The sequence below is a fragment of the Mediterraneibacter catenae genome, assembly GCF_008691045.1.
Taxonomy (GTDB): Bacteria; Bacillota; Clostridia; order Lachnospirales; family Lachnospiraceae; genus Mediterraneibacter; species Mediterraneibacter ornithocaccae.
Genome location: NZ_VMSO01000002.1, coordinates 1 through 323966, shown reverse-complemented (window position 1 = coordinate 323966; position 323966 = coordinate 1). Strand labels below are relative to the sequence as shown.

The following is a 323966-nucleotide window of genomic DNA, read 5'->3' as shown; positions in this document are numbered from 1 at the left end:
CTGAATGTAACAGGTGATTTCTTCGTAGAAGAAGGCGAGCACTATGACATCGTTCTTAACAGAGAAGGTGCTGCTATCATCCACGTAGTATTCAAGAGCGAAGGCGGCAAGAACCTTGGCGGTGGAGACTACTTTGTAGACTATGACGGAGATGGAATTGCAAACTACAACGAGCTTACACTTCCGGAAGGATATGAGCTGATCGAGACAGGCGACTTCTTTGTAACAGCAGGACAGTCCTACACAATCGAGCTGAAGAAGATTCCGGAGGCTAAGCTCATCAATGTTACATTCTTCGATGAAGACGGCAACAACCTTGGCGGCGGAGATTATTTCGTAGACGAGGACGGAGACGGAATTGCAAATTACAGCGAGCTTGATCTTCCTGTAGGATATGAGCTGATCGTAACAGGCGACTTCTTTGTAGAGGACGGCGCTCATTACGACATCACTCTGAAACTTAGAGAGACAGTTCTGTTCGTAACATTTATAGATGTTAGCGGCAAAGTGGTTGACAAAGCAGTAGTGAAAGCAGGCGTTCCGGGATCACCGGACGAGGTACATGTATTTTCTCTTGGTGAAGCATTCGAGCTTCCGGAGGGATACCAGCTTGCAGAGGGGGTTGCACAGATTACAGATGTTCCGGTTCCGTATGGAACAGTAGGCGCATATGCAATGATCGTTGAGAAGATTGCTGAAGAGGATCCGGAAGATCCGACAGATCCGGAGGATCCGATAATACCGGAAGACCCGACAGATCCGGAAGATCCGACAGATCCGGAGGATCCGATAACACCGGAAGATCCGACAGATCCGGAGGATCCGACAACACCGGAAGATCCGACAGATCCGGAAGATCCGACAACACCGGAAGACCCGACAGATCCGGAAGATCCGACAGATCCGGAAGATCCGACAACACCGGAAGACCCGACAGATCCAGAAAATCCGACAACAGAGGATCCTGATGTGACAGATGACGCAAAAGATGATACTAAGGCAGATGATACAGATAAAGATAAAGCAGACGACAAGAATCCGGCTAAGAAAGACGGAGCACCGCAGACAGGCGATACAACATCACCGGTTATCCCTGTTACAGCAGGCGGATTAAGCCTTGCAGCTATTATCGGAGTTCTGGCTAGAAAACGTACCAAATAGTTTGTCCTATTCTCCCAAGGGATAATTACATAATGTAAAAAATATTGCCAAAAGCTGTACGTTTTTGGCAATATTTTTTTGGAGGAAATAATAAATGAAACGATGGATAAGTTGTATCATTGCAGGAGTATTGATGTGCTGCTGTCTGGCAGGGTGCTCCGGAGACAGTGAGGAAAAGGAAGCAACAGAAGAAAGCGTAAAGCCGCTGGTTATTGATTCGGAAACATATGGCAGCTTGTATGAGAACCTGCCGGATTCGGACGTGTCGTATACAGAGGAAGAGATTGACGACATTACTCAGGGCGTGAATGAGTGGGCCGGTAATACGCTCCTTGTAGACAGCAGTCTTGATGAGGAGACGAGAAATCTGATCGACCAGGGGTTATATGAGAGTGTTGTCTCAGAGGAAGATCTGGAGAATATAAAAAGCGACAGGGAGTCCTTTTACGGCGATGGCGCTGAAGTAACGATCAGCCTGACAGAAACCGCCGTGGCAAGCGCTACTGTTACGAGGTATAACAATAAAGACCTGGGAAGAGTCAGATGTGAGACACGTATCAGCGGAACACGTAATGGTGAGTTTTTCACACGCAGTTACCAGATGATTCTTGTAATAAGTTATAATGAAGGCGTTACGGCAGTATATGAGATAGGAAAAATCGAGTGGGAAGATCTGGAGCAGAATTAAGGAACTGCCCTGAAATCTCCTGTTTACGAGGGCGTTTTGCGGTGTTATACTATTGATTGAATATTGCGATAAGGAGTTTTTTGATATGGAACTTACAACGATTCGGGAGTTATTTAAGAACAGGGACGAGTACCTTGATAAGAAGGTTACTGTGGGCGGCTGGGTCCGCAGTCTCCGTGACTCCAAAACATTCGGATTCATCGTGGTGAATGACGGTTCTTATTTCCAGGCGCTTCAGGTCGTATACCACGACAAGATGGAGAACTTTGCAGAAGTTTCCAAATTAAATGTAGGAGCGGCCATTATCGTGACCGGTACGCTTGTAGCTACTCCGCAGGCGAAGCAGCCCTTCGAGATCCAGGCAGATGAAGTCCAGATCGAGGGAGCTTCCGCACCGGACTATCCGCTGCAGAAGAAACGCCACAGTTTCGAGTATCTGAGGACGATTTCTCATCTGCGCCCGAGAACAAATACATTTCAGGCGGTATTCCGTGTGCGTTCTCTGGCGGCGTATGCGATCCACAAGTTCTTCCAGGAGAGAGGATTTGTATATGTCCACACTCCGCTGATCACAGGCAGTGACTGCGAGGGCGCGGGAGAGATGTTCCGCGTAACGACTATGGATATGGAGAATGTACCGAAGAATGAGGACGGAACTGTAGATTATTCAAAGGATTTCTTCGGTAAGGAGACAAGCCTTACGGTGAGCGGACAGCTGAACGGCGAGACTTATGCACAGGCTTTCCGCAGCATCTATACGTTTGGACCGACCTTCCGTGCGGAGAATTCCAATACAACGCGCCATGCTGCAGAGTTCTGGATGATCGAGCCGGAGATCGCATTTGCAGATCTGGAAGATGATATGGACCTGGCGGAGGACATGCTCAAATATATCATCAGCTATGTGCTGGAGAATGCGCCGGAGGAGATGAACTTCTTCAACTCTTTTGTGGACAAAGGACTTCTGGAGAGGCTTCACAATGTGGCAAATTCTGATTTTGCGCGCATAACATACACAGAGGCGATTGAACTGCTCGAGAAGAACAATGACAAATTCGAGTACAAAGTTTCATGGGGCTGTGATCTTCAGACTGAGCATGAGAGATACCTTACGGAGCAGATCTATAAACGTCCGGTATTTGTGACAGATTATCCGAAGGAGATCAAGGCTTTCTATATGAAGCAGAATGATGATGGAAAGACTGTTGCAGCGGTAGACTGTCTTGTGCCGGGAATCGGAGAGATCATTGGCGGAAGTCAGAGGGAAGACGATTACGACAAGCTTCTGAACCGTATGAAAGAACTGGGGCTGAAAGAGGAAGATTACGGATTCTATCTTGATCTCAGGAAATATGGTTCCACGAGACATGCAGGATTCGGACTCGGATTCGAGAGGTGCGTGATGTATCTGACAGGCATGTCCAATATCCGTGATGTGATTCCGTTCCCGAGAACGGTGAACAACTGCGAACTGTAAACAGCAGAATTGCGGGAAAATAGAGAATGGCAGCGGGCTTTGCGAATGATGCGGGCTGAACTGTTTTAACTTAACAGGCAAGGGTGCAGGGGGATCGCTTTGTTGATTCATGTGCACCCTTGTCCTTTTTCTCGTTTACAGTATTCACCACCAGAGCGAAAAAACAGTAAAAGACAGGGGAGAAAAGTAAGATGAAGTTTATACATATAGCGGATGTGCATCTGGGAGCACAGCCTGATGCGGGCCCGCTGTACAGCAGGGGACGATCCCGGGAGTTGTGGGAGACCTTTGAGCGTGTGATTCGTGTCTGTGAGGATGAGCAGTCAGATCTCTTATTGATCGCGGGGGATCTGTTCCACCGCCAGCCTCTGGTCAGGGAACTGAGAGAAGTGGATTATCTCTTCTCTGAACTGACTCATACAAAAGTAGTCCTTATCGCAGGAAATCATGACTATGTCGGTACAAACTCCAATTACCGCACATTCCGGTGGAGTGAGAATGTATTTCCTCTTTTTGGTGAGAAACCGCAGTATGTGGATTTCCCGGAGCTTAAGACAGCCGTGTACGGGCTGAGCTATCACAGCAGAGAGATATCCCGGCCGCTGTATGACGGTTTTACAGCAGCGGGGGCGGAACCGTTTGAGATTCTTCTGGCACACGGGGGCGATGAGAAACATATTCCTTTCGACAGGCGCGCTATGGAGTGTGCGGGATTTGAGTATGTGGCGTTGGGGCATATACACAAACCTATGATCCTTAAGGAAGATCAGATCATTTATTCCGGAGCGCTGGAGCCTGTGGACAAGAACGATACAGGGCCGCACGGCTATGTAAAAGGCGAGATAACAGCATCGGGAGTCCGGACTCAGTGGATTCCGTGTGCTTCAAGAGAATACATTCATCTCGGGATCCAAATAAGCCCCGAAGATACAACAGGAAGTATCAAACGGGAGATTGAGAAACAAATACAAGAATATAGCAATGAAAATATTTACAAAATTATTTTGAGAGGTAAGCGGGATCACGATGTTTCTCTTGATACAGAACGTATGAAAGGCGGGCAGAATATAATAGAAATCCTGGATGAGACGAGCCCTGCCTATGATTTTGAGAAGCTGTACACCGAAAATGCGGACACGATTCTTGGGAGATACATCGAACAGTTCAGGGGATGCCGGGAAGGAAGCACAGAGTATCAGGCTCTGTGCGAGGGTGTAGAAGCTCTGCTTAACAGCAGACAGTGAGGGTGTTGGAATGGTAATAACAGAACTGTATATCAGGAATTTTGGAAAGCTGTCGGAGCAGCACTTCTATCTGCGGGATGGCGTTCAGGTGATCAGCGGAGAGAATGAATTCGGAAAGACAACCCTGCATGCATTTATAAGAGCAATGCTTTTCGGTATGGAGAGAGGGCGCGGCAGGGCGGCGGCGAAGGATGATTTCAGCCGCTATGAACCGTGGGATAATCCGGGCAATTATGCCGGGATTATGCGGTTTACCTGTGGCGGACGCAGCTTCAGGCTGGAGAGGGATTTCTCCCGCCATACGAGACATACGTCGCTCGTCTGTGAAAACGACGGGGAGGAATTGTCGGTAGAACACGGCGATCTGCAGGTGCTGCTGGGCGGCATGACTGCGGAGCTTTTTGACAATACGGTCTCGATCGGACAGATGAAAGCGGAGCCGGGACAGGAACTGTCTGACGCACTGGCAAATTATGCTGCTAATTATTATGAGACGGGCGGCGGAGAATTTGATCTGAGCGGCGTCCTGCGGAGCCTGAGCGAGAAGAAGCGGGCGGCCTTGCGAGAGCTCCGAAGGGAAGCAGAGGTCTACGGAGCAGAACAGGAGAAGCTCACGCAGGAAATCAAGTATCTGGAAGAGGATATCAGACAGCTCCGCATGGAGTACAGGGAAAAGGAGAAAGAGCTGAAAGACCTGGAGAACGCGGAAAGCCGCGAAGAGACAGAGCGGTCCACAGCGCCGCACGGGCCGGCGGGAATAGCCTCCAGGACGAAAGCAGCGCTTATGGCCGTGGGCGGTTTTGCCATGATATGTATGGGAGCAGCGGGACTGCTGCAAAGCCGGGGGATGCCAGGAGGATTGCCTGAGATAATGCTTGCGCTTATTACAGGGGCAGCCGGGCTGGCCGGTCTTATCCTGTTCGCAGCGGGAATTATAAAGCTTCGGGCGAGGACAGAGGCACAGTCAGCGTCAGCAGAAAGAGCGGACGTTCAAAATGCTGACAGTGACACGCAAAGAAGATTGAGCTGGGAGCTGGAACGGCTTCAATCTGAATGGAAAGAAAAAGAGTTAAGATGCGGAAATATCCGGGAACAATATGAAGAGCAGGGGAAGAGCGAAAAGCAGCTCCGCCTCGAAGAGCAGTGCCGGGCGCTGGAAATCGCAGAAGAGAGGATGCAGAAGGCGGCGAGGGTGACCGGGGCGAGTATGGACCGCAGGGTAAGCCGGAGGGCGTCGGAGATATTTTCCGCTGTGACCGACGGAAGATATCATTCTGTTGAGATCAGCCGGCAAAAGGGCATTACCGTGTGGGACGGCGTCAGACGTATTCCTGTGGAGCGTCTGAGCCGGGGGACGATCGAGCAGATCTATTTCTCTGTCAGGATGGCAGCGGCAGAGACACTGGCAGAGGAGCCTGTTCCAATAATACTTGACGATGTATTCGCGTTTTATGATGACAAAAGATTGGAATCTGTATTAAAATGGTTGAGCAGACAGGAAAAGCAGGTTATAATATTTACCTGTCATAAGAGAGAAGAGAGAATGCTTAATGCGGCGCAGGGAAAATAAAACTTCCCGCTTTATGGAAGCTGATTGAAAGATAAATTTAGGAAAGAGGAGTTTCAGATGAAGATAAAGTTGCCCAGAAAAGTGCTGATGATCATTAATAATCTGCAGCTCCACGGGTACGAGGCGTACGCAGTGGGAGGCTGTGTGCGCGATTCGATACTGGCGAGAAGACCGGAGGACTGGGATATCACTACGTCTGCCCGCCCGGAGGAGATCAAGAAGCTGTTTCGCAGAACTGTAGACACCGGGATCGAGCACGGTACGGTTACAGTGCTTCTGGGAAAGGACAGCTACGAGGTGACGACCTACAGGATCGACGGTGCTTATGAGGACAGCAGACATCCGAAAGAGGTGCGGTTTACTAACCGGCTGGAGGAGGATCTGAGGAGAAGAGACTTTACGATCAATGCTATGGCATATAATGATGAGATACGTCTGGTAGATGTATTCGGCGGGATGCAGGATCTGAATCATCATTTAATCCGGTGTGTTGGGGAACCGAAAGAGCGCTTTGGTGAAGATGCGCTGAGAATACTGCGGGCGGTGCGTTTTTCCGCCCAGCTTAATTTCCCGATCGAGCCAAAGACAGCAGGGGCTGTCAGGGAGCTGGCTCCCACGCTTAAAAATATCAGTGCGGAGAGGATACAGACCGAACTGGTCAAGCTTCTCGTATCGCCTCACCCGGAGCGCATTCAGGATGCATATGAGCTGGGTATCACAAAGGTGATCCTGCCTGAGTGGGACGCCATGGTGGGAGTAGAGCAGAATACCCCCCATCACAAATACGATGTGGCGCAGCATACACTTCGTGCGATGAAAAATATAAAGCGTGATAAGATCCTGCGGCTCACCATGCTTTTTCACGACATGGGCAAACCGGCTGTCAGGACGACAGATGAAAATGGAAGAGATCATTTTAAGGGCCATGCCCTGGTCAGCGAGGAGATCGCGAGAAAGGTGATGCGCAGGCTGAAGTTTGACAATGATACAGTAAAGAAAGTGACCAGACTTGTCTGCTACCATGATTACCGGATGGAAGCTACGCCGAAAAATGTGCGCCGGGCCATGAACCGGATCGGTGTGGAGCTTTTCCCGTATTACCTTGCGGTCCGGATGGCGGATGCAAAGGCTCAGAGCCCGTACCGTAGGAGAGAGAAGATCGAGAATATCATTGCTGTACGGGAACTGTATCAGGAGGCGCTGATAAAGGATGAGTGCGTCACTCTGCGCCAGCTCGCCGTGAGCGGCAGGGATCTGATGGAGTTGGGGATGCGGCCGGGCCGTGAGCTTGGCAGTATGCTGAGTGAGCTCCTGGAATATGTGATCGACGATCCTCAGCGTAACACAAAGGAAAATCTCTGTACTTATGTAAAAGAAAAACTTGGTTTGTAATCATACTCGGGCTGTCCCCGTCATACATTAGAGAGAGTCAGAATACGCGGTGACAGGGGGCAGCCATGAGAGAAGAATACGAACTGGAAGTATTGGAGCATTATGATATAGAAGTGAAGGGCACCCGAAAGATAAGGGGTGCGTTTTTTTGCGATACAGATGAGGGAACGATGCTGCTGAAAGAGACGAAGATATCCGGGCGGCGCGCTCCCTTATTGTATACAGTGCTCAGTACCATTGAAGATCAGGGGAATGTTAAAGTCGACACTCCCGTCTATACAAAGGACGGTGAACTGGTCGTGAGCTCCCGGGACGGAAAAACATATATGCTGAAAAAGTGGTATCCGGGCAGAGAGTGTGATGTGCGTCAGGAACGGGAACTGCTTAAAGCAGCAGAACGCCTTGCCGTACTGCACCGGGAACTGGAGAAGATTCCCTGCGGCGTTCAGGATCCCTCTTCGCCGGCTCTCCTGAAAAGCAGGGATCCTATTGATGAGATTCGGCGGCACAACAGAGAACTCAAGAAAGTGCGGAGTTTTATCCGGGGCCGGGTGACCAAGAATGAGTTTGAGTATCTGTTCCTTGACAGCTTTGATAAAATGTATCAATTGGCGGAAAATGTTCTGTCGAGGATGCAGGATTCAGGATGCAGCGAACTCTGCCACAGTAGTACTGACCATGGATATCTGGTACACGGGGAGTATAATTATCACAATCTCCTTGTTACAGAAACAGATATGGCGGTGACGAATTTTGAACATCTTCATATCGGTATCCAGGCGCATGATTTATATTATTTTCTCAGAAAGATAATGGAAAAGTATATATGGAAACAAAAAACTGGACAGAAGATTCTCGACGTATATGAAACGACGAGGAAACTGAGTACCATGGAGAGGGAGTACGTAGGGCTCCGCCTGGCCTATCCTGAAAAATACTGGAAGACTGCGAGCAGCTATTACCATTCCAATAAAGCCTGGCTTCCTCAGAAATACGTAGAAAAACTGGAACTTGCAGTGCGGCAGAATGAGGAAAAAAACGCTTTTCTGGAAAATATTTTTTCCATCAGGATATAGTAAAGATCAGTTGCTGTTTCAGCGGAAACATGGTATATTAATACTGGATTTATTGTGATTTTTATATGAAAAATCAACACAAAAAATGGTAGGAGTGGTAAAAATGTATCAAAAAGAGTATGAACGCTGGATGGCAGCTGATCTGGAAGATCCGGATCTGAAACCGGAACTGTCGAAAATCGAAGGAAATGATGAAGAGATTAAAGAGCGTTTCGCGGTAGCGCTGAAATTCGGTACAGCCGGGCTGCGCGGCGTCCTCGGAGCAGGGACGAACCGTATGAATATCTATGTGGTTCGTCAGGCTACACAGGGACTTGCTAACTGGGTGAAGACTCAGGGCGGAACACAGACAGTTGCGATCAGCTACGACAGCCGTTTGAAGAGCGACGTATTTGCTAAGACAGCGGCAGGTGTACTTGCTGCCAACGGAATCAAGGTAAGGATCTATGATGCACTGATGCCGGTGCCGGCGCTTTCATTTGCGACACGGTATTATAACTGCAATGCAGGTGTTATGGTGACAGCATCCCACAATCCTGCAAAATATAACGGATATAAGGCGTACGGACCGGACGGATGCCAGATGACGGACGATGCAGCGGCGATCGTATACGATGAAATCCAGAAGACAGACGTGCTGACAGGCGCAAAATACATGTCTTTTGCACAGGGGGTTGAGGAAGGTCTGATCCGCTTCGTAGGCGATGACTGCAAGAAAGCTCTCTACGACGCGATCGAATCCCGCCAGGTACGTCCGGGTCTCTGTAAGACAGCAGGGCTGAAGCTTGTATACAGTCCATTGAATGGTTCAGGTCTTGTTCCTGTGACACAGGTGTTAAAAGACATCGGCGTGACAGATATTACGATCGTTCCGGATCAGGAGTATCCGAACGGTTATTTTACAACCTGCAGTTATCCGAATCCGGAGATTTTTGCAGCTCTTGAGCAGGGGCTTAATCTTGCAAAAGAGACAGGCGCCGACCTGATGCTTGCGACAGATCCGGACGCTGACCGCGTCGGTATCGCTATGAAATGCCCGGACGGATCTTATGAGCTGGTAAGCGGAAATGAAGTCGGCGTACTGCTTCTTGATTACATCTGTGCAGGGCGCATCGAGAAAGGCACGATGCCGGAGAATCCGGTGGCAGTAAAATCTATCGTGTCCACCCCGCTTGCCGATGCAGTGGCTGAGAAATACGGCGTAGAACTGCGCAGTGTCCTGACCGGTTTCAAATGGATCGGAGATCAGATCGCACAGCTCGAGGAAGCCGGAGAGGTAGACCGCTTTATCTTCGGATTTGAGGAGAGCTACGGCTACCTTGCAGGACCGTATGTGCGTGACAAAGACGCTGTCATCGGCTCTATGCTGATCTGTGAGATGGCAGCTTACTACAGAAGTATCGGAAGTTCCCTGAAACAGAGAATGGAAGAGATTTACGCAGAATACGGCCGCTATCTGAACAAGGTGGACAGCTTCGAGTTCCCGGGCCTGAGCGGAATGGACAAGATGTCCGGTATCATGCAGGGCTTAAGAGAGAATCCGCTGACAGAGATCGCGGGATATAAGGTTACTTCCGTGACAGATTATCAGAAACCGGAAGAGACAGGCCTTCCGGCAGCTAATGTACTGATTTACAAGCTGGAGAATAATGAGACGGTTATCGTACGTCCTTCAGGAACAGAACCAAAGATCAAGATCTACTACACAACATTGGGTAAAGACCTCGCTGAAGCCGAGAAAGAGAAAGAAAAACTCGCTGAAGCACTCAAACCGGTCATGGCATAGAAGGTTTGCCGCAAAAAACGGTGAAACTTCTTGACAAAGCCCAGGTAAACCGGTATAACAATACATAAAGGTGGAAAATGCGGACGTTTGGGCGTTTTCCTCTTTAATAAATTAGAATAGAAATTGTATGTATGTACAATAAAGAGGAGGAATTTATCCATGAACAAAACAGAATTGATCGCAGCTATTGCAGAGAAAGCAGAGATTTCCAAGAAAGATTCTGAGAAAGCATTAAAAGCTTTTGTTGATGTAGTTACAGAGCAGCTTAAAAACGATGATAAGGTTCAGCTTGTAGGATTCGGAACATTTGAAGTAAGCAAGAGAGCTGCAAGAGAGGGAAGAAATCCGCAGACAGGTAAGACAATGAAGATCGCAGCATGCAAGGCTCCGAAATTCAAAGCAGGAAAAGCTTTAAAAGATGCTATCAACTAATCTCAGATTAACTATAGAGTGAGTAATAAAAGTACAGGCACTTACGATGGGAGAACATTGTAAGTGCCTTTTTGACAGAAAGGAAGAAAAATGCGTTTAGACAAATTTTTGAAGGTATCAAGACTGATCAAGAGACGGACAGTTGCAAACGAGGCGTGCGATGCAGGGCGTGTCATGGTAAATGACAAACCGGCCAAAGCGTCCGCACAGGTGAAACCGGGAGATGTGATCGAGATTCAGTTCGGCACACGCAATGTGAGAGTTGAAGTGCTGGAACTCAAGGATACGACAAAGAAAGATGAGGCGGCTGATCTCTTCAAATACTTATAGGAATAATTCCGAACAACCTCTCATATATTTAAAAACAGAGTGGGAGGGAGCGCGGATGGAAGAACAGCGTATTGCAAAATCACACAAGCTCGTGGTGAATAACAGAAAAACAAGTATGGTGACAGGCGTTCTTGATGTCCTGTCTTTCGATCTAAACGAGATCCTGCTGGAGACAGAACAGGGCATGCTGATGGTAAAAGGGACGGATCTTCATGTAAACAGGCTGAGCGTGGAAAAAGGTGAAGTCGATCTGTCGGGGAATATCGACAGTATCGCATATTCCAGCGCTGCGCCGACAGGGAAGCAGGGGGAAAACTTCCTGTCAAAACTCTTTAAGTAGGAGCGGTGTATGATACTGGGAATCGGAACAGAGGGGAGTGTCTTTCTGTATGCGGGGCTGGCAGGCGTCTCTGTGCTGTGCGCATATTATGCTCTTGTATGTTTCAGAAAGCTGATACCGCACAGACTGATTGCGGTCGGCATAGAAGATGTAATATTCTGGGTTGTGGCAAGCGTCTACATATTTCGGCGAATGTATGATACTACTTATGGAAGTATCCGCTGGTTTTTTATGCTTGGCATACTGTGCGGAGCGGGAACAGCATATCTTGTTTTTCGTCTGTGCGGTAAAATTTATGCAAAGGTCAAGAAAAGTCTTGAAAAGTATAAAAAAACCAGATAAAATATTTTTATATTGGGGTGTAAAAATATTTGATAAGATGGGTGAGTATGGATGAGTAAGACAAGACGACAACAGGCAGCGGGACGTCGGCAGGGCAGAAAGAATAATGCGAGGCTCAGGCATTATAAGCGGAGCATACTGATGATCTGTATGGTGCTTGCGTTCCTTGGCGGGGCTCTTGCAGTTGGTTCCATGAGACTGCAGGCTAAGAATGACAGCTATAAGGCTCAGGAAGAAGAACTGCAGGCGCAGATTAAGGAAGAACAGCAGCGGTCGGAAGAGATCGATGAATTTGAAGAATACGTCAAGACGGACGACTATATTAAAGATACCGCAGAGGACAAGCTGGGGCTGGTCGATCCGGACGAGATTATATTTAAGCCGTCAAATTAATGAGACGGTCAGGTAAAATCGAATAGTAAAAAGAAAATATACAAATGAAAACTCCGGGAGAATCCTCCCGGAGTTTTTGTTTGACAGAGACTGCCTGCTCAGACGGGGACATATATCAGAGGTATCCGGGCAGCAGGCGGGAGAATCAGAAAGGAGATAGGCCATGAATGAGGGACCGGTGCTCCACGGAAGCCCCTATGTGGAACAGATAGAAAAATATGCCCATTCTCTGAAACAGCTCTCGAGGACTTTCCTGGGGCTTGAGGAGAAGAAAAAGGCATTTTCAAATGAGGAGATAGAAGAGATGTTCACCCGGGTGAGAGAGAAAGTGTGCGGCAAATGCGAAAAATGCGGCTGGTGCTGGGGAGAAAATTTCGTACATACATATCAGATGGGGTATGAGCTCCTTTCCGCTGTAGACCAGTACGGGAATGAACTTAATACAGAAGTGAAGCGGAAACTCATGCAGCGCTGCATTATGGCGCCGCGTTTTTTACGGGAGATGCTGGCGGGATTTCATGATGCGAGACAAAATATCATATGGGTGAACCGGATCGCCCGCAGCAGGGAAAGCTGTGCAATACAGATGGATACATTTGCCGATATGATCGAAAATACGACCAGAGAGCTTGAAAACAGCATTTTTACGGACGAGAGGCTTGAGAAAAGGATAACGGCTGTGCTGAAGAAAAAAGGACTCCGCGTGCTGTATACATATTTCTTTATGAACGGAGAGGGGAAATATGAGATCCACGTTACGGTCAGAAGTATCAGGAAACAGAAAGTAACAGTTAAGGAAGTAGTGAGTGCTGTTTCGGAATGTGTAGGAAGAAAATTCATTCTCCCGGGGGACAGTGCCCGGATGATAGGGAGTGAATACATGACGGTTGTGTGTGTGGAAGGACCGTCTTTCTATATTATGCACGGTACGGCGAGGATCGGGAAAGACTGTGACCGGATATCCGGGGATAACTTTGCTCTTATGGAGATGCCGGGTGGAAAATATGCAGTGGCTCTCTCGGACGGAATGGGATCAGGGGAGACAGCATGCAGGGAGAGCACACTGGTCATAGAGCTTCTCGAGGAGCTTTTAAGTGCGGGGTTTCCTGAGAAAACAGCAATCCAGATGATCAACACTACTCTTGTCATCGGGCGGGAGGAGATTCATTATTCCACAGTGGATATGACAGTGTTCGATCTGTATTCCGGTGAGTGCGAGGTTATCAAAGCGGGGGCGTCTTCTACTTTTATCAAGAAGAAGGACAGTGTTGAACATCTGAGTTCTACAAGCCTTCCAATCGGTGTGATGAACCATATAGAGATCGACTCGGTAAAACGGCAGCTTGAGGACGGGGATTTTGTAATCATGGTGACAGACGGCGTGCTGGACGCACTGCCGGTAGGAGAGCAGGACATCCTGCTGGAGACGATCATACAGGGCAGCGAGATTGCCAACCCGAAAGAAATGGCGCATCACGTCCTTGAACAGGTGCTGGCGTGGACGGGAAAAGAGCCGGCAGATGACATGACCGTGATGGCGGTGGGAATATGGCGGGACGGCTCTTTACAATTGGAAATGAATTAGTTATAGTTTACATATGATGAAGAATATAATAGAACAGACAGAATCATTTATCAGAAAATACGGCATGATCGAAAAGGATGATGTGGTGATCGCAGGCGTATCGGGCGGAGCGGATTCGGTATGCCTGCTTTTTATACTCTGTGCATTGAGAAATAAGATTGGTTTCCAGGTGATGGCATGTCATGTCAACCACGGGATACGGGGCGCGGAAGCCGATGCCGATGAAGCTTTTGTGAAGGAACTGTGCAGACAGTTGGATGTGCCGAGCCGTTTTTTTCATAAAAATGTGGAATTAATTGCCAGAAAGCGGAAACAATCTTCAGAGGAGGCGGGACGCGCTGTCCGGCGGGAGGCGTTTGAGACGATGTGCAGGGAAGACGGCGGAACGAAGATCGCCACGGCCCACCACAGAGATGATAATGCAGAGACCGTACTCCTTAATATTGCGCGCGGGACCGGACTGAAGGGCCTGTGCGGCATTCGCCCGGTCCGGGGAAAGTGGATCCGGCCGCTCCTGGCGCTTGGCAGAGAGCAGATTGAGGACTGGCTGCGAGAGCAGAAGATTACCTGGTGTACGGATGCAACAAATGCAGAAGATATCTACACAAGGAACCGCATCCGCCATAACATACTTCCGGCCCTGAGAGAACAGGTCAATGAAGGGACGGTCCGGCACTTGGAGGAACTGTCCGTACAGGCACAGGAAGTGTGGGAATATCTGGAACAGGGAACAAAACAGGCATGGGAACGCTGTGTAAGCCTGCCGCGGACCGGAGAGCATAAAAATGAAGGACAGGGCAGCAGTACCCCTGTGTACGGGGAAGCATACGGCGGCCTGCTGATCGGCAGAGAGGCCTTCAGACATGAGATGCCTGCCGTACAGAAGCAGCTTCTCAAAGTATGTCTGGCGTCTGTCCGCGGAGGAGAGAAAGATATCGGGACGGTTCATCTGAACGCGCTTGCGGAGCTCTTTGACCGGCAGTGCGGGAAGGTGCTGGACCTGCCGGGCGGCGTGACTGCCGGGCGGATATATGAAGGTATCCTGCTGGGAAAACAAGACGGAGATGAAAAGGGAAACAGCGGGAAAACAAACGGCGCGGCAGAAGTAAAGCCGGAAGAAGTCCGTCTGAATATCCCAGGGGTGACATTTCTCCCGGATGGAATCCATAAAGTGATATGCCGGTTTGTGGACGCTGCTGATGCCGACAAGGCGAAGGAGATCCCACAAAAAAGCTACACGAAATGGTTTGACTATGATATAATAAAATGTAGTCTTTCCGCGAGGACGCGGCAGAGCGGGGACTATCTGGTGGTGGATGAAAAAGGGAGCCGCCAGAAACTGAAGTCCTGGTTTATCAATGAGAAGATCCCTAGAGAGAACAGGGATAAGATGCTTCTTATTGCAGACGGACAGCATATCGTATGGATACCGGGACACAGAATGAGCCGTGCCTGTCAGATCAGTAACAGGACAGAGAAGATTCTTGAGATAAAGATAACGGAGGATAAGAAAAATGTCAGAGAAGATCAGAGTGCTGGTTCCGGAAGAGAAGGTTGACGAGAGGATCAGAGAGCTTGGAAGACAGATCAGTGAAGATTATGCGGGAAAACAGGTCCATTTGATCTGTGTGTTAAAGGGCGGTGTGTTCTTTATGTGTGAGCTTGCGAAGCGCATTACCGTGCCGGTCTCCATGGATTTTATGTGCGTAGGAAGCTACGGAGACGGGACAGCGTCAAGCGGTGTCGTGCGTATCGCAAAGGATCTTGACGAGTCCATTGAGAATAAAGAAGTTCTCATTGTGGAGGATATTATCGACTCAGGCAATACCCTGTATTACCTGATCGACGTACTTAAAAAGAGAAATCCGGCCAGCATGAGGCTGTGCACGCTTCTGGACAAACCGGACAGAAGAGTGAAAGATGTGAAAGTTGACTACTGCGGATTCGAGATCCCGGATGAGTTCGTGGTAGGTTATGGGCTTGATTACGCCCAGAAATACAGAAATCTTCCTTACATCGGCGTGGTGGAAGGACTGGAATAGGAAGGAGCATAAGGTTTGGACAATAACAGGAAATACAGGGGCGTCAGCGGTTCTACAATACTTATGTTTATTGTGGTCGTGATAGCGGCGCTCTGGATGGCAAGCCGGATGCAGGTACACCGGCAGGAAATGACGTATACAGACTTTGTTTCCCAGGTTGAACAGGAAAATGTGACGGATGTATACATCGATCAGAATAAAGCTGTTCCCACGGGTACGGTGTCATTCGTGCTAAAAGATGAGAATGAGGCCAGGACAGTAAATGTATCCAACGTAGAGGACGTGGAAGATCTGCTCGATGAACATGATGTGGTATACGGCGTGTCGGCGATACCGGAGGATTCTATATTTATGACGATCCTGATCCCGGTGCTGGTCACACTGGCCGGCGTGATGCTCATCTTTTATCTGATGAACCGTCAGGGCGGCGGGGCCAATGCCAAAGCGATGAATTTCGGTAAGAGCCGTGCGCGGATGACGAGTCAGAATGAGATCAAAGTGACATTTGCGGATGTGGCAGGTCTCAAAGAGGAGAAAGAAGAGCTGGAGGAGATTGTTGATTTTCTGAAGGCACCGAAGAAATATGTACAGGTAGGAGCAAGGATCCCGAAAGGAGTTCTTCTTGAGGGACCTCCGGGAACCGGAAAAACGCTGCTCGCAAAGGCAGTTGCAGGTGAGGCGGGAGTTCCGTTTTTCAGTATTTCAGGATCGGACTTCGTGGAGATGTTTGTGGGCGTCGGCGCATCCCGTGTGCGTGATCTGTTCCAGGATGCAAAGAAAAATGCACCGTGTATTGTGTTTATCGATGAGATCGATGCCGTAGCAAGACGGCGCGGGAGCGGACTTGGCGGCGGACATGACGAGAGGGAGCAGACGCTGAACCAGCTTCTTGTAGAGATGGATGGATTTGGCGTGAACGAAGGAATCATCGTTATGGCGGCGACGAACCGTAAGGATATTCTTGATCCGGCGATCTTAAGACCGGGGCGATTCGACCGCAATGTTATCGTCGGACGCCCGGATGTAGGCGGAAGAGAGGAAATTCTTAAAGTTCATGCAAGGAACAAACCACTCGGAGAAGACGTGGATCTGAAACAGATTGCCCAGACAACGGCAGGGTTTACAGGTGCGGATCTGGAGAACCTTCTGAATGAGGCGGCAATCCTTGCAGCAAAAGACAACAGAGTATATATATTGCAGCAGGATATCCGTCATGCGTTTGTCAAAGTAGGTATCGGCCCTGAGAAGAAGAGCCGTATCGTATCCGAGAAAGAGCGGCGCATCACGGCATATCATGAGGCAGGTCATGCGATTCTGTTCCATGTGCTGCCGGACGTGGGACCTGTATACAGCGTATCTATTATTCCGACAGGAGGGGCAGGCGGATACACGATGCCCCTGCCGGAGAGGGACGATATGTTTAATACGAAAGGCCATATGCTTCAGGAGATTACAGTATCGCTCGGAGGCCGCGTAGCTGAAGAGGAGATATTTGACGATATCACTACGGGGGCTTCCCAGGATATAAAACAGGCGACGGCAATCGCAAAATCAATGATCACCAAGTTCGGTATGTCCGAGAGGCTTGGTCTGATCAACTATGACAATGACAGTGATGAAGTATTTATCGGACGCGACTTCGGACATACCTCTAGAGGTTATGGTGAGAAAGTAGCGGGAACGATAGATGAAGAAGTGAAGAGAATCATTGACGAGTGCTATCTGAAAGCGCGTGCGATTATTCAGAAACATCATGATGTGCTGGATGCATGTGCAAAACTTCTGCTCGAGAAAGAGAAGATAACAAGAGCCGAGTTTGAAGCTTTGTTTGAGGACAGCCAAAAAGAGGAGGCATGATGTTATGAACAGAGAAGCGCTGTTCTGCGATGGTACGCAGGATTATGTGATCCCTGCCGAACCGGACGTAAATGAGAAGATCGTACTGAAATTCAGGACGGCACACAATGACGTAGAGGAAGTAAAACTGCTTACGGGCGACCGCAGCTATTCGATGTGGAAGATATCAGCCGGTGACGAGTTCGATTTTTATGAGATCGAATGGCAGCTCGGAACGGAACCTTTCCATTATTCCTTTGAGATAAAAAGTGGAGAACAGCTTTGGTATTATAACCGGTACGGTGTCTCTGACCATAGAGAAGATTATTATGCCTATACGGTTGTTCCGGGATTCAAGACGCCGGAATGGGCAAAAGGTGCGGTTATGTATCAGATCTTCGTGGATCGATTCTGCAACGGGGATCCGTCAAATGATGTAGAAGATGCAGAATATATCTATATTGGAGCGCCAACTAAGAGAGTGAAGGAGTGGAATCAGGTGCCGGAGGCACTTGATATCCGCAATTTCTATGGCGGGGATCTTCAGGGGGTTATGGATAAGCTGGACTATCTTCAGGATCTGGGGATAGAAGTGATATATTTTAATCCGCTGTTTGTCTCACCATCCAACCATAAATACGATATTCAGGATTATGATTATATTGATCCTCATTACGGAAAGATCGTTGCTGACGGAGGCGAGGCTCTGCCGGCGGGGGCGCAGGATAATATCCATGCCACGAAATATCAGAAGCGGGTGGGAGATATCCGCAACCTCGAGGCAAGCAATGAGTTGTTTGCAAAGCTTGTGGAAGAGATGCACAGACGCGGGATGCGAGTGATCCTTGACGGTGTGTTCAATCACTGTGGATCGTTTAACAAATGGCTGGACCGTGAACGCATCTATGAGCCTCAGCCGGAATATCCGAAGGGTGCATATGTAAGTGCGGACAGTCCTTACAGGGATTTTTTCCATTTTCATGATGACCGTAATGAGGCATGGCCGTACAACGGGAGCTATGACGGATGGTGGGGACACGATACCCTGCCAAAGCTTGCATATGAGGATTCGCCGGAACTTGAGCAATATATAATGGATATAGGAAAGAAATGGGTTTCCCCTCCGTACAATGTGGACGGATGGCGTCTGGATGTGGCTGCCGATCTCGGCTGCAGTAACGAATATAATCACATGTTCTGGAAACGATTCAGAAAAGAAGTAAAAGAAGCGAATCCGGACGCACTGATCCTGGCGGAACACTATGGAGACCCTATCGAGTGGCTTCAGGGGGACGAGTGGGACAGTGTTATGAATTATGATGCTTTCATGGAGCCGCTGACCTGGTTCCTCACGGGGATGGAGAAGCACAGCGACGAGCGGCGAACTGATCTGTGGGGGAATCCGGATAACTTTGTGGGGGCGATGCGCCACTTTATGGCAAGTATGCTCACTCCGTCGCTTCAGGTGGCGATGAATGAACTGTCAAATCACGATCATTCAAGATTCCTGACACGTACCAATCATATTGTAGGGCGTGCAGAACATGTCGGTGCGAAAGCAGCAGAGGAGGGAATCAATCATGCGGTCATGCGTGAAGCTGTGACAGTTCAGATGACCTGGGTAGGAGCGCCGACGATCTATTACGGCGATGAGGTCGGACTGTGCGGCTTTACAGATCCGGATAACAGACGGACATACCCGTGGGGCAGAGAGAATAAAGAACTTCTTGAGTTCCATAAAGAAATGATACGGATACATAAAGAAGAAAAGCCTCTCAGAAAAGGATCCGTAAAACTGTTATATTCAGATTATAATGTTCTGGCATATGCGAGGTTCCAGGGAGACGAGCAGATTGTGGTAGTGCTCAACAACAGTAAGGAATTAAAGCAGATCACAGTACCTGTATGGCTCTCGGGTGTACACAAAGAAGGCCGGATGAAGCGTCTGATCTACACGTACGAAGAAGGCTATACGACGGCGTATGATGAGTATATCGTAGAGAACGGAGAAATCGTGATCAATATGGGAAGGCATTCGGCTGCAGTGTTAAAACCTGTCAGATCGGAATGGAATAGCGGCTCTGTATGATCGAGATCAAATAATAGAAAGAGATTCAGAAGAAAAAGAAATCCGGGTGACTCCGGATTCTTTTCTTATAATTGTGGACTGTTCAAAAACAGAAAAACTGGCTGTTTTGACACGGTCTGACACATGGTATCATTGACCGAAGACGAAAACAGAGAAAGCAGGAAGAAAGATATGACAAAGAAGATAGCAGTGATCAATGACCTTTCAGGATTTGGAAAATGTTCTCTCACGGCTGCAATCTCGACAATCGCAGCTATGGGAGTACAGCCGTGTCCTCTTCCGACAGCGGTTTTAAGTGCACAGACAGGGTATCCGAGCTATTACTGCGATGATTATACAGACCGGATGGAATACATCTATAAAGAGTGGGAGAAGATGCAGGTACATTTCGATGGTATCTATACCGGATTTATGTCCGGGGAACATCAGATCAGGAAGACGTTCGAATTTCTTGATATATTTTATGAAAAGGATACTTTTCTACTGGTGGATCCAGTGATGGGAGATAACGGGAGACGCTTTTCAATCTTTACTTCGGAGATGGAGACTGAGATGAGGAAGCTGGCCCTGCGGGCTGATGTTATCACACCGAATCTGACGGAGCTGTGTCTGCTGACGGATACGGATTACAGGATGATCAAAGAGCTGACGGCAGAAGAGCATCTTGTGACCGTAGCGGAACAGATGGCAAAAAATATGATGGCGGGAGGCACGAAGGAAGTGCTTGTCACAGGGATTCGCTTTACTGACCAAGAGAACGGACAGGAGATGATGGGAAATCTGGCAGTGACAAAAGAGGGAACATCGTTTTCGGCAGCGCCGTTTATAGGGGAAAGCTTTTCCGGCACAGGGGATCTCGTCGCTTCGGTGGTTGCAGCGGGGAAGGTCCGGGGAGACAGTCTTGCGGAGTCGATGGAGCTTGCGGGGAAGATGATCGGACGGGCGATTACAGATTCGGTCAGGAATGAAGTACCGCGAAACGACGGTGTGGACTATGAACAGTATCTGTGGATGCTCGGGGAGAAAAACAGAGACAAATACGGACGGCAGACTTTTTGAGGTCTGCCTTTTTTCGTGCAACAAAAAGAGCCTGATCTGACTCTAATATAAAACAGGAAAATACTACATGACAGGCAGGAAATGTTATAGTTGAATTGTTATCTGACAATTGGGTGAGAGGAGGGCTGCGGATGAACGGAAACGGGAATGAGCCGCAGGAAGAGCTGCAGCTGATAAGGCGGGCAAAAAGGGGAGATGTCAAAGCGTTCTCCAGATTATATGCCGGAATCTATACGGAATTGTATAAGTTTGCCCTGTATACGATACGTCACCGTCAGGACGCCGAAGATGCTGTGAGCGAGACGGTGATGATCGCATGGGAAAAGATGAAGCAGCTGAGAAAGGACGAGTCTTTCAAAAGCTGGATGTTCACGATACTGAACAACCAGTGCAGAAGAATCCTGCGGGAACAGCGGAGAAGGACAGGGGCGGATTCCCAGAATGGTGAAAGTCCGGAGATGGAGAAGAAACTTTGCAGCGAACCTGATTATGCAGGACAGCATGATGTCAGGGAGGCGTTCGGAATGCTTGATGAAGACGAACGCATTATCGTTGCATTCTCTATATTCGGCGGTTACCAGAGTGATGAGATCGGCAGGATGACAGGGTATAATCCAGCTACCGTCCGGTCGAAGAAAAAGCGGGCACTGGAGAAGATGAGAAAGATCATTGAACCGGAAGTGTAGTGCGGGCTGAGAGGAGGATGGATATGGAAGATCGGGAAAAGAAATTAGAAGAGCTTATTCGTTCTATGGCGGAAGACACGGGCATCCCGGCGTCAATCCACCCGGATGCTATGGAGAAAAAGCTTGAGGCAGTGAAGACAGCGAAGAAACGAAAACTCAGGAGAGCATATATTGCCGCTGCGGCAGCGGCGTGTCTGTGCGTTGCTGTGGGGATTGCTGGCGGATATACGCATTTCTTCAGTGGAAATCCGGGGGCGGCGGATATGTCATCCGGCTCGGCGGGCAGTGCGGCAGGAGCCGGGGGATCAGAAGATGCGGGGACAGCGAACAGTGCGTCAGCCGGAGAGGAGGGCTCGGGCGAGAACCTGATTGCTTCGGCCGAAGATTACGACGAGATATATGAATATATACAGGCAGAACGAGAGCAGGATGGAACTGCCGATGGGTTCGGTTTCACGGCGGAGACGGAATCAGCAGCCGATACGGGTGCATCCGCAAGCAGTACAGACGGCGCCGGGGTATCGTCGCAGGGCAATGCCGGCAATTCGTATTCTGATACCAATGTGAGAGAGGAAGGAGTCGGTGAAGCAGATATTGTAAAGACCGACGGCGGCTGCCTTTATATCGTGAATGGACAGACTGTCGAGATTGTCGGGATCGAGTCGGCAGAGATGGAAGAACTGTCGGAAATCCGTCTGGCGGACGACTGTTATGTGGCAGAACTTTACGTGCAGGATGACAGGCTTGCCATATTGTATACGCGGACTGAATACGGCTGCGGAGAAAATGGTTATGCCGGCGCTTACAGAGATTATACATGTGCAGTGATTTATGATATAAGTGACCGGACAAATCCGGTGAAAGCCGGGAACATTTCCCAGAGCGGATATTATAATACGATGCGTGTGAGAGACGGGTATGTATATGTGATCAGCAATTTCTACGCAGATATGGCCGCGGCACGCGAGGATACACATGCATATATTCCTGAAGTGCAGGGAAACATGATCGAGGCATCAGACATCTATATGCCGCAGAGACAGATGGGCAGTCAGTATACAGTGATCTCATCAATCTCACTGGACGATCCAGCAGAAAAGGCGGACAGCATCGCAGTGTTCGGCAGCAGCGGAATATGTTATGTAAGCACAGAAAATATCTATATAACAGAGAGCTGGTACGGGCAGGATGATGCAGATGTCACGCAGACTTCCATCCGCAAGGTAGCCTATAAAGACGGCATCCTGCGGGGCGTGGCTCAGACAAAAGTGGACGGAACACTGAAGGATTCATTCAGCATTGATGAATATAACGGATATCTCAGGCTCGTGACAACGGTCAGCCAGGTCAGCGGCAGCGGGCTCACAGGGCTTGCGGATTTCTTCAGCGGGGCTGAGCAGGAAGACAGCAATTCACTCTATGTGCTGGATGAAAATCTGGAGATCACCGGAGAAATCCATGACCTTGCGAAGGATGAAAGTATATATTCAGCCCGCTTTATGGGGGAGACAGGATACTTTGTGACATTTAAACAGGTCGACCCGCTCTTCTCCGTAGATCTCTCTGATCCTGCAGATCCTGAAATCATAGGAGAACTGAAGATCCCCGGATTTTCCGAATACCTTCATCCCTATGGCGACGGTCTGCTGCTCGGGATCGGAATGGATGTAGATGAAGAGGGCGTGACAACGGAAGGGGTAAAAGTATCCATGTTCGATGTATCTGATCCGTCCGATGTAAAAGAAACAGAGAATTATGTACTGGAGGATATGTACGGAACAGATGTGGGATATAATTATAAATCAGTCTTTGTGGATGTGGAAAAGAACCTTTTCGGATTTATGGCCTACGGTGATGTATGCGAATACTTTATCTTCACCTATGATGACGACGGATTCAGGGAAGTATTTTCAAGAGAACTGCCATTATACGGAAATGTCCGCGGACAGTATGCAGGCGACCGGTTCTATCTGGTGAACGGGAATATGGTGGAGTCCTTTGCGATGGATGGTTTCCAGAAAGTAGATGATATCGTTCTCTGATGAATTCCGGATTTATCGTACAGGCTCATAATTAAAAAACAGCAAAAAACAGATTGATACAGCACAGACAATTCACGTATCCACGGACGGAGGAAGAGTGATTCCGGCTCCGGTTACAGAATATAACAGGAACTAGCAAAGCAGGACGAGTGCTAAATACAAATCGATCAAACGGAGAACTCCCAAAGGTCAGACACCTCCGTTTGATCGATTAACGCAATCGTCCTGCTTTTAAGTTCCTCTAATATTCTTCCAAAGTCGCCGGAATCAATCTTCCTCTGTCCGCGGAATGTGCATCAGATCGGCTGTATCTGCCTGCTTTTCTGCTCTTTCTCGTCCATAAGCCAGTTCGATAAATCCTCATACAAACCAGAAGAGATGGGAGCCTCATCGTAACGATTGATAGTTCAACATTTATTTGCAGAATCTTTTCTGCTTATCGATAGAAAAGGAATCTTAGTCGAAAAAGATCCGGCTTTGTTCCTTCTGTTTGGAATTCGATTTTCGGGATGGGAAAGAAAGCAGCCGGGAGGTATGTATTGTGTACGCACCGTTGGAGCGGCGTCGGCACTTAGAGCGCGTCTTCTGCGCTCTTATGTACCGCTACGCCGCGACCGAGTGAAAACGTGTGCGATAACAATACATACCTCCCGGCGGACTCTTTCTCAGTCAGATAAATCCGGAATTTACATTTTGATGATCTTCCTCGGGCATTTTTCTGCGCACACGCCGCAGTTTGTACATTTATCTGCGTCAATATGCGCAAGGAAGTTGTTGACTGTGATTGCGCCTGCCTCGCAGTTCTTCTCGCAGAGGCGGCAGCCGATACATCCTACTTCACAGACGCTCATGAGTGCTTTACCTTTTTCGTTGGAGTTACACTGAACAAATGTCTGCTGTTTATACGGAATCAGTTCGATCAAATGTTTTGGACATGCAGCCACGCATTTTCCGCAGGCTTTACATGCTTCTTTATCTACGACCGCGATACCGTCTACAACATGTATCGCATCAAACGGGCATGCGGTTACACAGGAACCGTATCCAAGACATCCGTATGCGCAGCCTTTTGCGCCGCCGTCCTGCATCTGGCTTGCCATGACACAGTCTTTTATGCCGTGATATTCATATTCTGTCTTTGCCTTTTCGCAGGTACCGGCACACTTTACAAATGCAACCTGTCTTTCCTGTGCGGACGCATCCACGCCCATGATAGCGCCGATTTTTTCTGCAACAGGAGCTCCGCCAACCGGACATCCGCCCACTTCAGCCTCGCCGGCTACGATTGCTGCTGCAAGTCCGGAACATCCCGCATATCCGCATCCGCCGCAGTTGTTGCCGGGCAGAATATCCAGAATAGCTTCTTCTCGCTCATCAGTTTCTACTGCAAAAGCCTTATCAGAGACTCCGAGGAAGATGCCGATGAACAGTCCGGTACCGCCTACTACAACGACGGCCAGAATAATTCCCATAATACTCATATCATCTTTCCTCCTATATCAATCCTGAGAATCCGAAGAACGAAATCGCCATCAGGCCAGCTGTCACGAGTACGATCGGTGTTCCCTTAAAGGATTCTGGTATATCATTGTGCTCTGTTTTTTCACGGATACCTGCCATAAGTACGATAGATACAAGGAATCCGACTGCTGTTGCAAATCCATTTACAACTCCTGTAAGCAGTCCGTATCCGCTCTCTACGTTCGTCAGCGCTACGCCGAGAACCGCACAGTTTGTTGTGATGAGGGGCAGATATACGCCGAGTGCATTATAGAGCGACGGCATGGACTTCTTTAAGAACATCTCGACAAACTGTACCAGCGCTGCGATGACAAGGATGAATACAATCGTATTCAGATACTCGAGCTCGCCGCCCATGATGTTCGGATTGCCGAGGATAAATTTGTAGATTAGTCCGGTTACAAAAGATGCGATCGTGATGACGAACACCACAGCGCCGCCCATTCCGGCTGCTGTCTTGACGTTTTTGGAAACGCCGAGGAACGGACAGATTCCAAGGAACTGACTAAGTACAACGTTATTAACGAACGCAGAGCCAACTGCGATCAAAAGTAATTCCTGCATTTATGCCCCCTCCTGTTCTTTCTTTTTATCTGCATCTTTTCCGGCAGCGGATACTGTAGAAACCGTATCGGTCCCTGGCAGATGACCGCCGCAGATTCCGCGGCTTCCACATGAAGCGCAGCCTTCGCCGCAACCAGCGGATTTCGGTACTTCTTTGCCTTTTTTAGCCATATTCTTCTTCACTTTGTTTTGAAGAGCGACCAGACATGCAAGTACAAAGAAGGCACCCGGAGCAAGGATGAAAATCGTAAATGGTTCATAGGAATCCGGCATAATCTGTACGCCAAAGATCTGGCCTGCACCGATCAGTTCTCTGACAATACCGATACATGTCAGACCTACTGTAAATCCGAGTCCCATGCCGATACCGTCAAAGATAGACGGAAGCACCGGATTCTTTGATGCATAGCTCTCTGCACGTCCGAGGATGATACAGTTTACTACGATCAATGGTATGTAAAGACCGAGAGAATCATACAGGCTTGGCACAAATCCTTCCAGAAGGAAGTCAACGATTGTTACGAAAGAGGCCACTACTACGATGAATGCAGGCATTCTCACGGAGTCCGGTATAATCTTTCTGAGCATGGAAATAAGCATATTAGACATGATCAGAACGGCTGTCGTTGAAAGTCCCATACCGATACCGTTGGTAGCGGAAGTAGTGACTGCCAGTGTCGGGCACATACCGAGCATGAGGACGAATGTCGGATTTTCTTTTACAAGTCCGTTATAAATACGTTCTGTACATTTATTCATTGACTTCGCCTCCTAATTCATTCTGGTAATATACAAGTGCAGAATTCACGGCATTTGTAACGGCATTGGAAGTGATCGTAGCACCGCTTATAGCGTCAATCATGTTATCGCCGTCTTCGCCCGTCTTTGTCACAGTAAAGTTTTCTACATTTTTATCTTTGTACTGATCTTTGAACTCCGCTTCATCAGCTTTCATTCCCAGTCCGGCTGTCTCGCTGATAGAAAGCATCTCTACGCCCTTTACAGTTCCGTCTGTTGCGATTCCGACGGAAAGGTCAAGAGTTCCGTCATACGCTTCACTGGACTGTACGCTGATGACATATCCGATTGTCTCGCCGCTGTTATCTTTGCCTTCGGCAACTTCGGTGATCGTATCTGAAGTATATCCGTTTTCCGTAAGCAGAGAAAGCGTGCTTTCAGCATCGAAATCCAAAGTCTCAAAAGAAGAGGCGTCGGCAAGAACTGCCCTGTACGCTTCCTGCTTTGTATTCTCCTGGGCCTGAGCAATCGGCTCTTTAGTGACGTTGTAAACAACGCCGAGGAGAAGTCCGGATACAACCGTGATAGCTGTAAGTATCAGTGTATTTTTAATAATCTTGTTCATTACTTCTCTCCTCCTTTACCAAATGGTTTTGGAAGAGTAACCTTCTCAATCAGCGGAACTAAAAGGTTACTGATAATGATCGCATAGGATACCCCCTCTGCCGAACCGCCGAACAGACGAAACAACCCGGTCAGGAGTCCTATACAGATTCCGTATATGATCTTACCGCTGCTTGTGATCGGTGAGGTAACATAATCTGTAGCCATGAACCACGCGCCGAGCATCAATCCGCCGCCGCACAGATGGGCGGTAATGTACTGCGGGTCAAGTCCGTGTCCGCCGAACAGTACGATGAACACGACAAATGATATGATGTAAGATCCCGGAATACGGAGATCGATCACACCCATCAGAATCAGGAACATAGCTCCGATCATGATCGCGATAACAGATGTTTCGCCGATTGTACCACGTGTGAATCCAAGGAGCATATCCATTGTGTTGACTGCCTCGCCGGCTTTCAGGTTTGCAAGTGGTGTAGCGCCTGTCACGCCGTCATAGACGAAATAGGTCATTCGTCCGGTGAAGCAGATCAGCAGGAAACAGCGTGCCGCCAGTGCCGGGTTCATAAAGTTCTGCCCCAGTCCTCCGAAAAGCTGTTTGACTACTATGATCGCAAATACTGCACCGACAACACCCATCCACCATGGAAGTGTGGGCGGAAGGTTCAGTGCAAGAAGAAGACCGGTCACTGCTGCACTGCAGTCCTTGATCGTGATCGGTTTATGCATTAATTTTTCCCAGATATATTCCGATAAAACAGCCGCTGCCGTTGTGACAACCACAAGGATCCATGCATTCTCATGGCGGAAATTCCAAATTCCAAACAGTGTTGCCGGAAGAAGCCCTATGAGGACCATGAGCATGATATTGCTGCTCTTGGCCTTGTCACGGATGTGCGGCGATGCTGATACATTATATTTCTCGTTCAATTCCCACTCACCTCTCTTACTTTTTCCTCTTATTTGCAAGAGCCGTCTTGCGCATAGAACCGATCGCCTGTTTGAGCTGCCTCTTTGCAGGACATACATAACTACATGATCCGCACTCTACACATTCAAGTCCGTTCATTGCAACAAAAGCTTCCTCGTCATGTCTCTGTGCACAGTCAGCCAGTCTGGAGGGGATGATCCTGCTCGGACAGACTTCTACGCACCGGCCGCAGTTAATACATGCGGTCTCTGGATTTTTGGCAACAGCATCTTCTTTAAAAGCGAGGAGCGATGAAGATGTCTTAGTGACAGGCGCGTCTGCAGTCACCATTGCAAATCCCATCATAGGTCCGCCGGAGATGAGCTTTTCCGGTTCAGCAGAGAATCCGCCGGCTGCCTCGATAAGTTCCTGGTGATTTGTACCCAGAAGAACTTTGAAATTACCGGGAGATGTAATCGCATCACCGCTTACTGTAACAACACGTTCGGTCAGCGGTCTGCCTTCGACTACTGCAGTATGTATGCCGATCAAAGTCTCTACGTTATCTACGATACATCCGGCATCTGCCGGAAGCATAGTGGAGTTGATCGCGCGTTTGGTGACAGCATAAATGAGCTGACGCTCCGCACCCTGTGGATATTTAGTCATCAGAAGTTTCACATCCATACGAGGCTCGTCTGCAATTGCTGCTTTAATCTTTTCTGCACAGTCCCTTTTGTTATCTTCTACAGCAAAATACCCTTTTGCATTTGGAAACAGTGAGAGAACTACACGCATCCCGCTTACGAGTTCTTCCGTATTTTCCAGCATTCTTCTGTAGTCTGCCGTGATATACGGTTCACACTCAGCACAATTTGCAATGATATACTCGATTTTGTCGGGGTCTTTCGGCGAAAGTTTTACTCTGGTGGGGAATCCCGCACCACCCATGCCGACAATTCCGGCACGGCCGATTTTGTCGAGTATTTCTTCACTTGTCATTTCCTCAAGTGGTTTTACCGGCTCGTACTCGGTTTCTTTGTACTCGCCGTCGTTCTCAATCACAATGCATTCCGTCCTGGTCCCCGTCGGATTAAACCGCTGTTCAAGACCTTTTACAGTACCTGACACAGATGAATATACCGGTGCAGAAACAAAACCGCCTGCATCAGCGATCATTTGACCTTTCAGGACATGATCTCCTTTCTTTACAACAGGATTGGCAGGTGCGCCGATATGCTGCGAAAGAGGATATACCATGTCGCCTTTTGGCATGATCGGACGGATTGCCTGATCTTTTGAAAAACGTTTCCCATCGTCTGGATGGACACCGCCTTTAAATGTCAGAAGTCCCATTCTACTCTTCCTTTCTAACAGCAAACAAACAGCAGTCTGACCAACCGCTGTTCGATGCTTTATTCTTATTTGAATATTGTACTAAAAATGATATCGAAAATCTAGTGATTTGATGAAAAAATTGCATATTCATGCGAACATCTTGATTATATTTTAACAAATTCATGGACAATATAATAAATTACTAGCACAATTTTCTTCCTGATAATAGAAAATGGAGTGATAATTTTTATCACTCCATAATGTTCTCGATTTATTACTCTTCAGAAGCATCATCCCCGGAAGCAGCTGAATCTGCCTCTTCTGTATGCTCAGGTTCAAGCACTTTCATGCTGAGGCTGATCTTCTTCTCTTCCTCATTGAGATCTACAATCTTTGCTGTTATTTCCTGTCCGATGGAAAGTACATCAGACGGCTTGTCAACATGTGTACGTGAAATCTGAGAAACATGAAGAAGTGCATCAACGCCTGGTGCAAGTTCAACAAATGCACCGAAATCCGTCATCCTTGCAACTTTTCCTGTAATAATCTTTCCGACTGCAAAGTCCTCAGCAGCGTTTGCCCATGGATTGGTTTCCGGGAATTTCAGGCTGAGTGCAATCTTTGTATCATGAATATCTTTTACAAGAACTGTCAGCGGATCACCTACATGGAAGAGCTTCTTCGGATTGTCAACTCTGCCCCATGACATCTCAGAAATATGGAGAAGTCCGTCAACTCCGCCAAGATCAACAAACGCACCAAAATCTGTTACGTTTTTAACAGTACCGTCAATTCTGTCGCCGACCTGAAGTTTTGCAAAAAGTTCTTTCTGCTTTTCTGCTCTCTCAGCAACAAGGAGCTGTCTTCTGTCACCGATCACGCGATTTCTTCTCGGATTGAACTCGCTGATCACGAACTCTATCTCCTGTCCTTCATATTTGCTGAGGTCTTTCTCATATGAGTCAGATACAAGGCTTGCAGGAATAAACACTCTTACTTCGTCAACTGTTGCGCAGATACCGCCGCCAAGGATCTGAGTAACAGTAGCTTTGAGGACCTCTTTGTTCTCATACGCCTCACGGAGTCTCTCATTTCCTTTCTCAGCAGCAAGTCTCTTGTATGTAAGAAGAACCTGACCTTCGCCGTCATTTACTTTCAGAACTTTGACTGTCATTGTGTCGCCAACAGAAACAACTGTCGTAAGGTCAAGAGACTGATCGTTGGAATACTCGCTTTTTGTGATGATTCCGTCAGCCTTGTAACCAATATTCAGGATTATTTCATCCGGTTTTACATCGATTACAGTACCTTCAACTACCTCTCCGTTGCGAATTGTTTTGAATGACTCGTCTAACATCTGTTCAAAAGATAATTCTGACATTATTTTGAACCTCCTCAATTATATTGTTGGGCGTGGATGCCCCTGCTGTAATACCTACTGTTTCCACTGACCCTAATTGATTCAAATCCAAATCGTCAAGTGTCTGTATATAGTACGTATTGTTACATGCCTTACGGCAGATTTCAAATAACTTCTGGGTATTGGAACTATGTTTGTCGCCAATAACTATCATAGCATCCACCGATTCTGCAATACTTTGAGCTTCCATCTGACGCTCTTTAGTAGCATTACAGATTGTATTTAAAACACTTACATCATAACTCTTTTTCTTGATAATTTCAACTAAATCTTTAAATTTGTTGTAATTAAATGTCGTCTGCGAAACGACACAGATCTTCTCTTTTTTACTGAAATCGATTTTATTAATGTCCTCAGCGTTCTGGACAACAGCTGCTTCACTGCCGGCCCATCCGCGGATGCCTGTGACTTCCGGATGCTCCGGATTACCGATGATCAGGATATACTTTCCGTCGGCACTCTCTTTTCGCACAATGTTGTGGATCTTTTTTACAAATGGACATGTCGCATCTACGATCCGGATCCCTTTTTTCTCCAGCTTGTCGTAGATCCGCTTTTCTACTCCGTGGGAACGGATGACCACGGTTCCTTTTGTGATCTCGTCCAGCGCTTCTTCTGTACGCAGTACGATAACCCCTTTGCTTTCCAGATCTTTTACGACCTCTTCATTGTGAATGATCGGACCGTAAGTATAGATCGGGCCATCACACGTGCTGACTTGCTCATAGACTGTGTCGACTGCCCGTTTTACGCCGAAACAAAACCCAGCTGTTTTTGCTTTGATAACTTCCATATATTCGGCTCCTTATTTACAATGACTGCATATTTCGGATACAACTTCCGGAATGGTCATATAAGAGCTGTCTACCAGAACTGCGTCCTCTGCTTTCTTAAGCGGCGCTGTCTCACGATTCATGTCGCGCTCGTCGCGGTCCTTGATATCCTGTGCGATCGTATCGAGGTCACATTCTTCGCCTTTTTCTTTCAGTTCATCATAACGGCGCTTTGCCCTTGTCTCTACACTGGCAGTAAGATAAATCTTTACATCCGCATTTGGAAGGATATTTGTTCCGATATCTCTGCCGTCCATGATCACGTCATTTTCTCTTGCAAGCGTTCTCTGGAGCTCGAGAAGTTTCTCTCTTACTTCCGGTATGGCGGAAGTTCTGGATGCCATGTTTCCAACTTCCTCTGTGCGGAGCATGCCCGTCACATTTTCCCCGTTTAAATATACCTGCTGTACCCCGTTTTCATAACGGATAGAGACGTCTGCATCACGGCAGGCGCCGACTACACCGGCAGTATCTTCCGGGGCGATCCCTTTCTTCAGGAAATGGATAGCGAGTGCCCGGTACATTGCTCCTGTATCAACGTAAATATAGCCTTTTTCTTTCGCAACCAGCTTTGCTATAGTGCTTTTCCCGGCTCCTGCCGGTCCGTCGATCGCTACATTGTATCCCATGTTCATTCCTCCGTGTATTTCAATGTTTCAACTTATATAGTATATCCCGAAGTACCGGAATGAACAAGGGTTTATTTACTTTACTGTGATATTCCCCTCTTTTAATGTGATCGAGTCGGAGCTGCAGCAGATTAAGCAAAAATAGTATTCTCCCGATTCTTTTGCCGTAAATTCATGTTCAGGATTCAGGGTAGCTTCGGCCGCCAGATTTTTCATGACCAGTTTCCCGTTAACGATATACGAATACCCGATCGTCTGTCCCTTTCCGTTAAAAATCTCTGACGGATAAGTCTCGCCGCTGAATTTTATGGTCTCGCCCTTCTCCAGATGCCAGCCGCTTCCGTCCTCCTTTGTAAAGACGATCAATGCTCCGTTTGTAAAGATGATTTCAGGTGTGTTCCAGGTGTTTTCTTTAACATTATCAGGTGTAACAGCAAAATAAGAAATGGAAGAAGGTACAGATTCTTTGACATCAATCTCATCTATAATGGTGCTTTGCTCAATATTTTTCATATATTCTTCAATCATTTCCTCATAAGACAGCATCGGTTCACCTTCGATCACATTTCCGTTTTTATCAATAATGGTAAATGTTCCATGCTGTTCTTTCCCGATCATGCCTCTGTTCGAGTCATTTACCAGCGACGCCCCATCTCTTTCGAAATCATACTGACTTACTGCAATGACGACAGTTGATATGGAGAGCACAATAACTGCCGCAATGAGGAGACGGAGCTTTATATTTTTCTTATTTCTGTATGTCTTACTCATACGGTGTTTTTTCTTTTTGCGAATGCTTTGTAAAACAGCTTCGGCTGTTGTTTCCGGTCTGAAAGTGCTGATATCTGTATTCTGCTTTTCTTTTGATTCCAGTATTTCGACTACGTCGTCTGAAATGATGTCGAGCGCGTCATAATAGCTAAGTCTCATAGACAAACCCTCCTTTTACCAATATATTTCTGAATTTATCGCGGCTGCGTTTCAGGGTGCTTTTTACTGTGGATTCCTTTTTCTGCTGCTCCGCTGCAATGGTCTTGATACTTTTACCCTGAAAATAAAATGCGATCAGAATCAGCTGCTCTTCCGGCGTCAGTTTTTTCAGGGCATCTGACAGTATTTTCCTAAGCTCAACCTGATCGTAGGCGTCGGGCATCTCTCCGATAATATGTTCTTCCAGCGGATAGAGTTGGCGGATCTTCCGTTTTTCATTGATCGCCGCATTTCTGGCGATAGTCCCGAGATAGGACTTCAAACCGCTTCCTATGGAAGCATCCAGCCTATCCGAGTTCTGCCACAGCTGAAAGAACACATAATTGATGATTCCCTGGATATCAATGCCGTCTGTGTATCCATACAGGATCTTACTGACAATAGAAGCGACATACTGATTAAATACCTTGATGATTTCTTCCAGAGCACTCTCATCGCCTGTCTTCAGCCGCCGGATCAGATCGATCTCTTTGTCGGTCATGGTGCTCCACCTCCTTTTAACTATATATACAGAGTGAATCGCCAAAAGGTTGCATTGTATGGATAAATTTATTCAAAAAATAAAAACGCATATCAGATAATATACGTTTTTACTTTCAAAATAAATCTCTGTTATATTTAATTGTTCGAGGCTGTTCCGGGGCACACCTGCATATCGCCCTTAAGTCATCTGGTTATAATCTTCTGTATAGTAATCAGTAACAGAATCAGTCATCTCAGTATAGGGAGTTATTATTATTTTCTCTATCGTTAAAGTATTCTTTCAACGCATCTTTTACAGCCCATTTAACAATAAAATATAAACCCAATATAATAATCAGTATGCCTATTACAGCAAGTGGTAACCATTCCATTCATTTATCCTCCTACAAACTTGGAATTACTTTTTCCTCTTAAATGGAGCAATAAACAATATTATCATTATAATAATATATGTTCCATAGAGAATATACGTAATAATATTGTTCCAAGGGAAACTTGCCTGCGGGTTATTTAAAGCAACAACAAAAAAGATAATAGCAATTATCAACATAATAACAGCAACAATTCTTGAAGTTTTTTTTGTCATAAGACCACTCCTTCCAAATTCTAGTTTTTGGGGATTTAACCAATTATTTTTTATCGCAAAGTTTTGTTTTTTAGTTCAAAGGGGATAATTCCATTTTCTGTATATCATCTATCTTAACTATTGCTACATTTGGACTGTCTATAAGACCTACTAATAATGTGTTTATTAGGATTTATACACCAAATCCATTTGTTATTCCGATAAAAACTAAAATCATTCCTGCTATTCGTATTCCTTTTTTCACTTTTTCTTGTTCTAAATCTGTTATATTTATAGGATATACAGGGTTAATGAAAAAAACAAGACCTGTAAAAGCCCATGCAAGATTATAGTATATATCCTTAGCGAACCATAAAGAACTTATAAATCCCACAATAACCAAAGTCATAGTAACGATTATTTGCGTTCGGAAATTTATCCTCATTTTCGATTTCTCCCTAAATTCCAATTTCTCGCTTTGTTTCTTTTAGAGAAGTATAACAGAAATATATGAATTCATCTACCTCATACAATGTAAAAAACATAATAAAAGCCCCGAGAGTCAAGGCGTAATCACCTTGCTTTCCCGGGTTTGGTTCTTCTCATTGTTACGCTGTTTAATCTTGCCCCTTTTCAGGATATTTTGCTTTGCTCTCTTACAGCAGCGTTTATTCCTGCCAGGTAGCCAGTACTCCATGCAATCTGCAGGTTATATCCTCCTGTCACCGCATCCAGATCCAATACCTCTCCTGCAAAGTACAGATCGTGCACCAGCTTTGATTCCATTGTGCCGGGATCGATCTCTTTGACAGATACACCGCCTTTTGTGATGATCGCTTCGTTATATCCCCGGAGACCGGTCAATGTCATGGTAAAGTCTTTGATGAGACGCACAAATCTGAGACGTTCTTCTTTTGTGATCTCATGGACTTTCTTCTCATCAGGAATGCCGGACAGTTCGATCATGACCGGCCGCAGTTTGGACGGGAACAGGCTGTCCACTGCGTTTTTAAACTGGCGGTTGTGATTCTCCTCAAAATCGCGGAGCACCCGCTTATCAAGCTGCTCCTCAGTGAGTGCAGGCTTCAGATCGATGTGGAGTGTAAGCTCTCTGTCTTTTAACTTCTTTCCGACAATACTGCTGGCGCTTAATATAACGGGCCCTGTCACCCCGTAATGAGTAAAGAGCATTTCGCCGAATTCCTGGTACAGCTTTTTCTTTCCATCCGTGATCCGGATCTCGATATTGCGAAGGGAAAGCCCCATCAGTTCACCGGCATACCATTCCTTTACTTCCATCGGGACAAGGGAAGGCGAAAGCTCTGTTACCTTGTGTCCGCATTTGCCTGCAAAACGATAGCCGTCGCCGGTGGATCCTGTGGACGGATAGGAAACGCCGCCGGTTGCGACGATCACGGCGTCTCCACATACTTTCCTACCGGAAGAGAGGACGAGGCCTTTCACTGTTCTCCCGGTATCATCCTCGTTGAGGACGAGTTCTTTTACTTCCGTGTTTAAGTTTATCTTTACATTAAGCCGTGCCATCTCTTTTTTCAGTGCCTGGATCACATCGGAAGAATGATCCGATACGGGAAATACTCTCCCGCCGCGCTCGACTTTTGTTTTTACTCCCAGTTCCTCAAAAAATGAGATTACCTGTTCATTGGTAAACGTGTAAAAGGCGCTGTAGAGAAATTTCGGATTGCTGGTCACAGCGGGAAAGAAATCTTCAAGTTCTGCGGCGTTCGTGATATTACAGCGGCCTTTTCCCGTGATAAAAAGTTTTTTGCCGAGCTTTTCGTTTTTCTCGAAGAGTTCTACATTATTCCCGTTTTGAGCTGCCGATACGGCAGCCATCATTCCGGCTGCACCGCCGCCTATGATCAGGACCTTGCTCATTTTGTGTCCTCGCTTTCCGGTTGATCATCAGAAATGGTTCTGCCTTTGTCGGAATTTTTATCCAGGCTGCCGGATGAGCCGGCGGCATCGTCTGTTCCGGTTTCCTGCGGAAATGATGTACTGACCGGATTGAGCTCATCACCACTGTACACCTGATATTCTCCCCAGATATCTTCCAGCATCTCCAGTGTAGATACCACTTCTTTCTGCTTCTTCATGCACAGGGCAACGATTAGTGAATTTATCACACTTAAAGGCGCCACAAGTGAATCTACGATGGATGCCATGTCGCTGCGCGCGATCAGATTACAGGAAGAATACAGGTTCATCGGAGAATGCACACTGTCAGTCAGTGTGATCACCTTCGCTTTTCTGTTGCTGGCAAATTCCAGTGCTTTTAAAGTACGCATGGAATATCGCGGAAAACTGATTCCGATGATCACATCTTCTTCTCCGATACGGATAAGCTGCTCGAAAATCTCACTGGAGCTGTTCGTTGTTACCGGTGTTACATTGTCACAGACGAGATTCAGATAGAAGCTGAAAAATGATGCAAGCGGCGCGCAGCTTCTGATACCGATCACATAGATCTTACGGGCGTTTAAAATCGTATCGATCGCAAGATTGAACGCTTTGTGATCGATTACTGCAAGTGTTTGCTTGATCTTATCGATATCTGACTGAAGTACAGTCTCGAGGATTTCACTCTGGCTGATCCTGCCGTAAGTGACTTCCATCCTCTGGATCGAGTTCAGCCGGTTCCTTACAAGCTCTTCCAGAGCTTTCTGGAATCCGGGATAACCTTTATATCCGAGCTGTATGGCAAAACGCACGACAGTGGATTCACTTACTCCCACGGTCTCTCCGAGCTTTGCTGCAGTCAGAAATACTGCTTTGTCATAATTTTCCCGTACATAGTCGGCGAGCCTGCGCTGTCCTTTGCTCATTTTGCTGTATCTTTCCTCCATGCGGAGGATCAGTTCATTTGTCGTTGTTTCTGCTGTTTCCATTTCTTATTTACTAATTCCTTACTGTTATTGCTTTCTTTTATACCGGTCTTGTGTACTGCTTCAGCCAGCTGCGTTCGTCTTCATTCAGATATGGTGATACCTTTTCATATACTGATCTGTGATAGCTGTTGAGCATTGTGCGCTCCTCCACTGTCATCCGCTCTGGCAGCAGTGCATCAAGGTCGAGGGGCACATAAGTGAGAGGTTCGAAGTGCATAAACTCTCCGTACTCATTGTGCTCGTCTGCACATACGAGGAGCATATTCTCCAGACGGATGCCGTGCGAACCTTCGATATAGATGCCCGGCTCGTCTGTTATGACCATATTCTTCTCCAGTACCGGTGCAGCGATTGCGCCTTCTTTCCATCGAAAATTAATAGGCGGCTCATGTACATTGAGCAGATATCCTACTCCGTGACCGGTTCCGTGGTTGAAGTTCACCCGTTCCTTCCAGAACACTTCCCGGGCAATGCAGTCAAGGTTTGCACCGCTGCATCCGTGTAAGAATACAGTATTCATCAGACGGAGCATAGCTCTTGCAGCAAGTGTGAAGTCTTCTTTTTCCTGCTGTGAAATCTCCCCAAGGGCAACGGTTCGGGTGATGTCAGTCGATCCTTCCCAATAGTGGCCGCCGGTATCGGTCAGGAGCATTTTCCCCTGTCTCAGAACGGCATTACTCTTTTCATCTGCGCTGTAGTGTACGATCGCTCCATGCTCTGCGAAAGCACTGATCGGCGCGAAGCTTGCCTCCAGATACCCCTCCTGCTCCGAGCGGAAAGATTCCAGTTTGTCTGAGGCTGAAATTTCCGTAACAGTGGCGTCCGTGTTAATTATATTTTTCAGCCAGTACATGAATCTGGTGTGAGCGACTGCGTCCTTAATATGTGCCTTTTTGATATTTTCGATCTCTGTGTCATTCTTGATACACTTCATGAGGACTTCCGGATTCTCTTTCTCCACTATAAAAGTACCCTGCGGAATGTTCTGATAAAGTGTATAGTTTACCCGCTCCGGATCCAGAAGAATGCCGGACTCAGGATGAAGTCCGCCGACTGCAGAGTATATCTCATTATATGGCTTTATATCGATCCGGTCGTCCGCCAGCTTTTTCACGATCTCATCAGGAAATTTACTCCGGTCAGCATAAAGGTCTGCGTGGTCTTCATAGATCAGAAGATATGACAGGACAAGCGGACAGTATGCAATATCATTACCCCTGATATTTAAGAGCCAGGCGATATCATCCAGACTGGAAAGCAGGTGGATATCCGCGGAAAACTCTCTCATTTTGTCGCGCACACGTCTTAACTTGGACGCAGTGCTCTCACCAGAGTACTTTTCATCAAGATAAAATACTTTATCGTCCGGAAGATCGGGCCGTTCTGTCCAGATCCTGCCGATCAGATCAGAAGCATAAGCGATACGCCCTTGTTTCTGTTCAGCAATCCGGGCATAGTTTTTGCCCGCAGTCACTCCGACTGTCCGGCCGTCAAAGCCGATCACGCCGCCGGAAGGCAGTTCGCGCTCCAGAAACTGCTCAATCGTATCCACACCGGGTTCCCCAGACCGAAAAAGCGTGATACCGCTTCCGGACAGTTCCTTTTCCGCCTGGATAAAATATCTTCCGTCCGTCCACAAACCGGCCTGATCCTTCGTGACTACCGCTGTCCCGGCTGATCCTGTAAAACCGGTGATAAACTGCCGGGACTTAAAATACTCCCCGACATATTCGCTCTGATGGAAATCATCCGAAGGTATGATATAGATGTCTATATTTTCCAGCTGCATCTCACGGCGCAGAGCCGCAAGCCTTTCAGGTATATTCACAGAAATTCCTCCCGTAACAGTGCAGAACCATAAAAGAGGATATTCGGCACTATATTTTTGCCTTAATATGATACCACCAAAAATTAAATAGTACAAATATAAATTTCGGATTTATCAGACTGAGAAAACATACCTCCCGGCTGCTTTCTTTCCCATCCCGAAAATCGAATTTCAGACGGAAGGAATAAAGCTCCCACTTCTGTCTGTTTGTATGAGGATTTTTAGGATTGGTTTGTTAATCGGTAAATGTCAAAACGAACGATTACATCCGCACTGATGCACCTTACGCAGAGGGAGAAAAAGGTTGAGAACGGTGACTTTGGAAGGAAATTAGGAAAAGTTAAAAGCAGGAGGATGGTGTTAAGTGAAAAAATGATGCTGTCTGAGCTTGCGAGTTCGTCATTTTTTCACTTGCTTTTAACCATTTTCCTGCTTTGTTACTTTGAGTTATTTCCTGTAACCGGAGCCGGGATCAACCTTTTTCTCCTCCTGCGTACACGTGAGGCAGATTGATGTATATTGCTGTATTTCGGACGTTTTCCGTACTATCAGCCAGTACGAAAAATCCGGAATTTACTTCCGGTTACGGTACTGTACCGGTGTGATATTATACATTTTCTTAAACACTCTGTTGAAGTGTTCTACATTCTGATATCCCACAGACTCTGCGATGCTTTCTACTGTGGCGCTGCTGCCTTTGAGCATTGCGCGGGCTTTTTTCATGCGGATCTTTTTCAGGATATCCCCGAATGTCATGCCGGATTTCTCTTTGATATATTTTGAGAGGTACGGCTTGGACAGGAAGAATTTTTCTGCAAGATCATCCAGTGTGACATCTTTATAATTTGCGTAGATGTAGTTGGTGATCTCGAGAAGTCTCTCGTCTTTTCCTGCCTGGGATTCTGCGATTTCTTTGATCTTATTTACCGCAACTACAAGTGCTTCAATGGAAGCCTTGATAATATCGGCGTCGATTCCAACACCCCAGTAACGCTTCTTGTTGCAGACTACTCCAACGTACGCAACTGCTCTTGAGGATGAACCTTTTGTCAGGGAGTGTTCCTCGTAGAATGACAGTTCATAGCTGACGTCAAAATAATGTTTGATCGCATTGCTGACGGCATCGAGACGTCCGTTTCCGACTCCGGTGATCTTGAAATTGTTATTATTGTGATGGATCGTTGCTTCAGCAATGATACCGTCCTCCTGTTTGAAATGGCATTCGTCCACTGTAAATACAGGTTTTGTATTGATATAATTGTCCTCGAAAATGCGGTATATCAGATCCGGAGTAAGCTCTTTGTGAGCCTTGTCGGATACGTCTTTGACGAGATATCCCACTTCTTCGCGCATCTTCTCCGGCAGGCTGATTCCGAAGCTCTGCTTCAGGATATAATTTACGCCGCCTTTTCCTGACTGGCTGTTGATACGGATAACGTCTGAATCGTATCTCCTGCCCACATCCTGCGGATCGATCGGAAGATACGGCACGGTCCATGTGTACAGGTCGTGTTCTTCTCTCCATGCCATTCCTTTTGCGATGGCGTCCTGGTGAGATCCCGAAAATGCTGTGAATACAAGCTCTCCTGCGTAAGGCTGGCGGGGGGATACATTCATTCTTGTCACACGCTCATATACTTCACAGATGTCGCTCATATTGGAAAAGTCGAGTCCCGGATCAACCCCCTGGGAGAACATGTTCATGGCAAGTGTGATGATATCTACATTTCCTGTACGCTCGCCGTTGCCGAACAGTGTTCCCTCTATACGGTCTGCTCCTGCAAGGATGCCGAGCTCTGCATCGCTGACGCCGGATCCGCGGTCATTGTGCGGATGCAGGGAGAGGATCACGTTTTCCCTGTAGCGGAGATGTTTGTTAAAGTATTCCACCTGGCTTGCAAAGACATGGGGCATGGCGTTTTCTACTGTCGTGGGCAGATTGATGATCGCCTTATTATCCTTCGTCGGCTGCCAGATATCGAGAACGGCATTACATACTTCAAGAGCATAATCAACTTCTGTCCCCTGGAAGCTTTCCGGACTGTATTCGAAGGTGAAATTTCCTTTTGTCTCATCAGCCAGTTTTTTCAGGAGCTCTGCACCGTCAGTGGCGATTTTCTTAATCTCTTCTTTATCTTTTTTAAATACCTGCTCTCTCTGTGCTACAGACGTTGAATTATATACATGGATGATCGCATGGGGCGCGCCTTTTACAGCTTCAAATGTCCTTTTGATGATATGCTCTCTGGCCTGTGTCAGTACCTGGATCGTCACATCATCCGGGATCATGTTCTGCTCGATCAATGTGCGCAGAAACTGATACTCTGTCTCGGAAGCAGCCGGAAAACCGACTTCGATCACTTTGAAGCCGATATCTACCAGCATCTGGAAGAATTCCAGCTTTTCATCAAGACTCATGGGTTCGATCAGAGCCTGATTACCGTCTCTTAAGTCAACACTGCACCAGATCGGAGCTTTTTCGATGGCATCTTTCTTCACCCAGTCGTAGCACGGCTCCGGCGGCATAAAATAAGTCTTCTCGTATTTCTTCCAGTTTTCCATTTTTAGTACATCTCCTTATAATTAATCAATTTGATTGCTTTATTTTATCCTCACTAATACTATCATATGAATTTAGGTTATACTAGTGACAAAATTAATCATTTCACTTGATATATTTTAATATCTCAAAGTAAAACCAGGGAAACAACATAATCCAGACAGATTTTGAAGGTTCGTTCCAGGGCTGTTTCCTCGGCGCAGAGAGGATAGACTGCGATCCGGTTCCCATTTACGCTGTAAGTGATTTCACCGATCTGTGCGCCCGCCTTTATCGGAGCTGAGATATTTTCTATAAGTTGAACCTCACTTTCGATTTCTTCATTCTGTTTCAGGAGGACACGGACAGGAGAACCTTGAGCACTTACATTTATATCTGCATTCTTACTGTCCGGGAAACTGCCGGTATATCCATTTTCCACGTCAACTGTTAATTCTGCATTATAGGGATCGTATGAGGAGCCTATATCGCGGTAAAAATAATTTTCAAGGCCGTAGGTCATGAGCTTTCTAGTATCTGACCATTTATATCCCTTATTGTTTGGCCATCCGCATGCCAGCAGCGCCACGATAAATGTCCGGTCATCATTTTGCAGCGCACCCACATAACAGTATCCCGCATCTGCAGTAAATCCGGTCTTCCCTGTGAGCGCTCCGTCCATCATCTTGAGAAATGCATTGTGATTGGTACAGGCATAACTTCCGTTTCCGTCACAGTCTGAAAATGTATATGATCCTGTCCGTGTTATTTCCAGAAACTGCTCTTTTGCGGGCGACTCTGTGATGCAGTATTTCATCATACGGGCAAGGTCCTGAGCTGTCGTGTGATGGATGCCGTTCTCATCTTCCGCGTCCAGCCCGTTTGGGGTGATGAAATATGTAGACATGCATCCCAGCTCTTCTGCTTTTGTATTCATCATATTTGCGAATTCTGATACACTCCCGCCTATGTGCTCTGCAATCGCAACCGCGGTGTCGTTATGGGATTCAAGCATTAATGAATACAGGAGATCTTTCAGATAGAAGCTCTGCCCCTCTTTCATCCCCAGACTGACTTCCGGCTGAGAAGCCGCCTCGCTGCTTACGCTGACCTTATCCGTGAGAGTGCCGTTTTCCAGGGCAAGGATACAGGTCATGATTTTCGTTGTGCTCGCCATGGGAGCCTCCGTGTCTCCGCTTTTGGAAAATAAAATACGCCCAGTCTCGGCATCCATAAGGACTGCATAACGGGCGTATAATTCCGACGGACGCATCTCTGAGTCTGATGTGTCTTCAGCGGCATTTTCGGCTGTCACGATGACAGGCGCAGTAAATAAAAGTGTTATTTCCAGAATCAGGAGAAGGAGAAACATCCCGGATCTCCCGGCAAGTCGTTTCATCATAAAAAGGATGCCTTCATATACTCTCTTATTATCGAGTATATGAAGGCATCCTCTGAAATAGAATTATGTCAGATATCAAGTTTTAATTGAGCTTCATCTTCAGCTTCTTCCTTAAAATGCTCGATCTGTTCCTGATCGAGTGTAGGAAGTTCGTCCAGAGACTGCAGACTGAAGCGGCGCAAAAACTCTTCTGTAGTCCCGAACAGGATCGGCCGGCCCGGAGCATCCAGACGCCCGGCCTCCTCGATGAGACCGTATTCGACCAGTTTATTGACTGCATGATCAGACTTCACACCGCGGATCTTCTCGATCTCGAGCTTTGTCACTGGCTGTCTGTATGCCACAATAGAGAGTGTTTCAAGAAGAACATCCGTCAGTGTATATCTGCGGGGTTGTTTTGCCACACGGATCAGATATTCATACATCTCTTTCTTCGTACAGAACTGGTAAGAATTCTCTAGTTCTATAATGCGGATTCCCCGGTCTTCTTCCTCATAGCGGTCCATCATATTGTGGATGAGCCTGCGTGTTGTCTCCTCGTCATGGCCGATCGCTTCCGCGATTTTTTCAATCTCCACGGAATTGCCCATCGTGAAGAGGATTGCCTCGATCGCCGCCTGATATTTTTCAATTTCCATCTGATACTTCAGTCCTTTCAATCACTACGCCGGTAGTCTCGATCATGATATCCCCGCATGTCTCTTCCTGCTCCACGCGGATCTCCCCCAGTTTCATCATCTCAAGAATTGCAAGAAAGGTCACGACGATGTGCATCTTACTGTGCTGCTTTTCCAGAAGCTGGCGGAAGCTGAATGTCTTATGATCTCGCATGTAGCTGTGTATATATGTAAATTTGTCAGAAAGAGTGACTTCTTCTTTCTCGATCTTACCGAATTTACTCCTGACAGGATCGATCTTATCGGTCTGACGCTTCATTACATCTTTGAAGATGGAATTCAGTTTCTGAAGCGTGAGGTCTCCGAGCAGCTTGTCCAGATCGACCGGCTCTACATACTTTTCAATCTCCTCAGGTATAGAAGGTGATTTATAGAGTACCATGTCCGAATCCATCTCTCTGTCTTTGAGCTCGCAGGCAATATACTTGTACATTTTATACTGCAGAAGCTGCTCCACAAGTTCCTGACGCGGGTCCTCCTCCTCTCCCTCATCATTTACTTCCTTTGGAAGGAGCATCCGGCATTTGATGTCGAGAAGCGTAGCTGCCATCACAAGGAATTCACTCATGATGTTCAGATCTTCCCGCTGCATGTTCCGGATATATTCCATGTATTGATTCGTGATTTCCACGATCGGTATATCGTAGATGTCAATTTTATTTTTGTCGATCAGATGAAGCAGAAGGTCGAGAGGACCTTCAAATACTTCCAGCTTTACAGGAATCCCCATGTTTACTCCTCTGACAGCGCAGCCTCAAAGCAGACTGTGCTGTATATTACTAAAGTGCCAATGATATATTATAACGAAAATCATCGGCCATTACAATAGTTTTATCGAGGTTTCAGACGGATTGAAATCAGTTCAGGCGTATTGAAAAGGCGGATGTTAAGGGTGTGGGAACCGAGTCCTCTGCTTACGATCACTGTCTGTTCGCCTTCCTTCGTCATCTCACCGGAATATTTCGGAAAGAGAAATCCCTGCGGTGTGACGATCCCGCCGAGTCCCGGTACGCGGACGAGACCGCCGTGAAGATGGCCCGACAGGATCAGGTCGGCGCCCCAGTCAAGGTAAGCGTCCATATAGGCAGGATTGTGAGCCAGCAGTATCTTGAACTCATCCTGGAGTTCCGGGAGATTTTCTGAACTCTTTCCATTGCCTTTGCATGGAGAAAGCACAAAGAAATCTGTTATGTCATCTGCCGTGATCTGATCTTTCTGGAACTTTCTGTATGTGGAGATCGGCAGCTCCAGACCGCAGAGTGCGATTTCCTGGCCGTTTATCGTTACATGGCATATATCATTTTCCAGAAACCGGACTCCGCTCTCTGTCAATGCCTGCCGGTAGCTTTCGTACGCATACCCGTATGCATCCGGATATTCTTTCATGCGGCCTTCATGATTCCCGTTCGCGTAATAGACCGGACAAACGGCCGGAAGCTGCCGTACAAATTCAAGCGCAGAATCATAAGGTACGCCTGCTTTTCCCACCAGCATGTCACCTCCGATGAGAATCAGATCGGGGGATTCGTCCCTGACTGCCTGCAGCAGCTTCTCATTATTGGCACCATAGGCACGGTTGTGCAAATCACTTAAAAATAAAATTTTTATCTCTTTTTCAAGTCCTCTCAGTCCGGAAGACTGTACCGTATAATGTGTAATGCAGAAATGATGGACTTCGCGGTATATTTCAATGACAATTACGGCTGCGGCAATGACAGCCGCAATTGCCAGGATCATCAGTATTTTCATGCTGTCTCCTCCCAATTCATCTCATTATAATCTATCACTCTTAGAAGAACAAGAGCGACTTTTGCCCGGGAAGAACTGATCGATACAGTTCAGCCTATACAAAGAGCTGCTCTGCGGCGTCCTTCAGATAGTCAAGAAAAGAGGCTTCATCCACGTCCTCTGCAGCCACTATATCCGTGCGTCCGATTTCATTTCCATCCAGCGTATACACAACGGCGCCCACGATATCTCCTTTTTTGACAGGGCCAGTAATCCCGGGATTTATTTCGACTGTCCTTTCGATTCCATTGATATTGGCTCCGTTTGTATCGAGATAGGAAAATGGTCCTGTACGATGGACTTCTACAGTATCTTCCACTCCGTTTTCCACTGGGGCAGATGTGATCCCCTCTTCGCTCTCATCTGTATAAAGCTGACATCTGCCGTACCCGTAATTGAGGAGTTTTACCGCGTCTGCAAAACGTTCTTTGGAATTTTCAGCAGCCATTACCACAGCGATCAGTTCGATCCCGTTTTTCTCTGCAGTTGCGGAGACACAGAATTTCGCGTCGCCTGTGGACCCGGTTTTAAGTCCTGTGGCATATTCATACTGACGCACAAGTTTATTTGTGTTGGTGAGCCCGAATTCAGAAGTTCCTTTATTGGTTGTATGTGTTATATTTTCCATCCATATCATAGAATAATCGTGTACCTGCGGGTATTTGCTGATCAGTTCCCTTGACATAAGTGCAATATCCCGGGCGCTCGTCTCGTGTCCCTCCGCGTCAAGTCCGTTGCAGTTTACAAAGTGAGTATTTTCCATCCCGAGTCCCGCCGCTCTTTCATTCATCCGGTTTACAAATTCTTCTTCGTTTCCGCATATGTATTCCGCCATAGCGACGCAAGCGTCATTTGCGCTGGCTACTGCGATGCATTTGAGCATCGTATCAACCGTCTGTGTCTCTCCAGGTTCTAAAAATACCTGCGAACCTCCCATAGATGCAGCATAATCCGAGACTGTCACTTCGTCTTCCAGTCCGATGCTCTCATCTGCAAGTGCGTCAAAGATCAGCAGCATGGTCATTATTTTTGTCACACTTGCAGGGGGACGAGCCGTATCCGCATCCTTCTCGAAAATCACTGTTCCGGTAGAAGCTTCCATAAGAATGACCGAAGGTGCGGTGACTTCTACACCTGCCTGTGTTTCAGCAGTATCCTCGTCAGCCCGGTCCTGCCCTTCTCCGACAGTTTCTTCGGTTTCATTCTCTGTATTCTGAGGTTCTTCTTCATTATCCGCATACACCGGGAAAGATGCACAGATACAAGTCACGCTCATCATAAGTCCGATCAAAAATGCCTGAATCCTTTTCATCGTAAACCTCGCCGCATTTTATGTCTGTTACTAATATAAGCGTACCGGATTGGAAATATGCCGATAAAAAGGTAAAATAATGCGACATTTCCGTCCTTAAGACCAATTGACTTTTGCCATTTCCTGGCGTATATTTACCATGGGAGTGTAAATGAACAATGTTAATAAGGAGGTCACAATGAAATCTCACACTTATTATGATGTGTTAGGTGTTTCAAGAGATGCGACTTTAGAAGAAATCACGACAGCTAAAAATGCACTGGCGAAAGTATATCACCCGGATGCAAATGTACATAAAGATATTGATACAACGGAACAGATGCAGAATATCCTCGAGGCATACAGAGTGCTTTCCGATCCGGAGAAACGCAAAGCCTATAACAGGGAAATGTTCGGAGAGACTGAACGCGTCTTCCGTACTTTTACTGTAGGACCTGAAAATGACGGGGAAGAAGAGGCAGTATCTTTTGTCACTTACTGGAATACCGCAAACCGGCTGCATGAGGTGATCGGGAAAAGCGTCCGTCTTATGAAGCACGAAGATAAAAAGAAGAGCCTGCCGCAGCGCATTTTCCGAAAGATCGGCAAAAATCAGAAACATGAAGAAAGTATGCGCAGCCGCCAGATCTCAAAGCTTTGCAGACAGGCGATGCAGTACATCACCATTCTCAAAATGGCGGACATACCGATGGAATACTGGTCGCCGGATGCGATGAACTGGGTACTGATCCGATGGGGACAGAAACAGACTATGGATTTCCATATATTGTTTTCAAGATATGATTCTTATATAGAAGAAACAAAAACAGGAACCGAAAAAATCAGGTTAAAATCTCAGAATCGTCAGTTCCATAACAACTTAAAAAAACTGCTCTCCTACGCTTTAGAGGCGTAGAAGGCAGTCCTGAAGGAGGGCTTCACAGCCCTCTTTTACATCTCTGTATGTCTCGTCAAAATTCCCTGTGTACCAGGGGTCCGCGATATCCGCTCCTCTCCTGTCCGTAAAATCCAGAAGTTTGCAGACTCTGCCGTCAGGATCACCGTTCCCGATGATCCGGTTGATATTGCGGATATTCCATGTATCCATCCCGATAATGTAATCAAACTGATCGTATTCATCCTTCCGCATCTGGCGGGCCCTGTGGGGGACACACGGAATTCCTGCCTGACGGAGTTTGCGCTGCGTGCCGTGATGCGGCGGATTGCCGATCTCCTCGCGGCTGGTGGCAGCGGAATCGATATAAAATTCGTCAGAGAGTCCGGCCTGGTCAACCATGTGCTGGAAGACAGACTGGGACATCGTTGAACGGCATATATTGCCGTGGCACACGAATAGTATTTTTATCATATCTCTTATATCCCTTCAAAAGCCTTCAAACCTTGATATTACGGGCTTTCCGGCGCTCTTTTCAATTTTTGTGTTTTGCCTTAAATTCACGCTCTTCTTTGTAAATCTACGCAAATTCACGGGCAAATGGTGTAGTAATTGGTGTAGTAACTTGGTGCATTTTCAACCTGATTTTCTCTGCTTTTCCGGCATGACAGTTCCCTTGAAATCTATAATTTTTGCCATCTGCTCTGCTGCCCGGTCATAGCTGGCGTGGGTGTAGACATTCAGCGTTACTCCAACGTCAGAGTGTCCCATCACATACTGCAAGGTCTTTATATCCATACCAGCGTTTGCCATATTGGTACAGAAAGTATGGCGGAACACATGGGGTGTGATATGCGGCAGCGGCTTGTCCGGGTACAGCTTCTTATACTTTTTCATCGCCCAGCGCATTTCATTTTCGATATGCAACGCCACCTTGGGTTTGTCGTCCTTATCCAACAGCAGAAATCCGCTGTATCCGTCTACAATGATTTCCGTCTTTATCTTCCTGCGGCGTTCAAGAATATTCTTCAGACTTTGATAGACTTCCTCTGTCATGGGAATAAAGCGGCAGCCGCACTCCGTCTTGGTTTTCTCGACATAATACTTTCCGCCCCGTTCCCGGACAAGTTGGTGGTCTACCCGGATTCGCCGGTTTTCAAAATCCAAATCACTTTTTGTAAGGCCGCAAAATTCACTGACACGCATACCCGTTCCCAGCAGCACGACAAATTCATCATAATACTTGGTGTAGGTTTTGTCCTCCCGGATAAAGCCCATCCAAATCTCCTGCTGTTCCTCCGTCATGGCAATCCGCTTCTGTGAGTCATTGGGAACCACGTCCACTAATTTGAAGTCAAAAGGATTGCGGCGGATAATATCCTCGTTGTATGCCATCTGAAAAGCGGGTTTCACAACGCCCCTGACACTGGTGATGGTGCTGTACCCTTTCCCGTCGCTATGGAGCTTCATAATCCACTGTTGCGCGTCTGATACCTTAATATCCCTTATCTTCCGGTAGCCAAAATCTTCTTTTTTAATCAGGTTCAGAACAAAATTGTACCCGATTTTGGTATTGTAGCGCACACCCTGTTTCAAGCTGATATAGCGTTCCACAAGGGCAATCACGGTTGCTTTTCCAGCGGCATAGTCAATCCCTTCGTCAAGCTGCTTCTGGATTTCTTTTTCCTTTTCCCGCAATTCCTTCAAATCAGAGGAATAGATGGTCTGCCGTTTGCCTTGAACGTCTGTATAGCGGTACTGATAAATCAGGTCTTTTCTCTGGCTCTCTCCTGTCCGCAGGATTCTTCCTTTATGGTCTTTGCGTTTCTCGGACATTGTCAAACTCCTTTCCGTGATGGAAAGAGCCTTGATATGACATAACTATTGTATCATATCAAGTTCTGCTTTCACATCACAAATTTCAAATGGAATACTCCTGCTCAATGAATTTATCAAATAGACGGCGTTTTATCAGGCGCTTGCTCCCCACCCACAAAACAAATTGGCAATTCTGTTCACTGGTAAGGTCGCGCAGCTTGTTGATACCAATTCCTGAATACGCAGCCGCTTCTTCTAAGGTCAAATTACTCTTTTCCCAAATCGGGACTTCCTTCATAGGCAAGCTGGATATGCCGCCCCGCTGTGCTGCGCGTCCGGCCGATATGTGCGCCGATCACTCGCTGCGGCTGGCGCAGGAAGTAGTAGCGCAAAATCACTTCCTGTGTCTGCTTTGGCTGGGCGGAGAGCGCGGCGGCAAGAGCGGCGTTACAGAGCAGGACGGTCTGGCCGCAGACGGTAAAGGGGTATTCCTCGTCCGGCTCCGGCCCGGCAAACTGGACAAACTTCTCGTCCATCAGATAGTCAAGGGAAATTTGCCGCTCCCATTTCCGGCGAAGCTGCAAAATCTTATCGCGGGCAGCATAGCGGATTACTGCCTTACAAAAGGCGTTGTGCTTGCGCTGGATGTACTCCTGATAGGCTTCAAAGTCGGTCATGGAAATTCCCCCTCTCTGAATAATAGTACGGGGCGGCAGCACTCCTTGCTGTCGCCCCTTGATTGCCTATCTGCAAAGGCGGGCGGGGCTGTCAACGGCGGCGCGTATGCGCCGTTCATCTTGACCGTTGACTGGCTCGGCTGGCTTTGCTATTACCTTGCGGTAAACGTAAATGGATATGATCGCAGTAATCACTTCCGTGATCCAAAACGTATTCCAGACGCCAACCGCTCCGAGAAACCTGCTGAGTAAAAACGCAGCCGGGATGATTACCACTACATACCGGCAAAGAGAAATCAGTAAGGAGGGCGTGCCTTTCCCCAGCCCCTCCAATGCGCCGGAAGAAGTAACAGAAACCGCCGAGACGATAAATCCGGCCCCGATGATGCGCAAGGCAGTTTCCCCGGCCTGGATCGTCGCTTCCGTGTGGGTAAACAGCCCTATCAGCTGGCCGGGGATCAGCAGACATATCGCGGTTCCAAGCACCATAATGATACCGCTCATGCACAAAACAATCTGATAAATCTGGCTGACTCGTTTGTGCTCCCCTGCACCGTAGTTATAGCCGATCAGGGGGCGCATCCCCTGCACAATGCCATTCGCCGGAAGATAGATGAAGGTCTGCAATTTGTAATAGATCCCCAAAACCAGAATATACACTTCGGAATAGGCAGCTAAAATCGCATTGAGCGCCGAAATCAAAAGAGACGGAAGTGCAAGATTCAGGGTTGCGGGAATGCCGATAGAATACAGCTTGATGACCATCTTTTTGCTGGGCAAAATGTACTGCCTGCGGATATGCACGCGAATTGGCCGCAAAAGATAGACTACAAGGTAAATCGCCAGTGTCAGAGCCTGTCCGATGCCGGTTGCCAGCGCAGCGCCTTCAATTCCCATTTCCGGGAATGGGCCATAGCCAAAAATCAGAACGGGGTCTAAGACGATGTTTGTGATGCACCCGCACATCAGGCTGATCATGGTTGTCTTCATGTTTCCTACTGCCTGGAACAGTTTCTCAAACGCCATGCTGACGGTAACAATGAGCGTAAAGGCGAACGCAACGATAGAATAGCGGACGCCAAGTTCAATGACCGCTTCGGATGAAGTGAACATCCGCAGGAAAACCGGTATGATGGCGATACAGCAGACTGTCATAACAACGCCATGAATCACGGCAAGCACAAGTCCCTGCGTGGCGGCCTGATCCGTTTTTTCATGATCCCCCGCGCCCAGATAGAAGGCGATCACTGCATTGATCCCAACGCCAAATCCAATTCCGGCAGCATTGATAAAATTTTGAACCGGGTAAACCAACGATAATGCCGTCATAGCCTCCTCGCTGATCTGCGCGACGAAAAAACTGTCCACAATGTTGTAGAGGGAATTGACCAGCATGGATAACACCATAGGCAGGGACATGGATAAAATCAGCGGTAATACCGGCTTTTCTTTCATGAAAGTATCGTTCATAATTCCTCCTTCGCAGAATACGTTATGATTTTTTACGGTGATACCAGGCCATCATTATGAGAGCAACAAGCAAGGTGCCAGTTTCCGCGACAGGGAATGCAAGCCAGATTCCGTTCAGATGGAACAATTTGTCCAGACACCATAAGGATGGAACAAGGAAAAGCAGTTGCCTGCATAATTGAATTGCCATGCTGGAACCTACTTTTTCTGTGGCCTGAAAATAGGTGGAAATCATAGTAGAAAGACCGCAAAACAGATAGCTTGTCGCCATAATCCGCATAGCGGATATTCCAAAGGAGCGCATGGCTTCCGATGCCGTAAACAATCCCAAAATCTGCGCCGGAAAAAGGATGACAGCCAACGTCCCCAGTATCATCATGCCGGTGACCAAAGCAGTTCCGTATCGGAAAGCGGAATGCAGCCGTTCGCTGCTCCCTGCGCCGTAGTTAAACCGCATGACTGGCAAACAACCCTGGATTAAGCCATTTACCGTCATAACAATCAACTGCTGCACCTTAAAATATGCACCGAAGAATGCAATCGCCGTATCAGAATACGCCACCAGAAACAGATTGACGAACGTCACCATAAACGAACTGAGGGCGTTCATAATAAAAGATGGCAGGCCAAAGGCAAAAATACGGCGGATCATCTGTTTCTGCAAGTGAAAGCCTTTGATTTTTATCTGCACTTTTTGCTTTTTGTCCAGCAGCAAAGCAAATGCCAAAATCATGGATAATGAATAGCCCGCAACAGTAGCCACTGCAGCGCCGCGGATGCCCATAGCCGGAAAAACACCAATACCAAAAATCAAGATGGGATCGAATACAAAATTAACGATCACTCCCGCAATCTGAAAACACATGGGAGCAACCATATTCCCGGTGGCCTGTATCATCTTCTGGATGGCGATATACACCATATTGGGAATTTGCATGAACGAACACACGCTCATATAGGCAATGCTCAACTGATAAATTTCTTTATTACTGGTAAACGCCCGAAAATAGGGTTTCATAATCAGTAATGCCAGAAGATTGAGCAAAGCACCAATTCCAAAGGCCAGTAACAATCCATGTGTGACGGTTGTATTTGCCTCATCCTGCTTTTTCTGTCCAAGATACCCTGCAATCAGTACATTCACACCGACGCCGATCCAGATAGACGCCGCATTCATAAGTGTTGTAATGGGAAACGACAGAGAAACAGCCGTTAGTGCATTCTCACTCAACTGCGCCACAAACGCGCTGTCTATCAGATTATAGGAATATTGTAGGAACATGGAAATCAGCGGCGGTATCGACATTTGCCAAATGAGCTTTCCAACAGGGGCGACCGCCATTTTATTATTAGTCTGCATACTTTCCCTCCTCTCCACAAAGTATCCGGCACAAAAAAATTGTGCCGGACAGCAGGACATTAAATCCGAACAATATAGTTTTGTTTGCGTGCTGCGGGCTGACCGGCTTCCTGGGCCGGATAACCCAATGCAATCGCTCCGACGCCGCGCAAGGTTTCCGGCAGCTTCCACTCCCGCAGGAGAGCCTTGCCTTTTTCACTGTCAAAAATCTCACGTTCCCGATGTACCCATACAGTTCCCAGCCCAAGAGCATGGGCGGCGAGCATCATATTTTCAAGGACGCAGCTTCCATCCTCTACAAAGGTGTTTGCGGAGCCATCTGCCAGAACCAAAATCACGACAGGCGCGCCATAATAAGGGTCTGTATTGTTCCCCATCACTTCTGCGTTTAACCTGGCGATTTCCTGCCGGTATTTGGGGTCTGTGATTGCAATGATGGTAGGGGATTGACGTCCTCCGCCGGTAGGTGCATAAGTCCCGGCTTCCAGTACAGCGTCCAACGCCTCGGAAGGGACAGGTTGCGGTTTGTAAGCCCGTACACTACGGCGCGTCTTGATCAGAGATAAGAAGTTGTTTTCCATAAAAAATCATCCTCCATTCTGTCAACATTTCCGAGATGCAGGCAACAAAAAAGCCACACAACTATCATAAGACAGTTGTGTGGCAAAAAGATGACCGAATCCGGAAAAGTCCACTCAAATTTTACGTCCATTATTATAGCGAGCTTTCGGGAGACTGTCAAGTATCAATCTTTACGGAATTGTGGCGGCTGTCTGTTGCTTTTTGTGTTACTTTATGGCACATGAGCATTTGCTCAAGGAACATATTTACCTACATGTAGCAAGCGGCGATACTCCTATTCTGGAATATCGCCGCTTGCGTTCTTATATATCGAAACTTGTCACATCAAGGTTCTTTCAAAAATGGTGTAGTAGTGGTGTAGTAAGCGCCCTTCTGCTCCAAAGAACCACTGATTTTACAGGCTTTTTCAGGACTTTTCGAGATATTGCCGTGGCAGACGAAAAGCACTCGTATCATATTTTAAAGTCCTCCTGATTTGCGTTAGTTTGCCCTGTTTTGCCACAATTTGCCGAGTATGTAATTGCCTCTGAGATTGTTAAAACAATCACAGAATAAGCAAAACGCAGCAAATCGAGGCAAGTTGAGGCCGTCAAAAGTAGTAAAAACGTAGTAAGAATGGGGGTGTGTTACTACTGCTGTTATTAGCAAACAGATCTATAGCATGTAACCTCAATCTCTTTTTTAGCTTTAGTTAAACAGATGATTTTTCTGTTCTTGAAAAAAATTCTATTTTTAATTTTTCTTTTAAATATGACTTTAAAACAAAAATTTCTATTTTTCTTCCACCTCTAGGATAGTCTAAATAATATCTAGTATAATCACCTTCATTTTCTGGAGGAATAATTTTTAATATTCTTCGTTGCTTAGCAATGTCAGTAACTTCTTCGTTATTTTTTATTTCAGAAAGATTAATATCCCAGCACACAATACTGTAGAGGTTATCAAAAGTATGATTAAAATCTTTTGTTAAATAATTTTTAAATTCAACATAATAAAGCTTCGATGTTTTTATCGGTGATTTGTCGTTTCCTTTTACAATAACATCAATTCCAGAATGAGTATCATAGTCAAGTGGAACAAATGGGAAAATATCCGGATTATATGTACTTAATTGCATAAAAATAGTAAAAACACCACTTTCAAGATTGGGTTCCACTAATCTTATACCATTATAATCAGCAATCCTTGTTCTATTAATCCTATGAAAAGATTTTTTCATAGCAATAATCTCACCATTCTTATTCTTATATTTCAAAAAATGATACTTCTTGGCGATTTTAATTGCTCCTTCAATCGCTTCTGCTCCGGAATTTGTAAAAAAACTTGTTCCATATTAGCAGCTTGATTGAACTGCTTAGCAGCTTCAATTGCTGGAACATTATAAAAGAGGTTAGAGGTATGTAGTAGTTTTTCAATCTGCCCCTGCAACATACGTGTATAATTCGGATCATGATAGCCCAATCCACATACACCAATTCCTGAACCAAAATCTAAATACCGTTTTCCGTCTATATCATAAAGATACATCCCTTCTCCATGATCCAATATGATTGGATAACGATTATAGGCAGAAATAAACTGTTGATTTGCTTCCTGAATATAACGATTCATTTCAAATATTTTCCTCCTCGATTTCGATCTTAAATACATTGATTACTTCCACATCCGGACAGCAAAAGGCAATAGAACCTTCCTGTTGACTTGGTAGCTTTCCTCCATATCGAAGAATGTCAATATAGGGAAAAGCTACATGCATGGCCATTGGGCAAAGTTTCCCTCTCTCTGTATCAAAATCAAATGTATCACCAATTCGATGCCCCCGATGGCATCCCATGTGTCCTTTCTGATCTATTAAGGTAATTTTTATTTTAGGCTTCTTCATAATTGTATATCCTCCAAAAATTGTTCTATTGGAATTCCCTTATATTTGTCTGTATTATTTATATTTGAACGAATAATTTTTTCAAGTTGATGCATTGCAGTTTGAACGCTTTCTGATAGTTTACCTGATCTCAGATAGTGACCAACTACAATTGCCATGAAGACATCGCCGGTTCCCGGAAATCGAACTGGGATTTCTTCATAAGGGATCAGCGTCATCTCACTGTGAAGGGAGTTTTTCACCACGGTGAACATCTTCCCATCAATATTTGCACTTGTAATGACAACCGCTTTTGCACCTAATTCATGCAACCGATCTGCAATATCCTTCATTTCAAATTTTGTACAGGATGTTTTTATAACATGACCGGATAAAAAGCATGCCTCAGTAATATTGGGAATAATCACATCTGCAACAGAACACAACTTTTTCATGTAAGTAACTGATTCATTCGTTACTCCGTTATAGCGTTTCCCATCATCCCCCATGATTGGGTCAATGAACACAAGCGTACCTTTTTTTCTTTGTTCTTTACAATATTCATATACAAGTGAGGCTTGTCTTTCAGATACAATAAAACCTGTACAGATGGCATCAAAAGAAAATTGAAGTTCATTCCATACACGGAGCGTATTCTGCATATATTCCGTAGTATCTAAAATATCAAAATTTCCGTAATCTAATGTGTTTGAAATCAACACTGTAGGTAGATTAAAAGTTTCATATTTCATATGAGAAAAAACTGGAATCATTACCGACAAGGTCACTTTGCCATAACCAGCCATATCATTAATCAGTAAAATACGTGGCTGATTTTTTAATCTATCTTCCATCATTGATCCTTCCATTCAGTAAAATAAGAAATTCTGCAAATTGTTTTCCCAGATTCTGTTCGGAAAATCTTGTCAAAAGCAGTCTGAATAGAGTCTTTCCTTAATTCATCTTCGTAAAAATTCACTAGAAAATCAGCTTCTACAAGTATCTGATAATCTATACCATCAATATTGGTATAGGTATGATGATGGCCGACTAAATAACAAATTCTCTCTATATCCGCTTCATCAAATTTCAATTCTTTGAGCATCTTGCGGGCATAAGACGGCCCCTCCTGCTCCTGAAGTTTTCCATTACAAGCACCATATTTTTCTTCTGCTGGTCGGATTCCAATATCATGAACCAATGCAGCACATTCAGTCAAAAATTGTGTGTGTGCATCCAACTTTTCCATATGCCCTATCAACTGTGCAAAGCGATGCACTTTCACAAGGTGCTGTATACGCCTCGAATCACTCTGATTAAACTTCATAATTTCTAATTCAAGCAAGTCAATTTGTTCTGTATATTTCATGAAAATCCCTCCCGTTCTTTTATACCCTCAACGCAAAGATCAAACAATTTCTTCCCGGAAGATGTCTGAAAGAAATCTTTAATACATCTGATTTTCCCACTGCTCTGACAGTTTTCATAACAGTTAATAATTAAGTCTGCTTCCATCAAAATCTGTAACGTTCTATCTTTAGGCGCATCGTAATCATGGTGCTTCACTACTAATTCAAGAATTCTTGGAATATAAGATGGTAAGTAATTGGCTTCCTGCAGAAAACTATTCACAAGATGAGGTGCTTCCTTCTTCTGCTTTTCCTGGCCGGCATCTCCATCATAATTGTCTTTACAATACTTAATAGCAATGTCATGCAAAATGGCTGCCGCTTTCAAAATTTGCTGTTCTTCTGTTGAGATTCTTTCCTGTTCACCAAGCAATTTTGCCAATGCATAGACTTTCAGAATATGTTGTGTACGCCTGCAATGGCCCCTTTCATAGCATAGCGCACTGTATAAAAGATATGCTTCATTGTTAATCACTTTTGTAAGCGTCCTTTCCTGAAAAGTTTTTCATTGTTCACCGTATAAAAATAAAAGAAATCGCATGTATTTTATGTTGCAGTTGCAACATAAAACAAAAAATAGTATACTACCGCTTAAGAGAAAGGAGAATTTGCATGCAACTTGATTTTCATCAATTGACCTTATTCCCGTTGTTTACTGGCATTTATGAAGAAGACCTCCCTGCCATGTTGACATGTTTAGGAAGTTTTCAAAAAAGGTATAAAAAAGAAGAAATTATTCTTTTAGAAAGCAATGAAGTTCGAAGCGTTGGTATCATTCTGTCAGGTACAGTCCATATGATCAAAAATGATTCCGAAGGCTATCAGACGCTCCTTGTCACTATGAAAGAAGGAGAGCTTTTTGGGGAGTCTTTTTCTTGTGGAAGTCATTTAGACGCTCGCGTCAGCTTTTTGGCTGCAACATCTTGTATCATTCTTTTTTTGCCCTTTTATAAAGTGATTCATTCCTGCAAATTGACTTGTACCTTTCACCATAGGTTGATTGAAAATATGGTTCGGCTGATTGGTGATAAGAATGTCCAATTAATGGATAAAATCGAAGTAATTTCCAAAAAAACACTTCGCGAAAAGATTATGGCATATCTGCACCAGCAGTCAATGGAACAAAACAGCAAACACTTTACAATCCCATTAGGACGATTAGAATTAGCAGAATATCTTTGTGCCGATCGGAGTGCTCTAACAAGGGAGCTGTCTTATATGCAAAAAGACGGTTTGATTTGCTATGAAAAGAATACCTTTAAGCTTTTATTGTGATACTTTTTAGAAACTAACTGTAACTCGAAAGCGAAACACAAAACAACTAAATTTTTAATGACAGAGCGATGGATATGTTGCGTACGCAACATATCTATCGCTCCATCTATATTAAAATAGCTAACGTAAATTCTAATTGAACAAAATCGCTACGCGATGGCCTGTGCAAGCTGTCGCATAGCGTTTTTTGTTTTCTATACCAAAAACAGTGGAAAGTAAGTCCTGATAGTAGTATTGTTAAGTTACCACACCAAACAATCAAACAGGAGCCTCCCCACTGCCTATGAAAAGAATACCATTCCTCCGCCTGGTTGGCAAGCGGTTTTATGACACAAATGCACCTCCATATAAAGCAGCGTACCTGATTTACTACTGATTTTATATGGAGGATTCATTATGTATAAAAAATATATAGAACAGCTTGAAGAAGCCGGAAAAATCCGCAACCTCAAAGATCGTTCCATTCACTGTTATAAAAACTACGTTTCCTATTTCCTGAATTATACCAGCAAATGCCCGAAAGAACTTACCTGCCAGGACGTCAGGGATTTCCTGCTTGCCAAAAAAGACAGCGGACTCAAATCGACAACTCTGAATCTTTACAATTCTGCACTCCACTTTTTTTACCGGAATGTCCTGCACATCCTATGGGATGATACTATTGTCCCGCGTATGATTATAGAGCAGAAACTCCCTGCTGTACTTACATCTGATGAGATTGACCGTCTGCTGGAAGCTGTTGATGACATTAAATACAGAGCAATGTTTGCAACCATGTACGCTTCCGGAATGCGGGTTTCCGAAGTGATCCATCTGCATTATAATGACATTTCCCGTACAAATATGCAGATCCATGTGAGGGATACGAAGAACCGGATGGACCGTTATACGATCCTTTCCCAACGGTGTCTGGATCTCCTCACAGAATACTGGTTTGCAAAGGGCAGGCCACGCGGCATCCTGTTCCCGAATCAGTTTACCGGCAGCTATCTGTCTGTGGGTACCCTGGAAAAGGTGATGCGCCGGGCTGTATGCAGCGTCTGCAACGCTCCGCGATCTGACGGCAGATCCGAAACATCTTGGTGCAAAGGCTGGATACATTTTCATTCTCCATACATGGGGATCTGAGATGAACTTTCATCCTCATATCCATGCCATTCTGCTTGGTGGCGGCCTGACTTCTGACAATCAGTGGAAAGACAACGGAGAAAGCTTCTTCCTTCCTGTCCAGATCATTTCCAAAGTATTTCGTGGAAAATATCTGGAAGAACTAAAAAAGCTATGGGAAGCGAGCAAGCTGGTTTTTCATGGTACTGCCGAAAAATTCCGTAACCATTATGCCTTCAGGGAACTGCTGGATGCCTGTTATGGTACAGAATGGGTTCCTTATTGTAAAAAGACATTTCATGGCGCCCAATCCGTAATCAAATATCTCGGGAAATATACCCACCGCATTGCGGTCAGCAACCATCGGATCATCCGCGTGGATGAAGAAACCGTAACTTTTTCCGTGAAGGATTACCGGAATGAAGGGAAGTGGAAAGATCTGACTCTGTCAGGAGTTGAGTTTATCCGGCGTTTTTTGATGCATGTTCCTCCAAAGGGATTTGTCCGGATCCGGCATTATGGACTGCTCTGCTCCCGCAGCAAAAATAAAAAGCTTACTTTGTGCCGAAATCTCCTCGGATGCAAGAAATATCTTTCCAGACTAAAGAATAAAGAGATGCCAGAGGTATTGGAGCTGCTTTATGGCATAAATATCTGCGTATGTAAAGTCTGCGGTGGACGCATGGGGAAACCACAGCTTAAAATTCCTCAAAGGTGTTAAGTATATCATTCTTTCATATTTTTTCAGCCTCAACGTTTGAGGTTTTGTTGTTGTGCCCATTAATCAGAAAATGGCTAATTACTGTAGATTCAGAAAAGGAATCTTTTCTAGCGCCCTGGTATAATCAGCGTCAGAAGCAAAAGATTAAAAATCCATAGAGACTGGTTGCCCGGCCGCTTACTTTGTTCAATTAGGTCAAATCGAAAATGGTGCAAACGAAGGGGCAGTTTACTGTAAAGTTTATAAACTGCTTTTTCGTTTACACCATCATCGATTCTAACCTAACGAATTGAACAAAATCGCTACGCGATGGCCTGTGCAAGCTGTCGCATAGCGTTTTTTGTTTTCTATACCAAAAACAGTGGAAAGTAAGTCCTGATAGTAGTATTGTTAAGTTACCACACCAAACAATCAAACAGGAGCCTCCCCACTGCCTATGAAAAGAATACCATTCCTCCGCCTGGTTGGCAAGCGGTTTTATGACACAAATGCACCTCCATATAAAGCAGCGTACCTGATTTACTACTGATTTTATATGGAGGATTCATTATGTATAAAAAATATATAGAACAGCTTGAAGAAGCCGGAAAAATCCGCAACCTCAAAGATCGTTCCATTCACTGTTATAAAAACTACGTTTCCTATTTCCTGAATTATACCAGCAAATGCCCGAAAGAACTTACCTGCCAGGACGTCAGGGATTTCCTGCTTGCCAAAAAAGACAGCGGACTCAAATCGACAACTCTGAATCTTTACAATTCTGCACTCCACTTTTTTTACCGGAATGTCCTGCACATCCTATGGGATGATACTATTGTCCCGCGTATGATTATAGAGCAGAAACTCCCTGCTGTACTTACATCTGATGAGATTGACCGTCTGCTGGAAGCTGTTGATGACATTAAATACAGAGCAATGTTTGCAACCATGTACGCTTCCGGAATGCGGGTTTCCGAAGTGATCCATCTGCATTATAATGACATTTCCCGTACAAATATGCAGATCCATGTGAGGGATACGAAGAACCGGATGGACCGTTATACGATCCTTTCCCAACGGTGTCTGGATCTCCTCACAGAATACTGGTTTGCAAAGGGCAGGCCACGCGGCATCCTGTTCCCGAATCAGTTTACCGGCAGCTATCTGTCTGTGGGTACCCTGGAAAAGGTGATGCGCCGGGCTGTATGCAGCGTCTGCAACGCTCCGCGATCTGACGGCAGATCCGAAACATCTTGGTGCAAAGGCTGGATACATTTTCATTCTCCATACATGGGGATCTGAGATGAACTTTCATCCTCATATCCATGCCATTCTGCTTGGTGGCGGCCTGACTTCTGACAATCAGTGGAAAGACAACGGAGAAAGCTTCTTCCTTCCTGTCCAGATCATTTCCAAAGTATTTCGTGGAAAATATCTGGAAGAACTAAAAAAGCTATGGGAAGCGAGCAAGCTGGTTTTTCATGGTACTGCCGAAAAATTCCGTAACCATTATGCCTTCAGGGAACTGCTGGATGCCTGTTATGGTACAGAATGGGTTCCTTATTGTAAAAAGACATTTCATGGCGCCCAATCCGTAATCAAATATCTCGGGAAATATACCCACCGCATTGCGGTCAGCAACCATCGGATCATCCGCGTGGATGAAGAAACTGTAACTTTTTCCGTGAAGGATTACCGGAATGAAGGGAAGTGGAAAGATCTGACTCTGTCAGGAGTTGAGTTTATCCGGCGTTTTTTGATGCATGTTCCTCCAAAGGGATTTGTCCGGATCCGGCATTATGGACTGCTCTGCTCCCGCAGCAAAGGTAAAAAGCTTACTTTGTGCCGAAATCTCCTCGGATGCAAGAAATATCTTTCCAGACTAAAGAATAAAGAGATGCCAGAGGTATTGGAGCTGCTTTATGGCATAAATATCTGCGTATGTAAAGTCTGCGGTGGACGCATGGGGAAACCACAGCTTAAAATTCCTCAAAGGTGTTAAGTATATCATTCTTTCATATTTTTTCAGCCTCAACGTTTGAGGTTTTGTTGTTGTGCCCATTAATCAGAAAATGGCTAATTAAAGCCGTGCCGCTTACGATTTTTTCTTTTACTGCTGAAACAGTATCTTTGATTGAGTGCGCAGTTGTATCTATAACATTTAATTCATAGATTCCTAAATTAGAAAATTGTTTCCACATTGTTTCAACTAATTCAACATTTGTTTCTCTATCTAACTTTGAGCGTTCGATAGCTCGCTTCATAGTTTCTTCTTTACTTGCCCTTAAAACGATATAGTGTACTTCATAATGCTCTTGAACAATGTTGAGCTACGGCTCTAAAAACCACGGTCCTACAATGCCATCTACAATTACATCATATCCACCACGAACATATCGCTTCGCAGCTTCTAAAAATGCTTCAATGACAACCAAATTTTGCTCATTTGATTCTGGCAAATGTGGTGGTATTGCCCCTTTACTCAAATAATGGTAAAAGTCATCTGTGTGCATATGCACAGACTTTTCTAAATCTGATTCTTTTGCAACAGCAGATGCCGTTGTAGTTTTCCCTGTTCCCGGCGAACCTGTGATTACAATAATTCTACCTTGATTCATCTATGTTTTACCTTCCCAACTTCTAATTTTTTACATCATATCCCAAAAGCCTTGTCGTACTCAATAACTCCATTTAATTTGTTTTGACTTCCGTTAAGATTAAGTGCCATAAAACTTTCATCGTCAACTTCAAATGGCGCTTTTATTCCACACTCACTTGCCGGAATATATCCTGCCTTTGGATAGTATTTGGAATGTCCCAAAACAACTGAATATTCATATCCCAATTTATGTGCTATACTGTGTCCTTCTTTCATCAAAGATAATCCGATTCCCCTGTTCTGATAATCGGGTAATACAGAAAGAGGGGCAAGCGCAAGAACCTCAACCCCTTGAACAACTGCTTTTGTAAAAAGAATATGTCCTACAATTTTTTCGTCCTCGACAGCAACAAGAGAAAGTTCCGGAATAAACGATTTGCTTTTTCTTAACGCAGCAACTAAGTTCTGTTCATTTCCATCTGTATATTCAGCATTTTCAAATGCTTCTTTTACAACATGATATACCGTATCATAATCTTCTGGTCTTTCTTGTCTTATAATCAAAATAGATACCTCCATAGTTTTAAGTTTTTTTACAATTACAGGAAATAGCAAATCTACTATCTACCTCTCAATTTTTATGGCTCTGACAATGATAATATCCGGGATTTCTTTATTAAAATAGCATTCTTCGTAAAATCCGTCTATGACAAAACCAGTATCAAAACACAGATTAAAAATATCCTGTAAAGAACGATGATAATAACATTGTTTTTGTGGCTGTCCTTCAATCGCAATATCGTAATAGCTGTGCGGCGTCATATATTTTTCTGTAAGCGTTACAAAACAGGGGTGCTGTGTCGCAAATACAAATACTCCGTTATCCTCAAGCAATTTATAAACAGAGGTAAAAAGCGGCTTAATGTCTGTAATATCCATGACCGCCATGTTTGAGACTGCTTTTGTAAATGGCTTATTTCTTTTTAATGCCATCAGACTTGTTTCATTCGTAGCGTCTGCTACACAAAACTCAATGTGATCAGCATACCGTTTTTGGCGCTTTTTTGCCAGTTCCACCATTTTTTCACTATAATCAAAAGCCAAAACAGAGACAGCTTTTTCTGCAAGATATGCAGAATAATTTCCATTCCCACAGGCAATATCTAAAATATAATCTGTTGGATCAGGATTTAGAAGCTCTGTTACTTTTGGACGGACAACTTCTCTGTGAAAATCATTTGATTCATCCCCCATTGAACAATCCCAAAATTCAGCGTTCTGATTCCAGATTGCTTTACTTTCTTCTTTTGAATACTGTATAATATCCTCTTTCTGCAAAATTACTTTTTCTCCTTCGCCGCATGGCTCCTGAAATGCGTGATAATGATGTTCCAATATTTCATCTGTTATCACAAACGGCGAATTGGCATTTAAGACCTGATTTCTTTTATATAGTCTTTTTTGCAAAAGCTCCTTACTGGCTTTCATATAGACAAGTTCCGTTTCAGCGCCTGCTTTTTGGATCAGCTCTTTATAAAAATTCCGATTTTCCTTACTCCAGAAACTAAAATCAATCACAACGTCTTTTCCCTGCTGAATCAGGGACAGCAGCTTTTTTTGAAGCGCAGCTTCCACCTGCTCTGACAATTTTTCATATTGTTCTTCCGGATAATCAATTCCCTTTCTTCCATAAAGTTTCCACATTTCTTCGTCAATGGAAAGTCGGATATATCCTTCCTGTTCTTTTTTCTTGGCGTAAGTAGTCTTTCCAGAACCACATACGCCGCACATCATAATAACCTTGCTCATAAAACTCCTTTTCTTTTTCCGAAACGGCATCTATCAATTTGCACTACACAACAGAAAGTTCTTCAATCGCTTTATCTAAAAAAATCATGCCGTCCAGATGTTCCAGCTCATGGCAGAAGCATTTTGCCATTTCATCTTCTCCGTCAACTATAATTTCCTCTCCATATTCATTGAGTGCCTGAATCGTGACCTTTTGTGGACGAATTGTTTTTACAAAACGGTTCGGGAAACTAAGGCATCCCTCAACACATTCCTGCACACCGCTTTGGCTTATCATTTTCGGATTTACAAGTTTTAATCGTGTATCGTTAAAATCAATGACAACCAACCGTTTCAAAACGCCAACCTGATTTGCTGCCAGTGCAGCTCCATTTTCTGTTTCATGTAATGTATCAAGCATATCATCTAAGAGCTGCCTGATTTTATCATCAACTTTTAGGACAGCTTTACATTTTTTTCTTAATATAGGGTCGCTGTCATAACGAAGAAATCTTGTTGCCACTTTTTACCTCCTGTCTGCTGCTGTCAGCTCTTGATTTTCTCAAACTTACATCAAATAAAAATACCTCCTCAATGGCACACTCAAATACTTTAGAAATATCATATGCAAGCCAGATAGATGGTTCAAATTTTTCTGTTTCTATGGCATTTATCGCCTGCCTTGAAGCTCCAACCAGTTCTCCTAATTGCTCTTGCGTCAGCCCTCGCTGTTCTCGCAATTCTTTTATTCTGTTTTTCATAGTTCCTCCAAAAGTAAGGTTAACATTACAATAATTATATATATTTTTCTTGTAATGTCAACCTTACACCCATTTTCTGTTACACAAATATTTATAAAAACAGGAAACGATACCATGTTTCAGATATCGTTTCCCTATATCATACCCTTATGAATAGATCATCTCATGCAGAACAATTTCTTCTGCCCGGTTACGGATGTTATTGCAACGCTGCACCCATTCCATTTGAGAAGTACGCTTTAATTCCTCTGTCACGCCCTCGGTAGCTTTCATCTGCTCCATGATAGTGTCTAACCGTTCCTGTGCCTGTTCGTTCAGGTCTGCAAGATATGTCCACAATTCTCCGGTTAGTATCAGTGTGTTCAATCTGGCTGGGTGGACTTCTCTTAAATATTCCCGGTGCATCCGTCCGTACTTTCCAATAGGACGGTGTTCCTCCGGCAGCTTCAAATCTGGGATATAGTAATCTCCGACAAGGATATAATCAATTCCGTTTTCTGTTATTCTTGGTTTCAATTCGCTCATATTTTTAATCTCCTCATTCTGGCTTATTTTTTGCAAGTCTGACTCTCCAGAAATATTGGTAAATCATTGGTAAAATTGAGAATGAAACATAAGAACTACTATTTATAGAAGTATTTAAGACGATTTGAGACTTTTTATTCTGAACAGTAAATCCTGCCGTGGCACACGAAAAGCACTCGTATCATATTTTAAAGTCTATCAATATGGATTTATACTTGACAACTTCCAATTTATCGCTGAATCATCAGCTTTCTCATGGTCACGATTATACCAAGACAAGACTGACAATTCAACATATCTTAGAACTTAGCTTTGCAGAAGGAACAGCCAGCCCGAAAGAATTTACGGACTGGCTGTATCAGCAGAGTAATATTATCGAAAATTTGTCAAACCTTTGATTTTATTTTTTGTCCATTCATCAATGCGCTCACTTAACGCTTTCAGATATTCAGAAAACTGTATATTTTCTTTGCCGTATGTCAACTGTAAGTCATATTCCAAAGGCAGCCAGGTCGATAGATCTGATTCATTATGAGAGATAACTGCTTCCAGTTTATCCAATGCCTTATATGTTTTTGCTTCTTTGGTTTGAAGCTCTTTCATTTCGTTCAGAAGCTCCAGCCATTCAAGCCTTTGTGCGGCTGGAAAAGAACGAACCCAGTCAAAAAAAAGAGCGTCTTCGTTCACGGTATCTGCATCTGTCTTTTCAAAGGCTGGCACATCTCCGGTAAAGGTTTCTCCGAGATCGTGGATCAGACACATCCGTATTACTTTATTCATATCCGTATCCTGAAACTCCGGTTCTTTCGACAATAGCATGGCCATTAAAGCAATCCGCCAGCTATGATCCGCAACGCTTTCTTTCCGGTTTTCCTCTGTGAAGCAGTGGCGGGTCGTTGTTTTCAGCATGGCGGCTCTTGAAAGTATGTTCAAAAAGTCACCTGGCATCATTGATCTTTACTCCTTTAATTGCACTAATTGTATTTATAGTATAACACATTATCAGAAACAATTTAGTTTATATCAATTTCTTCTGTATTGTTATTAAAGTCATATCTGACCACAGCGCAGTTCTTTACGCCGAAAGCCGCGTATTCAGCATTGGTCATCTCATAGAAATAGGACTGCACAACTCTGGCAATCCCGTTGTGTGCGACCAGGATATACGTCTTGTTATCCGACTCTTCCCTGATTTCATCCAGAAGATTATACACCCTCTGTGCCAGCTGCAGCATGGATTCCCCGCCTTCATGCCGGCAGCAGAACTCTTCTTTTGCCTTTTGGAATTCTTTCCCGTTCCTTGGGGTGGCTTCCCACTTTCCGAAGTTCTGTTCTTTCAGGCGGGGTTCCACACGCGCCGGAATACCGGTTATCTCGGAGATATGACGGGCAGTTTCTGCCGCGCGGACAAGAGGGGAATACAGGATTTCATCTGCTTTGATCCCCTCCGCCAGTATCTTCTCTCCGGTCTCAATGGCCTGCTGATGACCCATTTCAGTCAGTTCTATATCTGTAGCTCCACAGATTTTATTTTCGACGTTCCATACTGTCTGCCCGTGGCGGACAAAATATACGCATCCCATATGCCTTATTTCACCTCGACAAGCTCGATACGGAAGTTCAGCTCTTTTCCTGCCATTTCATGGTTCGCGTCAAAAGTGATCGTAGTCTCATCTTTTGCTGTCACTTTAACCGGGAACGGCTGTCCATACTGGTTAGTCAGATATACCTGCTGTCCGGCTTCCAGTTCTTCAGATCCCGGAAGCTGTACAATCTCAATAGTGAAGACAGCATTCGGATCCGGCATGCCATAGGCTTCGTCCGGCATCAGATGGACATCGACAATCTGTCCGACTTCCATATCAGCTACTGCGGCGTCAAATCCCCTGATCATCTGGCCGGCACCGCAGACAAATTCCAGCGGTTCTCCGCGGTCATAAGAAGAATCAAACTGGGTTCCATCATTAAATGTGCCTCTGTAATGCGTACGGCAGGTCTTGCCGACGTTGCGTCCGGTCAGCGTCGGCTGAGATCCGCATCCGCCTCCGCAGCTTTCTCCGCATCCGCCGCCACAGGAATGACCGTCCTCATGATCGCCGCAGCTGTGACCGTCCTCATGATGGTGATGATCACAATTTGCTCCGGTAGAGATCAGCTCGCCTTTCAGGTAGGCCTCAACTGCCTGATCCGCGTCTCCTTCTGCACCGGCACACAGCTCAACTCCCGCTTCAGCAAGTGCTGCCTGAGCTCCTCCTCCGATCCCGCCGCAGATCAGCACATTAACTGACTGGCCGGAAAGAAGTCCTGCAAGGGCACCGTGACCGATTCCATTGGAGCCGATGACATCACTGGAAATCACCTTATTATCCTCAATCTCATACACCTTAAAGAACTCTGTTCTCCCAAAATGCTGAAAAATGTTTCCGTTATCGTAGGTTACCGCTATTTTCATTTTTAACTCTCCTGTCTCCTGTATATTTCTTCATCTATCATTATCCTTATCCTGCCGATAATGTCAATAGTTGTTTTATTGACAAACTAAAATGCAGCTGATAATATTTCTTCTGGACAAAATATTACATAAGAAGAGCAATATTTCGCGCCGGAAAGGATCTGTTATTATGAACCCTCTTAAAAAAATCTATTGCAGGACCTTTCAGACAGGATTAAAGATCGCCCTGCCGTTCCTGCCCTATAGAAAGCCTAAGATTGTCGGCAGTGTGAAAGCTTTGCCGGAAGTCATTCAGAAGAAAAAATGCAGTAAAGTCCTGATCATTACTGATGCAGGCATACGAAAACTGAGGCTTACCCGTCGTCTGGAAAAAGCGCTTACCGATGCCGGGATTCCTTACTGTATCTATGATAAAACAGTAGCCAACCCTACTACCGACAATGTATCTGAGGCCGTTGAGATTTACCGGAATGAAGGCTGCGACTGTATCATCGGTTTCGGAGGCGGATCAAGCATGGACTGTGCCAAGGCGGTTGGAGCCTGTATTGTAAAGCCAAAGCAGTCACTGGCGAAAATGAAAGGGATTTTAAAAGTCCATAAGAGGCTGCCTCTTTTAATGGCGGTTCCGACTACCGCGGGCACCGGAAGCGAAACGACACTGGCTGCAGTCATCACGGATGCGCAGACACGTTACAAATATGCAATAAATGATTTTCCGCTGATCCCCAAATATGCTGTCCTGGATCCAAAGGTGACTTTAAGTCTGCCGCCGTTTATCACTGCGACTACCGGGATGGATGCCCTGACTCACGCTGTGGAAGCCTATATCGGAAATTCTACTACTTACGGGACAAGAAAAGATGCACTGCTGGCTGTGAAACTGATCTTTGAGAATATCGATACTGCCTATACGGACGGAAGCAACGTGGAAGCCCGCCGCAATATGCTTCACGCATCTTTCTATGCCGGATGTGCATTTACTAAATCTTATGTTGGATACGTACATGCTATAGCGCATTCTCTCGGCGGCGAATACAATGTGCCGCATGGGCTTGCCAATTCAGTGATCCTTCCTATGATGCTGGAATCATATGGCGAAAAAATCCATAAGAAGCTGTCCCGTCTGGCTGTCGCGGCAGGACTTGCGGATGAGACCACTCCCTGTGAAGAGGCTGCCGGACAGTTCATACAGGCTGTTAAAGATATGAAGAAGCGCTTTGGCATTGGCGACAAGATACCTGAAATTCAGGAAACAGACATTCCTAAGCTGGCTCACTATGCCGATAAAGAGGCAAATCCGCTGTATCCGGTACCTGTGCTGATGGACGCATCAGAGCTGGAACCATACTATCATATGCTGATGGAAGAAGATTCAGATACTGAAGATCAGCGGGAGGATTATTCGGACACGCCGCGCAATATTGGTAAGGAAGGAGATACGGAACATGACGGAACAGGAAATTAAGAGCATTGTTACAAAGCAGAGAAATTATTTTCTGACCGGGGCAACTCTTCCGGTCAGTACCCGAATCGATGCACTTCACAGGCTGTATGCCGCGATTACCGAACATGAAAAAGAAATCAACGATGCGCTCCGGAAAGATCTGGGTAAAAGCGGATTTGAGAGTTATATGTGCGAGACAGGGATGGTACTGGAAGAACTCAGTTATATGATAAAGCATACAAAGCGGTTTGCCGGAGAAAAAAGAGTGCGGACGCCGCTTGCACAGTTTCATTCCAGAAGTTACCAGAAACCATCGCCCTACGGCGTGACGCTGATCATGAGTCCGTGGAATTATCCTTTTATGCTGACGCTCTCTCCTCTGGCAGATGCCCTGGCGGCTGGAAATACCGCTGTTGTGAAACCAAGCGCTTATTCTCCTTACACCAGTGAGGTGATCCTGCGTATCCTGTCACAATGCTTTGAACCTCAGTATGTTGCTGTAGTGACCGGCGGGCGGGCTGAGAATACATGTCTTCTGCGTGAACACTTTGACTATATCTTTTTCACCGGCAGCCAGGCTGTCGGCAAAGAAGTAATGAGAAATGCCGCAGAACACCTGACGCCTGTTACGCTTGAGCTGGGCGGAAAGAGTCCGTGTATCGTGGATCAGACTGCAAATATCAGGCTTGCGGCAAAACGAATTGTCTTCGGAAAATATCTGAACTGCGGACAGACCTGCGTGGCACCTGATTACATCTACTGCCACCGTTCTATTAAAGATAAACTGATAAAAGAAGTACAGAAACAGATTCAGAAACAGTACGGCAAACAGCCGCTCCGCAACCCGAATTATGGAAAAATTATCAACGAAAAGCATTTTGATCGGATCCTGGGTCTGATCGATGAAAGGAAACTTGTGCATGGCGGAAGCTCAGACCGCAAAACACTCCGCATTGAGCCTGCTGTCATGGATAATGTGACATTCTCCGATGCTGTAATGCAGGAAGAAATCTTCGGACCGATCATGCCGATTCTTGTATATGACAATCTGGATGATGTGATACGTAAAATCAATAACATGCCTCATCCTCTGGCACTTTATTTCTTTACCTCAGATAAATCAGCAGCAAAAAAAGTTACTTCACGCTGTGGATTCGGAGGAGGCTGTATCAACGATACAATCATTCATCTGGCTACTACTGAAATGGGATTTGGAGGATTCGGCGAAAGTGGTATGGGTGCTTATCACGGCAAGATAGGTTTTGATACTTTCTCCCACTATAAGAGTATCGTAGATAAGAAGACATGGATCGACCTGCCGATGCGGTATCAGCCCTACCGGAAAATACATGAGAAAATGGTAAGATTCTTCCTGAAATAAAAGTATGTTGAAATAGAATTCGATCATAAAATTTACTGCCCGGTATTGTCCGGGCAGCATTATTATCATCATCTTTCAAATGTTCCAAACACCTTCTGTACTCCGTCTCTTAGCATAACCTGTCCTTTTGCGAGCACAGTATTCAATCCAAGTGTTCTTTCATCCAACAGACAAATATCCGCGTCAAATCCCTCTTTTATGAGTCCTTTTCTGTCCAGTTTCAAGATGGAAGCCGGATTGCTTGTGATTCCTTTTACTGCAATTTCCAAAGGAATGTCTTCTCTCTGGACACATTCCCGCACTTCCTTCAGAAGGCAGGATGCCTTTCCGATCCCAATCCCCTGGAACTCTCCTTTCTCATTAAAGACAGGCATACTTCCCTGACCGTCTGAAGAAATGGTAAACCGGTCGCTTGAAATGCCTCTCTCCAAAAGCATGCGGATTCCTTTGCACACGCGTACTTCATCGCAGATTGTCTCCCAGTAGTCGATATCTTCATTTCCTGTAAAATCAATAGTACCGCCCTCTGCGGCAAGATCCAGACATTCCTCAAAGAGAGCTGCATTCCGGTTTACATGGGTGGGAAGGAACTGAGAGGCAGGAATCTCAGTTTCACGAATCACCCGACGGATCAAGTCGAGCCTGCGTTCACTGTCTCCCAGATGGACGTTCACAATCCCGGCCTTGCCTGAGAGCATCCCGGCCACTCTGGCATCCGCTGCAATCCGTGCGAACTCTTCAAAGGAAGGCTGTGACGAGCGGTGGTCAGAGATTGCTACCTCTCCTACACCGATTACTTTATCCAACATCATGATATCCTTCATCAGGCTGTCCGTCAGCGTCTGTACCGGAACCTGATAGGAGCCCGTATAGGTATACGTGGTGATTCCTTCATTTTCCAGGGCATGGGCCTTTGCCAGCAGAGCCGCCATATCCCTTCCGACGCCGTCCGTGCCGATACAGCCAACTACCGTAGTAATACCGTTTCGGACCAGATCTCCCAGAGAAGCCTCCGGCGTCCGCGTGTGGAAGCCGCCCTCTCCGCCTCCTCCGAGGATATGCTCATGGCTGTCGATAAATCCCGGGACAGCCACCATGCCCTCTGCATCTATCTCACGGACTTCGACACATCCGCCGAAGTCCGCTTTCAGATTCTCACCGAGTGCGGCGATTCTGTCTCCTAATATGAGAATGTCCTTAACACCGGCATATTCCGGCTGATAGACTTTTGCATTTCTGATGATGGTAACCATATCTCTCTCCTTATATCTGAATACGTTTCTCTGTGTATTACAGCAATCCGGCCGGCGTCATCCAGAACACCGGCCGAAGTATACTTCTGTTTGCTTACTGAAAATTGATCGCAACTGCGATTGCAATAAATATCGTGCCGAGTACAAAGAAGAATGCCTGCATCTTAATCTGGAACTTCGCCCATTTGCCCCATTCAATCCTTGCAACACCGAGCACTCCGATCAGGCTTGCCGATACAGGGGTAAATGCATCCACAAAGCCCGCGCCCAACTGATAAGCCAGAACTGCAATCTGACGGGACACGCCTACCAGGTCTGAAAGCGGCGCCATGATCGGCATCGTAAGTGCAGCCTGTCCGGAGTTGGATGTCACGACCAGGTTGAACAGGCTCTGGAAGATATACATAAACCATGCTCCCAGGAACGCCGGGACACCGTCAAGTGCATTTCCGATACCGTACAGGATTGTGTTCAGCACAGACGGAACATCCGCGTCAGAACCGCCCAGTACAAGAAGGATACCCTTTGCCATACCAACAACCACTGCTGTGCCTGCCAGATCCGCAATCCCGCCCTGGAATGCAGAAGCCATTCCATTGATAGTCATGCCGTTAAGCTTGAAAATAATTGCGATAACACCTGCCACGAATCCCATAACAAAGAACTGGGATGCAATCTCCGGGATATAGAATCCTCGCTGGGTAACGCCCCAGACTATCCAGATCAGGACTGCCAGCATTTCCAGAAGAATCAGCTTATGGCCCAGATTAAACTCCCGCTCTTCCTCTGTTACAGTATCCATACGGCTGCGGAAATAAGCGTCTCCAGTGTATACTACGGATTTCTCCGGCGTCTTGCGCACGCCCTCTGCGTAAACCATCATGAATCCGGCTGCCGCAAGTGTCACGACCACCCACATGATCAGACGGAACGTCGCACCGGAAAGGACCGGAACTCCTGCGATTCCCTGTGCCACCGCAACGGAGAAGGGGCTCATCCAGGACACAGCATTTCCCACCTGTGAAGCCACATAGGTCACGGTCACCGCTACGATGGAATCATACCCCAGCGCGATCACAAACGGAACCATGATCATGGCAAAGGGAATACACTCTTCTGCCATACCGAAGGTTGCCCCGCCCAAAGAAAACAGAATGAAGAGCAGTGGCAGAGCCAGACGCTCCAGTCCCTTTGTCTTTCTGATAAACGCATAGATTCCCGCGTCAATGGCACCTGTTTTCATAATGATACCGAATGAGCCGCCGATCACAAGAATCAGAGCGCACAAGCCAACTGCAGAACCAGAACGGTCACCGGTAACAAGTCCCTCGAACACATAGTTCAGAAATCCGAATCCACCGAAATCCTCTGTACCCCAGATACCTGCTGTCTTGTGAAGTCTCTCGCTGGTATCGTAAAAATCTTCTCCGTACAGACTGTACATCTCGTCATCACTGATACCCACTGCATCCAGATCTTCCTGCGTCCACGCGGAGGAGTCAGTCTCCATCAGTGCCGCAAGAGCTTCCGGATCCACTTCCAGTTCATCCATCAGTTCCTGATCTTCGCTGATATCAGCCAGAGCATCCGCTACAAAATCTGTGTTTAAGTTATAGCTGTACCGAAAAGTATCCGCCATAAGGACCGTCCTTGTGGCAGTCTCTCCGTTAGCATCCGTGTACTCAATCTCATGAGTGCTAAATTTTCCTGCCGGAATCAGAAATGTCAGAAGCCAGCAGGCGATTACTACGAAAAAGATAATCGCATAAGTATGGGGCGTCTTCAGCTTGGTAAAGTCCTTTTTTGCTGAAGGGACACGCCCCTTTTTGTTTTTTCCAAACATTGCACTTGTCTCCTCCCTTTAAATATGCATCCACTATTGTAACCGAATGCATAAAAATACACAATATAAAATTTACAGGAATCGACAAGAATTTACATGTTCGATGCAATAAATCTCCCGATTTACGGAAGAACAAGAGCCGGCCGGAAATTAAGAAAGTCCCCGGATACCAGCATATAGTTAATCCCGTGAAATTCTCCGCGGATACTGTCCCCGAAGCGGCTCTCCCCATGACAGTGTGAATAGACAACAGCGGAAACGCCGTACTCTTCTGCGATCTCCGTAAACGGCGAGGTCTCTTCCAGTATATTTGTCGGCGGATAGTGAAGAAACATAATGAACTTCCTGTATCCCGCGTCCGCCGCCTGGCGGAAGGATTCCCGAAGCCGGTCCATTTCTCTTGCGACCAGCTTCTCGGCCTGCTCTTCTTTCTTTTCATCCCAGCCGGTAATATTTCCCCACCGGTCGAGATAGAATGGACCTTCAAAGGTAAATCCTTTCGTCCCAACCAGTGCATAATCCTCGTATACTGCGAAGTTATTCTGCAGGAAGAACAGCCTGTTCTTATATTCCTCATTCAGCCGCCCCGTCTTCTTCGCATCCCAGAACATGTCATGGTTTCCCCGGAGCAGGATCTTGCGCCCCGGCAGCCGCTCGATGAAAGCGAGATCCTCCCTGCACTCAGGCAGCTTCCTTCCCCAGGAGTGGTCGCCGGTGAGCACCAGGGTATCGTCCGGTTTTACGATCCGGTTCACATATTTCTCGATCTTGCGTTCGTGGCGCTTCCACACACTTCCGAAAATGTCCATGGACTTGTCGGACTGGAAGCTGAGATGGAGGTCGCCTAGTGCGTAAAGTGCCATAGATATATACTCCTTCCTTTAAGGGAACTGTAACGCAGCTTTTTGCAAGGTTACAATACGATACTGCCTCTCTGTCAGATTCTTTCCAGATAAACTTCCGGCACGCCAAGCGTAAGCCAGACTCCGTTGACAGAACGATAAAAGTAAAAGCCATCCCGGTACATCTGACCGCTTTTCACTTTATATACAATTGGCCTGCCATGACGCTGCCCCACAGCTACCGCTGTCTCTATGTCCGGAGAAAGATGTACATATATGCGGTTCCCCGGCCTTAACCCTGTTTTCTCAATAGAAGCGGCATATTTTTCCGCCGTGCCGTGCCAAAGCACGTCCGGCGGTTCTATCGGCTGAAGCTCCAGATCGACCGGAATAGAATGCCCCTGGTTTGCCCGGATCTTCGTTCCCTCTTCGCTGAATGAATATCTCTGCTTCTTATCTGTTCTCACTATTTCTTCAAGTATTTCCCTGTTAAACTTTTTCTTCTGCGCAATCCCTGCAATCAGTTCATCGACATCAGCCCAGCCGTGCGCGTCCAGGCTGATTCCGATTACTTCGGGATGATGACGCAGGATCAGACTCAGATACTTGCTTAATCTGTCATAACTCATGTTCTCCAGCACCTTATTCCTTTTAATAATTTGCTCCGCGCTACATTTTCATATTGTGCATCGTGCAGGGACGCACCATTGCACCATATTCATCCACAACGTCTACCACAAATACATTTTTCTTGACGTCCGTCTTCCGCAGTCTTCTGCCAATCTGCTGTAGATAAAGAACTTTTGACAGCGTAGGCCTTGCCATGACAAGGATCCCCAGCTCCGGATAATCCCAGCCCTCTGAAATCATATTGCAGGCGCATAAAAAACGGATCTCTTTGTTTCTAATTTCTCTTACACAATATTTTTATATGTTATCAACGACACGTTCCCCATCTCCTCAGCCCTTCGCCTGCACACTTCCGTAAATCCATTCTTCCCGAACAGATACAGCCACACTTTCCTATAATGGAACATCTGGCTTCTCTTCACAAGCTTATCCAGCACTCCGGTATCCACTTTTTCATTCGTCCACTTGCACTCTCCAAACAGGGCAGTTTCATAGTCCTGCTCTCCCATAATATCAATCTCTGTCTGGGTACGCGCAGCCGGATCAGTTCCCCACCAGCGTCCCAGATCCTTGAACTCTACCGGAGACTCTCCGTTTAACAAAAGCCTCCAGAGGTACTGCTTGCAGATTTCTTCAAAAACTTTTCCCATATAATCCGGCAGATGCGGTTCGATCCGTTTGTATGCCAGATCCGCAGCGCCTCGTGCGATAATAGAGCTGTTTTCCGGTACAAACCGAAACCAAAATCGGAACATATTGTCATCAATTGTATAAATGGACTTTCGAGAGGCTTTTTCGCCATACGGTGTCTCTTTTTGCACAATACCCAGGTTGATCAGATTTCTCAGATAAGTGGAGCATACACTCGTATCCTCTCCCACTTTCGAAGAAATCTCAGCCATCCGGGAAGCGCCGGTGGCAATTGCGGTAATGATCGCATTGTACAGAGCCGGCTCTCTTACCTCCTGTTTTAGCAGATTTTCCGGCTCTTCAAACAGAGAAGAGATTGGATTCAGGAATGTGTTTTTTATATTATCCTCTACGCTTAATCCGTCATCCATCTGGAGCAGATACTGGGGAGTTCCGCCCACGATACCGTAAATCAGCGCTTTATCTTCATCGGAAAAATTTTTGAAATACCGACAGGTATCCGCAAAATCAAAGGGCAGAATTTTCATCTGAGCTGTCCGTCTGCCATACAAGGGAGCTTTGTATGCAAGGACCTGATCTTCCATATATGACATGGACGATCCGCAGAGTATCAGCATCAGCCTGGAATTTTCTTTATATTTATCAACCAGAAGCTGAATCGTAGAGGCAAGGCTTTTAGAAGAGCGCGCCACATAAGGATACTCATCGATCGCAAGGATCAGCCTCTCATTTTCAGCCAGCTTAAACACATACTCCAGCGCAGCCTGAAATGTAAGAAAGGCTGTGTCTGCCTGGAGCCCTGTTTTATACTCCAGAATATTTCTGCTGAAGTTCTCAAGATTCTGCTTTTCATTACTTTCCACGCCCATAAAGTAGATTGCCTTTTTATCTTTTATGAACTCATTTATAAGTGCAGTCTTCCCAACACGGCGCCGTCCGTAGATCACCGCAAATTCAAACTTATCAGAGGTATATAATTGATTCAGTGAATCCAGCTCACGCTCTCTTCCAATAAACATTCTTCTGCCTCCATATGATATATTACCCTTAATATATCACTCACATTTATTTTAGTCAATTACGTTTTACTAAATCATATTATAGTAAATAAGATGCCTGCATGTTTCATTTTCCAAACAATGCGGGCATCCTATTTTTGTCCTGTTTTTCTTATTTTCCTTCTTCTTCCGATCAGCTATTAAGTATATCGGCTATCGTCTCCGACGCACATTTATTAATCTCATGTCCTGCGCCCGGAATGATATGTAACTCCGCCTGCGGCAGAAGCTCGCTAAGCTGTCTTGAGGCTTTCAAATTCGCCCTGTCCTTTTCTCCGCAGAGGATCTTCACCGGACATCTGACCTCTCTTAGCCTGGCGGTTAAGTTCAAAGAACGCATGGAATGACACAGACGGATCATATCCCGTTTTGAAACACCCATATCCGAAAAAGCTTTTTCAGGCATACAACGAAATATGAAATTCTGAAAATCTATCAGCAGAGCAGGTGTCTTATACTGCACTCCGATCAAAATCAGTGAATCTACTTTTCCTTTGTGGTGAATCGCATAATCAAGGGCAAGCACTGCGCCAAGCGAAAGACCACATATTCGGAAAGCTTCTTTCACATTTGTATATCGTTTTTCAAAACCTGTCCGCAGTCCGGTATATGTCAGTTTCCCCTCCGGCAGTGCAGACAGCTCCGGACAATCCACGTCCGGCAATGACGCCTGACTCAGCACTGCATCCCAGTCATGCGCTGTCTGCCCCATGCCATGTAAAAATACTGTTTTCATTTCCAGCCGCCCTCTCTTTAGATTCTCCTCTTATCCTCTCCCCAGTATCTCCACCGTCTTCCGATCCCGTCTCCCCTTATAATACTTCTCGATCACTCTTGTAAACACTCCCCCGCTTCCCTCCGCCGCTTCAAAGAGCGTCATGCAAGACAGCAGCTTCAGATCATCCGGGCTGCCGAACACGCGATGAGGATCATCCGTATCCAGTTCCAACAGAGCCTCGCTGATCTTCCTCAGGTTTCCTCCCAGATACGGGTCATTCAGAAAATCTTCTGCTTCCTCGAGATCCTTAATCGCATAATATGCGGACATGCTGCTGAATCCCAGCCCGTGGATCTGTGGAAAGATATACCACATCCAGTGGCTTTGTTTTCGTCCGTTTTTGATCTCCGACAGAGCGGTGTTAAAGTCCCGCCTCTGTGCCTCTGTAAATCTCTGCAGATCACTCATGGTTCTCAACTCCTTATATTCTTATCCATTTACAATCCGTTGTTATAGATATCATTAATTACCGCCTGGGCATGCTCCATCTCTTTCTTCCGCATGATCTCATCCCTGTCGCTTAAGATTGCCAGCATCTCATCCACCAGATCCTCGATCCGAGGGTTTGTCACACGGTAGAGATATCCGATCATCCTCGTTGCGGTGTAATCTGTGTTCATATTTTTATACGCGATCTCTGCACAGAACTCCTTTGGGTAGCCCCTGCTCAGCAGAAGTCTGTACAGCTCGTCCGTTCTCTCTGATGCCATGCTCTCACACCTTTACTTTCTCGAACCGGTATTTCTGCCTGATATCCGGATACTTTTCCCTGTCCACCTCACTCATGAACATGGCATAGGGTCTTGCGCAGACCTTGAACGGCGCATAGAGCGCCTGGTAGATGACCAGCCGCTCTCCGGTTTCTGTGTGCTGGGCGAAAGCAAGCACTTTATACAGGTATTCCGAGGTGTCGGCGGACACCCACTCTCTCTTAAAATGCTGCACAATGTCACCCACACAGATATCTCTTTTCAGTTCTTCCGCTTCTGCCTTCGGCTCCGGTTCTGTATCCAGCTCCTGATATTCCTCTTTGTCAAGAGAAATCGGCACACCGGATTTCCCTGTGATATGTACGCCGCCATACCAGGTCCCCTGAATCTCGAAAATGTCTCCAATCTCATATTCTGAGTTGTATTCATCGTTTTTCTTTATAATTCTTATCCTGCTCATTTCGTCATACCTCTTAAAGAATTTTTTCGGAAAGCATATGCCACAGCAGTTCATAAGCTGCTGATTACTGTACCAGTCTATCATAAAACGACAGAGAGAAAAAGCCGCTCGCTAAAACAGACATATCTGTTCATATTCCGCGTTTTTCCCCAGCATCGCCGGCGTCTTATGAAGGAAATATTCCACAGCATTGTCATCTGTCACCCAGTCTTCCAGCTCGCTTCGCTCCAGGATCAGCGGCATCCGGTCGTGGACCGGCTTTACGGAGGGATTTGCCTCTGTTGTCAGGATCACGAACCGTTCCTGCCCGTCAAAGCAGTCATAGCATCCCGCCATAAACATGACCTGGGAATCCGTCCGCTCAAAAGAAAACTTCTCTTTAGACTTATTCCACTCCCAGAATCCTTTTGCCGGGATCACGCATCTTCTGTGCAGGACGCTCTCTTTAAAAGTGCGCCGCTCCACAGCAGTCTCCGCCCTGGCGTTGATCAGGATCCCCTTGCCGTCAAAACGGGGAAAGCCCCAGATCATCTGCTCCGCCTCCATGTGGCGCCCCCTCCCCGTTATCACAGTGACCTTCTGGGAAGGAAAGACAGCTGCAGTCTGATCTGATTCACTACATATCTTCTGATCCAATTTCAGTACCAGCCGTCTAATCTCCCTTGCTGTTTCATCATCCATATAATATCGTCCGCACATTATCTTCTCCGTTTTCCTTCCGCTTTTAGTTTATCCAGAACAAATGTTTGCAGGTCAAGAGGATTGTTTTTCCAGCTCTATTAACCGATTTTTAAAACCATAAAATCATTCCAGCGCCTGTCTGTAGTAATCATTCTCAATGATCAGCTGTCCCAGTGAGAGACGGCTGCTCACGATATACTTGATATTCTCAACATAGGCGTTCTTCTCTTCCTCACTCATCACCACGCCTTCTGCCGGTTCAAATGTGCCTGTATACCTGTTATACATTCCCTTTTCTGTGAGCCACGAGTTTGAGAAAAAGATCACGATCGGATCTGCTGACGACAGCACATCCGTTCCCGCCATCATCCTGGAATCATACTGAAGCCCGAGGAGATTTGACACTGTAGGAAGGATATCTACCTGGCTGCACGGCTTGTCCACCGTCACCGGCTCATCCATCGACGCAGACCAGAGGATCCAGGTGTTCCTGTACACATCCACATCAACCGTCTTCTCGTCTAAGTTTTCCAGCGACTCCGCATTGAAGGACCGTCCAGCCAGTTCCTCCAGCACATCCAGATCGGAGTATGGGATATGGTCCGGCGCCATCACGATCACCGTCTTGTCTGCGATCCCTGCTTCTTCCAGATTGTCCACAAGCCTTGTCAGCCCTTTCTCCAGCTCCAGGTTCGCTGCAATATAAGCCTTTGTCTTTTCCGAATAAGGCAGCGCCTCCACAAGCTCACTGTTGCGCTGAGACATCTGACTGCCGTCAAAGCTGTATGGAAGATGCCCGCTGATCGTCAGATAATAGATATTGAAGGGCTGAAGATCCTTGTATTCGTCAAATGTCTGACTGATCATATAGTCGTCTGACTGAGGCCAGTATGCATTTCCGTATTCATTTGTCTCAGCAGTCAGCGGGCTGGCACACTCGGTAAACTGCCGCCATTCATAGCCGAGATTTGGGTGGGACAGCTCCCTGCCGTACATGTTCTGGTTAAAATGATATCCAATCGAAGTATACCCCAGCCGGTTCAGCTGATTCGCCAGTGTAAACGGAAGATAGGTTCCCTGCTTCCCAGTCTCGCTCATACTCACGGGGAATCCCGCCTTCGGATACAGACCGGTAAGATTCTGGAACTCTCCTCCTGAGGTGCTTGTAAAATGCAGTGTAGAATAAAAATTGTTGAACACAAACCCTTCGTGCGAGAGCTTATACAGCGTCGGCGTGAGTTCCGGATCTATCATATATCCGCTGAATCCCTCGGCAGTGATAAAGATCACATTATATCCCTCAAACATTCCTGTATATTCGTTCTGCCTGGTTGGGATCAGAGACGCAAAATACTCACTCAGCCACGCAGAGCCGCTGCTGGAAGCCGAGGCCTTCAGTGCGTCAAAATCGATATCCATCTCGTTATATGGATATACGATTTCCTTTTCTTCCTCCGCCTCAATTTCCTGCTCTTCCCCCGTTACGGCGGCAGCGGCTTCCTCATCGATCTGAGCGCGGCTGCCCTCCGGCACTCCGAATATCTGATTGCGGACATCCAGCCGCAGCATGGCGATAACTCCCAGCTGCTCTACCTGATCATCTATATTCGTGTCAGTGCAGTACAGCATTTCCGGTGTAAAATCTCCCTGCCACGGCGCAAAAAAGATCACAGCCAGAGCTGCTCCATGGACCAGCACCGCAGCTGCGAGAGACAGCAGGCCGTTTGTGAGACCATTTATGAAAGCCTCTTTTTTCCTGCTCTGGCCACCCTTTTTCGGTTCTGTTATTTTTACCCATGCCGTATAGATAAGAAGCGGCAGGACGAACAGCAGAAATACTCCTCCTGCATTTTCCCGGACAGACTGCACCACAGTCGATGCATAATCTGTCAGCTTATTACCCGCGGCAGTTTCCACGGCGCTGAAGATCTGAAAATACTGCTGCAAGATATCTCTGCTGATGCATTCTATTACAAAGAGAAGTGATGCCGCCGCAGTTATGACTGCTCCCACGATCTTTGCGGGAAGCTCCGGCAGGAAAAAGAGGATCCCCGCGCAGAACATGCCGGCGGCGCCGGCCAGAAGCAGGAATACAGGCGCGTACGTCATATCCAGCCGCATATATAAATGGAACACAATCTCCAGATACAGAAAAAGGAAAGGAATGCACATCCTCCAGTTTTTAAAAAAACCTGCTGCTTTTTTCATCTTTTGTCCCCTGCATTTTACTTATTTTTTACAAAATATATGCTACGTCAAGTATAACACGCCGGGCTCTAAAAGAATGAGAAAATTTTGCAGGATTTTATCAGAAAAAGACCTGGTGGTCCGCCTCTATACGAATTTCTAATGCATAAACAACCTAAGGATCATCCCTGCCCGCAGTAGTTTCTAAGATTGTCCAAAACCTTCTTATTCAGCCTTTCCACTGCCTGGCGTGTCATTCCTGATGAGCGTTTCTGGCAGTTCACATTGCAAAACTCAAGCAAAGTCTCGTCCCCTAGTCCCATCAGTGTATCGCAGTAGTACCATGTATTTTCTTTGTTAAGCCATTGCTTTAAGGCTTTCATATCAAAGCACGGACTGAGCGCAGTATTAAACAGCAGCTTATTCTCTCCGAGGATCTCAAACTCCGGCTCATAGAGAAGTGTGACATTTTTGCTCAGGCAGCTGCATACCACGTCACATTCCCGCAGAAGTTCGTGCAGCTCCTGATAAGTATATCCCATTTCTTCCTCCAGCTCCGGCTTCCTTGTACGGCTGTAATAACGGATATCCGCGCCAAAGGCGGTCAGTCCCTTCGCCACGGCACGGGCGCTGGCTCCCATCCCCAGGAATCCCGCTTTAATTCCCGAGATCTCAGAGATTTCTCCGAGAAGGGGCGGATTCCCATCCGTTCCGTGGAGGCGGCGGATCAGCTCCGCGATCACATATTCTGCCACGCCCTCATCCCCATAGTCGCGGATACCGGTCACTCTGATCCCGTGTTCCTCCGCATATGTGATGTCTACATTAGAGCTCGCCGCCGAGTACAGGCTGCAGCACATTCCGATATACTGCAGATTCGGGCAGGCTGACAGGATATTTTCACCGATCGTGCGGTTATAGCTGACAAAAACCGCATCTGAATCCCCGATCCGCTCAATGATCTCTCTGTCATCTTTTGGCTCTGTGTCATAAAATATAGCTTCCTCACAGTATTCTTTTACCGCTTCCCTGCCCTCCGGCAGAAATGATACCGGCTGGATCGCCGTCAGTTTCCTGATTTTCTTCATTTTGAGTCCTCCTGCCTATTTTACATAATCTTACAAAATATACATTATACAAATCATTTAATTTTTCTATCAATTATCAGCTGATCTGCCATCTGACATGGCTTCCCTCTTCATCCTTGCTCACGATAAGCTGATCCTCGATCTCCTGCTTCAGCTCTGTCACGTGGGAAATGATCCCGATCAGCTTGGATCCGCCAGCCATGTCCTGGAGCACACGGACCGCCTTATTCCTGGAATGGTCATCCAACGATCCGAATCCCTCGTCGATGAACATCATGTCCAGGTTCACTGACGCTGCGCTCTCCTGGATCTGATCTGCCATCCCCAGTGCAAGGGACAGCGCTGCCATAAATGATTCGCCGCCTGACAGTGTCCGCACTTCTCTTTCCTTCCCTGTCACTGTGGAGTACACCATCAGATCCAGTCCCCGGTTCTTGCCCGCACCTGCCCGGTCAAGGTCACACATGCGCAGCTCGAACTGCCCTGCCGACATCTCCCGGAACCGACGGTTTGCCGCATACAGGATCCGCTCCAGATAATACCGCTGGACAAAGGTCTCAATATCCATACGCGAGCCGGATACTTTTCCTGCCAGAAGGTTATACAGATCGTCCAGACGCTTATGCTCCTCCATGATCTTTCCCCGTTCTTCCATGACAGGCTCCAGCGCCCGGCAGACATCTGTATTGGCCTTATAATATTCCTTCACTTCCTCAAGCGCTTCCTGTGTTTCTGCCATCTTCTCTTCCGCCTCGAGCCGTGCCTGCTCCAGCTCTTCGAGCAGGGGACGCTTTCTGCCGCCGATCGCCGCGGCCGCAGTGTCCTTTTTGCTCTCCGCAGCGGCTTTCTTCTGTCTGTGTATGTCCGCCTTATTCTGAAGTGCTTCTGTCTCGTTTCGCTCATACTTTTCAGTCAGCGCTTTCCACTCTGTCTCGGTCAGATTCTTTTCAGCCATGCACTGTTCATATGCCGTCTTTTTCAGTTCTCTTTCTTCCTTCAGTCCGGGAAGCTCCGCAGTGTACCGGCTGATCAACGTCTCCGCGTTTTCCCTGGCGGATTTTGCCTTCTGTTCGGCATATCTGGCAGCGCTGTATGCCCCTTCCCTCTTTCTCTTCTCTGCCTCGGCCCTGGACCTGGCTTCTTCTGCATCCTTTTCTGTCGGATAATCCCGGGAACCTTCCAGTGATGCAAGCGACGCACGGGATGCCGCCAGCGCTTCCTTTGCCCCAGCCGCTGTTTCTGCCGCCTGATCCGCCTTCTGCCTCTGAGCCTGCTTTTCTGAATCCACGTTCTGAAGGAAGCTCCTGATCTTGTCCAGCGTCCGGGCATCCTGCTCCAGCTGTCTGCCTTCTGCCTGCAGTGCTTTCTGCCATGTGGACAGTCTGTCCTTCCATAGACTCAGGTCTTCTTCAAGATCCGGCATTTCTCCTCTGACTGTCCCTGCGGATTCCGGAAATAACTCCTCCATCTTCTCACGCAGCGCATCGAGTCCGGCCATCCGCTGCTTCTCCTTCTCCGCCAGCAGCGCGGACGCCGCCTTTGCTGCCGCCGCGGCGCTCTCCTGGTTCTTCCGCAGAGCCGCCACCTCTTCGTCCAGTCTGTCCAGAGTTTCTCTGCTCAGATCACTATGATCTTCTCCCAGCTCACACGGATTAGGATGTTCCAGAGAACCGCAGACCGGACAGGGCCTGCCCGGGCGGAGCTGCTCTCTGGCGATAAATCCTGCCTGGGCATTCAAAAAGAGTCTCCGCATATTTTCATACTCAGCATTTTTCTTCTCATAGACATCGCTGGCTTCTGCATAATCAGAGCGGGCTTTTTCTGTTTTCTTCCGCTGTGACTCTGCCTCCATCTGGAGCATTTCCGCCTCGCCGATCTTCTCTTTGATCTCTTCTGCTTTCCTGCACTTCGCCTTCCACTGCTCAAGGAGCACATCTGTCCGGCTTAATCTCTCTTCCTGTTCCCAGTGCTCCTTTTCCTGCCGCTCCAGATCTTCCAGCCTCTTTCTCGCCTCTTCTGCCGCTTTCCCGGATAAAACGGATATTTTTTCCTTTTCTGCTGCATCTGCCTGTGCGATCCTTATTTTTTTCAGGACTTCCAGTGCCTTCTCCACACGTTCAGAAATCTTCGTGAAGGATTGAATCTCCCGATCCAGGAGCATTTTTGCTTCCTTCTCACGCTGTTCCGCCTCTTCATACACCTTTCTCAGATCCGGAAGGAGCTTCTGCTGTTCATCCAGCCGCCGCTCTGTCATGGATACAGTGCTTTGGGCATCCCGATATCTCTGCCAGACAGAGCTGATCTCATAGGCTGCTGTGATCTGACCGATCAGCCGGAGCGAAGCCTTGATCTCATCTTCCCTGGCAGCGCACTCTGCCAGCTCTTTCTCCGCGCTGTCCAGCTCATGGAACCGGCGGAGCAGCTCGCGGGCGCTGCTGCATGTATCCCTTTTTTCCAGGAAATCCTTCTTTGCCTCCTCATATTTCTCCGATGCATGAGCCGTCTGCTCTTCCAGCTCTCCGCAGAGGATGTGGAGCTTCTCCAGGAGCTGCTCCATGTCCACCACAGAAAGCCTGTCTGAATCGATGATCCTCCTCTTCAGCAGCTGCAGTTCCCTGTAAATGATCTGTCCTTCCCCTTCCGGGCTCTCCGGCACTTTCACATGAGACACTTCTGTCTGGCAGACGGTCCTGATCTGGCCGATCTCCTGCTGCTTTACCCTCCTTCTCCGAGCCAGCTCATCCACGATCTTCTGATAGAGCTCCGTGTGAAAAAGCTTCCGGAAGATCACCTTCTTATCATCCGATTTTGCCCTGAGCAGCTCCATAAATTCTCCCTGAGCGATCATCGCCACCTGCATGAACTGATTCTTCGTCAGGCCTGTGATCTCCTCCAGCTTACGGTCTGTCTCTTTCTGGGGATACTCAGTCCCATCGGGCATAGTCAGCGCAACAGATTCACTCTCTTCCTTCACTCCGCTTCCTCTTTTCAGCGGACGGATATGCCTCGGGATACGGCGGACAGTGTATTCCTCCCGGTTCTTCCCTGTTCCTTCGGTAAAGGTCAGTTCTACAAAGGGCTCCACGTCATAGTCCACAAACTGGCTCTGCAGTTCCGTCCCGTCCTTTTTGTTGGCGCCTGAGCTTGCCTCCCCGTAAAGGGCAAACACGATAGCGTCAAAGATCGTCGTCTTTCCCGCGCCGGTATCTCCCGTGATCAGGAACAGATTTTGATTCGTCTGTTCAAAATCTATGACAGTCCGTTTCCCGTAAGAGCCGAACGCCTGCATGATAAGTCTCGTCGGTCTCATCCTTGTTCCACCTCCTGTACTGCATTGATCACATCGCGCAGAATCTCTTTTTCGCCTTCGTCCGCATCCTTCAGGAACGAGCAGCAGAGCGCAAAAGGATCCAGCTCCTCTTGTACAGCTGCCCCTCTGCTGTAGTCCGCCGTCCTCAGCGTTTCCCTGCGGATCTCCAGAAGATAGGGAAATGCATTGCGGATTCGGTCCTGCATGTCAAAAATATCCAGATCCGCCCGGTCTGTCAGGATCACGGTCACATAGTCTCCGCATGCCTGCTCCAGTACCTCCGAGAGCTCTCCGCGGATGACTCGCACCTGCCGGAGCGGTTCGAGGGGTAGTACGGTTGTGCGGACGTCCCCTTTCTCTTCCATTTCCACCATGATGATGCCCTTCTGCTGTTCCGCCTCGCTGACCGAGCATGCCAGCGGCGTGCCGCAGTAGCGGAAGAACTCGCTCCCCACCTTCATGGGCTTATGGATATGTCCCAGCGCGGCGTAATCAAACCGCTCCAGGATGTCCGCTGAGACTTCATCGATATTTCCGACTGTCCGCATCTCCGAATCCATCCTCTCCACCTCGTCCGCATTCTTTCCCGCCGGAAGGTAGAACTGATGGCTCACCAGCACATTTCTCTCCGCTTCATTGATCTCCTCCCGTCCGATCAGGCGGCGGAGCGTCTCATTATAGGACAGATTGTTCCCGTTCTCATCTGTTCCCACAAGCTGTTTTACCATAGACGGCTTGACGAAAGGAAGCAGGTAGAAATTCACAGGGCCGTGCTCATCACTTAAGGTCACCTTTTCGATGGATTCGCCCTCCCTCCTTGGCGGAAGTCCGATCATGTGGAGATTCTGCCGGGAAAGGACGCTTCGGAAACAGTTGACCCTCGGACCGCTGTCGTGGTTCCCGCTGATCAGCATCACAGCGGTGTCCGGCAGAGCTGCGGCAAGACCGGCGATGAAGCCGTCGAACACCTCCACTGCCTCCGCAGAGGGCACTGCCTTATCGTAAATATCCCCCGCAATGACAATGCCGTCAGGCTGTTCCCTGACGGCAATATCCGTGATCTGCCGTAAAATGTATTCCTGATCTTCCCTGAGATCACGATTGATAAGCTTCAGACCGATGTGCAGGTCTGAGAGATGGAAAAATTTCATTCAGGAATCCTCCTTTTCTATTACTGATTCATCTGATAAAGATCCTGATGATTCCAAGGATCAGTAGATGCACCGGATAAAACCAGTAGAAGAACCATTTCGAAAATGTTCTTCCCCGCTCCATCCGTTTCCCGTTATACAGTCGCACGATCGCGACTCCCGCTGCGAGGATACCGACAGCGGACATCAGCGCATATATGAGACTGAACAGTGTTCCTGCCGCGTCTCCGCCCGGATTGAAATTCATCAATGCAAATAGCGCTGCTCCGAGCAGATACGCATTTCTTATACTTCTCTTATCGTCCTTCGCCCGTGCAAACAATACTGTAAAGAACGGCGCCACAAGCGCCCAGTCGGAAAATAACGACATAATAAACAGACCGGCAATAATCAGGATTTCCAGCAGGATGTCTTTTACATAGTCCATGACCAGAAGGATGCAGAAGCATAGGAACAGCGTTAATATCATATTAAATCCGCAGAAGGATATGATTCTCTCTCCGGTATATACTTCAGAGAAGGCAAGGCAGAACGGAATCTCGGATATCAGCGCGAACAAAGCCAGACGCCCGGCGTACCTTTTCCTTGACCGTGTGTAATGATATCCCTCCACAAGGAAATAGCACATCACGGGAGCCGTAAAATAACCGATGTCAATGAGAATTGTAAAAAGCAGTGTCCCCGGCTCCAGAAATATATTCGCGATATGATTCAGAAACATGGTAACCATTGCAATGTATTTGATTACATCACGATTAAGGCCCTGCATACTTTCTGTCTGTATGGTATGTATTGATGTCATTGAGCACCTATCCTCCTTTTTTCCCTGCCGCCTTTGAATGGATTTCCTTTTTTCTCAGGGAATTTATGTCGTATGGTATTCAGCTGCCTTTCAGACCTTTCCCGGCCACAAGATATACTAGTCCGGCCAGCGGCATTGTTACTGCCAATAACGGATAGAACCAGCGGATATCCACTCCTCCGTACAGCGCTCCTCCGATCATTGGCCCAAGTGTCATCCCCAGATCAACACCGATATAATATGTGCTGTTAGCCATTCCACGCTTTTCTTTGTCAGCCAGCAGGATTGCCGTCGACTGACATACTGAACTCATTACTCCATATCCACCGGCAAGAAAGACGGATGCCAGAAGCATTGTTATGTTATTTTGCATGACAGTAAGGAGTACAATGGCAGTCAGCTCACTGATACAGCCTGCAAGAAGGAAGACATGAAAAGGCAGCTTGTCAAAAAATCTGCGCAGTGTCAGTCTCAGCACGATCAGCACTACGGCATAGGACGGGAAAAACATGCTTACTGTAACATTAAGACCACGGACTTCAACATACGTCACAAGAAATGACTGCGTCGCACAGTAAGGGATTGCAAACAACATGATAATAAATGCGACCGGCAGTACTTTGGCTTCAACAATCCTGAGACGGGGCATTTTTCTGGCTGTATATAATTTTGATGAAGTTATATTTGCATCTGTTGCATCTTCAGTCTTTCGTTCTACTTGCAGAGATTCCGGTTCGCCCTTATCTTTTATGAACTGGATCACTATAATGATCGCAATAGAAAAGGCTAAAGCAATACAAAATGCTGTCCGGTATCCGAATCTCTGGTAGACGCTGACCCCGATCGCCGGTGCCACTGCCATCGCCAGGGCATTCATTGTTCCGTAGAATCCCATACCGGAACCGATCTTATCCTTTGGCAGCATATTCGACATCCAGGTGGCCATGCACACCGAACAGCAGGCAAATCCAACTCCGTTGATGATCCTTGATACCACTACTACCGCCTCATTCGGTGCAAGGATATAACCGATACATGCTATTGTCATGAATGCTGCCCCTATAAATGACAATTTGTACTTGCTTAGTTTGTCTGCAAGATTTCCCGCAAGAGGTCTGCAGAACAGAGAACACAGATTCATCAGGCCGCCGACAAAGCCCATCACAGCGGCAGACGCACCGATACTCTCTGTAAATCCCGTGATCAGTGGTGTCACCAGCATCGGGCTCGACATATAAAAGAAAGTCGTAACAAGCACCAGTATAATATCTTTTGAGTATATATTCTGTTTCATTTTTATTCTCACCTTGTCAAATAATATACCTGATCTTATCATACACCCGGAATGCCGGAAATGACAACATAGACACAGGGCTCGCTCTGTTTTATAATATCTAGTATACGCACAAAAAGGCGGAATAACACCAGACAAAAATGAGGTAAAAGGAAATGCAGTATACAGTACCACACTATTATAAACAGTTTCACTGCGCGGCCGGCGCCTGTCCGGACACCTGCTGTGCCGGATGGCAGATTCAGATCGATCCGGTTTCGCTTCAGAAGTATAAAAAAACAAAAGGAACTCTTGGAAACCGGCTGAAAAATGAGATTGACTGGAAAGGATCCTGTTTTCGGCAATATAACGGACGCTGTGCCTTCTTAAATGATGAGGATCTCTGTGACCTGTATCTGGAGGGCGGAGGTAAAAGAGCTTTCTGCCGCACCTGCCGTACATACCCGCGCCATATAGAGGAGTTCGAGGGGCTGAGAGAGATTTCTCTTTCTCTTTCCTGTCCGGCAGCGGCAGAACTTATACTTAACTGCAGGGAACCTGTCCGTTTCCTTCATGCAGAGAATCCGAACCGGGATGAAATCTATGAGGAATTTGATTTTTTACTGTTCACAAAGCTGATGGATGCAAGAAGCCTTATCCTGAAGATTCTGCAGGACAGGACCTGGCCGTTCACCCTGCGTGCGGCAGCAGTTCTGGCTCTTTCCCATGATCTTCAGGTGAGGATAGACAAAAATGCTCTTTATGATATAGATACTCTTCTTGACAGATATTCATCAGTCAATGTCTTGAAGTGGTTTGAGGCCCGTCTCTGGAAACTTAGCCTGTCTGCCGACTGGGAAAAAAGACGCAGAAAGACGTGTCATGGATTGTTTTCGATTTTTGATCAGCTGGAGGCGCTCCGTGACGACTGGAAACCGTATCTTTATAATGCCCGGAGACTATTGGAAAATGCACCGGCTTCCGACAAGGAGACTGAGCATTGCTTTCATGAACTGTTTTCCGACGTCGTAGAGGAACAGCTTCTGGTCTATTTTGTTTTCACTTATTTCTCCGGTGCAGTCTATAACGGAAATGCTTATGGAAAGATGAAATTCTCTCTAACGGGCATGATTCTGATCCGTGAATTAGTGCACGCCGAATGGCTTGCCGGAAAAAACAGTGATATAAACTGTATGATCAAAACAGCATGGCGCTATGCACGTGAGGTCGAACATTCAGACTACAACAAAACCACAATGGAACATCTGCTCAGCAGGGAAGAAATATTCGGTATCGAAGATTTTTTCTCAATCTTATAACAATACCGGGGAATCAGTTCCCCGGTATTGTTTATGTTTCTCTTTTTCCTTCAGTTCATCCATTTCATTTTTCGGATCTTTCATTTTTTTATCCCCCTTTTTCTGTCGCTTTGAACGCCAGTTATGATCTGTCATCTTCTGGATTTCTCCCGCGAAGCCGCAGATAATAAAATCTTAATTTTTCTACCAGGAGCGTCAGATACCTCAATACCGGTTCTGTCGCAATGGCAAATACGACGAACAGCATGATACATTCCGTAGTCATTCCTGTAATCGCAAACAGATTGTTCAGGAAGACACTGCAGAACAGAAGCCCCGCGATACACCCGCCGAGGATAGCCGCGCGGATTTTATTCATCGGCGCACAGATCTTATACAGGATCATAAATCCTACGATTGCCAGAAGCATGGTAGCCGCAGTGGAGATATCCGTCGAGTCCACTCCAAAGGTGCGGCCGAAAATTACCAGTGCGCCTACGGCAAGCGCATCCGTGATGGCTGCCGGAAGGGCTTTCAGGAATACATTCGTAAGGAAATGTCCTTTGATCCTGTTCTTATTCGGCTCAAGTGCCAGGAAGAACGCAGGCACGCCGATCGTAAACATACTGATCAGTGAGATCTGCGACGGCTCCAGAGGATAAGTAAACATAAACACAACGGAGATAAGGCTCAGCAGGAAAGAGAAGATATTCTTTACCAGGAACAGACTCGCTGAACGCTGTATATTGTTGACTACTCTTCTGCCCTCCAGTACCACCTGAGGCATGCAGGAAAAATCTGATTCAAGCAGCACGAGCTGGGAGGCCTGTGCCGCCGCATCACTTCCTGATGCCATGGCAATACTGCAGTCTGCATCTTTTAATGCGAGCACATCGTTGACACCGTCTCCTGTCATTGCAACCGTGTGTCCAGCATCTTTAAGTATCTGTACGAATTTACGTTTCTGATCCGGAGTGACACGACCGAAAACTGTATTTTTAAGTACCGCTTTCCTGAGTGCTGCCTCATCCTTCAATTCTGAGGCATCCACATATTTGTCGGCATTCTTGATGCCTGCCTGTTTTGCCACCTTTGATACAGTGACCGGATTATCACCGGAAATCACCTTGACTTCCACGCCTTGCTCTTCAAAATACTGGAACGTCTCTTTCGCCGCCTCACGGATCGGATTCGCCAGAAGGACAAAACCGAGCGGTGTGATCCCGTGATCCAGAGGCTTTCCATCCACTTCATCGTCATATGTACCAAATACGAGGACACGGGCGCCTGTAGAGGCATGTTCTGTGATTTCCTCTGCGTAGTCGCTGTATTTTTCTTTCAGGACAAACTCCGGTGCGCCTAATACATAAGCGCTGTCCTCAAAAGTAACGCTGCTGTATTTTGTGGCGGACGAGAAACCAGTCTTAGAGACAGCTTTCTTTCCTGACGCATTCGTAAAATACTCTTTCATTGCAGCCATAGTGATATTATCTCTTGTCATGGCCGCAGAAAAATCACTGAGCATTGTACGCAGCGGATCCATCGTATCGGAATCATACTCGTCCGTCTCGATCACATCCATCACCTTCATCGTGTTCTCTGTGATCGTTCCGGTCTTGTCTACGCAGAGCACATCTACGCGGGCAAGAGTTTCGATACATTTCATATCATGGAGAAGGACTTTCTTCTGGGCCAGCCGGACAGAACTGACCGCAAGCGCCACACTTGCCAGCAGATACAAGCCTTCCGGGATCATGCCGATCACAGCGGCGATCATGGAAGTTACACTCTCGCGGAACCCGTCATGCTGGAAGAAAAATGCCTGTGCAAACAGCACCAGCCCGATCGGAATAATAGCGACGCCTACGCATTTTACAAGTTTGTCGAGAGAGCGGATCATTTCGGACTGTTCACCGGACTGCATCTGTTTTGCCTGAAGTGTCAGCTTGGAAATATAGGAGTCTTCTCCTACCCTGTCAAGCCTTGCATGACATTGTCCGGATACGATAAAACTCCCGGACATGAGTTTGTCTCCCCTGCGCTTTGTAATCTCATCGGACTCACCGGTAAGGAGAGATTCGTTGACCTGTACTTCACCGGCGCTGACCACAGCGTCTGCGCAGACCTGATTTCCTGCTTTAAAGATCACGATATCATCGAGGACGAGTTCTTCCGCATCGATCACGGATTTCTTTCCGTCACGCACAACCGTCGCATGAGGTGCATTCAGCATGGTAAGCTTATCAAGCACCTGCTTTGCACGGATCTCCTGCACGATACCGATCAGCGTATTAGCAATGATGACCGGCAGGAAGGTCAGATCCCGGAAGGATCCGACCAGAATCAGCAGAACTGCCAGAATAGCAAAGATCAGGTTGAAATATGTAAAAATATTTTCATGTATGATCTCTTTCGTCGTCTTGGACGGAGGCTCCACAGAACGGTTTACCCAGCCATGCAGGCGGTGTTCCTGCACCTGCTGGCTGGTAAGTCCTCTTTTATATTCTGGTTCGTATCTGGTAGTAGGTATTCTTCTGTCTTTTTTCTCTTCTGTCTGTTCTGGTCTTCTCCTTGGCATACTCTTCCTTCTTACTGTAAAAACTGGATTGTCATGTAAATTCTCTTAATTGTCGTTATTCTGGTCTTCTGAAATTTCAGACCGGTCTGCCATGTCTTCCGGATTTTCCTCTTCCGGAAGTGCCTTCTGCGTCAGGATCCCCATGAATTCCTCTCCGGTGATCGTCTCCTTCTCATACAAGAATTTCGCAAGTTCATGGAGTTTTCCCTGATTGTCTTTCAGCAGTGTCATTGCTTTGTCATAAGCATTTTTTACGGTGTCCACGACCATATCATCGATCACTGCGGCCGTCTCCGGAGAACAGCTTAAACTGCTGTCACCTCCCAGATATGGATTTGCCTGCGTCTCAAGAGCAACCATACCGAACTTGTCGCTCATTCCGTACCGTGTGATCATGGCACGGGCAAGTTTGGTGGCCTGTTCAATGTCATTGGAAGCGCCGGTAGTGACAGAGCCAAATACAAGCTCCTCGGCGCAGCGGCCTCCCGTAAGGGTAGCAATCTTGTTTGACAGCTCTTCTTTTGACATCAGATTACGCTCTTCCTCGTCTACCTGCATAGTATAACCGAGAGCGCCAGAAGTCCTCGGGATGATCGTAATCTTTGTGACGGGTGCGGAATTTGTCTGCAGTGCAGCTACAAGTGCATGTCCAATCTCGTGATAAGCCACAATCAGTTTTTCCTTTGTGGACAATACCTTGTTCTTCTTCTGGTAACCCGCGATCACAACCTCAATACTTTCTTCCAGATCAGACTGGGTTACGAACCTGCGGTTCTCGCGGACTGCTCTTAATGCAGCCTCATTGACCATATTGGCAAGTTCTGCACCGGAAGCGCCGGATGCTGCCCTCGCAATGGCTCCAAAGTCTACATCGTCTCCGACCTTGATCTTCTTAGCATGGACTTTCAGGATTTCTTCTCTTCCTTTCAGATCCGGCAGCTCTACCGGAATTCTCCGGTCAAATCTTCCCGGTCTTAACAGGGCCGGATCCAGTGTATCCGGCCGGTTTGTAGCCGCCAGGATCACAACGCCCTTCGAAGCGTCAAAACCGTCCATCTCAGTAAGAAGCTGATTCAGCGTCTGCTCTCTCTCGTCATTTCCGGCAAATCCCTGACTGTCACGTTTCTTTCCGATCGTATCAATCTCGTCTATAAATACAATACACGGCGCCTTTTCATTTGCCTGCTTAAACAGATCGCGTACTTTCGATGCGCCCATTCCGACAAACATTTCTACGAATTCCGAACCGGAAATAGAGAAGAACGGAACTCCGGCCTCTCCTGCGACCGCCTTTGCGAGCAGTGTCTTACCGGTACCCGGAGGTCCGACAAGGAGCGCGCCCTTCGGACAGATTGCACCAATCTCCTGATATTTCTGTGGATTATGAAGGAAATCAACGATCTCTGTGAGCAGTTCTTTTGCTTCGTCTTCTCCAGCCACATCGTTAAATGTAATACCAGTCTCCGACTGGACATACATCTTGGCGTTGCTCTTTCCAAACTGCATGAACGGACTGCCGTCTGTCCCGCCGCCCATCTTCTTCATAAGCTGACGGGAAAGGATCTGGCCGATAATAACAAAGACTACAATTGGTATCACCAGCGAGAGTAACATGCTTAAGAAAGGATTCATCTGCTCTTCCGCCACTCTGCCGAACTCACATCCGGATTCACGCAGGCGGTTGACCAGGTCCGGATCTTCGAACCTGGTCGTCTCATATTGCTGCGGAGTGTCACTCTTGTCAGTGAAATAGATCGTCTCGCCTTCCAACTGGACTTTGGAGACCTGTTTCTCCTCTACCATAGTCAGAAAAGTTCCGTAATCTACTTCTTCGATATTTCCGTTCATCATCATTGGAAACACGATAAAATTAATTACGATCAGTACGCCCAACGCGATCAGATAATAAACAATCAACGGTTTTCGCGGCTTCTGTACTTTTTTCATTCAAAATCTCCTTATTTTCTCCTCTTCAGCAGCAGACGGATACCTTTCAGGATCTGAATGATCGGGATGTTTACTGCTGCGAGGCCATATACGGTGAACAACTGTGTAAGTGTCAGTGTCTGTACCTTAAATACATTGTGGAGTCCCGGTATCATGACGACGCAAGTGATCAGAACGATACCAAGCACAAATGCTCCGATGAGGTACTTATTGTCCACAACCTTGCGTGTAAATACGACAGGCCTGTCTGATTTGCAGTTAAATCCGTGGAACAGTCTTGCAGAACATAATGTTGCAAATGCCATAGTGCTGCCGAGCAATTCGTTGCCTCCCTGATAGCCGATCATAAATGCGATCATTGTCGTTACAGCGATGGATAAACCTTCTGTACCGATCTTTATCAGGAAGTCCTTTGTCAGGATCGATTCGTTCATCGGCCTCGGCTTCTCGTTCATCACGTCTTTGGAGCCCGGTTCAAGACCGAGTGCAATCGCCGGAAGACTGTCTGTCAACAGGTTGATAAACAGCAGATGAACCGGTGCAAACGGAACCGGGAGCGCCATGATCGATGCATAAAGTACTGCAAGGATAGCTCCGAAGTTTCCTGAAAGCAGGAACTGGATAGATGCCTTGATATTACGGTAAATATTTCGGCCGTTCTCAACAGCCTTTACGATTGTAGCAAAATTGTCATCTGTCAGTACCATCGCAGCGGCATCTTTGGACACCTCACTACCTGTGATACCCATTGCAACACCGATGTCTGCTTGTTTCAGCGCCGGCGCATCATTAACACCGTCGCCAGTCATAGATACGATATTGCCTTTATCCTGCCATGCGCGTACGATACGGATCTTGTGTTCCGGTGATACACGAGCATATACTGATATACCTTCTACGAAATCTTTCAGTTCTTCGTCTGACATCTTATCGATCTCTGCGCCCTCGCATGCTTCAGACTCATTTTCGAGAATGCCGATTCGTTTTGCGATTGCCGCTGCAGTTACTTTATGGTCTCCGGTGATCATGATCGGGCGGATACCTGCTCTCTTACATTCTGCCACGGCGGCCCTGGACTCGTCACGCGGAGGATCCATCATTGCGATCAGTCCGATAAATGTCAGATCATATTCGTCTTCAAGTGTAAGTTCTTCTTCATCAGATACAACTTTATAACCGAATGCTAATACACGGAGACCTTCTCTTGAAAAGCTCTGATTCTGGTTCTCGATATTTCTGCGGTCATCGTCTGTCAGCGGACGGACAGTGTCGCCAATCTGAATCTGAGTCATACGGTCAAGCAGTACATCGACAGCCCCCTTGATTACCATTGTCGGAACGCCTTCCATAGTATGCTTAGTGGACATCAGTTTTCTGTCACTATCAAACGGATTCTCACTCTCTCTCGGGTATTTTGCACGGACGGCTTCCGGATCAAGTCCCAGTTTGCTTCCAAGGTTGATCAGAGCTGTCTCTGTCGGATCACCGATCTCCACGCCGTCTGTGTTTTTAGAATCATTGCAGAGCATACTGCTGATCAGCAGGCGGCTCTGTGAAGGATCATTCACATCAACATCTGCGGCTTTAATACATTTATCGTCTACATAGTAGTCTTCAACTGTCATCTTGTTCTGTGTCAGTGTACCAGTTTTATCAGAACAGATAATGGATACACTTCCAAGACCTTCCACAGCCTGAAGCTTACGCATGATCGCATGTTCTTTTGCCATCTTCTGTGTACCGAAAGAAAGAACGATCGTTACGATAGAACTTAACGCCTCCGGAATAGCTGCAACTGCAAGTGCGACTGCGAACAGGAATGCATCACCGATATTGTCTCCTCTGAAAATGCTGATTCCAAACAGGATCGCACAGAAGATAAGAATCAGGATAGACAGTTTCTGTCCGAACTGATCCAGATTGATCTGGAGCGGAGTTCTCTTCTCGGAGGTCGTCTTTAACAGGCTTGCAATCTTACCTACCTCTGTCTCCATACCTATACCTGTCACAACGAAAGCACCTCGTCCGTATGTCACAAAGCTTCCGGAATAGACCATATTCAGCCTGTCCCCAAGCGGGACTTCATCTTCTTTGATAATATCTGTCGTTTTCTCAACACCAAGGCTCTCACCTGTCAGTGCACTCTCGTCCACTTTCAGGCTGGCACATTCTGTCAGACGGCCGTCAGCGGGGATATAGTCTCCTGCATCAAGCATCACGATGTCGCCCACCGTCACTTCAGATGAGGGAATCTGTACGACACTGCCGTTACGAAGCACTTTAGCTTCAGGACCTGACAACTTCTTAAGACTTGCAAGCGACTGTTCAGCCTTAATCGTCTGTACAGTTCCGAGAATTGCATTCATAGTAATAACAATCAGAATAACGGCCGCGCTCTCGATATCGCCCATAAATCCGGACGCGATGGCCGCGATGATCAGGATAATAACGAGGAAATCCTTGTACTGCTCGAGGAAAATCTGAAGAGTCGTCTTCTTCTTTCCTTCGACGAGCTCGTTTGGCCCGTATTTTTCCTGATGCTCCAACACTTGTTCTTCGGTGAGCGGTTCTAATGATCCGTTGACCTGCATAATGGTCTCTTCACCGGATAATTGATAATACTGTTTCATATCTGTCTCTCCTCCTGTAACTGTGCGGTGCAATAAAAAATGAGACTTCTATTGCACGACGTTGATATGTAATGCAATAAAAGTCTCACCATTTAATCGCGATACGGATGACCTGGTCATCGTACTGACGATATCGCAAACGCTTGACACAAGCGCCAGTTACTCCCTTTTACCAAATAATAATATAAAGGAATTTCCAGAACGTGTCAACGCTTTTTACAGTTTTTTCACAAAGTCCGGCTTTATTAAGGACGAAGGATAAACTGTGGCAATCAATATTAAACGATTCCCTGTGCCTCCATAGCATCTACGACTTTCTCGAATCCTGCAATATTAGCTCCTACTACATAGTTGCCTTTGAAGCCATATCTCTCAGCCGCATCAGCTGCATTGTGGCAGATATTTACCATGATGTCTTTCAGTTTGGCATCAACTTCCTCGAAGGACCAGCTTAAGCGTTCGCTGTTCTGTGACATCTCAAGAGCAGATGTAGCAACACCGCCTGCGTTTGCAGCTTTACCAGGTGCGAAAATCACACCATGCTGCTGCAGATACTCTGTAGCTTCGATCGTTGTCGGCATATTAGCACCCTCTGCAACAACCTTGCATCCGTTCTCTACGAGCATCTTAGCATCGTCGAGAAGAAGTTCGTTCTGAGTTGCACACGGAAGAGCAACGTCAACTTTCACTGACCATACTCCTCTTCCCTCATGGTACTCAGAGTTCGGACGATATTTCTTGTATTCTGTCAGTCTTGCGCGGTTTACTTCTTTGATCTCTTTCAGAGCAGCCAGATCGATTCCTTCCGGATCGTATACCCATCCGTTGGAGTCGCTTACAGTTACAACTTTAGCGCCGAGCTGCTGAGCCTTCTCTGTAGCGTAGATCGCAACGTTTCCCGAACCGGATACAGCAACAGTCTTTCCTGCAAGCTCCATACCGTTGAGTTTCATCAGCTCGTCTGTAAAGTACAGAAGTCCATATCCTGTAGCCTCTGTACGTGCGAGTGATCCGCCGTAGGAAAGACCTTTTCCTGTGAGAACGCCTTCATATACGCCGCGGATTCTCTTGTACTGGCCGAACATATAGCCGATCTCTCTTGCACCTGTTCCGATATCACCTGCCGGAACGTCTGTATCAGCGCCGATGTGTTTGCACAGCTCTGTCATAAAGCTCTGGCAGAATGCCATGATCTCTCTGTCAGATTTGCCCTTCGGATCGAAGTCGGAACCACCTTTTCCACCGCCGATCGGAAGGCCTGTCAGTGAGTTCTTGAAGACCTGCTCGAAGCCAAGGAACTTGATGATACCGAGGTTTACTGACGGGTGAAGACGAAGTCCTCCTTTGTACGGTCCGATCGCACTGTTGAACTGTACGCGGTATCCTGTGTTTACATGAACCTGTCCATTGTCGTCAACCCACGGCACACGGAACTTTAACTGTCTCTCCGGCTCTGTGATTCTCTCAAGAAGAGCTTCTTTGCGGTATTTCTCTTCGTTTGCCTCAATCACCGGGCGAAGGGATTCAAGCACTTCTTTAACTGCCTGATGGAATTCCGGCTCTGCCGGGTTTTTCTTTACGACAAGATCGATTACCTCATCAACGTAAGACATCTTAAACAACCTCCTAAAATAAAAATTGCGATCAGACAGAGCTGACCGCATTTCAGACATCTTTGTCTACTCCTATATTTTATAAAGAAAATGAATCAATGTCAATCAGAAATTTCAATATTTCACAGTTTTATCACTTCAACTCGATAAATTTGCAGGAAATGGCATGTGCACATTGCAATCTTACGTAATTATAATTATTATTCTTTACACCGGGGGAGGCAGTAATCGAAAACAGGATGCCATCTACTGGCATCCTGTTTGAAGTGCACTTATTAATTATATTTACGTTTTCTAGCAGCTTCAGATTTTTTCTTACGTCTTACGCTTGGCTTTTCATAGTGTTCTCTCTTGCGGATTTCCTGCTGAATGCCAGCTTTAGCGCAGTTTCTTTTGAATCTGCGTAAAGCGCTGTCTAACGTCTCGTTTTCTTTAACGATTACATTTGACATAGTCTCACACCTTACCTCCCCTCCAGCCTTGTATTGTGCATAATACGACTGTTCGGGTATTTTTATTGCACTACCAAAGATTATATCATATTTTTTTCTTCCGTCAACTGTTTTCAGCTAAAAACTCTGAAAACGTCGCAAATACGTCGTTTAAAAGACGCGGTCAGTATTATTTGATCTGTGATTCGAGCACTTCTGCCGCTTTTGCGAGAGCCTCCGGTATTCCGGCAGGATTCTTTCCTCCTGCCTGAGCCATGTTCGGGCGTCCGCCGCCACCGCCGCCGACGCATCCTGCGATCGCTTTGACAAGATTTCCGGCATGTGCTCCCTGTTTCATCGCACCGTCTGTAGCAGTTACCATCAGGCTGACTTTTCCGTCGTTTGCAGATGCGAGTACGACAACGCCGTCTCCCAGTTTTGCCTTGAACTGGTCACCGAGATCGCGAAGGCCGTTCATGTCGATGCCGTCAAGCTGGGCTGCAAGCAGTTTTACGCCTTTGATCTCTGTTACCTGATCCATTACATCCCCGGCAGCTTCCTGTGCCATCTTGCTCTTCAGGCTCTCTACTTCACCGTGGAGCGCTTTGTTTTCTGCCATAAGATGTGTGATCTTGTCTGCCAGGTTCTCCGGAGTTGCTTTCATAAGATGAGCTGCATTCTTCAATGTCTCTTCGATCTGTGCGTAATACTTCATCAGTCCGTCGGAAGTCAGAGCTTCGATACGGCGGACACCTGCAGCTACGCCGGTCTCGGAGATGATCTTAAGCGCCATGATCTCAGAAGTATTCTTCACATGAGTACCGCCGCAGAACTCGATCGAGAAGTCGCTCATATTTACTACGCGTACGATATCGCCGTACTTCTCTCCGAAGAGTGCCTGTGCACCGGTTTTCTTCGCCTCTTCGATCGGCATATTCTTTACGATGACATCAAGTCCTTTTGAAATCTGTTCGTTAACGATATCTTCTACTTTCTTAAGTTCTTCTGCTGTCATCGCGGAGAAGTGAGTAAAGTCGAATCTCAGCCTGTCTTCATTCACACTGGAACCTGCCTGCTCGACATGTGTACCGAGTACGGTGCGCAGTGCTTTCTGGAGCAGATGAGTCGCGCTGTGGTTCCTTGCGGAGAGAGCGCGTTTCTTTGCGTCTACTTCAAGGGTTACTTTATCGCCTGATTTGATCATGCCTTTTGTCATGACGCCTATATGGCCGATCTTGCCGCCCAGAAGTTTCACAGTATCCTCTACTTTGAACTCGCCCTCTGCAGTGCGGATATATCCGGTGTCAGCTTCCTGTCCGCCGCTTGTGGCATAGAACGGTGTCTCCTGTACGAAGATCGTACCCCTCTGTCCCTCGGAAAGCGCCTCGACGATCTCATCTTCTGTCGTGAGTACCGTCACGTCAGATTCGTATGTCAGATTGTCATATCCGACAAATGTGCTTGTAATGCTCGGATCGATAGACTCATATACTGTCACATCTGCGCCCATGTAGTTTGTAACTTCGCGGGCATCACGCGCTTTCTTTCGCTGAACCTCCATACATGCGTGGAAGCCTTCTTCATCCGCATCCAGATTCTTCTCTTCCAGGATCTCTTTTGTCAGATCAAGCGGGAATCCGTATGTGTCATAGAGACGGAATGCATCTTCTCCGTTCAGTGTTTTCTCGCCCTTTGCTTCCATATCGGCGATCATGTCAGACAGGATACCAAGACCCTGATCGATTGTTTTGTTAAACTGCTCTTCTTCTTTGGAGATTACTTTGAGGATGAATTCTCTCTTCTCCTCCAGTTCCGGATATCCGTCTTTGGAACCTGCGATCACACTCTCGGCCAGTTCCGGCAGGAATCCTTTGTGGATACCGAGCAGTCTTCCGTGACGGCACGCTCTTCTCAGAAGACGGCGGAGTACATATCCACGGCCTTCGTTAGACGGCATGATTCCGTCAGAGATCATAAATGTTACAGAACGGATATGGTCTGTAATAACACGGATAGACACATCGTCTTTATACTCTTTTCCGTACTCTTTTTCTGCAAGACGGCACACATGGTCTCTCAGCGCTTTGATCGTATCAACGTCGAAGATGGAGTCTACATCCTGTACAACGCTCGCGAGACGCTCAAGCCCCATTCCTGTATCGATGTTCTTCTGCTCCAGTTCGGAATAGTGTCCCTCGCCGTCATTGTCAAACTGGGTGAACACATCATTCCAGATTTCCATATAGCGGTCACAGTCGCAGCCTACCGTACAGTCCGGTTTGCCGCATCCGTATTTCTCGCCTCTGTCATAGTATACTTCCGAACACGGACCGCACGGACCTGAACCGTGCTCCCAGAAGTTGTCTTCTTTTCCGAATTTGAAGATCCTCTCCGCCGGGATACCAATCTTTTTATTCCAGATTTCAAATGCCTCGTCGTCATCCACATAGACAGACGGATACAGACGGTCAGGATCCAGTCCTACCACATCGGTCAGGAACTCCCATGTCCACTGGATCGCCTCTTCCTTGAAATAATCTCCAAATGAGAAGTTTCCGAGCATCTCAAAGAACGTGCCGTGACGGGCGGTCTTTCCGACATTCTCGATATCTCCTGTACGGATACACTTCTGACAGGTTGTGACCCGTTTCCTCGGCGGGATCTCCTGTCCTGTAAAATATGGTTTTAAAGGTGCCATACCCGAATTGATGAGCAGTAAGCTCTTGTCATTGTGGGGCACCAGAGAAAAGCTCTTCATAGCAAGATGTCCCTTGCTCTCAAAGAACTCCAGAAACATTTTTCTCAGCTCGTTTACTCCATATGGCTGCATGACTATAATCCTCCTCTTTCGCTCAAAAAGCCTGTTTTATAATATATCACAGCAGAATATATTTGTAAAGATTTGTAAAGCGGACGCCTGATTAAGCGCCCGCTCTGTTATTAACGTCATTATTTACATCTGGACTTATCTGTGCATCGAGAAGGAATCTTCGTCATAGTTGCTCAGATTTTTGTAAATACCTCTGTCATCCGCCTCTTTGATCAGGGCATCTCTGGATTTCTTCGCCATCATCTGATCTTTGAAAGAGCTCGGTCCGCCGACACATCCGCCGTCACATGCCATACCTTCGATGAAGTCTTCCGGCAGTCTTCCTACTTTCATGAGCAGGAGCGCTTTCTTACATTCTGCCGCTCCGTTTGCCTTGTATACTTTCACGTCGATATCATTGCCCGATTCTTTCAGACTCTGCTGGACAGCAGCCGCAACTCCGCCCGAATTTCCAAATCTCTTTCCGAATACGGAGGCCTCCTGATATGTATTTTCTACCGGCTCCAAAGCCACACCCTTGGCACGCATCATTGCACGGATCTCACTGTATGTCATGGCATAATCTGCATTACCCTCGATTTTCTGATCAACAATCTCTGATTTTTTAGCCAGGCAAGGACCGATAAATACAGTTACTGCCTCCGGATCCTTTGCCTTGATCATTCGTGAGACACCACACATCGGCGATACTGTCGTGGAGACCGCATCACTCAGCTCCGGATAATGTTTGCGAACCATATTGACAAATCCCGGACAGCAGGAAGTAACTTTCTTCTTTCCTTCCTGATATGCCTCACGCCATTCTTCTGCTTCATATTTTGCAGTAAGGTCTCCGCCTAATCCAACCTCTACAAACTCTGTAAATCCCAATTCTTTCATGGCTTTTCTCCAGCTTGCCATAGTGATATCGGGACCAAACTGTCCTTCTGTTGCCGGTGCGAGCATTGCATACACATGTTTTCCAGAGTTGATTGCATTAATAACATCCACAATCCACGTCTTGGAACCGATAGCACCAAACGGACAGCTGTGGATACATTTTCCGCAGCGGATACACTTTTCTTCATCGATCACGGAAATACCATACTCATCATAGGAGATTGCATCTACCGGGCAGCTGAACTTACATGGCCTCTGCAGATGGGCAATGGCATTATAAGGACAGGCATCCGCGCATTTCCCACATTCTTTACACTTAGACGGATCGATATGCGAGCGGTGGCGTCCTGCCTCGATCGCACCGAACTTACATGCATTGATACATGCTTTTCCCAGACAGTTCTGACAGTTCTCCGTCACTGTATAACTGGAGATCGGACAGTCCTCGCATGCCGAACTGATGACCTGGATGATATTGCCGTCATCTTCTGTGCCCGGTGCTTTTCCCTCTGCAAGACGTACACGCTGACGGATGATCTCTCTTTCCTTGTAGATACAGCAGCGGAACTGCGGTGTCGGTCCCGGGATCAGCTTAAACGGGATGTCGTCCTTGCGCTCCTCCAGTTCTCCGGCAAAAGCCAGACGCGCCACCTCTTCCAGAACTGCATGTTTGATCTTGATTACATTTGCATCTGCGTACCTCAAAACTCTTCTCCTCCATAACGATAATCTTTTCAGTTACAAAGTACGGTTACACATACTTTCCTCCCACTAATATACCATGGGCGGCTGTTTTTTCCCAGTGATTTATTTAACAAACTCTGTATAAATTGAAATACAATATTTCCGGATATGACCTGCAGGATATCCATCAGCCGGCAAACAGTTCCCGGGCATAGCGGACGGACTGCATCGCGTCTTTCCCATAGAAGTCAGCCCCGATCATATCCGCATAATCCTGATTGAGGACTGCTCCTCCGACCATTACTTTACACTGTGGGGCTCCTTCTCTGAGCAGCCGTATCGTCTCTTCCATACTCACGACAGTCGTTGTCATAAGAGCACTCAGCCCGACCAGCCGCACATTCTTTTCACGGACTGTTTCCACGATCAGTTCCGGCGCTACATCTTTGCCCAGGTCGATCACATCAAAGCTGTAATTTTCAAGAAGGACTTTTACGATATTTTTCCCGATGTCGTGAATATCGCCCTTTACGGTAGCCAGGACGATCGTGCCGATCTTCTCCTGTACTTCCCCGCTCCTGTCCATCTTATCCTTCAGGACTGCGAACGCACTCTTGGCTGCTTCAGCACTCATAAGCAGCTGGGGAAGAAAAACAGTTCCTTTCTCAAATCCGTCGCCTACATGATTGAGCGCGGGTATAAGCTCTGTGTTGATGATCTCAAGAGGATCCTGTTTCTCTGAAAGATGTGTGGTGATCAATGAAGCATCTTCTTTCAGGCCTTTTTCTATGGACTCTCTCAGGCTGAGAGTGCTCTTCTGTCCAATCCCTGACGGGGAAGCTCCTGCCGCACCTGATCCACCTCCTGAAGACTGTGTGCTGCTGTATCTGCCGATATAGCGCTCACAGTTCGTATCCAGCCCCATAAGGGCATGATATGCGTACCAGGCTTTCATCATATCTTCAGAGGAAGGATTGATGATACCTGCGCTCAGTCCGTTCATCATCGCCATTGTATAGAACGCAGCATTGATAACAGGACGCGATGGAAGTCCGAAAGATATGTTGGAAACGCCGAGCACTGTATTGACACCAACCTCATCTTTCAGTCGCCTCAGTGTCTCAAGTGTCACTTTCGCTCCGGCTGGTTCTGAGCTGATCGTCATGGCAAGGGCGTCGATCACGATATCTTTTTTACCGATTCCGTATTTTGCAGCCTCGTCTATGATCTTTCGTGCGATCCGCACTCTTCCTTCTGCGTCAGCAGGGATTCCATCCTCATCCAGAGTCAATCCGATGACGACACCGCCGTATTTCCGTATTAAAGGAAATACTTTGTCCATGGATTCCTGTTTCCCGCTGACAGAATTAACCATAGCTTTTCCATTGTAGATGCGGAGTGCAGCTTCCATAGCCTCTGCGTCGACAGTATCAATCTGAAGAGGAAGATTGACCACGCTCTGGAGCTCCTGCACTGTTTCTTTCATCATGGCCGGCTCGTCAATATCCGGAAGGCCTACATTTACATCCAGGATATGAGCCCCGTTATCCTGCTGGGTGATACCTTCCCTCAGGATATATTCAAGATCGTGTTCTTTAAGCGCCTGTTTAAACTTCTTCTTACCGGTCGGATTGATACGCTCCCCGATGATCTTTGAGCCTTCCCCGAGGAAGACGCTCTGTCCGTAGGACGAGACAACTGTATATTTCTTTTCTGCCGGCGGGACTATCTGCATTTTGCCGCATCTGTCTGCCATCGCTTTAATATGTCCGGGAGTCGTACCGCAGCAGCCGCCGATCACGCACGCACCCATGGAGACGATCTTCTCCATGTATCCGGCAAATTCATCCGGGGATACATCATAGTAAGTCTGTCCGCCTCTCTGCTTCGGAAGACCGGCATTCGGCTTGACAATGATCGGAAGAGAGGAATATTTTACATACTCTTCAAGCACCGGCATCATCTGTTCCGGTCCCATGCCGCAGTTTATCCCGAGAGCATCCACATGAAGTCCTTCCAGAAGCGCTATTACCGACGGCACGTCAGCTCCTGTGAGCAGTTTTCTCCGCTCATCAAAGATCGCAGTGGCGAATACCGGAAGAGATGTATTCTCTTTAGCTGCCAGAACTGCCGCCTTGAGCTCATAGGTATCGCTCATCGTCTCGATATGGATCAGATCAGCTCCTGCTTCCTCTCCCCAGATCATAACTTCTTTGAAAGCCTCATAAGCTTCTTCAAAGTCCAGATCCCCCATCGGTTTCAGCAGTTTTCCGGTAGGCCCGATATCGAGCGCTGCGTATACGGTGCGTTTGCCATTGCCGGTACCGGATGTTTCTGCAGGAGCAGCGCCTGCCTTTTTGGCCGCCTCTTTGACAAGTCTTACTGCCGTCTTTACGGTCTGCTCAAGCGAGCACCCCTCAGCTTGGAATTTCAGTGCATTTGCACCGAACGTATTGGTCAGCACGATATCACTGCCGGCTTTGATATAATTTTTATGTATCTCCCTGATCACCTCCGGCCGGGAGATATTCCATGTCTCCGGCAGCTCTCCGGGGGCAAGCCCCCGCTCCTGGAGGAGAGTTCCCATTCCTCCGTCAAAGAGGAGCAGTTCTTTTCCTAATCTGTCTCTGATCATATTCTGTCCTTTCTCATCTCGTTCTTAATTACAGTTTATCTGCGGTATTCGCAGTCCGATTTACCGCATGCTTCGCACCCGGCGACAGGGCAGCGTTCTTTTATCCGGCTGGCACCGATAACCGCCGTCACAGACTTTGTCGGCGTCATCATATAGCTGGAAGTCATTGTCAGTCCGATTGTCTTGGCGCAGTCCAGCATCCTCATGATCGGTTCCTGATAGCGGATGTCAAAGTCTCCATATCCCGGACTGAATCTGGGACGAAGATAAAGCCCTTCGTTTTCCAGCTTTCTTCCGATCGCAAGCTGCTGTTCATCACAGTATTCCTCCAGGAGAGCTGCTGCGCATGCCTGCTGAATGACAGCATGGCTCATGTCTGTCAGCGATGTGCGTCTGATCAGGCGGTCCACACCCGCTCCGAGTGTTGCGCCAAATAGCACAGCCTTTGTGCAGCCTTTCAGATTTCGGGAAAGGCTGCGGCTGTCAATTATCAAATTCCCTATAGCCGTATTATTGTCCGCAGTCTGCTCAACATCAAAAATGCGGCAGATGCATTTCGTCCCTGCCGCATTTTCAACTTCAGAAAAAGCATTTCTGATCATCGTACAGGTTCTCTCATCTGCCGTATTTCTTCCATATCCCAGATAGCGGATGGCTTCTTTCATCCGTTTCTCCATAATTTATTCCCTACGCCTTTATGATCTCTGACAGATTCTTCATGATTGCCGCAGCTATATCCGGTTTGTTCATCGAATAAATATGTATATTTCTCACACCGTTAGCAAGCAGATCGATGATCTGATCCGTCGCATATGCGATCCCGGCCTGTCTCATAGCTGCCGGCGAACTGCCGAAACGGTCGAGTATTGCAAGAAATCTGCGCGGAAACACAGTACCCGAGAGTTCCTGGCTCTTTTTCATCTGTGAGGCACTCGTGATCGGCATGATACCCGGAAGCACAGGAACTGTGATCCCGGCTTCTCTGATCCGGTAAAGGAAATTATAATGGATATCATTGTCAAAAAACATCTGTGTAGTGAGAAAATCAACTCCGCTGTCTACTTTCTGTTTCAAATAACGGATATCATCGGATTTATGCTCGTTCTCCACATGCCCCTCCGGATAACAGGCGGCACCAATGCAGAAATCACCGTGTTTTCTGATCTCCTCCACCAGCTCATATGCAAATCTGAACCGGTCCGTATCCGGGAAATCCATTCCGGGCGGAATATCCCCGCGCAGTGCGAGGATATTGTCGATCCCGAGTTCCTTCAGATTTCCGATCACTTTTCTGACCTCTTCTTTTGTGGAAGAGGCACATGTCAAATGAGCGAGGCTCAATACATTCAGATCGTCTTTGATGTGCGATGCGATCCTGGCAGTGTTCTTGCTTGTACCGCCTCCCGCCCCGTATGTCACACTGATGAAAGCAGGATTCAATGTGGCGATTTCGTCGACTGCACTGATCACTTTATCAAAACCTTCATCCGTCTTCGGCGGGAACACTTCAAAGGAAATATGTATCCCGTCCTCGTTTAATCTGTCAATAATCTTCATCCGGTATGAGTACTCCTGTCTTATAATATCGTTTTATTCACCAATCAGACTTCTATAGAGATCTTCATACTGTCTTGCAGAATTTTTCCATGAGAAATCCTGACTCATAGCACGCTCGACTATCTTGTTCCAGTCACGCTTTTTATCGTAGTAGATTCTCTCCGCATAGCGTATTGTATTGAGCATCTCATGTGCATTATAGTTACAGAAGCTGAAGCCTGTACCTGTTTTTTCAAATTCATTGTACGGTTCTACAGTATCTTTGAGTCCGCCGGTCTCACGCACGATCGGAAGTGTTCCGTAACGGAGACTCATAAGCTGGCTCAGTCCGCATGGCTCGAAAAGGGACGGCATCAGGAATGTGTCACATGACGCATAAATCCTGTGTGACAGCTCATCGGAATAATAGATGTTCGCGGAAACGCGTCCTGAGTATTTCCATGCGAAATGACGGAACATATTTTCATATTTTACATCGCCTGTACCAAGCACTACGATCTGTACTGCATCCTGGCACAATTCATCCATGATATAGTCGACCAGATCGAATCCCTTCTGATCTGTCAGGCGAGATACCATGCCGATCAGCATTACTTTTGGATCTTTTTCAAGTCCAAGCTCTTCCTGAAGAGACGTTTTGTTGACAGGTTTGTTCTTCCTGAAATCATCAATCGTAAAGCTCTTGGCAATTCGATTATCTGTAGCCGGATTCCAGTCCTCATAGTCCAGACCGTTAACAATACCGCACAGATCACCTGACCTTGCAGACATCAGCCCGTCCAGTCCTTCACCGTAAAACGGCGTCTTGATTTCCTCTGCATAACTGTTGCTGACTGTTGTCACCTTATCTGCATAAACAATACCGCCTTTAAGCAGGTTGGCATCTTTGTATGCTTCCATTTTATCCGGCACAAAATAGTATTCCGGCAGTCCTGTGATGCCTCTGACGGTCTTTGTATCCCACACGCCCTGGAACTTCAGGTTATGTATTGTCATGATTGTTTTGATTCCGCGATAGTATTCACCGAGATATCTGAAGTTATCCAGATATACAGGGATCAGGCCTGTCTGCCAGTCATGACAATGGATGAGGTCCGGTCTGAATCCGATCACCGGAAGTATGCTTAACACTGCTTTAGAAAAGAATGCAAACTTCTCGATTTCCCACTTCGGATCTCCGTCGTACGGTGCGAATCCGCCGAAATAATGCTCGTTATCAATGAAATAAAAAGTAATATCATTGAGCACAGTCTTCAGTACGCCTACATACTGATCCTGTCCGGCAATATCCATATAGAAATGAGTAACATACTCCATTCTGTCTTTCCATTCCTGTTTCATACAGGTGTATTTGGGAATTACTACACGGACATCATACTTTTCTCTGTCAAAGTCTTTCGGAAGTGAGCCCACGACATCTGCAAGCCCTCCTGTTTTGATAAAAGGAACACACTCTGATGCAGCAAACAAAATGTTCTTCATATTACGATCCTCCATTTTCTGCCTTTCCTGGCCGCGAAAAGCATTTTATCACCTGTTATTATACCCTATTCCCTGCATAATGCAAAGGATTTTATCAAATTACAGTGATATTTAACCAGAATTTATCAGTAAATTCTGCCTTAATTTATTCAGTCAGGATTTATGACGATACTCCAATTGTATCGTGTCAGCAATCAATGCAATGAATTCGGAGTTTGTCGGCTTACCTTTCCCTGTACTTACAGTATATCCGAACAGTTCATCCAGCGTATCAAGTTTTCCTCTGCTCCATGCCACCTCGATGGCATGCCGTATGGCCCTTTCCACACGGCTCGAAGTTGTCTGATACTTCTTTGCCACCGTAGGATAGAGTATCTTGGTTATGGCATTTAAGACATCCATATCATTTACTGCCATTATAATTGCATCTCTCAGATAATGATAACCTTTAATATGCGCGGGTATTCCTATTTCATGGAGCATATTTGTCACACGGTTTTCCAGGTTTTCTGTTTTTACCGCAGACTCTGTCGTATTGTCGTCATTCTTCCTTTCCGGATTTCTTGACAGATTTCTTACGGACTTTATCCGTTCAAGCAGCATATTGTTGTTAAACGGTTTCATAACATAGTAATTTGCACCTTTGTTAAAGGCATCTTCCGTGATTTTTTCCTGGCCTACCGCTGTGATCACAATAAAGTACGGACGTTTGCCGACAGTGCTGTCCTGTCCCACTTTTTCCATCACTGTCATTCCATCCATTTTCGGCATGATCAGATCGAGAAGAACAACATCCGGCTTCCTGTCCTTGATGATCTGACACATTTCCTCGCCGTTCTTGGCCTTACCGACCAGATCCAGCTCTTTATCCGTGCTGATGATCTCGTCAAGAACATCCAGTATCTTCTGATTATCATCAGCGATGGCCACACGCAAATGCTCCATTTTCTCCTCTCCTTTAGATCCGAGTACACCTCCCTAAAAACGCCACGGGCTTATTATATCCGTGCCAATTTGCAGAATCAAGAATATTTTGTAGCACTAATTCGACATAATTTTCGACGGTTCAGACGTTTCGACCTGATTCATCATATTTTCTATAAATATGCCATATCCTTTTGTCGAATCCTGCACGAACACATGTGTGACAGCGCCTATCAGCTTCCCATTCTGAATAATCGGGCTTCCGCTCATCCCCTGGATGATTCCTCCCGTTTTTTCCAGCAGTTCCGGGTCTGTAACCTGGATAACAAGTCCTTTGTTGATCTCGGAAGACGAAGTGTCGATGTCTGTCACCTGAATATCATATTCTTTGATCTCATTATCAATATAGCACCGTATTACGGCATCTCCGATTTCAATTTCTTCTTTGGATGCAACCTCGATCGGTATCTGTTCTTGAAAAAGTTCGTCTATCTTATCGATCGTGCCATAGATTCCAGCCTCTGTATTCTTATCTATGGTGCCAAGAACATTATAATTGTTATATACAATAATCCCTTCCATTGTTCCCGGAGAACCGCTGTAGCCTTTGATAATATCCTGTATACTTGTCCGGTACACTCTTCCGCTGTCAATTGCCATCAGCATATTGGTGTCTGTGTCACTGATGCCGTGCCCCAGCGCCCCGAATCTGCTCTGACCGGTAAGAAAAGTAATTGTTCCGAGTCCCTGCACATTGTCTCTTACCCAGATCCCCAGCCTGTAACTGCCGGGCTCATACTCGACCGGGCGGATTTCAATATCCATCGTATTTTCCCCTCTGCGCAGTGTAAGAACAACATCGCTGCCGTCAATCTCATCCACCGCCTCAAGGAGATCTGCTTTGCCCGAAATTTCATGGTGATTGACAGCTGTGATGTAATCTCCGGTCTGCACCGCCTCGGCTGCCGGATCATGCTCAATGCCATCAATCCCCTCGATTTTTTCCGTATTCAGCACCATGACGCCATCTGTTTCCATATAGATTCCTACCGGCATGCCTCCAAGGAGAACCGTGTCGTTATCAGCGGATGATGTGCTCGCCTCTGTCTGCCAGAGAGTTTTTTCTTCCTGCCATGTCTGTATCTGATCCCATACAACAACGCCGGAAAGAAACAGGAAAAGCATAAGCAGCGCCCGGCCTGCTCTTATTTTCCGGCTTACCACCATACTTTCACATCCTTTCCTGATTTACTGCCCGCCGCCAAAGAGACGGGAGCCATCCCACATCTGATCTGCAAAGCGCGTGCGTACGCCTTAAAGCAAAAAAGAAAACGGATACTTCCTGCCGTATCCGTTTCTAGTATGTGTGTTTTCTTCTGTTTTCACACTGGTATTATCTATCACTCTTTGCCAGTTCTTTCATTTCTCTCGCGCTTTCCAGAATATTCTCTGTTATCTTGGAACCTCCAAGTATCCGCGCCAGTTCCCTGATGGAAGACTCATGATCAAGCCTCTCGATCCGTGTTGATACAGAGTTGCCATGGGCATTTTTCTCAATCAGAAAATGTACATCTGCAGCCGCCGCTATCTGTGGCAGATGGGTAATACAGATAACCTGTCTGCTCTTTCCGATCAGCTGGAGTTTCTCGCCTACCCTGTCCGCCGTGATTCCCGATATTCCCGCATCGATCTCATCAAAAATCAATGTAGGCGTATCTTCTTCATCCGCCAGAACAGTTTTGATGGCAAGCATGATCCTCGACAGCTCGCCGCCCGAGGCAATATTTGCCAGCGACCTGAGCGGTTCTCCAGGATTCAGTGCGATATAGAACTCTGCCTCATCACGTCCGGAAACACCATATCGTCCCGTATCCGTGATGCGCATTTCTAGCCTTGTATCCAGAAAGTTGAGTTCTCTCATCTGTGTTGTTATCTCATCTGCAAAAAGCAAAGCATATTTTTCGCGAATGGCATGCAGCTCTTCTGACACTGCATCCGCTTCCTTACGTGCCTGTTCTTTCTGCTTTTCCAGATTTTTTATAAAAACATCATAATCATTGAGTTCTTCTATTCTTTGCTTTTTTTCTATACAGTATGCAAGGATATCACTCACAGTTTTTCCATATTTTGCTTTCAGATGATTGATCAGATTCAGTCTGTCCTCAGTCTCTTTGAACTCCTCAGCAGAGAATTCAAAGCTCTTGGCATATTCCGAAAGCTCTCTGTTGAAGTCATTGAGCAGGCTGTCCGCATCCAGAAGCTGGCTGTAAAGCTGGGAAGAGCTCTCGTCGAAATCTGAGATCTCCTGGAAAACACGAATTGCACGGCTCAGACAGTCACTTGCGTTTGCTGCAGAATCTTCCGCTGTATACCTGTATGTTTCTGCCACAGCTTCCGTTACTTTCCTGCTCTCCGTCATCCTCCGGTAGGTCAGTTCCAGCTCCTCATCCTCTCCCACTGTCAAAGCTGCTTCTTCAATCTCATTCACTTCAAATTCAGCGAGAGATAGTTCTTTACTTCTGCTCACGTCATCAAGAGAGGAATCTTCAAGGCGCCGGCTGATTTCCTGATAAGTATGATAAACCTCGGCCATATGTTCTTTTACCGGACGCACTTCGTCCCCGGCAAAGAGATCCAGAAGCGCGAGATGGTTCTTTCGGTTGAGCAGTGTCTGATTGTCATGCTGTCCGTGAATATCGATCAGCATAGAGGCGGCTTCTCTCAGGGCAGACATACTGACTGTCTCACCATTGATCCTGCTGATACTCCTGCCCTCCATAAGTCGGCGGCTCAGCGTGATCATATCATCTTCAGGAAAGATATCCATCTCCTGCAGTTTTTTTCTTATCTTGTCGTCTTCTATCGAAAAAGTAAGTTCCACAAGACCACTGGAAGCACCGTTTCTGAGCATATCTGCACTGTATCTCCCACCGAGAGCCAGTCCTACAGAGCCCATAAGGATAGATTTGCCGGCTCCGGTCTCACCGGTCAGGATGTTTAAGCCCGGTCCGAAGTCCACTTCTGTCTCATCAATAAGAGCGAGATTTTTCACATGAAGATTCTGTAACATAATTTACTCCTGTACTCCTTTTGAAACGATCCTGCGGATCTTCTCCATAACGACAGACGTTTCTTCCGATGTCCGTATCGCGCACATGATCGTATCATCCCCCGCAATGCATCCGACGACCTCATGCCATTTCATGGCATCGACCGCTGCTGCGACTGCCATTGCCATACCGGATACCGTCTTGATCACAAGTATGTTCTGCGCCATATCCATGGACACATAACCGTCACGCAGCACTCTTATATATTTTTCATTCATCTCAGGCTCTTCCTGTCTGTGAATGACATACTTCTGTCTCCCGCCGCTGACAGAGATCTTTGTCAGCTTCAGGTCGCGGATATCTCTGGAAACAGTTGCCTGAGTTACTTTAAACCCGGCATTGTTCAGATATTCCGCCAGTTCTTCCTGGGTTTCAATATCATACTGGCTGATCAGTTCAATGATTTTTGCATGTCGGCTGACTTTCATCTTCTCCTAATTTCCTTTCATTTTTCTGCGCATCGTTATCATAAAACTCTCGCGGTTCAATTTGATGAGCCGCGCAGTCTGTGCTGCTTCCTTTATACAGACCCTCTCCCCCGTAACAAGAGTTGTCTGTTCTGCCCCGTCAAAACAAAGTGAAACCTGTTCCTGCCTTCCATACCGCCCCTCACAGATCTCTACCTCAATAGTATCGTCTGCCGAAAGCACCACGCTGCTTGTGTTGAGCGCGTGGGAACAGATCGGGGTGATCACGATCATACGGGCCGTTGGCTCTACGACAGGGCCGCCTGCCGACAGATTGTATCCGGTGCTTCCGGTAGGGGTAGACAGGATCACTCCGTCCGCATGGTAGGTGTTGAGAAGGGTTCCGTTTACGTATATATTAAAGCTGACGATACGTACTTTTCCCTCCCGGGCCAGCACAATATCGTTCATCGCGATATCTTTCCGTAAACCGCGGAAAGAGCCCTCGAGCATCATTCGCTCTTCAATATCAGGTTTCCCTTCAAAGAGGCAGTCAAGAGCATGTTTGAAATCTTTAAGTTCTACATCTGTCAGATACCCCAGCGTTCCCAGATTGATCCCAAGGAGAGGCAGACTGTCTGTTCCAAGGTCACGCACTGCACGAATCAGCGTTCCGTCACCGCCGAGGACAAGGCCGCACTGCGCATTGTCAGGAACTGTGCCGGGTATAATATGGCCCTCGCTGTCTTTTTCAGAGATATAGCAGACTTTTCCCTTGCTCTCTATATAACGTTTAATCTCATTTGTAATTGCAAAATCCGGATCCTTTAATTTATTAGTAATAATATAAAAGCAGTCCATCCTGTACCTCTTGTATCTTATTTTGCCAATGTCCCGAACGCTTTTTCTACAACTGCATCAGGATCGATGTCGTGATTTACTCCTGTTTCCCCCTTAGTCTTTTTAAGATGGATCAGATATTCAATATTTCCTTCAGGTCCCTTAATCGGAGAAAAATCGAGCGCACACAGATCAAATCCGATAGACATCGCGTAATCCATAATCTTGCGGATCACTTCCAGATGTGTACTCTTATCCCGGACAACTCCTTTCTTTCCGACTTTTTCGCGTCCAGCCTCAAACTGAGGCTTGATAAGTGCTACGATTTCTCCATCTTCATTCAGATAGTCACGGATGGGAACAAGTACTTTTGTCAATGAAATAAATGATACATCAATAGAAGAAAAATCTACGGATTCACCGATATCTTCCGGTGTAACATAGCGTATATTTGTCTTCTCCATGCAGATGACACGGGGATCATTTCTCAGTTTCCAGTCAAGCTGTCCACGTCCCACATCGATCGCAAACACCTTTTTTGCACCGTTCTGAAGCATACAGTCGGTAAATCCTCCGGTGGATGATCCTACATCCGTACAAACCTTATCCTTCACATCTACATCAAAATTAGCAAGAGCCTTTTCAAGTTTCAATCCTCCACGGCTCACATATGGGAGAGTATGCCCGCGCACTTCGATATTTACATCCGGCAGGAATGTGCTTCCTGCTTTATCCTCTCTCTGCCCGTCCACAAATACATTTCCCGCCATGATCACAGCTTTTGCTTTTTCCCGTGATTCTGCAAGATTACGCTTCACAAGCAATACATCTAAACGTTCTTTCATAGTTATATGTCCTTTATACTGTTACCTGTCTTTAATCATCAAATAATCGGAGATTGCCTGTTTTACAATCGTTTCACAGTCCAGTCCGACCTCTTTTCTCAGTATCTCAACATTGCCATGTTCCACATAGTCGTCGGAAATCCCGATATTACGCACATGTACATCCAGCTTTGCAGATGATACATAATCCATTACCTGCTCACCGAATCCGCCTGTGATCACATTTTCCTCTATTGTTACGAACAGGCTGTGGTCCTTTGCAAGCTGTTCCAGCATATCTTTGTCAAGAGGCTTTACAAACCTTGCGTTCACAAGACTGCAGCTATAGCCGGTCTCCTTGATCTTTTTCCTGACCCGGTCAGCCAGCTCTGCCATGTGTCCAACAAAAATAACTGCAATATCTTCTTCTTCATAGAGGATTTCGCTTTTCCCGTATTCGATGGGAGCTCTGAAGTCTCTCATGCCTTCATACGCACTTCCTCTGGGATACCTGATAGCGATCGGATACTGGAAATCCACCGCAAAGCGCAGCATATCTGCCATCTCCCACCGATTCTTTGGAGAAATAACCGTCATATTCGGAATCGTAGATAGAAAAGAAAGATCAAATACCCCCTGATGGGTTTCACCGTCGCTTCCTACCAGTCCGGCGCGGTCCACTGCGATTACGACCGGGAGATTCTGGAGACAGACATCATGAAGAGTCTGATCATACGCTCTCTGAAGAAAAGAAGAATATACGGCAAATACAGGTTTCATACCGCCTGCCGCAAGCCCCGCTGCAAATGTCATAGCGTGTTCTTCTGCAATCCCCACATCATAGAAACGATTTGGAAAGTGTTTTGCAAATGAAGACAGCCCAGTTCCATCTGCCATAGCCGCCGTGATCGCGACCACCTTATCATCTTTCTTGGCAATATCTGTCAGCACTTTGGAGAAAACCTGCGTATAGCTGTCTGTCGTACTGACCTCGGTCGGTTCTCCTGTCTTTATATCGAACGGACCCGTACCGTGGAATTTTGCCGGATTCTCTTCTGCAGGTGGATATCCTTTTCCTTTCTTGGTGAGCACATGGACAAGTACGGCATGGTCAACTCGTTTTGCCTCTTTTAATACTTTTACCAGCTTGCGTATATCATGTCCGTCCACCGGTCCGAGATAAGTGATATCCATATCTTCAAAGAACATACCGGGAACAAGAAGCTGCTTAATCCCGCTCTTTGTCCTGCGGATCTGGCTTATGATCCGCTCTCCTCTTCCCGGAATTTTCATCAGCGTATCTTCCACGCCTTTTTTTATATCCGTATATGCCTGGGCAGTCCGTATGCCGTTCAGATATCTGGACATGCCTCCCACATTCTCCGATATGGACATGTTATTGTCGTTAAGCACGATAATAAAATTGCTTTTTAACCTGGAAGCATTATTGAGCGCCTCATATGCCATGCCGCCGGTCAGCGAACCATCGCCGATCACCGAAACTACTGTATGCTTCTCATGGAGCAGTTCTCTTGCCTCTACATATCCGAGCCCTGCGGAAACTGACGTAGAACTGTGTCCAGTGTCAAACGCATCACAGTCGCTCTCTTTTCTCTTCGGGAACCCGCTCATGCCGCCATATTTGCGCAGCTGGTCAAATCCATCTTTGCGTCCGGTCAGAAGCTTATGTGTGTAGGACTGGTGCCCCACATCCCAGATCAGCTTGTCTTCCGGGAAGTCAAGCGTAAGGTGCAGCGCCATCGTAAGCTCCACAACTCCCAAATTTGAGGCCAGATGTCCGCCGGTCCTGCTGATTTTCTCAATCAGAAACTGCCGGATTTCATCCGCGAGAATTTTAAGCTGTTCGCTGTTTAATTTCTTTATATCATTTGCCTGTCGGATCATTTCAAGTATCATAACGATCCTCCTTGTCTATTCCGATTATTTCTCCCTGTATACAAGCCATTTGATCAGATCTTTCAGGAATTCATTTTCACGGCCAAGGCCATCCAGTTCGCCGACAGCCTCTGCTGTCAGCCGTTCAACGTCTTTTCTGGATTCCTCGATACCTTTTAAGGTCACATATGTGGTCTTTTCATTTTTTTCGTCGCTGTGCACCGGTTTCCCGAGCATCTCTGTCGTACTCGTAATATCAAGGATATCATCCTGTATCTGGAATGCCATTCCGACTTTACCGGCAATCGATTCCATCACGGAGATTTCTTCTTCAGACGCTCCTGCAAGAACAGCACCGATCATAACGGAAGATTCTATGAGCGCTCCTGTTTTCAGACGGTAGATAAAATCGAGGACATCTTCAGATATCCGGTGTCCGGACTCTTTGACGTCCACCACCTGCCCGCCGATCATACCGTGAATGCCTGCTTTTTCTGCAAGGATCTTCATCGCCCTGCCGATCCGCGTACTTTTTTCCGGCTCCAGATCAAACGCGACACATGCCGTCTCAAAAGCATAGTTGAGGAGTGCATCTCCCGCAAGAATCCCCATATCTTCCCCATAGACTACGTGGGTCGTCTTTCTTCCCCTGCGGTAATCATCATTGTCCATTGCGGGAAGGTCATCGTGCACGAGAGAATAAGTATGAATCATTTCGATAGCGGCCATAAAGGGGTCGATCAGATCTCCCTCACCGCCAAAAAGATCAAATGACTCCTTCATCAGCATCGGCCTCAGACGCTTGCCGCCGGCCATCAGGCTGTACGCCATCGCTTCAGTAATGATCTTCTGATATCCTTCCTGAACGGGGAGATATTTTTTCAGTATTTCTTCTATCAGTTCAACTTTCTTTTCGTATTCTTCTTTAAAACTCATGTGTCTCTCCCTCTTCATCCAGAATAAGGACTTTCTTTTCTACTTCATCAATTGTCTTGCTGCACTGTTTCAAAAGATTCATGCCCCGATTATACAGGTCAAAAGACTGTTCCAGCGTTATATCGCTTCCTTCCATCTCACTGATAACTTCCTCGAGATCCTGAAACATTTCTTCCAGGCTGCCTTTATTCTCTGTGTTCTCATCCTGCTTTGTCTCTGTAACTGTATTTTTTCCTTCTTCCACTTTGCGCCTCCCCGACCTGTCATTATCTGTCACAACTCAACTTTTTCAGCCGCTGTAACTTCCGCGCTGATCTTACCGTCGCTTACATAGATTTCAATCCCGGTCCCCGCCTTCACCTGACGGATACTCCGGATATTTTCACCCTGCATATTCTGCGTATACGAATAACCCTGCCCCAGCTTTTCAAGCGGCGAGAGCCCTTTCAGCTTTTCAATGCAGATAGCCATTCTGTGCTTTTCTTTGTCCATCCGGTTGCGCATCAGTAACCTGATGCGGTTGTCAAGATCCGCTGCATACTGTCTGCTCTCATTTAACTTCTGCCTTGGATGTGCATAGTTCAGACGCATCTGCAGACGTTCAAGCACGGAGCGATTCTCCGATATGTTTGCAGTGATCTGTCTTAGCAGAGTTTCCCTGTATGTGTGGAATCTTTCCTTGATTTCTCTGTAATCACACACTGCAAGCTCCGCAGCTGCCGACGGAGTCGGTGCGCGAAGGTCTGCCACAAAATCTGCGATTGTCGTATCTGTCTCATGTCCGACCGCAGATATAACAGGGACACTGCATTCAAAGATTGCTCTGGCAACAGGTTCTTCATTAAATGCCCACAGATCTTCGATGCTTCCGCCGCCTCGTCCGACGATCATCACGTCCACATTCTTTTTTTCAAGGGCCCGGATTCCTCTGACAATGCTTTCTGCCGCACCTTCACCCTGCACCTGTGCCGGATAAAGGATAAGCTGTACATACGGATTCCTTCTCCCTGCAATATTGATAATATCGCGCACGGCCGCTCCCGTAGGTGCTGTGACGATTCCAAGTGTACGGATATATTTAGGGATCGGCTGCTTATATTCCCCGGCGAACATCCCCATCTCGGACAGTTCCTTTTTGAGCGCTTCAAACTTTTCATAAAGAGCTCCCGCACCGTCCGATATGATCTCTCTTGCATAGAGCTGGTACTGCCCGCTTCTTTCATACACACTGACAGCGCCAAGCACGATCACCTGCATGCCTTCCTGCAGCCGAAAAGAAAGCCCTGACCTGTGGCCTGCGAACATAACACAGGCAATCGTGCCGGACTCATCTTTTAAAGAAAAATATATATGTCCCGATGTATGATATTTGCAGTTGGAAACCTCACCTTTGACATAGATACGACTCAGCATGAAGTCCTGGGTAAACATATTCTTGATATAGGAATTGACCTGTCTCACAGTGTAGACATTTTTCATCTTCAGGACTCCTGTTTCGCCAGCCTGCCGAGTACGCCATTAACAAAAGATGAACTGCCATCACCGCCAAATCTCTTTGCCAGTTCTACGGCTTCATTGATAGCTACGCCCTCAGGCACATCCTCGTCCCACTTCATCTCATAGACAGCAAGACGCAGGATCGTCAGGTCTACCTTGTTCATCCTGGACGTTCTCCATCCCTTCGCCGCCTCATTGAGCAGTTTGTCGATTTCTTCTACATGAGAACTTACAGCCTGATACTTCTTCTGTATATACTCTCTGTCCTTCTCTTTTACATTATCGATCGTCTCAAAATAATATTGCAGGTGTTCCGGCATGTCTGCCGCCTCATTAAACTCAATCTGGAAAAGCATCTTAAAAACATGCTCTCTCAGCTCTGATCTTGTCATAATAATTTTCTCCTTCTGTCATAACTATAGAAAAAGGATGTCTTGCGACATCCTCTATTATACAACACCGGGTGCATAGTTTGCAATAACACCTCAAACGGATCAGTCCTGTTTCTCCATCTCGACTCCGGCAACCTTGATATTGACATCGGCCACTTCGAGTCCTGTCATATTCTCCACAGCATTCTTGACTTTCTCCTGGACTTTTCCTGTCACTTCGACAATACTGTAGTTGTATTTGATGTTGAGTGCAAGCGATACAGTCACCACACCCTCAAGAACATCCACTTTTACGCCTTTTGAAAGATTCTTAATCCCCAGTTTTCCGATCACTTCATTGGTAATATTGCCGGCCATGGAAGCAACTCCTTCAACTTCAGTCGCTGCCAGCGCTGCTATGATGGCAACAACTTCATCAGCGATCTTTACTTCGCCGAGGCTTGCCTCATTTTGTATCGTATAAGTGTTCTTTTCGTCCTTAGCCATCTTCAAAACCTCCCGTTTTGTCTAATCTCTTTCATCATTATAGCAAATATCGGTTCATTTGCAAAGGAAAACCTTTACGAACGGCCGAATTCGGAAAGGATCAGTCCTTCATTACGCTCCTGCGTCATGCGTATGCTCCATTCGTGAACAAACAGCAGCAGCGGGCGGTCTTTCAAATCTTTAATCTTCTTCATATCAGATGTTCCGCTGACACGATCCAGATCTATATCCTCATTTTCTATCCAGCGTATATGCTCGTACGGAAGATTTTCAAGTATGATATCAACGTTGTATTCATTTTTCAGACGATATTTCAGCACGTCAAACTGCAAAACGCCCACAACACCTACGATAATCTCTTCCATGCCAGTGTTGTACTCCTGGAAAATCTGGATTGCACCTTCCTGGGCAATCTGATTGATCCCTTTTACAAACTGCTTTCTCTTCATCGTATCTACCTGGCGCACTCTTGCAAAATGCTCAGGCGCAAAGGTCGGTATTCCTTCATAAGCAAATTTTTCTTTCGACGTAGTCAGTGTATCTCCGATCGAGAAAATCCCGGGATCAAAGACGCCGATAACATCTCCGGCATAAGCTTTATCGATGATTTTTCTTTCACTTGCCATCATCTGCTGGGGCTGGGAAAGCCTTACGTCTTTTCCTCCCTGCACATGATACACAGACATTCCGGCATCGAATTCTCCGGAGCAGATCCTCATGAATGCGATCCTGTCCCTGTGTGCCTTATTCATATTTGCCTGGATCTTGAATACAAACGCCGAAAAGTCCTCCTCCTTCATCGGATCGATCTCTCCGTGGTCAGACATACGCGGAAGAGGTGATGTCGTCATGGTGAGGAAATGCTGGAGAAAGGTCTCTACACCGAAGTTTGTCAGGGCAGAGCCGAAAAATACCGGGGAGAGTTCTCCTTTATCTACCAGATCCTGATCAAATTCCGCCGCCGCGCCATCGAGAAGCTCGATCTCTTCTTCGAGAGTGACTTTGGCCTCTGTCCCGATCAGCCAGTCTACTTCAGGATTATTGATAGCGACTTTCTTTACTTCTCCCATGGAAGTACCTTTCCTTGTGTCCGAGAAGAGATCCACTTCCTTTTTCTGTCGGTCAAAGACACCTTTAAATGCCTTGCCTGAACCGATCGGCCAGTTTACCGGGCAGGTCGGAATCCCCAGCTCTTTTTCAATATCATCGAGAAGATCGAAAGTATCTTTTGCGTCCCGGTCCATCTTATTAATAAAGGTAAAGATCGGAATATGTCTCATTGCGCATACTTTAAACAGTTTTCGTGTCTGTGCCTCCACACCTTTAGAAGCATCGATCACCATGACCGCCGAATCCGCCGCCATCAGGGTACGGTACGTATCCTCCGAGAAATCCTGATGTCCCGGGGTATCCAGGATATTGATACAGTATCCGCCATAATTGAACTGCAGTACAGATGATGTCACTGAGATTCCTCTCTCTTTTTCAATCTCCATCCAGTCGGACACCGCATGTTTTGCTGTTGCCTTTCCCTTTACCGAACCGGCTGTATTGATAACTCCGCCGTAGAGCAGGAACTTCTCTGTAAGAGTAGTTTTTCCCGCATCCGGATGGGAGATAATGGCAAATGTTCTTCTCTTTTTTATTTCATTCTTGATATCAGACATACTAACTCCCTTTCCTGACACTATATCAGCACCGGAATGTGCCTTTTGGCACTTCCGGTGATTAAAGTTCCCGGATTATTTCCGGACATACTTTTTTTAGTTTAGCATATCTGATCCGATACTTCAACTACTCACTTAATGTACTTTCAGTCATTTGGTAACACTTCAGCCACCGGAATCATTCATGGATCGGTGTGATCACGATATTCTCGGGTGCAATCTCGGTTTTCCTGGTCACTATATCCTCAATCTGCGCACGGTTCGCATCAGTCAGTTCATCTGCTTTCACTACGACATCTGCCGAATCGGCATCCAGGCTTACAACTGATTCTGAGAATCCTTTTGACGCCATCAGTGTCTCGATCGCCGCCTCCTGTTCTGCGATTTCTGTCATCTGCACAAGCTGGTCAACTGCAGTCTGCTTTTCTGCATCACTCAGGTTTGTATTATCTATTATTCCCTGCAGCGTTTCTTTATTTTCAGCTCTTACCTGCTCCCTTGTTACCTTTGCCTGGGCAACTGTAGTCTCGGCAGTGCCGCTTGTAAGGACCGCCTCGCCGGGTGTTCCCTCCACATCAGAATCATTACTTTCAATATCCTCTGTCGAACTTTCGATGTCTTCTTCCGAAATATCCAGAAGCTCCTGATTTGCAAGATCTGCATTTGCCTCCGTTGTACCGTCCTCACTTTCTCCGAACAGAATGCCGGAATAGTTCAGGTATCCGGCAATTGCGATCATAACTGCCAGTGTTGCAATAATGATCTGATTCTTCTTAAACAACCGTTTCACTTTCTCCATCCTCCTTTTATGTATCAGGCCCGTTTCATTATTTTAATCTTATGCGCTTCAACACCGAATAATGCCTGAACAGCTTCTGTAATACTCTGTGCGACTACTGCATTATCGCCTCCGTCTGCAATCACGACAACTCCTTCGATTTCCGGAGACAATTCTTTGCTTACATACGGTACAGAAGATCCGTCGGCCTCCTGTTCATAAATACTCGTCTTATCCGATGTCGTATCTTCAACCGTACGCGTTCCGCCCTCACTGTCTGCTTCTTCTGTTGTCTGGGATACGCTGGACTGGTCTTTCTCTATAATCTTCTGCCCGCCGGACTTAAGTGTGAGCATAACCGTAACCTCTCCTACTCCGTCAACCTGCTTTAGAAGATCCGCCGTTTTATCTTCGAGATACGTCTCATACTCTCCCATGGAGGTACCGGTCACGCCCGCCGTGGATACACTTTCACTTTCCGCAGATGTATCCGCCTGATCCGATGACGGGAGCGGAATAACCGCCACGAAAAGCAGCATACCGATCAGGAACAGAATAAGCAGATGATTTTTTTTCGGCATTTTTTCTCCGGACCGCAGTTTTTCAAGCCAGTTCTTCCATTTATTCCTGTCCAATCTCTATCTCCCCCACATCAATCTGACGATCATCCTTCCCTCTGTCCGCATCATCTTCTGTCTGCAGATACTCGAATAGTCCTGAATTCCTGTAAAATTCGTCTGCCTTTTCTATTTCCTGCTGTTCCAGTCTGTATTCATTGCTTTGATAAAATGCCTCAAACCTTCCTTTCATGCCGAAAAGATTTAAAATGGGTGTGGTTAAGAGCAGTATCAGGATAAGCCCGGAAAAGAAACGGATATATCTGGCATAATCCTTGCCCGGAACAGCATACATCACGGCAGATGCTGCAATAAGATATACTGTTATATTCTGAATCCATCCGTAGACCTGTTGAAACATACGCACTCCTCCTTCCCGAATATGTTCATGATGTGGATGCTGCTACAATTGCTATCGTAAGCATAAAGAGCAGGCCTGTCGTGAAAATGACTCTTGCCATGATCTCATATCCTTCGCTGACACTGCTGATGCACGTTGTTATTCTCTTATCTGATACCGGCTGTACAAGTGCAGCCGCAAGTTTGTACAACAGTGCCATGATCAGCATCTGAATGATCGGAACAGCACAAATCACGACAGCAATTACAGCCCCTGCCATTCCGATCCCGTTTTTGATAAGGACTGCTGTTCCAAGCACTACCTCGGCCGCTCCTCCGACTGCATTTCCTACCCAGGGCAGCGCCTCGGCAGTACGGGTAAGGGCACTTCGTTTTACTGCGTCGATGGCTGGTGCGAGTAGTCCCTGTACTATATTGACGCTGACAACACAGATAAGGAGAGTTTTCAGAATCCATGTTACAGCCTTCTTGATCAAATCGGCGAATTCAGAAAGAACATCCTCGCCCGTCAGGTTACCGAGCACGCAAACCATAATATAGATATTAATAACCGGCAGCAGGAAACGTACTATTACAAGCTCGACTACATATATCAGAAAAAGGATCACATTATAAAAGAAAAGTGAAGTCACACTCCCCGATGCGAATGCCACTGCAAGAAAATAGCTGGGACACAGCACTCTCATAAAGTCAACAAGTGAACCCAGCTTCTCCTCCAGTCCCGCAGCCGATGTCTGGAATGAGGTCAGACACAGGGTAATGAGCAGCATATATACAATATAAAAACTGATGTCGGAAATCTGTCTGCTCTTGAACGCGCCGGCAAAGTTGCTGAATACAGCCGCTGTAAGGGCAGCCAGCAGAACATACGCGAGATTCCGCCGGTTGTATTCAAATTCATAGGATACCTGATCCGCCAGAAACCGTAAGAATATCCTGATTGTTTCCGTCATGTCTCCGGACATAAGTGTAGACACCACCTCAGTAAAAGAAATCTTCTCCCTCGGGAACATCTCTTTCAGGCTGTCTTCGATTTCGCCAAAGTCGAACTCAGCAAACAGAGTGTTCTGCACCTGTTCCTGCAGAATATCTATATCCTGCTCCGAAATTTCGTCCTCTTCGTCATCTGTTTGTGTCAGGGCTGTTTCTGTATTGTCTTCTTCTGCTCTTACCACAGGTACAGTCTCCGCCGCATCTACGATCCTTGTCCCGAGTCCGAAAACAAGCACTACAAGAAATATTGTAAACAAAAATCGTCCTTTTCGACCTCTCATGACAGAAACTCCTGGATCGTCTGAAGGAGAGCAAGAAGCACAGGCAGCCCCAGTACGAGGATCGTAAGCTTCCCGAAGATCTCGATCTGCCCGGCAAGCGTCTGATAGCCTGCATCTTTGCATATACCAGAAGAAAATTCAGCGATGTATGTAATGCCGATCATTTTGAACATTGTAGACAGATATCCTGAGTCAAGGTCGATATAAGATGTTATCTGTTCTACCGTCCTGATAAAAATCCCAAGCCTGTCTACGATCAGAGAAAACAAGATTACCCCGGTCGCCACACAGACATAGATACCGTACTCCGGCTTTCCTGCTTTCATCTGGATCGCGAGTACGGCGCCGATCACACCGATAATCCCCGCCTGTATCATGCTCATTCTCTTTCCTCCTGTTCACTAATTGGTCTCCGGAAGCATCCCCCGGTGAACTGACACATTCACAGCTATACACGGATATGTCAGTTCACTAGAGCGCAAATAGCCGGCGGATCGTCTGAAATAGATCATAAATATATGGAAGAACCCACGAGAGTACCAGGATCAATCCTGCAAGGCTTGCCAGAAATGCCTGCTCTTCTCTGCCGCTGTGTTTGAGCACCTGGCTTAAGATCGATACTAGTATCCCCACTGCTGCTATTCGAAAGATCAGATTAATATCCATGTTTCCTCCCATCTCAGATCAGGATCACAATAAGAAAAATACCGCTCATCACCCCCAGACAACTGCCGATCCTGGTCTTTGCAGCAAGGCCTTCCCTGAGTTTCTCTATCTCCAGATCTACACGGTTAAGATACATCTGCAGTGTATGATCCAGAGTCTCCTGTTCCAGACTTCCGAGAAATGTTCCCGGTTCCTTTATCAAAATAGAGTGTTCCTGTTTCAGCCCGAGCGATTTCAAATATCTATCTATACAGCGGCTCCACGCCCGGACAAATCCTGTCTCTGTACGCTGTTCTACTTCACGCGCCGTCTCCATAAGCCATGTGCGGTACGGTTTCTTTATCCGTCTCGCCACCTCCTGAAAGACCTCGGGCAGCGGCGCATGGGTATATGCAATCTCGCCCTTGATCAGGCTGAAAACATATCGAAGATACTGCATTTTTTCCAGATACGCTTTCAACTCACTGCAGTAGACATACCCCGCACCGCTCGTCGCTGTCAGGATCAGTATCGCTCCTATCACTCTCTGCACAGCACACTCCCCCGCTCATCATAGATTCCCCGTATTTCCCCGGGATGTTCACCATTTCCAAGCACAACATATCTCTCAAACATCCTTCGCCGTATCAGTTCCCCTAGCACGGGCTTTTTCTTTGCCTCGTCCATATCCAGGCCGTGTACACTTGCGATCAATTTGCATCCGCACTGCATCGCATATTCAACCGCATGGATATCCTCGCTCGTTCCAATCTCATCTACAGCAATCACCTGGGGCGCCATGGAACGGATCAGCATGATCATTCCTTCAGCCTTTGGGCAACAGTCCAGTATATCTGTCCTGGACCCCAGATGATTCTGGGCAATTCCAAGATAACACCCGCCCAGTTCCGACCGCTCATCCACTACGCCTACAGAACATCCTTTCACATACTGATTCCCATCAGATATCTGACGGATCAGATCGCGGATCAGCGTCGTCTTTCCACAGCAGGGCGGCGATATGATCAGGGTATGGCACACCTGCTTGTTTTTCGTAATATATGGCAGCAAACTATCGGCACATCCGATCACTTCATGTGAAACTCTGATATTGACAGATGATATGTACTGGATATTCTTTACCTTGTCCTTTTCCATGATCACTTTTCCCGCCACGCCTACTCTGTGCCCTCCTTCAATTGTCAGAAATCCCTGTCTTAATTCGTTCTCATATGCATAGAGGGAGTAATGGCTTATGTAGTCCATTGTCTCCCTCACTTCTTCTTTCGTAATTATATGCGGACTTCCCGCAGATGGCAGAATCTCTTCTTTATTATCTTGTACGATTCGTACCGGCTGTCCGGTGCGCAGCCTTATTTCCTGCAGGCCCTCAAGACCGCCCGCATATCCCTGTATAATCCGCCTGACACTTTTTGCAAGAATGCCCAATACCTGATTCTCTCTGTCTGTTTTTTGTCTTATATCACTTCTTTCCATCTTGTCCACCTCTTTACACAATATATGTAGGGCCAACAAAAATATGAATAGAAATTCGTATTTTTCGTATTGGCTGATAGTACGAAAACGTCCGAAATACAGCAATATACATCAATCTGACTCACATGTACGCAGGTGGAGAAAAAGGTTGATCCCGGCTCCGGTTACAGGAAATAACTCAAAGTAACAAAGCAGGAAAATGGTTAAAAACAAGTGAAAAAATGGCGAACTCGCAAGCTCAAACACCCTCATTTTTTCACTTAACACCATTTCCCTGCTTTTAACTTTTCCTAATTTCCTTCCAAAGTCGCCGTTCTCAACCTTTTTCTCCCTCTGCGTAAGGCGCATCATAGCGGCTGTAATCGTCCATTTTGACGTTTTACCGACTAACAATCCAATCCGAAAAATTCTCATACAAACAGAAAGAAGTGGGAGCTTTATCGTAAATGGTTGATAATTCTACAATTATTTCCTGAATCTTTTTATGTCAGATAGATAACCGTTTCCGGTTATGGAGATTTCTGGTTCCGCTTGTCTGTTTTATATCTGCAGAAATAATCCCCCTGTCAAGTCCTTGCCCGTAAACGGGTGCTTTGCAGGCTTGACAGGGGATTATCCTGCAGATAAATATTAATCAAGCGGACCAGAAATCAAAGCGGCTCGAATTTGCCCCCAAGCTTAACTAATACTATATCGGCCAGGATCCATGAAATCTGAGTCAAGAAAGATCCGGCTTTAATCCTTCCGTTTGAAATTCGATTTTCGGGATGGGAAAGAAAGCAGCCGGGAGGTATGTATTGTGTACGCACCGTTGGAGCGGCGTCGGCACTTAGAGCGCGTCTTCTGCGCTCTTATGTACCGCTACGACGCGACCGAGTGAAAACGTGTGCGATAACAATACATACCTCCCGGCGGATGGTTTCTCAATCTGATAAATCTGAATTTAATTTATTTGTTCACCGATATAGTAGAACCCTCTGCACTCATTCAGTCTCACCTGATAGAATTTCCCGATCATCGATGCGTCTCCTGGGAAGTGGACAAGCAGGTTATTGCTCAATCGTCCTGTCACCAGGCTGCTGTCGTGGTCGTTCAGAGACTCAACCAGTGCGGTCTGCACGGTTCCCTCATGGACAGCACAGGTTTCTGCCGAGATATCCTGCACTTCTTTCAGGAGTCTGTTGAAGCGATCTTTTACCACTACTTCCGGTACCTGTTCTTCCATCACGGCAGCCGGAGTGCCCGTGCGTTTTGAGTAAATAAAGGTGAAGGCGCTGTCATAGCGGACTTTTCTTACTACATCAAGTGTCTCTTGAAAGTCTTCCTCAGTCTCACCGGGAAAGCCGACAATGATATCTGTAGTCAGGGAAATGTCCGGTATTGCTTTTTTAATACGACCCACAAGATCAAGATAACTTTCTTTTGTATATCGTCGGTTCATCTTCTCAAGAATACGTGTACTTCCTGACTGCACTGGCAGATGCAGATGCCGGCAGATTTTCTTCGACTCTGCCATAACCTGAATGAGCTCATCTGAGAGGTCTTTGGGATGAGAAGTCATAAACCTTATACGCTCCAGTCCGTCTATCTTCTCAATCTCTTTTAAAAGCTGAGCAAACGTGATCGGATGTTCCAGTGTCTTTCCATAAGAATTCACATTCTGTCCAAGGAGCATTACTTCGACTACTCCGTCCGCCACAAGACGCTCGATCTCACGGATGATTGCTTTCGGATCGCGGCTTCTCTCACGTCCGCGGACGTACGGTACAATACAGTAGCTGCAGAAATTATTGCAGCCGAACATGATATTGACTCCCGATTTAAACGAATATTTTCGCTCTACAGGCAGATCTTCTACGATCTTGTCCGTATCTTTCCAGATATCGATCACCATCCGGCCTGATTCCATGCGTGTTGCCAGGAGCTCTGCAAATTTATAAATGTTATGCGTACCGAAGATCAGGTCTACAAAACGATAACTCTTCTTTAATTTCTCTACGACCTCCGGCTCCTGCATCATGCATCCGCAGAGAGCGATCCTCATGTGAGGATTCTGCTTCTTAATTCTTCCGAGCTGCCCCAGCCGTCCGTAGACTCTCTGGTTTGCATTCTCGCGGACCGTACATGTATTGTAGATGACAAAATCAGCCTTCTCTTCGTCCGCCGCTTCAACATAACCGATCTGCTCAAGGATTCCCACCAGTTTTTCAGAATCTCTTGCATTCATCTGACACCCGAAAGTAACCGTTTTGTAGCTCAAAGGCAAGCCGCGTTCTTCATTAATTTTTTTTACAATTTGACGACACTTATTTATAAAGTAATATTGACGTTCCGGTTCGGTAACAGGCGCCTCATCCGGCAGCTCATTGAAAGTTTTGTCCCATTTTTCTTTATCTATCATTTATTTGTTCACCTCATAACATATAAAACACTATTGAAACGATGATCATTTACACCGTCATTGAATTATATCATGCAGTCTGATTGCAGGCAACACGAAAAATCAGATGGCCGGCCAGGGGCGCCTGCAAGTTTTTTAATTTTTTAAAGTGTAACATTTTTTGATATAATTCATGATTTGTCAGAAGATCTTACGCAGGAAACTTTTTACCAGGCATATAGATCAATCCATCGATTCCATGGAGACTGTAAACTATCTGTCTGGTTATGCCAGATTGCAAAACATGTATATTTTGATCATTTGAAAAAAGAAAAGCATATTCAAGAGGTTTCAATTGACAATTTGGAAATATTTGACTTAAGAGGTCAAGAAGCTGATCTTGAAGAAGCATATCTTGTTAAGGAAGAAATACAGGAGCTATTATTCGTTTTAAAGCAGGCGAAAGAATCTTACGGCCAAGTGTTCTGGCTCAGGGCATATGAGGAAATGAGTTTTAAAGAAATTGGGCAAATCCTGGGAAAGAGCGAGAACTGGGCACGAATAAATTATTATCGAGCAAAAGAATGGATCAGAAAGAGGATGATGTCAAGTGAAAATAACATGTGATATAATTAGTGATTTAATCCCATCATACATTGATGATATATGCACCGCCGATAGCCGCAGGCTTATAGAAGAGCATATCCGCACTTGTGAAAAATGCAGACAAAAGATAGGTTATATGGCAGATCCCATAAATTGTCCTGAAATATCAGAGGACGCTGAAGTAAAAGAGCCGTTCCTTAAAATAAAGAAAAGAAATAGAATTCATGTTATTGCAGCCGTTGCAATTACCATTTGCATACTAGGTTCAGCTATGTTTGCTGTCCAGGAAGTTGGTGTAATTCATAATTATTTTTATCCGAGAAGTGAAGCTACGATCATTAATGAGACCGGTCGATCTGAATGGCTTACAGTCAACATTTCAGGAAAAAAATATTTGAATTTTTCATCTGTTTTTTATAATAAAGAATTGATAAATGATGCTAACAGCAGCGAAAAAGTAGCCATTATGATTTATGATGAAGAAGGTCGGGTTGTGATGGATAGTATCACAATCGAACCGGGGGAGACTATTAATTTAGATATGCTCAAAAACGATCAAAACTATATCGTTAAAGCAAAATGCGGAAAAGGAACCGTCTTTTTAAATTTCTTTTAGCGAGTAAAATTGCTCTGTTGAAGAACTTTTTTATACGAACTGGTTCCGTCCGGCATCATATGTATAATCGATCATATCCAGTTTGTCTGACAGCTCTTGTATGTCGATCTGCATATCATCGCAGAGCGCATCCAGGGACGGGTAATAGTCTCTCAGTTTTGTGTTGATCACACTTAAAAGTATCACCGGATCTCCGGGCAGTCCTGTGAGCATAGGATCACTTCCTCCTCCGTAATAATCATATCAGCTTTTACATCTTCCGGCTCCTGCGGTATTTCCGGGGCAATCTGCACAGAATATGCAAGTGCAGCCTTCACGCACTGTGTCTGTCCCTGCAGATAGGTGTCATAGTAACCACCGCCGTATCCTGTCCTGCCGCCGCTGCGGTCAAAAGCAAGTCCGGGCATCAGGACAATTGTATGAGCCATAGGAGCCGGAGCTTTCGGACACCATGGTCCCGGCTCCTTTATCCCCATAAATCCCGGTTTCAGATCGGCGGGACTCTTGATAAAGCAGAATTCCATCCTTCGCTTTCCCCGGACTCTGGGGAGCGCTACCCTCTTGCCGCGGCGCAGTGACTCCTCAATGATCCGAAGCGTGTCCGCCTCATCCTTAAAAGAGGCATAGCAGTAAATGAACCGGGCATCCTGATATACCGGCTCATTAAAAAGTCGCTCTGCTATCCGGGCGTCGGCATCTTTTCTCATTTCGCAAGGCAAGTCTTCCCGGATCTTCCGATATTTCTCTCTAATTTCCTTTTTTGTTTCCGTACTTTTCACCAAGATTCACTACCGTTCCATCTTTTTCTTCAACATCGATATTATTGAGCTGCACACGAAGATTTCTCTTTACTGACTCCAGATATTCCATGCGGAGGAGCTTCTGTTCCTTTTTCTCGGCTTCTGTAAGTCCCTCTGCTTTTGATTTCCGGTACAGCTCATTGATCCTGCTTATCTTTTGACTATCCATGAATAATCCTTTCAAAAACTGTTTTCATTTCCCTTGTTTCAATTTTTATTTCGCCGGACTGTATTATACACTATTTCGTTGCGTTCGTCCAGATATGAGAAAAGTTATATCAGCTCGAATAATTTTCTAGAAATCCATACAAGTCTTCCTGTGTTGAAATATACTTGCCTGCAGCAATCTCCTGCTGTACTTCTTCCGGGAGATCAGTAAGAGGGATCTCCGTCAGCTCATAGATCGTCTGCCTGTCGCTCAGATATACTGCAACAAACCCCTGCATTTCACATAGATAATATCCTTCCTCACTATCCTCACCGTTCTCCTCTACTGCGGCTCCTTCCGCTGTAATGCTGCGTGTATCGGTAACCTCATGATCCAAAGCAGCCTGCTGACGGGTAACATGATCATAGGAAATCTGATATCCGGCAGTAAGCAGGGCACCAAAGATAAAAATTACAGCAAAAAAGCCAATCATGTACTTTTTCTTCATGGTCTCCACATCCTTTTTACATACAGTATTGGCTTTTTTACACATTTTATTCAATTGTATCCGGAATGCCGGCACTTACGGTCATTCATTATAATCGTCAAACTCGTCTGAGTCGTTATCCTCGTTTCCTGATTCAGGAAGCAGACGGAGTCTGCGGCTGTATCTGAGCAGTCTTGCTCCCATCGGAAGTGAAAGGATATCATCTTCTGAAAGAGTACCCGTCTTAAGGATCATAACGACATAGACGATAATAGCAACACAGATTGCGATCACTGACGGGAATATACGTCCGCCGATCAGCAGATCCAGCACAAACCAGACTACATATGTAATAACACCCATCACCGCAGATGCGATGAACGGTTTCAGGAACATATTCCTGATATTGATCTTGTAGCCGCATACTTGCCGGATCTTCCACTGATTCAGGATACACATGATAAGGGCAAACACGATATTGCTTCCAACCAGCGCATAGACATTCATGCGGAAGACCACCAGCATGACTACAAAGGCCGCGAGGTGAACTCCAAGTGCTATTGCAGCATTTTTCGCCGGACTCGACATATAGTTAAGGCCGTGAAGCACGGAGTTTGTTATTGAAGACCATCCGTACAGCACAACAACGATTGCACCGAGCATAAGCAGATTGGCAGGAGTTGCACTGCTGTCATTGTACAGAAGTACCATGAGCGGTGATGCGAGCACAGCTATGCCGACAGCACTCGGGATCGTGATGATCGTTGCTATCCTGAGTGTCTGGTCGATCTGATAATGAACTTTCTTCATCTGTCTGCTCATAACCGCCGCAGTAAGAGTCGGAACGATAGAAGCACTGACCGCCGACGGGATGGACAGCGGAACATTTATCAGTGGGTCATATTTCCCGGTGTAAATCCCCTGCAGCGCCATATATTCCTGTTCAGAAAATCCCTGCCATGCCATGATATGATTAAATACTGTCAAGTCTATGATCTGGTTGATATTATAGATCGCCGTACTGAAGATTACGGGAAGCGCAGTCAGGATCAGCGCTTTCAGTATATGGGAATATGTTTCTTTTCTCTTCGAGTGATCTCGTTTTAATTGTTTCTTTATACTTCCTCTGTACAGCCAGAGTACAAACAGAAGAAATAAAAGTCCTGCGAGAGCCCCCATAACTGTTCCCAGCGTTCCACCCGCAGCGCCGTATGCCGGTCCCAGAAGCTCCTCTCCCGCTTCCTCTCCGGCCCGGCTTCCAATCCCGAACAGAACACTGGCACCGATAATACTGATTACAGCATTAATGATCTGCTCAATAACCTGTGAGATCGCGGTCGGCATCATTGTACCCAGCCCCTGGAAATATCCTCTCAGCACAGCCATCACCGCAACGATAAACAAGCCCGGAGCCAGCACTTTCAGTGCATAGACGCTGAGCGGCGCTTTCATGACATGCTCAGAGATTGCTCCGGCGCCTAAGAAAATCGCAACAGCAATAATAAATCCTACAATAACAGCAAATATGAGAGAACATAAAAACGCCCGGAATGCATTTCTGCGCTGTCCGACAGAAACCCTCATCGAAACAATCTTTGACACGGCGGTCGGAAGGCTGAGCGAGGAAATCATCAGGGCAAATGCATACACCTGATATGCATATCCGTAAAATCCGTTTCCTTCATCGCCGAGAAGATTCGTCAGCGGGATACGGTAGACAACGCCTATTACTTTCGTAATTACAGCAGCCGCTGCCAGGATCGATCCCTGGACAATATAGTCTTCCCCTCTGGATTTAGTTTTTTTATTCCTTGGTGTCTCAGACATGTAAGTCCTCCTTGTTATCGCAGAATATTGATCTTCTCCATAATCGCTCTCTGCTTCTCTTCCATTACTTTTCGCTCTTCATCATCCATATGATCATAACCGCACAGATGAAGCATACTGTGGGCGATCAGGAATGCATATTCTCTCTTTGGCGAATGCCCGTATTCCTGTGCCTGCTCAAGGACTTTGTCGACAGAAATCACGATATCTCCGAGCATCAGTTCTCCCGATTCCGGATCGAATACATCGGCGGTCTCCTCGTCTATTATTGAGAAATCACCCGGATGATCGAAATCCAGCATCGGGAAGGACAATACATCTGTTGCCCTGTCTATTCCTCTGTGTTCCAGATTCATCTCATGGATTTCATCATTATGAGTGAGCAGCAGACTGATCTCAGTCTCATACGGGCACTTTTCATGTTCCAGCACCGCATTTACAACCAGTTCCGCAATTTCTCTTATATCAAAATCAAATTCTTCCTTACCTTCTGTCTCAATAAACAGACTCATGATTTCTTCCTCCTGACATTCCCTCTTGTCTTCGCGTTACTCTTCTTCTCATACTCTTCATAAGCTTTTACGATCTTTTGTACAAGAGGATGCCGCACGACATCTTTGCTGGTCAGTGTGCAGATGCTGATGCCCTCCAGGTCTTTTACTACTTTGACTGCCACATCAAGTCCCGATGTTGTCCCTGAAGGAAGGTCTTTCTGTGTGGAATCACCGGTAATGACTACTTTGGAGCCGAAACCGATCCTCGTCAGGAACATCTTCATCTGTGCAGGCGTCGTATTCTGAGCCTCATCCAAAATGATAAATGCATTATCCAGAGTACGCCCTCTCATATAGGCAAGAGGAGCCACCTCGATCAGGCCTTTCTCAGAATTCTTGATAAAGCTGTCCGCTCCCATGATCTCATAAAGCGCATCATAGAGCGGGCGCAGATAAGGATCGATCTTGCTCTGCAGATCGCCGGGCAGAAATCCCAGCTTCTCTCCGGCCTCGATCGCCGGGCGGGTAAGAATGATCCTGCCCACTTCATTGCGCTTGAACGCAGTGATCGCCATAGCCATGGCAAGATAGGTCTTGCCGGTACCCGCAGGGCCCAGTCCGAATGTAATCATATCCTTCCTTATCGCATCAACATACTTCTTCTGCCCCAGCGTCTTCGGCTTGATCGGCTTACCCTGAAGTGTATGGCAGATCAGTTCTCTGTCGATCTCCACGATTCCTTCTTCCTGGTCTTCAAAGACAAGGGAGATCGCATAATCTACATTTTGTTCTGTGATCGTGTTTCCCCTTTTTGAGAGTTCCAGGAGCTGCATCATCACCCTCCGGGCTTTCTCGGCAGCATTTGTCTCTCCTACGATCTTTGTACTTCCGTCACGGGCGATCAGTGTGACATGGAAGGTACGTTCAAGTTTCTTTGCATATGTGTCAAACTGGCCGAATACATTTGCTTCGTGTTCGGCCGGTATATCAATCATCAGTTCCGACAGACTCATCTGTTTCTTTCCTTTCGATCGTTAATATTTCTGTATCCGCCTCTTCTGTTATCCTCTCATTCAGATAAAGTGTGCCCGCAGCACTGGCTGAATCGGCATACAGATGTATTTTAACACTATTTTCTCTGATTTGAATACCTTTTTCATCCAAATCTTTACAAAACTGCTGAAAATCTGCACTTAAGATTTCCCGAATCTCCTGATCTGTATACTTTTTTTTCTCAAATGTGTAAGATACAGCTTTCTTTATTCCGAAAGAAAGAGGCAGATAAAAGTTTTCCCCGGCCTTGACCTGCCGCTCTGTCACAGAGATTTCACTGTGTTCGTATTCATTGGAAATGCTGCCGATGGAGAACGTAAAGTCTCCGATCCGTATATACGGCTGATATTTTGTCCTGTCATCATAGACCTTTTCCTGATAAACCCGGGAGATACTGTTCGTATATTCAAGCTCTGTGTCCGCAAATATATCGGCATCCGACTGCTGATACTGATATCCGGTCACCTCTCCGCTGTCATTTACCACATCCACTCTGCCAAGGACCAGGATGTCGCCCTTTTCCACCTGATCTCCCACATGTACCTGCGGGACTCCGGCGCGGGTTACAATACTTGTTATAACTCCGTCAGATGAGGCGATCAGATCAGTCGGATGCTGTTCCTGTGCTGCATCATCCATATTGTCTGATGAACTTTCTTTCCTGCTGTCCGTATCAGTCAGGAGTGTATCCTCATTTTCTTTGATCTGGATCTTCAGCCGGCTCCCGTCCACCGATGCAGAGACCCAAACTATATCATTATATTCTTTTCTGATATTTTTTACAATACCCGGGCAGTCCACCTCACTTTTCAGCATAAACGGCGCAACACCCTCGCTTTTTAAGTATTCTGCCAGCGTTTCGTCCGGCCATTTCTCATTTCCCTCGAAATGGATATCCCATATGAACAGCGAATATATCTTCAGCAGGGCAATGCACAAAAACAGTCCGAGAAAAAACAATTTTCTCTTCCTGTAATGAAAGAGAAAGAACGGAAATCCCCATCGTTCTGTCAGTGAGATCTTGGTTTGCGTCTTCTTTGCCAGCGGCTTTAGCCTCCTGAAATCTGCTATGCTCAGATACATTTCGTAGCCGTTCCTGACAGGCGACAGTCCCCAAATATATATATTATGATATGAACACATATTGAGAAACCTTTCCGGAGAGAATCCCCGGACGCGTATCTTCACATATCCTCTGAGATAACGTATGAATGAACGGATCATTCCTTATTCCTCCCGTCAGCAAATTCGATACTTTCTATTCTGCCGGTGATTTTCATCTCATCATTTGTATAGTACTCCACCCGGAGGCCCTTTCCGCTCAGACGTATCTGCCCGCCCTTTGTCTGCACCCGGACAAGGCATTCTGTATATTCCGTTATTCCCCTGTAATTCTCAATACATACTTCAAAATTTCCAACGGCGGTAACGACCGCCGCTTTCATGACAACATCTTTCGGCATACTTGCAGCCGATGCGAGTCGTTCTCTAAGCTGTTCTTTTTCCATAAAAAATGCCACACATACGCCTTTTATAGTCAGTATATGTGCAGCATAAAATGTCCTATTCGTATAATTTACTCGTAATCGAGGCATGCCCTTTCTGTCACGTACGGTCTCACATAGGTATCTGCGACAGCTACATGAGCCGGATGCGTGGCATAGACTGCAATATCTTCCGCTCTCTCAAGGGTCGTCACAAGCGCTATGTCATGTGTGCTCGATGGGATCGGTTCCTCCACAAACTCGACTGTGAGCAGTCCGGGAACTTTCCCGACCAGCGCGCTTAAATTTTCATGCATTGCTTTTTTCAGTTCTGGCTTGTTTGCCTCTTCAATCTCCGGTTTAAATTTCCACATTACAATATGATGTACCATTTTCTGCCTCCTTGATTCTTTACTTTTCTTTTTCCGTTTATGCAGATATATCTCCCTCACGCAGGATCCGCCTCTCGTTGACAAGCATCCCCTGATATCGCCCGGCGCGAAATCTTCTCATAAACCAGTCACATTTGCAGAGGAACAGATAATAGATATTGAGACCGCATCCGTGGATCGTCTCAAAATTCCCCTGACCTTTCGAGATGATGATATCTGAGCTCTCGATCTCCTCTCGCGCTTCATCGTTGATATCATTGAGGTCCGTCCCTGCGATATCGCTGCCGTTATCTATCACTCTTACCACTGTGTCGAGACCAGTAGCGTGCGCCGCTTCAATGTCAGCGTCATTTACGACAGGGGCTCCTCTGACGACAGCGGTCATCTCAAGAGCCGGATAATATTCCCTGAGTATCTTCAGAGCTATCTTATCGAGAACAACCTCGCCGCAGTTATCTGTCAGATAGACGAGTTTCTGCGCTTTTTTCAAATCTCCCAGTAGCCTTTCATACTCCTTCCGGTCCAGTCCCTCTTTTCCCTGTTCCTCAAAAAGTTCCAGCAGCTTCTCTTTTGAGATATCTTTTACCGCGGCATAGTCAATATAGTTTCCCGTACGCGCAAAGCAGAGGGCTGCTTCAAGCGGATCTGCGTGTTTCCTTATCTGCTCTTCTATATCTTTTTCCATAGAAAGGAGAAAGTCATTGAACTCCTTTTTCACCTCTGCCATCCCGTCTCTTATGCCCCAGTATTTCTCGTAGATCCTGGACAGGGGTTTTACCAGTGCAGGCGCGGACAGATCCGGATTACAGGATGAGAGAAACGCAAGGATTTCCCTCATATATTTCATCTTCTTCTCTTCGTCATCAAACTTTCGCACTTGAGACTCCTGCATCTGTATCAGGCAGGTAAGGCAGAAAGAATTAATCTTCATAATGCTCCTCCTTCCATGAACATACTTAGGATCATGAGTATGAACACAATGACAAATATAATCTGGACGACACGCCCGTTTCCGGCCATTGTTTCTTCAAATTCAAGAGGTCTGTCGTCAAATATCCCCGGATCACTCATTCGCTCCTTAAACCGAAAGTCTTCCAGATAATATTTCCAGCCGCTCCTGTCGGTATAGACGCGCACCTGTTCCGAAGCAAGATAGCGATGAATCGGCTTGCGATACCCCTGACTCTGTATCGTGTTGGTCACACCTGTCACCGGATCTGTGATATCCACTTTGAGATAATAGTATCTGTGATATCTCAGAGTACGGTTTTTGCCGGAATAATACGGAACATCCTGCCTTACCACTCCCTGGATGCGTCCGGGCTGTGACTGTCCGTATGCTATTGCATCTGCGCGCTGCTTTCGGTAAAAGAGCGCCCGTCTTATCATAGTCACTGCCGAATACACCGGGAGCAGGCCTGCAACAAAGAACAGTATAACCGTTATCCCCGCTCCGCCTGACATAACAGACCCAAGAAGGGCAGAATACCATAATATTACAAACAGGAAGATAAACGCTACATTTCCGATCTCTTCTTCCGCCGGACGGATCTTTTGTTTCATAATCTACTCCTCTGCGCTGAAACGCGTCTCTGGCATACGATCTTTTGCATTTACTTCTTCAACACTTTTACGATCTCCGCTATATACATCGTGTGATAATCCTTGTCCGGATACCATTTCGTATCACATTCACTGTCGATAAAACACTCCGGAAGCATTTCCTGCGCGTAGAGCTTTCTGCACACGAAGATTTCTTCTGCCTCTTCCACTGCAGTTGTTTCGTCGATCTTAACAGGATGCAGACCTGCCTCCTGCCATTTATCAGACACATTTCTTCCGGATACCGTACCGCACACATTCAGTGCCTTGCGGTATTCTTCGGGAAGAAAAGAAATGGTAAAGTATTCGTCTTTGTCGATAAATTCTTTTGTGTATCTCTGTGGACGGATATAAACCGTCGCCACAGGTTTTCCCCACATGATCCCGACGCCGCCCCAGCTGGCTGTCATTGTATTGGATGTATCTTCGTTCCCTGCAGTCACCAGCATCCACTGTCTGCTGATCTTATCAAACGGATTAAATTCTAATGTCGAAATGTCAACTTCTTGAAATGCCATCTTGCATATCCTCCTTAAATAAAAGTTTTATAATCCTCATAGTTTTTCGCCAGAAGATCCGGCGTATTCAGACCGTAAGGGCATTTATTCATGCACTTTCCACAGTGTAAACAGTCCTCGATCTTCTTCATTTTTGCCTGCCATTCTTCTGTAAGCCATGCTTCACTCGGAGCACGTCTTAACATCAGGCTCATCCTTGCACAGTTGTTGATCTCGATACCTGCCGGACAGGGCATACAGTATCCGCAGCCCCGACAGAAGTCACCGGTCAGCTCTTTCTTATCTTTCTCGATCTTATCCTGCAATTCTCCTGAAAGTGTCGGCGGACAGACCTGGTAAGAAAGGAACTCGTCAAGCTCTGACTCTCTCTGGATCCCCCAGATCGGTGCAACATGGGAAAATTGCGGCTGATTCATATAAGCATAAGCACATGCCGAGTCATTGATCAGCCCGCCTGCAAGACCTTTCATGGCGATAAAGCCCATATTCTCCCTGCGGCACATTTCCACGATCTCCACATCCTGTTCTGCCGCGAGATAAGAGAACGGAAACTGCATCGTCTCGTACAGACCGGTTTCGACTGCTTCCTTTGCCACGGCGATCCTGTGGTTTGTGATACCGATATGCCGGATCTTCCCCGCTTCCTTTGCCCTCAGTGCAGCTTCATAGAGTCCTGTACCGTCTCCCGGTCTCGGACAGAACGCCGGATTGTGGAACTGATAGATATCTATGTAATCTGTCTGAAGGTTTCTCAGACTTTCCTCCAGATCCTTTTCCATATCCTCTCCGGTCTGCGCCGCCGATTTCGTGCTTATAATGATCATATCCCGCGTATATTTGAAAGCAGCGCCCATCTTTTCCTCGCTGTCCGAATAAGCCCTTGCAGTATCAAAATAATTGATACCGTTATAAAATGCCTTCTGCAGGAGATATACCGCCTCTTTTTTCGACACTCTCTGGATCGGGAGGGCTCCGAATCCATTCTTATTTACTTCTAATCCTGTCTTTCCTAATATCACTTTGTCCATAGCAGCTCTCCTCACTCATCCTTCTATCTCCGACATTTCTTCCTTTATCTCTGTCTCGCAGGACTGCATGGCACGCAGCGTTTTATCGAACAAGTCATTTAATTCCCATCCGAGGTTCTCTGCTCCGGTGCGGATAATGTCTCTGGAACACCCCGCAGCAAATCGTTTGTCCTTAAACTTTTTCTTCACACTGGAAACTTCCATATCAGCCACACTCTTTGAGGGACGCATAAGGGCAGCCGCACCGATCAGCCCTGTCAGTTCATCTACCGCAAAGAGCACTTTCTCCATCTCGTGCTCCGGTTTCTCCTCGCTGCAGATTCCGTAACCGTGAGAACAGACGGAGTGGATCATATCCTCTCCCACTCCCGCTTCTTGCAGCAGTTCCGGTGCTTTCCGGCAGTGTTCTTCCGGATACATTTCAAAATCAATGTCATGCAGGAGTCCTGTGATTCCCCAGTAATCTTCTTCATCACAATATCCAAGTTCCTTAGCGAACCAGCGCATGGTCTTCTCGACTGTCAGTCCGTGCTGAATATGAAACGGTTCCTTATTGTATTTCATCAGCAGTTTTAATGCATCCTCTCTTGAAATTGTACTTTTCATGCTTGTTCCTTCTTTCCGTTGAAGCGCCCTTTCTCAAAGAAATGAATCTTTTGAAAAAGAGCGCATTCTGTTTTTACTTATTCTATTATACACAGTGCCGCCGGAAATTACAATAAAGCTATAACTTATTCCGCCAAAAGGATCTGTGTCATCAGCTTTGTGTTTATCTTATCAAGCACATGATCAGCTTTTGGAAGTTCTTCTTTCGGGGATATCTCCGTCTTTACATATAGAGTTGCAAGCCCGGCTTTTTTTGCCCCTTCTATGTCACACACGCCGTCGTTTCCGACCATGACAGCTCTGTCTCTGTCAATGCCATATGTATGGATAAGCTTTTCAAAAAAGCGTACATCCGGTTTTTTACGTTCATGTTCGGAAGAAATGAAAATACCGTCGAAATATGGCGTGATCCCCAGCGCATTCATCTCGTACTCCGTAAATATCTTCTGGGCATTGGATAAGAGATAAATCTTCTTTCCGCTGCTTTTCAAGGCAGACAGCATTTCTTCCGTACCATCATATAGTCTGAGATGATCGATGGAAAGAATACGGAAAAACTGTCCTGCATGTCTGACAAGCACCTCGTCCGCATTTACTCCTTTTTCCTTGAAAAGTGCAAGGAACACTTCCTCGATCCGGATTTCCGGATAGGCTTCGTGGGCGTCCTTCCGGATTCCGCCTTTTCCTCCTCGCTTTTTATACATCAGCTTAATATATCAATCCGTAAATTCTTCACTGTGATCCCGGAAAAACGTATAGTACGCCCTTACATTTTCCAATTCTGTCCATCTTTTCACATCCGCCGGGTCTTCATCCAAATCATAGATCTTTGCACCTCTCATAGATAAGAGGAACGGTGAATGCGTAGAGATCACGAACTGACAGCCAAAAAACCTTGCCGAATCTTCCAGGAACTTTACTAGTTCCTGCTGTCTTGCAGGAGACAGGCTGTTCTCCGGCTCATCCAGCAGAAACAGCCCGTTTTCAGTAATCTTTTCCGAAAAGTAAATAAATGCACTTTCTCCGTTGGAATATTCCCGGATATTATCCATCAGCTCTGACCTGACATACCGGGACTGCGTCAGACGTCTTGCTTTCGTGACTTTTTTCAACCTTTCGTAATCATCCAGAGAACGCATCTGAAAGTCTGCATATTTCGCATCCAGATAATCTTCGAAAAGCGATTCCTTCTTCCGGTCTATCCCTTCATTCATACTGCGGATATTCAGCATATAGTCAAAGACATCGTCGCTTGTAATAACACGGCTGTTCACAGGAAGACGCACTTTCAATTTATAGTCGCAGAAATCCAGATAATCCTGAAAGAAATTGGACCTATTAAATACACTGTCCCGCGCAAGCTGGAGTTTTTCTCCGATCACATTCAGAACCGTCGTTTTCCCCGATCCGTTGCCTCCATACAGAATCGTAACCGGCTCAAAATCGATCCGGCGAAGGTGGTGCCTTGAAAGGATCTGAAAAGGATAAAAAGAATCATAACACGTCCTTTTCTGCTTCACAAAAAAGTCAAATTCCCTGTCACTGTCAGGAAAAGTAAAATACTCTAAATATAACATCCTTTATCCCCTCCATTACTCCATCCTCTTACAGACTTTAGGTCTATTATAGCATCCGCTGCCCTCTCTGTCTCTTAAGTCTTTTCTTCCTTATCCAGAACCACCAGATCAAAAATCCTGCTATCCCGGCAATGATGATAACCGGAACGCCCAGAAAGAGTACGGAAAACTGTCCGCTTTCTTTTACGGCGGCAATCTGTGATGCATCAGCTTCCTGCGCAGGGATCAGTTCATGCTCAACTCTCTGCGGAATGTTGGTATCCGACATATCTGAAAGACAGATCCATACATCTCTCGTGCCGTACATATACGCTGTATATCCCCACAGACGTCCATCAGGATCCTTATAGAATGTCGTAATTTCATAATCATCCATCACAGAAGCGCCAGACGAATTAATAACACCTGATTCCGGATAAGACCATGATACAAATACTGTTCCGTCTGAAAGCAGATACGGCTCATCTTCATATATTTCATCGGAATGCTCCTCCATGAATTCCGGACTCCCGTATTCCAGATACAGATCCGCCATAAGAATCCATTTATCCTGGGTTTCTGCTAACCCCCACTCAAGCCCGTCGTTATCGGTATAGACAAAAGAGATGTATATGCTGTCTCCCTTCTGCAGTTTTCCGCCCTCAGTTGTCAGATTCGGAGCATCCCACAGATATGTATCCGCTCCCGCCAGACACGATCGATCAAAATACGAGCACTCGTCACTATGTCTTTCGTAGAAATTGTTTTCCGGCTCAAAAATAACGTCCGCCGATGCCGAAAGCGGATGTACAAAGACAGCAATACAGACAAACATTACCATTCTCAAAAAGACTTTCCTTTTTCCGTCATGTTCCTTCTTCATAACCTTTCCTCCCTTTTACAGCAGCATCGAAACAACCAACCCTGTGCCAAATGAAATCGCATTCAGAACAAGCGCCATTCTCCATGGACTGTACTCTTTTTCCTGCCATATCATACATTTCCGGAGTATGACTCCCTCCGAAATAAAAACAAGCGCCTCTGCAGCCAATACTGCCGCATTAAACGGAATCCGGGTGTAAGCAGGAAGCACCAGGCTGAGAAAGACAGCTACAGGATTTGTGACAGTATTGACGAGAAGCAGAAGTATCTGCTCCTTTTTATCTATGCTGAAGAAAAGTCTGGCTGCCCCGCCTTCAACCAGGACAGTCAGTATCCATGGAATAATAAGTAACATGTACAACGTCATCTCATCGCCCCCTTTATCTCGATTTTTACGCTCTTTTCTTTGTTCCGGCTTCCGGCAGAAGAAGACCTGTAATTATCAGTATCAGAGAAATCACTGTCAGGACCGAATATACCGCAGGAGATGATACTCCCCCTGTTCCGGAAAATAGAGGAAGGACACCTAGGTACAGCGCAAAAGTCAGCAGACCAAAGGCTGTCCCCGGATATGCGGGAATCTTTCGGTACAGTTCGCTCAATGTGACCGGCATCGTCATATTAAAGAGAAGAACTCCGATAAGAGCCGCGCCCATATGATCCGAAACAGCCAGCAAGATCGCCGCAATCCCGAGAGATACCGCGGCAGTCTGAAGGCTTCCGAAAACATCAGAAGCAAATCCGCCAAGCATTTTCCCGAGAAAGACTGCTCCGGTCAGAAAAATCCCGGTAATAATACTATCATTCCATGAGAAAGAAAATATTGATCCCTCGAAAGAACGGAGCACCACCACAAGGAACAGACAAATCAGTGACAAAGCCTCCCTGCCCGGAGAATCAGAAAATGGCTTTTCATTTCCTGCATTTGTCTGTCCGCTTCGTGTCTCTGTAATACTGCTCTTCTTCTCTGCGGCTGTCAGCCTTAATGAATATGCAGACAGCACAAATAAGATCACGGCAGCCGGAATAAAGATCCGGTTTATCATCGGTATTACCGAGCCGGCGTATATTCCGAGCGCGCCGGTTGACACAAATATTCCGGAAGCCGATGCTCTCCCGTGATATTTCCTAAGGATGCCGGCTCCGCTGCCCACATGGAACAGTGCATTTCCGATGCCTGCCGTTACAGTCAGCGCGAATGAGTCTGCCCCGGTCAAAAGTACTGCAAGACACAGGAAACATCCGGCTGAAGCTGTGATACTTCCGGCTTTGTCCGATCTCGCCGTAATCCGGTCAAGAAGGACACCCGCCGGCAGCTGTCCTGCAAACGCCAGAAAATTATAGAGCAGCATCTTCAAATACCAGGATTCACTGCCGGGGATCTTGTTTATGATCATCCATGCGCAAATGAAATCGACCATAAAATGTGTTGCGGACGCCCATATAAGCTTCTTGTGTCTTCTCATCAGCGCTCTCTCCTTCCCCTTTTGTATATAAGAGCATTCTACGGACGGATTTGTTGCATCCTTTTTACTGCCGGTAATCTTCTCTTATAAATGGAGGCTCTATTTTAGTTTCTGTCAGGATTCCGTACTTCCCGGGGTGTCGGTACGCATTGCCGTGCACTTCATTCTCCCGGTAGTCTCTCAGCTGATTCAAATCAAGCCCGGCAATATAAATCCCCTCTTCACCGCCTGCTTCCAGAATACAGGTATCCCTCGAGCCTTCTTCTTCCGGGAGATATGCCACACCGTCAAAAAGGGTTGATCTTCCGTTACAGTCCGGAACGATTTCCGGATAGTTGCAGGTGGCGACTGCCAGCATATTTTCGTAAGCTCTCGCACGAAGCTGAGATAGCCGGTTGATCTCCATCGGGCAGGCGTTCGGGACAAGAATGAGTTCCGCGCCCTGCAGCATCAGTATTCTCGCGCTTTCCGGAAATTCCCGGTCATAGCAGATCATCGCGCCGACTTTTACGATACCAAACGCTGTATCAAGCTCAGTAACACAGAAACCTTCTCCCGGAGTCAAATTTCTCTCCACACTGAAATCGCATGTATGCACTTTTGCATAGGTCATCTTCCGCTCCCCGAACCGGTCAAAAAGAACCAGTGTATTGCGGACACCGTCCGCGTATTTCTCAAGCAGGGTAATACCGATCGCCATATCAAGTTCGCCTGCAAGTTTTCCGAAGCTATTGACAAAATCGCTGTCGGCCGGTACCGCTTCTCTTTCCCATTCTTCTGCCGGACGGTCATGTATGTCATAGCCATTGCTCCACATTTCCGGGAATAAGGCAATATCCGCCCCCTTTTTCTTCGCCATACGGCAGCATCCCATTCCTTTCTCGAGATTGTCATCAAGCGAGCCGCAGGGAGCGATCTGCAGCAGGGCAATTTTTAATATATCCATAAATGATATTCCTTTCCGATCCATACTTTCAAAACAGTTTCTCACCCGCATCATATGCAGATAGTCATGGCGTCACAGCATATTTGATGACATGATCTTTCTTATTCTCAAATACTTCATACGCCTCCATGATCTCATCCAGCCTGCAGCGGTGGGTGATAAGAAAACCTGCATCAAGTTTTCCGCATGCGGTCAGATCCATGATCTCCTGACAATAACTTCCATCCACACCGCCAGTCTTGAACACGAGGTTCTTGCCGTACATATCCGGCAGTGGAAGTGTCTGTACTTCCTCATACATCGCCACGATCACGACGACAGCATTAGGTCTTGCGATCTTCCAAGCCGTCTGGAACGTATCTTTCCCTCCTGCGACTTCAAATACCGTATCAGCACCTCTTCCGTCTGTAAGTTCCCTTATCTTGCCTTCTATATCCTCTCTTCCCGGAACAAGTGTGATATCTGCCAGGCCTTTTTCCTTTGCCAAGTTCAGTCTGTATTCATCCGTATCTATGGCAATGATCCTGGCAGGTGTATACAGGCGGGCACACAGCATTGTGCAAAGTCCTGTCGGTCCCGCTCCGATCACAGCTACTGTGTCGGCAGGCCTGATTTCTCCGATCTTAGCCGCCCAGTATCCGGTAGAAAGTATATCGCCGTTAAAAAGCGCTTGCTCGTCCGTCACATTATCAGGTATGACAGTCAGGCCGTTGTCTGCGAACGGTATCCGCGCATATCCGGCCTGTCCTCCGTCAATGCGGCATCCCAGAGCCCATCCGCCATGCTCATCCGTACAATTATTTACAAAACCTCTTTTACAGAAAAAACACTCTCCGCAGAACGTCTCCACATTTACTGCCACCCGGTCGCCGGGCTTTATTTTCTTTACCGCACTCCCTGTCTCAACGACTCTGCCGACAAACTCGTGTCCCAGGATCGTTCCCGGCACCGCTCTGGGTACAGCGCCGTGTTTAACATGTATGTCGCTCGAACAGATCGTCGTCAGGGTTACCTGCACGATCGCATCCCTTTCATCAAGTATCTCCGGCATGGGACGATCTGTAAGAACAATCTGCCCGTTTTCCTCATATACAACTGCTTTCATAGTACATCCCCCATTCTTTTATTGAACCTCTCTTTATGTATTAAGAATTCAGTACGGTCTGTTCCAGCTCTTTTTTCAGACTCTCCTGCTTATTGCAAATTTCTTCTTCCATTCGACCTAACTGCTCAAGAACCCGTTTGATCTGTTCACAAGTCTGATGCGTCCTGTTCCACGAGTCGTTGATCCTGTCATATACCATCCAGTCTGCGAACAGTCCGTCAAAAAAGTAGTCAGCAAAATGCAGGAAATCCCCAATTTCCACGTAAAGGTCTCCGGATATTCTCTCCGTTACATCGGCGAGTTCCGTACGGAATCCCCGCAGCGCGTTCTGGAGATCCTGTATCCTGTCCTGCACCTTGTTGATTTTGTCATGTTTAGCCATATCAGCTATAAGATTGCCGCCCAGCAGATCGACTGTACTCCATTTCTTTGCACTGTCCAGATCTTCAAGAATCTTTTCCGCGATACGTAATGCACAGTTACCTGCATTTATGGCTTCCTCGATTTCTCTTTTCTGGTTCCCGTGAAATGCCAGTGCCTCTTCTATCTGCAGGATTCTTTCCGCCTCAGGGTTGCCGGACTGTTTGATCTGTTCTGTCTTTTCTCCCAAGATCTTTTCATATTGCTTCTCACAATCCTGCAGTTCAAGAATCCGTTTCCGGCAGTATTCTATCTCCTCATTCACTGCCCGGAGTTCACTTTCTGCCGACTTATATTTCACTGCCGCTGCGTAAGCTTCCGCTTCTTCTTTCGTCAGCTTCTCATCCATTTTTCCTGTTGTTCTGTAGAAAAATGCCGTAATGCTCCTTTTGTTCAGGCGATCTACGTCTCCCTGCTCTTTCTGCATGATTTTTTGAAGTTCTTCTGTTCTTTTCTCCAGGTCCGACTGCTGCAGAAACAGATCAGATAATTTTGCATCTGTCCTCTGCTTTTCCATGATTTCCTGCTGAAGACGCTGAAGTTCACTGTCGTAATAGTTCATATCCAATCCCCCTTGTTCTTTCTATTATTGATTCCATTTATAAATCCCATAACGTCATCTGACTTCCTATGTTTTTTTCTTCGAATTTGTTCAGATACGTGAAGATTTCTTCTATGTCATATTTTATTCCGCTTCCATCACACTTGTCCCGGAAAAGTTTCATCAGACTTTCATGATTTCTACTTCTCACCTCGTACTGACTGCCGTATTCATATATGTATCTATCTTTCAGAGCGGGGAAACATCGGTCAAGCTGTCTGTAAAAATACTCTCTGTTCCCTTCCCGAAGGGTCAGTCCCATACCGAAACAGATCACGCCGTACACCTTTGCATCTGTGCAGTAATCCATTATCCCTGCGATATTTTCTTCCGTATCATTGATAAAAGGCAAGATTGGGCAGAGCCACACAACAGTCGGAATACCAGAATCCCGAAGTATTTTGAGCACTCTGACACGCTCGGACGTTACGCAGACATTCGGCTCAATTTTCCTGCACAGATCATCATCATATGTCGTCAGTGTCATTTGAACCACACATTTTGTCAATTTATTTATCCGGGATAACAGATCCAGATCCCGTAATATGCGGTCGGATTTTGTCTGAAGCGTAACACCGAAACCGTATTTATATATCAGTTCCAGGGCTTTTCGTACATTTCCAAGCTCCAGTTCAAGCGGTATATACGGGTCTGTCATGGCTCCGGTACCGATCATACATTTCTTTCGTTTGCTCCGGAGTGCTTTTTCCAGCAGTTCTATCGCATTTTCTTTGACTTCAATATCCTCAAAATCATGATCCATATGATAACATCTGCTTCTTGAGTCACAGTAAATGCAGCCGTGCGTGCATCCACGATACAGGTTCATCCCGTTTTGTGGGGACAGGATTCCCTTTGCATTGACAAAGTGCATATTTCAACTTCCTCCGTCAGATTTCTGTAATTGTTACTTTTACGATTTTTTCAGTACAGTATTTTATCAATCTTTTGAAATTCAATTGTTGTATTTATTATACTATAGGCTATTCTCACTGTCATTTCATTTCTCTGCTCTTGCTATTTGGGTAGAGCAGAAGTACAATTATCTCTAAATAAAATCATCTACGGAGAAATACACCATGTCCAATAGGGAAGAAAGAATTGCAGACAGACACTTAGATAAGATCACTATAAACTATTTCGACAAGCTTGTTCAGATTACCTGTGACGAGGCACTGAAAAATTATCTTGAGGAACCGGGAAACGGAGCTGTCGAGCTCAGCGCCCATATACTGAAAGAACATAAAAAGCGCCAGAAATCCGAACTGAAGATCAGTAAGGATTCACTGGCAATTGAGATACTTGCTCATACATATGCAGATATATTTTCGGAAACAGTATCCTCTGCAGAGCTCCACCTTCCCGCCGCACTGTCAAAAGCGGTGCTTAAACTGATGAAACAAGTTCATGCGCACACAGAAATCATCGACTGCGGAGAATCAGATGTAGATAACAACCGATGGATATGGGACGGGCTTACTGTCTTCAAAAAGATCATCTATAAGGCATTAGGCGACCGCGCATAACCGCGCGTGCCGCCCGACGCGGAACGGTCTGCCTAATTCAGTTGTAACTCCTGATCAGATACTCAAACTATAATTTATTATTTCTTTCCCTGTTCTCATCTGAACTACTGCCCTCTCCTTTATAAATCTTCCGCCGCAGGAAATCCATAGGCGCTCTTCGCACTTTTCACCGCGCGAATGATGGCTTCGCTCATCACTTCTGCCGCCACTGAACCTGTAAGATCCATATCTGCTGAAACATTTCCCACAGATACAGCGTAGATACTGTCCCCGTCCGCCGACGTATGCACAGGCCGAATGGAACGGGCATACCCGTCATGTACCATCCCTGCGATCTTACACAGTCGTGCTTTATCAAACTCCGCGTTCGTGATCACAACTCCAATCGTTGTATTTCCTGTGAATTTATTTTCTACAGCCCGGGTATCCGCACACATCATTTCTTCCGTATCACGGAATGTTCTCCTGTCCTCCTTTAAGAGTCCGGCAATCTTTTCTCCGGTTTTCCAGTCAAAAATATCCCCCAGGGCATTTACAGCCACCACTGCAGCTATCTGCAGTTCGCCAATCTGTACGGCATAGCTTCCGATCCCCGATTTCATACAGTATTCCATTCCTGCAAATTTGCCTACCGTGGCGCCGCATCCTGCTCCATAATTTCCATCTCGATAGTTTCCGCCATTTTCTGAATTCACGCACGCCGCATATCCCATCTCCTTATCCGGGCGTACATAAGGATTACCTACTGTAAGGTCAAACAGATCAGACTGGCAGACAAGAGGGACCTTTATAGGCAGACCGACGTCAAAACCGATTCCTCTCTCCTCGAGATACTGCATCACTCCATCCGCCGCATTCAGACCGAAAGCGCTGCCTCCTGCCAACACAATCCCATGGATCACCTGTGCAGCAGCAAGAGGATTTAAAAGCTCTGATTCACGTGAAGCCGGGCCGCCGCCTCTGACGTCCATACCTGCCGCCATCCCGTGATCTGACAAAAACACAGTACATCCAGTCCCTGCGACTGTATTTTCAGCTTGTCCGATTCTTATCCCCTTAATTTCTTCCAAACCTATCTCATGCTTTTTGGCCATCACTCGCAATCTCCTCCCTGCTTATTTGCCGCTTCCGCATCGATCAGCACTTCGGCATCAGGTACGGATTTTCCGTTTTCCCATTTTGAAACAGTCTGCCGTACAACATGAAGGCTCACCGCCATTTCCTCCTGGCTGAGCCCTTTTTCTTTACGGTATCTTCGTATATTATCATTGATCATGATTTACACTGTCCTCTCAATATAAAATTAAGCACCGGAGCTGCTTAAAGTATATTCACAGAGACGGTGTTTTTACAAGCAACAAAAATTAACACCACATCGCCTTTATCTAATAGATTAAAAATCATCCCCAGCCAAACTCAATTTCCATGTTCTGGCTTCTGTTAGCAAGCGTTGTATGATTTCTTCCTTCCCCGCCGTATAGCTCTTTCGATCATTCGAGAACTGCATTGCTAATTTCCGCTTGCATGCATCATATAACATTGCTTTTTCAGGAAATGTATTCAGGAAGTCTCGAAAGTTAATATAATCAATCCATTTTGTGCCATTCCACTTAACTACATGAATATGATGTGTTCGTATCTCATCATTTCCCATTACAAATAGAAATTCGCCCTCAATTACTTCTCCACGAAAAATAATATCATTCTGCTTTAGCACCTCTATATGAGGTAATATGTCATTTAAGTCACGCACAGCAACAGAAATATCAATAATCGGTTTTGCATGTATTAAATAGACAGCTGTACTTCCGACGTGTTGAATATCAATTGCTGTATCTCCTAAAAGATGTTTTAATAAACTGATTATTTTCTCAGCATCTTCACTCCATTTTTCCTGATAAGGTACTAATGTGACGGTTCCTCTTTTCAACCCTATCATATTATATTTCCCCTCATAGATTTGCTGCAAACGTAAGCAGTATTCCGATCACAGTCTTTGCATCAGCCAGTTTTCCTGTGCGTACAAGTTCATATGCATCATCCAAAGAAATCCACTTCTTCTCAATATCAGCTTCCTCATTTTCTCTTTTGAATTCGGGAACTTCTTTTAGATTTCTTGCCAGATAAACATATGTTTTTTCATTTGTCCATCCTGCCGAATTATAAAATATAGTCAGAAGTTTAATGTCTTCGGCTGTTGTATCTGTTTCTTCCTGCAGCTCCCGAATTGCCGTCTCTTCCGGCTTCTCTCCACAAATATCCATCTTTCCCGCAGGGATCTCCCAGACCGGACAGCCCATTGGATGGCGGTACTGACGTATCATAAGTATCCGCCTCTGCTCATCCATAGCCACGACCGCAACTGCGTCACTGGACACCGCTGTCTCCCTGATAAAATGCTTTCCATCCCCGCGTGTCAGCGTATCCTTTCTGATAGAGATGATTTTGCCTTTATAAACTTCTTCTGAATTTATTACTTTCGGAATATTCATCAAAAAACCTCCTGCATACTTCTAGCAATATCCCCATGAAAGCAGTTCCCACTCACCATTATCCGTACGGGCAAGCCACCATTGGTAATCATCATAGTCCGTATCTGCATTCCAATTGACGGGAGCATTTTTAGATGTGTGAAAATCGCTTTCAAACATTATGCATTGCGTAAATTCATCTGACAGATTTTTTGCTTCCGCCAGCTCGTTCAACCAAGAAATATTCCTAGAATTACATTCATCATCCGATGAATAAGAAATACTTTTAAGTTCAAACCCATCCCATGTAACGAATTCGTCTTCTATTAGTTCTATTGCCTCATTCATCTCCTCTTCCGAATAAATCGAGGAAGTACCATAATCTACTTTTACTTCTGAGACAGAACCTTTTTCACATCCAGTCAACCCGCAAATACACATAACTGATAACAAAAATAAAATTCTCTTCTTCACCTTGCAGCGCCTCCTAACCTTACATAATCTGTTATTTCTGATTTGTTTTTAGCAGCTAATAATTGCCGGAAGTCATTTCATTTCCACAATTACAGAATCTTCCATTATCTCAACATCCTCAAGCAGACTGCTGTACAGACTTTTTGACACATCTTCAATAGTTAACTCTTTATTATCCGTAAGTACGACATAATAAGTTTCTGCTTCAGCAGTAGGCCACATGCCGCTTAACTCCAATCTGTATTGATATGTAATCACTCATTTCATAGTAAGTATAGATGATCCCATTGCTTTAAGAATCTTTTTTATCATTCAGTCCTCCATATGCCGATATTTTAGAAATGCCGATATAATCTCTCTGAAATCCCATGCCTGCCGTGATACCAGGCATGGGAAATAAAATGTCGGCATTTATTTCAAGCCGCAAAGGCGTTTGAGCACTTCTTCATCATTGGCATACTTGGCATCCTAATGGATGCCTTGATGGCAAGCCTTCAGGAAATCTTAAAACTCAGCGATGAGCAATTGACAGCTTTTACTGCTGATTTTGAAGCAAGACTGCCGAAATATCTGCGTAACGCACTCCATCCTGAGGCTATAGGGGCATAAATCACTATTTTGTCAGCTGAAATATTGAATTTTCAAGGAGCGAAGCCCATTTCAGGTATGGGAAGTCTTAGTAATTTATTCTTTCCCCTTGCTTTTCTTCTGGATTGTTCTCATTTTACTTTTGGTTATGAATTGGTAGTCAGTCCGGAAACCGCAGGCTTCATGAAGATCATCCGTAATCTTTTCCCGCCGATACAGTGGGATGAAGCCCTGCTCCTGTATCCCGGCGAAATTCATTGCTTTCAATGTATCCAGCAATTCCTCACAGGTATATTTCGAATCCAGTTTTTTTTCAAGATAACGGTAGACAGTTAATGCAAGGAAACAGATCAGAAAATGTGCCTTGACCCTGTTTTCATCCCTTAAATAAACCGGTCTTGCAGAAAAATCTGTTTTCATGATCCGGAAGCATTCCTCGATCTGCCATCTGCCTTCACTTACTTTTAAAATATCACCGATTCCATCATCCAAAAGATCCGTGCACACTGCATAGAGTCCGTCATACTGCGCCTCATCCGCAATCTTATCTTCATCCAGATATTGCTTAATATTCGCAGCTTCCCCATCCTTTGTAACAGCCATCTTTCCAATGAAACGTGCCGGGTCATTGGGGTTCTTTCGGTTCTTCTTGGCATTCCCCGAATCCAGTATCTTTTGTGCCCGTTCCACCTGTTTGTCACGGATAGATTTCTGATACAGGGCATACTTTGGGGAATAAGTTATGATCAAGCGCTGGTGAAGTTTTTGGGTGGTATACGGTTCGTCCTTGTAATAAAGCCCTTTATCATCTTCCGGCAGTTTCGTGATATCGACAGGTTTATCATCGGAGACCCGTTTAAATCCCTGCGGGCTCAGTGCCCACTCTTTTTCTTCTTTCTTCAGCTTTTTAATCGACTGGGTTACGATATAAGCCCGTTCTCCCATGTGGTTGTATTCCCGGATGGATTCCGAACCCAGTCCGGCATCGCTGCAATAAATAAATTTCTGGCATCCGAATTCTCCAAGGGCCTTCTTCTCCAGAGGTTTCAGCGATGTCTGCTCGTTTGCGTTTCCCGGGAAAAGGGAAAACGCAAGAGGAATGCCGTCCCCATCCATGAACAGCCCCATTTGGATAATCGGATTCGGTCTGTGTTCTTTGCTTTTTCCGTACTTTTTGCTGCCATCTTCTTGTTCAATCTCGAAATAATAATTGGAGCAGTCATAATAAAGGATCTTATCATTCCTTTCCCCCATGAAATGGCTGTTTTTATAGACTTCTGCCTGGATCATGTCACATTCCGCGCAGAGAACATCCAGCGCGCGGTATATATCATGAAGTTCATAGGAAGGTTTTTCCAAGAACTCCGATGCAGCTTTATAGGAAGAGCGCTTGCTACATGGCTCCAGTATCCTTGCATAGATCAAGTCGGAAAGGATTGCATTGATGTCATATTTAAACTTATATCTTTGTTTCAATTTCCGACAGATCTTATTCATCTGCATCTGATAATAAATGAACTGCAGGAAAAGGTATCCTCCACGGAAAAAGGTTTGTTTATGATAATCCAGCAAGCGGCCTGCATGAAAAGTGAGTTTTATCTGTTTTTCTTCTTTTTCCTGTTTATACTTTAAAGTTTCTATGCGCGCTTGTTCTTTTGCCCAGGCCATTACATCGTCTCGTGTCGGACCGTGCTCTGGTAAAAGTTCTTTTAAAGTTCCCAGTTTCCTGACGATGACAGAAGTACTAACTCCTTTGTCATTAACATAGCCTTTTGAAATATAAAAAGATTCAGCGTTCTTGGATTTCGAGGTTACAACTCTCATAGAATAAAGCCTCCTTTTATATATTTTACAATACATTGCAATAAAATGCAATATATAAAAACATAAAATTTGACACAAAAAAAGCAGGTTTTATGCGGCCTGCAAGATATTTTTTTATTATTCAACTGTCAAACTCCCGATTTGCTCCTTATACTGAGAAAGGCACAGACAAACCTTCCACAAACAACACAGACAAACGATAAGCTCTATGTCGTTGACAACCATAATCTGAGTTGATAAAATATAAGAAATTCAGATTATAAATGAGGAGGGATACAGTTTTATCGTAAAATAGCACATAGTTCTATTTCTGTAAAATGACAGTAAAAAGGAGGGTACATTTAATATGAAGAGAAAGAAAATCGGCGTGATCGTGACCGGTCTTATCCTCTCAGGTATTCTTGCTCTCAGCCCGGCAGTCTCTCTGTATGCAGAAGACGGCACCGTAAGTGTTTATGAAGCAGAAGCTGACGAAAATCTTTCCGGACAGCAGACCGGAGAGGATGAAAGTTCTAACCAGCCATCCGATACGGGAAATAGTGATATTCCATCTGATGAGACCGGAGATACCGGGAATCAGGAAGATAATTCGGATACCGGCTCCCAGGATGACGCTGATACATCGGAAGATCCTCAGACTCCGGCAGAGGATGGCTCAGACGAAGGGCAGCCAGGGGATGACACACAAACCGGAGAAGACAGCAATCCGGGTGATGATCAGACTGGAAATGATGATTCCGATGAAGAACAGCCGGGTGAAAGCAATCCGGGTGATGAAACACCGGAAGAACCGGAAGAGCCATTTACCGGCCTTCAGGAACAGCCGGACGGCTCCTGGTATTATCTGATTGAAGGAATACTTCAGGATACATACACCGGACTGGTAAAAGACACTGATGGTACATGGTATTATGTTGAAAACGGTATCGTTAATTTTGATGCTACAGGGCTGATCAAACATGTCAGCGGTACATGGTATTACGTAAAAAACGGTGTGATGCAAAGTGATTATACAGGACTTATCAAAAACATTGACGGCATCTGGTATTATATAAAAGACGGCAGAATGCAGAGCAATTATACCGGGCTTGCCAGACACAGTACAGGTTCCTGGTACTACATCAAGAACGGTGTAGTACAGCATGGCGTCACTGGTCTTGTAAAGCATGTCAGCGGTTCCTGGTATTATGTCAAGGACGGCAGAATGCAGAGTAATTTTAACGGACTTGTCAAGCATACCACAGGATCATGGTATTATGTCAAAGCCGGGAAAGTACAGCACAACTATACTGGTATGGCGAAGCACACGACCGGTTCCTGGTATTATATCAAGAACGGCAGAATGCAGAATAACTATACCGGACTGGCAAAGCATACAAGCGGCACATGGTATTATGTTGTTAAAGGCAAATGGAACAGCTCATATAACGGGGTCGTTACTTATAACGGTAAATACTATACTGTTAAAAACGGGAAAAAAGTCGGAACCGGAATGGAAGTAAGTCAGGTTTCCATGTATAACAAGGCTCAGCAGTACAGCAGCCAGACCAAATGGCTCATCCTTGTTGATACAAAAGCAAACAGAGTAGGAATCTACAATGGTTCCAAGGGCAACTGGACGCAGAAATATTTCTGGGTATGCACTACAGGAAAATCTTCTACTCCAACAGTAAAAGGGCAGTTTACAGTAGGAAGCAAAGGAAAAGCCTTCGGTCACGGCTATACATGCTGGTATTATACGCAGTTCTACGGCAATTATTTATTCCATTCCGTACTGTACGAGCCGGGAAGCATGACCGATATCCAGGACGGGCGTCTCGGAATCAACGCTTCCGCCGGATGTGTACGGCTCAGTATCGGGAATGCAAAATGGATCTATGACAACATTCCCAGCTCTACAAAGGTTGTTGTATACTGATTACATTAACTGTCAGAAATATAAAGAAATCGGGAAGTGGAAGCGAATTCCATTTCCCGATTTTCTAATATCACAGATATTCTACAGATCTGCAAGCTCTTTATACGTATGGGTATTCTCCTATACCGGCTTCTCCGATCTGGCCGTCTGCCCATCCCTTCACGCCATTAATGGTTATGTTGCACCACTGATGTGTCCATTGATTTGCATTTGCGTGAGTCCAGGATATCCCCAGATAATCCAGTACCATTCCTGTTGCACGGGTAGCTCCTGCACAGGAATATTCTCCTACGACAAATGGTCCCCATGCTTCCCTGTAGTACTTGCCTTCTGTTGTATATTCACTGTACTCACAGAAAACTGAAACCAATGCGGCAGCGTAAGCAGCCTGCTCCCATTTATCAGAGGAATAATCCTTTGCATCTGCCGCGATCCATTTCGCTATGGTCTGCGCAGCCTCCCGTAATTCACTTGTTGACATCTGGCTGACAGTCTTTCCGCTGCCGGCTTTCTTTCCATTTCTTACCGGATAATATTTCCCGTTATATTCCACCATACCGCTGAAATTCGGAATCCATCGTCCAAGTTCCACATAGTACCAGGTACCTGTCGTATGCTTTGCCAGGCCCGTATAATCACCCTGCATCTTACCTTTTACTGTATAATACCATGTACCAGTTGTGTGTTTACCCAGTCCGGTGTAATTGCTCTGCATCTTACCGCCTTCGATATAATACCATGTGCCACTGGTATGCTTTACAAAGCCCCTGAAGCTGCTCTGCATTCTGCCGGCCTTCACATAGTACCATGAACCACTGACATGCTTTACAAGCCCTGTCGTATTAAAGCGAACCATTCCCTTTTCCACATAGTACCAGGTACCTGTCGTATGCTTTACAAGCCCCGTATAGCTGCTATGCATCCTGCCGTCTTTTACATAGTACCAGCTTCCGCTGACGTGCTTGATCAGACCTGTTACATGGAACTGAATAATTCCATTTTCTACATAATACCAGGTACCTGTCGTATGCTTTACAAGTCCTGTATATGTATCCTGGAAAACTCCATCGACAAGATAATACCATTCTCCGTTCTCCTGCTTCTGAAGTCCTGTGAAGCTCTCTTCCGGATCTTCTGTTTCCTCTCCGGCCGGATCTTCATTTCCATCTTCTGACGGATCTTCGCTTCCATCCTCTGATGGATCCTCACTTCCATCTCCTGACGGATCCTCACTTCCGTCTCCTGACGGATCCTCACTTCCATCCCCTGATGGATCTTCGTTCCCGTCTCCTGACGGATCCTGACTTCCATCACCTGATGGGTCTTCGCTTCCGTCTCCCGCAGGATTCTCACCGCTGTCCTCACCAGGCGTCTGCTCTTCACCAGATCCATCGGTTCCCTCTTCACTGTCAGTTGTCTGATCTGTATCGCCTGTCCCAGCATCATCCTGACTCAGGTTATCATCTTCCTGATCATCCTGAATAACATTTTCCCCGACTCCGGTTGCCTGATCCTCCGTCTGATAAGCCACTGTCTCATCAGATTCAGCCGCGCACAGGGAAATTGCAGGATTGGCCGCCAATGCCCCCGCCAGAATCAAACCTACAGCTACTTTTCCTTTTTTCAGTTTTCTTTTCATTGCTTGAACCCTCCTCTGTTCTGCTTTTTAATACATTTTTCCATTTGTGGTTTGTTATGCTCTATACAGTCTTGTTAGCCACCTCCTCCAATTTCGTAATATTGGATACTATTAATCCATTATCCACATTGCAAAATTCCCCAGATTCGATCATACCGCCGCAACTTCAGATCATCATCAGTAATTTCTATCTGCTCCGGGCTATTATTTCTTTAGCATCTGGATTTTCTGCTTCTTCTTTCAATACATCTGAGGCATATTTTCCAAAACTCCTGTTTCACAGGTATCTCTCCTCTTTCTCCATAAATATATTAAAAGTATATTGCAAATCAGCACATTTTTCTATACCATAAATGTAACATGATGTACCAATATTTTAACATTTCCAGATATAATGCCTTCCTGAACCTCCCCGCAGATTCTCTTAGAGTTTTAAGACAGACTTTACAAAAGCCAAATCTTTGTCACACACCTTCTCCTCCTGCAGAACTTTTTTTGACTGCGCATCCTTCAAGAATCATTCGAGATGAATTACCAGAATTATAGTGTACATATGCAGAATTGACCATGTATCCTTTTCTGCATACTATATTTTGCAGTTCGATAAATACAGGCAATGTCAGTTCTTTCGAAAGAAGTCTTTTTTCAACATCTACGGCAATACATAAATATTGATCATCACTTATCGGATAATCTAAATGAATCGAATAATAACATTCCATCTGCTCCACCACCGGCCTATCCTTTCCGGCCCCAGCCTTATATTTAGAACATGTCAAGTATCTCAATAGAATCTAAAATATCTTTCAGCTTCTTATCTTCCATCTTTGTATCCAACACTTCTTCTACGCTGGCATACTTCTTTATATCTTTTTGGTCTGCATTCGGTGGATAAAACCAATACTCAACATGTCCCTTTAATGAGAAAAACCCATTTTTCACCCAATAAATTCCAATCAGGTAGTGTTCCCCTCTATATTGAAATTCAATTTCTCTATATTCTTCGGTTAATCTTATAAATTCTTCAGCTGTCATTTTTACCACCTCAACCACAACGGATTAGAACTTACACAACATTTGAACCAAACCAATTAACAATCTTTCACTCTATAACCAACGGACTCAGTCCTCGTCTTGATCTTTCTTTATTCACTATATCCAGATTATAATTTCCCAGTTTTATCAACTTAATTTGTGCTTTTGTCGAAAGTGTAGTAAAAGCTGACAATTCTTTTTTGTAAAATTCCAAGACAAAGTTTTTGTCCAATAAAGCTGGCAGAAGTTTTTTAATGTTTAAATCCAGTTGTGCATCTAATTCTTCTAAAGTAAAAACATCATATTCGAAATATACAGTTATATTCTCATAAGAATCTTCATCTATTTCATCAACGTCAAAGTGATATTTTGAAAGATCATCTTCAGGATCGGTTGTAAAAAAGAATCTACTACTCCAGTCAAAATCCCCTCGGAAAGGCATTTTCTCGTCATCCGGAAGATAAATAACTCCATATTCAATATAATATCCTTTACAATATGAATGATGATCCATATATATTCCAATCAGATAATTATCATCTAATATTTTATAAAGTCCATTTCCACGTGAGCGAAAGCCCAATTCTTTCATTTTATTCTTTATAAATTTCTGAACTTCTTTTTTTTCCATCTGTTTTCCCTTTCCTCTTCGTGAAAGCAATTTGCTTCTTAATCGTTCCTGTTTCTCTACTACAAAATGATTTTTTCCGGGAGCCACCGTCTTTTAGTTCTTTCGACTTGATTAATTTTTCGCGCCCGTTAATTTATTCCTTTTCAATAGATATTTTTAATCCCTTCAGGAAACTGCTCTTGGAATTAATTATGCAACGTTCCAACCCTTTTTTCCCATAGTATGGTCATACTCTTATCTTCCAGTGTATTGCATAATCCATTATCTTTTTATAAATATAGTACGTGTGGATTAAATATCATCTGCTATAAGAGATTCTCCTATATCTTGAACTATATCGATGCCTAAAAAATCTGCTTGATCCGCTCCTTTCTCCTTTCTGCTTTCAGCACTTTATCCCTGTTCCTTCTAAATAACATTCCAAAATAAATTCTAGTACAAGCCCCTGCAGACAGCCACCTTTAACGGTCATCAGGGCCATATTATCCGGCCAGACCGGGACATCCCCGGCCATTAACCGTTATGCCGCGAAAGGCTCTTTACATGAGTAGCACATGATAGGCTCTCTGCCTTGGCAAATCCGCCTGTGGTGCTGGTTTGCCGGCTTTGCCAGAATATCATGTGTGATGGAGGCTCATGTCAAGAGTACCGTGGAATAATGGTTAATGGCCGGCCGGATAATATGACTCACGCTGGCCGGATAATATGGCACAGGTGGCCGTTTTGGATGACAATCTGCAGCCCCATTCTATCTTTGTGTCAAGCCGTCAAAGCATCGGCTTGACACAATCGGTAAATTATCAGTAACTAAAACTTCCCACACCAATACGGTGTGTTGAACCTTGAAAATTCAATATTTCAGCCAATAAAAAAGGCATAAACCTGTCCCGTTTGGTATAATGGAATTGACGAAAAACCATCTATACAAAGGAGATTTATGCCATGTCCAGTATACCACAAAACTATTGCGATGAGAACGAGTTAATTGATTGTGTTCAGAGATTTTTTTCCAAGCATCATGTCGGCAAGCTTCTCGCCAAATGCAATGGGATGAAAGAAAAAGGTGTTTCACCTGTTTCTCTGCTCCGCTACAAGCTCAGCAACATTTTTGTCGGAAGAAGCATGTATATGCAGCAACGAACTGGCTCTTTTAAGGAAGATTTTTCAAAGAACACTTTTTATCGGTTCCTAAATTCGGCAAAAACAAACTGGCTCCGTTTTACTTCTCTTCTGGCTGCTGATATCGTCAATAATGATCTCAAAGATCTAACGGACGATAGCAGGAAAAATGTGTTCATTGTTGATGACAGCCTTTTTAGTCGAACCAGCTGCAAGAAAACAGAACTGGGATCAAAAGTATTCGACCACACCGATATGCATTTCAAAAAAGGTATTCTTGAATTATTATTGCAGAGCAGACATTTCCCCGCACTGGTAATCCATACCTTTGTCGCATTTTCAGATGGCTTTCCTTTTGCGATATGTACGTGGATCGGTTCAACAGGTTTATTCTCATTTGTCCAGAAATAAATCCAGTATTCTCCCATTCTAAAGATTTGAGGCATTCTCAAAGCCCCCTTCCTGAGAGAATTCGATAATAAGATGTGCCGTTGACCTTATTATCTCTTCGAATTGCTTAATCTCTTCTTCTGAAAAATGGTAAATATCTTCCCATGTGTAATCGGGGAGCCAACATGCAGCATGTTTAAATCCATATTTTTCATCTGGTCTCTCAATATACACTTTTACTCTTCCATCATTCTGCATATCAGAATGAACAATTTCTGTCTCATCATTCAATGTCATAAATGGATACATCATATCATCATTCCTCCCTGCTTCTTATACGCTACTATTATATCCTATTAAGAATATTTTCAATTAGGATCTGCCATACAAACCGGAAACTGAAAACTAAAACTCGTACTTTGTTCCATGTGAAAGTAACAGTCCATCGGTTAATTCTACACATAAAATTATAGTATTCTCATCATCAAAATTATTATGTCCATTGTCGATCCACTCAGAAAATACATTTTTCAATTTCTCGGCAATCCAGTAATTTTCCTCTTTCCCGAAATATCCCAAATTGATACTCTTTCCATGTGCCGTGAACCATTCACCAGCTATTGCAACAGTAGAGTTGCTTTCCATATGCCTCATTTTATTTGAAAGTGCATATGTAATAATATAAAATGCACCATTCTCATAATACGCATTTACATAACGTACAAAAGGCACCTCATTTTCTACTGTTGCCAATGCAATAATGGTATCTTTTCCAAATCGTTCCGACATTATTTTTTCAGCATCTTCACTTAATTTTTTCACAAAGTCATCTCCCTTACCAATTCCAATTTTTCTATTTCTATAACTTAGGAGTTATCTGCATAGATTTTCAGGACGTTGTCCCACTCCATGTTCATAATCTATTAGCTGTCTACGAAGATAATCTGCCATAGTTGCATCATTCATCTTTTCCCATGCTTTAATATGTATTTTCATCAAGGGTCTTGTAATTCTCATCGGGAGTTCATCCACATTGCTAATGGCCAACCACGGAAAAGGTCTGTATTTTTGCGTATCTCCAATGATAAACAGATACCCTATTAACTGTTCCTTTCTAAAAACAAAATAGAATTGCGGCATTTTATTGACGACGGATTTATCCATTATTTTTTTCATTGTCAGTTCTGTGCCATATGCCGGATAAAAACCAATATTTTTCAAATTCTTTAAAGCGTTTATTTTTGCTCTTCTGACATATCTATATAATTTAGGATTATCTCTTCCAAACAGTTTACCTCCGTAAATTCCAATTTTGCACCGCTCAACTCCTCGATAAATTTTCTTTAGTTATTCTTCCTTAAAATCGAATTTTGACTGCCTAGATTATACGGACAAATATCTCTACACTTATGACAAGCTATTCTCCAAACCTTCTCTTCTTCATCATCTCCAAATGCAAAATCCCAACAGGATTGCTGTTTTATTTCTGGATTTTCTAAAGCATTTACAGGACAAATATCAACACATAAGTTACAATTATTACAAAGAGGTTCTTTCATTTTATCAGGCTCAAGATTCTGTTCGCATAACACTGCTCCTAACCAGACCATACTTCCAAACTCTGGCGTTATTAACAAAGAATGCCTCCCTATTGTTCCCAAGCCCGCCGCTTGAGCTATATGTTTTTGCGAAACAATAGAACGCCATCTGTTAGTATTTTTATCCCATTGGCTTTCATTTGTAGGAATAGGAACACATACTATCTGGTTCTTTTCCATTTCAATACAAAAATCTAGAACTATCGCATCCATTTTTGACGTGATAGAATTTCTTATCCTTGTATATGGAATATTAGACTTGCAATTAAGTGTTCCTACTGGAAATCTGCAACCAAAAGAAATTACCGATTTGCAAGTCGGAAGTGCATCTAAAGGATGATAGCCTTTCGGTGCATTATCAAACCTATCTATACTTGCTATACCACACAAATCTGCACCTAACGCAAACATTATTTCCTTTATCCTTTTACTATCCAACATACAATATCCCCTCCGCAAATTCCAATCTGTCGACCTAGTTTTACTTCATTATACCATTCGTTTATTTCCCTGTCATTGTCTTTCTTACCCATACGAAAAGAGAGCGGAACATCATCTGTCCACTCCCTTTCCAAATACTTTACATGATTCATGACTTCACACCATATCACAATAAAATGCGAAAAAACCTCACCCACTTATGATACGGCTCTCCATAACATATCCAAATGCGGTTATCTTCTTTTTAAAAACCTCCATTATTATAAGCTCTTGTTATTACATAAGACGGTTCATAATATGCGCTGCTATTGTAATTATCAATCGTATCGCATATTTCATCATTGTATACTCGAATCATTCCATTGATATAATCTTCCTCCGGCTGTAACGTTGACAAAATCAGCCTTGTATACACCTTGCCCATTTGTGTTTCTGACGGAATCTCGTCTACAAGTTCTAAATCCACATCCGTTATATCAAAATTTCCTTTTTCCAACCTATACTCTTCAATCCATTCATCTTCAATTTTCAGAGGATTCTCACAGTGGAGTACATTAGCCAGACTGATCAGACGCACCCACTCATCTTTTGGTATAGAATTTACAACATATTTATTCTTTTGATGTAATTTTCTTGCCACCCGCTCCACCATATAACATAGAAAATAAAGATCGTTCTCGGTCACCTGCTCTTCCGGGAAAAATTTGTTTGTCATAGCGAATAACTCCCTTCAAATTTGATAGTCTGTAATGCCTTCTCTGTACAGAATACAATCTGATGTGTCGGATACTTAAACTTAACCAGTTCCCAGAACGCCTCTTTCGAAATTCGTTCTGCCATATAGTCCTCAACATAATCCCAGATTGTATCATCCGCCATCGGGCCCTCGACAACATCATAATCATGTTTTAAACCAAGCCGGCAGTTTACAACAAACTGCAGCCACTCCTCTGTCATCTCACTAAAATTTTTAATGTTCAGATTCTTATCAGGTGAATACTCATAAAAATTAACAATATGCTTTCTGCGTTTTGTTAAAGCCCAACGTTTTGCCTGCTTTTCTATAATTGTACAGTAAAATCCGTAGCCGAAATCTTTGTAAAAACCATTTTCCAAAATCTGCGGTTCCTGGACTATAACATTGCTTCCATGATATAAAATCATATGTTTTTTCTCCTTCATTGACAGCAAGTTGTCAAGCTATTTTAGCCTATTATATCACACTAAATATTTCCCTGTCATTTTGTTTCTTGCCCATGCAAAAAGAGAACGGAACATCATCTGTTCGCTCTCTTTCCAAACGTTTTATATGATTTATTACTTCACACCCAAATGCGAAAAAACCGCATTTATTTGTGATATGGTTCTCCATTCATAATCCGATACGCCCGATACACCTGCTCCAGCAATATCACCCTCATCAACTGATGTGGAAATGTCATCTTCGAGAAACTGAGCGCAAAATCCGACCTTTTTAGCACCTCTTTCCCCAGACCGATCGAGCCGCCGATCACAAAGGCAATACTGCTTTTCCCCTGTACGCCCAGTGTCTCTATCTTCTCTGCAAATTCTTCTGATGAGAGCATCTTTCCGCCGATCTCCAGTGTGATCACATACATATCATCCCTGATATGTTTCATCAGACGCTCGCCCTCTTTTGCGCGGATATTGTCTTCTACTGTTTCACTTGCCTGATCCGGAGTCTTTTCATCCGCGACTTCGATGACCTCCAGTTTACAGTAGCGGCTCAGCCGCTTGCCGTATTCGGCGATAGCGTCTCTTAAATATTTTTCTTTTATCTTTCCTACTGTGATAACTGTTATTTTCATTTTTCTCCTCTTTTGTGTCATACTCCGCCGCGGCACTGTTCGTCACTGTATGCAGCAGCACGCGATTCCCGTACATCAGCGTGTACTCCGCATGACAGGCGATATCTTCCCGTACTCTGCGCTGCATCTGCCTCCCTCCTTAGCCTCTCACCGTCAGAAGAGTAGACATATGCGTCCGCCTCTGTCAGATTACAGTCGATATCCTCTTCGCGTATAATCCTTTTATACTCCTCCACTGCATGCTGATTCGCCTGCAGGTATTTCTCTGCCGTTTCTACTCCCTTTTTCTCTATAAATTCATGACAGAAAAGACCATGCTGAGAGTTGATCTTTGCCGTGGTATTCTTAGTCTGTCCTCCGCCAATCTGATCAGCCTCGAGGACAACAGCACGGATTCCTGCCTTTTGAAGCCGCCATGCAGTCAGTATGCCTGCCATACCGCCGCCGATCACAGCTGCTTCTGTGTCTTTTTAACTATAACATTTCCCACAGGAAGCAGTTTATACTTGTTCTGGTCTTCTTATATTCAGGCTTTGGAATCTGAGCCTGTCTCGTACACGTACAACTCCTGAAGTGCCCTTGTGGCACTGATATACTCCGCCTGATCTGCAAGCGGGTTTTCCTTCGCTCCTCGTATCGTAAATACCTGATCGAATTCCAGTCCTTTCGCCAGGTAAAATGTAGTCACTGTAAGTCCCCGCTTGAACGCAGAGCTGTCGCGGTCCACATATGCCGCATCCACACCGCGCTTTTTCAGCAGACGATAAAGATCGTAAGCTTCATCCTCTGTCATCGTGATAACAGCGCCCGTCTCATATCCGTCTTTTCCAAAATTCACATTCGATACGATCGCATCGAGCATCTCGTCTTCTGTATCGAATTTACGGACGTCCACCGGCCTGCCATGACGCTCCAGAAGTTCCAGCCCGGTAATACCGCTGATCTGCGCCGCATACTGTGCGATCTCATAAGTATTTCGGTAGCTTTTGTTCAGTATGACTTTCCGTATATCTTTTCCAAAAATCTTCGGCAGGAATTTCAACACATCCTGCTGTTTTGTATCCAGCGTCTGTGCATAATCCCCGAGTATAGTCATTCTGCACTGAAACAGATTTTCCAGGATAACATACTGCATATATGAATAGTCCTGCATCTCATCGATCACCAGATGTTTGATATTTTTCTGCGAGCTTTTTCCGAGGAGCCTGTATTTCAGATAAAGGACAGGGTATACATCCTCATACTGGATCTTTCTCCTCTCATACGGCACATCAGAAAGCTGATCATATCCGTAGTCTTCAAGCATCCAGTTATAAATGGTATAAATATCTTTTGTCACATACATGCTGTCAAATTTACTGTTCAGCAGTTCTCTGTCATCGTCGGAAATGTCACTGCCTTTGAGAGTCTCATAAGCATCTATAAAGTAGTCCTTGACCGCATTCATCCTTGCGAGCAGCGGAGTGTCCTGGAATTTAAAGTAGAACATACGGATCAGTTCCTCTTCCGACATTTTCATTCCCCGGAAACTGATCTCTTTAAAATCGATCAGTCTGTCCTCAAGTGTCGCCAGAAAGCCCTCGATCAGCCCCACAAAGTCTTCCGACTGTTTCATGCGGAACCGCTCTTTCTCACGATCACTCGGGAATTTCATAATGCGTTCCAGATGGTCATATTTATCCTCACAGTCTGCCGCCGTATCTTTTAACTCCCGGTATGCAAACAGATCAAAACTCATCTCCTGAATATTCTCTTCTCCCAGTTCGGGAAGGATATGTGATATATAATCCGCAAACACACTGTTGGGCGACAAAATCAGCACATTGGATGATTTCAAGTTCTTCCAGTCATGATACAGAAGATATGCGATCCGGTGCAGCGCAATAGAAGTCTTGCCGCTTCCGGCGCCTCCCTGGATCACCAGAATCTTATCCTCTGTATTGCGGATGATCGCATTCTGCTCTTTCTGTATTGTCCGTACAATATTTTTGAGCTTTACATCGCCGTTATTTCCCAGCTCCTGCTTCAGTATCTCATCATCGATCTTCGTATCACTCTCAAAGGCATAGATCATTTTGCCGTCACGGATCTTATACTGCCATTTTGAGCTTATCTCTCCTGCAATGGTTCCTGCCGGAGCCTCATAGGATGCCGGTCCTTTATCATAATCATAGAAAAGACCACTCACCGGTGCTCTCCAGTCGTAAATCAGCGGAGTCATCCCTGTCCTTTCAGCAAAATTTCCGATGCCGATATAGAAAGGTTCCGGATCATACTCTCCCTCAAATATAAAATCCACTCTCCCGAAAAAGGGCGAGTCTTTCATCTTCTCAAAACGATGTTTCTGTTTAAGCTTCTCAGTATTTGCATTTGTCTGCTGGAGCAGAGCCTGCCGGTTATCGTATTCTTCATAACCATACTGGTCCATCTCTGTATAGTTTTCCCAGTAGTACTCATGCATATTTTCTATCTCTTTTTTACCTTCATCCAGATCTTGTCTGATCTCATCCAGTCTGTTCTCTATTTTAACGGTTACATCTTTTAGAAACTGTGCTCCGTCTGAATATCTGTTGTCCATTGTCATAATAACGCTCCCCAGTCTTTTTCCAAAGATTCGTTTTTCGTATCTGCCTGATTTGATACTTTATCACAACACGCAGACGATAGCTATAGTATATCATGTATTTTTGCAAAAAAAATCACAAATTAGTCATATTTTATCATTATAATATATCACCAGTACAGCTTTACTAATGGCGCGGTAACACCATATAACATCGCCATCCAAAGACGTACTCAGTATATTTGGCAGAAATGAGGAAAAATGTACCATGAAGAAAGAAAACAGAAAAATGGCACAGGAACGACGTGCAAAGGAGCGTCGAAAAAAAGAACTGAAACGCAAAATAAGCAAGATCATCGTAATCGTGCTTCCACTGATCGCGGTTATCGCACTGATCATTGCTATCATTATGACTTCCGATTCTTCCGACAGCGGTTCCGGTTCGGACAACACAACAACCGAATCCGATTCCGGCACAGAAAACAATGCAGAAGACACTTCCGACACCGGTGACAACAGTGATAATGCAGATACTACATCTTACTCTACAGATACCTCTCTCACTATTGAAGACGGAGATACCGTAAATATTGATTATGTCGGTTCTATTGACGGCGTCGAGTTCAACGGCGGGAATACACAGGGCCAGGGAACAGATCTCGTGATCGGTTCCGGCAGATATATCGATGACTTTGAAGAGCAGCTCATCGGCGCTCATCCGGGCGACGAGGTAGAAGTAACCGTCACCTTCCCGGAAGATTACGGCAATGAAGAACTGAACGGGAAAGAAGCAGTCTTTGACGTGACTGTCAATGGGATTTATCAATAGAATTCGTGTTTGTCAGAGTGACATCCTATGATAAAGCGTCCGAAAATCAAGCGGATACAGTGGAATAACTCACGTATCCGCTTGATTTTCTGCGTTTTCTCAAGTAGCGTTATTTCTTCAACAAACATGAATCCGCTTCAGCCTCCCCAGTTCTTCTTTTTCTTCCCGGCTCACCTGATACGACTCCCGTATCTTTTGTATTGCCTTGTTATGAGTAAAATCATCCATGCTGTTATTTTCAAGCAGCTGTCTTGTTTTCTCCGGAAATTTTACATAGCATACCTGAAGCGCCCACGCCACGGCCATCTTTGCATAGTATCCCTCATGCCGGATCTCGTTGCAGATGCTCAGGATCTCTTCGATATGCTCCTCGTCTACGAAATGATTCATCATTGCGACGACCATAAATCGTATCTCAAATTCTTCTTTACTGTCTCTGTATGTCTTCAGATAATCAAACCAGTAATCCGGGGCTTTTCTCATGAATTTGAAGCCAGTGACACAGCTGTCACAGACGGACCAGTTTGTTATCTTAGGAACGAACTCGTCAAGACATTTCCGGTACTCTTCCTGCTCCATCTTCGCATATCCGATAACAAGCCCCTGCACCATGATTTCTTCATGTATCGAGTCCCTGGTAATCTGCGCTTGTGCTTCGGCAAGATAGACGCGGAAATCGTCTTTTGCTATCTCTTTAGCCAGTTTTCGCAATATGGGCAGACGAACTCCAAGGACATGTTCCACTCCCGGGAGAAGTTTCTGATTGAATTCTCTGTATTTTTCTTCTGACAGCTCATAGAGCTTATTTCTGATTTCTTCCGTCATCCTGCTATATTCTCCTGCATCACTTCTTAAAAAGAGGTTTTCTGTCCGTTTCCAGACAGAAAACCTCTTTTAATTTGAATCATTTTTTACTATACTGATGAAACTTTTAGTTCTCTTTGCTCTTCAGATATTCATCAATACCTTTTGCTCCGGCTTTTCCGGCGCCCATTGCCAGGATTACCGTAGCCGCACCGGTTACTGCATCACCGCCGGCGAATACGCCTTCTTTTGAAGTCTGTCCATTGTCTTCATCGGCAACGATACATTTTCTGCGGTTTGTCTCCAGACCTTTGGTCGTGGATGAGATCAGCGGGTTCGGAGAAGTTCCGAGAGCCATGATCACTGTGTCAACCTGAATATCATACTCGGAACCCGGGATTTCCACCGGGCGTCTTCTTCCGGATGCATCAGGCTCGCCGAGCTCCATCTTGATTACTGTAACACTTGAGATGTTTCCGTTCTCGTCTACATTGATCTTCTTCGGGTTTGTCAGCAGGTTGAAGACAACGCCTTCTTCCTTCGCATGATGAACTTCTTCTACTCTGGCCGGAAGTTCTGCTTCACTTCTTCTGTATATGATATGTACGTCTGCACCGAGTCTGAGAGCTGTCCTTGCCGCGTCCATGGCAACATTTCCGCCGCCCACAACTGCTACTTTCTTCCCTGCGATGATCGGTGTATCGTAGGAATCATCGAATGCTTTCATCAGATTACTTCTTGTCAGGTACTCGTTGGCAGAGAATACACCGTTTGAGTTCTCACCCGGGATTCCCATGAACATCGGAAGGCCTGCGCCCGAACCGATGAATACTGCCTCAAATCCCTCGTCTTCCATAAGCTGGTCGATGGTAGTGGATTTTCCGATAACTACGTTTGTCTCAAATTTTACGCCGAGCTCTTTAACTTTCTCGATCTCTTTCGCCACGACTTTCTCTTTCGGAAGACGGAACTCCGGAATACCGTATACAAGCACGCCGCCCAGTTCATGAAGAGCCTCGAACACTGTCACGTCGTAGCCTTTCTTTGCAAGATCACCGGCACAGGTAAGTCCGGACGGTCCCGAACCGATCACGGCTACTTTATGTCCGTTCTTAGTCTCTGCTCCCACCGGTTTGATGTCATTCTCTAGCGCATAGTCAGCCACGAATCTCTCAAGTTTACCGATTGATACAGGTTCACCTTTGATACCGCGGATACATTTCCCCTCGCACTGTGACTCCTGAGGACAGACACGTCCGCAGATTGCCGGAAGCGCACTGGACTTTCCGATCACTTTATACGCTTCTTCAATGTTACCTTCTTTTACTTCATGGATAAATGCCGGGATATCGATAGACACCGGACATCCGTCAACGCATTTCGCGTTTTTACAGTTCAGGCATCTTGCTGCTTCTTCCATGGCTTCTTCTCTATTATAACCGAGGCACACTTCATCAAAGTTTGTCGCACGTACCTTCGCATCCTGCTCTCTGACAGGCACTTTCTTTAATACATCTGCCATTATTCGTCACCTCCGCAATGTCCGCATCCGCCGTGATGAGTATCTCCCTCCAGAAGTTTCAGCATCGCACGGCCTTCTGCTGTCTTGTATGTCTGGCTTCTCTTCATCGCCTGATCAAAATCTACCAGATGTCCGTCAAACTCCGGTCCGTCTACGCAGGCAAATTTGATCTCATCGCCAACCTGAAGACGGCACGCTCCGCACATACCTGTCCCGTCTACCATGATCGGGTTCATGCTTACGATCGTCGGGATCTCCAGTTTCTTAGTCAGGAGGCAGACAAACTTCATCATGATCATCGGACCGATCGCAATACAGACATCGTATTTATTCCCGTTGTTTACAAGTTCCTCTACCATGGTAGTGACCATACCTGCATGTCCGTATGTACCGTCATCTGTACATGGATAATAATTTCCTGCAACAGCTTTCATCTCTTCTTCCAGGATCAGCATATCCTTTGTCTTTGAACCAACAATAACATCTGCCCTGATTCCGCGCTCATGAAGCCACTTTACCTGCGGATATACCGGCGCCGCTCCGACACCGCCCGCGACAAAAAGCATCTTCTTATTCTTAAGCTCATCGATATCCTCATTTACAAACTCAGACGGACATCCCAGCGGGCCTGTAAAGTCGCGGAAATAGTCTCCTTCTTTCAGACTGCTCATTTTAGTGGTAGAAGCCCCTACTTCCTGTACAACGATAGTAATCGTTCCCGCTTCTCTGTCATAATCGCAGATTGTAAGCGGAATACGTTCACCCTTCTCGTCCATCTTTACAATAACAAACTGCCCCGGCTGACAGTGCTGCGCAACACGTGGCGCATGCACGTCCATCAGAAAAATCTTATCGGCCAGTTTTTCTGCTTTCATTATCTGATACATGGTCTTCCTCCTTGAAAATTCACTCTTTCACTATAATACGCCATAAATCCCGTAATGGCAAGTAATTATAACATGCTTGCGGCTAATACTTCAATACTTGCTAATAGTTTTCATTTCCTGCATTCGCATATTAAAACGGGCCTGCCGTTTCCGGCTGACCCGTTTAATCACATTTTTATTCAATTGTCAGAGGATATTTTCCATATTATGTCAGAAATCTACCTCTGTTCCATAATATGTACATGTGAGAAGTTTCTCCATAGCAGCCGGATCAATAGCGCGTGGATTAGATCCTGTGCAGGCATCTCCAACAGCCAGCTCTGCAATGTGAGACACTTTCTCTTTAAATTCATCTTCGTTAATACCGAAATCTTTCAACGTCTTCGGAATATTCAGTTTCACATTGAACTCGTTGATCTTTTCTACGAGACTGTTGATAAGAGCTTTTTCTGATGTTCCGTCAAGTCCCATTCTGCGGGCAATTTCTGCATAGCGGCCTGCCGCTACAGGATCTTTTGCATTATATGCAATCACATACGGCAGGTAGATCGCGTTAGCACATCCGTGCGGTATATGTCCTGTGGAAAATGCAGCGCCTGTCTTGTGAGCCATGGAGTGAACGATTCCAAGAAGCGCATTTGAGAACGCCATTCCTGCAAGGCACTGCGCGTAGTGCATCTGTTCTCTTGCGTCCATATTGCAGTTATAGGATGCCGGCAGGTAATCAAGCACCATTTCAATCGCCTGCAGCGCAAGCGGATCTGTGAACGGTCCGTGGAGTGTGGATACATATGCTTCAATCGCATGTGTAAGAGCGTCCATCCCTGTGTAGGCAACCTGTTTTACCGGAAGTCCGGATACAAGGTCAGGGTCTACGATAGCAACGTCCGGTGTAATGTTGAAGTCAGCAAGAGGATATTTTACACCTGTCTGATAGTTTGTAATAACTGAAAATGCTGTGACTTCTGTCGCTGTTCCGGATGTTGACGGGATTGCGGCAAATTTTGCTTTCTGTCTCAGCTCAGGGAAATTAAATGGTGTGCAGAGATCCTCAAATGATGTATCCGGATACTCGTAAAATGCCCACATAGCTTTTGCGGCATCGATCGGGGAACCACCGCCCATGGATACGATCCAGTCAGGCTCAAAAGCGCGCATTGCCTCAGCGCCTTTCATAACTGTCTCAACAGACGGATCAGGTTCTACGCCCTCAAATACTTCTACTTCCATGCCAGCTTCTTTCAGATAGTTTACTGCCCTGTCAAGAAATCCCTGACGTTTCATGGAACCGCCGCCCACGACAAGCATAGCCTTTTTCCCTTTCAAGTTTTTCAGCTCTTCCAGACATCCTTTTCCATGATAGATGTCTCGTGGTAAACAAAATCTGCTCATAACCTGCATCTCCTTTGATATTTATTGTTATTTTTTTAACATAGTCATTATACATCAAATCTCATAAAAAAACAACCCATGTATTGGTAAAAATACATAATTTTTTTACCAATACATGGGTAATATTCACCATTTTCAACACACTCAAAGTCTGTCTTTAATCTGTTGTGATATAATTCCTTGTCGTCATCTCTGTCGCCTTTCCATTCTGGTCATTGACGAGTATCGCATTAAAAATGGTCTGTGTATTTTCCGGCATATCGACCGGTCCTGTATATTTTTCCGTAGAAGAAGACTCAGGATCCGGTGTTGAGCCATCCATCGTGTAATATGCAGTATAACCTTCCGGCACTGTTATCGTTATCTGAGTAGGTTCTGTATACTGTCCGGTTGACGGAGTCACAGCAGGCGCATTTACAATGGGGAATTCAATTGTATATGTAGCTGAAGCTACAGTACTTGGAATCCCATTTGCATTAACTGCAATAGCCCGTATCTCAACTTTCCCCTCTGTCTGTATAAGAACCGGTTCTTCATATTTTGTGCCAGTCTCAACTGTCGGATCAGTTCCGTCAGTCGTATAATAGATATCCCCGCCTGTCTCAGAAGTAATCATGATTTGCTGTACTTCATTGTAAGTGCCTTCTTCCGGTGTAAATACCGGTGCCGAAGAGAGATAAGATGAAACTGCACTTAATACATTCTGATCTTCACAGTCCTCGAGCAGTGCAGACACTTTTGCCGGCTGCTCCGTCTCCATATAAAACTCAATCGCTGCACGATAGATTTCTACGTTGGTTGGCTGCGTCTCTATTGCAGAAAGAAATACATCTTCCGCGCTCTCGTAATCATCCTGGTCCACGTATATCTCCGCATAACCGGTATAAGCATCCGGCCGCGATCTGTCCTTGCTGATGGCACGGTTAAAATAATTCTCGGCCGCATCATAGTCGCCGCTCTGTATTGCCTGATATCCCTTATTGACCATAGAAGTATAAGAGTTCACATATACAAGATAAACTCCGGCAATAATCAGAGCAAGCAGTATAAACAATGTTATCAGCAGTTTTCTCCTCTTACGCTTCGCAGCTTCAAGCCTTTTCTGCTGACGAAGACGACGCAGTTCCGCAGTATCCTGTCGCTGGGTACGCATAGCCCCTGTATTTCGCTTCTGCCCGCGCAGCTCACCTGTCCCCTGTTGCTTTCGCTGCAGTTCATCAGTGCCGCGCCCGACATTTCCTGATGTCTTTCTGCTGCCGGAACGTCTTCTCTGGTCCCTTATACGGTCCATTTCTTCCCGGCTCAGGACTCTGGTCGAATTGACATTCTTTGTCCTGTCATCCCGTCTGTATCTTCTGATATCATCCGTCTGTATCTGACGAGTAGCGCCCTCTACAGAGCCTTTGACTTCTCTGGCAAGAACGTCGTCCAGCGGATTGTAATCCGGTACGATCTGCACTTCAGTTCCGCATCTCGGGCAGACCATTTGATCATCCGGAATCATTGCCCCGCAATGGCTGCATCTCATGGTCTTTCCTCCTGAGTACGTATCGTTTCCACACAATTATTCATCAACATCGCAATTGTCATCGGTCCGACACCCCCAGGTACTGGTGTAATTGCCGATGTATGTGGTTCCACATCAGCAAAATCCACATCACCACAGAGATGATTGTTCTCGTCTCTGTGCATTCCCACATCGATGACTACTGCGCCTTCTTTCACATAATCAGCAGTAATATACTGTCTTTTTCCTATAGCGACGATAAGTATATCCGCCCTTTTCGTCACTTCTTTCAGATTCTTTGTCCGGGAATGTGTCACAGTCACAGTTCCGTTCTCTCTGAGCAAAAGCGCCGCCATCGGTTTTCCGACTATATTACTTCTCCCGACTATCACGCACTCTTTCCCTTCGATCTCGATTCCCGAACGCTTCAAAAGCTGAATAATCCCTGCCGGTGTACAGGATAAAAATCCTTTCTCACCGATCCACAGACGTCCCACACTGACCGGATGAAAACCGTCTACATCTTTCTCCGGAGAAATGGTCCGGATGATCTTATCCTCATCTATGTGTTCCGGAAGCGGCAGCTGCACAAGGATGCCGTTCACCTCGTCATCCTCGTTTAGTTCCTCCACTAGAGAAACCAGTTCTTCCTCCGTTGTCGACTCCGGAAGCTCATATGCCTTTGACCGGATACCGATATAGGCACATGCTTTCTTCTTGTTATTGACATAGACTGAAGATGCAGGATCGTCCCCCACCTGTACGACTGCAAGGCAGGCACTCTTTCCTGCGGCATTTAACTTCAGTACCTCTTCTTTCAGCTCGTCTTTGATCTGTTTTGAAATCTTCTTCCCATCAATTAGCTGTGACATTGACTTCTCCTTTTATCTAAAACAGTCCTGTGATCTTACCGTCTTCTGTAACATCGATGCCGTTCGCCGCCGGCACTTTCGGCAGTCCGGGCATTGTCATGACTGCGCCTGTAAGAGCAACTACAAATCCCGCACCGGCGCTCACATATACTTCACGGATATGAATATCAAATCCTTCTGGTCTTCCCAGCTTTTTAGCATCATCAGAAAGAGAATACTGATTCTTTGCCATGCAGACCGGGAAATTTGCAAATCCAAGAGACTCGATCCGGTCAATCTGTCTCTGAGCTGCCGGCTCATAAACAACTCCGTCAGCGCCATATATCTCTTTCGCAATCTTCTCGATTTTTTCGCGGATCGACAGCTCATCACTGTAAAGAGGATGGAAGCTGCTTTCCTTATTGTCCAGAGTTTCAAGTACTTTCTGAGCAAGAGCAATGCCGCCCTCTCCGCCTTTTTCCCATACTTCCGAGAGCTCGAACTCACATCCTCGCTCTTCGCAGAACTTACGGATATATTCATTCTCCGCCTCTGTATCTGTCACAAAAGAGTTCAGTGTTACGATCACAGGTACACCGTACTTCTGTATATTTTCAATATGTTTTTCAAGATTGACAATTCCTTTTGCAAGAGCATCTAGGTTTTCTTCTGCCAGATCGCTCTTTGCAACTCCTCCATTATACTTCAAAGCACGGACTGTTGCAACCAGAACTACTGCATCCGGCTTCAGGCCTGCCATTCGGCATTTAATATCAAAGAACTTCTCGGCTCCCAGATCTGCCCCGAACCCTGCTTCTGTGATCGTAATATCACTCAGCTTCATAGCCATCTTGGTAGCTCTCACACTGTTACATCCGTGAGCGATATTGGCAAACGGACCGCCGTGGACGAGCGCCGGCGTATGTTCCAGTGTCTGGATAAGATTTGGCTTGATCGCATCTTTTAACAGCGCTGCCATGGCTCCGGTCGCTTTCAGATCATCTGCAGTGACAGGCTCGCCGTTGAAATTGTAGGCCACAATAATTCTTCCAAGACGTTCCTTGAGATCCGCAAGATTATCAGCCAGACAGAGGATCGCCATAATTTCTGAGGCAACGGTGATAACAAAATGATCCTCGCGTACCATGCCGTCCATTTTATTTCCCAGACCGACAACAACATTTCGAAGCACGCGGTCATTCATATCGAGACATCTCTTCCATACGACCTGTCTTGGATCGATTCCGAGTGCATTTCCCTGCTGGATATGATTGTCAAGCATTGCTGCCAGAAGATTATTGGCAGAAGTAATCGCATGAAAGTCGCCTGTAAAATGGAGGTTCAGATCCTCCATTGGTACTACCTGCGCATATCCGCCGCCGGCAGCCCCTCCTTTAATACCGAAGCATGGACCGAGTGAAGGCTCGCGGAGTGCGATCAAAGCTTTTTTGTTCAGCTTTGCCATCGCCTGTCCGAGCCCTACCGTGGTCGTTGTCTTTCCTTCTCCTGCCGGCGTCGGATTGATTGCCGTCACAAGGACCAGCTTTCCATCCTCATTGTCTTTGATCTTCTCCCACAGGTCGTCGGAAAGTTTCGCCTTATATTTCCCATAAAATTCAAGATCATCTTCCTCTATGCCTATTGTCGCCGCCACATCCCTGATATGTTCCAGTTTAGCTTCCTGTGCGATCTCAATATCTGTTTTCATCCTGTCTCCTCCTCTTTTCATTTGTTATCTGTTAACTGTTGTTACCGAGATATTCCTCAAATTCCTCTTTTGACATCAGGACTTTACGTGGTTTCGTCCCTTCTTCCGGGCCCACCACACCGGCCTCAGCAAGCTGATCCATGATCCTTGCAGCCCGGTTGAACCCGATTTTAAACATTCTCTGAAGCATTCCGATAGATGCTTTTTCTTTATCTATGATGAGCTTTCCTGCTTCGATAAAATATGTATCTTTATCATCCCCGCCCTCGCCGGCAGATGTACTGCCGGATACCGGAATATTTGTATTCATATGTTCTTCCAGTTCATCATTATAAGCAGTGCTTCCGCTGTTGCTGACCAGGTAATCCGCGACATCCTGTACCTCTTTGTCAGAGACGAAGGATCCCTGAACACGTACCGGCTTTGGATAACCGGCAGGATAAAAGAGCATATCCCCTTTGCCGAGCAGCTTCTCTGCGCCGTTCATGTCTATGATCGTCCTTGAATCCACACCGGACGTAACTGAAAATGCGATCCTGGACGGCATATTTGCCTTGATCAGTCCCGTAATGACATTGACCGAAGGTCTCTGCGTAGCCACGACAAGATGCAGCCCTGCTGCTCTGGCAAGCTGTGCCAGTCGGCAGATCGCGCCTTCAACTTCGCCGGGTGCCACCATCATAAGGTCTGCAAGCTCATCGATGATGATAACGATCTGCGGAAGTTTCTTTTTAATTTCATCGCCGGTTTCGCCTTTTTCGACTTTTGCATTAAATCCCTTCAGGTCTCTTACATTGTATTCTGCAAAGAGCTTGTAACGTTTTTCCATCTCAGCCACGGCCCAGTTAAGAGCCCCTGCCGCTTTCTTAGGATCCGTCACAACCGGGATCATCAGATGCGGGATTCCGTTATATACGCTCAGCTCAACAACCTTTGGATCCACAAGGATCAGTTTCACCGAATCCGGATCTGCCTTGTATATGATACTCATGATCAGTGTATTGATACATACAGACTTTCCGGAGCCTGTAGCACCGGCAACGAGCAGATGCGGCATCTTGGCGATGTCAGCCACGACTACTTTTCCGGCAATATCTTTACCCACAGCGAATGTGATCGGCGATGTACTTGCCTTAAATTCCTTTGACTCAAGAAGATCGCGGAGCATTACTGCTGTATTTTCCTTGTTAGGGACTTCAATACCGACTGCTGCTTTTCCCGGAATAGGAGCTTCGATCCTCAGATCGGCAACCGCAAGATTCAATTTAATGTCATCTGCCAATCCTACGATTTTGCTGACCTTGACTCCCTGATCAGGCTGAAGTTCATAGCGGGTAACAGACGGACCACAGCTTGCATTCGTTACATGGACGCCCACACCGAAATTCTGCAGTGTCTGTTCCAGCTTCAGCGCGGTTGCACGCAGATGACTGTCGGAATCTCCTCCGCTCTTTTTCCCGCGCTTCAACAGACTGAGCGGCGGCGTATGGTAGACAGGTTTCTCCTTTTCCTGTTCTTTTTCTACGATTGCCGCTACATTTTCTGTCTCAGCCGAAACTTCAGCAGCCTCTTTTGCCCTGCTGCGGCGTTTTGCAGACTTATCAACGTCAGCCGCCGTATCCTCCTGACGGAAAAGCTCTCCGGTCTGTCCGGATTCATTCCCTATACCGTCATCCGCCATCTCATCTGGCACAAATTCCTGCGGTTCTGCACGGCTGATCACAAAAGTATTCTCCTCTTCCATCTGCGGAATCTCATCATCCGCAAAATCTTCCGGGATCAGTTCATACACATCAGGGGATTTTCTCTTTCCTCTTTTCTTCGTATCCGGTGTATCATCTTCCCCGCCAAGTGTTGTTGCAAAGGAAACTCCCGACACCTTGTGATCGCTGCGTCTGTCTTCTCTTTTTCTTTCACTTTTTGCCCGTGGCTTCGCTGTCCTCTGCCGCTCTTCTTTTTCTTTCGCGCGGATCGCAGCTGTCTCCTGCCTCTTTTTCTTAGCGTCCTCATATGCTTTTCTGCTCTGCCGTCCGAGCGGAGCGAGCAGAGATTTCTCTGTGATGAGAATAATACATATAACAGACAGTATGATCAGAACAACATAAGTTCCTATGATTCCGATCAAAGGACAGAGCAGACTGACCAGACATCCGCCTGTCAGTCCTCCGGCATTTCTGTGTTCGCTTGCCTCTGTATAATACGAAAGCAGCGATGCTCTCGGTGTATAAGAATTAAATATCAGTTCCAGAATAGCTGTGATGAACAGAAACAGCATAATCGCCGCTGCAATCTTAATATAGGCATGTGTATTCCCCTTATTCGAAATGAGAAATGCGGCCAGTCCAAAGATTACGAAAGGCAGAAGATATGCCATAAACCCGAATAATCCAAAAAATACGGATGATACCGCCTCCCCTGCGATTCCTCCGACACCAAAATTGCTGAGAACCAGCAAAATACATACAGCCAGTACGGCAAGTATAATTATCTCTCCCCTGATTTCTGAATTTTGCTGACCTTTCTTCGGTCTGCTCTTTGAATTCTTACGGCTCTTCGTCGATTTAGCAGCCATATAATTCCCCCTTAGTAATTTAAACATACTAGATTTAGTATAGCATCATTTGAAAATTGTGTCATTATATTTTTTCTTACGTTCGTTTTCTCTCTTCAATCAGCTCATGAAGCTTCCGAAACGCCTGACTGATCCCGCCAACCTCGTCGATCAGCCCTTCCCTCACAGCCTCTTCTCCCTCAAGCATCGTACCTACATCTTTCACAAGCTGCGTGGAATCCAGCATCAGTTCCAGCAGCCGCTCCTGACTGATTTTTGAATGAGACGAGATGAAGCGGGCTATCCGGTCCTGTGTCTTTTCCATATTACGGTAGCTCTGGATCACTCCGATAAACATTCCAGTAGAGCGCACCGGATGTACGATCATCGTACCGGTAGGGACGATAAAAGAGTAATCTGCCGATACCGCCAGAGGTCCGCCTATTGAATGGCTGCCGCCCAGCACGAGCGATACGGTCGGTTTACTCAAAGATGCGATCATTTCGGCAATTGCAAGTCCTGCTTCCACATCGCCTCCCAGTGTATTGAGCAGGATAAGAATCCCCTCTGTATTATCATCTTCCTCGGCCTCTGCAAGTCTGGGCAGAAGATGTTCATATTTTGTTGCTTTCGTATTTCCGGATACTGCCTCGTGCCCTTCTATCTCCCCTATGATCGTCAAAAGCTGAATTCCGTGCCTTGAGTGTCCATTTCCAAGATCTAGAGTACCTGTTTCCTTAATTTCTTCATTTTCGTCATTTCTCTTTTTTTGGGCGTCTTCATTCCCTTCTCTTCCTGCAGCGCTTAGCGCATTGATTTCTTCTGTCTGTCTTCTGTTCATCTCCATATATATTCTGCCTTTCTGTCAAACTGTTTATGGAGATTAGTATTGAAGAAACCCGCTGATTTTATACGAAAAGATGGTACGGATGCAGATTGTATACATCCATACCATCTTCAAATCACTCCAGCGCCTGAGCTACATCGGCTATGATATCCTCTACATTTTCAATGCCGACACTAAATCGGATAAGATCAGGCTGTACGCCTGCCTCAAGAAGCTCCTGCTCGTTCATCTGGCGGTGTGTATGGCTCGCCGGATGCAGCACGCAGCTTCTCGCATCAGCCACATGAGTCACGATAGCAACCATCTTCAGTTTATCCATCATCTCGACAGCTGCGTCTCTGCCACCTTTCAGCCCGAAAGTCAGCACTCCGCATGTACCGTTCGGCATATATTTCTGGGCCAGATCGTAATACTTATCTCCCGGCAGTGACGGGTAGCTCACCCATGCAACTTTCTCGTGATTCTTCAGGTATTCAGCAACTTTGAGCGCATTCTCGCAGTGGCGCGGCATTCTCAGATGCAGTGTCTCCAGTCCGATATTCAGCAGGAACGCATTCTGCGGCGCCTGGATTGAACCAAGGTCTCGCATAAGCTGCGCGGTCGCTTTTGTAATATACGCGCCTTTTCCGAATTTCTGGGTATAGACAATGCCATGATATGTCTCATCCGGCGTTGTAAGTCCCGGGAACTTCCCGGCATTTGCTTCCCAGTCGAAATTACCACTGTCTACGATAGCTCCTCCCACACATGCAGCATGTCCGTCCATATATTTTGTAGTGGAGTGTGTCACGATATCAGCTCCCCACTCAAACGGACGGCAGTTGATCGGTGTTGCAAATGTGTTATCCACAATAAACGGAACTCCGTGTGCGTGAGCTGCCTTTGCAAATTTTTCAAAATCAAGGACGACCAGTGCCGGATTGGCGATCGACTCGCCGAACACAGCTTTTGTATTGTCCCTGAAAGCCGCCTCCAGCTCTTCTTCTGTACAGTCCGGATCAACAAAAGTTGCCTCAACTCCCATCTTTTTGATCGTATGGGCATAGAGATTATATGTACCGCCGTACAGTGCAGACGCACATACGATGTGATCTCCGGCCTGAGCGATATTCATGATCGCATAGAAGTTTGCCGCCTGTCCGGAGGAAGTCAGCATAGCAGCCACTCCGCCTTCCAGGTCGCAGATTTTTGCAGCCACAGCATCATTGGTAGGATTCTGGAGTCTCGTATAGAAATATCCGGATTCCTCCAGGTCAAACAGACGTCCCATCTGCTCGCTGCTCGTATAACGGAATGTTGTGCTCTGATAGATTGGAAGAACTCTCGGTTCTCCATTATCCGGCTCATATCCTGACTGTATACATTTTGTCTCGATTCTGTAATCACTCATCTGTCTGTTCCTCCCGTAATTTATGAATACAAATATTCCTTTTCGAGGCTGCGTACCATGCTGATATACAGCTCTTTACATTTATCTTTCTCGTCTTCTTCGATCAGGCGGATGCATCGGCTCAAATATTCTTCCCAGATACCGCGGTAAATATTATCTGCATCCTCCTGCCTGTCGATCCGTTTCACGATCGTCGGAGCTATGTTATAATACTCTTCTACGATCCGGCGCCCTTCCTCTGTTTCCGACAGGTAACCGTCGCGATATGCCCTCAGTGTGTTCAGTTCATAACAGTCGTCCGGCTTATCCATACTCCTGCATACAGCAGTCGTAATATAACAGAAGATTCCTTTCTTAAAACCGCCTCTGATACTGTCATAGGTAGAGTGTCCGATCTTATACTCGGGCATTTTTTCATTCCACACTTCTACCATCCGTTCAGTCAGAGTCTTCGCCTGAAGAGAAGGGATCTCTCCGATCAGAGGGACAAAATACGACACCATATTCATCTTATGATCAAGCGCCGCCAGATCCCGTTTCCTTTTTGAACTGATCTTGTCCAGTTCACCGCAGACATATTCCGGAATACAGGCGGCGATGCGTTCCAGCCCGTCCTCCGTTCTGTCACAGATCCCCGCTGTCTCTTCCAGCAGATCCGCGTACTTTGATTTGAGAGATTCCATATACTTTTCATAGCTTGACTTATGAAATTCATATTCCAGAGCCACGTCGTAAAGTTCTCTCAGATTCTCCAGAAGTCTGTCTGTCTCCATACTGATATTCCTCTATTCATTCCAGTTGTGATATACGTCCTGGACATCGTCGTCCTCTTCGAGGAGATCTAATGTCTTCTGGATATTCTTGATATCTTCCTCAGATGTAAGCTCTACATATGTCTGTGGGATCATCGTCACCTCTGCCTGTGCCATTGCGATGCCCTCTTCCTCGAGTTTCAGACGTACGTCACTGAATGTATCCGGTGCAGTAAGGATCTCATAACTCTCCTCGTCCTCAGTGAAATCCTCAGCGCCCGCGTCCAGTGCAAGCATCATCAGTTCGTCCGCATCCATGTCGCAGTCTTCTTTTGCAACGAATATCTGTCCTTTTTCATCAAACATGAAAGACACACAGCCCGGAGTTCCTACATTTCCGCTTCCTTTTGTAAATGCATTTCTCACATTTGACGCAGTCCTGTTCTTATTGTCTGTAAGCGTTTTTACAATGATCGCCGTTCCGTTCGGCCCGTACCCTTCATATGTAATATGCTCATAGTTGTCGCCGGAACCTTCTCCTGCCGCTTTCTTGATATTTCTTTCGATCGTATCATTCGGCATATTGTTCGACTTTGCTTTTGCGATCACGTCACGCAGCCTGCTGTTATTGGCAGGATCCGGACCGCCGCCCTCTTTTACTGCTACTGCCAGCTCACGCCCGATCTTCGTGAAGATCTTTCCCTTAGCAGCATCGTTTTTCTCTTTCTTATGTTTGATATTGGCAAATTTTGAATGTCCTGACATAAATTCTCCTCTTTTCTTACTTGTATATACTGCGCATTTCTGCGCACATTATGCTTTTCAATTTTATCATTCTTTTTGTATTCTGTAAAGAAGTCTGTTTGAACCGTACTATGTAGTGAGTTCCAGACTGACTCTGATCGCCTGATCGACTTTGCGCATCATAGTTCCGTCTATGTGGCATACATATTCCCGAAGCCTTTGTTTGTCGATCGTGCGGATCTGCTCGAGCAGGATCACAGAGTTTTTCACTATCCTGTAGTCTCTTGTACTTATCTCGATATGAGTCGGCAGTTTAGCTTTATTCATCTTGGACGTGATTGCCGCGCATATAATTGTAGGGCTGTGTTTGTTTCCTACATTATTCTGTATTACAAGGACCGGCCGGATGCCGCCCTGCTCTGACCCTACCACCGGGCTTAAGTCGGCATAATAAATGTCTCCTCTTCTGATCATCAATTTATTCACACTCCGATTCATTTACTTACTAAATGCATATCGCATACTTCAGTATTCCCTTATTCATCGGATGTATTCAATGATCTGCGGCATTGCGGGCCCGTCAATGTAAATCCTGTTATTCGCGGATCTTTCCGTCGCGTTTGTACACTCTCGGGATACGCTTGCCTAGACAACAGACAAATTCATAGTTAAATCTCCCGCTCAATCCGGCCAAATCTTCTACCCGGATTCTCTCTCCGCCGTCTTCTCCGATCAGTGTGACCTGGTCCATAAACTTTGTTTCCGGAATATCGGTCACATCGACCATAAACTGGTCCATACATACACGCCCCAGAATGCGTGCCTTTTTCCCGTGAATGAGCACATATCCTTTATTTGACAGAGATCTGGGGTAACCGTCCCCGTATCCTACCGGTATTGTAGCAACCCGCATTTCCTTCTGTGCTGTAAATGTGCCCCCATAACTGATAGAAGTTCCCGGAGCAACATCTTTGACATAGGTTACATGGCTGATCAGGCTCAGGGCCGGTTTCAGATCTACCGCTTCTTTATCTACCTCATCAGACGGATACATTCCGTACGTCGAGATACCAGCTCTCGCAAGATCATGCCGCATTTCCGGAAGATCGATGATTCCCGCGCTGTTATCGCAGTCATAATACTGGATAGACACGCCTCGTTTCTCCGTCTCTTCCTTCATCCACATGAAGCGTTCGTGCTGCTCCAGCGTATAAGTCTTATCTCTCTCATCTGCCTTGGCAAAATGGGTAAACATTCCCTCAAGTTCAACATTGGGAAGTCTGCTGATCCGCTCGATAGCATCCGCACTTTTCGCGTTCACAGGAAATCCGATCCGTCCCATTCCCGTATCAATTTTAATATGGAGACAAACTGTTTTTCCCAGTCTCACCGCTTCCTCAGATATCGCATCCGCCATCTCTTCTGTATATACCGCCGGCCGGATATCATAGCGGATCATCTCTTCATACTGATCCGGAAATATGCATCCCAATACGAGGATCGGTTTCTTTATACCATGTTCCCTTAGTTCGACAGCCTCTTCCAGGCATGCCACCGCATATCCCCACACATAAGGAAATTCCTCAAACATCTCCGCAATGGGGACGGCACCGTGTCCGTATCCGTCTGTCTTTACGACTGCGATCAGCCGGGCTCCGTCACCGATCCTGTTTTTCATCTGTTCCATGTTATACGCAATGGCGTCGAGATCGATCTCGGCGCACACACGATTATGCTGTTTCATTTTCTGTATCTCTCCTGTGATTCTCTTCGTTATTTTTCATACATCTCCCGATCCCTGCGATCAGATCACGGGCAAGCATACTGTAGCTGCCTTTTTCCTCCCGTGCCTCATCGCCGCCGCATGCATGAAGATACACACCGAGCGCAGCGCTTTCATATGCACTCATCCCCTGGGCCGAAAGCCCGGTGATCACTCCTGCCAGGACATCCCCTGCCCCTGCTTTCGCCATGCCGCTGTTTCCGGCCAGATTTAAAAACGGATGATTTCCTTTTGATTTTACAATAGTCCGGCTGTCTTTGAGCACACATACAGCCGGATATCTGTCTGTAAACTCCCTGACTATATCCATTCTCCTGTCGGCGATCTCAGTAACAGAAATGCCTGTAAGACGGGACATTTCTTTCATATGCGGTGTGAGAATGAGCGGAGCCTGTATCTGTTCCAGAAGATTCATCTTCCTGCTGAGAAGATTCAGTCCGTCCGCATCTATAATACAGGGAACTCGTACCTTGCTGAGCACACCTTCGAGAAGCATTTCCGAAACCTCTCCTGTTCCGAGTCCACATCCTATACAGACAACGTCCGCCCATTCAAGCAGATGTATAAGCTGCCCGTCATCATACTCCTGGTAGCAGGATATGATCGCCTCGGGCAGAAGCTCCTGCAGGATACTCCTGTTTTCCTGAGCTGTATAGATCTGCACCAGTCCTGCTCCGACAGTGTATGCTGCTTTTGCCGAAAGATAGGCAGCTCCTGCCATACCGCTGCTTCCCGTGATCATAAGGACCTTGCCGTAGCTCCCCTTATGTGAGTCAGGGTTCCTCTCGGGCAGAAGCCCTGGAATATCTGCGCGGTCATATGTGATGCACACCTCTTCATCAGATGCAAATATTTCCGGATCTATGCCGATCGGTACCGCCAGAGTATCTCCCGCGTAATATTTTCCCGGGTACATCTCACATCCTGCCTTCACACACGCCATTGCCACTGTAAGATCTGCCCTGAATGCAGTTCCCAATATGCGGCCCGAAGCCGCACTCACTCCAGACGGAATGTCAACTGCCACCTTCTCACACTCCCAGGCATTCATCCATTCGATAATATCCGCATATTTTCCGCTGATTTCCCTGCTCAGTCCCACACCGAACACAGCGTCTATTATAACAGTATATTCTTCCTCCGGGATTTCAGTGAATATCCTGATCCCGAGATTTTCAGCAATCCTTTTCTGGACGCCGCATTCTCTGCTCATGGAAGCTTCACGTCCGGCAAAGAGGATATGCGCTTGTGTGCCCTCCTCTGTCAGCAGCCTTGCAACGGCAAAACCGTCCCCGCCATTATTGCCGCTCCCGCATACCACCAGTGCGCGGGACGTGTCAATCCCGTGTATATGCATTGTTTCTACGGTTTTCAACGCGGCACGCTCCATGAGTACCAGAGATGGAATGCCCACATTTTCGATCGTGTGCCTGTCTGCAGCGCTCATCTGAGTTCCGTTCGGAAGATATCTCATAATCTTATCACCGCTCCTTTTCATGCTATACTCGCAATATACCCCGCAGCAAGCTGCGGGGTCATTCATCTGATTCTTATTTTTTTCGTGATTCTTTACGACGGCTGATATTATAGGAGAGCTGCATCAGACTGTCTGAAAGATGTACACTCTCAACAACCACATCCTTCGGCAGTGTCAGATCAGTATGTGCGAAATTCCAGATTGCCTTGATTCCGTTTGCCACAAGAATATCAGCCACTTCAACCGCTTTTGTCTTTGGTATCGTAAGCGCTGCAATCTCGATGTCATTATTCGCCAGGAAATCGACAAGTTCATCCATCATACGCACCTGTACGCTCCGGATCGACATCCCCTCCAGCCTGGGATTTACATCAAACAGACTCTTCAAAATGAAGCCGCTTCTCTCAAATGAAGCGTAATTAGCAAGTGCCTGTCCGAGATTTCCTGCTCCTATGATAATAAAATTGTGTGTTTTATCAAGCCCCAATATTTTTCCAATCTCAGTATACAGATATTTCACGTTATATCCGTATCCCTGTTGTCCGAATCCTCCGAAATTATTGAGATCCTGTCGGATCTGTGACGCCGTCACATGCATTTTCTTGCTCAGATCATTGGAAGATATACGCTCTACTCCCTCCTCCAGAAGATCTCCAAGATACCTGTGATATCTCGGCAGCCGGGAAATAACTGCACGGGATATTTTTCTATGCTCCAAATCTTACTTACCACCTTCCACCGCATGGCAATCCTCCAGTCACAATCTTCAGCCTGCTACGGATGGAATTGCTCTTCTATGCGCACCTTTTTATTTATATTCTGTTTTATTATATAAAATAGACAAACTTCTGTCAATTTTTACTTTAAATTAACAGGGCGATATATTTCTTTTTAATCAGTGGTCGGACACTCGTTTTCTTCAAGCGATTTTTTCTTGTTTTTTCGGGCATTTCAGTTATAATGGATATCTGAGAGGAGGAGTACCACTATGATACTCGCATGCCATAATATTGAAAAATCTTTCGGCGAACGCGTGATCGTCCGGGCAGGTTCGTTTCACATAGAGGAACGCGAAAAAGCTGCTCTGGTCGGTATAAACGGCGCCGGCAAGTCTACTATATTAAAAATGATAATGAATGAAGAATCACTTGATGGCGGTGATATTATCCTTGCAAAAGGAAAAACGATCGGCTATCTCGCACAGCATCAGAATATGATTCCTGATGGAACGATCTATGATGAAGTCCGTTCTGCAAAATCTGACATTATTGAGATGGAACAGCGCATACGTTCTGTAGAACTGGAGCTGAAATCACTTTCCGGAAATGAGCTGGAAAGCCGTCTTGAAACATACAATCGTCTTCAATCTGAATTTGAGGCGCGCAACGGATATGCCTGCGAGAGCGAAATCGTCGGCGTACTCAAAGGTCTTGGATTTTCTGAAGAGGATTTCAGCAAGAAGACGGATACGCTTTCCGGCGGTCAGAAAACCCGTGTTGCACTCGGTAAATTACTGCTCACCAATCCGGATATCCTGCTTCTGGACGAGCCCACGAATCATCTTGACTTAAACTCTATTGCCTGGCTGGAGACTTATCTGATCAATTATCCTGGCGCTGTATTTATCGTGTCCCACGACCGGTATTTCTTAAATCGTGTCGTGACAAAAGTTGTAGAGATTGAAAACGGTGAGATCAGGATGTACATGGGGAACTACAAAGCTTATTCGGAAAAAAAGCAGCAGCTCCGCGACGCACGCCTGAAGGAATACTATAACCAGCAGAGAGAGATAAAACATCAACAGGCAGTAATCGAAAAACTGAAGTCTTTTAACAGGGAAAAATCTATCCGCCGGGCTGAAAGCAGGGAAAAGATGCTGGAAAAAATCACTCCTGTCGAGAAACCGGTCGAGATCAATACCGAGATGCACTTTACACTGGAGCCGTCCTGTGTCAGCGGAAACGATGTACTTACCGTGGAACATCTCGCGAAACAATTTGACGGTCAGGTGCTCTTTTCAGATGTCAGCTTCGAGATCAAACGCGGGGAACATGTAGCAATTATCGGGGATAACGGCACTGGTAAGACTACGCTTCTGAAAATACTGAATCAGGTCCAGCGTGCCGATACAGGTTCGTTCACACTGGGAGCCAAAGTGCGAATCGGATATTATGATCAGGAGCACCACGTGCTCCATGACAGTAAAACAATATTCGAAGAGATCTCAGATGATTATCCGACACTGAACAACACACAGATCCGCAATACGCTGGCTGCATTCCAGTTTACAGGAGATGAAGTTTTCAAAGAGATCCGTTCCCTGAGCGGCGGGGAGAAAGGACGTGTCTCTCTTGCAAAACTCATGCTCTCCGAGGCAAACTTCCTGATCCTTGACGAGCCTACGAACCATCTGGATATCGCATCAAAAGAAATACTGGAGGAGGCGCTGAACAACTACAGCGGGACCGTCCTCTATGTATCCCATGACAGATATTTCATCAACAGTACGGCCTCAAGGATACTGGAACTGGTCAATCAGACCTTTGTAAACTATATCGGAAATTACGACTATTATCTGGAGAAAAAAGAAGAACTCACCCGCGCATATGCAGCAGGCAGTGGCAGCATCTCCGGCTCCGCCGGACAAACCGCCGGCGCTCCTTCTATTTCCACTGCTCCAGACACATCTGCGTCAGCTGCCGCTGTTCAGCCCGGCTCAAAACTCAGCTGGCAGGAACAGAAAGAACAGCAGGCAAAAGAACGCAAGCGCAAAAATGATCTGAAGAAAACCGAGGAAGAGATCAGCCGTATCGAAGACAGGAACGCACAGATCGACCACGAGATGACACTCGAAGAAGTCTACTCTAACTCAGTTAAATGCCAGGAACTTGCAGAAGAACATGCAGCAAATGAAAAACGGCTGGAAGAACTCTATGAAATGTGGGAGACTCTCGCAGAGTGAAATTCCGGATTTATCTGACTGAGAAAGAGTCCGCCGGGAGGTATGTATTGTTATCGCACACGTTTTCACTCGGTCGCGGCGTAGCGGTACATAAGAGCGCAGAAGACGCGCTCTAAGTGCCGACGCCGCTCCAACGGTGCGTACACAATACATACCTCCCGGCTGCTTTCTTTCCCATCCCGAAAATCGAATTCCAAACGGAAGGAACAAAGCCGGATCTTTTTCGACTAAGATTCCTTTTCTATCGATAAGCAGAAAAGATTCTGTAAATAATTGTTGAGCTGTCAATCGTTACGATGAGGCTCCGATCTCTTCTTGTTTGTATGAGGATTTATCGAACTGGTTCATGGATGAGAAAGCGTAGAAAAGCAGGCAGATACAGCCGATTTGATGCGCATTCCGCGGACAGAGGAAGAGTGATTCCGGCGACTTTGGAAGAATATTAGAGGAACTTAAAAGCAGGGCGATTGCTAGTTCCTGTTATATTCTGTAACTGGAGTCAGAATCACTCTTTCTCTGTCTGCGGATATGTGAGTTAACTGTACTGTATTCATCTGCTTTGTGCTGTTTTTCTATTATGAACCAGTTCGACAAATCCGAAGTTTATCTCTTATTCCCCATACAGAACACCGCTACTACTCCCGGTCCTGTATGGCTTCCGATCACGGTCCCAATATTATTGATCAGGATATTATCAATCCCCATCTTCTCACGCACAAGTTTTGCTACATATTCTGCGTCTTCTATACAGTCGCCGTGTGTGATCATAATGATATCGTTATCCCACCCTTTCGACTGCTCAACTGCCATATCCACGATCTTGTTAAGGGATTTTTTACGTCCTCTCTCTTTTCCGATCACCTGTAGTTTTCCGTTGTTGTCCATATGTATGATCGGCTTGATCTGCACAAGTGTACCGAGCACTGCCGTTGTCTTTGATACCCTCCCGCCTCTGTGGAGATGGTTCAGATCATCCACTGTCACATTATGGCAGATATGTAGTTTATTATCCTCGACCCACTGTGCAAGTTCATCAATATTCATTCCTTTTTCTTTCTGCTGCAGCGCCTTATAAAGCAGGAGTGCCTCACCCAGACATGCACAGAGCGTATCGATCACAATCACCTTTGCTTCAGGATATTTTTCTTCAAGCATCCCCCCTGCTATCTTCATACTGTTTAGTGTACCGCTTAATCCGGAAGAAAACCCGAGATGCAGGATGTCTTTTCCTTCTTTCAGAAACGGTTCGAGCATTTCTGCTGCCTCCTCAGGATTCACCTGAGAAGTTGTAGACATCTTTCCTTCTCTGAGTTTTGCGAAGAATTCTTTCCCCGTCAGACCTTCCATGTCTGTATATGTCTCACCATCAATCGTATATTTTAACGGAACTACCGGAACACGTCTTTCTTCTAGCCATTCTTTTGGCAAATCTACAGTACTGTTCACCGTAATCACATAATCTCTCATCTTGATTTCCTCCTGATAAAGCTGTTATTCTGCTCTGTGCCGACTATAACACAGAGCTTTTACTTATCTATCATATCACCTTTTATACAGTTAATCAAAATATTTTAACATTTTCAAAAAAATGTTAAATAACAGCGCGGTATATTACAACCGTGCTGTTATGCTGCTAATAATTATTCAGTTATTTAATTCAGCTTTATATTCAAATAGTTCCGCCCGGAAAGGGTTTTGTTAAATACGAGAAAGCAGATGATAAGAATGCAGCCGGCAATAAATCCATACAGATCAAACAGCGCCGTAAGAATAAGGAGCATAAGTCTCATAAATTTTAAAGCATATCCCAGTTCAAAGTTTGGCTGAGTGTAGTTTGCCACCGCCACAAATGCCATATAAAGCATAACTTCCGAATTAAACCAGCCTGACTGTACAGAAAACTCCCCCATAACAATACCTGCGATCACACTCAACGGCGTACTCAGCATGGTGGGTGTATTCATTGCGGCAAGTCTGAGTCCGTCAATGGATATTTCCAACAATAAAAACTGAAAGATCAGTGGAATATTCACTGTGTCTCTTACTGCCACAAATTCGAACACATCAGGCAGCCACTCGAGATTCTGCATGAACAACAGATACAGCGGAGTAAAAAATACAGTTGCTATCGTAATGATCGTACGCGTAACTTTCAGATAAACTGCCGTCACTGTAGGGAAATAATAGTCATTCGCCTCCTCGATCATATCCAGTATCGATGTCGGCAGAATCAGGGCAGACGGCGAGTTGTCGACAAGAACAACTACTTTTCCTTCCAGCAGACATGCTGCGGCTGTATCCGGGCGTTCTGTATATTTGAATTTTGGAAACGGGTTGAACCATTTACGTTTAAAAAGCGCCTCTGCGAGACTCTGCTGATTCATACGCAGATCTTCAAGCTGGAGATTCTCGATTCTTTTTTTCAGATTATCCAGAAGTTCTTTATCCACCCTGTCACTTATATAGCAGACAGCTATATCTGTGCGCGAAGCCTGTCCTGCTTCCATCATCTCCATAATAAGATGAGGGTCTCTTATTCGTCTTCGCATTAAAGCAGTATTAAATACAATCGTCTCTACAAATCCGTCTCTTGACCCGCGCAGAGATTTGTCCTTGTCCGGTTCATCCACGCTGCGCGCAGGATAGGTACGGCAGTCAAGAATAATACATTCTTTATATCCCTCTATAAAAAGAGCCGCCGGACCGGAAAGGACATTCCGTATAACCTGATCAAAATCTTCCGCAATGTCGACCTCTACATAAGGTACGAGCTGCTGTATAAATCCTTCTGCATCTTCCGGCATATCTTTGTCTTCAACAGAAAGGAAAGAGTCCATGATCTTTAACATGACTTCATCTTTGATAAATCCGTCAATATAATAGAACACAGACGCTTTCCCGCCTATAATGATATCCCGTCGGATAATGTCAAAACTCTCTGCTACCGGAAGGATCTCATTCATATATCTGATATTATCCTCAAATGAGGCGCTGAGTTTTTTACTGTTCTTCTCTACCATAGATAGATCCCCTTTCTGCCTGCCGCAATGCCGCCCGGCAACAGCGTTATCTATAGATAGATTGCCCTGATATTCCTGAAATATACCAAACCGGCTTTTATTTCAGAAAATCTCACTCCTTCTCCGAAGTCTCTTCTAAGTATCCTGCTTTTTTCATTTTTTCAATAACCTGCGCCTGACGCTCTCTTGCAAGTTCAGGGCTTGCCGTTGGATTGTAGTTTGTCGGCGCATTTGGTATCCCTGCCAGCAGCGTACATTCATCAAAGCTCATCTCTGACGGAGCTTTTCCGAAATATCCCATTGACGCGTCCGCGACACAGTAATATCCGTTACCGAAAAAGATAGAATTGACATACAGTTCAAATATTTTATCCTTATCAAGAACAGACTCTATCTTAAATGCCATGAACATCTCCGCAACCTTGCGTACCATCTTCTTTTCCTGAGTGAAATACTGATTCTTGGCAAGCTGCTGAGTGATGGTGCTACCACCTTCCACATAGGCTCCCGCCCTGATATCATTGACAAGCGCTCTGCATGTTGCAATCGGATCAAGTCCCGGATGGGAATAGAATCGCTTATCCTCAACTGCGAGCACAGCATCGATATAAGTCTGCGGCAGCTCATCGATCGTTGTATAGTTTTCAATCGACTCGATCTCTGCCGCCATCTCTTCCACGCTTTTTTCATTCAGTGCTTCTCTGTAATCCATGTATCCTTTCACGCAGAGCACCCCGGTCAGGATGACAATGACCAAAATGAGGAAAGAACACAGACGTTTTATCCATTTCATACTGTATAAGTACTCCTTTCATACCTAAAGTATATCGGACAAATCTGTGTTCTTCCATTATATCTTCTTACGATTTTCTTAATTCTTATGACATTTTTGTAAGTTCTTTCTAAAAAGACATGCTAATAGTCCCGATTGGACAGCATCTGCAAGATCTACTTTGTCGTACTGCCAAAGCCGCCGTTTCTCACTTCTGTGGCATCATCATCGAGAGTTATGCCGTACTCCACAAATATCCCCTGCATGAATCCTTCGCCCGCCTTAATGTTCACGGTCTTATCTTCGTTGCTGTCGTTAGTAATCTTCGAGAATATGTGTCCTTCATTGTCTGAATAATAATAGTCACTGTCAATAATACCTACTGTATTATTAAGCTGAAGTCTGTACTTGAACCCGAGTCCGCTCCGCGGATAACATTTGAGCACCCACTCCGGCTCCATCCATACCCGGATGCCTGTAGGGATCTTGATTGTTTCCCCTGGTCTGAGAGTGATATCTGCCGGCGCAAAGAAATCATATCCTGCGCTTCCCGCTGTCGCGCGTCTCGGCAGACGTATCTCATCATAAAGCGCCCTGATTTTATCGTGATCCGTAATGCCCAGAGTGTCTCCCCAGCCCTCCACAAACTGTTCAAAACTCACCTTCTCAAATCTTGCTATTCTCTTCATGTGCTGTTCTCCTATCTTATAATAACATATCACTCACCAGTGCCTTTTTCTCCGCACTTAATTCCAGATCATCTCGCTGTTGATCTCATCAAGCGAAAACGCACCGCACATATGCATTGTGTCTTTGAGTTCCGCGCCGATTTTATTTACATAGGCAGTTATTCCCTCTTCCTGTCCACCGTAAACAGCTGTTACAAACGGGCGTGCGATCAGCACTGCATCCGCTCCGAGAGCAAGAGCCTTAAACACATCGACTCCTGTACGGATCCCTCCGTCCACAAATATCTTCATCTGGCTTCCTGACTCCCGGACAGCCTTTACAACAGACGGCAGAACTTCTGCCGTCGACGGACACTGATCCAGCACTCTTCCCCCGTGATTCGAAACAACAATTCCCTGCACTCCGGCTTCAGCCGCTTTCAGCGCTCCCTTCGGGGTCATAATGCCTTTCAAAATAAACGGGATCTCTGCCATCTTTACGATCTCTTTGAGTTCGTCCACAGATTTACTTCCGGCCGGTGGCGTTAAATTCTGCAGAAATGGAAGCCCCGCAGCATCGATGTCCATCGCCACGGCAAATGCGCCTGATTTTCTGACCAGTTCCATCTTCTCCTTTATAGTTTCCAGATCCCACGGTTTTACTGTGGGGATTCCCTGACCGTTCAGCTTCCCGATGGCTCCTGTCGCCTCGATCATAACATTGTAATCTGTTCCGTCTCCGGTAAAGGCAGCAATCCGATTGTCTGCACAGCCTTTCAACAGGATTTCATTGTATTCCTGGTCCGTATATTTCTCTCCGTAATGCAGTTTCACTGCACCCACAGGCCCCGCAAAGAAGGGATAGGCAAATTTCTTGCCAAACAGATCGATTTCTGTATTCAGTGCTTTCTGTTCACATATCGTATCCATATTAATGCGGATCTCCTGCCATTTCTGGTAGTTGCGCATTGCAAGGTCCCCGATTCCCTTTGCGCCCGGCCCCGGCATTGTGTTTTTGCATGCCGCTCCGTTGCATACCGTACAGGCTTTGCAGTACGGGCCGATACACCCTCTTGCACTCTTTATGACTTCGTTATATTCCATATGTGTTTCCTCTCTTCCTTACTTCTTCTTTAAAACACGATGCTGAACGGAGTTTCCTGCGCTCACGCCTCCGCTGTCTGCTCCGCAGATCCTTTTCATGAACGGAACATTCCCGACTCATCAAGTACGCGGATGATCTCTTCTATCGTATTCTCATCTACTACAAGAGCCATCCTCACATATCCTTCTCCGCCTGTGCCGAACGCACTTCCCGGTGTTACGATCACTCCGGTACGCTCCATCAGCTTCATACAGAAATCAGCAGATGACTCATATCCGTCCGGAATCTTTGCCCACACGAACATAGTTCCCCTGCTGTCGGGCACGTTCCAGCCGATCCGCCGTAAACCTCCGCAGAGGGCGCGGTTTCTTCTCCCGTATTCCTGCCGCTGTTCCTCGATAAAATCATCCGGTCCTGTGAGAGCCGCGATCGCCGCATACTGCACCGGATAGAAGATGCCGTAGTCTATCTGTGATCTCAGCAGACGGAATTTGCTGATAATATCTTTGTTTCCGACTACAAAAGATATTCTCGCGCCGGTCAGGTTATAGGACTTGGACAGTGAATAAAATTCTACCCCCACATCCTTTGCCCCTTCATAGGCAAGGAACGATTTTCCCGGTTTTTCTGTATATGTAATGTCCGAATACGCATTGTCATGCAGGATGACGATATCATTTTTCTTTGCAAATGCGATCAGCTTCTCGTAGAATTCATCCGGCGCGCATACACAGACCGGATTCAGCGGATAAGAAACGATCATATATTTCGTCTTCTTCAGTGTTTCCGCCGGGATACTGTCAAGATCCGGCAGATAACCGTTCTTCTCCTCTATCGTATAATACTGCACATCAGCCTTTGCCATAATACCACTCATCTCAAACATAGGATATCCCGGATTCGGCACAAGGATTACATCGCCCGGATCACAGAAGATCATTCCGATATGAGCCATAGCTTCCTGAGATCCATAGACGGACATAACCTCATCGGTGTCAATTTCTACCCCAAAACGCTTTTTATAACGATACTGTACTGCCTCCAGAAGCTCCGGCAGATCTGCTAGTGAATACTTGTAACTTTCCGGTTTTCCACACGCTTCCTGCATAGCTTTCATTACATGTGGCGCCGGTTTAAAATCCGGAGTTCCCACAGACAGGTTATAGACTTTTCGCCCTTCTTTTAAGAGCTCCTCCTTTTTCTCATTGAGTGCACCAAAGATGCCCTGCTGAAAATTATTTATCAAAGTTGAAAAATGACTGTTATCCACTTAAATTCCTCCTCTTTTGCCGTGCAGACATAAGCCTTGACTCCCGGTATATTCCCTGCACAGCAGGGCTGACCGCTCTTCTGTCAGAATCGCACATAATGGGATTATATCACATTTCCACTCACTTGGGCATAAAAACAGGGCATTTCGCAAAAATTCACGAAATACCCCGGGCGGCAGATAATGTCTTATTTCATAACCTGTTCATTGGTGAGATATTCATCCTGTTTCATCGCTTTTTCAACACAGAGCGGAAGATTTCTGGAGGAATTGCCGACATGGATCTTACCGGAACAGACACTTTTTTAAATGCCCGAAGTTCATGGAGCGGGCGACTGTTCCATGAATCCCACGGATATTCTACATATACCTGCGCTACTTCTTCTCCGTCCACATCGCTTATATTTTCAACAGTAAATGTAATCTCATTCTCATTCAGCTTCAGATCGCTGAAACGGAATTCAGAGTAGGACAAGCCGAATCCGAACTCATAATCCAGCTCAATATGATCTGTATCAAAATGCCGGTACCCTACCATCATCCTCTCTTCATATATGACCGTATGCTCGTTGCCGGGATAATTCTCAAGACTCTTTACGTCTTTTATATGTTTCGGGAATGTTTCAGGAAGCTTTCCTGACGGATTGTTCTCTCCGCAGAGAGTCTTAGCGACAGCCTTTCCCATTCCCTGTCCGGACAGCCATGTGACAAGGATCGCCTTTGCGCAGAACTCCCATTTCCATGTGGCAATGGCATCTGCCGTGCTCAGAACAACAATTACCCTGTCATTGATCCTTCTTGCCGCGCGGATCGCATATTCAAGATTCGGCGGGATCTCGATCGTATTGCGGTCTATGGACTCACTGTGGCAGGCAAAGTTCTGGTTTACAAATACAAGCACTGCGTCCGCGTCATATCCTCTGTTCACGATTTCATTTTCCATCGGGCCGATCTCATTGTGATAAGCATCTGTCTTATCAAGCCCCATATATTCAATGGTGACTCCTTCACCCAGTTCTTCCCTCAGCTCGTCCAGAGGGATATCCGCCTGAGTCGGGTTTGCCACTCTGGAACTTCCCTATTTTCTGGCATTATCATAAAGATGCATTTGAATTTTCCATTCCCGCCAAGGGGACATTCTCATTTTCGACAGAGGAGAAAGACTACGAATTCTCCGGAGGGGAAGTTTTCGTTTCGTTTCCAAATGAGATACACGGAACTAATCAGATTCCTGTGACTGTAGGGGACCTTTACTGGTTTCAGATTGACATCAGCACTGAGAATGACTTTCTCTTTCTGAACAGTGCCGCTGCCCGTCACCTCATTGATCAGCTTAAAGCTCTGCCTCACCATGTCGTTAGGACAGTGATCCGCAGGACAGTTCCTTTTATCCGGCAGACATTTGAACTGGCGAAAGACAATGCAGATCCCTTTCTCATAGCTTCACATCTGCTCTTGTTCCTGCATCTGATTATCAGCTACTCTAAAAGAGAACCATTCCCCATGTCCCCCGACATCCGGAAAGTCTATGAGAGAATCCTTGCAGATCCGTCACAGGAACTTTCTCTGGAAGATCTGGCAGCTACCGCAGGTCTGTCCTGCTCGCAGTTTAAGCAGAAATTCAAGAATCAGCTCGGAGTTTCGCCGCGCCACTTTATTAACGCCCAGAAAGTCGAATATGCAAAAAAACTGCTGACCGAAGGGAAGTCCGTCACTGAAACAGCTATGCTTCTGAACTTTTCGACCAGCAGTTATTTTTCAACAGTATTTAAAAAATATACGATGTATACTCCAAAGGACTATGTACGCAAAAAGCGGAAAACTTAGACTGAAAATCGTAACATCAGTCGCGCTGAGCTGCTGCAGGCGTCCCATACAGATCGTAAGGCGTCGCCTGATATACATAGTAGTTCACCCAGTTCGTATACAGGTTGTTTGCATGTGATCTCCAGGTAAGTACAGGCTTGTTCTCCGGGTCATCATCCGGATAATAGTTCTCCGGTATCTGCGGATTCAGGCCTCGTCCCATATCTCTCTTATACTCTGCGTCCAGAGTCATCCTGTCATATTCCGGATGTCCCATCACGAAGATCTGTCTGCCCTCCTGCGCCATGCACAGAAATACTCCCGCCTGTCTGGAATCCGCCAGAATCGTAATTCTCTCATCTGCCTCCAGCAAGTCCTGCGGTACTTCCGTATGTCTTGAATGAGGCGCCATAAACACATCATCAAACCCTCTCACAAGCGGAATCCTGCGGTTTCTCACGCGGTGCCGGTACACACCGGACAGTTTCTTAGGCAGATCTGCCTTATCGATCCCGTAGTGATAGTAGATTCCTGCCTGTGCTCCCCAGCAGAGGTGCAGCGTGGATGTTACATTCGTCTTCGTCCACTCCATGATCTTCTTGAGTTCTTCCCAGTAGTCCACCTCTTCAAACGGCATCTGCTCTACCGGTGCCCCTGTTATGATGAATCCGTCGAATTTCTTATCGCAGATACTCTCAAACGGCTCGTAGAATTTATAAATATGGCTTGTGGAGGTATTCTTTGACACATGGCTCGTCATTCGCACAAAGGTCACATCCACCTGGATGGGCGTATTGGACAGAGAACGCAGGATCTGAAGTTCAGTGTCCTCTTTCAGCGGCATCAGATTCAGTAGTCCGATACTCAGAGGCCTGATATCCTGATGCGCAGCCCTGTACTCATCCATAACAAATATATTTTCATGTTCCAGTATCTCTTTTACCGGAAGGTCGTTTTGTACCCGAATCGGCATAATAATTATCCCCTTTATACTTTAGTGTGCAGTAAAATTATTATACCGCTTACTTTCCGAGGCAGTCAACAAGTTTTGCAAGCCTCACGAACTTTTCATATTCTACTCCCGGCTCTTACGAAAGAAAAATCAGCCAGCTCACAGGAACAGTTTGTCCAAAATCATAAGAGGACAGGTAATCCCCCGCCCTCTTAATTCTTCTGATATTTTTAATTAACCACAATGGCACTGAAATGTCGCGCATTCGGTTCCGTCGGACGAGCTTGCGCTTCCGCCCTCTACGCTGATCTTTCCGGCATGACATTTGCACTGCTCGTTGTACATACAGTTCGTGGCTTTGCAGTCGATAGCCGAGCGGTCAGACGCCTCATTCATGGAATTCATTGAATTAACATAACTTCCTTCTTTTCTTTCCTGAAAGCTGTCGCAGCATGTCTCCTGCGGATTCTTGGCATTCTCTCCACCGACCTGGATTTTGTCAAGGTCACAAAGATACTGCTGATTGTGTACACATGTCTGTACCGTACATTTCAACTCCGGCATAATGATACCTCCTCTTTCTTCAGATTCAGAATCAATTATGCCCATCTGCCGATAAAATTATACTTTACCGCTCAGTTTTGTTCATATGGCCACCCGCACCCTGTCCGGATGTTCTCCCGACCATCCTGCCTGGGGCATCGTTGCGAGCTTCCAGATGTCTTCCTGGTCCATCTCAAAGGAATACAGATCAAGATTCTCTTTCATTCGATCGATCGAGGAAGATTTCGGCAGAGGTATTATCCCCCTCTGGACTGCAAATTTCAGACAGATCTGCGCCGGCGATACTCCATACTTCCCGGCCAGTTCTTTCACTAACGGCTCTTCCAGAACACGACGCCGACCGACCGGACTCCATGCCTGTACGCGAATATCCCTCTCCTGACAATAATATACTGTCGCTTCCTGGCTGTAACCGGGGTGATATTCGATCTGATTCACCGCAGGTTTTACTCGGCAGTCTTTAAGTATGTTATCGATATGATACGGCAGGAAGTTGCTTAGGCCGATTGCCCGGATCTTCCCTTCCTCATACAAATCTTCCATCGCTCTCCATGTCTCTCTGTCCAGTTGTTTCCACTCCCTGTATCCCGGCTCAGGCAGCGGCCAGTGGATCAGGTAAAGATCAAGATAATCTGTCTCAAGGTTCTCGAGAGTACGGCTGAATGCTCTCTTGACATTCTCGTATCCCATTTCAGTTTTCCAAAGTTTGCTTGCGATAAAAAATTCATCCCTGGAGCGTCCGCTCTCGCGGATTGCCTCCGCCAGATAGGTTTCTGTTTCATAGAAAGACGCTGTATCAAAATATCTGTACCCTGCTTCGATCGCCATCCGTATCACATCTGCATTCTTTCCATCAGCTGCCTTATATGTTCCGAACGCTATGGCCGGTATCTGTACACCATTATTCAGTATATAGCACTCTTCTTGTTTCAATACATTATCTTTTTTCATTTTTATTTTCCTCATTTCATTTTGTCACTAAGCCACACATGAATAACCGCAAAGAACTCTCTCATCAGATAATTGATCTGGAATACGGGATTTGAACTGGCAGGGATCTTATATACATTCCGATACCCCTCCCGGGCTGCGATCAGAAGCGCCCTGTACATATGAAATCCATTTGTTACGATCCCGATCTTCTCTTTATCCGCATCCACATATTTCCTGCTGTACTGCAGATTTTCCCGGGTTGATGTAGAAAGGTCTTCTTTTATTATCCTTCTGCTGCTGATCCCGCATCGGATCATATATTCAGCCATCGCCTCCGCCTCGGAAATCTCTTCACCGGGCCCCTGTCCTCCGGAGACAATAACTTTTGTTTCCGGAAAACGTTTCAGATATGTGACAGCCTTGTCGAGACGTCGTTTTAACGAATCTGTGATATTTCTTCCTTTTACTTGTGCACCCAGGACAATGATCCAGTCTGTCTCCCTGTCACAGCGTGAGACCATGCCGGATAATATCTTTGCCTCGACAGCTGCGAGACAGATCCAGCCTGCTGCACAGACCAGAGCTATCAAAGTATACATGTATGCAGGAAACGGCGCACATCCCAAAATAAGATGTACGCCGCCGCCAAACAGCCAGAAGACTGCAAAAGTCGATCGCAGCTTTCGTGAATACCATACAAGTATCAGATAATACACAATACACAAAATGCCTGTGATCAGAAAATAATATCTCATTTATACATTTCTTCCGCAGCACTTTTTATACTTTTTGCCGCTGCCGCACGGACACGGATCATTTCTTCCGATCTTCTTCGGCTTGCGGATCGTCCCCGATGCTTTCTGCTCCCTGTAGAGACGCTTTCTTGTCTCTTCATCAAAAATCGCATCCCACTGAGGCAGTTCATACAGCCAGTCAGCCTTCGCATCTACCATGTTTTTATAAAGACTCTCTTTGTCAAATCCAAGGCTTACTTCCGTATCCTCAGTCATAGTCTCTATCGGGTTCGGTGTCACAAGGCTGTCATTAATACCGTCAAGGAATCCGACCATTGTCATAACATCCTGTCCATATTTTTCCGCCAGCTCTTTTACAGTTCCTTTCACTACTGTATCCGGATCTGCAAGCAGCTTCTCATAGATTCCTTTCTCGATCAGAAAGTAATTTGCCCAGAATTTTTCAAGCTGATCTTTTGACAGTGTCTGGTCATATGCCATACTACGCCACTGATCTAATAAACTTTTTTCACTCATTGTATATTACTCCTTTATCTTTGATCTAAAAATCCATCGTCACCTATTATATACCAATTTCTGTTTGCCGTAAACCGTTATTTTGGTTATACTGTAGTTAACAGTTCATCCGAAGTAAGCACGCTGCGTCTTTGCAAATGACGCGAACTGAACTGTTACCTCAACATCACAACAAGGAGCATGACTATGAATAAATTAAAACGGATCCTCGCACTGATCGGAGCTATCCTGCTTATATGCATGTATGCTGCCACTCTGGTCTTTGCACTCATCGACTCACCGACGGCTGACGCCCTGCTCAAAGCCTCCATAGCTGCAACCATACTGATCCCGGTCTTATTATATGCTTTCATACTGATTGCCCGTCTGTTAAAAGACCGCGGTAATGATCAGGATCGTGATCGATCAGACATATAACAGCTCTGCCAGTTTAAGAGCTGTCTCTGTCTCTTTTGCACTCTCCGTCTGCCCTCTGCCGGCAGGCGGTGTCATCGCTTGTCTCCTCTTCAGGTATTCTTCCATCGATATCATATTCCCTGCCGTTTCATTATTGTCCTGACGCATAAAAATACCTCCTTCTTTAATCTCAGCCTTATATTATATGCTTCAATATTCGGAGATATGACAAAAAATCTGCCGCTGTACTTCCGGCCTGATACGGCACTGTACATCGGCAGATTTATAGCTTTGTGCTTACGTCTGTTTGCCGGATATTATTAAATATGCGGCATCTTATCTGTTGCGGTAGATGATATCTTCTCTTCCCGGACCGTTACTGATCATTGTGATCGGGTAACCGATCTCCTTTTCTATAAACTCAATATAATTCCTGCAGTTTTCCGGAAGATCTTCATACTTTTTGATTCCCCGGATATCCGTCTTCCATCCCGGGAGTGTCTTGAATACAGGTTTTGCTTTTTCAAGAAGATGTGTAACCGGAAATTCTGTTGTAACTTCACCATTGATCTCATATCCCACGCACACCGGGATTTCGTCCAGATATCCGAGAACATCGAGTACTGTAAATGCTACGTCTGTCGTGCCCTGCATTCTGCAGCCGTATTTGGAAGCAACACAGTCAAACCATCCCACACGTCTCGGACGTCCTGTTGTAGCGCCGTACTCGCCGCCGTCTCCTCCGCGGTTTCTCAGTTCGTCGGCCTCATCACCGAATATTTCGCTTACAAAAGCGCCTGCTCCGACTGCGCTGGAATATGCCTTGCACACTGTGATGATCTGCTTGATCTCATACGGCGGGATACCTGCGCCGATTGCTCCGTATGCTGCAAGTGTGGATGAAGATGTGACCATCGGATAAATTCCGTGATCCGGGTCTTTCAGTGAACCGAGCTGTCCCTCTAACAGAATGTTCTTTCCTTCCTTCAGAGCATTGTGAAGGAACAGAGATACATTGCATACATAAGGCTCTACCATCTCTTTGTAGCTCATCAGCTCTTTGTATAATTCATCAGGATCGATCAGAGGTTTATGGTAAAGATGTTCGAGCAGCACGTTTTTCTGTTCTGCGATCCGGACAACTTTTTCTCTGAGCAGATCATCGTCAAAGAGTTCGCTCACCTGGAAACCGATCTTCGCATATTTGTCCGAATAGAATGGTGCGATTCCCGATTTTGTGGAACCGAAAGATTTTCCTCCCAGACGTTCCTCCTCATAGGCATCAAAATTCTTGTGATAGGACATTACCATCTGCGCTCTGTCAGAGACAAGGATCTTTGGCATCGGAACACCGCGGTCCACGATGGACTTGATCTCTTCAAATAATCTGGGCACATCAAGTGCAACTCCGTTTCCGATAATACTCGTCGTATGTCCGTAAAATACTCCGGACGGCAGTGTATGCAGCGCAAATTTGCCATAATCGTTTACGATCGTGTGGCCTGCGTTCGCACCACCCTGAAAACGTACGATGATATCGGATTCTTTTCCGAGCATATCTGTGATCTTGCCCTTTCCTTCATCGCCCCAGTTTGCACCAACTACTGCTTTTACCATTTTTATTCCTCCTGCGTATCGTGTTAGCCGATATATTATTGACAGCGGCTTCAGCAAACAGCCGCCGTTAGAATTATACTATAGATTTGCCTTTCTGTAAAATGTTATTTTCATTTCCGGCTATTGTAATTAATATGAAAAAGTATTACAATAATAAACATATTCGGGATGTTCTCCTGTCGTAATACTATCCGGAGTACATCTTCTGGCAGAAAGGAGATCTTGCATTGAAAAAATTAATTAAATGGTTTGGTATCTTTGCTGTCATCGGAACAGCGATCGGACTTGCCATTGCATACTTCTGCAAAAACAGTTCCGGCGATATTGACGAAAACAAGTCAGATTTTACAGAGGATGAGGATTTCGACCTTGATGCCGATTTACAGCCGGCAGAAAGGGAATATGTGTCTCTGAAAAAAGAGTCCGGGAAGACGTCAGAAAAAGATACTGAAACGGATGCAAATGAATCCGATGAATCTTCAGAAGAAGAATGATATCACAGATACGAATATTGCCGGGAGTATTATCTCCCGGCAGTTTATTTTTTCCATGCTTTTTTTAACAGTTCAACTGCTTCTTTGATCTTTTCTTCATTCATATTTGCATATCCCAGAAGTATAACAGATTCTCTTTTCTTTTCGCCCTCGACAAAATATTCTGAAAGACCATAAACCTTGATGCCTTTTTCTTCAGCAAGCCGGATCAAATCCTGCTCGCTTCTTCCATCGCGGAAATGCAAAAGGAGATGGACTCCCGCATTCTCGCCGGAAACAGTAAAGTCCCCGCGCCAGTCCTTCAGTGCTGAGAGGAGTGTATCATGCCTGCTTTTATAAAGGGCGCGCATTTTATTCAAATGGCGCTCATAATACCCTTCATCAATAAATTTCTGCAGGATAAGCTGATCCACTTTCGAAACAGTTGAATTGATAAATCCGCAGCGTTTATCATATACACCGCAAAGCTCATCCGGCAACACAAGATAACTCATACGGATCGCAGGTGCGATCGATTTGGAAAATGTCCCTATATAAATGACTTTTCCCTTTCCGTCATAGCCCTGCAGAGCCGGTATCGGCTTACCTTTATAGCGAAACTCGCTGTCATAATCATCTTCTATGATATACCGGTTTACTCCTTCGTTTGCCCATCCGAGCAGTTCCATCCTTCTTTTGATCGGCATTACAGTCCCAAGGGGATATTGATGTGAGGGCATCACAAATGCAATATCCGCGCCTGATGCCTCAAGTTCGTCCACCCTCATTCCTTTTGCATCCATATCGACTGTACAGACCTCACACGAAAGATTTTCGAACAGCCTGTACGCCTGTTTATACGTAGGATTCTCGAGAGCAACTTTATGCCTGGTTCCGATAATAGCGCAGAGCAGCATCATGAGATAATCGTTTCCTGCTCCGACAATAATCTGATCCGGAGTACAGTTTACTCCCCGAGCCTGGTGCAGGTAACTACTGATCGCCCTGCGCAGCCCATATTCGCCCTGTGGACATCCAAGTCGAAAGAGTTCTGCCCGGTCATCGGACAGACATTCCTTCGACAGTTTTCTCCAGGCATTATACGGAAAGCTCTTCAGATCTACACCGTTCGGCGTAAAGTCATAGCAATATGACTTTTTTGCTTTCGGACTGATCTTCTTTTCCTGCTGATCCTGGCTGCGGAACTGATACAGACCGTCAACCTGAGCGGCAAAATACCCCCGATACGGCTGCGCTTCAATATATCCTTCGGAAAGCAGCTGCTCATATGCCAATTCCACAGTACTCCGGCTCACCTCGAGATAACGGCTCAGTGCACGCGTAGACGGAAGCTTCTCGCCGCTCACGATATGTCCTTCCCTGATCTCTGAACGGATATATTCATAAATCTGTTCATACAGCGGTGTTTTTCCTTCTGTCTTCAGATTGATCGTTAGCTCATTCATATATTACTTCTTCGGCAGTTTAAATGAGCTCTTAAGTGACACGATCCTGTTGAATACAAGCTGTTCCGGTTTAGAGTCATGCGCATCGATACAGTAGTATCCATTGCGTACAAACTGGAAACTGTCATATGCTCCGTATCCCTCAAAGCTCGGTTCTACAAAAGCATCTTTTATCACGATAAGAGAATTAGGATTCAGGTTCAGGGATCCGTCCTCTTTATTGTATACACCTTTTTCCTCATCGATGAGATTTTCATACAGGCGCACTTCTGCTTTCACCGCATGGGAGGCCGGCACCCAATGTATCGTACCTTTTACTTTTCTTCCGGTAAATCCGCTTCCTGCTTTTGTCTCAGGATCGTATGTGCAGTGCACGACCGTCACTTTGCCGTTCTCGTCCTTTTCATAGCTTACGCATTTTACAAAATAAGCGTGCATCAGACGTACTTCATTTCCCGGGAACAGGCGGAAATATTTCTTAGGAGGTTCCTCCATAAAGTCTTCTCTCTCAATATAAAGTTCACGCCCAAACGGAACCTTTCTGCTTCCCAGTTCTTCGTTTTCAAGATTATTCGCCACGTCCAGATACTCAATCTGATCTTCCGGATAATTGTCAATGACCAGTTTGATCGGATCAAGGACAGCCATCATACGCGGTTTCTTCATCTTGAGGTCCTCACGGATACAGTACTCAAGCATCGCATAATCTACAGAACTCTGCGCCTTTGAAACACCACACAGATCAATGAACATCTTAATCGACTCCGGTGTAAATCCACGTCTGCGAAGCGCCGCTATAGACACCAGACGCGGGTCATCCCATCCGTCAACGATCCCGTCTTCTACCAGTTTCTTGATATAGCGCTTACCTGTCACCACATTAGTCAGATACAGTTTTGCGAATTCGATCTGTCTCGGCGGATTTTTAAACTCACATTCACGAACTACCCAGTCGTAGAGCGGTCTGTGATCTTCGAACTCAAGTGTACAGATAGAATGTGTAATCCCTTCAATAGCATCCTCGATCGGATGAGCAAAATCATACATCGGGTAGATGCACCATTTATCGCCGGTATTGTGGTGAGTCATGTGTGCCACACGATAAATGATCGGGTCACGCATGTTGATATTCGGAGATGCCATATCAATCTTGGCGCGAAGAACTTTTTCTCCGTCCTTATATTTCCCTTCCCGCATTTCTTCAAAAAGCTTCAGGTTCTCCTCCACAGAACGGTTGCGGTAAGGACTCTCTTTTCCCGGTTCCGTCAGAGTGCCGCGGTATTCTCTCATCTCTTCCGCAGTAAGATCACAGACAAATGCTTTGCCCTTTTTAATCAGCTTGACAGCACATTCATACATCTGATCGAAATAATCAGATGCAAAATAGAGGTGCTCACCCCAATCCGCACCGAGCCATTTAATATCTTCTTTGATCGAGTCTACAAACTCCATCTTCTCTTTCGTAGGATTTGTATCATCAAATCTCATGTGGAACGTTCCGCCGTACTCCTGGGCAAGTCCGTAATTTAAAAGAATCGACTTGGCATGTCCGATATGGAGATAGCCGTTCGGCTCAGGTGGAAATCTCGTACATACATGATCATAAACACCTTCTGCAAGATCTTTGTCTATTTCCTGTTCTATAAAATTCTTTGAAACAGTTTCGTTTTCCATTGTCTCCTCCTCTAATAACGCAAACATTCATGAAAGTTATCTTACCATAAAATGCAAATGACCACAAGGAAATCTTACGGTCTCGTGAACGCAGGCCGCTCCGCAGTCCTGTATTCGAAAAATCGCCCGACATTTGACAGAAGCCCAGCAAAATATATGCATAATACAGGATCAAGATCCGGATGTTCTTTCCGGATATCATAATTCTGTACTCCGATAACCGTTGTGTGTGATGCTTCCCAGTCTCTCTCGAGCACCGGCAGAAAATCTTCTATATCTTCACCGTCCATCCAGAAAAAAATCTCAATGTTGTTCTTCATCGTATCAAAATACCGGTAAAAATACGGCAGTTCTCCCTGCTCCATATTTCTGATAAAATCTGTTAATCTCTCCAGTCCCTCTCTTAAGTCCTCAAGCTCCTCTCTTCCTATTTTCATATTTTCCTCCGGAGTACCATAACACCTGAAACACCACTGTGTTTTTTAGTATAACATATACCTTCTGCGAAAAAAGAAAATGACAGGAATCATTGCATTTTTCTCTTGACAATATAAGACGAACTGGTGTATATTAATCTTTGCGTATGAAAGCATACGCAGTAAGCTGTCTTGGCGCAGTCGGTAGCGCGTCGCCTTGGTAAGGCGGAGGTCGGGGGTTCAAGTCCCCTAGACAGCTTTATTTTTTTGTCTTTTTACAGTTTTTCAGAATCCAGAAGGATAGTAAACGGGCCGTCATTTATCAGGCTTACTTCCATCTCTGCTCCGAAACTTCCCGTCTGTACCTCCGGTACAGACTTTTTACATTCCCCGATTATATATTCATAAAGTTCGTTCGCCTTATCTGGCGATCCGGCTTCGATAAAGCTCGGCCTGTTTCCCTTCTTACAGTTCGCGTACAGTGTAAATTGTGAAACAAGCAGCAGGCTGCCGTCCACGTCCGCCAGGGACAGGTTGGTCTTCCCGTTTTCGTCTTCAAATATCCGAAGCCCGATCATTTTCTTTATCATCTTGTCCGCGGTCTGTTTTGTGTCACTGTCGGAGACGCCGATCAACACAAGATACCCTTTTCCTATCGCTCCGATCACTTGCCGGTCCACACTCACAGACGCCTCTTTTACCCTTTGAATCACAAATCTCATCTTTCCTGTTTTCCTTTCTTTTTCTCACCAATCCCGAAATGCATCATTACAAGCACGATTGCTGTAAGCGGTACGCTTGCAAGAATAATAAGTCCCAGAAGAAAATCCGGCAGAAACGCATTTTCAAACTCGATCACCGCCGTTCCGAAGAAGTTAAACAGTGCGTGCATTGCCATCGGCACAATCAGGCTTTGATAACGCCAGGCCAGATATCCGAGCAAAAATCCCAGAAAAGCAGCATAGACTCCCTGCACAAGATTCATATGGAATATGCCGAAGAGAACAGACTGGAGCAGGTTTGCCACTATGAAGCAGGCGCCGGCTTTTCTCAAATACTGCAGGATCAGCCCGCGGAAAATCATCTCTTCTACCAGAGGCGGAAGTATCAGCGTCGCGATCACCCATACAGGTGAATACTCTGTCAGGCCTGAAGAATCTACAAGCTCAGTATAACTCTCCATTGCTGACGGTGCGATCATCGCGATTGCCCCTATAAGCAGTGAAATGGCATGCTGGACGGCAAACGCCAGTGGAACAAGCCAAATAAAGCACACAGGGCTGAGCTTTCCTGTCTGCGCATTTACAAACTTATTTAATCCCGCAGGTTCAATAAACACAAAATAATACCACAGCAGAAAAACTGTTCCCGTTATCACATAGATCATGCAGGAATACAGATTCAGATTGTCCATAAGAAAATTATAGGTCATATCCGCTCCGTTATATCCGCCGATAAACATTCCAAATATCGATGTGCCCAGTGACAGCAGTATCGCTGAACCATTCATCAGAACCATTGTAATTGCGAACACGAGGACAGCCATTCCGTAATTTGCAGCTTTTTTCATTCTTTTGTCTCCTTCTATTTCTTGTCTGTACATTGTAATTTACACAGAACTGCTCTTGCGGCTGTCTGCGCTAATCCCCCCGGCGGAGCATTTTCTCCGCCTTTCCTCTTATTCTCTGGATTGCATTGTCGATGGATTTTGGACTCTTCTCCAGGATTTCCGCAATCTTTTTATAATCTGTCCCCATGAGGTGGAGATACAACACATGATTTTCAAAAGGACTTAACATCTCCTTGAGCTGCTCGATAAAGGCTTCCGTATATTCCCTGCTGAAATAAAGCGCCTCCGGATCATTCTCCTGCTCCGGCTCGATCATATCGATCAGCTGCATCTTATTTCCTCCATCCTGATGGTTCTCACTTTCTTCATACAATGAAATATAGTGATTGAGCGGCAGGTGCTTTTTCCGTTTCGACGCCTCGATCGCGCTGTACATCTGACGCGACACACACAGTTCCGCAAAGCTGGAGAAAGAATTCCCCAAAACCGGATCATAATCACGGACCGCTTTGATCAGGCCGATCATCCCCTCCTGTATAAGATCCTCGTTCTCACCTCCGAGAAGAAACATAGCCCGTGCCTTCTTTCGCACCATAGATTTATATTTATCCATAATATAATCCATAATGCCCTGGTCGCCGGATCTTAGCTCATTGATAAGCTGTTCGTCTGTCATTCTGTCATATTTCCTCATGATTCACCGTCCCGGCTTTATTGTCTGCTCAACCTCTGTCTCACTATCTCATATGCAAGGATTCCTCCTGCAACAGACGCATTAAGGGAAGTAATCTCGCCTTTCATCGGAATACCCGCAATAAAATCACATTTTTCTTTTACGAGACGGCTTACACCTTCGCCCTCATTTCCTACCACAAGTCCGATAGGCCCTGTCAGATTCAGGTCATACATAGTCTCGCCGTCCATATCCGCACAGACAAACCACAACCCCTTTTCCTTGAGTTCTTCGATCGTCTTGACCAGATTTGTAACTTTTGCAACCGGTGTGTAATTGAGCGCTCCCGCAGATGTCTTTGCAACTGTAGCTGTGAGCCCGACAGCACGGCGTTTTGGAATGATGACGCCGTGGGCACCCGCAATATTAGCTGTCCGTATGATCGCTCCGAGATTGTGGGGATCCTCTATCCCGTCCAGGAGAAGAAGGAAAGGATCTTCTCCCCTCTCCTCTGCAAGCTTCAGCATATCGTCGATCTCTGAATAATCATAAGCGGCCGCATATGCGATCACACCCTGATGCTTCCCTGTCTGTGAAAGCTGGTTCAAGCGCTCTCTGCTTACAAAACTCAGCAGGCTTCCGTGCTTCTTTCCTTCTCGTACGATCGTGCGGACCGGCCCGTCCTGGCATCCGTCCAGCACAAACAGCTTGTCGATCGTTCTGCCCGAGCGAAAAGCCTCAAGTACGGCATTGCGGCCTTCAATCACCAGTGTGTGGTCATTCTGATTTTCTGTATTCTCTCTTTTGATATCCTGCATTATTCGTCCTCTTTCAAATTTCTTTCTTCCATACTTTTGAGTCCGATCGTCACAAGTTCTGTCAGTCTCTCATATTCATGGTTCAGGTAGAGATAACCGATCAGAGCCTCGAATCCTGTAGCTCTCCTGTAATCTGTAATAGACTGGTTTTTCGCCGGCGTAACGCTTCTCGCATTTCGTCCTCTGCGATATACTGCATGTTCCTGTTCCGTGAGGTGTTCCTGCATGGAACGCATCATGTAAGACTGGGAAGATGCCTGCACATAATGGCTTGTCTCTTCATGCAGCTTGTGTACCTGACGGTTACCCTTCCCTGCTACCATCAGTTTAATAATAAGGTCAAATACACAGTCGCCGATATAGGCAAGCACAAGAGGTGATACCGTCTTAGGGTCCGCCTGTGCCATGCCCGGAATTCCGGCGATATAGTGCTCAAATCCGTGTTCTAAGCTTTTTTCCATTTTACTCCTTCTCTGGTATCCTCCAGGATGATCCCTTTGGCAAGCAGTTCATCCCTGATCTGATCAGCCAGTGCAAAGTTTCTCTCTTTTCTCGCTGCCTGCCGCTTCTCGATCAAAGCTTCGATTTCTTCGTCCAGCATTTCTTCTTTCTTCTCAACAATGATTCCAAGAACGTCTGTCAGTCTGAAAAGCTTTTCGTACAGACCGTCAAGATATTCTTTCGATCTGCTTCCGTCTGCAGTCGTGTTGATAAATTTCACGAGTTCAAATACCGAAGCGATAGCGTCCGCTGTATTGAAATCGTCATCCATTGCCTCCTCGAAGCCCTGTACATATTTGTCAGAATCAGTAAGCAGCGCTTCTTCCTCTTCCGTAAGGGCGCCGGCGTCGGCATTTTTAGAGAGGAATCTGAGATTCTCTGCTGCCGTGAGAATACGCTCCAGACTTGTCTTTGCAGCTTCCATCAGATCTGCACTGAAGTTGAGCGGGCTTCTGTAATGTGCACTTAACATGAAAAAGCGCAGGATCTGCAGATCATATTTTTCACTGATTTCCCGTACTGTGAAGAAATTGCCCAGTGATTTTGACATCTTGCGGTTGTCAATGTTGAGGAATCCATTATGCATCCAGTATTTTGCAAATTCCTTGCCATTGGCAGCTTCACTCTGTGCGATCTCATTTTCATGATGTGGGAAGATCAGATCTTCGCCGCCGGCATGGATATCAATCTGTTCGCCGAGATATTTTTTCGACATCTCCGAGCACTCAATATGCCAGCCCGGACGACCTTCGCTCCACGGAGATTTCCATGCGGGCTCTCCTTCTTTCTTCGGTTTCCAGAGAACGAAATCAAGCGGATCTTCCTTCTCGTCCTCTCCCGTAACAAGGAGTGTTCTTCCGCCCGACTGCAGGTCATCCAGATTCTTATGAGAAAGCTTACCGTAATCCTTAAATTTTCTCGTGCGATAATATACGGTTCCGTTTTTCTCGTATGCATAACCCTTGTCGATCAGTGTCTGGATCATGTCCACCATGCCGCAGATTTCTTCTGTCGCAAGCGGATTCTTTGTAGCTGGTTTGATGTTCATGGCATCCATGTCTTTTTTACATTCCGCAATGTAGCGTTTGGAGATTTCATCTGCTGTCACGCCCTCCTCAATCGCTTTCTTGATGATCTTGTCATCCACATCCGTAAAGTTTGACACAAAGTTCACATCATATCCTTTGTACTCAAAGTATCTTCTCACAGTATCAAAAACGATCATCGGACGGGCATTTCCGATATGAATGAAGTTGTAAACGGTCGGGCCGCATACATACATCTTCACTTTCCCCTCCTCGAGAGGTACAAATTCTTCCTTTCTCTTTGACATTGTATTATAGATCTTCATCGTCTTCTCCTTTCTTTTCTATACATCTGAGCTCTTTCATAAGATTTCTCAGTTCGTTGTGTAATCTGATATTCTCATCCTGAAGTTTTCTGATATCATTCAGCACAGGATCAGGAAGATGTACCTGATCCATGTCAAGACGAGGCACTTTCTTATTATCCATGCGTACGATACGCCCAGGCACTCCTACGACAGTACAGTTAGGCGGCACTTCTTCAAGGACGACAGATCCGGCCCCTATCTTGGAATTTTCTCCGATCGTGAATGAGCCGAGTATCTTGGCTCCGGCGCTCACCATTACATTATCTTCTAATGTCGGGTGGCGTTTCCCCTGCTCTTTTCCCGTTCCGCCGAGCGTTACTCCCTGATACAGGGTAACATTGTCGCCGATGACCGTCGTCTCGCCGATGATAACTCCGCTGCCGTGGTCTATAAAAAGCCCCCTGCCTATAGTCGCGCCGGGATGGATCTCGATCCCTGTCTTGCGCGCTCCTCTCTGGGAGATCCATCTTGCCCAGAAATAGTGTCCTTTCAGATACAGCTTATGTGCCAGGCGGTATCGCAGGATCACCCGGAAACTGGGATATAAAAAGACTTCCATGTTGGATTTGATAGCCGGATCCCGCTCTCGGATCACCTGTATCTCTTCTTTGACATAAGATATTATACCCATATTTTTCTCCTCGTTAAAATTGACACGGAATACCTTTTTCTATAGGGAAATCCTCTGTACTGTCCTATAGAATAAAATAACTCCGTCTCAAACAAGAGACGAAGTCATATCCGCGGTTCCACTCTATTTAAAAGAAATTCTTCTTTCACTCTGACAGCATGTAACGTATGCAATACGTCCCCTGCTACTTTGGCTTTTCCGCATTTCACAGGGTCAGCTCCCGGACGCACTTCACATATTCTCTGCACAAGGATGCTTTCAGCCGGCGGCATCCTCTCTCTGAGAGCTTCTGAATCTGCTACTCTTTCCGTTCACAGCCTTTACTTTTATCCCACATATACCTTATATTATGAAAATTTTTCGCTTTTGTCAACATGCAGCTTCAGACAACCTCATTGAGAAATACTTTTGTGAGTTTTGTAATCTTCTCCAGCTCCCCGGCCAGATGTTCCGTCATAATAACGCCCTCCCGACGCTGCAGCTCCTGTATTCCAATACGCCCGAACATTAACTCGGTGAGCGCATCAATCGGAAGTACGCCTTCGGAATCCTCGGTTTCCCGTACATCCAGCCCAGTCTCATCCACACCGCTCGCAATACGCCATACACGACTGTTCTGATAAATGATCGGGTCGATCACCGCAAATGAACAGTCCACAGAAGTCTTTGAATCTGTTTTCAGGGCTTTGAGAAATTCCGGAAGGCAGACAACCCTTGCCATGATGATCGGCTTATTCTCTGCTGACATATATTCCGGGCATGCATAGATCTTTGCACTCTCACACCTTTTCCCGCTTTCTCCGGTCACTCCGGCAAGCTCGCGGACCGAACTGATGAAGGCATCTTCATATCCCGGAAGGTACAAGGGCTCCCGAATCTCAAGACCGTCTTCCGCCGCATAGGCATAAATCCCTTTAAGGTCACCGTTTTCTCTGATCAGCCGGACACCGCCTCTTTCGCTCTGCTGTTCCATGATCATCGTCTGATAATAAGAGCTGTCCCGAATCGCATGTACCTGCCAAACATCTGCAAAATAGCTGTTGAAAAAGGCTGCCATTTCTTCCGCGTTCCAGACAGCAGCATCCGTGAAAGTACAGTTTCGGACCGTAGTTCCTTTACCACTGGCTACATTGGAAGAAATATCCTGAATGCCTATACGCTGTGAGTAAATAAAGCGGAAATCATACGGTGTATAAATCGCCTCAGCGGCCGGCATCAGAAAAGTAAACGGCACCTTTGCCGTATACATATCATTCAGTGCCTGTCTCAGAAGATTTCCCATAAACCCGCGTCCGCGGTATTCCTCTTTTGTCGCTACCGCGATAATATATGCTGACGGCCGTTCGCTCTCTTCTATCTTCAGCAGATAGGGGTTAAGCTGGAGCATAGAACATATCTGTCCATCCTCTTCCACAACATAAATCTGATTATCTTTTGTCTTGATATAATAGTAATAATCCAGGAAAGCACTCGTATCTTCTGTAAACACTTCTTCCCACAAAGAACGGGTCTTTCCGTGTTCGCTCTGTTCCAGTCTGCGCACGATCATCTTGCTGTCTCCTCTTATTACTGTCTACTCTGCATCGACGCTGTAACAATCCTATCTGTTTGCACAGCATCCACCGCATACTTCCGGCATCGATGCCAAATCTGTACTGGAATAATTAGTAAATTTTTCAACTGCACAGATTGCATGGGAAGAAATCCCTTCGCCACTTCCCGTAAATCCAAGTCCTTCTTCTGTCGTTGCCTTCACATTTACCTGATCCGTCTCAATCTTAAGCGCAGCGGCGATATTTTCACGCATCTGATCAATATGGGGACGCATCTTCGGCCGCTGTGCTATGATCGTTGCATCGATATTCTCAATCACATATCCCGACTCATCCAACAGCCGTCCTACATGTTCCAGGAGTTTTAAGCTAGATATTCCTTCATATTCCGGATCCGTATCGGGAAAATGCTTCCCGATGTCCCCCAGGGCAGCTGCCCCAAGAAGCGCATCCATTATCGCATGCAACAGTACATCGGCATCGGAATGACCCAGCAGGCCTTTCTCATACGGAATCTCAACACCGCCCATTATCAGTTTTCTTCCGGTCGTAAGCCGGTGCACATCATAGCCCATACCCACACGCATTTTTATCTCTCCTCATAATCATTTTCAATTTCTTCAGCCGGTTCCTGATTGTTTTGCCCGTTGTCGTCTCCGCTTTCTTTTTCAATTCTTATTACTCGGTCATCACCCGCGAATACTACAGACTTGTCCTCATTCGTATTCTTTTCTTCTTTCTCCGGCTGCTCATTGCCCTGTTCCTCTTTATCGACTGCCACTTCAGCCCCCGCCTGCTCCTTTTGCTTTACATCAGCTTTCGTTAGCTGTTCGTCTATAATTTGTTCTACTCCCCCCGGTTCTTGTTTATCCGGTTCTTGTTTGTCCTGTTCTTGTTCATCCGGCTCTGCCCTTCGCTGCTCTTCAACTTTGAAAGATTGCTGTTCCTCTGTCTTTTTAGCTGTTTCGCTTCCACTTATCGTTTCCTTTATCTGGGTAGCCTGCATATTCACCTGCCTTATTTTGGCGGAATCTGTCGAAGCCTTCGTTTTATTCTCGCTCTGTTCTTCAGAAACACCCCAGCCCTTTTCCTCTTTTATGATATCCCATACTTTTTTCATGCAGTAGATTGCATATCCGCCGCCAATAATCAAAAAGATCGCCCCTACTACACACATAAGTATCATATTGCTCGGCTTCTCTTTTACCATCTGGAGCAGAAGCCTTATTCCCAAATATGCCAGATATCCTCCGAGTACGATACGAAACGCATATCCTGCTTTTTTGTTCATCTCTTTATCCTCCGTAGTTATTCTGTGCATTATTCTAGCATAACTTGCAGGATTAATCCACAGTAAGAAAAAAGGACCTGCATCAGCAGATCCTCCGAGTAGCGGAAACTGGATTTGAACCAGCGACACCACGGGTATGAACCGTGTGCTCTAGCCAACTGAGCTATTCCGCCATATTCAGGTTGTATATGGGGCCTATAGGGCTCGAACCTATGACCCTCTGCTTGTAAGGCAGATGCTCTCCCAGCTGAGCTAAGACCCCATATTCTTGCGGGCTTCGGAGTTCCTTTCCGCAACCCGCTTTGCTATTATACTATCATCATCCAACAAATGTCAACACTTTTTTTAATTAATTTTAAAAGATTTTTTGTTTGGATTTTTTATGCTATTTAAAGTACTTTACGCCGGACTCGAATATCTTCATATCTTGTTCTCCGTAAATGTTGATTGCAACAGACAAATCCCGCCGCTCAGAATGTGCCATCTTACCAAGCACACGTCCGTCAGGACTTGTAATTCCCTCTATTGCAGAGTAGGAGCCATTAACATTCCACTCTTCATTCATAGTAGTATTCCCTTCCGGATCACAGTACTGTGTCGCCACCTGTCCGTTCTCAAACAACCGCCTGATCCACTCGTCATCCGCCACAAATCGCCCCTCTCCATGAGATGCCGGATTTGTATAGACTCCACCGAGTTCCGTTCCCATAAGCCAAGGTGATTTGTTTGTCACAACTTTCGTATATACCATCTTAGAGATATGACGTCCGATCGTATTGTATGTCAATGTCGGCGAATCCTCTTTCTGTCCGACGATCTTCCCGTACGGAACAAGCCCAAGCTTGATAAGCGCCTGGAAACCGTTACAAATACCAAGCGCAAGACCGTCACGCTCGTTTAGCAGCTTCTCCACAGCTTCTTTGATCTTTGCATTCTGGAATGCCGTAGCAAAGAATTTCGCAGATCCGTCCGGTTCATCACCAGCGCTGAAGCCGCCCGGGAACATGATCATCTGAGCTTGTCCTATCGCTTTTTCAAACTCAACTACAGACGATCTTATATCTTCCGCATCCAGGTTGCGGAAGACTTTCGTCACTACCTTTGCACCTGCACGCTCAAACGCCCTTGTACTGTCATATTCACAGTTTGTCCCTGGGAATACCGGTATAAACACAGTAGGCTGCCCGATCTTATGACTGCAGATATGGATATCGGATGTATTGAACAGCTTTTCTTCGATTGTCTTATCCGAACTCTCTTCTGATTTTGTGGCAAACACTTTTTCAAGCGTTCCAGTCCATGCACCGAGCGCCTCATCAATGCCAATCCGAACATTACCGTATTCAAAACTGTCAGCATCTGTCACTTCACCGATCACAGTATATGTGATCTGCAGATTTCCTACCTGTCCGTCTTCCACCTCAGCGATAATATCACCGAATGCAGGAGCAAACACATCGCGCGGATCCATATTATGTTCAATCTTCACACCCTTGCGGTTTCCGAATGCCATCTTGCTAACCGCCGCGATCACGCCATGTCGGTCGAGCGCGTAGGCGGATACGATCCTTCCCGCTCTGATATCTTCCTCGAATTTTCCATACTGATCCATGATCTGTCCATAAACCGGAAGATCATACTCGTCTTTCTCTATTCTGAGCCATACAAGCTTGTTTCCTGCCTTTTTGAGCTCCGGAGTAATGATATCTTTGTCAAGCGCCATATCGACCGCAAATGATACAAGTGTAGGCGGAACATCGATATCCTGGAATGTTCCGGACATACTGTCCTTGCCTCCGATTGACGGAAGGCCGAAACCGATCTGGGCTGCATATGCTCCAAGTAACGCTGCAAACGGCTGGCTCCAGCGCTTCGGATCCTCTGACATACGGCGGAAATACTCCTGGAATGTAAAGCGGATTTTTCTGTAATCTCCGCCGGCAGCCACAATCTTTGCAATAGATTCTGTTACTGCATAGACTGCGCCGTGATACGGACTCCAGCTTGACAGATACGGATCAAATCCGTAACTCATCATAGACACACTGTCCGTCTTTCCATTCTGAACCGGCACTTTAGCTACCATTGCCTGTGTCTCTGTAAGCTGATATTTCCCTCCATGCGGCATAAACACAGACCCGGCGCCGATAGATCCGTCAAACATCTCCACAAGGCCTTTCTGTGAGCATACATTAAGGTCGCTCAAAGTGTTCAGCCATGCTTCTCTCACATCGCCGATCTCGTTTTTCTTAAAGAGGCTGTTCTCACGCTCCGGCATCTCTACTTCCACATCCGTCTCCTGATGTGCACCGTTTGTGTCAAGAAAAGCACGGGAAAGATTCACGATCTCCTTTCCTCTCCAGATCAGAACCAGTCTCGGCTCCTCTGTAACAACTGCAACTTTTGTCGCCTCGAGGTTCTCTTCTTTTGCATATGACATGAATTCATCTACGTCTTTCGGGTCAACAACGACCGCCATACGCTCCTGTGACTCTGAGATTGCGATCTCTGTTCCATCAAGACCGGCATACTTCTTCGGAACTTTATCAAGTTCTACTCTGAGGCCGTCTGCAAGTTCTCCAATTGCAACCGATACTCCGCCAGCCCCGAAATCATTACATTTCTTGATCAGGCGGCTGACTTCTTCACGGCGGAACAGTCTCTGGATCTTACGTTCTGTAGGCGGATTACCTTTCTGTACTTCTGCACCGCAGGTTTCGATGGATTCTTCTGTGTGAACTTTTGAGGAACCTGTTGCTCCTCCACATCCGTCTCGTCCTGTACGGCCGCCAAGCAGAATTATAATATCTCCCGGATCCGAATTCTCACGGATAACAGCACGCCTCGGTGCGGCACCCAGAACAGCTCCGATCTCCATACGTTTTGCCACATAATCCGGGTGATAGATTTCTTTTACAAGACCGGTTGCAAGACCGATCTGATTTCCATAAGAGCTGTAGCCATGCGCAGCTTCTCGGACAAGTTTCTTCTGAGGCAGCTTGCCTTTCAGAGTGTCTTTCACAGATACTGTCGGATCTGCAGCGCCCGTCACACGCATTGCCTGATAGACATATGTTCTCCCAGAGAGCGGATCACGGATAGCTCCTCCCAGACAGGTAGCAGCGCCGCCGAACGGCTCAATCTCTGTAGGATGATTATGTGTCTCATTTTTAAAATTGATCAGCCATTCCTCTTCTACACCGTCCACTTTGATCGGTACGACAATACTGCAGGCATTGATCTCATCGGACTCTTCCTGATCGTCCAGTTTCCCTTCTCTCTTCAGTCTTCTCATAGCCATGAGTGCAAGATCCATCAGGCAGACAAACTTGTCCTCTCTGCCCGCAAATATCTCACTGTGGTCCTTCAGATATTCCCGATACGTATCTTCGATCGGCTTTCTGTAATATCCGTCATCAAACTGCACATCCTTTAACTCTGTAGAGAATGTTGTGTGACGGCAGTGGTCGGACCAGTAAGTATCAAGAACACGAATCTCTGTCATCGTAGGATTCCTGTGTTCTTCCCCTCTATAATATCTCTGTATATGCTGAAAATCTTTAAATGTCATAGCAAGACCAAGCGAATCATACAGTTTCTTTAATTCATCCTCCTGCATCTCACTAAAGCCACCAAAGACAAGGATATCAGCCGGTTCGTCGAATGTCGTGACAAGTGTCTCAGGCTTCTCATCTGCGGCCTCTCTGGAATCAACCGGATTGATGCAGTGGTTCCTGATCGCCTCGAATTCGTTGTCAGAGATGTCTCCCTCTATCACGTAAGTTGTTGCAGTACGAATAACCGGACTCTCATCCTCCTTGATAAAACGGATACACTGCTCCGCAGAATCCGCCCTCTGGTCAAACTGACCCGGAAGGAATTCAACCGAGAAACTGCGGTCACCTTCGGATACCGGATATTCTTCCCGGTAAAGAATATCTACCGGCGGCTCTGCAAATACTCCGCTGCACGCCTTTTCAAATGTATCATCAGAAATATTCTCCACATCATACCGGATAAGAACTCTCACTCCTGTCACATCCATGATACCGAGATACCGTCTGATCTCGTGGCGAAGCTCTTTCGCCGCAACGGCATAATCCGCTTTCTTCTCAACAAATACACGTCTTACACTGCCCATATAAAATCTCCTTTGCATGATTATTCGTGCCTCGTGCACCCAAAATAATATCTGTTAGTATCGTACCACACTTAACTTCATTAGTACAATTAATATAACTTAAATTAGTTATAAGTCATGCTAATTTCTTTCTCTGCTTCATGATTTGAGGGATAAAACTCAGTACAAGAACCACAGCAAGACCTCCCACAAAAATCGCCCCAATCCTCATGACCATATCATAAAACAGCCCCTCCGTAAGCATCCGGATCATATAGTCTTCCGCCGGATCAAAGATCCAGAGATCATTATCAAAAAAGATATGGTGAAACTGTACGAACACCGCATTGAAGTCAACTACTGCCGCAATACCGATCAGAGCAACAGCGATCCCCGTAATGCCCAGGGCGATCCAGTAAGACCGCGGAATAATCTTTTTGATATCCGCCCGGCTGATAAGGAGGAATACTATACAGAGGACCACAGCAGCGCAGGCACCCAGCCGGATATTCAGACCGCCTATAAACAAGTCACGGACTTCTGCCATATGAAACCTGTCCTGCTCATTAAAAAAATCCTGTTCCCGACCCTCAACTGTTGTGATCACCGAAAGAGTATCTCCGTTTCCCCGAAGATAATCCATCATTTCATGAGTCACATACATAACATCATCCATGGTCATATCCAGATCGGACAGTACATCATACTTCTCATATTCTTCTTGATAAACGCTGAAATCGGAATACATAGCAATTTCAAAACTTGTGATAAGCAGTGCTGCAATGATCGAAAAACCTAAGATTATGCCGGCACACCATTGTAATTTTTTCATATTGTCTTAATCCTTTCCACAGTATTGTTGTAATTCTTTTTCATATAGCTTATAATAGAATCAATATTTATTAGGAGGTCTTATAATGATCGATATCAATTATGAACTGTATAAAGTATTTTACCATGTGGCGTCAACTCTGAACTTTTCTGAGGCCTCCAAACAGCTTTTCATCTCACAATCGGCTGTGAGCCAGTCCATCAAGACACTGGAGCGGAAGCTGGATCAGACGCTGTTCATAAGAAGCACAAAAAAAGTGCAGCTCACCCCGGAGGGTGAAATTCTCATGAGGCATATCGAACCTGCCATGAATCTGATTCAGAAGGGCGAGGCGCAGCTTATTGACGCAGCCTCCACCGGCGGTCAGATCCGCATCGGCGCCAGTGACACGATCTGCCGTTATTTTCTGATCCCATATTTGGAACGTTTTCATAAAGCCTTTCCGGGAGCACACATCAAAGTAATCAACCAGACTTCAATGAAATGTGCGGAACTTCTGAGGAACGGTCAGGTTGATCTGATCGTGGTGAACTATCCGAACAACCACCTAGGAACCGCCGCCTCTGTTCTGCGTATCAAAAAATTCCGCGATGTGTTCATTGCCGGCAGTCCATTCCTGGAATTAAAAGACCGGACAGTATCTTTTTCCGAGCTTCTTCACTACCCAATCCTGATGCTGGATAAAAACAGTACGACAAACGAATTCCTCCATCAGGTCTTTCAGCAGCATCAGCTCGATCTTGTACCGGAAATCGAACTGACGAGCAACGATCTTCTGATCGATCTGGCCCGCATAGGCCTTGGTATCGCGTTCGTTCCGGACTACTGTATCACCAGCCAGTCTGACGACCTGTTTCTGCTGAAGACAAAAGAAGAGCTTCCGTACCGTGAGCTGGCCGTCGCTTATAATGATCAGCTTCCTCTCTCAAGAGCTTCAATGGAATTTCTGAGTTATTTCCAAAAAGATTCCATATAATCACTCAGCGTGGCTGCACTACAGATCTGACAGTTTTCCCATTCTCGCGGGAAGCTGTCCCTGTACTGCCGCCGGGAGAATCTGTCATCAAGAAGGAGTACGACACCCCGGTCTGTCTCTGTCCGGATCACTCTCCCCGCAGACTGCAGTACTTTGTTGATTCCCGGATACAGATATGCATAGTCGAACCCTCTCATTCCTCTCGAATCGAAATAACCTTTTACAATTTCACGGTCATTACACACCTGCGGAAGGCCCGTTCCCACAATGACAGCTCCGATCAGCCGGTCAGCTGTAAGATCGATTCCCTCGGAAAACACGCCGCCCATCACGCAAAATCCTACAAGACTGTTTTCTCTCTCCCGATCAAATTCTTCAAGAAACTCTTCTCTTTCCCGTTCGTCCATATTTTGAGCCTGGAGCAGTACATCGATTCCTTCTGCTTTGTGCACGAACTGATCGTATACCTCTTCCATAAAACGGTAAGACGGAAAGAAGGCCATATAATTTCCCTTTTTGCATTCTGCCATTCTGCCGATATAATCGGCATATCTGCGATACATGCTTTCGCTCCTCATCGTATAGCGTGTGCTGACATCCCTGGCCTGCAGCAGCAGCATATTTTCTCTCGGGAAAGGGGATTCTGCATAGATTGCATAGTCATCTTTCTCAACAGAGAGCAGGCTCTTATAATAGTGGATCGGCAGTAGTGTTGCCGAGAAAAATACCGTACCACTTCCAAATTCAAGGTAATTCTGCAGATTTGCCGCAGGATTCACACAGAAGAGCTTCAGCTTAAATCTTCCATCATCCTCCAGTTCACTGTAGATCACATAATTTTCATCCAGAATATCATGTATACTGACAAATGAACGCACCTGGAAATACAGATTCAGCACACTCTCCCGTATCTCGTCCCCACTCGGTTCTTCCAGAAATCTCTCCATCTCCGTCAGCAGGTTCATCAGCTTCAGGGCTATATGCGAAACACTGTTCAGAATCTGATAATCCTCGCACTCACGCTTGAGTTCCAGGAACAGTTTATTGACATCGCCGAGCCGCCGCGCCAGTCTGGCGTCCAGATTCTTTACCTGCCGTTTCAGTTCCAGAAGATCTTCTTTGTATAATACTGCACTGTACATCTCTCTTCCGCGTTCTACCAGATTATGTGCCTCATCGATCAGGAAAATATAATTCCCACTGCTTCCCTCTGAAAAGAATCGTTTGAGATGTGCATTCGGATCAAACACATAATTGTAGTCACAGATCACTGCATCAACCCAGGTGGAAATATCAAGAGAAAGCTCAAACGGACATACCCTAAACTTCTCAGCTTGTCTCTCTATCGCCGACCGGTTCATTTCATTTCCACTGATAAGCATATCATAAACTGCATCATTTACGCGATCAAAGTGCCCTTTTGCATAAGGGCACGATTCCGGATTGCATAAAGTTTCTTCACAAAAACATATCTTTTCTTTGGCCGTGAGCGTGATGACCTTCATACTGAGTCCCTGATCTTTCATCGTCCGAAATGCCTGCTCTGCCACAGTACGCGTGATCGTCTTCGCTGTCAGATAAAATATCTTATCCCCTAATCTCTCCCCAACGGCTTTTACTGCCGGGAATACAGTGGATATAGTTTTTCCCACGCCTGTCGGCGCCTGTATAAAAAGTTTTTTTCTTCTCAAAATCGTTCGGTAAACTGCCGCGGCCACATCACGCTGTCCCGGGCGGTAAGAAAATGGGAATTCTACTTTCTTTATGGAAGCATTTCTTGTTTTCTCCCATTCTATCTGAAATCTTGCCCACTTTTCATACTGACGGATCAGATTATCAAACCATTCTTTTAATTCATCTATGGTAAACTTTTCTTCAAATCTTTTAATCTCCTCCGTGTCAAGATGACAGTATGTCAGTTGGACACCTATATTCTCCAGCCCTTTCTGTCCGGCATAGATATATGCGTAACATTTTGCCTGTGCGAGGTGCACCTTCACCGGCTCGGTTATATGTTCCAGATCACGAAGCACACCTTTGATTTCATCAACTGTAACTTCTGTCTCCCCGGTTTCTTCATGAATGATAATGCCGTCTGCACGGCCTTCCACCTGGATCCTGAATCCATCACGCGGAATTTCTGTTTTCAGACTTATCTCAGCATGATAATCCGAACCCATGCTTCTTTGTATCTTCCGATGCAGACGGCCTCCTATCAGCATTGCTTCTTTATCCATACTCCCGGAAGTCCTGTTATCGATGTCTCCGCCTCTTAATATAAACTCAACAAGATTTCTGACAGAAACACGAACGATTTTCTCCGTTCCTTTTTCCACTACTGCACTGTCGCCTCTTTCATTGCATGTATTTCATCTTTATGCAGATGCGATGATGTATCTATCATAATCTCATTTTCCGTTTTATACAATATCTTTTCTGTTGCTTTTAAACTCCGTCATATCTCCCCTGAAATGAAGCGGAAGATGATTTCTCTGACATCCTGGATTTTCTCGTTCTTTGATCGAAACCGTTTCAAAAAAGTTTTTCCACAGGCACGCATAACTTTTCTCGTTCTCTGATACCGCCTGTGATGCCTCTATATTAAGCTTTTCACCCCAGACAAGTCTCCATTTTCTCTCCCTTGCATGAATAAGAAATACTTTATGTGTTTTGTCGTATATCATCCAGTTTTCCAGAGGAAAACGGTCCGCAAAATGGTCTCCGATGCATGTAAGCACCTGTGATTTCGGAGTAATTTCAGAAAACAGGACACCATTTTCCAGTTCACGGAAGCGGATAAATTCCTCATACATATGTGCTTCATTGGATACACTGCGGCTCATTGCAAACACTTTCGCAACATCAGCATTGCCAAGGTGATCCATAATCCTGCTGCTGTCCGCTATATTTCTGGCCTCCTGCATGGTTCGAAATACTTCAGTGCCTTTTTCCGGATCATCCGACAGAAGCGCATGATAAATATCCCAGTACGCATTGTATCCCAGGTAGCGTTTCACCATGCGCTGCAGACGCTGCGCTTTCACTTCAGTCTCTGCAACAGTCTTATACTGACAAAATAACTGCTGTTGTACCTTACCCCTAAGCCCGATCCCGGCCTCACTGTTTCTCCTCTCAAGCCAGGCATCATGCAGTGCTGAAAACAGACCGGTAATTGTATCTGTACATATATAAATCTGCATCATATTCCGTTCACCCCACTGAAATTCGCATCATCAAACAGAGAAAGCTGCCGGTACGTCATACCGTACGCTCCTTCCGGAATCTTTTCTTTCGTATTCAGAAGATTCCTTGTAATATAATCTTCCTCGATTCGTACCGGATACATCATCCGGCCTGCACATGTAATAAAATACAGTGCCCGTTTAAGCGCTACCCCCATTTTTTTAAGATCTTCAAACTGCAGTACGCCCAGACGCCTCGCCTTTACGATCCTGGCTGCCGACTTGTATCCAATTCCCGGAACTCTGAGCAGAAGTCTGTAGTCTGCCTTATTGATCTCTATCGGGAAAACTTCCAGATGCTTCAGCGCCCAGCAGCACTTAGGATCCAGCAGTATATTAAAATTAGGATTCTCTTCATCCAGAAGCTCATGTGCTTCAAAATGATAAAACCTGAGCAGCCAGTCAGCCTGATACAGTCTGTGTTCTCTCAAAAGCGGCGGCTGGTTATCTTTCAATACCGGCAAGTCCCTGTCCTCATTGACTGGAACAAAGGCAGAGTAAAACACCCGCTTTAAATCAAACTTTTTATACAGGGATTCTGCTACGTTCAGGATCTGATAATCTGTCTCGGGGGTTGCTCCAATAATCATCTGCGTGCTCTGTCCTGCCGGAACAAATCTGGGGGCATTCCGGTACAATCGGATTTCCTGCTTATTCTCTGTTATTTGGTTTTGCACCAGACGCATAGGTGCCAGTATGTTCTTTCGGGATTTGTGCGGTGCCAGAAGACGCAGGCTCTCCGCTGTAGGCAGTTCAACATTTACGCTCATTCTGTCTGCAAGAAAGCCTGTCATCTGTACCAGCCCTGGGTCAGCGCCCGGAATTGCTTTCACGTGGATATAACCCTGAAAATTACATACGTGCCTGAGTCTGTACAATGCCGCATAGATCAGTTCCATCGTATAATCCGGACTCTTTAAGATACCCGAACTCAAAAACAACCCCTCTATATAATTTCTTCTATAGAACTCCATCGTAAGCGTACATATTTCTTCAGGAGTGAATGAGGTGCGTACCACATCATTTGATGCCCGGTTAATACAGTATTTGCAGTCATAGATACACTCATTAGTAAAAAGTATCTTCAGAAGTGAGATGCAGCGGCCGTCGGCAGAAAAGCTGTGACAAATCCCTGCCTTACTGCAATTTCCCATGCCAGTGCCGTCGCCTTTGCGTTCAACACCGCTGGAAGTACAGGAAACATCATATTTTGCAGCGTCTGAGAGTATATTCAGTTTTTCGTTCAGTGTCATTTCTTCCTGTATTATATTCTGCATATCTCCCTCCCGATTAACGAACATTTGTTCTTTCTTTTGTTATAGAATAGCACGTATGTTCGATTATTTCAAGAGGTATTAAAAAAGACACCTCCTGAAATCTTCTTAGATTCCATGAAGTGTCACTTTAATTTCTTTATAGTATGAGTTGCCTGACAAATGGGCAACTATTCACACTCTCTGATCCGTTTTCTCAACGGAAGCACCATAGATGGAGATACAGACAGTTCATCCAGCCCCATCTTAAGGAACTCTTCCGTAAGTTCAAGGTCTGCTCCCAATTCTCCACAAATGCCGATCCAAGCGCCTTCTGCGTGCGCACTTTCTGCCGCCATCTTTATCATAGCAAGTACTGCCGGATGGTGCGGATCATAGAATTCGTCCAGTTTAGAATTCTGACGGTCAATTGCCAATGTATACTGCGTCAGGTCATTTGTCCCAACACTAAAGAAGTCTACTTCTTTCGCAAGCTCACGGCTGACCATAACAGATGCCGGAGTTTCTATCATGATACCGAGTTCAACATCCTCTTTATACGGGATGCCCTCATTCTTCAGTTCCTCTTTTACATCTGCTATGATTTCTTTAATCTTACGTACCTCTCCGACTGATGTTATCATCGGGAACATAATAGAAATATTGCCAAATACTGCTGCACGGTAGAGTGCACGGAGCTGTGTCTTAAATATCTCAGGTCTTGTAAGACAGATACGGATTGCGCGATAACCAAGGGCCGGATTTTCCTCCTTATCCAGGTTAAAATAATCAACCTGCTTGTCAGCTCCGATATCAAGTGTACGGATAATGACTTTCTTTCCCGCCATACTTTCCGCAACCTTTTTATATACCGAAAACTGCTGCTCTTCTGTCGGGAAATCAGTATTTTCAAGATAAAGGAACTCACTCCTGAAAAGCCCTATTCCGCCGGCATCATTTTTAAGAACAGCGCCAAGATCGGAAACATTACCAATGTTTGCATACACATTGATCTTCTGTCCGCTCTTTGTAATATTTTCTTTGCCTTTGAGCTGTTCCAGAAGCGCCTTCTGCTCAAGATCTTTTTCACGCTTCTCCTGCATCTCTTTCAGCGTCGCTTCATCAGGATCGATATATAAAGTACCTGTAAAGCCATCGATGATCGCTTCTCTGCCGCTATACTCCTGAAGAAGTCCTTCTCCCAGACCTATCACGGCAGGTATATTCATTGTACGCGCCAAAATAGCCGTATGTGAATTTGATGATCCATACATCGTCGCAAAGCCAAGCACTTTACTCTTATCAAGCTGAACAGTCTCACTCGGGGCGAGGTCGTCTGCAGCTATAATGCAGGGCTCTGTCATTTCTTTTAAACCTGTGTCAGCTCCGCTTAATATGTCAAGAACTCGCTCTGAAACGTCTTTTACATCTGCTGCACGCCCCTGCATATACGCATCATCCATAGAAGAGAACATTGCTGCGAAATTATCTGCAGTTGTAGCGACCGCATATTCCGCATTTACTTCCTGTGTACGAATGATATTTTCAATCGACTCAATATAATCCAGATCTTCAAGCATCATCTGATGGATCTCAAAAATCATCGCATTGGCTTCACCGACATCCGCAAGTGCTTTATCATACAGCCCCTTCAACTGGGTAACAGCAGTATCTTTTGCTTCCTGGAATCTATTCCATTCTGCATCAACATCTTCGACGTGTGTTCTCTTAATCACTTTGTCATTTCTCTGATAGAATAAAAGCTTTCCTATCGACACACCGCCAAATACACTTTTACCGCTAATCGTAATCATGATTTATAAATTCTCCTTATTGATTTATAAATTCTCTTTGAAGAATGTCTCCAGTTCTGCTGCTGCTGTATCTTCATCGGCACCTTCAACAGTGATCGTAATCTCCTCGCCTGTCTTCACACCAAGTCCCATTACTCCAAAGATTCTCTTTGCATCTGCGCTTTTCTCACCCTTAGCGATCTTAACAGAAGACTGATATCCTGCAGCCTGTTTTACAAGAATTCCTGCCGGTCTTGCATGGATTCCCTCCGGATCTGTGATCACATATTTGAATTCTTTCATTTTAGGTTTCCTCCTTTATCTTTTACTCCTTGTATAAGTATATAACAGATTAGATAAATTTTCAATTACGGATTATCGAAGGATCTTTGTTTATGCCCGATTCTTCATCCTTAAACAGCAGCTTATTCGAACAGCGGTGTAGAGAGATAACGTTCACCCGTATCCGGCAAGAGTGCAACGATTGTTTTTCCTTCATTTTCTGCTTTGTTTGCTTCATAAATAGCAGCATGAAGAGCAGCACCCGATGTAATACCGACGAGTATTCCTTCTTTTCGTGCCAAAAGCCTTGCCGCAGCATATGCTTCATCTTCCGTCACCCTGATTATCCTATTGTATATTTCTGTATCAAGGATTTCCGGAACAAATCCGGCCCCAATTCCCTGGAGTCCGTGAGGTCCCGGTTTGCCGCCGGAAAGAACGGGTGATGCCGACGGTTCTACCGCAACCACTTCTACTTCACTCTTTCTCTCTTTTAAATAGCGGCCTGCCCCGGTAATCGTTCCGCCTGTTCCGGCTCCGGCTATAAATATATCTACCTTTCCTTCAGTATCCTCCCAAATCTCAGGACCTGTTGTTCTGTAATGAGCATCCGGATTCGCCTTATTTACAAACTGTCCGAGAACGATTGCATTATCAATCTTTTTTTCAAGCTCTTCTGCTTTTTCTATAGCACCTGCCATGCCTTTAGATCCCTCTGTCAGCACGATCTGTGCGCCGTAGCCGAGCAACAGTTTTCGTCGTTCGATACTCATAGTCTCGGGCATTACAAATATCGCCCGGTACCCTCGCGCGGCAGCAACTGACGCAAGTCCGATTCCCGTATTGCCGCTGGTAGGCTCTATAATCGTAGCGCCTGGTCTTATGCGTCCGCTCTTCTCCGCATCTTCGATCATATTGAGGGCCACACGATCCTTAACACTTCCTGCCGGGTTAAAATATTCAAGCTTTACCAGCACTCTCGCTTTGAGCTTTTCTTCTGCTCTCAGATTTTTAATTTCTAAAAGAGGGGTTGCACCAATTAATTCTGTTATACTTTCATATATTTTCATCTTAATCTCCTTTCTGACATTTGAACTTTCCTATTATTTTAAACAAGGTTCTTTACAATTACAACACTCTGACATCTTTTGTATATTTTTACGAATCAACAGAGAAATTCGTTGACTTTCATTGTTAAACATGCTACACTGAGGCGGTATCAGTTCAATAGGCAAACTGATACAGCAACTTATTTATATTTTCTTATGGAGGGTAACACAATGACAGGTACAGTGAAATGGTTTAACAACCAGAAAGGCTACGGATTCATCTCTGATTCTGAGGGCAATGATATCTTCGTTCATTACTCAGGACTTGTAATGGATGGATTCAAAACCCTGGAAGAAGGCCAGGCTGTCGAGTTCGAAGTGACAGAAGGCGCAAAAGGACCACAGGCAACTAATGTAGTAAAACTTTAATCAGATTTTTAATGTACCTTTTAATATATAAACCGACTTGATTTATATAAAAAAGCATTACAGAAAAACGAGATTAAAAAGAAGATCCGTCCGGCTCATTACTATCCGGACGGATCTTCTTTTACTTTAAAGTTTTGTATTTGACACATATGCTTCGGGAGCTTCCCATATATCAAATCCACTGCCTCTCAGGATATCAACCACTCTTGCCGGGTCATCGCATTTAAGCACCGCTGAGGCATCTGCACCGTTTGCAAACGCATACATGTATTCAATATTCACATCTCCTTCAACAATCTGATGCATGGCACGGCTTAAGGATCCTGTCTCATGCGGAACTCTCAGAGCAACTACATCTGTCAGCATAGCCGTAATTCCGTTATCTCTGAGTACTGCTTTCCCTTTATTTGGATCAGAAACAATCATCCTTAGCATACCATATTCTGTTGTATCAGCAAGGCTTAAGGCCACAATGTTGACATCATTTCCTGCCAGAACAGAAAGCACCTCATCGAGCCGTCCCTCCCGGTTCTCAAGAAATACGGATAACTGCTGAATCGTGATTCCCATAACTTCTACCTCCTATATATGCTTTCTGCTGCTTTTACAGCTTTCTGTTGTCAATGACACGGACCGCCTTGCCTTCACTTCTCTGGATAGACTTAGGTTCAACAAGTTTCACCCTCACAGAAATGCCAAGTGCCTGTTTCAATACGGCACCAATCTTATTACGCAGCGCATCCAGCTTTCTGATCTCGTCGGAGAACACTCTCTCGTCCACTTCTACCATGACAGTGAGTACATCCATATTGTCCTCTCTGTCCACGATCATCATATAATGTGGTGCTACTACTCCGCCCATTGAAAGAAGCGCTGTCTCTACCTGCGTCGGGAATACATTGACACCGCGGATAACTTTCATATCATCCGTCCTGCCTGTAAACTTGGAAATCCTCGGAAGTGTTCGTCCACATTCGCACGGACTGTGGTCAATACTTGTCAGGTCTTTCGTACGGTAACGGAGCAGCGGCATCGCTTCTTTCGCCAGCGTAGTAAATACAAGTTCTCCCGTCTCACCGTCTGCACATTTTTCATGTGTTGCCGGGTTAAGGACCTCGGGATAGAAATAGTCTGCATGTACATGAAGCCCTGCCTTATGGATACAATCCTGCGCAACACCCGGACCCGTAATCTCACAAAGGCCGTATATATCAAAGCAGTTGATATGCAGGATGCTCTCAATCTTCTTGCGCATCTCTTCTGTCCACGGCTCTGCGCCATGGATCCCGGCTTTTATCTTCATATGATCGACAAGTCCTGCCTCCTGAATAGATTCCGCAAGATACAGTGCATAGGACGGTGTACACGCAAATGCTGTCGCACCCAGATCCTCCATACACATCATCTGACGCTTTGTATTTCCTGCAGACATCGGGATTGCTGTCGCTCCGAGTGCCTTTGCACCGTAATCAAGCCCCATTCCTCCTGTGAAGAGTCCGTATCCATAACACACATGGATAATATCTTCGTTCGTAAGACCTGCCATTGTAAGTCCCCGCGCTACGCACTCCCCCCATACTTCCACATCTTTCTGTGAATACGGCGCTATAGTAAGTTTTCCTGTGGTTCCGGAAGTCCCCTGCACACGCACGACGTCTTTCATCGGAATCGCCAGAAGTCCGAACGGATAGTTATTCTTCAGGTCTTCTTTAGTAGTGAACGGAAGTTTCTCGATGTCTTCGATTGATTTGATATCCCCCGGCTCCACACCTCTCTGCTGCATTTTTTTTCGGTAGAAATCGACATTTTCATACACTCTCTTAACGACATCTACCAGACGTTTGCTCTGCAGGTCCGCCATCTCGTCCCTGCTCATACACTCAATCTTCGGATCACGGATGCGTTCCACCCAGTTTTCCAGTGCTACTCCTGCCATTTTCCTTTTTCTCCTTTTGTCTTATAATTCTTCTTCCTCTACGAGCTTAACATCTGCTGCTCTGAGGACTTTTTCCGCTTTCTCATAATTGTCCGTGCTAAATACCATGACCGGAGCTTTTCCTTCGCGGATTACAAAAGAATAAATATAATTGACGTTGATCTTCCCGTCTGCAAGAATTGCGAGCATCTGATTAAGATTACCTTTTTCGTCCTTAAGTTCGGCTCCGATCACTTCGCTTACTCTTGTGACGAACCCCTTCTCTGTCAGAGCTTCTTTTGCACGCACCGGATTATCAACAATAAGGCGCATGATCCCAAATTCCGGTGTATCAAATGTTGAGATTGCCCTGATATTCACATGGGCTTCTGTCAATACGGAAGTCACGTTCATCATGCTGCCCGGCTGATTTTCCACGAATACTGATATCTGCCTGATCATTGCTATCACCGCCTTTCCTGTATGATCACTGTCACATATTTATTGTTTTATCTCAGTCTGTATCCGACATCAAAAGCTTTCTTATTAATCTCTATCGTCTTAGGCGGCACTGTTCTTTCGATCACTTCGTACCACTGCTCTTTCGTGAAATCCATATGCTGCGCCGCAACTCCGAGCACAATAAGATTAAATACTTTTGGATTGCCCAGTTTTCTTGATTCCTCTGTAGCATCCACTTTGTAGACTTTGTATTCCTTCTCAAGATTTTCAAGAATACTCTCAGGATATTTTGCGTTTCCAATCACAACAGGCATCGGATCGATACGCCAGTCATTGACGATTAGTACGCCGTCTTTCTTAAGAAAATGTGCATATCTGAGTGCTTCAAGACGTTCGAATGCAATAATAACATCTGCCTGTCCTTCCTCTACGATAGGTTCTGCCACTTTATCTCCATATCGTACAAATGTAACCACACTGCCGCCTCTCTGCGCCATCCCGTGGACCTCGGAGAGCTTCACATCATATCCGCCCGCAATAGTAATTCCGCCTAAAATACGGCTGGTGAGCAGTGTGCCCTGTCCGCCTACGCCGACGATCATAATATTTTTTACTGCCATGATCTACTCCCCCTCCTTTACAAGCTCTATTGCATCAAATTTACACAGGTCTTTGCAGAGTCCGCAGCCGGTGCACATCGTATCGTCAATATGGATCGTTCCGTCCGCATTTTTCGTCATGGCCGGACATCCCGGCTTCATGCACATGCCGCATTTCTTACATTTATCCTCATGGGCAGTATAGAGAGGTTTCTTTCTCTTATCAAGGAGCACACACGGAGTCTTCGTGATGATGACCGACACTTCGTCCTTCGCTGTTTCTTCCTTTATCGTCTTCTCGAGGAGCGGAAGATCAAAAGCATTGATCTCATATACGTTCTTGATGCCCATAGCTTTACAGATGCCAGGGATACTGATCGCATATGTCGGGTCGCCCTGCAGCGTCTTTCCTGTCGCAGCATGATCCTGATGTCCGGTCATTCCTGTAGTGGAATTGTCTAGAATGATGACTGTACCTGTAGCCTTGTTGTAGACCATGTTCATCAGGGAATTCACACCAGTATGCATGAATGTGGAATCTCCGATCACTGCCACCCAGTTCTTTATGTAATCTTTGCCTTTTGCCTTTTCCATGCCGTGAAGCGTCGATATACTGGAACCCATGCACATTGTCGTATCGATCACGCTTAACGGAGCGACTGCCCCCAGTGTGTAACATCCGATATCTCCCGCCGCATGCATTTTCAGTTTATTCAGTGTATAGAACACGCTTCTGTGAGGACATCCCGGACAGAGAATCGGCGGTCTTCCCGGAGCCGCTGCCGGCTCTTTGATATCAAGCTCCTGCTTCAGGATCGCTTTTCTGAGCATATTCGCGCTGTACTCGCCCTGCACGGTGAGGATTTCTTTACCGATTGCTTTAATTCCCCATGATTTCACCTGTTCCTCAATGACCGGATCCAGTTCTTCCACGATATACAGAGTCTCTACCTTAGATGCAAACTCTTCGATCAGCTTTCTCGGAAGAGGATTGACCATACCGAGTTTGAGCACGGAAGCCTCCGGCATCGCCTCCTTGACATACTGATACGGGATACCGCTCGTGATCACGCCGATTTTCGTGTCATTCATCTCCACACGATTGATCGGAAGTGTGTTCGCCGCCTCTGCAAGCTCCAGATTGCGCTTCTCGATCTCAATGTGACGGATCTTGGCATTGCCCGGCATCATGACATTTTTCTGAATATTCTTCTCGTACGGCTTATCTTCAGGAACAACCCGTTCCTGAAGTTCTACCAGCCCCTGTGAATGTGCAAGTCTTGTGGTCGTACGGAATATAAACGGACGGTCGAACTTCTCGCTCAGTTCAAATGCGATCTTAAAGTAATCTTTTGCCTCCGCACTGTCAGACGGTTCGATCACCGGGATCTGGGCCGCCCTTGCGACCATCCTCGTATCCTGCTCGTTCTGTGAACTGTACAGGCCCGGATCATCTGCAACAACGATAACAAGACCGCCGTTCACACCCATATAGGACACGGAATACAGCGGATCCGCCGCAACATTAAGTCCCACATGCTTCATACATGCCATGGCGCGCGTGCCTGAAAGGCTCGCGCCTACAGCCACCTCGGTGGCAACCTTCTCATTTGGCGCCCACTCCTCATATACATCATCTCTGTACTGTACAAGATATTCACTGATCTCCGTACTCGGCGTTCCCGGATATGCGGAAGACACTTTCACTCCCGCCTCATAAGCGCCGCGGGCAATTGCTTCATTGCCCAGCATGATCACTTTCTCTGCCATATCATAAACCATCCTTTCGTAAATCTGTCACTCGTCTCGCCTTACCTTCGAATCTCTGAAGAGAATTCGGAGCCACGAGTCTGATCTGTGTTGCCAGACCCAGCTGCGACTTCAGTGCTTTTTTAATCCTGCTCTCAAGTTCGCTCAGCTTCGCATAGCTGTCAAGCAGTCTGTCATCAATCAGTTCTACTGTGATCGTCATGACATCCAGCCTGTTCTTTCTCTCTACAAGTATCTCATAATGCGGACCAATCTCGTCAATCTTAAAGAGTACTTCCTCAATCTGTGTCGGGAATACATTGACGCCACGAATAACGAGCATATCGTCTGCACGTCCTGAAATATTTTCTATCCTGCACGTCGTGCGCCCGCATTTACACGGCTCATACATAAGCCTTGTGAGATCCCCCGTCCGGTATCTCACGAGCGGAAGAGCCTCTTTACCCAGGCATGTCACGACAAGTTCTCCGAGTTCTCCCGGCGGGAGCACTTCCTCTGTCTCCGGATCGATGATCTCCGGGATAAACCAGTCTTCGTTGACATGCATGCCGCACAATTCTGTACATTCTCCGGCAACCCCCGGACCGCACAGCTCGCTCATGCCGTAGTTCTGTGTACAGACAAACTGGTCACCCCATACTTTATGCATCTCGTTACGCATCGGTTCCGTCATACCCTCACCGCCGAACAGACCAATATGCAGCTTTAGATCTTTTGACGGATCAAGTCCTCTTCTTCTGATTTCTTCGCCCAGATGTAGCGCGTAGGACGGGGTTGCCACAAGAAGTGTTACACCCATATCCTGAAGAAACATAATCTGTTTGTTCGTATTTCCGGAGGACATCGGAATTACAGACGCGCCAATCTTCTCAAGACCCCCATGAAGTCCGAGTGCTCCTGTAAAGGTACCGTATCCGAATGAAATCTGCGCCACATCTTCCGCCGTGGCGCCGCCCATGCAGGCGAGCCTTGCCACATTGTTGAGCCACATGTCCAGATCATTTCTTGTATATCCGACCACAGTCGGTTTTCCGGTCGTACCTGAACTTGCATGGTAGCGCACGATGTCTTTCTTGTCCACTGCAAAGAGTCCGTCCGGATAATTGTCTCTGAAGTCCGATTTATATGTAAAAGGCAGGCGCTTCAGATCATTCAGCGTCTGTACATCTTCCGGCTTCACGCCAGCCGCATCCATCTTATCACGGTAAGGTTTCACACGGTCATAAATGTATCGGACCGTATTTTTCAGTTTGGTAAGCTGGATGGCTTCTATCTCTTCTCTGGGGAGAGTCTCCTCCTTGTCCCATATCATTGTATGTCTCCTCCTTCAATTAAACATTCGCCTTGTTTCAGTATATCATAATACTTTGCCGATTTAAAGTGGAAAATTCGGTTTTTTCGTACTGGCGGATAATTCGAAAAACGTCGAAAACGCAGAACTATACAGCAATCTGACTCACGTGTCCGCAGAGGGAGAAAAAGGTTGATTCCGACTCCGGTTACAGGAAATAACTCAAAGTAACAAAGCAGGGAAATGGTGTTAACTTTTCATAATTTCCTTCCAAAGTCGCCGTTCTCAACCTTTTTCTCCCTCTGCGTAAGGTGCATCAGAGCGGATGTAATCTTCCGTTTTGACGTTTATCGACTAACAGACCAATCCGAAAAATCCTCATACAAACAGAAAGAAGTGGGAGCTTTGTTCCTTCCGTCTGAAATTTGATTTTCGGAATGGGAAAGAAAGCAGCCGGGAGGTATGTATTGTGTACGCACCGTTGGAGCGGCGTCGGCACTTAGAGCGCGTCTTTTGCGCTCTTACGTACCGTTACGTCGCGACCGAGTGAAAACGTGTGCGATAACAATACATACCTCCCGGCGGATGTTTTCTCAGTACGAGAAATCGAAATTTAACAGAGAGGATATTTCTCCGTCAGTTCTGCAGCCATCTTTCTTCCTGCTTCTACGTTATCCTCGCTCTCGATTACCATCGCAATGATCTCGGCAATCTTATCCATGTCCTCTTCTTTCATGCCGCGGGTCGTCACTGCAGGAGTTCCAAGTCTCACGCCGCTTGTGACAAACGGAGAACGGGGGTCATTTGGGATCGTGTTCTTGTTGCAGGTAATGTGAGCGTCGTCCAGACGCTTTTCGAGCTCTTTTCCGCTTACATTTTTCTCTGTCAGATCCACGAGCATCAGATGATTATCCGTATCTCCGGATACAATCTTGACACCGCGCTTTTTCAGGCCTTCGCAGAGTGCTTTCGCATTCTTTAAGATCTGAGCCTGATATTCTTTAAACTCCGGCTGAAGTGCCTCTTTGAAGCACACTGCCTTCGCGGCGATCACATGCATGAGCGGTCCGCCCTGGATGCCCGGGAATACCGCTTTGTTAAAATTGAACTTCTCGTTCATTTCATTGCTGGAGAGGATCATTCCGCCGCGGGGACCTCTCAGCGTCTTGTGCGTCGTAGTCGTTGTTACGTGCGCATACGGGATCGGACTCGGATGAAGACCTGCTGCCACGAGACCTGCAATATGCGCCATATCCACCATCAGATATGCTCCGATTTCGTCCGCGATCTCACGGAAACGTTTGAAATCAATGGTACGCGCATAGGCACTGGCACCGGCAACGATCATCTTCGGCTTACACTCCTTCGCGATCTCAAGGACTTTATCGTAATCGATCACACCGTCCTCATTGACACCGTAAGGTACGACATTGAAATACTTTCCAGACATGTTGACCGGTGAACCATGAGTCAGATGTCCGCCGTGATCCAGATTCATTCCCATGTAAGTGTCTCCCGGCTCGAGAATCGCAAAGAACACCGCCATATTTGCCTGAGCTCCCGAGTGCGGCTGTACATTGGCATATTCACATCCAAAGAGCTCTTTTGCACGTTCTCTTGCCAGTTCTTCCACTACGTCCACACACTGGCAGCCGCCGTAATATCTCTTTCCCGGATATCCCTCCGCATATTTGTTCGTCAAAGGGCTTCCCATGGCGGCCATCACCGCCTTGCTCACCCAGTTTTCGGAAGCAATCAGCTCAATGTGGGAATTCTGTCTCTCCATCTCGGCTTTGATCGCATCGGCAATTTCCTGGTCCGTTGTCATGATCTCATCGAAGTCGTACATTTGCATATCCTCCATCATTCATTTTTAAACTGAATTCACTTTACTGCGTAAATGCATTGAAGCCATTATAGCACAGCTTATGCGCTGCGTCTATGCAAAATCAAACAGTGACAGCTGATTGCTCTGAGGCAGGTCTCCGAACAGCCCCAGTTCCTGCATCAGGTCGATGACCGTCTTGCTGACTTTCGTCCTCTGACGGAAATCATCAAGAGACAGATACGGTCCGTCTTTTCCCGCTTCTTCCACCGCCTCGGCCGCCTTATCGCCCATTCCCTCAATGCTTGCGAAGGATGGCATGAGCTTTCCGTCAACGATCTGGAACATCTTCGCCTTTGCCCGATAAAGATCGATAGGCATAAACTCGAATCCGCGCGCATACATTTCCTGCACGATCTTCATATCCTTCATGACATCCTGCTCTTTTTTGCTCAGGGAGTCGCTGCGCTTCTTATAATCCTGCATGTAATAATTCAGCTTGTCCTTTCCCTGGCACATGATCTCATAGGAGAAGGCGTCCGCACGGATACTGAAATATGCCGCATAGTACGCCAGCGGATAATTGATCTTGCAGTAGGCAATGCGGTACGCCATCATGACATACGCCGCCGCATGGGCTTTCGGGAACATGTAGCTGATCTTCTTGCATGACCAGATATACCAGTCAGGCACACCCTGTGCTGTCATAGCTTCTTCCCACTCCGGTTTCAGACCCTTTCCTTTACGCACACTCTCCATGATCGTAAATGCAAGGGCGCTCTCCACGCCTTTATTGATCAGATAGATCATGATATCGTCACGGGTACAGATAGCGGTCGAGATGGTCGCCTTACCTGTTTTTACCAGTTCCTGGGCATTTCCAAGCCACACGTTCGTTCCGTGAGACAGACCGGAGATACGGATCAGGTCGGACAAAGTCTGCGGTTTCGTATCCTCCACCATCTGAATAACGAAGTCTGTTCCGAACTCAGGAATTCCGAGACATCCGAGCTTACATCCGTCAATATCCTCCGGTTTGATGCCGAGCACGTCCGTCCCATGGAACAGTTCGATCACCTGTTTATCATCCAGAGGTATCTCCGTTGCGATAAACGGATGTTCTTCATTATACTCATTATCCATGGCGTCCGACGTGATATAGTCCTCAAGGGTACGGATCATGGTCGGATCATCGTGCCCAAGGATATCCAGTTTCAGCAGGTTATGGTCAATGGAATGATAGTCAAAATGTGTCGTGATGATCCCGCACTCCATATCATTTGCCGGATGCTGCACCGGGGTGAACTCATTAATGTCATGCCCGTGGGGAAGGACAACGATACCTCCAGGGTGCTGTCCGGTACTGCGTCGGATTCCAGTGCAGCCGACAGTGATTCTCTCAATTTCGCAGCGGCGTTTTCTCTGCTCGCGTTCCTCGTAATAATTCTTCACGAATCCGTAGGCAGTTTTGTCTGCAAGTGTTCCGATCGTTCCCGCCTTGAATGTATGGCCTTCACCGAAGAGCACCTCTGTATATTTATGGGCTTTGGCCTGATAGTCGCCGGAGAAGTTCAGGTCGATATCAGGCTCCTTGTCTCCCTTGAACCCGAGGAATGTCTCAAAAGGAATATCAAATCCGGCTTTTACAAGAGGTTCACCGCACACCGGGCAGTTTTTGTCCGGCATGTCGAATCCGCAGCCTCCGGCATAGGAACGCACCTCGTCGGACTCAAAATCACTGTAGTGGCAACTTTTGCAGTAATAATGCGGGCTCAGCGGATTTACCTCCGTGATCCCGGCCATCGTCGCCACGAAAGACGATCCGACCGAACCACGGGATCCTACCAGATATCCGTCCGCATTGGACTTCCACACCAGTTTCTGCGCGATGATATACATAACGGCATAACCGTTGGAGATAATGGAATTCAGCTCCTTCTCCAGACGTTCGGACACCTGCACGGGAAGGTCCTCGCCGTACATCTCATGTGCTTTCCGGTAACAGATATTTCTCAGTTCCTGATCGGAATTCTCGATTACCGGAGGACACTTGTTCGGATTTACCGGTGATATCTTCTCGATCATACCGGCAATCTTCACCGGATTGTCGATCACGACCTCACGCGCCTTTGCCGCCCCCAGATAAGCACACTCCTCTAACATCTCCTCTGTTGTACGCAGGAAGAGCGGCGCCTGATTATCCGCATCGTCGAATCCTTTTCCCGCCATGATGATCCTGCGGTAAACCTCGTCGTCGGGATCGAGGAAATGCACGTCACAGGTAGCCACTACCGGCTTCCCGAACTTCTCACCCAACTCCACGATCTCGCGGTTGATATTTTTCAGATCCTCCTCGGAATTCACATCCGCAATACGGTCGCTCTCGATCATAAACCGGTTGTTGCCCAGAGGCTGTATCTCATAATAATCATAGAAATCTGCCAGACGCGCGATCTGCTGCGCCGAACGCTTTTCCAGAATAGCCTGATAGAGTTCTCCCGCCTCGCAGGCACTTCCGATAAGCAGGCCCTCTCTGTGTTCGTTCAGCAGGCTCTTCGGAATACGCGGCCGTCTCGAATAATATGTAAGATGCGACTCTGTGATCAGCTGATACAGGTTATATCGGCCGATATCATTCTTCGCCATTATGATAATATGGTGGGTCGGCATCTTCCGGATCGCATTGACATTGCGGTCTCCGTAGTGGTTTACTTCTTTTAACGTCGTGATATGTTCCTTCTTCAGCATCTCCACAAATTTCACGAAAATCTCTGCCGTAGCACCCGCGTCATCTACTGCCCGATGATGATTCTCAAGCGAAATATTCAGTGCTTTTGCCACGATGTTCAGCTTATATTTCGACAATGTAGGCAGAAGCACCCGCGCCAGTGCCACTGTATCCAGATAGACAAAGTGATCATTTAAGCCCAGATTTCTGCAGTTCTGCTCGATAAATCCCACATCAAATCCGGCATTGTGTGCGACAAGGACACCGTCCCCGATAAATTCAAGGAACTGAGGAAGGATCACATCGATAGCCGGTGATCCCATGACCATCTCATCCGTGATACTGGTCAGATTCGTGATCTCAAAGGGGATTGGCCTCTGCGGATTTACGAATGTGCTGAACCGATCCACAATCTTTCCGTTTACAACCTTTACCGCACCGATCTCTATGATCCGGTCCTGGATAGAACTGAAGCCGGTCGTCTCGATATCAAACACAATGTACGTATCATCCAGAGTCTGGCTGCCTGCATTCACCGCGATGTCAGTCAGGTCGTCCACCACATATCCCTCGACACCATAGAGGACCTTGAACGGATCATCTTTGTCCAATGTCTCGATATAGTGGTTCGCATCAGGGAATGCCTGAGTCACTCCGTGATCCGTAATGGCGATCGCCGGATGTCCCCAGTCATGGGCACGCTTTACGATATTCTTTACCTCTGATACACCGTCCATATCACTCATCTTTGTATGACAGTGAAGCTCCACACGCTTGATCGGGCTCAGATCTTCTCTCGACACCGTAAAGTCGCCGATCTTCTTGATACCGGTAACCGAACCGATGGTCAATTCTCCATCAAACTTATCGATCGTAGTAACACCTTTGATCTTTACAAAAGCGCCCTTCTTCAGCTCTCCCAGTATCTCCGGGAGCTGATCGTTTCGGGTGAACATCTTCACAGTGATCGTATCCGTAAAGTCCGTAACCGCAAACATGATGATCGTCTTCTCATTCCGGATCTCACGGGTGTCAAAGTTAATGATCTTTCCGTGGATGGTGATCTCACCCATCTCCGTCACTACCTGATCCAGTGTGATCGGCTCGTCGTCAAAGTTCCTGCCGTAGATCAGGTTCGGATCATCTCCCTGTTTAACCGGCCGGTAGAAATCTTTCTTCTTGAAGTCACCTTTTCTGCCCGGTCTCCTGCCGCCTGACAAGTGAGTTCCTCCGCCTTTTCCGGCACCTGCGCCCTTTTCCTGTCCGCTCTTTTTCCCTGAAGATGCGTCGGCAGTATTCCCCGGCACGTTCGCCGCACTTTCTTCTTTTGTGTTTCCCGCAGACTCTCCGTTATTTCCCGCTTCTACATATTCGCCGCGCTGTCTTGCACGTCTCTCAAAGATGGCGTTGATCTCCTGCTGCAGCCTCTGCTCGTCATATTCGCGAGTCCCCGCGCCGTCCGGTTCACGGTATGTAATGCGGATATCCGCCGGTATATGAAATCTCTCTCCATAAATCTTCTCGAGAAGATTCAGTATCTCTTCTTTTCTTCCCTCCGACACGATCGTATCCAGCAGTTCGAGGCAGATCACATTGCCATCCTCAAAGTGGATCTTCGCCTGAGAGAACATACTTGACGCCAGCACGCTCTGTTCTTTCAGCTCCAGAATAATACTCTCCCTGTACTCATTCATGAGGGCTTCCGGTGTATACTGCCCGGAAAGGGCGTATTCTTCCTCAATGCGCACTTCTACCCTCACATTTCCGAAAAGCTGGTCTTTGATCCGCCGCTCCATCTGCCAGATCTGTTTCTTCTGGATCAGGTGACGGCTGAATATATGTACATGAAGAAAATCACGCCGTGAATTTGTCGTGATCTTCTTTACTTCCACATCTGCAAAAAGGATCTGGATGTCATCCTCCACCTTAAGCGTCGGGAACACATAGAAAAATGACTTATCGTTTCTGGTCTTTTCCAAATTTAAACACTCCCGTTTTATTCTTTCCAGTTCAGCAGCTCCTGTCGGAGAGTCTCAAGAAGTTCCTCCTCTTTTACCTTTTTCACGATCTCGCCCTTCTTGATCAGAAGCCCCTCGCCGATGCCGCCTGCTATACCGATGTCCGCCTCTTTTGCCTCTCCCGGACCGTTTACAACACATCCCATAACAGCCACTTTGATATCCAGCGGAATGTTGGCTACCATTTTCTCAACCTCGTTGGCAAGTCCGATCAGATCGATCTTCGTCCTGCCGCAGGTCGGACAAGATACGACTTCGATTCCGCCCTTTTTCAGTCCCAGTGTTTTCAGGATAAGCTTAGCCGTGCGGATTTCCTCAACCGGGTCACCGGTCAGAGAAACACGGATTGTATTTCCGATGCCTTCATAGAGAATAATCCCGAGCCCGACAGAAGACTTGACATTACCTGAATATACGGTGCCTGATTCTGTAATGCCGACATGGAGCGGATACGGACATTCCTTTGCGATCAGCTCATGGGCTTTTACACACATGAGCACATCAGAGGACTTGATGCTCACGACGAGATTATCATACCCCATGTTTTCGATCATATGTACCTTATCCAGAGCACTCTCTACGATTCCTTCCGCCGTGACTCCGCCGTATTTCTCCAGCAGATGTTTCTCAAGAGAGCCGCTGTTCACGCCCACCCGGATCGGTACCCCGTACTCCTTCGCCTTGTCTACAACTGCCCTGACCCGCTCCTCGGAACCTATATTCCCCGGGTTGATGCGGATCTTGTCCGCTCCATTCTCAATAGCGGCAATGGCAAGACGATAATCGAAATGTATATCTGCCACAAGCGGAATGTGTATCTGCTTCTTGATCTCTTTTAAGGCTTCTGCAGCTTCCATCGTCGGAACAGCGCAGCGGATAATCTCACAGCCGGCTGCCTCCAGTTTTAAAATCTGCGCGACAGTAGCTTCGATATTCTCTGTCTTTGTGTTTGTCATGGACTGAATCGCCACAGGGTTGCTGCCGCCGATCTTCACTCCTCCGATATTGATTTCTTTTGTCTGCTCTCGTAACATAAGTCATCTCCCTAACTCTGCTATTTTTCTGGCAGGCACTCTTTGTTTCCTGTCCAGTTACAACAGGAGAGTTCCGCATGCGGAACTCTCCATGATCTTTACTCCTGCTCACGCACAAACACGAGCTGTTCTCCATATTCGCGTTCTGTCAGTGTCAGCGTATCCTGCTCTATATTGTAGTTATAGGTTCCCGGCTGAATGATATCAGAATCCAGGGGGCCCTCGGCTACAGTAAGTATTTTCGTCTTAGTGTCGACATTGCATCTGATCTCGGTAAACCGGTCCCCTTCCTCCGGCCGGATAATCATCTGATTATCATCAGTGATCTCGATCATATCACCAGAGCCCTCGCTGACCCATCTTCCTTCAAGCGGGTTCCCCGTAAAAAGTTTCACGACAAAAAATACAGCGATAATAATGATAACGACAGAAGATACAGTCAGGATCGTCCGCCAGATCGTGCTTCTTTTTTCTTCATTATTTTCATAAATCATAAAATCCCCCCTTTAACTTCTGTTTTCATTATACGGAATCCGCAGGGCGCTGTCAACGTCCCCAGACCCGGGGGTTATGGACAGTTCAAACTGACGCAGTCTTCTTTACACAAAAAGAACTTTGATGTGATCAATGCTGGCGTACTGTTCTTCTCAAAAAGTCAATCAGAATTCCCATTTCCTCATCCGTGCCCACGGAAATGCGCAGATACTGGCCTATCCGCTCGTCATCCCAGTGACGCACATAGATATGTTCGTTTTTCAGTTCAGTGAAAAGTTTTCCTGCATCATACTCCGGGTGTCTCGCAAAGATAAAGTTCGCCTTGGAATCCGTCATGACAAATCCGAGCTTGCTCAGCTCTTTTTTTGCCCATTCTCTTGTCTTTACTATTTTACGGATATTTTCCTCAAAATATTCTGTATCCCCCACCGCTGCAGCTCCGCAGACAAGCGCAGCCCTGCTCATGGTGTATGAATTAAAAGAATATTTCACATCATTTAAGCAGCGGATCAGTTCGGGACAGGCGATCGCGTATCCGATCCTCATCCCCGCCATGCTGCGCGACTTTGAAAACGTCTGCGTGACGATAAGATTATCGTAACGACCGATCAGTTCAACAGCAGAACGTCCGGCAAAATCAATATATGCCTCGTCTACGATCACAATGGAATTTCTGTTGTGCTCGAGAATGTCCTCAATAAAATCTAGTTCCTCATAGATTGCTGTCGGAGCATTCGGATTCGGAAAGATAATACCGCCGTTCTCGCAGTAATAATCTTCTTTAACGATCCGGAAGTCTTCATCCAGCTTCGGACACTCATACGGTATCCGGTAAAGCTGTGCCCACACTTTATAAAAGGAATATGTGATATCCGGAAACAGGACCGGTTTGTCTGAGTTGAAAAAAGTCAGGAAACATAAGGAGAGCACATCATCAGAGCCGACGCCTGCAAACACCTGATTCTCCCCCACATGATACTGCTCTGCAAGCGCCTTTACGAGCACACTGGACGCAGGGTCCGGATACAGGCGGAAAGCATCTGTATCCATGGCGTCCAGCGCCTTTTTCACCTCCGGTGATGGTGGGTACGGATTCTCGTTCGTATTCAGTTTCACAACTTGCTCCTGAGGCTGTTCGCCCGGAACGTATGGTTCAACCTGCCGTATATTCCTAAGAAGTTCTTCTCTGATTTTCATAACTGTCTCCAATTATTTGTATTCTTCTGCCAGCTGTGCAAACTTCGGCAGGGAGTTAACGATTGTCTCATATGCCACGCAGTATGCGATCCTCACATATCCGGGACACCCGAAAGAACTTCCCGGGACAAGAAGGATATTGTACTTCTTCGCTGCTGCGCAGAATTCTTTCTCATCAGCAACCGGCGACTTAACAAACAAATAGAAAGCTCCTTCAGGCTTAATACACTCAAAGCCCAGATCTTTCAGGCCATTGTAGAGAGTCTCTCTGTTCCTGTTGTAGAAGGAGATGTCTGTCTTCTCATCCAGACATGCCTTGACTACTTTCTGCTGGAGAGTCGGAGCGTTAACAAATCCGAGGATGCGAGTCGCAACATTTGCTGCGGATATCAGATTTCCACTGTCTGCAGCCTCATCCGGGATCACAAGGTATCCGATACGCTCTCCCGGCAGGGAAAGTGATTTACTATAAGAATAGCCGACAATTGTGTTGGCATAGTATTTTGTAAGATATGGCACTTCCACTCCGTCGTAAGCCAGCTCTCTGTAAGGTTCGTCAGAGATAAGATAGATATCTGTCCCAAACTCCTCCTGTTTCTTCTCCATGACGGCAGCCATCTTTTTGATCGTTTCTTCCGAATAGACAACACCTGTAGGATTATTCGGAGTATTAACAATCACGGCGCGTGTCTTTGCAGTTATCTTGCCCTCAAACTCGTCCAGTTTCGGCTGGAAATCAGACGTATTCGGAGATACCTCTACAAGAACACCGTCATAATTATTCACATAGCTTCTGTACTCACCGAAATACGGAGCAAATACAACCACTTCATCTCCCGGATTCAGAAGAGCCTTCAGGATGACATTCAGTCCGCCCGCAGCCCCTACGGTCATTGTGATATTTCTGGAAGAAAATGCTGTGCCGAAACGCTTATTCAGCGATTCAGCCACTGCCTGGCGCACATCCTCATATCCGGCATTACTGTTCGTGTAACCGTGCAGTACAACAGGATCCTCTTCATTCAGAAGTTCTATGATCGCTTTCTTTACCGACTCCGGTGCCGGAACATTCGGATTGCCCAGGCTGAAGTCAAATACATTCTCAGCGCCGTAGATCTTTGCCAGTCTGTTACCCTCCTCAAACATTGCACGGATTGCAGAACTGTTTGCCACCATGTTTTCCATTTTCTTTGATATCATTGCTATCACTCCGTTTCTTTTACAATTCCTTTTTCTTCCAGAAATGCCGGCCTGTAGGATAACTTCGCCTTTCTCAGCCCCTCTGCGCCGGTATCTTCTTCCCTGTTTACGTATTTATAGTCCATGCACTCATGCTGCACAAACTGCTGATTGATCATGGGGTAAGCCCCCTCCACATCCGGAAAAGCTTTCTCGATATGGACAACAAACGTGTCATCACACAAAGGCTCTCCGACTGTAAACGCCACAATCTTTCCTTCGATTTTCAGCACGCCGCCTGTCAGTTCAAGTTCCTTATAAAGCCGCAGAGAATTGAGCGTTACACACATCTCTGCGTTTTTCTCCGGATCATCCTCACATCCGTTCTGATTACGCCATTTCAAAGCCATCTGGAAGCAATCTTCCACATTATCATCTGAAAGTGACTCGTATGTCCAGTCCGGATACAGATTCTTAAACTTATTGATGTGGTTGCGTTTGCCATGGAGCTTTTTTCCTGCCAGCGCAGCAAGTTTTTCCGTCTCATAGACATAGTCCGCGCTATCCCGGTCATACTCAACAGTAAACCTGCCAGGATACCATCCCTCAAGCTGTCCGAACATCTCCGGCGTCACATTATAAAACACAAGAGGACATTCTTTTTCTTTGCAATATTCTGTAAGAAAATCAACAGCCTTTTTTATGTTCTCCGCATCACCAGCCGGATAGGAGAATGCAAGCCCGTTGTCATCACTTCGGAATACGAGCGCATCTTCGATCACGGCATATTTTACTTTATAATGTCTGGACCAGAGATACACGTTCACAAATGTACGCTCACAGCTTCTGCTCGGTGATTTTTCAAAATATGATGTAATGATTTCCTTATCTTCCAGTTCCGGACGTTTAAATACTGGTTCTGTCATAAATTCAGCCGGCCTCCTTAGTCTTCCATCTTCGCAAGTTTTGCCGTCTGGTCTGCCGCGATCAGACTGTCGATCACTTCATCCAGATCTCCGTTTAATATGGAATCCAGTTTGTGAAGAGTAAGTTTGATCCTGTGATCTGTCACGCGTCCCTGTGGGAAGTTATAAGTACGGATCTTCTCCGACCTGTCTCCGGTACCGATCTGGCTTCTTCTCTCTTCCGCCTCGGATGCCTGCTGTTTTTCCAGTTCCAGGTCATACAGCTTGGACCGGAGCAGCCGGAATGCCTTCTCTTTGTTCTGAAGCTGGGATTTCTCCGTCTGGCTGTAGATCACGATTCCTGTCGGGAAGTGAGTCAGCCGGACTGCCGAGTCTGTCGTGTTGACGCACTGACCGCCGTTTCCGGACGCACGCATAACGTCTATACGGATATCTTTCTCATCGATCACCACGTCGACTTCCTCCGCCTCGGGCATGATCGCAACTGTAATGGTCGAGGTATGGATCCTTCCGCCGCTCTCTGTCTCAGGCACTCTCTGTACACGGTGCACACCGCTCTCATATTTCAGTCTGGAATATGCGCCCTGACCGGTGATCATGAACACACATTCTTTAAACCCGCCGATCCCATTTTCATTTAGCGAGATCATCTCTGTCCGCCAGCCTCTGCTGTCTGCATAATGTACGTACATACGGTAGATCTCTGCAGCAAAAAGCGCTGCTTCGTCTCCACCGGCTCCCGCACGGATCTCTACGATAACGTTCTTATCATCATTAGGGTCTTTGGGAAGGAGAAGGATCTTTAATTCCTGCTCAAGCTCTTCGATCCTTTTTCTAGACTCATTAAGTTCCTCTTTTGCCAGCTCACGCAGCTCCTCATCGGACTCTTCCTCGAGCATGGCGAGACTGTCCTCAACATTCTGTTTACAACTCTTATATTCCTGGTATGCCTCAACAATGGGGGCCAGATCACTCTGCTCTTTCATAAGCTTGCGGAACCGTGCCGGGTCATCCGCCACGCCGGGTTCCTGGAGCTCACCCATTACTTCCTCATACCGGATCAGCAAATCATCTAATCTGTCAAACATTTCTCATACGTCCTTTTCTAAAATTCTTACATAAACTACATGATGTTGGGGGCAAAGGTTCCATAGGTTTAGACCTTTTGTCCCTGGCATCACTACATTATTTAATATATCGTCCATACACGACACGGTCAAGCCCTGCCAGATCCTTTTTAACACTGATTTCTTCAAATCCCCGTGCTTCCATCAGCTCTGTCACATCCTCCGCCTGATCGTATCCAATCTCAAACAAGAGCCAGCCTCCGTCCTCAAGATAATTCGGACTCTCGTTAATAATCTTACGGTAGAAATAGAGTCCGTCCTCTTTTCCATCCAGTGCTTCCACGGGATCATAAAGCCTGACCTCATCCTGGAGACTGCTTATTTCTGTGCTCCTGATATATGGGGGATTAGACATGATCATAGAAAATATTCCATCAATCTTTTCAAACAGGTCGCTCTCGATAAATCCGGCTGTTATTCCCAGCCGCCGAGCGTTTTCCGATGCAATTTTCAGTGCTTTGGCAGAAATATCGCTTCCTGTCCCCTCAGCCCTGCATTTTGCATAATACAGCACACTCAGCAGAATGCATCCCGATCCTGTACACATGTCTAGAAGTCTGATATCTCTGTCTTCTGTGCCGTGTGAGCTTTTTCCCCGTGCCAGGATGTCCAGCGCCGTCTCCACCAATGTCTCTGTGTCTTGTCTCGGGATAAGGACATCTCCGTTCACATGAAAAGAAAGTCCCATGAATTCCTGCACACCCGTGATATGCTGCAAAGGGATACGACTGCTTCGCAATGTAATGCACCGTTCACACTCATCTGCCTGGTCCTGTGTCATTTCTCGTTCGGGATCCGCATAATATGCTGCACGCCCTATTCCGGTAACATGCTCAAGAATATACCAGGCATCCAGTTCCGGTTCCGGCACTTTGGCAGCACGGAGACGCTCTGTCCCTGTCTGATATGCATATTTCAGGTTCATAAGTTCTCCCTCTGCCAAGTCCGCCAGTCAAACACTTCCTCAACAGCACGGATGCCAACTTCGATCATACTGTCATCCGGCTCCTTTGTCGTCATATTCTGGACCCACATTCCCGGGCGGCTCAAAAGATTGATAAAAGCATTGTCACTGTTCCCGGCAAGCCGGATGATCTCATAGGAGACTCCCGCAATGAACGGAAAGAGAGCGATCCTTATCAGGACACGCGCCGCCTGTGATTCTGCTGTGATAAAGAAACAAAAGATGATACTCACGATCATGACAAAAAACAAAAAACTCGTGCCGCATCTCTTGTGCTGCTTGGAACTCTTCCTAACATTCTCTACGGTAAGTTCCAGCCCGTGCTCGATACAGTTGATACATTTGTGCTCTGCACCGTGATACATAAACGTTCTTTTGATATCTTTTGTTCTGGAGATAAGAAAGATATAAATAAGAAAGATCACGACACGGATCACACCCTCAAAGACCGTCACCGCCATTCTTGAAGAAGTATATTTCTCCACAAAGGTACTCAGGAAATACGGGAGTACCATGAAAAGAGCGACTGCGATCACAACCGCGATCACGACGGTCAGATTCATAAAGATCTTTTCCTGCTTCTCCTGCTTTGCCGCCTCTTCTTCCGTCAGCGCTTCGCCTTCCTCTTCCTCAAAAAAACTGGCGGAATACATAAGTGTCTTCATTCCGAGCACAAGGGAATCGACAAAATTAAAAATGCCGCGGATAAACGGAATCTTAAGCGGCGTCTTCCATGGGATCACACTGTGATAGTCCTGCACATCGACAGCAATCTCCCCATCCGTTTTGCGGACCGCAACGGAATATTTCCCGCCGTTGCGCATCATAATGCCTTCTAAGACTGCCTGTCCGCCTATATTTGATGATTTCATTTTTCCTCCTGTAAACCGGCTCATACTAAAACAAAGAGGCTGAGATGCTTTCCACCTCAGCCTGCTGTGTTTGTTTCTTATTTAATACCGTATTTCTTGTTGAACTTATCAACACGGCCACGTGCCTGAGCCGCTTTCTGCTGTCCTGTATAGAACGGATGGCACTTGGAGCAGATCTCAACGTGGATGTTCTCCTTAGTAGAACCTGTCACAAATGTATTTCCACAGTTGCATGTTACTGTAGCCTGATGATAGTCTGGATGGATTCCTTCGCGCATGATTTTCACCTCTCTATTTTAAATTAATTTATTATAATCTCTAAACAGCTTTCTAATTGTATCATAAGATATTTTCTTTTGCAACTGTTTTTTAGATAAACTTCTGACGAATTACCTGGTGCACAAGTTCATTGTTTGATTTTGTGCGGGAGAACATATTCAGAAGGTTGTCCGCCGCCTCCTCTGCTTTCATTCCGTTTAAGCCTCTGCGCATGATATAGACCGCCTCCTGCTCTTCTTTTGTGAGAAGCAGGTCCTCACGTCTTGTGCCGGACTTTGCAATATCGATTGCCGGGAATACTCTCTTCTCCTGCAGTTTCCGGTCAAGAATAAGTTCCATGTTTCCGGTTCCTTTGAACTCCTCATACACAACGTCGTCCATCTTGCTCCCTGTATCTACCAGAGCAGTAGCAAGTATTGTCAGGCTGCCGCCTTCTCTCATATTTCGCGCAGCTCCGAAAAATCTCTTCGGGCTGTAGAGTGCAGCCGGGTCAAGACCGCCGGAAAGCGTTCTCCCTGAAGGAGGAACAATCAGGTTGTATGCCCGGGAAAGTCTTGTAATACTATCCAAAAGTATCATGACATCTTTACCGTGCTCCACCAGACGTTTTGCTCTCGCGATAACCATTTCAGACACTCTTTTATGATGTTCCGGGAGTTCGTCAAATGTAGAATGGATCACTTCTACGTTCGGTCCGGAGATTGCCTCTTTGATATCTGTTACCTCCTCCGGGCGCTCATCGATCAGAAGGATAAGAAGGTGCATATGTGGCTCCGCCTTCTGTACAGAAAGTGCAACTTCTTTCAGCAGTGTCGTCTTACCCGCTTTCGGCGGAGAAACGATCATACCTCTCTGTCCTTTGCCGATCGGCGACATCAGATCCATAATTCTCATCGCAGTACTGCTTCCTGCCATCTCAAGCCGGATTCTCTTATTCGGAAAGATCGGGGTAAGATCCTCAAAATTCTTACGTTTCATTGCTTCGGACGGACGAACGCCGTTAATCGTAGAAACATAGAGGAGCGCACTGAACTTCTCCCCCTGTGTCTTGATCCTGGTATTTCCCGTCAGTATATCACCCGTCTTAAGTCCGAATCTGCGGATTTGTGCCGGAGATACATATACATCATTTTCTCCCGGCAGATAATTGTCGCTCCTGATAAACCCGAATCCATCCTGCATAACTTCCAGAATACCGTTTGCAGTATTGCCGCTGTCGAGCTGTTCGATATCTGTTTCCGCCTTCTTCTCTTTCAGTTCTTCTTTCACTTCTTCCTTTGCTTCGGTTGCAGCCTCCTGCTGCTCTTCTTTTTCATCCAGCGCAAGCATAGCATCAATGAGATCGCTTTTCTTCAGCGTGGATACACCTTTCATTTTTCTTGCTTTTGCAAGTTCCTTCAAGGTTGCAAGAGGTAATGATTCATACTTTTCTCTCGTCATAAAAACTATCCTTTCTAAAAAACTAATATAAATCACTCTATATTCATAAAAACTCTTCGGGAATTATCGTCTGAATTGACATAAAAATCGATAAGCCTTATTAAATCTCTAACAATTATACATTTGAAGTGCGCCCTTGTCAAGACGGACCCAAAGTGCTATCATATATTTCACCAGTTCAGCCATACATACGGCCGGAAACGAAAAACATGCTCGCATGTTTTTGCGACCGGCCGTATGTATGAGCTTAGCGCCAGTTTATGAGCAAAGAAGCGGCGCAGCCGCAATAAGCACGCTAGTGCGGCTTTGCGATTGGCGCGCGCTGAATGGAAAAGAAAGTTAAAATCAGGTTACGTAATTTATGTCAGATAATTTAAACTTACACTCCCCGTCCGTGCGCTGGGGAGAAAAGCGGTATCACTCTCTCGACTTTCATCTGCGCAGCCGGTTCGGGGAGAAAGTATACCGGATCGCATTAAACGGCGGCATGACCTGCCCCAACCGGGACGGGCACATCGGGACAGGCGGATGTATCTTCTGCAGTGCAGACGGCTCCGGAGATTTTGCCGGCAGGCCTTTCCACACAATCTCGCAGCAGCTTGCCGAGGGAAAGATGCATCTTCTCACAAAGCGGCCGGTTCATTCTTACATCGCATATTTTCAGGCTTTTACGAATACTTATGCCCCCGTCAGCTATCTGGAATCTATCTTCACGGAGGCGATAGAAGATCCCGATGTCAAAATCCTCTCCGTTGCAACCAGGCCCGACTGTCTGGGCGATGATGTGATCGATCTGCTCAAGCGGCTGAATCAGATCAAACCCGTATGGGTAGAACTTGGTCTGCAGACGATCCATCCTGAAACAGTCCGGTTCATCCGAAGAGGCTATGAAACAGCAATATTCGACCAGGCAGTACAGAGACTGCGCGGCGCAGGGATCGAAGTGATCGTCCATGTCATCCTTTATCTGCCGGGAGAAACAGAAGAAATGATGCTTAAAACGATCGAATATCTTAACCGCTGCGACATCCAGGGGATCAAGCTTCAGCTGCTTCATATTCTGGAAGGGACCGATCTGGCAGACATTTACAGAGAGGAGCATTTCTATGTGCCGGATATGGAAACATATATCCGGATGCTCGGACAATGTATCTCTCATCTCCGTCCCGACATCGTGATACATCGACTAACCGGCGACGGCCCGAAGAATCTGCTGATCGCGCCCCTTTGGACTGGTGCAAAGCGCAGCGTACTGAACCGTTTACATCAATATTTAAAGGAAAATGACATATGGCAGGGAAAGGAGTACCATGGCTGAGACATTTACACTATACAAACTGATCATATTATATATGCTGGATAAAGTAGACTTTCCGCTGACAACATCCCAGATATCGGAATTCGTCCTGGACAAAGGCTACACCTCTTATTTCAGGCTCCAGGAAGCTTTATCCGACCTCACAGACTCTGACCTCATACGGCCTGAAACGACACACAACCGTACACTGTATCACCTGACAGAAAACGGCGCCGAGACAATCCTTTATTTCAGTAATAAAATATCCCGCGCCATACGGGAAGATATCGATGATTTTCTGAAAGAAAAGCAATATGACCTGAAAGAAGAGGCATCTGTAAAAGCCGACTACTACCGGAATACAGGCGGTGAATATGAAGTCAGCTGTCAGATTCAGGAAAACGGCTCCAGCCTGATCGATCTGAAACTCACGGTTCCGACCGAAACAGAGGCTGAAGCCATTGTCAATCACTGGAACGCGAAGAGTCAGGAAATCTATACTTTACTCCTCACGAATCTTCTTTAGATACTCTCCCATCTGTTTTTCGTATCCAAGCACGCCGGGTTCATAGAACCTGGCGTCTTTTATTTCATCCGGCAGATACTGCTGCTTTACATAATGATTCGGATAATCATGTGCATATTTGTATCCGATTCCATGCCCCAGTTTTGATGCTCCTTTGTAATGGGAATCCTGCAGATGTACGGGTACGGTTGTACGATACTTCTGTACCGCCTCATTCGCTGCAAATATAGCGTTACATGCGGAATTACTTTTTGGGGCACAGGCTACATACGTCACTGCCTGGGACAGAATGATCTGGGATTCCGGCATTCCTATCCGCTCCACGGCCTGGGCTGCCGAGACCGCCACTGTAAGAGCAATAGGATCTGCATTCCCCACATCCTCAGCGGCACAGATCATAATCCTGCGCGCAATGAACTTAATATCTTCGCCTGCATAGAGCATCTTTGCAAGGTAATAGACAGCTGCATCCGGGTCTGAGCCTCTCATGCTCTTGATAAAAGCAGAGATTATATCATAATGATTGTCGCCCCGTTTATCATAATTCACTACACGTTTCTGGATACACTCGGAAGCGACTTCTGTTGTAATGTGGATGATGCCGTCCTCGCTGCGCTCAGTCGTCAGAATTCCCAGCTCAATGGCATTGAGCGCATTTCTCGCATCTCCCCCCGCCATGTCTGCCAGAAAATCAAGCGCCTCTTCATCGATCTGCGCATGGAAACTCCCCATTCCCTTCTGCGTATCCTCTGCCGCTCTTCTCAGAAGAGTTTTTATATCCTCTTTTTCGAGCGGTTTCAACTCAAATATGCTGGATCTGGAAATAAGAGCGCTGTTCACTTCAAAATACGGATTCTCCGTGGTCGCCCCGATCAGGATCACGGTTCCGTCCTCAACAAACGGAAGCAGGTAATCCTGCTGACCTTTATTAAACCTGTGAATCTCATCGATAAATAGAATCGTCTTCTTCCCGTACATACCGCGCAGATCTTTCGCTGCTTTTACTACTTCTTCCATATCTTTTTTGCCTGCGACCGTAGCATTAATCTGTTTAAATTCTGCGCTGGTCGTATTGGCGATCACTTTCGCAAGTGTTGTCTTTCCTGTGCCCGGAGGCCCGCAAAAGATCACAGAGCTTAACTTATCCGCTTTGATCGCACGGTAAAGAAGCTTATCCTTTCCGATAATATGCTGCTGTCCGACCACCTCATCCAGAGAAGCCGGGCGCATCCTTGACGCAAGGGGCGATTCTTTCTCCTTGTTTGTCTCTCTCATATAATCAAATAAATCCATGTTAGTCTTCCTTTCACATATATCTTCTTCCGAAGTTCTATTCTGTATCGTCCACACCGGACAATTCGCGGATCACTTCGCCTGCGATCAGAAGTCCCGCAACCGGCGGCACAAAAGAGACGCTTCCGGGAATCGAACGTCTCGTCCCAGCGTCTTCCCCTGTTTCTCTCCCGCTTATATCTACGGGTTTTTCCTTTGAATACAGTACTTTTAGATGGAAGATTCCCAGCCGCTTCAATTCTCTGCGCATGACTCTGCACAGAGGGCATATGCTTGTCTTAGAGAGATCGTCGATCTCAAACATCTCCGGATGCAGCTTATTCCCGGTTCCCATGCTGCTGATGAGCCGTATTCCTCTTCTGTCCGCCTCCCGGGCAAGAGCAATCTTGGCACTCACTGTATCGATAGCATCGATAATATAATCCGGCTTTTCCTCCTGATCCAAAATTACAGCAAGATTATCCGGCAGTACAAACATCTCATACGTCCGCACTTTAATCGACGGATCAATATCCCGGATCCGTTTCTCCATAATCTCTGTCTTAAGCCGGCCAATCGTACTGTGATATGCGATAGACTGCCGGTTGATATTTGTCAGGGACACTGTATCGTTATCGATCAGGATCAGTGTGCCGATCCCGCTCCTCGCCAGCGCCTCGATACAATGCGATCCCACGCCTCCCACACCGAATATCATGACAGAAGCACGTTTCAGCCGGTTCACACCTTCCGTTCCCAGCAAGAGCTCTGTTCTTGAATACTGATTTACCATAGTTTTCTCCTGTCTATTTACTATCTCTTTCTTCTGTTTTTCGCTTTGCCCGCCTGTACTCTGAGGGACTCATCCCTTTCTGTTTCCGGAATGCTTTTGAGAAATAAAGATTGTTCTCAAATCCTACGGAATAGGCGATCGTTGACACAGAAAGATCAGTCTCCCGCAGAAGATGGCACGCCTGTCTGATCCGATATCCGGACAGATAATCTTTAGGTGATTTCCTCATATAATTCTGAAAAGACCGGAACAGATGGCTCCTGCTGATTCCCACATAGTAAGCGATATCTTCAACCGTGATCGGATAAGAATAGTTTGTCTCTATATAGCTCATCGCTTTTTCCACATACATCACATGGGAATCTTTCTCTGGTTCCGTCCTCTGTGCATAATGCATAAACACAGCAAGAAGGCTGTACAGTCTTCCCGCCATAGCCACCGAAGATTCGTACGTGTTTCCCTTATTCTGATAGATTTCATCCAGTCCGTTTCTTATCTCTTCTTCCGGTATCGTGCCTTTCAGGATATACGGTGTCTCCTTGCTGAACCCTGTATTTCTTATAATAGATGCAGCATCTGTTCCCATAAATCCGGCCCAGCAGTATTCCCAGGGCTCATCTTTATCCGCCTGGTACTGCAGCTCGACGCCGGGGAACAGGATAAATGTATCTCCCGCACTGAGACGTACAGACACCTTACCCGTCGTATATATGCCGCTGCCCGAGAGTATGTGGTGGATGCAGTAATGGTCCCGGATTCCCGGTCCCCACTGATATTCCGGCTCACATTTCTGGTATCCCACGTTGTAAACGGACAGAGAATTCAGGAAATCCTCTCCGACTTTATAGGAATGTTTATATGAATCTGACATGTCATATACCGCCTTTTTATTCTCCTGTTTTATTTCGCACTGAACATTATAATATGCCCCATTTATTGACGCAACATTTTTACATAAATTTGCACGTAATTTTTATAGACGTAAAGGCCTGTTTGCCATTATACTGATAACAGAATAACCTGATTTATATTTATTTCAAAACTGAGGAGGATCATCAGAATGAAACAGAAACTTTTTGACAAATTTGCAGAACTTTTCGGGACTCCCGACGGAGCTCACTTCTATTTCTCACCGGGTCGTGTCAACCTGATCGGCGAGCATACAGATTATAACGGCGGACATGTATTTCCCTGTGCGCTCACCATGGGTACATATGGTGCAGCAAGGAAACGCGATGACCGGATGATACATTTTTATTCTATGAATCTTGACAGATTCGGAGTGGTAGAGGCTTCACTTGATGACCTGACAAACAAAAACGAATACAACTGGGCAAACTATCCTCTCGGTGTTGTCTGGGCATTCGCAGAGAAAGGATATAACCTGGATACAGGTTTTGACATGGTTATCTGGGGAAATATCCCGAACGGATCCGGGCTCTCTTCTTCTGCTTCCCTGGAAGTCCTGACAGGAGTTATCCTGACGGATCTGTATGGTATCACAGATCTGTCCATGACAGACCTTGCTCTGATCGGGCAGTATTCAGAGAACAATTTTAACGGATGCAACTGCGGTATCATGGATCAGTTTGCAGTTGCCATGGGGAAAAAAGACAATGCAATCTTCCTTGACACAAACACGATGAAGTATGAGTATGCTCCCATTCATCTCGAAGACGCAAAAATCGTCATCACCAACAGCAAGGTAAAGCACAGTCTTGTGGATTCCGCATACAATGACAGACGTCAGGAATGTACGGACGCGCTTGCTGCGCTGAAGACAAAACTGGATATCAACGCCCTTGGCGATCTCACTCCTGATGAATTTGAGGCGAACAAAGATCTTATCACAGATCCTGTACAGTTAAAACGCGCGAAACACGCGGTATACGAAAACCAGCGTACAATCGACGCCGTTGCAGCTTTAAGAGACGGGGATATCAATAAATTCGGCCAGCTCATGAACCAGTCCCACATCTCTCTTCGTGATGATTACGAAGTATCCTGCGAGGAAATTGACATTCTTGTTGATCTTGCATGGAAGATTCCAGGCGTCATCGGCTCCCGTATCACCGGAGGCGGATTCGGCGGATGTACAGTGAGCATTGTCAAAAATGACGCTGTGGATACCTTCATTAACGACATTGGAAAAACATATAAAGAGAAAGTCGGACATGAAGCTGAATTCTATACTGTAGATATCGGAGACGGAGCTTCACGGATTGATTAAGCGATGAATATTTTTAAATCCACATATTTTTCTGAAAGGAGAAATCTTCCATGATTTATGAATCAATAAAAAAACTGGTACAATACGGAATCAATTCAGGACTGACGCCTGAAAGCGAACGGATCTATACAACCAATCTCCTGCTTGACCTTATGAAGGAAGACGATTATGAGGATGTGCCCTGCGATCCGGACAATATTGTTCTGGAAGATGTATTGAAAGATCTTCTCGACGAGGCTGTAAAACGCGGCATCATCGAGGACAGTGTTACATACCGCGATCTGTTCGACACAAAACTTATGAACTGTCTCGTACCGCGTCCGGCGCAGATCCAGGAGCGTTTCTGGAAAGAATATGAAAATTCACCGGAAGCTGCGACTGCATATTATTACAAGCTGAGTCAGGACAGCGATTATATCCGCCGCTACCGCATCAGCCGCGACCGTAAATGGACGGTAGACACCCAGTATGGCACTCTGGATATCACGATCAATCTCTCCAAACCCGAGAAGGATCCGAAAGCCATCGCAGCCGCGGGAGCCGCAAAGTCATCCTCTTACCCGAAATGCCAGCTCTGCATGGAGAACGAGGGCTATGCAGGACGCGTGAACCATCCCGCACGGGAGAATCACCGCATCATCCCGATCACGATCCAGGGAAAGAAATGGGGATTTCAGTACTCGCCTTACGTATATTACAACGAGCACTGCATCGTGTTTAACGGAGAGCATATTCCGATGAAGATAGACCGCAGTGCATTTGCCAAGCTGTTTGATTTCATCAAACTGTTTCCGCATTACTTCCTGGGTTCCAATGCGGATCTGCCGATCGTAGGCGGTTCGATCCTAAGTCACGACCACTTCCAGGGAGGCCACTATACTTTTGCCATGGCAAAAGCTCCGGTCATCGAAAACTTTACAGTGACCGGTTATGAAGACATAGAGGCCGGCATCGTAAAATGGCCTCTGTCAGTTATCCGTCTGCGCGGCAAAGACACGGAGCGGATCATCGACCTTGCGGACCATATTCTCGGCAAATGGCGTTCCTACACCGATGAGGATGCATTTATCTACGCCGAGACAGACGGAACTCCGCACAATACGATCACTCCGATCGCACGTATGAAAGACGGTTTGTACGAGCTGGATCTGACTCTCAGGAACAATATTACTACAGAGGAGCACCCGCTCGGTGTATATCACCCGCATGCAAACCTGCATCACATCAAGAAAGAAAACATCGGCCTGATCGAGGTTATGGGTCTTGCTGTTCTTCCGGCCCGCCTGAAAGGCGAAATGGAACTGCTGAAAGAATACATCCTGGAAGGGAAAGACATCCGCAGCAACGAACAGATCGAAAAACACGCGGACTGGGTAGACGAATTCCTGCCGTCCTATACAGATATCAACGAAGACAACATCATGCACATCCTGGAGCAGGAAGTCGGCAAAGTTTTCTGTCAGGTACTTGAGGATGCCGGTGTATATAAATACACAGACGAGGGACTGGAAGCATTCCGTCGCTTTATCAGTGTGCTGTAATCTTACTTTAAACTATACTAACGGATAATAAAACACCCGGGAGACATGTTTGGACGTTATTTCATGTCATTTCCCGGGTGTTCTGTTATTTTCCTACTCTTTTCCTTTAATCTTGTCAGTCAGTTCTCTGATGCGTTCTTCTGTTTCCTCTAGCTCATCAGCAATCTCCGTCAGAGTCTTCCCTTTGGCGAGCTTCTTTTCTATCTGGCTCTTTAGTCCATCTTCTATACCTGCCAAATGCCCATCCTCCCAGGCAGCTTCTCTCTCCTGACGCATATGCTTCTCCTGATCATATTCGAATATACTCATCGCTTTCGCCTCCGTTCTGTGCCTCTCCAGAAAATCTTTCAATACACCTTGCTCAATACACTCCTGTATTGCCCGTTCTACTGCATCAGACAGGCCCATTATCTCTGTATACTTCCGTATTTTGTCCGTATAAATAGCATATTCCCTCAAGGTATGACATGCTGCTTTTAATTTATGGTTATTCTCTCCTGATATGTTTAGCATTACAGCTTCAAGTTCCAACCTCACCTGCTTGTCCTTTGTTGTGTACATATCTGATAATTTCAGCACCTGCCGCTCTGGCATTTCTTCTCTTCCATTATAAAAGATAACAAACTCCGGTTCGGGAATATGAACTTTCTTTGTACCATACAGATTATCATCTTTCGTCATTCTGGAATACAAATGCGAAATATAGAACAAAAAACGCAACGGAAGATTCGGGCTATACGTAGACTGATGCTCGTACAACGAGAGACGCCCGTCGATCAAAAATGAAATATCATTTTTGATTGACATATAGATTGCATTCTCAAGTGTATTGATCTCCAACAATTCCGGATTTGTATAATGTTTCCCGCTCATCCCATTATACAGTTCCAACAGATTATTTCTGTCCTCAAACAGCATGATAAATACGGTTGATTTGTAAGTACGGTTGACGGGTAACATCATTGACATAGTATCATTTGTCATATTTCAGCCTCCTTGTGAAAATGTACCGCAAAGAGACCGCCGCATCCTGTCTGACAATCAGCCACAGCATATACAAAAATCTCTCTGCTATTAATTGGGAATCAAAAGCATCGAGATTTTCCTGAATGTAATAGAACCTGTGACACAGCTTTTATGCTGTAAGAGAATAAAACATGCTGGAAATATAATGCTTTGAATATATAGTAGCACAGATATCCTCAAACTGCCAGTGAAACTTTTTCACCATAATATTCCCAGAAACAAAAAGATAGCCGGAACACAAGCGACACTTGTGTTCCGGCGGATTATTTGTATCTCCGTCAATTATTTTTTAGAATCAAGGTAAGCCTTTCTTCCTTCTTCATAGAGGTTATTTCCCTCGCTGTCAATAATGACAACAACCGGCATATCCTCTACATAGAGTTTTCTGAGAGCCTCTGCCCCGAGATCTTCGAAAGCGATAAGCTCTGCTTTCTTGATACATTTTGCGAGCAGTGCGCCTGCACCTCCGATAGCACCAAAGTACACGCCGCTGTATTTCTTCATGGCGTCAACCACTTCCGGAAGGCGTGCACCCTTTCCGATCATGCCGCGCGCGCCCACTGACATCATTGTCGGCGCGTATGCATCCATACGTCCGCTTGTTGTCGGTCCTGCGCTTCCGATGACCTGTCCCGGTTTCGCCGGAGTCGGTCCTACATAGTAAATCGTCGCATCTTTCGGATCGAACGGAATATCCTCACCCTTGGCAAGTGCCTCGCACATTCTCTTGTGTCCGGCATCACGGGATGTATAGATCGTTCCCGTAAGAAGCACCTGATCTCCTGCATGGAGTGTTTTAGCAAGTTCCTCTGTGAGTGGTAATGTAATCTTTCTTGCCATTTATATCACCTCCGATTTGTGGCGTGTCACATGACAGTTGATATTTACCGCGCAGGGCATTCCTGCAATATGTGTCGGCATAGTCTCAATATTGAGTCCGATCGCTGTCGTCTTTCCGCCGAATCCCTGAGGTCCGATGCCCAGTTCGTTGATCTTCTCGAGCATTTCTTTCTCAAGATCTGCATAGAACGGATCCGGATTGGAAGAATCAAGTGGCCTCATCAGCGCCTTTTTCGCAAGGAGTGCACATTTGTCAAATGTACCGCCGATACCGACGCCCACTACCATAGGAGGACACGGATTCGGTCCTGCTGTCTCTACAGCCTCGATGATGAAATCTTTGATTCCCTGAAGGCCTGCTGACGGTTTGAACATACGGATCTGGCTCATATTCTCGCTTCCGAATCCTTTCGGTCCTACCGTAACCTTAATATTCTCGCCCGGAACGATCTCTGTATAAAGCATGGCAGGTGTATTGTCGCCGGTATTACCGCGGCGCACCGGATCTTTTACGACTGATTTTCTCAGATATCCGTTTGTATATCCGCGGCGTACACCCTCGTCAACAGCCTCTTTCAAATCACCGCCGACAAGATGTACGTCCTGTCCGATCTCAAGGAACACACACGCCATACCTGTATCCTGGCAGATCGGTACATTCTCGCTGTCCGCGATCTCGAAGTTCTCGATGATGTTGTCCAGGACGCCCTGTGCGATCTCGCCGTCCTCGCAGGCGCGGCAGTCGCGGATGGCACATTTTACATCTCCCGGGAGATGGTTGTTGGCATCGATGCAGAGTCTCTCAATTACATCGGTGAGTGTACTTACATTGATTTCACGCATGGAAGTCAACTCCTTTCCTGTTTTAAAGTTGATACTTTTCAGGCTGCCCTAAGGGACAGCCTTATATCTGTTGTTTTATTTTTCGTTCGGCTCGCGCCATTCGCAAAGCCGCACCTGACAGTGCTCACTGCGGCTACGCCGCTTCTTTGCTCATTAGCAGGCGCTCAGCTCATACATGGAGCAACCGGATCTTTTATGATATCTACGAATCGTTCCGCGCTCTGCGCTCCCACGATTCTATCATAAGAATATTCCGATAAACTGGCAGGCCAGCACGACGAACACAAGCGCTACCGGATATGTAGCCGCATAAGCTGATGCCACATCGTCCGTTCCTGTCACACGGATCAGTGTTCCCAGGGCCGGTGTACTTGTCATCCCTCCGCAGATGGAGCCTAGTGTGTTGAACAGACTCAGTTTCATCAGCTTTGTGGCAACAAAGTATCCGACGATCATCGGGATCAGTGTGATCAGTGCACCATACACGAACAGGATCAGTCCGTGTTCCTTGAGGATTTCGATGAATCCCGATCCGGCCTCCACACCTGCTCCGATCAGGAACAGCGCAAGACCGAATTCTCTTAAGCACTCAAGCACAGATTTTTCCACATGAAAGCTGATCTTTCCGGCGTGGCCGAAGTGACCGAGGATCAGACCCGCGATCAGCGGGCCGCCTGACGTTCCCAAAGAGAACTGCGCTCCGCCCGGAAGCGGGATCACGATCTTCGCCAGGACGATACCGAGAGCGATCGCCAGCGCATACGGGAAAAATCCCATCGGATCTACGTGGAACAGTTTATCTTTTTTCGCTATATCTCCCACATTCTGGGCAGCTTCAAACTGCGCGCGCTCCGCATCCATATCTGTATGCAGGATCTTCGGCATCAGCTGTACGAAGAGCACCACTCCTACTACGCCGAACGGATAGGCAATACCGTATCCGATGGAGGCGTTGGCGGAACCTGTGGCATCAAGCGCCGCTGCAAGTCCCGGCGTACTCGTCAGGGCTCCGGACATCATACCGACTGTGATATCAGTCGGAACTCCTGCGATCGTAATGATGCCTGAAGTAACAAGCGCACCGATCGCAATGATGATAAATCCGAGCAGAATATAAGATTTCGCATTGATCTTAAAGTTACGGAAGAACTTCGGTCCGGCAATAAAGCCGACAGACGTAACAAAACAGATAAGTCCCAGATCCTGAAACATTCCCAGGCCTTCGACCAGAGCTTCATCATGTCCGAGGAAATGACCGAATACCAGGGCGACAAGCAGCACGCCTGCCGTCCCCAGCTCGACCCCTTTGATCGTAATGCTTCCCACAAGATAGCCGATGGTGGCTACAAGGAATAAGACCATCAGGGTTTCCCCCATTACACTTTCCTGAAACCAGTTAACTAAAAACATTTTCTCTCCCTTTCCTATCTCTCATGTCTTGCATACTTCGGAAGAAGGAGCGGGGATACATCACCGGTGTCAATTCCTGCCTCTTTTAACTCCTCAGCGTATGCCTGAATGTGATCCAGATTCATATTACCCAGCTCTACATTCTTCGCTTTCGCAGCGGCAGCCTTACCTGCATTGCGTCCAAATACGATGATATCCAGAAGCGAGTTGCCCATCAGACGGTTTCTTCCATGAATACCGCCGACAGCCTCTCCTGCTACAAGCAGGTTGTCGATTACTTTTGTAAATCCGTCTCCGCCGATCTCAAGTCCGCCGTTCTGGTAGTGCAGTGTCGGGTATACAAGAATCGGAAGTTTTCTCATATCGATATCATATTTCATGTACATACGGAGCATCGCCGGGATCCGTTTCTCGATCGTTCCCGGTCCGCCGATCATCTCGATCATCGGAGTATCAAGCCATACGCCGCTTCCAAGCGGTGTGTTCACGCCCTTGCCGCGCGCTGTACACTCGCGGATAATACCTGATGCAGCCACATCACGTGTCTCCAGCGGATGCATGAACGCCTCACCGTCCACGTTTACAAGCTGTGCACCTACGGAACGTACTTTCTCTGTTACGAGTGCGCCGAAAATCTGGGACGGGAATGCAACTCCTGTCGGGTGATACTGGATCGTGTCCTGATACAGGAGCGGAGCTCCCATACGGTATCCGAGGATCAGACCGTCTGCTGTAGCGCCATAGTGGTTTGAAGTCGGGAATCCCTGATAATGCATACGTCCCGCACCGCCTGTAGCGATGATAACCGTCTTAGCCTTTGCAACAAGGTAATCTTCTGTCTCCAGGTTCTGAAGAACCGCTCCTGCCACCTGGCCTCTGTCATCTCTGATCAGTTCTACTGCTACAGTGAACTCAGCAACCGGGATCTGGCGGTTTAATACTTCATCGCGGAGTGTACGCATGATCTCAGCTCCGGAGTAATCCTTGCAGGCGTGCATTCTCTTTCTGGATGTTCCGCCGCCGTGTGTTGTGATCATACGGCCTGTCTCATCCTTATCAAACATAACACCCAGCTCATTGAGCCATTTGATCGCATCCGGCGCTTCCATAACAAGACGTCTTAAGAGTTCCGGTCTTGCGGCAAAGTGTCCGCCTCCGAATGCATCCAGATAATGCTGTACAGGAGAATCATTCTCTTTGTCGGCAGCCTGGATACCGCCCTCTGCCATCATCGTGTTGGCATCGCCGATACGGAGTTTTGTCACGATCATGACATTAGCTCCCGCCTCGTTTGCCTCGATTGCTGCAGACGCGCCTGCGCCGCCGCCTCCGATGACGAGCACGTCAACATCGTAGTCTACTTTGTTAATATCAACTTTCTCAGCGAGAAGGCGGCTGTTAGAATGGAGCAGATGCACCAGCTCTTTCGGCGCTTTCTGTCCCTTGTTCGGGCCTACCTTGATCTCTGCAAATGCCTCTTCCCTGTAATCAGGATGGAATTCCTTAAGGAGAGCATCTTTCTCATCCGCCGTCATTCGTCTCGGCTCTACACCCAGACGCTGTGCTCTGGTGGCCTCCACTTTCTTTACGGATTCCATCATTTCCGGTGTAAACATGATCTTCCCTCCTTATTTCTCGATCTCTCTGTTGTTGTAAAGTTCCTGCATCTCTTCAATCGGCTTCTGCATGATCTGCTCGATCAGCTGATCATAGTCGCCGTGATGGATCTCTTCCACACGCTCTGTCAGGTGTTTGGATTCCGGTGCAATGTATTTTCCTGTAAGTCTTCTTGCAAGGACTCCTACCATCGGGTGGGAAATCTCTGCCGGACATCTTACGGAACAGCATCCGCATCCGATACAGTCGAACGACTCTTCCGCACACTTCTCGAACTCGCCGCGCTGTGCATATGCAATATACTGCATAACGTTAAGGTCCTGAGTGCAGGCCTTTGTGCAGGCGTTACAGCCGATGCAGCTGTAGATTTCCGGATAGAGATCCATCATGATCCTCTGCTCCGGCTTGATGTCTTCAATGTCATATGTTCTCTTGTCTGTCGGGAAGAACGGAACAGTTGCCACATACATGCCCTCTTCTACCTGTGTCTGACAGGCAAGGCAGGTCTTCAGCTCATTTTTGCCCTTGATCCTGTAGATCGTAGCACAGGCACCGCAGAAGCCGTGACGGCAGCCGCATCCTCTTTTCAGCGTATAACCAGCATATTCCATAGCTGTCATGATCGTCAGGTCAGCCGGCACACTGTATTTCTTACCGAAAAAATATACATTTACCATATTTTCCATGATATTTCTTCCTTTCCCTAGTATTCATTCGGCATCTCATCGATTTCATCGCACCGAAATACCGGACCGTCTTTACATACATATTTTGAACCGATGTTACATCTTCCGCATTTTCCGATTCCGCATTTCATGCGAAGCTCCAGTGTCGTATAGACCTGTTCTCTGGAGAAGCCGAGTTCCTCAAGACCGGCCAGTGTGAACTTGATCATGATCGGTGGTCCGCAGATCAGAGCCGTCTTGTTTACGTCGAATCCCAGTTCTTTCACATAATTCGGGACAAATCCCACATGGCCGTCCCAGCCTTCCTGCTCGCGGTCAATGGTCAGGTGAACATGGACATCCGGAGCGTTCATCCATACTTCCTGGATCTCTTTCAACTGAACCAGATCGTCGGCGGAACGTGATCCGTAAACGATATCCACTGTGCCGTAGTCGTCACGGTTGTCCAGCACGTAATTGATAACGGAACGCAGCGGCGCAAGTCCGATACCTCCGGCGATGAACAGCAGGTCTTTTCCTTTGAGTTTATCCTCTACAGGGAAATGATTGCCGTACGGTCCTCTGACCGTGATCTCGTCGCCTACCTCAAGGCTGTGGAGATAATCTGTGAGCACTCCGCACTTCTTGATGCTGAATTCCTGATATTCTTTATTAGTCGGCGAAGAAGTAATCGAAAACATACCTTCGCTGATTCCCGGAGCGCAGAGCATCGCGCACTGTCCCGGCATATGCTCGAAGAGCTTGCCACCCTCCGGAGCATTGACACGGAATGTCTTAACATCCGGCGTCTCCTCGCGGATGTCAGTGATCACGCCTACTTTCGGGATCAGGGTATCCAGTGTATAGTTCTTGTGACATGTACATTCACTCATTACTTTTCACCTCCCTGTTTTGCAAATGCTTTGATAACTTTTACGATATTTAAGGATTCCGGACATTTCTCCACGCATCTTCCGCATCCTACACAGGAATACATTCCATCGTTGTTTGCCGGGAAGTATACCAGTTTGTGCATGAATCTCTGGCGGAATCTCTCTTTCTGTGATTTACGGTTATTGCCGTGAGCCATCATCGTGAAGTCAGAGTACATACAGGAATCCCAGCAGCGGTATCTCTGCACGCCGTTCTTTCCTGCATCGTAGTCTTTGATGTCATAGCACTGGCAGGTCGGGCAGACAAATGTACAGGTTCCGCACGCAAGACACGGTTTGTACAGTTCATCCCAGAGCGGATCCTCGAATTTTTCCATGAGGACATCTCCGTTCCATCCCTCAAGAGAGAGATGTGTATACGGAAGCTGCTCGATGATATTGTGGATCGCCTCTTTCTCTTTTTCAACAGCCTCATCCGCAGCTGCATCCTCTGTAAGAAGGTCAGCAACTGCCTTTGTAAGCGCCTCACCCTTTTCTGTAAGCGGTTTCCAGTACAGATCCTCTCCGATCATCCATGTGGCAACATCTGCAGCCGGATCAGCCGCGTCAATGCCGAACACCTTACAAAAGCATGTTTCCTCCGGCTCGTGGCAGGCAAGGGCAACGATCGTACCGTGATCTCTTCTTGCCGCATAGAACGTATCAAGCGGATCTACGAGGAATACTTTGTCCAGCACTTCCACACCTCTTACATCACAGGCTCTCATGCCGAACACAACGAAATCCTGCTCTTTTAACGCCTCAGGCTCAATGCTGATCTTCTTTCCGTCCCTGACACAGGTGTAGAGCGTCTCGCTCTGCGGGAAGAAGGCGTCTTTCGGAGATTTTACTGTCTTTAACGTATCGATATCGACCTGTGCATCCTCCGACCATGCGGCGAAGTTTACCTGGCCTTCGTTTCTTACCGGAAGATATAATTCCTGTTCTGCGGCAATCTTCTGAAATAATGCCGTCAGATTTTCTTTCGCTATCTTATACATACATTATCCCCTTTCTGCCACAATTCCCGGCTCTGCGTCGTCAAACTCATAGTTGGTGAGCGGAGTTCTCGGCTCCAGATCAGCACCTGCCTGGTATTCTCCGTAGAGCTCGTTGATATCTTTGATAAATTTGCGGTTGAACAGATGCAGTCTGATTCCCTGAGGACAGACTCTGCTGCACTCGCCACAGTCCGTACATCTTCCTGCAACGTGGAAAGCACGGATAATATGGAACATCTTTTCCTCGAAGGAATCAACGTTTGCCTTCTGCGCGCTGTCGAACTTGTTGCTGTCGAACACACACTTGCGGCAGGAGCAGGCCGGACATACGTTACGGCAGGCATTGCAGCGGATACATTTGCTCAGTTCCTTCTGGAAGAAAGCGAATTTCTCCTCCGGGCTCATAGCTTCTATTCTTTCTACTTCTGCAAATCTGTCTGCGTCTTTTGTCTCTTTGGACTCGCCGATGATCTCGTCAAATACCATGTGGTCTTTGCCCTTGCATACATGGCATCTCTCAAGCATAGCGTCTGTGTACGCACAGCTCTTCTCTCCATAGATCGTATCGATCGTAAGCGTCTCTGCCTCGTCTTCGATCTCTGCACCGGAGATACTCTTGATACCTTTGATCCCCATAGCTTTGATCTTCTCGATGTCAAGCTTTCCTTTGCATCCCACACCGATGATATACGCTTTATCTCTGTCCACACGGTGCTCTTTCATCAGCTCCTGGAAGCTGTATGTATCACATGGTTTTAAGCATACAAGCGTCTTGCCTTCCAGTTTGGAAGCCTCGATCATATATTTGCTTAAGTTTGCTCCGCAGAATCCGTTATATACGAAATCCGCAAAGTCTTCTTCTTTCTCAAAGTAAGCCGGTTCCGGATTGTAAGGCAGGTCCCCGGCTTTCCATCCGAGCACTCTTGCCACAGTTCCGTCGGCCAGAAGCTCTTTTGCGCGGTTGATTAATTCCTGCATCTTAAATCCTCCAATCTTACGTTTTTGCCGAGGGATGTGATCTTGTCCACAAACTCATGCATTGTCTGTGAGAACTTCGCCCCCTCTGCGGCTGATACCCACTCCACACGGGTACGGCCGTTTTCCACTCCGATGTAATCAAGCATGGAGAAGAGAAGGGTCATACGTCTTCTTGCGTAGAAGTTACCGGAAGTATAATGGCAGTCTCCCGGATGGCAACCGCACATGATAACGCCGTCCGCTCCCCTTTCAAACGCTCTTAAAATAAACATCGGGTTGACACGGCAGGAGCAGGGAACGCGGATGATCTTGACGTCCGCCGAGTAGGTCATACGGCTGCTTCCCGCGAGATCCGCTCCGGCGTAGCTGCACCAGTTACAGCAGAACGCCACAATCTTTGGTCTGAATTCTTCATTCTTTTCTATAGACATATCGCATCCACCTCCGCTAGAATCTGTCTGTTCGAGAATCCCTGCAGGTCCATTGCTCCGGACGGACATGTTACGGTACAAGCGCCGCATCCCTGACAAAGCGCATCGTTTACAACCGCAATACGTCTTGTCTCACGGATTCCGTGATCGTTCACCTCTTTATCTTCATAGGTGATCGCTCCGTACGGGCAGACATTCGCACACTGGGAGCATCCGTTACACATCAGCTCGTCGGAATGTGCCGTACACGGATTGGTCAGCAGTTTATCTTTGGCGAGAAGTCCGATCGCCTTTACAGCGGCAGCTCCTGCCTGAGATACAGTCTCCGGAATATCTTTCGGTCCCTGGCATACACCGGAAAGGAAGATACCGGCTGTCGGTGACTCTACCGGACGAAGCTTCGCGTGAGCTTCTGTGAGGAAGTTGTTCGTATCGATACTTGCTGTCAGCATAGTAGCGATCTTTCTTACATCCGGGTTCGGCTCGATCGCAGCAGCAAGGACAACCATATCAGCCTCTTTTAAGATCTGTTTGTTGTCGATCAGGTCAGCGCCCTGTACGAGCAGCTTTCCGTTCGGCTGTGGAATGACTTTTCCGACCTGTCCTTTGATGTAGTTTACACCGTAGTCTTCTACTGCTCTGCGGTAGAACTCATCGAAGTTCTTGCCCGGTGTTCTCACATCAATGTAGAATACCGTCACATTTGTATCCGGATATTTGTCGCGGATGAGCATCGCGTGTTTTGCAGTGTACATACAGCAGACTTTTGAACAGTAGCTCTTGCCCCTGTCGTCCGCGCAGCGGCTTCCCACGCACTGGATAAATACGATCTCCTTCGGAGCCTTTCCGTCGGAGAGACGCTCCAGATGTCCGCCTGTCGGTCCTGCAGCGTTCATGATACGCTCCAGCTCGAGAGATGTGATGACATCCTTGCTCTGGCTGTATGCATACTCATCATATTTGTCAAGCTTGATCATGTCGAATCCTGTAGCGACAACGATCGCGCCGTATTTCTCTGTAACGATCTCGTCGATCTGATCATAGTCGATAGCGCCAGCCTGGCACACTTTCGAACAGATACCGCATTTTCCTGTCTTGAACTTGATGCAGGCATCACGGTCAATAACCGGAACGTTCGGAACCGCCTGTGCAAACGGTGTGTAGATGGCACTTCTTGTATTCAGGCCGCGGTTGAATTCGCTCGGCGTCTTCTTGCTCGGACATTTCTCCTGACATACGCCGCAGCCCGTACATTTATTCATATCGACGCTTCTTGCTTTCTTGCGGATCTCAACTGTGAAATCTCCCACGAAACCGGATACGCTCTCTACTTCACTATATGTATAGATATTGATGAGCGGATGGGCGTTTACTTCTCCCATCTTCGGCGTCAGGATACAGGATGAACAGTCCAGTGTCGGGAATGTCTTGTCGAGCTGCGACATCCTTCCTCCGATACTCGGGGTCTTCTCCACGATATCAACCGGATATCCTGCCTCTGCGATATCGAGCGCTGTCTGGATACCTGCGATACCGCCGCCGATCACAAGCGCTCTCTTTGTAACACGGCTCTCGCCCGGTTTCAGCGGTGCGTTTAAGTTTACTTTCGCAACTGCCGCACGCATCAGGATGACTGCCTTTTCCGTCGCCTCTTCCATATCCTTATGGATCCAGGAACAGTGCTCACGGATGTTTGCGATCTCCACCATATACGGGTTAAGTCCCGCTCTCTCCGCTGCATTTCTGAATGTCGTCTCGTGCATACGCGGAGAACATGAACAGACGACAAGTCCGGTCAGATGTTTCTCTTTGATCGCCTTGTGGATCAGCTCCTGCCCTGCCTCAGAACACATGTACTGATAGTCCTCGGCATGAACAACTCCCGGCTCGTGGAGCGCCATCTCAGCGACTTTCTTTACGTCTACCGTAGCTGCGATATTAGATCCGCAGTGGCAGACAAATACTCCTATCCTCTGCACCTGTTATCACCTCCTGTATCTTCTGAGTGCACTTACGAGAAGCTGCTGCGGTGTATCGGGATCGATCAGTTCCGGGATCTCGTCCGCCAGCAGATAGTTCTGTCCTCTCTCACGCACAACGATCTGTCTTGCAGCGTCGATCAGCTTGCCCGGCTTTACGTCACGCGGGCATCTCTCTACACAGGCAAAACAGGAAAGGCATTTCCAGAGAGATTTTGATTTGACCAGTGACTCAATATCCTCGTTGATCACATAGGAGACAAACTGGTGCGGTTTGATATCCATCTCATTATAGGAGGGACAGGAAGCGGAACATTTACCGCATTTCATACATTTCAGCGGATTCACGCCGCTGATCTCTTTGATCATCTCTGCGCGACTGTGTTCTGTTTTCACTGTTCATCCACCTCCTCTTTAAGTCCCAGCGCTTCTGCCAGAAGCTCTGTGAAATAGTATACCGGCAGATTGCCGCCGTTGTTCTTGTTCAGATTGTACATACACAGCGGACAGGCTGTGATCAGCATATCAGCGCCGAAACCTGCCGCGCTCTCCTCAATCTTACGGCACATGTTTTTGGACATGTCCTCTTCCTTCAGAGATATGTATCCGCCGCAGCACTCGTTTCTGTAAGGATAGATTACAGGCTCCGCTCCAATGGCACGGATGAAATCCTCCATGATCGTCGGATTTTCCGGATCGTCAAAAGCCATCAGTTTGCCCGGACGGAGAAGAAGGCAGCCGTAATAAGCGCCGATCTTTTTTCCTGTGAGTGGTTTTACAACTTTTTTCTTCAGTTCGTCGAATCCTACCCGGTCACGGAGTACCTCAAGATAGTGAAGTACTGTTGTCTCTCCGGCATATGGCTCGTCGAGTTTCATATAGTTGTTCGCCCTTGTGCGGATATCATCGACATTTTTCATGTCATCATTTACCCTTTTGATCACGTGATGACAGGCTGAACAGACTGTGACAAGATCCTGTCCGTGCTCTTTTGCATCATTGAGCGCACGTACGGAAGCAAGCTTTGTCGCAATCTCGTCCGTGCCGAGCGGATATACTCCGCCGCAGCACTGCCACTCGCTGATCTCTTCCAGCTCAAAGCCCAAAGCCTCTGCGGACACTCTGGCATAGTGATCCAGATCCACTGCTTTGTTCTTCAGCGTACAGCCGGGGAAATAGCTGTATTTCATAGTGTTTACCTCCTTTAGATATCTAACTGAGCGATTACTTCTTTAAGTTTATTTGCACTTGCCTGAAGTCTCTCTACTTCTTCGTCTGTCAGGTGCATTGGAACCTTACCCTGTACTCCGTTCGGTCCTACCAGTGAAAGCACGCTTAAACATACGTCATCCACACCATACTCTCCGTGCATCATAGAAGATACTGTCGCAACAGAATCCGAAGCTGCAAGCACCAGATTGCACAGTTCAACGACAGATACAGCTACTGCATAGAAAGTAGCCCCTTTCTTAGCGATTACCTGGCCGCCTGATTTGTGCACATACTCTTCCATAGCCGGCTTGTCAAGCTCTGTAAGGTCTGCTCCGAGATCTTTCATTGCCTTGTAGTAGTCATCGATCGGCATACTTGCAATATTAGCTCCTGACCACGGAACGAAGGAAGAATCGCCGTGCTCGCCGTATACATAAGCATGAATATTTTTCTGTGCAACGTTGAAATGTCTGGACAGACCGTAGCGGAGACGTGCTGTATCCAGCAGTGTTCCCGATCCGATGATCTGGTTTTCCGGAAGTCCTGAGATCTTTGTGAATACATAAGTCAGAACGTCAACCGGGTTGCTTACGATGATATATTTAGCATCCGGTGCTGCTTTTACGATCTCCGGTGTGATAGATTTGATAATATTGACATTTGTCTGCGCAAGCTCAATTCTTGTCTGACCCGGCTTACGCGCAATGCCGGATGTGATAATAACGATATCAGAACCTTTGGCATCCTCATAATCGCCTGCAATGATGGAAATCGGGCTTCTGAAACATGTGCCCTGCTCGATGTCCATAACTTCGCCTTCGACTTTCTCCTTATTAATGTCGATCATAACGATCTCGGATGCGAAGTCCTCATAGGAAAGCTTGTACGCGATTGTAGCTCCGACACTTCCGGCGCCGATGATAGTAATTTTGCTGCTCATAGTTTCTCCTCTGCCTTTCTTTATAATTTTTTCTGAAAATAAAAAAGAAATCGTGATCAATAACCTCGTTGTCATTGTAGCTTTAAATGTTGTTCTTATCTAACATATCATTCTACATCGGTTGTGACTCCTTGCTTCATTAATCAGATTTCGCTTTTTCTATCATATCACATTGTTAATAATTTGACAACATGTGTTTTTTATTTTTATGCCGACAGTTCAGCCATCTGCAGGTCATTCGACAGATTTATGCTTGCATAAGGATCTGGAGAACGATCTGCAGATGAGATGAGCGCCTGTATATAAGGAAAACAGCGGTGCAGCCGCAGTAAGCACGCCAGTGCGGTTTTCCGAATGGCGCGGGCTGAGCTTATATTTCCAGCCATTGTTTTCCGAATGGCGCGGCCTGAACTTATATTTCTACGGATAAAGTTGACAAAAATTTGTGTTTAAACGATAATAACAACAAATAACCAAGGAGGACTGACTATGAAACAGTGTATGGATTCCGACAATCTGCACCGACGTCTGAAAAAAATCATCGGACAGGTGCAGGCAATCGATCGGATGATCGACGAAGACATTCCCTGTGAAGACATCCTTTCACAGATAAATGCGGCAAAATCCGCCTTGCATAAAGTGGGGCAGATCGTCCTTGAAGGGCACATCAACCATTGTGTACGCGATGGTATTGAACACGGAGATGTAGACCAGACGATCGCTAACTTTACGAAAGCAGTAGAACGGTTTGCAAATATGAAATAACCCCGGCGCACAAGAGTATTCGAGAATTTTTCTCAGCTTTTGTGTGTTTTTCTTCGCTTTTATTGACAACCCATACCCCTATAGGTATATAATGTACCTATACCCTCATAGGTATAATCGAGAGTTTGCAAGGAGAATAATTATTATGATGAAGAAACTTGAAGATATCATGGAATGGGGAGGCCTGAAACGAGATATTATCTTTCTGATCCTGTCCGGAGCTTCTCTTCTGTTCAGCATCTTCGGATATTCCCCATTTTCTTTTGATATGGCATGGGTTGCGATCATCTTGTGCGGAATACCGATCATCATGGAGGCGGTCATAGGACTTGTCACGGCCTTTGACATCAAAGCGGATGTTCTTGTCTCCATCGCGCTTATAGCTTCTATCATCATTGGAGAGGATTTCGCCGCCGGCGAAATCGCGTTTATCATGCAGCTGGGAGCACTCTTAGAGGATCTGACCGTGGCAAAGGCCCGGGCCGGGATCGAAAAACTGGTTCATCTGACGCCCCGCACGGCCCGGAGAATATCCGGCACATCTGAAGAGATCATTCCTGCTGAGGATGTTCATGTAGGTGATCTGCTGCGTGTCCTTCCCGGAGAGGCTATCCCTGTTGACGGAGTGATCACTTCCGGCGAAACGTCTGTCAATCAGGCGGTCATGACAGGGGAATCTCTTCCCGTAGATAAAAGACCCGGAGATGAAGTATCCAGCGGTACGGTAAACCAGTTCGGTGCCTTTGAGATGAAGGCGTCAAAAGTCGGGGAAGACAGTTCGATTCAGCGGATGATCCGTCTGGTACAGTCAGCGGATGCAGGTAAGGCGAAGATCGTAAGTCTTGCGGATCGGTGGGCTACATGGATCGTAGTGATCGCGCTGACCGCCGCAGTGCTTACATGGCTGATTTCCGGTGAGATCATCCGGGCAGTGACAATTCTTGTCGTGTTCTGTCCATGTGCCCTTGTGCTTGCTACTCCCACTGCTATCATGGCAGCGATCGGGAACGCTACAAAACACGGTTTTCTTGTCCGCGAAGGGGATGCGCTGGAACGGCTGGCTGCTGTAAAAAAAATCACATTTGATAAGACGGGGACACTCACTTACGGCACACCGCAGGTGACCGCTGTAGTAAGTTATCTGAAAGATCTGTCATGGGGTAATCTGTATGCGTATGCAGCCAGTGCGGAACTCAATTCTGAACATCCTCTCGGAAAAGCCATTGTCCATTCTTATAAAGAAGAAATGAAAAATGCACCTACAGCTCCGGAGGATTTCAAAATGCTGCCAGGCAGGGGCGTGCGCGCTTTGACAGACAGTCATAGAGTGTTTGCCGGAAATCTGGAACTATTTGCTGAGAGCGATATTACTCTCACAGAGGAAATGATCGGAAAGGCTGAAATATTTCTTGAAAAAGGGTGTACTGTCATCTACCTTGCAGTGGACAACAGAAGCGCCGGCTTTATTGCTCTCTCTGATACACTGCGTCAGAATGCTGCGGATACGATAGATGCTGTAAAAGCCTGCGGTGTGACTCCTGTCCTTCTGACGGGAGACCATGAAAATGCTGCCGGACATATCGCCCGACAGCTCCATATCAGTGAAATGCACGCAAACTGCCTGCCCGAAGACAAATTGATCTGGATTGATTCTTATGAACAGCAGAATCAGCCCGTCTGTATGATCGGAGACGGCATCAACGATGCGCCGGCGCTGAAAAAAGCCTGCGTGGGCATCGCCATGGGCAAGATTGGAAGCGATATTGCCGTAGACGCGGCAGACATCGCTCTGGTAAACGATGATATACGGGAACTCCCGCATCTTCTCCGGCTTGCCAAAAGGATGATGACGACGATCCGTCTGAACCTTACATTCTCGATGACACTGAACTTTGTTGCCATTATTCTGGCAATTACAGGAATACTTAATCCGGTTGTCGGGGCACTGGTACATAATGCAGGTTCCGTTCTCGTCATTATAAACTCTGCACTGCTTCTGAGATGGAAAGAGAAGCAGAAAAAACGGTGAGCCCGTATTCCGGGCTCTCTCACCGAGACTCCATACCCAGTTTTTCTCTTACCCCGGTCATCCTTGCACGGAATTCTTCATAAAACGCGTTTTCATCCTGGGCCATATAGGATGTCTCATAAAATATGCGGAGTACATAAAGGGTCAGGATTCTTGTATTATCATCGCTTAATGACTCCATGGCACTCTCACATTCATTTAAGAAATCATGCCACTCCATGATATAGCTCTCGTAGGCTTTCAGATTCGGGATGCCAAGCCATTTTTTGATCTTGACTTTCCCGCGGTCTTTTCTTGAACATTCATGGATCTGGATAAAATATTTAAATCCGTTCTCTTCATAATATCTCCCAAGAGGGAACAGCCGGCAAAGTCCCGGTCTGCAGCTGTGGATCGAACACCGGCCCTCATCATTGAGGAACGGGCAGGCATCTTTTTGTACATCCATCTTCAGATTAGGCAGGATCATGCGGTCCACGACTCCGAGTGAGATGTAATTTTCTCCCATCAATACTGAAAAATCCTTTTTGATGCCTCTGTGCAGCCGCCAGATATCCATCGGATCAAGGATGATCGAATCGCCCATCCCCTGGCAGCAATCCGAACATCCTTCACAATCATGACATTCCACTTTCACCATATCCCCGGAGGAATAGAGTCTGCCATCGGATATTTCTTTCAAGTCTATGTTGCGTTTCATAATAATCTGTCAATCATTATATCCGTTCGGGTTCTGGCTCTGCCACCTCCAGGAGTCTTCACACATCTCCTCGAGCCCGCGTTCTGCAACCCAGTTCAGTTCCTTCTTTGCTTTTGTTGCATCGCAGTAGCAGGTAGCGATATCGCCGGCACGGCGCGGTTTGATCTCATACGGGATCTCCTTGCCGCAGGCTTTCTCAAATGCCTTGACCATATCGAGAACTGAATATCCATTTCCTGTTCCCAGATTGTAGACAGACACTCCCGCTTTTTCTTTCAATTTTTCAACTGCGCGCACATGTCCGACAGCAAGGTCTACCACATGGATGTAATCGCGCACGCCTGTTCCGTCAGGTGTATCATAATCGTTGCCGAATACACCGAGACATTTCAGTTTGCCGATGGCTACCTGTGTGATGTAAGGCATCAGATTGTTCGGGATGCCTTTCGGATCCTCGCCGATCAGTCCGCTCTTATGTGCACCGATCGGATTGAAATATCTCAGGAGGACAACATTCCACTCCGGATCTGCCGTGTGCAGGTCAGTCAGGATCTGCTCCAGCATCCATTTTGTCCATCCGTACGGGTTTGTGCAGGTTCCCTTCGGGCATTCCTCTGTGATCGGAATAAATGCCGGGTCACCGTATACTGTTGCAGAAGAACTGAAGATGATGTTCTTCACACCATGGTTTCTCATCACGTCGCAGAGAGTGATCGTTCCGCCGATATTGTTCTCATAATATTCCAACGGCTTCTGTACGGACTCGCCTACCGCCTTCAGTCCTGCAAAGTGGATCACGGATTCGATCTCTTCTTTCTCAAAGACTTCATTCATTGCCTCTCTGTCACGGATATCCGCTTTATAGAATTTCAGATCCTTTCCCGTGATCTCTTTCACTCTGTCCAGAGCTTTCTCAGAAGCATTGTACAGATTATCTACTACTACGACATCATAGCCTGCATTCAAAAGTTCTACACAAGTATGGCTTCCGATAAATCCGGCTCCTCCGGTTACTAAAATAGACATGATCGTTTCCTCCTTAAGATAAGACTGCATATTATGTTTTCCTGTTTACGAACTCAGTATAGCACAGACGTCAGGATATTTCTTTATAATTTTAAATCATCTTTTAGTAAAAATGTTGCATGGCACTGCTACCGCAGTACCATGCATATCAGCTCACCATAATTTTTCTGGATAGAGTCCTGCGTCTTTCAGCGACTGGATCGCAGCCACCACGACAGGCTTGTCTTCCTTATAAGTAACGCCATACCATTTATCTTCTGACTCAAGCACAGTCACGGCTGCTTTATCCTCAGCCAGAAGAGTGCTCACTACCGCTGGGAGATAATACTCGCATTTCATCGGATTCTCTTTCAGGCCTTTTTCAAGGAATGCCGGGAGCCCTTTCTGGATTTCGTCCAGCATGCTGCGGGTAAATCCCCACATATTCATAGATACGAGCGTATCACCGTCAATAGAGGTCCAGGTCTCTCCGCCGTCCTCAGAGTAGGCAATGCCGTCCTCTTTCTTCTCGATCCTGGTACGCTCGGTCACGCTGACAAGTTCTTTATCCTCGTTGAGTTCACAGACGCCGCGGGAAACATACCCGTTGTCCGTCACTGTATTTTTGAGCCGGTAGCCTACCATTGTATACCGGTATTTGTTATCATCTTCATGAGTTGTGAGATACTCATAGATCACTTTAAAAGCGTGCTGTCCGTAATAGTCATCTGCATTGATCACGGCAAACGGCCCGTCAATCTCATCGATCGCACTTAAGACCGCATGTGCTGTCCCCCATGGTTTCACACGTCCCTCCGGGACAGAAAAACCTGCCGGGATATTGTTGATGTCCTGATAAGCATAAGCGACTTCCATAGATTTCGCGATCCGGTCGCCGATTGCCTCCCTGAAGTCAGTTTCATTTTCTTTCTTGATAATAAATACGACTTTCTCAAATCCGGCCTGCTTTGCATCATAGATTGAAAAATCCATGATGATCTGACCTTCTTTGTCCACGGGGTCGATCTGTTTGAGGCCGCCGTATCTGCTTCCCATACCTGCTGCCATTATGACAAGAACCGGTTTCTTCATATCAATATTCTCCTCCTGCTCATTTTCTGTCTTTAAGATTTTATTCCCTGGATTATTTTAATCTATCAGGGATATTTTTTCAATAATGCACTCATGTTTCTTATGTTTCCTGTCATAACTGATTCCGGTCAGAATGACATTGCCGAAAGATTCCACTCTTTGTACATATTTTTTATCTTTTATCTGACGGATCGCATTTTCAGCCGAATCATCCACTTTAAGTTCCAGGACTATTGCGGGGACACCTCTTTTTCTGGGAATAAAAAGATAGTCGCAGTACCCTTTCCCACTCTTTTCTTCACGCTCTATCCGATAATCTTTCCGCGCATAGAGATAGCAGAGCGTGATCACACATGACAGGGAATTTTCATCATTATACATAAGAAACGGTATTTCTCTGTCATGTACATCTTCCAGAATAGCCGCCACTTTATCCGCATCACATGCAAGCGTGGCTGCAAGCATTTCTTTGGATCTGTCTACGATCTCTTTCACTTCTCCCATGCTGTCACGGGAAAGCACCCGCTGGAATTTTTCCATTAATTCGTGATTCGGGATTTTCAGGCAGTTGTCATGATAGGACAGGAACCCATATACGACCATAGCAGAGAGGATCTCGTCTCTTGTATATAACTCCTGTTCAGCCGCACTATAGCCACTCAAATCTGCTTCTACCGGCACACCGGAGACCATTTTGACGATATCCTCGCGCACCTCTTCCACATTATTTTCAATACAGTCCGCCACCTCGTTCATCGGTCCGGTCTCCGTCCAGTAATTTTTGCAGACGCCATCTGTCAGCGCCCTGTTTACTGACCTTGGATTGAACAGATGCCTTCCATCGCTCATAAGATATCCGTCGTACCACCACTCCAGATCTTCATAGCTTACTGTATCATATTTTGTGCAAAGTTGTTTTACTTCATCTTCTGTAAGTCCAAACTGTTCTTCATACACCTGATCGTTCATAAAATTATATTCCCAGAACATGTTCAGTTCCGAACCGCTGGAGTATTTCGCAATCGGCAGTACCCCTGTCATATACGCCAGATCCACATATGGTCTGTCTTTGAGCATCGTTTTTAGAAATCTCAGAAAATGTATCTTATCTGCTTCTGTTACATATTTCTCGCTGAATACAGAATCCCATACATCTAAAATGAAGATGAACGAATCTTTCGTATCGGACAGCATTTCACTGATCCCCCCGTATTCTCTGCCTTTAAGCGCCGGATATGTTTCTCTTAGATCTTCCTGCAGTTTTCTGAGGATATTTTTCAGATAAACGTCATATCCGTCGCAAAAATCCGGAAAAACGCTGAAATCAATGTGTATCACATTGTAACGGTTTATATGGCTTTCATAATGATCTGTATGCGCGATATTCAAGTCGTCAAACAGTTCATGTGTATCATATCCTTTTGTGTAGTACGCCCCTAACATGTTGGCATTTACTGTTTTGCCGAATCTGCGTGGTCTGGTAATACATACATACTTTGCGTTTGTACGGATGAGCGGTGTGATCTTTTGGATAAGGCTGCTCTTGTCCACATAAATCTCACTGTTCAGCATATCCCGGAACATAATTATCTGTGCGTCCGTATTTAAATAGTGCATCAAATCCCTCCTGTTTCTGACACGCCCTGTTTCTCTTAGTATACACAAAAATATACTTGAAAAAAAGCATAAAAGATAGTATAAAGGAATATGTTTGTGAATGTTATTGCTATAAAATAGCAACTAAATGTTTCAGAATGAAAGGATCAATGAACATATGAATCAGAGAAAGAAAAAAAGTGTAAATCCGCTTCAGTTCGTCTACCGCATCCTTCAGGGGGCGCTGATCGGACTGGGGGCTGTACTCCCCGGTATATCCGGCGGCGTACTGAGTGTGATCTTCGGCATCTACAAGCCGATCATGGAACTTCTGTCCAATCCGTTTAAGAATTTCAGATCCCATGTGCCTCCGCTGATCCCGGTATTTATCGGCGGCGTGATCGGTTTCCTCGGGGTGGCGAACATCCTCTCCTTCTTCCTGGAGAAATATCCGGATCCGTCGGTCTGTGTTTTCATCGGACTGATCACTGGAATGCTGCCTTCGTTGTTCCGTGAAGCGGGCGAGCAGGGCCGAAGCAGAGGTTCCTTTATCTCGATGATCGTCTGCATGATCGTGATCTTCGCGATTCTGATCGGTTTCCAGCTGTTCTCCGTAGAAGTGGCTCCGAACTTCTTCTGGTATCTGTTCTGCGGATTCTGTCTGGCGCTCAGTGTGATCGCGCCAGGCATGAGCTTCTCCACACTGCTGATGCCTCTGGGACTTTACACTCCGTTCGTGGACGGGATCGGGCACTTTGATATGAGCATCCTTATCCCTGCGGGCATCGGGGCTCTTGTCACTGTGATATGCCTTGCGAAAGCGATCAACGCGCTGTTCGACAACTTCTACTCTTTCGCGTTCCACGGCATCATCGGGATCGTGATCGCGGCGACAGTCATGATCATCCCGGTATCCGGATTCATGAGTGCGGGGACAGCGATTGTGAACATCATATGCATCGCAGTCGGGATCGTGATCGCATTGCTTCTGGATAAATTTAACAGCAGGGTGGAAGTAAAATAATACGGCAAAAACAAACTTTAATATCATATTGTCGAGAGCAATTGGCAACAGGGAGGGATCATCCGCCGGATGATCCCTCCCTGTATAATTTCATTACTTCTCACTGCTTTCCGGCGTTAGTTCCATCATTTCTATGATATCTTTCTCCATCACCGGCGTCCACCACTCCAGATATCCGGCGCGTGTCGGATGGATCGCATCCGCCATATAAAGCGCGCGCTCCTCTTCCGTGATCTCCGGCAGTTCTGTCCACAGGTCGATCACACCGATCCCCCATTTATCCCGGATCTCATACAGTAATTCAACCATCGCCGCATATTCGTCGCTGTCATACTTCGGATTTGTATAAAATACCACCGGACAGTCCCATTTGTCTTTCGCATATGCGATGATATACTCCATCGCTCCCGCCACAGTATCTGTGTCAAAATCCTCCATCCGCTCGGAATCAGTGACCTCGCCCAGCGGCTTCTTCTGTGAGGCATCGTTGGTCGAGAGCTGGCAGATAAAGAGGTCTGCCTGCCGCGTTTTGATGTTATCCAGCCGAGTTACATAGGAGTTCGGGCTGGTAGTGGACAACGTCGTGCCGGACACCGCTTCTTTCACAACATTGCACTGCAGCCTGGCACTCAGGTCATCGGCAAAGGATTCGCCCAGTGACGCTGCTCCGTAAGTAACGGAGGAACCGAGGAAGATAACCGTCTTTCCTTTCAGCGTCTCATCGCCGGACGGCTTTACCTGTGACACCGCATACCGGTCCGCATTTCCCGGCATGCTCCTGTACCGGTATTCAGACAGCTTATGGAACGGTCCCCAGCCCCACTTCCAACCGCAGAATGCGATCCATGCCGCCTGCAGGACGACTACCGCCGCCAGGATGATCAATATCACTTTCGTTCGTTTCATCATCTGACCCACCTCATTCATGCTTGCATCGGGATTTTTGATTCTTCTGTAAAAAGCTCAAATCCACCGCTGCCAAGCTTCTGCCTGCTGCCGTCCGGAAGCACCAGTTCCCCCTCTGTATTCGCAGGAATCCATCCACTCACCTTTATACCAGCCCCATCTGAGCCGTCTGCATTTTTCATCTTCTCCCAGCGGAGACTGATCTCGCCGTGCACGCTGTGGTAAGAGCCTTCCGCCCAGTCGAGATCAAAGTCATATCCCGGCTCCAGACAGATGTGATCATATCCGATACCGGCATTCTGGATTCCCAGCACTCTGCGGTAAAGGAAATTGCCGACGCAGCCGAACGCATAGTGGTTGAAAGAACATTTGTCCACCGCTCCGTCCGGACGGACCGCATCCCAGTTTTCCCACATGGTCGTCGCGCCGTGCTCCACTTCATAGATCCAGCCCGGGCAGTTCTTCTGGTTCAGGACTTTCCATGCCAGATCCCGGTAACCATAGTTGCAGAGCACATCCAGGATAAACGGAACCGACATGAATCCGGCGTCCGGTTTGTAATCATTCTCCACGATCATCTCCGCCAGCCTTGCGGCAAATCCCTTCTCCATTTCTTCCGGAACCATATGGTATTTCAGAGCAAGGATGTAGCTTCCCTGCATCTCCTGTTTCAGTTTCCCGTCTTCCGTACACAGTTCCTCACAGAATGCCTTCCGGACTCTCTGAGCGTATGCTTTATAATCTTCTGCTTTCTCTGTCTCTCCCAGAATCTCCAGCGTCTCGGCAAACAGGTCTGCATCCGCCGCCAGAAGCGCGGTATCAACCACATTCATGGTCAGGAAGGAAGAAGCCGGTCCATCGGAAAATCCCGCCTCATTCTTCACGCTTGGCACCAACCAGTCGCCGAAATGGAACCCTGTATTAATGAGATAATGCTGATTCTCATTCTCCGGGCTTTCTTCCATCCCCTGCGGGAGCTCGTCTGCTGCGATATGCATGGCATTGACCCACTTCTCCATTGCGTCCCTGCATGCCGCAAGCACATTTTTGTCTCCGCTTAAGCGGTAGAGCTGCATCGGCAGCGTCAGAATCACATCGCCCCAGCCAAGAGAGCCCGCGTAGGTCTGCTGGATATAGTTTTTGATCAGCGGGACGGTATTCATCACATGCCCGTTTTCTTTCTGCTCCCTGCGGATGCTCTCCAGCCAGTCCTCAAAGAATGCGGTCATCTCCTGATTGTAGAGAGCCGTCTCGCCGTATGTCACCACGTCTCCTGTCCAGCCTGCCTTCTCTCTGGTTGGGCAGTCGGTAGGGATCCCCACAGTATTGGAGCGCTGACTCCAGTAAATATTATCCTGCAGTTGGTTCAGTTTCTCATCTGAACACCGGAACGATCCGGTCACCGGGTTTGCGCTGCTGATGGCTTTCGCAGTGAACTGCTCCGGTCTCCAGTCTTTTCCTCCGGTCACACAGACATAGCGGAACCCGTGATAGGTAAACTCCGGCTCAAAGACTTCCCCGCTCTCCCCGGCGCTGATGTACACGTCTTTCTGCTCATGTGCTGTATCTGAAAATGCATAAGTAAAATTGCCGTCTGAATCCAAGACTTCCCCGTGCTCGAAGCTGATCTCCTCTCCTGCTTCCGCACGTATCTCTACCCGGATCGTTCCTGCCATGTTCTGTCCGAAGTCAACCACTGTCTCGCCGTTCGGCGTTGTCAGGATCTCTCTTGCCGGGACTTCCTCATACACCTCAATCGCCGGAGCAGTCTGGGCTGTCAGGATGCCGTAATCTTCTTCCTTTCGTTCCAAAACATTTACCGGTTTCCAGTTGTCCGCCACATATGCTGCTTCGGACGGGTCGCCGTCGTCTCTGCGGGCGTCCACGCACTCCCCTCGGAACAGATCCGCGTAGCGCACCGGCCCTTCATAGGAACAGGTGAAGTTTCCGTCCGAGCAGAGTTCACTCTTCGTTCCGCCGGATCCCCACAATTCCATCTGCATGAGCAGCCCCGGCACTTCGCCGTACTCGCATCCTTTGCCAAGGGCGATCTTGCCCTTGTACCAGCCGTCCGCCACAGTCACGCAGAGGGCGTTTTCGCCTGCCTGCAGGAATTCTGTCACATCGTATGCCTGATATTTCAGGCGCTTCTCATAGGCCGTAAATCCCGGCGCCAGCAGTGTCCCCGGAACTTTCCTGCCGTTGACGGACAGGCTGTAGATGCCGTGGGCAGTCATATAGATCTTCGCATATTCCGGCTTTTCTCCAAGTGTGAACGTGCGGCGGAAGCGGACCGGCGGGTCATAGGGTTCTGCCTCAAAGAGCGCCCATATATCACTGTCCAGATAGTACTTCGGCTGCTCGCCCCGCATCATCGCCGCCATGCACTCGCCCCAGATCGCCTGTGCTTTTGGCAGCGGATTCTCCGCAAGCTGGGGCAGAGGGTCTAACGGCTCGATCCACTGCGCCTTCCAGTCCGCGCTGTCGAGAAGCGCTGTCTCAAAGCGTTCCTCTTCGCTTACCGCTTCATTTCCGTGGTTGTCCCAGACCGTGATCTGATATACATATCTGCCGGAAGATACAAGCGGCGCACCGGCGTACATGATATCGACAGTTTCCCGGCTCTGTGCCTTCCCGCTGTCCCAGACAAGGGCGCCTGTGTGATCCTTTACAATAATGTGATATGCGCTCTGGAGCACATCTTTTTCGTCTGATGTAATTTCCCATGAAAATCTGGGGTGGCGGTTCGTCACCGCCAGAGGCGTATGGACGCGCTCGCATGTGATATTTGCAATCTTCATTTTCCTACTCCTCCTGCGCGTTCAGCGCATTCACGACCGCCTCGAACATGGGCCTTGCATCCGGCGCCGCGCCCAGCATCTCGGCGAGGGTCATCTGCATCGCCATCTGCACCATCGGGCCGTCCAGCATGCCCGGCGCGAACTGGTTGAACATCTGCACTGCCAGAGGCTCTGCCACGATCTCAGAGAGCGTGCTGTCCATACTGAAGCGCAGGGTCTTCAAGCTTGTCCCGGTATCATATTCATAGTCGTAGACGCCGGAACCGACTTCAATTTTTTCACCTTTCTCCGGCAGGACGATCACCGCCGTCGTGTTGGCAGGGATTTCTGCATGGATATGTATCTTCCCGTCTTTACAGGAATATCCGCTGACGATCTTACCGTACGGGGATTCAAAAGTTCCTTCCGCCTCCTCTATGCCTTTCACAAACATCGGTTTTATCAGGATCTTCTTATACCCCGGCTCCAACTGGTTGATGCCTGCCGCCTTGCGGTACATCCAGTCGCCGATGGATCCGTACGCGTAATGGTTCAGGGAGTTCATGCCCGACTCATCGAACGTGCTGTCCGGCTTGATGGAATTCCACCGCTCCCAGATGGTCGTCGCACCCATGTTGACCGCGTACAGCCAGGACGGATAGTCTTCCCTCATAAGCAGGGTGCAGGCCATGTCGTGAGCTCCGTTCTCGGAAAGTGCGTGGCAGATGTACGGCGTTCCCACAAATCCGGTCGCCAGATGGTTCTTGTGGTTCTCGATATTGGTGAGCAGCGTCTTCAGGATTCTGCCGCGGTCATTCTCCCTAGCCAGATTGAAATACAGGGCAAGGATGCAGCCGGTCTGGGTCTCGCTGACGATCCGGCCTGTTTCCGTATAGTATTCTCTCCGGAATGCATCCAGTGTCTTCTCGTACAGGGACGCATATTTTGCCGCGTCATCCTCATACCCCAGCACTTCCGCCGTCTGCTTTACCAGATCCGTCACATACAGATAATAGGCGTTGGCGATCATATATTTGTCCGTCGCGCCGGTGCGGTCTGCGCTCTCCTCTTTGTCAAGCGCCAGCCAGTCGCCGTACTGGAATCCGGTCATCCACAGACCGTTCTCCTCGCAGTTGTTCGTAATGTAATCCACCCACTCGTGCATACATTTCCAGTTTTCTTCCAGGATCCGTGTATCCCCGTATGTCTGATAGACGACCCAGGGGATGATGACCGCCGCGTCGCTCCATGCAGAGGAACTGTAGGAGCCGAGGATATCCGGCACGACATGGGGCACGCCCTTTTCCAGAGAGGACTCAGCAAACATATCCCGCATCCATTTGCTGAAGAAAAGCGCGGTGTTGCGAAGATAGGAAGCCGTCCAGGAGAATACCTGGGCGTCGCCCGTCCATCCGAGGCGCTCGTCCCTCTGCGGGCAGTCGGTGGGGATATCGAGGAAGTTGTCCCGCATGCCCCAGGAAATATTGCTCTGGAGCTGGTTGATCTTTTTGTTGGACGTATGGAAGGATCCGATGCTCTCCATATCAGAGTGCATCACGCAGGCTGTGAACATCTCCGGCTTCATCTCATCTATTCCCTCCACGCAGATATAGCGGAACCCGTGGAACGTAAAGTGTGGCAGGAAGACCTGATCTTCCCCGTTGCAGATATAGGTGTCGATGGATTTCGCCTGGCGCAGCGTCTCGGGATAAAAGTTGCCGTCCTTGTCAAGTACCTCTGCGTGCCGGATCGTAATCTTCTGTCCCTTATATCCTTTGATGCGGATTTCTGCCAGTCCGGTGATATTCTGCCCGAAGTCCACCAGACGCTCTCCCTTCGGGGTCACGATCAGTTCTTTCGCCGGGATACGCTCCGTGATGCGGACCGGCTCGTTTTCCTGTGCGGTCAGGATGCTCTTGTCAAAGTCTTTGACAGAGACATTTCCTTCCCGGATCTGCGGGGCGTCCGTATCGATGGTCTCGCCCATATAGATCTCGCTGTAACGGATCTCGCCGGTGCGCACGCCCCAGTTCTCATCCGTACCGATAACTTCGATTCCGCCGTCTTCGTATGTAATATGCAGCTCCGCAAATGCGCCCACCCGGTCGCCGTAGATATCCGAGGTGCACATAAATCCAAGGATGCCCTTGTACCAGCCGTTACCGACCGTCATCTCCAGCAGGTTCTCCCCGCTCTTTATCTGCTCCGTCACATCATAGATCTGGTACTGGAGACGGTTGTGGTAGCTGGTCCACCCCGGCGTCATCCGGTTCTCTCCGGCTTTCACGCCGTTTACAGCGAATTCATAGACGCCCTGTGCCGTCGCGTAGAGGCGTGCTTTTTTCACATCGCCTTTCAATAGAATATTCTTATAGAAAACCGGACAGGCTGTCTCCTCCTGCTCAAAATCATGGGTGATCATCTCTGCCCGGAATGTCTGCGGGTCGAAGACTCCTGTCTCAAAAGTCGTCTCAGCGCTGCCCGCCCGTCCGTAGTTATCCCATACGGTCACTTTCACAGTGTAAAGCGTCTCGTCACAAAGCAACTCGCCCTCATACGGAACGAGCACGGAGTCCCTGCTCTCCTGCATCCCGGTATCCCACACAGTCTTCCCGTTGTCCGTCACTTCGATCCGGTAAATATTCTGGACTGTGTTCTTCTCGTCCGTCCGCATCTTCCAGGAAAAGCGCGGGCTTTTGACTGCGAGCCCGATCGGGTTCTCACGGTATTCTGTCCTCAGGTCATATATTTTCATGATTTTCTTCCTCCTTGTCAGATACTACTCTTTTTAATTCTATCTGCTGCAGTTCCATCATCCCCGTCCCCTTATACTCCAGATAGAGCGGGGCTGTCCGGTCTGTGTTGACCACTGTTTCATATTTCATCCATTTTTCGCTTCCGGTCACCTGTACCGAAGTTCTGTGAGTTTTCTGTCCGTCTGAGATCAGGAAATGTCCTCTTCCATTCCCTCTTACCCGGAGGATCAGCTTCACAGATCCTGTAAATGCAAAATATCTGAATCCGATCACTGTGTGATTACGTATCCCGGTAATATGCTGCTCTCCTTCTCCGTGTGTGATCATCGGATGTCTGCCCGGAGCGCCGCCGTTTCCCACATGGGGCATATGCCCGTCAGTGAGCACACAGGCGATAGCAGCCGGATAAACACCCTCCGGTCTGAGAGGTTTCCCGTTAAGTCCACAGGACGTCATCGGAACCTGACGGATAGAACCGTCCCCATCGATATGAATCTCCTCCGCACAGTCCTGCCGGTTGTAGGAGTTAAGATGAGTATGCCTGTGATAAAAAACATACCATTTCCCATTGATCTGCTCAATACTTCCATGATTATTTCCGGTTGCCGCGATCCGGCGTTTTGCCTTTCTTCCGTCAATCCCGACATCGCCGTTGGAAATGATCACGCCGCCGTACCGAAAATCTCTGTCCGGATACCGGCTCACTGCGTAACACAATTCATGGTTTTTTTCAGTGGAATAAATAAAATAATATGTTTCTCCGATCTTCCGGATCGAACTTGCCTCGAAAAACGCATGTCCCTCATATTCCGTTCCTTTACTCTTGTCGATCCCGGGAAGAATCCTGACAGGTTCGCCTCTTACCGTCAGCATATCATCCTTCAGTTCCACGGTGTTTGCTCCCATAATGCCCTGCGGTTCTCTTCGGATCTCTTCCGGTAATTTATGGAACATATTGACCATAAGCTTTTCCGTGATCTTTCTGCCCAGCCATCCGTTTCCCGGTGTCATCGGGAGAGACCAGCCGTAATACAGACGGATCGTTCCATTATCATTGATCACAGCCGGGTCAAACGGAATAAATCTCGTCATGGGGCTCCCGTCCGGGTATCGGACGTCTCCGAGATATTCGTATTTTCCTGCCGGGGTATCACACACCGCCACAGAGATCGGTCCGTCGAATCCGTTCTTCCCGGCCTGCCCCGCCAGGCAGTAATACAGATAATATCTTCCGTCATTCCCCCGCACGACATCCGGAGCGTACATCTGGCTTCTGTCTGCGCAGACATGAGGATCCTGTTCTGCTCGGTATACCGTCCCCTCACATCTCCAGTCTGTCAGATCCGTGACCGGCGCAGAGTAGACCGTATAATCCAGTTCGCAGTATGTTGTTCCTCCCTCTCTGTCATGAGAACCGAAAATGTATACCCTGTCGCCGAATACATGGGGTTCTCCGTCCGGGATATATTCATTTAACGGAAGATATGGGTTGAATGCCTGTCTGTCTTCACTCATTTACTGATCTCCTCCCTTAATTCAGGCACTGCCCCGTCAAAATGGCGGGGCAGAGACATGATTGGCTATATTTAATTATTTGTTCTGTGCTTTTCTCTTATCCAGCTCCTCGCGGATTCCCGGAAGCTTCTTCTCCAGGTCGAACTTCATTGCTACGATGAACATGATCACGAACATCGCCAGCGGAGCGTAGATATTGAATGTGAAGATTGCCTGTTTCACAGCCGGAGTCAGGACAGTGGCCGCCGCGTCATATGCTGCGATAGCAAGGCACCATCCGATCAGTGATGTTCCCAGGCCGTTTCCTACTTTGGAGCCGAAGCTTGCTGCTGCCTGAGAGGATCCTACCATACGCTTTCCATATTTATATTCATTATAGTCTATGGACATCGCCGTGATCGTTCCAAGCAGGCACATCATCGGAATATTTGCAAATGTTGAGAAGCATCCCAGAACTGCATTGTAAACGAAGTTATACGGATTGATCATTCTCAGAACATTGCCGACGATTCCGATCACAAAGGAAACCCGGAGTGATTTGGTAACGCCCAGCGTCTTGATCAGGATCGGTGTTACAATGAATCCAAGGATTGTCGGGATCAGGCCGACGCCGCCGAGGATTCCCACAAGATTGTCATCCCCGTAGATCCATTTACAGTAATAGGTTCCTGATGAATTTGAAAGTCCATAGAAAATATTAGAGCATACGGCAAGGATCAGCGCCATTACCCAGTATTTATTATGGAAAAGATTTTTTAACGCCTCTCCAAACGGAACGCTTTCTTCTTCCGGCTCCGGAGCTGCCACAGCCTCCTGACCGTCTTCAACAGCATACTCTTTGCTTGTCTTATAAGTTACAAACAGCAGAATAGCAGAAACTACTGCAAGTCCGGCGCTGAACATGATCCATGCTTTCTGGTCGCCGCCCAACATATTTGTGATCGGGATGATCATAACCGCGATGATCATTCCGGATACATAACCTGCCGCTGCACGCCATGTTCCCATCTTCGCACGCTCTTCCTGACTGTTCGTGCGGACAACCATGATCGCCTGATACGGCACGCAGATGATCGTGTAGATCACTGCTGTGAACAGGAAGTTGGTTATGAACATATATACGATCTGGATCGGAGTACTTACATTAGTCGGAACTGTAAACATCAGCACCATCATGATCGCTACCGGCAGGACCATCCGCAGGATCCACGGGCGGTACTTCTCTTTGCCCGGCGCCGTATGGTCGACAATATATCCCATGATAATATCTGTAAATGCATCCAGTATTTTTACGATCAGAAGTGCTGTTGCGATCGCACCGGCTGCAACACCCACTTTTTCAGTATAGAAGTATGTAAGCTGCCCTACCAGTCCGCTGATCGCATTCAGTGAGAACTGTCCGGCCGCATCTCCCAGATAGTCCGGCATCCTCATGACTTTCTGGATGCCCAGTTTGTCTTTTCCTAAAGGTTTCTTTGCCATTTTGTTAACCTCTCTTTCCTCTTGTATAATTATATCCTAATCACGCATTCAGCGCATTAAGTATCTGATCCACTGCTTCCCACGTCATGCCCGGCACGAAGCTGATAAGCTGACGAAGCGGCATGTCCTGCATCATCGCCGCCAGCATCTCCTGGCTGACTGCCTCTCCCTGCGATTTCTCTTCCATCTCTTTCGCCTGCTCGTTGTTCCCCATCATCTGTCCGAGGATCTGCTGTGCTTTCGGATCTGCAAAGAGCTCGCCCATGCAGGTATTCGCCGTGTACTTCTGTCTCGGGCGCTTTGTGTTCTTCACCTGCACCTCTGTCTCAAGGATCACTTCCCGGGCATTTCGGCAGATCTGGATCTTGTATGCGCCGTCCGGCACATCCCAGCAGTGAAGATCTGCGTTCCATACCGCGAAGGCACGGTCGTCCAGCGTAAATGCCACCGTCTTCTTTTCTCCCGGTTCCAGTGACACTTTTTCAAAGCCTTTCAGTTCCCGCAGCGGACGCGGCACTTCGGAGTTCACCGGAGCCACGTAGAGCTGCACGACCTCTTTACCGGAGCGGTCTCCCGTATTCTTAACATCCACGCTCACACTCAGCGTATCCGCGTCTGTCAGTCCGCTCTTATCTGTGGCCAGATCACTGTATCCGAATGTGGTGTAGGACAGTCCGTACCCGAACGGATACTGTACGTCCATATCGCGGGTGGTGTAATACCGGTATCCCACAAACACGCCTTCTCTGTACTCCGCATGGTCTCTGCCTTTGCCGTAGGTCAGATAGCACGGTGTGTCTTCCAGTCTGTTCGGGAATGTCTCGGACAGTCTTCCCGACGGATTGACTTCTCCGAAGAGGACTCTCACCTCTGCTTTCCCGACTGCCTGTCCGCCCAGATATGCCTCAACGATTGCGGACACTCTGTCTTTCCACGGCATCACGACCGGGGAACCGTTGTGGAGCACAACGACCACATTTTTCTGTACGTCACAGATCTTACTGATCAGACGGTTCTGGCATTCCGGAAGGTTCAGGTGCGTCCGGTCATAGCCTTCCGACTCGAAGCTGTCCGGAAGTCCTGCGAAGATCACCGCTGCATCCGCATCTTCCGCCGCCTGCACTGCCTCAGCTTCCAGTGCTTCATCCGCCTGATCCTGTGCGTCGTCAAAGCCCTTCGCATAAGCCACGTCCGCAAAGTCTTTTACAGCTTCCAGCGCGGACTCTACTTTCCAGCTGTTGATATGGGAGCTTCCGCCGCCCTGATACCGGGGCGCTTGGGCATACTTTCCGATGAACGCGATCTTCTGTTCTCTGCCCAACGGAAGGATGGGTTTCCCGTTTCCGTCACTGTCATTTTTCAGAAGAACGATACACTCTTCCTCGACCGAAGCCGCTGTCCCGTGGTCTTTCTCACGGTCAAATACTGCGCTCGCATCCCGGCTCTCCATGTACCGGTAGATGATGTTCAGGATCCGCTCGCATGCCTGATCTACCACAGCCTCATCCAGCGTGCCGTCCTGCACCGCCTTTACGATCAGCGCGTCGTTCACACCGTTTGAAGAGGGCATTTCCAGATCCATTCCGGCTTTCAGCGCTTCTACCCTGTCATTGACCGCGCCCCAGTCGGACATCACATATCCGTCGAATCCCCATTCCGCTCTCAGAAGATCTGTGAGATATTCTTTTGACTCTCCGACGAAAGTTCCGTTGATCTGGTTGTAGGAATTCATCACGGTCCACGGTTTCCCGTTCTTCACCGCGCCCTCGAAAGGCACCATGTAGATCTCACGCAGCGTCCGCTCGTCTACGTCCGAAGAGTTTGTCATGCGCCGTTTCTCCTGATTGTTCGCCAGGAAATGCTTCACGCTGGTCCCTACGTTCTTGCTCTGCACGCCGCGGATAAACGCCGCCGACATCTCGGACGCCGCGTACGGGTCTTCCGAGTAATACTCAAAGTTACGTCCGCACAGCGGGGATCTCTTTATGTTCACCGCAGGCCCTAAAATGGTGCTGATATCCTCCGCCTGACATTCCTGCCCGATGGTCTCTCCCATCTTTTTCGCAAGGTCTCTGTCAAAACTTGAGGCAAGCGCACATCCGGCGGGGAAGCAGACCGCTTTGATGCTGTCGTTGATCCCGAGATGGTCCGCCGCCTCTGACTGCTTGCGCAGTCCGTGGGGGCCGTCGCTTACCATGACAGAAGGGATTCCGAGACGCTCTGCCGCTTTGGTATGCCAGAAATCCGCTCCGGAACACATCCCCGCCTTTTCTTCCAGCGTCATCTGCAAGATCAGATCCCTGATCTTTTCTTTGTCCATGCTGTTCTCCTCCTTGTTTCATCTTGTGAGTTTATTTTAATTTAAGAAATGCGTATTGTATTTTCTTTTTGTTCTGTATTTTATATATTTGTTTTATATTTTCTTGACAGAAGGGTGTATTTTATCTACACTGTTTTTAACAGGCAGCAGTTACTGAGTTGTTGCTCACCGCCTGCGGGAGCGGCAGTCATCCCGCATCTGATATTTACATCCTTACGAAAGGTGGTAATTATGTCCCATTCATTAAATGATTTTCTCAAAATGCTGTATCTGGATTCCAATATTCCCTCATACCTGTACCGTTTCCCGGAACAGAGGTTCACGCATACGGAACCGGAACAGTCCGCACTTACATTTCCGCCCGCAAAATATCTCCCGCGCCTGACAGACCGTTCCGGGCATACCGGGCACATCTCTTATCTGTCCACGGAGTACGGAAGTTACTTCGGATGTGTGTCCGCAGACGCCGATCCGGACATACGGCTTATATTCGGCCCGGTTTCCCTTACTCCTTACTCTGACTCCGAGCTTCATCAGATGTACATCGATTATGTCGTGCCGCAGGAATCGCGCCGGGAATTCTCCGATTTCTTCCAGAGAGTACCGCAGTTCTCTCTGAGCAGCTTTCTGATCAAACTGGCATTTATCAATTACTGCCTGAACGGTGAAATACGCCCTGTCCGGGAGCTCCTGCCACAGCAGACATTCCATGCCGCCCGCACGGCTGACACATTGTACGAGAAAAGGGCTGATTCCATACATAACCATTCCCATGAGATCGAGTCCGTGATCCACGAGATCATCCGCACCGGCAGGCCGGAAGCTCTGGCGCAGCTCGAATTCAACGAATCCTTTGCGAATGTAGGTATCATCGGTCCCACAGCGCTCCGTCAGCTGAAGAACACGATCATCGTGAGCACTACCGTAGCCACGCGCGCGGCGATCGACGGCGGGCTGGACACGGATGCCGCATACCAGCTCTCCGACTCTTTCATTCAGACGGCAGAGTCGCTTTCTGACCCGGATGCTCTCTACGAGCTGATGGGGCGGGTGGCATATACCTTTGCCGAGCGTGTCAAAGAGGCGCAGATGCCGGTCTCGTCAGACGGGATGATCCAGAACGCCATCCGCTTTATCCAGCAGAATGTATGCGAGCATATCACGGTAGAAGACGTGGCGGAACACGTCGGATTCAGCCGGAGCTACTTTTCTACTTATTTTAAGAAAGAACTGGGATTTTCGGTGAACGCATTTATCACGCGCTGTAAGATGGAAGAAGCAAAACAGCTGCTTAAGTACACTGACAAATCCGTCAGTGTCATAAGCAGCTATCTGTGCTTTTCCAGTCAGAGTCATTTTCAGACCGCATTTAAGAAACAGTACGGTGTGACGCCACTCAAGTACCGGAAGGATCCGGACTGCATCTGAACTTTTACATGTATTTTTTTATAAATGCAATCTCGTCATCGTTTGCCTTTCGGGCCAGATCCGAACGCATATCCACATGGAATACGTGCCCTGTCTTCTCATCTCCGTAGATCTTATACTCGCACGGAACGCCTCTTTCCATAAGAAGCTTTGCCATCGGCTCGCACTGATCCATGAGGAAATCCCCTTTCGCAGAGAGCAGATAAGCCGGCGGGAACTTCCCTGTCACATAGTCGAGCACATCCAGCTTCTTCCCGTATACAGCCGGATGCTCCGTGAAATAATCGATCATCAGCTTATTCTCCGAGATTTCAGATGCTCGCTTTCTCAGATCATACATACCACAGTTAAGACCGACTGCTCTCAGTCTGAAATCAGGAGGCGTTACTTCCATCACTTCCGCATATTCCGGATTGCTGCAGATCACTGCATACTGACTGGTAATCTGCGCTCCTGCAGAGTCACCGACCAGTGCCACTCTGTCTGTGTCAAAGCCGTAAATGCCGGCTTTCTTACATATCCATTCCATCACAAGATTCAGATCAAAAATGGGCGTGGGAAATTTAAACTTCGGTGCCAGATGATAATTAAAACTGACCACTGCAAAGCCTCTCCGCGCCAGATCCATGCAGTAAAACTGATACTGCTTCGTACTTCCGTATACATATCCGCCTCCGTGGACATTTACAATGACCGGCAGCTTCCCTTTTAAATTTCTCAGCCTGTACACATCCAGAGTATTCCACTTCACATCCGGACCGTAGGGGATATCATTAATCCTCAGAATATCGTCCGGTGCAGCATTAAGCCCGCGGTCTCTTTTCGCATCTGAATGACCGGCCATCAGACGGAAACTTAATGATTGTAAAGACATAATGTTCACTCCTTATCTTCTGTATTATTTCTGTTCAATCTCACTCATTGTCTGGAACACGAAATCCCTGCACAGGTGCACCGCTTTATCCGCCCTGTCAATATCCCTCTCTGTAGGAATAAAGCTGTCATCCCCCGGATATCGCGTTGTAAAATAGAATCCATCGATCCGGTCCAATGCACTTTCCGTTTCGTCCGGAATATCAATGCCCATGTCTCCTGATATATAACGCATCAGTCTCCTCAGACTATGTGTCCGTAAAACGCTTTCCTTGGATACCGCTTCAGATTCATTTTCCGGATGGGCACATTCAGAGATAATATGCTTCAAGTATCTCTCACATATACTTTGTCCCAGTGCCGCAAGTGCCGATCCTTTATTTCCGCTGTCATATGACTGTCTGAAAAATTTATAGTCATTTTCGGCAAATTCTGCATAAGTATTCATTCGTCCTGCCATATGTCTCTCCCCTCTTTTTTTATATTTTCAAAATAAAGCGTATGCTCATCTTTCCATTCATCGCCTATCACAACTTTCAAATCCACTTCGGGCATATCCAACTGTCCCGGATTCACGCGGCTTTTCAGAAGGATGATCTCATCCCTGAACCTATTGATATCAAATGTCGGTTTCAATTCCAACATCAGATCCACATCGCTCTGATAAGTCTGTTCCTCTCTTACACAGCTCCCATACAAATACAATTTCGACACATAAGGAGCCACCGGTGATTTCTCAATCTGCCGGCGGGCATATTCGATAGCTTTCTCACTGCGTTCTTTATAAATTTCCCTTACCTTAGGTGAATTCTTCCCTGAAACGATCATGACTGCTCCTTTATTTTAATGTCGCTCATCGAATGACACAAATCTATAATCATTATATCATATCTGTCTATGTATTCTACAGTCATTTTCATGCATTCTGAGGATTACATCGTTTATTTCCTTATAAGCTGCGTCGTATCTATACATAGATTTAACAATTCTCCGCTTGACTGTAAACCCGCTTCACGCCGTATACTCTATACAAACAATAGCCGGACAAAGACAGGCTTATCCGGCGCAGTGAAAGGGGAATATCACCCATGACAATCAGGGAAATCGAAGAGCTCTCCGGCATGACGAGAGCCAATATCAGATTTTATGAAAAAGAGGGACTTATCACGCCCGAGAGAAATTCAAACGGATACAGGAATTATTCCGAAGAAGATCTGAGTATTTTAAAACGTATCCGGCTTCTTCGTACCCTCCATCTCAGTCTGGAAGATATCAAATCCTTAAGCCGTAATGAACAGGAGCTCGCCGGATTGCTGATTCGCCACCTTACGGCTCTAAAGAAGGAACAGCAGGCCCTCGCACATTTTGTAAAAGTCTGCGAACAGCTCTGTAAAGATCGGGCTGTTTACAGCAGCTTTGATGCACAGTACTATCTTGATCTTCTTGACACTTCAGCTTCGGAATTGCCTGCAGAATTGAAGGAAGATGCAATACCGAAAGTAACTTCGCCCTGGGTAAGATATTTTGCACGGAGTATAGATGCAGCCATGTATATGATCCTGTGGAATATGTTTCTGTCCCTCGTCCTTCACATCAATATTATGGAAACGGGATTCGCCGGTCTTGTTGCAGATATTATCGCATATAACTGCCTATTTCTCCTGGCAGAACCATTTATACTGTCCCGGTTCGGAACGACGCCGGGCAAGTTCCTGTTTGGTCTGCGTGTGACTGCAGAAACCGGAGCAAGGCTGACACACGGCGAAGCACTTCACCGGACGTGGACTGTACTGAAAAAAGGCTGCGGGTTCAATCTTCCCGTATACTGGATTATACGGACATATAAGTCTTACAGAGCATGTAAAGACGGGGAAATACTTGACTGGGAACAGGAAACGCTTCTCTGGCTGAACGACAGATATATTCCGCTGAAAGTATCTGTTTCACTTGTCAGCCTGACCCTGATCAACACACTATCCCTCATTCTTGTATGGCAGGCAGGCGCTCTGCCGCAGAACAGAGGCGATCTGACTGTTGAGCAGTACGCGGAAAATTTTAATGATATGGAGAGATATTTCAGTATCGACCGGCAGCTGAACCTTCCCGGTAATATAACCGTTTACGGGATTGTCACGATCGATGATTCCCGTCTGATCCTGAACAAGGACGGAGCGTGGGAAAAGATCCCGGGTACGCCTTATATTACTGGAACTGCAGAGAACTATGCAGAACTTCCTCAGCTTGATTATACGGTGGAAGACGGTGTGATGACCGGTCTGAATTTTTCTGCATCCTGTGAAAATGAGGATATAACGATTGCATCCTATGGCGATCTGATGGCAGTCTCCGCCCTTGCTTTTCTGTGTGCACAGGACGACTACCGGCTGCTGCCTGCCGCCCCCACCTTTATCTATGCGCAGATCAAGGCAAGCGGAGACAGCTTCTCCAGCTTCAAGATATCCGAAGCCGGAGTAACTATCAGCTGTACAGTCGAATATGACGGGTATGAGCTTCGCCCGGATACATGGAGCCAGAGCCGTGTGCTTGTCCCGGCATATGGAAGCGAACCGTCATTTTCTATCAATTTTTCTGTTACAAAGGCATAAATCAATTCCGACTGTCCGCGATGGCTGAACTGTTGCCCAACTTGTGCATCTTATAGAAATAATATGGCACAAGCGGGATCAGTGCCGCGATCCATGCCGCCGGATCCGAAAAACATACACCAGCAAAACTTGTGTGCCCGGCCACGATCATGACAATGGCACTTCTTGCCACAAGCTCGAAGATACCTCCCAGCATCGGCACAAGACCGTATCCCATTCCCTGAAGAGTGTTTCTGTAGAGGAATATACTGCCAAGGAAAGGATAACACCAGAATACCGTATGGAAATATGTCACGGCAGCATTTACCACTTCCGTCTCTGACGGACTGATAAACAGCCATGTCATATATCTGCCCCCAAAGTACATGAGCACCATAAGGACAACACTCCACATGAGGATCATGATCTGCGTGCAGCGTACTCCCTGTTTTACCCGGTCCATCTTTCCCGCGCCCCGGTTCTGCCCCACATATGTAGCGATCGTGGCGCCAAACGCTGTAAATACTGTTGCGATCAGATTCTGCAGCTTTCCCGCCGCAGAGAAACCTGCCATGTAAATCTCGCCATATATATTCACCGCTCCCTGTACGATAATGGTGCCGATCGCTGTGATAGAGAACTGCAGCCCCATCGGAATACCAAGCGCCAGGAGCCTTCCAAAACTTTCAAAACTGACTCTAAAATCTTCCCTTTTCAGATGCAGGATCGGGAAACGCTTCAGTATGTAAACAAAACAGAGCAGGGCTGAGATTCCCTGCGCGATCACAGTCGCATATGCACATCCTTCCACTCCCATTCCAAACACGACAATAAATGCAATGTCCAGCACAACATTGATTGCCGCCGAAATAATCAGAAAATACAGCGGCGACTTGGAATCGCCCAGCGCCCTTAGGAATGCAGCCAGAGAATTATATGCCGCGGTAACAATAAGTCCGGCGTAAATGATTCCCATATACAGCTTCACATCCGGCATAATATCATCCGAATAGTTCATAAGTCTGAGAATCGGCTCGTTCGCGATCAGCAGGCCGGCTGTCATAAGGATTGCAAACGCCGCAGCCAGATAAACTGACATTGCCACATAGTGGCGCATCCTGTCATACTGCTTTGCCCCAAACCACTGGGATACGAGAATAGCGAAGCCGCTGCTCAGTCCGTTCAGCCATCCGGTAACAAAAAACATCAGCGATCCTGTACTGCCGATCGCCGCCAGAGCGGTAACGCCGATGAACTGCCCTGCTACAATAGAATCCGCTATATTATAAAACTGCTGAAAGACATTGCCCAGAAACATCGGGATCATAAACCGTATGATCAGTCTGACCGGGCTGCCTGTCGTCATATCATGTATTTTATTGTCCATAACTGTCCCCCTGTGTCTTTTCTTCTTTATAGACCGTGGGTAATTATACGCCCAATTAACAACTGTTACAAGTACAATTTTAATCAACTTTTATGGAACAAATTTATCTGCTGTAATTTGGCGGCCGGCTGCCGCGATTACCGCGCAAAACACGGGGCGAAAAATCCGTTTCCAAATCTTTCGCCCCGTGTTCCCGTACAGTTTACTTTTTTATAGTCTTCTCATCTTTTGATATTAAATGCCGCAAATCCCGGATATACCGCACTCATGCCAAGCTCCTCCTCAATTCGCAGCAACTGGTTGTATTTCGCCACGCGCTCGCTTCGGCTCGGCGCTCCGGTCTTGATCTGGCTGGTGTTGAGTGCGACTGCAAGATCAGCGATGGTCGTATCCTCCGTCTCTCCCGAGCGATGCGAGGAAATTGCCGTGTATCCGGCTTTGTGCGCCATCTTGATTGCTTCCAGTGTCTCGGACACGGAACCGATCTGATTTAATTTGATCAGGATAGAGTTGCCACATCCCATATCGATTCCTTTTTTCAGTCTCTCGGTATTTGTAACAAACAGATCGTCTCCCACAAGCTGAACCTTATCTCCAAGCTCTTTTGTTAGGATCTGCCAGCCTTCCCAGTCTTCTTCGTCGAGCCCGTCCTCGATGGAGTAGATCGGGTATTTCTCCACAAGGGATTTCCAGTGTTCTACAAGTTCTGCAGATGTAAATTTCTTTCCGCATTTCGGGAGTACGTATTCCCCTTTCTGACCTCCCTTCCACTCGCTGGAAGCCGCGTCCATAGCAAGCACGAAATCTTTGCCCGGTTCGTAGCCCGCCTGGCGGACTGCCTCCAGGATATATTCGATCGCTTCTTCATCGCTTGCAAGATCAGGAGCAAATCCGCCCTCGTCTCCAACCGATGTCGCCAGTCCCTCGGATTTCAGTAGTGACTGGAGCGCATGGAATACTTCCGTACACCATCTCAAGCCCTCTGCAAAGCTTTTCGCCCCTGCCGGCATGATCATGAACTCCTGCACATCCACCGTATTTGCCGCGTGCGCCCCGCCATTTAAAATGTTCATCATAGGAACCGGAAGACGGTTGCCGTTTACGCCGCCAAGAAAGCGGTACAGTGGAATATCAAGAGCGGCAGATGCTGCTCTCGCGCATGCAATGGATACCGCAAGGATTGCATTTGCCCCGAGCTTTGATTTATCCTTCGTGCCGTCTGCTTTGATCATCGCTTTGTCAATTGCATAGATGTCGCTTGCATCCATACCTTTCAATGTATCGTTGATCACTGTATTGATATTATCAACAGCTTTGGAGACACCTTTCCCGCCGAATCTGTTCTTATCTCCGTCTCTTAACTCGAGCGCCTCGAATTCACCTGTGGAAGCGCCGCTGGGAGCCGCACCTCTTGCTACGGTTCCGTCCGCCAGATGTACTTCCGCCTCAACTGTCGGGTTTCCTCTCGAATCGATGATCTCCCGTCCGATCACTTTTTCAATCTCTAAATAATCCATATCTCTTCGTCCTTTCCCACGAAAACGCCCTTTGCCCCGTTTCAGGCGTTATAGGGCAAAGGAGTTTCCATGATTCATTCACATATAGTTAGGCTTTACTAACTATATGTATATTAACAGAATAAAAAGATTTAAGCAAGGACTTTGTTGAGATTGATTATCATTTATCAGAGATTAAACCGATTATCAAAATTATTTTCTCCGATATGATATATAATATACTGGAAGTATTAATTTATTCTATTCTCATAATCCTGCAACTCATGAAAAATGCTATTCCGCTACAACCTCGTCTGCTCGTCTACATTGTCCCTGATCAGCATGTTTCTTTGATTCATCAAGCTTTTTCAGCATACTTTCTTCTGACATAGGAGTATATGGACTATTTACAGTTGAATTTCTCCTTATTTCGAAGGGAAATCCATTATACGCTACTGCCTGCGTGAGAAAAATGCGAATTGCCGTTGTTGTGTCTGTTCCAAGATCTTTAAACAAACTGTCTGATTTTGCTTTTAACTCATCGTCCACTCTTACCTGTATTGTACTAGACATATTAATCCCTCCATATTGAATGAACTTCATTCATTTATTTCTTAGTCGTTATTATAAGACATTTTAATTGCCTATTCAATATATTAGTAATGAATTTGATTGTATTTTCAATCTTTTAGTAATGAATCATCATGAGGCTTAACATCTTATTGTTATTTTTTATGATAGCTTGTCATTGAGAACACATAATGTAAAATATTATTATAATCTTCTAAAAAATGTAACCTTCATATTCTGAACAGCGCTTATTATAGTGAAGGCCTTTTAACTAAAGAGGAGGGGAGACTTTGGATGACAATAAAATCATCGAACTGTATTTTTGCCGGGATGAAACAGCCGTTAAACATACTTCAGAAAAATACGGGAACTGTTTGCGAGCTCTGGCTTATGGTATTATAAAAGATCATCAGACAGCAGAAGAATGTGAAAACGACACCTATCTGGAAGCGTGGAACTCAATTCCGCCGCATGAACCGAGAAATTATCTGTATGCCTTTCTTGCACGGATTACCCGTCACATTTCTCTGGACTGCTGCCGTAAACGCGGCAGACTGAAACGACGTGCATATATATCTGAACTCAGTGCAGAGATGGAACAATGTATTCCCGCTCCGGATGATATGGAATGCCGGATAGATGATATCGTTTTAGGGCAGGCAATCAACGAATTTCTCGGCACACTCAGCGAAGAAAAAAGAAGTGTTTTTATACGTCGCTACTGGTATCTGGATTCTATTTCAGACATTGCACGACGTTTTTCTCTTTCTGAGAGCAAAGTAAAAACCATGCTGTTTCGAAGTCGTAACCGGCTTCGTGACTATCTTGAAAAGGAGGGTTATATTCTATGAGAGGAAGTGAATTACTGAATAAAATGGACCTGATCAGTCCGCAATATATTCATGCGGCAGATATACAGCCCCGGACAAAAAGAACGGGGTTAAAAAAATGGTGTGCCATAGCGGCCTGTCTTTGTCTCGTATTCATCCTGACCGTTCCTGTAATGGCTGCTTCAATGCCTGCATTTTATAATATGCTGTACACTGTTTCACCCGCCACGGCGCAATTCTTCAAACCGGTGCAGTTATCCTGCGAAGACAATGGTATCCGAATGGAAGTGTCGGCAGCATATATACATGATAATATTGCTGAAATCTATATTTCAGTACAGGATCTGGAGGGAACAAAATTTGATGAAACAATTGACCTTTTTGACAGTTATCAGATCAATACTCCTTTCGACTGTTCCGCCCACTGCATCCTGTCCGGCTATGATCCTGACACTCATACTGCAGAGTTCCTTATCACGATCGAGCAGTGGGATGAGCAGGATATCACCGGCGATAAACTGACATTCTCTCTTCGGAAAATTTTAAGCAATAAGAAAACTTATAAGGGGATCATCAATGATGTAACTCTGTCTGATATCCAACTTAACAGCACGACACAAAAAGTTTATCCGCGAGGTGTCGGCGGATCAGAATTTATCGAGGAGTACGAAGACAATCCCGGGCAGGATTTGCTTACGGTTCTGAAGCCATCCGACAGTATCTGTTCGCCTGTCGATGAAGTGACTCTGACAGCTATCGGTTATGTCGACGGATATCTCCATGTTCAGGTTTGCTATAAAGATATTTTAAAGACGGATAACCACGGAACAATCGCTCTGACATACAAAAAAACAGGCGAGACGGTCAGCGCCGATGGTTCTGTTGCTTTTTTTGACGATGCAGGAGAAAACAGCTATGAAGATTATATCTTCACTGAAATCCCTGCTGAAACACTTGACGAATATGATCTGTACGGGGAATTCATTACTTCATCCGGGCCCATAGAGGGAAATTGGAGTGTCACTTTTCCATTAGAGAACGCAGATAACTGATATTCTTTATTGACGGATGCGCAGTCGGATCTCAACTTTTGTTCTGATCCCGGCTGCGCACTCTGTAAACTTCATACCGGCTCTTCTCTATTCAAGTCTCCACTCATCTCTCCATCGGATCACCGGCTTTTCTCCCTCCCACTCAATGGGCAGCCACACGTATGTAGACTTGCACGTCTTCTCTGTATGTTTCAATAGTTTGCCGGGCAGCGGCTCCGCCTTTTTCGGCGAATAATCCGGCTTGTAATCTTTGAAATGCTTCTCCATGCCCTTAATTACCTGAGCGGACATCTTCATGGCCATCTTCCCCGGCATCCACCGGTCCGCACAGGCGATATACAGATCTTTTCCCGGTACTTTGAGGACAGATGTTATCTGAGAACTGAACGAAGTGTTTGTCTCGTCACCGATATGGGGATTACCGAGATCTGTATACTCTCCATGATAATCGTCAAATACGCATACCTGACTTTTGTTCGGATAATATCCGCTGGTTCCGGAAGTAAAGAGATATTTTCTTCCATTCCGTTCAAAATATGTAGGTGCCTCACGAGTATAAGGCGGCAGAAGGCCTTTATAATGCTCAGAATATTCTCCCGATACTTCCGTATAATCATCGCTGAGAGTTGCTGTCACAAGTTCAAAATGCGGACGTTCAAAGAAAATATATGCTTTCTTTGTCTCCTCGTCTACATGGAGCGCGAAATCCCCTGTATCCATTTCAAGAGGTTTATATATCTTATGCACAAATTCATAGGGACCGAGGAAATCATCTGCCTGCATAACAGTCATGAACTGGCTCACCTCTCCAGCCATGATCTTCAACCATGCCACATATTTCTTCGTCTTCTCACAATAAATGATATGAGGGCGGTCCATACAGTAGGTCGGATGCAGCGGAGAAGTCAGGTCATCCGGCTGGGGCGGAATGATCAGTCCTTTATCATCCCAGTTATACAGATCTTTTGAAGTATAACAGCGTACGCCCCAGTGCCACACTTTGTTGAATATGCCGCCTTTTGTCTTTTCCTTATTCTCACCGTACCAGTAGTACAATCCGTCCTTCTCATTGTAGAATACTGAGAAACCGTGTGCCTGTATCGGTTTACCGGCTGTATCATTCCATACCTGCCCCGGTCTGATGCTTGTATAGGTCATTACTCTTATCCTTCCTTTCAGTTAACTCATAGACTCCCGTCTCCGCTTCGACCGTCTGTCCGTCCGGAAACCGTATCTCTGCTGTCACATTGGAAGGAACTTCTATGTGATACCATATACCTTCCTCTGTTCTTTCCCAGCGGCATGATACTTTTCCGTAAATACTCAGATAACTGACATCTGCAAATGTCAGGCTGCCGCCCGGCACCGGTTCTATGATGAAATGCCGCTCTCCAGCGGGACGGATGCCGCCCACAGTGTCAAAAAGCCACTGGCAGACCGCGCCCGGGGAATAATGATTCTGGCTTAAGTTGCCCTCCCAGTTTTCCCAGACTGTGGTTGCACCTTCTTTTACCTCGGCAAGCCATCCCGGCTTCTCTGTATTCTCCAGCATCCGGTAGGCTGTCTCTGTCTCTTCTGCCTCGGTAAGCGCCGGAAGGATAAATGGTGTGGAAAGGAATCCTGTTCCGACTCTATAATTATAATCTTCCACTGCTTTTACAAGGAGATTCTGTGCTTTTTTCTTCTCCTCCCCGTCCAGCAGCCCGAGAGCCAGCGGTCGTACAAGCTTTGCCTGACGGTTTGTGTTCAGCGTTCCGGTCTTTACAAAGAGCGCATCGTATGCTTTCTTTGCTCCATCCGCATATCTGGCGCAGAGTGATACATATTCCTTTTCTCCCAGAAGCTCCGCAATCTCACCGATGGTTTTCATGGCAAAATAGAGATATGCTGTACACTCCTCCGGATGCTTTGCCTGTGCACCGTAAACTTTATCGCGGAACTCCTCCGGCTCCAGCCATTCGCCCAGATGAACCCCTTTCTCGTAAGTATAATCATTGTAAGGATTCTGCTTTGCCTCTTTCTTATCTTTCATCCCGAGATTCTTCGTCAGGTAGTCTGCATATTTCCTGATCATAGGCCAGCAGCTTTTCAGAAGCTTCCTGTCTCCATAGCGCTTATAATAGCGGTAAGGAATCAGATACACCGCATCCGCCCATCCCACGGAAGAACCTGTTGCTTTGTACATCATCTCCACACCCTGATAGGGAACAACCGCAGAGAGCAAACCGTTGTCATACTGATCGTCCTGCATATCTCTGAGCCATTTTCGGAAGAAAGCAGCAGTATCCATCATATAAGCACCGGTATCAAAGAAAATCTGGGCGTCCCCTGTCCATCCGAGCCGTTCGCGGGTCGGACAGTCTGTCGGGATATCGAGGAAGTTTCCTTTCATACTCCACACTGTATTCTCATAAAGCCTGTTTACCAGTTGATTGGAACAACGGAAACTTCCCGTCTGTTCCATATCAGAATAAACCGCCACTGCCTCAAAGTCAGCCGGATTGATGGAAAGGTCCAGGCCTTTCTCTGTGGAGATCTGCGCATAGCGGAAGCCGAATACAGAGAAGCTGTTCTGGAATTCGTCCCTGCTGCCGCTGCATATAAAACGGATCTCCTGCTTCGGCGTCAGGACGACATCGCCCTTTATCTGAGCGCCAAGCAGCTTCTTTACAAGGCTTAACTGGCTCCATCCCTTTGCAGGCTTTGACTCCTGGATGCCGCTTAAGTCTACTTTCCCGTCTTTGCCGAGCACCTCTCCGCAGACGATACGTACTTTCTGGCCCTTTGCCCCCTGTATAGAGAATTTCAGCATTCCTGCTATATTCTGTCCGAAGTCCAGTACCTTTGTTCCGTCTCCGGCAATGAGAAGTTTAGGAGTAAAGCGCTCTTTCCTGCGCACCGGTACATTATCGGATGCAGCAGGCACTATAGGATTCTTTTCTTTCAGCAGGACAGCTTTTCCGCCATATCCGGGTGCCTTTCCCGCGTCATATATCTCGCCGTCTTTCAGATCTGCAAAACGAACCGGGCCATCATTGCTCCACTGAAAGGATTCATCCGTGCCGATCACATTCCGGCTGCCATCCTTATATGTGACCTCGATCTGGGCCAGAAGCGCTGTGCGCAGACCGAACACATACTCAGCGCTGTATGCCGCCACGCATCCTCGATACCAGCCGTCTCCTAATCGGGAAGTGATCACATTTACATCATCATCTGCTTTTCCTGTTCTGCCCGCTTTACATCCCTGCTTTATGTCGGCTGTAATATCATAGACCTGATACTGAAGACGTTTTCGGTAATCCGTCACCCCGGGTGCCAGCACAAAATCCTCAATGTATCTCCCGTTTATCTCCGCATCATATACGCCGTGGGCAGTTGCATAGAGACGGGCGGAAACTACGTTTTCTCTATTCTGCGTGAGCCGGAAATCTTTTCGGAAGTAATCCACTGGATAGCGTTCTTTCTTCTTCGGCTTGTAATCTCCGGTGATCCATTTGGCTTTCCAGTCTGCCGGATCAAGAAGTCCCATCTCAAAGCAGGCTTCTGACACTTCACCCTGCCTGTCTTCCTCGTCCCAGAGCTGCACACTCCAGATCACAAGATCCCTGCTGTGAAGTGTCTTCCCCTCATACCGGATATGTGTCATGGATGCAGAAGATACTTTCCCGGTATCCCAGACAATATCCTCCTCCATCTCCGCCGTCTTTTTTTCTGCCGATACATTCCCGAATGTCTTTCTCCTAGCCGTGATTCGATATGCACTCTGCTTTTTTCCTCCTTCACACTGCCAGAAGAACCGTGGTTTTCTAATATCGATCCCAATAGGATTTTTCAGATATTCTGTCCGAAGATGTACTGCTCTCATCCTTTTGCTCCTTTCCTTATAAAGCCGGCCATATCTGCTGCCTGACATTTATCTAATCTTCTTTACTTCTCCGTGAGTAATTCCATTTTCATTGAAACTGTCTACTCTTACATATACAGACTGTCCTTTTACGAGCGCGCCAATCTTCTGCTCTTCCGAAAATGTCTGATAACTGTGATAAAGTTTATCCTGCTCATATCCCCAAAGAATATTATGTCCTGCAACTTCCGATTGATCGATCGTCACGATCATATCCAATTCCCCGTCCATCCGGACTTCATATGCTGGTTTCTCCGGCCTGTCCCCGTTTCCTTTTCCAAATACACGCAGACCGGAAACGCAAGCCCGCTGTCCATAAGGGATCTCCAGGACGGTAAGCCTCAGATATCGGATTTTTTCTCCCTCTTCACAGATGACCAGATCATGCGGCAGATTCGTCTCAGTCTGTGATTTGTCTCCCAAAACAATATAGTCCTTGCCGTCCTGCGATCCTTCCAGTACCCATCTGATCCTCATGTCCGCTTCCTCGATGTATTTGGGTTGTGTACCCGGATGTATCTCACCGGGCACCGGAATATCGATCTTATCGTCTGCGAAGTTAATCTGTACAGCACGGACATCACAGATATCTCCCAGATCCATTTCCAGCCACTCGCCCGGCTCTGCCGATGCAGCACGCCACCATGTACGCACGTTCTCATCTGCTACACGCTCGGGGCCTTTTCCCTCTTCCGAAGATGATGCTTTTACTTTTTTATTATAACTTAACAGATACCACTCAGGATCGGACCATGGATCTTCCCTATCTTTCTCCACACATCTCGGCCAGTCTCCGTAATTCTGGTTGCAGAACAGTTCGCCGTCTCTGTCAAATCCTGCCGGCCAGATCCCGACACGCCGCTCAAAGCTCTGGTTTACGCTGATCCGCATGGTAGAAGTATGCCACCAGCTTCCATATTGGTCTTCCATTGTCGAGCCATGTCCGGCCCCTGGCAGGAATCCGCCCGGTTTATAGGAAAAGGGATTGTTCTTTGCCAGTTCAAACGGTCCCATAGGATGATCCGAGACGTACACGCCATCTGCATATACATTGTATTCCGCGCCCGGGCAGGCATATTGAAGATAGTATTTCCCCTCATGTTTCGTCATCCATGCTCCTTCTATGTACGGCTGATTGCTGATCAGCCCTTTCACCTGCTCGGACGCTCCCGTAGGAAGGTCATTTTCTTTCATTCCACGCATCTTAAGGAATCCTTGGAACGCCTGCTCCAATTCATCTTCCTCCAGCGGACGGATTGAATGATCCTCTCCCGGTCTTTCAAATCCTTTCGTCTTCACGTCTCCCGTGATCATGACTTTCTTCTCACCTATCGGCCTTAAATCATCCGGATTCAGTTCCACGCCCCAGACAGGTGTCATATTGGAGCATCCCCAGTAGAAATAAATCCTGCCGTCATCATCCTGAAACAGATTCGGATCCCAGAAATCAAAAGTTCCGTCAATCTTTTCATAAGGACCGTTCACAATATCCTGTGTACGGTAGTAATCGCAGATTTCTCCCCGTTTTGAAGCACAGAAATACACATAATCGCCGATCACGCGAATGTCCGGAGCGTAGTCATACAGGGGAAGTTCATCCGGCAGCCTGTAATTTTCCCAGTGTGCCAGATCCTCGGAAACCCACACGCCAAGTGTCATAGATGCACAGATATAATATTTACCTTTATAGAAAATCATGGATGGATCCGCCGCCTCTCTGGATATCTGAATATCATTTCCTTTTCTGCGGTCAACTGTAAACTGGTAGCGGTAATCAATATTTATCGGATTACAGTAATATTTCATTTCGTCACCTCATTTAATTCATCAATCAGTCTGTTGAGTTCTTCTTTCTTTTCCTCCGGCAGGAAATTATAGAGGATTCCCAATGCCTGATTCATCAGCGTCGATACGCCGTCACTCCCTGCTGCATCCACATTCATCCGCTGTCCCATCATGCGGATGGTATCTAAAGTAATGCCTCCGGGTATTGATTCCAGCATAGGCATAACTTCTTTCGGAATAAAGCCCGCCTGCGCCATTCCCATGACCAAGTAACTGATATTTTCGTTTAAGAAGTGATACCCCTTCTTCGTCTTTGCGAATTCTCCCATGGGCGTGCCCGTCGTATAACCTCCCACCGGCGGAAGCGGCTCTGCATCCATATCCACCGTTTTCTCCAAGATCACTTTCTCCGCATTTTCGCAGATCTGTATCGTGAACTTTCCTTTCTCTGTCCACCACCCGTGGATCTGCTCACTCCAGAACTGGAACGCCCGTGCCGGAAGTTCCAGTAAAACTTCTTTCGTTTCCCCCGGTTTTAGCTCTACTTTGGCAAATGCCTTCAGTTCGCGCACCGGCCGGATCATCTCCACATGTTCCGGTGACACATATAGCTGAATCAGTGCTTTTCCCGAGCGGTCTCCGGTATTTTTTACCTTTACACTCACAGTCAGCGGTTCTCCCACCGACAGGCTTTCACTGCTCACCTGCAGGTCGGAATATTTGTAACTCGTATAGGAAAGTCCATGTCCGAAGGGGAACAGCACCGGCATCTTCTTCGTCGTATAATACCGATATCCTGTGAAAATTCCTTCCTGATAGCGTACAGTCCCATTCTCTCCAAAATAAGACAGATAACTGGGATTGTCTTCCAGTCTGATCGGGAATGTCTCTGCAAGATGGCCGGACGGATTTACATCTCCATAGAGGATATCTACTACAGCCTCTCCCACAGCCTCGCCGCTCAGGTATGCATCCAGAACTGCTTTTGGCTCTGTGATCCACGGCATCTCTACCGGACTTCCGTGATGAAGTACAACAACTGTGTTCGGATTCGCTCTGCAGACTTCTCTGATCAGACGGTTATGACCTTCCGGCATACGCATATGCCTGCGGTCAACGCCCTCAGACTCCATGGAATCCGGAAGCCCTGCAAATACAACAGCAGCATCCGCCTCTCCCGCTTTTGCCACGGCTTCTTGTATCAGCTCTTCTGTAGTCTCTCCTGTCTTCAGGTCATATCCGGGCGCATAAGTCACATCAAGATTCGCATTCTCTGCGGCTTTCAGGGCGCTGACAACATTCCGGCTGGTCACATGGCTGGAACCGCCGCCCTGATATCTTGGCGACTCTGCAAATGCTCCGATAAATGCCGTTTTTATCTGTTTATCAAGAGGCAGCAGAGCACCCTCATTTTTCAGCAATACAAAGCTCTCATCTGCGATCTTTCTGGCAAGGGCATGCCCTCCCTCATAGTCGAACACTACATCCTCTTTTCTGTTTTCCGCCGCCTGAAATGCCAGCGCAAGGATCCGCTCACAGCAGGTATCCAGATCACTCTCTTTCAGCCTTCCTTCTTCCACCGCTTTTACCAGCATCTGATCCGTATTCTCCGCCGGCATGGTAAGGTCACATCCTGCAAGAACTGCTGCCACTCTGTCGTGTGTGGCTCCCCAGTCGCTCATGACCAGTCCGTCAAAGCCCCACTCTTTCCTCAGCACGTCCGTCAGATATTTTTTATTTGCCGTAGAATAGATACCGTCTATTTTATTATAAGACGCCATGACCGTCCATGGCTGCGCTTCCTTTACCACTGTCTCGAACGCGCTCAAGTATATTTCCCGCATCGTCCGCTCGTCCATCTTTGAAGAGCTGTCCATCCTGCGGTGTTCCTGACTGTTGGCAAAGAAATGCTTCAGGCTGGTTCCCACGCCCTCTGCCTGTGCGCCCTTTACAAATGCCGCTCCCAGCTTTCCCGCAAGGTGGGGATCTTCAGAGAAATATTCAAAATTACGTCCGCACAGCGGGCTTCGCTTCATATTGACGCCCGGTCCGAGGATCACATCCACGCCAAACGCCTGCGCTTCTTTCCCGAGCTCATGTCCCATTTCTTCTAAAAGTGCTGTGTCAAAGCTGGCGGCACTGGCACTGGCTGTAGGGAAGCAGACCGCCTCCCGGCTCAATTCTTCGTTCAGTCCGTTTGTATCGCCCTCCTGCGTCCGCAGACCGTTTGGTCCGTCGCTCGTGCGCACTGCCGGGATACCGAGACGCTCCACGGCTTTGGTAAACCAGTTGTCCTGTCCGCTTGTAAGACCTGCTTTTTCTTCCAGTGTCAGTTGTCCGATCAATTCTCTAATCTTCTCTTTCTCCATCTCATCTGCCTCCTGCATTTCGGTTATATTCGTTCAGACAGGCTGATCTGTCAACACCTGTCTGAACGTTCTGATATTATCTGTTTTATTTCTTCTTGCGCTTTGCTGCCTTTGCCTCTTCTTTGGCTTTTTTCGCAGCAAGCTTCTCCTGATACTTTCGCTCTTCCTCTTCGAAATTCAGTCCCTTTTTCGCGCATTTTTCTTTCAACTCTTCGATCCGCTTTTCTTCCGCCTTGATCTCCAGCTCTTTCTGCTCGATCTCTGCTTTTTCTTCCGGGGAGATGTATACCTCTCCGCGGGCCTCTGCCTCTGCTTTGTGGCGTGCCGTGATGTCGGCTATGATCTGCGGCATCTTATCTTCCACATCAAAGATGAGCATGAGCAGGGAACCAATCACATATCCGATCATAGGAATACCCACGAAGCACCATGAGAAAAAGGTCTTGATCGCATCCGGCTGCGTGATCACTTCAGCTGTGGATGCCGGTGAGATATAGCCGAATGCACTTATGCCGCCGAGGATGATACTTTGCCCTATACCGGCTGTTACGGTGATGATGATTGCATATACAGATGCGGAAAATCCGTCTGCACGGAATCCGTTCTTCCACTCAATGTGATCCAGTGATTCTGCAAGCTGCGCCGTCATAACATAAGTCGGAAGCGCACCGATTGATTTTATAAAAAGTCCTCCCAGTACAATACCGAAATTTCCCGGGTTCAGCAATACGATCAGAGATCCCACTGCGCCGATTCCGAATCCGAACATCATGATCCGCCGTTTTCCGAACTTTTTTACCAACGGCCACAACACAATGATTCCGAGACCTAACGGAGCCTGCCCGATAGCATTTACAAGCACCTGAAGCCCGGTTCCGCCATTTACAGAATCTGCCAGCACCCAGTTGCAGTAGTAAAGCATACTGTTTGTAGACAGGATGTTGAAGATATTATAAACAAGCGTAAATCCCATGATAATGAGCCAGTACGGATCAGAAAGACATGCTTTGAGCTGTTTTGCCATACTTACATCTTTTCTTGTATCTCCTGCCTCAGAAATGTTTTCCTCCGTAACACGCTCCTTTGTAAAATAATACTCAAGGATCGTTCCGGGAAGTGCCAGGATAGAGATAATGCTCATCATCATGATCCATGTTCCCTGCGAATCTTCCCCGACGCCGAATGCACGGATCATAATTGGCAGGATGATCGTTACCAGCAGTCCGGGAAGCATATTCATCCCCATACTGTTGAGCATCGCCAGTCCATCTCTCTGTTTTGTGTTTCGTGTAGAGAGCGGCACCATCAGGCTGTGGCTCATGTTATAGATTGTAAATGCAAAGGCAAAGAACAGATTGTAGCTTAAAATGATCCAGAAAATCTGAACCGCATAGGATGAGCGCGGCACTGTGTAGAGCAGAATACCGGTCACTGCCATACAGACTCCCGAGATCAGTACCCATGGCCTTGCCTTTCCCTGTTTTGTACGTGTCTTGTCAATGATCCGACCCATAACTACATTTGTAAACGCATCGAAAATCTTAGAAAAAATCGGCATCATTGTAAGAAACACACCGCTTAAGCCGAGCACGTCCGTATAGAACTGTGTCAGATAACTTCCGGCAATCGCATAGTAGACCATGTACACAAGACACGGTCCTGCGAAATATCCGAGCCACATCTCGCTTTTCTGTGTATTTGCTGAAGTCACTCTTGAGTTAAATATCTTTTTTTCAAATGTTCTTGCAAGCATTCCTCTGCTCTTTTTTTCCATATTGTAAAACCTCCTTTATCTCTCACCTGTTTTGTTCGTAAATCCTCGTCTCATCATTCAACTGTCTTTTCATTAATACACAGGACTTGTGCCTGAGCCTGCTTCAGCCCGTCGCCCGTTACAGTCACACTGATCCTTCCCGGTGTATCCGCCCGGATCACTGCCTGTGCATATCCTCGATATGTAGTATATCTACCTGTATCAAACCGTTCCTCTGTCCTCGGATTTGCACTTCCGAATCCAAGCAGTGTGCAGCCGTCCACTTTCACAGAGAGTTCTGTATCTGCGCAAGACTCTGTGATCCCGTTTTCACCGGCAATGCGGATATCCGCATACACGATATCTCCGGTTCGCACTTCCTTCTCTTCCATACGGATCTGTATGCCCTTCTTTCCTTTCGCTGATGCAAGGCTGCTCCTGCCCTTCTCTTTTCCGTCTGCACCGATGGATACCGCCTCCAGCACTCCCGGTTCATATTTGATCTTAAAGACTGCACGGCATAGTTTTGTCTTTTTCTTTCCTGTACGTTTTCCGTTTACATAAAGTTCCACGACAGGTTCCTGTGTATAGACCTCGACCACAGCTTTCCTGCCCTTACATCCCCGGAAACTCCATGAAGGAATTGCATTGGTTCCTCTCCACACTGCTTTCACAAGTTTCTTTCCATCTGGATCGATGGGCTGGACCGCGATCAGCGGTTTCTCTGCCTTTCCCCACACAGCTTTCGCCCACAGTGCCTCGCCGGTCGGATTGCCGAGGATATCGAATGCCCCGGTGTCCGCCAACAGCCATGGATACGGTTTATTAAATCCTTTGGCGTCCTGATGATAAGACCATGCTCCGATCCCGGCCTCGCCGAGATAATCCCACGCCGTCCACATGAAATCTCCGACCAGATAAGGATACTTCTCTGTCATCTCCCAGTTCTTCGCCAGATCCTGCGGAAATGTCTCACTCCCTATGATCAGCCTGCCCGGGTGAAGCTGCCCCTCTTTCGGGTAGCGGCCGGATGCGTAATTGTATCCGGCGATATCAACGACATCCAGTACCGGCGATGCAGCTTCATCCGCTTTTTTCCCATTTGCCGCCTTGTTCATTCCGGTTCCCACCATCGAAGCGATCATATTGAACATGGTGCTGTTCATTCCCGCTGTTTTATTCTCATTCGAGTCATCTCTGCCGCCGTCTTCTTTATAGACTGCCTTCCCGTTCTGCGCATTGGCAATGATCATCAGGTTAAAGCCTCCGGTGACCGGTCTGCAGTCATCCAGCTCATGGAACAGCTCTGTCATTTCTCTTGCCAGCTCTACGCCTTTTTTCTCCGCGGGTTCGCTGACCTCATTTCCAATGGAATAAAGGATGACAGATGGATGATTAAAATCCCGTTTTACCATATCTTTGATATCCTGCCTGTAATGCTCTTCAAATTCATTTGCATAGTCATACGCATTTTTCTTCCGATACCACATATCCCATGTCTCATCCATCACATACATTCCAAGCCTGTCACATGCTCTTAAAAGCGCTTTCGAACACGGATTATGGGAGGAACGTACTGCATTGAACCCGTTTGCTTTCAAAATACGGATCTTACGCTCTTCGCTCTGATCGTAAGCACAGGCTCCCAGAATACCGTTGTCATGGTGGAGGCATCCGCCTCTCAGCAGTGTCTGATTGCCATTGACGTACAGTCCGTTTTTATCCCATGTGATCTGTCGGATACCGAACGTCTCTTCCACGATCTCAATCTCTCTGTTGTTCTCTTTCAGGATCACCATTGCCGTATAAAGTTCCGGCGTCTCATCGCTCCAGAGCTTTGCATCCGGAATATCAAGAATAACCTGATCACCTTTTCCTGAAATAATCTCTTTTCCGTCTTTCAGAATATGTACCTCTATCTCCCCGCCGGTATGCTCTGTCTTCACTTCAATCTGCGCAGGGCTGATGGAAATCGTTCTGATCTGTATTCCCTCCGGCTCAATATAACTTTTTTTCTGAATGTGCATCCACACCGGACGGTAGATCCCTGCTCCGGAATACCATCTGCTGTCCGGCTGCATGGAATTGTCCGCCTCTACGCGGATTACATTTTCCCCGACTTTTAAGAAGTCATCCCCGCACACATAGAAGGGAAGATACCCGTAACATTCTCCGCCTGCTTTTCTGTCATTGATGAAAACTTCTGCATTTTTATAGACGCCCTCAAATTCAAATGTAATATGCTTTTCTGCCGCCTCTTCTCCCAGCTCGAAGGTTTTTTCATAGATATATCTCCCGCCCAGGAAATATCCTGATGCACTTTTCCCTCCTGCATCCGGCGTGCGCTTTTCACTCAGCATGGCATCGTGGGGAAGGCATACTTTCTGATAAGTATTGCTCTCCGCTTTCCGAAATCTCCATCCGTCGTTAAATTCTTTTCGCATCGTTCGTACTCCTTTCTGTATGTGTTTATCATAGCAGTATGACGGATTTTTTCTTATCAGATTTTATATTTATTTATCATTTTTTAGTTGTATATTGGATTTAAATTTAATTTTTGATAATCAAAGCAATTTATTGATAATCTGAGCAAGATTTGTTATAGTAAATTTATAAAATAATTTCAGATATGAGGAGATGACCGTATGTTTTCAAATGACAGACTCCGTTTTTTCAGCAATATGATACGCTGCTGCCACAACCTTTATCTCTGGCATTATGACAGCTCGTTCCGGCTTGTCTCCAGCAGCTGCCCAGAAGAATCTACAATCGGTTCTTTTCTGAAGCTGGACAATGTAAGTAACCTGATTCTTGAACACGCAGAAATCAACAATGATCCACTGATCCTGACCAGCTCGATTCGTCTGATGTGGACCGCCGCATTTGAGAAACAGGATGACATTCTACAGAACATCTACATACTTGGACCGTATTTTATCGATGACAATTCACCCCAGAATATCGAACAGCGGCTCCAGAAGATGAATCTATCCACAACAATCCGCAGAAATTCCGTTACTTTCATGCGCTCTCTTCCTGTCATCTCACTGAATCGTATCATGGAGTACAGTATCATGCTCCATTACGCTATCAATGAGAAACAGATCTCGGTCAGCGATCTGACATACCGGGATGCCGACTATAAGCAGCCTGTATCTGCTATCTCAGCATCCTCTAATAATGAACTGGTCGTCCACGGTTCTTATACAGCAGAACAGGAACTACTCCGCATGGTCCGCGAGGGGGATCTTAACTTTGAGAAAAAGAAACAGAAGCTGGCTCTAGGCGGAAATATCGGGAAACTGAGCAACAGCAATGACGGAAGACAATATAAAAATATGATACTGGTCTGTATAATCCTATTTTCCCGAGCTGCAATCGAGGGCGGGCTTTCACCGGAAGTATCCTTGACGCTTACGGACCACTACTTCCAGAGCGTAGAGGCCTGTACTTCCATCCAAGAATTAAAAGATATCAACGCCACCATGCAGTCTGATTTCATCCGGCGGGTTCACAAATGCCGACAGAATCCGGGTTATTCAAAGCCTGTGAGAAATTGTTGCGACTACATCGAGCTTCATCTGGAAGATCGCATCGTCCTGTCCGAGCTGGCCGAGCAGCAGGGTTATACCGAATACTATCTTTCAAGAAAATTTAGAAAAGAGACGGGGAAGACCGTCAAAGACTATATAAAGGAAAAGAGGATCGAGCGGGCGAAATTTCTCCTGGCGAACACGGATCTGAGTATCCATGAGATCAGTGAACGGCTGCAGTTCAGCTCCCAGAGCTATTTTACAGAAAACTTTCGGAAAGCTGTCGGGATACATCCCACAGCCTTCCGGGAAGAGAGCCGCGTTCTCTCCAAGCAGAAAATGGATCAAAACATTCCCCAATAAAGAAAGGCTGCGTTCCCGCTAGAGGAGCGCAGCCAGTTTTTTCACATCTTCCATTTTTGTCGCCCAGCTCGTCGCGAACCGCACGACCGTGTGGGTATCATCTTTCTTTTCCCAGTAACTGAATACCACATATTCTTTTAATCTGTCCATCTGAGCATCTTCCAGAACCACGAAGATCTGATTCGTAGGTGAATCAATAAAGAATTCATATCCTTTCTCCCGTAGCGCCCGCTTCAGCTCATTTGCAGTATCTATTGCATTTTTCCCGATCTTCAAATAAAGGTCATCGGTAAAGAGAGCGTCAAACTGAACGCCGGTCAGCCTGCCTTTTGCAAGAAGAGCCCCTCTCTGCTTTACCTTTGTCACAAAATGAAACGGTGTATTCTCTTTCGGGAAAACGACAGCCTCCCCGCAGAGAGCCCCCACTTTCGTTCCACCGATGTAGAACACGTCACAATATTCTGCCACATCCTGAAGTGTCACATCCGTGTCCGCTGCGGCAAGCGCATATCCGAGGCGCGCCCCGTCCAGATAAAGGGGAATCCGGTATTCACTGCAGACTGCGGATAATTCAGCCAGTTCTCCTTTTGTATACAAAGTACCATACTCTGTGGGATGGGAAATATAGACCATTCCCGGAAATACCATATGTTCATGGTTTTCATCTCCATAAAAAGTGCTCAGATATTCTTCCAGATCTGATGCAGATATTTTCCCGTCTGTCTGGGGCAATGTAAGAACCTTATGTCCGGTCCACTCGATGGCTCCGGCCTCATGGGTACCTACGTGTCCTGTCTCTGCCGCAATCACGCCCTCATGGGAGTCCAGCATGGAACTGATCACGATCTGGTTTGTCTGGGTCCCTCCAGTCAGAAGGTAAACCTCTGCGTCCGGACATCCGCAGGCGGCACAGATCTTCTCCTTTGCGGATGCTGTATACCGGTCTGTCCCGTATCCCGGAAGCTGTTCCATATTCGTCTCGGTCAGACGTTTTAATACTTCTTCATGAGCGCCTTCTGAATAATCGTTTTCGAAATAAAGCATTATCTGTCCGCCTTTCTTCGCGCTGTTGTGCGTTTCTTTCCGGCAGCCTTTCTGCTGACCGCATTTTTTGCATTTGCTTTCTGGCTGCCTGCTGTTCTTTGTCTACGCGGAGCCTGCTTCTTACGCACACTGTACCCGAATGTCCCGAGCTTTTTTCCCAGATCCAGATACTCGCCATGGGAGTACGCGATCAGACCAGTGCTGTTCAGATCGAATTTTCCTTTGTCGTCCATGTAGGATTCATCCACCTGTACTGCCGTCACCTCTGCCAGGAACATATGATGGCTGCCAAGTTCCTGAACGCTTTTCACCTTACACTCAATATTAACCGGAGCTTCTTCGATCACAGGCGCATACTCCAGCGAAGACGCACTGCCCTTTGTCAGCCGGCATTCTTTCCACTTGTCCACATCCCTGCCGGAACGCACGCCGCAATAATCTGTGGCGTGGGAAAGTTTCTTCGTTGTCAGGTTAATGACGAACTCTCCGCTCTCTTTTATCATATGATAGGAATATCTCTCGGGGCGGACCGAAATATATGCCATGGGCGGATTCGTACACACGGTTCCAGTCCATGCGATCGTCAGTATATTGCTGTTTCCTTCCTTATCCGCCGTGCTCACCATAACAGCAGGCAGAGGATAGATCATATTTCCCGGTTTCCATGTCTGTTTTGCCATACAATTCTCCTATTGCTGCAGCGCGCCTACCAGAGTGGGTACAAGCTGTTTCTTTCTCGATACTACACCTTTGAGCATGATCGTCTCCGTATCTTCCGGCAGATCGTATGCGCTTAGGATCTTCTCTCTCGCCTCCGGTCCGCAGCAGAGGAGCTCGGAGGATTCGGTAATGATATTAGTCAGCATGAAGAAGATCATATTGAGCCCGTGGCTGCTGCGTGCTTTCTCCAGATGCGGCTGAACGATCTTCCGGATCTCTTTCAGTTCATCTGCACTCATGGAATTGACCTGTCCGACTCCGAACACCGTATCATTGACAGTAAACTGTTTGAAATCAAGGAAGCAGATCTCTTCTGCGCTCTTTCCTTTTAAGTTACTGCCGGCATTGAACATCTCCTGTGCCAGATTCTCGACCTCCACACCTGCGATCCCGGCGAGCTTTCTCGCTACTTTTTCGTCAAGCGGCGTACATGTCGGAGAACGGAACATCAGCGTATCTGAAATAATAGCTGAACAGAGAAGCGCTGCATTGACCGGATCCGGCTCCTGCCCCTCTTCCTGGTACATCTGATATACGATCGTAGCGGTACACCCCACCGGCTGATTCCGGAAAAATACAGGTCCCATCGTCTCGATGCTGCTCAGCCTGTGGTGATCGATGATCTCGAGCACTTCTGCCTCTTCCACCCCTTCAACCGCCTGATTTTTCTCATTGTGGTCTACCAGGATCACCTGTTTTTTCTTTACATTTAAAAGACGCCGTCTGGAGATCAGTCCGAGAAATTTTCCTTTATTGTCAACAATGGGGAAATCACGGAATCGTCTGCGTGCCATGACATCTTTGACATCATCCACATAATCCCGCATCTTAAATGTGACCAGATTCTCCTTTGTCATAAAATATTTCACCGGAATACTCTGGTTGATATGCTGAGCCGCAGTAAATGTATCGTGGGGCGTCCGTATGATCACTATCTCCTTTTCCTGTGCCTGTTTAATGATCTTATCTGAAACAGGCGCATTCTGACAGACGACCATACAGCTTGCATCTACGTCGATGGCACACTGCTGGGCGTCTTTACGATCCCCCATAATGACCAGATCATCTTTGTTGATAAAATCTGACATAAGAATCCTGCTGGACGCTGCGATCACAACTTTTCCTTTCAGCAGATAGCTGTGCTCATTTCCCGTGAGCACTTCTCCGTCCACAGCCCGCGCGATATTGCGGTACTGGGTACGGGCTTTCGAGAGGATTGTGCTGTCATACACCTCCATATATGTCTTCGCGATATCACCGATAGTGATGACTCCCTCAAGTTTTCCGTCTCTTGTCACAGGAAGAGTATGTATGTTTGACTCCTGCATCTTTTCCCATGCAGTCCGTATGGATACGCTGCTCTTCAGTCCATCAACCTCTTTGAGTTCCACATCTTTGATCTGTTCCCGCAAATCGGACAAAAGCCGCGGAACCTTCACGCCAAAACGCTCCAGCACATACTGGGTTTCCTCATTTAACTGGCCAGCTCTTCTGGCTTCATGAGGTATATTCGTAAGTTTTGTCTTCAATGCTGCATAGGCGATAGCAGAACAGATTGAATCTGTATCCGGATTCTTATGCCCCACAACATATACTTTTCTATTCTTATCTCTATTCATATTATCTACTCCTGTCGCATCCTCATAAGTGCCTTATTAAAGATTGCCATTTTTTTTACATTTCGTCAACCTTATTTTCTCAATATTCCTGTTATCAGACCAGCGCAGGCACAGTCAGCACATCACCGTAATCCTACAAACAGTACAGTCTTAACTGTTCACATACAATTTTCCCTTATCCTATCGCACTGAGCGGTTGTTTTTTCCGCATAGTTTATGGTATACTGATTGCATTGAACGCAACCAAGTCCGGCTATGCTGACTGCGTAAAAAATCTAAGTAAGTTGAGGTGCTATACAATGAGCGAAGAAATGAGAGAAGAATTACAGGAAAATGAAACTGTTGAAACGATGGCTGACTACGAAGATCATATCGATGACGCCAATCCATGGAACAGGGTTACGGAATATATGGAAAATAAAACAGTTATCCCAGTCAAAGTCGAAGGTGTCGTAAACGGCGGCGTTATCTGTATGGTTGAGGGGCTCAGAGGATTTGTTCCTGCTTCCAAGCTTTCTCTTACCTACATTGAGGATCTGGAGACATATCTCCTGAGAGACATCGAGGTGCAGGTGATCGACGTAGATCAGGCGAACAACCGTCTTGTTCTCTCTGCACGTGAGATCCTGAAAGAAAAAGAGAAAAAGGCCCGCGAGGAGCAGATCGCAAACCTGAAAGTCGGTACAGTCTTAAACGGAACTGTTGAGACACTGCAGAACTACGGTGCATTTGTCAAACTGGAAAACGGACTCTCCGGCCTGGTACACGTATCCCAGATTTCACAGAAACGTGTAAAAGTTCCGTCTGATGTACTCAATGTCGGAGATGAAGTCAAAGTAAAAGTTATCGGGGTCAAAGACGGCAAAGTCAGCCTGAGCATGAAGGCACTCGAGGAAGTCAAAGAAGAGCCTGTAGAGAAAGTCGTAATTCCGAAGAGCGAAGATATCGGAACAAGTCTGGGAGATCTCTTCAAGAATCTGAAGCTGTAAATTC

Annotated in this window: 303 protein-coding genes, 3 tRNA genes, 6 pseudogenes and 1 other annotated feature; of the genes and pseudogenes, 57 read left to right on the top strand and 255 right to left on the bottom strand. The window is 46.6% G+C overall.

Translation table 11 applies throughout. From position 1 onward, the window contains the following. The 21 genes from FNY66_RS03275 to FNY66_RS03175 form a co-directional block, all read left to right on the top strand. On the top strand, positions 1-1161 hold a 1161-nt coding region (locus FNY66_RS03275), incomplete at its 5' end, for an LPXTG cell wall anchor domain-containing protein (RefSeq protein ID WP_150310274.1). Positions 1162-1255: 94 nt separating this feature from the next. Then, positions 1256-1849: a hypothetical protein gene (locus FNY66_RS03270; RefSeq protein ID WP_150310273.1), complete on the top strand. Its 594-nt coding sequence runs from the start codon at positions 1256-1258 to the stop codon at positions 1847-1849. An 85-nt stretch (positions 1850-1934) separates the two neighbouring features. Beyond that, positions 1935-3326 carry an asparagine--tRNA ligase gene (gene asnS / locus FNY66_RS03265; protein ID WP_150310272.1) on the top strand — a complete coding sequence of 464 codons (1392 nt, stop codon included), beginning with the start codon at positions 1935-1937 and terminating at the stop codon, positions 3324-3326. A 191-nt stretch (positions 3327-3517) separates the two neighbouring features. Further along, on the top strand, positions 3518-4570 hold the full coding sequence (locus FNY66_RS03260) for a metallophosphoesterase family protein (protein WP_150310271.1): 1053 nt from the start codon (positions 3518-3520) through the stop codon (positions 4568-4570). A 10-nt stretch (positions 4571-4580) separates the two neighbouring features. Then, entirely contained in the window at positions 4581-6140 is a 1560-nt protein-coding gene (locus FNY66_RS03255) for an ATP-binding protein (protein ID WP_150310270.1), read from the top strand. Between the two features lie 57 nt (positions 6141-6197). After that, positions 6198-7532 carry a CCA tRNA nucleotidyltransferase gene (locus tag FNY66_RS03250; protein WP_087152222.1) on the top strand — a complete coding sequence of 445 codons (1335 nt, stop codon included), beginning with the start codon at positions 6198-6200 and terminating at the stop codon, positions 7530-7532. A gap of 65 nt (positions 7533-7597) precedes the next feature. After that, complete coding sequence (locus FNY66_RS03245; RefSeq protein WP_150310269.1) at positions 7598-8608, top strand: CotS family spore coat protein; 1011 nt, start codon at positions 7598-7600, stop codon at positions 8606-8608. A gap of 103 nt (positions 8609-8711) precedes the next feature. Further along, positions 8712-10394 (top strand): phospho-sugar mutase, encoded by a 1683-nt coding sequence (locus tag FNY66_RS03240; protein ID WP_150310268.1) that lies wholly within the window; start codon positions 8712-8714, stop codon positions 10392-10394. Positions 10395-10553: 159 nt separating this feature from the next. Then, entirely contained in the window at positions 10554-10826 is a 273-nt protein-coding gene (locus tag FNY66_RS03235) for an HU family DNA-binding protein (protein WP_087152215.1), read from the top strand. Between the two features lie 90 nt (positions 10827-10916). Beyond that, positions 10917-11156, top strand: coding sequence for an RNA-binding S4 domain-containing protein (locus FNY66_RS03230; RefSeq protein ID WP_150310267.1), 240 nt, complete (start codon positions 10917-10919; stop codon positions 11154-11156). 55 nt (positions 11157-11211) lie between these two features. Beyond that, positions 11212-11496 carry a sporulation protein YabP gene (gene yabP, locus FNY66_RS03225; RefSeq protein WP_087152213.1) on the top strand — a complete coding sequence of 95 codons (285 nt, stop codon included), beginning with the start codon at positions 11212-11214 and terminating at the stop codon, positions 11494-11496. Positions 11497-11505: 9 nt separating this feature from the next. Beyond that, entirely contained in the window at positions 11506-11838 is a 333-nt protein-coding gene (yabQ, locus tag FNY66_RS03220; protein ID WP_087152212.1) for a spore cortex biosynthesis protein YabQ, read from the top strand. Between the two features lie 51 nt (positions 11839-11889). Then, positions 11890-12231, top strand: coding sequence for an FtsB family cell division protein (locus FNY66_RS03215; protein WP_087152211.1), 342 nt, complete (start codon positions 11890-11892; stop codon positions 12229-12231). Between the two features lie 163 nt (positions 12232-12394). Beyond that, complete coding sequence (locus FNY66_RS03210) at positions 12395-13816, top strand: SpoIIE family protein phosphatase (protein WP_150310266.1); 1422 nt, start codon at positions 12395-12397, stop codon at positions 13814-13816. A 13-nt stretch (positions 13817-13829) separates the two neighbouring features. Next, on the top strand, positions 13830-15374 hold the full coding sequence (tilS, locus tag FNY66_RS03205; RefSeq protein ID WP_150310265.1) for a tRNA lysidine(34) synthetase TilS: 1545 nt from the start codon (positions 13830-13832) through the stop codon (positions 15372-15374). Then, positions 15331-15858 carry a hypoxanthine phosphoribosyltransferase gene (gene hpt / locus FNY66_RS03200; protein WP_087152208.1) on the top strand — a complete coding sequence of 176 codons (528 nt, stop codon included), beginning with the start codon at positions 15331-15333 and terminating at the stop codon, positions 15856-15858. The genes tilS and hpt overlap by 44 nt, the downstream gene beginning before the upstream one ends. Positions 15859-15873: 15 nt before the next feature. After that, positions 15874-17715: an ATP-dependent zinc metalloprotease FtsH gene (gene ftsH / locus FNY66_RS03195; protein WP_229409431.1), complete on the top strand. Its 1842-nt coding sequence runs from the start codon at positions 15874-15876 to the stop codon at positions 17713-17715. Positions 17716-17719: 4 nt separating this feature from the next. After that, positions 17720-19783 (top strand): glycoside hydrolase family 13 protein, encoded by a 2064-nt coding sequence (locus FNY66_RS03190; protein ID WP_150310264.1) that lies wholly within the window; start codon positions 17720-17722, stop codon positions 19781-19783. A 171-nt stretch (positions 19784-19954) separates the two neighbouring features. Then, entirely contained in the window at positions 19955-20842 is an 888-nt protein-coding gene (locus tag FNY66_RS03185) for a pyridoxamine kinase (protein ID WP_150310263.1), read from the top strand. 131 nt (positions 20843-20973) lie between these two features. Further along, the gene (locus tag FNY66_RS03180; RefSeq protein ID WP_087152205.1) at positions 20974-21528 is read left to right on the top strand and encodes an RNA polymerase sigma factor; all 555 of its coding nucleotides are present in this window, start codon (positions 20974-20976) and stop codon (positions 21526-21528) included. A gap of 23 nt (positions 21529-21551) precedes the next feature. Further along, positions 21552-23570, top strand: a complete 2019-nt coding sequence (locus tag FNY66_RS03175; protein WP_150310262.1) for a beta-propeller domain-containing protein — start codon at positions 21552-21554, stop codon at positions 23568-23570. A 686-nt stretch (positions 23571-24256) separates the two neighbouring features. On the opposite strand, the gene FNY66_RS03170 is transcribed toward FNY66_RS03175, so the two are convergent. The 23 genes from FNY66_RS03170 to FNY66_RS03065 form a co-directional block, all read right to left on the bottom strand. After that, positions 24257-25051 (bottom strand): RnfABCDGE type electron transport complex subunit B, encoded by a 795-nt coding sequence (locus FNY66_RS03170; RefSeq protein WP_087152450.1) that lies wholly within the window; start codon positions 25049-25051, stop codon positions 24257-24259. A 13-nt stretch (positions 25052-25064) separates the two neighbouring features. Continuing rightward, positions 25065-25655: an electron transport complex protein RnfA gene (locus FNY66_RS03165; protein ID WP_087152451.1), complete on the bottom strand. Its 591-nt coding sequence runs from the start codon at positions 25653-25655 to the stop codon at positions 25065-25067. Next, entirely contained in the window at positions 25656-26414 is a 759-nt protein-coding gene (rsxE, locus tag FNY66_RS03160; protein WP_150310261.1) for an electron transport complex subunit RsxE, read from the bottom strand. It abuts the gene before it with no gap. Next, positions 26407-27018, bottom strand: coding sequence for an RnfABCDGE type electron transport complex subunit G (locus FNY66_RS03155; RefSeq protein WP_150310260.1), 612 nt, complete (start codon positions 27016-27018; stop codon positions 26407-26409). The genes rsxE and FNY66_RS03155 overlap by 8 nt, the downstream gene beginning before the upstream one ends. Beyond that, positions 27018-27950 (bottom strand): RnfABCDGE type electron transport complex subunit D, encoded by a 933-nt coding sequence (locus tag FNY66_RS03150; protein ID WP_087152454.1) that lies wholly within the window; start codon positions 27948-27950, stop codon positions 27018-27020. The genes FNY66_RS03155 and FNY66_RS03150 overlap by 1 nt, the downstream gene beginning before the upstream one ends. Before the next feature lie 16 nt (positions 27951-27966). Then, positions 27967-29286: an electron transport complex subunit RsxC gene (rsxC, locus tag FNY66_RS03145; protein ID WP_150310259.1), complete on the bottom strand. Its 1320-nt coding sequence runs from the start codon at positions 29284-29286 to the stop codon at positions 27967-27969. A 256-nt stretch (positions 29287-29542) separates the two neighbouring features. After that, positions 29543-30649 carry a 30S ribosomal protein S1 gene (gene rpsA / locus FNY66_RS03140; RefSeq protein ID WP_087152456.1) on the bottom strand — a complete coding sequence of 369 codons (1107 nt, stop codon included), beginning with the start codon at positions 30647-30649 and terminating at the stop codon, positions 29543-29545. Next, positions 30630-31481 carry a 4-hydroxy-3-methylbut-2-enyl diphosphate reductase gene (ispH, locus tag FNY66_RS03135; RefSeq protein ID WP_087152457.1) on the bottom strand — a complete coding sequence of 284 codons (852 nt, stop codon included), beginning with the start codon at positions 31479-31481 and terminating at the stop codon, positions 30630-30632. The genes rpsA and ispH overlap by 20 nt, the downstream gene beginning before the upstream one ends. 12 nt (positions 31482-31493) lie before the next feature. Then, positions 31494-32150 carry a (d)CMP kinase gene (gene cmk / locus FNY66_RS03130; RefSeq protein WP_087152458.1) on the bottom strand — a complete coding sequence of 219 codons (657 nt, stop codon included), beginning with the start codon at positions 32148-32150 and terminating at the stop codon, positions 31494-31496. Positions 32151-32225: 75 nt separating this feature from the next. Beyond that, positions 32226-33080, bottom strand: a complete 855-nt coding sequence (locus FNY66_RS03125; protein WP_150310258.1) for a hypothetical protein — start codon at positions 33078-33080, stop codon at positions 32226-32228. Next, positions 33070-33621 (bottom strand): RNA polymerase sigma factor, encoded by a 552-nt coding sequence (locus tag FNY66_RS03120; protein ID WP_150310257.1) that lies wholly within the window; start codon positions 33619-33621, stop codon positions 33070-33072. Before FNY66_RS03120 ends, FNY66_RS03125 begins: the two co-directional genes overlap by 11 nt. Positions 33622-33856: 235 nt before the next feature. After that, complete coding sequence (locus FNY66_RS15420) at positions 33857-33994, bottom strand: DUF6019 family protein (RefSeq protein ID WP_190324763.1); 138 nt, start codon at positions 33992-33994, stop codon at positions 33857-33859. Between the two features lie 26 nt (positions 33995-34020). Then, the gene (locus FNY66_RS03115; protein ID WP_087152460.1) at positions 34021-34209 is read right to left on the bottom strand and encodes a hypothetical protein; all 189 of its coding nucleotides are present in this window, start codon (positions 34207-34209) and stop codon (positions 34021-34023) included. Positions 34210-34381: 172 nt separating this feature from the next. Further along, positions 34382-34633, bottom strand: a complete 252-nt coding sequence (locus FNY66_RS03110; RefSeq protein WP_150310256.1) for a hypothetical protein — start codon at positions 34631-34633, stop codon at positions 34382-34384. A gap of 188 nt (positions 34634-34821) precedes the next feature. Further along, positions 34822-36087: a BaiN/RdsA family NAD(P)/FAD-dependent oxidoreductase gene (locus FNY66_RS03105; protein ID WP_150310255.1), complete on the bottom strand. Its 1266-nt coding sequence runs from the start codon at positions 36085-36087 to the stop codon at positions 34822-34824. Next, positions 36084-37097 (bottom strand): MurR/RpiR family transcriptional regulator, encoded by a 1014-nt coding sequence (locus tag FNY66_RS03100; RefSeq protein WP_150310254.1) that lies wholly within the window; start codon positions 37095-37097, stop codon positions 36084-36086. The genes FNY66_RS03105 and FNY66_RS03100 overlap by 4 nt, the downstream gene beginning before the upstream one ends. Before the next feature lie 37 nt (positions 37098-37134). Then, complete coding sequence (locus FNY66_RS03095; protein WP_150310253.1) at positions 37135-38925, bottom strand: aminopeptidase P family protein; 1791 nt, start codon at positions 38923-38925, stop codon at positions 37135-37137. Positions 38926-39498: 573 nt separating this feature from the next. Beyond that, positions 39499-41487 carry a 2-isopropylmalate synthase gene (locus FNY66_RS03090; protein WP_087152120.1) on the bottom strand — a complete coding sequence of 663 codons (1989 nt, stop codon included), beginning with the start codon at positions 41485-41487 and terminating at the stop codon, positions 39499-39501. A 125-nt stretch (positions 41488-41612) separates the two neighbouring features. Then, a complete protein-coding gene (locus tag FNY66_RS03085) occupies positions 41613-42866 on the bottom strand; it encodes a D-alanyl-D-alanine carboxypeptidase family protein (protein ID WP_150310252.1) in 1254 nt (417 codons plus the stop codon). A gap of 68 nt (positions 42867-42934) precedes the next feature. Further along, positions 42935-43504, bottom strand: a complete 570-nt coding sequence (gene scpB / locus FNY66_RS03080) for an SMC-Scp complex subunit ScpB (RefSeq protein WP_087152122.1) — start codon at positions 43502-43504, stop codon at positions 42935-42937. After that, entirely contained in the window at positions 43494-44273 is a 780-nt protein-coding gene (locus FNY66_RS03075; RefSeq protein WP_087152123.1) for a segregation and condensation protein A, read from the bottom strand. The genes scpB and FNY66_RS03075 overlap by 11 nt, the downstream gene beginning before the upstream one ends. 101 nt (positions 44274-44374) lie before the next feature. Continuing rightward, the gene (locus FNY66_RS03070) at positions 44375-45292 is read right to left on the bottom strand and encodes a metallophosphoesterase (protein WP_150310251.1); all 918 of its coding nucleotides are present in this window, start codon (positions 45290-45292) and stop codon (positions 44375-44377) included. A 94-nt stretch (positions 45293-45386) separates the two neighbouring features. Next, entirely contained in the window at positions 45387-46643 is a 1257-nt protein-coding gene (locus FNY66_RS03065; RefSeq protein ID WP_150310250.1) for a D-alanyl-D-alanine carboxypeptidase family protein, read from the bottom strand. Positions 46644-46821: 178 nt separating this feature from the next. Here FNY66_RS03065 and FNY66_RS03060 point away from each other — a divergent pair, with 178 nt between their 5' ends. Further along, positions 46822-47538, top strand: a complete 717-nt coding sequence (locus tag FNY66_RS03060; protein WP_087152126.1) for a DnaJ domain-containing protein — start codon at positions 46822-46824, stop codon at positions 47536-47538. On the opposite strand, the gene FNY66_RS03055 is transcribed toward FNY66_RS03060, so the two are convergent. The 14 genes from FNY66_RS03055 to FNY66_RS03000 all read right to left on the bottom strand — a co-directional run bounded on the left by FNY66_RS03055 (position 47527) and on the right by FNY66_RS03000 (position 57169). Further along, positions 47527-47991: a low molecular weight protein-tyrosine-phosphatase gene (locus tag FNY66_RS03055; RefSeq protein WP_150310249.1), complete on the bottom strand. Its 465-nt coding sequence runs from the start codon at positions 47989-47991 to the stop codon at positions 47527-47529. The genes FNY66_RS03060 and FNY66_RS03055 overlap by 12 nt on opposite strands. Before the next feature lie 162 nt (positions 47992-48153). Then, positions 48154-49353 carry a tyrosine-type recombinase/integrase gene (locus FNY66_RS03050; RefSeq protein ID WP_150310248.1) on the bottom strand — a complete coding sequence of 400 codons (1200 nt, stop codon included), beginning with the start codon at positions 49351-49353 and terminating at the stop codon, positions 48154-48156. Positions 49354-49438: 85 nt separating this feature from the next. Further along, positions 49439-49600, bottom strand: coding sequence for an excisionase (locus FNY66_RS03045; protein ID WP_330581263.1), 162 nt, complete (start codon positions 49598-49600; stop codon positions 49439-49441). Between the two features lies 1 nt (position 49601). Continuing rightward, on the bottom strand, positions 49602-50012 hold the full coding sequence (locus tag FNY66_RS03040; RefSeq protein WP_150310247.1) for a sigma-70 family RNA polymerase sigma factor: 411 nt from the start codon (positions 50010-50012) through the stop codon (positions 49602-49604). A gap of 66 nt (positions 50013-50078) precedes the next feature. Further along, on the bottom strand, positions 50079-51482 hold the full coding sequence (locus tag FNY66_RS03035) for an MATE family efflux transporter (RefSeq protein ID WP_150310246.1): 1404 nt from the start codon (positions 51480-51482) through the stop codon (positions 50079-50081). Between the two features lie 22 nt (positions 51483-51504). After that, positions 51505-52842: an MATE family efflux transporter gene (locus tag FNY66_RS03030; RefSeq protein WP_150310245.1), complete on the bottom strand. Its 1338-nt coding sequence runs from the start codon at positions 52840-52842 to the stop codon at positions 51505-51507. Between the two features lie 59 nt (positions 52843-52901). Further along, positions 52902-53423 carry a nitroreductase gene (locus tag FNY66_RS03025; protein WP_150310244.1) on the bottom strand — a complete coding sequence of 174 codons (522 nt, stop codon included), beginning with the start codon at positions 53421-53423 and terminating at the stop codon, positions 52902-52904. A 325-nt stretch (positions 53424-53748) separates the two neighbouring features. Next, a complete protein-coding gene (locus FNY66_RS15900) occupies positions 53749-53880 on the bottom strand; it encodes a hypothetical protein (RefSeq protein WP_267872920.1) in 132 nt (43 codons plus the stop codon). A 235-nt stretch (positions 53881-54115) separates the two neighbouring features. Next, entirely contained in the window at positions 54116-54679 is a 564-nt protein-coding gene (locus FNY66_RS15700) for a hypothetical protein (protein WP_229409430.1), read from the bottom strand. Then, positions 54676-55035 (bottom strand): aminotransferase class III-fold pyridoxal phosphate-dependent enzyme, encoded by a 360-nt coding sequence (locus tag FNY66_RS03020; RefSeq protein WP_229409429.1) that lies wholly within the window; start codon positions 55033-55035, stop codon positions 54676-54678. Before FNY66_RS03020 ends, FNY66_RS15700 begins: the two co-directional genes overlap by 4 nt. A gap of 1 nt (position 55036) precedes the next feature. Next, entirely contained in the window at positions 55037-55306 is a 270-nt protein-coding gene (locus tag FNY66_RS03015; RefSeq protein WP_150310243.1) for a TIGR04076 family protein, read from the bottom strand. Next, positions 55303-56142: a pyridoxamine kinase gene (locus FNY66_RS03010; protein WP_324613882.1), complete on the bottom strand. Its 840-nt coding sequence runs from the start codon at positions 56140-56142 to the stop codon at positions 55303-55305. Before FNY66_RS03010 ends, FNY66_RS03015 begins: the two co-directional genes overlap by 4 nt. Next, on the bottom strand, positions 56139-56654 hold the full coding sequence (locus FNY66_RS03005; protein ID WP_150310242.1) for an HD domain-containing protein: 516 nt from the start codon (positions 56652-56654) through the stop codon (positions 56139-56141). The genes FNY66_RS03010 and FNY66_RS03005 overlap by 4 nt, the downstream gene beginning before the upstream one ends. Continuing rightward, the gene (locus FNY66_RS03000) at positions 56651-57169 is read right to left on the bottom strand and encodes an HD domain-containing protein (protein WP_150310241.1); all 519 of its coding nucleotides are present in this window, start codon (positions 57167-57169) and stop codon (positions 56651-56653) included. The genes FNY66_RS03005 and FNY66_RS03000 overlap by 4 nt, the downstream gene beginning before the upstream one ends. 137 nt (positions 57170-57306) lie before the next feature. On the opposite strand from FNY66_RS03000, the gene FNY66_RS02995 reads away from it, so the two are divergent. From FNY66_RS02995 to FNY66_RS02975, 5 genes and pseudogenes are all read left to right on the top strand, one after another. Then, a complete protein-coding gene (locus FNY66_RS02995) occupies positions 57307-57969 on the top strand; it encodes a Crp/Fnr family transcriptional regulator (protein WP_150310240.1) in 663 nt (220 codons plus the stop codon). 396 nt (positions 57970-58365) lie between these two features. After that, the gene (locus FNY66_RS02990; protein ID WP_150310239.1) at positions 58366-59097 is read left to right on the top strand and encodes a tyrosine-type recombinase/integrase; all 732 of its coding nucleotides are present in this window, start codon (positions 58366-58368) and stop codon (positions 59095-59097) included. Beyond that, positions 59000-59797 (top strand): annotated as a pseudogene (locus FNY66_RS02985) (IS91 family transposase); the annotation flags it as partial. The gene FNY66_RS02990 and the pseudogene FNY66_RS02985, both read left to right, overlap by 98 nt. A 549-nt stretch (positions 59798-60346) precedes the next feature. Next, positions 60347-61078 (top strand): tyrosine-type recombinase/integrase, encoded by a 732-nt coding sequence (locus FNY66_RS02980; protein ID WP_150310239.1) that lies wholly within the window; start codon positions 60347-60349, stop codon positions 61076-61078. Further along, positions 60981-61778 (top strand): annotated as a pseudogene (locus FNY66_RS02975) (IS91 family transposase); the annotation flags it as partial. The gene FNY66_RS02980 and the pseudogene FNY66_RS02975, both read left to right, overlap by 98 nt. Before the next feature lie 13 nt (positions 61779-61791). Here FNY66_RS02975 and FNY66_RS16270 read toward each other — a convergent pair. From FNY66_RS16270 to FNY66_RS02925, 10 genes are all read right to left on the bottom strand, one after another. Further along, complete coding sequence (locus tag FNY66_RS16270) at positions 61792-62040, bottom strand: hypothetical protein (RefSeq protein ID WP_456299295.1); 249 nt, start codon at positions 62038-62040, stop codon at positions 61792-61794. A 66-nt stretch (positions 62041-62106) separates the two neighbouring features. Then, positions 62107-62394 (bottom strand): AAA family ATPase, encoded by a 288-nt coding sequence (locus tag FNY66_RS16265; RefSeq protein WP_456299294.1) that lies wholly within the window; start codon positions 62392-62394, stop codon positions 62107-62109. A 35-nt stretch (positions 62395-62429) separates the two neighbouring features. Further along, positions 62430-62939: a GNAT family N-acetyltransferase gene (locus FNY66_RS02965; protein ID WP_008981868.1), complete on the bottom strand. Its 510-nt coding sequence runs from the start codon at positions 62937-62939 to the stop codon at positions 62430-62432. A 60-nt stretch (positions 62940-62999) separates the two neighbouring features. Next, the gene (locus tag FNY66_RS15895; RefSeq protein WP_267872921.1) at positions 63000-64169 is read right to left on the bottom strand and encodes an AAA family ATPase; all 1170 of its coding nucleotides are present in this window, start codon (positions 64167-64169) and stop codon (positions 63000-63002) included. A 58-nt stretch (positions 64170-64227) separates the two neighbouring features. Further along, positions 64228-64686: a peptide deformylase gene (gene def, locus FNY66_RS02955; protein ID WP_033126562.1), complete on the bottom strand. Its 459-nt coding sequence runs from the start codon at positions 64684-64686 to the stop codon at positions 64228-64230. Continuing rightward, the gene (locus tag FNY66_RS02950) at positions 64661-64924 is read right to left on the bottom strand and encodes a helix-turn-helix transcriptional regulator (protein WP_008981865.1); all 264 of its coding nucleotides are present in this window, start codon (positions 64922-64924) and stop codon (positions 64661-64663) included. The genes def and FNY66_RS02950 overlap by 26 nt, the downstream gene beginning before the upstream one ends. 147 nt (positions 64925-65071) lie before the next feature. Further along, complete coding sequence (locus FNY66_RS02945; RefSeq protein ID WP_087160469.1) at positions 65072-65449, bottom strand: TnpV protein; 378 nt, start codon at positions 65447-65449, stop codon at positions 65072-65074. Between the two features lie 372 nt (positions 65450-65821). Then, the gene (locus tag FNY66_RS02935) at positions 65822-66400 is read right to left on the bottom strand and encodes an HD domain-containing protein (RefSeq protein WP_087151184.1); all 579 of its coding nucleotides are present in this window, start codon (positions 66398-66400) and stop codon (positions 65822-65824) included. Positions 66401-66462: 62 nt separating this feature from the next. Next, positions 66463-67032 (bottom strand): histidine phosphatase family protein, encoded by a 570-nt coding sequence (locus tag FNY66_RS02930; RefSeq protein WP_087151183.1) that lies wholly within the window; start codon positions 67030-67032, stop codon positions 66463-66465. A 5-nt stretch (positions 67033-67037) separates the two neighbouring features. Continuing rightward, positions 67038-67901: an FKBP-type peptidyl-prolyl cis-trans isomerase gene (locus FNY66_RS02925; protein ID WP_150310237.1), complete on the bottom strand. Its 864-nt coding sequence runs from the start codon at positions 67899-67901 to the stop codon at positions 67038-67040. 169 nt (positions 67902-68070) lie between these two features. Between FNY66_RS02925 and FNY66_RS02920 the strand changes: the two genes are divergently transcribed. Both FNY66_RS02920 and FNY66_RS02915 read left to right on the top strand, forming a co-directional pair. Then, a complete protein-coding gene (locus FNY66_RS02920; RefSeq protein ID WP_150310236.1) occupies positions 68071-69366 on the top strand; it encodes an iron-containing alcohol dehydrogenase in 1296 nt (431 codons plus the stop codon). Then, positions 69347-70726: an aldehyde dehydrogenase gene (locus FNY66_RS02915; protein WP_087151180.1), complete on the top strand. Its 1380-nt coding sequence runs from the start codon at positions 69347-69349 to the stop codon at positions 70724-70726. Before FNY66_RS02920 ends, FNY66_RS02915 begins: the two co-directional genes overlap by 20 nt. A gap of 68 nt (positions 70727-70794) precedes the next feature. On the opposite strand, the gene iadA is transcribed toward FNY66_RS02915, so the two are convergent. The 17 genes from iadA to FNY66_RS02830 form a co-directional block, all read right to left on the bottom strand. Continuing rightward, on the bottom strand, positions 70795-71979 hold the full coding sequence (gene iadA, locus FNY66_RS02910; protein WP_150310235.1) for a beta-aspartyl-peptidase: 1185 nt from the start codon (positions 71977-71979) through the stop codon (positions 70795-70797). 94 nt (positions 71980-72073) lie between these two features. Continuing rightward, positions 72074-73822: a putative basic amino acid antiporter YfcC gene (gene yfcC / locus FNY66_RS02905; RefSeq protein WP_087151178.1), complete on the bottom strand. Its 1749-nt coding sequence runs from the start codon at positions 73820-73822 to the stop codon at positions 72074-72076. A gap of 122 nt (positions 73823-73944) precedes the next feature. Further along, the gene (locus FNY66_RS02900) at positions 73945-74685 is read right to left on the bottom strand and encodes a metallophosphoesterase (protein ID WP_087151177.1); all 741 of its coding nucleotides are present in this window, start codon (positions 74683-74685) and stop codon (positions 73945-73947) included. Positions 74686-74759: 74 nt separating this feature from the next. Then, positions 74760-75293, bottom strand: a complete 534-nt coding sequence (locus FNY66_RS02895; protein WP_150310234.1) for an RNA 2'-phosphotransferase — start codon at positions 75291-75293, stop codon at positions 74760-74762. 40 nt (positions 75294-75333) lie between these two features. Continuing rightward, entirely contained in the window at positions 75334-75534 is a 201-nt protein-coding gene (locus FNY66_RS02890) for a hypothetical protein (RefSeq protein ID WP_150310233.1), read from the bottom strand. Between the two features lie 44 nt (positions 75535-75578). Then, positions 75579-76964, bottom strand: coding sequence for an ATP-binding protein (locus FNY66_RS02885; protein WP_150310232.1), 1386 nt, complete (start codon positions 76962-76964; stop codon positions 75579-75581). A gap of 172 nt (positions 76965-77136) precedes the next feature. Beyond that, positions 77137-77739 carry an alpha/beta fold hydrolase gene (locus tag FNY66_RS02880; protein WP_150310231.1) on the bottom strand — a complete coding sequence of 201 codons (603 nt, stop codon included), beginning with the start codon at positions 77737-77739 and terminating at the stop codon, positions 77137-77139. A gap of 30 nt (positions 77740-77769) precedes the next feature. Further along, a complete protein-coding gene (locus FNY66_RS02875) occupies positions 77770-78189 on the bottom strand; it encodes a DUF1810 domain-containing protein (RefSeq protein WP_150310230.1) in 420 nt (139 codons plus the stop codon). Positions 78190-78218: 29 nt separating this feature from the next. Continuing rightward, the gene (locus FNY66_RS02870; RefSeq protein ID WP_087151172.1) at positions 78219-78491 is read right to left on the bottom strand and encodes a hypothetical protein; all 273 of its coding nucleotides are present in this window, start codon (positions 78489-78491) and stop codon (positions 78219-78221) included. A 4-nt stretch (positions 78492-78495) separates the two neighbouring features. Further along, complete coding sequence (locus FNY66_RS02865; protein WP_087151171.1) at positions 78496-78951, bottom strand: DUF1653 domain-containing protein; 456 nt, start codon at positions 78949-78951, stop codon at positions 78496-78498. 111 nt (positions 78952-79062) lie between these two features. Further along, positions 79063-79650 carry an SOS response-associated peptidase gene (locus tag FNY66_RS02860; RefSeq protein ID WP_087151170.1) on the bottom strand — a complete coding sequence of 196 codons (588 nt, stop codon included), beginning with the start codon at positions 79648-79650 and terminating at the stop codon, positions 79063-79065. Between the two features lie 105 nt (positions 79651-79755). Further along, positions 79756-81840: an LTA synthase family protein gene (locus tag FNY66_RS02855; protein ID WP_150310229.1), complete on the bottom strand. Its 2085-nt coding sequence runs from the start codon at positions 81838-81840 to the stop codon at positions 79756-79758. 161 nt (positions 81841-82001) lie between these two features. Then, positions 82002-82907 (bottom strand): NAD(P)-dependent oxidoreductase, encoded by a 906-nt coding sequence (locus FNY66_RS02850; RefSeq protein ID WP_150310228.1) that lies wholly within the window; start codon positions 82905-82907, stop codon positions 82002-82004. A gap of 76 nt (positions 82908-82983) precedes the next feature. After that, the gene (locus tag FNY66_RS02845; protein ID WP_150310227.1) at positions 82984-86217 is read right to left on the bottom strand and encodes an AAA family ATPase; all 3234 of its coding nucleotides are present in this window, start codon (positions 86215-86217) and stop codon (positions 82984-82986) included. Next, complete coding sequence (locus FNY66_RS02840) at positions 86214-87368, bottom strand: exonuclease SbcCD subunit D (RefSeq protein WP_150310226.1); 1155 nt, start codon at positions 87366-87368, stop codon at positions 86214-86216. The genes FNY66_RS02845 and FNY66_RS02840 overlap by 4 nt, the downstream gene beginning before the upstream one ends. A 28-nt stretch (positions 87369-87396) precedes the next feature. Further along, a complete protein-coding gene (locus FNY66_RS02835) occupies positions 87397-88170 on the bottom strand; it encodes a TraX family protein (protein WP_190324762.1) in 774 nt (257 codons plus the stop codon). 79 nt (positions 88171-88249) lie between these two features. Then, positions 88250-89464 (bottom strand): MFS transporter, encoded by a 1215-nt coding sequence (locus tag FNY66_RS02830; protein WP_202879152.1) that lies wholly within the window; start codon positions 89462-89464, stop codon positions 88250-88252. A gap of 155 nt (positions 89465-89619) precedes the next feature. On the opposite strand from FNY66_RS02830, the gene fliB reads away from it, so the two are divergent. Next, complete coding sequence (gene fliB, locus FNY66_RS15605) at positions 89620-90762, top strand: flagellin lysine-N-methylase (RefSeq protein ID WP_202879151.1); 1143 nt, start codon at positions 89620-89622, stop codon at positions 90760-90762. Between the two features lie 121 nt (positions 90763-90883). Here the strand turns inward: fliB and FNY66_RS02820 are convergent, their stop codons facing one another. From FNY66_RS02820 to miaB, 33 genes are all read right to left on the bottom strand, one after another. After that, positions 90884-93319: a cation-translocating P-type ATPase gene (locus FNY66_RS02820; protein ID WP_150310223.1), complete on the bottom strand. Its 2436-nt coding sequence runs from the start codon at positions 93317-93319 to the stop codon at positions 90884-90886. Between the two features lie 45 nt (positions 93320-93364). After that, positions 93365-95266 (bottom strand): ATP-dependent zinc metalloprotease FtsH, encoded by a 1902-nt coding sequence (gene ftsH / locus FNY66_RS02815; protein ID WP_150310222.1) that lies wholly within the window; start codon positions 95264-95266, stop codon positions 93365-93367. 11 nt (positions 95267-95277) lie between these two features. Next, positions 95278-97896 (bottom strand): cation-translocating P-type ATPase, encoded by a 2619-nt coding sequence (locus FNY66_RS02810; protein WP_150310221.1) that lies wholly within the window; start codon positions 97894-97896, stop codon positions 95278-95280. Positions 97897-98174: 278 nt separating this feature from the next. Continuing rightward, the gene (gene gdhA / locus FNY66_RS02805; protein ID WP_087151160.1) at positions 98175-99509 is read right to left on the bottom strand and encodes an NADP-specific glutamate dehydrogenase; all 1335 of its coding nucleotides are present in this window, start codon (positions 99507-99509) and stop codon (positions 98175-98177) included. Positions 99510-99784: 275 nt separating this feature from the next. Then, a complete protein-coding gene (gene rpsU, locus FNY66_RS02800) occupies positions 99785-99961 on the bottom strand; it encodes a 30S ribosomal protein S21 (protein WP_004054229.1) in 177 nt (58 codons plus the stop codon). A gap of 169 nt (positions 99962-100130) precedes the next feature. After that, positions 100131-102770, bottom strand: coding sequence for an alanine--tRNA ligase (gene alaS, locus FNY66_RS02795; protein WP_150310220.1), 2640 nt, complete (start codon positions 102768-102770; stop codon positions 100131-100133). Between the two features lie 135 nt (positions 102771-102905). Further along, a complete protein-coding gene (locus tag FNY66_RS02790) occupies positions 102906-104354 on the bottom strand; it encodes a 4Fe-4S dicluster domain-containing protein (RefSeq protein WP_150310219.1) in 1449 nt (482 codons plus the stop codon). 166 nt (positions 104355-104520) lie between these two features. Continuing rightward, on the bottom strand, positions 104521-106968 hold the full coding sequence (locus tag FNY66_RS02785; RefSeq protein ID WP_150310218.1) for a homocysteine S-methyltransferase family protein: 2448 nt from the start codon (positions 106966-106968) through the stop codon (positions 104521-104523). 35 nt (positions 106969-107003) lie between these two features. Next, positions 107004-107645 (bottom strand): vitamin B12 dependent-methionine synthase activation domain-containing protein, encoded by a 642-nt coding sequence (locus tag FNY66_RS02780; RefSeq protein WP_150310217.1) that lies wholly within the window; start codon positions 107643-107645, stop codon positions 107004-107006. 10 nt (positions 107646-107655) lie between these two features. Continuing rightward, positions 107656-108525 (bottom strand): methylenetetrahydrofolate reductase [NAD(P)H], encoded by an 870-nt coding sequence (gene metF, locus FNY66_RS02775; protein ID WP_150310216.1) that lies wholly within the window; start codon positions 108523-108525, stop codon positions 107656-107658. 33 nt (positions 108526-108558) lie between these two features. After that, the gene (gene glgA, locus FNY66_RS02770) at positions 108559-110007 is read right to left on the bottom strand and encodes a glycogen synthase GlgA (RefSeq protein ID WP_150310215.1); all 1449 of its coding nucleotides are present in this window, start codon (positions 110005-110007) and stop codon (positions 108559-108561) included. Positions 110008-110160: 153 nt separating this feature from the next. Next, positions 110161-110952 (bottom strand): sporulation transcription factor Spo0A, encoded by a 792-nt coding sequence (gene spo0A, locus FNY66_RS02765; protein ID WP_150310214.1) that lies wholly within the window; start codon positions 110950-110952, stop codon positions 110161-110163. Between the two features lie 96 nt (positions 110953-111048). Beyond that, positions 111049-112158, bottom strand: coding sequence for a SpoIVB peptidase (gene spoIVB / locus FNY66_RS02760; RefSeq protein ID WP_229409427.1), 1110 nt, complete (start codon positions 112156-112158; stop codon positions 111049-111051). Positions 112159-112324: 166 nt separating this feature from the next. Then, positions 112325-114001, bottom strand: a complete 1677-nt coding sequence (recN, locus tag FNY66_RS02755; protein WP_150310213.1) for a DNA repair protein RecN — start codon at positions 113999-114001, stop codon at positions 112325-112327. Positions 114002-114004: 3 nt separating this feature from the next. Beyond that, positions 114005-114469, bottom strand: coding sequence for an arginine repressor (gene argR / locus FNY66_RS02750; RefSeq protein WP_087151152.1), 465 nt, complete (start codon positions 114467-114469; stop codon positions 114005-114007). Positions 114470-114475: 6 nt separating this feature from the next. Further along, complete coding sequence (locus tag FNY66_RS02745; protein ID WP_150310212.1) at positions 114476-115309, bottom strand: NAD(+)/NADH kinase; 834 nt, start codon at positions 115307-115309, stop codon at positions 114476-114478. Positions 115310-115326: 17 nt separating this feature from the next. Beyond that, entirely contained in the window at positions 115327-116133 is an 807-nt protein-coding gene (locus FNY66_RS02740; RefSeq protein ID WP_087151150.1) for a TlyA family RNA methyltransferase, read from the bottom strand. A gap of 21 nt (positions 116134-116154) precedes the next feature. Next, positions 116155-118029, bottom strand: a complete 1875-nt coding sequence (gene dxs / locus FNY66_RS02735) for a 1-deoxy-D-xylulose-5-phosphate synthase (protein WP_087151149.1) — start codon at positions 118027-118029, stop codon at positions 116155-116157. 24 nt (positions 118030-118053) lie between these two features. Continuing rightward, complete coding sequence (locus FNY66_RS02730; protein WP_150310211.1) at positions 118054-118944, bottom strand: polyprenyl synthetase family protein; 891 nt, start codon at positions 118942-118944, stop codon at positions 118054-118056. Then, on the bottom strand, positions 118934-119113 hold the full coding sequence (gene xseB, locus FNY66_RS02725; RefSeq protein ID WP_087151187.1) for an exodeoxyribonuclease VII small subunit: 180 nt from the start codon (positions 119111-119113) through the stop codon (positions 118934-118936). The genes FNY66_RS02730 and xseB overlap by 11 nt, the downstream gene beginning before the upstream one ends. Before the next feature lie 104 nt (positions 119114-119217). After that, on the bottom strand, positions 119218-120423 hold the full coding sequence (gene xseA, locus FNY66_RS02720) for an exodeoxyribonuclease VII large subunit (RefSeq protein WP_087151147.1): 1206 nt from the start codon (positions 120421-120423) through the stop codon (positions 119218-119220). Positions 120424-120425: 2 nt separating this feature from the next. Further along, on the bottom strand, positions 120426-120833 hold the full coding sequence (gene nusB / locus FNY66_RS02715; RefSeq protein WP_150310210.1) for a transcription antitermination factor NusB: 408 nt from the start codon (positions 120831-120833) through the stop codon (positions 120426-120428). 102 nt (positions 120834-120935) lie between these two features. Next, positions 120936-121319 carry an Asp23/Gls24 family envelope stress response protein gene (locus FNY66_RS02710; RefSeq protein ID WP_087151145.1) on the bottom strand — a complete coding sequence of 128 codons (384 nt, stop codon included), beginning with the start codon at positions 121317-121319 and terminating at the stop codon, positions 120936-120938. A 74-nt stretch (positions 121320-121393) separates the two neighbouring features. Beyond that, a complete protein-coding gene (locus FNY66_RS02705; RefSeq protein WP_087151144.1) occupies positions 121394-122986 on the bottom strand; it encodes a peptide chain release factor 3 in 1593 nt (530 codons plus the stop codon). A gap of 178 nt (positions 122987-123164) precedes the next feature. Further along, a complete protein-coding gene (locus tag FNY66_RS02700; RefSeq protein ID WP_190324761.1) occupies positions 123165-123776 on the bottom strand; it encodes a SpoIIIAH-like family protein in 612 nt (203 codons plus the stop codon). Positions 123777-123799: 23 nt separating this feature from the next. After that, the gene (locus FNY66_RS02695) at positions 123800-124345 is read right to left on the bottom strand and encodes a stage III sporulation protein AG (RefSeq protein ID WP_229409426.1); all 546 of its coding nucleotides are present in this window, start codon (positions 124343-124345) and stop codon (positions 123800-123802) included. A 40-nt stretch (positions 124346-124385) separates the two neighbouring features. Then, positions 124386-124742 (bottom strand): stage III sporulation protein AF, encoded by a 357-nt coding sequence (locus FNY66_RS02690; RefSeq protein ID WP_087151141.1) that lies wholly within the window; start codon positions 124740-124742, stop codon positions 124386-124388. A gap of 25 nt (positions 124743-124767) precedes the next feature. Continuing rightward, positions 124768-126015, bottom strand: a complete 1248-nt coding sequence (locus FNY66_RS02685; RefSeq protein WP_087151140.1) for a stage III sporulation protein AE — start codon at positions 126013-126015, stop codon at positions 124768-124770. Further along, positions 126012-126398, bottom strand: a complete 387-nt coding sequence (gene spoIIIAD, locus FNY66_RS02680; RefSeq protein WP_087151139.1) for a stage III sporulation protein AD — start codon at positions 126396-126398, stop codon at positions 126012-126014. The genes FNY66_RS02685 and spoIIIAD overlap by 4 nt, the downstream gene beginning before the upstream one ends. 88 nt (positions 126399-126486) lie before the next feature. After that, complete coding sequence (gene spoIIIAC, locus FNY66_RS02675; RefSeq protein ID WP_087151138.1) at positions 126487-126681, bottom strand: stage III sporulation protein AC; 195 nt, start codon at positions 126679-126681, stop codon at positions 126487-126489. 13 nt (positions 126682-126694) lie between these two features. Beyond that, on the bottom strand, positions 126695-127213 hold the full coding sequence (locus FNY66_RS02670) for a stage III sporulation protein AB (protein WP_150310207.1): 519 nt from the start codon (positions 127211-127213) through the stop codon (positions 126695-126697). Beyond that, positions 127201-128157 carry a stage III sporulation protein AA gene (gene spoIIIAA, locus FNY66_RS02665; RefSeq protein ID WP_087151136.1) on the bottom strand — a complete coding sequence of 319 codons (957 nt, stop codon included), beginning with the start codon at positions 128155-128157 and terminating at the stop codon, positions 127201-127203. The genes FNY66_RS02670 and spoIIIAA overlap by 13 nt, the downstream gene beginning before the upstream one ends. A 943-nt stretch (positions 128158-129100) precedes the next feature. After that, positions 129101-130558 (bottom strand): tRNA (N6-isopentenyl adenosine(37)-C2)-methylthiotransferase MiaB, encoded by a 1458-nt coding sequence (miaB, locus tag FNY66_RS02660; protein WP_150310206.1) that lies wholly within the window; start codon positions 130556-130558, stop codon positions 129101-129103. A gap of 177 nt (positions 130559-130735) precedes the next feature. Here miaB and FNY66_RS02655 point away from each other — a divergent pair, with 177 nt between their 5' ends. Together FNY66_RS02655 and FNY66_RS02650 are read left to right on the top strand one after the other, a co-directional pair. Further along, on the top strand, positions 130736-131164 hold the full coding sequence (locus FNY66_RS02655; protein ID WP_190324760.1) for an RNA polymerase sigma factor: 429 nt from the start codon (positions 130736-130738) through the stop codon (positions 131162-131164). Next, positions 131148-131759 carry a zf-HC2 domain-containing protein gene (locus tag FNY66_RS02650; RefSeq protein WP_087151132.1) on the top strand — a complete coding sequence of 204 codons (612 nt, stop codon included), beginning with the start codon at positions 131148-131150 and terminating at the stop codon, positions 131757-131759. Before FNY66_RS02655 ends, FNY66_RS02650 begins: the two co-directional genes overlap by 17 nt. 30 nt (positions 131760-131789) lie before the next feature. On the opposite strand, the gene FNY66_RS02645 is transcribed toward FNY66_RS02650, so the two are convergent. The 24 genes from FNY66_RS02645 to FNY66_RS02530 form a co-directional block, all read right to left on the bottom strand. Continuing rightward, the gene (locus FNY66_RS02645; RefSeq protein WP_087151131.1) at positions 131790-131972 is read right to left on the bottom strand and encodes a DUF4250 domain-containing protein; all 183 of its coding nucleotides are present in this window, start codon (positions 131970-131972) and stop codon (positions 131790-131792) included. Then, positions 131942-132466: a 5-formyltetrahydrofolate cyclo-ligase gene (locus tag FNY66_RS02640; RefSeq protein WP_229409425.1), complete on the bottom strand. Its 525-nt coding sequence runs from the start codon at positions 132464-132466 to the stop codon at positions 131942-131944. Before FNY66_RS02640 ends, FNY66_RS02645 begins: the two co-directional genes overlap by 31 nt. A gap of 40 nt (positions 132467-132506) precedes the next feature. After that, positions 132507-132728, bottom strand: a complete 222-nt coding sequence (locus FNY66_RS02635; RefSeq protein WP_087151129.1) for a DUF896 domain-containing protein — start codon at positions 132726-132728, stop codon at positions 132507-132509. 109 nt (positions 132729-132837) lie between these two features. Next, entirely contained in the window at positions 132838-133215 is a 378-nt protein-coding gene (locus tag FNY66_RS02630; protein ID WP_150310203.1) for a hypothetical protein, read from the bottom strand. Between the two features lie 81 nt (positions 133216-133296). Beyond that, the gene (locus FNY66_RS02625) at positions 133297-135021 is read right to left on the bottom strand and encodes a putative polysaccharide biosynthesis protein (RefSeq protein WP_150310202.1); all 1725 of its coding nucleotides are present in this window, start codon (positions 135019-135021) and stop codon (positions 133297-133299) included. A gap of 14 nt (positions 135022-135035) precedes the next feature. Beyond that, positions 135036-135533 carry an rRNA maturation RNase YbeY gene (gene ybeY / locus FNY66_RS02620; protein WP_150310201.1) on the bottom strand — a complete coding sequence of 166 codons (498 nt, stop codon included), beginning with the start codon at positions 135531-135533 and terminating at the stop codon, positions 135036-135038. Beyond that, positions 135530-136528: a PhoH family protein gene (locus tag FNY66_RS02615; RefSeq protein WP_150310200.1), complete on the bottom strand. Its 999-nt coding sequence runs from the start codon at positions 136526-136528 to the stop codon at positions 135530-135532. Before FNY66_RS02615 ends, ybeY begins: the two co-directional genes overlap by 4 nt. Further along, positions 136503-137792: a sporulation protein YqfD gene (locus FNY66_RS02610; protein WP_150310199.1), complete on the bottom strand. Its 1290-nt coding sequence runs from the start codon at positions 137790-137792 to the stop codon at positions 136503-136505. Before FNY66_RS02610 ends, FNY66_RS02615 begins: the two co-directional genes overlap by 26 nt. Then, positions 137789-138076 (bottom strand): YabP/YqfC family sporulation protein, encoded by a 288-nt coding sequence (locus FNY66_RS02605; RefSeq protein WP_087151185.1) that lies wholly within the window; start codon positions 138074-138076, stop codon positions 137789-137791. Before FNY66_RS02605 ends, FNY66_RS02610 begins: the two co-directional genes overlap by 4 nt. 68 nt (positions 138077-138144) lie before the next feature. Then, the gene (locus FNY66_RS02600; protein WP_087151124.1) at positions 138145-138444 is read right to left on the bottom strand and encodes a Dabb family protein; all 300 of its coding nucleotides are present in this window, start codon (positions 138442-138444) and stop codon (positions 138145-138147) included. A gap of 37 nt (positions 138445-138481) precedes the next feature. Further along, on the bottom strand, positions 138482-139375 hold the full coding sequence (locus tag FNY66_RS02595) for a damage-control phosphatase ARMT1 family protein (protein WP_150310198.1): 894 nt from the start codon (positions 139373-139375) through the stop codon (positions 138482-138484). Then, entirely contained in the window at positions 139372-140007 is a 636-nt protein-coding gene (locus FNY66_RS02590; RefSeq protein WP_150310197.1) for a hypothetical protein, read from the bottom strand. Before FNY66_RS02590 ends, FNY66_RS02595 begins: the two co-directional genes overlap by 4 nt. Positions 140008-140057: 50 nt before the next feature. After that, the gene (locus FNY66_RS02585; protein ID WP_087151121.1) at positions 140058-140564 is read right to left on the bottom strand and encodes a flavin reductase; all 507 of its coding nucleotides are present in this window, start codon (positions 140562-140564) and stop codon (positions 140058-140060) included. A gap of 14 nt (positions 140565-140578) precedes the next feature. Further along, positions 140579-141592, bottom strand: coding sequence for an aldo/keto reductase (locus FNY66_RS02580; protein WP_150310196.1), 1014 nt, complete (start codon positions 141590-141592; stop codon positions 140579-140581). A 15-nt stretch (positions 141593-141607) separates the two neighbouring features. Further along, positions 141608-142198, bottom strand: a complete 591-nt coding sequence (locus tag FNY66_RS02575) for a hydrolase (protein WP_087151120.1) — start codon at positions 142196-142198, stop codon at positions 141608-141610. A gap of 125 nt (positions 142199-142323) precedes the next feature. Next, positions 142324-142902 carry an HAD family hydrolase gene (locus FNY66_RS02570; RefSeq protein WP_087151119.1) on the bottom strand — a complete coding sequence of 193 codons (579 nt, stop codon included), beginning with the start codon at positions 142900-142902 and terminating at the stop codon, positions 142324-142326. Between the two features lie 12 nt (positions 142903-142914). Next, positions 142915-143775, bottom strand: coding sequence for an AAA family ATPase (locus tag FNY66_RS02565; protein WP_087151118.1), 861 nt, complete (start codon positions 143773-143775; stop codon positions 142915-142917). A gap of 46 nt (positions 143776-143821) precedes the next feature. Further along, the gene (locus FNY66_RS02560; protein WP_087151117.1) at positions 143822-144637 is read right to left on the bottom strand and encodes a hypothetical protein; all 816 of its coding nucleotides are present in this window, start codon (positions 144635-144637) and stop codon (positions 143822-143824) included. Positions 144638-144652: 15 nt separating this feature from the next. Beyond that, positions 144653-144991 carry a hypothetical protein gene (locus tag FNY66_RS02555; RefSeq protein WP_150310195.1) on the bottom strand — a complete coding sequence of 113 codons (339 nt, stop codon included), beginning with the start codon at positions 144989-144991 and terminating at the stop codon, positions 144653-144655. Positions 144992-145028: 37 nt separating this feature from the next. Next, positions 145029-146102: an MFS transporter gene (locus tag FNY66_RS02550; protein ID WP_150310194.1), complete on the bottom strand. Its 1074-nt coding sequence runs from the start codon at positions 146100-146102 to the stop codon at positions 145029-145031. Between the two features lie 64 nt (positions 146103-146166). Then, positions 146167-147048 carry a carbon-nitrogen hydrolase family protein gene (locus tag FNY66_RS02545; protein ID WP_087151114.1) on the bottom strand — a complete coding sequence of 294 codons (882 nt, stop codon included), beginning with the start codon at positions 147046-147048 and terminating at the stop codon, positions 146167-146169. Between the two features lie 64 nt (positions 147049-147112). Next, complete coding sequence (locus FNY66_RS02540; RefSeq protein WP_150310193.1) at positions 147113-148153, bottom strand: alcohol dehydrogenase; 1041 nt, start codon at positions 148151-148153, stop codon at positions 147113-147115. Between the two features lie 40 nt (positions 148154-148193). Next, the gene (locus FNY66_RS02535) at positions 148194-149135 is read right to left on the bottom strand and encodes a hypothetical protein (protein ID WP_150310192.1); all 942 of its coding nucleotides are present in this window, start codon (positions 149133-149135) and stop codon (positions 148194-148196) included. A gap of 37 nt (positions 149136-149172) precedes the next feature. After that, positions 149173-150048: an SPL family radical SAM protein gene (locus FNY66_RS02530; protein WP_150310191.1), complete on the bottom strand. Its 876-nt coding sequence runs from the start codon at positions 150046-150048 to the stop codon at positions 149173-149175. Between the two features lie 205 nt (positions 150049-150253). On the opposite strand from FNY66_RS02530, the gene FNY66_RS02525 reads away from it, so the two are divergent. Further along, positions 150254-150700: a hypothetical protein gene (locus FNY66_RS02525; RefSeq protein WP_150310190.1), complete on the top strand. Its 447-nt coding sequence runs from the start codon at positions 150254-150256 to the stop codon at positions 150698-150700. Positions 150701-150819: 119 nt separating this feature from the next. Here FNY66_RS02525 and FNY66_RS02520 read toward each other — a convergent pair whose 3' ends face one another. The 6 genes from FNY66_RS02520 to FNY66_RS15415 all read right to left on the bottom strand — a co-directional run bounded on the left by FNY66_RS02520 (position 150820) and on the right by FNY66_RS15415 (position 153867). Further along, positions 150820-151794, bottom strand: a complete 975-nt coding sequence (locus FNY66_RS02520) for a P1 family peptidase (protein WP_087152302.1) — start codon at positions 151792-151794, stop codon at positions 150820-150822. Beyond that, positions 151794-151976: a helix-turn-helix transcriptional regulator gene (locus FNY66_RS02515; protein WP_150310189.1), complete on the bottom strand. Its 183-nt coding sequence runs from the start codon at positions 151974-151976 to the stop codon at positions 151794-151796. The genes FNY66_RS02520 and FNY66_RS02515 overlap by 1 nt, the downstream gene beginning before the upstream one ends. 117 nt (positions 151977-152093) lie before the next feature. Next, the gene (locus FNY66_RS02510; RefSeq protein ID WP_087152308.1) at positions 152094-152639 is read right to left on the bottom strand and encodes a GrpB family protein; all 546 of its coding nucleotides are present in this window, start codon (positions 152637-152639) and stop codon (positions 152094-152096) included. A 13-nt stretch (positions 152640-152652) separates the two neighbouring features. After that, on the bottom strand, positions 152653-153192 hold the full coding sequence (locus FNY66_RS02505) for an NUDIX domain-containing protein (RefSeq protein WP_087152309.1): 540 nt from the start codon (positions 153190-153192) through the stop codon (positions 152653-152655). A gap of 21 nt (positions 153193-153213) precedes the next feature. Next, entirely contained in the window at positions 153214-153645 is a 432-nt protein-coding gene (locus FNY66_RS02500) for a hypothetical protein (protein WP_229409424.1), read from the bottom strand. Between the two features lie 72 nt (positions 153646-153717). Continuing rightward, the gene (locus tag FNY66_RS15415; protein WP_162607907.1) at positions 153718-153867 is read right to left on the bottom strand and encodes a hypothetical protein; all 150 of its coding nucleotides are present in this window, start codon (positions 153865-153867) and stop codon (positions 153718-153720) included. Between the two features lie 237 nt (positions 153868-154104). On the opposite strand from FNY66_RS15415, the pseudogene FNY66_RS15890 reads away from it, so the two are divergent. Further along, positions 154105-154254 (top strand): annotated as a pseudogene (locus tag FNY66_RS15890) (IS4 family transposase); the annotation flags it as partial. Between the two features lie 75 nt (positions 154255-154329). Here FNY66_RS15890 and FNY66_RS02495 read toward each other — a convergent pair. Continuing rightward, positions 154330-156057, bottom strand: a complete 1728-nt coding sequence (locus FNY66_RS02495; protein ID WP_150310188.1) for an IS1634 family transposase — start codon at positions 156055-156057, stop codon at positions 154330-154332. 346 nt (positions 156058-156403) lie between these two features. On the opposite strand from FNY66_RS02495, the gene FNY66_RS15685 reads away from it, so the two are divergent. Continuing rightward, positions 156404-157975: a L,D-transpeptidase family protein gene (locus FNY66_RS15685; RefSeq protein ID WP_150310187.1), complete on the top strand. Its 1572-nt coding sequence runs from the start codon at positions 156404-156406 to the stop codon at positions 157973-157975. Positions 157976-158075: 100 nt separating this feature from the next. Here the strand turns inward: FNY66_RS15685 and FNY66_RS02485 are convergent, their stop codons facing one another. The 4 genes from FNY66_RS02485 to FNY66_RS02470 all read right to left on the bottom strand — a co-directional run bounded on the left by FNY66_RS02485 (position 158076) and on the right by FNY66_RS02470 (position 161280). Then, positions 158076-159614: a hypothetical protein gene (locus tag FNY66_RS02485; RefSeq protein ID WP_150310186.1), complete on the bottom strand. Its 1539-nt coding sequence runs from the start codon at positions 159612-159614 to the stop codon at positions 158076-158078. Between the two features lie 464 nt (positions 159615-160078). After that, complete coding sequence (locus tag FNY66_RS02480; RefSeq protein ID WP_087152313.1) at positions 160079-160336, bottom strand: hypothetical protein; 258 nt, start codon at positions 160334-160336, stop codon at positions 160079-160081. 43 nt (positions 160337-160379) lie between these two features. After that, complete coding sequence (locus tag FNY66_RS02475) at positions 160380-160649, bottom strand: hypothetical protein (protein ID WP_087152314.1); 270 nt, start codon at positions 160647-160649, stop codon at positions 160380-160382. A gap of 67 nt (positions 160650-160716) precedes the next feature. Next, positions 160717-161280 (bottom strand): hypothetical protein, encoded by a 564-nt coding sequence (locus FNY66_RS02470; protein ID WP_150310185.1) that lies wholly within the window; start codon positions 161278-161280, stop codon positions 160717-160719. Between the two features lie 942 nt (positions 161281-162222). On the opposite strand from FNY66_RS02470, the pseudogene FNY66_RS16260 reads away from it, so the two are divergent. Beyond that, positions 162223-162672 (top strand): annotated as a pseudogene (locus FNY66_RS16260) (IS4 family transposase); the annotation flags it as partial. Positions 162673-162725: 53 nt separating this feature from the next. Here FNY66_RS16260 and FNY66_RS16255 read toward each other — a convergent pair. From FNY66_RS16255 to FNY66_RS02420, 10 genes and pseudogenes are all read right to left on the bottom strand, one after another. Beyond that, positions 162726-162827, bottom strand: a pseudogene (locus FNY66_RS16255) (DUF4160 domain-containing protein); the annotation flags it as partial. A gap of 1 nt (position 162828) precedes the next feature. Further along, positions 162829-163101, bottom strand: coding sequence for a hypothetical protein (locus FNY66_RS02460; RefSeq protein ID WP_087152317.1), 273 nt, complete (start codon positions 163099-163101; stop codon positions 162829-162831). Between the two features lie 93 nt (positions 163102-163194). Beyond that, positions 163195-163611 (bottom strand): pyridoxamine 5'-phosphate oxidase family protein, encoded by a 417-nt coding sequence (locus FNY66_RS02455; RefSeq protein WP_150310184.1) that lies wholly within the window; start codon positions 163609-163611, stop codon positions 163195-163197. A 51-nt stretch (positions 163612-163662) separates the two neighbouring features. Further along, positions 163663-163965 (bottom strand): hypothetical protein, encoded by a 303-nt coding sequence (locus tag FNY66_RS02450; RefSeq protein ID WP_229409423.1) that lies wholly within the window; start codon positions 163963-163965, stop codon positions 163663-163665. Between the two features lie 167 nt (positions 163966-164132). Beyond that, positions 164133-164828, bottom strand: coding sequence for a 4Fe-4S binding protein (locus FNY66_RS02445; protein ID WP_229409422.1), 696 nt, complete (start codon positions 164826-164828; stop codon positions 164133-164135). Between the two features lie 244 nt (positions 164829-165072). Next, a complete protein-coding gene (locus tag FNY66_RS02440; protein ID WP_087152573.1) occupies positions 165073-165543 on the bottom strand; it encodes a hypothetical protein in 471 nt (156 codons plus the stop codon). Beyond that, the gene (locus tag FNY66_RS02435) at positions 165540-165992 is read right to left on the bottom strand and encodes a DUF3990 domain-containing protein (protein ID WP_087152574.1); all 453 of its coding nucleotides are present in this window, start codon (positions 165990-165992) and stop codon (positions 165540-165542) included. The genes FNY66_RS02440 and FNY66_RS02435 overlap by 4 nt, the downstream gene beginning before the upstream one ends. A 185-nt stretch (positions 165993-166177) precedes the next feature. After that, positions 166178-166657, bottom strand: a complete 480-nt coding sequence (rlmH, locus tag FNY66_RS02430; RefSeq protein WP_150310183.1) for a 23S rRNA (pseudouridine(1915)-N(3))-methyltransferase RlmH — start codon at positions 166655-166657, stop codon at positions 166178-166180. A 17-nt stretch (positions 166658-166674) separates the two neighbouring features. Further along, positions 166675-167112, bottom strand: a pseudogene (locus FNY66_RS02425) (NAD(P)/FAD-dependent oxidoreductase); the annotation flags it as partial. A gap of 71 nt (positions 167113-167183) precedes the next feature. Then, entirely contained in the window at positions 167184-169241 is a 2058-nt protein-coding gene (locus tag FNY66_RS02420) for a HelD family protein (RefSeq protein ID WP_150310181.1), read from the bottom strand. 247 nt (positions 169242-169488) lie between these two features. Between FNY66_RS02420 and FNY66_RS02415 the strand changes: the two genes are divergently transcribed. After that, the gene (locus FNY66_RS02415; RefSeq protein WP_087152578.1) at positions 169489-170049 is read left to right on the top strand and encodes an FKBP-type peptidyl-prolyl cis-trans isomerase; all 561 of its coding nucleotides are present in this window, start codon (positions 169489-169491) and stop codon (positions 170047-170049) included. Between the two features lie 117 nt (positions 170050-170166). Here the strand turns inward: FNY66_RS02415 and FNY66_RS02410 are convergent, their stop codons facing one another. The 16 genes from FNY66_RS02410 to FNY66_RS02335 form a co-directional block, all read right to left on the bottom strand. Further along, positions 170167-170874, bottom strand: a complete 708-nt coding sequence (locus FNY66_RS02410) for a DNA alkylation repair protein (RefSeq protein WP_150310180.1) — start codon at positions 170872-170874, stop codon at positions 170167-170169. Between the two features lie 106 nt (positions 170875-170980). Further along, on the bottom strand, positions 170981-172375 hold the full coding sequence (gene gltA / locus FNY66_RS02405; protein WP_150310179.1) for an NADPH-dependent glutamate synthase: 1395 nt from the start codon (positions 172373-172375) through the stop codon (positions 170981-170983). After that, positions 172375-173262 carry a sulfide/dihydroorotate dehydrogenase-like FAD/NAD-binding protein gene (locus FNY66_RS02400; protein ID WP_087152276.1) on the bottom strand — a complete coding sequence of 296 codons (888 nt, stop codon included), beginning with the start codon at positions 173260-173262 and terminating at the stop codon, positions 172375-172377. The genes gltA and FNY66_RS02400 overlap by 1 nt, the downstream gene beginning before the upstream one ends. 210 nt (positions 173263-173472) lie before the next feature. Next, positions 173473-174654, bottom strand: coding sequence for an iron-containing alcohol dehydrogenase (locus tag FNY66_RS02395; protein WP_087152275.1), 1182 nt, complete (start codon positions 174652-174654; stop codon positions 173473-173475). 157 nt (positions 174655-174811) lie between these two features. Continuing rightward, on the bottom strand, positions 174812-176182 hold the full coding sequence (locus FNY66_RS02390; RefSeq protein ID WP_087152274.1) for a chitobiase/beta-hexosaminidase C-terminal domain-containing protein: 1371 nt from the start codon (positions 176180-176182) through the stop codon (positions 174812-174814). After that, positions 176179-177033: a bifunctional methylenetetrahydrofolate dehydrogenase/methenyltetrahydrofolate cyclohydrolase FolD gene (folD, locus tag FNY66_RS02385; protein WP_087152273.1), complete on the bottom strand. Its 855-nt coding sequence runs from the start codon at positions 177031-177033 to the stop codon at positions 176179-176181. Before folD ends, FNY66_RS02390 begins: the two co-directional genes overlap by 4 nt. A gap of 16 nt (positions 177034-177049) precedes the next feature. Continuing rightward, complete coding sequence (locus FNY66_RS02380) at positions 177050-178720, bottom strand: formate--tetrahydrofolate ligase (RefSeq protein WP_150310178.1); 1671 nt, start codon at positions 178718-178720, stop codon at positions 177050-177052. Positions 178721-178751: 31 nt separating this feature from the next. Further along, positions 178752-181292, bottom strand: a complete 2541-nt coding sequence (locus FNY66_RS02375; RefSeq protein WP_087152271.1) for an FtsK/SpoIIIE family DNA translocase — start codon at positions 181290-181292, stop codon at positions 178752-178754. Positions 181293-181368: 76 nt separating this feature from the next. Further along, a complete protein-coding gene (locus tag FNY66_RS02370) occupies positions 181369-182112 on the bottom strand; it encodes a ClpP family protease (protein WP_150310280.1) in 744 nt (247 codons plus the stop codon). Positions 182113-182233: 121 nt separating this feature from the next. Beyond that, a complete protein-coding gene (locus FNY66_RS02365; RefSeq protein WP_087152270.1) occupies positions 182234-183508 on the bottom strand; it encodes an O-acetylhomoserine aminocarboxypropyltransferase/cysteine synthase family protein in 1275 nt (424 codons plus the stop codon). A gap of 20 nt (positions 183509-183528) precedes the next feature. Beyond that, on the bottom strand, positions 183529-184281 hold the full coding sequence (locus tag FNY66_RS02360) for a CFI-box-CTERM domain-containing protein (RefSeq protein ID WP_190324757.1): 753 nt from the start codon (positions 184279-184281) through the stop codon (positions 183529-183531). A gap of 12 nt (positions 184282-184293) precedes the next feature. Then, a complete protein-coding gene (locus FNY66_RS02355) occupies positions 184294-185025 on the bottom strand; it encodes a YebC/PmpR family DNA-binding transcriptional regulator (protein WP_087152269.1) in 732 nt (243 codons plus the stop codon). 108 nt (positions 185026-185133) lie between these two features. Further along, the gene (locus tag FNY66_RS02350) at positions 185134-185478 is read right to left on the bottom strand and encodes a type II toxin-antitoxin system PemK/MazF family toxin (protein ID WP_087152268.1); all 345 of its coding nucleotides are present in this window, start codon (positions 185476-185478) and stop codon (positions 185134-185136) included. A gap of 121 nt (positions 185479-185599) precedes the next feature. Next, on the bottom strand, positions 185600-186748 hold the full coding sequence (gene alr, locus FNY66_RS02345) for an alanine racemase (RefSeq protein WP_087152267.1): 1149 nt from the start codon (positions 186746-186748) through the stop codon (positions 185600-185602). Further along, positions 186735-188261, bottom strand: coding sequence for an NAD(P)H-hydrate dehydratase (locus FNY66_RS02340; RefSeq protein WP_150310177.1), 1527 nt, complete (start codon positions 188259-188261; stop codon positions 186735-186737). The genes alr and FNY66_RS02340 overlap by 14 nt, the downstream gene beginning before the upstream one ends. 76 nt (positions 188262-188337) lie before the next feature. Continuing rightward, on the bottom strand, positions 188338-188982 hold the full coding sequence (locus FNY66_RS02335; RefSeq protein WP_087152265.1) for a redox-sensing transcriptional repressor Rex: 645 nt from the start codon (positions 188980-188982) through the stop codon (positions 188338-188340). Between the two features lie 270 nt (positions 188983-189252). Between FNY66_RS02335 and abc-f the strand changes: the two genes are divergently transcribed. Continuing rightward, positions 189253-191226: a ribosomal protection-like ABC-F family protein gene (gene abc-f / locus FNY66_RS02330; RefSeq protein WP_150310176.1), complete on the top strand. Its 1974-nt coding sequence runs from the start codon at positions 189253-189255 to the stop codon at positions 191224-191226. Between the two features lie 603 nt (positions 191227-191829). On the opposite strand, the gene FNY66_RS02325 is transcribed toward abc-f, so the two are convergent. From FNY66_RS02325 to FNY66_RS02295, 7 genes are all read right to left on the bottom strand, one after another. Further along, complete coding sequence (locus tag FNY66_RS02325; protein WP_150310175.1) at positions 191830-192693, bottom strand: DegV family protein; 864 nt, start codon at positions 192691-192693, stop codon at positions 191830-191832. A 185-nt stretch (positions 192694-192878) separates the two neighbouring features. Beyond that, a complete protein-coding gene (locus FNY66_RS02320) occupies positions 192879-194246 on the bottom strand; it encodes a spore germination protein (RefSeq protein ID WP_087152343.1) in 1368 nt (455 codons plus the stop codon). 112 nt (positions 194247-194358) lie between these two features. Next, complete coding sequence (locus tag FNY66_RS02315; protein WP_087152344.1) at positions 194359-195039, bottom strand: biosynthetic peptidoglycan transglycosylase; 681 nt, start codon at positions 195037-195039, stop codon at positions 194359-194361. Positions 195040-195194: 155 nt separating this feature from the next. Further along, positions 195195-195707, bottom strand: a complete 513-nt coding sequence (locus FNY66_RS02310) for a dCTP deaminase/dUTPase family protein (protein WP_087152345.1) — start codon at positions 195705-195707, stop codon at positions 195195-195197. 57 nt (positions 195708-195764) lie between these two features. Further along, a complete protein-coding gene (locus tag FNY66_RS02305; protein WP_150310174.1) occupies positions 195765-196790 on the bottom strand; it encodes an alpha-hydroxy-acid oxidizing protein in 1026 nt (341 codons plus the stop codon). Between the two features lie 95 nt (positions 196791-196885). Further along, a complete protein-coding gene (locus FNY66_RS02300) occupies positions 196886-198061 on the bottom strand; it encodes an aminotransferase class I/II-fold pyridoxal phosphate-dependent enzyme (RefSeq protein WP_150310173.1) in 1176 nt (391 codons plus the stop codon). Positions 198062-198290: 229 nt separating this feature from the next. Beyond that, positions 198291-199127: a glycoside hydrolase family 3 C-terminal domain-containing protein gene (locus FNY66_RS02295; protein ID WP_150310172.1), complete on the bottom strand. Its 837-nt coding sequence runs from the start codon at positions 199125-199127 to the stop codon at positions 198291-198293. Positions 199128-199294: 167 nt separating this feature from the next. Here FNY66_RS02295 and FNY66_RS02290 point away from each other — a divergent pair, with 167 nt between their 5' ends. Continuing rightward, a complete protein-coding gene (locus tag FNY66_RS02290; RefSeq protein ID WP_324613881.1) occupies positions 199295-199888 on the top strand; it encodes a helix-turn-helix transcriptional regulator in 594 nt (197 codons plus the stop codon). Positions 199889-199904: 16 nt separating this feature from the next. Here FNY66_RS02290 and metA read toward each other — a convergent pair whose 3' ends face one another. From metA to FNY66_RS02265, 5 genes are all read right to left on the bottom strand, one after another. Further along, complete coding sequence (gene metA, locus FNY66_RS02285) at positions 199905-200840, bottom strand: homoserine O-acetyltransferase MetA (RefSeq protein ID WP_150310170.1); 936 nt, start codon at positions 200838-200840, stop codon at positions 199905-199907. Positions 200841-201053: 213 nt separating this feature from the next. Then, on the bottom strand, positions 201054-201383 hold the full coding sequence (locus FNY66_RS02280) for a DUF1540 domain-containing protein (protein ID WP_087152355.1): 330 nt from the start codon (positions 201381-201383) through the stop codon (positions 201054-201056). 81 nt (positions 201384-201464) lie between these two features. Further along, positions 201465-202334, bottom strand: coding sequence for an aldo/keto reductase (locus FNY66_RS02275; protein ID WP_087152356.1), 870 nt, complete (start codon positions 202332-202334; stop codon positions 201465-201467). Between the two features lie 11 nt (positions 202335-202345). Beyond that, positions 202346-203071 carry a YdcF family protein gene (locus FNY66_RS02270; RefSeq protein ID WP_150310169.1) on the bottom strand — a complete coding sequence of 242 codons (726 nt, stop codon included), beginning with the start codon at positions 203069-203071 and terminating at the stop codon, positions 202346-202348. Further along, complete coding sequence (locus FNY66_RS02265; protein ID WP_087152358.1) at positions 203072-203587, bottom strand: SEC-C metal-binding domain-containing protein; 516 nt, start codon at positions 203585-203587, stop codon at positions 203072-203074. 186 nt (positions 203588-203773) lie between these two features. On the opposite strand from FNY66_RS02265, the gene FNY66_RS02260 reads away from it, so the two are divergent. After that, positions 203774-204004 (top strand): hypothetical protein, encoded by a 231-nt coding sequence (locus FNY66_RS02260; protein ID WP_087152359.1) that lies wholly within the window; start codon positions 203774-203776, stop codon positions 204002-204004. On the opposite strand, the gene FNY66_RS15410 is transcribed toward FNY66_RS02260, so the two are convergent. After that, positions 203993-204151, bottom strand: a complete 159-nt coding sequence (locus FNY66_RS15410; protein ID WP_162607908.1) for a hypothetical protein — start codon at positions 204149-204151, stop codon at positions 203993-203995. The genes FNY66_RS02260 and FNY66_RS15410 overlap by 12 nt on opposite strands. A 168-nt stretch (positions 204152-204319) precedes the next feature. Further along, positions 204320-205600: an adenylosuccinate synthase gene (locus tag FNY66_RS02255; protein ID WP_087152360.1), complete on the bottom strand. Its 1281-nt coding sequence runs from the start codon at positions 205598-205600 to the stop codon at positions 204320-204322. Positions 205601-205827: 227 nt separating this feature from the next. On the opposite strand from FNY66_RS02255, the gene FNY66_RS02250 reads away from it, so the two are divergent. Next, on the top strand, positions 205828-206094 hold the full coding sequence (locus FNY66_RS02250) for a hypothetical protein (RefSeq protein WP_229409421.1): 267 nt from the start codon (positions 205828-205830) through the stop codon (positions 206092-206094). 44 nt (positions 206095-206138) lie between these two features. Here FNY66_RS02250 and pdxR read toward each other — a convergent pair whose 3' ends face one another. From pdxR to FNY66_RS02235, 3 genes are all read right to left on the bottom strand, one after another. Continuing rightward, a complete protein-coding gene (gene pdxR / locus FNY66_RS02245; RefSeq protein WP_087151501.1) occupies positions 206139-207539 on the bottom strand; it encodes a MocR-like pyridoxine biosynthesis transcription factor PdxR in 1401 nt (466 codons plus the stop codon). Between the two features lie 3 nt (positions 207540-207542). After that, positions 207543-209213: a glutamine--tRNA ligase/YqeY domain fusion protein gene (locus FNY66_RS02240; protein ID WP_150310168.1), complete on the bottom strand. Its 1671-nt coding sequence runs from the start codon at positions 209211-209213 to the stop codon at positions 207543-207545. A gap of 74 nt (positions 209214-209287) precedes the next feature. Further along, positions 209288-209650: a hypothetical protein gene (locus FNY66_RS02235; RefSeq protein WP_087151499.1), complete on the bottom strand. Its 363-nt coding sequence runs from the start codon at positions 209648-209650 to the stop codon at positions 209288-209290. A gap of 165 nt (positions 209651-209815) precedes the next feature. Between FNY66_RS02235 and FNY66_RS02230 the strand changes: the two genes are divergently transcribed. Further along, positions 209816-209888 (top strand) — tRNA-Thr (locus FNY66_RS02230). 16 nt (positions 209889-209904) lie between these two features. Here the strand turns inward: FNY66_RS02230 and dtd are convergent. The 14 genes from dtd to FNY66_RS02160 form a co-directional block, all read right to left on the bottom strand. Continuing rightward, positions 209905-210351 carry a D-aminoacyl-tRNA deacylase gene (dtd, locus tag FNY66_RS02225; protein ID WP_150310167.1) on the bottom strand — a complete coding sequence of 149 codons (447 nt, stop codon included), beginning with the start codon at positions 210349-210351 and terminating at the stop codon, positions 209905-209907. Beyond that, on the bottom strand, positions 210348-211199 hold the full coding sequence (locus FNY66_RS02220) for a CPBP family intramembrane glutamic endopeptidase (RefSeq protein WP_190324756.1): 852 nt from the start codon (positions 211197-211199) through the stop codon (positions 210348-210350). Before FNY66_RS02220 ends, dtd begins: the two co-directional genes overlap by 4 nt. A gap of 70 nt (positions 211200-211269) precedes the next feature. Continuing rightward, positions 211270-211893, bottom strand: coding sequence for a sigma-70 family RNA polymerase sigma factor (locus FNY66_RS02215; RefSeq protein ID WP_087151496.1), 624 nt, complete (start codon positions 211891-211893; stop codon positions 211270-211272). A gap of 17 nt (positions 211894-211910) precedes the next feature. Continuing rightward, positions 211911-212690 (bottom strand): 23S rRNA (guanosine(2251)-2'-O)-methyltransferase RlmB, encoded by a 780-nt coding sequence (gene rlmB, locus FNY66_RS02210; protein WP_087151495.1) that lies wholly within the window; start codon positions 212688-212690, stop codon positions 211911-211913. Continuing rightward, the gene (locus FNY66_RS02205; RefSeq protein ID WP_087151494.1) at positions 212690-213151 is read right to left on the bottom strand and encodes a Mini-ribonuclease 3; all 462 of its coding nucleotides are present in this window, start codon (positions 213149-213151) and stop codon (positions 212690-212692) included. The genes rlmB and FNY66_RS02205 overlap by 1 nt, the downstream gene beginning before the upstream one ends. Further along, on the bottom strand, positions 213136-214542 hold the full coding sequence (gene cysS / locus FNY66_RS02200; protein ID WP_150310165.1) for a cysteine--tRNA ligase: 1407 nt from the start codon (positions 214540-214542) through the stop codon (positions 213136-213138). The genes FNY66_RS02205 and cysS overlap by 16 nt, the downstream gene beginning before the upstream one ends. After that, complete coding sequence (gene epsC / locus FNY66_RS02195; RefSeq protein WP_087151492.1) at positions 214529-215215, bottom strand: serine O-acetyltransferase EpsC; 687 nt, start codon at positions 215213-215215, stop codon at positions 214529-214531. Before epsC ends, cysS begins: the two co-directional genes overlap by 14 nt. A gap of 91 nt (positions 215216-215306) precedes the next feature. Next, positions 215307-215539, bottom strand: a binding site (T-box leader). A gap of 58 nt (positions 215540-215597) precedes the next feature. After that, on the bottom strand, positions 215598-216764 hold the full coding sequence (locus FNY66_RS02190; protein WP_150310164.1) for a GNAT family N-acetyltransferase: 1167 nt from the start codon (positions 216762-216764) through the stop codon (positions 215598-215600). Positions 216765-216815: 51 nt separating this feature from the next. Then, positions 216816-217355: a 2-C-methyl-D-erythritol 2,4-cyclodiphosphate synthase gene (ispF, locus tag FNY66_RS02185; RefSeq protein ID WP_087151490.1), complete on the bottom strand. Its 540-nt coding sequence runs from the start codon at positions 217353-217355 to the stop codon at positions 216816-216818. 2 nt (positions 217356-217357) lie between these two features. Further along, positions 217358-218059, bottom strand: coding sequence for a hypothetical protein (locus FNY66_RS02180; protein ID WP_150310163.1), 702 nt, complete (start codon positions 218057-218059; stop codon positions 217358-217360). Between the two features lie 99 nt (positions 218060-218158). Further along, positions 218159-218232: transfer RNA gene (locus FNY66_RS02175), tRNA-Met, on the bottom strand. 16 nt (positions 218233-218248) lie between these two features. Then, a tRNA-Val gene (locus FNY66_RS02170) sits at positions 218249-218321 on the bottom strand. 123 nt (positions 218322-218444) lie between these two features. After that, positions 218445-222200, bottom strand: a complete 3756-nt coding sequence (locus tag FNY66_RS02165) for a phosphoribosylformylglycinamidine synthase (RefSeq protein WP_150310162.1) — start codon at positions 222198-222200, stop codon at positions 218445-218447. 115 nt (positions 222201-222315) lie between these two features. After that, positions 222316-223011, bottom strand: coding sequence for a TIGR01906 family membrane protein (locus FNY66_RS02160; protein WP_150310161.1), 696 nt, complete (start codon positions 223009-223011; stop codon positions 222316-222318). Between the two features lie 85 nt (positions 223012-223096). On the opposite strand from FNY66_RS02160, the gene FNY66_RS02155 reads away from it, so the two are divergent. Continuing rightward, positions 223097-223987, top strand: coding sequence for a LysR family transcriptional regulator (locus tag FNY66_RS02155; protein WP_087151486.1), 891 nt, complete (start codon positions 223097-223099; stop codon positions 223985-223987). On the opposite strand, the gene FNY66_RS02150 is transcribed toward FNY66_RS02155, so the two are convergent. From FNY66_RS02150 to cysK, 6 genes are all read right to left on the bottom strand, one after another. Further along, positions 223963-226323, bottom strand: coding sequence for an ATP-dependent DNA helicase (locus FNY66_RS02150; RefSeq protein ID WP_229409420.1), 2361 nt, complete (start codon positions 226321-226323; stop codon positions 223963-223965). The two genes, FNY66_RS02155 and FNY66_RS02150, sit on opposite strands and share 25 nt — an antisense overlap. A gap of 84 nt (positions 226324-226407) precedes the next feature. Beyond that, positions 226408-227190, bottom strand: coding sequence for a TIGR03915 family putative DNA repair protein (locus FNY66_RS02145; protein WP_087151485.1), 783 nt, complete (start codon positions 227188-227190; stop codon positions 226408-226410). Further along, on the bottom strand, positions 227187-228506 hold the full coding sequence (locus FNY66_RS02140) for a putative DNA modification/repair radical SAM protein (RefSeq protein WP_087151484.1): 1320 nt from the start codon (positions 228504-228506) through the stop codon (positions 227187-227189). Before FNY66_RS02140 ends, FNY66_RS02145 begins: the two co-directional genes overlap by 4 nt. A gap of 167 nt (positions 228507-228673) precedes the next feature. Beyond that, positions 228674-230296, bottom strand: coding sequence for a phosphoenolpyruvate--protein phosphotransferase (ptsP, locus tag FNY66_RS02135; protein WP_087151483.1), 1623 nt, complete (start codon positions 230294-230296; stop codon positions 228674-228676). Between the two features lie 24 nt (positions 230297-230320). Beyond that, entirely contained in the window at positions 230321-230578 is a 258-nt protein-coding gene (locus FNY66_RS02130) for an HPr family phosphocarrier protein (protein WP_087151482.1), read from the bottom strand. Between the two features lie 122 nt (positions 230579-230700). Further along, positions 230701-231627, bottom strand: a complete 927-nt coding sequence (gene cysK, locus FNY66_RS02125) for a cysteine synthase A (protein WP_087151481.1) — start codon at positions 231625-231627, stop codon at positions 230701-230703. A 210-nt stretch (positions 231628-231837) separates the two neighbouring features. On the opposite strand from cysK, the gene FNY66_RS02120 reads away from it, so the two are divergent. Then, a complete protein-coding gene (locus FNY66_RS02120) occupies positions 231838-232035 on the top strand; it encodes a cold-shock protein (protein WP_009242211.1) in 198 nt (65 codons plus the stop codon). Positions 232036-232161: 126 nt separating this feature from the next. On the opposite strand, the gene FNY66_RS02115 is transcribed toward FNY66_RS02120, so the two are convergent. From FNY66_RS02115 to rho, 18 genes are all read right to left on the bottom strand, one after another. Beyond that, positions 232162-232605 carry an amino acid-binding protein gene (locus FNY66_RS02115; protein ID WP_087151480.1) on the bottom strand — a complete coding sequence of 148 codons (444 nt, stop codon included), beginning with the start codon at positions 232603-232605 and terminating at the stop codon, positions 232162-232164. Positions 232606-232639: 34 nt separating this feature from the next. After that, positions 232640-233971, bottom strand: a complete 1332-nt coding sequence (locus FNY66_RS02110; protein ID WP_087151479.1) for a phenylacetate--CoA ligase family protein — start codon at positions 233969-233971, stop codon at positions 232640-232642. A 21-nt stretch (positions 233972-233992) separates the two neighbouring features. Beyond that, positions 233993-234412, bottom strand: a complete 420-nt coding sequence (locus FNY66_RS02105; protein ID WP_087151478.1) for an ACT domain-containing protein — start codon at positions 234410-234412, stop codon at positions 233993-233995. Positions 234413-234459: 47 nt separating this feature from the next. Continuing rightward, positions 234460-235032, bottom strand: coding sequence for an indolepyruvate oxidoreductase subunit beta (locus FNY66_RS02100; protein ID WP_087151477.1), 573 nt, complete (start codon positions 235030-235032; stop codon positions 234460-234462). Positions 235033-235035: 3 nt separating this feature from the next. Then, positions 235036-236781 carry an indolepyruvate ferredoxin oxidoreductase subunit alpha gene (gene iorA / locus FNY66_RS02095; RefSeq protein WP_087151476.1) on the bottom strand — a complete coding sequence of 582 codons (1746 nt, stop codon included), beginning with the start codon at positions 236779-236781 and terminating at the stop codon, positions 235036-235038. Position 236782: 1 nt separating this feature from the next. Further along, positions 236783-238093 carry a phenylacetate--CoA ligase family protein gene (locus tag FNY66_RS02090; RefSeq protein WP_087151475.1) on the bottom strand — a complete coding sequence of 437 codons (1311 nt, stop codon included), beginning with the start codon at positions 238091-238093 and terminating at the stop codon, positions 236783-236785. Between the two features lie 592 nt (positions 238094-238685). Then, positions 238686-239921, bottom strand: a complete 1236-nt coding sequence (gene glyA / locus FNY66_RS02085) for a serine hydroxymethyltransferase (RefSeq protein WP_150310160.1) — start codon at positions 239919-239921, stop codon at positions 238686-238688. 90 nt (positions 239922-240011) lie between these two features. Continuing rightward, complete coding sequence (locus tag FNY66_RS02080) at positions 240012-244604, bottom strand: PolC-type DNA polymerase III (protein ID WP_150310159.1); 4593 nt, start codon at positions 244602-244604, stop codon at positions 240012-240014. Between the two features lie 17 nt (positions 244605-244621). Then, positions 244622-245677 carry a flavodoxin-dependent (E)-4-hydroxy-3-methylbut-2-enyl-diphosphate synthase gene (gene ispG, locus FNY66_RS02075; protein WP_087151472.1) on the bottom strand — a complete coding sequence of 352 codons (1056 nt, stop codon included), beginning with the start codon at positions 245675-245677 and terminating at the stop codon, positions 244622-244624. 98 nt (positions 245678-245775) lie between these two features. Then, positions 245776-246171, bottom strand: a complete 396-nt coding sequence (locus tag FNY66_RS02070; protein ID WP_150310158.1) for a hypothetical protein — start codon at positions 246169-246171, stop codon at positions 245776-245778. 130 nt (positions 246172-246301) lie between these two features. Next, a complete protein-coding gene (gene hisC / locus FNY66_RS02065; protein ID WP_150310157.1) occupies positions 246302-247369 on the bottom strand; it encodes a histidinol-phosphate transaminase in 1068 nt (355 codons plus the stop codon). A gap of 12 nt (positions 247370-247381) precedes the next feature. Next, positions 247382-248569, bottom strand: coding sequence for a pyridoxal phosphate-dependent aminotransferase (locus FNY66_RS02060; protein WP_150310156.1), 1188 nt, complete (start codon positions 248567-248569; stop codon positions 247382-247384). A 5-nt stretch (positions 248570-248574) separates the two neighbouring features. After that, positions 248575-249474 (bottom strand): DUF2156 domain-containing protein, encoded by a 900-nt coding sequence (locus FNY66_RS02055; protein WP_087151468.1) that lies wholly within the window; start codon positions 249472-249474, stop codon positions 248575-248577. 17 nt (positions 249475-249491) lie between these two features. Continuing rightward, positions 249492-250562, bottom strand: a complete 1071-nt coding sequence (gene prfA / locus FNY66_RS02050) for a peptide chain release factor 1 (RefSeq protein WP_150310155.1) — start codon at positions 250560-250562, stop codon at positions 249492-249494. Positions 250563-250659: 97 nt separating this feature from the next. Further along, complete coding sequence (prmC, locus tag FNY66_RS02045; protein ID WP_150310154.1) at positions 250660-251526, bottom strand: peptide chain release factor N(5)-glutamine methyltransferase; 867 nt, start codon at positions 251524-251526, stop codon at positions 250660-250662. Beyond that, entirely contained in the window at positions 251523-252437 is a 915-nt protein-coding gene (locus FNY66_RS02040) for a DUF1385 domain-containing protein (protein ID WP_150310153.1), read from the bottom strand. The genes prmC and FNY66_RS02040 overlap by 4 nt, the downstream gene beginning before the upstream one ends. Positions 252438-252514: 77 nt before the next feature. Beyond that, positions 252515-252715 (bottom strand): 50S ribosomal protein L31, encoded by a 201-nt coding sequence (rpmE, locus tag FNY66_RS02035; protein ID WP_087151464.1) that lies wholly within the window; start codon positions 252713-252715, stop codon positions 252515-252517. A gap of 91 nt (positions 252716-252806) precedes the next feature. Further along, entirely contained in the window at positions 252807-254156 is a 1350-nt protein-coding gene (rho, locus tag FNY66_RS02030) for a transcription termination factor Rho (RefSeq protein ID WP_087151463.1), read from the bottom strand. A gap of 361 nt (positions 254157-254517) precedes the next feature. On the opposite strand from rho, the gene FNY66_RS02025 reads away from it, so the two are divergent. Both FNY66_RS02025 and FNY66_RS02020 read left to right on the top strand, forming a co-directional pair. Beyond that, positions 254518-255474, top strand: a complete 957-nt coding sequence (locus tag FNY66_RS02025; protein WP_150310152.1) for a TIGR01212 family radical SAM protein — start codon at positions 254518-254520, stop codon at positions 255472-255474. Next, positions 255467-255979 (top strand): DUF4364 family protein, encoded by a 513-nt coding sequence (locus FNY66_RS02020; protein WP_087151461.1) that lies wholly within the window; start codon positions 255467-255469, stop codon positions 255977-255979. Before FNY66_RS02025 ends, FNY66_RS02020 begins: the two co-directional genes overlap by 8 nt. Here the strand turns inward: FNY66_RS02020 and FNY66_RS02015 are convergent. Genes FNY66_RS02015 through FNY66_RS02005 form a run of 3 tightly spaced genes read right to left on the bottom strand, consistent with a single transcriptional unit; the run spans position 255956 to position 258915 of the window. Next, complete coding sequence (locus FNY66_RS02015; protein WP_150310151.1) at positions 255956-257272, bottom strand: replication-associated recombination protein A; 1317 nt, start codon at positions 257270-257272, stop codon at positions 255956-255958. The genes FNY66_RS02020 and FNY66_RS02015 overlap by 24 nt on opposite strands. 37 nt (positions 257273-257309) lie before the next feature. After that, positions 257310-258044, bottom strand: coding sequence for a tRNA threonylcarbamoyladenosine dehydratase (locus FNY66_RS02010; RefSeq protein ID WP_087151459.1), 735 nt, complete (start codon positions 258042-258044; stop codon positions 257310-257312). Between the two features lie 13 nt (positions 258045-258057). Beyond that, positions 258058-258915: an AraC family transcriptional regulator gene (locus tag FNY66_RS02005; protein ID WP_087151458.1), complete on the bottom strand. Its 858-nt coding sequence runs from the start codon at positions 258913-258915 to the stop codon at positions 258058-258060. A 189-nt stretch (positions 258916-259104) separates the two neighbouring features. Between FNY66_RS02005 and FNY66_RS02000 the strand changes: the two genes are divergently transcribed. Then, positions 259105-260274 (top strand): galactokinase, encoded by a 1170-nt coding sequence (locus FNY66_RS02000; protein ID WP_150310150.1) that lies wholly within the window; start codon positions 259105-259107, stop codon positions 260272-260274. Between the two features lie 50 nt (positions 260275-260324). After that, positions 260325-261815, top strand: coding sequence for a UDP-glucose--hexose-1-phosphate uridylyltransferase (gene galT / locus FNY66_RS01995; RefSeq protein WP_150310149.1), 1491 nt, complete (start codon positions 260325-260327; stop codon positions 261813-261815). Between the two features lie 93 nt (positions 261816-261908). On the opposite strand, the gene FNY66_RS01990 is transcribed toward galT, so the two are convergent. The 14 genes from FNY66_RS01990 to FNY66_RS01925 form a co-directional block, all read right to left on the bottom strand. Next, on the bottom strand, positions 261909-262799 hold the full coding sequence (locus tag FNY66_RS01990; protein ID WP_229409419.1) for a hypothetical protein: 891 nt from the start codon (positions 262797-262799) through the stop codon (positions 261909-261911). A gap of 324 nt (positions 262800-263123) precedes the next feature. Next, entirely contained in the window at positions 263124-263681 is a 558-nt protein-coding gene (locus tag FNY66_RS01985) for a Fe-S-containing hydro-lyase (protein WP_150310148.1), read from the bottom strand. Further along, positions 263682-264524, bottom strand: a complete 843-nt coding sequence (locus FNY66_RS01980) for a fumarate hydratase (RefSeq protein ID WP_087151678.1) — start codon at positions 264522-264524, stop codon at positions 263682-263684. Positions 264525-264764: 240 nt separating this feature from the next. Continuing rightward, entirely contained in the window at positions 264765-265934 is a 1170-nt protein-coding gene (locus FNY66_RS01975) for an aspartate-alanine antiporter-like transporter (RefSeq protein WP_202879150.1), read from the bottom strand. A gap of 14 nt (positions 265935-265948) precedes the next feature. After that, the gene (locus FNY66_RS01970; RefSeq protein ID WP_150310147.1) at positions 265949-267550 is read right to left on the bottom strand and encodes an FAD-dependent oxidoreductase; all 1602 of its coding nucleotides are present in this window, start codon (positions 267548-267550) and stop codon (positions 265949-265951) included. Between the two features lie 12 nt (positions 267551-267562). Further along, positions 267563-268237 carry a 2Fe-2S iron-sulfur cluster-binding protein gene (locus FNY66_RS01965; RefSeq protein ID WP_087151675.1) on the bottom strand — a complete coding sequence of 225 codons (675 nt, stop codon included), beginning with the start codon at positions 268235-268237 and terminating at the stop codon, positions 267563-267565. 17 nt (positions 268238-268254) lie between these two features. Beyond that, positions 268255-269109 carry an FAD/NAD(P)-binding protein gene (locus FNY66_RS01960; RefSeq protein ID WP_087151674.1) on the bottom strand — a complete coding sequence of 285 codons (855 nt, stop codon included), beginning with the start codon at positions 269107-269109 and terminating at the stop codon, positions 268255-268257. After that, complete coding sequence (locus FNY66_RS01955; RefSeq protein ID WP_150310146.1) at positions 269109-270149, bottom strand: 4Fe-4S dicluster domain-containing protein; 1041 nt, start codon at positions 270147-270149, stop codon at positions 269109-269111. Before FNY66_RS01955 ends, FNY66_RS01960 begins: the two co-directional genes overlap by 1 nt. 3 nt (positions 270150-270152) lie before the next feature. After that, a complete protein-coding gene (locus FNY66_RS01950) occupies positions 270153-271127 on the bottom strand; it encodes a 4Fe-4S dicluster domain-containing protein (RefSeq protein WP_087151672.1) in 975 nt (324 codons plus the stop codon). Continuing rightward, positions 271115-271558 carry a hydrogenase iron-sulfur subunit gene (locus FNY66_RS01945; protein ID WP_087151671.1) on the bottom strand — a complete coding sequence of 148 codons (444 nt, stop codon included), beginning with the start codon at positions 271556-271558 and terminating at the stop codon, positions 271115-271117. The genes FNY66_RS01950 and FNY66_RS01945 overlap by 13 nt, the downstream gene beginning before the upstream one ends. After that, the gene (locus FNY66_RS01940) at positions 271549-273537 is read right to left on the bottom strand and encodes a CoB--CoM heterodisulfide reductase iron-sulfur subunit A family protein (protein ID WP_087151670.1); all 1989 of its coding nucleotides are present in this window, start codon (positions 273535-273537) and stop codon (positions 271549-271551) included. The genes FNY66_RS01945 and FNY66_RS01940 overlap by 10 nt, the downstream gene beginning before the upstream one ends. 6 nt (positions 273538-273543) lie before the next feature. Next, entirely contained in the window at positions 273544-273933 is a 390-nt protein-coding gene (locus FNY66_RS01935; RefSeq protein ID WP_087151669.1) for a 4Fe-4S dicluster domain-containing protein, read from the bottom strand. After that, positions 273930-274727 (bottom strand): CoB--CoM heterodisulfide reductase iron-sulfur subunit B family protein, encoded by a 798-nt coding sequence (locus FNY66_RS01930; RefSeq protein ID WP_087151668.1) that lies wholly within the window; start codon positions 274725-274727, stop codon positions 273930-273932. The genes FNY66_RS01935 and FNY66_RS01930 overlap by 4 nt, the downstream gene beginning before the upstream one ends. A 14-nt stretch (positions 274728-274741) precedes the next feature. Next, positions 274742-275689, bottom strand: a complete 948-nt coding sequence (locus FNY66_RS01925; protein WP_087151667.1) for an L-lactate dehydrogenase — start codon at positions 275687-275689, stop codon at positions 274742-274744. A gap of 489 nt (positions 275690-276178) precedes the next feature. Here FNY66_RS01925 and FNY66_RS01920 point away from each other — a divergent pair, with 489 nt between their 5' ends. After that, positions 276179-276454 (top strand): metal-sensing transcriptional repressor, encoded by a 276-nt coding sequence (locus FNY66_RS01920; protein WP_087151666.1) that lies wholly within the window; start codon positions 276179-276181, stop codon positions 276452-276454. A 145-nt stretch (positions 276455-276599) separates the two neighbouring features. Then, complete coding sequence (locus tag FNY66_RS01915; protein ID WP_202879149.1) at positions 276600-278483, top strand: heavy metal translocating P-type ATPase; 1884 nt, start codon at positions 276600-276602, stop codon at positions 278481-278483. Positions 278484-278502: 19 nt separating this feature from the next. Here FNY66_RS01915 and FNY66_RS01910 read toward each other — a convergent pair whose 3' ends face one another. The 4 genes from FNY66_RS01910 to FNY66_RS01895 form a co-directional block, all read right to left on the bottom strand. Next, positions 278503-279183 (bottom strand): YkgJ family cysteine cluster protein, encoded by a 681-nt coding sequence (locus FNY66_RS01910; protein WP_150310145.1) that lies wholly within the window; start codon positions 279181-279183, stop codon positions 278503-278505. 9 nt (positions 279184-279192) lie between these two features. Further along, entirely contained in the window at positions 279193-280209 is a 1017-nt protein-coding gene (gene galE / locus FNY66_RS01905) for a UDP-glucose 4-epimerase GalE (protein ID WP_150310144.1), read from the bottom strand. A 153-nt stretch (positions 280210-280362) separates the two neighbouring features. Continuing rightward, positions 280363-281280, bottom strand: coding sequence for a nucleotidyltransferase family protein (locus tag FNY66_RS01900; protein ID WP_150310143.1), 918 nt, complete (start codon positions 281278-281280; stop codon positions 280363-280365). 57 nt (positions 281281-281337) lie between these two features. Next, the gene (locus FNY66_RS01895; protein ID WP_150310142.1) at positions 281338-282897 is read right to left on the bottom strand and encodes an AAA family ATPase; all 1560 of its coding nucleotides are present in this window, start codon (positions 282895-282897) and stop codon (positions 281338-281340) included. Between the two features lie 157 nt (positions 282898-283054). Here FNY66_RS01895 and FNY66_RS01890 point away from each other — a divergent pair, with 157 nt between their 5' ends. Next, entirely contained in the window at positions 283055-283900 is an 846-nt protein-coding gene (locus FNY66_RS01890) for a DUF368 domain-containing protein (protein ID WP_150310141.1), read from the top strand. A gap of 93 nt (positions 283901-283993) precedes the next feature. Here the strand turns inward: FNY66_RS01890 and FNY66_RS01885 are convergent, their stop codons facing one another. From FNY66_RS01885 to FNY66_RS01860, 6 genes are all read right to left on the bottom strand, one after another. Then, positions 283994-284809, bottom strand: coding sequence for an SGNH/GDSL hydrolase family protein (locus FNY66_RS01885; RefSeq protein WP_150310140.1), 816 nt, complete (start codon positions 284807-284809; stop codon positions 283994-283996). A 14-nt stretch (positions 284810-284823) separates the two neighbouring features. After that, the gene (locus FNY66_RS01880) at positions 284824-287607 is read right to left on the bottom strand and encodes an alpha-L-rhamnosidase (RefSeq protein WP_150310139.1); all 2784 of its coding nucleotides are present in this window, start codon (positions 287605-287607) and stop codon (positions 284824-284826) included. 4 nt (positions 287608-287611) lie between these two features. Further along, complete coding sequence (locus FNY66_RS01875) at positions 287612-290341, bottom strand: family 78 glycoside hydrolase catalytic domain (protein ID WP_150310138.1); 2730 nt, start codon at positions 290339-290341, stop codon at positions 287612-287614. Further along, entirely contained in the window at positions 290328-291857 is a 1530-nt protein-coding gene (locus tag FNY66_RS01870; protein ID WP_150310137.1) for a family 43 glycosylhydrolase, read from the bottom strand. The genes FNY66_RS01875 and FNY66_RS01870 overlap by 14 nt, the downstream gene beginning before the upstream one ends. A 75-nt stretch (positions 291858-291932) precedes the next feature. Beyond that, positions 291933-293339, bottom strand: a complete 1407-nt coding sequence (locus FNY66_RS01865; protein ID WP_150310136.1) for an MFS transporter — start codon at positions 293337-293339, stop codon at positions 291933-291935. Between the two features lie 40 nt (positions 293340-293379). Continuing rightward, the gene (locus FNY66_RS01860) at positions 293380-295659 is read right to left on the bottom strand and encodes a glycoside hydrolase family 3 C-terminal domain-containing protein (protein WP_150310135.1); all 2280 of its coding nucleotides are present in this window, start codon (positions 295657-295659) and stop codon (positions 293380-293382) included. A gap of 231 nt (positions 295660-295890) precedes the next feature. Between FNY66_RS01860 and FNY66_RS01855 the strand changes: the two genes are divergently transcribed. Further along, positions 295891-297087, top strand: coding sequence for a helix-turn-helix domain-containing protein (locus FNY66_RS01855; protein ID WP_190324754.1), 1197 nt, complete (start codon positions 295891-295893; stop codon positions 297085-297087). 4 nt (positions 297088-297091) lie between these two features. On the opposite strand, the gene FNY66_RS01850 is transcribed toward FNY66_RS01855, so the two are convergent. Genes FNY66_RS01850 through FNY66_RS01840 form a run of 3 tightly spaced genes read right to left on the bottom strand, consistent with a single transcriptional unit; the run spans position 297092 to position 298788 of the window. Next, positions 297092-297961 (bottom strand): alpha/beta hydrolase, encoded by an 870-nt coding sequence (locus FNY66_RS01850; protein ID WP_150310133.1) that lies wholly within the window; start codon positions 297959-297961, stop codon positions 297092-297094. Between the two features lie 24 nt (positions 297962-297985). Continuing rightward, positions 297986-298420: a HEPN domain-containing protein gene (locus FNY66_RS01845; RefSeq protein WP_087151652.1), complete on the bottom strand. Its 435-nt coding sequence runs from the start codon at positions 298418-298420 to the stop codon at positions 297986-297988. Beyond that, positions 298405-298788, bottom strand: a complete 384-nt coding sequence (locus tag FNY66_RS01840) for a nucleotidyltransferase family protein (protein ID WP_087151651.1) — start codon at positions 298786-298788, stop codon at positions 298405-298407. Before FNY66_RS01840 ends, FNY66_RS01845 begins: the two co-directional genes overlap by 16 nt. A gap of 260 nt (positions 298789-299048) precedes the next feature. On the opposite strand from FNY66_RS01840, the gene FNY66_RS01835 reads away from it, so the two are divergent. Then, positions 299049-300566, top strand: coding sequence for a MerR family transcriptional regulator (locus FNY66_RS01835; RefSeq protein WP_150310132.1), 1518 nt, complete (start codon positions 299049-299051; stop codon positions 300564-300566). Position 300567: 1 nt separating this feature from the next. Here the strand turns inward: FNY66_RS01835 and FNY66_RS01830 are convergent, their stop codons facing one another. The 3 genes from FNY66_RS01830 to FNY66_RS01820 all read right to left on the bottom strand — a co-directional run bounded on the left by FNY66_RS01830 (position 300568) and on the right by FNY66_RS01820 (position 304001). After that, positions 300568-301932, bottom strand: a complete 1365-nt coding sequence (locus tag FNY66_RS01830) for an MATE family efflux transporter (RefSeq protein ID WP_150310131.1) — start codon at positions 301930-301932, stop codon at positions 300568-300570. A gap of 221 nt (positions 301933-302153) precedes the next feature. Next, complete coding sequence (gene eno / locus FNY66_RS01825; RefSeq protein WP_087151648.1) at positions 302154-303449, bottom strand: phosphopyruvate hydratase; 1296 nt, start codon at positions 303447-303449, stop codon at positions 302154-302156. Positions 303450-303722: 273 nt separating this feature from the next. Further along, complete coding sequence (locus FNY66_RS01820) at positions 303723-304001, bottom strand: type II toxin-antitoxin system RelB/DinJ family antitoxin (protein WP_087151647.1); 279 nt, start codon at positions 303999-304001, stop codon at positions 303723-303725. 287 nt (positions 304002-304288) lie between these two features. On the opposite strand from FNY66_RS01820, the gene FNY66_RS01815 reads away from it, so the two are divergent. Next, positions 304289-304849 (top strand): RNA polymerase sigma factor, encoded by a 561-nt coding sequence (locus tag FNY66_RS01815; protein ID WP_150310130.1) that lies wholly within the window; start codon positions 304289-304291, stop codon positions 304847-304849. After that, positions 304846-305880: a DUF4179 domain-containing protein gene (locus FNY66_RS01810; protein ID WP_150310129.1), complete on the top strand. Its 1035-nt coding sequence runs from the start codon at positions 304846-304848 to the stop codon at positions 305878-305880. The genes FNY66_RS01815 and FNY66_RS01810 overlap by 4 nt, the downstream gene beginning before the upstream one ends. 87 nt (positions 305881-305967) lie before the next feature. On the opposite strand, the gene FNY66_RS01805 is transcribed toward FNY66_RS01810, so the two are convergent. The 6 genes from FNY66_RS01805 to FNY66_RS01780 all read right to left on the bottom strand — a co-directional run bounded on the left by FNY66_RS01805 (position 305968) and on the right by FNY66_RS01780 (position 318138). After that, positions 305968-307038, bottom strand: coding sequence for a family 43 glycosylhydrolase (locus tag FNY66_RS01805; RefSeq protein WP_150310128.1), 1071 nt, complete (start codon positions 307036-307038; stop codon positions 305968-305970). Continuing rightward, on the bottom strand, positions 306998-309748 hold the full coding sequence (locus FNY66_RS01800; protein ID WP_150310127.1) for a family 78 glycoside hydrolase catalytic domain: 2751 nt from the start codon (positions 309746-309748) through the stop codon (positions 306998-307000). Before FNY66_RS01800 ends, FNY66_RS01805 begins: the two co-directional genes overlap by 41 nt. 48 nt (positions 309749-309796) lie before the next feature. Further along, a complete protein-coding gene (locus tag FNY66_RS01795; protein WP_150310126.1) occupies positions 309797-311593 on the bottom strand; it encodes a family 43 glycosylhydrolase in 1797 nt (598 codons plus the stop codon). Next, positions 311590-313941: a glycoside hydrolase family 3 C-terminal domain-containing protein gene (locus tag FNY66_RS01790; RefSeq protein ID WP_150310125.1), complete on the bottom strand. Its 2352-nt coding sequence runs from the start codon at positions 313939-313941 to the stop codon at positions 311590-311592. The genes FNY66_RS01795 and FNY66_RS01790 overlap by 4 nt, the downstream gene beginning before the upstream one ends. Positions 313942-314026: 85 nt before the next feature. Further along, positions 314027-315715, bottom strand: a complete 1689-nt coding sequence (locus FNY66_RS01785) for an MFS transporter (protein ID WP_229409418.1) — start codon at positions 315713-315715, stop codon at positions 314027-314029. Between the two features lie 53 nt (positions 315716-315768). Continuing rightward, positions 315769-318138: a glycoside hydrolase family 2 TIM barrel-domain containing protein gene (locus FNY66_RS01780; protein ID WP_150310124.1), complete on the bottom strand. Its 2370-nt coding sequence runs from the start codon at positions 318136-318138 to the stop codon at positions 315769-315771. A gap of 201 nt (positions 318139-318339) precedes the next feature. On the opposite strand from FNY66_RS01780, the gene FNY66_RS01775 reads away from it, so the two are divergent. Continuing rightward, a complete protein-coding gene (locus FNY66_RS01775) occupies positions 318340-319590 on the top strand; it encodes a helix-turn-helix domain-containing protein (RefSeq protein WP_150310123.1) in 1251 nt (416 codons plus the stop codon). Between the two features lie 18 nt (positions 319591-319608). On the opposite strand, the gene FNY66_RS01770 is transcribed toward FNY66_RS01775, so the two are convergent. The 3 genes from FNY66_RS01770 to FNY66_RS01760 are packed head-to-tail and all read right to left on the bottom strand — an operon-like array spanning position 319609 to position 322973. After that, positions 319609-320634, bottom strand: a complete 1026-nt coding sequence (locus FNY66_RS01770; protein ID WP_150310122.1) for a threonine aldolase family protein — start codon at positions 320632-320634, stop codon at positions 319609-319611. Then, the gene (locus FNY66_RS01765; RefSeq protein ID WP_087151644.1) at positions 320634-321314 is read right to left on the bottom strand and encodes a flavin reductase family protein; all 681 of its coding nucleotides are present in this window, start codon (positions 321312-321314) and stop codon (positions 320634-320636) included. The genes FNY66_RS01770 and FNY66_RS01765 overlap by 1 nt, the downstream gene beginning before the upstream one ends. Positions 321315-321323: 9 nt before the next feature. Beyond that, the gene (locus tag FNY66_RS01760; RefSeq protein WP_087151643.1) at positions 321324-322973 is read right to left on the bottom strand and encodes a putative manganese-dependent inorganic diphosphatase; all 1650 of its coding nucleotides are present in this window, start codon (positions 322971-322973) and stop codon (positions 321324-321326) included. Positions 322974-323272: 299 nt separating this feature from the next. Here FNY66_RS01760 and FNY66_RS01755 point away from each other — a divergent pair, with 299 nt between their 5' ends. After that, entirely contained in the window at positions 323273-323962 is a 690-nt protein-coding gene (locus tag FNY66_RS01755; RefSeq protein ID WP_087151642.1) for a S1 RNA-binding domain-containing protein, read from the top strand. The last annotated feature ends 4 nt before the right edge of the window (positions 323963-323966 follow it).

Excerpts from the sequence above, each read along its gene's own strand:
- FNY66_RS03270 (WP_150310273.1), top strand. The coding sequence starts at position 1,256 with ATGAAACGATGGATAAGTTGTATCATTGCAGGAGTATTGATGTGCTGC.
- asnS (WP_150310272.1), top strand. The coding sequence starts at position 1,935 with ATGGAACTTACAACGATTCGGGAGTTATTTAAGAACAGGGACGAGTAC.
- FNY66_RS03260 (WP_150310271.1), top strand. The coding sequence starts at position 3,518 with ATGAAGTTTATACATATAGCGGATGTGCATCTGGGAGCACAGCCTGAT.
- FNY66_RS03255 (WP_150310270.1), top strand. The coding sequence starts at position 4,581 with ATGGTAATAACAGAACTGTATATCAGGAATTTTGGAAAGCTGTCGGAG.
- FNY66_RS03250 (WP_087152222.1), top strand. The coding sequence starts at position 6,198 with ATGAAGATAAAGTTGCCCAGAAAAGTGCTGATGATCATTAATAATCTG.
- FNY66_RS03245 (WP_150310269.1), top strand. The coding sequence starts at position 7,598 with ATGAGAGAAGAATACGAACTGGAAGTATTGGAGCATTATGATATAGAA.
- FNY66_RS03240 (WP_150310268.1), top strand. The coding sequence starts at position 8,712 with ATGTATCAAAAAGAGTATGAACGCTGGATGGCAGCTGATCTGGAAGAT.
- FNY66_RS03235 (WP_087152215.1), top strand. The coding sequence starts at position 10,554 with ATGAACAAAACAGAATTGATCGCAGCTATTGCAGAGAAAGCAGAGATT.
- FNY66_RS03230 (WP_150310267.1), top strand. The coding sequence starts at position 10,917 with ATGCGTTTAGACAAATTTTTGAAGGTATCAAGACTGATCAAGAGACGG.
- yabP (WP_087152213.1), top strand. The coding sequence starts at position 11,212 with ATGGAAGAACAGCGTATTGCAAAATCACACAAGCTCGTGGTGAATAAC.
- yabQ (WP_087152212.1), top strand. The coding sequence starts at position 11,506 with ATGATACTGGGAATCGGAACAGAGGGGAGTGTCTTTCTGTATGCGGGG.
- FNY66_RS03215 (WP_087152211.1), top strand. The coding sequence starts at position 11,890 with ATGAGTAAGACAAGACGACAACAGGCAGCGGGACGTCGGCAGGGCAGA.
- FNY66_RS03210 (WP_150310266.1), top strand. The coding sequence starts at position 12,395 with ATGAATGAGGGACCGGTGCTCCACGGAAGCCCCTATGTGGAACAGATA.
- tilS (WP_150310265.1), top strand. The coding sequence starts at position 13,830 with ATGATGAAGAATATAATAGAACAGACAGAATCATTTATCAGAAAATAC.
- hpt (WP_087152208.1), top strand. The coding sequence starts at position 15,331 with ATGTCAGAGAAGATCAGAGTGCTGGTTCCGGAAGAGAAGGTTGACGAG.
- FNY66_RS03190 (WP_150310264.1), top strand. The coding sequence starts at position 17,720 with ATGAACAGAGAAGCGCTGTTCTGCGATGGTACGCAGGATTATGTGATC.
- FNY66_RS03185 (WP_150310263.1), top strand. The coding sequence starts at position 19,955 with ATGACAAAGAAGATAGCAGTGATCAATGACCTTTCAGGATTTGGAAAA.
- FNY66_RS03180 (WP_087152205.1), top strand. The coding sequence starts at position 20,974 with ATGAACGGAAACGGGAATGAGCCGCAGGAAGAGCTGCAGCTGATAAGG.
- FNY66_RS03175 (WP_150310262.1), top strand. The coding sequence starts at position 21,552 with ATGGAAGATCGGGAAAAGAAATTAGAAGAGCTTATTCGTTCTATGGCG.
- FNY66_RS03170 (WP_087152450.1), bottom strand. The coding sequence starts at position 25,051 with ATGAGTATTATGGGAATTATTCTGGCCGTCGTTGTAGTAGGCGGTACC.
- FNY66_RS03165 (WP_087152451.1), bottom strand. The coding sequence starts at position 25,655 with ATGCAGGAATTACTTTTGATCGCAGTTGGCTCTGCGTTCGTTAATAAC.
- rsxE (WP_150310261.1), bottom strand. The coding sequence starts at position 26,414 with ATGAATAAATGTACAGAACGTATTTATAACGGACTTGTAAAAGAAAAT.
- FNY66_RS03155 (WP_150310260.1), bottom strand. The coding sequence starts at position 27,018 with ATGAACAAGATTATTAAAAATACACTGATACTTACAGCTATCACGGTT.
- rsxC (WP_150310259.1), bottom strand. The coding sequence starts at position 29,286 with ATGGGACTTCTGACATTTAAAGGCGGTGTCCATCCAGACGATGGGAAA.
- rpsA (WP_087152456.1), bottom strand. The coding sequence starts at position 30,649 with ATGTCAGAATTATCTTTTGAACAGATGTTAGACGAGTCATTCAAAACA.
- ispH (WP_087152457.1), bottom strand. The coding sequence starts at position 31,481 with ATGGAAGTTATCAAAGCAAAAACAGCTGGGTTTTGTTTCGGCGTAAAA.
- cmk (WP_087152458.1), bottom strand. The coding sequence starts at position 32,150 with ATGGGATACAATGTAGCGATCGACGGACCGGCAGGAGCCGGGAAAAGC.
- FNY66_RS03125 (WP_150310258.1), bottom strand. The coding sequence starts at position 33,080 with ATGAGACTTAGCTATTATGACGCGCTCGACATCATTTCAGACGACGTA.
- FNY66_RS03120 (WP_150310257.1), bottom strand. The coding sequence starts at position 33,621 with ATGACCGACAAAGAGATCGATCTGATCCGGCGGCTGAAGACAGGCGAT.
- FNY66_RS15420 (WP_190324763.1), bottom strand. The coding sequence starts at position 33,994 with ATGGAATGGTTACCACTTGCTGTAATAGGCATACTGATTATTATATTG.
- FNY66_RS03115 (WP_087152460.1), bottom strand. The coding sequence starts at position 34,209 with ATGACAAAAAAAACTTCAAGAATTGTTGCTGTTATTATGTTGATAATT.
- FNY66_RS03110 (WP_150310256.1), bottom strand. The coding sequence starts at position 34,633 with ATGAGGATAAATTTCCGAACGCAAATAATCGTTACTATGACTTTGGTT.
- FNY66_RS03105 (WP_150310255.1), bottom strand. The coding sequence starts at position 36,087 with ATGAGCAAGGTCCTGATCATAGGCGGCGGTGCAGCCGGAATGATGGCT.
- FNY66_RS03100 (WP_150310254.1), bottom strand. The coding sequence starts at position 37,097 with ATGGAAACAGCAGAAACAACGACAAATGAACTGATCCTCCGCATGGAG.
- FNY66_RS03090 (WP_087152120.1), bottom strand. The coding sequence starts at position 41,487 with ATGGAAAACTGGAAGAAATACGAGAAGACTTATTTTATGCCGCCGGAG.
- FNY66_RS03085 (WP_150310252.1), bottom strand. The coding sequence starts at position 42,866 with ATGATGAAACGACTTGCCGGGAGATCCGGGATGTTTCTCCTTCTCCTG.
- scpB (WP_087152122.1), bottom strand. The coding sequence starts at position 43,504 with ATGGAAATTGAAAAATATCAGGCGGCGATCGAGGCAATCCTCTTCACG.
- FNY66_RS03075 (WP_087152123.1), bottom strand. The coding sequence starts at position 44,273 with ATGGGGATTCCTGTAAAGCTGGAAGTATTTGAAGGTCCTCTCGACCTT.
- FNY66_RS03070 (WP_150310251.1), bottom strand. The coding sequence starts at position 45,292 with ATGAAAATACTGATGATCCTGGCAATTGCGGCTGTCATTGCCGCAGCC.
- FNY66_RS03065 (WP_150310250.1), bottom strand. The coding sequence starts at position 46,643 with ATGAAAAGGATTCAGGCATTTTTGATCGGACTTATGATGAGCGTGACT.
- FNY66_RS03060 (WP_087152126.1), top strand. The coding sequence starts at position 46,822 with ATGAAATCTCACACTTATTATGATGTGTTAGGTGTTTCAAGAGATGCG.
- FNY66_RS03055 (WP_150310249.1), bottom strand. The coding sequence starts at position 47,991 with ATGATAAAAATACTATTCGTGTGCCACGGCAATATATGCCGTTCAACG.
- FNY66_RS03050 (WP_150310248.1), bottom strand. The coding sequence starts at position 49,353 with ATGTCCGAGAAACGCAAAGACCATAAAGGAAGAATCCTGCGGACAGGA.
- FNY66_RS03040 (WP_150310247.1), bottom strand. The coding sequence starts at position 50,012 with ATGACCGACTTTGAAGCCTATCAGGAGTACATCCAGCGCAAGCACAAC.
- FNY66_RS03035 (WP_150310246.1), bottom strand. The coding sequence starts at position 51,482 with ATGAACGATACTTTCATGAAAGAAAAGCCGGTATTACCGCTGATTTTA.
- FNY66_RS03030 (WP_150310245.1), bottom strand. The coding sequence starts at position 52,842 with ATGCAGACTAATAATAAAATGGCGGTCGCCCCTGTTGGAAAGCTCATT.
- FNY66_RS03025 (WP_150310244.1), bottom strand. The coding sequence starts at position 53,423 with ATGGAAAACAACTTCTTATCTCTGATCAAGACGCGCCGTAGTGTACGG.
- FNY66_RS15900 (WP_267872920.1), bottom strand. The coding sequence starts at position 53,880 with ATGATACGAGTGCTTTTCGTCTGCCACGGCAATATCTCGAAAAGTCCT.
- FNY66_RS03020 (WP_229409429.1), bottom strand. The coding sequence starts at position 55,035 with ATGAATCGTTATATTCAGGAAGCAAATCAACAGTTTATTTCTGCCTAT.
- FNY66_RS03015 (WP_150310243.1), bottom strand. The coding sequence starts at position 55,306 with ATGAAGAAGCCTAAAATAAAAATTACCTTAATAGATCAGAAAGGACAC.
- FNY66_RS03010 (WP_324613882.1), bottom strand. The coding sequence starts at position 56,142 with ATGATGGAAGATAGATTAAAAAATCAGCCACGTATTTTACTGATTAAT.
- FNY66_RS03005 (WP_150310242.1), bottom strand. The coding sequence starts at position 56,654 with ATGAAATATACAGAACAAATTGACTTGCTTGAATTAGAAATTATGAAG.
- FNY66_RS02995 (WP_150310240.1), top strand. The coding sequence starts at position 57,307 with ATGCAACTTGATTTTCATCAATTGACCTTATTCCCGTTGTTTACTGGC.
- FNY66_RS02990 (WP_150310239.1), top strand. The coding sequence starts at position 58,366 with ATGTATAAAAAATATATAGAACAGCTTGAAGAAGCCGGAAAAATCCGC.
- FNY66_RS02980 (WP_150310239.1), top strand. The coding sequence starts at position 60,347 with ATGTATAAAAAATATATAGAACAGCTTGAAGAAGCCGGAAAAATCCGC.
- FNY66_RS16270 (WP_456299295.1), bottom strand. The coding sequence starts at position 62,040 with ATGAAGCGAGCTATCGAACGCTCAAAGTTAGATAGAGAAACAAATGTT.
- FNY66_RS16265 (WP_456299294.1), bottom strand. The coding sequence starts at position 62,394 with ATGAATCAAGGTAGAATTATTGTAATCACAGGTTCGCCGGGAACAGGG.
- FNY66_RS15895 (WP_267872921.1), bottom strand. The coding sequence starts at position 64,169 with ATGATGTGCGGCGTATGTGGTTCTGGAAAGACTACTTACGCCAAGAAA.
- FNY66_RS02950 (WP_008981865.1), bottom strand. The coding sequence starts at position 64,924 with ATGAAAAACAGAATAAAAGAATTGCGAGAACAGCGAGGGCTGACGCAA.
- FNY66_RS02945 (WP_087160469.1), bottom strand. The coding sequence starts at position 65,449 with ATGAGCGAATTGAAACCAAGAATAACAGAAAACGGAATTGATTATATC.
- FNY66_RS02935 (WP_087151184.1), bottom strand. The coding sequence starts at position 66,400 with ATGATGCCAGGTGACTTTTTGAACATACTTTCAAGAGCCGCCATGCTG.
- FNY66_RS02930 (WP_087151183.1), bottom strand. The coding sequence starts at position 67,032 with ATGGGATGCGTATATTTTGTCCGCCACGGGCAGACAGTATGGAACGTC.
- FNY66_RS02925 (WP_150310237.1), bottom strand. The coding sequence starts at position 67,901 with ATGAAAATAGCGGTAACCTACGATAACGGAAACATTTTTCAGCATTTT.
- FNY66_RS02920 (WP_150310236.1), top strand. The coding sequence starts at position 68,071 with ATGAACCCTCTTAAAAAAATCTATTGCAGGACCTTTCAGACAGGATTA.
- FNY66_RS02915 (WP_087151180.1), top strand. The coding sequence starts at position 69,347 with ATGACGGAACAGGAAATTAAGAGCATTGTTACAAAGCAGAGAAATTAT.
- iadA (WP_150310235.1), bottom strand. The coding sequence starts at position 71,979 with ATGGTTACCATCATCAGAAATGCAAAAGTCTATCAGCCGGAATATGCC.
- yfcC (WP_087151178.1), bottom strand. The coding sequence starts at position 73,822 with ATGTTTGGAAAAAACAAAAAGGGGCGTGTCCCTTCAGCAAAAAAGGAC.
- FNY66_RS02900 (WP_087151177.1), bottom strand. The coding sequence starts at position 74,685 with ATGGCACTTTACGCACTAGGCGACCTCCATCTCAGCTTCCAGTCCGAC.
- FNY66_RS02895 (WP_150310234.1), bottom strand. The coding sequence starts at position 75,293 with ATGAGTTATGACAGATTAAGCAAGTATCTGAGTCTGATCCTGCGTCAT.
- FNY66_RS02890 (WP_150310233.1), bottom strand. The coding sequence starts at position 75,534 with ATGATTTCAGAGGGCTGGGATTATCCGGAGCTGGGGATCCTTGTCATG.
- FNY66_RS02885 (WP_150310232.1), bottom strand. The coding sequence starts at position 76,964 with ATGTTTATTGGAAGAGAGCGTGAGCTGGATTCACTGAATCAATTATAT.
- FNY66_RS02880 (WP_150310231.1), bottom strand. The coding sequence starts at position 77,739 with ATGAAAACAGTATTTTTACATGGCATGGGGCAGACAGCGCATGACTGG.
- FNY66_RS02875 (WP_150310230.1), bottom strand. The coding sequence starts at position 78,189 with ATGAGTGATCTGCAGAGATTTACAGAGGCACAGAGGCGGGACTTTAAC.
- FNY66_RS02870 (WP_087151172.1), bottom strand. The coding sequence starts at position 78,491 with ATGGCATCAGAGAGAACGGACGAGCTGTACAGACTTCTGCTGAGCAGG.
- FNY66_RS02865 (WP_087151171.1), bottom strand. The coding sequence starts at position 78,951 with ATGAGCAGGATAAGAATTATAAAGAAAAACGATGAATACAACTCAGAA.
- FNY66_RS02860 (WP_087151170.1), bottom strand. The coding sequence starts at position 79,650 with ATGTGCGGACGATATTATATGGATGATGAAACAGCAAGGGAGATTAGA.
- FNY66_RS02855 (WP_150310229.1), bottom strand. The coding sequence starts at position 81,840 with ATGAAAAAAGCAGCAGGTTTTTTTAAAAACTGGAGGATGTGCATTCCT.
- FNY66_RS02850 (WP_150310228.1), bottom strand. The coding sequence starts at position 82,907 with ATGAAGAAAATCAGGAAACTGACGGCGATCCAGCCGGTATCATTTCTG.
- FNY66_RS02845 (WP_150310227.1), bottom strand. The coding sequence starts at position 86,217 with ATGAGACCGACGAGACTTATCATGCAGGCGTTCGGCTCTTACGGGAAA.
- FNY66_RS02840 (WP_150310226.1), bottom strand. The coding sequence starts at position 87,368 with ATGAAATTTTTCCATCTCTCAGACCTGCACATCGGTCTGAAGCTTATC.
- FNY66_RS02835 (WP_190324762.1), bottom strand. The coding sequence starts at position 88,170 with ATGACATCAATACATACCATACAGACAGAAAGTATGCAGGGCCTTAAT.
- FNY66_RS02830 (WP_202879152.1), bottom strand. The coding sequence starts at position 89,464 with ATGAAACAGAATATATACTCAAAAGATATTATACTGGTGCTTGTTACG.
- fliB (WP_202879151.1), top strand. The coding sequence starts at position 89,620 with ATGCAGTATACAGTACCACACTATTATAAACAGTTTCACTGCGCGGCC.
- FNY66_RS02820 (WP_150310223.1), bottom strand. The coding sequence starts at position 93,319 with ATGCCAAGGAGAAGACCAGAACAGACAGAAGAGAAAAAAGACAGAAGA.
- ftsH (WP_150310222.1), bottom strand. The coding sequence starts at position 95,266 with ATGAAAAAAGTACAGAAGCCGCGAAAACCGTTGATTGTTTATTATCTG.
- FNY66_RS02810 (WP_150310221.1), bottom strand. The coding sequence starts at position 97,896 with ATGAAACAGTATTATCAATTATCCGGTGAAGAGACCATTATGCAGGTC.
- gdhA (WP_087151160.1), bottom strand. The coding sequence starts at position 99,509 with ATGTCTTACGTTGATGAGGTAATCGATCTTGTCGTAAAGAAAAACCCG.
- rpsU (WP_004054229.1), bottom strand. The coding sequence starts at position 99,961 with ATGTCAAATGTAATCGTTAAAGAAAACGAGACGTTAGACAGCGCTTTA.
- alaS (WP_150310220.1), bottom strand. The coding sequence starts at position 102,770 with ATGCAGCCATATGGAGTAAACGAGCTGAGAAAAATGTTTCTGGAGTTC.
- FNY66_RS02785 (WP_150310218.1), bottom strand. The coding sequence starts at position 106,968 with ATGATCAGAGACAGATTAGGAAAAGAACTGCTCCTCTTTGACGGAGGA.
- FNY66_RS02780 (WP_150310217.1), bottom strand. The coding sequence starts at position 107,645 with ATGGAGAAACGGATGAAAGAAGCCATCCGCTATCTGGGATATGGAAGA.
- metF (WP_150310216.1), bottom strand. The coding sequence starts at position 108,525 with ATGAAGATTATTGACAGATTAAACGAGGACGGGATACATATTTCCTTT.
- glgA (WP_150310215.1), bottom strand. The coding sequence starts at position 110,007 with ATGAAGAACATTTTGTTTGCTGCATCAGAGTGTGTTCCTTTTATCAAA.
- spo0A (WP_150310214.1), bottom strand. The coding sequence starts at position 110,952 with ATGGAGCATTTGCGTGTGGCCATCGCTGATGATAATCAGAAGATACTG.
- spoIVB (WP_229409427.1), bottom strand. The coding sequence starts at position 112,158 with ATGGTGGTAAGCCGGAAAATAAGAGCAGGCCGGGCGCTGCTTATGCTT.
- recN (WP_150310213.1), bottom strand. The coding sequence starts at position 114,001 with ATGTTACAGAATCTTCATGTGAAAAATCTCGCTCTTATTGATGAGACA.
- argR (WP_087151152.1), bottom strand. The coding sequence starts at position 114,469 with ATGAAAGTCAGCCGACATGCAAAAATCATTGAACTGATCAGCCAGTAT.
- FNY66_RS02745 (WP_150310212.1), bottom strand. The coding sequence starts at position 115,309 with ATGGACTGCTTTTATATTATTACTAATAAATTAAAGGATCCGGATTTT.
- FNY66_RS02740 (WP_087151150.1), bottom strand. The coding sequence starts at position 116,133 with ATGAAAGAACGTTTAGATGTATTGCTTGTGAAGCGTAATCTTGCAGAA.
- dxs (WP_087151149.1), bottom strand. The coding sequence starts at position 118,029 with ATGATACTTGAAATGATCCGACAGGCAAATGATATAAAGAAATTAAAC.
- FNY66_RS02730 (WP_150310211.1), bottom strand. The coding sequence starts at position 118,944 with ATGAGTTTTAAAGAAGAATACGAAAAGAAAGTTGAACTGATAGAAGAA.
- xseB (WP_087151187.1), bottom strand. The coding sequence starts at position 119,113 with ATGTTTCAGGATCTCGAGGAAGTTATCAGTGAGATGGAAGGAAGCGAT.
- xseA (WP_087151147.1), bottom strand. The coding sequence starts at position 120,423 with ATGAAAAATGTCTACACTGTGAGACAGGTCAATTCCTATATCAAGAAT.
- nusB (WP_150310210.1), bottom strand. The coding sequence starts at position 120,833 with ATGACAAGATCAGAGCTGAGAGAGCATGTTTTTAAGATGCTTTTCCAG.
- FNY66_RS02710 (WP_087151145.1), bottom strand. The coding sequence starts at position 121,319 with ATGGCTAAGGACGAAAAGAACACTTATACGATACAAAATGAGGCAAGC.
- FNY66_RS02705 (WP_087151144.1), bottom strand. The coding sequence starts at position 122,986 with ATGTCTGATATCAAGAATGAAATAAAAAAGAGAAGAACATTTGCCATT.
- FNY66_RS02695 (WP_229409426.1), bottom strand. The coding sequence starts at position 124,345 with ATGCCGAAAAAAAATCATCTGCTTATTCTGTTCCTGATCGGTATGCTG.
- FNY66_RS02690 (WP_087151141.1), bottom strand. The coding sequence starts at position 124,742 with ATGTTTCAACAGGTCTACGGATGGATTCAGAATATAACAGTATATCTT.
- FNY66_RS02685 (WP_087151140.1), bottom strand. The coding sequence starts at position 126,015 with ATGAGAGGTCGAAAAGGACGATTTTTGTTTACAATATTTCTTGTAGTG.
- spoIIIAD (WP_087151139.1), bottom strand. The coding sequence starts at position 126,398 with ATGAGCATGATACAGGCGGGGATTATCGGTGTGATCGGCGCCGTACTC.
- spoIIIAC (WP_087151138.1), bottom strand. The coding sequence starts at position 126,681 with ATGGATATTAATCTGATCTTTCGAATAGCAGCAGTGGGGATACTAGTA.
- spoIIIAA (WP_087151136.1), bottom strand. The coding sequence starts at position 128,157 with ATGGAAAGAAGTGATATAAGACAAAAAACAGACAGAGAGAATCAGGTA.
- miaB (WP_150310206.1), bottom strand. The coding sequence starts at position 130,558 with ATGATAGATAAAGAAAAATGGGACAAAACTTTCAATGAGCTGCCGGAT.
- FNY66_RS02645 (WP_087151131.1), bottom strand. The coding sequence starts at position 131,972 with ATGCTCACAGGACTGCCCGGAGATCCGGTGATACTTTTAAGTGTGATC.
- FNY66_RS02640 (WP_229409425.1), bottom strand. The coding sequence starts at position 132,466 with ATGAGAAAAGATGCCGACGCCCGGATAGCAGAGCGACTTTTTAATGAG.
- FNY66_RS02635 (WP_087151129.1), bottom strand. The coding sequence starts at position 132,728 with ATGGATAGTCAAAAGATAAGCAGGATCAATGAGCTGTACCGGAAATCA.
- FNY66_RS02630 (WP_150310203.1), bottom strand. The coding sequence starts at position 133,215 with ATGAAGAAAAAGTACATGATTGGCTTTTTTGCTGTAATTTTTATCTTT.
- FNY66_RS02625 (WP_150310202.1), bottom strand. The coding sequence starts at position 135,021 with ATGTCTGAGACACCAAGGAATAAAAAAACTAAATCCAGAGGGGAAGAC.
- ybeY (WP_150310201.1), bottom strand. The coding sequence starts at position 135,533 with ATGAGTCTGTTTATTGAGACAGAAGGTAAGGAAGAATTTGATTTTGAT.
- FNY66_RS02615 (WP_150310200.1), bottom strand. The coding sequence starts at position 136,528 with ATGAGTCTGTCGGAACTGATGATTGATATACCGGCCGAACACGAAGCA.
- FNY66_RS02610 (WP_150310199.1), bottom strand. The coding sequence starts at position 137,792 with ATGATCCGTTCATTCATACGTTATCTCAGAGGATATGTGAAGATACGC.
- FNY66_RS02605 (WP_087151185.1), bottom strand. The coding sequence starts at position 138,076 with ATGGAAAAAGAACAGCTTAGAGAACGACTCGCATCGGCTGCAAGTATG.
- FNY66_RS02600 (WP_087151124.1), bottom strand. The coding sequence starts at position 138,444 with ATGGTACATCATATTGTAATGTGGAAATTTAAACCGGAGATTGAAGAG.
- FNY66_RS02595 (WP_150310198.1), bottom strand. The coding sequence starts at position 139,375 with ATGAAGATTAATTCTTTCTGCCTTACCTGCCTGATACAGATGCAGGAG.
- FNY66_RS02590 (WP_150310197.1), bottom strand. The coding sequence starts at position 140,007 with ATGAAACAAAAGATCCGTCCGGCGGAAGAAGAGATCGGAAATGTAGCG.
- FNY66_RS02585 (WP_087151121.1), bottom strand. The coding sequence starts at position 140,564 with ATGGCATTTCAAGAAGTTGACATTTCGACATTAGAATTTAATCCGTTT.
- FNY66_RS02580 (WP_150310196.1), bottom strand. The coding sequence starts at position 141,592 with ATGGACAAAGTGATATTAGGAAAGACAGGATTAGAAGTAAATAAGAAT.
- FNY66_RS02575 (WP_087151120.1), bottom strand. The coding sequence starts at position 142,198 with ATGAAAAGTACAATTTCAAGAGAGGATGCATTAAAACTGCTGATGAAA.
- FNY66_RS02570 (WP_087151119.1), bottom strand. The coding sequence starts at position 142,902 with ATGTATAAAAAGCGAGGAGGAAAAGGCGGAATCCGGAAGGACGCCCAC.
- FNY66_RS02565 (WP_087151118.1), bottom strand. The coding sequence starts at position 143,775 with ATGTTATATTTAGAGTATTTTACTTTTCCTGACAGTGACAGGGAATTT.
- FNY66_RS02560 (WP_087151117.1), bottom strand. The coding sequence starts at position 144,637 with ATGAAGAAGGAACATGACGGAAAAAGGAAAGTCTTTTTGAGAATGGTA.
- FNY66_RS02555 (WP_150310195.1), bottom strand. The coding sequence starts at position 144,991 with ATGTTACTTATTATTCCATGGATACTGACTGTCCTGGTTGAAGGCGGG.
- FNY66_RS02550 (WP_150310194.1), bottom strand. The coding sequence starts at position 146,102 with ATGAGAAGACACAAGAAGCTTATATGGGCGTCCGCAACACATTTTATG.
- FNY66_RS02545 (WP_087151114.1), bottom strand. The coding sequence starts at position 147,048 with ATGGATATATTAAAAATTGCCCTGCTGCAGATCGCTCCCTGCGGCTCG.
- FNY66_RS02540 (WP_150310193.1), bottom strand. The coding sequence starts at position 148,153 with ATGAAAGCAGTTGTATATGAGGAAAACGGGCAGATTGTTCTTACAGAT.
- FNY66_RS02535 (WP_150310192.1), bottom strand. The coding sequence starts at position 149,135 with ATGAACTATTACGACAGTGAACTTCAGCGTCTTCAGCAGGAAATCATG.
- FNY66_RS02530 (WP_150310191.1), bottom strand. The coding sequence starts at position 150,048 with ATGCACTTTGTCAATGCAAAGGGAATCCTGTCCCCACAAAACGGGATG.
- FNY66_RS02525 (WP_150310190.1), top strand. The coding sequence starts at position 150,254 with ATGTCCAATAGGGAAGAAAGAATTGCAGACAGACACTTAGATAAGATC.
- FNY66_RS02520 (WP_087152302.1), bottom strand. The coding sequence starts at position 151,794 with ATGGCCAAAAAGCATGAGATAGGTTTGGAAGAAATTAAGGGGATAAGA.
- FNY66_RS02515 (WP_150310189.1), bottom strand. The coding sequence starts at position 151,976 with ATGATCAATGATAATATACGAAGATACCGTAAAGAAAAAGGGCTCAGC.
- FNY66_RS02510 (WP_087152308.1), bottom strand. The coding sequence starts at position 152,639 with ATGATAGGGTTGAAAAGAGGAACCGTCACATTAGTACCTTATCAGGAA.
- FNY66_RS02505 (WP_087152309.1), bottom strand. The coding sequence starts at position 153,192 with ATGAATATTCCGAAAGTAATAAATTCAGAAGAAGTTTATAAAGGCAAA.
- FNY66_RS15415 (WP_162607907.1), bottom strand. The coding sequence starts at position 153,867 with ATGTGGCCTACTGCTGAAGCAGAAACTTATTATGTCGTACTTACGGAT.
- FNY66_RS02495 (WP_150310188.1), bottom strand. The coding sequence starts at position 156,057 with ATGAGAGTTGTAACCTCGAAATCCAAGAACGCTGAATCTTTTTATATT.
- FNY66_RS15685 (WP_150310187.1), top strand. The coding sequence starts at position 156,404 with ATGAAGAGAAAGAAAATCGGCGTGATCGTGACCGGTCTTATCCTCTCA.
- FNY66_RS02485 (WP_150310186.1), bottom strand. The coding sequence starts at position 159,614 with ATGAAAAGAAAACTGAAAAAAGGAAAAGTAGCTGTAGGTTTGATTCTG.
- FNY66_RS02480 (WP_087152313.1), bottom strand. The coding sequence starts at position 160,336 with ATGGAATGTTATTATTCGATTCATTTAGATTATCCGATAAGTGATGAT.
- FNY66_RS02475 (WP_087152314.1), bottom strand. The coding sequence starts at position 160,649 with ATGACAGCTGAAGAATTTATAAGATTAACCGAAGAATATAGAGAAATT.
- FNY66_RS02470 (WP_150310185.1), bottom strand. The coding sequence starts at position 161,280 with ATGGAAAAAAAAGAAGTTCAGAAATTTATAAAGAATAAAATGAAAGAA.
- FNY66_RS02460 (WP_087152317.1), bottom strand. The coding sequence starts at position 163,101 with ATGATGTATCCATTTATGACATTGAATGATGAGACAGAAATTGTTCAT.
- FNY66_RS02450 (WP_229409423.1), bottom strand. The coding sequence starts at position 163,965 with ATGAAAAAAATAATGGATAAATCCGTCGTCAATAAAATGCCGCAATTC.
- FNY66_RS02445 (WP_229409422.1), bottom strand. The coding sequence starts at position 164,828 with ATGTTGGATAGTAAAAGGATAAAGGAAATAATGTTTGCGTTAGGTGCA.
- FNY66_RS02440 (WP_087152573.1), bottom strand. The coding sequence starts at position 165,543 with ATGACAAACAAATTTTTCCCGGAAGAGCAGGTGACCGAGAACGATCTT.
- FNY66_RS02435 (WP_087152574.1), bottom strand. The coding sequence starts at position 165,992 with ATGATTTTATATCATGGAAGCAATGTTATAGTCCAGGAACCGCAGATT.
- rlmH (WP_150310183.1), bottom strand. The coding sequence starts at position 166,657 with ATGAAAATAACAGTTATCACAGTAGGAAAGATAAAAGAAAAATATTTA.
- FNY66_RS02420 (WP_150310181.1), bottom strand. The coding sequence starts at position 169,241 with ATGACAATGGACAACAGATATTCAGACGGAGCACAGTTTCTAAAAGAT.
- FNY66_RS02415 (WP_087152578.1), top strand. The coding sequence starts at position 169,489 with ATGAAGAAAGAAAACAGAAAAATGGCACAGGAACGACGTGCAAAGGAG.
- FNY66_RS02410 (WP_150310180.1), bottom strand. The coding sequence starts at position 170,874 with ATGACGGAAGAAATCAGAAATAAGCTCTATGAGCTGTCAGAAGAAAAA.
- gltA (WP_150310179.1), bottom strand. The coding sequence starts at position 172,375 with ATGGCAGATGTATTAAAGAAAGTGCCTGTCAGAGAGCAGGATGCGAAG.
- FNY66_RS02400 (WP_087152276.1), bottom strand. The coding sequence starts at position 173,262 with ATGTATCAGATAATGAAAGCAGAAAAACTGGCCGATAAGATTTTTCTG.
- FNY66_RS02395 (WP_087152275.1), bottom strand. The coding sequence starts at position 174,654 with ATGAGCAGATTTTGTTTACCACGAGACATCTATCATGGAAAAGGATGT.
- FNY66_RS02390 (WP_087152274.1), bottom strand. The coding sequence starts at position 176,182 with ATGAGATGCAGCCATTGCGGGGCAATGATTCCGGATGATCAAATGGTC.
- folD (WP_087152273.1), bottom strand. The coding sequence starts at position 177,033 with ATGTCACAGCTAATTGATGGGAAGAAGATTTCAAAACAGATCAAAGAC.
- FNY66_RS02380 (WP_150310178.1), bottom strand. The coding sequence starts at position 178,720 with ATGAAAACAGATATTGAGATCGCACAGGAAGCTAAACTGGAACATATC.
- FNY66_RS02375 (WP_087152271.1), bottom strand. The coding sequence starts at position 181,292 with ATGGCTGCTAAATCGACGAAGAGCCGTAAGAATTCAAAGAGCAGACCG.
- FNY66_RS02370 (WP_150310280.1), bottom strand. The coding sequence starts at position 182,112 with ATGAACAGAAGACAGACAGAAGAAATCAATGCGCTAAGCGCTGCAGGA.
- FNY66_RS02365 (WP_087152270.1), bottom strand. The coding sequence starts at position 183,508 with ATGAGTGATTACAGAATCGAGACAAAATGTATACAGTCAGGATATGAG.
- FNY66_RS02360 (WP_190324757.1), bottom strand. The coding sequence starts at position 184,281 with ATGGAGACAGACAGACTTCTGGAGAATCTGAGAGAACTTTACGACGTG.
- FNY66_RS02355 (WP_087152269.1), bottom strand. The coding sequence starts at position 185,025 with ATGTCAGGACATTCAAAATTTGCCAATATCAAACATAAGAAAGAGAAA.
- FNY66_RS02350 (WP_087152268.1), bottom strand. The coding sequence starts at position 185,478 with ATGATCAGAAGAGGAGACATTTATTATGCCGACTTAAGCCCGGTGGTA.
- alr (WP_087152267.1), bottom strand. The coding sequence starts at position 186,748 with ATGAAACAGCATAATCGTGTGTGCGCCGAGATCGATCTCGACGCCATT.
- FNY66_RS02340 (WP_150310177.1), bottom strand. The coding sequence starts at position 188,261 with ATGAGATATCTTCCGAACGGAACTCAGATGAGCGCTGCAGACAGGCAC.
- abc-f (WP_150310176.1), top strand. The coding sequence starts at position 189,253 with ATGATACTCGCATGCCATAATATTGAAAAATCTTTCGGCGAACGCGTG.
- FNY66_RS02325 (WP_150310175.1), bottom strand. The coding sequence starts at position 192,693 with ATGAGAGATTATGTGATTACGGTGAACAGTACTGTAGATTTGCCAAAA.
- FNY66_RS02320 (WP_087152343.1), bottom strand. The coding sequence starts at position 194,246 with ATGGTAGAGAAGAACAGTAAAAAACTCAGCGCCTCATTTGAGGATAAT.
- FNY66_RS02315 (WP_087152344.1), bottom strand. The coding sequence starts at position 195,039 with ATGAAATGGATAAAACGTCTGTGTTCTTTCCTCATTTTGGTCATTGTC.
- FNY66_RS02310 (WP_087152345.1), bottom strand. The coding sequence starts at position 195,707 with ATGAAGAGAATAGCAAGATTTGAGAAGGTGAGTTTTGAACAGTTTGTG.
- FNY66_RS02305 (WP_150310174.1), bottom strand. The coding sequence starts at position 196,790 with ATGGAATATAACGAAGTCATAAAGAGTGCAAGAGGGTGTATCGGCCCG.
- metA (WP_150310170.1), bottom strand. The coding sequence starts at position 200,840 with ATGCCGATTCGGGTACAAAACGACCTTCCGGTAAAAGAGATACTGGAA.
- FNY66_RS02280 (WP_087152355.1), bottom strand. The coding sequence starts at position 201,383 with ATGCCGGAGTTGAAATGTACGGTACAGACATGTGTACACAATCAGCAG.
- FNY66_RS02275 (WP_087152356.1), bottom strand. The coding sequence starts at position 202,334 with ATGAAAAAAGATAATGTATTGAAACAAGAAGAGTGCTATATACTGAAT.
- FNY66_RS02270 (WP_150310169.1), bottom strand. The coding sequence starts at position 203,071 with ATGAGATATTATTTTCTGATCACAGGCATTTTGTGTATTGTGTATTAT.
- FNY66_RS02265 (WP_087152358.1), bottom strand. The coding sequence starts at position 203,587 with ATGAGTGAAAAAAGTTTATTAGATCAGTGGCGTAGTATGGCATATGAC.
- FNY66_RS02260 (WP_087152359.1), top strand. The coding sequence starts at position 203,774 with ATGAATAAATTAAAACGGATCCTCGCACTGATCGGAGCTATCCTGCTT.
- FNY66_RS15410 (WP_162607908.1), bottom strand. The coding sequence starts at position 204,151 with ATGCGTCAGGACAATAATGAAACGGCAGGGAATATGATATCGATGGAA.
- FNY66_RS02255 (WP_087152360.1), bottom strand. The coding sequence starts at position 205,600 with ATGGTAAAAGCAGTAGTTGGTGCAAACTGGGGCGATGAAGGAAAGGGC.
- pdxR (WP_087151501.1), bottom strand. The coding sequence starts at position 207,539 with ATGAATGAGCTAACGATCAATCTGAAGACAGAAGGAAAAACACCGCTG.
- FNY66_RS02240 (WP_150310168.1), bottom strand. The coding sequence starts at position 209,213 with ATGGAAAACGAAACTGTTTCAAAGAATTTTATAGAACAGGAAATAGAC.
- FNY66_RS02235 (WP_087151499.1), bottom strand. The coding sequence starts at position 209,650 with ATGAAAATAGGAAGAGAGGAGCTTGAGGACTTAAGAGAGGGACTGGAG.
- dtd (WP_150310167.1), bottom strand. The coding sequence starts at position 210,351 with ATGAGATTTGTGATTCAAAGGGTAAAAGAGGCGTCTGTGAGTGTGGAC.
- FNY66_RS02220 (WP_190324756.1), bottom strand. The coding sequence starts at position 211,199 with ATGAAAAAAGCTGCAAATTACGGAATGGCTGTCCTCGTGTTCGCAATT.
- FNY66_RS02215 (WP_087151496.1), bottom strand. The coding sequence starts at position 211,893 with ATGAGGAAATATGACAGAATGACAGACGAACAGCTTATCAATGAGCTA.
- rlmB (WP_087151495.1), bottom strand. The coding sequence starts at position 212,690 with ATGCAGGATATCAAAAGAGAGAATACAGAAAATCAGAATGACCACACA.
- FNY66_RS02205 (WP_087151494.1), bottom strand. The coding sequence starts at position 213,151 with ATGGAAAAAAGCTTAGAACACGGATTTGAGCACTATATCGCCGGAATT.
- cysS (WP_150310165.1), bottom strand. The coding sequence starts at position 214,542 with ATGAAGATCTATAATACAATGTCAAAGAGAAAGGAAGAATTTGTACCT.
- epsC (WP_087151492.1), bottom strand. The coding sequence starts at position 215,215 with ATGGGTATAATATCTTATGTCAAAGAAGAGATACAGGTGATCCGAGAG.
- FNY66_RS02190 (WP_150310164.1), bottom strand. The coding sequence starts at position 216,764 with ATGATCGTGCGCAGACTGGAACAGAGCGAACACGGAAAGACCCGTTCT.
- ispF (WP_087151490.1), bottom strand. The coding sequence starts at position 217,355 with ATGCGTGTGGGTATGGGCTATGATGTGCACCGGCTTACGACCGGAAGA.
- FNY66_RS02180 (WP_150310163.1), bottom strand. The coding sequence starts at position 218,059 with ATGAACAAAAAAGCAGGATATGCGTTTCGTATCGTACTCGGAGGATAT.
- FNY66_RS02165 (WP_150310162.1), bottom strand. The coding sequence starts at position 222,200 with ATGGGCAGTGTAAGACGTGTATTTGTTGAGAAGAAAGCGGATTATGCC.
- FNY66_RS02160 (WP_150310161.1), bottom strand. The coding sequence starts at position 223,011 with ATGAAAAAATTACAATGGTGTGCCGGCATAATCTTAGGTTTTTCGATC.
- FNY66_RS02155 (WP_087151486.1), top strand. The coding sequence starts at position 223,097 with ATGATCGATATCAATTATGAACTGTATAAAGTATTTTACCATGTGGCG.
- FNY66_RS02145 (WP_087151485.1), bottom strand. The coding sequence starts at position 227,190 with ATGATGCAGATTTATATATGTACAGATACAATTACCGGTCTGTTTTCA.
- FNY66_RS02140 (WP_087151484.1), bottom strand. The coding sequence starts at position 228,506 with ATGCAGAATATAATACAGGAAGAAATGACACTGAACGAAAAACTGAAT.
- ptsP (WP_087151483.1), bottom strand. The coding sequence starts at position 230,296 with ATGATTACGATTAGCGGTAAAAGTGTATTTGGCGGTGTGTCGATAGGA.
- FNY66_RS02130 (WP_087151482.1), bottom strand. The coding sequence starts at position 230,578 with ATGAAAGAATTCAAATATGTGATCACAGATCCGGAGGGAATCCATGCA.
- cysK (WP_087151481.1), bottom strand. The coding sequence starts at position 231,627 with ATGAAAATATATGAAAGTATAACAGAATTAATTGGTGCAACCCCTCTT.
- FNY66_RS02120 (WP_009242211.1), top strand. The coding sequence starts at position 231,838 with ATGACAGGTACAGTGAAATGGTTTAACAACCAGAAAGGCTACGGATTC.
- FNY66_RS02115 (WP_087151480.1), bottom strand. The coding sequence starts at position 232,605 with ATGGGAATCACGATTCAGCAGTTATCCGTATTTCTTGAGAACCGGGAG.
- FNY66_RS02110 (WP_087151479.1), bottom strand. The coding sequence starts at position 233,971 with ATGGCAGGAGTAGCACTGGAAAACTGGGTGGAACGCATCCGTGATCCG.
- FNY66_RS02105 (WP_087151478.1), bottom strand. The coding sequence starts at position 234,412 with ATGATCAGGCAGATATCAGTATTCGTGGAAAATCAGCCGGGCAGCATG.
- FNY66_RS02100 (WP_087151477.1), bottom strand. The coding sequence starts at position 235,032 with ATGGCAGTAAAAAATATTATGATCGTCGGCGTAGGCGGACAGGGCACA.
- iorA (WP_087151476.1), bottom strand. The coding sequence starts at position 236,781 with ATGGCAGAGAAAGTGATCATGCTGGGCAATGAAGCAATTGCCCGCGGC.
- FNY66_RS02090 (WP_087151475.1), bottom strand. The coding sequence starts at position 238,093 with ATGATATGGGACAAGGAGGAGACTCTCCCCAGAGAAGAGATAGAAGCC.
- glyA (WP_150310160.1), bottom strand. The coding sequence starts at position 239,921 with ATGTACGACTTCGATGAGATCATGACAACGGACCAGGAAATTGCCGAT.
- ispG (WP_087151472.1), bottom strand. The coding sequence starts at position 245,677 with ATGTTACGAGAGCAGACAAAAGAAATCAATATCGGAGGAGTGAAGATC.
- FNY66_RS02070 (WP_150310158.1), bottom strand. The coding sequence starts at position 246,171 with ATGATTTATGAAAATAATGAAGAAAAAAGAAGCACGATCTGGCGGACG.
- hisC (WP_150310157.1), bottom strand. The coding sequence starts at position 247,369 with ATGAAAATCAGAGAAGAACTTCTTAGGAATATACGGCAGGTTGAACCA.
- FNY66_RS02060 (WP_150310156.1), bottom strand. The coding sequence starts at position 248,569 with ATGATATCAAAGAAAATGGAAAACATGGTGGCAAACAGTTCTGCAATC.
- FNY66_RS02055 (WP_087151468.1), bottom strand. The coding sequence starts at position 249,474 with ATGACAGAACCAGTATTTAAACGTCCGGAACTGGAAGATAAGGAAATC.
- prfA (WP_150310155.1), bottom strand. The coding sequence starts at position 250,562 with ATGTTTGACAGATTAGATGATTTGCTGATCCGGTATGAGGAAGTAATG.
- prmC (WP_150310154.1), bottom strand. The coding sequence starts at position 251,526 with ATGAACCTGAAATATGCATATCAGACAGGGACAGAGCGTCTCCGTGCT.
- FNY66_RS02040 (WP_150310153.1), bottom strand. The coding sequence starts at position 252,437 with ATGAAATCATCAAATATAGGCGGACAGGCAGTCTTAGAAGGCATTATG.
- rpmE (WP_087151464.1), bottom strand. The coding sequence starts at position 252,715 with ATGCGCGAAGGAATCCATCCAGACTATCATCAGGCTACAGTAACATGC.
- rho (WP_087151463.1), bottom strand. The coding sequence starts at position 254,156 with ATGACGAGAGAAAAGTATGAATCATTACCTCTTGCAACCTTGAAGGAA.
- FNY66_RS02025 (WP_150310152.1), top strand. The coding sequence starts at position 254,518 with ATGTCAGATAATTTAAACTTACACTCCCCGTCCGTGCGCTGGGGAGAA.
- FNY66_RS02020 (WP_087151461.1), top strand. The coding sequence starts at position 255,467 with ATGGCTGAGACATTTACACTATACAAACTGATCATATTATATATGCTG.
- FNY66_RS02015 (WP_150310151.1), bottom strand. The coding sequence starts at position 257,272 with ATGGATTTATTTGATTATATGAGAGAGACAAACAAGGAGAAAGAATCG.
- FNY66_RS02010 (WP_087151459.1), bottom strand. The coding sequence starts at position 258,044 with ATGGTAAATCAGTATTCAAGAACAGAGCTCTTGCTGGGAACGGAAGGT.
- FNY66_RS02005 (WP_087151458.1), bottom strand. The coding sequence starts at position 258,915 with ATGTCAGATTCATATAAACATTCCTATAAAGTCGGAGAGGATTTCCTG.
- FNY66_RS02000 (WP_150310150.1), top strand. The coding sequence starts at position 259,105 with ATGAAACAGAAACTTTTTGACAAATTTGCAGAACTTTTCGGGACTCCC.
- galT (WP_150310149.1), top strand. The coding sequence starts at position 260,325 with ATGATTTATGAATCAATAAAAAAACTGGTACAATACGGAATCAATTCA.
- FNY66_RS01990 (WP_229409419.1), bottom strand. The coding sequence starts at position 262,799 with ATGACAAATGATACTATGTCAATGATGTTACCCGTCAACCGTACTTAC.
- FNY66_RS01985 (WP_150310148.1), bottom strand. The coding sequence starts at position 263,681 with ATGGCAAGAAAGATTACATTACCACTCACAGAGGAACTTGCTAAAACA.
- FNY66_RS01980 (WP_087151678.1), bottom strand. The coding sequence starts at position 264,524 with ATGCGTGAAATCAATGTAAGTACACTCACCGATGTAATTGAGAGACTC.
- FNY66_RS01975 (WP_202879150.1), bottom strand. The coding sequence starts at position 265,934 with ATGTTTTTAGTTAACTGGTTTCAGGAAAGTGTAATGGGGGAAACCCTG.
- FNY66_RS01970 (WP_150310147.1), bottom strand. The coding sequence starts at position 267,550 with ATGTTTACACCGGAAATGATGGAATCCGTAAAGAAAGTGGAGGCCACC.
- FNY66_RS01965 (WP_087151675.1), bottom strand. The coding sequence starts at position 268,237 with ATGGAAAATATGGTAAATGTATATTTTTTCGGTAAGAAATACAGTGTG.
- FNY66_RS01960 (WP_087151674.1), bottom strand. The coding sequence starts at position 269,109 with ATGAGTGAATGTACATGTCACAAGAACTATACACTGGATACCCTGATC.
- FNY66_RS01955 (WP_150310146.1), bottom strand. The coding sequence starts at position 270,149 with ATGTATAAGATAGCGAAAGAAAATCTGACGGCATTATTTCAGAAGATT.
- FNY66_RS01950 (WP_087151672.1), bottom strand. The coding sequence starts at position 271,127 with ATGCAGGAATTAATCAACCGCGCAAAAGAGCTTCTGGCCGACGGAACT.
- FNY66_RS01945 (WP_087151671.1), bottom strand. The coding sequence starts at position 271,558 with ATGTCTATAGAAAAGAATGAAGAATTCAGACCAAAGATTGTGGCGTTC.
- FNY66_RS01930 (WP_087151668.1), bottom strand. The coding sequence starts at position 274,727 with ATGAAATACAGCTATTTCCCCGGCTGTACGCTGAAGAACAAAGCAGTG.
- FNY66_RS01925 (WP_087151667.1), bottom strand. The coding sequence starts at position 275,689 with ATGAGCAGCAAAATTACTATCATCGGCGCCGGAAGTGTCGGAGCTACA.
- FNY66_RS01920 (WP_087151666.1), top strand. The coding sequence starts at position 276,179 with ATGAAACAGTGTATGGATTCCGACAATCTGCACCGACGTCTGAAAAAA.
- FNY66_RS01915 (WP_202879149.1), top strand. The coding sequence starts at position 276,600 with ATGATGAAGAAACTTGAAGATATCATGGAATGGGGAGGCCTGAAACGA.
- FNY66_RS01910 (WP_150310145.1), bottom strand. The coding sequence starts at position 279,183 with ATGAAACGCAACATAGACTTGAAAGAAATATCCGATGGCAGACTCTAT.
- galE (WP_150310144.1), bottom strand. The coding sequence starts at position 280,209 with ATGTCTATTTTAGTAACCGGAGGAGCCGGATTTATCGGAAGCCATACT.
- FNY66_RS01900 (WP_150310143.1), bottom strand. The coding sequence starts at position 281,280 with ATGAAGAAACCGGTTCTTGTCATAATGGCAGCAGGTATGGGAAGCAGA.
- FNY66_RS01895 (WP_150310142.1), bottom strand. The coding sequence starts at position 282,897 with ATGCACTATTTAAATACGGACGCACAGATAATTATGTTCCGGGATATG.
- FNY66_RS01890 (WP_150310141.1), top strand. The coding sequence starts at position 283,055 with ATGAATCAGAGAAAGAAAAAAAGTGTAAATCCGCTTCAGTTCGTCTAC.
- FNY66_RS01885 (WP_150310140.1), bottom strand. The coding sequence starts at position 284,809 with ATGATGAAACGAACGAAAGTGATATTGATCATCCTGGCGGCGGTAGTC.
- FNY66_RS01880 (WP_150310139.1), bottom strand. The coding sequence starts at position 287,607 with ATGAAGATTGCAAATATCACATGCGAGCGCGTCCATACGCCTCTGGCG.
- FNY66_RS01875 (WP_150310138.1), bottom strand. The coding sequence starts at position 290,341 with ATGAAAATATATGACCTGAGGACAGAATACCGTGAGAACCCGATCGGG.
- FNY66_RS01870 (WP_150310137.1), bottom strand. The coding sequence starts at position 291,857 with ATGAGTGAAGACAGACAGGCATTCAACCCATATCTTCCGTTAAATGAA.
- FNY66_RS01865 (WP_150310136.1), bottom strand. The coding sequence starts at position 293,339 with ATGGCAAAGAAACCTTTAGGAAAAGACAAACTGGGCATCCAGAAAGTC.
- FNY66_RS01860 (WP_150310135.1), bottom strand. The coding sequence starts at position 295,659 with ATGGACAAAGAAAAGATCAGGGATCTGATCTTGCAGATGACGCTGGAA.
- FNY66_RS01855 (WP_190324754.1), top strand. The coding sequence starts at position 295,891 with ATGTCCCATTCATTAAATGATTTTCTCAAAATGCTGTATCTGGATTCC.
- FNY66_RS01850 (WP_150310133.1), bottom strand. The coding sequence starts at position 297,961 with ATGTCTTTACAATCATTAAGTTTCCGTCTGATGGCCGGTCATTCAGAT.
- FNY66_RS01845 (WP_087151652.1), bottom strand. The coding sequence starts at position 298,420 with ATGGCAGGACGAATGAATACTTATGCAGAATTTGCCGAAAATGACTAT.
- FNY66_RS01840 (WP_087151651.1), bottom strand. The coding sequence starts at position 298,788 with ATGATCGTTTCAGGGAAGAATTCACCTAAGGTAAGGGAAATTTATAAA.
- FNY66_RS01835 (WP_150310132.1), top strand. The coding sequence starts at position 299,049 with ATGACAATCAGGGAAATCGAAGAGCTCTCCGGCATGACGAGAGCCAAT.
- FNY66_RS01830 (WP_150310131.1), bottom strand. The coding sequence starts at position 301,932 with ATGGACAATAAAATACATGATATGACGACAGGCAGCCCGGTCAGACTG.
- eno (WP_087151648.1), bottom strand. The coding sequence starts at position 303,449 with ATGGATTATTTAGAGATTGAAAAAGTGATCGGACGGGAGATCATCGAT.
- FNY66_RS01820 (WP_087151647.1), bottom strand. The coding sequence starts at position 304,001 with ATGTCTAGTACAATACAGGTAAGAGTGGACGATGAGTTAAAAGCAAAA.
- FNY66_RS01810 (WP_150310129.1), top strand. The coding sequence starts at position 304,846 with ATGAGAGGAAGTGAATTACTGAATAAAATGGACCTGATCAGTCCGCAA.
- FNY66_RS01805 (WP_150310128.1), bottom strand. The coding sequence starts at position 307,038 with ATGACCTATACAAGCATCAGACCGGGGCAGGTATGGAATGATACAGCC.
- FNY66_RS01800 (WP_150310127.1), bottom strand. The coding sequence starts at position 309,748 with ATGAGAGCAGTACATCTTCGGACAGAATATCTGAAAAATCCTATTGGG.
- FNY66_RS01795 (WP_150310126.1), bottom strand. The coding sequence starts at position 311,593 with ATGAAATATTACTGTAATCCGATAAATATTGATTACCGCTACCAGTTT.
- FNY66_RS01790 (WP_150310125.1), bottom strand. The coding sequence starts at position 313,941 with ATGGAGAAAGAGAAGATTAGAGAATTGATCGGACAACTGACACTGGAA.
- FNY66_RS01785 (WP_229409418.1), bottom strand. The coding sequence starts at position 315,715 with ATGGAAAAAAAGAGCAGAGGAATGCTTGCAAGAACATTTGAAAAAAAG.
- FNY66_RS01780 (WP_150310124.1), bottom strand. The coding sequence starts at position 318,138 with ATGCGAAAAGAATTTAACGACGGATGGAGATTTCGGAAAGCGGAGAGC.
- FNY66_RS01775 (WP_150310123.1), top strand. The coding sequence starts at position 318,340 with ATGTTTTCAAATGACAGACTCCGTTTTTTCAGCAATATGATACGCTGC.
- FNY66_RS01770 (WP_150310122.1), bottom strand. The coding sequence starts at position 320,634 with ATGCTTTATTTCGAAAACGATTATTCAGAAGGCGCTCATGAAGAAGTA.
- FNY66_RS01765 (WP_087151644.1), bottom strand. The coding sequence starts at position 321,314 with ATGGCAAAACAGACATGGAAACCGGGAAATATGATCTATCCTCTGCCT.
- FNY66_RS01760 (WP_087151643.1), bottom strand. The coding sequence starts at position 322,973 with ATGAATAGAGATAAGAATAGAAAAGTATATGTTGTGGGGCATAAGAAT.
- FNY66_RS01755 (WP_087151642.1), top strand. The coding sequence starts at position 323,273 with ATGAGCGAAGAAATGAGAGAAGAATTACAGGAAAATGAAACTGTTGAA.